The organism is Corynebacterium sp. H78 (assembly GCF_037572275.1).
GTDB lineage: Bacteria > Actinomycetota > Actinomycetes > Mycobacteriales > Mycobacteriaceae > Corynebacterium.
Map to the genome: position 1 here is coordinate 1 of NZ_JBBHKX010000002.1, position 461373 is coordinate 461373.

404 protein-coding genes, 10 tRNA genes and 2 pseudogenes (1 of these 416 only partly in view) are annotated in these 461373 nt (G+C 56.4%); 289 read left to right on the plus strand and 127 right to left on the minus strand.

Annotated features, from left to right (window positions below):
* The first annotated feature begins 81 nt into the window (after positions 1–81).
* Positions 82–900, plus strand: coding sequence for an MBL fold metallo-hydrolase (locus WG934_RS01180; RefSeq protein ID WP_339976758.1), 819 nt, complete (start codon positions 82–84; stop codon positions 898–900).
* Positions 901–1020: 120 nt separating this feature from the next.
* Here the strand turns inward: WG934_RS01180 and WG934_RS01185 are convergent, their stop codons facing one another.
* Together WG934_RS01185 and glxR are read right to left on the minus strand one after the other, a co-directional pair.
* Complete coding sequence (locus WG934_RS01185) at positions 1021–1806, minus strand: formate/nitrite transporter family protein (protein ID WP_339976760.1); 786 nt, start codon at positions 1804–1806, stop codon at positions 1021–1023.
* Positions 1807–1933: 127 nt separating this feature from the next.
* Positions 1934–2617 carry a CRP-like cAMP-activated global transcriptional regulator GlxR gene (gene glxR, locus WG934_RS01190; RefSeq protein ID WP_339976762.1) on the minus strand — a complete coding sequence of 228 codons (684 nt, stop codon included), beginning with the start codon at positions 2615–2617 and terminating at the stop codon, positions 1934–1936.
* Positions 2618–2882: 265 nt separating this feature from the next.
* Between glxR and nth the strand changes: the two genes are divergently transcribed.
* The 4 genes from nth to WG934_RS01210 all read left to right on the plus strand — a co-directional run bounded on the left by nth (position 2883) and on the right by WG934_RS01210 (position 6519).
* Complete coding sequence (nth, locus tag WG934_RS01195) at positions 2883–3707, plus strand: endonuclease III (protein WP_339988386.1); 825 nt, start codon at positions 2883–2885, stop codon at positions 3705–3707.
* 111 nt (positions 3708–3818) lie between these two features.
* Positions 3819–4514 (plus strand): TlpA family protein disulfide reductase, encoded by a 696-nt coding sequence (locus WG934_RS01200; RefSeq protein ID WP_339988388.1) that lies wholly within the window; start codon positions 3819–3821, stop codon positions 4512–4514.
* A 14-nt stretch (positions 4515–4528) separates the two neighbouring features.
* Entirely contained in the window at positions 4529–5302 is a 774-nt protein-coding gene (locus tag WG934_RS01205) for an NUDIX hydrolase (protein WP_339988390.1), read from the plus strand.
* Positions 5303–5307: 5 nt separating this feature from the next.
* Positions 5308–6519 (plus strand): MarP family serine protease, encoded by a 1212-nt coding sequence (locus tag WG934_RS01210; protein ID WP_339976770.1) that lies wholly within the window; start codon positions 5308–5310, stop codon positions 6517–6519.
* Between the two features lie 21 nt (positions 6520–6540).
* Here WG934_RS01210 and WG934_RS01215 read toward each other — a convergent pair whose 3' ends face one another.
* Positions 6541–7554: an alpha/beta fold hydrolase gene (locus tag WG934_RS01215; protein WP_339988392.1), complete on the minus strand. Its 1014-nt coding sequence runs from the start codon at positions 7552–7554 to the stop codon at positions 6541–6543.
* 37 nt (positions 7555–7591) lie between these two features.
* Positions 7592–8107, minus strand: coding sequence for a phage holin family protein (locus WG934_RS01220; RefSeq protein WP_339976774.1), 516 nt, complete (start codon positions 8105–8107; stop codon positions 7592–7594).
* A 143-nt stretch (positions 8108–8250) separates the two neighbouring features.
* Here WG934_RS01220 and WG934_RS01225 point away from each other — a divergent pair, with 143 nt between their 5' ends.
* Positions 8251–9165: a hypothetical protein gene (locus WG934_RS01225; RefSeq protein WP_445228165.1), complete on the plus strand. Its 915-nt coding sequence runs from the start codon at positions 8251–8253 to the stop codon at positions 9163–9165.
* A gap of 30 nt (positions 9166–9195) precedes the next feature.
* Here the strand turns inward: WG934_RS01225 and WG934_RS01230 are convergent, their stop codons facing one another.
* Complete coding sequence (locus tag WG934_RS01230) at positions 9196–10050, minus strand: HAD family hydrolase (protein WP_339976776.1); 855 nt, start codon at positions 10048–10050, stop codon at positions 9196–9198.
* A gap of 296 nt (positions 10051–10346) precedes the next feature.
* Here WG934_RS01230 and ssd point away from each other — a divergent pair, with 296 nt between their 5' ends.
* From ssd to WG934_RS01265, 7 genes are all read left to right on the plus strand, one after another.
* Positions 10347–11480, plus strand: a complete 1134-nt coding sequence (gene ssd / locus WG934_RS01235; protein WP_339988394.1) for a septum site-determining protein Ssd — start codon at positions 10347–10349, stop codon at positions 11478–11480.
* Entirely contained in the window at positions 11477–12682 is a 1206-nt protein-coding gene (locus WG934_RS01240; RefSeq protein ID WP_339988396.1) for a TadA family conjugal transfer-associated ATPase, read from the plus strand. Before ssd ends, WG934_RS01240 begins: the two co-directional genes overlap by 4 nt.
* Positions 12683–12685: 3 nt before the next feature.
* Entirely contained in the window at positions 12686–13444 is a 759-nt protein-coding gene (locus tag WG934_RS01245; protein ID WP_339976781.1) for a type II secretion system F family protein, read from the plus strand.
* Positions 13441–14127, plus strand: a complete 687-nt coding sequence (locus WG934_RS01250; protein ID WP_339988397.1) for a type II secretion system F family protein — start codon at positions 13441–13443, stop codon at positions 14125–14127. Before WG934_RS01245 ends, WG934_RS01250 begins: the two co-directional genes overlap by 4 nt.
* A gap of 224 nt (positions 14128–14351) precedes the next feature.
* Complete coding sequence (locus tag WG934_RS01255; RefSeq protein WP_339978702.1) at positions 14352–14543, plus strand: DUF4244 domain-containing protein; 192 nt, start codon at positions 14352–14354, stop codon at positions 14541–14543.
* Between the two features lie 40 nt (positions 14544–14583).
* A complete protein-coding gene (locus WG934_RS01260; protein ID WP_339988399.1) occupies positions 14584–14934 on the plus strand; it encodes a TadE family type IV pilus minor pilin in 351 nt (116 codons plus the stop codon).
* On the plus strand, positions 14934–15302 hold the full coding sequence (locus WG934_RS01265; RefSeq protein WP_339988401.1) for an Rv3654c family TadE-like protein: 369 nt from the start codon (positions 14934–14936) through the stop codon (positions 15300–15302). Before WG934_RS01260 ends, WG934_RS01265 begins: the two co-directional genes overlap by 1 nt.
* Here WG934_RS01265 and WG934_RS01270 read toward each other — a convergent pair.
* Both WG934_RS01270 and WG934_RS01275 read right to left on the minus strand, forming a co-directional pair.
* Positions 15280–16149 carry a CoA transferase gene (locus tag WG934_RS01270; protein ID WP_339976789.1) on the minus strand — a complete coding sequence of 290 codons (870 nt, stop codon included), beginning with the start codon at positions 16147–16149 and terminating at the stop codon, positions 15280–15282. The two genes, WG934_RS01265 and WG934_RS01270, sit on opposite strands and share 23 nt — an antisense overlap.
* A gap of 119 nt (positions 16150–16268) precedes the next feature.
* The gene (locus WG934_RS01275) at positions 16269–18668 is read right to left on the minus strand and encodes a DEAD/DEAH box helicase (protein ID WP_339988403.1); all 2400 of its coding nucleotides are present in this window, start codon (positions 18666–18668) and stop codon (positions 16269–16271) included.
* A 293-nt stretch (positions 18669–18961) separates the two neighbouring features.
* Here WG934_RS01275 and WG934_RS01280 point away from each other — a divergent pair, with 293 nt between their 5' ends.
* The 4 genes from WG934_RS01280 to WG934_RS01295 all read left to right on the plus strand — a co-directional run bounded on the left by WG934_RS01280 (position 18962) and on the right by WG934_RS01295 (position 23702).
* Positions 18962–19165, plus strand: a complete 204-nt coding sequence (locus WG934_RS01280; protein ID WP_339976793.1) for a cold-shock protein — start codon at positions 18962–18964, stop codon at positions 19163–19165.
* Between the two features lie 378 nt (positions 19166–19543).
* Positions 19544–22516, plus strand: coding sequence for a type I DNA topoisomerase (gene topA, locus WG934_RS01285; RefSeq protein ID WP_339988405.1), 2973 nt, complete (start codon positions 19544–19546; stop codon positions 22514–22516).
* A gap of 320 nt (positions 22517–22836) precedes the next feature.
* Positions 22837–23460: a hypothetical protein gene (locus WG934_RS01290; protein WP_339988406.1), complete on the plus strand. Its 624-nt coding sequence runs from the start codon at positions 22837–22839 to the stop codon at positions 23458–23460.
* Positions 23460–23702 (plus strand): helix-turn-helix domain-containing protein, encoded by a 243-nt coding sequence (locus WG934_RS01295; RefSeq protein ID WP_339976799.1) that lies wholly within the window; start codon positions 23460–23462, stop codon positions 23700–23702. Before WG934_RS01290 ends, WG934_RS01295 begins: the two co-directional genes overlap by 1 nt.
* A 17-nt stretch (positions 23703–23719) precedes the next feature.
* Here WG934_RS01295 and WG934_RS01300 read toward each other — a convergent pair whose 3' ends face one another.
* Positions 23720–25246 (minus strand): adenylate/guanylate cyclase domain-containing protein, encoded by a 1527-nt coding sequence (locus WG934_RS01300; RefSeq protein WP_339976801.1) that lies wholly within the window; start codon positions 25244–25246, stop codon positions 23720–23722.
* 131 nt (positions 25247–25377) lie between these two features.
* Here WG934_RS01300 and WG934_RS01305 point away from each other — a divergent pair, with 131 nt between their 5' ends.
* Both WG934_RS01305 and WG934_RS01310 read left to right on the plus strand, forming a co-directional pair.
* Entirely contained in the window at positions 25378–26595 is a 1218-nt protein-coding gene (locus WG934_RS01305) for a DNA polymerase III subunit delta' (RefSeq protein WP_339988407.1), read from the plus strand.
* Positions 26596–26706: 111 nt separating this feature from the next.
* Positions 26707–26779 (plus strand) — tRNA-Thr (locus WG934_RS01310).
* A 178-nt stretch (positions 26780–26957) separates the two neighbouring features.
* On the opposite strand, the gene WG934_RS01315 is transcribed toward WG934_RS01310, so the two are convergent.
* Entirely contained in the window at positions 26958–27236 is a 279-nt protein-coding gene (locus tag WG934_RS01315; protein ID WP_339988408.1) for a hypothetical protein, read from the minus strand.
* Between the two features lie 632 nt (positions 27237–27868).
* On the opposite strand from WG934_RS01315, the gene WG934_RS01320 reads away from it, so the two are divergent.
* Positions 27869–28300, plus strand: a complete 432-nt coding sequence (locus WG934_RS01320) for an META domain-containing protein (protein WP_339988409.1) — start codon at positions 27869–27871, stop codon at positions 28298–28300.
* 26 nt (positions 28301–28326) lie between these two features.
* On the opposite strand, the gene WG934_RS01325 is transcribed toward WG934_RS01320, so the two are convergent.
* Both WG934_RS01325 and WG934_RS01330 read right to left on the minus strand, forming a co-directional pair.
* The gene (locus WG934_RS01325) at positions 28327–29280 is read right to left on the minus strand and encodes a GDSL-type esterase/lipase family protein (RefSeq protein WP_339988410.1); all 954 of its coding nucleotides are present in this window, start codon (positions 29278–29280) and stop codon (positions 28327–28329) included.
* A 254-nt stretch (positions 29281–29534) separates the two neighbouring features.
* The gene (locus tag WG934_RS01330; protein ID WP_339976809.1) at positions 29535–30890 is read right to left on the minus strand and encodes an MFS transporter; all 1356 of its coding nucleotides are present in this window, start codon (positions 30888–30890) and stop codon (positions 29535–29537) included.
* Between the two features lie 731 nt (positions 30891–31621).
* On the opposite strand from WG934_RS01330, the gene WG934_RS01335 reads away from it, so the two are divergent.
* Complete coding sequence (locus WG934_RS01335) at positions 31622–32863, plus strand: MFS transporter (RefSeq protein WP_339976811.1); 1242 nt, start codon at positions 31622–31624, stop codon at positions 32861–32863.
* A 53-nt stretch (positions 32864–32916) separates the two neighbouring features.
* Here WG934_RS01335 and WG934_RS01340 read toward each other — a convergent pair whose 3' ends face one another.
* The 7 genes from WG934_RS01340 to WG934_RS01370 form a co-directional block, all read right to left on the minus strand.
* Complete coding sequence (locus tag WG934_RS01340) at positions 32917–33891, minus strand: DsbA family protein (RefSeq protein ID WP_339976813.1); 975 nt, start codon at positions 33889–33891, stop codon at positions 32917–32919.
* Between the two features lie 63 nt (positions 33892–33954).
* Positions 33955–34317, minus strand: a complete 363-nt coding sequence (locus WG934_RS01345) for a DUF2304 domain-containing protein (RefSeq protein WP_339988411.1) — start codon at positions 34315–34317, stop codon at positions 33955–33957.
* On the minus strand, positions 34314–35018 hold the full coding sequence (locus WG934_RS01350; protein WP_339976817.1) for a glycosyltransferase family 2 protein: 705 nt from the start codon (positions 35016–35018) through the stop codon (positions 34314–34316). Before WG934_RS01350 ends, WG934_RS01345 begins: the two co-directional genes overlap by 4 nt.
* Positions 35019–35112: 94 nt before the next feature.
* Positions 35113–35985, minus strand: a complete 873-nt coding sequence (locus WG934_RS01355; protein ID WP_339976819.1) for a glycosyltransferase — start codon at positions 35983–35985, stop codon at positions 35113–35115.
* Positions 35982–37289 (minus strand): hypothetical protein, encoded by a 1308-nt coding sequence (locus WG934_RS01360; RefSeq protein ID WP_339988412.1) that lies wholly within the window; start codon positions 37287–37289, stop codon positions 35982–35984. Before WG934_RS01360 ends, WG934_RS01355 begins: the two co-directional genes overlap by 4 nt.
* Positions 37290–37296: 7 nt before the next feature.
* The gene (locus WG934_RS01365; protein ID WP_339988413.1) at positions 37297–38763 is read right to left on the minus strand and encodes a M1 family metallopeptidase; all 1467 of its coding nucleotides are present in this window, start codon (positions 38761–38763) and stop codon (positions 37297–37299) included.
* A gap of 19 nt (positions 38764–38782) precedes the next feature.
* Positions 38783–40888 (minus strand): prolyl oligopeptidase family serine peptidase, encoded by a 2106-nt coding sequence (locus tag WG934_RS01370; RefSeq protein ID WP_339988414.1) that lies wholly within the window; start codon positions 40886–40888, stop codon positions 38783–38785.
* Between the two features lie 76 nt (positions 40889–40964).
* On the opposite strand from WG934_RS01370, the gene lpdA reads away from it, so the two are divergent.
* The 3 genes from lpdA to WG934_RS01385 all read left to right on the plus strand — a co-directional run bounded on the left by lpdA (position 40965) and on the right by WG934_RS01385 (position 43569).
* Positions 40965–42380 carry a dihydrolipoyl dehydrogenase gene (lpdA, locus tag WG934_RS01375; RefSeq protein WP_339976827.1) on the plus strand — a complete coding sequence of 472 codons (1416 nt, stop codon included), beginning with the start codon at positions 40965–40967 and terminating at the stop codon, positions 42378–42380.
* Between the two features lie 459 nt (positions 42381–42839).
* The gene (locus WG934_RS01380) at positions 42840–43280 is read left to right on the plus strand and encodes a hypothetical protein (RefSeq protein WP_339988415.1); all 441 of its coding nucleotides are present in this window, start codon (positions 42840–42842) and stop codon (positions 43278–43280) included.
* A 76-nt stretch (positions 43281–43356) separates the two neighbouring features.
* Positions 43357–43569, plus strand: a complete 213-nt coding sequence (locus tag WG934_RS01385) for a DUF6767 domain-containing protein (protein ID WP_339976831.1) — start codon at positions 43357–43359, stop codon at positions 43567–43569.
* An 8-nt stretch (positions 43570–43577) separates the two neighbouring features.
* Here WG934_RS01385 and ramB read toward each other — a convergent pair whose 3' ends face one another.
* On the minus strand, positions 43578–45002 hold the full coding sequence (gene ramB / locus WG934_RS01390) for an acetate metabolism transcriptional regulator RamB (protein WP_339976833.1): 1425 nt from the start codon (positions 45000–45002) through the stop codon (positions 43578–43580).
* A 188-nt stretch (positions 45003–45190) separates the two neighbouring features.
* Positions 45191–46486 (minus strand): isocitrate lyase, encoded by a 1296-nt coding sequence (gene aceA / locus WG934_RS01395; RefSeq protein ID WP_339976835.1) that lies wholly within the window; start codon positions 46484–46486, stop codon positions 45191–45193.
* 731 nt (positions 46487–47217) lie between these two features.
* On the opposite strand from aceA, the gene WG934_RS01400 reads away from it, so the two are divergent.
* From WG934_RS01400 to WG934_RS01445, 10 genes are all read left to right on the plus strand, one after another.
* Positions 47218–49425: a malate synthase G gene (locus WG934_RS01400; RefSeq protein ID WP_339976837.1), complete on the plus strand. Its 2208-nt coding sequence runs from the start codon at positions 47218–47220 to the stop codon at positions 49423–49425.
* Positions 49426–49639: 214 nt separating this feature from the next.
* Positions 49640–50428 (plus strand): HAD family hydrolase, encoded by a 789-nt coding sequence (locus WG934_RS01405; RefSeq protein WP_339976839.1) that lies wholly within the window; start codon positions 49640–49642, stop codon positions 50426–50428.
* Positions 50429–50733: 305 nt separating this feature from the next.
* The gene (locus WG934_RS01410) at positions 50734–53109 is read left to right on the plus strand and encodes a glycoside hydrolase family 65 protein (protein ID WP_339978705.1); all 2376 of its coding nucleotides are present in this window, start codon (positions 50734–50736) and stop codon (positions 53107–53109) included.
* Between the two features lie 408 nt (positions 53110–53517).
* A complete protein-coding gene (locus tag WG934_RS01415) occupies positions 53518–54258 on the plus strand; it encodes a succinate dehydrogenase cytochrome b subunit (protein WP_339976841.1) in 741 nt (246 codons plus the stop codon).
* A gap of 22 nt (positions 54259–54280) precedes the next feature.
* A complete protein-coding gene (locus WG934_RS01420) occupies positions 54281–56281 on the plus strand; it encodes a fumarate reductase/succinate dehydrogenase flavoprotein subunit (protein WP_339988417.1) in 2001 nt (666 codons plus the stop codon).
* On the plus strand, positions 56281–57030 hold the full coding sequence (locus WG934_RS01425; protein WP_339976845.1) for a succinate dehydrogenase/fumarate reductase iron-sulfur subunit: 750 nt from the start codon (positions 56281–56283) through the stop codon (positions 57028–57030). The genes WG934_RS01420 and WG934_RS01425 overlap by 1 nt, the downstream gene beginning before the upstream one ends.
* Positions 57031–57087: 57 nt before the next feature.
* Positions 57088–57486 carry a hypothetical protein gene (locus WG934_RS01430; RefSeq protein WP_339976847.1) on the plus strand — a complete coding sequence of 133 codons (399 nt, stop codon included), beginning with the start codon at positions 57088–57090 and terminating at the stop codon, positions 57484–57486.
* A gap of 119 nt (positions 57487–57605) precedes the next feature.
* Positions 57606–58985: a DUF445 domain-containing protein gene (locus tag WG934_RS01435; RefSeq protein ID WP_339988419.1), complete on the plus strand. Its 1380-nt coding sequence runs from the start codon at positions 57606–57608 to the stop codon at positions 58983–58985.
* A gap of 128 nt (positions 58986–59113) precedes the next feature.
* Positions 59114–59869, plus strand: a complete 756-nt coding sequence (locus WG934_RS01440; RefSeq protein ID WP_339988421.1) for a hypothetical protein — start codon at positions 59114–59116, stop codon at positions 59867–59869.
* A 2-nt stretch (positions 59870–59871) separates the two neighbouring features.
* Positions 59872–60219 carry a DUF2516 family protein gene (locus WG934_RS01445; RefSeq protein WP_339976853.1) on the plus strand — a complete coding sequence of 116 codons (348 nt, stop codon included), beginning with the start codon at positions 59872–59874 and terminating at the stop codon, positions 60217–60219.
* 107 nt (positions 60220–60326) lie between these two features.
* Here WG934_RS01445 and purU read toward each other — a convergent pair whose 3' ends face one another.
* From purU to WG934_RS01465, 4 genes are read right to left on the minus strand one after another with little or no spacing between them, the layout of a single operon-like run.
* On the minus strand, positions 60327–61232 hold the full coding sequence (gene purU / locus WG934_RS01450; RefSeq protein ID WP_339976855.1) for a formyltetrahydrofolate deformylase: 906 nt from the start codon (positions 61230–61232) through the stop codon (positions 60327–60329).
* 60 nt (positions 61233–61292) lie between these two features.
* Positions 61293–62072, minus strand: a complete 780-nt coding sequence (locus WG934_RS01455; protein ID WP_339988423.1) for an LmeA family phospholipid-binding protein — start codon at positions 62070–62072, stop codon at positions 61293–61295.
* A gap of 34 nt (positions 62073–62106) precedes the next feature.
* Positions 62107–62931, minus strand: coding sequence for a class I SAM-dependent methyltransferase (locus tag WG934_RS01460; protein ID WP_339976859.1), 825 nt, complete (start codon positions 62929–62931; stop codon positions 62107–62109).
* 10 nt (positions 62932–62941) lie between these two features.
* On the minus strand, positions 62942–63445 hold the full coding sequence (locus WG934_RS01465; protein WP_339988424.1) for a DUF2505 domain-containing protein: 504 nt from the start codon (positions 63443–63445) through the stop codon (positions 62942–62944).
* 41 nt (positions 63446–63486) lie between these two features.
* Between WG934_RS01465 and WG934_RS01470 the strand changes: the two genes are divergently transcribed.
* Positions 63487–64665, plus strand: coding sequence for a UDP-N-acetylmuramate dehydrogenase (locus tag WG934_RS01470; protein ID WP_339976863.1), 1179 nt, complete (start codon positions 63487–63489; stop codon positions 64663–64665).
* A 28-nt stretch (positions 64666–64693) separates the two neighbouring features.
* On the opposite strand, the gene WG934_RS01475 is transcribed toward WG934_RS01470, so the two are convergent.
* Positions 64694–66478 (minus strand): long-chain-fatty-acid--CoA ligase, encoded by a 1785-nt coding sequence (locus WG934_RS01475; RefSeq protein ID WP_339989202.1) that lies wholly within the window; start codon positions 66476–66478, stop codon positions 64694–64696.
* 155 nt (positions 66479–66633) lie between these two features.
* Here WG934_RS01475 and mshA point away from each other — a divergent pair, with 155 nt between their 5' ends.
* The 5 genes from mshA to WG934_RS01500 all read left to right on the plus strand — a co-directional run bounded on the left by mshA (position 66634) and on the right by WG934_RS01500 (position 71309).
* Positions 66634–67917, plus strand: a complete 1284-nt coding sequence (gene mshA / locus WG934_RS01480; RefSeq protein WP_339988427.1) for a D-inositol-3-phosphate glycosyltransferase — start codon at positions 66634–66636, stop codon at positions 67915–67917.
* Positions 67918–68032: 115 nt separating this feature from the next.
* Entirely contained in the window at positions 68033–68545 is a 513-nt protein-coding gene (locus WG934_RS01485) for a YbjN domain-containing protein (protein WP_339988428.1), read from the plus strand.
* A gap of 36 nt (positions 68546–68581) precedes the next feature.
* Complete coding sequence (locus tag WG934_RS01490) at positions 68582–69328, plus strand: phosphoglyceromutase (protein ID WP_339976869.1); 747 nt, start codon at positions 68582–68584, stop codon at positions 69326–69328.
* A gap of 132 nt (positions 69329–69460) precedes the next feature.
* On the plus strand, positions 69461–70609 hold the full coding sequence (locus WG934_RS01495; RefSeq protein ID WP_445228166.1) for a sensor histidine kinase: 1149 nt from the start codon (positions 69461–69463) through the stop codon (positions 70607–70609).
* 7 nt (positions 70610–70616) lie between these two features.
* Entirely contained in the window at positions 70617–71309 is a 693-nt protein-coding gene (locus WG934_RS01500; RefSeq protein WP_339976871.1) for a response regulator transcription factor, read from the plus strand.
* A 53-nt stretch (positions 71310–71362) separates the two neighbouring features.
* Here WG934_RS01500 and WG934_RS01505 read toward each other — a convergent pair whose 3' ends face one another.
* Positions 71363–72307: a hypothetical protein gene (locus tag WG934_RS01505; RefSeq protein WP_339988429.1), complete on the minus strand. Its 945-nt coding sequence runs from the start codon at positions 72305–72307 to the stop codon at positions 71363–71365.
* A 34-nt stretch (positions 72308–72341) separates the two neighbouring features.
* Here WG934_RS01505 and WG934_RS01510 point away from each other — a divergent pair, with 34 nt between their 5' ends.
* From WG934_RS01510 to WG934_RS01530, 5 genes are all read left to right on the plus strand, one after another.
* On the plus strand, positions 72342–73280 hold the full coding sequence (locus tag WG934_RS01510) for a Ppx/GppA phosphatase family protein (protein WP_339976875.1): 939 nt from the start codon (positions 72342–72344) through the stop codon (positions 73278–73280).
* Position 73281: 1 nt separating this feature from the next.
* Positions 73282–74826, plus strand: a complete 1545-nt coding sequence (locus WG934_RS01515) for a hypothetical protein (protein WP_339988430.1) — start codon at positions 73282–73284, stop codon at positions 74824–74826.
* A 92-nt stretch (positions 74827–74918) separates the two neighbouring features.
* Positions 74919–75734, plus strand: coding sequence for a pyrroline-5-carboxylate reductase (gene proC, locus WG934_RS01520; protein ID WP_339976879.1), 816 nt, complete (start codon positions 74919–74921; stop codon positions 75732–75734).
* A 305-nt stretch (positions 75735–76039) separates the two neighbouring features.
* The gene (locus WG934_RS01525; protein WP_339976881.1) at positions 76040–76231 is read left to right on the plus strand and encodes a helix-turn-helix domain-containing protein; all 192 of its coding nucleotides are present in this window, start codon (positions 76040–76042) and stop codon (positions 76229–76231) included.
* Between the two features lie 223 nt (positions 76232–76454).
* Positions 76455–76556, plus strand: coding sequence for a 30S ribosomal protein bS22 (locus WG934_RS01530; RefSeq protein ID WP_003855542.1), 102 nt, complete (start codon positions 76455–76457; stop codon positions 76554–76556).
* A gap of 128 nt (positions 76557–76684) precedes the next feature.
* Here the strand turns inward: WG934_RS01530 and WG934_RS01535 are convergent, their stop codons facing one another.
* Positions 76685–77728 (minus strand): HAD family hydrolase, encoded by a 1044-nt coding sequence (locus WG934_RS01535; RefSeq protein ID WP_445228193.1) that lies wholly within the window; start codon positions 77726–77728, stop codon positions 76685–76687.
* 228 nt (positions 77729–77956) lie between these two features.
* Between WG934_RS01535 and WG934_RS01540 the strand changes: the two genes are divergently transcribed.
* From WG934_RS01540 to rfbA, 17 genes are all read left to right on the plus strand, one after another.
* Positions 77957–78199: a glutaredoxin family protein gene (locus WG934_RS01540; RefSeq protein ID WP_339978714.1), complete on the plus strand. Its 243-nt coding sequence runs from the start codon at positions 77957–77959 to the stop codon at positions 78197–78199.
* Positions 78200–78438: 239 nt separating this feature from the next.
* Positions 78439–79848 carry a glutamyl-tRNA reductase gene (locus tag WG934_RS01545; RefSeq protein ID WP_339988433.1) on the plus strand — a complete coding sequence of 470 codons (1410 nt, stop codon included), beginning with the start codon at positions 78439–78441 and terminating at the stop codon, positions 79846–79848.
* Positions 79838–80791 (plus strand): hydroxymethylbilane synthase, encoded by a 954-nt coding sequence (hemC, locus tag WG934_RS01550; protein ID WP_339989204.1) that lies wholly within the window; start codon positions 79838–79840, stop codon positions 80789–80791. Before WG934_RS01545 ends, hemC begins: the two co-directional genes overlap by 11 nt.
* Before the next feature lie 101 nt (positions 80792–80892).
* Positions 80893–82554: a bifunctional uroporphyrinogen-III C-methyltransferase/uroporphyrinogen-III synthase gene (locus tag WG934_RS01555; protein WP_339976886.1), complete on the plus strand. Its 1662-nt coding sequence runs from the start codon at positions 80893–80895 to the stop codon at positions 82552–82554.
* A gap of 21 nt (positions 82555–82575) precedes the next feature.
* Positions 82576–83598 (plus strand): porphobilinogen synthase, encoded by a 1023-nt coding sequence (hemB, locus tag WG934_RS01560; protein ID WP_339976888.1) that lies wholly within the window; start codon positions 82576–82578, stop codon positions 83596–83598.
* A gap of 38 nt (positions 83599–83636) precedes the next feature.
* Complete coding sequence (locus WG934_RS01565; RefSeq protein ID WP_339976890.1) at positions 83637–84146, plus strand: hypothetical protein; 510 nt, start codon at positions 83637–83639, stop codon at positions 84144–84146.
* Between the two features lie 35 nt (positions 84147–84181).
* The gene (locus WG934_RS01570) at positions 84182–84583 is read left to right on the plus strand and encodes a hypothetical protein (RefSeq protein WP_339988434.1); all 402 of its coding nucleotides are present in this window, start codon (positions 84182–84184) and stop codon (positions 84581–84583) included.
* Positions 84576–87311, plus strand: a complete 2736-nt coding sequence (locus WG934_RS01575; protein WP_339976894.1) for a heavy metal translocating P-type ATPase — start codon at positions 84576–84578, stop codon at positions 87309–87311. The genes WG934_RS01570 and WG934_RS01575 overlap by 8 nt, the downstream gene beginning before the upstream one ends.
* Positions 87312–87352: 41 nt before the next feature.
* Positions 87353–88678, plus strand: a complete 1326-nt coding sequence (gene hemL / locus WG934_RS01580; RefSeq protein ID WP_445228194.1) for a glutamate-1-semialdehyde 2,1-aminomutase — start codon at positions 87353–87355, stop codon at positions 88676–88678.
* Positions 88679–88699: 21 nt separating this feature from the next.
* Entirely contained in the window at positions 88700–89320 is a 621-nt protein-coding gene (locus tag WG934_RS01585; RefSeq protein ID WP_339988435.1) for a histidine phosphatase family protein, read from the plus strand.
* A 58-nt stretch (positions 89321–89378) separates the two neighbouring features.
* Positions 89379–90002 (plus strand): TlpA disulfide reductase family protein, encoded by a 624-nt coding sequence (locus WG934_RS01590; RefSeq protein WP_339976900.1) that lies wholly within the window; start codon positions 89379–89381, stop codon positions 90000–90002.
* Positions 90003–90833, plus strand: a complete 831-nt coding sequence (locus WG934_RS01595; RefSeq protein WP_339976902.1) for a cytochrome c biogenesis CcdA family protein — start codon at positions 90003–90005, stop codon at positions 90831–90833.
* Between the two features lie 25 nt (positions 90834–90858).
* The gene (resB, locus tag WG934_RS01600; RefSeq protein WP_339976904.1) at positions 90859–92514 is read left to right on the plus strand and encodes a cytochrome c biogenesis protein ResB; all 1656 of its coding nucleotides are present in this window, start codon (positions 90859–90861) and stop codon (positions 92512–92514) included.
* Between the two features lie 102 nt (positions 92515–92616).
* Positions 92617–93678: a c-type cytochrome biogenesis protein CcsB gene (gene ccsB, locus WG934_RS01605; protein ID WP_339976906.1), complete on the plus strand. Its 1062-nt coding sequence runs from the start codon at positions 92617–92619 to the stop codon at positions 93676–93678.
* 52 nt (positions 93679–93730) lie between these two features.
* Entirely contained in the window at positions 93731–94741 is a 1011-nt protein-coding gene (rfbB, locus tag WG934_RS01610) for a dTDP-glucose 4,6-dehydratase (RefSeq protein WP_339988437.1), read from the plus strand.
* 38 nt (positions 94742–94779) lie between these two features.
* On the plus strand, positions 94780–95442 hold the full coding sequence (locus tag WG934_RS01615) for a dTDP-4-dehydrorhamnose 3,5-epimerase family protein (RefSeq protein WP_339976910.1): 663 nt from the start codon (positions 94780–94782) through the stop codon (positions 95440–95442).
* Between the two features lie 4 nt (positions 95443–95446).
* Positions 95447–96322: a glucose-1-phosphate thymidylyltransferase RfbA gene (rfbA, locus tag WG934_RS01620; protein ID WP_339978718.1), complete on the plus strand. Its 876-nt coding sequence runs from the start codon at positions 95447–95449 to the stop codon at positions 96320–96322.
* A gap of 77 nt (positions 96323–96399) precedes the next feature.
* On the opposite strand, the gene WG934_RS01625 is transcribed toward rfbA, so the two are convergent.
* The gene (locus tag WG934_RS01625) at positions 96400–96738 is read right to left on the minus strand and encodes a hypothetical protein (protein ID WP_339988439.1); all 339 of its coding nucleotides are present in this window, start codon (positions 96736–96738) and stop codon (positions 96400–96402) included.
* Positions 96739–96782: 44 nt separating this feature from the next.
* Between WG934_RS01625 and WG934_RS01630 the strand changes: the two genes are divergently transcribed.
* Positions 96783–97103 carry a DUF4229 domain-containing protein gene (locus tag WG934_RS01630; protein ID WP_339988441.1) on the plus strand — a complete coding sequence of 107 codons (321 nt, stop codon included), beginning with the start codon at positions 96783–96785 and terminating at the stop codon, positions 97101–97103.
* Between the two features lie 37 nt (positions 97104–97140).
* On the opposite strand, the gene WG934_RS01635 is transcribed toward WG934_RS01630, so the two are convergent.
* From WG934_RS01635 to WG934_RS01645, 3 genes are all read right to left on the minus strand, one after another.
* Entirely contained in the window at positions 97141–98040 is a 900-nt protein-coding gene (locus WG934_RS01635; RefSeq protein WP_339989205.1) for a 1,4-dihydroxy-2-naphthoate polyprenyltransferase, read from the minus strand.
* 39 nt (positions 98041–98079) lie between these two features.
* A complete protein-coding gene (menE, locus tag WG934_RS01640; protein WP_445228167.1) occupies positions 98080–99216 on the minus strand; it encodes an o-succinylbenzoate--CoA ligase in 1137 nt (378 codons plus the stop codon).
* Positions 99217–99305: 89 nt separating this feature from the next.
* Positions 99306–99983: an alpha-ketoglutarate-dependent dioxygenase AlkB family protein gene (locus WG934_RS01645; protein ID WP_339988443.1), complete on the minus strand. Its 678-nt coding sequence runs from the start codon at positions 99981–99983 to the stop codon at positions 99306–99308.
* Positions 99984–100077: 94 nt separating this feature from the next.
* Here WG934_RS01645 and pdxY point away from each other — a divergent pair, with 94 nt between their 5' ends.
* A complete protein-coding gene (pdxY, locus tag WG934_RS01650; protein WP_339976922.1) occupies positions 100078–100971 on the plus strand; it encodes a pyridoxal kinase PdxY in 894 nt (297 codons plus the stop codon).
* Positions 100972–101029: 58 nt separating this feature from the next.
* Here the strand turns inward: pdxY and WG934_RS01655 are convergent, their stop codons facing one another.
* On the minus strand, positions 101030–101986 hold the full coding sequence (locus tag WG934_RS01655) for a 1,4-dihydroxy-2-naphthoyl-CoA synthase (protein ID WP_339988445.1): 957 nt from the start codon (positions 101984–101986) through the stop codon (positions 101030–101032).
* 42 nt (positions 101987–102028) lie between these two features.
* On the opposite strand from WG934_RS01655, the gene WG934_RS01660 reads away from it, so the two are divergent.
* The 5 genes from WG934_RS01660 (at position 102029) to WG934_RS01680 (ending at position 107217) form a co-directional block, all read left to right on the plus strand.
* Complete coding sequence (locus WG934_RS01660; protein WP_339988447.1) at positions 102029–103072, plus strand: o-succinylbenzoate synthase; 1044 nt, start codon at positions 102029–102031, stop codon at positions 103070–103072.
* 80 nt (positions 103073–103152) lie between these two features.
* A complete protein-coding gene (menD, locus tag WG934_RS01665) occupies positions 103153–104817 on the plus strand; it encodes a 2-succinyl-5-enolpyruvyl-6-hydroxy-3-cyclohexene-1-carboxylic-acid synthase (RefSeq protein ID WP_445228195.1) in 1665 nt (554 codons plus the stop codon).
* A gap of 167 nt (positions 104818–104984) precedes the next feature.
* Positions 104985–105320, plus strand: a complete 336-nt coding sequence (locus WG934_RS01670) for a DUF3592 domain-containing protein (protein WP_445228168.1) — start codon at positions 104985–104987, stop codon at positions 105318–105320.
* 11 nt (positions 105321–105331) lie between these two features.
* Entirely contained in the window at positions 105332–106486 is a 1155-nt protein-coding gene (locus WG934_RS01675) for a glycosyltransferase family 4 protein (protein WP_339976928.1), read from the plus strand.
* Between the two features lie 26 nt (positions 106487–106512).
* Positions 106513–107217 carry a demethylmenaquinone methyltransferase gene (locus WG934_RS01680; protein ID WP_339988449.1) on the plus strand — a complete coding sequence of 235 codons (705 nt, stop codon included), beginning with the start codon at positions 106513–106515 and terminating at the stop codon, positions 107215–107217.
* A 10-nt stretch (positions 107218–107227) separates the two neighbouring features.
* Here the strand turns inward: WG934_RS01680 and WG934_RS01685 are convergent, their stop codons facing one another.
* Complete coding sequence (locus WG934_RS01685) at positions 107228–108523, minus strand: geranylgeranyl reductase family protein (RefSeq protein ID WP_339988452.1); 1296 nt, start codon at positions 108521–108523, stop codon at positions 107228–107230.
* Between the two features lie 97 nt (positions 108524–108620).
* Here WG934_RS01685 and WG934_RS01690 point away from each other — a divergent pair, with 97 nt between their 5' ends.
* The 15 genes from WG934_RS01690 (at position 108621) to WG934_RS01760 (ending at position 124756) form a co-directional block, all read left to right on the plus strand.
* Positions 108621–109670 carry a polyprenyl synthetase family protein gene (locus tag WG934_RS01690; RefSeq protein WP_339988454.1) on the plus strand — a complete coding sequence of 350 codons (1050 nt, stop codon included), beginning with the start codon at positions 108621–108623 and terminating at the stop codon, positions 109668–109670.
* 83 nt (positions 109671–109753) lie between these two features.
* A tRNA-Tyr gene (locus WG934_RS01695) sits at positions 109754–109836 on the plus strand.
* Positions 109837–110117: 281 nt separating this feature from the next.
* Positions 110118–110190: transfer RNA gene (locus WG934_RS01700), tRNA-Thr, on the plus strand.
* Between the two features lie 32 nt (positions 110191–110222).
* Positions 110223–110296: transfer RNA gene (locus tag WG934_RS01705), tRNA-Met, on the plus strand.
* A gap of 77 nt (positions 110297–110373) precedes the next feature.
* Positions 110374–110446: transfer RNA gene (locus WG934_RS01710), tRNA-Trp, on the plus strand.
* Between the two features lie 45 nt (positions 110447–110491).
* Positions 110492–110869 (plus strand): preprotein translocase subunit SecE, encoded by a 378-nt coding sequence (secE, locus tag WG934_RS01715; protein ID WP_339988456.1) that lies wholly within the window; start codon positions 110492–110494, stop codon positions 110867–110869.
* A gap of 187 nt (positions 110870–111056) precedes the next feature.
* A complete protein-coding gene (gene nusG, locus WG934_RS01720) occupies positions 111057–111980 on the plus strand; it encodes a transcription termination/antitermination protein NusG (RefSeq protein ID WP_339988457.1) in 924 nt (307 codons plus the stop codon).
* A 232-nt stretch (positions 111981–112212) separates the two neighbouring features.
* Entirely contained in the window at positions 112213–112650 is a 438-nt protein-coding gene (gene rplK, locus WG934_RS01725; protein ID WP_339976940.1) for a 50S ribosomal protein L11, read from the plus strand.
* A 69-nt stretch (positions 112651–112719) separates the two neighbouring features.
* A complete protein-coding gene (gene rplA, locus WG934_RS01730) occupies positions 112720–113436 on the plus strand; it encodes a 50S ribosomal protein L1 (RefSeq protein WP_339988458.1) in 717 nt (238 codons plus the stop codon).
* A 135-nt stretch (positions 113437–113571) separates the two neighbouring features.
* Positions 113572–114189 (plus strand): hypothetical protein, encoded by a 618-nt coding sequence (locus tag WG934_RS01735; RefSeq protein WP_339976944.1) that lies wholly within the window; start codon positions 113572–113574, stop codon positions 114187–114189.
* A 368-nt stretch (positions 114190–114557) separates the two neighbouring features.
* The gene (rplJ, locus tag WG934_RS01740; RefSeq protein ID WP_339988460.1) at positions 114558–115073 is read left to right on the plus strand and encodes a 50S ribosomal protein L10; all 516 of its coding nucleotides are present in this window, start codon (positions 114558–114560) and stop codon (positions 115071–115073) included.
* A 78-nt stretch (positions 115074–115151) separates the two neighbouring features.
* Positions 115152–115535, plus strand: coding sequence for a 50S ribosomal protein L7/L12 (gene rplL / locus WG934_RS01745; protein ID WP_339976948.1), 384 nt, complete (start codon positions 115152–115154; stop codon positions 115533–115535).
* A gap of 228 nt (positions 115536–115763) precedes the next feature.
* On the plus strand, positions 115764–116792 hold the full coding sequence (locus WG934_RS01750; protein ID WP_339976950.1) for a DUF3068 domain-containing protein: 1029 nt from the start codon (positions 115764–115766) through the stop codon (positions 116790–116792).
* A gap of 404 nt (positions 116793–117196) precedes the next feature.
* Positions 117197–120685: a DNA-directed RNA polymerase subunit beta gene (gene rpoB / locus WG934_RS01755; protein WP_339976952.1), complete on the plus strand. Its 3489-nt coding sequence runs from the start codon at positions 117197–117199 to the stop codon at positions 120683–120685.
* A 102-nt stretch (positions 120686–120787) separates the two neighbouring features.
* Positions 120788–124756, plus strand: a complete 3969-nt coding sequence (locus WG934_RS01760) for a DNA-directed RNA polymerase subunit beta' (protein ID WP_339989210.1) — start codon at positions 120788–120790, stop codon at positions 124754–124756.
* A 70-nt stretch (positions 124757–124826) separates the two neighbouring features.
* On the opposite strand, the gene WG934_RS01765 is transcribed toward WG934_RS01760, so the two are convergent.
* The gene (locus tag WG934_RS01765) at positions 124827–125534 is read right to left on the minus strand and encodes a DUF1707 SHOCT-like domain-containing protein (protein ID WP_339988461.1); all 708 of its coding nucleotides are present in this window, start codon (positions 125532–125534) and stop codon (positions 124827–124829) included.
* 447 nt (positions 125535–125981) lie between these two features.
* Here WG934_RS01765 and rpsL point away from each other — a divergent pair, with 447 nt between their 5' ends.
* From rpsL to tuf, 4 genes are all read left to right on the plus strand, one after another.
* On the plus strand, positions 125982–126353 hold the full coding sequence (rpsL, locus tag WG934_RS01770) for a 30S ribosomal protein S12 (RefSeq protein WP_339976956.1): 372 nt from the start codon (positions 125982–125984) through the stop codon (positions 126351–126353).
* A gap of 3 nt (positions 126354–126356) precedes the next feature.
* Positions 126357–126827 carry a 30S ribosomal protein S7 gene (gene rpsG / locus WG934_RS01775; protein WP_339976957.1) on the plus strand — a complete coding sequence of 157 codons (471 nt, stop codon included), beginning with the start codon at positions 126357–126359 and terminating at the stop codon, positions 126825–126827.
* A 127-nt stretch (positions 126828–126954) separates the two neighbouring features.
* A complete protein-coding gene (fusA, locus tag WG934_RS01780) occupies positions 126955–129087 on the plus strand; it encodes an elongation factor G (protein ID WP_339976959.1) in 2133 nt (710 codons plus the stop codon).
* Between the two features lie 360 nt (positions 129088–129447).
* The gene (tuf, locus tag WG934_RS01785; protein ID WP_339976961.1) at positions 129448–130638 is read left to right on the plus strand and encodes an elongation factor Tu; all 1191 of its coding nucleotides are present in this window, start codon (positions 129448–129450) and stop codon (positions 130636–130638) included.
* Positions 130639–130734: 96 nt separating this feature from the next.
* Here tuf and WG934_RS01790 read toward each other — a convergent pair whose 3' ends face one another.
* Positions 130735–132381, minus strand: coding sequence for a bifunctional hydroxymethylpyrimidine kinase/phosphomethylpyrimidine kinase (locus WG934_RS01790; protein ID WP_339988462.1), 1647 nt, complete (start codon positions 132379–132381; stop codon positions 130735–130737).
* An 816-nt stretch (positions 132382–133197) separates the two neighbouring features.
* Here WG934_RS01790 and rpsJ point away from each other — a divergent pair.
* From rpsJ to WG934_RS01850, 12 genes are all read left to right on the plus strand, one after another.
* Positions 133198–133503 carry a 30S ribosomal protein S10 gene (gene rpsJ / locus WG934_RS01795; RefSeq protein ID WP_003938093.1) on the plus strand — a complete coding sequence of 102 codons (306 nt, stop codon included), beginning with the start codon at positions 133198–133200 and terminating at the stop codon, positions 133501–133503.
* Between the two features lie 32 nt (positions 133504–133535).
* A complete protein-coding gene (rplC, locus tag WG934_RS01800; protein ID WP_339976966.1) occupies positions 133536–134192 on the plus strand; it encodes a 50S ribosomal protein L3 in 657 nt (218 codons plus the stop codon).
* Positions 134189–134839: a 50S ribosomal protein L4 gene (gene rplD / locus WG934_RS01805; protein WP_339976968.1), complete on the plus strand. Its 651-nt coding sequence runs from the start codon at positions 134189–134191 to the stop codon at positions 134837–134839. Before rplC ends, rplD begins: the two co-directional genes overlap by 4 nt.
* On the plus strand, positions 134839–135144 hold the full coding sequence (gene rplW, locus WG934_RS01810) for a 50S ribosomal protein L23 (RefSeq protein ID WP_339976970.1): 306 nt from the start codon (positions 134839–134841) through the stop codon (positions 135142–135144). The genes rplD and rplW overlap by 1 nt, the downstream gene beginning before the upstream one ends.
* A gap of 37 nt (positions 135145–135181) precedes the next feature.
* On the plus strand, positions 135182–136024 hold the full coding sequence (rplB, locus tag WG934_RS01815; RefSeq protein ID WP_339976972.1) for a 50S ribosomal protein L2: 843 nt from the start codon (positions 135182–135184) through the stop codon (positions 136022–136024).
* A gap of 14 nt (positions 136025–136038) precedes the next feature.
* Positions 136039–136317, plus strand: coding sequence for a 30S ribosomal protein S19 (rpsS, locus tag WG934_RS01820; protein ID WP_013241207.1), 279 nt, complete (start codon positions 136039–136041; stop codon positions 136315–136317).
* A 3-nt stretch (positions 136318–136320) separates the two neighbouring features.
* Positions 136321–136683: a 50S ribosomal protein L22 gene (rplV, locus tag WG934_RS01825; protein WP_339976975.1), complete on the plus strand. Its 363-nt coding sequence runs from the start codon at positions 136321–136323 to the stop codon at positions 136681–136683.
* On the plus strand, positions 136683–137426 hold the full coding sequence (rpsC, locus tag WG934_RS01830; protein WP_339976977.1) for a 30S ribosomal protein S3: 744 nt from the start codon (positions 136683–136685) through the stop codon (positions 137424–137426). The genes rplV and rpsC overlap by 1 nt, the downstream gene beginning before the upstream one ends.
* Positions 137427–137429: 3 nt before the next feature.
* Entirely contained in the window at positions 137430–137846 is a 417-nt protein-coding gene (gene rplP / locus WG934_RS01835; RefSeq protein WP_339976979.1) for a 50S ribosomal protein L16, read from the plus strand.
* On the plus strand, positions 137846–138082 hold the full coding sequence (gene rpmC, locus WG934_RS01840) for a 50S ribosomal protein L29 (protein WP_339976981.1): 237 nt from the start codon (positions 137846–137848) through the stop codon (positions 138080–138082). The genes rplP and rpmC overlap by 1 nt, the downstream gene beginning before the upstream one ends.
* Entirely contained in the window at positions 138079–138357 is a 279-nt protein-coding gene (gene rpsQ / locus WG934_RS01845) for a 30S ribosomal protein S17 (RefSeq protein WP_339976983.1), read from the plus strand. Before rpmC ends, rpsQ begins: the two co-directional genes overlap by 4 nt.
* A 170-nt stretch (positions 138358–138527) precedes the next feature.
* Complete coding sequence (locus WG934_RS01850; RefSeq protein ID WP_339976985.1) at positions 138528–139142, plus strand: class I SAM-dependent methyltransferase; 615 nt, start codon at positions 138528–138530, stop codon at positions 139140–139142.
* Positions 139143–139160: 18 nt separating this feature from the next.
* Here WG934_RS01850 and WG934_RS01855 read toward each other — a convergent pair whose 3' ends face one another.
* The 3 genes from WG934_RS01855 to WG934_RS01865 all read right to left on the minus strand — a co-directional run bounded on the left by WG934_RS01855 (position 139161) and on the right by WG934_RS01865 (position 141741).
* Positions 139161–139901 (minus strand): VIT1/CCC1 transporter family protein, encoded by a 741-nt coding sequence (locus tag WG934_RS01855; RefSeq protein ID WP_339988463.1) that lies wholly within the window; start codon positions 139899–139901, stop codon positions 139161–139163.
* A complete protein-coding gene (locus WG934_RS01860) occupies positions 139883–140347 on the minus strand; it encodes a DUF2231 domain-containing protein (RefSeq protein ID WP_339988465.1) in 465 nt (154 codons plus the stop codon). Before WG934_RS01860 ends, WG934_RS01855 begins: the two co-directional genes overlap by 19 nt.
* Positions 140348–140538: 191 nt before the next feature.
* Positions 140539–141741, minus strand: coding sequence for a multidrug effflux MFS transporter (locus WG934_RS01865; protein WP_339976991.1), 1203 nt, complete (start codon positions 141739–141741; stop codon positions 140539–140541).
* Between the two features lie 303 nt (positions 141742–142044).
* On the opposite strand from WG934_RS01865, the gene rplN reads away from it, so the two are divergent.
* From rplN to rplE, 3 genes are read left to right on the plus strand one after another with little or no spacing between them, the layout of a single operon-like run.
* A complete protein-coding gene (gene rplN / locus WG934_RS01870; RefSeq protein ID WP_339976993.1) occupies positions 142045–142413 on the plus strand; it encodes a 50S ribosomal protein L14 in 369 nt (122 codons plus the stop codon).
* The gene (gene rplX / locus WG934_RS01875) at positions 142414–142728 is read left to right on the plus strand and encodes a 50S ribosomal protein L24 (RefSeq protein WP_339976995.1); all 315 of its coding nucleotides are present in this window, start codon (positions 142414–142416) and stop codon (positions 142726–142728) included.
* Positions 142729–142731: 3 nt separating this feature from the next.
* A complete protein-coding gene (gene rplE / locus WG934_RS01880; RefSeq protein WP_339988466.1) occupies positions 142732–143286 on the plus strand; it encodes a 50S ribosomal protein L5 in 555 nt (184 codons plus the stop codon).
* Positions 143287–143390: 104 nt separating this feature from the next.
* Here the strand turns inward: rplE and WG934_RS01885 are convergent, their stop codons facing one another.
* Both WG934_RS01885 and WG934_RS01890 read right to left on the minus strand, forming a co-directional pair.
* Positions 143391–144035, minus strand: a complete 645-nt coding sequence (locus tag WG934_RS01885) for a CoA transferase subunit B (RefSeq protein WP_339976999.1) — start codon at positions 144033–144035, stop codon at positions 143391–143393.
* A gap of 2 nt (positions 144036–144037) precedes the next feature.
* Positions 144038–144787, minus strand: coding sequence for a CoA transferase subunit A (locus WG934_RS01890; protein WP_339977001.1), 750 nt, complete (start codon positions 144785–144787; stop codon positions 144038–144040).
* A gap of 98 nt (positions 144788–144885) precedes the next feature.
* On the opposite strand from WG934_RS01890, the gene WG934_RS01895 reads away from it, so the two are divergent.
* Genes WG934_RS01895 through pcaD form a run of 3 tightly spaced genes read left to right on the plus strand, consistent with a single transcriptional unit; the run spans position 144886 to position 147720 of the window.
* A complete protein-coding gene (locus WG934_RS01895; protein ID WP_339977003.1) occupies positions 144886–145656 on the plus strand; it encodes an IclR family transcriptional regulator domain-containing protein in 771 nt (256 codons plus the stop codon).
* A 33-nt stretch (positions 145657–145689) separates the two neighbouring features.
* Entirely contained in the window at positions 145690–146946 is a 1257-nt protein-coding gene (locus WG934_RS01900; protein ID WP_339988468.1) for an acetyl-CoA C-acetyltransferase, read from the plus strand.
* A gap of 3 nt (positions 146947–146949) precedes the next feature.
* Positions 146950–147720 carry a 3-oxoadipate enol-lactonase gene (pcaD, locus tag WG934_RS01905; protein WP_339988469.1) on the plus strand — a complete coding sequence of 257 codons (771 nt, stop codon included), beginning with the start codon at positions 146950–146952 and terminating at the stop codon, positions 147718–147720.
* Between the two features lie 94 nt (positions 147721–147814).
* Here pcaD and catC read toward each other — a convergent pair whose 3' ends face one another.
* From catC to catA, 3 genes are all read right to left on the minus strand, one after another.
* On the minus strand, positions 147815–148096 hold the full coding sequence (gene catC, locus WG934_RS01910) for a muconolactone Delta-isomerase (protein ID WP_339977009.1): 282 nt from the start codon (positions 148094–148096) through the stop codon (positions 147815–147817).
* Between the two features lie 73 nt (positions 148097–148169).
* On the minus strand, positions 148170–149294 hold the full coding sequence (locus tag WG934_RS01915) for a muconate/chloromuconate family cycloisomerase (protein ID WP_339977011.1): 1125 nt from the start codon (positions 149292–149294) through the stop codon (positions 148170–148172).
* A 97-nt stretch (positions 149295–149391) separates the two neighbouring features.
* Positions 149392–150249 carry a catechol 1,2-dioxygenase gene (catA, locus tag WG934_RS01920; RefSeq protein WP_339977013.1) on the minus strand — a complete coding sequence of 286 codons (858 nt, stop codon included), beginning with the start codon at positions 150247–150249 and terminating at the stop codon, positions 149392–149394.
* 494 nt (positions 150250–150743) lie between these two features.
* Between catA and benA the strand changes: the two genes are divergently transcribed.
* The 12 genes and pseudogenes from benA to rplO all read left to right on the plus strand — a co-directional run bounded on the left by benA (position 150744) and on the right by rplO (position 161795).
* A complete protein-coding gene (benA, locus tag WG934_RS01925; protein WP_339977015.1) occupies positions 150744–152240 on the plus strand; it encodes a benzoate 1,2-dioxygenase large subunit in 1497 nt (498 codons plus the stop codon).
* Between the two features lie 34 nt (positions 152241–152274).
* A complete protein-coding gene (gene benB / locus WG934_RS01930) occupies positions 152275–152769 on the plus strand; it encodes a benzoate 1,2-dioxygenase small subunit (RefSeq protein WP_339977017.1) in 495 nt (164 codons plus the stop codon).
* Positions 152770–152792: 23 nt separating this feature from the next.
* Positions 152793–153845 (plus strand): annotated as a pseudogene (gene benC, locus WG934_RS01935) (benzoate 1,2-dioxygenase electron transfer component BenC); the annotation flags it as partial.
* A 44-nt stretch (positions 153846–153889) separates the two neighbouring features.
* Positions 153890–154729, plus strand: coding sequence for a 1,6-dihydroxycyclohexa-2,4-diene-1-carboxylate dehydrogenase (locus WG934_RS01940; RefSeq protein ID WP_445228169.1), 840 nt, complete (start codon positions 153890–153892; stop codon positions 154727–154729).
* A gap of 74 nt (positions 154730–154803) precedes the next feature.
* On the plus strand, positions 154804–157464 hold the full coding sequence (locus WG934_RS01945; protein ID WP_339989214.1) for a helix-turn-helix transcriptional regulator: 2661 nt from the start codon (positions 154804–154806) through the stop codon (positions 157462–157464).
* A 327-nt stretch (positions 157465–157791) separates the two neighbouring features.
* A complete protein-coding gene (locus WG934_RS01950; protein WP_339988471.1) occupies positions 157792–158700 on the plus strand; it encodes a GDSL-type esterase/lipase family protein in 909 nt (302 codons plus the stop codon).
* Between the two features lie 443 nt (positions 158701–159143).
* On the plus strand, positions 159144–159542 hold the full coding sequence (rpsH, locus tag WG934_RS01955; RefSeq protein WP_339977021.1) for a 30S ribosomal protein S8: 399 nt from the start codon (positions 159144–159146) through the stop codon (positions 159540–159542).
* A 14-nt stretch (positions 159543–159556) separates the two neighbouring features.
* Positions 159557–160093, plus strand: coding sequence for a 50S ribosomal protein L6 (rplF, locus tag WG934_RS01960; RefSeq protein WP_339977023.1), 537 nt, complete (start codon positions 159557–159559; stop codon positions 160091–160093).
* Positions 160093–160491 carry a 50S ribosomal protein L18 gene (gene rplR, locus WG934_RS01965; protein WP_339977025.1) on the plus strand — a complete coding sequence of 133 codons (399 nt, stop codon included), beginning with the start codon at positions 160093–160095 and terminating at the stop codon, positions 160489–160491. The genes rplF and rplR overlap by 1 nt, the downstream gene beginning before the upstream one ends.
* Positions 160492–160528: 37 nt before the next feature.
* Positions 160529–161152: a 30S ribosomal protein S5 gene (gene rpsE, locus WG934_RS01970; RefSeq protein ID WP_339977027.1), complete on the plus strand. Its 624-nt coding sequence runs from the start codon at positions 160529–160531 to the stop codon at positions 161150–161152.
* Between the two features lie 3 nt (positions 161153–161155).
* The gene (gene rpmD, locus WG934_RS01975) at positions 161156–161341 is read left to right on the plus strand and encodes a 50S ribosomal protein L30 (protein WP_339977029.1); all 186 of its coding nucleotides are present in this window, start codon (positions 161156–161158) and stop codon (positions 161339–161341) included.
* A gap of 7 nt (positions 161342–161348) precedes the next feature.
* A complete protein-coding gene (rplO, locus tag WG934_RS01980; protein ID WP_339977031.1) occupies positions 161349–161795 on the plus strand; it encodes a 50S ribosomal protein L15 in 447 nt (148 codons plus the stop codon).
* A gap of 95 nt (positions 161796–161890) precedes the next feature.
* Here the strand turns inward: rplO and WG934_RS01985 are convergent, their stop codons facing one another.
* From WG934_RS01985 to WG934_RS01995, 3 genes are read right to left on the minus strand one after another with little or no spacing between them, the layout of a single operon-like run.
* A complete protein-coding gene (locus tag WG934_RS01985) occupies positions 161891–163099 on the minus strand; it encodes an aminotransferase class I/II-fold pyridoxal phosphate-dependent enzyme (RefSeq protein WP_339988472.1) in 1209 nt (402 codons plus the stop codon).
* Positions 163099–163833 carry a 6-carboxyhexanoate--CoA ligase gene (locus WG934_RS01990; protein WP_339988474.1) on the minus strand — a complete coding sequence of 245 codons (735 nt, stop codon included), beginning with the start codon at positions 163831–163833 and terminating at the stop codon, positions 163099–163101. Before WG934_RS01990 ends, WG934_RS01985 begins: the two co-directional genes overlap by 1 nt.
* 32 nt (positions 163834–163865) lie before the next feature.
* On the minus strand, positions 163866–166664 hold the full coding sequence (locus tag WG934_RS01995; RefSeq protein ID WP_339988476.1) for a cation-translocating P-type ATPase: 2799 nt from the start codon (positions 166662–166664) through the stop codon (positions 163866–163868).
* A gap of 157 nt (positions 166665–166821) precedes the next feature.
* Here WG934_RS01995 and secY point away from each other — a divergent pair, with 157 nt between their 5' ends.
* From secY to WG934_RS02055, 12 genes are all read left to right on the plus strand, one after another.
* Positions 166822–168162 carry a preprotein translocase subunit SecY gene (secY, locus tag WG934_RS02000; RefSeq protein WP_339977039.1) on the plus strand — a complete coding sequence of 447 codons (1341 nt, stop codon included), beginning with the start codon at positions 166822–166824 and terminating at the stop codon, positions 168160–168162.
* On the plus strand, positions 168162–168713 hold the full coding sequence (locus WG934_RS02005; protein WP_339988478.1) for an adenylate kinase: 552 nt from the start codon (positions 168162–168164) through the stop codon (positions 168711–168713). The genes secY and WG934_RS02005 overlap by 1 nt, the downstream gene beginning before the upstream one ends.
* A 197-nt stretch (positions 168714–168910) precedes the next feature.
* The gene (gene map / locus WG934_RS02010) at positions 168911–169711 is read left to right on the plus strand and encodes a type I methionyl aminopeptidase (protein ID WP_339989215.1); all 801 of its coding nucleotides are present in this window, start codon (positions 168911–168913) and stop codon (positions 169709–169711) included.
* Between the two features lie 146 nt (positions 169712–169857).
* A complete protein-coding gene (gene infA / locus WG934_RS02015; protein WP_303144057.1) occupies positions 169858–170079 on the plus strand; it encodes a translation initiation factor IF-1 in 222 nt (73 codons plus the stop codon).
* 185 nt (positions 170080–170264) lie between these two features.
* Positions 170265–170633 (plus strand): 30S ribosomal protein S13, encoded by a 369-nt coding sequence (gene rpsM, locus WG934_RS02020; protein WP_339977045.1) that lies wholly within the window; start codon positions 170265–170267, stop codon positions 170631–170633.
* A gap of 3 nt (positions 170634–170636) precedes the next feature.
* Complete coding sequence (gene rpsK, locus WG934_RS02025; protein ID WP_339977047.1) at positions 170637–171038, plus strand: 30S ribosomal protein S11; 402 nt, start codon at positions 170637–170639, stop codon at positions 171036–171038.
* A 23-nt stretch (positions 171039–171061) separates the two neighbouring features.
* Positions 171062–171667 (plus strand): 30S ribosomal protein S4, encoded by a 606-nt coding sequence (rpsD, locus tag WG934_RS02030; RefSeq protein WP_339977049.1) that lies wholly within the window; start codon positions 171062–171064, stop codon positions 171665–171667.
* A gap of 68 nt (positions 171668–171735) precedes the next feature.
* Complete coding sequence (locus WG934_RS02035; protein WP_339977051.1) at positions 171736–172761, plus strand: DNA-directed RNA polymerase subunit alpha; 1026 nt, start codon at positions 171736–171738, stop codon at positions 172759–172761.
* A gap of 97 nt (positions 172762–172858) precedes the next feature.
* On the plus strand, positions 172859–173491 hold the full coding sequence (gene rplQ / locus WG934_RS02040) for a 50S ribosomal protein L17 (RefSeq protein WP_339988479.1): 633 nt from the start codon (positions 172859–172861) through the stop codon (positions 173489–173491).
* A gap of 161 nt (positions 173492–173652) precedes the next feature.
* Positions 173653–174579 (plus strand): tRNA pseudouridine(38-40) synthase TruA, encoded by a 927-nt coding sequence (gene truA, locus WG934_RS02045; RefSeq protein WP_339988480.1) that lies wholly within the window; start codon positions 173653–173655, stop codon positions 174577–174579.
* Positions 174580–174717: 138 nt separating this feature from the next.
* Positions 174718–176835: a DUF6541 family protein gene (locus WG934_RS02050; RefSeq protein ID WP_339977057.1), complete on the plus strand. Its 2118-nt coding sequence runs from the start codon at positions 174718–174720 to the stop codon at positions 176833–176835.
* A gap of 6 nt (positions 176836–176841) precedes the next feature.
* Positions 176842–177612, plus strand: coding sequence for a hypothetical protein (locus tag WG934_RS02055; protein WP_339988483.1), 771 nt, complete (start codon positions 176842–176844; stop codon positions 177610–177612).
* A 136-nt stretch (positions 177613–177748) separates the two neighbouring features.
* Here WG934_RS02055 and WG934_RS02060 read toward each other — a convergent pair whose 3' ends face one another.
* Entirely contained in the window at positions 177749–179485 is a 1737-nt protein-coding gene (locus WG934_RS02060) for a BCCT family transporter (protein WP_339988486.1), read from the minus strand.
* Positions 179486–180570: 1085 nt separating this feature from the next.
* Between WG934_RS02060 and WG934_RS02065 the strand changes: the two genes are divergently transcribed.
* From WG934_RS02065 to rpsI, 3 genes are all read left to right on the plus strand, one after another.
* Entirely contained in the window at positions 180571–182841 is a 2271-nt protein-coding gene (locus WG934_RS02065; RefSeq protein WP_339988487.1) for an AAA family ATPase, read from the plus strand.
* 1047 nt (positions 182842–183888) lie between these two features.
* Entirely contained in the window at positions 183889–184332 is a 444-nt protein-coding gene (gene rplM / locus WG934_RS02075; RefSeq protein WP_339978734.1) for a 50S ribosomal protein L13, read from the plus strand.
* Positions 184329–184895, plus strand: a complete 567-nt coding sequence (rpsI, locus tag WG934_RS02080; protein WP_339977079.1) for a 30S ribosomal protein S9 — start codon at positions 184329–184331, stop codon at positions 184893–184895. The genes rplM and rpsI overlap by 4 nt, the downstream gene beginning before the upstream one ends.
* Before the next feature lie 361 nt (positions 184896–185256).
* Here the strand turns inward: rpsI and WG934_RS02085 are convergent, their stop codons facing one another.
* Positions 185257–187725: an excinuclease ABC subunit UvrA gene (locus WG934_RS02085; RefSeq protein WP_339988489.1), complete on the minus strand. Its 2469-nt coding sequence runs from the start codon at positions 187723–187725 to the stop codon at positions 185257–185259.
* 231 nt (positions 187726–187956) lie between these two features.
* On the opposite strand from WG934_RS02085, the gene WG934_RS02090 reads away from it, so the two are divergent.
* The 8 genes from WG934_RS02090 to WG934_RS02125 all read left to right on the plus strand — a co-directional run bounded on the left by WG934_RS02090 (position 187957) and on the right by WG934_RS02125 (position 197621).
* Positions 187957–189591, plus strand: a complete 1635-nt coding sequence (locus WG934_RS02090; protein WP_445228196.1) for a VanW family protein — start codon at positions 187957–187959, stop codon at positions 189589–189591.
* Between the two features lie 119 nt (positions 189592–189710).
* The gene (gene glmM, locus WG934_RS02095; RefSeq protein ID WP_339977083.1) at positions 189711–191054 is read left to right on the plus strand and encodes a phosphoglucosamine mutase; all 1344 of its coding nucleotides are present in this window, start codon (positions 189711–189713) and stop codon (positions 191052–191054) included.
* A gap of 87 nt (positions 191055–191141) precedes the next feature.
* On the plus strand, positions 191142–191846 hold the full coding sequence (idi, locus tag WG934_RS02100; protein ID WP_339977085.1) for an isopentenyl-diphosphate Delta-isomerase: 705 nt from the start codon (positions 191142–191144) through the stop codon (positions 191844–191846).
* Positions 191846–192868: a mevalonate kinase gene (gene mvk, locus WG934_RS02105; RefSeq protein ID WP_339977087.1), complete on the plus strand. Its 1023-nt coding sequence runs from the start codon at positions 191846–191848 to the stop codon at positions 192866–192868. Before idi ends, mvk begins: the two co-directional genes overlap by 1 nt.
* On the plus strand, positions 192865–193863 hold the full coding sequence (gene mvaD / locus WG934_RS02110; RefSeq protein WP_339988491.1) for a diphosphomevalonate decarboxylase: 999 nt from the start codon (positions 192865–192867) through the stop codon (positions 193861–193863). Before mvk ends, mvaD begins: the two co-directional genes overlap by 4 nt.
* Positions 193863–195008 (plus strand): phosphomevalonate kinase, encoded by a 1146-nt coding sequence (locus WG934_RS02115; RefSeq protein ID WP_339988493.1) that lies wholly within the window; start codon positions 193863–193865, stop codon positions 195006–195008. The genes mvaD and WG934_RS02115 overlap by 1 nt, the downstream gene beginning before the upstream one ends.
* A 28-nt stretch (positions 195009–195036) precedes the next feature.
* On the plus strand, positions 195037–196143 hold the full coding sequence (locus WG934_RS02120) for a hydroxymethylglutaryl-CoA reductase (protein WP_339978738.1): 1107 nt from the start codon (positions 195037–195039) through the stop codon (positions 196141–196143).
* Between the two features lie 284 nt (positions 196144–196427).
* Positions 196428–197621: a hydroxymethylglutaryl-CoA synthase gene (locus WG934_RS02125; protein WP_339988494.1), complete on the plus strand. Its 1194-nt coding sequence runs from the start codon at positions 196428–196430 to the stop codon at positions 197619–197621.
* 65 nt (positions 197622–197686) lie between these two features.
* On the opposite strand, the gene WG934_RS02130 is transcribed toward WG934_RS02125, so the two are convergent.
* Positions 197687–199558, minus strand: coding sequence for an Hsp70 family protein (locus WG934_RS02130; protein WP_339977094.1), 1872 nt, complete (start codon positions 199556–199558; stop codon positions 197687–197689).
* A gap of 110 nt (positions 199559–199668) precedes the next feature.
* The gene (locus WG934_RS02135; RefSeq protein WP_339977096.1) at positions 199669–200976 is read right to left on the minus strand and encodes a DUF7373 family lipoprotein; all 1308 of its coding nucleotides are present in this window, start codon (positions 200974–200976) and stop codon (positions 199669–199671) included.
* A 211-nt stretch (positions 200977–201187) separates the two neighbouring features.
* On the opposite strand from WG934_RS02135, the gene WG934_RS02140 reads away from it, so the two are divergent.
* Both WG934_RS02140 and WG934_RS02145 read left to right on the plus strand, forming a co-directional pair.
* Positions 201188–203092, plus strand: coding sequence for a dynamin family protein (locus WG934_RS02140; RefSeq protein WP_339988495.1), 1905 nt, complete (start codon positions 201188–201190; stop codon positions 203090–203092).
* Positions 203092–204750 carry a GTPase gene (locus WG934_RS02145; RefSeq protein WP_339988496.1) on the plus strand — a complete coding sequence of 553 codons (1659 nt, stop codon included), beginning with the start codon at positions 203092–203094 and terminating at the stop codon, positions 204748–204750. The genes WG934_RS02140 and WG934_RS02145 overlap by 1 nt, the downstream gene beginning before the upstream one ends.
* Before the next feature lie 27 nt (positions 204751–204777).
* Here the strand turns inward: WG934_RS02145 and WG934_RS02150 are convergent, their stop codons facing one another.
* Entirely contained in the window at positions 204778–206847 is a 2070-nt protein-coding gene (locus WG934_RS02150; RefSeq protein WP_339988497.1) for an acyltransferase family protein, read from the minus strand.
* Between the two features lie 224 nt (positions 206848–207071).
* Here WG934_RS02150 and WG934_RS02155 point away from each other — a divergent pair, with 224 nt between their 5' ends.
* Both WG934_RS02155 and WG934_RS02160 read left to right on the plus strand, forming a co-directional pair.
* Positions 207072–207377: a hypothetical protein gene (locus WG934_RS02155; RefSeq protein WP_339988499.1), complete on the plus strand. Its 306-nt coding sequence runs from the start codon at positions 207072–207074 to the stop codon at positions 207375–207377.
* Positions 207377–208189, plus strand: a complete 813-nt coding sequence (locus WG934_RS02160) for a hypothetical protein (RefSeq protein ID WP_339977106.1) — start codon at positions 207377–207379, stop codon at positions 208187–208189. Before WG934_RS02155 ends, WG934_RS02160 begins: the two co-directional genes overlap by 1 nt.
* Before the next feature lie 414 nt (positions 208190–208603).
* Here the strand turns inward: WG934_RS02160 and WG934_RS02165 are convergent, their stop codons facing one another.
* Positions 208604–209443: a dienelactone hydrolase family protein gene (locus WG934_RS02165; RefSeq protein ID WP_339977108.1), complete on the minus strand. Its 840-nt coding sequence runs from the start codon at positions 209441–209443 to the stop codon at positions 208604–208606.
* Positions 209444–209552: 109 nt separating this feature from the next.
* On the opposite strand from WG934_RS02165, the gene glmS reads away from it, so the two are divergent.
* Positions 209553–211427 carry a glutamine--fructose-6-phosphate transaminase (isomerizing) gene (gene glmS / locus WG934_RS02170; RefSeq protein ID WP_339988501.1) on the plus strand — a complete coding sequence of 625 codons (1875 nt, stop codon included), beginning with the start codon at positions 209553–209555 and terminating at the stop codon, positions 211425–211427.
* A 75-nt stretch (positions 211428–211502) separates the two neighbouring features.
* The gene (locus tag WG934_RS02175; protein ID WP_339988503.1) at positions 211503–213425 is read left to right on the plus strand and encodes an NAD(P)H-hydrate dehydratase; all 1923 of its coding nucleotides are present in this window, start codon (positions 211503–211505) and stop codon (positions 213423–213425) included.
* Between the two features lie 12 nt (positions 213426–213437).
* On the opposite strand, the gene WG934_RS02180 is transcribed toward WG934_RS02175, so the two are convergent.
* Both WG934_RS02180 and WG934_RS02185 read right to left on the minus strand, forming a co-directional pair.
* Positions 213438–215126 carry an ABC transporter permease gene (locus tag WG934_RS02180; protein ID WP_339988505.1) on the minus strand — a complete coding sequence of 563 codons (1689 nt, stop codon included), beginning with the start codon at positions 215124–215126 and terminating at the stop codon, positions 213438–213440.
* A 3-nt stretch (positions 215127–215129) separates the two neighbouring features.
* Positions 215130–216011 (minus strand): ABC transporter ATP-binding protein, encoded by an 882-nt coding sequence (locus tag WG934_RS02185; protein ID WP_339988506.1) that lies wholly within the window; start codon positions 216009–216011, stop codon positions 215130–215132.
* A gap of 110 nt (positions 216012–216121) precedes the next feature.
* Here WG934_RS02185 and alr point away from each other — a divergent pair, with 110 nt between their 5' ends.
* The 10 genes from alr (at position 216122) to groL (ending at position 226085) form a co-directional block, all read left to right on the plus strand.
* Complete coding sequence (gene alr / locus WG934_RS02190) at positions 216122–217360, plus strand: alanine racemase (RefSeq protein WP_339988507.1); 1239 nt, start codon at positions 216122–216124, stop codon at positions 217358–217360.
* A 39-nt stretch (positions 217361–217399) separates the two neighbouring features.
* A complete protein-coding gene (tsaE, locus tag WG934_RS02195) occupies positions 217400–217927 on the plus strand; it encodes a tRNA (adenosine(37)-N6)-threonylcarbamoyltransferase complex ATPase subunit type 1 TsaE (RefSeq protein WP_445228170.1) in 528 nt (175 codons plus the stop codon).
* Between the two features lie 10 nt (positions 217928–217937).
* Entirely contained in the window at positions 217938–218696 is a 759-nt protein-coding gene (gene tsaB / locus WG934_RS02200; RefSeq protein WP_339988509.1) for a tRNA (adenosine(37)-N6)-threonylcarbamoyltransferase complex dimerization subunit type 1 TsaB, read from the plus strand.
* Positions 218697–218731: 35 nt separating this feature from the next.
* A complete protein-coding gene (rimI, locus tag WG934_RS02205) occupies positions 218732–219250 on the plus strand; it encodes a ribosomal protein S18-alanine N-acetyltransferase (RefSeq protein ID WP_339988511.1) in 519 nt (172 codons plus the stop codon).
* Between the two features lie 160 nt (positions 219251–219410).
* Positions 219411–221147, plus strand: a complete 1737-nt coding sequence (locus WG934_RS02210; RefSeq protein ID WP_339988513.1) for a pyruvate dehydrogenase — start codon at positions 219411–219413, stop codon at positions 221145–221147.
* Between the two features lie 122 nt (positions 221148–221269).
* Positions 221270–221698, plus strand: coding sequence for a hypothetical protein (locus tag WG934_RS02215; RefSeq protein ID WP_339977125.1), 429 nt, complete (start codon positions 221270–221272; stop codon positions 221696–221698).
* A 144-nt stretch (positions 221699–221842) separates the two neighbouring features.
* Positions 221843–222901, plus strand: coding sequence for a tRNA (adenosine(37)-N6)-threonylcarbamoyltransferase complex transferase subunit TsaD (gene tsaD / locus WG934_RS02220; RefSeq protein WP_445228197.1), 1059 nt, complete (start codon positions 221843–221845; stop codon positions 222899–222901).
* Entirely contained in the window at positions 222901–223905 is a 1005-nt protein-coding gene (locus tag WG934_RS02225; protein ID WP_339988516.1) for a hypothetical protein, read from the plus strand. Before tsaD ends, WG934_RS02225 begins: the two co-directional genes overlap by 1 nt.
* A 257-nt stretch (positions 223906–224162) precedes the next feature.
* The gene (groES, locus tag WG934_RS02230) at positions 224163–224462 is read left to right on the plus strand and encodes a co-chaperone GroES (protein WP_339977131.1); all 300 of its coding nucleotides are present in this window, start codon (positions 224163–224165) and stop codon (positions 224460–224462) included.
* Between the two features lie 18 nt (positions 224463–224480).
* Positions 224481–226085, plus strand: a complete 1605-nt coding sequence (gene groL / locus WG934_RS02235; RefSeq protein ID WP_339988518.1) for a chaperonin GroEL — start codon at positions 224481–224483, stop codon at positions 226083–226085.
* A gap of 220 nt (positions 226086–226305) precedes the next feature.
* Here the strand turns inward: groL and WG934_RS02240 are convergent, their stop codons facing one another.
* Positions 226306–226614, minus strand: a complete 309-nt coding sequence (locus WG934_RS02240; RefSeq protein ID WP_339977135.1) for a WhiB family transcriptional regulator — start codon at positions 226612–226614, stop codon at positions 226306–226308.
* 624 nt (positions 226615–227238) lie between these two features.
* Between WG934_RS02240 and WG934_RS02245 the strand changes: the two are divergent.
* A pseudogene (locus WG934_RS02245) lies at positions 227239–227837 on the plus strand (sigma-70 family RNA polymerase sigma factor).
* 18 nt (positions 227838–227855) lie between these two features.
* A complete protein-coding gene (locus WG934_RS02250) occupies positions 227856–228725 on the plus strand; it encodes a hypothetical protein (protein ID WP_339988519.1) in 870 nt (289 codons plus the stop codon).
* Positions 228726–228793: 68 nt separating this feature from the next.
* Here the strand turns inward: WG934_RS02250 and WG934_RS02255 are convergent, their stop codons facing one another.
* A complete protein-coding gene (locus WG934_RS02255; RefSeq protein WP_339978744.1) occupies positions 228794–229156 on the minus strand; it encodes a DUF5319 domain-containing protein in 363 nt (120 codons plus the stop codon).
* A 137-nt stretch (positions 229157–229293) separates the two neighbouring features.
* On the opposite strand from WG934_RS02255, the gene guaB reads away from it, so the two are divergent.
* The 8 genes from guaB to WG934_RS02295 all read left to right on the plus strand — a co-directional run bounded on the left by guaB (position 229294) and on the right by WG934_RS02295 (position 239752).
* Positions 229294–230823 carry an IMP dehydrogenase gene (gene guaB, locus WG934_RS02260; RefSeq protein WP_339977141.1) on the plus strand — a complete coding sequence of 510 codons (1530 nt, stop codon included), beginning with the start codon at positions 229294–229296 and terminating at the stop codon, positions 230821–230823.
* A 15-nt stretch (positions 230824–230838) separates the two neighbouring features.
* Complete coding sequence (locus WG934_RS02265; RefSeq protein WP_339977143.1) at positions 230839–232005, plus strand: GuaB3 family IMP dehydrogenase-related protein; 1167 nt, start codon at positions 230839–230841, stop codon at positions 232003–232005.
* A gap of 220 nt (positions 232006–232225) precedes the next feature.
* A complete protein-coding gene (locus tag WG934_RS02270; protein WP_339988520.1) occupies positions 232226–233983 on the plus strand; it encodes a GMC family oxidoreductase in 1758 nt (585 codons plus the stop codon).
* An 89-nt stretch (positions 233984–234072) separates the two neighbouring features.
* The gene (gene guaA / locus WG934_RS02275) at positions 234073–235647 is read left to right on the plus strand and encodes a glutamine-hydrolyzing GMP synthase (protein WP_339978747.1); all 1575 of its coding nucleotides are present in this window, start codon (positions 234073–234075) and stop codon (positions 235645–235647) included.
* 140 nt (positions 235648–235787) lie between these two features.
* Positions 235788–236825 carry a pirin family protein gene (locus WG934_RS02280; protein ID WP_339988522.1) on the plus strand — a complete coding sequence of 346 codons (1038 nt, stop codon included), beginning with the start codon at positions 235788–235790 and terminating at the stop codon, positions 236823–236825.
* 19 nt (positions 236826–236844) lie between these two features.
* Positions 236845–237150 (plus strand): antibiotic biosynthesis monooxygenase family protein, encoded by a 306-nt coding sequence (locus WG934_RS02285; protein WP_339977149.1) that lies wholly within the window; start codon positions 236845–236847, stop codon positions 237148–237150.
* Between the two features lie 137 nt (positions 237151–237287).
* Positions 237288–238040: a hypothetical protein gene (locus WG934_RS02290; RefSeq protein WP_339988523.1), complete on the plus strand. Its 753-nt coding sequence runs from the start codon at positions 237288–237290 to the stop codon at positions 238038–238040.
* Between the two features lie 11 nt (positions 238041–238051).
* Positions 238052–239752 (plus strand): Y-family DNA polymerase, encoded by a 1701-nt coding sequence (locus WG934_RS02295; RefSeq protein ID WP_339988524.1) that lies wholly within the window; start codon positions 238052–238054, stop codon positions 239750–239752.
* A 70-nt stretch (positions 239753–239822) separates the two neighbouring features.
* Here WG934_RS02295 and WG934_RS02300 read toward each other — a convergent pair whose 3' ends face one another.
* Positions 239823–240503, minus strand: a complete 681-nt coding sequence (locus WG934_RS02300; protein WP_339988525.1) for an AMIN-like domain-containing (lipo)protein — start codon at positions 240501–240503, stop codon at positions 239823–239825.
* A gap of 152 nt (positions 240504–240655) precedes the next feature.
* On the opposite strand from WG934_RS02300, the gene WG934_RS02305 reads away from it, so the two are divergent.
* Positions 240656–241585, plus strand: coding sequence for a sucrase ferredoxin (locus tag WG934_RS02305; RefSeq protein ID WP_339988527.1), 930 nt, complete (start codon positions 240656–240658; stop codon positions 241583–241585).
* Positions 241586–241589: 4 nt separating this feature from the next.
* Here WG934_RS02305 and WG934_RS02310 read toward each other — a convergent pair whose 3' ends face one another.
* The 3 genes from WG934_RS02310 to WG934_RS02320 form a co-directional block, all read right to left on the minus strand.
* On the minus strand, positions 241590–242222 hold the full coding sequence (locus WG934_RS02310) for a methionine ABC transporter permease (protein WP_339989218.1): 633 nt from the start codon (positions 242220–242222) through the stop codon (positions 241590–241592).
* Positions 242223–242290: 68 nt separating this feature from the next.
* Positions 242291–243331: a methionine ABC transporter ATP-binding protein gene (locus WG934_RS02315; RefSeq protein ID WP_339988529.1), complete on the minus strand. Its 1041-nt coding sequence runs from the start codon at positions 243329–243331 to the stop codon at positions 242291–242293.
* Positions 243332–243341: 10 nt separating this feature from the next.
* Positions 243342–244214 carry a MetQ/NlpA family ABC transporter substrate-binding protein gene (locus tag WG934_RS02320; RefSeq protein ID WP_339977161.1) on the minus strand — a complete coding sequence of 291 codons (873 nt, stop codon included), beginning with the start codon at positions 244212–244214 and terminating at the stop codon, positions 243342–243344.
* 105 nt (positions 244215–244319) lie between these two features.
* Here WG934_RS02320 and WG934_RS02325 point away from each other — a divergent pair, with 105 nt between their 5' ends.
* The 5 genes from WG934_RS02325 (at position 244320) to WG934_RS02345 (ending at position 251420) form a co-directional block, all read left to right on the plus strand.
* The gene (locus WG934_RS02325) at positions 244320–247628 is read left to right on the plus strand and encodes an error-prone DNA polymerase (protein WP_445228171.1); all 3309 of its coding nucleotides are present in this window, start codon (positions 244320–244322) and stop codon (positions 247626–247628) included.
* 26 nt (positions 247629–247654) lie between these two features.
* Positions 247655–249568 carry an alpha/beta hydrolase family protein gene (locus WG934_RS02330; RefSeq protein WP_339988532.1) on the plus strand — a complete coding sequence of 638 codons (1914 nt, stop codon included), beginning with the start codon at positions 247655–247657 and terminating at the stop codon, positions 249566–249568.
* Between the two features lie 76 nt (positions 249569–249644).
* Positions 249645–250145: a tRNA (cytidine(34)-2'-O)-methyltransferase gene (locus tag WG934_RS02335; RefSeq protein WP_339989219.1), complete on the plus strand. Its 501-nt coding sequence runs from the start codon at positions 249645–249647 to the stop codon at positions 250143–250145.
* A 44-nt stretch (positions 250146–250189) separates the two neighbouring features.
* Positions 250190–251047 carry a bifunctional methylenetetrahydrofolate dehydrogenase/methenyltetrahydrofolate cyclohydrolase gene (locus tag WG934_RS02340; RefSeq protein WP_339988533.1) on the plus strand — a complete coding sequence of 286 codons (858 nt, stop codon included), beginning with the start codon at positions 250190–250192 and terminating at the stop codon, positions 251045–251047.
* A gap of 85 nt (positions 251048–251132) precedes the next feature.
* Entirely contained in the window at positions 251133–251420 is a 288-nt protein-coding gene (locus WG934_RS02345) for a DUF3017 domain-containing protein (RefSeq protein ID WP_339988535.1), read from the plus strand.
* Positions 251421–251451: 31 nt separating this feature from the next.
* Here the strand turns inward: WG934_RS02345 and metX are convergent, their stop codons facing one another.
* The 5 genes from metX to WG934_RS02370 all read right to left on the minus strand — a co-directional run bounded on the left by metX (position 251452) and on the right by WG934_RS02370 (position 259998).
* Positions 251452–252573 carry a homoserine O-acetyltransferase MetX gene (gene metX, locus WG934_RS02350; protein WP_339977173.1) on the minus strand — a complete coding sequence of 374 codons (1122 nt, stop codon included), beginning with the start codon at positions 252571–252573 and terminating at the stop codon, positions 251452–251454.
* Between the two features lie 20 nt (positions 252574–252593).
* A complete protein-coding gene (locus WG934_RS02355; RefSeq protein WP_339977175.1) occupies positions 252594–253910 on the minus strand; it encodes an O-acetylhomoserine/O-acetylserine sulfhydrylase in 1317 nt (438 codons plus the stop codon).
* Between the two features lie 150 nt (positions 253911–254060).
* The gene (locus tag WG934_RS02360; protein WP_339988537.1) at positions 254061–255380 is read right to left on the minus strand and encodes an O-acetylhomoserine/O-acetylserine sulfhydrylase; all 1320 of its coding nucleotides are present in this window, start codon (positions 255378–255380) and stop codon (positions 254061–254063) included.
* A gap of 442 nt (positions 255381–255822) precedes the next feature.
* Entirely contained in the window at positions 255823–258045 is a 2223-nt protein-coding gene (locus WG934_RS02365; RefSeq protein ID WP_339988539.1) for an NADP-dependent isocitrate dehydrogenase, read from the minus strand.
* A 408-nt stretch (positions 258046–258453) separates the two neighbouring features.
* Positions 258454–259998 (minus strand): hypothetical protein, encoded by a 1545-nt coding sequence (locus tag WG934_RS02370; protein WP_339988540.1) that lies wholly within the window; start codon positions 259996–259998, stop codon positions 258454–258456.
* Between the two features lie 293 nt (positions 259999–260291).
* On the opposite strand from WG934_RS02370, the gene WG934_RS02375 reads away from it, so the two are divergent.
* Together WG934_RS02375 and WG934_RS02380 are read left to right on the plus strand one after the other, a co-directional pair.
* Positions 260292–261572 (plus strand): MFS transporter, encoded by a 1281-nt coding sequence (locus WG934_RS02375; RefSeq protein WP_339988541.1) that lies wholly within the window; start codon positions 260292–260294, stop codon positions 261570–261572.
* A gap of 15 nt (positions 261573–261587) precedes the next feature.
* Positions 261588–262535 (plus strand): exodeoxyribonuclease III, encoded by a 948-nt coding sequence (locus WG934_RS02380; protein WP_339977185.1) that lies wholly within the window; start codon positions 261588–261590, stop codon positions 262533–262535.
* Here WG934_RS02380 and WG934_RS02385 read toward each other — a convergent pair.
* Positions 262516–265281: a DUF6541 family protein gene (locus tag WG934_RS02385; RefSeq protein WP_339988543.1), complete on the minus strand. Its 2766-nt coding sequence runs from the start codon at positions 265279–265281 to the stop codon at positions 262516–262518. The genes WG934_RS02380 and WG934_RS02385 overlap by 20 nt on opposite strands.
* 103 nt (positions 265282–265384) lie before the next feature.
* The gene (locus tag WG934_RS02390; RefSeq protein WP_339988545.1) at positions 265385–266308 is read right to left on the minus strand and encodes an N-acetylmuramoyl-L-alanine amidase; all 924 of its coding nucleotides are present in this window, start codon (positions 266306–266308) and stop codon (positions 265385–265387) included.
* A 197-nt stretch (positions 266309–266505) separates the two neighbouring features.
* Between WG934_RS02390 and WG934_RS02395 the strand changes: the two genes are divergently transcribed.
* The 3 genes from WG934_RS02395 (at position 266506) to WG934_RS02405 (ending at position 269327) form a co-directional block, all read left to right on the plus strand.
* Entirely contained in the window at positions 266506–267114 is a 609-nt protein-coding gene (locus tag WG934_RS02395) for a hypothetical protein (RefSeq protein WP_339977191.1), read from the plus strand.
* 85 nt (positions 267115–267199) lie between these two features.
* Positions 267200–268279, plus strand: a complete 1080-nt coding sequence (gene trpS, locus WG934_RS02400; RefSeq protein WP_445228198.1) for a tryptophan--tRNA ligase — start codon at positions 267200–267202, stop codon at positions 268277–268279.
* Positions 268280–268301: 22 nt separating this feature from the next.
* Entirely contained in the window at positions 268302–269327 is a 1026-nt protein-coding gene (locus tag WG934_RS02405; protein ID WP_339988548.1) for a YhjD/YihY/BrkB family envelope integrity protein, read from the plus strand.
* A gap of 12 nt (positions 269328–269339) precedes the next feature.
* On the opposite strand, the gene WG934_RS02410 is transcribed toward WG934_RS02405, so the two are convergent.
* Positions 269340–270782 (minus strand): D-alanyl-D-alanine carboxypeptidase family protein, encoded by a 1443-nt coding sequence (locus WG934_RS02410; protein WP_339988549.1) that lies wholly within the window; start codon positions 270780–270782, stop codon positions 269340–269342.
* Positions 270783–271016: 234 nt separating this feature from the next.
* Here WG934_RS02410 and WG934_RS02415 point away from each other — a divergent pair, with 234 nt between their 5' ends.
* Positions 271017–272174 carry an adenosine deaminase gene (locus WG934_RS02415; RefSeq protein ID WP_339977199.1) on the plus strand — a complete coding sequence of 386 codons (1158 nt, stop codon included), beginning with the start codon at positions 271017–271019 and terminating at the stop codon, positions 272172–272174.
* Between the two features lie 124 nt (positions 272175–272298).
* Here the strand turns inward: WG934_RS02415 and WG934_RS02420 are convergent, their stop codons facing one another.
* Together WG934_RS02420 and WG934_RS02425 are read right to left on the minus strand one after the other, a co-directional pair.
* Complete coding sequence (locus WG934_RS02420; RefSeq protein WP_339988550.1) at positions 272299–273546, minus strand: hypothetical protein; 1248 nt, start codon at positions 273544–273546, stop codon at positions 272299–272301.
* A 140-nt stretch (positions 273547–273686) separates the two neighbouring features.
* Positions 273687–274805, minus strand: a complete 1119-nt coding sequence (locus tag WG934_RS02425) for a C40 family peptidase (protein ID WP_339988551.1) — start codon at positions 274803–274805, stop codon at positions 273687–273689.
* Between the two features lie 491 nt (positions 274806–275296).
* Between WG934_RS02425 and upp the strand changes: the two genes are divergently transcribed.
* Positions 275297–275932 carry a uracil phosphoribosyltransferase gene (gene upp, locus WG934_RS02430; RefSeq protein WP_339977205.1) on the plus strand — a complete coding sequence of 212 codons (636 nt, stop codon included), beginning with the start codon at positions 275297–275299 and terminating at the stop codon, positions 275930–275932.
* Positions 275933–275963: 31 nt separating this feature from the next.
* Here the strand turns inward: upp and WG934_RS02435 are convergent, their stop codons facing one another.
* Positions 275964–276632, minus strand: a complete 669-nt coding sequence (locus WG934_RS02435; RefSeq protein ID WP_339988553.1) for a hypothetical protein — start codon at positions 276630–276632, stop codon at positions 275964–275966.
* A gap of 73 nt (positions 276633–276705) precedes the next feature.
* Between WG934_RS02435 and WG934_RS02440 the strand changes: the two genes are divergently transcribed.
* The 3 genes from WG934_RS02440 to WG934_RS02450 all read left to right on the plus strand — a co-directional run bounded on the left by WG934_RS02440 (position 276706) and on the right by WG934_RS02450 (position 279842).
* Positions 276706–277926 (plus strand): amidohydrolase, encoded by a 1221-nt coding sequence (locus tag WG934_RS02440; RefSeq protein WP_339977209.1) that lies wholly within the window; start codon positions 276706–276708, stop codon positions 277924–277926.
* A 171-nt stretch (positions 277927–278097) separates the two neighbouring features.
* A complete protein-coding gene (locus WG934_RS02445) occupies positions 278098–279507 on the plus strand; it encodes an NAD(P)H-quinone dehydrogenase (RefSeq protein ID WP_339977211.1) in 1410 nt (469 codons plus the stop codon).
* Between the two features lie 17 nt (positions 279508–279524).
* A complete protein-coding gene (locus tag WG934_RS02450) occupies positions 279525–279842 on the plus strand; it encodes a hypothetical protein (RefSeq protein ID WP_339977213.1) in 318 nt (105 codons plus the stop codon).
* 8 nt (positions 279843–279850) lie between these two features.
* Here WG934_RS02450 and WG934_RS02455 read toward each other — a convergent pair whose 3' ends face one another.
* The 4 genes from WG934_RS02455 to WG934_RS02470 all read right to left on the minus strand — a co-directional run bounded on the left by WG934_RS02455 (position 279851) and on the right by WG934_RS02470 (position 282369).
* Positions 279851–280129 carry a mycoredoxin gene (locus WG934_RS02455; RefSeq protein WP_339977214.1) on the minus strand — a complete coding sequence of 93 codons (279 nt, stop codon included), beginning with the start codon at positions 280127–280129 and terminating at the stop codon, positions 279851–279853.
* Between the two features lie 27 nt (positions 280130–280156).
* On the minus strand, positions 280157–280690 hold the full coding sequence (locus WG934_RS02460; protein WP_339988555.1) for a dihydrofolate reductase: 534 nt from the start codon (positions 280688–280690) through the stop codon (positions 280157–280159).
* Positions 280691–280710: 20 nt separating this feature from the next.
* On the minus strand, positions 280711–281526 hold the full coding sequence (locus WG934_RS02465) for a thymidylate synthase (protein ID WP_339977218.1): 816 nt from the start codon (positions 281524–281526) through the stop codon (positions 280711–280713).
* Positions 281527–281610: 84 nt separating this feature from the next.
* Positions 281611–282369, minus strand: a complete 759-nt coding sequence (locus WG934_RS02470) for a 3'(2'),5'-bisphosphate nucleotidase CysQ (RefSeq protein WP_339977220.1) — start codon at positions 282367–282369, stop codon at positions 281611–281613.
* Between the two features lie 71 nt (positions 282370–282440).
* Here WG934_RS02470 and WG934_RS02475 point away from each other — a divergent pair, with 71 nt between their 5' ends.
* The gene (locus WG934_RS02475; RefSeq protein WP_339988557.1) at positions 282441–282869 is read left to right on the plus strand and encodes a YccF domain-containing protein; all 429 of its coding nucleotides are present in this window, start codon (positions 282441–282443) and stop codon (positions 282867–282869) included.
* 203 nt (positions 282870–283072) lie between these two features.
* Positions 283073–283339, plus strand: coding sequence for a hypothetical protein (locus tag WG934_RS02480; RefSeq protein ID WP_339988559.1), 267 nt, complete (start codon positions 283073–283075; stop codon positions 283337–283339).
* A gap of 93 nt (positions 283340–283432) precedes the next feature.
* Here the strand turns inward: WG934_RS02480 and pgi are convergent, their stop codons facing one another.
* Positions 283433–285070: a glucose-6-phosphate isomerase gene (pgi, locus tag WG934_RS02485; protein ID WP_339988560.1), complete on the minus strand. Its 1638-nt coding sequence runs from the start codon at positions 285068–285070 to the stop codon at positions 283433–283435.
* Between the two features lie 153 nt (positions 285071–285223).
* On the opposite strand from pgi, the gene WG934_RS02490 reads away from it, so the two are divergent.
* Positions 285224–286690 carry an NAD-dependent succinate-semialdehyde dehydrogenase gene (locus WG934_RS02490; protein ID WP_445228199.1) on the plus strand — a complete coding sequence of 489 codons (1467 nt, stop codon included), beginning with the start codon at positions 285224–285226 and terminating at the stop codon, positions 286688–286690.
* A 33-nt stretch (positions 286691–286723) separates the two neighbouring features.
* Here WG934_RS02490 and WG934_RS02495 read toward each other — a convergent pair whose 3' ends face one another.
* A complete protein-coding gene (locus WG934_RS02495; RefSeq protein ID WP_339977230.1) occupies positions 286724–287047 on the minus strand; it encodes a chorismate mutase in 324 nt (107 codons plus the stop codon).
* A 54-nt stretch (positions 287048–287101) separates the two neighbouring features.
* On the opposite strand from WG934_RS02495, the gene WG934_RS02500 reads away from it, so the two are divergent.
* A complete protein-coding gene (locus WG934_RS02500) occupies positions 287102–289681 on the plus strand; it encodes a UvrD-helicase domain-containing protein (RefSeq protein WP_339988562.1) in 2580 nt (859 codons plus the stop codon).
* A 363-nt stretch (positions 289682–290044) separates the two neighbouring features.
* Here the strand turns inward: WG934_RS02500 and WG934_RS02505 are convergent, their stop codons facing one another.
* Positions 290045–290749, minus strand: a complete 705-nt coding sequence (locus WG934_RS02505; RefSeq protein WP_339988563.1) for a M23 family metallopeptidase — start codon at positions 290747–290749, stop codon at positions 290045–290047.
* Positions 290750–291139: 390 nt separating this feature from the next.
* Between WG934_RS02505 and WG934_RS02510 the strand changes: the two genes are divergently transcribed.
* The 15 genes from WG934_RS02510 (at position 291140) to WG934_RS02580 (ending at position 310110) form a co-directional block, all read left to right on the plus strand.
* Positions 291140–293134: a cell division protein PerM gene (locus tag WG934_RS02510; RefSeq protein ID WP_339988565.1), complete on the plus strand. Its 1995-nt coding sequence runs from the start codon at positions 291140–291142 to the stop codon at positions 293132–293134.
* A gap of 89 nt (positions 293135–293223) precedes the next feature.
* Positions 293224–293865 (plus strand): phosphoribosylglycinamide formyltransferase, encoded by a 642-nt coding sequence (gene purN, locus WG934_RS02515; protein ID WP_339977238.1) that lies wholly within the window; start codon positions 293224–293226, stop codon positions 293863–293865.
* Positions 293862–295445 (plus strand): bifunctional phosphoribosylaminoimidazolecarboxamide formyltransferase/IMP cyclohydrolase, encoded by a 1584-nt coding sequence (gene purH, locus WG934_RS02520; RefSeq protein ID WP_339988566.1) that lies wholly within the window; start codon positions 293862–293864, stop codon positions 295443–295445. Before purN ends, purH begins: the two co-directional genes overlap by 4 nt.
* A 230-nt stretch (positions 295446–295675) precedes the next feature.
* Positions 295676–297385: an AMP-binding protein gene (locus WG934_RS02525; RefSeq protein ID WP_339988568.1), complete on the plus strand. Its 1710-nt coding sequence runs from the start codon at positions 295676–295678 to the stop codon at positions 297383–297385.
* 52 nt (positions 297386–297437) lie between these two features.
* Positions 297438–298025 carry a TetR/AcrR family transcriptional regulator gene (locus tag WG934_RS02530; RefSeq protein ID WP_339977244.1) on the plus strand — a complete coding sequence of 196 codons (588 nt, stop codon included), beginning with the start codon at positions 297438–297440 and terminating at the stop codon, positions 298023–298025.
* A gap of 345 nt (positions 298026–298370) precedes the next feature.
* Positions 298371–299954 carry a carboxyl transferase domain-containing protein gene (locus WG934_RS02535; RefSeq protein ID WP_339988569.1) on the plus strand — a complete coding sequence of 528 codons (1584 nt, stop codon included), beginning with the start codon at positions 298371–298373 and terminating at the stop codon, positions 299952–299954.
* Positions 299955–299984: 30 nt separating this feature from the next.
* Positions 299985–302060: an acetyl/propionyl/methylcrotonyl-CoA carboxylase subunit alpha gene (locus tag WG934_RS02540; RefSeq protein ID WP_339977248.1), complete on the plus strand. Its 2076-nt coding sequence runs from the start codon at positions 299985–299987 to the stop codon at positions 302058–302060.
* Between the two features lie 61 nt (positions 302061–302121).
* Positions 302122–303282: an acyl-CoA dehydrogenase family protein gene (locus tag WG934_RS02545; protein ID WP_339988571.1), complete on the plus strand. Its 1161-nt coding sequence runs from the start codon at positions 302122–302124 to the stop codon at positions 303280–303282.
* Between the two features lie 2 nt (positions 303283–303284).
* Positions 303285–303812: a MaoC family dehydratase gene (locus tag WG934_RS02550; protein WP_339988573.1), complete on the plus strand. Its 528-nt coding sequence runs from the start codon at positions 303285–303287 to the stop codon at positions 303810–303812.
* Positions 303813–303875: 63 nt separating this feature from the next.
* Positions 303876–304757, plus strand: coding sequence for an HpcH/HpaI aldolase/citrate lyase family protein (locus WG934_RS02555; protein WP_339977254.1), 882 nt, complete (start codon positions 303876–303878; stop codon positions 304755–304757).
* Between the two features lie 72 nt (positions 304758–304829).
* Positions 304830–306527 (plus strand): AMP-binding protein, encoded by a 1698-nt coding sequence (locus tag WG934_RS02560; RefSeq protein WP_339977256.1) that lies wholly within the window; start codon positions 304830–304832, stop codon positions 306525–306527.
* A 3-nt stretch (positions 306528–306530) separates the two neighbouring features.
* The gene (locus tag WG934_RS02565) at positions 306531–307289 is read left to right on the plus strand and encodes a CoA transferase subunit A (protein ID WP_339977258.1); all 759 of its coding nucleotides are present in this window, start codon (positions 306531–306533) and stop codon (positions 307287–307289) included.
* 48 nt (positions 307290–307337) lie between these two features.
* A complete protein-coding gene (locus tag WG934_RS02570; RefSeq protein ID WP_339989221.1) occupies positions 307338–307979 on the plus strand; it encodes a 3-oxoacid CoA-transferase subunit B in 642 nt (213 codons plus the stop codon).
* A 32-nt stretch (positions 307980–308011) separates the two neighbouring features.
* Entirely contained in the window at positions 308012–309220 is a 1209-nt protein-coding gene (locus WG934_RS02575; protein WP_339977260.1) for an acetyl-CoA C-acetyltransferase, read from the plus strand.
* A gap of 50 nt (positions 309221–309270) precedes the next feature.
* A complete protein-coding gene (locus WG934_RS02580) occupies positions 309271–310110 on the plus strand; it encodes an HpcH/HpaI aldolase/citrate lyase family protein (RefSeq protein ID WP_339988575.1) in 840 nt (279 codons plus the stop codon).
* A 37-nt stretch (positions 310111–310147) separates the two neighbouring features.
* Here WG934_RS02580 and hypD read toward each other — a convergent pair whose 3' ends face one another.
* Both hypD and WG934_RS02590 read right to left on the minus strand, forming a co-directional pair.
* Positions 310148–311302, minus strand: a complete 1155-nt coding sequence (gene hypD / locus WG934_RS02585; protein WP_339988577.1) for a hydrogenase formation protein HypD — start codon at positions 311300–311302, stop codon at positions 310148–310150.
* A gap of 13 nt (positions 311303–311315) precedes the next feature.
* Positions 311316–311582 carry a HypC/HybG/HupF family hydrogenase formation chaperone gene (locus WG934_RS02590; RefSeq protein WP_339977266.1) on the minus strand — a complete coding sequence of 89 codons (267 nt, stop codon included), beginning with the start codon at positions 311580–311582 and terminating at the stop codon, positions 311316–311318.
* Positions 311583–311666: 84 nt separating this feature from the next.
* On the opposite strand from WG934_RS02590, the gene hypE reads away from it, so the two are divergent.
* Positions 311667–312800: a hydrogenase expression/formation protein HypE gene (gene hypE, locus WG934_RS02595; RefSeq protein ID WP_339977268.1), complete on the plus strand. Its 1134-nt coding sequence runs from the start codon at positions 311667–311669 to the stop codon at positions 312798–312800.
* Here the strand turns inward: hypE and hypF are convergent.
* Together hypF and WG934_RS02605 are read right to left on the minus strand one after the other, a co-directional pair.
* Positions 312797–315208, minus strand: a complete 2412-nt coding sequence (gene hypF, locus WG934_RS02600) for a carbamoyltransferase HypF (RefSeq protein WP_339988578.1) — start codon at positions 315206–315208, stop codon at positions 312797–312799. The two genes, hypE and hypF, sit on opposite strands and share 4 nt — an antisense overlap.
* Before the next feature lie 24 nt (positions 315209–315232).
* Positions 315233–316447: a benzoate/H(+) symporter BenE family transporter gene (locus tag WG934_RS02605; RefSeq protein ID WP_445228172.1), complete on the minus strand. Its 1215-nt coding sequence runs from the start codon at positions 316445–316447 to the stop codon at positions 315233–315235.
* A gap of 191 nt (positions 316448–316638) precedes the next feature.
* Between WG934_RS02605 and WG934_RS02610 the strand changes: the two genes are divergently transcribed.
* The 6 genes from WG934_RS02610 (at position 316639) to WG934_RS02635 (ending at position 322804) form a co-directional block, all read left to right on the plus strand.
* Complete coding sequence (locus tag WG934_RS02610) at positions 316639–316980, plus strand: hydrogenase maturation nickel metallochaperone HypA (RefSeq protein WP_339977272.1); 342 nt, start codon at positions 316639–316641, stop codon at positions 316978–316980.
* A 2-nt stretch (positions 316981–316982) separates the two neighbouring features.
* Complete coding sequence (hypB, locus tag WG934_RS02615; RefSeq protein ID WP_339988580.1) at positions 316983–317840, plus strand: hydrogenase nickel incorporation protein HypB; 858 nt, start codon at positions 316983–316985, stop codon at positions 317838–317840.
* A 151-nt stretch (positions 317841–317991) separates the two neighbouring features.
* Entirely contained in the window at positions 317992–319215 is a 1224-nt protein-coding gene (locus WG934_RS02620; protein ID WP_339988581.1) for a hydrogenase small subunit, read from the plus strand.
* Positions 319215–320963: a nickel-dependent hydrogenase large subunit gene (locus WG934_RS02625; protein WP_339988582.1), complete on the plus strand. Its 1749-nt coding sequence runs from the start codon at positions 319215–319217 to the stop codon at positions 320961–320963. Before WG934_RS02620 ends, WG934_RS02625 begins: the two co-directional genes overlap by 1 nt.
* A complete protein-coding gene (gene cybH / locus WG934_RS02630; protein ID WP_339988583.1) occupies positions 320960–322207 on the plus strand; it encodes a Ni/Fe-hydrogenase, b-type cytochrome subunit in 1248 nt (415 codons plus the stop codon). Before WG934_RS02625 ends, cybH begins: the two co-directional genes overlap by 4 nt.
* The gene (locus WG934_RS02635) at positions 322208–322804 is read left to right on the plus strand and encodes a hydrogenase maturation protease (RefSeq protein WP_339988584.1); all 597 of its coding nucleotides are present in this window, start codon (positions 322208–322210) and stop codon (positions 322802–322804) included. It abuts the gene before it with no gap.
* Here the strand turns inward: WG934_RS02635 and WG934_RS02640 are convergent.
* Entirely contained in the window at positions 322801–323148 is a 348-nt protein-coding gene (locus WG934_RS02640; RefSeq protein ID WP_445228173.1) for a hydrogenase maturation nickel metallochaperone HypA/HybF, read from the minus strand. The two genes, WG934_RS02635 and WG934_RS02640, sit on opposite strands and share 4 nt — an antisense overlap.
* Before the next feature lie 49 nt (positions 323149–323197).
* Here WG934_RS02640 and WG934_RS02645 point away from each other — a divergent pair, with 49 nt between their 5' ends.
* Complete coding sequence (locus WG934_RS02645; protein WP_339988587.1) at positions 323198–324457, plus strand: nickel-dependent hydrogenase large subunit; 1260 nt, start codon at positions 323198–323200, stop codon at positions 324455–324457.
* A gap of 5 nt (positions 324458–324462) precedes the next feature.
* Positions 324463–324726, plus strand: coding sequence for a HypC/HybG/HupF family hydrogenase formation chaperone (locus WG934_RS02650; RefSeq protein ID WP_339977287.1), 264 nt, complete (start codon positions 324463–324465; stop codon positions 324724–324726).
* A gap of 36 nt (positions 324727–324762) precedes the next feature.
* Here WG934_RS02650 and WG934_RS02655 read toward each other — a convergent pair whose 3' ends face one another.
* Positions 324763–326256 carry an LCP family protein gene (locus WG934_RS02655; RefSeq protein WP_339978755.1) on the minus strand — a complete coding sequence of 498 codons (1494 nt, stop codon included), beginning with the start codon at positions 326254–326256 and terminating at the stop codon, positions 324763–324765.
* Positions 326257–326427: 171 nt separating this feature from the next.
* Here WG934_RS02655 and rfbD point away from each other — a divergent pair, with 171 nt between their 5' ends.
* The 4 genes from rfbD to WG934_RS02675 all read left to right on the plus strand — a co-directional run bounded on the left by rfbD (position 326428) and on the right by WG934_RS02675 (position 330299).
* Positions 326428–327357, plus strand: a complete 930-nt coding sequence (gene rfbD, locus WG934_RS02660; protein ID WP_339988588.1) for a dTDP-4-dehydrorhamnose reductase — start codon at positions 326428–326430, stop codon at positions 327355–327357.
* Between the two features lie 85 nt (positions 327358–327442).
* Entirely contained in the window at positions 327443–328336 is an 894-nt protein-coding gene (locus tag WG934_RS02665; RefSeq protein ID WP_339989223.1) for a glycosyltransferase family 2 protein, read from the plus strand.
* Positions 328337–328366: 30 nt separating this feature from the next.
* Entirely contained in the window at positions 328367–329512 is a 1146-nt protein-coding gene (locus WG934_RS02670) for an NDP-sugar synthase (protein WP_339977291.1), read from the plus strand.
* A gap of 421 nt (positions 329513–329933) precedes the next feature.
* Complete coding sequence (locus WG934_RS02675; RefSeq protein WP_339977293.1) at positions 329934–330299, plus strand: WhiB family transcriptional regulator; 366 nt, start codon at positions 329934–329936, stop codon at positions 330297–330299.
* Between the two features lie 134 nt (positions 330300–330433).
* Here the strand turns inward: WG934_RS02675 and WG934_RS02680 are convergent, their stop codons facing one another.
* Positions 330434–330886: a metallopeptidase family protein gene (locus WG934_RS02680; RefSeq protein ID WP_339977295.1), complete on the minus strand. Its 453-nt coding sequence runs from the start codon at positions 330884–330886 to the stop codon at positions 330434–330436.
* Positions 330887–330969: 83 nt separating this feature from the next.
* Between WG934_RS02680 and WG934_RS02685 the strand changes: the two genes are divergently transcribed.
* The 4 genes from WG934_RS02685 (at position 330970) to manA (ending at position 335163) form a co-directional block, all read left to right on the plus strand.
* Positions 330970–331407, plus strand: coding sequence for a DUF3499 domain-containing protein (locus WG934_RS02685; RefSeq protein WP_339988589.1), 438 nt, complete (start codon positions 330970–330972; stop codon positions 331405–331407).
* Positions 331408–331502: 95 nt separating this feature from the next.
* The gene (locus WG934_RS02690) at positions 331503–332882 is read left to right on the plus strand and encodes a phosphomannomutase/phosphoglucomutase (protein WP_339977299.1); all 1380 of its coding nucleotides are present in this window, start codon (positions 331503–331505) and stop codon (positions 332880–332882) included.
* A 69-nt stretch (positions 332883–332951) separates the two neighbouring features.
* Positions 332952–333950, plus strand: coding sequence for a hypothetical protein (locus WG934_RS02695; RefSeq protein ID WP_339988591.1), 999 nt, complete (start codon positions 332952–332954; stop codon positions 333948–333950).
* Positions 333951–333957: 7 nt separating this feature from the next.
* On the plus strand, positions 333958–335163 hold the full coding sequence (gene manA, locus WG934_RS02700; RefSeq protein ID WP_339988593.1) for a mannose-6-phosphate isomerase, class I: 1206 nt from the start codon (positions 333958–333960) through the stop codon (positions 335161–335163).
* A gap of 111 nt (positions 335164–335274) precedes the next feature.
* On the opposite strand, the gene WG934_RS02705 is transcribed toward manA, so the two are convergent.
* Entirely contained in the window at positions 335275–336078 is an 804-nt protein-coding gene (locus tag WG934_RS02705) for a hypothetical protein (RefSeq protein ID WP_339977305.1), read from the minus strand.
* A 251-nt stretch (positions 336079–336329) separates the two neighbouring features.
* Between WG934_RS02705 and WG934_RS02710 the strand changes: the two genes are divergently transcribed.
* The 13 genes from WG934_RS02710 to WG934_RS02770 all read left to right on the plus strand — a co-directional run bounded on the left by WG934_RS02710 (position 336330) and on the right by WG934_RS02770 (position 351814).
* Positions 336330–336698: a DUF4259 domain-containing protein gene (locus WG934_RS02710; RefSeq protein ID WP_339988595.1), complete on the plus strand. Its 369-nt coding sequence runs from the start codon at positions 336330–336332 to the stop codon at positions 336696–336698.
* Between the two features lie 85 nt (positions 336699–336783).
* The gene (gene ahcY, locus WG934_RS02715) at positions 336784–338250 is read left to right on the plus strand and encodes an adenosylhomocysteinase (RefSeq protein WP_339977309.1); all 1467 of its coding nucleotides are present in this window, start codon (positions 336784–336786) and stop codon (positions 338248–338250) included.
* The gene (locus tag WG934_RS02720) at positions 338250–338888 is read left to right on the plus strand and encodes a dTMP kinase (protein ID WP_339977311.1); all 639 of its coding nucleotides are present in this window, start codon (positions 338250–338252) and stop codon (positions 338886–338888) included. Before ahcY ends, WG934_RS02720 begins: the two co-directional genes overlap by 1 nt.
* 10 nt (positions 338889–338898) lie before the next feature.
* The gene (mtrA, locus tag WG934_RS02725; RefSeq protein ID WP_339977313.1) at positions 338899–339573 is read left to right on the plus strand and encodes an MtrAB system response regulator MtrA; all 675 of its coding nucleotides are present in this window, start codon (positions 338899–338901) and stop codon (positions 339571–339573) included.
* A 109-nt stretch (positions 339574–339682) separates the two neighbouring features.
* The gene (mtrB, locus tag WG934_RS02730; protein WP_339989225.1) at positions 339683–341371 is read left to right on the plus strand and encodes an MtrAB system histidine kinase MtrB; all 1689 of its coding nucleotides are present in this window, start codon (positions 339683–339685) and stop codon (positions 341369–341371) included.
* Complete coding sequence (locus tag WG934_RS02735) at positions 341368–343179, plus strand: LpqB family beta-propeller domain-containing protein (protein WP_339988596.1); 1812 nt, start codon at positions 341368–341370, stop codon at positions 343177–343179. Before mtrB ends, WG934_RS02735 begins: the two co-directional genes overlap by 4 nt.
* An 11-nt stretch (positions 343180–343190) precedes the next feature.
* A complete protein-coding gene (locus tag WG934_RS02740; protein WP_339988598.1) occupies positions 343191–343946 on the plus strand; it encodes a ComF family protein in 756 nt (251 codons plus the stop codon).
* A 150-nt stretch (positions 343947–344096) separates the two neighbouring features.
* Positions 344097–344753 (plus strand): ribosome hibernation-promoting factor, HPF/YfiA family, encoded by a 657-nt coding sequence (hpf, locus tag WG934_RS02745; protein ID WP_339977319.1) that lies wholly within the window; start codon positions 344097–344099, stop codon positions 344751–344753.
* Positions 344754–344897: 144 nt separating this feature from the next.
* Entirely contained in the window at positions 344898–347603 is a 2706-nt protein-coding gene (gene secA / locus WG934_RS02750) for a preprotein translocase subunit SecA (protein WP_339988600.1), read from the plus strand.
* A gap of 613 nt (positions 347604–348216) precedes the next feature.
* Positions 348217–348627 (plus strand): HAD family hydrolase, encoded by a 411-nt coding sequence (locus WG934_RS02755; protein WP_339977323.1) that lies wholly within the window; start codon positions 348217–348219, stop codon positions 348625–348627.
* On the plus strand, positions 348627–349130 hold the full coding sequence (locus tag WG934_RS02760; protein WP_339977325.1) for a DUF6912 family protein: 504 nt from the start codon (positions 348627–348629) through the stop codon (positions 349128–349130). The genes WG934_RS02755 and WG934_RS02760 overlap by 1 nt, the downstream gene beginning before the upstream one ends.
* Before the next feature lie 172 nt (positions 349131–349302).
* Positions 349303–350370, plus strand: a complete 1068-nt coding sequence (locus WG934_RS02765) for a ferredoxin reductase (protein WP_339977327.1) — start codon at positions 349303–349305, stop codon at positions 350368–350370.
* 76 nt (positions 350371–350446) lie between these two features.
* The gene (locus tag WG934_RS02770; protein ID WP_339977329.1) at positions 350447–351814 is read left to right on the plus strand and encodes a fatty acid desaturase family protein; all 1368 of its coding nucleotides are present in this window, start codon (positions 350447–350449) and stop codon (positions 351812–351814) included.
* On the opposite strand, the gene WG934_RS02775 is transcribed toward WG934_RS02770, so the two are convergent.
* Genes WG934_RS02775 through aroA form a run of 3 tightly spaced genes read right to left on the minus strand, consistent with a single transcriptional unit; the run spans position 351777 to position 355575 of the window.
* Complete coding sequence (locus tag WG934_RS02775; RefSeq protein ID WP_339977331.1) at positions 351777–353102, minus strand: chloride channel protein; 1326 nt, start codon at positions 353100–353102, stop codon at positions 351777–351779. The two genes, WG934_RS02770 and WG934_RS02775, sit on opposite strands and share 38 nt — an antisense overlap.
* Positions 353095–354129 (minus strand): ribosome small subunit-dependent GTPase A, encoded by a 1035-nt coding sequence (rsgA, locus tag WG934_RS02780; RefSeq protein WP_339977333.1) that lies wholly within the window; start codon positions 354127–354129, stop codon positions 353095–353097. The genes WG934_RS02775 and rsgA overlap by 8 nt, the downstream gene beginning before the upstream one ends.
* A 3-nt stretch (positions 354130–354132) precedes the next feature.
* On the minus strand, positions 354133–355575 hold the full coding sequence (gene aroA / locus WG934_RS02785) for a 3-phosphoshikimate 1-carboxyvinyltransferase (RefSeq protein WP_445228200.1): 1443 nt from the start codon (positions 355573–355575) through the stop codon (positions 354133–354135).
* A gap of 41 nt (positions 355576–355616) precedes the next feature.
* On the opposite strand from aroA, the gene WG934_RS02790 reads away from it, so the two are divergent.
* Positions 355617–356282, plus strand: coding sequence for an SOS response-associated peptidase (locus WG934_RS02790; protein WP_339988602.1), 666 nt, complete (start codon positions 355617–355619; stop codon positions 356280–356282).
* On the opposite strand, the gene ybaK is transcribed toward WG934_RS02790, so the two are convergent.
* A complete protein-coding gene (gene ybaK, locus WG934_RS02795; protein ID WP_339988604.1) occupies positions 356269–356817 on the minus strand; it encodes a Cys-tRNA(Pro) deacylase in 549 nt (182 codons plus the stop codon). The two genes, WG934_RS02790 and ybaK, sit on opposite strands and share 14 nt — an antisense overlap.
* Positions 356818–356914: 97 nt before the next feature.
* Here ybaK and WG934_RS02800 point away from each other — a divergent pair, with 97 nt between their 5' ends.
* Both WG934_RS02800 and rsrA read left to right on the plus strand, forming a co-directional pair.
* A complete protein-coding gene (locus tag WG934_RS02800; protein WP_339977341.1) occupies positions 356915–357652 on the plus strand; it encodes a sigma-70 family RNA polymerase sigma factor in 738 nt (245 codons plus the stop codon).
* Positions 357653–357654: 2 nt separating this feature from the next.
* Positions 357655–358035, plus strand: a complete 381-nt coding sequence (rsrA, locus tag WG934_RS02805) for a mycothiol system anti-sigma-R factor (protein ID WP_339978762.1) — start codon at positions 357655–357657, stop codon at positions 358033–358035.
* A 90-nt stretch (positions 358036–358125) separates the two neighbouring features.
* Here rsrA and WG934_RS10415 read toward each other — a convergent pair whose 3' ends face one another.
* The 3 genes from WG934_RS10415 to WG934_RS02815 form a co-directional block, all read right to left on the minus strand.
* Entirely contained in the window at positions 358126–358200 is a 75-nt protein-coding gene (locus WG934_RS10415) for a 50S ribosomal protein bL37 (RefSeq protein ID WP_445228201.1), read from the minus strand.
* 123 nt (positions 358201–358323) lie between these two features.
* The gene (locus WG934_RS02810) at positions 358324–358590 is read right to left on the minus strand and encodes a WhiB family transcriptional regulator (RefSeq protein ID WP_339988606.1); all 267 of its coding nucleotides are present in this window, start codon (positions 358588–358590) and stop codon (positions 358324–358326) included.
* A 430-nt stretch (positions 358591–359020) separates the two neighbouring features.
* On the minus strand, positions 359021–360121 hold the full coding sequence (locus tag WG934_RS02815) for a diacylglycerol/lipid kinase family protein (protein WP_339988607.1): 1101 nt from the start codon (positions 360119–360121) through the stop codon (positions 359021–359023).
* 82 nt (positions 360122–360203) lie between these two features.
* Here WG934_RS02815 and WG934_RS02820 point away from each other — a divergent pair, with 82 nt between their 5' ends.
* Complete coding sequence (locus tag WG934_RS02820) at positions 360204–360644, plus strand: hypothetical protein (RefSeq protein ID WP_339988609.1); 441 nt, start codon at positions 360204–360206, stop codon at positions 360642–360644.
* Here the strand turns inward: WG934_RS02820 and WG934_RS02825 are convergent.
* Together WG934_RS02825 and WG934_RS02830 are read right to left on the minus strand one after the other, a co-directional pair.
* The gene (locus WG934_RS02825; protein WP_339988610.1) at positions 360641–361963 is read right to left on the minus strand and encodes an Rv3212 family protein; all 1323 of its coding nucleotides are present in this window, start codon (positions 361961–361963) and stop codon (positions 360641–360643) included. The two genes, WG934_RS02820 and WG934_RS02825, sit on opposite strands and share 4 nt — an antisense overlap.
* Positions 361964–362034: 71 nt before the next feature.
* Entirely contained in the window at positions 362035–363333 is a 1299-nt protein-coding gene (locus WG934_RS02830) for a DEAD/DEAH box helicase (protein ID WP_339977351.1), read from the minus strand.
* A gap of 164 nt (positions 363334–363497) precedes the next feature.
* On the opposite strand from WG934_RS02830, the gene WG934_RS02835 reads away from it, so the two are divergent.
* The 7 genes from WG934_RS02835 (at position 363498) to WG934_RS02865 (ending at position 375481) form a co-directional block, all read left to right on the plus strand.
* Positions 363498–363722, plus strand: coding sequence for a DUF3107 domain-containing protein (locus WG934_RS02835; RefSeq protein ID WP_339988611.1), 225 nt, complete (start codon positions 363498–363500; stop codon positions 363720–363722).
* Between the two features lie 49 nt (positions 363723–363771).
* Positions 363772–364653: a DUF3152 domain-containing protein gene (locus WG934_RS02840; RefSeq protein ID WP_339988612.1), complete on the plus strand. Its 882-nt coding sequence runs from the start codon at positions 363772–363774 to the stop codon at positions 364651–364653.
* 41 nt (positions 364654–364694) lie between these two features.
* A complete protein-coding gene (locus tag WG934_RS02845; protein ID WP_339977356.1) occupies positions 364695–365537 on the plus strand; it encodes a TIGR02569 family protein in 843 nt (280 codons plus the stop codon).
* Positions 365538–365588: 51 nt separating this feature from the next.
* Complete coding sequence (locus WG934_RS02850) at positions 365589–368864, plus strand: ATP-dependent DNA helicase (protein WP_339988616.1); 3276 nt, start codon at positions 365589–365591, stop codon at positions 368862–368864.
* A complete protein-coding gene (locus WG934_RS02855) occupies positions 368861–372253 on the plus strand; it encodes an ATP-dependent helicase (RefSeq protein WP_339988617.1) in 3393 nt (1130 codons plus the stop codon). Before WG934_RS02850 ends, WG934_RS02855 begins: the two co-directional genes overlap by 4 nt.
* Before the next feature lie 65 nt (positions 372254–372318).
* Positions 372319–373404 (plus strand): potassium channel family protein, encoded by a 1086-nt coding sequence (locus WG934_RS02860; RefSeq protein ID WP_339977363.1) that lies wholly within the window; start codon positions 372319–372321, stop codon positions 373402–373404.
* Entirely contained in the window at positions 373373–375481 is a 2109-nt protein-coding gene (locus tag WG934_RS02865) for an ATP-dependent DNA helicase UvrD2 (RefSeq protein WP_339988618.1), read from the plus strand. The genes WG934_RS02860 and WG934_RS02865 overlap by 32 nt, the downstream gene beginning before the upstream one ends.
* Before the next feature lie 53 nt (positions 375482–375534).
* Here WG934_RS02865 and WG934_RS02870 read toward each other — a convergent pair whose 3' ends face one another.
* Positions 375535–376383, minus strand: coding sequence for a TOMM precursor leader peptide-binding protein (locus WG934_RS02870; protein ID WP_339988620.1), 849 nt, complete (start codon positions 376381–376383; stop codon positions 375535–375537).
* A gap of 97 nt (positions 376384–376480) precedes the next feature.
* On the opposite strand from WG934_RS02870, the gene WG934_RS02875 reads away from it, so the two are divergent.
* Positions 376481–377014, plus strand: coding sequence for a YgjP-like metallopeptidase domain-containing protein (locus WG934_RS02875; RefSeq protein ID WP_339977369.1), 534 nt, complete (start codon positions 376481–376483; stop codon positions 377012–377014).
* A gap of 5 nt (positions 377015–377019) precedes the next feature.
* On the opposite strand, the gene WG934_RS02880 is transcribed toward WG934_RS02875, so the two are convergent.
* Positions 377020–378540 (minus strand): zinc-dependent metalloprotease, encoded by a 1521-nt coding sequence (locus WG934_RS02880; protein ID WP_339977371.1) that lies wholly within the window; start codon positions 378538–378540, stop codon positions 377020–377022.
* Positions 378541–378659: 119 nt separating this feature from the next.
* Between WG934_RS02880 and WG934_RS02885 the strand changes: the two genes are divergently transcribed.
* Positions 378660–379712, plus strand: a complete 1053-nt coding sequence (locus WG934_RS02885) for a YlbL family protein (RefSeq protein WP_339988621.1) — start codon at positions 378660–378662, stop codon at positions 379710–379712.
* Between the two features lie 91 nt (positions 379713–379803).
* Here the strand turns inward: WG934_RS02885 and WG934_RS02890 are convergent, their stop codons facing one another.
* The 3 genes from WG934_RS02890 to WG934_RS02900 all read right to left on the minus strand — a co-directional run bounded on the left by WG934_RS02890 (position 379804) and on the right by WG934_RS02900 (position 382093).
* Complete coding sequence (locus WG934_RS02890) at positions 379804–381219, minus strand: alanine/glycine:cation symporter family protein (protein WP_339977375.1); 1416 nt, start codon at positions 381217–381219, stop codon at positions 379804–379806.
* A gap of 113 nt (positions 381220–381332) precedes the next feature.
* A complete protein-coding gene (locus WG934_RS02895; protein WP_339988622.1) occupies positions 381333–381707 on the minus strand; it encodes a fluoride efflux transporter FluC in 375 nt (124 codons plus the stop codon).
* Positions 381704–382093, minus strand: a complete 390-nt coding sequence (locus tag WG934_RS02900; RefSeq protein WP_339988624.1) for a fluoride efflux transporter FluC — start codon at positions 382091–382093, stop codon at positions 381704–381706. Before WG934_RS02900 ends, WG934_RS02895 begins: the two co-directional genes overlap by 4 nt.
* A 158-nt stretch (positions 382094–382251) precedes the next feature.
* Here WG934_RS02900 and pgm point away from each other — a divergent pair, with 158 nt between their 5' ends.
* The 4 genes from pgm (at position 382252) to WG934_RS02920 (ending at position 385491) form a co-directional block, all read left to right on the plus strand.
* Positions 382252–383907 (plus strand): phosphoglucomutase (alpha-D-glucose-1,6-bisphosphate-dependent), encoded by a 1656-nt coding sequence (gene pgm, locus WG934_RS02905; RefSeq protein ID WP_339977381.1) that lies wholly within the window; start codon positions 382252–382254, stop codon positions 383905–383907.
* An 11-nt stretch (positions 383908–383918) separates the two neighbouring features.
* Positions 383919–384365: a MauE/DoxX family redox-associated membrane protein gene (locus WG934_RS02910; RefSeq protein WP_339988626.1), complete on the plus strand. Its 447-nt coding sequence runs from the start codon at positions 383919–383921 to the stop codon at positions 384363–384365.
* Positions 384366–384499: 134 nt separating this feature from the next.
* A complete protein-coding gene (locus tag WG934_RS02915; protein WP_339977385.1) occupies positions 384500–385252 on the plus strand; it encodes a DsbA family protein in 753 nt (250 codons plus the stop codon).
* A gap of 166 nt (positions 385253–385418) precedes the next feature.
* Positions 385419–385491, plus strand: a tRNA-Ala gene (locus tag WG934_RS02920).
* 95 nt (positions 385492–385586) lie between these two features.
* On the opposite strand, the gene WG934_RS02925 is transcribed toward WG934_RS02920, so the two are convergent.
* Positions 385587–386192, minus strand: coding sequence for a hypothetical protein (locus WG934_RS02925; RefSeq protein WP_339988627.1), 606 nt, complete (start codon positions 386190–386192; stop codon positions 385587–385589).
* A 149-nt stretch (positions 386193–386341) separates the two neighbouring features.
* Here WG934_RS02925 and WG934_RS02930 point away from each other — a divergent pair, with 149 nt between their 5' ends.
* The 3 genes from WG934_RS02930 to WG934_RS02940 all read left to right on the plus strand — a co-directional run bounded on the left by WG934_RS02930 (position 386342) and on the right by WG934_RS02940 (position 388861).
* Complete coding sequence (locus WG934_RS02930) at positions 386342–387664, plus strand: multidrug effflux MFS transporter (protein ID WP_339988629.1); 1323 nt, start codon at positions 386342–386344, stop codon at positions 387662–387664.
* 41 nt (positions 387665–387705) lie between these two features.
* Complete coding sequence (locus WG934_RS02935; protein WP_339977391.1) at positions 387706–388134, plus strand: pyridoxamine 5'-phosphate oxidase family protein; 429 nt, start codon at positions 387706–387708, stop codon at positions 388132–388134.
* A gap of 115 nt (positions 388135–388249) precedes the next feature.
* Positions 388250–388861, plus strand: coding sequence for a TetR/AcrR family transcriptional regulator (locus WG934_RS02940; protein WP_339988631.1), 612 nt, complete (start codon positions 388250–388252; stop codon positions 388859–388861).
* A 33-nt stretch (positions 388862–388894) separates the two neighbouring features.
* Here WG934_RS02940 and nadE read toward each other — a convergent pair whose 3' ends face one another.
* On the minus strand, positions 388895–389719 hold the full coding sequence (nadE, locus tag WG934_RS02945; protein WP_339988633.1) for an ammonia-dependent NAD(+) synthetase: 825 nt from the start codon (positions 389717–389719) through the stop codon (positions 388895–388897).
* A gap of 38 nt (positions 389720–389757) precedes the next feature.
* On the opposite strand from nadE, the gene WG934_RS02950 reads away from it, so the two are divergent.
* The 9 genes from WG934_RS02950 to WG934_RS02990 all read left to right on the plus strand — a co-directional run bounded on the left by WG934_RS02950 (position 389758) and on the right by WG934_RS02990 (position 400527).
* Complete coding sequence (locus WG934_RS02950) at positions 389758–391119, plus strand: sugar porter family MFS transporter (RefSeq protein ID WP_445228174.1); 1362 nt, start codon at positions 389758–389760, stop codon at positions 391117–391119.
* A gap of 184 nt (positions 391120–391303) precedes the next feature.
* Positions 391304–391426 (plus strand): type B 50S ribosomal protein L36, encoded by a 123-nt coding sequence (gene ykgO, locus WG934_RS02955; RefSeq protein WP_005511141.1) that lies wholly within the window; start codon positions 391304–391306, stop codon positions 391424–391426.
* A gap of 446 nt (positions 391427–391872) precedes the next feature.
* A complete protein-coding gene (gene nrdH, locus WG934_RS02960) occupies positions 391873–392097 on the plus strand; it encodes a glutaredoxin-like protein NrdH (RefSeq protein ID WP_339977466.1) in 225 nt (74 codons plus the stop codon).
* Between the two features lie 92 nt (positions 392098–392189).
* Positions 392190–392609, plus strand: coding sequence for a class Ib ribonucleoside-diphosphate reductase assembly flavoprotein NrdI (gene nrdI, locus WG934_RS02965; RefSeq protein WP_339978764.1), 420 nt, complete (start codon positions 392190–392192; stop codon positions 392607–392609).
* Positions 392610–392743: 134 nt separating this feature from the next.
* A complete protein-coding gene (gene nrdE / locus WG934_RS02970) occupies positions 392744–394888 on the plus strand; it encodes a class 1b ribonucleoside-diphosphate reductase subunit alpha (RefSeq protein WP_339978767.1) in 2145 nt (714 codons plus the stop codon).
* A 355-nt stretch (positions 394889–395243) separates the two neighbouring features.
* Positions 395244–396260 (plus strand): class 1b ribonucleoside-diphosphate reductase subunit beta, encoded by a 1017-nt coding sequence (gene nrdF, locus WG934_RS02975; RefSeq protein WP_339977468.1) that lies wholly within the window; start codon positions 395244–395246, stop codon positions 396258–396260.
* 288 nt (positions 396261–396548) lie between these two features.
* Positions 396549–398249 carry an aa3-type cytochrome oxidase subunit I gene (gene ctaD / locus WG934_RS02980; protein WP_339988636.1) on the plus strand — a complete coding sequence of 567 codons (1701 nt, stop codon included), beginning with the start codon at positions 396549–396551 and terminating at the stop codon, positions 398247–398249.
* A 158-nt stretch (positions 398250–398407) separates the two neighbouring features.
* Entirely contained in the window at positions 398408–399757 is a 1350-nt protein-coding gene (gene serB / locus WG934_RS02985; protein ID WP_445228175.1) for a phosphoserine phosphatase SerB, read from the plus strand.
* Complete coding sequence (locus WG934_RS02990) at positions 399757–400527, plus strand: peptidyl-tRNA hydrolase (RefSeq protein ID WP_339977472.1); 771 nt, start codon at positions 399757–399759, stop codon at positions 400525–400527. Before serB ends, WG934_RS02990 begins: the two co-directional genes overlap by 1 nt.
* A 9-nt stretch (positions 400528–400536) precedes the next feature.
* Here WG934_RS02990 and WG934_RS02995 read toward each other — a convergent pair whose 3' ends face one another.
* Positions 400537–402102 (minus strand): AMP-binding protein, encoded by a 1566-nt coding sequence (locus tag WG934_RS02995; RefSeq protein WP_339988638.1) that lies wholly within the window; start codon positions 402100–402102, stop codon positions 400537–400539.
* A 94-nt stretch (positions 402103–402196) separates the two neighbouring features.
* Positions 402197–403762: an AMP-binding protein gene (locus WG934_RS03000; protein ID WP_339977476.1), complete on the minus strand. Its 1566-nt coding sequence runs from the start codon at positions 403760–403762 to the stop codon at positions 402197–402199.
* Positions 403763–403872: 110 nt separating this feature from the next.
* Here WG934_RS03000 and WG934_RS03005 point away from each other — a divergent pair, with 110 nt between their 5' ends.
* The 4 genes from WG934_RS03005 to WG934_RS03020 all read left to right on the plus strand — a co-directional run bounded on the left by WG934_RS03005 (position 403873) and on the right by WG934_RS03020 (position 407648).
* Complete coding sequence (locus WG934_RS03005) at positions 403873–404493, plus strand: TetR/AcrR family transcriptional regulator (protein ID WP_339988640.1); 621 nt, start codon at positions 403873–403875, stop codon at positions 404491–404493.
* A gap of 86 nt (positions 404494–404579) precedes the next feature.
* On the plus strand, positions 404580–405353 hold the full coding sequence (locus tag WG934_RS03010; protein ID WP_339988642.1) for an SDR family oxidoreductase: 774 nt from the start codon (positions 404580–404582) through the stop codon (positions 405351–405353).
* Positions 405354–405373: 20 nt separating this feature from the next.
* Positions 405374–406582: an acyl-CoA dehydrogenase family protein gene (locus WG934_RS03015; RefSeq protein WP_339988643.1), complete on the plus strand. Its 1209-nt coding sequence runs from the start codon at positions 405374–405376 to the stop codon at positions 406580–406582.
* 25 nt (positions 406583–406607) lie between these two features.
* Complete coding sequence (locus tag WG934_RS03020; RefSeq protein WP_339989227.1) at positions 406608–407648, plus strand: phosphotransferase family protein; 1041 nt, start codon at positions 406608–406610, stop codon at positions 407646–407648.
* Here the strand turns inward: WG934_RS03020 and WG934_RS03025 are convergent.
* Together WG934_RS03025 and WG934_RS03030 are read right to left on the minus strand one after the other, a co-directional pair.
* Complete coding sequence (locus tag WG934_RS03025; RefSeq protein ID WP_339989229.1) at positions 407635–409617, minus strand: ATP-dependent DNA helicase; 1983 nt, start codon at positions 409615–409617, stop codon at positions 407635–407637. The two genes, WG934_RS03020 and WG934_RS03025, sit on opposite strands and share 14 nt — an antisense overlap.
* A 29-nt stretch (positions 409618–409646) precedes the next feature.
* The gene (locus WG934_RS03030) at positions 409647–410948 is read right to left on the minus strand and encodes a nicotinate phosphoribosyltransferase (RefSeq protein WP_339978779.1); all 1302 of its coding nucleotides are present in this window, start codon (positions 410946–410948) and stop codon (positions 409647–409649) included.
* A gap of 72 nt (positions 410949–411020) precedes the next feature.
* On the opposite strand from WG934_RS03030, the gene clpS reads away from it, so the two are divergent.
* From clpS to WG934_RS03070, 8 genes are all read left to right on the plus strand, one after another.
* The gene (gene clpS / locus WG934_RS03035; protein ID WP_339977485.1) at positions 411021–411314 is read left to right on the plus strand and encodes an ATP-dependent Clp protease adapter ClpS; all 294 of its coding nucleotides are present in this window, start codon (positions 411021–411023) and stop codon (positions 411312–411314) included.
* A gap of 16 nt (positions 411315–411330) precedes the next feature.
* Positions 411331–411882 (plus strand): DUF2017 domain-containing protein, encoded by a 552-nt coding sequence (locus WG934_RS03040; protein WP_339988644.1) that lies wholly within the window; start codon positions 411331–411333, stop codon positions 411880–411882.
* Entirely contained in the window at positions 411879–412976 is a 1098-nt protein-coding gene (locus WG934_RS03045; RefSeq protein ID WP_339988646.1) for a P1 family peptidase, read from the plus strand. The genes WG934_RS03040 and WG934_RS03045 overlap by 4 nt, the downstream gene beginning before the upstream one ends.
* Positions 412977–413028: 52 nt before the next feature.
* The gene (locus tag WG934_RS03050; protein WP_339988647.1) at positions 413029–413754 is read left to right on the plus strand and encodes a rhomboid family intramembrane serine protease; all 726 of its coding nucleotides are present in this window, start codon (positions 413029–413031) and stop codon (positions 413752–413754) included.
* 22 nt (positions 413755–413776) lie between these two features.
* A complete protein-coding gene (murI, locus tag WG934_RS03055; protein WP_339988649.1) occupies positions 413777–414661 on the plus strand; it encodes a glutamate racemase in 885 nt (294 codons plus the stop codon).
* Between the two features lie 94 nt (positions 414662–414755).
* Entirely contained in the window at positions 414756–415478 is a 723-nt protein-coding gene (locus WG934_RS03060; RefSeq protein ID WP_339977495.1) for an MBL fold metallo-hydrolase, read from the plus strand.
* 79 nt (positions 415479–415557) lie between these two features.
* Complete coding sequence (gene rph / locus WG934_RS03065) at positions 415558–416340, plus strand: ribonuclease PH (RefSeq protein ID WP_339988651.1); 783 nt, start codon at positions 415558–415560, stop codon at positions 416338–416340.
* 11 nt (positions 416341–416351) lie between these two features.
* A complete protein-coding gene (locus tag WG934_RS03070; RefSeq protein WP_339988653.1) occupies positions 416352–417041 on the plus strand; it encodes a non-canonical purine NTP pyrophosphatase in 690 nt (229 codons plus the stop codon).
* A 96-nt stretch (positions 417042–417137) separates the two neighbouring features.
* On the opposite strand, the gene WG934_RS03075 is transcribed toward WG934_RS03070, so the two are convergent.
* Together WG934_RS03075 and WG934_RS03080 are read right to left on the minus strand one after the other, a co-directional pair.
* Positions 417138–417491, minus strand: coding sequence for a DUF3817 domain-containing protein (locus tag WG934_RS03075; RefSeq protein ID WP_339977501.1), 354 nt, complete (start codon positions 417489–417491; stop codon positions 417138–417140).
* A 35-nt stretch (positions 417492–417526) separates the two neighbouring features.
* Entirely contained in the window at positions 417527–417859 is a 333-nt protein-coding gene (locus tag WG934_RS03080; RefSeq protein ID WP_339977503.1) for a hypothetical protein, read from the minus strand.
* Between the two features lie 186 nt (positions 417860–418045).
* Here WG934_RS03080 and WG934_RS03085 point away from each other — a divergent pair.
* A tRNA-Leu gene (locus tag WG934_RS03085) sits at positions 418046–418130 on the plus strand.
* Positions 418131–418172: 42 nt separating this feature from the next.
* Here WG934_RS03085 and WG934_RS03090 read toward each other — a convergent pair.
* From WG934_RS03090 to WG934_RS03105, 4 genes are all read right to left on the minus strand, one after another.
* Positions 418173–419624, minus strand: a complete 1452-nt coding sequence (locus WG934_RS03090; protein WP_339988654.1) for a DUF418 domain-containing protein — start codon at positions 419622–419624, stop codon at positions 418173–418175.
* Positions 419614–423678, minus strand: a complete 4065-nt coding sequence (locus tag WG934_RS03095; RefSeq protein WP_339988655.1) for a Pls/PosA family non-ribosomal peptide synthetase — start codon at positions 423676–423678, stop codon at positions 419614–419616. The genes WG934_RS03090 and WG934_RS03095 overlap by 11 nt, the downstream gene beginning before the upstream one ends.
* Positions 423679–424070: 392 nt before the next feature.
* A complete protein-coding gene (locus WG934_RS03100) occupies positions 424071–424991 on the minus strand; it encodes a hypothetical protein (RefSeq protein ID WP_339988657.1) in 921 nt (306 codons plus the stop codon).
* Between the two features lie 25 nt (positions 424992–425016).
* Positions 425017–425985 (minus strand): SLAC1 family transporter, encoded by a 969-nt coding sequence (locus WG934_RS03105; RefSeq protein ID WP_339977511.1) that lies wholly within the window; start codon positions 425983–425985, stop codon positions 425017–425019.
* A gap of 39 nt (positions 425986–426024) precedes the next feature.
* Between WG934_RS03105 and WG934_RS03110 the strand changes: the two genes are divergently transcribed.
* From WG934_RS03110 to acpS, 3 genes are all read left to right on the plus strand, one after another.
* Positions 426025–426252 carry a hypothetical protein gene (locus WG934_RS03110; protein ID WP_339988659.1) on the plus strand — a complete coding sequence of 76 codons (228 nt, stop codon included), beginning with the start codon at positions 426025–426027 and terminating at the stop codon, positions 426250–426252.
* 589 nt (positions 426253–426841) lie between these two features.
* A complete protein-coding gene (locus tag WG934_RS03115; RefSeq protein WP_339989231.1) occupies positions 426842–435862 on the plus strand; it encodes a fatty acid synthase subunit beta domain-containing protein in 9021 nt (3006 codons plus the stop codon).
* Between the two features lie 174 nt (positions 435863–436036).
* Positions 436037–436519 (plus strand): holo-ACP synthase AcpS, encoded by a 483-nt coding sequence (acpS, locus tag WG934_RS03120; protein ID WP_339978783.1) that lies wholly within the window; start codon positions 436037–436039, stop codon positions 436517–436519.
* A 74-nt stretch (positions 436520–436593) separates the two neighbouring features.
* Here the strand turns inward: acpS and WG934_RS03125 are convergent, their stop codons facing one another.
* Both WG934_RS03125 and bcp read right to left on the minus strand, forming a co-directional pair.
* On the minus strand, positions 436594–437202 hold the full coding sequence (locus tag WG934_RS03125; protein ID WP_339978785.1) for a TetR/AcrR family transcriptional regulator: 609 nt from the start codon (positions 437200–437202) through the stop codon (positions 436594–436596).
* Between the two features lie 187 nt (positions 437203–437389).
* A complete protein-coding gene (bcp, locus tag WG934_RS03130) occupies positions 437390–437899 on the minus strand; it encodes a thioredoxin-dependent thiol peroxidase (RefSeq protein WP_339977515.1) in 510 nt (169 codons plus the stop codon).
* A gap of 176 nt (positions 437900–438075) precedes the next feature.
* On the opposite strand from bcp, the gene WG934_RS03135 reads away from it, so the two are divergent.
* The gene (locus tag WG934_RS03135; RefSeq protein WP_339977517.1) at positions 438076–438357 is read left to right on the plus strand and encodes a DUF3618 domain-containing protein; all 282 of its coding nucleotides are present in this window, start codon (positions 438076–438078) and stop codon (positions 438355–438357) included.
* A gap of 352 nt (positions 438358–438709) precedes the next feature.
* Here the strand turns inward: WG934_RS03135 and WG934_RS03140 are convergent.
* A tRNA-Lys gene (locus WG934_RS03140) sits at positions 438710–438785 on the minus strand.
* Between the two features lie 562 nt (positions 438786–439347).
* Here WG934_RS03140 and WG934_RS03145 point away from each other — a divergent pair.
* Positions 439348–440538, plus strand: coding sequence for a L,D-transpeptidase (locus tag WG934_RS03145; protein ID WP_445228176.1), 1191 nt, complete (start codon positions 439348–439350; stop codon positions 440536–440538).
* A gap of 36 nt (positions 440539–440574) precedes the next feature.
* Here WG934_RS03145 and WG934_RS03150 read toward each other — a convergent pair whose 3' ends face one another.
* Together WG934_RS03150 and WG934_RS03155 are read right to left on the minus strand one after the other, a co-directional pair.
* The gene (locus WG934_RS03150) at positions 440575–441222 is read right to left on the minus strand and encodes a response regulator transcription factor (RefSeq protein WP_339988663.1); all 648 of its coding nucleotides are present in this window, start codon (positions 441220–441222) and stop codon (positions 440575–440577) included.
* Between the two features lie 3 nt (positions 441223–441225).
* Positions 441226–442380 carry a sensor histidine kinase gene (locus WG934_RS03155; protein WP_339988664.1) on the minus strand — a complete coding sequence of 385 codons (1155 nt, stop codon included), beginning with the start codon at positions 442378–442380 and terminating at the stop codon, positions 441226–441228.
* Positions 442381–442489: 109 nt separating this feature from the next.
* Here WG934_RS03155 and WG934_RS03160 point away from each other — a divergent pair, with 109 nt between their 5' ends.
* A complete protein-coding gene (locus WG934_RS03160) occupies positions 442490–443488 on the plus strand; it encodes an ABC transporter permease (protein ID WP_339988665.1) in 999 nt (332 codons plus the stop codon).
* Between the two features lie 13 nt (positions 443489–443501).
* Positions 443502–444275 (plus strand): ABC transporter ATP-binding protein, encoded by a 774-nt coding sequence (locus WG934_RS03165; protein ID WP_339988666.1) that lies wholly within the window; start codon positions 443502–443504, stop codon positions 444273–444275.
* 61 nt (positions 444276–444336) lie between these two features.
* On the opposite strand, the gene WG934_RS03170 is transcribed toward WG934_RS03165, so the two are convergent.
* Both WG934_RS03170 and orn read right to left on the minus strand, forming a co-directional pair.
* Positions 444337–444412: transfer RNA gene (locus WG934_RS03170), tRNA-His, on the minus strand.
* 100 nt (positions 444413–444512) lie between these two features.
* A complete protein-coding gene (gene orn / locus WG934_RS03175; protein ID WP_339977525.1) occupies positions 444513–445145 on the minus strand; it encodes an oligoribonuclease in 633 nt (210 codons plus the stop codon).
* 295 nt (positions 445146–445440) lie between these two features.
* On the opposite strand from orn, the gene WG934_RS03180 reads away from it, so the two are divergent.
* Positions 445441–446070 (plus strand): TetR/AcrR family transcriptional regulator, encoded by a 630-nt coding sequence (locus tag WG934_RS03180; protein ID WP_339988668.1) that lies wholly within the window; start codon positions 445441–445443, stop codon positions 446068–446070.
* A gap of 34 nt (positions 446071–446104) precedes the next feature.
* Here the strand turns inward: WG934_RS03180 and WG934_RS03185 are convergent.
* Positions 446105–446177, minus strand: a tRNA-Arg gene (locus WG934_RS03185).
* 215 nt (positions 446178–446392) lie between these two features.
* Between WG934_RS03185 and WG934_RS03190 the strand changes: the two genes are divergently transcribed.
* From WG934_RS03190 to WG934_RS03210, 5 genes are all read left to right on the plus strand, one after another.
* On the plus strand, positions 446393–448546 hold the full coding sequence (locus WG934_RS03190) for a cytochrome c oxidase assembly protein (RefSeq protein ID WP_339977536.1): 2154 nt from the start codon (positions 446393–446395) through the stop codon (positions 448544–448546).
* Positions 448547–448735: 189 nt separating this feature from the next.
* The gene (locus WG934_RS03195) at positions 448736–449242 is read left to right on the plus strand and encodes a single-stranded DNA-binding protein (protein WP_339977538.1); all 507 of its coding nucleotides are present in this window, start codon (positions 448736–448738) and stop codon (positions 449240–449242) included.
* Positions 449243–449465: 223 nt separating this feature from the next.
* On the plus strand, positions 449466–451136 hold the full coding sequence (gene ettA / locus WG934_RS03200; RefSeq protein ID WP_339977540.1) for an energy-dependent translational throttle protein EttA: 1671 nt from the start codon (positions 449466–449468) through the stop codon (positions 451134–451136).
* Positions 451137–451287: 151 nt separating this feature from the next.
* Positions 451288–451716, plus strand: a complete 429-nt coding sequence (locus WG934_RS03205; RefSeq protein ID WP_339977542.1) for an acyl-CoA thioesterase — start codon at positions 451288–451290, stop codon at positions 451714–451716.
* Positions 451709–452479 carry a hypothetical protein gene (locus WG934_RS03210; protein WP_339988670.1) on the plus strand — a complete coding sequence of 257 codons (771 nt, stop codon included), beginning with the start codon at positions 451709–451711 and terminating at the stop codon, positions 452477–452479. Before WG934_RS03205 ends, WG934_RS03210 begins: the two co-directional genes overlap by 8 nt.
* Positions 452480–452560: 81 nt before the next feature.
* Here the strand turns inward: WG934_RS03210 and WG934_RS03215 are convergent, their stop codons facing one another.
* The 6 genes from WG934_RS03215 to pepN all read right to left on the minus strand — a co-directional run bounded on the left by WG934_RS03215 (position 452561) and on the right by pepN (position 459093).
* The gene (locus tag WG934_RS03215) at positions 452561–453499 is read right to left on the minus strand and encodes an amino acid ABC transporter permease (protein WP_339988672.1); all 939 of its coding nucleotides are present in this window, start codon (positions 453497–453499) and stop codon (positions 452561–452563) included.
* Entirely contained in the window at positions 453499–454185 is a 687-nt protein-coding gene (locus tag WG934_RS03220; protein ID WP_339988674.1) for an amino acid ABC transporter permease, read from the minus strand. Before WG934_RS03220 ends, WG934_RS03215 begins: the two co-directional genes overlap by 1 nt.
* Positions 454186–454204: 19 nt before the next feature.
* Complete coding sequence (locus tag WG934_RS03225; RefSeq protein ID WP_339977550.1) at positions 454205–455116, minus strand: glutamate ABC transporter substrate-binding protein; 912 nt, start codon at positions 455114–455116, stop codon at positions 454205–454207.
* A gap of 9 nt (positions 455117–455125) precedes the next feature.
* Positions 455126–455854 (minus strand): amino acid ABC transporter ATP-binding protein, encoded by a 729-nt coding sequence (locus WG934_RS03230; protein ID WP_339978787.1) that lies wholly within the window; start codon positions 455852–455854, stop codon positions 455126–455128.
* Positions 455855–456008: 154 nt separating this feature from the next.
* A complete protein-coding gene (locus WG934_RS03235; RefSeq protein ID WP_339988675.1) occupies positions 456009–456410 on the minus strand; it encodes a globin in 402 nt (133 codons plus the stop codon).
* Positions 456411–456420: 10 nt separating this feature from the next.
* On the minus strand, positions 456421–459093 hold the full coding sequence (gene pepN, locus WG934_RS03240) for an aminopeptidase N (protein ID WP_339988677.1): 2673 nt from the start codon (positions 459091–459093) through the stop codon (positions 456421–456423).
* A gap of 142 nt (positions 459094–459235) precedes the next feature.
* Here pepN and WG934_RS03245 point away from each other — a divergent pair, with 142 nt between their 5' ends.
* Positions 459236–459877, plus strand: a complete 642-nt coding sequence (locus WG934_RS03245; RefSeq protein WP_339988679.1) for a mycothiol-dependent nitroreductase Rv2466c family protein — start codon at positions 459236–459238, stop codon at positions 459875–459877.
* A 12-nt stretch (positions 459878–459889) separates the two neighbouring features.
* On the opposite strand, the gene WG934_RS03250 is transcribed toward WG934_RS03245, so the two are convergent.
* Positions 459890–461137: a TIGR04053 family radical SAM/SPASM domain-containing protein gene (locus WG934_RS03250; protein ID WP_339989233.1), complete on the minus strand. Its 1248-nt coding sequence runs from the start codon at positions 461135–461137 to the stop codon at positions 459890–459892.
* A 192-nt stretch (positions 461138–461329) separates the two neighbouring features.
* On the opposite strand from WG934_RS03250, the gene WG934_RS03255 reads away from it, so the two are divergent.
* A protein-coding gene (locus WG934_RS03255) for a ribose-5-phosphate isomerase (protein WP_339977558.1) crosses the window boundary here: on the plus strand, positions 461330–461373 show its start. 430 nt of this gene lie beyond the right edge of the window; the window shows 44 of its 474 coding nt (coding positions 1–44); its start codon is at positions 461330–461332; its stop codon lies off the right edge, out of view.

The following is a 461373-nucleotide window of genomic DNA, read 5'->3' on the forward strand; positions in this document are numbered from 1 at the left end:
TGGGGTTGCCTTTCCCTTTTCTTCCCCCCCTAAATCCGGGGCCCCCCCCACAACTGTAAACAAGCACGTAAGATGGGGGACATGGAGCATCCTGCGTATAGCCAACTGCGTCCCATCACCGATTCTGTAGGCGTTGTACTGTGCCCGAACCCGAGCTACTCATCGCTCGAAGGCACGAACGCATACGTAATCAAGGCGGAGGGGGATAGTCGTTGCATTGTCGTTGATCCAGGTCCGGAAGACGAGGGCCACTTGAATGTTTTGCATCGTTACGCTGGCGACGTTGCGTTGATTCTGCTCACGCACCGTCACGGCGACCACGCCGATGGCGCAGATCGTTTCCGCCAGCTCACCGGTGCACCAATTCGCGCGGTCGACTCGCGCTACTGCTCAACTGGGCAGGAAGTACTGCAAGATGGTGAGCGCATCGTTATCGATGGCATCACCCCTCAGGTTGAGGTTGTGCTCACCCCAGGTCACACCGCAGATTCGGCTTGCTTCTTCATTCATACGGGCGCTGGCGAAGATGATGTCGAAGGCATCATGACGGGCGATACCATCGCTGGTCGCCACACCACCATGATCTCCGAGACCGATGGCGATCTTGGTCAGTACATGGAAACGCTCAAGCTTCTCGACGAGCGCGGCAAGGGCATCCGACTACTCCCAGGCCACGGTGCCGAGCTGCCGGACATCACGGTAATGACTCAGAAGTACATCGAGCGTCGTCAGCAGCGCCTCGACCAGGTTCAGGAAGTGCTGGACAAGCTGGGTGAAGATGCAACGATCAACGAGATCGTTGACGAAATCTACACCGATGTTGACCCAGTACTGCGCCACGCTGCAGAGCAGTCCACGCGTGTTACCTTGCGCTACTTGCAGAAGCAGAACGCGCAGTAGTTTTTGGGTAGTGGCCCCGTCTGTGGGCTGGATAGCCCGCTGATCACGTAAAAAAGACCTCCTTCGGGAGGTCTTTTCGTATTCAATGGGTCGTATTAAAGGGTGCCAGTGTTTCGCAGCCTAGTCCCGGTAGGCCTCAGTGCCTCGGTTCAGCCACGCGTAGACACCACCGATGAGGAAGCCACCGCCGATGATGTTGCCGACCCAGACGAATACCCAGTTGATGGACACGGCAGCAACAGTCATATTCGCAGGTAGGGGATCTACCGAGAACGCGGTGATGGAAAACAGCGAGAAGTTCGCAATCACGTGCTCCAAACCGAGGCCTACGAAGATCGCGATCATCGACAAGATAGTCAGGAACTTACCTGCGAAATCCTTCGCAAACATCGCGCCGACCACACCCATGTTCACGACGAAGTTGGCCAGAACCGACTCGACAAGGAGTTGAAGGACATTTTTGTTGAGTTTCACTGAGGTCAGCGTCGTAAAGAGATTTGCTGCGTCGAGCCCAGCGAACCTCGCCGAGAACGACAACATGAAACCAATCAGGGCAGCGCCAACCAGATTAAACAAGGTGCAGATGACGATGCTGCGGAAAGCAGTGCCCCACGAGACGTACTTGTTGGAGGCACCGTAGGTCATGAACATCATGAGTCCGGTCGCCAACTCCGCACCCAGAATGATGATGGAGTAGAGGCCGAGGCCAAAGAGCATGGCGAAAGTAATCGCGCCGAGGCCAGGCGCCAAGGATTCAACAGCATTGCCGACGATCCCCGCGAATGCTGTGCCCAACGTCAAGTACGCGCCAGCCAGGATCGATCGCACTGCAAATCGTGGAAAATCCTGATCAAGCAGTGCGGTCTTCTTAACTACGGCAGCTTCAATGGACTGGTTGAGGCTCATGGTGCTCGCGTTTCATGCGTCGGCGAATCGGTTGTCTAGCGATTTCTAGACTAGTAAGGGAAAACCGCAAAAATATAACCGCCGACATTCCGCAGGGGGAATGCGACGGTTACTGTGGCGTTGCCGATTAGCGTGCGCGACGAGCCAAACGCTCGGTGTCGCAAATCAGAACAGACTTGCCCTCAATGCGAATCCAACCACGATGAGCGAACTCGGCAAGTGCCTTGTTCACAGTCTCGCGGGAAGCACCGACCAGCTGAGCGATCTCTTCCTGCGTCAAATCGTGGTTCACGCGGAGGTTCGTGCCCTCCTGGATACCGAAGCGGTTAGCCAGCTGAAGCAGAGCCTTTGCGACGCGACCCGGAACATCAGTAAAGATCATGTCTGCCAGCGAGTTGTTGGTGCGACGCAGACGACGAGCGAGCATACGCAGCAGCTGTGCAGAAATATCTGGGTGAGCTCCAACCCAGGTGTGCAGCTGGTCGTTATTCATCACGGCTGCGGTGACCTCAGTGACACACACTGCCGACGACGTACGTGGGCCTGGATCGAAGATGGACAGCTCGCCGAACATATCGGATGGACCCATGATGGTCAGCAGGTTCTCGCGACCGTCAGCGGAGTGGCGGGCAAGTTTCACCTTGCCCTCGATGATGATGTACAGGCGATCGCCTGGTTCACCTTCGTTGAAGATCGTGGTGCCACGAGGAAAGCGAACAGTCTCCAAATCATCGAGAAGAGCCTGAACGGCATCCGGGTCGACTCCCTGGAAGACACCGGCGCGGGAGAGAATCTCCTTCACATCGTCCACTGCTGTTTTCTCCTTTTCTTTAGGCATGCGTAGTCTGCGTGCACCGCGAATTGCGCACAGCAAATACACACCCGGAATCTGCAGCAATCCGCATTTACGACAACCCACATTAAATCTGTGACGAACCCCACTCTAGAGGAAATCCCGAAACCATGTGTATTTAGATGGTTTTTGTGTCCCTCCACAGTCCACCCGCATGACCTGGTAAACGACAGTGAACAGCTCCGGACGATCCCGTCGGAAGCCCACTCGATAGGATCAGGACATGGCTAGCGGGGCAGCACATAGTGCGGTGGTGAATGGTGGGCGTCGTCGTAAAGTGGGCGCACATCCAGCAGCGAAGGGAAAAGAGACGCGCTTAGGCATGGTGCGACGCGCCCGTCGTATCAACCGTGCGTTGGCAGTGGCGTATCCCGATGCGCATTGTGAACTGGACTTTCGCAACCCGTACGAGTTGGCAGTGGCCACGATCCTGTCGGCGCAGTGTACAGACGTGCGGGTGAACCAGGTGACTCCGGTGTTGTTTGCAAAGTATCCAACCCCAGAAGCGCTGGCTGCCGCAGACGTCCGTGACGTTGAGGAAATCATCCGGCCGACGGGTTTCTATCGGGCGAAGGCGGGCAACATTATCGGTTTCGCGGAAGGTGTCACGGCACGCTTCGCTGGGGAGGTTCCGGGGCGGCTGGAGGATCTTGTTGCGCTGCCGGGTGTCGGTCGAAAAACCGCCAACGTGGTGTTGGGGAATGCGTTTGATGTGCCGGGGCTGACAGTTGATACGCATTTTGGTCGCATCGTTCGGCGATGGAAGCTCACCGAAGAAGAGGATCCGGTGCGAGTCGAGCGCGAGATCGGTGACATCATCGATCGCAAAGAATGGACGATGTTCAGCCATCGTGTGATCTTTCATGGTCGGCGCGTCTGTCACTCCCGAAAAGCTGCGTGCGGAGCCTGCTTCCTCGCCTCCGAATGCCCCGCCTACGGGATCGCCGGTCCGACTGAGCCTGATGTGGCCGAAAAGTTGATCAAATCCGGCGACCGGGAATGGCTACTCGAACTAGCAGGGTTGACCCAGCCACCACATGTTGAGTAACCAATCCATAATGTGAATAGTTAGATCCTAGGCTTCCGAGCCCCTCGCTCGACCTTCTCCGTCAAAATCCGCCAACCCTTCGCAGACCCCCTGAACTGGAATAGATGCACCATGTCAACCGATCCACTCCCAACTAGCGTTCCCCGAGTTTCCGGCAGCAAGTCGACTCTCATCGCGCTCATTGTTGTTGTGCTCGGCACGATTGCGATCATCGGCGCAGCCATCTACTTCACGACGGGTGGCAACGATTCTCAGCCCGCTTCCAGCGAGGGACTGGGCATGGAGCCGAATTTGCCTGTTGAGAACGTCGCAAAGCGTCCTGAATGTCCAGCTGGAGATGACCCAGAAGCACTTGCCGCGAAGGCTGAGCTGAACCCGGAGAGCCCACTGGCGAAGGTGTCGCTGCCGTGCTTGGGTGCGCCAGAGCAGGGCGACATCAACCTGGGGGAGGCGCTGGCTGGCAAGCCTGCCGTGATCAATGTGTGGTCATGGAATTGTGCGCCATGCCGTGAAGAGATCCCGTTCTTGCAGCAGTGGGCAAAGGACAACCCGGATGTGCACGTCGTGGGTGTTCAAGCAGCGACCAGCGAGGGTCGTGGTGCTGCGTTCCTGCAAGAAATCGACACTGACTTTGTTTCCTACCAGGACAGCCTGGACACAGTTGGACCAGCTCTTGAGTTGCCACGAGTGGTGCCGGTGACGGTGGTTGTGCGACCGGATGGCACCGTCGCAAAGGTTTTCCCGCAGGCGTTTACAACAGTCGAAGAATTCGATTCGGCTGTACGCGGCGCGCTTGGTGATGCTTAATAGCAGTTATGGACATGGAGGCACTTTTCTACCGCGACGAACCTACCGGCACGACACCGGCGGGGTTACGTGTACCCAAGTGGATGCTGCCGATTGTCGATGACAGTCATCGCGTGCCGACGAGCTCCGAGGACCAATTGGAATCGCTGCGCAGAGCATCGTCGACGCTGGATACTCCTCTGGAGCGGCCCAATATGTCAGCTGTACTGGTGTTGCTGAGCGGGTGGTTTGATGGGCATTCCTTGCCGGCTGACGCCTCGGTAGTTCTCATGCACCGCGCGACCACGCTGCGCAAGCATGCTGGGCAAATGTCGTTTCCGGGTGGGCGGATGGATCCGACGGACCGGGACCCGGTGCACACAGCGCTGCGCGAAGCCGAAGAGGAAACCGGGCTTGATGCGCGAACTGTCACGCCACTGCGGGTGCTCGATGCAATTGACATTTCGCGTACCGGTTTCGCCGTGCATCCAGTGCTGGCGTACTGGCACGCGCCACATCCGCTCACAGCGGTTGACCCCGCTGAGACGGATGAAGTACTGAATGTGCCAATTCGAGAACTAATTGACCCGGCTAACCGTTTACAGGTTGGGTACGGGAATTGGTCCGGGCCTGCATTCCGCGTTGCTGACTTCATTGTGTGGGGATTCACTGGCGGAGTGCTGAGTCATCTTCTCAATATCGCTGGTTGGGCGGTACCGTGGAATGACTCAGAAGTACATAATTTGCGGGAGACACTGGAAGCTTCCGCAAATGGTGAGGCCTTTGGCCTGGGAGGACAACTTCGATGACACTAATGGCGACGGTCGCCGCAACATCAACAGGCTCGTTTGTTGATGTACTTCTCATTGGTGTCGTAGTTCTTGCCATGTGGATCGGCTGGAAGCAGGGCGCAGTGGCAGCGTCACTGGCTATCCTCGGTGTCATCGCTGGTGGCGTGCTCGGGTTGGAACTTGCCCCGCATGCAATGAAATCTGTTGCAGGCTCGCTGCCGAAGCTCATGGCTGGGCTGGCGTTGGTGCTGATTCTCGTGGTCATTGGCCATTCTGTGGGATCCGTTGCTGGCCAATCGATTCGCAATAACTTGCGTTCTCCGACGGCTCGTGGTGTCGACTCTGGTTTCGGAGCTGTCGTACAAACTATCGCAGCGTTGCTCGTGACCTGGCTCGTTGCTGTTCCCATGGCAACTGTGGTGCCGGGGTTTGTTGGTGAGCAGATTCGCGAATCTCGGGGTCTCAACATTGTGGATGCGCTTGCCCCGGACTCCATGAATGGGCTGGTGTCTGACATTCTGCGCAGCCTGAATCAGAACGGCATGCCCGTCATTTCACCAAGTTTCGGCGATCAACCTCAGATGGAAGATGTGCCTGCTGACCCAAGCGTCGTCTCGCAGGATGTCGTCGACGCGGTTCGTCCGTCCATCGTTCGCATCATGGGCGAGGCGCCACAGTGCCAGCGCCTGTTCCAAGGAACTGGCTTTGTGGTGGATGAGGACACTATCGTCACCAACGCTCACGTTGTCGCAGGTGCAGAAACTATTCGCCTAGAGACGGTCATGGGTGTCGTCGATGCCGATGTCGTTCACTTCGATCCTGTCGACGACGTCGCGATTCTCCACAGCTACCAACTAGGTTTGCCAGCGGTCGAATGGGCAGACGCGCCCGCATCGGATGGCGATGGGGCTGTGGTCCTCGGCTTCCCAGAGTCTGGGCCGTTCAAGGCTATCCCTGCTCGCGTTGAGACAACACTGACTATCCGTGGCTCCGACATCTACTCACAGGGACGGCACGACCGTCAGTCGTATGTGCTGCGTGCCGACGTTCGGCACGGCAACTCTGGCGGCCCACTCATGACGCCGGAAGGAAAGGTTTTCGGCCTTATTTTCGGTGCGGGACTGAACTCCGAGGAGACTGGTTACGCGCTGACTGCTGTAGAAACACGGGAACACATTGAGCAGGCGAAGGACCTGACCACACCAGTGGATACGGAAGAGTGCGTGGAGCAGTAGCGCTCGGCGTGGGTGCTGGCGCTAGTGCTCGAACGTTTCCATTGCCGTACCGATTGCTTCGGCAATAACCTCCGGGGCTTCCACCGGAGGGAAATGGCCGATATTAGGCAACAGCAGCGGATTAGCCACGTCTTGGCCACCGCCCGCGATCAATTGGGCGCGCTGCAGCGTTTCAGGCGACAAGGACGCTTCTAGGAGCCTTTTCGGCGTCGATTGGTCTAGCTCGCCAGCGATCAATTGGGCCTCAGGCAATCCAGCTTGGTTTAGCTCCGCCAACCACCGCACCAATCGAGGTGGCCATGGCTTTGTCCACCAATCAGCGTGCTGCAATGCGGTGGACAATGCACCAGAAGCCAGAGACAGTCGCATCAGGTCAGCAGTCTCGGCGCCTAGCTCCGTATCAGCGAAATTCGCACCTTCTGGGGTGATTCCGGTCCGAGCCATGGAATGAGTAACCACGTCTTCAATACGTTGCTCGTTCGACGTCGAGGGGCCCAACAAGCGACGGCCAATCCGACTAGGGAAGCTTTGGCGACCTGTCCGTCGCAAAGTAGAGCCCACAATCGTCCGCGACTCGCGCGACCACGGCTTGCTCTTCATTTCGGCAACCCACGCGCGCGGATGCACCGCACCGCTGAGAATCAACGAATCAATGAGCTGCGGATGCCGAGCAGCCAGAGTCCAGGCAATCCACGAACCCAAACCATGCCCGACGACGATCGCCTTCGTGTGGCCCATCGCTCGAATAAGGCCAGCCGCATCTTCAGCAGCGATAACAGGGCTGTACCCATTCGGGGTGCGGTCCGACGGTGCGTAACCGCGCATGGAGGGGGCTACGGCGTGAAAGGGATCGTCGGCAAGCAAAGCAAGCACACGACGCCACTCGAACCAGCCACCAGTAGATCCGTGGAGGAAAAGCACCATGGGATCAGACATGGCCCCGCATTCAGCGACGTGAAGCCTTTGGCCCCGGACATGCACCATGCGGTGCGACCAGGGGCCGGGGAGCAAAAGATCGTCTGAAAACGAGGCCATGGAGAAAAAGCTTAACGGAAGAACCTACAAGTGAGGCTTAGGTGTACATTCCGTTCTTGTTTACTGCGACTGCGTCAGCGGACTTGGAGTTCGGAATAACCGTCTTCAAGTCCTGGACAGAGTCGATGGTCTTCTGCGGCTTCTTGACCGACTTGACCTTCTTCAAACCAATGAGCGCACAGACACCAGCGATGACCAGCATGATGACGAAGACGATGAGGAAAGCAGCCCAACGTGGCAGCCACTCAGAGATTAGCTCGGCGAGGAAGAAGAAAAAGAAGAACGACGAGTACAGTGCAACAACGCCCGCTACCGCGAACAGTGCGCCACCGATGCCACCCTTCTTAGCCTCTCCAGCGAGTTCGGCCTTAGCTAGCTCGATCTCTGAACGAACCAGGGAAGAAACCTGCTCGGAAGCAGACTGAACTAGCTGGCCAATGCTAGCTTCGCCCTTTGCGTGAACATCAACATCGCTCAATGGGATGGAGTTAACGCGTGGTGCATCGGTCGGGCCTCCGTTAGTGAATAGACCATTGTTCTTGTCGCTAGTCACGTGCGTCCTCCTGCGAATTTTGTTCGTAACTCTGTGCGTAATACTACCTATCATTGCGCGTCTGGCGCGTTCAGGATGTGCATCTTAATGATTTTGATATGAATCTGCCTCTGCAAGCACCGTTAACCTTTATCGTTGAATACATGAATTTGGGTACTCCAGGCGGCACAGGTTCGGGTCCGCGAGAACTATCGATCACCAGCGTGCGTCACCTGTCTGGTGGTGCCGAAGGCGCCATCAAGCAGCACGGCCAAGCCGAGCAGAAGTCGGAGCCGGGTGCTACGAACGATCCGCTTGCACCGCTCATGGCACTCGACGGAGTAGCCGAAGCCGCAGAATCCGCGGCAGCAGCGATTTCTGCAGTGCACCGCCACAAGGCGAATCTGCGTAAACACAATGTCACCGGCTCTGAATCTGTATTGCGCGGTGCCCGTGCCTCGGCATGGCTTGATGGTGGCGACCGCACTTTGCCTGATGACGGCACCGTCACTGACCCAGTTCTCTCTGCCGCTCTGCGCGCTGCGGATTCCATTGCTCCAGAGGCCATCAACGAAACCATTCGAGTCTGGCAGCGGGCTCCAATGCAAGTTCTGGCACGACTTGCTCTGGTGACATCCAACGCCAACGTCGCCAGCGATTACGACTCCGCCACTCGTTCACCGCTGGGTCGCCCAGTGGGGGATGATCGCCTTTCTGCCGCGATGAAAGAACAGCGCCTGCACATTCTCGGCGATTTCATCACCGGTGGTAGCTCCATTCACGGTGCGGTGCTGTCCGCGATCGTGCACGGCGAGTTGCTCTCGATGCGCCCGTTCGCCCAAAACAACGGCATCATCGCACGTGCTGCATCTCGCTTGACGACGATCGCCACTGGCCTTGACCCACGAGGACTCGCAGTTCCCGAGGTCTATTGGACACGCCACCGCGACAAGTACGAAGCTGCGGCCGAAGCCTTTGCGTCTGGAGAGCCAGACGGTGTGCGCGAATGGATCCTTCTGCACATCGCAGGGCTGGAAGCAGGCGCCGTGGAAGCACGCGGAATTGCCGAAGCTGTCTAGGAAGTAGCTGCTCCTAGGGCAGAGCAGAGACTAAGAGTCGGTGTTGCTTGGACGGGAACGTCGCAAAGCAAATCCGACAACGATTGCCGTAACAAGCGCAGTTACTACCGAAACAGCAGTGACGCGTTGCGATGAGGTCTTAAACAGCGGTTCCGGATTGTGGAAGTCGCGGATCGGCCAGTTGCGTTCCGCAGCGAGCTTGCGCAGCGCCTTGTCTGGATTCGTCGCCATGGGATAACCGACGGTACTCAGCATCGGTTCGTCTGTGATCGAATCAGAGTAGGCATAGCAATAGTTCAGGTCATAGCCGTGAAGCTTGGCCAGACGCTGCAGCTCCGCAGACTTATTGCCACCACGGCAGAAGAAAGGGACAACCCCGGTATAGATGCCATCTTTGACCTCAAGCCGGGTGGCAACCGTACGCGGAACACCGATTGCAGCAGCGATAGGCTCCACGAGTTCCTCCGCAGATGCGGAAACGACGTACACATCGTGGCCAAGACGCTGATGATGCTGAATGAGCTCGCGAGCCTCCGCATACACATACGGCGAAATCACCTGGTGAAGTGACTCTTCCGCAATCTTGCGAACAGTCTCGGCCTTCCAACCAGTAACCATTGCCGACAGCTGATCGCGAGCAGCTTCCATCTGATCGTGATCGTGGCCCTGGGAAATATACAGCGCCTGGCTCAGCGCCATTTGCACTACGCCCGAGGTACTGAGCAGCCCAGATTCATGGAATTTTTTGTTGAACGCGTAGGCCGAACTCTTCGCAATAATCGTCTTGTCCAAATCAAAGAACGCAGCGACACGACGACGCGCTGGAGCCGGAACAGCAGACTGCTTCCGTCGCGCCGACTGACCTGATTCGTTCTGATAGCTCACGCCCCCGAGCATAGCGACAAAGACGGATGACAAACCACGCAAATAGCTGTTGGCAGACAGTGAGGTTTATGTCATACTGACCCTGGTTGGCCCCGATATACTGTGTGGCCGCCCCCAGCTCGCCCCCCGATGCTGGGTTGATGCCTCGCGCCAATCCCCCCCCAGGCGCGAGGCGTCTTTTTATGCTTTTGGCTAGGGGGCTGGCGTTATCCACAGTTGGATGGTTGTGCACAGATGACGGTCGTCGTGAAGCTTTCGCGGAGCACGGCTTACCCAAACCCAGCACAGTGTGAGCCATGCACAACGACACGAATGCACATCCAATCGTGGTGGCAGCCGCAGACTCAGCGTTGGCCGAGGAAGTAGCGACAGTTATCGCTGCAACAGGCCGAACCATGGTGACAGTGACCAGGGTGAATCCAACCGATGCTGCATGGAGGCGAGCTCCAGCGGTCATTGTGGACATCGAGGCTGCGGAGCAATTGGCGGAGTGCGAATCGGAGCTGGGGGATTCGTTGTTCGTGGTGCATCTCGATGGGGAGGAACCGGATTGGGATCTGGCAGCGGATGTAGGAGCCTCGGCGGTGATGGCACTGCCATCGTGTGGTGTGGATTTGGTGGAAGAGCTGGGTAGGTGTGATGTGCCTGTGGCAGCTCCGAAAAGCCGGCCCACGTCCTCGAAGATTGGCAGATCTCCGCGTCCGGCCTTGCGCGCGACGTCACGCCGGGGACGTGCCCTCGCCATCGTTCCGGCTGTTGGCGGCGCTGGCGCATCGGTCGTCGCGGCGGCCATGGCAATGGGAGCGTCGAAAGAAGGCCCGGCGATTCTCGTCGATGCGGATCCGTACTCGGGTGGCGCTGACCTACTTGTAGGTATCGAGCACGTCCCCGGTATTCGCTGGCCTGACGTGCGAGCTGAATCGGGTCGGCTCGATTTCACGGCGCTCATGGCAGCACTCCCACAGATCCCTGCTGGACCTGCGGTGCTTACAGGCAGCCGATCGCGTGACGACGACGGCTGGACCATCACTGAAACCGCAGTCGCATCAGTCGTGGATTCTGTGGTGAGCACAGGCGGGACGGCAGTGGTCGATGTGCCGGGGGCGGAGTGGCTGGATGAGGACGTCGTGAAGCAAGTCGACTTGGTTGTGCTTGTCGTGCCGTTGACTGTTCGAGCTGTGGCAGCGGCCAGTCGTTGTACGACGCTGTTGCAGTCGATGGGTACGGAGGTGGTGGCGGTGACGCGAGGACCATCGTGGGGTGGGGTAACTGCAGCTGATGTGGAGTATGCGACGGGGCTGGAAGTCATAGCGGAGCTGCCATATCTGAAGCGGCTGGCTCGGGAAATTGAGAACGATGGGTTGGGGCGGAGTGCGGGACGGCTAATCCGAGAGTTAGCGCCTGTGGCGGAGCGGATGGGGAAGCAATGACGGATCTGAAAGATGACCTTCTGGACCGAGTCCGGGGACGCTTAGCTGATCTGCCCGTCGGCCTTGATACTGCAGCTATTGCGCGTGCGGTACGTGAAGAAGCGGGTGGAGTAATTGCAGATGCGCAGTTACTAGGCATCCTTCGAACAATGCGCGACGAACTATCCGGAGCAGGAATTTTGGATCCGCTGCTGCGTTTGCCCGGTGTGACGGATGTCCTGGTTACTGCACCCGACAACGTATGGATTGATCGCGGAAACGGCCTAGAACTCACCGACGTGAAATTTCCGGATGACACGGCGGTTCGCCAACTTGCGGTCCGTCTTGCCAGTGCATGTGGACGGCGCCTGGATGATGCGCAGCCTTTCGTTGACGGGCACATGCCCGCCAGGCGAGGCCACACCGGCGGTGCCGTTGGCGTGCGCGTTCATGCGATGTTGTCTCCACCTGCAGCCACGAACACTCTGATTAGTCTGCGTATTTTGCACTCGGCGAATCGTGGATTGGCAGATCTCGTCGAGCGAGGAACAGTGCCCGAGCGAGTCGGTGAGGTGTTGCGGGGGATCGTCGAGAAGCGAGTGTCGTTCGTCGTTGCTGGTGGCACAGGTTCCGGCAAGACGACGCTGTTATCAAGCTTGCTTGCAGAGGCTGGGCATCATGAGCGAATTGTCATCGTTGAGGACACCCCGGAGTTGCTGCCGGCGCATCCGCATGTGGTGAAGCTGGTCGCGAAGCCACCCAATGTGGAAGGTGCTGGTGAGATTACCCAGCGAGATCTGTTGCGGCAGGCACTGCGAATGCGCCCTGATCGGGTCATTGTTGGTGAAATTCGGGGAGCAGAGGTCGTGGATCTGCTGGCAGCACTCAATACTGGCCACGATGGTGGCGCTGGCACCGTGCATGCCAATCGAGCTGTCGATATTCCTGCTCGCTTCGAAGCACTGGGAGCGCTCGGCGGACTATCCCGCGATGCTTTGCACGCGCAGCTTCGACCTGCATTGCGCGTGGTACTCAGCGTTGAGCGCGTTAGTGCAGGATCGGGCGTGACGACGAGGCGGTTGGCCCATATCGGAGTACTCGATGGAAACCCGATCCGGGTACGGACTGCGTGGAGTTTCATGGACGGGGATGGCGAGGCGATGGGCGTGCTGCGGTCGCTACTGGGCGATGTCGCCGGGCCAACGTTGCAGGTAGTGAGGTGACGGGTGTCTATTTTCGGGGTGTCTGGCGTAGATTCTGCGACCGTCACAAGCTGCCTGGTACTGGGGGCAGGAGCTGTCGTTGCGTGGCCGGAGCGGTCTCCGCGAGTACGGCTACCAGAGTTGTGGCACCTTACTCGAGAAACCTCGGGAGCGAGTGCATTGGTGGCAGTCGCGAAGTGGCTGGCGATCCCCGCGGTGCTGTGCGTCATTTGGGCAGGTGTCGCGGTTTCTACCGCTGCTGTGCTGGTGGGCTGGACAGCGTTGACGTTGTATCGAGAGCAGGGGGAAATTCGTCGAAAAGCGGAACACGATGCTGCGTTGGAACGTGCTCTGGATGGGGTTGTCGCGGAGTTGCGAGCCGGAGCCAGAGTGCAGTCAGCACTTCGTGAATCCGGGGCAATGAGCCACGAGTTGGCTGCCAGCGCGGCATGGAGATTGGCTCAACACCATGGGCTTCCGCTCGCCGACATCCTCGACCGTGCGAAAGACGATGTCGCTGCCCGGCGCGCACATTTTGCTCGCACATCGGCAGCGCTTGCTGGGCCTCGCATGACGATGCTCATTCTCGCTGCATTGCCAGTCTTCGGACTCATCCTTGGGCAAGCATTCGGTGCCGAGCCACTGCGCTTCCTGCTGGGCAACGCGGGCAGTAGTGGGCTCGCTGGGATGGGAAACATCGTCCTGGTCACGGGTGTCTTCCTCACCTGTGCAGGTCTGTTGTGGAGTCATCGAATTCTTTCGACAGCGGAGGGGACACCATGATCACTGCACTTCTCGTCGCCGCTGTTGCCGTTGTGGTGCTGCCTGCCCGCGATTTCAGTACCCGTTGCCCCGAACTTGTATCTGGTTCTGCCACTGCCGATACGGATGCAGCCACGGCGCTCCGCATTCACATCGTGCTCCTGCAGACCATTCGACGGGCGCTCCCTGCCCGGCTGGACGGTTGGATTACGGTGAAGCGTGCAGACAGAGCTCGTCGTCACGCGAACCCCGCTGCCTTGCTTGAAGCAGCGACAATCCTTGATCTGGTGGCGGCGTGTGTAAAAGCAGGCATGACGACGTCCGCCGCTATCCATGCAGTTTCACTCCATGCATCACCGCGATTGGGAGAGCCACTGCGGGCTGTGGCAGGGCGACTGGCGCTTGGTGCGCCGGGGGTCTGGGAGTCACTGATCGGAGTAGCGGAGTTCGCGGAGGTCGCCGTGATTGCGAAGAGGTCGATAGATTCGGGCACCGCTTTGTCGGAGGGGATCGAGCAATTGGCAGCGTCGCATAGGCGGGTGGCGGGCGATGCGGCCGAAGCTATGGCAGAGCGTGCAGGAGTGCTGATCGCGGGACCGTTGGCCTTATGTTTCCTCCCCGCGTTCGTGGCGATCGGGCTCGTGCCCACCATCGCTGGGCTTGCCGAAACCATGTTCAGCGACATCGTCCCAGGTGGTGGGTGACGTGGCACAGCGACAGCGGGCTCCACCACAGCACGTGAGGGGAGTCAATATGCCGGCGTCGATGCTGAGCAAAGCCGACGCTGAGAAACGAAAAACACCATATTCACAATCTCGAGGGGGAGATTTCCATGTCTACGATCCAACCACTGAACACCGAGCCAATCCACACCGAGCCCAGCTGCGCGGAGTCGACTGCCACTGCACCCGAATGCCCACCAGTAGGTTTGCGTGATCGCATTCGCACTCGTCTGCAAGCTGCGGTCATGAATGATGACGGGATGTCCACGGTGGAGTACGCATTAGGAACAATCGCAGCCGCCGCATTCGGTGCGTTGCTGTACACCGTCGTCACGGGCGGTGATATCACCGATGCGCTGACGGGCATCATCGAACGTGCCCTGAACACGGACGTATAGCCAAACACCGGAAAGGACAAGAGCAAGAAAGGGCAGGCCGATGAGAAAAGTACGTCGTGTGCTCGCGAATGACTCCGGGCAATCAACCGTGGAGACCGCGTTCGCCATTACAGCGCTTGTGTCAGTCCTGATGATTGCATTGGCTGCCATCGCAGGCATCGCGACGTACCTCTCTGTCACCGACATCGCAGGCCACCTTGCTCGCGCCCATGCCCGCCAGGATTCCCATGCAGTCGAGGCCATGACCGGCACACTGAACTTCAACGCGACCGTCGATGTCGAACAGGATGCGGATACTGTCACCGTCACCATTTCCGTCCCACTTCAGCTTTTCGACGTCACCGCCACCGCAACAGCGCTCACTGAGTCATCGACGGCAGGTGAGGAGTGATGGTGGGGGACAGTCGTCGTCACGTAGTTCGTGCGTTAAGACATTCGGTCGGCAATGATGCTGGCTCAACGACGGTAACTGGGGCGTTCTTTATCTCAGGTTTACTGGTGCTCGTACTGGTGTGCGTTCACGCTGGAATTGGCCTGGTGGAGCATCGACGAGACTTAGTTGCCGCGGACCTGAGCGCGGTAGCTGCGGCAACTGCGTTGATGGCTGGGCGCGACGCGTGCGGGGTGGGAGAGGAGATCGCTAAAAGGAATGGCGCGAGCCTCGACGAATGTGATGTCGATGGGGAAGACGTACAGGTTCGCATTGCTAAGGCGCGAGCCCGAGCAGGGCCAGCGGCTACTGCTCCAGAGCAGAGATAGGTAGGTCGTGATCGTGTGCCCAACTAATGACCGACTTCAGCTTGCGAGTTCGCAGGAAGGCGGCGAGGGTTTCGCGGTCGTGGGCACCGGACGAGTCGGTGAGGCGCTGCGCGAAATGAGGCTCTAGCGCAGCAACTGCGACGTGACCGTCGGCTACTTCGTAGATGCCGTAAAAGTCAGTTGTGTCACACAGCGGGCCACCCGGCGCGGTCAGTCCGTGGCGGTGAGCTGCAGCGGCATCCTGGGCACCTTGCTTCAAACCGATTCGAGCGCGACCACCAGAACCGGTGCGTGAGCGACGGAAAAGCAGGCCAAGAGCTGCAGTTACGGCGTTCTCTCCGCCCATCGTGTCCGCCAAGAGGACAGCTGGCATGGCTGTCGGGCTGAGCAGACCCGATTCAGCCTGATAGGTGAGGTCGTGACCAGGCTGCTCGGGATCTGCAGAGTCACCAACGATCTCGACATGACACAGGTGTGGCATGCGGTCGGCTGCATCGGCAACGCCCATTCGCGCCAATGCCTTCGGGCGAACCGACGTGATCAGCACATCTGCGTTGTGCAGAAGCTCATCTAGCTGAGCGCGCCCCTCGGCGGACTTCGCATCGATGGTGATCAGCTCACAGCCATCGTTGAACTCGTCGTACCACGCCGGACTTGCTACCTGCACAATGTCCGGGGTGGGGGCTAAAACTCGAGTGACCTTGGCGCCCATGTCCCGCATTCGCGCAGCGGCCCATGGGCCAGGCACGTTTGCCGCCATATTCACGACATGGATGCCTTTGAGCGCATCGGTTGGAATCTTGTCGGCCGAGACATGTGGGCGTGCAGAATCACTGGTGTTGGTCATGGCAGTAGTGTAACCCGCATCACAGTGTCGAGGTGTGGGGATTCGGAAGCGAATTGCCTGGTTTAGGGGCGAATTGCCTGGCGCGAACGATAAGGCGCGGCCCCAGAGCTACGCCTGACCTACGCCAGGGCCTCCACCAAGCCAGACAGCACCTTAATAGCGCCAGCCTTATCCAGCGGCTCATTGCCATTTCCGCATTTCGGCGACTGAATGCATGACGGACATCCCGCATCGCACTCACAGGACTTCACCGCATCACGGGTCGCACGAATCCACTCAGCGAATGCTTCATAACCTCGATCGGCGAAGCCCGCACCGCCCGGGTAGCCGTCGTACACAAAAACTGTGGGTTGAGCAGTATCGATGTGCAGGGCCGTCGATACGCCACCGATATCCCAACGATCACACGTCGCGATGAGCGGCAACATACCGATCGCCGCATGCTCAGCAGCGTGGAGCGCGCCGGGCGCATCTGCAGCCGATACCCCCCAGCGACGCAGCACCGTCTCGGTCAACGTGTACGCCACCGCACGAGTTTCCAGGCGTTGAGCCGGATAATCCAGTTCGACAGAATCGAGGACGGTGCCGTTCGGGAGTCGTCGTAAGTAGGAAGTCACCCGGTTGAACACTTCTACCTGCGTCGACGCAACCTGAATGCCAGGTGCGATCTCCTTCATCGCGTCGACGTCAAGAATACGAATGTCAGTGTCCATGCGCGAATGCGTGGACCACTCGGGAACCTCGGGATGAACGACAGCAATGAGCTCGTCGAGGTTCAGCTCATCGACCACGAAAGACTCGCCACGATGCAGATACACAGCACCGTCGTGAACCTGCTGCATCGCCTTCGACATATCAATCGTGCCCAGCAGTCGCCCATCCGTGCCGTCCACTATGGCGATCTCCGGGCCGTCACCACCGCGCACGTTCACCGCTCCGTGAGCACTGGCAATACGTGGCCCCTCGTCACGATCAGTAGGGAAATACGTCAGCTCCGACTCCTCACGAAGGCCCGCCCGGCGACACCGCAGCCAACCCTTCGCCACCATGTCATCCGCAATATCCAGCGCACCCCACTGCAGCAGTTCGCGCTCGCCAAGCGGCTTCTCGACGGCCGCACAGTACAGGTGACCCCACACGACATGGGGATTGAGTGGGTCGAACACAGTCTTCTCGACAGGTCGCCCCAACAGCGCCGATGGATGATGAGCAAGGTATGTATCCATCGGATCGTCACGGGCAACCATGATGACCAGAGCGCCTTGACCTCGTCGGCCAGCCCGTCCAGCTTGCTGCCAAAATGAGGCAACCGTGCCGGGGAACCCTGCCTGAACCACGGCATCCAGCCCACCAATGTCGATACCCAACTCCAGCGCATTGGTCGTGGCAACTCCGAGCAAGTCGCCATCGTCTAAGCGCTGTTCAATTTCGCGCCGATCTTCTGCGAGATAACCCGCGCGATACGACTCCACACGCTGCGCGATCGATGCCTTGCCTTTGCGTTCTAGGCGTTCCCGGACTCCGAGTGCAATGGTTTCAGCACTGCGCCTCGATCGAGTGAAGGTGAGCGTGCGGGCACCGTCAACAAGTAAATCGGCCATGATGTCTGCAGCTTCCACCGGTGCTGGTCGACGAACCGGTGCCCCATTTTCACCCTCCAAGTCAGGTAATAGCCCTGGCTCCCACAAGGCAATGGTGCGGGCACCGATCTCAGCGCCATCCTCGGTGACAGCTTGCACCGGGTATCCGATCAGTCGAGTTGCTTGATCTGCGGGATCGGCAGTGGTTGCAGATGCGAAAACGACGGTAGGGGCAGCGCCATAGTGAGCAGCAAGGCGCAGCAAGCGCCGGAGGATTTGGGCAACGTTTGCTCCAAAGACACCTCGGTAAGCGTGACACTCGTCGACGACCACGTATTTCAGATTCCTCAGTAGGCGTGCCCAATACTGGTGCCGCCCCAAGATGCCAATATGCAACATATCGGGATTGGTGAAGACCCAGCGAGCATCTTCACGTACCGCGCGACGAATATCCTGAGCAGTGTCCCCGTCGTAGCTGGCCACAGCAATAGGAGCAACGGAATCAGAGATGCTGGGGCGAGGAGCGTCGAGAAGTTCCGTTGTTAGCTCGCGGGCATTCGCGAGCTGGTCAGCACCAAGTGCCTTCGTCGGCGACAAATACAGCGCAGTTGCAGTGGAGTTGAGTGCCAAGTCGGTCACGACAGGCAAGAGATATCCCAGAGACTTGCCCGACGCAGTGCCCGTGGCAACAACACAATGCGTACCTGAGTGAGCCAGTTCCGCAGTCTCCACCTGGTGAGTCCAGGGTTTCGCAATTCCTCGCCCGTTGAGAACATGAACCAGCTGGGGCAACACCCACTCAGGCCACGGAGCCGTGGTGCCTTCGCGACCAGGAAGATCCGCAATATGGGTCACCGTTGACCGGGGATGCGACGAAATGATCGGAGTCAGCAGTTCGCGACCAAACGACACCGAATGCTCCTTTCGTACTTCTCGCATGCCTTGCACGGGGCGCTGTGCGGGCGGCTTGGGGGTGGAAAGTTCGTGTTAAGTGAAAAAAGTTTTCGATGAACAAAGTGACCTGAAAAACCACGCTCACGGACTGATGTTCCAGGCCAGCGCCTTGCCGAAGTAAATTACAGTAGACAGATTTGTCGCCCGCTCCGGGGGTGAAGCCTGAAAATAGTAGCACTGCTCATACTGAGAAAACGCTCGACAGGTGGCAGACTACATCTCGTGACGTTGTCGAGCCAGGCAGCGTGATTTACAGCAATTTTAAAGAGGTATTTTTTATGGCACAGGGCACCGTTAAGTGGTTCAACTCGGAGAAGGGCTTCGGGTTCATCGCCCCAGCTGACGGAGGCAACGATGTCTTCGTTCACTACTCTGAAATTCAGGGCAATGGTTTCAAGACTCTTGAAGAGAACCAGCCAGTTGAGTTCGAGGTTGGCGAAGGCCAGAAGGGCCCACAGGCTCTGAACGTTACGCCACTGTAAACACAGGCAACGTACTTCAAAGACAAACCACCCGCACCTAGATCTCGCTTAATTGCAAAGATCCAAGGGCGGGTTTTTTGCGCCCGAGTGTGGGAGAATATTGGGTCACGATTCGTCGTAAAGCTAAGTAATAGAGGAATAACCGAAAACGCACATTCTCCCCCTAACGTGCATTGTCTGTACGAGTTGTGTGTACGGTATTCCTTTAGATTGCCGAAACAGTTCGCATATTCGAGGAAAACTTGGGCGAGTGTTTCGCAATAAACGCAATGGTCGGTGCCGCACCTGCGCTGACGCCATTCACACAAGGTAATGGCAACAGGTGGACGGAGCCGGCGTAATCCTTCCAGTCCGCGAAAGTTGCAGGGTAGTTACCAGGTGGCAGAGAACAACGGCATTAAGCGTCTCGTGATTGTTGAGTCACAAACTAAGGCACGCAAGATTCAGCCTTATCTTGGTGATGACTACATCGTCGAGGCATCCGTCGGCCACATTCGTGACCTCCCACGCAGTGCAACGGATATCCCCGCGAAGTACAAAAAAGAACCGTGGGCTCGTCTTGGTGTGAATGTAGACAAGGGCTTCGAACCTCTCTACATGGTTAGCCAAGACAAGAAGAAGAAGGTCGCTGACCTCAAAGCCAAGCTCAAGCTTGTCGACGAGCTATATCTCGCAACAGACCCTGACCGCGAGGGTGAAGCCATTGCTTGGCACCTGCTTGAGGTGCTGAAGCCTAAGGTGCCCGTGCGCCGAATGGTTTTCCACGAGATCACGAAGCCAGCGATTTTGGAAGCAGCCGCGAATACGCGTGAGCTGGATCAGAACTTGGTGGATGCACAGGAAGGTCGTCGTATCCTCGACCGCCTATATGGCTACGAAGTGTCACCGGTGCTGTGGAAGAAGGTTATGCCACGACTATCGGCTGGGCGTGTGCAGTCCGTGGCAACCCGCGTGATTGTCGAGCGCGAGCGCGAGCGCATGGCGTTCCGTTCCGCTGAGTACTGGGATGTCGAAGCAACTCTCGATACTGGAATTGATTCCTCAGATCACACGGAGGTTCGCGAGTTCACTGCGCGCCTGACTGGTGTCGATGGCTCTCGTGTCGCTACCGGCCGTGACTTCGATGACCGTGGTCAGCTGAAGAAGCCAGAGGGCATCACCGTTGTCGACGAGCCTATTGCTAAGGCAATCGCTGAGGGGCTGGCCCAGGCCGCTTTGACGGTGACGTCGGTGGAGGAGAAGCCGTACACGCGTCGCCCGTACCCACCTTTCATGACTTCGACGTTGCAGCAGGAAGCTGGTCGCAAGCTGCACTTCACGTCGGAGCGCACCATGCGAGTTGCGCAGCGACTGTACGAAAACGGTCACATCACGTACATGCGTACAGACTCAACCACGCTGTCTCAGTCTGGCATTCAGGCTGCCCGCAAGCAGGCTCTGGAGCTGTATGGCCAGCAGTATGTCGCTGACGGCCCTCGCCAGTATTCCCGCAAGGTCAAGAATTCGCAGGAAGCTCACGAAGCTATTCGTCCTGCTGGTGAACGCTTTGCGACGCCCGGCCAGCTGGCCAGCTCCCTCGATGCCGAAGAGTTCAAACTCTACGAGCTGATTTGGCAGCGCACCGTCGCATCCCAGATGGCGGATGCGCGCGGTACGTCCATGAAGGTCACCATTGCTGGTCGCTCCGAAGCGACCGGAGCTGGCGCTGCTGCCACTGCTCGTGATGTTGAGTTTGCGTCGACTGGTCGCACGATTACGTTCCCCGGCTTCCTGAAGGCATACGTCGAAGTTTCCCAGCTTAACGACGGCCGCAACGTCGCCGATAACGCTGAACGACGCCTGCCACGACTGCAGGAAAACCAGCAGGTCGAGGCGAAGAACTTCGAGGCTGAAGGTCACTCTACGAACCCACCAGCGCGCTACACGGAAGCATCCCTGGTTAAGCGCATGGAAGAGTTGGGCATTGGTCGACCATCGACGTACGCGTCGATCATTAAGACCATCCAGGATCGTGGCTACGTGTACCCACGAGGTAACGCATTGGTACCAAGCTGGGTTGCATTCGCAGTTGTTGGTCTGATGGAAGAGTCCTTCTCTGACCTGGTCAACTACGATTTCACGTCCGAGTTGGAAGACGAACTCGACGAAATCGCAGCAGGCAACAAGGACCGCACAACGTGGTTGACGGGCTTCTACTTTGGTGACGATGTCAAGCACAGGCACAAGGGTGCCGACGCAATCGCTACCCACGGTGGCCTGAAGAACATTATCGACGTCAACCTTGAAGCTATCGATGCGCGCAAGGTCAACTCGCTGCACGTGTTTGACGACGCAGAAGGCAATCCCATTGTCGTTCGCGTTGGTCGCTATGGCCCATACCTGGAGCGTGTTCGTCGCGGAGCTGGCGAGAACGGTGCTGACGAAATCCAGCGTGCAAACATCCCGGAGGGGCTGACACCAGACGGCCTCGACCTGGAAACCGCAGAGAAGCTCCTGGCAATGCCACAGGGCGGTCGCGAGCTTGGCGTGAACCCAGCTAATGGGCGCATGATCGTCGCCAAGGATGGTCGTTATGGCCCGTACGTCACCGAACTGGTCACCGACGAAGAAAAGTCCGGGATAGAGGCGAAGGCTGAGGAGATCGTCGCCAAGGAGCGCGCGGAGGAAGATGCTCAGCGCGCGGCTGACGGCATGCGCAAGAAGAATTGGGAGACCAAGACTGCTGCGAAGCAGAAGGAAAAGCGCATCGCGGAGATCGTCGAGGAAACGCTGAAGCCAAAGACGGCGTCGTTGTTCTCGTCGATGGAGCCGTCCACGGTCACGTTGGAGGATGCGCTGAAGCTGATGTCGCTGCCTCGCGAAGTTGGTGTCGACCCCGCTGATGGAGAGCTTATTACGGCACAAAACGGTCGCTATGGCCCGTACCTGAAGAAGGGATCAGATTCGCGTTCGCTTGCCGACGAATCCCAAATCTTCACCGTCACCTTGGACGAAGCTCGCCGGATTTACGCGGAGCCAAAGCGTCGTGGTCGTGCTGCGGCAAAGCCACCGCTGAAGCAGCTTGGCGACAACGACGTTTCGGGCCGTCCAATGTCGGTCAAGGATGGTCGTTTTGGTCCGTACGTGACCGATGGTCAGACGAACGCTTCGCTTCGCAAGGGCGATACGCCAGAGACGATCACGGACGCGCGTGCGTGCGAACTGTTGTCCGAGCGTCGTGCCAAGGAAGCTGCCGGTGGAGGCACGAAGAAGACTACGCGGAAGCGGACGACTAAGAAGTCGACGACGAAGAAGACAGCCAAGAAGGCAACCAAGCGTACGACGAAGAAGACTACGAAGAAGGCTACGTAGCGCAGCCACCAGCACCTGTTTTGACGATGGCACCATGTGTCACCGCACGGCACTGAGTATTTCCACACGACACCACTTATGACCGAGTAGGCAACAATTCCGGCTGTTTTTCGGCCCAGAATGATGCCTACTCGGTCATAAGTCGTTTTTAAGGCGGGAGTCGTTTAAGGCAGGCGAGCGCACTTGCGACTGTCTCCTGCCCCGCCACACTCCGGCCGCACTACACCCGCTCCCGCACCCCTTGTGGCATATCGAAAAACGATATAAAATATCGATTAACGATATATCGACATTCGATATGACCTAGGAGGGGAGTAGTCATGAAGAACGGATACAAGCGTCGCAGTAGTGACGAACATCGAAACGTAGGTGCGAGCACCTCACAAGAGTCGCTCTACATTGATGAGAAGAAGGAACACCGCGATATCCTGTCCGGCATCTTTGGTGGCGTCTTCGCTATCATCATCGTCTTTCTGTATGTGCAGGTCCCACTGTTCGACCAAAGTGTGAAGCACCCCCTAGCGCTGATGCTCGGGGATAAGGCACCAGACGGAACGATCCCGTTCGACATCATGTCGACACCAGTACTCACGATGTTCATTATCGGTCTTGCCATCGAAGCCATCGTGATCGTTGCTCTCGCACTCCTGCTCATTCAGGTGGTGCGAATTTATGCGCGCGGAGACTTCTTCACAAAGCGCAGCGCCACTCTGGTGGGCATCATGTCCTGGGTTTCGTTGGCATATTTCCTGGGCCCATTCATCGAGCATATGGCCGCAAATATGCTTGCCAGTGACCTCGGTATCGACCGTTGGTTCGATATCAGCACCACGACGGACCTTAGTTTCGGCGTCTGGTACTTGCTGTTGATTATTCTGAGCATGATGTCCGTTATGGTTCGCCGAGCGGCTCGCATGCAGGAAGATCAGGAGGGGTTGATCTAGTGGGCTCCGACCCCAAAAATGCCGACGCGTTTCACGTTGACCGTAGCGTCGTCTGTCACCTCGATGAGCTCCTGGAGAGCCGCAACCTCACTCTCGTGGCTCTCGCTGAGCAAGTCGGGGTCACGCCCGTAAACCTATCGGTGCTCAAAAATAATCGTGCAAAAGCCGTCCGCTTTACGACGCTCGTTGCCCTCTGTGATGCGCTGCAATGCCAACCCGGAGACTTGTTTAGCGTGGAGTAGCTGCTTGTACAGGGCGATTACGCCCTGTCCGCGAGTGTCGGGCGGATTGGTCGCGCCAGCTGGGTCATGTGGGTACGGCCGCGCAATTCGACGGACTTCAAGGAAGTCCAACGGGCTTGTTCCTCTTCATTGGCGAGTCGGACAGTCGCTGCCGTCGCCAAGACTTGGCCTGGAGTGTCCTTCGCCAGATCGGTGAGGCGAGCAGCCTGGTTTACGGCATCGCCAATAACGGTGTATTCAAAGCGGTCGTGGGCGCCGATGTGGCCAGCAACGACTCGGCCAGCGGACACTCCGATGCCGGCATCAAGCGTGAGATCGCGGAGCTCCTGACGAAGCTCGCGGGCGGCGGCGAGAGCGTGGCCAGCGGTGTCGTCGAGAGGCAGCGGAGCGCCGAACACCGCGAGCGCAGCGTCACCTTGGAACTTGTTGATGATGCCCTTGTTCTTGTGGACGCAATCAACCACGCGCTCGAAAAACTCGTTGAGTTCACGGACAACGACCTCTGGAGGATTCTCCACTGCAAAAGTTGTCGAACCAATAACGTCAACGAACAGAACAGCGACGAGGCGGTCTTCGCCACCGAGTTCCGGCTTTTCTTCAAGGGCCTTGCGGGCAACCTCGGAACCGACATAACGACCAAACAAGTCACGTACGCGCTGGCGCTCTTGCAAGCCACGCATCATTTCATTGAAGCCGGCTTGGAGGACACCCATCTCGGAGCCGTCGTAAATAGGGACTCTCGTGTCAGTGTCGCCGCGACGAACCTGGTTAATTGCACCAGTGAGATCGCGAATAGGGTCCACGATGCTCATGGTCGCGAGAATTGTGCCGATGTAACCGGTAATGAGTGCAAGAAATGCTAGCGCAGTGAGTGCGGGGATGAGGTCTGCAACATTGTTGGTGAAGTAGCCCATTTTCTGGCCCCAGATAGTCAACAAAATGCCGACGATTGGGATGCCCGTGGTGAGTACCCATGTCTGCCGAAGTCGATGCCCAATTGGCGGTTCGAGAGAGGAATCTGGTGCGCGTCGCTTCAACGCTTCCGCGGCGACGGGACGCACGAGACGCTCGGCGAAAAGGTACGTCATCAGCGCGACCATGATGCCGCCGAATAGAGACGAGATCACCACAACAATGCCAAAACGGGGTGCCACTAGAAGCGAGATGATGCCAAAAACTACGACACCGATGCCCCAAATCGCGCCACCGAGAATGGCTTGATAAACCGGGATACGCATGACCAAGTAGCGAACTTTCGCTGGATCATGCTTCTCGGGCGCCCGCTGCCACCTCAGAATTGGTTTGAACAGCATCCATGTGGTGGCAATGCCGGTGACTATAGCGACGACGAAGTACGCAGCAAGGCCGATACCAGCGGTTAGGGGAAATTCCCGGAAACTTACCAACTCTTGAATTGGCAACAGCACGCCCAGAAACAATCCAACTGCGGACGCGCCAATGAGGTTGCAGAGGAACACGCTGGCCGCATAAGCGGGCCATGGCGTGCCTTTGAGCCACTGGAGATTCCTCCACAACCGTTGCATGCTGTCTACCTTAATCCCCCGCGCGGATTCCTTGCCACGAACGGGAAGACTGCTAGTTAATCATGATTCAGGCCTACTTTTCGACGATCACCCAGATAACGCAATCCGCTCCACCAGCTACCCTTAAACCCATGGAAAGCTACGGTGTCTTCGATCGTGTGCCGGCTGCAGGGGGAGTGCGCGAACGCCTGATGGTCGCAGCTCGTGCAGCGCACGGTCACGGTGATAGCGGCATGACGCATGCGTGGCTGTTTACCGGCCCGCCAGGATCTGGTCGCTCGGTGGCAGCGGAGGCTTTCGCGGCGGCACTGTTGTGCGAGAATTCAGAGCAGCCTGGTTGCGGGATGTGCCATGGGTGTCAGACTGCCCTGGCGGGTACTCATAGTGATCTGTTCACGGTGCGCACCGAAGGCACAATTATTCAGGTGGATTTGGTTCGTTTTCGTGTCATTCCGTGGGCGTACCGCAAGCCGTCGACGGCTGCGTGGCGTGTAGTGATTATCGAGGATGCGGATCGTTTGAACGATCAATCGGCGAACGCACTTCTCAAGGCAGTCGAAGAACCACCGGAACGCACTGCATTTCTCATGTGCGCTCCTACGACAAATCCAGCAGACTTTTCGGTGACACTTCGTTCTCGATCGCGGCATGTATATGTGCCGACTCCTACACCCGAGGACGTATCCGAGGTGCTGCGGGCACAATTTCCTGAACTTACCGATGAACAGGCGCAGTGGGCTGCCACAGTTTCAAACGGGCACATTGGCCGTGCACGTGGACTGGCAACGGATCCTGGTACGCGGGAGTGGCGGAAAAAGGCCCTTGACATGGTCGAAGCGGTCTTTAATCCTGCAGTGTCATATTTGCGGACATTCGAGATCGCAGCTTCGGCGAAGGCGGAGGCTGAACGCCGTCTGCAGTCTCGCGAAGAAGAGGAACTGTCCAAACTCGAAGAGGCGCTCGGCATTGGCGCTCGCGGAAAGGGTGCGCAAACTGCATTGAGGGGGACGAAGGGCGATATCAAACGCCTCGAAGAAGATCAGAAACGCCGTCGCCAGCGCACCGAACGCGATTTGATTGACCTCGCTCTCGTCGACGTGATGGGGCTGTTCCGCGATGCAATGGTCGTGTCGGTGGGCGCTGCTAGTGGTGCGACTCCACTCATCCACATCGATCGTGGCCAGACTGCGGCGGAAATCGCTCGCCGTGTTCCGCAAGAGGGCATTCTCGAATGCCTCGATGCGGTCACCGACACTCGGAATCAGCTCGGTACGGCGGTGACATCTCGGGTACTTCTCGACGGCCTCATGGGCCAACTCCAGTTGTCCTGTCGCGTTGGTGTTCGCTGAGGCAGTGCTGCGTGGGTGGCGGCTCGTCGTAAAGTGACCTGCGATTTTGGCGGAAACAAAGAGGTGCGGTAGGATTTTGCAGGTGTCCGCTACGTGTTAGCGAAGACATGTGCCGCCTTAGCTCAGTCGGTAGAGCGCTTCACTCGTAATGAAAAGGTCGCGAGTTCGATTCTCGCAGGCGGCTCAGCGAAAACCCCGAACCAGAAATTCTGGCTCGGGGTTATTTTCTGTATCGGGGCTGTAGCTCTAGTTCCATGTGCCCGAGTTGATGGAGCATGGGAAAGATGGCTATGGAGTATCTACTCCAGCTTCGAGGCTCAAACATGTAGTGGGACTTGGCCTTTTAAAATGCAACATTCCACTCAAATTAAGTTACGCAGAAACAGACTCTCACCGATTTTCGCAATGGCCCAAAGAATGGCGCTAAGTAATTCAATCAAAGTGGCCACGCCAAGAATCAAAAAGTAGAGATCAGATCCGAAACCTGTTGCGTCCAAAGCGGTTATCAGGCAAAACGCAAATCCAACAGCGCCAATAATGAGCATTACTTGGGCGAAAATCAACGTGACGGTGAAAGGATTTTTTCGCTTGAGCGCAGGAATTGGTTGCATTGGAGGGGTATTGAACTGCGGGTTTGTCACAGGTTGTCCAATCTCTTGAGAATTCTAGATAGTGTCTAGGAAATCATTTTACGTGTAAGAGTGTGTTCAGAAAAAATCAATCTAATTGAAGAGAGTGCAAGGATTCGTGAAAAATATAAAGAATCGGATAATTGATCTTCCTGTGGATGGAGGAATGAAATTCGGAGTTCTTTGATTCGCCTATTGCCAAGCGGGTGAATGCTCAATTTCGATTCTCGCAGGCGGCTCAGCGAAAACCCCGAACCAGAAATTCTGGCTCGGGGTTATTTTCTGTATCGGCGCGTTAATAATGGAGATTGATCCTAGTACCCAAGACTTAGGGAGCGACGACTTCAAGAGCTGAAATTGGACCTCGAGTTGCATCGTGACTTTCGGCAATGCCTGCACTTCCGACAGCATTCGCTCGACGGTGCGTTGATGTCATCGAGCATATAAAAGAAGGCGAATAGACCAACCACTACAACGATGACCACAATGACAGAAAACACTGTTCGAGCCCTTCCCTGGCTACAGGAGCTTTTTATACACTGAGTGTCATTAACCTAACAGCGGAGGCGCCATCGTGCTCGAGGAGCGCTCGGAAATATACGCGCCACGCTAAGATGGCGACATGGCGCGTAAACGGGGTATACGTGGGCACCAAGCAAGGGGGCACTATCCGCGCGTGGAGTAGGACCCTGACTCTGCTAGGCGGGATGCTGTTCCTGTCCGCGACGGCGGGTTGTTCTGCAGGAGAAGCCATGGAAACGGACATGATTACAGATACAGATTGGCATCTATCGTCCCAGCGTTCCGCATATTTTCGGATCGAAGGGGAAGAGCTAACCGGCTCTGATTCGTGTAATAGGTTAATGGGGAGAGTAAAACTTTACGACGCTTCGCCATCGACTATCGATTTCGGAGCGGGGCCAGCATCAACGCGTATGGCCTGCCCTGATACGCAGAAGACTGAAGAAGCAATGCGCGAAGCGCTGCACGGAACACGTGCAGCGTCACAAACTGATGAATCAACATTGGTGCTACGTGATGAGCAAACTGGTCGCGAGTGGACCTTTGTTCAGTAAGCAGCGTCAAGCTGCAACCGGAAAAACTAGTCTGCGTTCAAATCCTCATTGATCAACGCAGCAGTGCCCACGACACCCTGATCGGTGAGGTGCATGAACAGCGAGTGAGGAACTGGCACATCGATGATGCCGGCGATCCAACGCTCGGAATCACTAGCGCACGAGTGGCGATCCTTTGTTGCAGCCTTCAAGTCAATCAGTGAAATACCAGCCTGCTCCGAAAGTCCAATCAGACGTGCCTGCGATAGATCCTCGCCAGTGGTCACACCTGCGTATGGCATGCGGTACGGAACTGGGTTGCCAGCGACGATGCGCACTGGGCAGAGCTGATCGTTCTCGTCAGACAGGGTCGGGTAGCTAACCAGCTTGACGGTAGCGTTCGGGGCCGCAGCCTTAACGCGTTCGATCTGTGCGTTCATGTTGTCGATGAACGTCTGGTTGCCCTCTGCGGTCTTGAACTCATCGTGGCGGTAGTCGTTGAAACCGAACTGAACCAAAACATCAGTGGTGTTCTCGTCCAGATTGCCCTCAGCCAGTGCCAAGTCGATCTGCTCGGCGAAGTCACGGTACTTCGCCTGGTCGATGGCGCCGGTAGCAGCCGCACAGCCGTAGTTGTGAACGGTGCGACCCGAAACCTTCGCCAGCTCATTGGAGACCGTCATCTCACCCTGCAAGCACTCACGCATCGCATCAAGCTGCTCGTCCGTAATCAGTTCCTTCATGCCCGGAATCTCGCGAACCTCTTCACGGTTCAGAAGCAATTGCGACGCCACCACTGGGTCGGTTGGGTTAGCGAAAATGCTGTCACCAAACATGACCACTTCGTTGCCTTCGGCAGTCGGCCCTGCTGGGACAGGGGTCGTCGGCAAGCCAATCGATGGGCTGGACGGGAACTGTGCAGGTGCGACCGGCGCGGGAGCTGGCGCGGACAGTGGCGCTACGGTGGCGAACGCAGCGACGACTGCTGGTGCGATATTCATTCGAGTCAAATTCCTACGGTTGGTGGCGGAACGGCTATCACGAATTGATAACAGTCAAAGTGTGTTTCTCATGCTACCTACTGGAAAAGCTACGTAACAATTCAGAAAACATGAATCCGATTCAATAATCACCCCTGGTCGCAGGCGAAAAAGAACAACCCCCTGGGGTCCTTGGAGCGTTACGACGATCGTCGTGACGCCCCGTAGAACTCAGGGGGAAGTTGAGTATTTAGTTACTGTGCCTTGTGCGGAAACTATGCGCGAGCAGCAGCTGGCTCGGCAGGAGTTTCGGAAGATTCAGGGTGGTTCAGCAAGTCACGCTCTTCCAGGCCCTTCGGCAGCATGAACAGCGAGATCAGGGCTGGGATGGTCATCGCGATCAGGTAGATGGAAATCATCCATGCCTTGCCAGTCGCATCCATGATGATCTGAGCGATCATCGGAGCAAACGCGCCACCGAGAACTGCGCCGATTGCGTAAGAGATCGATGCGCCGGAGTAACGAACCTCAGCTGGGAACATCTCGGAGTACAGCGCAGGCTGTGGACCCATGGTCATCGCCAGTGGCAGAGCCAGGACAGCAATGGTCAGGACGTACAGGATTGGGTTCTTGGTATCAACGAGCAGCCACATCACTGCTTCCCAAACGATGAGGAAGGAGTAGCCGTAGATGAACACCTTGGCACGACCGAGCTTGTCGGACCAGGAACCGGACATGAACATGAAGATGGTCCAGCAGACGCCGCCGACGAGGGTGCCGGTCCACGCGATCATTGGATCCATGCCCAGCTCGGTCTGAGCGTACTTGCCGAAGAAGGCAATAACCAGGTAGCCAGCACACTGCTGAGCAGCGAAGATGAGTGCAGCCTGGATGACCTTGCCCCAGTGATTCTTGAACAGCTCTGGCAGTGGAGTCGAACGCTCCTTGGATTCTTCCTGCATTGCGCGGAATACAGGGGACTCATCGACTGCGCGACGAATGATGTAACCAATGATGACCAGAACGAAGCTCAGCAGGAATGGAATACGCCATCCCCACTCGAGGTAGTTTTCCTTGCCGACGATAGCCATGCAGATCAACATGACGCCCGTTGCGAGAGTCAGGCCCAATGGCACACCGGCCTGTGGGAACGCGCCGTAGAAACCGCGCTTTTCCTTAGGGGCGTACTCCACGGACATCAGGGCTGCGCCGCCCCATTCGCCACCAGCGAAGATGCCCTGCAGGATACGAAGCAGAACCAACAGAATTGGTGCGGCAATGCCGATCGATGCGTAGGTTGGCAGCAAGCCGATGAGGAACGTTGCAACACCCATACCGATGAGGGTGAAGACGAGGATCATCTTACGGCCCCAGATATCACCGATGTGGCCGGCGATCACTGCGCCCAATGGGCGGAAGAGGAACGAGATACCCAGGGTGGCCCATGCCAGAACCTGCGCGATCTGTGGGTTTGCTTGGGAAGCTGGTTCGATGAACAAAGGTGCAAGGACGATACCTGCAGCCTGTGCATAGATCAGGAAGTCGTAGAACTCTACGGTGGTTCCGATCATCGTGCCGGTAAGCACGCGCTTTCGCTGTTGCGGGTCAGCCGCAATGATTGACGTAGTCATACAGTCTGTCTTTCGTGGATGTACTGCGCCGACTGAGCGAAGCAAGTGCTTGTTCCGCCGACGAATCTTTTAAAGGCAACGCCAGGTATATTGGCACACCCTTTAGGAGTTGCACAGCCTGAATTAAGGGAAAGCGGACTGAATCGGAAGGCTAACGGGGGTAGTTCGCTTTTAGGGTTGCAATCGTATGGCCTGCGGTTCTAGCGAAAGTGCGGGGGATGGGGCTCGGATTTCGGTCCGGGCAAGTGAAATGGTGGCGGGGGTAGCTGAGTTTACTGGTTTACATCTTCTTATAGATGGTAAAAAGTCCCTCTTGCCAGGAATTCTCGGGTTTTCGCCGGGATTTCGGGTTACCCCCGCATTTGCTCATTGTTAACCACTGCCGGCTGGTGACTATGGGATAAAAGTGGCTAAAGTTACAAATGTGAGGTTTAAAATAACGGAACCATAACGGAACTATTGCCACTTCAGAACAGCCCCCGATAGGGGTAATTATTAGGGGTGAAATCTCAATACCCTAAAGCGGGGGTAAATTGACCCTGTTTGGGTGTTCCGGTGTGGGTTCGGGCGTGGATTGGGTGTGGGGCGTCGTAAAGCGAACCGAAGAGGGGGATGTATTCGATTCGAGGCGTAGAAGCGATCGTTGGGGAAGAATCTCAGCAAAGCTGAAGCCCCGGAAGTTCTACTGAAAACAGATACAAGGCGGGAGGGCAGCTCGTAATATAGCCCGCATGTCTACGACCGATTCAAAGACACGTAGCAAGAGTGCAGTCCCGTTTTGGTTTCTCGTCGCCGTGGCCGTTTTTGCGGTGGCGTGGGGCGGTAATCAGTTCACGCCACTGATGGTGATGTATCGACTGAACGGTGAGCTCGATCTTGTGTTTGTTGACTTGCTCCTTCTTGTCTATGCGCTGGGTATTGCTCCTGCGCTATTGATTTCGGGGCCGTTGTCAGACCGCATCGGTCGAAAGCCGGTCATGATGGCAGCGCCGTTTTTCAGCATCGTCGGCTCCGTTCTCATTGCAGCAGGTGAATCAACGGGTCCACTGCTGCTGGCTGGGCGCATGTTGTCGGGCGTGGGCGTTGGTATCGCCATGGCTGTTGGTGGTTCCTGGGTGAAGGAACTCTCTACGGAACGTTTTGATCCTTCTGCGAAATCCACCTCGGGTGCGAAGCGCCAGTCAATGGCATTGACTCTTGGTTTCGGCATCGGCGCTGGCATTGCGGGGTCGCTTGCACAGTTTGCACCTCTGCCAGGGCAGTTGCCCTATGCAGTGCATATTCTGCTTGCCATCCCGACGATTCTCGCCATGCTGGCAGCACCTGAAACGCGCCAGTCACCGCATCTCAAGGGAGCTGCTCAGGAAACACTCCTGCAATCCCTGCGCACGCCGTCGGTGACGCGACCACGCTTTCTTTTCGTTGCGGCAGTCTCGGCACCGTGGGTCTTTGGTGCTGCTGGCGTTTCGTACGCCATCATTCCTTCTCTAATGCAGAAGGAAGTGGCGAACCCGATCTTCTTTTCGGCCATTGTGACGTTTGTAGCATTGCTGTTTGGCTTCGGCATTCAGCAAATCGGACCGAAACTCGTCTCTGAGACTTCGGCTCGTGGATCGCTCATTGCCATGGCAATTGTCATCGTAGGCATGGGGCTCAGTGCCTGGATGGCCGGCGCACCGACCATTGTTACGGCGTTCATTGCTTCGATCGTGCTGGGAATGGGTTACGGATTGACGATGTTCACCGGCCTCAACGAAGTTCAACGCATTGCTGGGCCACGTGATCTCGCTGGCCTCACCGGAATTTTTTACTGCCTGACCTATATCGGTTTTGCGTTCCCAGCCATCCTGACCAAACTCAGTGAGTCCATTGAATGGATGACTTACCCGGTCATGCTTGGTGGGGGCATGGTTATTGCAATAGCAATGGCCGCCATCATCGCGCTCAATTCCAAGCGCGACCTGGCGGCCTAAGGGCGGACGGCACTGCATCCTCCAGCATTCTGGAGCTGCGGTGCCTAGTCCTACTACTTCTCGTCTTCGAGACGCTGCGACTTCATCAGCTCCAGTTCAATGTGATCGCGGAAGTTCTGTTCAGGCTGAGCACCCGAGACCTGGGACAGACCGATGAGGAACTGCGGGGTACCAGAAACGCCGAGGCTCTGGCCGTACGCGATAGCATCCTTCACGTTCTTCTCGTACGTGGCATCGGTTAGCTCAGTCTTAAACTTATCCATATCAGGAACACCAGCTGTAGCTGCGATTTCAAACAGCTCATCGTTAGTGAACGCTGGGTGTCCGTCGCCCTTCTTGGCAGCAGCAGCGAATGCTGCCTTATTGAACTCCCAGAACTTGCCCTGAGCAGCAGCGGCACGACCAGCCTGCGCTGCGCGCTCTGCTGGTTCACCACCGAAAGCGAGGTCGTTCCACTCCAAGCGCACCAAGCCAGCATTGACGTAGTCGTCGATCAGTGGCTGCTGAGTCTCATTTGCGAACTTCGCGCAGAATGGGCAGTCGAAGTCCGAGAAAATGGAGATCACGACCGGCGCATCCACAGCACCGAGCGCGAATGGGTCATTTTCATTACGACGGTGCACATTCGGCAGGTCCTCTGCGGAGGACAACGTCGTGCCTTCCTTTGGCCCCAAGATGGACGCGTCGTAGGTGCCGTCTGCCTTCGGCTTGGCGTTGATCTCGCCCTTGCTTGCCGTTGCGCCAGCGAGGTTCACAATCTGGCCAGACTCAGACTTTGATCCGGCTCCACCCAGATTCCGGCCTGCCCAGAATCCAAAGCAACCAGCGAAAACAATTGCCGCAATAACCCAAAGCCAGACGAGTGCTGGAACCTTTGCAAACGCGGACTTCTTCTTCGGCGCCTCTGCTGGCTTTTCCGCGAGTTGAGTAGTATCTCCGGAAGGAGTGGAAGCAGCCTCCTGCTGTTCGACAGCGGACGGCTCGACTGGCTGGTTTTCCCCAGCACCATTGTTTTCAGGACGAGTCATACGATTAATAATGCAATATCGCACCTCAATAATGCGATTCGGTACCCTGGCGCCGTATAGCCCCTACTTCGTTTCCGCGTATGGATCCTCTGGTCGAACCGCAGACTTTAGTGCCACTGCGCGAGCAAGCCGGGCGTAACGCAATTCCTGTTCGCGGAAGCGGATGTACGACGAGATCGTCGTAAAGACAAAAGCGAGAATTAGACCGTAAAGAAGCAGGTCAACGCCACGGGTGACGCCAATTGCATTGGCAATCACGGTGAGATCATCGGGGCGCATGATCGCCCAAATACATGCGACCACAAACACCAAGAAACCAAGCTTTACGCCTGCTTTGGCACGTGCTTTACGACGATTCGCCAGGAAGTACCACAGCACAACGCTGAGGGCGACGAGTAAGAGAATCTGGGCAAGTGATGCGGTCATCGCAGCCTCCTAGCAACAAACGAGTCGGCCAGGATATTGACGCCATTAAACAAAGACTGACCTTTGGCCATGGAGTATTCGGTGTACAGAATGTCGACAGGCTGTTCGGCGACGCGCCACTTGTTCTCAACCATGGCCGTGACGAACTCGCTGGCGTGGCTCATACCATTCATGCGGAGATTCAAATCGTGGGCGACGGTTGCGTTGAATGCGCGCAGACCGTTGTGGGCGTCGGTCAAGCCGAGCTTCCGTGTTGTGGGGGACAGGGCGACAACAGTTTTCAGAACGACGCGCTTGATCCACGGAACTTGGTCGTCTTCAGCGCGCGGACGACCGAAGCGCGTGCCGACGATAATGTCGTATGGCTCATGGCGCAGTCGGTTGACCATAGCTACGACATCTTTGACCTGATGCTGGCCGTCGGCATCGAACGTGACGAAGTACTTTGCTCCAGGCTGCTGTCGTGCGTATTCGACACCCGTTTGAATGGCCGCGCCTTGTCCGAGGTTTACCGGATGATTGACTAGATGCGCGCCAGCGGCGTGAATCTCAACATCAGATCCATCATGGGATCCGTCATTGACTGCGACGATATTAGGAAACGTCTCGCGTGCGTTCACGAGAACGTCGCGGATGACTGTCCCTTCGTTGAAACAAGGGACGATCAACCACGTGTCGTCAAACTTTGCCTGATTATCCATTATTCGCCGGATATTACCGGATGAAACCACTGCTCACCGTTTGAAATGCGGTGACAAGCAGCACGTAATGGCGTTAAGGAATAGTGGGGCAGCGTTAGCGGATAAAGATTGCACGATATGCACGCGCCAGCAATTCGGTGGGCAAGAGACGAAACGCAGTGCGGAGGAAAAGGTTGACAACACCGCGCGGTTCGCTAATCAAACCCAGCTCCACCAATGTCTGCTGCATGTCCTTTTCCGCGTCAAAAATGCCCTTGGAGCGCCGGCGTGTGAGCATTCCGTCCACTCGGAATCGCGTGAGAGGTTCAGCAAGATTGCAAAACCGTGCCCCGTCGGCGATTAGCCGTGCCCACAGGTCGTAGTCTTCCATGTATGGGCGGTGACGGTAGCCACCGACGGCTTTGACTCGCTCTGTGCGGAACATGGCAGCGGGATTGTTAACTGGCGAATTGATTCGTGCATACCGGACGATCTCATCGTGGTTTTCTGGCAGCGTTCGCGTGCCGAGGTCGACTATCGCGTTGCCCGTGCTGCCGAACTCTGATTCACTCGCGAACTCTGTCATAGCAGTGCCAATGACATCGAGTGGTTGCCCGGCGCGCTCTGCTTTTTCTGCCACAGCGAGCTGTTTCTCAAAACGCTCCGGGACGGCAATGTCATCGGAATCCAAACGTGCGCACCATTGTGTGTGCACGTGAGAGAGCCCTTGCTGGGAAGCTTTGCCGCTGCCACAGTTTTCCGGCAGGCGAATCACGGTCAATTCCGTATGGGCTCGTTCGTGGCGATCCACAACCTGCGCCAGCTCTTCGCCGATTGGGCCATCAATCACCAGCACCACCGAGCAAGCCTGCACAGTCTGCGACCACAGTGACTCCAAAGCTTCATCTAAGTCGCTTGGTTGAGTCTTCGCATACATCGTCATCAGAACGGTTAGCTCAGGGGACACGCGCATCGTTGACTCACTCACGCGTTAGATTCTAGGTCAGCTTGGCGGTGCTTACTTTGCGACGAGCTGTAGTCGCCAGTCTTCAACGTCCACAGATGAATGACAATGCCGACAATGGACCCGAGTAGTAAGGCAGCGCTCGTACGAACTTCGAGCAGTCCAGGAATAAACAGAATGACGACTGCCACTAATGTCGCGCTCAGCCATCCCGCCATGTACATGCGGTGTTGCTCAACCGCCAGAGTCACCGATCCCGTGATCATGAGCACTGCAGTCGCAGTTGCGGCCAAGGTCAAGGCAGCCAGGGTGTGACCGGCGACGAAGTATTCGTCGCCAAGAATTGTGACCATGAGCCAGGGGCCGATGAGCCATGCCAGGCCCGCACCACAGGTACCGAATGCGATGAGGGCGCCAAGTGGCTTAGCAAGTGCAGATAGAGGTCCACCATCACGCTGGACGAAGTGAACGATGATGGCGTTCTGGAACTTCTCGAGAGGCATCAACAGGGGAGCGCGTGTCAGTGTTACTGCATACGCAACAGCTGCGGCGGTCACACCACCAGCAGTAATACCCAATTCACCGGAAAGTGGTCCTTGCGCTGTAGTGGCGTAGTCGTCGGCAAGTTTGACCAGCGTGGGGAACCCGGTGACCAGTACTGCGGATGCACCGGAAGCCCACATTGCGGTGATCATGAGTGGGATGAATCGGCGTAGCGGGACATCGGCACGTTTGGTGAGTGCGCGACGGGTGGCAGGTGAGAATGCCACCAGACCCAACCAACTCATCGCGCCAATAACTGTGATGACTAGCCAGGCCAGAAGACTCCACTGGAAGACATAGGCCAGCACTGCGGGAACGACGCGAATGAGAATGTCAATGATGATCAGGGTCGCGTACTGGCCCCACAATTTCGAAGCGCTGAGCAGGCCCGACGTGGCAGCCTGCATGGCATACAGGCCAAGACCACCGGCCATCAGCACTGTGCCAATGGTTTGGTCCGCACCGGTGTGCCCGTCCATGATCTGTGGCGCCCACAAGAATCCAGTTGCTGCGAGGACAACAAACGTTACGACGCTTACGCCAACCGCAACCGTAATCGGGCGAGCACCTGCCTGACCCGAAACATCATGGCCAGCATCAGCTGCACCAACAGCCCGCGTGGTTTCCTGCATCAGGCCGCCGAGAACACCGGTCAATGCGAAAAACATGCCCCAATAGGCGACGAACTGTGCATTAACGTCGAGGTTCAGCGTTTTTGCGGATAAGAAAAGAATGACAAAACTGCCGGCAGCCGCGATGACCGTTGCCAGGGATAACCACTTCATGCCAGTACTAGTCTTTCGCAGCCTGGTACTGAATCATCGCTTCTTCTTCCGCCTCTGCAGCAGCAATTTCTGCAGCAAGCTCCTCCGAGATTTCACCAGCGTCATCACCAGCAGCCTGACGAGGATCCAACGGGAACGGTGGCAACTCAGTGCGATTCACCCAGTTATGGAAAATGGCATCGAGGTGCGACGTCGTCACGCCATGCTGACGACAAACCCGATTCGCCAACGATCGGAAGTCCACGGCATCGACAATGCTGTGACGGTTATCCGTGGTCCAGGTGTGCAGGAATTCGAAGAATGCGTCGTCGCCTAGCAGCAGACGCAGCGCATGGATAGTGAGGGCGCCACGCTTGTACAGGCGGTCGTCGAACATGAGGTCAGGGCCGGGATCCTTGATCAAGATGTCTTGTGGCTTGTCTGCCAATTCGCGGTAGTGCAACCGCGCGTGTGCAGCAGCCGATGGGCCACCCGAGACCTCGGACCACAGCCACTCCGAATAGCACGCCAGCCCCTCGTTCAGCCAAATATCGCGCCACTGCGAGATACCGACACTATTGCCAAACCACTGGTGCGACAGCTCGTGCGCAATCAAACGATTCCAAGTGTCCTTGCCATCAGCGTGATTCGCTCCGAAGATGGACAAACCCTGCGCTTCCAGCGGGATTTCCAGCTCATCTTCGCAGATCACAACCTGATACTGCGAAAACGGATACGGACCAAACATCTTCGAGAACTCATCGACCATGCGACCTTGCTCCCGGAAATCATGCCTAAACGTATGCAACAGGTGAGGCGGTACCCACGCAACCACCGTGGTGGATTCGCACGGCAGCTCAATGCGCGTGAACTGACCGATATTCAATGTATTCAAGTACGAGGCCATCGGTTCTTCAGTAGCGAAGCGCCACGTCCGGCGAGAACCACCTGCACGCACTGGTGCCTCGGCCTTACCTGGAGCGACCACCTCATAAGGAGCGTCACACGTCACCGACATGGTGTACATCGCCTTGACCTCAGGATCATCGTCACACGGGTACCAGCTCGCGGCACCCACCGGCTGCGACGCAACCAAGCTGCCGTTTTCCAGCTCCTCCCAGCCAATTTCGCCCCACGTGGACTTCACTGGTTCTGGGTTGCCGGAATACTTCACGACGAGCCGCAACGTTTCTTCCGGGTGCAACTCACGATCAAACTTCACACGCAGCTTTCGCCCAGAATGCTTCCAGCGTGTGACGTCGACCGTCGTCACGCGGGTGTCAGTTTCGGCGGTGACTTCGTCGACTCCGAGCGTATCGGCGAAGTCGAGTGTGAGGTCGCTAATCCATGCATTGACCTCGATATGCAGCGTGACCTTCGCGCGCAGGCGATTTGGTCCCACCCGGTAGTCGAAATCGAGATCATATCGATCGACACGGAAGCCCAGGTTGAAGGGGATTTTGGTGTACGGGTTAGTTAAATCTGCGCTGCTCACTCCAAGCACCTTACTTGTATTAATTTAGCTTTTCCCATAGCCACGTATAGATAAGCGATTCCATCATCGCGACCTGGCTATTATCCGCAGCTCCCGCGTGACCACCTTCGATATTTTCGAAGTAGTCCACATCGTGCCCAGCTTCACGAAGCAACCACGCCAACGACCGTGCATGGGCTGGATGCACTCGATCGTCACGCGTGGAGGTGGTGACCAACGCAGGCGGGTACTCCACGTCTTCTCGCTTTGCGACGCGGTGCACAGGCGAATACTCCTCGATGGCGGCACGCTCGTCAGGAACATCCGGGTTTCCGTACTCAGCCATCCAGGACGCACCAGCCGAGAGGCGGTGGTAACGGAGCATATCGGCGAGTGGCACCTGCGAAACCACCGAGCCGACCAGCTCGGGGTAGGAAGTCAAGCACACAGCGGTGAGCAAACCGCCATTAGAGCCACCGCGGACTGCAAGCTGCTCGACTGAGCAATAGCCACGCGCGACGATGTCGCGCAGCACTGCCTGATGATCCTCATAGACGCGCATGCGTTCCTTCTTCACGACCGAAGAATGCCACTCGGGGCCAAATTCGCCGCCACCACGGAGGTTCGCTTCCACAAAGAATCCGCCCTTGGCTAACCAGCCAATGCCACGGACCGGGGAATAGCCCGGCACAAGAGAAACTTCGAAACCTCCATACGCATGCACCAGCGTTGGAGCAGTATTCGGCGTCTCTGTTGATCCGAGGCGCCCCGTAATCCGGTATGGAATCTGAGTCCCGTCGGCAGAAGTAGCCCAATGCTGTCGGGTATCCATTCCAGCAGGGTCGAAAAAGGCCGGGGCGCGCCGGGCGACTCGCGCTTCCGGTGAACCAGCGGTGCCGAGCCACAGAGTTGGGGGTTCGGTCATGGAAGAGCTGGAAAGCCAGATTTCATCATCTCGAGTGGGAGAGGTGCCAACGACACTAATGGTCGCTTGGTCGGGAAGGCCGGTGAACTCTGCCTCTTCGGCCCAGTCCCCAATCGAAAGGGTGAGGAGTTTGGTCGAGACGTCGTTAAGCAAGGTCACAACGAGGTAATTATGGGTCCACGCCAATGATTGGAAGGAAGTGTGGGAGTCGGGAGTGAACAGAATTTCAACGTCTCGATTGCCGGAGAGCCATTCGTCGAATTCCGCGACTGCAACCGCACCTGCCGGGATGCCATTGAACTCAGTTCGAGGCATGAGGACGAGCCATTCCTTGTGTGCGGACACTCGGCAATCATCCGGTACTTCGATGATTTGGAGCGAAAACGTGCCTCCAAACTGATGTGGCAGCTTCCCTTGTCGAGGCACCGCCACAAAGCGCTGCGAGGTGTAAAAGTCCTGGGCGCGTTCAACGAATAGGCGCTCGAATCCTTCGGTGTTATCGAACCAGCCGCCGACGGCAACGTCTGATTTATGCCCTGCGAAAACCTGCTCGGAATCTGCGAGATCCTGGCCACGCGACCACTTGCGGACCTGTCGTGGATACCCTGAGTCGGTCAAACTATCGGGGCCACAATCTGTGCCAACGAGAATCTCGTCACGGGATACCCATGACACATCGGACTTCGCCTCAGGGAGGAAGAACGGGTCATCGGCGTCCGCGACAAAGCGTCCAGTGGTCAGATCAAACTCGCGGATGACAGTCGCATCTGCGCCGCCACGAGATAGGTGGATCAGCGCGCGGTCGTAATCCGGGTAACGGCACTGGGCGCCCTTCCACACCCAATTCTCGCCGTCCGTGGCAGCGAGGGAATCCACATCGATGAGAACGTCCCATTCGGTGTTTTTCGACAAGAAACTACCCAGCGTGGTACGCCGCCACACACCACGCGGATGCTTGGCATCGCGCCAGAAGTTGTAGAGGTGGTCGCCACGGCGTACTGGATACGGAATACGGGAGTCGGTATCGAGGGCCTGAAGTAACTCCGTGCGGAGATTGTCACGTGCCCCCTGCTGGGCTGCATTATCTACCGTGGCCAGCGTTTTCTCGTTCCACTCGCGCGCCCACGCCAGGGATTGTTCCCCCTCAATGTCGTCGAGCCAGGAGGGGACATCGTCGGCACGTAAAAAGCGTGGGGAACTAGCGGAAGTGAATGCGTTCATACGTACAAACGTAAGGCATATAAAGAGGTGGGGGGAGAGTGTGACGGTTGCGGAGCAACCGCGTAAAGTTGTATTCGTGGCTGAACATTATGATCTCGTAGTCCTCGGCGCCGGTCCAGGCGGATACGTCGCTGCTATTCGCGCTTCCCAGCTTGGTCTGAAGACCGCTGTTGTGGAGAAGAAGTACTGGGGCGGTGTATGCCTGAACATCGGCTGCATTCCGTCCAAGTCGCTGCTTAAGAACGCAGAAGTGGCGCACATCTTCAACCATGAGGCCAAGACCTTTGGCATCTCGGGCGATGTTTCCTTCGACTTCGGAGCAGCGCACGCTCGCTCTCGTAAGGTCTCCGCGGGCATCGTCAAGGGCGTTCACTACTTGATGAAGAAGAACAAGATCGATGAAGTCGATGGCTGGGGCGAGTTCAAGGACGCCAACACCATCGTCGTCTCGGACGGCAAGGATGCCGGCAAGGAACTGACCTTCGACAACTGCATCGTTGCAACCGGTTCTGTTGTTCGTTCCCTTCCAGGCGTTGAGCTCGGCGGAAACATCGTTTCCTTCGAGGAGCAGATCCTTTCGGATGACCTGCCAGAGTCCATGGTCATTGTCGGCGCTGGCGCTATCGGCATGGAATTCGCGTACGTCCTGGCCAACTACGGTGTCGATGTCACCATCGTTGAGTTCATGGACAACGTCCTGCCAAACGAAGACATTGATGTTTCTAAGGTCATTGCCAAGGAATACAAGAAGCTTGGCGTCAAGCTCATGACTGGCCATAAGACCACCTCGATTAAGGACAACGGCGACTCCGTCGAGGTCAAGGTTGAGGCTAAGGATGGCGGCGACGAGCAGACGTTGACCGTCGACCGCGTCATGGTGTCCATTGGTTTCGCACCACGCACCGACGGCATTGGCCTGGATAAGGCTGGCGTCGAGCTGGGTCAACGAGGCGAGATCGTTATCGACGAGTACATGCGCACCAATGTGGAGAACATCTACGCAATTGGTGACGTCACCATGAAGCTGCAGCTGGCACACGTTGCAGAGGCTCAGGGTGTTATTGCTGCGGAGCACATGGCTGGCCATGAAACCGACATCATTGAGGATTACTTGATGATGCCTCGCGCAACCTTCTGTAACCCACAGGTCGCTTCCTTCGGTAAGACCGAGGCTCAGGCAAAGCAGTGGGCAGAGGAAAATGGTCGCGAGATCAAGGTTTCCATGTTCCCATTCTCTGCAAATGGCAAGGCACAGGGCCTGGCGGAGCCAGTTGGTTTCGTGAAGCTGATTGCAGATGCTGAGTACGGCGAGCTGCTCGGTGGCCACATGGTGGGCGCTAATGTTTCTGAGCTCATGCCACAGCTGGTTTTGGCTGAGAAGTACGAGCTGACGACCGAGGAAATCGGTCGGACCGTGCACATCCACCCAACCATGTCCGAGGCTATGAAGGAAGCAGCCGAGGGCGTTATGGGTGAAATGATTAACCTGTAACCAGTCAGTCCTCTGCGTACTTAGCGCAGTTCCGGAAAATCCCTGTTTGTTCACCTTTCGAGGTGGAGACAGGGGTTTTGCTCTTTTTGTAGCCTTTTCGGCGGCTCCGCCCTGCGCGCTGACGCTCGCGCATTTCAGTCGAAGACATATCTGCGCTTTCGAATCGGTCCGGTAGCTCCAATGCAGCCCTGCCGTTGCTTGCAAAAGCCCAGGTCGCGATCTATCGAAGGGGGCTGCACAGGAGCCACTGAGCTGATTGGAAAGCGCAGACCTGGAGCCGGACCCGGAATCGCTTGGAATTGCCACAATCCGAGGAGCTCGTACGGCAAAAGGCCGACCTCCAATAAAAAAGTAGTTGACAAGTCAACATAGTTTGGTTAATGTCGATCCCATACAGAGCGCGATGCTGCGGGAGGAACCCGCACTACCAATGCGCACACTACGAAAGGAATCACATCCATGGCTAAGAAGACTTCCGCAATTGATCTTGCAACCTACCCAGCACGCCTTTTCCCAGGCCTCGTTTTCCTGAACTCGGGTCTCGGCAAGCGTGGTCTGGATGAAGAGGGCGCAAAGGGTCTGCAGGACTTCGCCGGCGTTGCACTTCCATTCGTCAAGAAGTTGGAGCCAACGACTTTCGGCAAGCTTCTGTCGACTGCCGAAATCGTAACTGGCGCGGCGCTCCTTACCCCATTCGTTCCAAACGTTGTTGCAGGTACCGCACTCGCCGGCTTTGGCGCAGGTTTCACCGCGATGTACCTTCGCACTCCAGGACTGACTGAGGAAGGCTCCATCAAGCCAACCCAGGATGGCCTGCCAATGGCGAAGGACACCTGGTTGCTCGGCACTGGTCTCGCACTTATGCTGTCGGGTGCAAAGGCATTCGCTGCTAAGAAGTAGCTCCAAGCGTTGCATTAGCTAGCCCCATCTATCCTGAGCTAGCTCCCGTCTGTCCCGCTATTAAGGCGACCTCACAATGACTACTCGCAAGCCTCGTAGAGTTCCACAGGCAAAGTGCCCGATTCGTTTCGGCGAACCGTGCACGGCCTGCCAGCCGGGCACAAGTGGCCCTGAGGATTGCCAGTTAGTAGCCCTTGTTATGGACGATCCTGACCTGCGCGAACGCATGGCAGACATGAATAAGGCTTTGCGACGAAAGCGTCGTGAAGCAAAAGACACCTCCACCTAGGAGCGCGCCTAGTACGGCGCGACCGTGGAGCTGTGCAGATTGACATCAATGGCACGGTGGATTGGTGGGAACGCGCGCTGTGGACAGTCATCGCGCGAGCAGACTCGACAGCCGGCACCAATTGGGGTGGCGGCTTCGAGGTCGTTGAGGTCTAAGCCATCGGCGTAAACCGTGCGCTCTGCGTGCCGAGCTTCGCAGCCCAGGCCAATCGCAAACAGTTTGCCGGGGCGACCGAAGCGGGCGGCGTGATGCTCGACGGTGCGGGAAATCCACAAATATGGACGACCATCCGGCATTAGCGCCACCTGGCGCATGACCTTCCCCGGATATGAAAACGTCTCGTACACGTTCCAGAGCGGACACGTACCACCTGAATTGGTGAAGTGGAATCCCGTCGCAGACTGACGCTTCGACATGTTGCCCGCGCGGTCTACTCGGACAAATGTCCATGGAATGCCACGGAGGCTTGGCCTCTGCATCGTGGAGAGTCGGTGGCAAATAGTCTCGTAACCAACGCCGTACCGCTTGGACAAATACTCGATGTCGTGGCGATGCCGTTCCGCGGCCGTATGGAACGCCTCATAAGGGAGCATCAGAGCTGCGCCAAAATACGTTGCGACGCCACGCAGTGCGAGCTTCCTCGAATCGTCTGACGTGAAATGGCCCGTCTCGACTTCCTCAGCAATGGCATCGCCCTGCTCGAGATAACCAAGCTCAGTAGCCATGCGGAATGCCCGCTGGCCAGGGGAGAGGTGGCGCGCCAAACGAAGCTGGCCCTTCTCTGTATCCAGCGTGTGTTGGGTATTTCCCGTATCGACGACCAATTGCACATCGATGTTGTGCTTCGACCGCAATCGTTGGGACAAAATTGCTTCTACGTCCGCGCCTTCGTCGTCAAGCCCAAGGTCGAGGGAGAGTTTCTCAGCGGCCGTATCCACAGTGTCGATGTAGTTCTGGCGCGCGTAGAAGTAGTCGCGCACCTCTTCGTGCGGCATTGTGAGTGCCTGCGCACCACTACCTGCCACGAACTCGCCGGAGAGATTGCGCTCTTCGGTAGCTAGGGACAGCTTTCCCGTGACATTTCGATAGCGTCGGTGGACATCCACCATTGCGCGGGCAAGATCGGGATGGTTGCGCACAAGATCTGAAATCTCGTGCATATCTACCGAGGTAGGGCAGATTTCCTTATCCAGTACGACATCCTGGACTTCGGCGAGGAGGCGGGAGTCGTCGTCGCGGGAGAAGAACGTCGCATCCACGCCAAAAGTGTCGGTAATTTTCGTCAACACCGGCACTGTCAGAGGTCTGACATCATGCTCGATCTGGTTGACGTAACTTGCCGACAAGCCCAGCGCGTGTGCGAGAGCTGCTTGGCTTAGATCGCGCTCGCGTCGCAGCTGGCGAAGACGGGAACCCACGTACGTTTTAGCCATACTATCCAGAATAGTCCGTTTTGCAGGCCGTTGTTCGCACTATTTGCAATACCTGAAGAAACTAGCAGAAAGAGAAAAACACCCACGAGAACAGGGGTTTTGATGTCCTGTTTCGTGGGTGTTTTCCCAACAGTTTCAAGCTAGCGGGTATGCACCCGCTTGCCTAGTCAGTTCACGTAGTCAGAGACTTAGTGGAACTGGCCTTCCTCGGTGGAGCCCTTCAGAGCGGTGGTGGAGGAGTTAGGGTCAACGGTGGTTGCGATGCGGTCGAAGTAGCCTGCACCGACCTCGCGCTGGTGCTTCACAGCGGTGAAGCCGCGCTCTTCTGCAGCCTTGAACTCGCGGTTCTGCAGGTCGACGAATGCGGTCATCTGCTCGCGAGCGTAGCCGTGAGCCAGGTCGAACATGCCGTAGTTCAGAGCGTGGAAGCCTGCGAGGGTGATGAACTGGAACTTGAAGCCCATCTTGCCAAGCTCGTTCTGGAACTTAGCGATCTCGTCTGCCTCGAGGTGTGCGGACCAGTTGAAGGATGGGGAGCAGTTGTAGGAGAGCAGCTGGTCTGGGTACTCAGCCTTGACTGCCTCAGCGAACTGCTTTGCGACCTCGAGGTCAGGGGTGCCGGTCTCCATCCAGATCATGTCAGCGTATGGAGCGTAGGACTTCGCACGTGCGATGCAAGGCTCGATGCCGTTCTTGACGTGGTAGTAGCCCTCAGCGGTGCGCTCGCCGGTGATGAATGGCTTGTCGCGGTCATCAACGTCGGAGGTGATCAGGGTTGCAGCCTCAGCGTCGGTACGTGCAATAACGACGGTTGGGGTGTTAGCAACGTCAGCTGCCAGGCGAGCCGAGTTCAGGGTGCGGATGTGCTGCTGGGTAGGAATCAGAACCTTGCCGCCCAGGTGGCCACACTTCTTCTCGGAAGCGAGCTGGTCCTCCCAGTGGGTACCTGCAGCGCCAGCCTGGATCATGGCCTTCTGGAGCTCGTAAACGTTAAGAGCGCCACCGAAGCCTGCTTCACCGTCAGCGACGATTGGGAGCAGCCAGTTTTCAACGGAGTCGTCGCCTTCGATGCGAGCGATTTCGTCTGCACGCATGAGTGCGTTGTTGATGCGACGAACGACAGATGGAACCGAGTTAGCTGGGTACAGCGACTGGTCTGGGTAGGTGTGGCCGGAGAGGTTTGCGTCGCCAGCGACCTGCCAACCGGACAGGTAAACAGCCTTCAGGCCAGCGCGAGCCTGCTGAACAGCCATGTTGCCGGTCAGTGCGCCGAGAGCGTTGATGTAGGAGTCATCCTTAACGTTGACGCCTTCCCACAGGATCTCTGCGCCACGGCGAGCGAGAGTGTGCTCCTCGATGACAGAACCCTGAAGCTCTGCAACCTGCTCTGCGGTGTAGTCGCGCTTAACGCCTTCCCAGCGTGGGTTCTCGTCCCAGTCCTTCTGGATTTCTGCTGCGGTACGTGCCTTGCCAACGTTCGACATACGGTGTCTCTTCCTTTGAGCTGAACAAATTGGAGTATGGGGAAATCGGTGACAATCGTCGCCGTTAACCCGGTTTATAGAACGCAGAAGACGTAGTTCACCATTCGCTTCTCGCGGTCGGCTCCAAAAAGAAACCAACTGAAAGGCGATCCGTGATGACCGTTTCCGCGTGCTGTAGTTCACATCATGGGGTACGGATTGCGATACGTCAAGCAAAAGTAAGTGTGAATTTTAGCGGGTTTATAGAAGTACTTTTGCAAATGTTGTGAAGACTGTGATGTATAACCACAGCAAGTGCTTAATTGCAGGTAGTGGCATACGCGGGTAAGTGAAGTGTCGCTTGCATGGAGTTGTCGCGAAGTGCATCCCCCCGCTTTGGGGTGTCAATGGTGACGCTTAATACGCAGATTGGTGGCTAACGGCGTTTGTGTTCCGGGGGTGTTATCGGTACCCCCAGATATCTGGTTGAACAGGGGTGATTGCGGTGTGAGCTGGATAGTTATCCCTGAATCACAACAATCTCATTCATGTATTCAGGGTCACTTTGAGGGGGAATGCACTGGGTGTCTAGATCGGGGCGGACGGGGCGTCCGGATCTTTTCCTATCGTGAGAGACGCGGATCACATAAGGTTATGACCATTGACGCCGATACTCCTTGTGCGTCGGATCGTCGGGAAGCAGTGAGCTCTCGCGATCGCGCACACGGGAAACAACACTTTGAGGAGAGTTCATGACCGAGCGCATTACCGCCGGCGGCCTGCAGGTCGCGAAGGAACTGTACGACTTTGTTACCGAGAAGGCGCTGCCAGCGGCCAAGATCGAAGACAAGGACGCTTTTTGGAACGGATTCGGCGACATTGTTGAGAAGTTCACCCCGCGCAACCGCGAACTGCTCGCTAAGCGTGACGAACTTCAGCTGAAGCTGGACGAGTGGTACCAGAACAACCCTGGTGAACAGGACCAGGAGAAGTACCAGGCATTCCTGAAGGACATCGGTTACCTCGTTGACAACCCAGGTGACTTCCAGGTGACAACTGCAAACGTTGACACCGAAATCACCTCCACCGCAGGTCCGCAGCTGGTTGTGCCAGTTCTGAACGCCCGCTTCGCAATTAACGCAGCAAACGCACGTTGGGGCTCGCTTTACGACGCGCTCTACGGCACCAACGCCATTCCTGAAGACGGTGGCGCTGAAAAGGGTGGCAAGGGTTACAACAAGGTCCGCGGTGACCGCGTTATTGCCTGGGGTCGCGACTTCCTGGACAAGGCGCTCCCACTTGTCGACGGCAGCCATGCCGATGTCACTTCGTACGACATTGTTGACGGACGTCTGCAGGCAACCCTCGGCGAGGAAACCACCGGTCTGCGTGAGCCAGAGACGCTGGTTGGCTACACCGGCGACGTCGCAAAGCCTGAGTCCCTGTACTTCAAGCACAACGGCCTGCATATTCAGCTTCTGATCGACCCAGAGTCCCCAATCGGTGCTACCGACAAGGCTGGCGTAAAGGACATCGTCCTGGAAGCAGCAGTTACTAACATCATGGACCTCGAGGACTCCGTCGCGGCTGTCGACGCAGCTGACAAGGTTCTCGGATACACCAACTGGTTGGGTCTGAACGTCGGCGACCTGCGCATTGAATTCCAGCGCGGCGACAAGACCCTGACCCGTGAGATCAATGACGACCGCACCTACACCTCACTGGATGGCGAGGAAGTTACGCTTCATGGTCGTTCGCTGAACTTGGTTCGTAACGTCGGCCACCTGATGCAGAACCCAGCAATCCTGGACCGCGACGGCAACGAGATCTTTGAAGGCATCATGGATGCCGTCATTACCCCGATCTGTGCAATCCCAGGCCTGGATCAGGATAACGCGCGTAAGAACTCCCGCACTGGCTCCATTTACATCGTGAAGCCAAAGCAGCATGGCCCAGAAGAGGCAGCGTTCACCACCGAGCTGTTCGGTGAAGTGGAGAAGCTGCTTGGTCTGGAAAAGAACACGATGAAGATCGGCCTTATGGACGAAGAGCGTCGTACCTCCGTGAATCTTGATGCGTGCATCAAGGAAGTTTCCGAGCGCGTCGTATTCATTAACACTGGCTTCATGGACCGTACTGGCGACGAGATCCACACCTCGATCCACGCTGGTCCGATGTTCCGCAAGGCAGTTCAGAAGACTGCCCCATGGATGCTCGCATACGAGGACAACAACGTGGACGCTGGTTTGGCACACGGTCTGCAGGGCAAGGCTCAGATCGGTAAGGGCATGTGGGCCATGACCGAGCAGATGGCAGAGCTTCTGGAGCAGAAGATCGGACAGCCAAAGCAGGGCGCATCGACTGCATGGGTGCCATCTCCAACCGGTGGTGTACTGCATGCAACGCACTACCACGAGGTCGATGTCTTCGGTGTTCAGGACAAGCTGATGATCGACGGCCGCCGCGATACCTTCGGCGACCTCATGACCATCCCAGTTGCCGCTGCCAAGGTTGGCGAGCCAGGCGCTGACTGGTCCGACGAAGATCGTCAGAACGAGCTCGACAACAACTGCCAGTCCATCCTCGGCTACGTTATCCGTTGGGTTGAGCAGGGCGTCGGTTGCTCCAAGGTTCCTGACATCAATGATGTTGACCTGATGGAAGACCGCGCAACCCTGCGTATTTCTTCCCAGACCTTGGCAAACTGGCTGCTTCACGGTGTTGTCACCGAAGAGCAGATCATCGATTCCCTCAAGCGCATGGCTGAGATTGTTGACCGCCAGAACGAAGGCGATGAGGCTTACTTGCCGATGGCTGCTGATTTCGACAAGTCGATCGGCTTCCAGGCTGCGAAGGAGCTCATTTTGGAGGGCACCAAGCAGCCTTCCGGCTACACCGAGCCAATCCTGCACCGTCGTCGCCTCGAATTCAAGAAGCGCGAAGGCATCGACCAGAACTAGTTTCTGACTAGGCTCTCCCCGGAACCCCGCTACACACTTTTCCGTGTGGCGGGGTTTTTGCGTCGATGTTAAGTCGCTAATGCGCTGCTGGGGGCCGTCGAAAAGCATGGCCAGCAGTGATCTTCATAAACCGCTAGGGTGGTGGCAGGTCAACGGCCCTTTTGGGGCAAATTCCAGCAATGAGATTCGATACCTTATATATAGGAGCCCTTATATGACCGTCGAAACGTCCTCCGGCATCAATATCAATGACATCGACCTTCGTGGCTACTCGGCAATCCTTTTCGATCTCGACGGTGTCATTACTCCGACTGCTCTGATTCACGAACAGGCGTGGGGCGATATGTTCCGTCAGTACTTCTCGGACAAGGGCGTGGCTCCGTACACCGATGCGGATTACTTTGAGTATCTGGATGGTCGCCGTCGCGATCAGGGCATTCAGGCGATTCTCGCGTCGCGTGGCATTGAGCTTCCATATGGTTCGGAGTCCGATACTCCTGACGACGAAACGGTGACTGGTCTTGGCCTTCGGAAGAACAACGACTTCCTGTCACGTGTGGAACAGGGGATTGATCCCTACACTGGTTCGGTTCAGTTGCTGGACTACTTGGCTGCTGCCCGCGCAGGCCTGTCGGAGCCGGGGGAGCCCTCGTCGGGGCTGCCACGCCTGGCGGTGGTCAGTTCCTCGAAGAATGCGGTGCCGGTGCTGAAGTCTGCTGGTTTGTTCAATCGCTTTGAGATTGTGGTGGATGGCAAAGTCGCGCACGAGCTAGGCCTGAATGGAAAACCATCGCCAGCCACTTTTGTTCACGCCGCCGAGGAATTTGGTGTACCCGTGGAGCGTTCCGTTGTGGTTGAGGATGCCATTTCAGGTGTTCAGGCGGGTGCAGCCGGCGATTTCGGGCTTGTTATCGGTGTCGACCGAGGTGCCGGTCACGATGAACTCCTCGCGGCTGGGGCACACATCGTAGTCGACGATCTTGCTGAGCTGATCGCCCACTAAAACGGGCTCAGCCTCGACCCCATTAATGGTTTAGCGGACTTGGCAACTAAAGTCCGAACTCTGCTCTAGATTTGAAATCACAGTGACCACCTCAACCCGGAGGAGCAACCTTGACTCAGGACTCGTCGACAAATGTAGATGCCCGAGAAGGCAAGCTGGCGGATCCCGCTGATGTTGACGCGCTGACGCTGTCACCGGAGGCAATTGCGAAGTCAAAGGCTGCGGAGGAGCGTCGTGCACGGCGCCGAGATTTCGATGCTGGACGTGCGGATATTCATCATCACAACCTCAATGCTGAAGAGCTGATGGATCGAGATGTCACGCCGGTCGACGAGTGGCGCTTGGTGGAAACGAAACCCGGCGGAATGCCACTGGGGTTGTCCGAAACGCTCTTTGCCTTGGCCAATGGATACATTGGTATGCGCGCGAATCCGCCAGAGGGACGAGATTCCGCCGAGCACGGCACCTTTATTAATGGGTTGCACGAAACTTGGCCTATTAAGCACGCCGAAGATGCCTATGGTTTGGCTCGTGAAGGCCAGGCGATTATTAGTGCTCCAGACGCTAAAGCCATGCGTCTCTACATTGACGACGAGCCGTTGCGCCTCGGCAACGCCGATGTTTACGACTACGAGCGCTCTCTCGATTTCCGTGAGGGCATTCTGCGTCGTCGCTTCATTTGGCGGACCCCAGGCGGTAAGCGTGTCCGCGTGACGACCGACCGGATGGTGTCGTTCCAAGAAAAGCATGTTGCGGTCATGTCTCTGGAGGTCGAGCTGCTCGATTCCGACGCGGCAGTGGTGATCAACTCGCAGATCCTCAATCGCCAAGATGGCGAAGACGAATACCACGACTCGTCGGCAGCTCAGGGTAGCGATCTGGATCCACGTCGTTCCGAGACGCTCACCGAGCGAGTCTTGCAGCCAACATTCCAGTCGGAATCGCCAGACGGAAACCGTTCGACGTTGTCGTACCGATGCACTCGGTCGGGCATGACCGTCGCGTGTGGCATGGACCACCGGTTTACGGTAACCACTCCCGATGGTGTGGAACCGTATCTCGAGTCAGAGCAGCTGACCCAGGAAGACTCTGCGCAGGCTTTGTACCACGTCAACGCTCCCGCGGGCGCAATTATTCGGTTGGAGAAGTTTGTTGCTTACCATTCCTCCCGCCATGTTCGTGGCGAAGAGTTGGCGTTCCGTTGTGCCCGCACCTTGAACCGAGTTCGTCGCATTGGCCTGGTTGGTATGCATGAGAACCAGCAGGAATGGCTAGAGCGATTCTGGAAGCGGTCGGATGTCCTTATCCACAACAAGCCGGAATTGCAGCAGGCCGTGCGATGGAATTTGTGGCAGTTGATTCAGGCTTCCGCACGCGCTGAGTTCCAAGGGATTCCGGCCAAGGGAATGACCGGAACCGGTTACGGTGGACATTACTTCTGGGATACGGAAATTTATGTAACTCCGTTCTTGACGTATACGTCTCCGCAGTTCGCGCGTAATGCCCTTCGCTTCCGGTGGGACATGCTGGGTGCTGCGTGGAGTCGTGCCGACGAACTCGCCCACGACGGCGCTCTCTTCCCATGGCGCACTATCAATGGTCTCGAATCTTCGGCGTATTACGCTGCAGGTACGGCGCAGTATCACATCGATGCAGACATTGTGTACGCGATGATGAAGTACGTCTACGCCACGGGCGATGAGGACTTCTTGCTGCGCGAAGGCTCAGATTTGCTCTTGGCGACGGCACGATTCTGGATGTCTCTCGGCTTCTTTGGGGAGAACCGCGAAGATTTCCAGATCCACTCGGTAACAGGTCCTGATGAGTACAACACGGTGGTCAACAACAATCTGTACACCAATGTGATGGCTCGCTATAACCTCAACAAGGCTGCCGATGTCATTCGGCAAATGGAGAAGGAACGTCCAGCAGCCTATCGAGAACTGTGCCACCGCTATCACCTCGACTTGGATGAAGTCGCTGAGTGGCAAGAAGCTGCCGACAAGATGTACATCCCATTCAACGAAGAATTGGGCATCCACCCGCAGGACGATCAGTTCTTGCTGCGTAAGCGCTGGAATCTCGATGACCCGGTAGTGGGGCCTAAGCGTCCACTGCTTCTGCACTACCACCCACTGACTATTTACCGGCACCAGATCATCAAGCAGGCAGACGTCGTATTGGCGTTATTCCTCATGGGTAATCAGTTCACGACCGAAGAAAAGCGGGCGGACTACGATTACTACGATCCATTGACCACAGGCGACTCATCATTGTCTGCCGTCGTGCAGTCGATCATTGCGGCAGAGCTCAATTACGACGATAAGGCGATGGACTTCTTCCTTCGCGGTCTTTATGTCGACCTCGCCGATCTGCATGGCAACACGTCCGATGGCGTGCACGTCGCGTCCGCCGGCGGTGTCTGGCAGTCGCTGGTCTATGGCTTCGGTGGTTTCCGTGACTATGACGGTAAGTTCTCCATCAATCCGAACCTGCCCGACGAGTGGGAGGGGCTTACCTACCGCGTCACCATTCATGGCTGCCGTGTTCGTGTGACGGTGCGTCGACGCGCAGTCGAAGTGGTGTTGGAAGATGGTGATCAGGCACTCGGACCTATCGATGTCGCTGGACACGAGGTCATCGTCACCAACGAACCAATGACGGTGATGATCAAAAACTGAGAATCGCCCTCAAATGCGTGGGTTTCTCCACAAACCTTGACGGCTCAGGTATATAGCCCAGCGAAGATGGAAAAGGAAACCGCCACTCTACAGTCGCTTTCAGCTTTGCGACGAAGATGAGTAGCGGTTTCTGTTTTGTCCGGGCTAACAGTGTGATTAGCAAGAATGCATTGCTGACTGTCGTCGGCACGTAAGCGGAAACTGTGCGACATGCATTTTTGCGTAGTGGGGTGGGGAAGGGGCTGGAAAACGCCGGTTGCCTAGTAACCGTGTTTGTTCAGGGTTCCCTTACCTGAGAATTTCTTGACAAAGTCGCAGGAAAAGCTGTGAAATCCACCACCCGAATGGGGGATAAATGGTGATAGGACACTTAGGGACTTTAAAGTGAAGAATGACACTGGAGGTGCCATGACTGTTACTAGTTCCAACCGTGACGCAATCGCTCACGGAAAAATTAATACGGAGCCGCTTCGCGAGCTTCCGAAGTTCCCGTCCTGGGCCCTGAAGCTTGTGATGGCCGTTACCGGCGTTCTCTTCGGGCTCTTCGTACTTGTTCACATGCTCGGCAACTTGAAGATCTTCACGGGTGCAGAGCACTTCAATGCCTACGCAACCTTCCTCCGCACTGTTGGTGCTCCAGCTGTGCCACAGGAAGGCGTGCTGTGGATCTTCCGCATTGTTCTTCTTGTTGCAGTAATCCTGCACGTTTACGGAGCATTTGCACTGACTGCTCGTGCACATCAGTCCCGCGGTAAGTTCCGCCGCAAGGGCATGATCTCGAGCTGGAATACCTTTACTGCTCGCACCATGATTGTCACCGGCATTGTGCTGCTGGCCTTCATCGTTTTCCACATCCTGGACCTGACCATCGGTGCAGCTGTTGCTCCTGACAGCTTCGCTCACGGTGCGGCATACGCAAACGTAATTGCGTCGTTCTCCCGCCCAGTTGTTGCAATCTGGTACATCATTGCCCAGCTTGCACTGCTGATGCACCTGTCTCACGGTCTGTGGACCGCAACGTCTGACCTGGGTATCACGGGTAAGCGCTGGCGCAAGGTTCTGCTGTTCCTGTCCGGCCTGATCCCACTGTTGGTCGTCGTCGGCAACATCATCATCCCTGTTTCCGTGCTGACCGGCCTGGTTTCCTAGGGCTAAGAGGGGTATTACACAAATGAGCAACACTGATTTTCAGGCTCCTGCAAGCTCCGTCGAAGGCGTTGTACTGGGTTCGGTTCTGACCGACAACTCCCCAGGTGTCAAGGCTTCGATGCGAGATCACTGGGAGTACCAGAAGGACCACTACAACCTGGTCTCTCCACTGAACCGTCGTAAGTTCCGCATCATCGTCGTCGGCACTGGCCTAGCTGCAGGTGCAGCTGCTGCAGCTCTCGGTGAGCTCGGCTACGACGTTAAGGTCTTCACGTACCACGATGCTCCACGCCGTGCGCACTCTATTGCTGCGCAGGGTGGCGTTAACTCCGCTCGTGGCAAGAAGGTTGATAATGACGGTTCCTACCGCCACGTCAAGGACACCGTTAAGGGTGGCGACTACCGCTGCCGCGAGAACGACTGCTGGCGTCTGGCTGACGAGTCCGTACGCGTCATCGACCACCTGAACGCTATTGGTGCACCATTCGCTCGTGAATACGGTGGCGCACTGGCAACCCGTTCCTTCGGTGGTGTCCAGGTTTCCCGTACTTACTACACCCGTGGCCAGACGGGCCAGCAGCTGCAGCTGTCGACCACGTCGGCTCTGCAGCGTCAGATTGGTCTTGGAAACGTCGAGATCTTCACCCACAACGAGATGGTTGATCTCATCGTTGCGGACGGTCGCGCACAGGGTGCAGTGTTCCGTAACCTCATCACCGGTGAACTCAAGGCTCACACTGCTCACGCAGTTATCCTGGGTACCGGCGGCTACGGCAACGTGTACCACATGTCCACCCTGGCAATTAACTCGAACGCATCCGCAATCATGCGTGCGTACGACCAGGGCGCATACTTTGCTTCACCATCGTTCATTCAGTTCCACCCAACTGGTCTGCCTGTGAACGCTGAGTGGCAGTCGAAGACCATTCTGATGTCTGAGTCCCTGCGTAACGACGCACGTATTTGGACGCCAAAGAAGAAGGGCGACGAGCGCCCAGCTAACGACATTCCTGAGGAAGAGCGCGATTACTTCCTCGAGCGTCGTTACCCAGCATTCGGCAACCTGGTTCCACGTGACGTTGCTTCTCGTGCTAACTCCCAGCAGATTAATGCTGGTTACGGTGTTGGACCACTGAATAACTCCGTGTACCTGGACCTGCGTGACGCTATCCAGCGTTTGGGCAAGGACACCATCAAGGAACGCTACTCGAACCTCATTCAGATGTACGAGGAAGCAATTGGTGAGGATCCATACGAAGTTCCAATGCGTATTGCTCCTACTTGCCACTTCACCATGGGTGGTCTGTGGAGCGACTTCAACCAGATGTCGAACATCCCAGGCCTGTTCACCGGTGGCGAGTGCTCGTGGACTTACCACGGCGCAAACCGCCTGGGTGCAAACTCCCTGCTCTCGGCATCGGTAGATGGCTGGTTCACCCTGCCATTCTCGGTTCCTAACTACCTTGGGCCAATGCTTGGCACTGAGCGCCTTGCGGAGGACTCCGCAGAGGCTCAGGCTGCAGTCGACCGTGCGCAGGCACGCATCGACAAGCTGATGAGCATTGGTGGCACCCACGGTGCAGAGTTCTTCCACCGTCAGCTGGGCGAGATCCTGTACCGCGACTGTGGTGTGGCTCGTAACAAGGAAGACTTGGCTCGCGGTATTCAGGAAATTCGCGAACTGCGCAAGCAGTTCTGGGCTGACCTGTTCATCCCAGGTGGCAAGGAAGAAATGAACCAGCAGCTCGAGTACGCAGCTCGAGTCGCCGACTACATCGACCTCGGCGAGCTCATGTGCGTCGATGCTCTGGACCGTGACGAGTCCTGTGGTGCTCACTACCGTGACGACCACATCTCTGAAGACGGCGAAGCTGAGCGCGACGACGACAACTGGTGCTTCGTTTCCGCATGGGAGCGTGGCAATAACGGTCCTGCATGGGATTTGAAGAGCAACGAATTCATTCGCCATGCTGAACCACTCACATTCGAAGCCGTCCCGCTCATGACAAGGAATTACAAGTAATGAAACTGCACCTTGAGATCTGGCGCCAGGCCGGCCCACAGACGGAGGGGCACTTCGAAAGCGTCGAGGTAGATGACGCTGTTCCGGAGATGTCCATCCTGGAGCTCCTGGACCATGTCAACTCTAAGTATGTCGAGTCTGGCAAGGAGCCATTCGCGTTCGCTTCTGACTGCCGCGAAGGTATTTGTGGCACCTGTGGTCTGAACGTCAATGGTCGTCCACACGGACCAGGCAAGAACACCCCAACCTGCCAGCAGCGACTGTTCCAGTTCAACGATGGCGACACTCTGAAGATCGAACCAATGCGTTCGGCTGCATACCCAGTCATTCGCGACATGGTCGTCGACCGTTCCGCGCTTGACCGCGCAATGGAGCAGGGTGGCTACGTGTCCGTCATGGCTGGTACTGCTCCAGACGCTGACACCCTGCACGTCAACCACGAGATCGCAGAGTACGCACTTGACCACGCAGCCTGCATCGGCTGTGGTGCATGTGTCGCAGCATGCCCTAACGGTGCTGCTCACCTGTTCACCGGCGCGAAGCTGGTCCACCTGTCCCTGCTCCCAATGGGCAAGGAAGAGCGCGGCAAGCGTGCTCGCAAGATGGTGGACTCGATCGAAGGCACCTTCGGTCCATGCTCCTTGTTCGGTGAATGTGCGGATGTCTGCCCAGCTGGCGTCCCGCTGACCGCTGTTGCAGCGATCACCAAGGAACGTGCACGTGCTGCATTCCGGAATAAGGACAATTAGGCCTAGTTCGTCTAGACTTAATTGGAGCTAATGGGGCTCTAAGGAAGGATTCAGATTATGGCTAATGCCGTCGCTAAGCGGTACCCAGGCGAAGAGCACTTCGTCGAGGGCTACGTCCCGCAGAGCATGAATGCCGAGTACTCGTCCCTGCATCGAAGCACCACTTGGATCGGCATGGGTCTTTTCCTTGCCTCCTTGGCTGCATGGGGTATCGCCATTTTCGGTGGTGCAACCATGTTCTTCGACACGGGCGCATCGGCTCACGAAATTGCTGCAGTAGCTACCGGTCAGGCTGTTGCCGACCGTGACTATGTTGCAGGCAGCTTCAACCCTGCGGTATTCCTCTGGGGTGGCCTGATCCTGGCTATCGTCATGGATGTCGCAGCAATTGCATGTATTGCTATCGGCCGTCGCCGTTACAAGGCATACGTGAAGGAGCATGGCGGTCACCACTAGCCCAGTGACCCCAGAGTTTGGCCGGCGCTAAACAACCGGCACCTCCCAGAACCCCTATGGCGCTTTTCACCCGAGAGCGCGATGGGGGTTCTTTCCTATTTTCGTCCATAATTGTGGGTATGGACTCTGCACAAGAATTGTCTACCTCGACGGGCGCTGGCGTGACGACGCTCGCCAAGTCCGACATTGCCCCCTCTAAAGGGGGAAGTTTGCCGGTACCGGGGCCGTCCGCGGAAACAGAGGCTGTGAAGCGTGCACAGCTTCGCAAGTCGAAGGCTTTTGCAACTTCGCTTTTGATCATCGCAACGGCTGTGTACTTCTTCTGTCGTTGGTTAGAGGCTGATGCTGCTTCGGATGGCCAGCTTCCCGCAGCATGGGTTGGATATCTGCGTGCAGCGTCAGAAGCCGGCATGGTGGGCGCTCTGGCTGACTGGTTCGCTGTGGTTGCCCTGTTCCGGCATCCCCTGGGCATCCCAATTCCGCACACGGCGATTGTTCGTCGCAAGAAGGATCAGGTTGGTGCGTCGTTGGCGCAGTTCGTGGGGGACAACTTCCTGAACCCAGCGTTGATCGTCGATAAGGTGCGGAAAGCTGAAGTCCCGACCCGTGTGGGGCAATGGCTGGTGGAGCCAGGCAATGCAGATGCCGTATCGGCGCACGTCGGCAAGTTCATGGGTAATGCTCTTGACGCAGTGAATCCTGCGGATGCGGAAGCAGTATTGAAAGCTGCAGTCATCGATGAGGTGGCGAAGCCCGAATGGGGACCTCCTGCGGGGCGCGTGCTGGAACAGCTCATCGATGAGGGAAAGACAGAGCCGATTATTCAGCAGTTGGCGGAATGGTTGCATCGGAAGGCGAAGGACTCGCAGCCACTCATTGACCGGATGGTGGGGGAGCGGGCACCAACATGGGCGCCATCGTTTGTCAATGACATGATTGGGGATCGCGTCCACCGGGAGCTGGTGGAATGGACATGGCATGTCCAATCAAACAAGGATCATGAAGCGCGCCAGGCACTGCGGAATTTCTTGAATAAGCTGTCGACGGATTTGCAAGAAGACCCGAAGACAATGGCAAAGGTCGAGGAACTAAAGCAGGAGTTGCTGGAATCGCGTGCGGTACAAGCAGCTCCAGGTGCGATTTGGAATTCTGCCTCAACGAACCTTGTGAAGGCTGCTCGAGATCCACACTCGATGCTGCGCACAAAGATTGCAGAAACCGTCGCGAACTACGGTGATCGAATCAACAATGATCCTGCATTGCGAGAAAATATGGCATTGCGCTTGGAGAAGACCGTCGTGTTCTTGGCCGAAAACTATGCCGGGGAGATTACGTCGATCATTTCCGAGACCGTAGAGCGTTGGGATGCCGACGAAGCAGCAGACAAGATCGAACTGATGGTGGGACGTGATCTGCAGTTCATTCGCGTCAATGGCACTGTCGTTGGCTCGTTGGCTGGTCTCACCATTTACACAGTATCGACGCTGTTGTTCGGCTAGAGAGTTGTTTGCATATCGGTCAGCGTGAATCCGGGGCAGCAGGTAGCCTGCGGTTACGAGGGCTGCGATTCGGTCCAGTGTTTTTATGAACCATTCTGCTTCACACAATTCGAAAGATTGGGATAGCGATGAACGAACGCGATGATGAACTCCGTCGCAAGCTGGGAGAACTGAAGACTCCTTTCTATGCATGGCTCGGCGCGAGCATGCATGCACTCGAAATCTTTGGTGAGGTCGCTGAAGATATGGTGACGTCCGTCGTCAAGCGAAACCAGAGTACTGCTGCGGATGTGACAGATGCTGGCGCTTCCGTGACGGATGAGCATCAGGATGCCACCGCCGGCATCGTGGATGCAGAGCTGGTGGACAGCGAGACCGCGGCTGAAGAAAAGGCCAAGGCTAAGGAGCAGGCGAAGGAAGCCAAGGCTCGAGCGAAGGAAGAGAAAAACAAGGCGCGAGCTGAGGCGAAGGCTAATGGCACCTCTTCGGATTCGGTGCGCGACGAGCTGGAGAATGGCATCAACGATGCAATGAACGCGTTCTCGGCGCGCTACAGCCAGTTCGTAGGCCAGGGTGAGTCCTTTGGCAACAAGCTGCGCGACGAACTGAAGGGCCGGGTCGACGAGCAGGAAATTACGAAGTCGGTCGAGACTGTACTGGGCCGCTTGGCCGAGATGACTGAACAAATGGCTGCGTCGTTCCGAAAGGAGCGGGAGGCGATGTCTGAGCGTCGCAAGGCAGCCGCTACTTCTGCTGCAGACGCAGACAACGTAGAATTTGATGCAGATATGCCAGAGGCCGACTTCGTCGAGCCCGAGGGCACCATGAAGGACCATGAGTCTGACCAGGATAATCCAGGCACAGGCTCGGAGGAGAATAAGTAAGAATGTTTGCGCTGCCACCACTAGAAGGCGATCCACTGGCGATCACATATGTGTGGATCAACTTCTTCTTCCGCGTCATCCTCCCTATGGGGGTTGGAGTTGCAGCGTTGGTTGGCCTCATTTTCGTTGCGACGACTCGGCCGGATGCCTTCACCGCAGCAGACCGGAAGAGCAAGGGAGTGTGGGCCGCAATCCTCGGTGGCTCTGCGTTTTTCCTCATCGTCCCGGGGCTCGGCTGGATGATGATGGGCATTCCAATCATCGCTGGTGCAGTGCTGACCGGTATTTACTGGCTGGATGTGCGACCACAGATCAAGGACATTCTGTCCAACGCACAGGGCAATTGGTAAAGGCCTAACCAGCTAATCAGCTAACCCCAACAACACGAAAGAGCCTGTCCCGGACCGCGACAATGCGGCGGGGACAGGCTCTTTCGTGTCTACGTGGAAGCGAGCGACTAGTCGAAAACCACGGTGCGATTTCCGTAGACCTGTACACGGTCTTCGAGATGCCAGCGGAGCCCGCGGGCAAGAACCTGCTTCTCCGCGTCGCGACCTTCGCGCTGCATGTCGCGTGGAGTGTCCTTGTGGGAAACGCGGATGACGTCTTGTTCGATAATCGGGCCGTCGTCAAGATCGGACGTTGCGTAGTGGCAGGTAGCGCCAATCAGCTTCACGCCACGCTGGTGTGCCTGGTGGTATGGGCGGGCGCCCATGAACGATGGCAGGAAGCTGTGGTGAATGTTGATGGCTCGGCCTTCCCACTTTTCGCAGAGGTCTGGTGGGAGAATCTGCATAAAGCGAGCGAGGACAATGGCATCCGGTTCGCAGGCGTCGACGATTTCCGCGACTTCGTCAAAAGCGCGTCGCTTGCCCACGGCATCCTTCGGGAACGGCACGTGGTGGAACGGCACACCGTGCGCACGAGCCAGCGGCTCTAGGTCAGTGTGGTTGCCTACCACCGCGACGACATCCATGGGGTAGTCGTTCTGGTCGACACGTCCCAGCAGATCCTGCAGGCAGTGGCCTTCCTTGGTCACCAGAATGACCGCACGCTTGCGGACACCGGTGTCGGTGACTTTCCACTTCGCGTTGTTTCCAAGCTTTGCGACGACCGGCTCAAAGGCAGCACGGATCTCGTCAAGGGTCATGTCGAGATCGTCTGCACGGACTGCCTGGCGGGTGAAGAACCAGCCAGACTCCGGGTCAGAGAAGAAGTGTGCTTCGGTGATCCACGCACCAATTTCGCTGAGGAAAGAGGACAGATGCGAAACGATGCCTGTGGAGTCAGGGCAGCCGAGCGTCAACACAAACTGACGTTCCTGGGGGCCCTGCTTGGGTTGAGCCAACGGTGAACGAGTCATTCTTGAGATAATACTGGGCTTACCTTGGGCAACGTGAATCAGGCCACGGTAGCTACACGGTTAGCGATACTCGATATCCCGCATGGTGGACAATGGCAGGTTTTCGCCGCGCAGACGCAGCAGCAAACCGGCATCGGTGACAGTGGCATCGTCAGCGACGAGGCCGTGTCCGATTGGGGCGGTGAGGCCTTGCAAGGCGGCGTCGCCAAGCGTTTGTGCGACACCACCCACTTCGATACCGAAGACGGAGGCTCCTTCGATATCCATGCCGAGTCCGCCGTCGCGGACGACTGGGCGGAACTGAGCTTTCACGAGACCACTGGTGAACTCAGCATCGAAAACTCCTTCAGCTGTGTTCGGGGTTAGCGAGGAGATCCGGGCGAGGTCAGTGGATCGGCGATTCGCGATTGCCTGGATGAGCTCAGGGGACAGCTCCGAGGTGATGACCATCGTGCCTGCTACCGGATTATTTCGGTTAGCGACATTGAGATTGTCCATCTCGACGGTGCTGGCTGGTTCACCGATGATCTCGGGGCCACCTGCAGCGGCTGCGCGATCGTTGATCTCTAGCGTGGCTGGAGTCTTGATGGTCATGTGCGGAATTTCGTCCGTGACCAGGACAGGAAGCACTGGGGAAGTGCCGTAGCTGATCGCGAGGTTATCGGTGGCAGTGACCTGCCGATTAGAATTCAGCTGGTCATAGGTGTCGTTGATCTGCTTCGTAATGATGAACCGCATGCCAAACTCAGCAGCTACCGCAATGAGCGCCACCACAATAACGATTCCCAGAATCGTCCCGAGGCAGCCACGTCCACTTGATTTCCGTTGCTTCGCATTCACGCCCCATAGTGTTGTCTATGAATGGCTACCGCGTCTAGTTGATGAACCCATCCGCGTACTCCGGCGCGACCTCAGCAAATGGAATTGTGAGCGTGTTATCCCTAATCCGCCTGCGCTTTACGACGACTGGGTAGTCAACGCTCAACTGTGCCAAAGTGTGGCGCCAGCGCACGCGGGGTCCGTGCGGAGCCCAACCGGCGTTCATGTCCCAAGCGCGGTCCGCTGCCTGGAGCAGATCGTAGATTGGCTCGCCAGGAACGTTGCGGTGAATGAGCACTTTGGGCAGCCGTTCAGCGACGTCGGAAGGGCGTTCTACGTCGAAGGGATCCCACGACAGGGTGAGTGATTGGGGCCCTCGCGCGTTAAGCAGTACCCAGGTGCTGCGTCGCCCCAATTCGTCGCAGGTGCCTTCTAGAAACATGCCTCCAGGCGCTAAGCGGGAGGTGACTTCCTGCCATGCGCCGTCGACATCAGCGGCATCATATTGGCGGAGGACGTTGAAAGCGCGAACGAAGTGTGGAGTCAGCCCCGCAAGCTCGAAACCGCCAAGGCGGAATTCCACTCCATCACGGGGCGGAAGAACTCGTGAGGGCTCGATTTCCAGGCCAATGACCGCAATATCTGGACGGATCGTGCGGAGCCGTGAAGCCCACTCACAGGTTGTGGTGTGACTTGCACCGTAACCGACATCAACAGCCAACGGGCTGTCTGCGGTCAATAGCAGTCGGCGGATATCGGAATGAAAAACGCTCCACCGATCAGAGCGGCGGAGCCTGTTATAGCCTGTTGTGCCACGTGTCACTACTCCCTGCGGACCAGTGGTTGCCCAGTTGGCGCGCAGGTTGTGGTGATGAGGCATGTAGCAGAGTTTAGCCCTGCTGTGCGAGGTAGTCGTTGAGCAGGCGAGTGATCTTGCCGAAAACGCGTGGCATGCCCTCAATAGCCTTGCCCTCGATGACACCACCAAACATTGGGACCTTCACCGTGAGGTTGATATCGGTATCAATCTTCGATGCGTCTCCTTCAGGGGAGAGCTTTTGCGTGCCAGAGAAGGACACTGGCATTCCCTGCACCTCACCGGTGTAGGTTGAGTCCGCGGTGCCGTCGGAAAGCGGGCTCCACGACGAGTTGATGGTGACGATCATGTCCTTCTTCACAAACTTCTTCGCAGCATCTGGTGCCATGTCTGCGTTGACGGTCTGCTTCAGCGAGACATTGGTGCGGTTGCCATCGTTGGTGAATTCAGTGATTTCAGCAGGTGCGGAAATGAGATTCTCTGCGACGTAATCCCAAAATTCGCGGCCCGTGAGCGCTGCGTGGACCTTGTCCGAGGTGTACGTAAGGTTCGCGGTATGCGTTGTGTTTGCTGACATAGGCTCGATAGTAATCTGCGAGCTCGACTAACGTTGGGGACGTGCATGAATCTGCTCTGGCAAAAATTTCTGAGGTATCTGGTGTCACCCTCGACGAAGAGGTGACGTTCGCTGAGCTCACGACGCTGCGTCTGGGTGGTAGACCAGCTGCTGCGCTGCGGTGTACAACCACGCAGGCTGTCGCCGATGTGGTGCGCATTCTCGATGCGGAAAACGTCCCTTTGCTGATCGTCGGTGGTGGCTCCAACTTGGTTATCGCCGATGAACCGGGCGACCTCGTTGCGGTGGTTATTGAAGCTGACAATGTGTCGATGTCGACGGAGGGCCATGGCCTCGAAGCTGCAACTGCACTCGTCGAGGCAGAGGCCGGCGCAGTGTGGGACGACGTCGTCGAAATGACCGTCGCGGCCGGCTTCGGTGGGCTTGAGTGCTTGTCGGGTATTCCCGGGTCTGCAGGCGCGACACCAGTGCAGAACGTTGGTGCCTACGGCGTTGAAGTGTCCCAGGTACTTGACGGGGTGCAGCTGTATAACCGAGAAACCGGTGAGATCGAGTGGGTAGAGCCAGAGTCTTTGGATTTGAAGTATCGCTACTCCAATCTGAAGTTCACTGGTCGAGCAGTGGTGCTTGCAGTTCGTTTCCGACTCAGTGTCGACGGTCTTTCGGCACCTTTGCGGTACGGAGAGCTTGCTCGACGGCTCGGCGTGACGGAGGAAGAGAACGCTAGCGGCGCTGCTCGTCGTGAAGTCTCTGCGGTACGGGAAACCGTACTGGAACTCCGCCGTGGCAAGGGAATGGTGTTGGAGGCCGATGACTGCGATACGTGGTCTGCTGGGTCGTTCTTCACTAACCCGATCGTGGACACCGACGAGGTTGAGACTGTCCGCCAGCGTGTTTCCGCCAAATGTGGTGAATACACCGCGGCTGCGATGCCAGCATTTCCTGCTGGTGCCGAGCATCCTGGTAAGTCAAAGCTGTCCGCCGCATGGCTGATTGAGCGCGCAGGGTTTGCAAAGGGGTATCCGGGCGAGGGGGCTCCTGCTCGGTTGTCTACAAAGCACACCCTTGCATTAACAAACCGAGGTCAGAGTGCAGATGGCACACGAACCTCGGCATCAGATTTGGTGGCATTGGCACGGGACGTCCGAGCAGGCGTTGCCGCCGCGTTCGGAGTAACGCTCGTGCCCGAGCCAGTGTGGATCGGCGTCAGCATCGACTAACGCCGGTCTGGCCTGGCACCGTCTGGCACTAGCGCCGTGACTTGTGGACCAGCGAGTCCACAGTCTTCCCCTTTTCTTCGAGCTGCTTCAGCAATACCTCGCGGACATCGCGACGACGGACCTTGCCCATCTGGTCGCGTGGCAATTCGTCCAAGTGGAAGTAGGCACGAGGGACCTTATAGCGGGTGAGGTTTGCGTAGCAGTGTTTGCGCACGGCTTCGATGTCCAGCTGAGCCCATTCGCCGAGCGTGACTGCAGCGACAACTAGTTCGGAGCCGTCCTCCTTTGGCAGGCCGACGACCGTGGCATCGGTGATATCCGAGTACTCGGTGAGGACTTCTTCGACTTCTGCAGGATAGACGTTGAAACCCCCGGTGATGATGACCTCCTTGATGCGAGCGACCAACTTGAGGAAGCCATCCTCCTCCAGCACTCCCACGTCGCCGGTGCGGTACCACTTGTTGGAGTTCTCTTTATTCAGAGATGCTGGGCCGTCGGTGAAAGTGTGCTCGGTTGCTTCAGGAAGGTTGAGGTAGCCAGCGAAAACCTGTGGGCCACGCACGATGACTTCGCCTTCGGTGCCGTCTGAGAGAAGCTCTGTGGGATCTTCAGGATTGACGACGGCTACTTCAGTGTCAGGGAACGGAATGCCGACATATCCAGGTCGACGGTTTCCGTTCATTGGGTTGCCCAAGACGATAGGCGAGGTTTCTGTGAGGCCGTACCCCTCAACGAGAAGGCCACCGGTGAGCTCCTCCCACTTCTTAACCAAGGCCACCGGCAGGGTAGATGCGCCACAGAAAGAGTATTTGATGCCAGTGAGCTCGATGTTTTGCTCGATGGCAGAGGAAACGATCTTCTCGTACAGCGTCGGCACACCAGGAACCCAGGTTGGGCGATTCTTCTTCATCACCTTCATGATGAGATCCATCTCTGGGCTAGGGATCTGAACGATTTCGGCACCGATATGAACGCCAAGGTTCGTCACAATAGTGAGACCGTATGCGTGGAACATTGGCAGCACGCCAAGTGCAATCTCCCGTTCTTCGCCGATGCCTGGAACCCATGCGAGACCCTGGATGACATTGGCCATGAGACTTCCGTGGGTAAGCTGCGCGCCCTTCGGTGTGCCGGTCGTCCCCGAGGTGTACATGATCACTGCGACGTCATCCTTGGTGATGGTGTCATCGGGAGTGATATCGCGACCATCGCCACCGACAGCATCGCTCAAGACCGCATTGAAGCTCATTACCTGTGGTGCAGAAGCGTGCATTTTCTTACGTGCTGAGCGCAACGCCGGTACAGGCAGCTTCAAAGCAGTGCGCATTGCCCATGGCAAATCGTCGAGCATGTTGACCGCGATAATGGTTTCCAACGGCGTCTCGCGACGTACTTCTTCCAACACTGGAACCGTCTTGTCCCAGACGATGGCCACGCGGGCGCCGTGATCCTGGAAAGGATGGCGCAGTTCATGGGCCGTGTACAGCGGGTTGTGCTCAACGACGACCGCACCCAAGTGCAGGACGGCATAGTAGGCGACGATGTGCTGTGGGCAGTTAGGCATGAGGAGCGCGACCTTGTCGCCTCGGTGTACGCCGAGTGCGCGCAGGCCTGCTGCAGCCCGTCGCACTTTTGCATCAAGTTCGGCATAAGTCAGCGATCTTCCGAAGAAGGTGACTGCCGGGCGGTTAGGGAAAGAGCCGATCGTGTCGTGGAATGAGGACAGCAATGTGTGCTCTCCGTAATCGCACTCGTGTGGGGTCCACTCTGCGTAATGTTCCAGCCAAGATTTGTTTTCGGCAGCGCTCATGATGTCTGACTCTCCTGTGTGATTGGTTATCTACACATTAATACTTAACCTACGGTTGCGTAACTTGCCGTGCGTGGGACGCGATAAAACTTGCATACCGTAGCTGGCTCAACCATTGCTCATTTGCGGTGAGAATTCCGCACAGGCACTCTTGATGTATGAAGCAGTCAAGTCGTATTGCGGTCATCTCGATGCATACATCTCCATTAGAGCAGCCTGGGTCGGGTGATGCTGGTGGAATGAATGTCTACGTGTTGCGTACGTGCCGTGAACTGGCACAACGCGGGTTTGACGTGGATGTCTATACACGCGCGACTCGGTGTGGAGGGTCTGAAGTAATCCAGGTGGAAGATCATCTTCGGGTGATCAATATCGTGGCAGGTCCGTATGAGGGGTTGGCTAAGTCCGAGCTTCCTACGCAATTGGCTGCATTCACCGGCGGTGTCGTGACGTATGCCCGGTGTCACCAACTTCACTACGACATCATCCATTCGCACTACTGGCTGTCTGGGCAGGTGGGCTGGCTCCTGCGCGATTTGTGGCAAGTGCCGTTAGTACACACGGCACACACCTTGGCCGCTGTGAAGAACTTGCACTTGGCCGAAGGTGATTCCCCAGAGCCGGAATCGCGACGCATCTGTGAGCAGCAGATCGTTGACAACGCTGAGCTTCTTGTTGTGAATACCCGCGCCGAAGCGGAGCAACTGGCTGACCTGCATGATGCATCTGCGAAAAAGATCGAAGTGATCCCACCAGGCGTGGACATCACCGTATTTTCACCTGGCAGCGATCGTGCAACGGAGCGTTCTCGTCGCGAGCTAGGCATTCCGCTTCACGCGAAAGTCGTCTTGTTTGTTGGTCGTCTCCAGCGATTGAAGGGGCCTCAAGTTCTCTTACGTGCTGTCGCGGAGATGGTTCGTCGCGATCCGCACCGCAATCTGTCCGTCATCATTTGTGGCGGATTATCGGGCAACGGCCTCGCTCGTCCCGACGAATTCTTGGACCTCGCAGATGAGCTGCAGCTTCACGACGTCGTCAGGTTCGTGCCGCCGCGCCCGCCACAGGAATTGGTCACGTTGTATCGGGCAGCGGATGTGGTGGCAGTGCCGAGCTACAACGAGTCATTCGGCTTGGTGGCGATGGAAGCGCAGGCCACCGGAACACCGGTGGTGGCGGCCCGGGTGGGGGGTCTGCCGATTGCTGTCGAGCATGAACGCACCGGAGTTCTGGTTGATGGGCATGCGCCGGAATCCTGGGCTGATGCTTTAGGCGGCATCTTGGACGATGACGAAACACGACTGCGTTACGCCTCCGAAGCTCCTATCCATGCCAAGAATTTTTCTTGGGAACACACCGCAGACAAGCTGCTCGCTGTCTACGATCGAGCCATTGCGGAGTTCAATAGTTCGGATTGCACGCAGCGCGAACCGCATGGTGCCTAGTGGTCACGAGCTGTGCAATTTTCTTCCACCAGACATGGGTCGGGCGTTGTTCGAGCGCAGGAGTAGTGGTGCAGGAACAGGGGCATAAGAAGCAAGAAGGAGGAAGGCTACGTCGATGACAGGTGAAAACACACAGGTTGACTCACCATCGCCATTGGGAGTGTTGGCGCAACAGCTCGATCGTCTTGACGTTCCCTATCAGCTGACCGAGGGGACAGCGGTCGTTGTGTTGCCGGGCCGTCGTAAGTTGAAAACAATTTGTGGCCTGACCCCTTCGCGTGATTCGCTCCGTGTTGAAGCGTTCGTATGTCGATGCCCCGAGGAAAACCACGCTGGCGTCCACAAGTGGTTGTTGCAGCGCAACCGTCGATTGTTTGGTATTTCGTACACCATTGATGCTCAGGGCGATATCTATTTGGTTGGTCAACTCCCACCATTGCTTGACGACGCTGACCTGGATCGACTTCTTGGGCAAGTGCTGGAAACGGCCGACGGGGACTTCAATCTGATCTTGGAGCGAGGGTTTGCGTCGTCCATCAAACGGGAATGGGCATGGCGTGTGGATCGCGGGGAATCTCTGGCAAACCTAGAGCAATTCCGCCACCTCGCTAAGTCGGGGGATAAGTAGCCGACGAGAACCGCGGGATTCAGGCACAATTGAAGTATGAGCACCGGAAATCTGATTCTTGTCCGTCATGGCCAGAGTGAGTGGAACGCATCTAACCAGTTCACGGGTTGGTACGACGTTAACCTCACCGATAAGGGTCGCGCTGAAGCGGTTCGCGCAGGCGAAATGCTCGTCGAAGCTGACCTGAAGCCTTCTATCCTGTACACCTCGCTGCTGCGTCGCGCGATCAATACTGCGCACATGGCTCTCGATGCCGCTGGTTTGGCATGGATTCCTGTCATTCGCGACTGGCGCCTGAATGAGCGTCACTATGGTGCGCTGCAGGGCCTGAACAAGGCTGAAACCAAGGAAAAGTACGGCGAGGATCAGTTCATGTCCTGGCGTCGTTCCTACGACACGCCACCACCGCCACTGGACGATGACTCTGAGTTCTCCCAGGCGAACGACCCACGCTACGCAAACCTGGACAAGGTTCCGCAGACCGAGTGCCTGCTCGATGTTGTGAAGCGTCTCATCCCATACTTCGAGGAAGAGATTCTGCCTCGTTTGAAGAATGGCGAGACCGTCATGGTTGCAGCTCACGGTAACTCCCTACGCGCGTTGGTCAAGTACTTGGACAACATCTCGGATGACGACATTGCGGGTCTGAACATTCCAACCGGTATCCCACTGGTCTACGAATTCGACGAGTCCGGCAAGGTATTGAACCCAGGTGGCACCTACCTTGACCCTGAGGCTGCGGCAGCTGGTGCAGCAGCAGTGGCAAACCAGGGCAACAAGTAAGTCCTTCCTGTCCGTCTTTACATACGTTGGGTAAGTCAGAGGCGTTGCTCCACTGTTGTGGGGTAGCGCCTCTTGTGCTCTCTACACCAACTCATCGTGCGGTCCTACCGCCAACACACTAGGGTTTGATAGGTGTTATCCACGATCATTGCCGCTGTCGCAGGTGCAGTCATTGCAGCTGCTTTATTAATCGGTGGTGGCGCAGTCGCGGGCATATTTTCTGCTGTAAAACAGAAGCGCTCGAACTCTGATGCCCGAGTTACAACAATTGCGCAAGTTCTACATTTGGCTATTCAAGGATCGCCCACGGGTGTGGTGGTCGTTGATGTGTCAAAGGATGTTGTGTTGTCCAACCCCCGCGCTCACAAACTGGGTTTGGTGCACGAGAGACGCTTGCATGACTTGGGCTGGGAAGCTGCAGTCCGTGTTTTTGAAACACAGGAAGAGCAGCAACTCAAGATAGTCGTTCCTTCTCGTCGTTCCGGTGCGCCCGACATTTCGGTGAAGTGTTTGGTATCGCCGTTGACGCTTGCGGATGACCGTTTTGTGGTTTTGTACCTCACCGATGAGTCGGAATTGGTGCGTATGGAGGCCGCTCGGCGAGACTTCGTGGCAAACGTGTCCCATGAGCTGAAGACGCCTGTTGGCGCGATGAGCTTGTTGGTGGAGGCTTTGGCTGAGGCAAAAGATGATCCAGCCGCGGTCGACCACTTCAGTGTGAGCTTGCAGCGAGAAGCCAAGCGAATGTCGACAATGATCACCGAACTGATTTCGCTGTCGAAGCTGCAGGGCGCAGAGCCATTGCCTGACATGGAGCCGATTGACTGTTGTGAAATTGTCCGTGCTGCTGTGCATCGATCAAAGTTGTTGGCAGAACAAGCGGGTATCGACGTCACCATCGATTGCGAGAAGGGCTTGATAGTCGAGGGCGACCGCTCGCTGTTGATCACGGCGGTATCGAATCTGGTGAGTAATGCCATCAACTACTCGCCGGAACAGACACCTGTGACAGTATCGGTGAAGGCCGTTGATTCTGAGACAGTTGCGATCCGTGTGACAGATCGTGGCATGGGTATTTCGTTGGCTGACCAAGAGCGTATTTTTGAACGATTCTTCCGGGTAGATAAGGCGCGATCGCGAACCACCGGTGGAACTGGATTGGGTTTGGCAATTGTGAAGCATGTGGCCGCTAATCACGGCGGTGCTATTAAGCTGTGGAGCAGGCCCGGTACTGGCTCCACGTTCACTATCGAACTGCCAGCTCTGAAGAAGGAAGGATGACGTTATCGTGACCTCCGTTCTCATTGTCGAGGATGAATCTGCACTGGCAGAACCATTGGCGTTCTTGTTGGAGCGTGAAGGATTTAAAGTCCGTATCGCTGGTGATGGGCCAACTGCGTTGGCTGAGTTCGAATCTAATCCTGTGGACATCGTCTTGTTGGACTTGATGCTTCCAGGAATGAGCGGTACCGAAGTGTGCAAGAACATCCGACTCCGATCGAATGTTCCAGTCATCATGGTTACGGCTAGGGACAGCGAAATCGATAAGGTCGTCGGCTTGGAGATCGGCGCTGATGACTATGTGACAAAGCCGTACAGCTCTCGCGAGCTCATCGCACGTATCCGCGCGGTTCTGCGTCGTGGTGGCGAAGCCGAAGGCGAAGAGTTTTACGCCGAAGAAGATGTCCTTCGGGGTGGTCGGGTAGTGATGGACGTTGAACGTCACGTGGTCACAGTCGATGGTGCAGAGGTCAATATGCCTCTCAAGGAGTTCGATCTTCTCGAGTACTTGCTGCGCAACAGTGGCCGCGTGCTCACTCGCGGCCAGCTCATCGATCGAGTTTGGGGTGCAGACTATGTCGGTGACACCAAGACGCTTGATGTTCATATCAAGCGCCTGCGCTCCAAGATTGAACTGAACCCATCCTCGCCAGAGCATCTGCTCACTGTGCGTGGATTGGGTTACAAGTTCGAAGACTAGGGGTTATACACACCCGTTGTCCTTCAAGAATGGCGCATTAGAATCGACCTCGCCTAGACCTCGTCTGGAGCGAGGTTTTCTTGTGCGGCTCGTGTTGCTGGATGGATAGCCAGTAGCGGGTACCCCGACGGCCCGAAAGCACCCAAAGTGCCGGCCTTCTCACGAGCGCGGCAATGGTCTGCCAGAATGTTGTAACATTCCTCGCCGATCAGCTCAACCAACTCCACTTTGTGGCTCTGCCAAATAGCTTGCTCGTTGTCGTGAGTGCCTGGGTTACCCGTGCAGTACCAGTCGAAGTCCTCACCACCGTTTCCCCAACCACGACGGTCGTATTCCGTGATCGTTGTGCGCAGAATCTCGTGCCCATCGGGACGTTCCTCCCAATCTTCGAGACGCCGTAGCGGAAGCTGCCAGCACACATCAGGCTTGGCATGGACGTGTTCCACATCGTGAGCAACCGCCCATTGATGGAGCGCGCACCCCGAACCTCCAGGCCAGTCCGCGCGATTCGCGAAGATGCACGCACCATTTAGTACTTGAGTCTTCAGCGCGGGTTCGGGCTCTCCCTCGTCATTGTCGAGTTCGTCCCATTCCAGCCACGGCTCCAGCGGTTCGTCGATGTCGCTATCGATCGTCGCGAGCCAATCACTCACCGCATCGGGGCGATTCTGCCACCAACCGCGTGACGACGGCCCCTCTGATGCATCCCGTTCCATAGCCTTGACTGTGTCGATGAGGCGGTCACGGTCGTCTTCGTCGCAAAGAAAAGCGCCGTGTCCACAGCAGCCGACATCTGGATTCTCTGAGTCGATTCCGGGGCATGCGGAGGTGCCGAAAGCGCAGGAGTATGTGGACAGTAACCACGTAAGATCGCAGGTAATGATGTGATCTGCATCGGAGGGGTTCGTGAATTCGAACCACTCTCGTGGAAAGTCAAAAGCAACTTCGGCGGGCGAAGGCTGGGGGCCGCGACCAGGGCGGGGGTGGAGCTGATTCACACCGAACCACGCTATACCGTCTAACCTTGACTCCGTGCGATTAGGTGTATTGGATGTAGGTAGTAATACCGTTCACTTGGTGATGGTGGATGCCCGACGTGGCGGGCACCCAACTCCAATGAGTGATACGAAGTCGACCATGAAGCTGGTTGAGTACCTTGACGGGGATAACAACCTCACGAAGAAGGGTATCGATAAGCTCACTGGCTACATTGGCGAAGCTAAGGATCTCGTGGAGCAAATGCGCTGCGAAGAAATGATCAGCTTCGCGACCTCGGCAGTGCGCGATGCCTCAAATTCCGATGAGGTGTTGAGTCACGTCGAGAAGGAAACTGGCATTAAGCTAGAGATCCTGTCGGGCGAGGATGAAGCTCGTCTAACGTTCTTGGCTGTCCGTCGTTGGTATGGCTGGTCGGCTGGTCGAATCGTCAACCTCGATATTGGTGGCGGATCGTTGGAACTTACCTCCGGTACAGATGAAGACCCAGAGGCGGCGTATTCGTTGCTTCTTGGTGCTGGACGGTTGACCCATGAATGGTTTGATACCGATCCTCCTGAGCGTAAGAAGATTGATCTCTTGCGTGACTACATTGATGCCGAACTGGTTGATCCTGCGCGTCATCTTCGCACCTTGGGCGAACCTGATCTGGCAGTTGCTACATCAAAGACTTTCCGCACGCTGGCGCGCCTAACCGGTGCCGCCCCAAGCAGTGCAGGACCACGCGTAAAGCGCACTCTTACGGCTCCAGGTTTGCGTCAATTGATTGCATTTATTTCGCGCATGACGGCCGCTGACCGTGCAGAGCTCGAAGGTGTGAGTTCTAATCGTTCTCATCAAATTGTGGCTGGTGCACTCGTTGCAGAGGCTAGTATGCGAGCATTAGGTATAGAGCAGGTCGAGATTTGTCCATGGGCGCTCCGCGAGGGGGTCATTTTGCGGCGTCTCGACGGCAACTTGTACGGGAAGGGATGAGATGAGCGACGAGAAACTCACCGTTGCCGAACTTTTGGCACGGGCGAAGAAGGACGGCGGGCAGTCAACGTCGTCCGCTCCTCGACGTCGCCGTCGTAGCCTCGAAGAAGGTGGCATCTCTGTCTCCGAGTTGACCGGATCATTCCCGAAGGTCGACGCTGAAGGACCACGTCGTGGTTCCCACTCGTTGGGCGATAGCGCTGACTCGGGTGAAGTTGATTCGGCTGTAGAGGATCAGCTTGTCGACGAAGCTGTGGTCGATGATGTCGTAGTTGACGAGGTCGTAGACGAAGAGGCGCCAGTCGACGAGTCACTGGACGACGAGAACGTGGCTGACGCTACTGAGTCTGACGAGGTCGCTGAACCGGCTGAAGTCACTGAACCGGCCGACTTTGAAGAAGTGACCGAATCTGACGAGGCTTCGGTCGATGAGGCTGTGGGCGAGTCTGCTGACTCGGCCACTGTTGTAGACGAAGCGCCACTCGATGTAGCTGAAATTCCTGCCGAGGACACGTGGGCAGGTGCCGACGCGGACGAGACCGTTGTAGCTGAGGCTGAGCTCGACGAGGAAGTCGCAGCCGACGCAGCTGGCGTTGAGGAAACCGTTCCTCTTGCTGTGCCAATGGCTCCGATGCCAGTGCTGACGGATCACGAGCGTGGTGAAGTTACGTTTACGTTCACTGACCTTCGCGATGCGGAGACTGGTGAGCGAACTGTTGCACCTGCTGGCCCTATCGCCAAGATGCTCACCGATTCGCCAACGCCATTCGTTCCAGTTGTTGTTGGTGCAGGTGCTGCCGCGGCAGCAGGTGCAGCTGCAACAGCTGGTGAGACTGAGCCGGAGACTTCCGAACTCAGCGCTATCGAAGAGCAAGAGCCAGTTCATCCGGAAAACGTCGAGTCCCCACAGGATCTCGAATCCACCGCCATCATCGAAGCTGTTCCAGACGACGCTGAGTTCGCTGGAGACGAAGAGCTGGTCGATGAAAGCTACGACGATGAATTCGCCGGTGGCGAGGACCTCTCCGCTGACAGCGAGCTCGTTGCAGAAGGTGCAACCTCGGATGACACTTTCGCCGAGTCAGAATCCGAAGACTCCAACCTGTGGGGCGCGCCAGCAGCTGCAGGTGCGGCCACCGCAGTCGGTGCAGCCGGAGCTGCTGGTGTTGCTGCGGCAGCAACACCACGCGTCGACGAAGATGTCAATGACACTCCGGACAACGTGCCAGCAACCGTTGACACTGATTCCGCTCTGGAAACCGACGAGGACGAGGATTACAACGAAGACAACTCGCTCAGCATTGCCTTGCTGATTGTTCAGGTCTTCGTCGGCATCATGATCGGCGCCCTGTGCTTCCTCGGATTCACTCTCGCATGGGAGAGTTTGCCAAAGGCAGTCACGGCGATCCTCGGTGTTGTATTTGCAGCAGGTCTTGGTTTCGGAGCGAACGCGCTTCGCCGCAAGCGCGACTGGATTACCCCAGTATTGGCTGCACTCGTTGGACTTGTTCTGGCATTCGCGCCATACGTGTTGATTAGCGGATAAGAGAGTTGCTGCTGTACCCGTCGTAAAGCGCAAGCACCTAAAGCCCGCCCTGCATTCGCATGCAGAGGCGGGCTTTGGCACACTTGCCCCTTATGACAAGGATTGCAGTAATTGGTGGCGGAAAAATCGGTGGCGCGCTGATCGGCGGACTGATCGACGGCGGAGTGGATCCACAGTCGATCTACGTTGTGGAGCACTCGGCAGAGCGCACTGAAGAGCTGCGCGAAGAGTTTGGCATTGTCGACGCGGATGACCTCGAGCAGGCAGTCGATGGTTCCGATGTCGTATTCATGTGCCTCAAGCCACACGTGACCGTGCCGGTCCTTGATGAGGTCGCAGACATCATTGATAACTCGGAAGGCGACTCTGTAGTCGTTTCTATGGCCGCAGGAATCACTCTGGAGGCCCTGGAGGCAGTGTGTGCTGTTGGTACGGCTGTGGTCCGTGTAATGCCTAATACGCCGATGTTGGTGGGCAAGGGTATGTCCGCAATCGCTCCGGGGCGCTTTGCGACGGCTGCCCACATGGATCTCGTCGCCGAACTTCTGGAAAAGGTCGGCACGGTAGAACGCGTGTCTGAGAGCCAGATGGCTGCAGTGACTGCGCTGTCGGGTTCGGGCCCTGCATACTTCTTCCAGTTCGTGGAAGCCATGATTGACGCGGGAGTTTCTTTGGGGCTGACGCGTGAGCAATCGCAGCGTTTGGCAACGGCGACGGCTGCCGGTGCTGCCGAGATGATGGCACAGGACGGTGCAGATCCAGTGCGACTGCGTGCTGATGTGACCTCGCCAGGTGGAACGACGGCAGCGGCTACCCGGGTATTCGAGGAAGAGGGGCTGCGACGCGCTGTGCATCGTGCGCTCGCTGCCTGTAGCGACAAGGCGATCGAGCTTGGGCGCAAGAAGTAGGTTCACTCCGCGTTCTGGTGGGCGTGCCGGTTCTGGTGGGCTTGCCGGTGGGGGAGTCCACGGAAACGGGGGAGCCCGAACAATGGGCTGCAAAAGTACTTCGCAACGGTATTAAACGTGCAGGATAAGTCACTTCTTACGCATAAACCCCCAATATTCACATAATTATCGTTATCCCCATTTCTTGACCATACGTCGCAATAGCACCAGGTTTAACGGTAAGGTTATGCGAGTACTTGTGTGAAATCTCTGCAGGAGGGGAAGCCTGCAGCGCAGTACTAACGCTGAAGGGAATAATTTACAAAATGCAGAATGCCGAGAATGGGACGTTTCTGACTGTTGCCGAGGTCGCTGAAATCATGCGTGTCTCGAAGATGACTGTGTACCGCCTGGTGCACTCAGGAGAGTTGCCTGCTGTCCGCGTGGGACGTTCGTTCCGCGTCCATGAGTCCGCAGTGAAGGAATACCTCGACTCGTCTTTCTACAACGCCGGGTAGAGCCGCACAGTAGAGCTTCATCGGGTCAGTTTTAGCGTTATCTAGGTGGGCTGTTTGACCGGAGTACCTAGGTGCCCGCTATGATTGACCCGATTAGCGCACGGTGCGCCGCTGTCCTTCCTTGTGGCAGGTTCCTTCTTTGAGGGGCTGTCCAGGTTTTATGGGGACGCCGCCGCGCGCACTACACGTCAAGTCTTAGTCAACGAATAGCGAGGTCGAGCCGATGGGTTCCGTCATTAAGAAGCGTCGCAAGCGCATGTCGAAGAAGAAGCACCGCAAGATGCTTCGCCGCACCCGAGTGCAGCGCCGGAAGCTCGGCAAGTAAGCCTACTGCCCAGTTTGGGCTGGTAGAGCTTGTTAAACTTTCAGCAGAAACGTCCGCTAGTCACACTGTGGCAGGCGGGCGTTTTTGTTTTTCGTGACAGTGGCTGGTGAGAGTCGAATGACACGGCCTTATGCCCCCTGCACCCGCCCTTTTCGCCACGAGCGAAGCTCATAGGCACCCCACGCCGTCCCAGCTGCAGCAATTGATGCCAGCGTGCCTATGGCGCCGTACCGCACGGCACGGATCGTGGCGGTGCGCAGTTTCCGATAGTCACGTACAGCCCAGCCACGTTCCGCTGCTATACGACGAAGCCTTCGGTCAGGATTCACCGCGACTGCTGTGCCGACCATCGTCAGCATCGGAACGTCGTTGGCGGAGTCTGAATACGCAGTGCATCGCTGCAGATCGAGTCCACTCGACGCGGCAAGCGCAGCCACAGCATGCATTTTGCCTTCACCGTGCAAAATGTCCCCAACAAGTCGGCCTGTAAAAAGACCGTTCTCGTCGACTTCTGCGACCGTGCCGAGCGCTCCAGTCAGTCCCATCCGCTTTGCGATGATTTGTGCAAGCTGTACGGGCGTTGCCGTCACTAGCCAGACTTCTTGACCTGCCTGCAAGTGCAGCTCTGCGAGCTCGCGAGTTTCCCCGTACAGACGGTCGCCAATCTTGTCGTCGAAGATTTCTTCGGCGAGAGCTACTGTCTCGTCCACTCGGTGGCCCTTAATAAACTCCAGGGCTTGTTCGCGGGCCTTGGCGACGTCGTCAGGGTTTTCTAACCCAGAAATACGGAATTTCAGTTGCTTCCATGCCATCCCCGCAAGCTCGCCGCGTTTGAAGAAGCCTCGGCGGGCGAGGCCGGCACCAAACAAAAAGATGGAGGCTCCTTGAACAAGGGTGTTATCGACATCGAAGAATGCGGCAGAGCCGTGGTCTTGTGGGACATCTGGGTCTGGATGCGACAACGTGCGGGAGCCGGCAGCGGATTCGGCACCATGGACGCTGCGGAACCCCTTCAGTAGGGATTCACCGTCAATGTTGTAGTGCTGCCCTAGAGCGGCAAGCGCCGCCGCTTCGCCAGCGACCTGCTGTTCCTTATGTCCCAGTGGGCGAAGTGCGATGGTTTCCAGAAAATTTCGGACGTTGCCATGCGACGGAATGATCTCGGTCAAGATGTCGCTGGGCAGTAGCGGCTGAAATTTTGATGATGGTGGAAACACAGTTGGCAGGTCCTTCAGTCCCAAGAAATAGAGCGTGGGATACGTCGCTGGGGGCAGTTGTGCTCCCAAAGTGACATCGTATTCCTGACTGACGCGCTGCGCTGGGCGAGCTGGTCAGAGCAGGGAACTAGACTGTAGAGGTTGGATACAAGTACAGACAAGGGAATGGACAAGGGAACTGACATGGCCGTAGTGACATTGCTGTCTCGAGAGACGTGTGGCTCGTGTGCACGGGTGGCAGCCCAAATCCGTCCAATTGTGCAGCAGTATGGTGCCCGACTTGATGTCGTAGATGTTGATGCAGGTGATGGCGAGCTTGCCACAGAGTTCGGCGACCGAGTTCCTGTTATCTTGGTCGATGATGAGGAAATAGCGTGTTGGGAGATCGATAACGAGGACCTTATCGAGGCGTTAGAAGTCGCCTAATTGGGGATACGTCAGCTCGCTTCGTTTGTAGAATCATCCGTTTTCGGATTACCGTGGACAAATATGACTCTGGACCGGGAACAAAAATCTTTGTATATTTCCGTTTTCGTCCGGAGTCGCCACGCATGTGCAGGTCATTCACCCATGGCCGGTTCGTTGATGTTGTGGAAGTCGAGATCTGAGTGCGGAATGCCCGACCGCGCTTAGGTGGAGGAGGATCGTTAGCCGGTGATTGCGCCGTGAGTGTGCTTCTCGTCGGAATGTCACACCGTTCCGCGCCAGTGCCCATGCTGGAGCAGGTAGCGGTGACTGATGCTAACCGCCCGCATACGCTTGCTCGTTTGATGACCGAAGATGCTATTGACGAGGCAATGCTTGTGTCGACGTGTAACCGTGTCGAGTACTACGTGCAGGTTCGTGGATTCCATGCAGGCCTGTCTGCAGTAGTCCGCGAAATCCTTGATCGCACCAACCTCGATTTGGATGATCTCACGCCACATCTGTACGTCCGGTACGCCGAAGCGTCGGCGGAGCACATTTTCAGTGTGTCATCTGGGTTGGATTCGATGGTGATTGGTGAACAGCAGATCATCGGTCAGATTCGAGCTGCGTACGCGGAAGCCGACGAACAGGGCACTGTTGGTGCCACTTTGCACGATCTGGCGCAGCGCGCGCTCCACACGGGCAAGCGTGTGCACGCAGAAACCAATATCGATGATGCCGGTGCTTCGATGGTCTCCGTCGCCGTAGATGCGGCTGTAAAGTCACTGAATCCTGACTATGAGCCAGGTGACGAAGATGGCCTGAAGGGTCGTCGTGCGATGGTGCTGGGCGCAGGTGCCATGAGCTCGCTTGCTGCGACGCATTTGGGACGTTGCGGCGTCGACCACATCACTGTCGCTAACCGCACCGTCGATCGCGCCGAAAACTTGGCCGCCCATGCCATTGAAGCAGGCACTCCAGCAGCAGGTATCGCACTTGATGACTTCGCGTCGCACCTCGCTGACGTCGATATTCTGGTCACGGCAACGGGCGCGATGTCACCGGTGATTACTGCAGCTGATCTCCGCGACATGGGGCCGATGGCTGTTGTCGACTTGTCGATGCCTCGAGATGTTGAAGAGGGTGTCGCTGATCTCGAAGGAATTGCTCTATTCGATATCGAGCACCTTCAGTTGACCAGCGAGACGTCTCTTGGACGTGACGACGAAGCAGCGGCTCAAGCAATCGTCGACGAAGAGTTGGCTAGCTATCTGTCAGCTCAACGCGCATTGGAAGTTGCTCCAACTGTGCGGGCACTGCGCGAACGCGCCGCTGAGGTCGTGTCCGCAGAGCTACTTCGCCTAGAGGCAAAGACTCCCGGCCTGACCGACAAGGAACGCCAAGAGGTAACAAGGACGGTTCGTCGCGTCGTCGATAAGCTTCTGCACGAGCCAACGGTGCAGGTGAAGAAGCTTTCAAGCCAGCCCGATGGTGGCAACTACGCCGTTGCGTTGCAGCGTCTGTTTGATTTGCCACTGACTACCCCTGCAGGCATATACGCAGATACGGATTTTCCGGCCGATTTGATGGTGGGTGACCGCGTCGGACGGATTGCCGAATTGGTTGAAAAGAACATTCCAAACATGGCAGGAGAAGATCGTGGCTAAGACACTTCGTATTGGTACTCGCGGTTCGGAGCTCGCAACGACGCAGGCAGGGCATGTCCGCGACGCGATCATCGCGTTGGGGCAGCCTGCGGAGCTGGTCATTATTCAGACCGAAGGCGATGCTAACCGCCACGATCCAGTGCAGAAGATTGGCATTGGCGTGTTTACGCAGGCGCTTCGGCACGCATTGCGTGAGAACCAGTGCGATGTTGCAGTTCATTCGATGAAGGACCTGCCGACGGAGCCAGAGGCCGACATGGTCGTCGCGGCGATCCCCGAGCGCGAAGATCCGCGAGAAGTCCTGATTTCGCGAGGCAATGTTTCGTTGATGGATCTGCCGGAAGGCGCGAAGGTGGGCACCTCCGCGCCACGTCGTGTGTCGCAGTTGCGCGCCATGCGCCCGGACCTTGATATTCAGCCACTGCGTGGCAATATCGATACGCGCATGGGTCGCGTGGAGAAGGACCTGGATGCTGTGATTTTGGCTCGTGCTGGCCTGAGTCGCACGAATCGCCTGGACAAGGCCACCGAATCGCTGGGTGTGGATGTGTTGATGCCGGCGCCGTCGCAAGGTGCACTGGCGGTGGAATGTCGCAGTGCGGATACCGAGATCGTTGAGCTGCTGGGCAAACTCGACCATGCGGAGTCCCGCGCTCGAGCAGTCGCTGAGCGAGCTGTTCTTTCGGAGCTGCAGGCTGGTTGTACTGCTCCGGTCGCTGCTCACGCGGTCATTGCTGAGGACGGCACGCTGGAACTCACCGCGGGCGTATATGCGATGGATGGTTCCCGAAAGCTCATTGAAAAGGGCACGCTAATCCCGGAAAAGGATGCCACTGGTGTGGTCACGGGTGGGTACCCGGAAGCTGACCAACTTGGACGAGAGGTCGCTGGTCGGCTACTTTCACGGGGTGCCCATGAAGTTATGGGTGACACCCTGCGCTAAGCACTTTTCGCCATAAACCGCCATTCACGTGCGGTTTATGGGTGTTTTCGCGTTTATTCTATAGTTCTGATTTTTTCGAGAAGAGAAATACTGCCAACACGATGAGCACCCCCCGTACGACGTCCCCTGGACGCATCCTCTTCGTCGGCGCTGGCCCGGGTAACCCGGATCTGTTGACGTTGCGCGCCCGCGAGGTACTGGCAAACACTGCCGTCGCTTTTGTCGACGCCGATGTCATGTCAGGTGTACGAGAGCTGGTTGCTGCGGACATACCCGTTCCCGAGGAGCTTTTAAAAGCTGCTGAGGAAGAGTATAAGCAGATGTGCATTGAGGCCAAGGCAAAGGGGTCCCGTCGCAAACCACCACGCCCCGCGCCACCAACTGCCGCCGAGATCCGTCTGCCTGTCGACGATCCGACGGAAATGAGTCGCGCCATGGTTGCGGAAGCACGCCGTGGCCAGGATGTGGTCCGTTTGGTAGCGGGTAATCCGCTGACCAGCGATTCGGTATTGGCTGAAGTCAATGCTGTGGCGCGCACCCAGATTGAATTCCAGATCGTGCCCGGCATGTCTGTGCCATCAACGGTTCCGGCATTTGCAGGTATCGCTTTGGGGTCAACCTATACCGAAACCGATCTGGGTCGTGCCGATGTGGATTGGGACGAACTGGCCAATGCTCCACAGCCATTGGTCCTGCAGGCCGTCGAGGATGACTTGACGGCTATTGCCAAGGAACTCGGCGATCGAGGCCTACCAGAAAGTCTTCCCGCTTCGGTGACGGTCAATGGCACGACTCGTTTGCAGCGAACGTACGACGTGACCTTGGGTACCCTGGCTCAGCTGAAGGGCGATTTGAGTGGCCAGTTGGTCGTGACTTTGGGCAAGGGCGTCGACAAGCGTTCTAAGTACTCGTGGTGGGAAAACCGAGCGCTGTACGGGTGGAACGTGCTCGTTCCGCGTGCGAAGGGGCAGGCGGGGCCAATGCGTACTCGCCTAGTGGCGCATGGTGCCATCCCTATCGATGTGCCAACGATTTCTATCGAACCCCCACGCAGCCCCGCTCAGATGGAGCGTGCGGTCAAGGGTCTGGTTGATGGTCGCTACCAGTGGGTCGTATTCACCTCTGTAAATGCGGTTCATGCGGTCTGGGAAAAGTTCCTGGAGTTTGGGCTGGATGCTCGCTCGTTTGCGGGCGTTCGCATTGCCGCCGTGGGGCACCGCACTGCTGAAGCTATTCGTGAACTCGGTATTACACCGGAGCTGCTTCCCGACGAAACTCGTCAGAACGCAGCAGGGATTGTTGAAGTGTTCCCTGAGTTCATTGAGGATCTTGACCCAGTCAACCGGGTCTTGCTGCCACGCGCAGATATCGGTTCGGATGTCTTGGTTGAAGGCCTCATCGACTTGGGTTGGGAAGTCGACGATGTCACCGCATACCGCACTGTTCGCGCTGCGCCGCCAAGTGCAGAGATCCGCGACATGATTAAATCCGGTGGCTTTGATGCCGTGTGCTTCACGTCTTCGTCGACGGTGAAGAATCTGGTTGGCATTGCCGGCAAGCCACATGCACGCACCATCATCGCGTGTATCGGGCCAATGGCTGCAGCGACCGCGCGTGAGTTCGGTTTGCGTGTCGACGTCATGCCAGAACGCGCAGGCGTCATTGATTTGGTGGATGCGTTGGCCGAGCATGTTGCCGATCTGCGTGCCCAGGGGCAGTTGCCTCCGCCTCGTAAGAGGCGACGTCGTTCGAAGAAGCAGTAGGCAACGCCGTATGTTGGAAGTATGACTGATCAAGCTTCCAACAATGCGTTTGATGTACCTACTCCTGTCCGCCGTCCACGTCGGCTGCGTACCTCGCCGGTTATGCGTCGAATGACGGCGGAAACGTCGCTTGAAGCGCGCAATCTCATCTTGCCGATGTTCGTAGCAGAGGGGATCGACGAACCACGTCCGATTTCCTCGTTACCTGGCGTTGTTCAGCACACTGAGGAATCGTTGCTGAAGGCTGTAGAAGAAGCGCTTGCCGTTGGTATCCCGTGCGTGGACCTGTTCGGTGTTCCACTGGACGCTAACAAGGATGGCGAAGGCTGTGGCTCTTGGGCTGAAGACGGAGTGTTGAACAAGGCTCTGGCTCGGCTACGCGCGGAGTTCGGCGATGATGTCCTGCTCATGTCCGATACTTGCTTAGATGAATTTACCGACCACGGTCACTGTGGCGTACTCCGCGAAGATTCCCGCGGCCGCGTCATTGTCGACAACGACGCGACGCTGGTGAATTACGTCCGCATGGCCGTTGCGCAAGCGGACGCTGGCGCTCATATTGTGTCTCCATCGGGAATGATGGACGGCCAGATTGCTGCGATCCGCGCTGGTCTGGACGCAGCAGGACACCAGGATGTTTCGATCATGGCGTACTCCGCGAAGTATGCTTCAGCCTTTTATGGCCCATTCCGCGAGGCAGTGGGGTCGTCACTGCAGGGCGATCGTCGTACGTACCAGCAGGATCCGGCTAACCGTCGCGAGAGCTTGTTGGAAATCGAGCTGGATATTGCAGAGGGCGCTGACATGGTCATGGTGAAGCCAGCAATGGCTTACCTCGATATCCTTCGCGAGGCAGCCGATATGTCACCAGTTCCTGTTGCTGCCTACCAAGTTTCTGGCGAGTACGCGATGATTCACGCGGCTGCGCAACGCGGGTGGATTGACCTCGACGCTGCGATGAATGAAGCAGTGCTGTCCATTCGACGTGCTGGTGCCGACCAGGTACTGACTTATGCTGCTGTCGAGATCGCAAAGAGCCTGTAGTGGTACCGGAGCAGGAGATAGAACAGCAGCGTCGGCGTATGCCGACGCGCTCAGCGCCGGGCGACATCGTTGGTGCATGGCAAGCGTGGCTTGTCACCGCAGGATTGCAGTCAGTGGTCGCGATCGTGAACTCGATCATTTACTGGTTGGATCCAATGGGGGTCGCCCAGTACACGAACGCGACAAAATCAATGCCCGATGCACAGCCAGAAGGTATCGAATTGATCATTCGTATGGCGACGCTCGGTGGATTGGTGTTTGCCCTGGTGCTGTGTGGAGTTTTTGTGGCCATCGCATATCAAATGCGTGCAGGTAAGAGCTGGGCTAGGTTTGTTCTGTTGGTTGGCACTGTGTACGTCGCGGTGCAGGCGTTCATGATGTTCTTTGCGACGGGGGACAGCCCGCAAGCAAATGCGTCGCTAGCGCTGCAATTCATTCACGGTGGAGCTTTGATTTTCTCCGCAACCGCTGCCGTAGCAGGGCTGATACTTGCATCGACGCAAGAGTCGCTAAAGTATTTTGGTCTTATACGTGAAGGAAATTCGTAGTACCGAGTTGCAGGGAAGAACAGGAGAAGGTTCCAGTGTCTAATGCTTCGCAAGGGCTGCCAAAGGTTGCCTGGGAGTGGGTGCTCTTTATTGGCGCTGTTCTAGCAATCGTCATTGGTCTTTTTATGTTCCTGCAAGACACCTCTGGATTCCCTAAAGATGTAGCCCGTGATGTCAAGATCGTTGCGGTGACGCTCATTCTCGGTGGCGGAATTGTCCGGTTGTTGTCGGTGAAAGCACTTGATATCGCAGGGCTGCGCTGGGCACTGCTTGCAGTAGCATCTATCGTCACGCTCATTGCGTTGGCGGGAATGCTGCTCCAGGTGGTCACGCCGGTGGCCATGGTTGCACCGGTTTTCTTCGTGTTTGGCACGCTGATGATGTTCCGCCAGGTGCGCATTCAGCAGATTGCGAAGGACAAGGCATCCAATGACTGACCAACCGGACGAACCCCGGGTTCCTAACGAAGCTGCCGATATTGCGCCGACAGTGATCAACCGAGGTAAGCCTCGTCGACAGAATGTGAAAGCCCACAACTGCATTGCCGCTCCATGCGAGCCGACACCAGAGGAAGTAGCTGAGCTGCACTCTGAAGAGTTGCTGGAAATCGACAATCGTGTCACTGAAGCCATTGGCGAAGCAAAACTTGCTGCTTCTCGAGTGGGTTTGATGCGATCCAGTACCCGCGATGAAGAGAGCATGCATCAGCGACTCGCTCGTCGTACAGGTGCGGGGCTGACCTCGTTCGGTCTGGTAATGGAAGACCTGAATACCGCAATGGATGCAGCCAAGGCGGAGAAGATCCTCAACGAGTTTCCTGGCGTCCACGCCACCGTGGTGTTGGATCCGGGTCGAGCCTGGATCACTGGACCTGACGATATGGTCCCTGAAGAGTTGCTCGATGCGCTCGAAGAACACGGTATTGAGGCGTACCTGACGCGCAGCTCGCTGCGTCGTCGAGCAACCCGATTAGACGTTGCCCCACGACGTCGCCCTGCCGTCCCTGCTGCAGCGCAGCAGGCGGATGAGGATCGAGTGCGGCGTCGTGAAGCTGCGATCCGGCAAACTGGCAATACCGAGGTGTTGTTTACCGCCAAGGCGTTGGTAACGAAGCTGCGGTTCTTCATTTCCTTGTTGCTCACCATTCCGGTGCTCGCCATGTCCTTGAATGTGGATTGGCAGTTCGATGGCTGGCAGTGGGTCGTGGCCGGTTTGTCCACGATCGTGGCGATGTGGGGTGGCTGGCCGTTTCACCGAGCAATGGTCGCGTCGTTGCGTCGCCAGATGTCCGCATTGGATGGGGCTAGCTCCATCGCCATCTTGTTGGCGTGGACGTGGTCGATGGGCGAACTTGCCATTGGCGGAGCAGGAGAGCTTGGCTTTACGACGGCTCCGACGTGGTTCGCCTTCAACTACGATCGGACATCCACGTCTGAGTTATTCTTCGACGTGGCGTGTGGATTGACGGTATTGCTGCTAGCTGGCCGATTGATGACCCGGTATAACCGCATTCGATCGGGTTCTCTCTTGCGCGATTTGAAGATTTCTCCAGACCGGTACGTCACCGTGGTGAGGAGAAAAGCGAAAGCTGCGAAACCCGAAAAACAACGGGTGCCTATTGCAGAGCTCAATATCAGCGACGACATTGTGGTGCCCGCTGGAGTGTCCATTCCTGTCGATGGCATGGTCATCGGTGGCGCGTCCCGGGTTGATGAGCGATTGCTGGGTGATGTGCAGGAAAGCCGTGCTGTCAAGGTCAATTCGAAAGTCTGGGCAGGCAGCATCAACCTGGAAAACTCGTTGAAGATTCGCGTGTTGCAGACTGGTTCGAAGACTCGAGCAGCTGCTATTACGCGCTGGATTCAGCAGGCTATTCGTGACGAAGATGTGGCGTATCAAACGGCGGTTCGCTCCGCCTCGGTGTTGGTGCCGTGGGCCATTGGTTTGGCGATTGTGTCATTCGGCATTTGGTGGCTGATTTCTGGTGCTGCTGGTGGTGCACTCGCAGTGGCATTGGCGACGTTGGCGGGCGTTGCACCGGTAGCGCTAGCAATGTCGACGTCGACAGCACAGCGCATTGGCATTTTGACGGGCGCTCACCGAGGGATCCTCATTCGAGGTGCTGAATCTTTCCGGGTTCTCGGGCAGGCAGACGTGGTGGTGTTTAACCGTGTCGGCACGCTGACGGAAGGCGAAATGCACGTGCTGACGGTGCAGGCAGCCGAGGGGGAGAATTCGGAGCTGGTGCTGCGAGTCGCCGGTGCCTTGGTGATGGAAAGCGATCACCCAGTTTCGACGGCGATTGTTCGTGCGTGTCGTGTTTCTCGTGACGCGGGCAGTGGTGGCGACGATATTCCACATTGGGTGGAGACAAACCACCTGGAGATTACCGATGACGGCAGCTTCATCGGACAGGTGAAGATCCCAGTTGAAACCAAGCACGGTACGACCGAGCAACGTTTCGTGGAAGCCCACCTGTGGCGTCCTCGGGACATGTCAGTGCTCGACGAGCAGATGGCTGTCGCAGCTTTGGCTGGCGGCGCACCGCTCATCGTGAGCTGGCGTGGCAAGGTGCGTGGAGTCATTACCGTGGGCGAGGACATCAAGCCCGATGCTGTCGAAGCGATCGACCAGATCGAGGAGATGGACATCGATACGATGATGATTTCGCGTGACCCATATCCGGTGGCGCGTCGGTTCGCGGACCGCCTCGGTATTTCACGTGTGTCTGCCGGAATCATCGGGCCTCGGAAACCAGCTGCTGTCCGAAATGTTCGGGGTGGCGGGGAAACAGTCGTCATGGTCGGCGATGACGAGATCTTGCCATGTCTACGCGCCGCCGATGTCGGTGTCCTCATGGATCCGAAGGGCAGCACGGACAATATTGATTTGGAGGAGTCCGGCGTCGTCACGCTTCGTGGTCGCGTAACTGCCGTACCAGAAGCGATCCGCTTGGCTCGCGCGGTCAGTCGCACAATGGACACCAATATTGCCATCGCATGGACGTACAACATTGCTGTGCTGGTGCTGTCAGTGGCTGGCATCCTGCATCCACTGGTGGCGACAACGCTGATGATTGTCTCGAGTTTGTTCATCGAATGGCGCTCGCGTCGACTGATGCGTTTGAATGACCGCATGCCGTGGAAGGAACTCTTCGGCAACTGATTTGCCTCTCGGGTTACCATGGCGAGGTGACTAACGATGACATTTCGCCCCAGACCACGAACCCAACCCAATCGACTGCTAAGTCTGAGCAGTTCTTTGCTGAGGCCCAGGCGGTAACTCCAGGTGGCGTGAACTCGCCAGTTCGCGCTTTCGGATCCGTTGGTGGCACGCCACGTTTCATCGAGCATGCGAAGGGCTCGCGTCTTTTTGACGTTGATGGCAACGAGTACGTTGACCTCGTGTGTTCCTGGGGGCCAATGCTGTTGGGACATGCGCACCCAGCTGTAGTGGAGGCAGTCCAGAAGGCAGCGGTCAATGGCCTGTCTTTCGGCGCCCCGACCACGTCTGAGACGGAGCTTGCAGAGCTCATTATTAGCCGTACCTCGGTGGAGGAAGTCCGCCTGGTCAACTCCGGTACCGAAGCAACGATGTCGGCAGTTCGCTTGGCTCGTGGTTTTACTGGTCGCAGCAAGATCATTAAATTCGCTGGTTGCTACCACGGACACGTTGACGCATTGCTGGCTTCCGCAGGCTCTGGTGTTGCAACGTTCGGCTTGCCAGACTCCCCAGGCGTAACCGGCGCGTCTGCGGCGGACACCATCGTTGTTCCGTACAACGATATTGAGGCTGTTGAAGCGGCATTTACGGCGAACCCAGGTGAGATCGCATGTGTAATCGCTGAAGCTGCAGCAGGCAACATGGGCACCGTTGCGCCACAGGACAACTTCAACGCGAAGCTGAAGAAGCTCGCGAACGACAATGGCGCGCTGTTGATTCTGGACGAGGTCATGACCGGTTTCCGTACCTCGAAGAACGGTTGGTGGGGCGTCGATGGCGTCGCAGGAGACCTGACGACGTTCGGCAAGGTCGTTTCTGGTGGTCTGCCAGCGGCCGCGTTCGGTGGCCGTCGCGATGTCATGGAATACCTTGCTCCGAACGGTCCTGTGTACCAGGCAGGCACGTTGTCGGGTAACCCAGTTGCCATGGCTGCGGGTATGGCGAATCTGCGCCACGCAGATGACGCTGCTTACGCTGCGGTATCCGCTAATGCCGACCGCTTGTCGACGATCCTGTCCGACGCTCTCACTCGTGAAGGCGTTGCTCACCACATGCAGCGTGCAGCGACGATGCTGAGCCCTCGTTTTGCAGAAGGTGAAGGACACAATTTTGCTGACATGCAGGCTGCGGACACATTCCGCTACCCAGCGTTCTTCCACACTCTGTTGGAGAACGGGGTGTACGCGCCGGCGAGCTGCTTCGAGACGTGGTTCGTCTCGTCCGCGTTGACTGACGCTGACTTCGAGATCATCGAATCCGCTGCAGCTAAGGCCGCCAAGGCAGCTGCAAGCGCGAAGCCAGAGAACTAGTAGAGAGGCCACCCCGTTACTGTGAGCACACACGCGAAGCACACGATCGTTCATCTGGTCCGCCACGGTGAAGTTTTCAACCCGGAGAAGATTCTCTACGGACGGCTGCCAGATTGGCATTTGTCCGATCGTGGTCGTGCCCAAGCTGCTGCAACGGCTGAGTCTTTCGCTGGCCACGATGTCCGCTACTTCGCGTGTTCGCCACTGGAGCGCACCCAGGAAACGAGTGCCGCTTTCACCAAGGTGCTGGGTATGAGCCCAACCCTTGACAACGACGTCATTGAGGCCGGCAATTCCTTTGAGGGATTGCATGTTCGTGGTTGGGACTCTGATCTGTGGAACCCGAAGTACTGGTCACGGCTGCGCAGGCCCGGCCAGCCAAGTTGGGGTGAGCACTACGTAGACATAGCTGATCGCATGTTTTCGGCTATTGATCGTGCTCGTCTCGCTGCTGAGGGGCACGAAGCGATTATCGTCACTCATCAGTTGTGTGTTGTCGCTGCTGCGCGCCGGGCACGTGGGTTGAAGCTTGCGCATAACCCTGCGACCAGGCAATGCGATCTGGCTAGTGTGACGTCGCTGGTGTTCGTGGGGGATGCCCTTGTCGACGTGCGTTATTCAGAACCAGCAGCTCATTTGTAGACTGATAGCTCACGTAGCTCACGTAGCCCACGTTCGAGCTTGAATGGAAGAGGGATTTATGCGTTCCCGCAGTCGAATTCTCACTGCTGTGGCAGCTACTGCGATGGCCGGTGTGATGGCAGCAACGCTGGTTGCTTGTGGCGATGACGACACCGTTGGCCACGATGCTGTGGCTATCGGTGGTCAATTTGAATTTGTGTCGCCAGGCGGTAAGCAGGTCATCGAGTACGCTCCAGAAGATCGTGCACAGATCGGTGAGGTGTACGGCGAGTCTTTGACGGATAAGGGCAAGGAGATTTCCCTTGCTGATTTCAAGGATCAGATCGTTGTCTTGAATGCGTGGGGGCAGTGGTGTGCTCCGTGTCGCTCGGAATCCGATGACCTGCAGGTCGTGCACGAGAAGATGCAGGACGAGGGGATTGGCACCGTTCTCGGCATCAATGTTCGGGACAATGTACGCCAGGCACCTATCGATTTCGCAAAGGACAATGGGCTTACATATCCGTCCATTTACGATCCACCATTCTTGAACGCAGGCGCAATGGGCGGCATCCCAGCGTCGGTTGTGCCAACGACCATCATTTTGGATCGTCAGCATCGCCCGGCCGCTGTGTACTTGAAGGAAATCACTGAAGCTGAGTTGTGGAAGGCCGTCGAGAAGGTCCGAAACGAGGAGGCGTAGGTGCTTTACGACGTCTATGCCCAAGGCATCGGCCAATCTTTCGCTGATACCGCCACTAGCGGTCCGCTGCTGTTGGCATTGTTGGCAGCAATGGCTGCAGGTCTCGTGTCGTTCGCGTCGCCATGTGTGATTCCGCTCGTGCCGGGATACATCTCATATTTGACGGGCATTTCGGGAGCCTCGGTTGCCGATCCACTGGCAGCGTTCGACCAGCCGGAGAAATCCAAGGCTGAGGCTCGCAGTGCTCGGCTACGGGTGACGTTGGCTGCCATTCTCTTTGTCGCCGGTTTCACGGTGATCCTGACGTTGGGATCGGCATCGATCTTTGGTTTGGTGTCGACGCTGCGCGTGCAGGCTCGGGTGCTGACCATTGTTGGTGGCATCGTCACCATTGCGATGGGCCTGGTGTTCATGGGGATGGTGCCTGCTCTGCAGAAAGACACGCGCATGTCTCCGAAGAAGTGGACGACGTGGGTTGGTGCTCCGCTGCTTGGCGCAGTGTTTGCGTTGGGCTGGACCCCGTGCCTGGGACCGACGCTGACGGCAATTATCTCCATTTCGGCTGGTACCGAAGGGATGACTGCGGCGCGAGGTGTGTTGCTGATCATCGCGTACTGTTTGGGACTTGGTCTGCCGTTCATTCTCGTGGCATTAGGATCTGCCTCAGCAATGCGCGGTGTGGATTGGTTGCGTCGCCATTCCCGCACCATTCAGTTGATCGGTGGCGTGCTACTGGTTCTCGTGGGCGTGTGCTTGGTCACTGGCCTGTGGGACATGTTTATCAATTGGATTCAGGTCGCGTTTATCTCCGATACCGTAACCCCGATCTGATTATCTAACTCAGAAAGAAGCTTTCATGTCTGCGTCGCAGAATTCGATGGTCTGGAACAAAGTGAAGCGCCCGTTCCGTATGGCGTGGAACTGGCTGACCAGCATGCGCACCGCCTTAATCTTGATGTTCTTGCTGGCGTTCGCGGCTGTTCCTGGTGCATTGCTGCCACAGCGTTCGCTGAGTCAAGACAAGGTCGACCAGTACTTGGAAGCTAACGGCAAAACTGCCGAGATCTTCGACAAACTACAAATGTTCGACGTTTTTTCGTCGTACTGGTTCACAGCGATCTATGTACTGTTGTTTGTTTCTTTGATCGGCTGCATCCTGCCGCGCAGCTGGGATCATTACCAAGCAATGAAGACGCCACCGGCGAAAGCTCCGAAGAACCTGGACAGGTTGCCGATGAGCGATGCAGGTATCGTCGACAAGCCATTCGACGAGGTCGCATCCGATGTTCGTTCCCGGTTGCGGAAGTGGCACAGCACAGAGACTCCAGCGGAGGAGGACCGAGCGGGTGCGGTGTCGTTTTCGGCGGAGCGTGGGTACTGGCGTGAGTTCGGAAACTTGGTGTTCCACCTTGGTCTGGTGGCTCTCCTTGCGACGGTCGCTGCTGGACGCCTGACGTACTACGAAGGTCAGATCATTCTGGTGACCGAAACTGGCACGCAGATCGACAGCCCAGAAGTCAATGATGCTGTGAACGTTCCGTTCTGTAATACGGCCGTCGCGAACTTCGACTCCATGCGCAATGGCAACACGTTCGATGGCACGACCTTGAATCCGTTCTGTGTTCAGGTGGAGGACTTTAAGGCGGACTATTTGCCGAATGGTCAGGCGGAAATGTTCACCTCGAATATTCGCTATGCCGACGAAGCAGACATGCGTAAGCCAGTCGAGCAGTGGGAAGAGACCGAACTCAAGGTCAACCACCCACTGCGTATCAACGGTGACCGTGTGTACCTGCAGGGCCACGGCTTCGCGCCAGCGGTGAAGGTGACTTGGCCAAACGGGGAATCCCGCACCTCAATTGTGCAGTTCCGTCCAGATGATCCGACGTTCTTCCTGTCATCGGGTGCGATGCGATTCGACCCACCGGCTGGTATGTACCCGGATCTTTTTGAGCGCCGTCAGAACCAGCTTGCTTTGGAAGGTTTGTTTGCGCCGACAGCTCAGTTCACTGGTGAAACTGGTCAGCTGCTGACATCGTCGTACCCTGCGCTGCGTGACCCAGCGATTGCTATCGATATCTATCGTGGTGACGCTGGCCTTGATACCGGTCGAGCACAAGGGTTGTTCTCGCTGGATCGTGACCTCATGCACTCGGGTGCCTTGGCTAAGGAAGCTCGTGTGAACCTGAAGCAAGGGGAGAGCACCACCCTGGAAGATGGCACGAAGCTCGAATTCCTTGGCGCGAAGGAATTTGTGAACTTGCAGGTTGCTCACGATCCGACGCAGGGCTGGGTTCTCGCGTCGGCGATTATGATGCTGGGTGGTCTGCTGATGTCGTTGGCCATCAAGCGTCGTCGCATCTGGGTTCGACTACACCCAGTAGACGAAAATTCGACTCGTGTGGAGTTTGGTGGTTTGGCTCGAACTGACCGTGCCGGCTGGGGCGAAGAGTTCGATGAGATCGTCCGCTGCGTTCTTGGTCGCCCAGACGTGGACGACGAAGAAGATTAGACCGTTTCAATAACCCCCCGATAGCGGGGGTTCTCAGTTTTAGGGGCTAGGTTAGTAACAACTCTTGTCCCTTTTGGCTCATTCTTTATTGGAGTTGCCTCTATGCCTGTTAATCAGACGCTGGCGCAGTTTTCGGACTGGTCGTATTTCACGGCCTTCGGTCTGTACCTCGTAGCACTGTTGTTCTTCATTGGGCACTATGTGCGTCGTCAGTTCGCCATTGAAGCGGAGCGCGAAGCGGCACTGACGGAGTCTGCAGACGAGAAAGTTCTCGTTGGTGCTGGCGCAAGCAACGCCAATGCAGCCGACAACGTTGATGCCACTGATTCGGTGGCGACTGGCACATCAAGTTCGTCGGTAAGCACACGCGAAGCACAGAGCGAAAAGGCCGAAAAGTACTCAAAGGTCGCTCGCCGTTGGGGCAACATGGGCGAGCTGGTGCTGTTCCTGGGTATCGCGGTGCATTTTGCATCGGTCGTGCTGCGTGGTTTGGCAACAAGCCGTTTCCCATGGGGCAACCTGTACGAATACATTGCCCTGACATTGCTGTTCGCCATGATTATGGCCGCCGCACTTTTGCACCAGGAAAAGATGAAGGTGTTTTGGCCGTGGCTGCTCACCCCAGTCGCAGCGCTCATGTTCTATGGCGGAACCAGCTTGTACGCAGAGTCCGCGCCAGTTGTGCCAGCGCTGAAGTCGAACTGGTTCATTATTCACGTTTCCACCGTCTCCGGTGGTGGCAGTATCCTGCTGGTTTCGGGCATCGCTTCGCTGTTGTACCTGCTGCGTATCGCACAGCCAAAGGGTAAAGAAAAGGGATTCTTCGGCAAGGTCGTGATGCCGTTGCCAGAGGCAAAAACCCTCGACGCAATCGCGTACCGCACCGCAATTCTTGGTTTCCCACTGTTCGGCCTGGGCATCGTGCTGGGCGCAATCTGGGCAGAAGTTGCGTGGGGTCGTTTCTGGGGCTGGGATCCGAAGGAGACTGTTTCCCTCATCACCTGGATGATCTACGCCGCGTACCTGCATGCTCGCGCAACCTCTGGTTGGCGTAACCACAAGGCTGCGTGGATTAACATCCTCGGCTTTGCGACGATGGTCTTCAACCTGTTCTTCATCAACATGGTTGTGTCCGGACTGCACTCTTACGCAGGCCTGAACTAACCAGCACTGAGACTTTTAACCGGCATCGCCACCTCGGCTAGGCTGTGACACTATGCGCATCCTAGTCACCGGCGGTGCCGGTTTTATTGGTTCTAACTTCGTTCTACGAACCTTGTCGACGCGCCCTGACATCGACATCACCGTCCTGGATGCTTTTACCTACGCAGCGAATCCTGCGAGTCTGCGTGACCCCGACACAGGGGAGTATGTCTGCGAGGTCGTTCGTGGCGACATTCGCGATGCTGCCTTGGTGGACGAGCTCGTCGCAAAGCATGATGCGGTGGTGCATTTTGCAGCGGAGAGCCATAATGACAATTCTTTGCGCGATGCCGACCCGTTTGTCACCACGAATGTGCTGGGGACGGTGAACATCGCGAAGGCGTGTGTGGCGCATAAGGTGCGCTTGCACCATGTGTCCACGGACGAAGTGTTTGGGGATTTGGCTCTCGACGATCCTGCTCGGTTTACCCCAGAGACTCCTTACGCACCGTCAAGCCCGTACTCGGCATCGAAGGCGTCGGCCGATCATTTTGTGCGCGCGTGGGTGCGCAGCTTCGGTCTGCAGGCGACGATCAGCAATTGCTCGAACAACTACGGTCCTCGCCAGCATCCCGAGAAGTTCATCCCGCGCCAGATTTGTGGTCTGCTGAATGGCCGACAGCCACGGCTCTACGGCACCGGGGAGAATGTTCGCGACTGGATTCATGTGGACGATCACAACGATGCAGTGTGGCGCATTCTTGACGACGGCCGTATCGGGGCCACCTACCTCATCGGCGCGAATGGTGAGCGATCAAATATCGACGTCGTGAAGGACCTGCTGCGGGCGTTCGGGCACGACGAGGATGCCTTTGTTCATGTGACGGATCGCCCGGGGCATGATCGTCGTTATGCGATTGATCCTGCGTCGATGACCGAGCTTGGCTGGAGCCCACTGCACACGGACTTCGCGGATGGGCTTGCGCAGACCATCGCGTGGTACCGCGACAACGAATCGTGGTGGGCGGAAGCCTATGCGAAGGCAGAAGCCGGCTATAGCACCCGCGAAACTGTGTTGGGTTAACACGAACAACCCGCGGTCAGTGCCTACACTGGTAAGCCATGAGCGCTTTTGAACCGACTGAGATCCCAGGTGTCTACGTTTACGAACCTGTCGTGCATGGCGATGACCGTGGTTTTCTCACCGAGTGGTACCGATCCGACGCGCTGACGGACGCCCTGGGCTACCCGTTTGTGCCGGAGCAGGCGAACCTCAGTAAGTCGGCGAAGGGCGTGGTGCGGGGTCTGCACTTCGCGGACGTGCCACCGGGGCAGGCGAAGGTCGTGAGCTGCCCGGCCGGCCACATCATCGACATTCTCGTTGACTTGCGACGCGGTTCCGAGACCTTTGGCAAGCACATGACCATTGAGCTTGATTCGGCAAAGCCACGAGTTGTGTACATTCCGAATGGCATTGGTCATGGCTTTGTTTCACTTGCCGACGACTCGATGGTCAGCTACCTGATCTCAGCCGCATATGACCCTGAACATGAACATGCCGTGAGCATTACTGACCCGGCACTGGGCATCGATATTGAGGGGTTGGTGGCGTGGGCGGGCGTCGAGAAGCCGATTCTTTCTGAAAAGGATGCGGCTGCGCCGACATTTGCAGAGTTTGAGACAAGCGGTCGAGTGCTGCCGTCCCAGCTTGATTGCGAAGAGTGGGACACCATGATGCGCGATGGCTGGGCTCTTGCCAACGAAGCAGCAGGCGACGAGGTCTAGCCGAATGAAAGGCATCATTCTCGCAGGTGGCACGGGAACGCGACTGTTTCCGATCACGCAGGCAGTCAGCAAACAGTTGGTTCCTGTGTATGACAAGCCGATGATCTACTACCCGTTGTGCACGCTCATGCTGGCGGGAATTCGTGACATTCTGATCATTACAACTGTGCAGGATGCGCCACAATTCGAGCGCCTGCTTGGCGACGGCTCCGAGCTGGGCATTTCTATTTCCTACGCAACGCAAGAAGCCCCGAATGGTCTCGCCGAGGCGTTCATCATTGGCGCGGACCATATTGGTGATGATTCTGTGGCATTGGTGCTTGGCGACAATATCTTTTACGGTGCTGGACTTGGTACGCAGCTGCGACGCTTCCATGATGTGGATGGTGGAGCGATCTTTGCCTACTGGGTTGCAGATCCGAGCGCGTATGGTGTGGTCGACTTTGACGAGGCGGGCCGGGCGACTGCGATCCAGGAAAAGCCGACTGAGCCGCGCAGTAATTTCGCTGTTCCTGGCCTGTACTTCTATGACTCGGATGTCGTGGAGATTGCTCGTGGTCTGACGCCGTCAGCGCGCGGGGAACTTGAGATCACGGACATCAACCAGACGTACCTTGACCGTGGAAAACTGCAGGTGGAGATTCTGCCGAGAGGGACGGCGTGGCTGGATACCGGCACCGTTGACAATTTGATGGCTGCGGGGGATTTCGTGCGGACGATTGAGCATCGTCAAGGTTTGAAGATCGGTTGCCCAGAAGAAGTCGCGTGGCGCATGGGCTTTATCGACGACAACGCGATGCGCACTCGTGGCAATGAACTGGCGAAGTCTGGTTACGGCGAGTATCTGTTGCAGCTACTGCAGCGTGGGAAAGACGTGTAGCGCGACTGCGTGGGAATGCCTGAGCGGTTCTGCCAGCGCAGAAAGAAAATGGCCAGTTGTGCCTGGCTAATGACGGCTTACTGGTTTCCGCTTTCGCTACCTTCATCGCCTTCGCCACCGGCACCAGTCTCGCCACTGCCGCCCGCATGCGGATCATTGCTGCCAGGATCAGCCTTGGGCTTTCGTTGTGGCTCGCGCAGCAGTGCTTCCCGCTCACGACGGCGCTTTTCTTCCCACTGAGCCTTTTCGAGTTTCCACAGAAAATCGGCGTCGTCGTCAGGTGCAATCGCGTGTGGTTCCTGTTGGCCACGGGAGCCGAACGATCCTCGTGATCGCGCGCGTGCGCCGGGCCCAAAAGCCTTCCAGACCAGCACAATTGCCACAACAATGAGAACCAAAAGGATTAAACGACCCACCTGAAACCTCCTACTTGTCACCAGGATACGTAGAGTAAGGCATTGTGAGTGATGCAATGGAGTCAACGAACCCTAACGCAAGCCGGGGTAAGGCTTTCAAAAAGTTGTCCCTATATGGGTTGGCGCGCCTGGCGCTGTTCCTTGGCTTGTTCTTTGTTCTGCTGGTCGTGATGTACCTGATGCAGGTCCAGGTTCCAGCAGCGATTACGGCAGTGCTGGCGTTGATTATCGCGATGCCACTGTCGGTGTTCGCTTTCCCAGGCCTACGTCAGGGTGCTAATGAAGCTGTCGCGGAATGGTCGCAGCAGCGACGCGAGCACAAGGAATACATGCGCAAGGAACTTGCAGAGCGCGAGAACCTGTAGTTACGGCGCTGCTGTAGTTACTACGCTGCTGTAGTTCCTACACCCCAGCTGCCAGTGTTGCGGCGGTAATGACCGCCCACACGAGCATGGCTCGGCCGGTGAGCCCAAGAACCGGAATCAATTCTTTACCCATCGCTCCAGCGCGAACTGGCTTCGCAGCTGCGAGAAGCAGGGGAGCAACCACAAGGCCCAGTACCGTGAGTAGGCTTTGTGCCATCAGTACGATGGATGCGACCAGCGGCAGCGTCGCCAAGATGAGCCAGAGTACGCGGGTGTTGTCGTCGCCAAGTCGAACCGCAAGGGTGATCTTGCCGGCTTCGGAGTCGGTAGGAATGTCACGCAGATTATTTGCGAGGTTCACCGACGAGGACATCGAGCCAATCGCGATGGCTCCCACCACACCGACCCAACTGATGCGACCAGTTTGGGTGAATTCAGTACCCAGCACTGCGACGAGTCCGAAGAAGATGAAGACGGCTACCTCGCCAAGCCCGCGGTACCCATACGGGTTCTTGCCACCGGTGTAGAACCACGCACCCGCGATGCACACCAGACCCACGACAACGAGCCACCAGGCGCTCAATACTGCCAACGCAAGCCCAGCCAAACCCGCAACTGCGAAGCTCGCGAACGCCGCGTACTTCACGGATTTTGGCGCAGCCAGCCCGGAGCCGGTCAGCCGTAGCGGTCCCGAGCGGTCTTCATCGGTGCCACGAATACCGTCAGAATAGTCGTTGGCATAGTTCACGCCCACAATCAGCGCCCACGCCACAATCAGTGCCAATCCAGCACGGAACCACGACACCTCGCCGTACGAGGCGGCCGCACCCACACCAACCACCACTGGGGAGAAAGCATTCGCCCACGTGTGGGGGCGGGCTCCTTCTAACCAATCGGCGAATGTTGCGGTGTTCGAGGCTGTAGACATGGAGTCCATCATAGGACCCGCCCCCATCAGTCTCGCTGCGAGCGGAGCTTAAAAGAGCTTCACGACGCCCCGACGGTCAATCTTTCCCGGACCGATAAGGGGGAGTGCGGTTACTTGCTTGATGTCCTTCGGGAACTGCCAGTGGGCAAGCTGGCCTGCTTCTTCGGCATCGTCGAGACCGTCCATGATGTCGCCGATGGTCGCAGAGCCTTCATAGGCTGCGACGATGGCGTGGCCAAGTCGTGGATGCGGAATACCCACCACGCATGCACCAGTGACACCGGGGATGGCGAGGAGTACGTGCTCGACAACTTCGGGGTGGAGTTTCAGGCCACCGGAGTCGATGATCGTGTCGAGGCGACCGGTGATGTGGAGGTGACCGTCGATAAGCGTGCCGCCGTCGGAGGTAGCGAACCAGCCAGGTGTTGCAAATGCTTCGTGATCGGGGGCGTTGCGGTAGCCGTGCGCGATCATGGGGCCGCCGAGGTGGACGCGACCGTCGCGGATATCGACCTGTGCGCCCGGGATGGGCTCGCCGTTGTAGACGCAGCCACCGGCGGTTTCGGAGGATCCGTAGGTGGTGACGACGTTGATGCCTGCCTTGCGTGCCCGGTCGGCGAGCTGCGGGTTGAGGGCCGCACCGCCGACGAGGATGGCATCGAAACGCTGCAGAGCCTCGATACCGCGCGGGTCATCCATGGCTTTGGCCAGCTGCAACGGGACCAGCGAAGTGTAGGCGCGGTTGCTGGATAGCTGCGCGGTGCTGGTGGCGAAGGCGGTGACGTCGAAACCGTCGGTGACATCAACGAATACCGGGGTCGTGCCTGCGATGAGCGAACGCAGCAGCACCTGCAGGCCAGCGATGTGGTGCGCAGGCATGGCGAGCAGCCACTGGCCCGCGCCTCCCAAGTACTGGTGCGTGGCCTCGCCCGAGCTGATCAGATTGCCCGGCGTCAGCTGCGCGCCTTTGGGAGTGCCTGTCGAACCGGACGTGCCGACAACCAGTGCGATTGAAGGATCAATCGCCTCGCCAGCGCGTTGGGAGGCGCGGAGGATAGAGGAGCGGGCGGCGTCGTGAAGCGGAACGGGCAGCAGCGATGTTTGGCCGGCGAGAGCTGCTTCCAGATCGGGCAGGATAGCTGCCGGGTTGTGGGGATTGACCGCGAGAACACGAAGCATGGACACGAGGTAGGAGTGTAGTTGGTGGGAGTGAGATCGGTGGTGGAGTGAGTCAGTAGACACGGCCTTCCTTCTGGAAATCTTTCGCCATCGTCTTACGTAACATCCACCTGCCGAAACGTAATATTGATCCGGCCCTCGGCAAGACCGCAGCCCTCGGGCAACGTGTCCGACCGTGTCTTAGGAACACCGTGGAACGCCAACCTCTTCGGACCTCCAAAAACAATGACGTCGCCACTAGCGAGCGTCACATCATCCCACGGCTTGTTCCGATTCTCGGTGCCTCCGATGCGAAACAGGGCTTCGTCTCCAATGGACAAAGACACAATCGGCGCTGGCGACGCCTCATTGCGATCTTGATGCAAACCCATCGTCGCGCCGGGCGGGTAGTAGTTCACTAGGGCCATGTCCGGTCGGAAAGAGGATGTGGCTTGGGCAAGTGAGTCGTCGTAAAGCGAAGCAGCAGCAAGCGCGGAACGGGATAGCTCTACAAGATTGTCGGGAATCGGCGGAACCCGGTGGCCGGACACATGAGTGACGTAGCGGTACGGGCGGGTCACCCACATGCGTCCGAGATGAAGCATAAAAACCTGCATATCACCGCTTTTGAGCTGCGGGCGGGCCATTGCCAGAGGCGTGCCGACGAGTCCCCGCGCAATCTCGCGCAACTGGGAAACAATGCTCGCCTGCTGTTCGAGTGGTAGCCAGTTCGGCAGGTGGACGACTCCCGGAGTAATGAGGGAGTCATCGCGGGGAAGTTCACCGAAAAGCATGTGGCTCAGCGTAGGGGAGGGACCAAACCTTCCAAGCCGGGCACAAGTCAGGCGCGAATATAGTTTTCGCCTACCCGCGGTGCACAATAGATGCATGAACGAAACCAGTACCGCAACCAAACTCCCCGCGATCCTGTCTATCCAGTCGCACGTGAGCTTCGGCCACGTCGGCAACTCTGCTGCAGTATTCCCACTGCAGCGCGCGGGCTTCGAAGTTTGGCCGGTCCACACCGTTGCATTTTCCAACCACACTGGTTACGGAAAGTGGCGCGGCCCGCTGATTCCTGCCTCCGACGTGAGCGCCGTCATCCAAGGCATCGACGAACTGGGCAAGCTTGGCGACGTCGACGCTGTCATTTCTGGTTACCAGGGGGGAAGTGACATCGCTGGCGCTATTGTCGACGCGGTTGCTTTGGTGAAGCAGCACAATCCGCAGGCGATCTACTCCTGCGACCCAGTAATGGGTAACGCTAAGAGTGGCTGCCATGTCGCCGACGACATTCCGCCACTGCTGCGCGACAAGGTTGTTCCGGTCGCAGATGTCATCACCCCGAACCAGTTCGAGCTGGGGTACCTGACTGGCCGCGAGGTAGGTGACCTTGAATCCACTATCGCTGCAGCCCACGCAGCCCGTGAGATGGGGCCCGAGACCGTGCTCGTGACTAGCGTGCTGCGCCCAGATCGCCCGGAGAACACCATCGAGATGTTGGCCGTCAACAGCTCGGGCGCATGGCTCGTCGCCACCCCGTACCTGCCGTTCAAGCGCAACGGCTCTGGCGACGTGACCGCCGCCTTGTTCGCCGGCAACCTGGTTCATGGAGACGGCATTGACGGCGATCTCTCTGAGGCGCTCGGCAACACCGCAGCCAGCGTCTACGAGCTCCTGAAGGTCACCTACGAGTCCGAATCCACCGAGCTGGAGCTCATCAAGGCGCAGGACGCCTACGTCAACCCAGGTCAGCGCTTCGAAGTTACGAAGATCGCTTAGTTCGCTTTACGACGATCGCCCCGGAAGCAGGAACACCTGCCCGGGGCGAAACTGATCCCTAGTAGTAGAACGGGAATTCGTCCCAGTTCGGGTCGCGCTTCTCCAAGAAGGCTTCCTTACCTTCCACGGCCTCGTCGGTCATGTACGCCAAGCGGGTGGCTTCGCCTGCGAATACCTGCTGGCCCATGAGTCCGTCGTCAGTCAGATTGAACGCGAACTTCAACATGCGCTGAGCAGTTGGAGACTTGCCGTTGATTTCGCGTGCCCACTGCACCGCAACATCTTCCAGCTCGCCATGGTCAGCGACCTCGTTGACGGCACCCATGCGCTGCATGGTTTCTGCGTCGTACGCACGACCCAAGAAGAAGATCTCGCGAGCAAACTTCTGGCCGACCTGCTTTGCTAAGTAGGCAGAGCCATAACCAGCGTCGAACGATCCCACATCGGCATCGGTCTGCTTGAAACGAGCTTCCTGACGAGACGCAATCGTCAAGTCACACACCACATGCAGCGAGTGTCCGCCACCAGCTGCCCAACCGTTCACCACGGCGATAACAATCTTCGGCATCGTGCGGATAAGGCGCTGCACTTCCAAAATATGGAGGCGACCACCCTCGACCTTCACTCGCGCTTCGTCGACAGTCGATGCATCAGCGACGGCGTCGTCATGCTTGTGCTCGGTCGCATACTGGTAGCCGGAACGACCACGAATACGCTGATCGCCACCAGAGCAGAATGCCCAGCCACCGTCCTTTTCGGATGGCCCGTTGCCGGTCAGCAGGATAACGCCAACGTCTGGGGTGCGACGCGCGTGGTCAAGGACGCGGTACAGCTCATCGACGGTATGCGGGCGGAACGCATTGCGAACCTCAGGACGATCGAATGCGACACGAACAATGCCGTGCGCACGACCCTCGCCGGTGTGGCGGTGGTACGTGAGGTCAGTGAGATCCTCGAAACCAGGGACGGTCGCCCACTGGTCGGCCTTGAATGGATTATCGGTGCTGTACGTCATAGTTCCTAACGGTAGTTCAAACTTCTGGCTACAAATGGAGGCATGACCGACCTTCGCCTTCAGCCCGATGACATCCTGGATCGCGCTCACGTCGTAGCGCTGCCCATGCGGGTGACGTTCCGGGGCATCAATACTCGAGAGCTCATGCTTTTCGACGGCCCCGCCGGGTGGGCTGAATGGTCGCCATTCCCAGAATACGAACCGGCGGAAGCTAAGCGCTGGCTCGACTGTGCCCTCGAAATGGGTTTTCATGGCGCCCCAGCGCCGCTGCGTGATCGCGTTGCCGTCAACGCCACTGTTCCGGCTGTTGATGTCGAAGCCAATCCTGACACAGTTCCTCGCCTGCTCGAACGCTATCTGGGGTGTCGCACAGTCAAGATCAAGGTCGCTGAACGCGGTCAGAGTTTGCGTCACGACGTCGCCCGCGTCCGCCATGTCCGTCACTGGTTCGAGAGCCAAGGAATCGACGTCGCCCTCCGTGTCGACGCGAACGGTGGTTGGTCCGTTGATGAAGCACTGATCGCAATTACTGCTCTCGCAGACACCGGGCCGATTGATTACGTGGAGCAGCCGTGTCAGACCATTGATGAGTTGGCTGCAGTGCGCGCCGGGCTGCAGGAACGCGGCTTGGGCATCGATAGCAGCACCCCGGTTCGGATCGCAGCTGATGAACTCATCCGAAAGGCCTCCGACCCAATGGCTGTGGTTCGGGCAGGGGCGTGTGACGTGGCCGTCGTCAAGGCTGCGCCGCTGGGTGGGCCAAGCAGTGTGGTCAACGTAGCCAACCACATCGCGGAGTACAGCGTTCCAGTGACCGTGTCATCGGCCCTGGAATCAGCAGTGGGCATGGGAGCAGGCATCGCAGCGGCGGCTGCAATCCCCGCGACTGACGGTGAACCACATGCCGCAGGGCTAGCCACGGGCTCTCTGTTCGTCCACGATGTCACGGAGCCCCGACGCATCGTGGACGGTCATCTCGATGTCGCCCCTGTCGTGCCCGATCCAGCACGGTTGGCAGAATTTGCTGTCGAATCGTCACGTCGTGATTGGTGGTTCAACCGCCTCCAACTAGCCTGGAACGCGTGAACGAATCTCCCATGGATAGCGTGAAGTCTCCGGCAGCCGTCACTGCCGGTGTCATCGTCGACGAACTCATTCGCTGTGGCATGCGTGAAGCTGTCGTTTGCCCGGGCTCCCGTTCGGCCCCACTCTCACGCGCGCTCCTGGCTGCGAGCAATGCCGGTCGCATCCGTCTGCACGTGCGTATCGACGAACGCTCAGCAGCCTTCCTCGCCCTCGGGCTGGCAGCGCAGACGCGACGCATTACGCCAATCGTCACTACCTCCGGAACGGCCGTGGCGAACCTGACTCCCGCGATGGTTGAAGCAACGTACTCCAACATTCCATTGCTGGCTCTCACAGCAGACCGGCCGTCGTCGTACCAGGGCACTGGGGCTAACCAAACGATTGATCAAGCCCAACTATTCGCCAAAGCTTCTGTCGCCGAGTTTGACTTAGATGGCACCGCAGAAGTGACCCAGTCTTCTGCTGCGGTTATCCGTGCACGTATCGACCGGCTGGTTGCCACAGCAACGGCGAGCGCTGGCTACAACGGGGCACACAACTCTGGGCGCGTGCGTGATACCCGCGGTGGTGCGGTGCATCTCAACGTCCGTTTTGTCGAACCACTGGTGCCGCAAGTCGACGAAGAACCAACCATTCCGGAAGGCCGTCCCTATGGGGCACCTTGGACGGATATTTCCCATTTGCGCCAGGTTGTAGCCGGGCATGAGTCCGTCGCAAAGCTGGATCTGTCCCGCCGAACCTTGGTGATTGCCGGAAGCGGGGCAGTGGCACACCCTGCGCTTTACGACGTCCCGACCATCGCTGAGCCGTCCACATTCGCGCCGGAGTTTCCTGTGCATCCGTTAGCCGCTGGGGCGTTTGCGCAGATTCTGCCGGAACACATCGTGGTGTTGGGGCGTCCGACTCTGCATCGTGGAGTAGCAAAGTTGCTGGCGAACCCCGACATCGACGTCACTGTTGTTGCGTCGGATACGGACTACCCAGATGTGACGGCAAATGCTCGTCGTGTCGTTCGTGGCGTCGAAACGACCGGCGAATGTGCCGAGCAGTGGCTTAAAGTCTGCGAAGCTGCATCCGAGCTAGGAGTGAAGGCAGTACGGGAGACTCTTCAGGAAACCACTGACGAGCTCACCGGATTACACGTCGCTGCAGCCATGACCGATAGTTTGCGTACCGGCGACCTGCTGGTTCTCGGAGCATCGAATTCCGTCCGCGACGCTTCCTGGGCAGGGTTGCCATTCCCGGGTGTGGATGTGTACGCAGGTCGTGGTGCCGCAGGCATCGACGGAACCGTTGCGACGGCCATCGGCATCGCCCTGGCGCGTGATCGCGCGAACTCAGAGGAAATTCGTCCGCCACGCACCTTGGCGTTGATGGGCGATCTTACGTTCCTGCACGATGCTGGGGCATTGTCGATTGGCCCTGACGAGCCACGCCCTGCCAACCTCACCATCGTCGTCGCTAATGACACTGGAGGCGGCATCTTTGAGACTCTCGAAGCTGGTGCGCCAGATCTGCGTAGCGGTTTCGAGCGCATTTTCGGCACTGCTCAGGATGTAGATTTGGGTGCACTGTGTGAGGCCTATGGCGCGCAGTACGTTCTCGTCCGCGAGCTACCGGATCTACTTCAGCAGTTGCATCCAGACACGGATGTCGACGGCATCCGCGTTATCGAGGCAGTGACGGCCCGAGGTAGTCGTCGTGACGTTCATGAAAAGCTGTACGCGAAAGCGGAGCTACGTTAAGTAGAAGCGAGGTGGAACACGCAGTGAACGGAAAGTTCCAAGGTTGGCCGAGGAGAGCCCGGCAGCTCCTCATGTTTGTGATGATCTGTCTTTTCGTCACATGCGTGGGACTAGTGTTCGGATGCTGGTCCGCAGATCGTGCCATCGAGTCGAATCGGGGAGAGGCCGTGGCCACCGTTCGGCATACGAGCACGCTGCGTACTGCGGTGGATTTTGTCGATGAAGAGGGGGAATACCGCTCGCCAGTGAATGGTTTGTTGTACCCCGTGGGGCTTGAACAAGGGCAGCGGGTGCGGGTTGAGTACGACCGAGAAAATCCAGAAACTGTGCGCGTCGAAGGGCGGCGATGGACGCTGTCAATCATTCCGGCATTGAGTATCTTGGTGGTTGGATTGGTCATTGCAATTCCGTTGTGGTGGCTGACGGTTCGCGCAACCAATCGTTTACTTGAAAATTCCCAAGATTCAACCCAGGCGCCACCAGAAGGTTTAGTCGGAGTGTGACCCTAGTGGGTATGCGAGTAGCGATTGTGGCAGAGAGCTTCCTTCCGAACATCAATGGAGTCACTAACTCGGTTCTGAGGGTGTTGGAGCACTTACGTGCTGAAGGGCACGAAGCTATCGTTATTGCTCCAGGTGCACGCGACTTCGAGGAAGAAGTCGAGTTCTACTGTGGTTACCGCATCGAGCGAGTACCAACGGTGATGATGCCGTTGATCGACTCCCTGCCCATCGGTGTTCCTCATGGCCGCGTTGCGGCGGTACTGGCCAAGTTCAAGCCAGATGTTGTTCACCTTGCCTCCCCGTTCGTGTTGGGTGCAGCTGGTGCGTTTACTGCGAAGGCTCTGGGTATCCCAGCTATTGCTGTGTACCAAACCGATGTCGCTGGTTTTGCCAATAACTACAAGCTCGCTGGTTTGTCCGCTGCAGCGTGGTCGTGGACTCGAGTGATTCACAATTCCTGCGCTCGAACCTTGGCTCCAACGACGCCGACGATCCAGGACCTCACCATGCACCGCATTCGTGATATCCACCGTTGGGGTCGTGGCGTCGATGCGCAGCGTTTCACTCCTGCGAAGCGTTCGCACACTGTGCGCAAGTTCTGGAGCCCGCAGGGCAAGCGCATTGTTGGTTACGTGGGGCGCCTCGCTGCAGAGAAGTCGGTAGAGCGTCTTGCAGTTCTTTCCGGTCGCGATGATATTCAGTTGGTCGTTGTTGGCGATGGCCCGGAGCGCAAGCGACTCGAAGAGCTCATGCCAGATGCGATCTTCACCGGACAGCTCACTGGTGATGAACTGGCACAGGCTTACGCCAGCTTGGATGTGTTCGTGCACACCGGTGATTTCGAGACGTTCTGCCAGGCAGTGCAGGAAGCCCACGCATCGGGTGTACCGGCGATCGCGCCGAACGCAGGTGGCCCGAAGGACCTCATCACCAACGGGGTCAATGGACGTCTGCTCAACCCAGCATCGTTCACGGACGAGCTCCTGGATGCTGTCAACGAGTTCACTTTCCCAGAGGATCCAGCGAAGTCTGCTGCGCTGCGAAATGTCTGCCGCGACACCATCCGCACCCGCACCTGGCACGCACTGTGCAGCGACCTGGTCAACCACTATGCAGAAATCAGTGGGGTTCCGGCACACGGTCGCGAGCACCACTCGGTGGCGTAGTCCACGCGGTCGCGTAATCTGGCCGTGTGTCAAAGGCAGAGAACGTACGCGCTGATTTAACCAAGAACCCCATCGATGTGGCTTCAATGTTCGATGGGGTTGGCAAGAACTATGACATCACTAATACCGTGCTGTCAGCGGGCATTGACGCCCAGTGGCGTAAGGCCACGACTCGGCGCCTTAACCTCGCCCCGGGCGAGTTGTGCTTGGATCTCGCAGCAGGCACTGCGGTATCGACGGTCGAGTTGGCTAAGTCCGGTGCTGAAGTCATTGCATGTGACTTCTCCCGGGGCATGCTGAAGGCCGGTGCTCATCGTGATGTGCCAAAGGTCTGCGGTGATGGCATGAATCTGCCATTCCCAGATGAAACTTTTGATGCCGTGACCATTAGTTTCGGGCTCCGCAACATCGTGGATTTCAAGGCTGGTCTACGCGAAATGGCTCGTGTCACCAAGCCTGGCGGTCGGATTACTGTGTGCGAGTTTTCCACGCCGGTTGTGCCGGTGTTTTCTACGGTCTACAAGGAATACTTGATGCGTTTGCTTCCTCGCATCGCAAAGGCGGTGTCGTCCAACCCAGACGCGTACGTCTACCTAGCAGAGTCCATTCGAGAATGGCCACACCAGGAAGAACTCGCACGCGCCATCAACGACAGCGGTTGGGAGCACTGCGGTTGGCAGAACCTGACCTTCGGCATTGCCGCTCTGCACTCTGCAGTGAAGCCTGCGTAAGAAACCTCGACTAGGCCCATGGCTTGCGGCTATCCGCCGCAATCGATGCTTTTCCTGCTGCACGCCACAGCTTCGCGACGACATCGCGATCCGACTCCGTCACAAGGTTGCCCATGAGCCGTGCAGCCACGCCCATCACGGAATTTCCCCATGGGGCACCGATGGTCAGTGGGCCGACCGTCGGCAAGAACCAGTCAAGGGTGAGAGACTCTGCCAACCGGCGGGCGAGAGAGAATCCCTCACCGAACTCCCGGCGCAGTAGTGCTGGCCACGCGTAGGTGAGCCCATCTCGGTTGTTCACGAGCGAAGATATGAGTTCAACGGCAAGACGCGAGCTTTCCATGCCGTAGTCGATACCTTCGCCATTGAGGGGGTTGACCAGTGCTGCGGCGTCGCCAAGCAGTGCCCAATTGGGGCCAGCGACATGGCTGACGGACCCGCCCATGGGCAGAAGCGCAGAGGTGACCTTGGTGGGGGTACCGAGCTGCCACTCCTCGCTGACTTGCGACGCGTAATGGCGCAGCAGCTTCTTCGTATTCACCTTCGCTGGACGCTTTGAAGTCGCCAACGCGCCACAACCTACGTTCATCTGCTGCACGCCGTCGATCTCGCCAAGTGGGAAAATCCAGCCGTACCCTGGGTGAACTGTGCCTTCATCGTCGCGCAGTTCGAGGTGAGAGTGAATCCACTGGGTCTTTTCCGGGTCTTCACTTGACGACGTGCAGTAGGACCTCGCTGCCACCCCGAACACATTGTCCCGGTGCCAGGTGCGCCCAAGCATCTTGCCAACAGGGCTGCGCACACCGTCTGCAACGAGCAGCCAACGAACCTTCACCTCATGCGTGGTGCCCTCTGAGCTGCGAAGGGTTACCCCCGAAACGGCACGTCCCACATCGTGCGTAACCGATGAGACAGCAAAACCATCACACACAGTCGCGCCGAGAGAGCGGGCATGCTGGACGAGGAGATCGTCGAAAAGCAATCGCGGAACAGCTGAACCAGCAGTGGGGAAGGGGCCTTCTGGCCATGGGGCGGTGATAGAGCCCCCGAATCCATGGAGTTTCAGACCGTTGTTTCGAGTGCGCTCCAGAACGCCTTCGGCCAGACCAAGTCGGTCGAGCTCGGCAATTGCGCGGGGGGTAAGTCCGTCGCCACAAGTCTTGTCGCGGGGGAACGTTTGGCTGTCCACGAGAAGTACACTGAAACCAGCGTCAACTGCGTGAATAGCTGCGGCGGCCCCTGTTGGGCCGGCACCTACGACAAGGACATCAACGGAAAGTGGCGGAATCGAAGCAGAGGAACACACTGCCTCAGGCTATACCGTAATCCGAAGTTGAAAAGCTATTGCGGTATGTTGCTTTGAGGAAAAGACTCTATAAATCCGTGAGCAAGGTAGGACCCGAATGCGAACTGGTGACAACACCAGCACAGGCGCCCCAAAGACTCAGCGCACTGGTGACTCAAGTGTCGCCAGCGTGTCTTTGGCGGATCCGGCGTTGGAAAACGCCGTCACAGAAGGAATGCGCCGCAGCGAAGAACTGCTGAATTACGAGCTCAGCTTGGGCGAGGAGTTCCTCGTTGAAAGAGTGTGTCATTTGGCAACTGCGGGCGGAAAGCGATTCCGCCCGATGTTCTCCATGATGGCTGCACAGTTCGGGCCTGAGTCCGATAGTGAAGACGTGATCACGGCTGCGGCTGTCGTCGAGATGACTCACTTAGCAACCTTGTACCACGACGATGTCATGGACGAAGCGGACATGCGTCGAGGCGTCCAGTCGGCGAATGCCCGATGGTCGAATTCGGTTGCCATCTTGGCTGGCGATTACTTGTTTGCCACCGCATCACGCTTGTTGTCGCGGCTCGGATCGCCAACAGTGGCGCACTTCGCGCAGACTTTCGGTGAGTTGGTCACAGGTCAGATGCGAGAGTCCATCGGTTGCCCAGAAGGTACCGACGAGATCGAGCACTACCTCGATGTCATTCGTGAGAAGACGGGTGTTCTCATCGCATCGGCTGGTTATCTCGGCGCATTGCATGCAGGTGCAGACATGAAGACCGTCGAGTCGTTGCACAAGTACGGCGAGCTCGTTGGCCTGGTCTTCCAAATTGTCGACGACATTATCGACATCTCTTCGAACTCTGAGCAGTCAGGTAAGACCCCGGGGACGGATCTTCGAGAGGGCGTATTCACGCTGCCTGTGTTGTACGCATTGCGCGAGCAGAGTGATGCCGGCGCACGCTTGCGTGAGATCCTCGTGGGACCTGTGACTGACGACGCACTTGTCGACGAAGCCTTGGAGCTGCTCGCTCAAACTAGCGGTTCTGCGCAGGCACTCGATGTTGTTCGCGATTTGGTTCAGCAGGCCGAGGCTGCCATCGCCGACTTGCCTGAGATTCCGGCCAAGGATGCGTTGCGCATGCTCGCTAGCTACACCGTAGACCGGGTTGGCTAGACCTTGATCACGGTTTGACCAGCGGATTTGGCTCAAATGCTGGTTAATGTGTAGAGTTCCAATCGCACCACATTGAGGTGCACGCCAGATTGCCCGAGCGGCCAAAGGGAGCGGATTGTAAATCCGTCGGTTTTTACCTACGTTGGTTCGAATCCATCATCTGGCACAAAAAGAAGCGTCCGAGATTTTCTCGGGCGCTTTTGCTTTTTGAGGTTATTCTTGGGCTGTCTTCCGCGGTTGTTCTCCGAATTCTGCAATCGCACTCCGAGGCAATGCCATCTTGACGTTAAAAACCCTCGCCGAAATGTGTTCTGGCCTGCGGATTTGTGTTCGTTAGATAGTTCGGGTTAATCTTTCCAAGGCTTCGCAAGGAGCGCAGCGCACAGAGCGTTTGTTTCCAGAACTGGGAACTTGCAATCTTGGTGCAGTGCAACGCGAGAAGCTGACGCCCCCTTAGCTCAGTCGGCAGAGCGTTTCCATGGTAAGGAAAAGGTCGACAGTTCGATTCTGTCAGGGGGCTCTGTTCTTTTATGTAGTGCATAAAGAGAACGGGGCGATGTAGCTCAGATGGTGAGAGCGCACGACTCATAATCGTGAGGTCGGGGGTTCGATCCCCCCCATCGCTACTGGCGAACACTCGGGTCGTCAACTCGCACTAGTCGTCGTGCTAGGGTGGGAAACCGTCGTTAGTTTTCAACGACAGAGGGGCGTAGCTCAATTGGCAGAGCAGCGGTCTCCAAAACCGCAGGTTGCAGGTTCGATTCCTGTCGCCCCTGCAAGTCCCTTTTAAACGGTGGACCCCAATTTTGCGTAGGAGAATCGTGGCCGAGGATAAGAACACCAAGTCAGGCGCTGGCCTTAACTTTGAAACGGCCCGTCCAACTGGTGCAGCCCGCCCATCTACTACCGAGGCTCCGACTGGTAAGCGCTCCGCTACCAACGCTAATGCTGTTGCAAAGAAGCCGGCTGCAAAGAAGCCGGCAAAGCGTGCATCCGAAACCGACGAACTGTCGACGCGGAATCCCATCACTTTCCTCAAGCAGGTTGTTGCTGAGCTTCGCAAGGTCATTTGGCCAACTGGTCGTCAAATGGTTACGTACACCATCGTTGTGTTGTTGTTCCTGATCTTCATGGTGACGGTGGTTTGGGGCGTCGACACACTAGCTGGTTTGGGTGTCCGTTCAATCTTTTCAAGCTAGTCGGGTATAGTACTTCGACAGAGATGCTTTACATCCCGCCACCGCAAGCCGGTAGGCGGGATTATTCTTTGCTCCACCTCGCGTCTGCACCGAGCGCATCAGGTTAGGTTGCGTCGAATATTTTTCGACGAACCTAGACTGGGCGTCAGACGCACACACAATAGGTTTTCCGAAGGGTAGACACCGAATGAACGACGAGAACAACTACTTCGCTGAAGCTCAGGCTCAGGCAGAAGCGACTGCGGCACAGAACGAGCAGGCAGTACAGGAAGAACCAACTGCCGACGCTGCTGAGGCCACCGAAGCCGTCGACGCCGCCGAAGCGACCATTGATGCGCCAGAGCAGGCTCCAGTAGAAGCTGCCGACGAAGCTGAGGCGACCGAACCGGCAGCTGCAGCTGATGCCCCGGCTGAGCCAGCAGCCGACGCTGCTGCTGAAGCACCAGCCGGCGAGGTAGACCCAGAAGCTGAGTACCGTCGTCGTCTGCGTGAGTTCCAGCGTGAGCTGAAGCGTCGCCCTGGCAACTGGTACATCATCCAGTGCTACTCGGGTTACGAGAACAAGGTGAAGACCAACCTGGAAATGCGCGCACAGACCATGGGCGTCGACGAGCAGATCCACGAAGTCGTTGTTCCAATCGAGGAAGTGGAGGAGCGGAAGGACGGCAAGAAGAAGATCGTCAAGAAGAAGCTGCTTCCTGGCTACGTCCTCGTTCGTATGGAGCTGGACGATCCTTCGTGGTCCGTCGTGCGCGATACCCCTGGTGTGACGTCCTTCGTTGGTTCTGAGGGCCACCCAACCCAGGTCAAGATTCGCGAAGTCGCTAAGTTCCTCATGCCGAAGGAAACCGTCACCGCTGCCGTCGTCGACGGTGCAGATTCCGACGGTGAGCTCGCAGTCGCTGCAGCTCCGAAGGCTGAAGAGGCTAAGACGTCCATCGATTACGAGGTCGGCGAGTCCGTCACCATCCTTTCCGGCCCATTCGCTTCTGTTGCTGCGACCATTTCCGAGATCGACCCAGCAACCGGCCGCATGAAGGCTCTGGTCTCTATCTTCGGCCGTGAGACTCCTGTCGAGCTTGGTGTCGACGAGGTTGAAAAGCTCACCTAAACCTTCACTTCGAACACTGCTTTACGACGATCGTCGTAAAGCGTGATCAGCGATTTGGGCACACGCCTGGTGCTGCGGTAACGTAGCCCGGCGTGTGCTTTCGTATAGGGCGCGCATTCATTTGAACTTATCCCCGGTGGCCAGGCTCGTACGCGAGGTGGCATCCGGACGGGGTTGGTGTTTTGTTTCATCGGGACACCAGGTACCCGGTAACTAGGAAGTAGGTAATCCGATGGCTCCGAAGAAGAAGCTTTCTGCGCTGATCAAGCTGCAGATCCAGGCAGGCGCTGCTAACCCAGCTCCTCCAGTTGGCCCAGCACTGGGTGCGCACGGCGTCAACATCATGGAGTTCTGTAAGGCATACAACGCTGCGACTGAGAACCAGCGCGGCAACGTTGTTCCTGTTGAAATCTCCGTGTACGAAGACCGTTCGTTCACCTTCGTTCTGAAGACCCCACCAGCAGCTAAGCTGCTGCTGAAGGCTGCTGGCCTGAAGAAGGGCTCCGGCGTTCCACACACCGACAAGGTCGGTTCCGTTACGTGGGAGCAGTGCAAGGAAATCGCAGAGCTGAAGAAGCCTGACCTCAATGCAAACGACATTGAGATGGGCGCACGCATCATCGCTGGTACCGCTCGTTCCATGGGCATCACCGTCGAAGGTGCAAAGTAAGTAACCCCCGTGGCAGGGCCAGCTTTCGGCCCGTCAACCACATCCAACACTCTTTAGATTGGACTCATAATGAGCAAGAATTCTAAGGCATACAAGGCAGCAGCCGAGAAGGTCGACAAGGGTCGCATCTACTCGCCAATCGAGGCAACCACCTTGGTTAAAGAAACTGCTTCCAAGAACTACGATCCATCCGTAGACGTTGCTATCCGCCTGGGCGTTGACCCACGTAAGGCAGACCAGCTCGTTCGTGGCACCGTTTCGCTGCCACACGGCACCGGTAAGACCGTCCGCGTCATCGTTTTCGCTGCTGGCGAGAACGCTACCAAGGCTGAAGAAGCTGGCGCTGACATGGTTGGCACCGACGAGCTCATCGAAAAGATCCAGGGTGGCTGGACTGACTTCGATGCTGCTATCGCAACCCCAGACCAGATGGCCAAGGTTGGTCGCGTCGCTCGTATCCTCGGCCCACGTGGTCTGATGCCAAACCCTAAGACCGGCACCGTCACCCCAGACGTTGCTAAGGCAGTCAAGGAAATCAAGGGCGGTAAGATCTCCTTCCGCGTTGATAAGGCTTCCAACCTGCAGGCAATCATCGGTAAGGCTTCCTTCACCGCTGAGCAGTTGGCTGAGAACTACGGTGCTCTCATTGACGAGCTCCTGCGTCTGAAGCCATCTTCTTCCAAGGGTAAGTACCTGAAGAAGATCACCATCTCTGCAACCCAGGGACCTGGCATTCTCGTTGACAACACCGTCATCAAGAACTTCACCGGTGCTGAAGAGGCGTAAGCCACACCTTTAGTACTGCATAACCCCGGCACTTCCTTGTGAGGTGCCGGGGTTGTTGCATTCGCGGTGCTGGTTGGCTCCCGCAATTTCTCAAAAATGACCACGACTAGGCGGGTAGCGCCTAAAATCCGGGGTATGCAAATGACCTCTCGCGCTGAAATCGAGCGCCGCGCCCTGGACACAATCAGTGGCTTGGCATCCCTCGATGACGGTTCGGGCTGGATTAAAGACGAGTTGATCGCTTTCCTCGACTCGCTTGGCGACGATCTGTATAGGTACCCACGCCTACGCAGGGAAGGGCACTGCCTATTGGGTGTTGTCCTCATTGGCCTGGAGGAAGATGATGCAGTGGCCGACTTGTTTAACCGCACGGCAAAAGATTGCACGTTGTATTCGTCTGATCTGATGGCAATGCCAGCGGTTCAGGAAGCTATTGACGCCGCGAAGACAGTCATCATCCATATGCTCCGCGCTATGGCCCGAATGGAGGCGGTGGAGCTAAAGGAGCTCGTCGAAAAGCAGATTGAAGTCCCGGGATTGCCCCCTGCGGTTGTCGTCGCGCTGCGGATGACCAATGACTTGCTGGGGGCAGCGAGTTTGGATGCGCATCCGGATGACATGGTGCGGGTGGTGCAGCGCTACGCCGATTCGGTGATGTTTGCCGGTGATGTCGATCTGCTTGCGTATTTCATGGAAGTAGAGCGGTATGTAGAGAACCGGGAACGCCAACTGAAGTTTGGAATGTGGGAATAGAAGCTGGCGGAACGTTGCAGTTGACCAGCGATTTTGTCCTAGTATGCAACTAGGCTATTGTTTCTAACGAAGTTTGACTGACTTTCGGAGCGCGCAAGAGATTGCTCGCAACGAGGAGTTGGCAATCAAGTTTCACCGAAGACCGTCGGTCACCCGAGAAATCGGGTTGAAGGCTCAGCGAAACGCTGGCGGCCCACGTAGGAGGACTTGGGACAGAAGAGAAGCTTCGTGCTTCTCGCTTCGTGTCGTGTGTAAACATGGCCCGGTAATGCTGCGCCCCTGATGCCTTTTGCGTCTGGGGTGCTTTTGTTTTTCTGGTGCTAGACCGTTGGAAACTACGACAGACCAGGAAGGAGGCGAGAGTACACATGGCAGTAACCACTCAAAAGGAAGCAGCTGTAGCAGTACTGAAGCAGGATGTTGAAGAGTCCAGCGCTGTAGTTCTGACTGAATACCGCGGCTTGACCGTTACCGAGATTACTGAGCTTCGTCGCGCACTTGGTGCAGACGTTAAGTACTCCGTCGCCAAGAACACCATGATCAAGCTCGCTGCTAACCAGGCGGGCATCGAGGGTCTTGATGATCTCCTGAACGGCCCAACCGCTGTTGCCTTCATTAAGGGCGAAGCTGTTGACGCTGCTAAGGCGATCAAGAAGTTCTCCAAGGAGAACGACAAGCTCGTGATCAAGGGCGGCTACATGGACGGCGCAGTCATGGACTCCGCTCAGTTCGAAGCCCTCGCGGATATGGACAACCGCGAGACCACGCTGGCAAAGCTGGCTGGTGCTTTCAATGGCGTTCTGGCGAACGTCGCTGGCCTGCTCGATGCTCCTACTTCCTCCGTCGCACGTCTTGCTGCGGCACTCGAGGAAAAGAAGCAGTAGAGCTGCGGCCCGTACGCGAAAAACCACATATAACTTTCGCGGCCAATCGGCCGCACAATACTTCATAGGAGAAATTCCATGGCTAAGTACACCACCGAGGAACTGCTCGAAGCGTTCAAGGAAATGACCCTCGTTGAGCTCACCGAGTTCAAGAAGGCTTTCGAGGAAGAGTTCGACGTAACCGCAGCTGCTCCAGTTGCTGTTGCTGCTGCTGGCGCTGCTGGCGGCGAAGCTGCTGCTGAAGAGAAGGACGAGTTCGACGTCGTTCTCGAGGACGCAGGCGCTAAGAAGATCGGCGTTATTAAGGCTGTCCGCGAGATCGTCTCCGGCCTGGGCCTGAAGGAAGCTAAGGAGCTCGTTGAGTCCGCTCCAAAGGCTATCCTGGAAGCTGCTTCCAAGGACGACGCTGAGGCTGCAAAGACCAAGCTCGAAGAGGCTGGCGCTAAGGTTTCCCTCAAGTAATTCCCCGGAATTCTTGTTGAGTGTGGCCTAGTTGCCCACACAAACTTGTAAAGGCCACTCACCTGCGTTATGCAGGTGAGTGGCTTTTGCGTTGTATGGATCAACGCAATGCCCTACCAGAAGTCGAGCCAGATGTGACCTGTCACAAGAGTGGTCAGTACGTAGCGCACTAGCTTCGTAACACCGATGACTTCTGGGTTTCAATCCACCAACTGTAAAGTGACACTTATGCTTCCACGCTCGCGCATCGCTTCAGTCCTCATCTTGGGACTCGGAGCCGCTCTGATCGCCATTGGTGTGCTGTTGCCACGCTTGCTTTCCGACGATCCCAAGTTGCCACTCGACCTCCCTCCGACGTCGTACGTCATGCGGTCTGCTGAGGGTGTCTCCAGCAAGATTGCGGAGGATGGCAGTAGGGAAGAGGTGACATCACCGATTCGTCGTCAGTTGCACGGTGAATTGATCCAGCCTGCGGATAAGGAGCGCGTGTCCCTACGTGTAGGCACGTCGGTCATTCGTGAAATGGATGCAGAAGTCGTTGGTACCGCTGACATTACTGAGCTGATTGATGCACAGGTATGGACGTTTTCCATTGATCGCCTCAGCGGTAAGTTCCAAGGTCCAGCAACCATTGTGGATCGAATGGCTGGTGTGCCACGCCAGGTGCCTGTCGACGGGTACTGGGTGAAGTTCCCCGCCGGAACTGAGGAGAAGACCTACCCGGTATTCGATGACTTCTTGCGAGAGTCTGTTCCTGCAGATTTTAAGGGCAAGGACACTCGTAATGGGGAAGAGGTTTTGCACTTCACCCAGAAGATCGACAAGACCAATGTGGCGACTCATTACCGGGGTAACAACACGCATATCTCCATTGACGGCAAAGATGGTTTCCTGACGTACGAGGGAACCCGTGATTGGTACGTCGAGCCACGATCTGGCCTAGTTGTTGATGTCGCGGAGGACATCAACTTGTGGTGGGAAACGCGCGATGGCGAAAAGCTCATGACCTACTTGGATTTCACCGGCAAGATGGAAGAAAGCGAAACGGCGTGGCTTCTGGCAGGTGCCCGTCACGTCTACTCGACGACCCCCCTTCGTCCGTGGTCAATCGCGCTCATCACCATTGGTGCGATCCTCGCTTTCGCTGGAACCGTGGGTGCTGTCCGGCCAGAACGTCGTAAAGCAGGCGATGAGCCAACACCAGTCGAACCAGAAGAGAAGAAGTTCACGCTGGATCCAGTACAGGATGACCAGTAAAAATCTAAAAAAGTGGTCGCCAATCCCTGCAGACTTCTGAAATCGGGGTAGGGTGTGCTGTGCACGCGCTCAGTGCCGGACGCAGGCCCGTCCGAAACTGCCCGCCCGAGATTTTTCGTCGGCACTGATTGTGTGACACGCCGGTGCTGCCGGCGCTACCGTTCAGATGGTTCCTCATCGGCCAGTGGACAATCTAGACTTATTCCTATAAACTGAGTCGTTGCGCTGGAATTAGTGTGTCTGGACGGGCTTTAAAGCTGAAATTTGCGGGTAAAACACAACGTTTTTTCCGCCCTTTTCGCGTTGAGATCGACCAACACGCGCTCCCAATTCCTGCAACTAATACGCGTATAAACCAAGCGGGCGGGCTAACCAATGGGGTTTTTGGTTGCTCACCGCGTGAGGTGCTGGAAGGACGCATCTTGGCAGTCTCCCGCCAGACCAAGGCAGTTACCGGTATTCCCGGAGCTTCGAAGAGGTTCTCGTTTGCGAAGATCAGCGAGCCAATTGCGGTTCCTGGTCTTCTTGATTTGCAGCGTGAATCTTTCGCATGGCTCATTGGCACGCCCGAGTGGCGTGCTCGTCGACAAGAAGAGCTAGGCGAAGAGGCACGTGTAACAAGCGGCCTCGAAGACATCCTGGAAGAATTGTCCCCAATTGAGGACTACTCGGGGAAGATGTCTCTGACTTTGTCAGATCCATGGTTCGACGATGTGAAGAACACCGTTGATGAATCCAAGGACAAGGACATCAATTACTCGGCGCCACTGTATGTGACCGCAGAGTTCACCAACCGCGAGACCGGTGAAATTAAGAGCCAGACCGTTTTCATTGGTGATTTCCCAATGATGACCGGTAAGGGCACATTCATCGTCAACGGCACCGAACGTGTCGTTGTGTCTCAGCTCGTCCGTTCGCCGGGCGTGTACTTTGACGAGACCATCGACAAGTCCACCGAGCGTCCGCTCCACGCAGTGAAGATTATCCCTTCACGTGGTGCGTGGCTCGAGTTCGACGTCGACAAGCGGGACACCGTCGGCGTTCGCATCGACCGTAAGCGTCGTCAGCCAGTCACTGTGCTGCTGAAAGCTTTTGGTTGGACCACCGAAGAGATCAAGGAGCGCTTCGGCTTCTCTGAGATCATGATGTCGACTCTGGAGAAGGACGGCGTCGCTAACACCGACGAAGCTCTGCTCGAGATCTACCGCAAGCAGCGCCCAGGCGAGCCACCAACGCGTGAGTCCGCGCTGGCACTGCTGGAGAATAACTTCTTCAAACCAAAGCGCTACGACCTGGCAAAGGTTGGTCGCTACAAGGTCAACCGTAAGCTGGGCCTCGGCGGCGACGCTGTAGGTGAGATGGTGCTCACCGAGCAGGACATCGCTACCACTATCGAGTACCTCGTGCGTTTGCACGAAGGTGAGAAGACCATGACCTCGCCAGACGGCGTAGAGGTTCCAGTTGAGGTCGACGACATCGACCACTTCGGTAACCGTCGTCTGCGTACTGTCGGCGAGCTGATTCAGAATCAGGTTCGTGTTGGTCTGTCCCGTATGGAGCGCGTCGTTCGTGAGCGCATGACCACGCAGGACGTCGAGTCGATCCAGCCAACCACGCTGATCAACGTTCGCCCAGTCTCCGCAGCTATCCGTGAGTTCTTCGGTACTTCGCAGCTGTCGCAGTTCATGGATCAGAACAACTCGCTGTCGGGCTTGACCCACAAGCGTCGTCTGTCGGCTCTTGGCCCAGGCGGTCTGTCGCGTGAGCGTGCTGGCCTCGAAGTTCGAGACGTGCACCCATCGCACTACGGTCGTATGTGCCCAATTGAGACCCCAGAAGGTCCAAACATTGGTCTGATTGGTTCGCTGTCCGTGTACGCACGAGTGAACCCATTCGGTTTCATCGAGACTCCTTACCGTCGCGTTGTCGACGGACGCATCACCGATGACGTCGATTACCTGACCGCTGATGAAGAGGACCGCTACGTCGTCGCACAGGCAAACACGCCTATCGACGAAAACGGTCAGTTCGTTCAGGAGACCCTGTCGGTTCGTAAGAAGGGTGGCGACGTCGAGTCGGTCCGCGCTTCCGAGGTTGACTACCTGGACGTGTCTCCTCGCCAGATGGTGTCGGTCGCTACCGCAATGATTCCATTCCTCGAGCATGACGATGCTAACCGTGCCCTCATGGGTGCGAACATGCAGCGTCAGGCTGTGCCACTGCTGCGTTCCGAAGCCCCATTTGTCGGTACCGGCATGGAGCAGCGCGCCGCATACGATGCTGGCGACGTTGTCATCGCACCTTGCGACGGCGCAGTAGAGACCGTCACCGCTGACTTCATCACCATCATGGATGATTCCGGTCAGCGCCACACCTTCCTGCTTCGCAAGTTCGAACGCACCAACCAGGGCACCTGCTACAACCAGAAGCCTTTGGTTGACGAAGGCGATCGTGTTCTTGAAGGTCAGGTCATTGCGGACGGCCCAGGCACCGATAACGGTGAAATGGCTCTCGGTAAGAACCTGCTCGTGGCATTCATGCCATGGGAAGGCCACAACTACGAGGACGCCATCATCCTCAACCAGCGCATGGTTGAAGAAGACATCCTGACCTCCATCCACATCGAAGAGCACGAGATCGACGCTCGTGACACGAAGCTGGGGCCGGAGGAAATCACTCGCGACATTCCTAACGCATCCGAAGAGATGCTGAAGGACCTCGACGAGCGCGGCATTGTGCGTATTGGTGCTGACGTTCGCGATGGCGACATCCTCGTCGCAAAGACCACCCCTAAGGGTGAGACGGAGCTGACTCCAGAAGAGCGCCTGCTCCGTGCGATCTTTGGCGAGAAGTCCCGTGAAGTTCGCGATACTTCGATGCGTGTTCCACACGGCGAGTCCGGCAAGGTCATTGGTGTTCGCGTGTTCTCGCGCGAAGACGACGACGACTTGGCTCCTGGCGTCAACGAGATGATTCGTGTCTACGTGGCACAGAAGCGCAAAATTCAGGACGGCGATAAGATGGCAGGTCGTCACGGTAACAAGGGTGTTATCGGCAAGATTCTGCCTCAGGAAGACATGCCATTCCTTCCAGATGGCACGCCAGTTGACATCATCCTGAACACGCACGGTGTTCCTCGTCGTATGAACATCGGCCAGGTTCTGGAAGTTCACCTCGGCTGGCTGGCGAAGGCTGGCTGGACCATCGACGGCGATCCGGATTGGGCAAAGCGCCTGCCGGCAGAACTGCACGATGTGCCAGCTGACTCTCTCGTCGCAACGCCAGTGTTCGACGGCGCGGAGAACGAGGAGCTCGCAGGTCTGCTTGCGTCCTCGCGTCCAAACCGCGACGGCGACGTGATGGTGAATGCAGACGGCAAGGCAACCTTGTTCGACGGTCGCTCGGGTGAGAAGTTCCCATTCCCAGTGTCTGTTGGCTACATGTACATGCTGAAGCTGCACCACTTGGTCGACGAGAAGATTCACGCACGTTCCACTGGCCCGTACTCCATGATTACCCAGCAGCCGCTGGGTGGTAAGGCACAGTTCGGTGGTCAGCGCTTCGGTGAAATGGAAGTGTGGGCAATGCAGGCATACGGTGCTGCATACACCCTGCAGGAACTTCTGACCATCAAGTCTGACGACGTGGTCGGCCGCGTGAAGGTCTACGAAGCAATTGTTAAGGGAGACAACATTCCGGATCCAGGTATTCCGGAGTCGTTCAAGGTGCTCTTGAAGGAGCTCCAGTCTCTGTGTCTGAATGTCGAGGTTCTCTCGGCTGATGGCGTACCAGTTGAGCTCGGTTCTTCGGATGACGACGAACTTGATCATGCAACTGCGTCTCTGGGTATCAACCTGTCACGTGACGAGCGCACCGACGCTGATACGGCTTAGTCCGTACCAGTGAGGCGCGCCCTCACGCACGAAAGCCCATACATACTCAAAACGTAAGAAAACCTCCGCAATGTGAATACCGCGGAAGGAAAGGGAAAACAGGTGCTCGACGTCAACAACTTTGACGAGCTCCGTATTGGACTCGCCACCGCTGACGACATTCGCCGCTGGTCGCGCGGTGAGGTCAAGAAGCCAGAGACGATTAACTACCGCACGCTCAAGCCAGAAAAGGACGGCCTTTTCTGTGAGCGCATCTTCGGACCTACCCGTGACTGGGAATGTGCTTGTGGTAAGTACAAGCGCGTCCGCTTCAAGGGCATTATCTGTGAGCGCTGTGGTGTAGAAGTCACCAAGTCTAAGGTTCGTCGTGAGCGCATGGGCCACATCGAGCTCGCCGCTCCAGTAACCCATATTTGGTACTTCAAGGGCGTGCCTAGCCGCCTTGGTTACCTCCTGGACTTGGCTCCGAAGGATCTGGAAAAGATCATTTACTTCGCGGCTAACATCATCACTTCCGTCGATGAAGAGGCTCGTCATAACGATCAGACGACCCTCGAAGCTGACATGCTCGTCGACAAGAAGATGGTCGAGGATGACCGCGACCAGGAGCTGGCAGAGCGTGCTCAGGTTCTGGAACAGGACCTGGCTGAGCTTGAAGCTGCTGGTGCGAAGGCTGATGCTCGTAAGAAGGTACAGAACGCAGCGGAACGCGAAATGCGCCACATTCGTGAGCGTGCTCAGCGTGAGCTCGATCGTCTGGATGAAATCTGGAACACCTTCATCAAGCTTGAGCCAAAGCAGATGATCATTGATGAGTCGATTTACACCGAGCTCGTCGACCGTTACGAGGACTACTTCACCGGTGGTATGGGTGCTGAAGCTATTCAGACCCTGATCCGCAACTTCGACCTCGAAGCTGAGGCTGTTGAGCTGCGCGAGATCATTCGCGACGGCAAGGGCCAGAAGAAGATGCGTGCACTGAAGCGTCTGAAGGTCGTCGCTGCATTCCTGCAATCCAAGAATGACCCAGCCGCCATGGTGCTTGACTGCATCCCAGTCATCCCACCTGAGTTGCGCCCAATGGTTCAGCTCGACGGTGGTCGCTTTGCGACGTCCGACTTGAATGACCTCTACCGTCGTGTCATCAACCGCAACAATCGTTTGAAGCGCATGATCGACCTGGGTGCTCCAGAGATCATCGTGAACAACGAGAAGCGCATGTTGCAAGAGTCCGTTGACGCCCTGTTCGACAATGGTCGTCGCGGTCGTCCGGTCACCGGCCCAGGCAACCGTCCGCTGAAGTCTCTCTCGGATCTGCTGAAGGGTAAGCAGGGTCGTTTCCGTCAGAACTTGCTGGGTAAGCGTGTTGACTACTCTGGCCGTTCGGTAATTATCGTTGGTCCACAGCTCAAGCTGCACCAGTGTGGTCTGCCAAAGCTGATGGCTCTCGAGCTGTTCAAGCCTTTCGTCATGAAGGAGCTTGTTGCAAAGAGCTACGCGCAGAACATTAAGTCTGCGAAGCGCATGGTCGAGCGTCAGCGCCCAGAGGTGTGGGACGTTCTCGAAGATGTCATTACTGGCCACCCAGTGATGCTGAACCGTGCACCAACGCTGCACCGTCTGGGTATCCAGGCATTCGAGCCAGTCTTGGTCGAGGGTAAGGCTATTCAGCTGCACCCACTGGCATGTGAAGCATTCAACGCTGACTTCGACGGTGACCAGATGGCAGTTCACTTGCCTCTGTCTGCTGAAGCTCAGGCTGAAGCCCGCATCCTGATGCTGTCGTCGAACAACATTTTGTCGCCAGCATCCGGTAAGCCACTGGCTATGCCACGTCTGGACATGGTCACCGGTTTGTACTTCCTGACCCTGGAGAAGGCTGAACTTCCTGGCGGTTACCAGGAAGCATCCGCAGACGCTCCAGAGCAGGGTATTTACGAATCTCCAGCGGAAGCGATCATGGCTATGGACTCCGGTGCCATCGGTCTGCAGTCGCCAATCAAGGTTCGTATTTCGCACCTGCGTCCGCCAGCTGACATTGAAGCTGAGCAGTTCCCAGATGGATGGGAAAAGGGTCAGGTCTGGACTGCACGTACCACCCTGGGTCGTGTCATGTTCAACGAATTGCTGCCATGGAACTACCCATACGTCGAAGGCGTCATGAGTAAGAAGCCACAGGCTGCAATCATTAACGACCTCGCTGCGCGCTACCCAATGATTACGGTCGCACAGACCGTCGACAAGCTGAAGGATGCGGGCTTCTATTGGGCTACGCGTTCCGGTGTGACCATTGCCATGTCGGACGTTTTGGTTCTCCCTAACAAGCGAGAGATCCTGAACGAGTACGAAGCGAAAGCTGTCACCGTCGAGAAGAAGTTCCGCCGCGGTAAGCTATCCGCTGCTGAGCGTCACGAATCGCTGGTTAACCTGTGGAAGGCTGCTACCGCCGAGGTCGGCGAAAAGGTTGAAGCTCTGTACCCAGACGACAACCCAATTCCGATGATCGTGAAGTCGGGCGCTGCCGGTAACATGGGCCAGATTCACTCCCTGGCTGGCATGAAGGGCATGGTGACGAACCCACGTGGTGAGTACATCACTCGCCCAATTAAGACCTCCTTCCGTGAAGGTCTGTCGGTTCTCGAGTACTTCAACAACTCCCACGGTTCCCGTAAGGGCCTGGCAGATACCGCGCTGCGTACCGCAGACTCCGGTTACTTGACGCGTCGTCTTGTTGACGTCGCCCAGGACGTCATCGTGCGTGAGGACGACTGTGGCACCAACCACGGTGTCGATGTCGAGATTGGCGTTCCAGTGTTGGATGCTTCGGGCGAACCTACTGGTGAGCTGCGTCGTGCCAAGTACATTGAAACGTCCGCGATCGCGCGTATCCTCGCGGCCGATGTAGTTGACTCTGAGGGCAATGTTGTTTTGCCTGAGGGCCACGACATTAACGATGAAGATGTCACGCTGATGCTCAACAAGGGCATCGAGAAGATCCGGGTCCGCTCGGTTCTGACCTGTACGACTCCAACGGGTGTCTGTGCCAAGTGCTACGGCCGTTCCATGGCAACGGGTAAGACCGTTGACATTGGCGAGGCTGTCGGTATTGTTGCAGCTCAGTCGATTGGTGAGCCGGGTACCCAGCTGACCATGCGTACGTTCCACCAGGGTGGTGTCGGTGGCGACATTACCGGTGGTCTGCCACGTGTTCAGGAACTGTTCGAGGCACGCGTGCCAAAGAACAAGGCTCCACTGGCAACGGTCGACGGCACTGTTCGCCTGGAATCGGACGAGCACTTCTACACGCTGACCATCGAACCTGACGACGGTTCGGAAGATGTCGTGTACGAGAAGCTGTCCAAGCGTCAGGGTCTTGCCGAGATCCACGCTGGCGACCGTATTCGTGCACTGGAGACCGGCGATAAGGTTCGTTCCGGCGACCAGCTCATGAAGGGTGCAGCCGATCCGCACGAGGTTCTCACAGTTCGCGGACGTCGTGGAGTGCAGCGTCACCTGATTGAAGAAGTTCAGTCGGTCTACCGTGACCAGGGTGTAGCTATTCACGACAAGCACATCGAGGTTATTGTTCGCCAGATGCTGCGTCGCGTGACTGTCATCGAGTCCGGTGACAGCGAGTTCCTGCCTGGTTCCTTGGTTGAACACTCCGAGGCTATGGCTGCTTCTCGAAAGGCTGTGGCTGAAGGTGGCAAGGCCGTACAGATGCGTCTCGAGCTCATGGGTATTACCAAGGCATCGCTCGCGACTGAGTCCTGGTTGTCCGCGGCTTCGTTCCAGGAGACCACTCGTGTCCTGACCGATGCAGCAATCAACAAGCGCTCCGATAAGTTGATCGGTCTCAAGGAGAACGTCATCATCGGTAAGCTCATCCCAGCTGGTACCGGTATTAACCGCTACCGCAACATCTCGGTTGAGCCGACCGAAGAGGCAGCACGTCAGGCAGCGGCTCCGTTCGCATCGCTTGGCGAGGGCTTCTACGGCGCTGAAGACACTTACGGTGCAGAGCCAGTCGGCCGTGCAGTACCTTTGGACGATCTGCCTACCTACGAGTAGTTCGTCGTAAAGCATGAAGCACCCCGGTTCCTAAAACGGAGCTGGGGTGCTTTGCTATGTAAGTGTGAGTCTAGGACTCGAGCTTTCTACGTGGTACGCGGGTGACTTCCACGCCACCCATGATTGCAACACCACGAATGATAACTTCTGGCGCATCTGGTGGAAGTTCGTGGCCAGCAATGGTGACAGTGTTGGCTGTTGTGGAGCCAAATCCGCCCATAATGCCCTGGCCAGTGACTCTTAGTCGAATGTCTTCGGGGATAATTACTTCGATTCCACCCATAATTGCGACGGCAAAAATTTCGGTGTGAGCGGACGATAAACGAGCGCGTCGCAAGTCCAACGAAATGCCGCCCATAATCGCCACAGCCGTATGTCGAGGGTCAATGATCCAATCGCCGGCTTGCTCGGAGCCAAACATGATGGCAACCGAGAGGCTGGAACCGCCAGGTTCGTTTGTCACATGAGCTTTCGCGACGGCGGCGAGATCTCGGTTGGTATAAGGATCCATTGAGGTGGACCGACCCTCAATGGCATCATCTTGCCGTGCGACAGGGTAGGGGTACTGGCTAGGTTCCTGATCAAGGATTCGAAGAGGGTCTGGTACGAGATCTTCAAGGACAGTGCCCAGATCTTTTGTCAAGGTGGTCTTCCACACCTTGTCGGTACGTTCTTCGAATTCGGTCAAGGTCAGCTGCCCGCGTTCTAGTGCGCGGGCGAGCTCTTCTGCTACACGACGACGTTGTACGTCACTGGCGCGGAGTGGAGGGGTGTCCATGCCTTCAGTTTACGGTCGCAGTGAAGTCTTTGACGGGTCGTACAGATCGTCGAGGAAATCAACGGCTCCGGCTACAAGTTCACAAATGCTGAAGCCTAGGTAGAGATAGTGAAAAGAAGTAATGGAATCCATAGCGTGGGGATAAAAATCGCAGTGAAGATGGACGGCTTCATATAGCAATATGGGCGAAAGATTGCACACCGACACGCATGTTGAAGAAGCGAGGTGGGGCAAATTCGTGTGTTCTCACCTGGCGTTTTGGGTGATTGTTGCAGGTTGCACTACTGTTATTGCCTAGTCCCACATGATTTGGGAGTATGACGACATTTGCCCAGTAGGCCAGCGAGAGCGGCTGACTGGGTTCCGCACGTTTAAAAACGCCCCTCCAGCGCCGGTGCGCCACGGATTACGCCGACTGGTAGAGGCTTTAATGAAGAAAGAGGCTTCATGCCAACTATTCAGCAGCTGGTCCGTAAGGGCCGCCATGACAAGAAGTCGTCGACGTCGACGGCAGCCCTGAAGGGCTCCCCACAGCGTCGCGGCGTTTGCACCCGCGTCTACACCACCACCCCGAAGAAGCCAAACTCTGCTCTTCGTAAGGTAGCTCGTGTGCGTCTGACCACCGGTATCGAGGTCTCCGCATACATTCCAGGTGAGGGCCACAACCTGCAGGAGCACTCCATGGTGCTCGTTCGTGGTGGTCGTGTGAAGGACCTCCCAGGTGTTCGCTACAAGATCGTCCGTGGTTCCCTCGACACCCAGGGTGTCAAGGACCGCAAGCAGGCTCGCTCCCGCTACGGCGCAAAGAAGGAGAAGTAATCCATGCCACGTAAGGGTCCCGCTCCAAAGCGCCCAGTCGTAAACGATCCAGTTTACGGCTCCCCGCTGGTATCCCAGCTCATCAACAAGGTCCTCATCGACGGTAAGAAGTCCACCGCTGAGCGCATCGTCTACGGTGCACTTGAGCAGTGCCGCGAGAAGACCGGTACCGATCCAGTGCTCACTCTGAAGCGTGCGATCGACAACGTAAAGCCTGCTCTTGAGGTTCGTTCCCGCCGTGTTGGTGGCGCAACCTACCAGGTTCCAGTTGAGGTTCGCCCAGGTCGTGGCAACACCCTGGCACTTCGCTGGCTCCTCATGTTCTCCCGTCAGCGTCGCGAGAACACCATGACCGAGCGTCTGGCTAACGAGATCCTCGATGCTTCTAACGGCCTTGGCGCTTCCGTCAAGCGTCGTGAGGATACTCACAAGATGGCTGAGGCAAACCGCGCCTTCGCTCACTACCGCTGGTAGTTCGACCTGCCACCAAGTTCAATTGGTGGCAAAATAGATAAAGCAACCCGACCGACCGCGTTTAATGTGCTATCCGAAAAGCGGTTAGCCAATAACGCCAAACGATCTGAAACGAGTGGGGAATCAAGTGGCTGAAGGTGCACTTCCCGTCAAGAAGGACCTACACAAGGTCCGCAATATCGGCATCATGGCTCACATCGATGCTGGTAAGACGACAACGACCGAGCGAATCCTGTACTACACGGGCATCAACCGTAAGGTGGGCGAAACCCACGACGGTGGCGCTACCACTGACTGGATGGAGCAGGAGAAGGAGCGCGGCATCACCATTACGTCCGCTGCTGTTACCTGTTTCTGGAACGACAACCAGATCAACATCATTGACACCCCAGGCCACGTTGACTTCACCGTTGAGGTTGAGCGTTCCCTGCGTGTTCTCGATGGTGCGGTAGCAGTCTTCGACGGCAAGGAAGGCGTTGAACCTCAGTCCGAGCAGGTGTGGCGCCAGGCTCAGAAGTACGACGTTCCACGTATTTGCTTCGTCAACAAGATGGACAAGCTGGGCGCTGACTTCGAGTACACCGTCGGCACCATCGTCGACCGCTTGGGTGCAAAGCCATTGGTTATGCAGCTCCCAATCGGCGCAGAAGATGACTTCGACGGCGTCGTCGACCTTCTGCAGATGAAGGCGCTGATGTGGCCAGGCAAGACCGAGATCGGTACCGAAGCTACCGTCACTGACATTCCTGCTGAGCTTGCTGACAAGGCGCAGGAATACCACGAGAAGCTCATCGAGACCGTTGCAGAGTCCGATGAAGAGCTCATGGAAAAGTACTTCGGCGGCGAAGAACTGACCATGGACGAGATCAAGGGCGCCATCCGCAAGATGGTTGTGAACTCCGAGATCTACCCGGTTTACTGTGGTACCGCGTACAAGAACAAGGGCATCCAGCCTTTGCTCGACGCTGTTGTTGACTTCCTCCCAACCCCACTCGATGTGGGCGAGGTTCACGGCCACAAGATGGGCGACGAGGACGTCGACATGGTTCGTAAGCCTTCCCGCGACGAGCCATTTTCTGCACTTGCATTCAAGATTGCTGCTCACCCATTCTTCGGCAAGCTGACCTTCGTCCGCGTTTACTCGGGCGTTATTGAGCCAGGTGCTCAGGTTCTCAACGCTACGAAGGACAAGAAGGAGCGCGTTGGCAAGCTCTTCCAGATGCACGCCAACAAGGAGAACCCTGTCGACGAAGCAACCGCAGGTAACATCTACGCATTCATTGGCCTGAAGGACACCACCACCGGTGACACCCTCTGTGCAATGGACGCTCCCGTTGTTCTCGAGTCTATGAGCTTCCCAGATCCAGTGATCTCGGTTGCAATCGAGCCAAAGTCGAAGGCTGACCAGGAGAAGCTGGGCACCGCAATTCAGCGCCTCGCTGAAGAGGACCCAACCTTCACCGTTAAGCTTGACGACGAAACCGGCCAGACCGTGATCGGCGGCATGGGCGAGCTTCACCTCGACGTTCTTGTCGACCGTATGAAGCGCGAATTCAAGGTTGAGGCAAACGTGGGCGCTCCACAGGTTGCTTACCGCGAAACCATTCGCAAGCCTGTCGAAAAGCACGAGTACACCCACAAGAAGCAGACCGGTGGTTCGGGTCAGTTCGCTAAGGTCATCATCGCCCTGGAGCCATACGCTCCAAGCTCCGATGAGCTGGAAGAAGGCGAAAACGCTACCTACCTGTTCGAGAATGCTGTTACCGGTGGCCGTGTTCCAAAGGAATACATCCCATCCGTGGACCAGGGTATTCAGGATGCAATGCAGTACGGTACCGTCGCTGGTTACCCACTGGTGAACATCAAGGCAACCCTTCTCGACGGTCAGTACCACGACGTCGACTCCTCGGAAATGGCCTTTAAGATCGCTGGTCAGCAGGCCCTGAAGGAAGCAGTACAGAAGGCAAAGCCAGTACTGCTCGAGCCAATGATGGCAGTCGAGGTTGTCACTCCAGAGGATTACATGGGTGAGGTTATCGGCGATATTAACTCTCGCCGTGGCCAGGTTAACTCCATGGAAGACCGCGCTGGCGTCAAGGTCGTTAAGTCGCTGGTTCCACTGTCCGAGATGTTCGGCTACGTTGGTGACCTGCGCTCCAAGACCCAGGGTCGTGCGAACTACAGCATGATCTTCGATTCCTACGCTGAGGTTCCATCCTCCGTAGCAGAGGCAATCATTTCTGAGCGCACCGGCGCTTAGTTTCTTAAAGAATCGCTCCTCGTTCCCCTGCCGGGGGAGCGGGGTAGCGGCTCGCAAATTGCATCAACACGATCGTCGTGAAGCGAAGATCAGCTGTTTAACTGCAGAAAAAGTGTAGGTGTGATTTGCCGGCCGTTACCTCGTCACATTTGGGGTACGTACTAGTTTGGAATTGACTAGTAATGTGCCCTAGTATCGAGTAACTGGCACAGTGAAAAATATACTTACTCAACTGTGCGGCATTGATCGGCAAGGAATCGATACAGATTCCGCTGGTGTTCAATGACAGCAATAGGGTAGGTACCCACAAAATTGTGGCTGCGAGAGTCGTGGCCACCTAGACGTCCAGGAGGACTAACAGTGGCAAAGGCGAAGTTCGAGCGTACGAAGCCGCACGTCAACATCGGTACCATCGGTCACGTTGACCACGGCAAGACCACCACTACCGCCGCCATCACCAAGGTTCTGGCTGACAAGTTCCCAGAGCTGAACGAATCTTTCGCTTACGATGCCATCGATAAGGCACCGGAAGAGAAGGAACGTGGCATTACCATCAACGTTTCCCACGTTGAGTACCAGACGGAGAAGCGCCACTACGCTCACGTCGATGCACCAGGTCACGCTGACTACATCAAGAACATGATCACCGGTGCTGCCCAGATGGACGGCGCTATCCTGGTTGTTGCAGCTACCGACGGCCCAATGCCACAGACCCGCGAGCACGTCCTCCTGGCTCGCCAGGTTGGCGTTCCATACATCCTCGTCGCACTGAACAAGTGCGACATGGTTGACGATGAGGAAATCATCGAGCTCGTCGAGATGGAGGTCCGCGAGCTTCTGGCTGAGCAGGACTACGACGAAGAGGCTCCAATCGTTCACATCTCCGCTCTGGGCGCCCTGAACGGCGAAGAGAAGTGGGTTGACTCCATCGCTGAGCTCATGGAAGCTTGCGACGAGAACATCCCAGATCCAGTTCGTGAGACCGACAAGCCATTCCTCATGCCTGTTGAGGACATCTTCACCATTACCGGTCGTGGCACCGTTGCTACCGGTCGTGTTGAGCGCGGTACCCTGAACGTTAACGACGAGGTCGAGATCCTTGGCATCAAGGAAAAGTCTCAGACCACCACCGTTACCGGTATCGAGATGTTCCGCAAGCTGCTCGACTCCGCTGAAGCTGGCGACAACTGTGGTCTGCTGCTCCGTGGTATCAAGCGCGAAGACATCGAGCGTGGCCAGATTATCGCTAAGCCAGGTGCTTACACCCCTCACACCGAGTTCGAGGGTTCTGTCTACATCCTGTCCAAGGACGAGGGTGGTCGCCACACCCCATTCTTCGACAACTACCGCCCACAGTTCTACTTCCGTACCACCGACGTTACCGGTGTTGTGAAGCTTCCTGAGGGCACCGAGATGGTCATGCCAGGCGACAACGTCGACATGTCCGTCACCCTGATCCAGCCAGTTGCTATGGACGAGGGCCTGCGTTTCGCTATCCGTGAGGGTGGCCGTACCGTTGGTGCTGGTCGTGTAACCAAGATCAACAAGTAATCGTCTGATTACGCACTAATAATCCCCGCTAGGTTTTCCTAGCGGGGATTTTTGCCATAGTGCTTGACGACGGCTACGTCGCCAAGCACACGCGAACTACCAGCGTAGACGATGTGCCTGGTCGAAGAACTCGCGTTCGTGCATGAAGGCGTAGAGATAGTGGCGGGTGGCCAAGCGTCGTTGGGGCTCGTTCGCGGCTGCCATCGCGCGTTCGACGCGATCGAGCGCAAGTTGCGTGCTTTCTACGAAATCGGTGCCACCGTAGAGGTTCAGCCACTGCGAGTATGGGTGCCAAGCGTGATTGTGTTCAGACAATCGAAGTGCAGCTTCGGCGTATACCCAGTAGTAGGGGAGTAACGCAGCGGCGCCAACCACGTAGTCACGGACGCTGACCGTCGCGGCAAGCATATTGGTGTAAGCGAGAGTTACCGGTGACGCCTCGTGATAGTTTGCATGATCTTGGTACTCGTCATGAGAAATGTCGACCTTGTCTAAGCTGCCGTCTCGTTCGCCGAGCCAGGTCCGATGGATTTCCGCCTCAGCTGCTAGTACCTCGTGAGACGTATTCGACCAAGCGATCTGATCTGCGGAATCTGGTGCCTTTGCCGAGATCATAGCCAGCGCTCGGGAACACTGTTTGAGGAAGTGCGCATCTTGCTGCAGGTAGAACGTGAACGAGCTATCGCTCAACGTGCCATCTCGAAGCTCAAGCAGGAACTCTAAACTCAAGATCTGCTTCCAGATCGGTGCACTAGCGTTCCACAATGCCTCGGTGAAAGGGCCTGCAGGTTTGATGCGAGGACTGTAACCTGGCAGCTCGTCCTCAGAAAGCTGCGGAGCGCTAGTGATATAGGAGTTCAGAAGCCACGGTCGCGCAGAACCTGCAGCGGCGGCACTCCGCAGTTGATGGAAGTGGTCTACAGGGCCATTGCCATTGCCGACGTGCAACTTGTCTGCGTGCCAGATTGAATCGTGCAACCATTCGGTTGCCCAACGAGCACCATCTGCAACGGTCTCGCCCATGCCCAGCCGTGTTGCCAATGCTGAAGACAACGAGCACCCGGTACCGTGGGTGTTCTTCGTTTCAATCCGTGCCGTCGGGATGCGCTCAACGTTGCCGTTGCCAGTCACCACAGCATTGTCGGCCCACTTGCCCTCGAGGTGGCCGCCCTTGACCAGGACGGTGGTACCGGTGCGCTCTGCAAATTCGAGAGCCTGCGCGATAGCCTCCTCCAGATCCGCCGCAGGTTGCTTATCGACGAGCACCGCCAACTCAGGAATATTCGGTGCGATCACGTCAACCTTGGCAGCCAACTCTCGTACCGAGGCTTCAGCGGAGGGGTCCAGCAGTGAATCCCCGCTAGACGCGACCATCACAGGATCGAGAACAACAATGGGGCCGGGATTTTGGTAAAGCCACTGTTCAACAGTGTGCGTTGTTTCGGCATCACCCAACATGCCGATCTTGACAGCATCGATAGTGATGTCATCGCCAACTGCATTGAGCTGACTAGTAAGGAAGCTCTGTGGCGGAGTAAAAATCTCGCGAACTCCCTGGGTATTCTGTGCGACCAGCGCAGTGGTGACGGACATGCCGTAACCGCCAGCTGCACCGATGGACTTCAAATCAGCTTGAATGCCGGCGCCACCAGATGGGTCGGTGCCGGCGATGGAAAGCACCCGGGGGATCGATGGCAGTTTGCCATCGCGGGGATTGGCGTGCGGGCTAAAACTGTTTGGCATTTTGACGATTCCTTCGCTAGTACGAGCTAGAGCAGGTTCAACGGGTCTAATCTCAGCGCTATCCAATTACACCGACCATTGAAGAATGGGCGTTCGTTTTGCATTTGAGCAAGCAAGATGTGAAAAAACTCTGTGCGCACCCCATGTCACTTGGGTAAAGGCTAGCAAAGCTAGTGGTTCGAGCTGGGAGGCGTTCGAACAAACAGCCTTTGAGCCTCCGGGATGACTGGGCAAGACCGTATGCGGATCCGCCGAGCTTGTGAATCTCGACACAAAATGCGTGTAGCGGGCAATTCTTCCGAAAAGGGATTTGGGAAATCGGGTACCAACGTGTTTAAATACACGAGTTGCTTTAACACGGCGTTTTCGCCATGTGCAGTACGAGGCCTAACCGGAACCGGTACCGACATGAAATGAAGCGTCGCTGGTGGAGCGAGCATGGCCACGTTGGCTTGAACCGCAGACTCATGAAAATGGGGAAACGGGGATAAGTCGCGTGCTCCCAGGTCAAATACAGGGCGACACGCCCGACCGCGGGGGACGGAAGTGGCATGGCAATTAAACAGCGGCAGTAGGCAATAGGCACCACGTTTATCGGGGGACTCCTTTCGTCGAACTGGGAAGAGTAGATGTGAATTCGTCCGCTCGGAACATGTGCGCTGTTAAGCGCCATGTTGCGAAGACGGGGTCACTAGATCAACTACACACCCAGTATCTTCACGCTTCTGGCGCTGGCCATAGTCAACAACCGGAGCTAAAAGACATTGACAGGGTCGACGCCCTTAAGAGGGCGCGCCGACCGAGGAGAGGACAAGCGTGGCGGGACAAAAGATCCGCATCAGGCTCAAAGCCTACGACCACGAGGCAATCGACGCGTCTGCGCGTAAGATTGTCGAGACTGTGACCCGTACGGGTGCACGCGTGGTTGGCCCAGTGCCGTTGCCAACCGAAAAGAACGTTTACTGCGTCATCCGCTCGCCGCACAAGTACAAGGACTCGCGCGAGCACTTCGAGATGCGTACGCATAAGCGCCTCATCGACATTCTCGATCCGACGCCAAAGACGGTTGACGCGCTCATGCGTATCGACCTTCCTGCAAGCGTCGATGTGAACATTCAGTGAGCCCGGACTTTTTGGCAGCGGAGACTAGATAAATGAGTGAAAACGAGATCAAGGGCATCCTGGGCACAAAGCTCGGCATGACCCAGATCTTCGACGAGGATAACCGCGTTGTTCCGGTTACCGTCGTTGAGGCTGGGCCATGCGTTGTTACCCAGGTGCGCACGAAGGAAACTGACGGCTACGATGCCGTTCAGATCGCATACGGCGAGATTGACCCACGTAAGGTCAACAAGCCAAACACCGGCCACTTCAAGAAGGCCGGCGTTACCCCACGTCGCCACATGGTGGAGATTCGTACTGCAGACGCTTCCTCTTACGAGGTTGGACAGAGTGTCGGTGTCGACATCTTCGGCGACATCGAGTACGTCGACGTAACCGGCACCACCAAGGGCAAGGGCTTTGCCGGCGCTATGAAGCGCCACGGCTTCGCTGGCCAGGGTGCAGGTCACGGTAACCAGGCTGCTCACCGTCGTGTCGGTGGCATTGGTGCTTGTGCAACCCCAGCGCGTGTCTTCAAGGGCAAGCGTATGGCTGGTCGCATGGGCCAGGACCGCGTCACGACTCAGAACCTGAAGATTCAGAAGGTCGACACTGATGCCAACCTGCTGCTCATTAAGGGCGCAGTACCTGGTAACCGTGGTGGCCTCCTGGTTGTCAAGACCGCTGTGAAGGGTGGTGCTCACGCATGACAAACCTCAAGCTTGATGTCCACACCGCCGACGGTGGCGTGAACGGTTCCGTAGAACTGCCAGCTTCGATCTTTGACGCAGAGGCTTCTGTTGCATTGATGCACCAGGTTGTTGTTGCCCAGCAGGCAGCAGCTCGCCAGGGTACGCACAAGGTAAAGACCCGCGCAGAGGTTCGTGGCGGTGGCCGTAAGCCATGGCGCCAGAAGGGTACCGGTCGCGCTCGTCAGGGCTCGATTCGTGCACCTCACTGGACCGGCGGCGGAATTGTTCACGGCCCAGTGCCACGCGACTACTCGCAGCGCACCCCTAAGAAGATGGTTGCAGCTGCACTCCGCGGTGCTCTGTCGGACCGTGCTCGTCATGATCGCATCCATGTTGTTGAAGAACTGGTTGCAGGTCAGACCCCATCGACCAAGGCTGCTCGTACTTTCATCGAGCGCCTAACCGACCGTAAGTCTGTGCTGGTTGTTCTTCCTCGTGAAGACGTTGCCGCATGGAAGTCGGTTAACAACTTGCCGAACGTAGCTGCCCTCTCTGAGGATCAGCTGAACACCTACGACGTGCTGAAGGCCGACGATGTTGTGTTCGCAGTTCAGGCTCTGAATACGTTCATCACCCGTACCGCTGGTGAGAAGGAGGAGAAGTAATGGCTACCATCGCAGATCCCCGCGACATTATTCTCGCCCCGGTTGTGTCGGAGAAGTCCTACGGACTGATGGAGCAGAACGTTTACTCGTTCCTAGTTCATCCCGACGCTAACAAGACCCAGATCAAGATCGCGGTCCAGGAGATCTTCGGTGCGAAGGTCGCTAGCGTGAACACCGTCAACCGTGAGGGTAAGCGTAAGCGCACCCGCACCGGCTACGGTCAGCGCAAGGCAACCAAGCGCGCCTACGTGACTCTCGCGGCCGGCAGCGATCCCATCGACATCTTCGGCGGTTCGGCTAGCTAACGCGGGCCGACGAGGAAGTTAAAGGAAGAGCAACAGTATGGCTATTCGTAAGTACAAGCCGACTACGCCGGGTCGCCGCCAGAGCTCCGTCTCTGAGTTCAGCGAAATCACTCGCTCGACTCCAGAGAAGTCTCTGCTGCGCCCGCTGTCGAAGACCGGTGGTCGTAACGTTCACGGCCACATCACCACTCGTCACAAGGGTGGCGGACACAAGCGTCAGTACCGTGTCATCGACTTCCGTCGTAATGACAAGGACGGCATTCCAGCAAAGGTCGCACACATTGAGTACGACCCAAACCGCACCGCGAACATCGCGTTGCTGCACTACTTCGATGGTGAAAAGCGCTACATCATTGCGCCAAAGAACCTGAAGCAGGGCGCAATCGTTGAGTCCGGCGCAAATGCTGACATCAAGGTTGGTAACAACCTGCCACTGCGCAACATCCCAACTGGTACCACCATCCACGCTGTGGAGCTGAAGCCAGGCGCAGGTGCACAGCTTGCCCGTTCTGCTGGCGCATCCATCCAGCTGCTGGGTAAGGAAGGCAAGTACGCAGTTCTGCGTATGCCGTCCTCTGAGATCCGTCGCGTCGACGCACGTTGCCGTGCGACCGTGGGCGAAGTTGGCAATGCAGACCAGATCAACATCCGCTGGGGTAAGGCCGGCCGTATGCGTTGGAAGGGCTGGCGCCCAACCGTTCGCGGTGTCGTCATGAACCCAGTCGACCACCCACACGGTGGTGGTGAAGGTAAGACTTCCGGTGGTCGCCATCCTGTGTCCCCATGGGGCCAGAAGGAAGGCCGCACCCGTAAGCCTAACCGTCCGAGCGACCAGCTGATCGTTCGTCGTCGCCGTGCCAACAAGTCCAAGAAGCGCTAAGGAGGTAACAAACAATGCCACGCAGCCTTAAGAAGGGCCCGTTCGTTGATGAGCACCTCCTCGCAAAGGTAGACGCTCAGAACGAAAAGGGCACCAAGCAGGTCATCAAGACCTGGTCCCGCCGCTCGACGATTCTCCCAGATTTCATCGGCCACACCTTCGCCGTCCATGACGGTCGCAAGCACGTGCCGGTATTCGTGGACGACTCTATGGTTGGCCACAAGCTGGGCGAGTTCGCCCCAACCAAGACCTTTAAGGGTCACATCAAGGATGACAAGAAGGGACGTCGATAAGCCATGAGCAACGACATCACCTCTGCACGCGCAACCGCGCGTTTCGTCCGCGTGACTCCAATGAAGGCACGCCGTGTTCTGGACACCGTTCGCGGTAAGTCCGTATCCGAGGCACTGGCAATGCTGGAATACGCTCCTCAGGGCGCTTCCGAGCCAATTGCCAAGTTGGTTGCTTCTGCTGCTGCAAACGCAGAGAACAACTTCGGCCTGGATCCACGCACCCTGGTCATCTCTGAATGCTTCGCTGACGAGGGACCAACCATGAAGCGCTTCCGCCCACGTGCGCAGGGCCGTGCTTTCCACGTCCGCAAGCGCACGAGCCACATCACTGTGGTCGTCGAGAGCCAGAAGGAAGGTGACCGATAGTGGGTCAGAAGATTCATCCACACGGCCTCCGACTCGGTATTTCCAGCGACTGGAAGTCCCGCTGGTACGCCGACAAGCAGTACGCTGACTACCTCGCCGAGGACATCAAGATCCGTGATCTGCTGTCCACCGGTCTCGAGCGCGCTGGTATTTCCGACGTCGTCATCGAGCGCACCCGTGATCGCGTTCGCGTCGACATCCACACCGCACGTCCGGGCATCGTCATCGGTCGTCGTGGTTCGGAAGCAGACCGCATTCGCGGCGAGCTGGAAAAGCTCACCGGCAAGCAGGTTCAGCTGAACATCCTCGAAGTCAAGAACGTTGACGCTGACGCTAAGTTGGTTGCACAGTCTATCGCTGAGCAGCTGACCAACCGCGTGGCTTTCCGCCGCGCGATGCGCAAGGCTATTCAGTCTGCAATGCGCCAGCCACAGGTTAAGGGCATCAAGGTTGTTTGCTCCGGCCGCCTCGGCGGTGCGGAGATGGGTCGCACGGAGCGCTACCACGAGGGTCGCGTTCCACTGCACACCCTGCGCGCGGAAATCGACTACGGTACCCACGAGGCTCACACCACTTTCGGACGCATCGGCGTCAAGGTGTGGATCTACAAGGGTGACGTCATCGGTGGCCGTCGCGAGTCCGAGATGAACGCAGGTGGCGATCGCCGCCGTCGCGACCGCAACGAGCGTCCACGCCGTGGTGGTAAGCGTCGTCAGCGCGCCTCTGAGAAGAAGGAGGGCTAATTCATGCTCATCCCGAAGCGCGTTAAGTACCGCCGTCAGCACCGTCCAACCCGTTCGGGTATGTCCAAGGGTGGCAACACCGTGACGTTCGGTGACTACGGTCTGCAGGCTCTCGAACCGGCGTACATCACCAACCGCCAGATCGAAGCTGCACGTATCGCCATCAACCGCCACGTCAAGCGTGGCGGCAAGGTTTGGATCAACATCTTCCCTGACCGCCCACTGACCCAGAAGCCACTCGGCGTTCGTATGGGTTCCGGTAAGGGTCCAGTCGAGAAGTGGATCGCAAACGTCAAGCCAGGTCGCGTCATGTTCGAAATGTCGTACCCTGACGAGAAGACCGCTGTTGAAGCCCTGACCCGTGCAGGCGCAAAGCTGCCAATCAAGACCCGAGTCGTTCGTAAGGAGGATCAGTTCTAATGTCGAATGGTATTCCGGCTCACGAGCTCCGCTCGCTGAACAACGACGACCTGGTCGCCAAGCTCAAGGAATCTAAGGAAGAGCTGTTCAACCTCCGATTCCAGATGGCTACCGGTCAGCTGACCAACAACAGCCGTCTCCGCACCGTCCGCAAGGACATTGCTCGCATCTACACCGTTATGCGTGAGCGCGAGCTCGGCCTGTCCGCAGCCCCAACTGATGGTGATGCAGCATGAGCGAGGAAAAGATGAACAAGACCGAGACTGGCGCACGTAAGGTTCGCACTGGTTACGTCGTGTCCGACAAGATGCAGAAGACCATCGTTGTCGAACTCGAAGACCGTAAGCAGCACGCACTGTACGGCAAGATCATGCGCACCAGCTCCAAGGTGAAGGCACACGACGAGAACGAGGAAGCCGGCATCGGCGACCGCGTCCGCATCGAAGAGTGCCGTCCGCTTTCCAAGGACAAGCACTACCGTCTGCTCGACATCGTCGAGAAGGCTAAGTAAGAGCTAGTTCTTTTACCTGAATTACCCACCGTCCATTGGGCGGTGGGTTTTCTTTGCCCTGGGGGTACGCAGACAGGACGCTTTGCGACGATTCCCCATGCATCACTTGTCGGCTCCAGATTGTTTGGTAGCTCCGACCCATAGCGGCGGTTTCGCGCATACTGGGTTTCATGAGCAACCATCGAACGTGGGCGGAAATCATTGCGGCTGACCCGGCGCACTCTCGTCGGTACGCGAACAGATGGCGGACCTTTGCACGGGAGGGACGTGACATCCATGGAGAAGCACGTCTGATCGATGCGATGGTGCCACGTTCTGCCCGGGTGCTCGATGCCGGTTGCGGCCAGGGGCGTGTCGGCGGTCATCTTTCCGGCGCGGGACATTCCGTGGTTGGTGTTGACATTGATCCATACTTGATTGGTGAAGCGAGAAGCCAGCATCCGATGGCGACTTGGCTGGTGGGGGATCTTAAAGGTGTGGGGTCTTTGCTTGCTGACGACGTCGCAAAGAACGGCGCTTTCGACGCCATAGTTGCAGCTGGAAATGTGCTGACATTCATTGATCCCAAAGATCGGATGCAGGTGTTGACTGGCCTCGCGAGCGTGTTGGGGGACAACGCTCGGGCAGTGTTCGGCTTCGGATCGGGGCGTGGTTGGGAGTTCTCTCAGTTCGAGCAGGATGTGCACGAGGCTGGGATGGAGATTCGCATGAAGTTCTCGACCTGGGATCTACGCCCTTTTGATGCCACCAGTAACTTTCTGGTGGCTGTGTGCGAAAAGGCTTAGACTTCAATACCGCTACGGCTAGTCGACGACCCCGCCGAAGAATGTGCCGATGAAATAGCTGACTACCAGGCCCAACGCGCCACCGATGAGGAGGCGGAGGGTAGCTGCGACAGGATTAGTGTCCGATAGCTTTGCGCTGACGAAACCGGTGATGGCCAAGGCTATGAGTGTCACGATAGTTACTGCCCACACCCCGGACTCTCGTGGAGCAAGAATTGCTGCGAGCATGGGCAAAATCGCACCCAGCATGAATGAAACAGCAGAGGAACCAGCGGCTGCCCATGGGCTGGTTAGGTCCTCACCATCAATGCCCAGCTCTAGGCGCAAATGAGCTGACAATGGATCGGCATCATGGATGCTGGTTGCGGCGTCGTGTGCGATGTCGTCTGACATGCCGTACGAGCGCAGAATATGCACGAGTTCCTGATGTTCTTCCGCAGGATAGTCCCGCAGTTCGGCCTTTTCCTTTTCAATGAGTGCACGTTCGGTGTCTCGCTGGGTAGACACAGATACGTACTCACCCAAGGCCATCGATACTGCGCCTGCGATGATCGCTGCGACACCAGCTGTGGCAATGGCACCAGTTGATGATCCTGCGGCGATCACACCCAGCAGCAACAGGGCAGTGGACACGATGCCATCGTTAGCACCGAGGACACCGGCACGTAGCCAGTTGAGTTTCGCCGACTGGCCAGCGTCGTGGGGTTCTACTTTTGGGGCAGCTGGGATGATGTTGTCGCTCATAGCGTCTTTTCCCATACCAGCACCGCACCCTCATGACCTGTCAGGAATACGAAGACGAGCGAGGCAATAGCTGCGATCGCCATGACGATGATGGCGATGGTTCCGATCGATCCCGGTGTTTCCGCTTGGCGACGGTCGCGCCACAGTAACACGGCACTTGCGATGAACATCAGACCCACGGCGATCAGCATGTAGTTGGCATAAGCAGCGTGAGTGGAGACAGGCCCAGGGTTCTCCTCTGACAAGTTGACCAAAGGAAGCATGGCTTCACCTGTTGAACGAGCGAGAACCGTAGCGACAGCTGCTACAAAGTTAATAGCCACAGTAACGATGCCAAACTTGGCTCGGAGCGTTGGCCGGAAAGCGTAAATAAGGGTCAAAATTGCTGCGACAGGAACGGCGACGACGGCGAGATGGACGATGAGTGGGTGCGTGGGAAGACCCGCAATGCTTTCGAACATGACTTGGTTATAACCCCGACTTAGGTTGCTGTCTAGCGATGCAAACCTATCCTGTGTGACAGACTACGCAAGTATGTAGATAGAGTAGTAAGGGTAAGCAAACTCTTAGCGCATGCGGCTGACGTGCGGTTTTCCTAAGGATGGTGGCTGTGCTGTCTCCAAGTGCCCTTCGTCGGTAGGCGCCGTGAACCTTAGCGAAGTGTTCGAGTGAGAACTATCGCGCCAAAAAGGGCAATCGTGGCACAAGTCACCATGCCAATTGACATTGACAACGCTGAGTTGGTGCCAAGACCAACCAGCGGGGCGACGATGCCTGCGGTGAGGAACTGCGCAAAGCCCATTGCGCCAGCACCCGCGCCAACACCAATGTCGCGCACAGTGGCAGTGCCGAGCGCCGTCGCGTTCCCCAGGATCAAGCCCATGGACCCCACCGCGATGAACAGCAGCGGCAAGGTAGCCCACAGGTAAGGGCCAAAGAGTCCGTTGAAGAGGAGCCCCACCGAAGCTGCGGCAATGGTAACGAGGCCACCAATCAGCAGGTTTCGTGGATCGGCTCTGCCCGCCAGCTTGGCGCTCACCGTGGCCATAACGGTAATCCCGATAGCGTTGGCAGCGAAAGCGAAACCGTAGACGCGCGTGGACATGCCCAACTGCCCCTGGTACACGTATGGAGACGCAGCGATGTAGGAGAACATCACGCCGAAACCGGCGGCAAAAGCAAGCAGATATCCGAAAAACTCCCGCCGGCGCAGGCACCGCCAAATGGCTGGGAAGAGCGACCGAATCGCATTCGCATTACGACGATCCTTCGGCAACGACTCAGGCACGATGAAAACGCTCACGATGATCATGGCGACGTTGAAACCTGCGAGAATCCAGAAAATGCCACGCCAGCCCACTAGAGGCGAGAAGACACCGCCCAAGATTGGTGCGAGCACAGGGGCGAAGCCCTGAATCGCCATCAGCAGAGAGAAGGCCCGGGCAGCATCAGCGCCACGTGCGACGTCTGGGATAACTGCACGGGCAAGGACAGCTCCCGTGCCACCGGCCAGGCCCTGGAGGAGGCGCAGCGCGACGAAGACTCCGATGCTTGGAGCGATGGCGCAACCCACAGACGACGCAAAGAAGATGATGGTTGAGCCAACCATGAGGCCTTTGCGACCCAGGCCGTCGGAAAGCGAACCTGATAGAAGCTGACCCAGCGCCATACCCACCATGAACGCAGTGAGGGTCAGCTGTACGAGAGATGCGTTGGTGCTGAGCTCGCTGCCAATGTTGGGGAATGTGGGCAAGTACATGTCAGTACTGAGTGCACCCGCGGAGGAAAGAAGAGCGAGGGCAGTCAGAAAGAAGCCGGTGAGGCGCGGCTGCGGAGTGTTGGTGGCCTTAGTCAATAGGGATACCTGTCACTGACCTTTCCAAGAGAAGGAAAAATAAATTATACGAGTAAGCAGCCAGTTGCAGACTGCAGATGCACCGAACTCACCTCTCTATCTGGTGCAGTGAGCGGGATTTTGTTCATAACAGATGACGTGCAATAATGCATGAGTTGTGCTCAACAGCTGCGTGAGTGTCGTACAAGCGCCGGTAAGTCTGGATCAGCGATCTATTGACATGTTGAGGTACACGAAGAAGTAGACCGCGTGCGTTTAGGACGGAAATCTGACGCACAATGCAACCAGGTCAGGAGAACCGCAGTGATTCAACCAGAATCGCGTCTGCGCGTTGCCGACAACACTGGTGCACGTGAAATCATGTGCATCCGCGTTCTCGGTGGCTCGACCCGACGCTTCGCTGGCATTGGCGACACCATCGTCGCAACTGTCAAGGAAGCTACCCCGGGCGGCAACGTCAAGGCAGGCGAAATCGTTAAGGCTGTCATCGTTCGTGCCAAGAAGGAAACCCGTCGTGTTGACGGTTCCTACATTAAGTTCGACGAGAATGCAGCAGTCATCATCAAGGCTGATGGTGAGCCAAAGGGTACCCGTATTTTCGGGCCAGTCGCGCGTGAACTGCGTGACAAGAAGTTCATGAAGATTGTTTCGCTCGCACCGGAGGTGATTTAAGTGAAGATCCGCAAGGGCGATACCGTGCTGGTCATCTCTGGTCCAGACAAGGGCGCGCAGGGCAAGGTCATTGAGGCTTACCCAGCACGCGATAAGGTTCTGGTCGAGGGCGTTAACCGCATCAAGAAGCATGTTGCAAACTCCGCGGCTGAGCGTGGCGCATCCTCCGGTGGCATCGTCACCCAGGAAGCTCCAATTCACGTGTCGAACGTCATGCTCGTTGACGAAGATGGAACCCCAACTCGCGTTGGCTACCGCTTCGACGATGAGGGCAAGAAGGTTCGCATCTCCCGCCGTACCGGGAAGGACATCTAAGTCATGAGCGAAAATTACACTCCTCGTCTGAAGACCCGCTACCGCGAAGAAATCCGTAGCAAGATGCAGGACGAATTCAAGTACGAAAACGTCATGCAGGTTCCTGGCGTCACCAAGGTTGTTGTCAACATGGGTATTGGCGCTGCTGCACAGGATAAGAAGCAGATCAACGGTGCACTCGAAGATCTGACCGCAATTACCGGTCAGAAGCCAGAGACCCGTCGTGCTCGCAAGTCCATTGCAAACTTCAAGCTGCGTGAAGGCGATGCCATCGGTGCTCGCGTTACTCTGCGTGGCGACCGTATGTGGGAATTCCTCGATCGTCTGCTGACGGTTGCTCTTCCACGTATTCGTGACTTCCGTGGTCTCTCCGACCAGCAGTTCGACGGTCACGGCAACTACACCTTCGGCCTCTCTGAGCAGACCATGTTCTACGAGATCGACGTTGACAAGATTGATCGCCCACGTGGTATGGACATCACCGTCGTTACCACTGCGACCAACAACGACGAAGGTCGTGCACTGCTTCGCGAACTGGGCTTCCCATTCAAGAAGTAAGACTCGTTTGAGTTAACGCTGCAATAGCGTAAAGAAAACCACCTCCCGCTGGGAGGTGGTTTTTTGTTGCGCTACTAACAGCGCATAAGCGTTTCGTCCTGGGGCTATACCTCGGCTGGTACGCGGAAAGGAGCGCCCGTGCATTCCCTCAGCTCGTCAATGGTCACACCATCTGCGCACTCAACGAGGGTCAACCCGTCGGTTGCGCTAACGGTAAACACAGCATGCGAAGTCACAATCATGTCCACACAGCGTGCTCCCGTCAACGGCAGCGAACATTCAGCTACGACTTTTGGCTCACCCTTCTTGGTGAGGTGATCAGTCATCACAATGATGGTTTCTGCGCCATGGACCAGATCCATCGCGCCGCCCATGCCCTTGACCATTTTTCCTGGAACCATCCAGTTGGCCAGGTCTCCGTACTGTGACACTTCCATAGCGCCCAGTACTGCGACATCAACCGACTTCGATCGGATCATTGCAAAAGATTCGGACGAAGAGAAGTAGCTTGCGCCTGGTCCAGCGGTAATCGTTTCCTTGCCGGCATTGATGAGTTCAGGGTCGACTTCATCATCAAGAGGGTAAGGGCCAACACCGAGGATTCCGTTTTCGGAATGCAATACGACTTCAAGATCTTCGGGGAGAAAACCGGGGATGAGCGTTGGCATGCCGATGCCGAGATTTACGTACTGGCCATTGCGTAGTTCCTGAGCGACGCGCGCTGCCATTTGTTCACGATTCCAGCTCATGGTTAGTTCCCTTCTCGAGTCGTGCGGTTTTCGATGCCAGTCTCTTGCGGGCCGACATGCACGATGCGGTCGACGAAGATTCCGGGGACGTGAACGTCGTCAGGCGGAATCTGGTCGACGATGTGCTCGACTTGAGCGATGGTAATCTTGCCGCTCATCGCTGCGTCTGGGTTGAAGTTGCGTGCGGTCTTAGAGAAGCGCAGGTTGCCATAGCGGTCCGCCTGGTGGGCGTGAACCAATGCAAAGTCCGCACGAATGCCATATTCGAGGACGTATTCTTCGCCGTCGATAATGCGAGTTTCCTTCTTTGGGGAGTACTCGGCGACAGTGCCATCTGGGTTGTAGCGAACCGGGAGTCCTCCATCGGCGAGCTGCGTGCCGACGCCTGCCTTGGTGTAGAACGCCGGAATGCCAGCGCCACCAGCGCGCATGCGTTCTGCCAGGGTGCCTTGGGGAGTGAACTCTACAGAGAGCTCGCCGGACAAGTACTGGCGGGAGTACTCCTTGTTGCTACCGATGTAGGAGCCGATGGTTCGAGAAATGCGGTGATCTTGCAGCAGCTTGCCGAGGCCGAAGCCGTCGGTACCGCAGTTGTTGGACACGATTGTGAGGTCGGTGGCGGAGCCAGCGAGGACTGCATCGATGAGAACAGCAGGGATTCCAACGAGGCCAAAGCCACCGACTGCGAGGGAAGAGCCGGTCGAAATATCGGCAACGGCCTCTTCAGCGGAGGGAATTTGTTTGTCGAGCATGCCAGCAATACTAGCAAATGTTCGCAAAGTGCACTAGAGTTTGCATTGTGAACACTCTAGAATGAGTGGAAACATGGCGTTGAACACAAGGGAGAATCATGGTTTCGTCGCAGCATGTGCAGTCTTTTGCGCGTGGTTTGGCTGTTATCAAGAGCTTTAACGAAACACGCAGCGCGCAGACACTGTCTGAGGTTGCAGAAGTTACCGGGCTCTCTCGTGCGACAGCGCGACGCTTCCTACACACGCTCGTGGATGAAGGCTATGCAACCACGGACGGCTCGAAGTTCCGCTTGACCCCGCGCGTTCTTGAGCTTGGTTACAGCTACTTGTCCAGCTTGACGCTGCCTCAGGTAGCCCAGCCACGCCTGGAAGCGTTGTCTGCGAAAGTTTCGGAATCATCGTCGCTTTCTGTGCTAGACGACGGCGACATCGTGTACGTCAACCGCGTCCCCGTGCGCAAGATCATGACGGTAGCGATCACAATTGGCACTCGATTCCCAGCGTTTAACACATCGATGGGGCGAGTTCTGTTGGCATTCCAAACTCCGAAGTTCATCAAGGAGTACTTGGATGCTACGGAATTCGAGGCTACGACGTCGATGACGAAGATTGCTCGTGCAGATTTGGAAGAGCAGTTGGCGACGGCTCGTCGTCAAGGCTGGATCATCGTCGACCAAGAACTGGAGCCGGGGTTGCGTTCGGTCGCAGCACCTGTGTTTTCTCCAGATGGTCGGGTAGCAGCGGCAGTCAATGTTTCCACTCAGGCGGCGGTTCATTCATTAACTGACATCGAGAAAAACATTGTTCCTGAGGTAGTTGCTGCAGCGCAGCTCATCACAGACGATCTCGCACGTATGCAAGTGGCATAACGCGTGCGATGGACACGAGGAGTTCTTAGAACCATGCCCATCAATACCCCAGACGCCAGTATTCGCGATGACGACATTGTGCTGTGCACTCCGCTTCGCACTCCAGTAGGTCGCTACGGCGGAGCATTCGTTAACGTTCCTGTACAACAACTTGCCAGCACGGTTGTCTCAGCAGTTGTGGAAAAGTCAGGGCTAAGTGCCGATGACATCGACGATGTCATTCTCGGCCAAGCATCTCCGAATGGCGCAGCTCCTGCGCTGGGTCGGATTGCGGCTCTTGATGCTGGTCTTGGCGAAACGATTCCAGGTATGCAGCTAGACCGGCGTTGCGGGTCGGGACTGCAAGCCATCACCACTGCAGCAGCGCATATCGCTTCTGGTGCTGCAGACCTCATCATTGCCGGTGGTGCAGAGTCAATGTCCCAAACTGAATACGTCGTTGATGCGAAAGTTCGTTGGGGCCTGAAGGCAGGGACTACGGCTTTCATCGATCGTCTGCAACAAGCCCGCGAGACCGCAGGTGGCAAGAACCATCCGATTCCAGGTGGCATGATCGAGACTGCCGAGAACTTGCGCAGCGAGTACTCCATCCCACGTGAAGTCCAAGACGAACTCTCTGCAGAGTCGCATCGTCGCGCTGTGGCAGCGCAGGAGTCCGGCGCTTTCGCCGACGAGATCGTCCCCATCGAAGTTCCCGCTTCACGACGAAAAGACCCAGCAGTCATCATCTCCAGTGATGAGCATCCGCGCCCTGGAACGACCGTCGAGAAGTTGTCTTCGCTCAAACCGGTACTTGGACGCAATGATGAGAATGCGACGGTCACGGCAGGAAACGCATCGGGGCAGAATGATGGTGCCGCCGCGATGATTGTCACTACCCGAGCAAAGGCAGCTGAGTTGGGTTTGACGCCGATGTTGCGTCTGCGTGGTTGGGCGGTTGCTGGAGTGGCGCCGGAAACGATGGGTATTGGCCCAGTACCTGCGACGGCAAAGGCTCTCGACAAGACTGGTCTTTCGTTGGCGGATATGGATGTCATCGAGCTGAACGAAGCATTCGCGGCACAGGCACTGTCGGTGCTGAAGGAATGGGGTATCGACAAGGATGACCCACGACTCAATCCCGTTGGTTCCGGCATTTCCCTGGGACACCCAGTTGGTGCGACAGGTGCCCGCATGCTGGTGAGCCTTGCACACCAAATGAAGCGATCCGAAGGAACCCTTGGACTCGCCACCATGTGTATTGGTGGCGGTCAAGGTCTGGCAGCGATCGTCGAGAAGGAGACCAAGTAGACTATGACAACCACGCCTTTTATCCTTGATGCACGCGAGTTCGGATCCGGTGAGAGCACCATTGTTTTGCTCGGATCATTGGGTTCTAACCACGACATGTGGCTGCCCCAGATGGATGCGCTGAGCCGGGATGCGCGCGTAATTTCCTTGGAGCACCGCGGGCATGGCAATTCGCCGATTGCGCCGGATGTGCCAACAGTCACAGACCTGGCCGCTGATGTGTTGGCGACCCTGGACCGTCTCAACGTTGCTGAGTTCAGCGTTGCTGGATTGTCTCTTGGCGGTGCAGTTGCGCAGTATTTGGCAGCGAATTTCCCGGAACGAGTGCGATCCGTCGTGTTGCTGTGCACGTCTCCTAAGTTCGGCGAAAGCTCGGGCTGGGTTGAGCGCGCACAGACCGCCCGTAGCCAGGGAGTGCCATCGCTTGCCGACGCAATCGTCGACCGTTGGTTCTCTGCAGAGTTCCTGGCCGACCACCCAGCAAGTCGCGATTACTTTGTGCGCATGATTTGCACCACCTCGGACGAAGGATATGCGCAGTGTTGTGAGGCACTGGCATCGTGGGATTTCAGTAGTGACTTGTCCCGGATTGAACAGCCTGTGTTGACCATCGCGGGTGACGAGGATCCAGCTACGACCCCTGAGACGCTGCAGCTTATTGCAGATGGCGTTAGTAACGGTCAGGCGGAAGTGTTGTCGCCGGCGGGACATTTGCCAACTATCGAACAGGCAGCAGAGGTCAATCGTTTGCTGCGCGAGCACTTCCTGAACTAACTAGGGGTGCTGCCAGCACTTGTGCAGTACTACTCCATGAAACGTTACCCAATAAAAAAGCTCGCCCGAAGGGGCGAGCTTTTGTTATCTTGGGCTACTTCACATCGTTGGGATGCTTGGCTAGTGGCGTGACGTTGATGTCCATGTACTCGAACATGGGCAGGCTAGAGATGATCGAATGCAGTTCGTCAGCATCTGCTACGTCAAGGACGGAAATATTCGCGAACTGACCGGCTACACGCCAGATCATCGGCCACTTACCGGAGTTCTGTTGCTTCTGGGAGAACTCTCGTTCAGCGGCAAAGAGCTTTTCGCGCTCCTCGGCAGGCATGTCGTGAGGAATGTTGATCTTCATGTGCACATGGAAGAGTGCCATTGGGTCTCCTTAGTTAGTGATGTATCGGGGAAGAGCAGGAAATAGTGGTGGTGAAGGAAAAGTAGGTGTGCGACTAGTTTCGTGTAAACGAGTCGATCGCAGACCAGTCGGGTTCTATACCCAAGCCAGGGCCTTCGGGAAGGTGAACATATCCATCGGAATACTCCATTGGCGTTTCCACATAGCTTTCGCGCAGCAGTTGCGGACCGAACAGTTCTGATCCGTAGTCAATATCTGGGGTTGCGCACGCGAAGTGGACCGATGCTGCCGTGCCGAAGGGACCTTCAAGGCTAGTGGCACCATGACAGGACAAGCCTGCCGCGCTGGCTATTGCCACGGTCCGCTGTGACTCTAAGAGTCCACCGATTTTGGTGGTCTTGATGGCGACAACATCAGCGGCATCGCTTTGCACGACAGCGAGTGCATCGCCAGGGGAGCAGACTGACTCATCCGCCATGACAGGAACGCCAGTGACACGGCGGATCTCACGCAGAGTTGCCAAATCTGCCGCTGGAGTTGGCTGCTCGAACAACTCGACTCCGGCCTCTGCGAGTTCCGGCAAGTAACGCAACGAAGTCAGTCGAGACCACCTAGCGTTGTGATCAGTGCGGAAGCCCACCTTATCGCCCAACGCTTCTACCAGTGCGACTACACGTGAGGTGTCGTCTTCAGGCTTTCCTGCACCCATCTTCAACTTGAAGCTGCGGTTACCGTACTCATCGATTCGGCTCTGCACTTCCGCGATTGCCTCTTCGAGTGGTAGTACTCCCAGCGCCCACGTGTAATCAATCTTGTCTCGTACTTGGCCGCCGAGCAGCGTTGTAACCGGCTGGTTGAGTGCTCGCGCCCATGCGTCGAAAAGCGCAATTTCCAGGGCGGCCTTTGCAAATCGCATGTTTGCCACTGACCGCTCCCACGAATGGACAATGCCGGATAGCTCCGACACCGGACGATTGGTAGTGGCGGGTGCAAGGTACTTTTCGACGATCGCCTGCATCGTCTCAACACTTTCGCCACCCCACCATGGACCGCCAGGCACTACGCCTTCGCCGTAGCCTTTGGCTCCACCAGCGAGTTCCACTTCAACAAGCAGAATTGGCTGAGCGGTTGCCGTGTAAGTGGCGAAGCCATGGGGACGAATGAGCGGTACATCGATGATACGGGTGCTGATCCTCGAAACATTGAGGTCGGAACTCATTGGCAAAACTCCTTCTTGCGGAACTTTCTAACGAGGAAAAGGCCCTCCATGTATAAATCATGAAAAGGGCCAATACCACTAGGTTTGTGCTGACGAACTAGCCACGGTCCTCGTCCAGGATGAAGCCGTAATCAACGCGGTTTGCGCCGTCGGCATCAGCTTCTGGGTGCAAGACAAGCTCAGGCTTCACAGCGGTAGCAACGTCGTTCTCGACGTAGTCGCCGCCTTCGAAGTAGAGCTGCGTCGTGATGGTGCGGTAGCCAGGGTGGCTGACACGGAGGTGCAGGTGAGCTGGGCGCCATGGGTGGCCACCGTAGGAATCGATGAACCAACCGGTTGGGCCGTCAGCTGGGATCTGGTACGGAGCTGGCTGCAGAGTCTTGATCTCGTAGCGGCCTTCTTCGTCAGTGACGATGGTGCCACGCAGGTTCCACTCTGGGAGGCCTGGTGCGAATTGTGAGTAGTAGCCGTCTTCATCTGCGTGCCACAGCTCGACACGTGCGCCGCCGAGGCCTTCGCCCTTCAGGTTCGTGACCTGACCTGCGAAGTACAGCGGGGTTGCTGCCTTGTCCTTGTCGCGCATTGGCATCTCGCATACGGAAGGAAGCTCTGGAGCGTTCTCAACGTAGTACGGGCCTTCGATGGAGCCCTTGGTGCCCTCGTAGTTGTGGCGGTTGTAGTTGATCTTCTCGATCTCATGCTCAACGAATACGTCGAGCCACAGTGGCCACTCACCGTACTGGCCGACTGCAATCATCCAGTGCTTGAGTACGCGGTACTCGTCGTACGTGATCTCGTGCTTGTGAGCAACATCAGCGATTGCCTTCAGCAGGTCGGTGTAGATGGCCTGTGCACGCTCCTTGGAGGTGTCAGACGTGACCTGCTCCTTCATGAACTTTTCACTGGCCTTATTGCCGGAGTCGTGTGCGGTTGGGTTCAGCTCTGCTTCAGACATTGCATTGCGCCTTTCAGGGAAAGTTGGAGTGATGGGGTGCATCACGGGTAGAGAGGGTTCCAGACGGTGGAGTGCAGTTGAGTAGATGGTCAAAATGATTGGAAGAACCAATCTGATATCCCCTCTGGGTGGACGGTGACTCCACTTGCTGGATTGACCATTACTGTGCCCTGGGTCACTGACTAAGTCAATGGTCGAAATAATGGAAAAGGTCTCATTTTAAGGATTGCAAGCCGTCGTTTCACCCTTGTTTGGGCTGGTCAGGTGCACTGCTAGTGGTGAAAGGTATTAGGTTTTACCGCTCTTAACCCTTGGTCAACCCTAGGTGTTTCCCTAGTGTGATCTGCGTAACGATTAGCCACAATGGTGACTAAGCAATCAATGAAACGGTGATTGCAATGAGCGAGAAGTTGTCATTTTTCGCTGATTCACCAGCCCCTTTTCTAGCCGCAGTGTGGTTCTAGAAAATTGAGAAAACCTTTCGGAGGTACCCCATGAGCACACCGATCGATGAGATCCGCAGCACCCTTGACCGAGCTCTCGAAGATCGCCCAGAAGAAGGCATCGTTCGAGTCAATCGGGAGATCTTCACTGATCCAGAAATCTTCGAAATGGAAATGAAGTACATCTTCGAAGGCAACTGGATCTACCTGGCACATGAGTCGCAGATCCCCAATCCAGGCGACTACTTCACTACCTACATCGGTCGCCAGCCGGTCGTCATCACCCGCTCTAAGGATGGGGAACTCAATTGCCTCATCAACGCTTGTTCTCACCGTGGCGCCATGCTGTGCCGCCGTAAGACAGACAACCGTATGACCCTGACCTGCCCGTTCCATGGCTGGACCTTCGCTAACGACGGTGCCCTCATCAAGGTGAAGGACGAAGAAGACGGTGCCTACCCAGAGAACTTCCGTAAGGATGGTTCCCATGACTTGCGACGCGTCGCCAAGTTTGAAAGCTACCGAGGTTTCCTCTTCGGTTCTCTGAACCCAGACGTGTTGCCACTGGAAGAGCATCTTGGAGATGCCACAGTCATGATCGATATGCTTGTCGACCAGTCTCCTGAAGGTCTGGAAGTTCTTCGCGGTGCATCAACCTACACCTTCGACGGTAACTGGAAGCTTCAGACCGAAAACGGTGCCGACGGCTACCACGTGTCATCGACGCACTGGAACTATGCAGCTACGACCGCGCGCCGCGGTACTGGTGAATCCACCAATGAAACCAAGGCGATGGACGCTGGCACCTGGGGCAAGCAGGGTGGCGGCTACTTCTCCTTCCCACACGGGCACTTGGCGCTATGGATGTGGTGGGGCAATCCGGCGGACCGCCCACTCTACGAGCGTCGAGAAGAGCTGAAGGAACAGTACGGCGAGAAGATCGGCGAGTTCATGGTTGGTGCCTCTCGCAACCTGTGCCTGTACCCGAACGTGTACATCATGGATCAGTTCTCGTCGCAGATTCGCCATATCCGCCCAATCGACGTGGATAAGACAGAGGTCACCATCTACTGCATCGCTCCCAAGGGAGAGTCGAAGGAAGCTCGTGCGAATCGTATTCGCCAGTACGAGGACTTCTTCAACGCCACCGGCATGGCGACCCCAGATGACCTGGAAGAATTCCGTTCCTGCCAGAAGACCTACCGAGCCACTGCTTTCCCATGGAATGACATGACCCGTGGCCTCGGACACCAAGACGCAGGCCCGAACGAGGTTGCCAAGGGTATCGGAATGAACTCTGTGCTCTCCTCCGGTGCACGCACCGAGGACGAAGGCTTGTACCCAATCCAGCACGGATTCTGGGAAGAGATCATGCACGCTGCGCTGGATAAGGAGTCGTCGTCGACCAAGTCTGTCGTCGATGCGGAGGCAGCCGAAGCTGCAACGCGCGCCTTCCATGAGCAGCGCGAACAACGCAAGGCAGCAGCAGCCGCAAAGCGTGCCGAATCAGGCGCGGGTGCAGGCCGCCGTCGCCGTCGTCGTCGCTAAGCAGAACCCCAACACGCAGCCCAAGGAGAACTCAATGACCACCTTTACCCGCCACGATGCCGAAGATTTTCTCTACTACGAAGCTCGGCTTCTCGACGATCGCCAGTTCGAGGAATGGCTCCAGTGCTACCACCCAGAAGTTGACTACTGGATGCCAGCCTGGGATGACAACGGAGAACTGACTGAAGATCCGCAGTCGGAGATCTCGCTCATGTACTACCCGAACCGAGGCGGACTCGAAGACCGTGTCTTCCGCATTCGCACGGACCGCTCCTCTGCAACGAGCCTTCCTGAACCACGTACGAACCACAACATCACCAATGTGGAAGTCGTCGCTGAGCGCGAAGGGGAAGTGGATGTTCGTTACAACTGGACCAACTACTACTTCCGCTACAACACCACTGACAACTACTTCGGCACCACATTCGTGACCTTGGATGTCTCGGGCGACAAGCCATTGATCAAGTCCAAGCGCATTGTCCTGAAGAACGACTACATCCACCACATCGTGGATGTCTACATGGTCTAAGAAGAACAACCGAAGGAATTGACATGACTAGTAATCACTCTGTAGCACTCGCGTTTGAGGACGGCATCACTCGCTTTATCGACTGCGCCGAAGATCAGACCGTCGCCGACGCCGCCTACCAAGCAAAAATTAACATCCCCTTCGACTGCCGTGACGGTGCCTGCGGCACCTGTAAGGCATTCTGTGAATCGGGTGACTTCGACGAAGGATCCTTCGTCGATGAAGCACTGACCCCAGAAGAATTCGACGAAGGCTACTGCCTGCCTTGCCAGATGAAGCCACTGAGCGACATTGTCCTGCAGGTTGCCACTACCTCGGCCGCAGCGAAGACTGGAGCATCCACTTTCGAGGGCACCGTCACTGACGTTCGCCCACTGTCGGATTCCACCTTCCACCTGGAAGTCGAATTGGATACGCCAACCGAGCTGAACTTCCTGCCTGGTCAGTACATCAACATCACGGTTCCAGGCTCTGACCAGACCCGTTCCTACTCGTTCTCCTCCGGGCCAAAGGAAGGCAAGCAGAGCTTCCTCATCAAGAACACCCCAGGCGGACTCATGACCAACTGGCTTGCCGACACCGCAAAGGTTGGCGACCGCCTCACCATGACCGGGCCTTTCGGATCCTTCTTCCTCCGCGAACCCGTCAACCCAATTCTGCTTCTCGCAGGTGGCACCGGTTTGGCTCCAATTCTCTCCATCTTGGAGCAGCTCGCAAATGATGAGCTTCTCGACGTCCCCGTGCGACTCATCTACGGCGCAACATTCGACCACGACGTCGTCCAGCTTGAGCGCATCGAGTCGTACAAGGAATCCTTGCCAGATTTCGACTACTCAGTTGTTGTTGCGGACAAGGAATCTACTGCGGAGTTGAAGGGCTACGTCACTGACCATTGTGATGCGGACGAGCACCTTCACAACGGCGAAGCGGACATCTACCTTTGTGGACCACCACCAATGGTCGAAGCAGTTCGCACGTTCCTGAACAACCAGGACAACCCACCAGAGAACTTCTTCTTCGAGAAGTTCAATCCGTCATCGCAGGTTGCTGAGGATGCCGATAAGCCAACTGCTACGCCTATCGATGAAGGCGCAGAATCACTGGTAGGAGCTTCTCGCTAATGACAATGAATCGGGATAATGCTGAATCGACGCACGTACCTGTCGGTGATGCAGCAGAACAGGAGATTCTGTCTCCTGGGCGATTCTCCGGACAAGTTGTCGTGGTGACCGGAGCAGCGCAGGGCATTGGATACGCCGTCGCAAAGCGAATCGCTCATGAAGGCGGACAGGTGCTTGCGGTTGACCGTGACAAGCATGTGTTTTCTGTTGCTGACGAGCTGCCCGGCGCACACGCTGCAACTGCTGACTTGGAAACATACGTAGGTGCGGAAAAGGCGATCGCTACTGCCATCGATAAATTTGGGCGCGTCGATGTCCTTATTAATAATGTCGGTGGCACGATTTGGGCGAAGCCATTCGAGCATTATGCGGTGGATGAGATCGAGAAGGAGATCCGTCGCAGCCTCTTCCCAACGTTGTGGATGTGCCGCGCAGCCTTGCCAGCTCTGATCGATAACGGTGGCGGCACCATCGTGAATGTGTCGTCGGTAGCAACGCGTGGCATCAACCGAGTGCCATACGCAGCTGCGAAAGGTGGCGTCAACGGCATCGTGTCAGCACTTGCCAAGGAGGCAGCGCATCACGGTGTGCGGGTAGTTGCAGCCGCGCCGGGCGGAACTCTCGCGCCACCACGCACCATTGCTCGCGGTCCTGCTCCTAAGGGAGCGCAAGAAGCACAGTGGTACGACGAGATCGTTGAGCAGACCACAGATTCGACCTACTTTGGTCGCTACGGAACTCTTGACGAACAAGCTGCGCCAATTTGCTTCCTAGCCTCAAGGGAAGCGTCGTACATCACTGGTTCCGTGCTCCCCGTTGGTGGAGGGGATCAAGGCTAGTCGAAGCGCACTAGCCCATTTATACAAACTAAGCCGAACCGAACACGCCGGCTTGTAAACTACATCGCGTGACTATGCATCGTGGTGCCCGAGGATCTCAGCTGGACAATATTGCTGGGAAAATCCGGGAGCGTGATGCCGGAGATGGGATTGTCGTGCAAATCTCCGGTGCCGTTGGCACTGGCAAGTCGTCCATTGCACATGATCTAGCTCAAACGCTGCCCGGGTACACAGTGGCCCGGGTTTCTGCGTTGCCATGGGAAGCGCAGACCGCGGGTGCCGTCGTAAAGCAAGTGGCTGCGCGTCTCGGCTTTACCTCGCGGGCGGAGCTTACAGATCACCTCGATGCGCTGGATCGTTCATCGGTCGTGGTCGTAGATGACGCGCATCACTGTGATGTGACGTCGTTGCAGTTCCTCATTGGTCTGACTCGAAAGTCAACTGCTGGACGGATCGCGTTAGTTTGTTGCATCGCCAGTGACGCGCGCGGGCAGCACCACGTGACTGCTCCAGACATTGTGGACCTAGAAGCACTGGCCGACGAAGTGTTCGAGCTACAACCCCTCGACCTGCAAGAACTTGCCTCCTATGTTCTCACGGAGCATGGTGTCTACCTTGATGGCGCGACAGTGGATCAGCTGCATTTGGTGACGCATGGGTGGCCGGGTTTGGTGCGCGAAGTAATGAACGCCGAATCCGCAGAGTATTGGCATCAGCCAGGACCTGAGATTCCTATTCCAGGGCGCTGGAAGTCGTCATTGCAGCGTCGCTTGCGTAGTTCCGAGAGGGTTGACATCGAAACGCTGAAGTCTGCGCTGTCGGCCATTGCCATTACACAAGGGGATTGCCCGCTTGAGTTACTCAATGAGTTGGGGCATGACACTACCGTCGTCGATGAGTTGGTGCGTATCGGGTTTATTGCGGTTCGGCCGATGAAAGCACCACCCCAGGTGAGTTTTCTTCGTGCCCGTGATCGATACGTTGTTCAAGCACTGACTCAACCTGGAACAACTGCGGAACTGCACTCACAAGCAGCAGAGTTTTATACGCGGATTCAACGTCCGGATGAGGCCGCATTCCATACAGCTCTTGCCGAACAACGCCTGTCCAGAGAATCGGCTTCGGCGCTGCGCGACTACGTCGAGACGCTTATTAGCGAAGGTCGCTGGCGCTCCGCGTCGGCCCTCTTGCGTATCGCGGGCAACTACAGCATTGACACCGACATCGCGCAGACGATGCACATTGATTCCATCGAGGCCCTCATCGCCGCCGGTGATATTCCCACAGCTAGTTTGCGAGCACAGAGTTTCGTCTACCAGGCATCGACTGTGCAAGAAGAATCAATGATCGGCTATCTTGCCACTCAATCTGGCAATCGGGGAGTAGCAGCTGGGGCACTCAACCGTGCGCGTTCGCTTCTCGACGAGTCTGGAAAGCATCGTGGCGAAGCAGGCGCGAGACTAGCTGCTCGGATGACATTGTTCCATCTGCTGGAATGGAATTTGAGGGAAACCAACGCGTGGGTTCGAAAGGTAGGTGAATGGGCCGAGCCAGGATCAACGACGCGATTTGAAGCGGAGTTGATCGGACTTGTAGCTAAAGGAGCGTTGACGCAGACGCTCCCCACGGACGAACATGATTCGTTGGAATCGCCGTTGCATATCCAACGGCGCAATATGGCATTGGGTTGGCTGAGCCTTGCTGCTGATGATCCCATTTCGGCCCGCCAGCATTTGCAGTTTGTGCCAGGCATCGAAGGGTCTGAGCGTATTAGTACCTGGCAGTATGCGTGGCTTGCTCGGACGCATTTCGTCTTGGGAGATTTCACTGAAGGAGCCGTGACAGTCGAGCGCGGCCTTGCTCGCGCAGAAAGATTCGGGCAGAAGTCACTGGAACCACTGCTGTTGTGGTCAGGGGCACAAATCGCACTTTTCCGTGGAGAAAAGTCGCTCTACGAGCATTACCTGTCACGAATGAACCTGCCCAAAGATTCTTTCCGAATTCAGAGGATTCCAGCAGCAATGTGCCGAATGCTGGCGATGCTGCGGCAGAACAATCTCGATGCCGCAGTACGTTCGGCGCGCGAACTGGTGGATATTCATGATGAAGGCAGCATTTTGCAGCCTGGATTCTGGCCATGGGAAGACGTCGCCATCACTGCGTTCCTACGAGGTGGTCACGCCGGAGAAGCGAAGCGATTACTTGAGATGAGTCTCGATCGGCCGGGACTAACTGGTTCGCTGACTGCAAAGCTCATGGCTGTGCAAGCTCAGCTGCACTTCGCTGAGGGGGATATCAAAAAGGCGATTGCATTGTCTGATGAAGCGGTCGAACAGATCGAAACCCTACCTATGCCCGCGTATCGTGCTCGAATCCTCTTTGAATACGGACAATCGCTGCGTCGAGTGGGGAAGCGTCGGCAAGCAGAAGGGATGTTTGCGCGTGCTGGTGAGGTGTACTCGAGTATGGGGGCCACGGCGTTCGTCGAGCGATGCAACCGCGAGCGACGAGCTGCGGGCCTGGGGCCGCGAGAGAAAACGGACACGGGGCTGACACCACAAGAGCACGAAATTGTGGCGCTTGTGATGCAAGGCGCGACTAATCGAGATGTTGCGAGCGAGCTATACCTATCGCCGAAAACGGTTGAGTACCATCTCACCCGCGCTTACCGAAAGCTCGGTATTCGGAATAGAGCGGAGTTACCCGCTGCGATGAAAGGGATCCAGCACGGGTGAATAACGCTCACTTTTGATCCGGGTAAGCGTGTGCGGAGAATTCCCTAAGAGGGGCTTGTAGGGCATGGGGCTACCCGCGATGGGGGGAACGTCATTTAATGCCGATAAATTAGATGGACGAGGATGTGCGCAGGTGGGAGCGTCGCAAGTGTGACTACTGTTAAAGGATGCAGTTACTGTGACTCATCCTTACTAATTGTGTAAAGCTGTCATGTTCGTTAGCGTCAATAGCTGAAATCTGTGCGCGCGAGAAAATCTCAGTACTTCTCACGGTTTTGTTACCTGCGCGTGAGATCGATCCACATCAAGACTTAAGGACGTATAAACATGGCGAAGATGTCTACGAAGCTCCGCTCTGCAGTAGTTGCTGCTGTTGCAGTGGCTGGCTTGGGCCTTGGTGCAGGAGCCGCCTCCGCGCAGCCGGCACTTCCTCCATTGCCTGCAATGCCTGAATCCCCGGCAATTCCTGGAATTAGCTTCCCGCCTGCTCCAGGTAATAAGGAATTTGTTGCGTTCGGCGATTCCTTCACCGCAAACGCTGGCAAGGCTGGCCCGCGTGGTCTCGAGCCTGGTCAGAATCCACTGGTTGTCAACTGTGCAACGGACATGGAGAACTGGCCAAAGATTGCTGCTGGCCAGCTTAATATGTCCGTAGGTGACTGGTCCTGCAACGGTACCGGTGGCATGCCAGTCGTTCAGCTCCTCGCGTACGTGGAGGCAGCAATTGCTCAGGGCGATCTTGGTCCAGGTACCAAGGAAGTTGTCCTCATGTACGGCGGTATGGACGCACTGCAGTGGGTTGACGTTGGGGGTCGCATGATGGGCCAGGACAACATGGATCCAACTGTGTACCGTGACACCATGCGCCAGGTGAAGGATCGCGTGAAGCAGGTCGCTCCAGGGGCGCGAGTAACCTTGACTTCCTACCCTGAGTACGCAACCGGCGATAAGCTGTGCCTGGTTAACATGCCGGGACAGACTTTCCCAATTGATGCTCCAGGTGCAACTCAGATCCAGGGCGCATTCCGTGACACCATCCGAAGCGCAGCAGAGTACTCTGGCTCGCACTTCATCGACGTGTACCAGCAGTCCATCGGACATGGCACCTGCAACCCTAACGATGCAGATCGTTGGGTCGCAGGGTTCGCTGACCCAGCGCTTGGGCCAATGACGAACCACCCAACCATTGCTGGCGAGTACGCGATGGGCAACATCATTGCTGGTGGCCTTCGTTAAGCTATTCGATTAAGCCCTCCCACTTTTTGTGGGAGGGCTTTCGTCATTTCTATGGCGTATAGGAAGGCGTAAAAGCCACCCCTGCCTGCAACGGTGCCGAAAAAGGGGATTTGGGGATCGGGCAGGGTTGCTGGTAGTCTCAGGCAGTCCGCTCAATGAGGGCTATTTTTCTGTGCGTTCACCACTGGTGGCGTCGCAGGTAGGTACCACATTGATTCGGGTGTAAATCGTAACAACTTTGCTAAAGGCCCCTCGCCTTACAGCGTCTCCCGCGTCACGGGTGGCGAGCCGGACCGGCTATTGAACCGGTACGGCGCCAGTAGCCCGAAATCGCGAGAATAACGTTTTAGTGCGCTTCCAAGTCTCAGCCATCTTTGGCCTGACTTATGTGCGTGCTTCGAGGTGGGACGGAACCGTAGCGAGAAAGGAATCGGTCACTAACCATGACCATGACTGACCCAATCGCCGACATGCTGTCGCGCGTGCGTAACGCAAACAATGCGTACCACGACACCGTCTCGATGCCGTCGTCCAAGCTCAAGGCTAATATCGCTGAAATCCTCAAGCAGGAGGGTTACATCGAGGACTACGCAGTCGAGGATGCAAAGGTCGGCAAGACCCTTACTCTGAACCTGAAGTACGGCCCATCCCGTGAGCGTTCTATCGCTGGCGTTCGCCGTGTTTCTAAGCCAGGTCTGCGTGTCTACGCTAAGTCCACCAATTTGCCAAAGGTCCTCGGCGGCCTGGGCGTGGCTATCATTTCCACGTCTCAGGGTCTGCTGACTGATCGTCAGGCAACTGAGAAGAAGGTAGGCGGGGAAGTCCTCGCCTACGTCTGGTAGGGGGGAATTACACAATGTCGCGTATCGGCAAGAACCCCGTAGCTATTCCGGGCAACGTCACTGCAACCATTGATGGTCAGGACGTCACCGTGAAGGGCCCAAAGGGTGAACTTTCTGTCACCATTCCTGAGCCAATCAAGGTTGAGCAGAAGGACGGCGAAATCGTCGTCACCCGCCCAGACGATAACCGCAAGAACCGCTCTCTCCACGGTTTGTCCCGCTCCCTCATCAACAACCTGGTTGTTGGTGTAACCGAGGGCTACCTCATCAAGATGGAAATCTTTGGTGTGGGCTACCGCGTTGCTAAGAAGGGCAAGGACCTCGAGTTCTCCCTGGGTTACTCCCACCCTGTTCTTATTGAGGCTCCTGAAGGAATCACCTTCGAGGTCGATGGCACCACCAAGCTGTCCATCGCAGGTATCGATAAGCAGAAGGTCGGACAGATCGCCGCGAACATCCGTCGTCTCCGTAAGGATGACCCTTACAAGGGTAAGGGCATCCGTTACGAGGGCGAGCATGTCCGTCGCAAGGTCGGAAAGACGGGTAAGTAATGAGCAACACCAACGAAAAGCGCCTCCCGGTAGGCAAGGACATCTCGACTCGTCGTCGTGTAGCCCGTGCTCGCCGTCACGCGCGTCTGCGCAAGAACATTCGCGGCACTGCAGAGGCACCACGCCTCGTTGTGCACCGTTCTTCTCGCCACATGTCCGCACAGGTCATCGACGACACCGTCGGCCACACCTTGGCTGCTGCGTCGACTCTCGATGCAGATCTGCAGGGCTTTGACGGCGACAAGACCGCTAAGGCAGCAAAGGTTGGCGAGCTGATCGCTAACCGTGCCAAGGCAGCTGGCATCGAGAAGGTCGTTTTCGACCGCGGTGGCTACCAGTACCACGGTCGCGTTGCGGCTCTGGCTGATGCCGCTCGTGAAGGTGGCCTGAAGTTCTAATGATGCAGACCAATAAGTTCTACGGAAGGAACGCGTGATGCCGGGACGTGAACGGCGTGATGGCGGACGTGACTCCGCCGACAACCAGAACAACAACCGCCGCGGCGGTCGCGAGGGTCGCGACAACCGTCGGCAGCAGGACGAGCGCTCGCAGTACCTGGAGCGTGTCGTAACCATCAACCGAGTTTCCAAGGTCGTTAAGGGTGGTCGTCGCTTCAGCTTCACCGCTCTGGTCATCGTCGGCGACGGCGAAGGCATGGTCGGCGTTGGCTACGGCAAGGCTAAGGAAGTACCAGCTGCAATTCAGAAGGGCGCAGAAGAGGCTCGCAAGAACTTCTTCCGCGTTCCAATGATTGCTGGCACCATCACCCACCCAGTTCAGGGTGAGGCAGCAGCAGGCATCGTTATGCTTCGCCCAGCTGCTCCTGGTACCGGTGTTATCGCTGGTGGCGCAGTGCGCCCAGTTCTTGAGTGCGCAGGCATTCAGGACGTACTCTCCAAGTCCCTCGGTTCGGACAATGCAATCAACGTTGTCCACGCAACCGTTGACGCGCTGAAGCAGTTGGTTCGACCTGAGGAAGTTGCTGCTCGTCGTGGCAAGTCTCTCGAAGAGGTTGCACCAGCAGGCATGCTGCGCGCACGAGCTGGACAGGGGGCTTAAGTCATGGCTCTGAAGATTACGCAGGTCCGTGGTACCGCTGGTACCAAGCAGAATCAGAAGGACTCGCTGCGCACTCTCGGTCTGAAGCGTCGCCACCAGTCGGTGGTTCGCCCAGATACCCCAGAGGTCCGCGGCCTGGTGAACGCAGTTCGCCACATGGTCGAGGTCGAAGAAGTAGCGGGGGAGTAGGTTACTAATGAGCGATCCAATTAAGCTCCACGACTTGGCTCCAGCTCCTGGCGCTAAGAAGGACAAGACCCGCGTTGGCCGCGGTGAAGCATCCAAGGGTAAGACCGCTGGTCGCGGCACCAAGGGCACCAAGGCTCGCAAGCAGGTTTCGGCAGCATTCGAGGGTGGCCAGATGCCACTTCACATGCGTCTGCCAAAGCTGAAGGGCTTCAAGAACCCACGTAAGATCACCTTCCAGGTTGTCAACGTGGCTGATCTTGAGCGCCTCTTCCCAGAGGGCGGCGACGTCACCATCGCTGACCTGGTTGCAAAGGGCGCAGTTCGCCCGAAGCAGCCAGTCAAGGTGCTGGGCAACGGCGACATCAAGGTTGCTGTTAATGTCACCGCTACCAAGTTCTCGGGCTCCGCAAAGTCCAAGATCGAGGCAGCTGGCGGTTCTGTCACCGAGGCGTAAGCCATCTGTGACAGTGCATGAGCACTGATCTTTAAAGCCCCCGCGGCGAAGGATTTTTCCTTCTCGTGGGGGCTTTTTCTATTTCTGCAGAGGCTTTACGACGATGCCCGCTGCACAACACTAACGACCCGGTCAATATCAGCTGTCGTGTGTCGCGCTGTCATGGTGAGCCTCAGCATTGCTTGGCCTCGTGGCACTGTGGGATAGCGAATGGCAGGCACAAATATGCCTTCGTCGCGTAGCGCGGCTGCAACCGACATAGCCCGCTCCTCATCGCCGATTGGCAGTGGAATGATGGGGGCGTTGAGAGTTGGATTCTCCGAAGCCGATGCTATTCCTAGTGACTGACGCAAGTAGGAAATGTTCGACTGCAGTGTGCTGACCAATTCTGTCTGGGTGCGCACAACGTCAAGGGCAGCGATAATTGCGGCTACCGACCCGGGATTTAGAGACGTTGAATAGACGAAGCTGCGTGCCTGATTTCGCAATAGTTCGGCAATCTCGGTTGAACAGATGACAGCTCCACCTTCAGAGCCCAAAGCCTTGCTGGCGGTGACGACGAGAATGTCAGGGGTTACGCCAACTGCAGCACATAATCCGTGACCGTCCTTGCCAATAACACCGGTGCCGTGAGCGTCATCGATCATGAGCCAAGCGCCATGTTTCTGGCAGACTCGGTGCAGTTCTTTGACATCGGCTAGTGCACCGGACATGGAGAACACACCGTCGCTGATAACCAGCGCATTGTCGGCAGGGCACTGCGCCAATAGTCGATCCAGCTCTACGTAATCCCGATGAGGAAAGACCGTGACTTTTGCGGCAGCCTGCTTGCAACCATCGATGATGGAAGCATGATTAGTCGCGTCGGAGAAGATCTGGACGTCGGCTGTGGCGATTGTGGCGATCGTCGACAAGTTGGCTTGGTAGCCGGAGGCGAAGAGGACGGCATCGTCCGCACCAAAGAACTGAGCGAGTGCGTGTTCGGCGGCGGTGTGTAGGGAAGTGCCAGTGGTGAGGCGGGATCCGCCCGATCCGACCCCATAGGTGCGCAGTGCTTCGGTAGCTGCTTCGACGAGTCTGGGGTGCGTCGAGAGGCCCAGATAGTCGGAGGATGAAAACAATAGATATTCGCGCTTATCGACGACCGCATGTGGCAACTGTGCCGTCGAAAAGGTGGAGAGCTGTCGACGTAGCCCACGTGCAGCCCACTCTTTGTTGCGGGTCCGAGCGGAATCGGTGAGCGGCGTGCGGCACTGGGACGCACGATTCGTGGAAGCTGATTGTGGGGTGGGCTGGTGTGGCATTAGCGGTGTGCCTCGAACTTGTTGGGGTCAAGCTGAATGAGGCACGGAGTGTTTTCGAGGTAGTCAATGGTTGCGGACACTTCATCGAGTGGTCCGTCGTAGATGAATGCTCTTGTGCCAAGCGGTGAGTGCATGTCTTTGATGTTGGGCACCCGGTAGAAGGTGTCGTTGGTGGCGATGTAGCCCTTGGTGTAGTCGACATCGTCAGAAATGCACACTTCTGCGATGATGTGTGGAGCGCTTTGAACTTTGGAGGCGAGGATCAGTGCCTCGTGAAAGTGATCCTTGTTTTCCGCGCTCACGCTGTTGATCTCTGCGTCGAAAGCGCTGGCTCGGACACCCCGCTGGAGATCCGGTTCCAGGCGTTGTCCGGTTTTTGCGTCAATGAGCATGGCTCCGCGAAGTCCGGTTACGGAGTACATTGCGGCGACGATGGCATCGGTACACTGCACACCACATTCGCTAAGTATTTGGTGCATAAGTTCGCGTGCGTGATCCGGGCTCTGACAATTGGTCTGTACCGGCGCGAGGGCAGGCACTCGGCACACATCGGCGGGTGCCACGGCATTGATGCTGATCACGATGTCGTCAGCGCAACCCTTGGAATGCGTCAGCGCACGATTAGTCATGCGAGCGGCTAGTTCCTCAAGATCGGTGGCGGCGACGAGACGTTCCGCTCCTGAGATGTGGTGGCCGTTCTGGCTGGAGCGCATTCGGATGCTATATACAGTCACGAAACATTACTGTACACCGTTCAAGTTGGACGCTATGCTGCAGGTTTATGTGAATTCCGCTTATGCGCCATGCGGTAGGCGACCTTGGCGATCTCCTCGAACCACAGCACCAGCGAAGCCATGCCAATTGCCACACCCCAGTGCGCTGCATCCAGCGCTGCTGTGCCAAAGGCTACTTGCAGGAAAGGCACATGGACGACGGCAACCTGCATGGCAACAGCCAACGCGATCGAACCCCACAGCCAACCGTTCGTGCCAAGATGGTGGAACGCCGACGCGTGAGCGCTTCGAGAATTTAATGCGTTGAACAGCTGGGCGAATACCAGCGTGGTGAACCCAGCTGTGCGGGCCACCTCGATGGAGTCAGTGCCGGCGATGAGCCCGTCGGGGAGGAAGATGTCGATAGTCAGCAGCGTCGCAAAGCCCATGACTAGGCCAATGAAAATGATGCGTTTCCACATATCAGCATCGATAATCGCTCGTTTGGGGTCGCGGGGAGCGCGGGTCATGATGTCGTCATCAATAGGGTCGACCCCCATTGCTAGAGCTGGACCAGAGTCCGTGACCAGGTTGATCCACAGAATCTGAGTTGCCAAGAGCGGCAAAATGACATTCTCGCTGCCGGGTTCGCGTAAGCCGAACACTGCTGCGAGGGCTACACCAGCGAACACGGTAATGACTTCGCCCATATTCGAGCTGAGCAAATAGCGCAAAAACTTTCGGATATTGGAGAAGATGCCACGGCCCTGACGGACGGCAGAGACGATGGTCGCGTAGTTGTCGTCGGCCAGAATCATGGTGGCTGCTTCCTTAGACACCTCTGTGCCAGTGATGCCCATGGCAACACCGATATCAGCGCTCTTCAAGGCTGGCGCATCGTTGACGCCGTCGCCGGTCATTGACACGACGTGGCCGTGTGCTTGGAGCGCATCCACAATATTGAGCTTGTGCGCCGGTGCAACGCGCGCGTAGACATCCGTGGTGAGAACCGTCTCGTTGAATTCCTCGGCGCTCATCGCATCTAGCTCTTGCCCAGTCACTGCGACCGTGCGGTGGCCTTCCGAGAAAATGCCCAAATCCGACGCAATCCGCTGCGCAGTTACTGGGTGATCGCCGGTGATCATGATTGTGCGAATGCCCGCACCGTGCGCCTGCTCAATTGCTTCCGCTGCTTCAGTTCGTGGCGGATCGATAATGCCCACGACACCGAGAAAGACAAGTCCCTCCTCGGAGTACTCACTGTCAGCTGCGCTACGTGCCGTATCCGGCACTTGCTTCATCGCGACTCCGAGCGTGCGGTAGCCGTCCCTCGACAACTCTTCAACAGTTGCCTCCCACGCTTGACGACGCTCCTGTGCAAGCTCCGCCACCCCAGACGCGGAGAGTTCAGCGACACAACGGCGAAGCAACACATCGGGCGCGCCCTTGGCGTACATAGTTAGTGCGGGCTGGTCATTGCTGCTGGCATTGCTATTCCGAACAACGACGGACATCATCTTCCGATCCGACGTGAACGGATTCTCAGCAATACGTTCCACGTCAGCGACCGAATCCTGTGACAGTTTTGGCCACGCGACCAAGAACGCGGCTTCGGTCGGATCACCGACGATATCGGGCTCCCCAGAATCGGATGTCGTCAAACTTGCATTGTTAGCGATGCATCCTGCCGCCAACAGGGTTCGTGCTTCAGCAGCGGAGTCGTCGTTACGTGAAGTGCTGGAACCGGTCGGAGAGTAGCCGATACCGTCGAGAGTGGTGGTGCCGGATGCCGTCACAATGCTACGCAACGTCATTTCATTGCGCGTAAGCGTGCCAGTCTTGTCGGAGCAAATGACACTCGCGGCGCCGAGAGTTTCCACGGAATGCAGCGACTTCATGACTGCGTTACGACGAGCTAGTGCCTGGACACCAATCGCCAACACGAGAGATAAAATCGCCGGCAAGCCCTCGGGGACGGCTGCAACTGCAAGCGAGACACCCAGCAACAAGATGTCTACGACATCCTGTGCTGACGTGATTTCTGTGATGAATGCAAGCGTTGCCATCACGACAACGGCAATAGCAATGACCAGCACGCCCAGTAGCTTCGACACCTTTGCGATCTCGCGCTCCAGAGGTGACTCGTCCTGCTCGGTGCGATCGAGCATGTCCGCAATGGAACCCATCTCGGTATCCATGCCCGTCGCCGTTACTACCGCCGTGCCGACACCCTGAAAAACGAATGTGCCTTTAAACACCATGTTGTGTCGATCACCAAGAGGCACCTCTTCGGTGATATCGCCGGGATCCTTCACCGACGGCACCGATTCGCCGGTCAATGATGCTTCTTGCACGGTTAGTGCTGATGCCGTGAGTAGGCGTGCATCTGCCCCCACGGTGTCGCCTTCGGACAGCAACAAAATATCGCCTGGGACCAATTGGGAAGAGGGGAGTTGTTGCTGAGCGCCGGCGCGAAGCACCGTGCACGTTGCTTGCGTCATATCCGCCAATGCGGCTACCGCATCTGCTGCCTTTTGCTCCTGCGAGAAGCCAATCGCTGCGTTGGCCAGCAGGATTATGGCGATCACTGTCGCGTCGACGGGCCAACCCGAGCGGCCTTCGAACCACCACGCGGCCATCGAAATGAGCATCGCGACAATGAGCAAGTACACCAAAGGGTCATTGAACTGACGGAGAATTCGCTTCCACAGCGGATCGCTTTCCGACGAGCGCAGTTCATTTGGGCCGAACCGTTCAATGCGCTGCGCAGCTTCTGCTGACGTGAGCCCCGCTTTGGCATCAGTGTCGAATTCAGTAATGACTTGTGTGCTGGAGGCTCTGTAGCTGGTCATACTGCCATGGTAAGTCGATTCTGTTGCCCCCACATTCGACGAACTGGTGTTAGTCACAAGTCGATTACGCTGGTAGACTTCCATCGTCCAACAATGTCAACTATCAGTTTGCGGTGACGCCTCAACGAGGAGGTCGTCGACAAGCGAACTCAGGAGGATGCACGTGCAGTCAGGCGTACTGGCGGCTTTGCGTGATCCAGACCTGCGGAAGAAGATCATGTTCACTCTGTTCATGATCATTCTGTACCGCATCGGCGCGCAGATCCCCACTCCAGGTATCGATTACCAGACAGTGAGTGCTCGACTCGACCAGATCACTCAGGATCAGTCGAGTGTTTACTCGATGATTAACCTGTTCTCCGGCGGCGCGCTGTTGCAGATGGCCATCTTTGGCATCGGCATCATGCCGTACATTACTGCGTCGATCATTGTGCAGCTGCTGACAGTCGTGATCCCGCACTTCGAGCAGCTGAAAAAGGAAGGCCAGACCGGCCAGAACAAGATGACGCAGTACACGCGTTATTTGACGGTTGCGTTGGCACTTCTGCAGTCCTCAGGCATTGTGGCGATGGCTGACCGTGGCGCATTGCTCGGCGGTAATCAGTCGCTGTTGCTGGAAGGCTCCGGTGTCTTCGACATGGTCGTCATGGTCATTGTGCTGACCGCAGGTGCAGTTCTCGTGATGTGGATGGGCGAGCTCATCACGGATCGTGGCATCGGCAATGGCATGTCTCTGCTCATTTTCGCGGGTATTGCATCGAGTATGCCTGCCGAAGGTGCGGGAATTCTGCAGGGCTCTGGTGGCGTTGTATTCGGCACCGTCATGGCAGCAGTGTTCGTACTGATCGTTGGCGTTATCTTCATTGAGCAGGGTCAGCGTCGCATTCCAGTGCAGTACGCGAAGCGTATGGTCGGACGTCGCCAGTACGGTGGTTCCTCCACCTACTTGCCGCTGAAGGTTAACCAGCCTGGCGTTATTCCAGTGATTTTTGCGTCGTCGCTGATTTACGTACCAGTTCTGATCACCCAGATCGTGCAGTCTGGTCAGGACAACCCAAGCGGTGACAACTGGTGGCAGCGCAACGTAATTCAGTACCTGTTGGCTCCATCGAGCTGGCAGTACATCGTTCTCTTTTTTGCCATGATCGTGTTCTTCGCGTTCTTCTACACCTCGGTGCAGTACGACCCGAACGAGCAGGCTGACAATATGAAGAAGTACGGCGGATTTATTCCAGGTTTCCGTCCGGGACGTCCGACGGCAGAGTACCTTGGATATGTAATCACCCGTTTGCTGACGGTGGGCTCCATCTACTTGGGTCTCATCGCAGTTCTTCCAAACTTCATGCTGGATCTTGGTATCGGAGCTCAAGGCGGCGGTTCAAGCGGCGGTATGTTTGGTGGTACGGCTTTGCTGATTTTGGTCAGTGTTGCATTGACCACGGTGAAGCAGATTGAAAGCCAGATGATGCAACGCAACTACGAAGGGTTCTTGAAGTAATGCGACTCGTCCTCCTTGGTCCTCCAGGTGCCGGCAAAGGCACTCAGGCAGCTATTCTGTCCGAGAAGCTCGGTGTGCCTCACATCTCTACCGGCGACCTTTTCCGCGCCAACATTGGCGAAGGCACTCCATTGGGCATCGAAGCTAAGTCTTACATTGACGCTGGCAACCTTGTTCCTGATGATGTGACGGTTCGCATGGTTGAGTCCCGACTTGCTGAGGACGACGCGAAGGGTGGTTTCCTGCTGGATGGTTTCCCACGTACCGTGCCGCAGGCTGGCGAGTTGAAGCGCATTCTTGAGGACTTGGGCCTCGCATTGAACGGTGTCGTTCAGTTCGATGTCTCGGAGGACGTCGTTGTCGAGCGTATGCTCGCCCGCGGTCGTGCCGATGACACCGAGGAAGTAATCCGCAACCGCATGCAGGTCTACGTAACCGAGACTGCACCACTGCTGGACTACTACAAGGACAAGCTGGTCACCATCAAGGCAGAGGGCACCGTTGCGGACATCAACGAGCGCACGATGGCTGAACTTGAGAAGCTGAAGTAGTTTTTAGTTTGCTGGCGTGGCCATGAGTCACGAACCCAAGGAGGATACGCACTGCGTATCCTCCTTTTGCTTTCGGAAAGCGGGTCATCTGAGCCGGACGGGAGTCCGAACACTGCACGACATCACTCTCATGCCGACAAGGAACTGTTGACATACATCTCGTGGGATTTCGCCGGGGAGTAGTGTTGACGGGCGTGATGAGATTCCGACGCAAGCGCGACATCGTGGCGCCTCGAACCGCCACCGAACTAGATGCAATGCAGGCAGCTGGTGAAATCGTGGGCCGTGCCCTATTGGCCTGTAAAGCAGCAGCAGCACCTGGTGCAACGACCCAAGATTTGAATGACGTTGCTCATGAACTCATTACCAGTTCCGGCGCTGTGCCTTCGTTCCTTGGTTATGAAGGCTTCCCGGCATCGGTGTGCGCGTCCGTCAATGAAGTGATCGTTCATGGCATCCCGTCGAATAAGAAGGTTCTCCAAGAAGGTGACCTCGTGTCTATTGACTGTGGTGCCATTCTGGATGGCTGGCATGGAGATTCCGCCCTGACTTTCGGTGTTGGAAAGCTGGCGGCTGACGTCGAAAAGCTAAACCGTGCTACCTCCGATGTGCTCGATGCTGGTGTCGCGGCGATGGTGCCGGGTGCTCGGTTGACTGATATTTCATACGCTCTGGAGCAGGCAACGCGTGAGGCTGAGCTTCGATATGACATCGAACTCGGCATCGTTGATGGTTACGGCGGGCATGGCATCGGTCGCGAAATGCATATGGATCCATTTCTGCCTAACGAAGGCAAGAAGGGCAAGGGGCCGCACATCGTGGAGGGATCTGTGTTGGCTATTGAACCAATGCTCATCCTCGGTGGTGAATGGGGATCCGACGAGCTTGACGACGGCTGGACCGTCGTCAGTGCCGATCTCATGCCGTCGGCGCACTGGGAACATACGGTCGCTGCGACAGCAGCTGGTCCACGGATTTTGACACCGCGCCCGGCGTGACCCCTCGAAAAATCGCTTTTGGTGAATCTGCAGGTCGCGTGTATGCTTGACCGTTGGTGTAGGACAAGTGTCCCTGCATCAAGTAGTAGACATCATCCAACCGGCTGTTCACTACAGTGAAAATCAGCCGGGGAAACGTGGAGGACATGGCTAAAAAGGAAGGCGCAATCGAGGTTGAGGGTCGAGTAATCGAGCCTTTGCCAAACGCGATGTTCCGAGTTGAGCTGGACAACGGGCACAAGGTGCTCGCCCACATCAGTGGCAAAATGCGCCAGCACTACATTCGTATCCTCCCAGAGGATCGCGTTGTAGTAGAGCTCTCTCCATATGACCTCGAGCGTGGACGCATCGTCTACCGCTACAAGTAAGACATCTGACTCCTCTGTCCTAGCCGGGCGTGCGGTTTTCGCATGCCTGTGCAAGATTACCTCTGGCAACGGTGGCCAGAGCCTCGCTTATCAGACTCGCAAGTCCGGCTCCGACCGGATGCAAGCGAGATTTGCGGGGATGGCATGGGAGTAAACCACCGCACCAACCGGAAGGAAACTGCCGTATGGCACGCCTTGCTGGAGTCGACTTGCCACGCAACAAGCGCATGGTAGTCGCTCTCACCTACATTTACGGAATTGGCCCAGCCCGTTCCGCTGAGCTGCTGGAAAAGACTGGCATCTCCCCAGATCTGCGTACGGATGCTCTCACTGACGAGCAGGTATCCGCACTGCGTGACGTCATTGAAGCAACCTGGAAGGTCGAAGGTGACCTTCGCCGCGAGGTTCAGGCCGATATCCGTCGCAAGATTGAGATCGGCTGCTACCAGGGTCTGCGCCACCGCCGTGGCTTGCCAGTCCGTGGTCAGCGCACCAAGACCAACGCTCGTACTCGTAAGGGTCCGAAGAAGACGATCGCCGGGAAGAAGAAGTAAAACATGGCAGCTCCTAATGCACGCGGCCGCCGCACTGGCCGTCGCGTAGTTAAGAAGAACGTGGCTCAGGGCCACGCGTACATCAAGTCCACCTTCAACAACACCATTGTGTCCATCACGGACCCTAAGGGTGCTGTTATCTCGTGGGCATCCTCTGGTCACGTCGGCTTCAAGGGCTCCCGTAAGTCCACGCCGTTCGCTGCTCAGATGGCTGCCGAGAATGCTGCTCGCAAGGCTATGGAGCACGGCATGAAGAAGGTAGACGTTTTCGTTAAGGGTCCAGGCTCCGGCCGCGAGACCGCCATTCGCTCCCTCCAGGCCGCTGGTCTTGAGGTCAGCTCGATCTCCGACGTGACGCCACAGCCACACAATGGTTGCCGTCCGCCGAAGCGTCGTCGCGTCTAGGAACAGGGTAAGGAGAGAATACAATGGCCCGTTATACCGGTCCTGCAACCCGTAAGTCCCGTCGTCTCCGCGTCGACCTCGTCGGTGGAGACATGAACTTTGAGCGTCGCCCATACCCTCCGGGACAGGCTGGCCGCGCTCGCATCAAGGAGTCGGAGTACTTGCTCCAGCTCCAGGAAAAGCAGAAGGCACGTTTCACCTACGGCGTGATGGAAAAGCAGTTCCGTCGCTACTACGCCGAGGCTAACCGCCGCCCAGGTAAGACTGGTGACAACCTCATCATCCTGCTTGAGTCGCGTCTCGACAACGTTGTCTACCGCGCTGGTCTGGCACGCACCCGCCGCCAGGCACGTCAGCTGGTTTCTCACGGTCACTTCACCGTTAACGGTAAGAAGATCAACGTTCCGTCGTTCCAGGTGACCCAGTACGACATCATCGACGTGCGTGAGAAGTCGCGCAAGATGATTTGGTTCGAGGAAGCTCAGGAGAACCTGGTCGACGCTGTCGTTCCAGCTTGGCTGCAGGTTGTCCCAGAGACTCTGCGTATCCTCGTTCACCAGCTTCCAGAGCGCGCTCAGATCGACATTCCTATCCAGGAACAGCTGATCGTCGAGCTCTACTCGAAGTAAGATTTTCTGCATCCCCATTTCCAATTGGCGTCATATAGCGGTCGCCAGCAAAGGAAGATTCACCAACCATGCTTATCTCACAGCGTCCAAACCTTACCGAGGACTACATCGACTCCTCGCGTTCCCGGTTCGTCATTGAGCCACTGGAGCCAGGTCTTGGCTACACCCTCGGTAACTCGCTGCGTCGTACCCTGCTGAAGTCCATCCCGGGCGCAGCAGTTACGAGCATCCGTATCGATGGCGTTCTGCATGAGTTCACCACCATCCCAGGTGTGAAGGAAGATGTCTCCGACATCATCCTGAACATCAAGGGTCTGGTTCTGAGCTCGGACTTCGATGAGCCAGCAACGGTGTACCTGCGTCGCGAAGGCGGCGGAGCGATCACTGCAGCGGACATCGAGTGCCCAGCTGGTGTGGAGATCCACAACCCGGATCACCACATCGCAACGCTGAACGAAACTGGTCGTCTTGAGATTGAAATGGTTGTCGAGCGTGGCCGTGGCTACGTACCGGCACAGCCATCTTCCGGTGGCGAAATCGGTCGTATTCCACTGGACCAGATTTACTCCCCAGTTCTGAAGGTCAGCTACAAGGTTGAGGCAACTCGTATTGAGCAGCGCACCGACTTTGACAAGCTGATCATCGACGTGGAGACGAAGAACTCCATCACCGCCCGTGATGCCATGGCATCTGCAGGCAAGACTCTGGTGGAACTCTTCGGTCTGTGCCGCGAACTTAACGAAGCAGCTGAGGGTATCGAAATCGGACCGTCTCCTCGTGAGGCAGAAGATGTTGCAGCTTTTGCAACTCCGATTGAGGACCTCGACTTCTCCATGCGCTCCTACAACTGCTTGAAGCGCGAGGAGATCCACACTGTTGGTGAGCTCGCAACCCGCACCGAATCTGACCTGCTGGACATTCGTAACTTCGGCGACAAGTCCATCAATGAGGTCAAGGAGAAGTTGGCTGAGCTGGGTCTTTCCCTGAAGGACTCGCCAAACGACTTCGACCCAACTGCAACTGATGGCCTGATCTCGGACGACGCTCCAGCTGAGGAATGGACCGAGGATTCGGAAGTCAGCTACGACGAGTAATCGCTGTAACTTATGCGCTTGTGCTTGACGACGATCGTCGTAAGGCAAGAGCCGTTGACACGAGTGCACGCGACTTCATAAACACGAGGAGAAACCAATGCCTACCCCTAAGCAGGGTGCCCGTCTCGGCGGTTCCGCTTCGCACCAGAAGAAGATTCTGGCTAACTTGGCGAAGCAGCTGTTCGAGCACGGCAAGATCAAGACCACTGACACCAAGGCTAAGATGCTGCGTCCATACGCAGAGAAGCTGATCACCAAGGCGAAGAGCGGCACGCTGGCTGACCGTCGTAACGCAGCTAAGCTGCTGAACGACAACTTCGCAGTTCAGAACCTGTTCGACAACATCGGACCAATGTTCGCGAACCGCGAGGGTGGCTACACCCGCATCATCAAGCTGGACAACCGTAAGGGCGACAACGCTCCTATGTCCATGATTGCTCTGGTCACCGAGGAGACTGTCACCACTGAGGCAACCCGCGCCACCCGCGCAGCTGCTTCGAAGAAGGCAGAAGCTGAGGCTGTTGCTGATGTCGATAAGGACAACACCAACACTGAGGCAGACCTCGAGGCTAAGGCTGACGATGAGGGCATGACCGTTCAGAACGATGAGGCAGAAGCTGAGGCTGTTGCTGATGTCGATAAGGACAACACCAACACTGAGGCAGACCTCGAGGCTAAGGCTGACGACGAGGGCATGACCGACCAGGCTGCTGAGGCAGAGGAGAAGTAATTCTCCCAGCTAGTTTCTAGCTTCCTGGCTATGCGCCTAAGTGGAAAACCCGCTGCACCGATTGAGGTGTGGCGGGTTTTTGCTTTCGGAATTGCTGTTCAGTGACGTTGTAGGCAGGCCCTCCGTGGCATTGATGGCTGGCTTGTTGCTTACACTTACTCATGATGAATACCTCTGAACCTGCTGATGCTGCCTCGACTTCGTGTACACCGACATCGATTGATGCGACCGAAATAGAAGCTCCGGCATCACCGTTGGTGCGTCTACGACTCGACATTGCATACGACGGCACTGACTTTCATGGTTGGGCGGCGCAGCCGAACGATTTGCGCACGGTGCAGGGGGTGCTGGAGAAACAGCTCACGCTCATCTTTCAGTATCCAATCCAGTTAACTGTTGCAGGCCGCACTGATGCCGGCGTTCATGCCTTGTCACAGGTTGCACACCTTGATGTTCCTGCTGATCGGTTGGATACTCGCTCGATTGCTAAAGATCCGGCCCGGGTTGTTCGCCGTCTGGCGAGGTTGTTGCCGGAAGATGTCGTCGTCAAGCAGTGCAGTTTTGCGCCTGCTGGATTCGATGCGCGGTTTTCTGCTTTACGACGGCACTACGTGTATCGTGTGACCACTGCTGATTGTGGTGCGCTGCCAACGCGTGCCCGGGATACAGCAACGTGGGCGCGGAAGGTAGACCTCGCGACGATGCAGCAGTCGGCCGAGGTACTCGTTGGTTTGAATGATTTTGCTGCGTTTTGTCGACCGCGTCCGAATGCTACGACGATCCGCGATCTGCAGTCGTTTACATGGCATGACGTGTCGACTCCCGACGAACCTGAGCTGTATCAGGCGCACGTGACCGCAGACGCTTTCTGTTGGTCAATGGTGCGTTCCCTAGTTGGGGCGTGCCTGGCAGCAGGTGAGGGGCGTCGCGCGAAGGACTTCACCAAGGGGTTGTTGTCGGAGACGAAACGCTCATCACTTGTTCCGGTGGCGCCGGCGAAAGGTCTAGCGCTGGTAGGCGTTGACTACCCAGAGGACGGTGCGTTGGCGGACCGTGCCGAGCAAACTCGTGGAGTGCGGGAGCTGTGATGGATGCGGTTTCGCGTTGTAGAAACTCATAGTCAGCTAAGTGTGGAGTAGCCAGTCAGTCCGTTACACCGCATAAAATCAAAATGTTTGGTCAGCGCCCAGTCGGGGCGCTGATGTCTTTAGGGAGGCGAATCACACATGGTTCTGTCTGTCGTAGTGCTCATTGCATTGCTGATGGTCCCTGGAATTCTCATCGGTATCGCGTCCGGTGTGCGAACTGGCTGGGCAATTGCAGCTGCGCCAGCAGTGACATTTGCAGTTGCTGGTCTTGCGGGCTGGGTACTGGGCATGGTGAACATCCGGTTCAGCGTGGCGACGGCGCTGTTGTCGTGGCTTGTCGTCCTGGCGCTGGCAGCATTGTGGCGTTTCGTCATTCGCGCTGGTTCAGACACGAAGGCGCGGATCCGTGGTCATCAGCCGTTGTCGAAGCAGCGGATGCACAATGCCTTGGTGGCAGCTCCGGCAATCGTCGGTGTCGTGATCGGAGTGACGGCCATGCTGGTCATTTCTCTCCGTCAGCTGGCTGCAGTGCGTTATGGCATTCAGAGCATTCCGGTGTCATGGGATGTCCATTGGCATGCGTCTGTGATCCGTTCGATTCTTGACGACGGAATGGCATCTTCCACCCGCATGGGCGAAATCCAGAATGTCGAGACGCATGCAGAAACGTACTACCCAGCCGCGTGGCACGCGGTAGGCGCACTGTTTGCGACTCTGTCTGGCAACACCGTTGTGGCGACGACAAACTATATGGGCCTTGTGGTGCCAGCTGTGGTGACTCCTCTGTCGGCCGCAGCTATTGCTTGGCGCATGGTGGATCGTGCAAGTTGGACGGCATCGATTGGTGCCGGCTTGGCTGCTATCTCGACTATTGCACTTCCGGTGTTGATGCCGATTAGCGTCTTTGTTGGCGCATGGCCGTATCAGGTCGCGATTGCTCTCGTCGGTGTGACGTTCGCGGTACTCACTTCAGTGGGGGCTCAGCCACGTCGCATCTTCATCGCTGTGCTGGCATTCGTCGGCATTGGGCAGCTGCACCCATCAGCGGTGCCAACGGTTGCTGTCATTACCTTCGTCTGGTGGATCGCCTACAAGATTTGGTCACCATCGCGTCCACCATCGGGAACAGTACGTGGTCCGGTCGTTCTCCGAATTCGCGAAATTGGGCTTATCCTCGCTGTTGCTATTCCCGCAGCCGCGTTGCTGCTTCCACAGTGGATGAGCGGAGGTTCCCAGGAAGATTCGATCCGCGCCTTTTCTGCGCAGGTCAAGGTTGACCGCATGGAAGCGTGGAGCCGTGCAGTCACCATGATGACTCGTCATGCCCACGATTTCGGCATCGTTGTTCCTATTCTTGTGACCGGCATTGTCGGTTTGCTCATCCTCGCCGTGTTTTACCGGCGCTGGTGGCCAGTATTAGCGTGGGGCTTGGCAGTACTGTTCACAACGCACGGTTTGAAGCACTTCGACGGCCTCTTCGGGGATGTGCTGTCGGCATATATCCAACTTCACTATGCAACGCCACACCGACTTATCCAAACCACCGCATTGCTTCTTTGTGCAGGGTTGGGCGCGGGTACGGCTATTGCCATTACCTGGATTTCCCGTGCCATTGCGGGCAAGGATGCCGCGGTTGTGTCGGTGGGCTTGGCGACGATCGTCGCAACGCTTCTTGCGCCATATTCGATCATGCGAGTTGATGAAGCAGCTCGATGGGCGTACACCGCGCCACGCGACAACCACATCGTGTCGAAGTATGACCGGAAGGCGTTCGCGTGGTTGGCAAAGCAGCCAGAGGTGGCCGGTACCCGGGTGTTTACTCATCCGAGTGAAGGTTCGGCGTGGATGTACCCGGCCAACGAGATTCAGACGGTGTTCCATCATTACGATTGGCCAGTTGCGAATAAGCACACTGACACGTCGATGGTGTATTGGCACATGAACTTGTTGGGTGTGGGTGCGCCGGGCGACCCAGAAGGTGAAAATGATGTCGATAGGGCAGTGGAAGCGTTGGACGTTTCCTTCTTCTATTCGTCGCCACCGAACTATTGGCGTTATCAGAAGAGGCACACCATCATGGCAGATGGATTGTGGTGGACACCTGGCGTGACGCCGGTATACCGAGATCATGAAGTCACCATCTATGCGGTGAACAGCCGAGTTTCAGATGACGCTATTGACCGCATGCGTAAAGAATCTCCTGAACATCTTCCTGCGTCAGCCACTAGGACTGAGACTGGCGAACGTATAAGGTAAGTGACCATGCGCCGTTCTATTGTTATTTCCGTATTGACCGCAACTACGTTGCTTCTGGCTGGTTGCCAGGATGAAGGTGGCTCGTCTGTAGCTCCAGAATCGCCAACTGCTGGTACGTCGAACAGCAAGGATGCAGCGGACAAGAAGGACAATAAGAGCACGGAGGGTTCAGAGGCTGCCAAGAGCGAGTCAGCTTCCGAATCTGCAACCGCTGAAGAAACCAGTGAAAAGGAAAAGGTTGAGATCGCCGCTGATGGTGTGCGCATCGTCGACCCAGCTGGTTTTACCCCTCCAGGTCCTGGAGGCGAGAACTCGCGCATCTTCGTTTTGCAGGATGGTGTGACCGAGTGCTTCATGAACGATGTTTCGGGTGATTCGTACATGACCTGCCGTACCAACATGGTGAACCCACCAATGGTGCAGGATTACTACGGTACTGAGATTCCTGCTAACGCCGTGTCGTGGAACCCTTCTGGCGTGACCTACGAGACCATGCAGTTCCCAGCTGAGTACCCTTCGAAGACCTTAGCGCCGGGTGAGCGCTTGGAGTCCTTCGGGTTCAGCTGCACCGCATCCGGTCCTGCGACGGTGGCATGCTCAGGCCCAACGGGGTCGGCAACCATCGACAACGGCAACGTGAGCGGCGCGAAGGTCCCACCGAAGAAGGAAAAGACTGAGGCACCAGCACCTGCTCCGGAAAACCAGGGGCCAGCGCTCCCAGAGATGCGGTTGCCAAAACCAGAGGATATTTTCAACGGACTTCCAGGACAGAACTAATGACGAGAACTATTAGCGGGAAACTATGATCGGCGATTCATAGCGAAGAGAAAAGGGCGCACCCGATGGGGTGCGCCCTTTTCTCGTGTTCGTGAACAGCTAGGAGTTGCTAGAAGTTGCAGTTGTCTCGGCTTCTCTACTGTTCACCTTTACTGTTGCTCAGTTGGGAACCGATTTCTGCTGGATTGGCTGGAGTGGAGTCCTGGTCAGCCTGGTTGTCATCTGGGATGTGGTGTATCGGACCGATCGGTTCCGGTGATGGCTGGTGCTCCATTTCTTCCCACTTCTCGGCGGTTTCTGCAGGTTCCCACTGCCGCGTGACAACGGGAGTTCGGGTACCGAGGTCGTTCTTCAATGCGACCAGCAAACTGAACATCATGATGAATCCCATGATGAAGAACGGTAGACCGATGACGATAATGATCTGCTGAAGCGCAGACAGGCCACCTTCACCAGTTGCTGCGAGTAGTACTGCAGCGACGGCACCCATGAGAACTGACCAGATGACCTTTTGATGTGTCGGCGCCAGTGCAGGTTCTTTGCCGGATGCAATCATGTCAGTCACCATTGCTGCGGAGTCAACAGAAGTGGTGAAGAAAATGACAACAATGAAGATCGCCATTCCGGACATAAACGTTGCAGCAGGGTAGTGCGAGAGGAACGCAAACAGCGCACCTGGGATATTCCCCTCGTCGACGACCGTCTTTACTAACTCTCCCGAATTGTTCTGAATATTGAACGCAGAGGTTCCGAAAGCTCCGAACCAGATCAGCGAGAACAAGACGGGGAGTCCCAAAACACCGACAACAAACTGGCGGATTGTTCGGCCTCGACTAATGCGGGCAATGAAGATTCCGACGAACGGTGACCAAGTAATCGTCCATGCCCAGTAAAAGACTGTCCAGGTGTTCTGCCACGTTTCATTATCCGCAGAATTCGGGGCCGTGTTATTCCAGAACGCGAGTTCTGGGAGGAAGCTAAGGTAGGTGCCAATCGATTCGATTGTGCCCTTCATGATGAGCACTGTTGGACCAGCGATGATGACGAATATCAGCAGGGCAATCGAGATCCAAATATTGAAATTGGACAGCATCTTGATGCCCCGGTCGAGGCCTCGAGCTACTGAAATACAGGCAACCGCCGTGACAACTGCGATGATGATCACTTGGACCGTCGGTGAAAATTCAAGGCCGAAAAGAGTGCTGAGGCCAGCATTAATCTGTAGTGTGCCTAAGCCGACGGAGGTGGCGACACCGAAAATGGTTCCGATCAAGGCAATGACATCAATGGTCTTGCCAACAGGACCGTATACGTGAGAGCCAAGGAGCGGAGAAAAGATGGAACTCACTCGCGGAGGCATCTTGCGCTTGTAGATGAAGTAAGCGAAGCACAGCGCGGGAAGCGCGAAGATCGTCCACGTGTGTAAGCCGAAGTGATAATGCGTAATGGCTATTGCCTGCTGGGCTGCTTCATTAGATTGCGGCTCAACATCTCCCATTGGAGGGTTGGCGAAGTGCGAAATTGGCTCAGCTACGCCCCAAAACATGAGAATCGTGCCAATGCCAGCAGCAAAGAGCATCGCGAACCATACCGGGGTTGAGTACTCGGGTTCTTCATCATCCGATCCCAAACGAACATGGCCGTACCTGCTCATAGATACGAAGATAAGAAAGACCAAGAATACGGTGACACCGAGGATGTAGAACCATCCAAGATTAGTTAGCAACCAGTCAGTCGCGGCACCGAAAACACTGGCGACCCAGTCTCCGGCAACAATCGTGAGTACCACGAAAGCAAAGACAGCTATAACGGTGGAAAAATAGACTGGCGGGTCAGTTTTCAGACGTAAGCTACGAGCTAGCGAAGTAAGCAAAGTGTTTCCCAACAAATGTCGATAACATAGGCCTCCATTCAGCGTATGCACGGAAAACTCTCAGGTTCAACCGCTGGTGAAGTTCGTTCATACGATTTAGGAACGTGATTCACCGATCTAGCTGTGGCGTTATGGGCTCATAACATTTCGGAAATATTTTAAGTAGCTGATTTGCTATCGAATACTAGGGGACAAGATCGGTCGGATAGACTCTGTTGCTTCATTGTTCGTCATTTGAGAGCGAAGCGACTACCGGTACCGGTGGGAGGATGGTTATGCGCCGATTTCCACAAACGTGAACCGGTGTTCGTAGGAGCAGATGATGATAATGGTTGAGACGACACATGTTTATTCGCGGGGCTATAGGGCTAACAGATTTGATCGATAATTCGTGGGTGGGGCAGCACGGTCACAAGTGACGTAAGCAGGTCTGTGCGACTGGCCACTCTTCTGAGGGATAGGACCGAGAGGGCGGCTGAGAAATGGAAGAAGACCCCGGGATGAACCGAAACTTCCTCAAAAGTCAATCCGTGACGAATCGAGTTGTCTGATGGCAAGGGCACAGAAATAGTGCAACGGGAGCCCAAGCTCGTCGTGGTGCCGGCTGATGCGTCGGGGCATCGAAAGCTATTAGTTAGGCTAAAGTGCCGATAGTTGAAGCAAGGCAACGAGGGATTGATTTAGGTATGAATCGATCATTGAGGTAAATACTGTTCTACAGCTTGTGATAGTAGGCCAGAGTGGATGGGGCGGAGAACTAACCAGCGGGGTACGTCCCTGCAGGAGATGCGCTGAAGAACGCGACAGCCTGCCGGTCTCAGGACTGGAACACGTATGTCTTAGCGAGTAAGCAGTTCTAAGGATCATCAAGGCGAAACAGCTTCCCTTATACGGAATTTCCTATATAGATGTAGGAAAATCCCTGAGCAATGCTGATTCATGCTTCACTAGACTTCTTTGGGCATTCGCATTTCAGGCTTCCCTTGAGGCAGGTGGGAGTCTCTATAAAACGAGCCACCAGGACGGAATGACCCTTGTATTGTAAAGTAGTAGCATCTATTTCTGCGCTGAAACAAAGGATTCTCGTGATTAAGGTCAAAGCAAATGATTCGGTACGAAATCTAGCCGACAACGCCCTTGTTGGAATCACATTGGCTAAAGATTCAGTATTCTTCGGCATAAACGGATCCGGAAAGTCTACTGTTTGTGAGGTGCTTAGCACCGCTTCCAAGTTAGAGCAGCTTGAGCCGAACAACCGTGGAGAGCTGATCGTCTATGCGTTTGATGAGAAGTGGCGTAAAGCAAAGGTTGGCGACTTCGTTGAAGGCGGCTCAGCAAAAGGCGTCACAACAGTCAGGTTGAATGAAGGGGCCGGTGAACTTGACGAGCAGATAAAGAAAGCGAAAGCTGCTTTAGAAAAAGCGGAGGCCGAGGAAAAAAGGGAAGGAGAACGACTGGAACAGGCGCAGGAAAAATTGGACGGAGTTATAGAAAAAGTATTTAAAGGTTTTCGGAAAGAATTAGAAGGTCGGTGCTCAGATCTCAATGGGCGCCGTTTTAATCGAGCCGCTATCCGAAGGGTGTTGGAGAGTGTCGATTGCAAAGAGCTAAGTGAAGAGGAAATTGACAAGAGAATTTCTCTAGTATCGGCTGATGGGCCTGGATATATTCCCGACTTGCCTAGCATTCCGGAATACTGGGAGTTTACTGACGGCCTATGGGAAGAAATCGCCAACATCCATCCGCGTATCCACAAATTGTCCATTCTACTAAATGATTGGGTTCGCGAGGGGCGCAAAAATCATGAGTCGGGAGAAAAGTGCCAATTCTGTGGGGCAATCGTAACCGATGAAAGGCTGGATGCCATAGACCGTGCGATTCGTCAAGCCGAGAGTGAAGCGTCTTTAGTTGTCAGGGATGAGTTAGATCTAGTCAGCGCGGCCACCGAAAATTGGCGGAATTTCAAATCGGCGTTGGAGCAAGCTGATTTTTCTCAGTCCGCTTACGGTGAGAAACTAACTACGATAAAGTTTGAGGTTCTATATGAACTCAGTTCCTTCATTGACGCTCTAGAAGGGGCTAGTCGCCTCCTTGATGAACAGGTGAGAAATTCACAAGAGATCTTAGAAGCTGAGAAGCCGAGTGTTGATCCAGCTGAGCTCAGAGAAGTGATCGGCACGCTATACCGAGTGCACAGCGAGATAAACAAACAGGCGTCGAAGCACTCAGATAACCAAGAACTTGCACTGGACGAGCTCAAGCAACATTGCTGCGCGAAGGACGGTAGCGGATGGAGTTCTGCAGACGGCGAATTTAAAGCTGCGAAAAGTGAACACGATACGGCACAGCGCAATTCAATTTATGCGAAAAAAGAGCTTGCTGATCTCAAGAAAAAAGTCTCGACAACTGCGTTTACCGCTAAATTCCTTGACAATAACCTCGGGATGATTATGGGTGAAAAGACTTTACGTGTTGAACAGGGGGAGGAAGGTGAGGGGTACCGTATTACTCGGCATTCTCTAAAAGCTGATGGCCTATCTGAAGGCGAAAAGAAGCTGATTTCACTTCTGTACTTTTGCGCCGAGTTCCTAGCGGACGAGCGTCGAGAACGGCTGGCGAATAGCATCGTCATGTTCGATGACCTGGGCTCTGAGCTTGATGAAGCTAGGCTAATGGCTGTCGACAGATTCATTTCGAATCACTTCACTGACCCGAAGCCAGCTGCACTTGTTTATTTTACTCACAGCCATAGCTACTTAAGAATACTTCAATCAAGACTGTCTAAGAATGTCATTGGGAAGAATAAGAATGGATGCCTCGAGGCTCCCAAGGCGAAGTTCTTTGAGATCTATAAGGACAGCTTTAGCGATGAACGGCAAAATACGCGGTGGCGCGAATGGCCGCCGGAGCAGGCCAGGCTAACAAATGATTACTGGCTCTCTTTCTACGTGGTGTTGAAAGCTTTCGAAGATTTACGTCGTGACGTGCCTCCTGCGTTGAGTACCGGCAATTTCTGTCGGAAAGTTCTCGAAGGATTTACCGAGTTCAAAGAGCCGTGTAACGATAGCTTTGGAAGCCGTATCGAATCCATACTCGCGAAAAAAGAGATTCTTCTATCGCCGGCGGTTTCTAAAATTGTTAATGAACTCTCTCATAGTCAATTGAGCAAGGCTGGTGGGGTACTTTCAAGAAATGAAACGGAGCTAGCTATTGTTCAGACACTCAATTTTATGTATCAGGTCGACGACGAACATTTGGACAAGTTATTAAGGAGGTTTAGGAATGCGCAGCAGGTCGAAGATCTAATTCGTGACCTCTCGCGGCGTGTGGACGCTGGGCGAGTGGACGCTGGATGAAATTGCGTCCAGGTTTATTCCATGTCAGTTGCGGACCAACTCTTCGCAGAGGTCTAGTAGTGCTATATCTGTTTGTATTGTCGAGGGTCTCGATGGTCAAAGGAATGTTTCATGCTGGGTTCGCAGGCCTTCTTAGGGTGATTTACAGGTTCTCGTTTTGCGTTACGACAGTATGCGCTCGTGTCACCGTCGTGAAGTAGAAGTGCAAATTTCACTTCCTAGCGCGGGTTTTCGATTCGTTTTCTAAGGCTCTGTATTTGTAACCGTGATTGGTTTGAGGCTGTATTAGATAGCTTATTGATTCAATCTAGAAAGGCTGAGCCATGGGATCTCGTCTGTTCGTTGCTTGTGGCGTCGGTATTGCCGATAGGCGTGGTTCGTGGCACAGCAGTATGCGGGCGAAATGTGGAATCCTAAGGGCAAATCTAAGCATGCTTGTATTTCTCTCGCCCACGTAGGGTTATTGCTTAGTCCTGAGGGTGTAGATGCGCAATGGCCGTATCGGGAAATCCTATCAATAGATTTGCTTTCCTTCATGTTGGTATCCGAAGAAGCTTGGTGCGTATTATTTTTGAAACGCGAGCTCTCGTGGGGATCCCTGTTCAGAATGATGAACACGATTCTAGAGACGATTGCTAGCGCAGTTTCTGAAGGTGGTGCCACGATGTCGGACATCAACCGTCGTGCAGCTGCAAGCTGGGGTGGCTAGAAAGAAAGTCAGCGGCAAAACGGCAATTCGCCATGGAAAATTGCCATGGAAGAAGTAATGAAAGAGGCGCGGGGGAGTGGCTGTCATATACGCAGTATCCCCGGCGCCCTTTTGCGTCCTGGAGTGCTACATCGGCAGTTTTGTTCTGGCGGGTCTGGCCAGTAAGATATTCAACTTGTGTGTGCGGACGTGATGTAGAGGCACCGTCGTAAAGCGAAAGCAACGGCGAGAAACTACACCGCGAACCAACTGCCTCGGGTCCCCACCGGCCGCCGAGGACGGACAGTTGTCGCACAAATTGGCTGGCAAAGTTTTAAACGGACCCGTAAGGAGTCATGTTGTCTACATTCCATCCGAAGGACGGTGACATCGAGCGCAAGTGGTACGTCATCGACGCTACCGATGTTGTGCTCGGCCGTCTGGCTACCCACTCGGCTGATCTGCTGCGCGGCAAGGGCAAGGCTTACTACGCCCCAAACGTTGACTGCGGCGATCACGTCATCATCATCAACGCTGATAAGGTACACGTCTCCTCTAACAAGCGGGACCGTGAAATGCGTTACCGTCACTCTGGTTTCCCAGGTGGCCTCAAGTCGATGACCCTGGGCCGCTCCCTCGAGCTGCACTCGGATCGCGTTGTCAAGGAAGCTATCGAAGGCATGATGCCGCACACCAAGCTGTCGCGTCAGTCTGTCAAGAAGCTCCACGTCTTCACCGGCGCAGAGCACCCATTCGCCGACAAGAAGCCTGAAACCTACGAGATCAAGGCGGTGGCACAGTGACCAACCCACAGGACACCAACGAAAACCAGAACGTAGAAGCTACCGAAGCTAGCTACGACGACGTTCAGGCTGCCGCTGCAGCTGCCACCGAAGAGCTCACCTCTTCCATCGGCGACGCAGTAGCAGAGGAAGCACCAGCTGAGGCAGAAGCACCAGCTGCGGCTCCAATCGTCCTGGACCGCCCAATCCAGACCGTCGGTCGTCGTAAGCGCGCAATCGCTCGCGTCACCGTCGTTCAGGGTACCGGCAAGATTGTCTGCAACGGCCGCGAACTCGAGGATTACTTCCCGAACAAGCTGCACCAGCAGGAAATCAAGGACCCACTGGTACTGCTCGAGCGTGAGAACCAGTTCGACATCAAGGCCAACATCAACGGTGGTGGCCCATCCGGTCAGGCTGGCGCAATGCGTTTGGCAATTGCTCGTGCACTGAACGAGTACAACCCAGAAGAGCGTGGCACCCTCAAGAAGGCTGGCTTCCTCACCCGTGACGCACGTGCGGTTGAGCGTAAGAAGGCTGGTCTCCACAAGGCACGTCGCGCACCTCAGTACTCCAAGCGCTAAAGACTGCTTACAGCACTACGGCGAGTTACCGCTGTACTGCTACACAGCATCACAGAACACCCCCACACTGCGGATTCTCGCAGGTGGGGGTGTTTTGTATGGCCGGGGATGCAAGCGGCCTGGAACGTCTTCTCGTGCTTTATGGATCTTTTTTTGTGTTTTATGGGTTCCGTCGCGACCTATGACCGAGCCTGCAACAAAAACAGCCGAAATCGACCCGGAATTGTTGCCTACACGGTCATAGGTGAGAAAAAGCAGGTGGTGGCCAGCGCACAGCAGGTGGTGGCCACTGGGCAGCACCGGCGGTATACGACAGTCCCGACAGTTCCAGAGCGAACCGCTATCCGCTCACATAGCCGCCCTATCCACCCACGTATTCGCGTAAGTACTGGCCAGTGATTGTCGTAGGCAAGGCAACTCCAAGACTGTCGGTCGCGGCAGCGAGGCCAGCCTCGCCACCCGGACTAGCCCCGCCACCCGGACCAGCACTGCCTGCAATCAACTGCGCCGGCGTCCCCTCAAATACGACTCGGCCACCATCATGGCCAGCGCCCGGCCCCATGTCGATGATCCAATCCGCATGCGCCATCACCGCCTGATGATGCTCAATAACCAGCGCCGTCGCCCCCGAGTCCACCAACCGATCCAGCAACCCCAACAGCTTCCGAACATCAGACAAGTGCAACCCTGTTGTTGGCTCGTCAAGCACGAAGAACTTCGCATCTTTGGCACCCATCTGCGATGCCAACTTCAGACGCTGACGTTCACCGCCAGACAACGTCGGCAGCTGCTGTCCGAGAGTGAGGTAACCAAGGCCGACGTCGTCAAGCCGAAGCAGAATCTTGTGCGCGGCAGGAATCCGCGCATCCTTGCCCGCCTCGGATTCACCACCGAAAAACTCGCGAGCCTGCACAACTGACATCTCCAGCACATCGGCAATGGTACGACCACCAAATGTGTACTCAAGGACCTCCGGTAAGAAGCGCTTGCCACCACAGTCATCGCAAGTATTAGCAATGGTGGACATGAAACCGAGCTCCGCATACACCACGCCGGCACCCTTACACGTCGGGCATGCACCCGCGGAATTCGGGCTAAACATTGCCGGCTTTACGCCATTGGCCTTGGCAAATGCCTTTCGGATTGGCTCCAACAGGCCGGTGTATGTCGCCGGATTAGAGCGCCGCGAACCCTTGATCGGAGTTTGATCCACATACGTCATGTCTGGATGCTTCGCAACGAGCTCGCCCACCAGCGACGACTTACCCGAACCAGCGACGCCAGTCAGAACAGTAAGAACCCCAGTAGGGAAATCGACATCAACATTGTCGAGATTGTTGGCGGACGCTCCACGAACTTCGAGCTTCCCAGTGGGGGAACGGAAGTCGCTCTTAATCTCGACTTTTTCGGAGAAACTAAGGCCGGTGACGGTGTCCGCCTTGCGCAGCCCTGCGACATCGCCCTCATACATGATCTCGCCACCCCCAGTACCCGCGAGCGGACCAATATCGATGGCGTGATCAGCAATCGAAATCATTTCTGGCTTGTGCTCCACCACCAGCACGGTGTTGCCCTTATCGCGGAGCTGCAGCAAGAGCTGATTCATCTGCTGAATGTCATGCGGGTGGAGGCCGATGCTTGGTTCATCAAAGACGTACGTCACGTCAGTGAGCGCAGAGCCGAGATGCCGAACCATCTTCACACGCTGCGATTCACCACCTGACAGCGTGCCCACAGCACGCGACAGCGACAGATACCCGAGGCCAATGGTCACAAACGAGGCCATGATCTCTGACAACGATTCCAACACCGGTGCGACAGAGCTTGCCGTCGACTCGTCGCGAAGAGCATGCACCCACGCTGCCAAATCCGTCAGCTGCATCGCGTTGCAGTCCGCAATACTGCGTGGCACCCCATCCGCGCCCGTAATCCTCGACGTTCGAGCACCCTCATTCAACCGAGTGCCACCACAATCTGGACACGGAGTGAAGACAACTGCCTTTTCGACGAACCTTCGGACATGTGGCTGCATCGCCTCGACGTCCTTGGTCAACATCGACTTTTGAATTTTGGGGATCAAACCCTCATACGTGACATTGATGCCGTCTGCCTTGATCTTCGTGGGCTCGCGATATAACAAGTCATCGAGCTCCTGCTGGGAGAACTTTCCGACGGGCTTGTCCATGTCGAAGAACCCAGAACCAGCGAAGATACGCCCGTACCAGCCGTCCATGGAATATCCAGGAACTTGGATGGAGCCGTCGGCGAGAGACAACGATTCGTCGTAAAGAGCGGTGAGATCGAAATCGGAGACAGTGCCACGTCCCTCACACCGGACGCACATGCCGCCGGTGACGCTGAACTCGCGGCGTTCGCGGGTGCCGTCTGCTTTCTTCATCGAACCGACTCCCGACGCGGATGCGACGTTGAAGGAGTAGGCCTTGGGGCCGCCGATATGCGGTGTTGCGAGGCGACTGAAGAGGATACGGAGGAGTGCGCCAGCATCGGTTGCGGTACCGACGGTCGAACGAGGATCGGCACCAAGCCTTTCCTGGTCGACGACAATGGCAGTGGTGAGGCCATCAAGAACGTCGACATCGGGGCGTTGCTGTGATGGCATGAATCCTTGCACGAATGCGCTGTACGTTTCGTTGATCATGCGCTGCGATTCCGCAGCGATGGTTCCGAAGACGAGGGAGCTTTTGCCTGAGCCAGAGACTCCGGTGACAACAGTGAGTCGGCGCTTAGGGATATCTACATTGATGTTGCGGAGGTTATTCACGCGGGCGCCACGAACACGAATGGTGTTGTGGTTGTCAGCAGGATGCATAGTTCAGTTCTAGTCGAACTGACGGATTGGCGTTAGCAAGGTGCGCACCCGTGCGTTTCGATCGTGGGGGAGTGCCAAGAGTTACACCTTATTAATTATCGTTCGTAAATATCCGTGCAGGTAGTAAAGTGTTGTTCTGTGTCTGCTTCGAATTCAAAACACCGTAAGCCCAAGTCGTCTGCTGGCGGCTCGGCATCGGCTCAGAAGAAGGCCCTGAAGGTCACTTCCGGGTTGCTCCTTGGCTTAGTCGCCGTGTTTTTTGCGGCTTTTGGCATCGACTACTTCGTGAACAAGGACAATGTTCCGCGTGGCGCAACTGTCGCCGGGGTTCAAATTGGCAACATGAGTTCGTCGGAAGCCCAAGCGAAGCTTGAGCAGGAGCTTGGCGCCTCCCTTGACCGCCCAGTGACGGTCACTGCTGGAAAGCAGAAGTCCACGGTGCAGCCAGCCGCTGCGGGGCTTTCCATCAACTGGGAAGAGACTGTCGATCAGGCAGGTAAGCAGTCGCTGAACCCGGTGACGTGGGTGAAGAGCTTCCTGTCGGAGCGTGAACTCGACTTGAAGAGCGATGTTGACCCTGGAAAGTTCAAAGCAGAACTCGATCGTGTCCAGAACGAACTGACAATCAAGCCCGTGGACGGTCACGTCAATCTTGACGGAGGCACGGTCAATGCGGTCGACCCGATTATTGGACAGAACGTTGATTCGCAGCAGCTTCGTGACGAACTGACCATGCATTGGCTCCAGCCTGATGGAATCACCGTGGACACAACTGAGGCGCGTCCAAAGGTCGACGCAGCACAGGTCAAGGAAATGGCCGATGGACCTGCCGCACGTGCAGTCTCCGCGCCAATTGTGGCCAAGGGTCGCGACGGCATCGACGGAATTATTCCAGTAGAGCGGATGGCTGAGGTCGTTTCCTTCGAACCAAAGGATGGCAAGCTTGCTCCTAAGGTTAACTCGGAAGCTGCGGAGAAAATTCTCGACGAAAACCTCGCAGGTACCGAGGCCGAGATGCAGAACGCAGTTGTATCGGTTGTGGGTGGCGCAAAGTCTGTTACGCCTCACGTTGATGGTGTGACCATCGACTGGAAGAAGACCATGGCGGACTTCGAAAACCGTGTCATCGGTGATGCACCTCGAGACTTTGAAGCCGTATACATCGATGAGCCAGCCGAATACACGACGGAAGAAGCCGACCAGGCTCGCTTCGACCAGGTCATCGGCGAGTTCACGACCGGCGGTTTCTCGCCAGAATCTGGTGTGAATATCGCCTTGACGGCAAACATCGTCAACGGTGCATTTGTCGCGCCGGGCGAGACGTTCAGCCTGAATGGCTACACCGGTCCACGTGGTTCGGCGCAGGGCTTTGTGGAAAGTGGCATCATCTTGAACGGTCGCGCTGACAAGGCTGTTGGTGGTGGCATCAGCCAGTTTGCAACCACGCTGTATAACGCCGCGTACTTCGCCGGCATGGAAGATGTCGCGCATACTCCGCACAGCTACTACATCGACCGCTATCCAGCTGGCCGCGAAGCGACAGTGTACGAGGGCGCAATCGATCTGCAGTTCAAGAACAGCGCGAAGACCCCAGTCATTATCGAAGCATGGGTGGCGGATGGATCGCTGACCGTGCGTTTGATGGGCACCAAGACTGTTGAAGTCGAGTCTGTTAATGGTGGCCGGTGGGGACATTCGTCCCCCGAGACGCTGCATATGAGCGGTGACAAGTGCATCGCTTCCAGCGGTACCGACGGCTTTACGACATCGGATACAAGGATCATCCGCGATTTGAATGGCTCAGAGATTTCTCGCGAGACCACGACAACCGTCTACGATCCGCAACCGATTGTTGTGTGTGGCTAACAGGCCTTTAACGCGCGGGGTAGGGGTACCTACCCCGCGCTCTTTGTAAGCAGTGGCAGAATAAGCCCTAGCTTTCATCCTCAATTGTCTTTTCGTCTACTCAGGAGTTAATCGCGAATATGGGCCGTCTCTTTGGAACTGATGGTGTTCGAGGTCTCGCTAATCAGGCTCTGACCGCACCGATGGCGTTGCGTTTGGGCGCTGCAGCCGCGACAGTGCTGACGCGCGATTCGAACCCTTCCAAGCGACGTCCGCTGGCGATCGTGGGGCGTGACCCCCGTGTCTCCGGCGAGATGCTGGCCGCAGCGCTGTCTGCCGGCATGGCGTCGCAGGGCGTCGATGTGCTTCGAGTTGGTGTCTTGCCAACTCCTGCTGTGGCATTCCTGACGGATGATTACGGCGCTGACATGGGTGTCATGATTTCCGCATCTCACAACCCAATGCCGGACAACGGCATCAAGTTCTTCTCGGCTGGGGGCAATAAGCTTGACGACGCCGTCGAAAAGGAAATCGAGCGAGCTTTGGAATCTGTGCCTGAGACCGGGCCGACCGGTACGGGTGTGGGACGAGTGATTGAGGAAGCTCCAGATGGGCTGGATCGCTACCTGTTCCACTTGTCCCGCGCAGTACCAAACACGTTGGATGGTCTGCGCGTAGTCGTGGACTGTGCGAATGGTGCAGCGTCGCAGGCGGCTCCGCTGGCGTATGCCGCTGCTGGCGCAGATGTGGTGTCGATTTTCAACACTCCAAATTCGTACAACATCAATGACAATTGTGGTTCTACGCATATCGATGTCGTGCGTAAGGCAGTCATTGAGCATGGCGCAGACTTGGGTCTTGCTCATGATGGTGATGCTGACCGCTGCTTGGCAGTTGACTCGGAAGGCAACGTTGTCGATGGTGACCAGATTATGGCCATCCTCGCGGTTGCTATGAAGGAAGACGGCCTGCTGCATCACAACACTCTCGTAGCAACGGTCATGAGTAACCTCGGCCTGAAGCTGGCGATGGAAGAGCAGGGCATCAAGCTGCGTACGACCAAGGTGGGCGACCGTTACGTACTCGCTGACCTCAACGCTGGTGGCTACTCGTTGGGTGGCGAGCAATCCGGCCACGTGGTTATCCCTGACCACGCAACAACTGGCGACGGCACGTTGACTGGCCTCTACCTGATGTCGCGGATGGCTCGTTCCGGCAAGACGCTGGCGGAGTTGGCATCGGTAATGAAGGTGCTGCCGCAGACGTTGATTAACGTTCCAGTGTCGGATAAGTCCATCATCATGAGCTCGGAAGAGGTCAAGGTCGCTATCGCTAGTGCCGAAGAGCGCCTGGGTAGCACGGGTCGCGTTCTGCTGCGACCATCGGGCACCGAGGAATTGTTCCGCGTGATGGTGGAAGCGGGAGATGCGGAAACTGCGCGCAAAATTGCTGGCGAACTGGCCGCAGTGGTTGCGTCGGTGTAACTCAGTTTTTCGCTGTGTGTCCTCGGCAACGTAAAGTCGAGATCTGAATACGTTTCCTACGAGTGTTCCCCGTGAGGTGCATCCATTATGACTGCGAGGTCCGATATGGCCCCGTCACATTCAGATGATCAGCGTCCGCTGACTGTCGCAGATGTCGAGTCGCGATTCGCCCCGGGTGAGGCCGACATTCAGGTCGAGGTTGTCGACGAGAACGGTCGCGTGTTGGGCACCGCTGGCAAGCTGGAGGCCCACCTGCCACCAGGTGTGCTGCACCGTGCGTTTTCGTTGTTCCTGTTTGATGATGAAGGTCGCATGCTGCTGCAGCGTCGTGCCGCTGCGAAGTACCATTCGCCTTTGCTGTTGACCAACGCAACGTGCTCGCATCCCCTGCCTGGAGAGCCTGTGGTGGATGCCGTTCGTCGTCGCGCGAAGGAAGAGCTGGGCGCGGACGTAGCTGACCTCGAAGAGCTCGGCATTGTCATCTATCAGGTCGAAGACGACCGCAGTGGTTTGTACGAACACGAGTACAACCATGTGTGTGTGGGGCGCGTCCTCGTGGACACCATTGATCTCAACCCTGATGAAGTAGACGAGATCGTGTTCGTAACCCCGGAGGAGCTCGCTTCTCGACGAGCCGATGAGCCAATGACTCAGTGGTTCAACCATGTGTGGGGCATTGGTGCAGAAAAGTTTTCGAAGTTCGGTTTCGATATCGACAACGTACCGGGAATTCATGGTCCCGAAGAAGCTCAGCAGGCGGCTGCTGACACCGTGAAGAAGGTGGGCGAGTAATGACTAGCGTGGAAGACCCCTACGCGGACCTTCACGCTGACGATGACAGCGAGCTGGATACCGCGCAATGGTATGCACTAACCACTGAGCAAGGTTCGGCGATGGGCGAGGCTCATGCTAAAGCGATCTTGATGGGTGAGCATTCTGTGGTGTACGGTCGCCCCGCCATTGCGGTGCCTGTCACGACCTTGCGCACTGTCGCTCGCATTGATGCTGAGCCGGATTCGCCGATTCTTTTTGCACTGGATGGCGACATCATTTCGTTGGATGAGTTGCCGGAGCGGTACGCGTCGATAGGCAAAGCCACCCAAGTTGCGCTGAAGAAGTTTGGGCTGCCAGAGCGGGATATTTTGGTGCGTCTGCGTTCGGGTATTCCACCTGCTGCGGGACTCGGAGGGTCAGCCGCAGTTGCGCATGCGGTGATTGACGCGATTCGTGATTTCGCCGGTGGTGAACTCACTGATCGTGAGCGTTTCGAACTGGTTCAGGACGCTGAGCGAGTAGCTCATGGCAATCCATCTGGTCTGGATGCCACCGCCACGCGAGCTCCTGGTCCGGTCTACTTCAAACAGGGACAGTTTGAGCCGGTATCGGTTGGCCGCCGAATGTGGCTGATCATCGGTGACACCGGTGTTCGAGGTTCCACCTCGGATGCTGTTGCTCGGGTACGGGGATTCGTCGAGAGTCGGAAAGTGCGTGGCATCCAGCTTCTCGACGAGCTCGGGGCGCTTACCGAAGCATGCGTGAGGTACCTCGGAAAGGGCGATATTGCCCGCCTCGGTATCCGTATGAACCGTGCCCAAGATGCATTGGATGAGCTTGGTGTGGGCCATGAGGCCATCACTGAACTGGTTGCAGCTGCCCGCGTCGCTGGTGCTTCAGGCGCCAAACTCACTGGTGCTGGCTGTGGTGGCTGCGTTATCGCGTTGACGGATAGTGCAGGTCGGGCAGAGTTGATTCGTCACGCAATGATGGATGCCAATGCAGTGGCATCGTGGACTGTGGAGGTTTCCCCATCATGACAACCGCTGGTCGTGTCGCTGGCACAGCAACTGCAGTAGCGCATCCGAATATTGCGCTGATTAAATACTGGGGTAAGCGCGACGAAGCGCAGCAGTTGCCCGCCACGGGCAGTTTGTCGCTGACTCTTGGTATCGCGCCAACCACAACGACGGTAGAACTCGATGAGTCGTTGTCCGAGGACATTGGCACATTGAATGATGAAGAGATGGTCGGCAAGGACTTGTCTCGCGTACAGAAGTTCTTGGAGTTCGTACGCGAGCGCGCAGGCGACAACTCGCTGCCATACGCGCGTGTGACCACCACGAATGAGATCCCGACCGGCGCCGGCTTGGCATCATCTGCTTCCGGTTTTGCAGCTTTGACGTTGGCTGCAACGGCAGCATACGGATTGGATCTGACTGAAGCTCAGTTGTCTGCGCTCGCGCGCCGTGGTTCTGGATCTGCTTGCCGCTCCATCTATGGAGGATTGGTTGAATGGCTGCCAGGCGAGGATGACGCATCCTCTCACGCCGTGCAGCTCCCGGAGTCAGGTCTGGAATTGGCATTGGTTGTTGCTGTGCTGAGCCCTGGACGTAAGAAGATTGACTCCCGAGCAGCCATGCGAAACACCGTGCAGTCATCCCCATTCTTCCCAGCGTGGGTCGAGAACGTTCCTGGCGAGATTGAGCAGATGAAGAAGGCTATCGCTGACGCAGATTTCACCGCTGTCGGCTCGTTGGCAGAGTCCAACGCGATGCGTATGCACGCAACGATGTTGGGTGCAGTGCCTCCAGTGCGTTACTGGAACGCTGATTCGGTTGCTGCTTTGGATCTCGTCGCAACGCTTCGCGATGAAGGTACCGAATGTTACGCCACAATGGATGCCGGCCCGAACGTGAAGATCATTTGTCGCCCAGCCGATGCAGACGCGATTGCCCAGCGGTTCCGCGCTGAGTTCGATGGCATTGACGTGCTTGTGTCTGGTCACGGCCCGGCTGCGAAGGTTGTGTCTTAATGGCAGTTTCCACCGCAACCGGTCGCGGTTGCGGCAAGCTTTACATCGTCGGCGAGTACGCGGTCATGGATCCGCAGGGACTTGCTGTTCTAGCGGGTGTTGATCGTTTCCTCACAGCAACCGTCACTCCTTCGCTTTTCGACGATCGCGGTCGCATCTACTCGTCCTATTACGGTGCAGATGGCCGTGAGTTTTTCTGCGCTAGCGATGGCAGGAAGGGAAGCTACGGTACTGATATTGCAGGACGCGCCATTGAGCTTGCTTATGGGATTATTGAGTCGCGAGGTGCGGTGGCGGAGGCCGTCGACATTCGTATTGACTCCGGCCTGGATGACTCCGTCACTGGTAAAAAGTATGGCCTTGGGTCCTCTGGCGCAGTTGCAGTTGCTGTCATTCGTGCTGTCACAGCAGCACACGGTGTGGAATTGTCAGCGCTAGAGGTTTTCAAGGCCGCGTACGTGGCGACAGTGCGCGCTGGAGCGAAAGGCTCTGCCGGGGACATTGCCTGCAGTAGTCACGGGGGAGTAGTGCTATACCGGCGCCCGGATGTCGATGTCGCACAGGAGCTTATCGACGCGGACCCCATTGGTGCTGTTTTCGCCAATTGGCCGGGATTGATTCTCGACAGCCGAGAGGACCTGGCAGGGCTGGACTTTCTTGTTGGATGGACTGGCACACCTGTGAAAACGGACGAGCAGCTGGCTGCTGCTGAGAAAGCAGCTCGAAATGCAGCTGATGCTACGTCCGCACACGACGAGAAGGTGCGGGAGTTTGTTGATGCGAGTGCGACCGTCGCAAAGAAGTTGTGGGAAGCCGCTCGTGTAGGTGACAGGGAGCAAATCGAAGAGCAAATTCGATGCTCACGGAAACTGCTGGCGGGATATGCGGATCTCAAAGGTTTGCAGATTGAGACTCCATTGCTGGCGAGTTTGGCTGATATTGCGGCGCATAACGGTGCTGTGGGGAAGAGCTCGGGCGCAGGTGGCGGCGACTGCGGCATTGCGTTGGCAGGGACAGGCGCAGACACAGGCACAATTCTGGCTCAGTGGTGCGACGCTGGTATCGAACCACTTGCTTTGAGCATTGCACCACGGTTTTCAGGAACTGCGCTTGGTCAAATAAAGCCAGCCAGCGAAAACGCATAGACTCGAAGAAACTAACGACATTCCACGAATAACATTTAACGAACGACATTTAACGAACGACAAAGTGAGCGACATTATGACTGAGAACACCAAGCACCCACAGGAATACGCCCACATTCCACTGAGCTGGATCGGGCCAGTGAAGATCAGTGGCAACGTCATGAACGACGAGGTGAAGATTCCACTGGCGACGTACGAGACGCCACTGTGGCCTTCGTGCGGTCGTGGTGCCAAGGTGTCGCGCATGATCGATACTGGTATCACCTGCACCTTTGTTAGCGAAAAGATGACGCGTTCCGTGATCTTCGAGCTCGCAACCGCAGCGGATGCGGTTGTCGCTCGTGACCAGATTCTTGGCCGTATGGATGAGATGAAGCAGGTCGTGGAATCGTCGAGCCGTTTCGCCAAGCTCATTGACGTGCATTCACAGATCGCAGGTCGCATCCTGATTATTCGCTTCGACTACCTGTCTGGCGATGCTTCTGGACATAACATGGCCACCCTCGCTTCCGAGCGGTTGATGACCTATCTGATGAAGGAAATGCCAGAGCTCGGCTACGGCTCCATTTCTGGCAACTTCTGCACTGATAAGAAGACGTCGGCAGTCAACGGCATTCTTGGTCGTGGCAAGTACATCATCGCTGAGGCAGTAATTCCGGAGCCTGTCGTCCGTGAACGTCTTCGCACCACTGCCAAGGAGTTGGCAACCCTCAACGAGCGCAAGAATTTGATCGGCTCGATCATGGCGGGTTCGCTTCGTTCGGCCAATGCTCACTACGCAAACATGCTTCTTGGTTTCTACCTCGCCACAGGCCAGGATGCTGCGAACATCGTGGAGGGATCACAGGGTGTCACGCAGGTCGAAGCACTTGACGACGGATCCGTGCGTTTCACTTGTACTCTCCCTAACCTCATCGTCGGTTCTGTTGGCAATGGTAAGGGCCTCGATTTCGTAGAGGAAAACCTGCGGCAGCTTGGTTGCAAGGAAGATCGTGAGCCGGGCGAGAATGCTCGTCGACTTGCTGCATGCTGTGCTGCCATCGTTTGGTGTGGCGAGCTATCGCTTCTTGCAGCTCAGACGAATCCAGGCGAGCTGATGGAAACTCACGTCAGCATTGAGCGTGCTGCCAAGTAACAAAAGTTAACGCAAACGGAAGAGGCGCTACGTTACTGAGCCATGTAGACACTTGGCATGGGCTCAGCTAATACCGAATCTGGCACTTAGCTGCTTCACAGGCGAAAGCGCTATTGTCGAAGTTTCGTGGTCCGAATTTTGCAAAGTTTGGCACAACGAGTACAACAAAAATTAACCTAACAGGGTATGGCTTTTCACCATTATTGCCCCTAGGCGTATTGTCCATTAGAAATACGGATTTATCTCCTAGAGCCCACCCCTAGAATCGAGCTTGGATTTTCAACATGACTGATCTTCATGCAGGAACCCCTGTCGGAATCGACGACATCGCATTCGCGACTGGTTCCTACCGCATCGATTTGGCAGAAATTGCGCCTCGACTTGGCGCAGAGCCAGCGAAGTACCACAAGGGCCTTGGCCAGGAACAGATGAGCGTTGTGGCTGCGGATGAAGACCCAGTCACTATGGCGGCTGCAGCTGCGAAGAAGATTGTCGATCGTGCCGGTGTCGAGGGAATTCGTACCTTGATGTTTGCTACCGAGACGAGCATCGACCAGTCCAAGTCGGCAGGTGTGTATGTGCACGAACTGATCGGCTTGCCAGCGACTGTGCGTACCGTCGAAATGAAGCAGGCTTGCTACTCCGCAACCGCCGCTTTGCAGTTCGCTTCGGCCTTGGTTGCGCGCAACCCAGAAGAGAAAGTTCTGGTCGTTGCAGCTGATATCGCTCGCTATGACTTAAATTCTGCTGCAGAGCCAACCCAGGGCGCAGGCGCAGTCGCCATGTTGGTGGCCGCTAATCCAAAGATTTTGGCTTTGGATGTTGCGTCGGGTGTATTCACCAAGGACGTAATGGATTTCTGGCGTCCAAACTACCGCGACCAGGCACTGGTCGAGGGCAAGTTGTCTATCAGCGCTTACATTGACGCAGTCGAGGGCGCGTACCAGGACTACATCAGCCGTGGCGGCACGAACTTCGCTGAGATTGATCGTTTCTGCTACCACCAGCCATTTACCAAGATGGCGTACAAGGCGCATCGCATGATTGCGGAGCGCCTGGGCATCGAGCTTTCCGACGAGCGCGTGACCGAGCAGTTGCACCCATCGACTGTGTACAACCGCCGTATTGGCAATAGTTACACGGCATCGTCGTACATGGGTCTGCTGAGTCTGCTGGACACTGAGGCTGGTTTGGCTGGCAAACGAGTCGCCATCGGTTCTTACGGATCTGGTTGTGTGGCAGAGTTCCTGACCGGCACTGTGGTGGAAGGCTACGAGTCCCAGCTTCGCGCTGAGGAGAACGCCAAGGTTTTGGATGACCGCATTGTTCTGGAAGACGCTCAGTACTTGGAGATCCAGAAGCGTGCTCCTGAAGACTTGGGCAACTACTCCAATATTGGTGAGGGCCTTGCCAAGGGCACCGGTCCATTCAGCTGGACTGGCGTGGACGATCACAAGCGCATGTACGCAGCTAACTAATTGACGTACAAAGCAACAAGGGGAGGGACAGCCACAGGCTGTCCCTCCCTTTGCGTGGGGTACGGCTAGAACAATCCCGCTTCCCTCAGGAATGTCTCTCCGTCATCAAGCCCCTTGAGATCGTAGGTATTCACCATGACGCCAGTGGTGGAGTTGGCGTAGTACATGGTGTAGCGTTCGCCGATCGAGCTCGGTCCGCTCAGGTGCGCAGACGCGGTGCCGTCTGGGCTGACTCGAATCTCGTTGTTCGGGGACAACGAATCGTTGTGCCAGTTTTCCTTGATGCGCAGGAACTCGGTGCCTGCCTCGACATCATCGACGGAAATCATGACGCTTGCATACTCACTATCAAACAAGCCAGCAGAACCTGCCTCCTGCTTGACATTGCAACGCAGCTGCAGGTTTCCACCTTGGGTCTGACCTGTGATCTCGCAGTCCTTGAGCTTCGATGATAGTTCTTCCGGAACTGCCGCCAGAACGCCGTCAACCGTCTTCAGATCATCAACCTTTGGAGCTTCTGATGTTGGTGCAGCCGTGGTGGTGTCCTCACCGCCCTCATTGCCTGCAGGCGTATCGTCACCGCCAAACGCACCCATTGCGTAGGCGACGCCTGCAAACAGCACAATGACACCAACGACCGCTCCCGCGATGAGTGGCAGCTTCGAGCCACCCTTCTTCGTGGCGGATTCGCTTGACGACGACGTCGGCACGCTAAATCCGGGGCGGGTGGTGTCCGGAGTGGTAGGGGCGGGGTCATTGTTGAAGCTACCAGCGGAGTATGGGCTATTTCCGTACGAAGACGTGCCCCAACCCTCGTTTGTCGACTGCTGAGCATGCTGCTGCGCGCCGAGACCACGAACAATTGGAGCAGCCGCAGATAGCGCGCCCTGTGCGACGACGGTCTTCGGATCATCGAGCGTTGCGACGGGACCAAGGGCCTTCAAGCTCTCATGTACCAGCGGAATTCGAGAGGAACCGCCAGTCAGGTACAGAGCCTCCAGATCCTCTGGGCCATTGATGCGGGCATCGGCCAAGGTTGCGCGAGTGAGCTGCAACGCCTTATCCAGACCTGGCTGGATCAGTTCCTCGAACTCGTCGCGAGTGAGCTGGAATCGCTCAGTCATTCCGCCACCGGTGACGCTAATGGTCGCCGATGCAGCTTCTGACAGCAGCTCTTTTGCACGTCGGATGCTGTCTTCGAGAGCGTGCTTTTCGTACAGCGGAGCCTGAATGCGCATGTAGCGGAGTAATTCCGGATTGCGTTCGTTCAACTGCTGATCAATCCAGCGTCGGATCAGCGCATCGAAATTCTTTCCACCCAAGGTGTTATCACCGCGGGCAGCGACGACGTCGAAAGTATCTTGGTCGTTTGCCTCGAGGACAGCGACATCGAGGGTGCCACCACCGAAGTCGAAGACAGCGATCTTCGATCCGGGAGCAAGAGCGCGAGCCTTGGAGTAATAGTGTGCAGCAGCGCGGGGCTCTGACACAGTTTGGATCTTTGAAGGGTCAAGACCAAGCTTTGACGCTGCGTCGAGAAGCACCTGGATCTCTTGTGGAGACCATGCCTCCGGGTGCGTCAAAACCAACTCGGAAGGATCAACGTTGCCATGCTCCTTCTTCGCGCGTGCCAAGACGGACTGCAAAACAGCGGCAACAGGGACGGACGCAGGGAGGTCGTAGCCGTTGACGTTGATCATCTGCTGCGCGATGACTCGCTTCGGGGCCGGAACAAAGCCAGCAGGATTCTCTTCCGCCTTGTTGATAGCAACGTCACCAACATCGATCTGGTCAGGTGATTCAACGTAGACCGATGACGACATGGTCGTGCGGTTGTGACTCAAATTGATGGTTTCAATCGAGTCCTTAATAGGGCCTGTGTGAGCCGCGGCCGTATTTGACGTGCCGAAGTCAATGCCCAGTGTCCAATCCCGCATAGTGAGGTGATCTTCCTTGCTTGGTCAAAAATACAAATGAGGTGCGTAAAGCCAGGTCAGCCTTGTTCAGGATAAGGCACCGAACAAGGCCTCCGCGCGTCGAGGTAACGCTACTTCTTGCCGGACTCTGCCTTCTGCAGAATCATGTATTGCGCTGCAGTAGCCTTCGTGAGTTCCTTCTGGTCTTCGCCGTACGTTTCGCCGACGTAGTTATCCTTCAGAATGAAGCAGTTATTTCGCTGGCCCAACGTCGTCTGCTTTGTGACGCACTTGGTGTCTGGGACACCCTGTGGTTCGTCGTAAACTTCCCAGCCCATGTTCAACATGTGCGAGATGTGGCCGGACCAGAGTTGCTGTGCGGCGAATTCATTGGACGCGCGGGTCACTGAGCTTTCATCCACAGCAGTGTGAGTTGCTCCGGCATCGTTGAGCAAAGTGAGGGTTTCCTGTGCACCGTACGAGTTTGCTGCAACTCCGCGCGGACCGAAGACACCGGCGAAGCTGTGCTTGCCTTCTTCACGCTTGCTTGGCAGCGCGTAAATGCGGAGCTTTTCCTTGTCCAGCTCGAATGGACCTTCAATCTCGCCGACGCCGTCGACAGTCTTCACAGCCTGGAACTGATCAATTCGTGGCTTCTGCTGATTCACGGCTTCCGTTGCCATGGTGGTCAGCCACTCGGTGTTGCCGGCCGGAGCGTCGGCCCAGAAGTACAGAACGTACTCGTCGTGCGGAACAAACACGTTGATGGACTCAGTGGTGTCACTGCCATCGTCCAAGAGTGACATTTCGTGTGTCGATGCGAAGGAATTGGCGAGCTCTGGAATGGTGATTGGGGTGGATGGATCCAATGGATCATCCGGCAGGAACGTGACACCAGTTGTAGTCAAGTGCTGATGAACTTGTTCAGCGAACTTCTGTGCATCTTCCGGAGACAAGAAACGCAGGACGTGCGTGTTAATTGTCTTTTCGCCATCCGTAGCCTGTGCTTTCGGAATGCTTGCAGAAATGCGGGAGCCGTAGAGGAAATTATTGTTCTCTGCCAGCTCCGCAGATTGTTCGTCGATAACTGCATTTAGAGCGCCAGCGCTGAACAAAGGATTAGGCATTGGATTGACATCCGATACCTTCGGATCAACTTCGAATGGTAGAACAACGTGTTCCAGCAAACGAGCTGTTTCATATTCAATGATTGTCTCGTCGGAGGTCTTTCCGAATGGCTTCGCCGGTTCGGTAGGCCAATCGCCGGTGTCGAATTCCTTTTTCTGCTCGCTTGGCTTCTGGGCAGCTGGAGTGGACGTTTCGGTTTCCTTGTCCTTGTTATTGCCAAAGAGGTTTGCGCCACCTGGAAGGTCGCAGCCCGCGAGCAAAGTGAGGGAACACACGGTCGCTAAGGCAGCCGTTGCGCGCATCGTCTTCATCGGAGAAACTCCTTATTTTGTAAATAGTGACTGTTCGAGTCGAACTGAGTATTCAGTGCCGTCTACTGTTGGATGCAGTGACTGCCCAAAAAGTTCCCCGCGGACAGAATCGACCGGTTTGGCAACTTAGTAATTCAATAGCCATACCTTAGTATCGTTTAACTAAAAGTTCCTAACAATTTCGTGAACGAACAGTTTCAGGAGGGTTACCGTGGATGACTCGGCGAATTCCACCCAGGCGGCCGTCGATACGCGTAGCCCGCACGATGCTGGCGCACAATTGTTGCAAGCCATCACCACGAAGATTCTGAAGCCATTTCATATGAATGACGTGTGTGACCTTGCGTTACGACGAGCATCGTCGGGCAGTCAGCTTCGTTCTGTTGTTGTGGTGGGCGAGATTAAGCGTGGCAAAAGCTCCCTAGTCAATGCGCTGGTGGGGCAAGCGAATGCTTCGCCAGTGGGAATCGATGTCACCACGGCCACAAGCATCTCTGTGGGGCAGGAGACCCCCGAACTTGCGGGTGGCAGCGCTCAGTTGATGTTCGCCGAGCATGCCGAAACTATCCCTCACACAGAATTGGAAGACTGGGTGTCATGTGACGGTAAACATGGCAACGATGCTCGAACAGAACAGATGCCTACCCGCGCAATGGTCCCGGTACGCAATAACTTAATGGGGGACATCGCGGTTATCGATACCCCTGGCGTTGGAGGTTTGGAGCCGGAATACGCCACGCTTGCGAAAGCGACGGCCAACCAGGCGTGTGTGCTGGTTGTGGTCTGCGATGCCACGACACCGTTGACGGCTCCAGAGATGCAGTTCATCAAGGACACCGGCGGTGCCGTTGAAGCACTCATTGTGGCAGTGACCAAGACCGATAAGAACCTCATGCGTTGGCAGCTGATCGTCGAAGAGAATAAGCGACTATTGCGTGAGCATATTGGTCGCGATATTTCGGTCGTCGGCGTTTCAAGCTTGCTAGCGGTAAAGGCGGCCGGAATGCCACCTGGGCCACAGCGTGAGCAGCTAGAGGCGTTTTCGGGGATAACCCAGCTGCGCCGCCTTATCGATGACAAGTTCGCCCTCGCTGACAACTTGCCACTCGCGAATGGGCTACGCACGGCAACTGACGGTATGCGCCAGCTGGACGAGAAACTGGTTGCCCGGCTGACAGTGCTCAACGAAGGTAGCAAAGTTCTCCCTGAGCTCAACGAGCAGCTCGAGCAGCTTCAAGTGCTGCGGAAACAGCAGGAACAGTGGGAACTGCATTTGCAGCGGGATCTAACCATGATCCGTCAGAACGCATTGAGCTCGCTAGACCGCAGGCTCGATGACATTCGCGATAAGTGGACAGAGAAAATCAATAAGCACGGCATGTCAGTGCTGCGTAAGAACCCGCAGTATTTCACCGCTGAAATGGAGAAAGACTTCCACGTCGCTATTGCAGAGACCATCGATATGTTCCTCGAACAACTCGATCGGGAGATCATCGCGCAGCGGTTTGATTCTGAAGTCACCCGAAATGACATTCGTGAAGCGGTTCTGGCCTCATTCGGTGGCCAAGGTATGGAGACCCGCAAAGTCGCGTCGAAAAGCCAAGGTCTCATCGACCCGATGACCCTCATGATGGGTTTCTCCGGAGCTTCGACTTTTGGTGGCATCATCGCGGCGACGACGTTTATCGGATTGGGCGCCGCAGTGGGTGTTGCGTGGGTTGGCTTCAACTTGGGCTTTAAGGCCATTCGTGCGGGCAAGACTAACCTTTTGACGTGGTTGCGTGAAACGCAGAATACGGCCCGGTTGATGACGTCTCGCCTCATCGAGTCTGGCATGGCGACGGCGCGGCCAGAAATTGTGATTCGCTACCGGTCTGAATTGAAAGAGAATATCGAACAGACGAAGAAGCGGATCCGGGAAGCAGAAGAAACCGTCCGCACTGACAAGGCGACAAGAGAGAAGAAGCGAAAGGTGCTGGAAGGCAACGTCAAGGTTGTCGCGAAGTACATCGCTGCCGCTGAAAAGACTATTGGTGAACTGACGGAATCCGTCGCAATACCGCAGGCTGCGACGCAGGAAGCGCCACAGGCGACAATCCAGGGAGTGGCGCAATAATGATGGATCGCACCCAACAAACACACATTCACGCAGCACTTCAAGATGCGATTTCCGTCCTTGCCAGTGTCAGTCCACAGTTGGCGAGGGAAGCGCAGCGTATCCAGGGCATTATCGATTCGCCTCCGCGAATCGTCATTGTGGGGCGCTTGAAGGCCGGCAAATCCACCTTGGTGAATGCGCTGATTGGTGTCCCTGTTGCCGAAACCGCAGCGCTTGAAGCCACGAACGTGGTAGCGGTGTACCAAAATGGTGCGCCGGCGCGTGCGGAAGCAGTGTTGGTTGATGGCAGTCGTCGTGAAGTTGAAACGCGCCGTGGGACGGTGTCTGAGCTGCCAGTGCCAGCTACAGAGATTAGCTATTTGCAGCGGTGGTTCCCGTCGGCTGCAATTGCGGATTATTCGTTGGTGGATACCCCGGGTCTTGCCACGTTGACATCGGAAAACGAATCGCGCACCCGACGAGTTTTGATCGATGGTTACGAACAGACGCGAGTGGCCTCGGTCGATGCAGACGCTGCCGTATTCCTCTTCGATTCAACGCCCCGCGCGGATGAGATTGATTTCCTGAAAAAGCTGCGCTTCACGCCTTTCAATACGCTCGGCGTGTTGTCCCGCGCGGACGGGTTCGGCGAAGGCGCGCTCGGTGACAAGGATCCAATCGAGCACGCTGCGGAACACTCAAAAAAGCTGGCAACCGCGCTACAAGACACGGTTATGACGGTCATTCCGATCGCTGGCTTGCTCGCAGAAACGTCCCACACTGGTGCACTGACCGAAGATGATGCCCGTCAGATTGCAGGGGTTGCGCACATGCATCCTTTCGATCTGATCCAGTACCTGGATGCTCCCGCCTCGGGCAATGAAGATCAAGATGGCGCCAACAATCGTCGCCGTCTGCTTTCCCTCGTAGGCGAATATGGATTCCTCCATGGTCGCGACGTCGCACGTGGCGGAGCGGCGGCGTTGAATGAATGGCTCGTCGAAAAGTCCGGGATTCCGCAGCTACGCCAACTCCTTGCTGGTGCGTTGGGCAGCTTTGCGACGATTCATCGGGCAAGCAGAATCCTCCGCGAAATTGATCAACTCGCGTATGTGTACCCGGAACGCGAGCGTATTCGGTCTATCGCATCGACCCTGCGAACTGATCCGCGGATGATGGATGTGAGTTTGTTTGAGCATCTGAAAGCGATGTTGGAAGCAGACCCATATGCGCAGGCGACTGCCGAACTTCGGCTGATGGTCGAGGGCACGACCGTCCCTGAGAAGCTTGGGCTACATGCATATGCATCAGGTGGGGAAATACATGCCACGGCTATGCAAAAGAAGACAGAAGCGCAGATGCAGTCGATGTCCACACTGACAGCTGCGGAAGATGCTGCACTCGTTGCCTTGATGCGAGCCTACGATTTTTATGGCGGTGCGGGTAGCCAGGGGATGGGTGGCCAGCAGCCAATGCAGCCGTCTCGACCAATGCAACCAGCTCAGCCTCCTGTACAGCGACCCAGCAACCCGTACGGTTCGTGGGGTGATTCAGTTCCGCCTCAACAGGCCCCACAACCCATACAGCAACCGATGCAAACTCCACAGCCGTATGGTCAGCCGCCCCAAATAGAAAACCAGCCACGTAAGAAGAGGCGTGGCTGGAAGCTGTTTTGATTTGGAGTCTGCCAAAGACCTGTTGGCTCAATAGACGCCAGAATTCTCGCTATTGGTGCCAGTTGTCGAAGCCGTCGCAGTGTCGGTGTCGGTCGTGTCGCCTGCGTCCGTCGAGGTACTAACCGTGTCGGCTGATGTCTCGGTGTCTCGGTCTTTAGTCGTCACAATCCGGTTCTTTGGCCCTTTACCTTTGGCAGGAAAGGCCTGGGCAAGCGCATCGGCGAACCGAGCCGATCGTTCTGCGTTTCCTGTGGCGTTGTAATGAACAAGGTCGCCATCGAGGAACCACTCCGCTTTTGCATCCGTTGCCCAGTCAAAGATGTGCAAATTCGCATTTTTCTTTTGCTTCTTCTTGAGAGCATCATTGAACAGCTTCATGTTCGCGATATCCCATGGTCCGTAATCACGCCCAGTCGTTGCAGTTGCCCACAGAATACTCTCACCCTCGAGTTCGTCGAGCATCGCTTGAATTCGCTGGTCGTGCGGGTATGCGTGACCAACTGCTTCATTTGCTGCATCATTGACACCCGTCGCAATGACCCAACACGTGCCGTCGGGCTGCCCCTCAGCCATAAGCTGCTGCACTGATGCCACGGCGCTTGGATAGTCCTGCCAGCCTTCCGCGGTAGCGCGAGCACCAAAGACAGACGTTACGACGTCGTTTGCACCAACTTCGCGATACCTAATCGCCGCATTGTCACTTGGATCTGGCAGTTGCAGGTCCTCAAACATACCGATTGAGGTGGAATCACCAACGTGCACAACAGTCGTGCAGCGTGTGCGGGCAGGTCCGGTCGCAACTACCTCGCCGACATCGGGGCGTGAATCAATCTCCATCGTCTGTTGAGAACCAGAAGCCAGGTTGACTTGTTTGCCGTAGCCAAGAACCGTAGCTGGAATGCCGATTGTTGCTACAGCAACCAACACCACCATCGCACCAGAAAGAACCGGTCGAGGAATGCCCGGATGAGGTAGACCTTCGAACTTCACTGCACGAACACGACGGAACCAATGCAGCGCGGGCTGGAAGAATCCGTTCTTGCGGATTGGATCTTCAATGAGAGTCCACGACAGGGCTGCAAGCACTATCGAAACTCCCATGACCGTCGCATGGTGGACCCACGTTGAACCAAGCTGTTCTGGAAGGAATACAACCACAGGCATGTGCCACAGGTAGATGCCGTACGACCGTTCTCCGATCCAGCGAAATGGTGTCGTGCCAAGGACTTTGCTGGTCCACGATTCTGGGTGGAGCGTGCCGACGATCGCCATCGCAGCCAACATACTTAGCAGAAGGAGCCCGCCACGGTACAGGAATGGCGAGTCGTCGGGAAGCGCTCCGATGAGGGCAATCGTGCCCAGTACGCCGATGCCACCGCTGGCTTGCGCAATAGGCAAAGACACAGACACGTTGCCATTTCGCTTGACCAGGGCGATCGCTAGGGCAGCGCCGATGAGGAGTCCGCCGGCGCGGGTGTCCGTACCTTCATAAATGCGGGTGGAGTCGGTGCCGGTGCTGGCGAGGAACCACATGAGAGCAAACGATCCCAACGCGAGGGCGACAGTCGATGCGATGATAACGCGACGATGGCCACGCGCGACAACATAAATGAGCAGCAAGACGAGGGGCCAGATGAGGTAGAACTGCTCCTCAATGGACAGTGACCACATATGGTCAAGAGGGCCAGCTCCAGCGAACTGGTCAAAGTATGAATTGCCGGTGGCGATGACAAACCAGTTGTTGATGTAAAGCAGCGAACTTAGCGACTCTGGCCAGCGGTCAGCTAACGAAGCCGGCTGAATCAGCGCCGAGAGCATCAAGACTGTCAGTACTGTGAGGACGACAGCAGGTAATAGTCTTCGGAATCGTCGTAGCCAAAACCTATGTAGTCCCCATGAATCTTTTTGATACTTCGCTCTCATCAGGTTTGAAGTGATGAGGTAGCCGGACAAGGTGAAGAACATTGCGACACCAAGCAACCCACCAGGTGTCCAGCTCACATTGAGGTGATATAGCACTACCGCTACAACGGCGATAGCGCGCAGTCCGTCTAAGGCTGGAACATATTTCGTATGAGAATCTATTGGTCTTGGCATTCCTTTTTCATATCCTAAGTAAAGCCTATTAGGAAATTGAAATAGGCATTGGGGTAGCGAGTGTGTGATTTTAATTCCGAACACTGGCGGCGATTACCCCAGGTGGTATGTAGTTCGTAGAGTGAGAATTCCACTTCCTAGGTACCCCCATTTGTTCTCGATGGAACCGACTGGATTTGAGGCACGTCAGTGCTTTATGAGGGTAGGAATTTCTAGGGGGTAGCGTGACGAAGATTCATCTTGATAAAGGAGAGCTCGCACGGTTAGGGCATGTGGTGTCCGAAGAGGATGGGGGAAGCGCACATGCGTGGCGTGGGCTTCCATCCTTGCCAGTGGATAGTGCGGGGACTGGCTTCTGCGACGAAGCACGCCGATTGTCTGAGGCATTGCTTTCGTTGTATGAACAGTGTGCGGGGCGCTTCGATCATCGCGACCATGTGTACGCGAAAGTACGGCATCAATGTGTCGAGTTCGAAGAACACGAGTTGTCGTCGCAAAGCGTGTTCGAAAACATCGGTGGTGTGGTCTGATGTTGGCGGGGGAGCGAACGATCGATTGTTCCGAGTTGGAGCAGTATCAAGCGCGCATTGATGGTTGTGCGTGGGCAGAGTTTCAGAATGTGGCGGATTGCGTGCTTCAGGCTTGTGCCACCGAGCATGCGGAATCGGCGTCGGTTGTAGAAGAATCGTATGGCGATGGCATTGAGGCAATGGACAGTGCTGTGCTTGCTGCAGAAGGAGAGTGTCAGCAAGTCGTGGCCATGGCAGAGCATGCTGCCTGGTCTGTCGAAGCATCTGGTCAATGTGCCGGTGAAGTAGCCAATGCAGCGGCGCTAGCTACTGAGGACATGCTCTTCGCCGCCGAAGCTGCAGTAGGGGACAACGCCGAGTTGTGCGCGGACCCAGTGGTGGGCCCAGAAGCGACCTTAATTGTCTCAGATCTGACGGAGGTACTCCTAGAGTGCATGAGCGGGGTGCTGGAAGCTCGAGATGTGTGCATTGCAGATGCACTGAGGTGTGCAGCTGAAGATGTCGAATCGGCAGTCGAACAAGAATCGGTGAGTGAGCCGGCGCCAGAGGTAGAGGCCACTGTGAACGAGGAGTCCATAGTGGAGCAAGAGCCACTTATTGACTGGTCTGTGCCAGAAGAATCCGTGGCACCACCGGCTCCGGAGTCTCCACCACAGCCTCCGACGCAGCCGCCTTCTGTTGTGGAGCCACCTATTGCGGAGTCGGCAGTGGCAGAACCGGTTGCATCGGTACCAGCCGCCACTCAGTCTTCAACTCCGGCCGAGCCAGCCAAACCGGCGATTCACGTACCCAGCGCAGGAGGGTGGAAGTGACGCACACGCAGCGTGACCACGTACGTTGGAAATATGATGCGTTGGTGGCGGATTATCGTCGAGAAGCAGAATGCCAGCAGCAGCGTTGGGAGAAGTCGTTGTGTGAGGCCAAGGAGCGCCTACAAAAGCTCGTAGCTGTGAAGAATGAGCACAAATCGCTGCGAGTAGCGGGGGCAGAGCGGACAGGTGGGGTTGCCCCACAAGGTGAGTTATTGCGCACAGGGTTTCATGTCACACGAGGCGTCGATGATGGGGGAGGCGTGTCGGCCGCGCATCGCTTGGGGCACCGAATACAAGAAGACCCGCGCGTGAAAGCGCGGGTGCAATCGATAGTGTCGCAGAGCCGATAGGGAGTGCGACTGGTCTCCATGGAGAAGCTGAGAAAAATCTCCCGGAGGCTATCGAGGCGTCACACTAAGAAAACAGAGACTTGTTCTCAGGCAACTGCTTACGCAGGTAGTTCTCATCCCGGTTGATCAGGCCCTTGATCGAGGCTTCCGGATCAGCGAACTCTTTGTACTTCTTCTCGTCTCCGACGGTGTACAGGAGGAAGCCAGTCAACGCTGCGCGAACCAGTTCCTGCTGCTTGCTTTCCGCCTTGGAAAAACCAAGCGCCCGCTGAACAAGAGGGGTTTCGGAGAAGCCAGCCTGGGTGCCGTCCTTAACTTCATGGAACACGACATCACCTGTCCAGTTCAGCGCAAGACGGTATGGGTTGCCACGGTTCAACCACTGATCTTCGCCAGGTGCGAGAATCAGGCCGGGCGCAGACACGTTCGTAGCTGCATCCTCTGCGGACGGAGCAGTGTCCGCTGGGAAAATACAGCCAACGCCCTTCACCGCATCACGAGCAGCAGCTGCCAGAACTGCGCAGCCAGCGCCCATGCCGTGGCCTGCCACACCAAGCTTGGATGGGTTGACAATCACTTGACCTTCGCCGAGTTTCACGCCAGCGAGGATTTGCAAGCATGACTCCAAGTCATTTGCCAGGCCACGGTGATTGGGAGTCATGCCATTTTCCGTGTCCGGAGCAGCAACTGCGATGCCCCACGAGGCAAAATGACGCAACGTTGCGTGATAATCCTTGATCGGCGAACGCCAGTCATGCGCAAAAGCAATGCCGGGAACGCCCTTACCCTCCGCAGGGGCATAGATCTTGCCGGGCAAGCCGGCAAACGTCAGGTCTCCCACCATGACTCGGTGGGGACCGCGCTTAGACAAGTTGGACACCAGTTTTTTCAGATTCTCAGCCACGCCTAAAGGATAACGTTGTTGCCCCTGATCGTGTCGAAACGTCTAAAAAAATTGTGAAACTAGTCTTCGGATATTTCACGAGACTCACTCGACCGCTATTGTTTTTCCCATGTGTGGAATCGTTGGATATGTGGGCAATCGCCCAGCACTCGACATCGCTGTTGACGCTTTGCGACGAATGGAATACCGCGGATACGACTCCGCAGGTGTTGCCATTCTCGACGGGCACGGCGAGATTAGTGTCGAAAAGAAGGCTGGCAAGCTCGCAAACTTGGAAGCCCAACTAGAAGAGACCGGTCGCGACAACTTCGCTGGCTCCACAGGTATTGGCCACACCCGTTGGGCAACACATGGACGCCCAGTAGACGAGAATGCGCACCCGCATCTCTCTTTCGACGGAAAAGTTGCCATCGTTCATAACGGAATCATTGAAAACTTCGCTCCTCTGCGCGCTGAGCTCGAAGAAGCTGGCATTGAATTGAGCTCGGAGACCGACTCCGAGGTTGCCTGCCACCTGCTTGCTCGTGCAATGAATGGTGATGACGGTGGAGATACCGAAGGGGATTTTGAGCGCTCTGCGCTGGCAGTGCTGAACCGCCTCGAAGGTGCGTTCACTGTGCTGTTTACGCACGCTGAACACCCAGACACCATCGTTGCTGCTCGTCGTTCGACGCCTCTGATCATCGGTGTGGGCGAGAATGAAATGTTCCTTGGCTCGGACGTTGCTGCGTTCATCGCGCACACCCGTGAGGCTGTCGAGCTGGGGCAGGACAATGTCGTCATCATTACTGCTGACGGCTACCGTGTTCTCGGCTTCGACGGTTCGGAGCAGCAGGGTCGCCCATTCACTATCGATTGGGATCTCGCTGCCGCCGAAAAGGGCGGGTACGACTCGTTCATGATGAAGGAAATTCACGAGCAAGCTGCTGCTGTTCGTGACACTTTGGCAGGACACCTTGTCGACGGTCGCATCGTCTTGGATGAGCAACGCCTCACTGACCAGGATCTGCGGGATATCGAAAAGGTCTTCGTCGTCGCTTGTGGTACTGCATACCATTCCGGTTTGCTGGCTAAGTATGCGATTGAACACTGGGTTCGAATCCCTGTGGAGATCGAAGTTGCCTCGGAGTTCCGCTACCGGGACCCAGTGTTGGATCGCCAAACCCTGGTGGTTGCGATTTCCCAGTCTGGCGAAACTGCAGACACCTTGGAAGCTGTCCGACATGCGAAGTCGCAGGGAGCTCGTGTACTAGCGGTGTGTAACACCAATGGTGCGCAGATTCCTCGCGAATCTGATGCTGTGCTCTACACTCACGCCGGACCTGAAATCGGCGTTGCTGCGACCAAGTCGTTCCTGGCGCAGGTTGCTGCGAACTACATTGTTGGACTGGCTTTGGCGCAGGCTCGTGGCACCAAGTACCCAGATGAAGTCACGCGTGAATACCGCGAGTTGGAGACCATCCCAGGTCTCATCGAAGAAGTAGTCGGCCGTGGTGACGAGTACCTCGATATGGCGAAGGACATTGGTGCTATCCCAACGATGCTGTTCCTTGGTCGCCACGTCGGCTACCCAGTAGCTATGGAAGGTGCACTGAAGCTGAAGGAATTGGCGTACATCCACGCCGAAGGTTTCCCAGCTGGTGAGTTGAAGCACGGTCCAATTGCTCTCATTGAAGATGACCTCCCAGTGGTCGTCGTCGTGCCGTCTCCAAAGGGACGTGCAGTCTTGCACTCGAAGATTGTGTCCAACATCCAGGAAATTCGTGCCCGTGGTGCGAAGACCATCGTTATCGCTGAAGAAGGCGATGAAGCAGTGGTTCCATACTCGAACTACTTGATTCGCATTCCGGAGACGTCGACGCTTCTGCAGCCACTATTGTCCACAATTCCGCTGCAGTTCCTTGCTGCAGAAATTGCTCGTCAGTGTGGCAATGAGGACATCGATAAGCCACGAAACTTGGCTAAGTCTGTGACCGTCGAGTAGTCGGAAACTCACACCAACAGAGGTCGAAGCAGCAAACCTGCCTCGGCCTCGTTTTTTATCGCTACGATTGGGCGCATGACCGCCGTATACAGCGTGAATCAGATTCGTCGTGCAGAGCAGCCGTTGTTGGACGCGCAGATTGAACCGGATGAGCTCATGAAGCGTGCAGCGCACGCGGTCGCCGAGGCAGCTCGGGTGATGTTGGCGGAGCCTGTTCCTGTGCCAGAGTTGCTCACAGGACGTCGGGTACTCATTCTTGCGGGTAGCGGTGGCAATTCTGGTGACGCGTTGTATGCGGGGGCTGAACTGTCCCGGGCGGGATTTGGTGTCGATGCCTATGTGCTTGGCGACGCTCCGTGGGAAAGCGCCCTCGCCGAGTTTCGCCGCTCGGGTGGCAACCTACTCGACGAACCATTGTCATCGCTTCTGTGGCGTATGGGGGAGAGCTACCGTTTGATCGTCGACGGCATCGTTGGCCTCGGCGCTGTTGGTGCCTTACGGGAGCCAGCTGCATGGCTCATCCGCGAGGCGAACGCTGTGCGAATCCCAGTGCTTGCGGTTGATATTCCGTCGGGCATTGATCCCGATACGGGCCAGGTGTTTCCTGGGCCCGTCGCAACGCTGGAGATGGATGATGCGCTGAGTTCGGAAGAAGATGCGGATTTGCCTGGACATGTGACAGCGACTGTCACGGTGACGTTTGGTGGTTTGCGTCGTGCGCATGCATTGTCGGTGCATTGTGGCGAGGTCGTGGTGGCGGATATCGCGCTACCGAGTAGTGCGTTGACTCCGGATCGGATGTCGTTGGCAGACGAGCTGCGGAATTTGTCGCATCGCGATGCGCTGGAAAACGGCGACTGGATGGTGCAGTTCACACGTGCTGTGTCGGACACAATTCCTAAGTCTGGGGCGCCAGTTTTCGAGTGGGCTCCGTTTAGCGACGATTCGGCGGAAGTCTTTTCCGCACACGGTCAGCCACCTCGGCCACTACAGGGGCCGGCCTTTTTCGCCGAGCTTGAACCTGGCGCTGACGATAACAAGTACTCGGGAGGGGTCGTCGGCATTTGCGCTGGCAGCGACAAATATCCAGGTGCCGCAATTTTGGCAACGAAGGCTGCAGTGCGGTCGACGAGTTCGATGGTTCGCTATGTGGGTTCGTGCGCGGCACAAGTAGTTCAAGCTGTCCCTGAAGTGATTGCTCACTCGGAGCTTTCCGACGACGTTCGCGTTGATGCTTGGGTTGTCGGCCCAGGACGAGGCACCGACGATGAAGCTGCGGAGGAATTGCGCATCCTGTTGGAGCGTGATGAACCGATGGTGGTCGATGCGGATGCAGTGACTCTGCTGGCACGTCACGCGTCGTTGCGCGACCTGTTGGCTGAACGTGCGGTACGAGGTGCCGAAACGGTATTGACACCGCATCTGGGCGAGTTTGAACGCTTGGTGGAAGGCATGGGAGACGAAGCTGCGCATTTCCCGGATGCACATGGAGATCCGTTGGGGGCAGTGGAACACATGTGTGTTGCTCTTCGCTGCATGGTGCTGTTGAAGGGACGTCGGTCGGTCATGGGGCTAGCCGACTACCGCAATGCGGTCGCCGAAGAGCGTGCCCGAGCAGCAGCGGAAGTTTTCGAACTGGATGCGGGTACAGATTCCGATGTTGCGGTGGATGAGGCAGACTTGGAAAAGGTCACGCGGGATCGGATTCGGGCGCATATCGAGAACATGGGGCACGACGTGTTGGGGCTGGCTCGAATTATCGATACGAGTACCTCATGGGCAGCAACTCCAGGATCCGGGGATGTGCTCAGTGGCATTATTGGTGCCTGGGCAGCACGTGCTGGTGTGTGGAACGTGGCGATGTCCACAGTGATTCATGCACAGGCCACTGAATTGTCGGCACGTACCGAGTTTGGTTACGCGCCGACCTCCGCGTCGCTCATCATCGATGCGATTCGCCCAGCCACTGCGCTGGTGGTCAGCACTCGCGACGCTTAGTTGCTTTGGCTTCTAGCCAGCGAGTACGTCTCGCTTGCCGACGAAAGCCATTGATACAGCGATACAGACAACACCAATCGCAACTAACACGAGGGTTCCGGTGAGGTCCCACGTAGCACCAGCTGCCGCGCCGTGAAGTGCTTCGATGCCCGCTTCATGGGCGTTGGCCGCTTTGCCTGACGTGTTCGTGTCAAAGAGTACTTGCGGGTTATGTGCGAATGCGGACGTCTCCAGCATCCAGTTCGGAAGCTCGAAGAGCCCGCCGAAGAAGGAGATAAAGCCCGAGTAGGCCACGGGGATCCAGGCTAGCCAAGCCATCTTTGGGACCACTGCAATAGCAAACAACGCGAATGCTGACAGGGCGAAAATTGCTGGGAGCAGGCCAACAATAGCCCAGAAGGCTTCATCGCCGATTCCTGGCACATCCAACGTGGAAGTGTATGCGCCAACGGCACCCGCTATGACTGTTGCCAGGGAAATGCCAAGAAAACCGATTGCCCAACTGATAAGAAATGGCTTTTTCCTGGTTGATCCTGCAGCCAATTCATGGGCCAGGATTCCGCTTGCTTCGGAACTGTGAACGGACATGGTCACCTGCACAGCCGCGCATGCCAATAGAATGCCAAGCCACATTCCCATCATGTCGAGGAACATGAACGCCATCATGTTGTCGAGCACATCGGCACCGATCATTTTGCTGATCAGTTCCTTCGTCGCCGGTGATGAGTCCAACATGCCGACCATTTCGCCGGTCATCGCTAGCAAAAGACCGTTGAACACAACGATGGAAATTCCCCACCACAGCAGGGTGGCGCGCTCCAGCCGGAAACGAAGCCCGATAGGGCCGAACCCCCGGTCGCCCGATACCGAATGAGCTTCCCGACGACTTACGCCAGTAAAGGTGACAGCGGAGGCACCGAGGTCTCGTCGTGAAGCAAAAACAAATGCCAACGCAAGCAGCGCAACGAGTGCAATGAACAAGAACCCGGCGGGCCAGAAGCGGTTGGTGGAGTAGGGCCCCATCACATCACGCCAGCCGAAGGGGCTGAACCAGCGGAGCCACGGGATGAAGCGCACATCAGCCCATGCTCGGACGAGGTACGAGAGGGCCATAACGCCGAGAGACAAGCTGCGGGCGGTGCGGGCAGAATCAGTGAATTGCGAAAACACCAGGGCAATGGCACCGAAAGTGGACGTCGAAAGTGCGGTGACGATTCCTAGAACTATGGATCCCTTGATGGAGATGCCGTCGATAAAGGCTCCATTGATCATCATCACTGCGGCGACACCGGCTCCCAATGTGAGGCAGGTGCCGAGGAGCACAATCGTCGCTGCAGCGAGTGGCTGTAGTCGGTGGAAGCCTGATGCAGCAATCAACTCTGCGGTGCCATCTTCTTCGCTGGCGCGGGTGAGTCGTACTGCAATCATCACGGACATCACACCACCAAGGATGAGCAACCACTGACCCATTTCCCATTGCGAAAGCGCTCCGAAAGAAATGGGATCGGGGACGCTTCCGTAGAAAGCGTTCATGCTGGGGTTTGATGTCATATCGCGAAGCAGAGACTCAATGTCTTCGATATTCGGATACGCGCCTTTGTACGCACCCGGAATCATGGCCATCATGCCGATGAGCGACAGCAACCAGATCAAAAGGAAGCTGCGCCTAGTGCGCACGAACAAGCGGAGGAGGGAGCCCATGACTTAACCCTCCACTGCTTCAGTCACATGGTCGGTACCGGCGTAGTGCGCCATGAAAATGTCTTCGAGTCCAGCATCTGCGACGGTGAGGTCCATTGCGCCGTCATCTAACAGCCGTTGCAACGTCTCTGGGACGTCCTGCTTGTCGACGAACTCGTCGTAAAGCGTCCCCTCACGGAGGGTGGCGGTGACCTTGGAGCCACGCAAGTGGGCTAGTTCGCGAAGTGGACCTGATTCGACGAGGCGACCATCACGGATGATGGTGATGTCGTCGGCGAGATATTGAACTTCGCTGAGAATATGGCTGGACAGCAATACGGAAGTACCAGTGGATACCCGTTCGCGGATGCAGTCGGCGAATTCGCGTTCCATGAGTGGGTCAAGTCCGGATGTCGGTTCATCGAGGATAAGAACATCGGCGTCGGCGGCAAGAGCGGCGACCAACATGACTTTTTGCCGATTTCCCTTGGAGTAGGAACGGACCTTCTTTGTAGGGTCGAGGCGGAATCGTTCAATGAGCTCAGCGCGCCGGGCGGGATCGTCACCACCGTGGCGGTCGCGGAGTCTTGCCAACGTGTCAATTGCTTCCATGCCTGTGAGCTGAGGCCATAGGGCAACGTCACCGGGGACGTACGCTACTCGCCGTGTTGCTGAGGCTGGATCGCTCACAGGATCGTGGCCCAGCACATCGATGGTGCCACTGTCTGGTCGCAACATGCCGAGAATTGCACGAATCGTTGTGGATTTACCTGCCCCGTTCGGCCCCAAAAAGCCATGAACAGTGCCCTCACGGACTGATAGATCCAGGTCATCGACGGCAACGGTGGTATGTCGACCACTGCCGAATGTCTTTACTAAGTTCCGGACGGTGATTGCAGCGTTCATACCTCCGATTATCCTCTTCGTCTAGCGAAGGTGGGCTGGGTAAATAGTGAGTTACAACTAGTTTCCGGGTGTTTCAACGGCATCGGGTGGGCAAGTGGCAGAATGAACCCATGGCTTCGAGCAGTACACCTACAACCCATTTGCTTTCTCAGATCGTTGATACCGATGCGGTGGCTCATAACGTTCGCGTGATCAAGGAAGCAGCTGGGGTGTCTCAGCTGATGGCGGTCGTGAAGGCAGATGGCTATGCACAGGGCGCCAACAAAGTTGCCCGCGCGGCTCTTGGTGGTGGGGCAACGCAGTTGGGCGTTGCCACGTTGCAGGAGGCTCTTGACCTCCGTGATTCACTCGAACTTCGCGACGATAACCAGGTCGCCACCGCCGAAAATGACAGTGAACTAGCGATGGCATTGGTTCCTCGTGAGGTGCCGATTTTGGCGTGGTTGTGGCACCCTGATGAATCCCTCGAAGTGGAAGCTGCTGTTGCCTCGAGGATCCAGCTTGGTATTCCGTCATTGGCTCATGCGAAGGCTGCGGCCGATGCGGGGTTGGCGGTAAATATCTGCCCGAAGGTCACCTTGATGGTGGATACCGGTTTGAATCGCTCTGGCATTTCGATGGCCAACGGTGACTTTGAAAAGTTTCTGCCTGCATTGGTAGAGATGCACCGTCGTCGCGAAATCATGATCACGGGAGTGTTTACTCATTTTGCGTGTGCTGATGAACCGGATCACCCAAGCATCGACATGCAGGCAGATCGGTTCCGGCAGAGTCAGGAGATGCTCGCCGATGCCGGCGTGCCAAAGCAGGTTAATCACGCTGCGAATTCACCGGCGGCACTGACTCGTCCAGATCTGGCTTTCGACATGGTTCGTCCTGGCCTTGCTGTGTATGGTCTGGAGCCTATTCCAGGTCAGGATCATGGTTTGAAGCCAGTGATGCGCTGGGAAGCTAAGGTGCTGCTGGTCAAGGACATTCCTGCTGGAGAATCAGTGTCGTACGGGCAGCTGTGGACCGCGGAGCGCGATTCCACTATTGCCGTCATTCCGTGTGGCTACGCGGATGGGATGCCGCGCGCAACGTCGGGCAAGTTCGAGGTGGCAATTAACGGAAAGCGATACAAGCAAGTCGGTCGCGTGTGCATGGACCAGTTTGTCATCGAGCTGGGCCCAGCTTCAGGTGTGACCGCCGGCGACACAGCTGTCATCGTTGGTGGCGGAGATAGCGCCACTTTCGACAATGAACCCACCGCAGATGAACTCGCAGAGGCTGCTGGCACTATTAACTATGAGATTCTGACTGCTCCGAAGGGGCGTACGGTTCGGAGCTACCGCGGGCAGTGGGCATAGCGAGCCTACTCGGCTTCACGGATTTGTGGGAGGACACCAATGACTTCTGACTCAGTCGTAGCGGAAGATTCTTTTCCGGAATCAGGCGCACATCAAGCGCCAACGGCCGAGGATATGCGCGACTTCGGTGAGCAACTAGGCAAGACTCTGCGAGCGGGTGATTTGGTCATCCTTGATGGCCTGCTCGGTGCTGGCAAGACAACGCTGACCCAAGGTATCGCCCGGGGTATGCAGGTGCGTGGTCGAGTTACGTCGCCAACATTCACTATCGCTCGTGAACATCGTCCGCTTCCAGGCAGCATTTCTGGGTGTCCACTTATTCACGTCGATGCGTACCGTTTGTTCGGTGAAGAAGGTCCGTCGGAGTCGTCGGAAAGTTCAATGAGCGCGCTTGATGCGCTGGATTCGTTGGACCTGGACACCGATTTGGAAAGTTGTGTTGTCGTCGCGGAATGGGGAGCGGGGCTCGCGGAACAGCTCGCGGATTCGTACCTTCTGGTGAGCATCGATCGCAGCGCGGAGGACGATTCCCGCGCCATTTCTTGGCGACGAATCGTCACAGGGTAACGTTGCTTTCATGCTGGTTTTAGCTGTCGATACGTCAACACCACAGGTCACCGCAGGCGTGGTGAAGTACGCAGACGATGCGTACGAAACGCTGGCGTTTGAAGGGCATGTGGATGCGCGTGCTCACAACGAGGTACTCACGCCACTGCTCTTGGAGTGTCTGCAGACCGCCGGGTTGACCTCAGCAGATCTCGATGCCGTTGTAGTCGGAGTGGGGCCGGGGCCATTTACTGGCTTGCGAGTAGGCATGGCAACAGCAGCATCTTTTGCTGCGGCTCTGGATATTCCTTGTCATGGTGTCTGCAGTTTGGATGCTGTAGTTCGGTCACACGATCTGGCTGGTGCCAGCGATGACGCAGTCGCAGATGCCCCTGGACTGCGGTTGGCTGTGACTGACGCGCGTCGTCGCGAAGTGTATGCAGCAGCGTATCGAGGTACCGATCGTGTGTGGGGTCCAGACGTCGCGAAGGCTGCGGAGGTGCTCGCGAAAGTGACCGCAGCGGTGCCAGACGGCGTAGTCGGGGCAGTGATTGGCAGCGAAAAGCATTGTGCGGAAGTGGCTGCGGGAGCGCCGGGCGGACAGGAATCGTCGGGCATGATCTCTGTGCACGCGCAATACCCAACTCCAGCCGGACTGGTTGCGGCGGCGGATTTGTCGGCGACTCCAGAGGCGCTTGTGCCCATGTACTTGCGACGTCCTGACGCAACGCCACCAAAGCCAAAGCCTAAGTCTGCGGCAATCCCAGATATCGATCTGTCTGCTTTGTAGCTGACAGCGCAATACGTGGCAGGTGCGAACAACTCATGAATTCAGTCGACGACATCCTGGCGAGGGCAACGCTTGGTCGGCTCGCACCGGGCGCAGCCCCCGCGTGCGCTGCTTTGGAAGCTGAGCTTTTTGCGGGCGACGACCCATGGCCGGAATCGGCTTTTGTGGCTGAGCTTTCCGCTCCGAACAATCTGTATCTGGGGATCATTTCCCGCTCGGAGGCTGGTGAACGCATGCTGGCCTATGGGGGAGTCACCCAGCTGGGGCCCGTCGATACGCCTGAGTATGAGATTCATACCATTGGGGTGGACCCAGCTTTTCGACGTCGTGGTCTTGCACGAAAGATCATGGATGCGCTGATGGGAGCCGTTGACAGCAATCCCGGAGCGGTGTTCCTGGAAGTTCGTACGGACAATGAACCGGCGATCGAGATGTACAAGGCGTATGGCTTCGAGATGATGGGCCTTCGCAAGCGCTATTACCCACAGACTGGGGCCGACGCGTATACGATGTGCCGACCTGCGGCTGACTCGGGCACGGCGGACACTGCCTGAGAACCAGGTAGGAGTTCGTTGGGAATCTATCGTTTCCCGTTGCGGACATGGCAACAGCCGAGAACAATTGGGGGCAGGTTAACCGCAGACACTTGTGTGGAGACCCTGCCGACTCAGTGCTACCTGCGGATGACCTTTCAACGGAAAGGAGCTTCATCGCATGGCAAAGACATACGCACAGCAACTCGTAGAAACTCTCGAACGGCAAGGCGTACAGCGAATTTTCGGACTTGTGGGAGACAGCTTGAATCCCATTGTCGATGCCGTGCGACAGTCTGACATTGAGTGGATTCACGTCCGCAATGAAGAAGCCGCAGCATTTGCAGCCGGAGCCGAGTCGGAGCTCACGGGAAAGTTGGCGGTCTGCGCTGCATCGTGCGGTCCAGGCAATACACATTTGATCCAGGGGCTTTACGACGCTCACCGCAACGGCGCAAAAGTCCTTGCCATCGCCAGCCATATTCCGTCAAGGCAGATTGGTTCGTCATACTTTCAGGAAACGCACCCGGAGCAGATTTTCGCAGAGTGCTCCGGCTATTGCGAGATGGTGAATTCTGCCGAGCAGGGCGGTCCTGTGCTGCATCACGCGATTCAGTCAACGATGGCCGGCAACGGGGTGTCAGTGCTGGTTCTGCCGGGTGATATTTCAACGCAAGACGTTGTCGACGATTCATTTGTGACCTCGACTATTGCCTCCGGTCGGCCAACGCTGGTTCCGGATTCTGCAGAGGTAGCGGCGCTCGCGGAAGCTATCAATCAGGCAAAGTCTGTCACGTTGTTTTGCGGTGCTGGAGTTCGAAACGCACGCACAGAGGTGCTGCAGTTGGCCGAGAAGATTAAGTCTCCAATTGGCCATGCGTTGGGTGGAAAAATGTACATCCAATACGACAATCCTTACGACGTAGGAATGTCCGGGCTGCTCGGCTATGGTGCGTGCCACGATGCCTCGAATGATGCGGACTTGCTGATTCTCCTTGGCACTGACTTTCCGTACAACGACTTCCTGCCCGAAACCAATGTCGCGCAGGTTGATATCAATGGGGCTGCCATCGGCCGTCGAACGACTGTGAAATACCCCGTAGTTGGTGACGTCGGTGCGACCATCGAGGCACTCTTGCCACTCATCGAGGAAAAGACCAACCGCTCGTTCCTGGATAAGCAGTTGAAACAGCACGCGAAGCTTCTGGACCACGTGGTTGAGGCGTACACCAGCAACGTCGAGAAGATGACACCGATCCACCCGGAGTATGTCGCAGACATTATCGACGAACTCGCTGCTGACGATGCCGTATTCACAGTCGATACTGGTATGTGCAATGTGTGGGCAGCGCGTTACGTCACTCCCAATGGCAAGCGAGAGCAGTTGGGTTCTTTCCGCCACGGCACGATGGCCAATGCGTTGCCTCAGGCTATTGGCGCACAGGCAGCGGATCGAGAGCGACAGGTCATCAGTTTCTCGGGCGATGGCGGACTGTCGATGCTGATGGGCGAGCTACTTACAGTGAAGCTCCATGGTCTCCCTGTAAAGACCGTGGTGTTTAACAACTCGTCGTTAGGCATGGTCAAGCTGGAGATGCTGGTGCAGGGAATGCCGGATCATGAGACTGATCATGAACACGTCAATTTCGCAGACATCGCAGCGGCAGTGGGTATCCATCATGTGCGTATTGAGGATCCTGCAACGGCGAGGGAGCAGCTTGCCGGGGCACTCGCTTTTGATGGACCGGTGCTCATCGACATTGTGACGGATCCGAATGCACTGTCTATTCCGTCGAATATCACATGGGAAATGCTGATGGGATTCTCCCGGGCAGCGACCCGTACAGTCTTCGGAGGCGGGGTAGGCAACATGGTGGAAATGGCACGGGCAAATCTGCGGAATGTTCCAAAGCCGTAAGTCCAGTTTCTTAGGGATGCCTAAATGGTCGAGATGCGAGGAGGTCGGATGTGCGATAGGAGTTAAGGGCATAATTCCTGTTTCAACCTGCATCGCAGGTTCGCCAGAAAGGCACCACTGATATGACTACCGGCTTTCTCGTCTACCCAGATTTGACCCATCACAAGATTGATTTTGAATTGGATCATGCCGCTCAGTTTCTCGGTGGTGTCGTAGATGGCCGTGTTTCGGTCGCTTTCCAGGAAGATGGTTCGACCTACGCTGCCCTGTACAACTCGGCTGCGAAGGACAATGGTGCTGAGCCAAACCCAGTCGCTTCTCTTGGGCGCAATGAGGCGGCTACCGGAAACTCTGCCTTCTTCCAGGACCCAACCACCGCTATCTGTGGTCCAGTCATTTTCGTAGACGCAGAAGGCGAAGACATTTCCGACGAGGAAATCGAGCGCGTCAAGAACGGTATGCGTGCTGTTCGCCACTACCAGGATGATTACCCAGAGGAGTTCGCTCTGTGGCGTGGCGCCGTTAAGAACTTGGGTCGTCTGGAGATTTAAAAGCTGCGTACTAGCGCTGTGACCGGCGCTAGTACTATCAGGTTCATGGTTGAATCCGTAGTCCCTGCTGTCTCGTCATCATCGGCGCACGTTCGTACTCTGCTTTCCATTGAAAGTTCATGCGATGAAACTGGTGCTGCCATCATGCGTGTGACCTGGGATCCGGAGTTGGAGTCTCACGAGGATGGGTCGTCGTCACGCCCACTCGTGGAAACCCTCGCCGATGTGGTCGCGTCCTCCATGGAAGAGCACGCGCGCTTCGGTGGAGTGGTGCCGGAGATTGCTTCTCGTGCGCATCTGGAAGCGTTGCAGCCTGTGGTGTCCGAAGCTCTACGACGGGCCGCGCAGGAACTCAATATTCCGGAGTCAGAGAAATTCATTCCTGATGCAGTCGCTGCCACGGTCGGACCGGGACTCGCAGGAGCTTTGCTCGTCGGTTCCGCAGGCGCGAAGGCATATGCAGCGGCATGGGGAGTGCCTTTTTACGGTGTGAATCACTTGGGCGGGCACGTTGCCATTGGCGCTGTCGACGGGGCGGAACTGGAAAACGCGATTGCTCTACTTGTGTCGGGTGGGCACACTCAGTTGCTGCACGTACGCGGGGTTGGCCAACCCATGGTCGAGTTGGGATCGACGTTGGACGATGCTGCTGGCGAGGCCTACGACAAGGTATCGCGACTGTTGGGGCTGGGGTATCCGGGCGGTCCAATCATTGACAAGTTGGCGAACACTGGCGACAAGAAGGCGATTCAGTTTCCTCGTGGCATGATGCGTCAGCAAGATGCACGCCATGATTTTTCGTTCTCTGGGCTGAAAACTGCTGTCGCGCGGTATGTGGAAAAGGCTGAGCGTGAAGGCGAAACCATCGATATCCCGGATGTGTGCGCATCTTTCCAAGAAGCAGTGTGCGATGTGTTGACGAAGAAGGCTGTTCGTGCAGCACAGGACGTTGGTGCGACAACACTACTACTCGGTGGCGGGGTGGCAGCAAACTCTCGGTTACGTGAGCTTGCTGCAGCTCGATGTGCCTCAGCTGGGATTACTCTTCATGTGCCACCGGCCCGGTTATGCACTGACAACGGTGTCATGATCGGTGCCATTGCCAGTTATCTCATCGCTGCAGGGGCACAGCCGTCCGGTTATGGTTGTCCAACAGATCCGTCGATGCCAGTTGAAGAACCAATCGTTCAGGAGCCTGCATAGTGAGTAACAGTCGTTGGGGCGTTCCAGAAGGACAACAGCCTGACCAGAATCCTTGGCGGCAGCCCGCGGATCAACCCGCCACTGGTCAATCACCATATGGTGTACAGCCACCTCCAGGTTCCGATTCTTCGCAGCACGGATCAGGGGCAAAGAAGCTACTCGTCGTCATCATTTCCTTACTGGCAGTTGCACTATTCGGAATCGCAGCCGCGCTGTACTTCATGAAGGATGAGCCAGTCGATGTCCGTTCGGATTTCGCTGTTGGTGGGACGACGACGTCGTCAAGTAAGCCAGTGGCGCCGAAGCCAGCGGACGAGACGTCAACAACTACGACGGAGACATCGACAAAGACTTCGGCCAGCAAGACCGGAGGCGACGCAGCGGGAAGCAAGGGCGAAAGGTGCGCAGAAGGCAACTTTTCCCGGTGGATTCCCAACAACATCGTTGTGATGTATTGCGACGGGGAATGGGCGGAAGTAGGGAAGGCTCGATCTGACCACATCGTCCGCCTGAAGTGGGAAGACGGTGACTGGGCTTCGTACCAGCCAGATGGCGAAACGATGTCCGGTTTCCCATGTTTCGATGAATACCGAGTCGACAGCGATGGAATGCCGTCAGGGATGCGCGGTGACATCCCACTGTGCGAGGACTCAACGCAGGCACCGTCGTCGACGGGACTGATCACATCAGTCGATACTGAATTCGGAACTCGCTCAGCGGAAAGCCAGGCATGCGATGGCAGTTATGTCCTTATTACCGCGTCAGTATTTGACGATGCGAATGCCAAAGCCAATCTTTCAAAGGAACTCAGCAAGGACAGCGACCTGGTGTACAGCTATCCAGGGGAGTGCTCGTCGTTCCGTAAAGAAACTAATGGAACCATGATCTATCCGGTGTACTTCCATTTCGGTAGCGACCGTGACGCGATGTGCGCAGCTAAGTCCACCTGGGGTGGGAACGGACGTACGTTGAACAGCAATGGGGATCTCTCTGATCCTTGTTAGCATGCGGGTGCTGCGTGCCAGCACTCTCTGTGCTTAACGACGTATATGCGCCCTGAAACAGTGTCATTCACCTTGTCATTGTCGCAGGAAGCCCTAGGAAAGAGATGCTTGTCACTCGTTTATGTTGAGTGTTAGCACTCATGTGGGTAGAGTGCTAAAGCAGGTTGTTTGACACACAGTTGTTCACCCGCGACGACGGCTGTGCAGGAAATCCAACCGGCACAAGAACATCACTGGCATGTATGGAGGAATTCATCGTGGCTAACGTCAACATTAAGCCGCTCGAGGACCGCGTTCTCGTTCAGATCAACGAAGCAGAGACCACCACTGCTTCCGGTCTGGTTATCCCAGACTCTGCAAAGGAAAAGCCACAGGAAGCAACTGTAGTTGCAGTCGGTCCAGGTCGCTGGGCTGACGACGACGATCGCATTCCAATGGACGTCAAGGAGGGTGACGTTGTCATCTTCTCCAAGTACGGCGGAACCGAGCTGAAGTACCAGGGCGAAGAGTTCCTGCTGCTTTCCCAGCGCGACATCCTGGCTGTAATCGAAAAGTAAAACGCGAGGCGGACGTATATGCCAAAGCTCATTGCATTTAACGAAGAGGCACGCGAAGGCCTCAAGCGTGGCGTAGACACGCTCGCCGACGCAGTCAAGGTCACGCTCGGCCCTAAGGGGCGAAACGTTGTCCTGGATAAAGCATTCGGCGGACCATTGGTCACCAACGACGGTGTCACCATTGCACGTGACATTGACGTCGAGGATCCTTTCGAGGACCTTGGCGCTCAGCTGGTTAAGTCGGTTGCCGTAAAGACGAACGACATTGCTGGTGACGGCACCACCACTGCAACGCTGCTGGCGCAGTCCCTCGTTCACGAAGGACTCCGCAACGTTGCTGCAGGTGCTAATCCAGTTGCCCTCAACCGTGGCATTGCTGCTGCAGCAGAAAAGACTGTCGAGCTGCTGAAGGCTAACGCCACCCCAGTTGCTGACTCGGCAGCGATTGCACAGGTTGCCACAGTGTCCTCGCGTGACACCGAAATCGGCGACCTGGTTGCTGGTGCAATGGAGAAGGTTGGTAAGGATGGCGTTGTTTCCGTAGAGGAATCGCAGTCCATGTCTACCGAACTCCTGGTCACTGAAGGTATTTCCTTCAACAAGGGCTACCTGTCGCCATACTTCATTACTGACGTCGATGCACAGCAGGCTGTTCTCGAAGACGCTCAGGTACTTCTGGTCAACGAGAAGATCTCGTCGCTGCCGGACTTCTTGCCGCTGCTGGAAAAGATCGCTCAGACGAACAAGCCAACTCTGATTATGGCTGAGGACATCGAAGGCGAAGCGTTGTCTGCGTTGGTAATCAACGCTATGCGCAAGACCCTGAAGGTCGCAGCAGTCAAGAGCCCTTACTTTGGCGATCGTCGTAAGGCGTTCGTTGAGGACTTGGCAGTTGTTACGGGCGGTACTGTCGTAACGGCAGATACCGGCATGCAGCTGAAGGACGTCGGACTTGAGGTACTGGGATCTGCTCGTCGCATCACCTTGACGAAGGACGAAACGGTCATCGTCGATGGTGCTGGCACCGCAGAGGCAGTTGAAGAGCGCCGTGCTCAGATTCGTGCAGAGATTGAGCGCACCGACTCTGAGTGGGATCGCGAGAAGCTGGAAGAGCGCTTGGCGAAGCTCTCTGGTGGTGTCGCAGTCATCAAGGTTGGCGCAGCTACCGAGACTGAAGTCAACGAGCGCAAGCTCCGCGTTGAGGACGCAATCAACGCAGCGCGTGCGGCAGTCCAGGAAGGCGTTATCGCCGGTGGCGGTTCCGTCCTGGTTCAGATTGCGAAGCAGCTGGAGACCTACGCCAACGAGTTCGTCGGCGACGAAGCAACCGGTGTTCGTGCGGTCGCACACGCACTGAAGCGTCCTGCATACTGGATCGCTGACAATGCCGGCCTCGACGGCGCAGTTGTCGTACACCACATCTCTGAAATGGAGAATGGTCATGGCTACAACGCTGCGACCGATGTGTACGAAGACCTCATCGCAGCTGGTGTCATTGACCCAGTCAAGGTCACGCACTCCGCAGTGGTAAACGCAACCTCCGTTGCTCGTATGCTGCTCACCACTGAAGTGTCGGTCGTCGATAAGCCAGAAGGCTACGGCGAAGATGAACACGACCACTAGTGCATTCGTCACGTTGAACTAAGGACGGCGTGACGACGACTCTGGGGTGTTATCTCAGACGGACACAAAACAACCCGATGCCTCGTACAAGAGGGCATCGGGTTTGTTGCTCTTACACCACCTGTGCTCAGTTGCGCACCGAGCAGGGCCTAAAGCTCTCAATCAATACCGGGTGAACACCGCCAACGATGGGTGGCGTGGTGATGGCGCACCAGGGGAGTTAGGACTTAACCAAAACCTTCTGACGACGACGTGGACGATTACGCAGAATCTCGCCACGCTCCGACTCGCTCATTCCGCCCCAAATTCCGTATGGCTCGCCAACCTGCAACGCGTGCGCACGGCATGGCTCCAAGACTGGGCAGTTTTGGCAGATGGCTTTTGCTCGGAGTTCACGCATGGTGCGAGCACGGCCACGTTCACCTTCTGGGTGGAAGAACACTGCTGAATCCTCGCCACGGCAGGAGCCGTGCAGCTGCCAATCCCACAGGTCGGCATTTGGGCCAGGAAGGTGATCGATGTAGGTCATCGGTTTTTAGACTCCTAATACAAGACTGCATCATGCATCTGCGCACAAATTGGCTGGCTTGGCAGGACAGGTGAATGTCGTGCCGCATCTCAACCACGAGGACAGTGTGGAGTGTGTCTGTGAACGATTGGTTAACCGGAAGCGACGCAGAAGCAGATTCGGGACGCAATCCCAGAGAACTTTAAGAAAAGCCTTCAACGGCCTTCGAATCTTGGGTGGATCTGGCTGAACGCAGTGTCTATTTATCAATGGCGTTGAGAGTCTGGGAGGGGAAAATTCGTTCAGTGTCAATTCACTGCGACCATTCTCTAACTTGATGTCTGGATGAGAATATGGTGTGACACATTCACTTTTGGGCAATTCTGCTATGTACTGTGCGCTGCAGATTTCTTGGAAATTGAGGTGTTACATGAAATTCGTATGAGTTACGTCATAAATGCCCCGCAAAAGTACGCTTTTTCGATGCTACAGGTGTTGGAAACGCAACGTATTCGATATTCTTTCAAGTACACAGGGAATGAACAGAACAGTTTCTCTCAATGCACAGTTGAGTGTGGAGCGAATGTGCAGCTAATGGGCGACAATCCAATGCGTAGGCACTCTGGAAAACAGGATGGAACTCATATGATCAACGAAGTCGAGCTACAAGATCTCGTAGCTCAGGCGGTTGGTGGCGACCGGAAGGCATTGCGTGCAATTTTGTCCGCAATCCATCCAGCAGTTGTTCGCTATTGCAGGCTTCGGATGGGTAATGAGCGATCTGTCTCTCCAGAAGATGTCGCCCAGGAGGTGCTGCTTGCAGTGGCCCGGGCGTTGCCTCGATATGTGGATCATGGTCGACCATTCATGGCGTTCGTGTACGGAGTAGCTTCGCATAAGGTCGCAGACGCACACCGTGCGAATATGCGCGATCTCTCTCAGCCCGAGATGGATCTTCCTGATCGTCCTTTTGAGGGCGAAGGGCCCGAGAGCATCACCCTCGATCATGATTCTTTAACGAAGTTGGACTTCTGCTCGATAGACTCAGTGAGAAAGCTCGCAACATTATTGTTCTTCGAGTCTTCGAAGGTCTGTCAGCAGAGGAAACGGCGGACAGGTTGGGGATGACTCCTGGAGCAGTCAGAGTTGCTCAACACAGGGCGCTGACCCGTCTTCGTGGCTTGGTTGAGCAAGCAGCTGTAGGCTCTCATGAATATCGAAGCGCAGGCGATGTTGCGCTGTAAGTAAGAGGAGAAGATCAAATGCTGGACAGGGAGTTTGGCGACGCCGGTCGTATGCCAGATTTTCGGGAGATTGCAGCAGATGATCAATTTCTCACCGAAATCAGTAGCAACAACAGTGACGCTTCTGGTGCTGGAGCATTCGGCACTGATGCGCATCTTGCTGAGCTGTTGACCGATGCTCGAGGTCAGTTGAACGATCTCAACATTGATCACTCGACTATCGACGACATCATGGCGCAGCTTGATGCGGAAGAGGGAGTAGCCACGACGGAGCCTCCACATCTAGAGCAGACCGCCGAGCCTAGTGACGGCACTGTTGTAATGGGGCCAGCGAGCTGGTGGAAACCATCCCGTATTAGTAGTGCCGTCCTGGGGGCAGCAGCCTCGATGGCTATTTTCGCCGGTGGATTTGGCGCTATTCAGGCAGCCGAACCGGATAGTGCACTGTGGGGAGTACGCGTCGCACTGTTCGGAGAAAAGACGGCATCCGTCGAATTGGCTTCGATGTTGGACGAGATTGATGCTGCGTCATCCTCTGGAGACACCCAACGCGCTGAGGAGCTACTTTCTCAGGCCGAAGACTTGATGAACCAGGTCGGTGACGCGGAACGCTCCCTTTTGGAAGAACGGTTGCGTGAATCCACCGAGAATGTAGCGGAAGGAACCATCGCTACGGAAACCATTATCCAGGAACGCACTGTCGAAAATCCTGGCCAGCCGGTGACTGTCATCATTACGGAAACTGTCGTCGAAAGAGAAACTGCAACGTATGTGCAGACTGAAACGGTGACGAAGCCTGCAAGCGAGAACTCGTCGTCAAGCTTGGAGTCCGAGACGCCGAAACCGTCAACGGAAGCGGACTCGGGAAGTGCGGAGCCTCGGCCATAATGATGCTCAGCGCTACTGCATGAAGCAGTAGCGCTGAATCAGTCGCGCGAAACGGTAACGGAGCGAAATCAGAAGAATCGGCGCGAGCGACGGCCATCAACGAAGCCGGCGCAGTACTCCCATGGCGCGTACTTGTTGGGATCCGGATTGAACTCAGGTTCGTGCACTGGCGAAGCTTGGCCAGCAAGCAACATGAGATAGTGTCCTTCGAGGGCGTCCCAGGTGTAGTAGTGCATTTCGTTGCAGTCTTCGCACATCATGCACACGCCACTGAGCCCTTCCGGCTCCAAGGCAGCGCGGAATTCGCGCACCGCAGAGAGATCCTGGCGAACCTCTTGGCGTTCCTTGTTTGATAGTGGCTCAAACGGCTCATCCGGCTCCAGCAAACTTGCTGGATCGTTCGGGTCATTCTCAAATGGGTCCCGAGGCATTTGCGACCAAATTTCACGACTCACAGCTCCTACCGTAGCCCGCAGAGGGGGCAACTACATAGAATCGCCCGATTAGGATTACTCTGGAGGAAAGATCCGGCTTTTGAAGTGGCGTGAACCAGGAGGATTTCACATTCATGACGAACCCAACAGGTATTAGCCTTGGCGGCGACGACGCAGGAAAAATCCCGCTCATCGGGCTTACTTTCGACGACGTCTTGCTGCTGCCAGACGCCTCTGATGTCATCCCATCCGGCGTCGATACCTCCACCCAGCTGACGCGCGAAATCCGACTGAACACCCCAATCGTCTCCGCGGCAATGGACACTGTGACCGAAGCACGTATGGCAGTGGCCATGGCGCGTCAGGGCGGTATGGGCATTCTGCACCGCAACCTGTCTATCGAGGAACAGGCTCAGCAGGTTGAGATCGTGAAGCGCTCTGAGGCAGGCATGGTTACAAACCCGGTAACCTGCTCTCCTGAGGACACGATCGCGGACGTTGATGCCAAGTGTGCGCGTTTCCGCATTTCTGGCCTCCCTGTCGTCGATAAGGACGGCAAACTGGTGGGTATCTGCACCAATCGTGACATGCGCTTCGAAGCTGATCCGAACCGCAAGGTTTCGGAGATTATGACGCCGATGCCACTTGTTGTCGCAGAGCAAGGTGTATCCGCTGACGCTGCACTGAACTTGCTGCGCACCCACAAGGTAGAGAAGCTGCCAATCGTGGATGGCGAGGGCAAGCTCACTGGTCTGATCACTGTGAAAGACTTCGTTAAGAAGGATCAGTTCCCTAACGCTTCCAAGGATGGCTCCGGCCGTCTGCTCGTTGGTGCTGGCATTGGCACCGGCGAAGATTCGTGGAACCGCGCCACTGCGCTTGTAGAAGCCGGTGTAGACGTTCTTGTCGTTGATACTGCGCACGCTCACAACACTGGTGTGCTTGAGATGGTGTCTCGCGTGAAGAAGGAGTTCGGCGATCGCGCACAGATCGTTGGCGGTAACCTCGCAACACGTGCTGCCGCGCAGGCAATGATCGACGCTGGTGCTGACGCTATCAAGGTTGGCATCGGCCCAGGCTCCATTTGCACCACTCGTGTGGTTGCTGGTGTCGGCGCTCCTCAGATCACTGCCATCATGGAGGCTGCTGTTCCTGCAAAGAAGGCCGGAGTGCCAATCATCGCCGACGGCGGCATGCAGTTCTCCGGTGACATTGCCAAGGCATTGGCTGCTGGCGCATCATCCGTCATGCTTGGCTCCCTGCTAGCTGGTACCGCAGAAGCTCCAGGTGAGACCGTTGTTGTTAACGGCAAGCAGTACAAGATGTACCGCGGTATGGGCTCCCTTGGTGCCATGCAGGGTCGTGGACTTACTGGCGAGAAGCGTTCGTACTCGAAGGACCGCTACTTCCAGGCAGACGTGCGTAGCGAAGAGAAGCTTGTTCCAGAAGGTATCGAAGGTCGCGTACCTTTCCGCGGCAACATCGACTCGATTCTGCACCAGCTTGTCGGCGGACTTCGTGCCGCAATGGGTTACACCGGATCGCCAACCGTTGAAGATCTGCACAATGCTCAGTTTGTTCAGATCACCGCAGCTGGTCTGCGTGAGTCGCATCCTCACGATATTCAGATGACGGTTGAAGCTCCGAACTACTACCAGCGATAGGAAGTCAGTTACACAATGCGTGAAGTAATCGAATTTGGTTCTGGTCGGCAGGCTCGTCGTTCGTGGGGGCTTGCTGACATCGGCATCGTTCCTGCTCGCCGCGCACGTTCCTCGAAGGACGTCGACGTGACGTGGAAGATCGATGCGTACGAGTTCGATTTTCCATTGGTAGCTCATCCAACGGACGCCACCATGTCGCCGGAAACGGTCATCGAGTTCGGCAAGCAGGGTGGCCTCGGCGTATTGAATGCAGAGGGGCTGTGGGCTCGCCATGCTGAGCCTGAAGAAGCAATCGCCTCAGTTGTGGAAGCTGCTGAAGCTGCACTGGCTAAGGGACAGTACCCAGCGCCAGCTGCGAACAAGGCGTTGCAGGAGCTGCACAAGGCACCAATCGTCCCAGAATTGCTTGCAGAGCGTATCGGCCAGATCCGCGAGTCGGGCGTGACCACTGCCGCTCGAGTTAGCCCTCAGCGCGCACGCGAACTGACTCCGCTGTTGGTCAAGGCTGGCGTTGAGCTGCTTATTATCCAGGGCACCCTGGTTAGCGCTGACTATGTTGAAGGCTCCGGTGAGGCGCTGAACATGGGTTCGTTTATTTCTGAGCTTGATGTGCCTGTCATTGTTGGTGGCGTGCTGGACTACAGCACTGCACTGCACTTGATGCGTACTGGCGCAGCCGGTGTCATCGTTGGTGCAGGCCCTGCGAACATGCAGTCTGCTTACGGCATCGATGTGGGGTTGGCTACTGCTGTCGCTGACGTTGCTGCTGCTCGTCGCGACTACCTCGACGAAACCGGTGGCCGTTACGTCCACATCATCGCTGATGGTGGCGACGAAATTGAAACTGCCGGAGATATTGTTCGTGCCATTGCTTGTGGCGCAGATGCAGTCGCACTCGGTTCCACCTTGGCTACGGCGAAGGAAGCACCTGGTAAGGGTTGGTTCTGGCCTTCATCGGCGGCGCACCCGAAGTACCCACGAGGTGCTGTGACCAACGAGCGCAGCGTTGCTGGTTTCGACGACGAAGATACAGCCCCAACACTTCAGGAGCTCCTCTTCGGACCATCCTCCAATTCTTTCGGTGTGCTGAACATGGTCGGCGGTCTGACTCGCGCCATGGCTAAGTGCGGCTACACCACGGTCAAGTCCTTCCAGCGTGTCGAACTGACTACTCGAGGCTAGGCTCCCTACAGCTTTTACTTACGACAAGGCACTTTTCACCCACTCATCCCTGTGCTTGACGACGATCGCCTCCCCGCAGCGTCGTCAAGTGCAAAGGGGAAGTGCGGGCGAAAAGTTGCTTTTGTCACGAGTGGATATAGAAAGATGCGCAAATTCGCCCTGAAAGTCGGAGTTCCGCATTAACGTTGAGTGAAATGTGACTGCGGGGAAGGTGGCGACGGTGAAAAAGACTAATCGCGATTTTGACGTGCTGATTGTCGGATCTGGCTTCGGCGGATCGGTGTCAGCTCTACGGCTCACTGAAAAAGGCTACCGAGTTGGGGTAGTGGAAGCTGGCCGTCGGTTTGAAGATGAGGACTTCGCAAAGACGAGCTGGCGCCTGCATAAGTACTTGTGGGCACCGAAGCTGGGACTATTTGGTGTGCAGCGAGTACACCTGTTGAAGGATGTCATGATCCTCGCAGGCGCTGGTGTTGGCGGTGGTTCGCTGAATTACGCGAACACGTTGTACAAGCCGGAGTCGAAGTACTTTCAGCATCGGCAGTGGGCGCACATTACGGACTGGGAAGAAGAGCTGGACGCGCACTATGACCAAGCGCAGCGAATGCTCGGCGTGGTGAAGAACCCGTCGGAAACTCCAGCCGATACCTTGATGCGCTCTGTCGCAGAAGACATGGGTGTCGGACACACGTTCCGAACCACTCCAGTGGGAGTCTTCTTCGGTAACAAGACCGGCGGCGAGGGTGCGCCTGGCGAAACTGTCTCTGACCCGTATTTTGGTGGTGCCGGCCCCGAGCGCACTGCATGTATCGAATGTGGCGAGTGCATGACGGGGTGTCGTCATAATGCAAAGAACACCCTGATGAAGAACTACCTGTACCTTGCCGAAAAGGCAGGTGCGAAGGTTATCGACCGGACCACAGTGACGGAGTTGCACCCACAGGCTGATGGCTCGTGGCAGGTAGTCGTCGAAAAGACTGGTGCGTGGGTGTCGAAGAAGCGGCGCACGCTAACGGCGGACCGAGTAGTGCTCGCGGCCGGTGCGTGGGGAACGCAAAATTTGCTGCATCGCCAGAAGGCTGCAGGGTTCCTGCCACTGATGTCAGAGCAGCTGGGCAAACTCACCCGAACAAACTCCGAGGCGATTCTCGGTGCAATGGGATCGCGGGTTGATCCAGACAATGACTATTCGGAAGGTGTCGCGATTACGTCATCGTTCTTCCCAGACGAGGACACTCACATTGAACCGGTTCGCTATGGCAAGGGCTCGAACGCTATTGCGCTGCTGCAGATGGTGATGACTGACGGCGATGGCAAAACGCCACGGTTGTTCAAAGCCATCGGCATCGCTCTACGTAATCCGTCATGGATTCCTCGACTGTACTGGCTGCGGAAGTGGTCGCAGCGCACCGTCATTTCGCTGGTCATGCAGAACCGCGACAACTCCATTTCGACGTACCTGAAGTCGATTGGGCCACTGCAGGTTCTGCTGAGCAAGCAGGGTGAGGGCGAACCTAACCCATCCTGGATCCCGGCAGGAAACGAAGCTACTCGACGAGCTGCCAAGAAGATGAATGACGCCAACAACGGTTTGACCATTGCTGGCGGCACCATCGGTGAGCTCTTCAATATTCCACTGACAGCGCACTTCATTGGTGGTGCACCAATTTCGGACTCTCCAGAAACCGGTGTGGTTGACCCGTACTTGCGCGTCTGGGGTTACCCGACGTTGTCCATCCACGACGGCACCGCGATGGCGGCGAACCCAGGTGTGAATCCGTCCTTGTCCATCGTTGCGAACGCTGAGCGTGCGACCGCACTGTGGCCGAACAAGGATGGCGCGGAGCAGCGACCGTCGCAAAGCGAAGAGTACCGACGACTGGATCCGATCCCACCAGTTTCGCCAGTCGTACCAGAGGGCGCCGCCGGTGAGCTGCGAACGACGGTTGCTCTGGGCGTGCCGACGGTGGGCAAGTAATTGGCAAGTAGAGGGGAAGTAGCTGAATGCCGTTGTGACGTTTAGGGAAGTCCACTCGGATTGATATGCTGGGAATCGTGGCTGAACAGGTGAATGGACAGGTAAATAAGCCCGTTCTCGTTGTGGATTTCGGAGCGCAGTACGCGCAGCTGATTGCACGTCGAGTTCGTGAGGCAAACATGTACTCCGAGGTGGTTCCGCATACGGCAACCACGGAGGAAATCCGTAAGAAGAACCCGGCGGCGCTGGTGCTGTCGGGTGGTCCGTCAAGTGTGTATGCAGATGGCGCACCAAAGCTGAATTCTGAGTGGCTCGAACTGGGCATTCCTGTGTTCGGTATTTGCTACGGCTTCCAGGCAATGACGAATGCTCTTGGCGGCACAGTGTCCGCGACCGGTGACCGCGAGTACGGTCGCACGCAGCTCGAATTGGCAGCGGATGCGGGTGCAATGCACACCGGCATGCCTGCTACCCACGAGGTGTGGATGAGCCACGGCGATGCTGTGACGCAGGCACCGGAAGGCTTTGTTGTCACTGCGTCATCGAAGGGCGCACCTGTTGCGGCATTCGAGTGTGCTGAGAAGAAAATGGCCGGCGTGCAGTACCACCCTGAGGTCAAGCATTCGCCGTATGGCCAGCAGGCGCTGGTTCGCTTCCTCACCGAGATCGCGGGGTTGGAGCAGAACTGGACTGCTGCGAATATTGCAGAAGAGCTCATTGAGGGCGTGCGGAAGCAGGTCGGCGAGACTGGTCGGGCAATCTGTGGCCTGTCTGGTGGCGTTGATTCGGCAGTAGCGGCAGCACTTGTTCAGCGTGCTATTGGTGACCGTTTGACCTGTGTATTCGTGGATCATGGGCTGCTGCGTCAAGGTGAGCGGGAACAGGTTGAGAAGGACTTCGTTGCTGCAACCGGCGCTCGTTTGATCACTGTCGATGATCGTAAGGTCTTCCTCGACGCACTCGCTGGCATCACTGACCCAGAGACGAAGCGCAAGACCATTGGTCGCGAGTTCATTCGTTCCTTCGAGCGTGCGGTGGCGCAGGCTCTCGATGGTGCTCCTGAAGGCGAGACGGTGGACTTCCTGGTTCAGGGCACCTTGTACCCAGATGTGGTCGAGTCCGGTGGCGGCTCTGGTACCGCAAATATCAAGTCGCACCACAACGTTGGTGGTCTTCCTGACGATGTCGAATTCACTCTCGTCGAGCCTCTCCGTCTGCTGTTTAAGGACGAGGTCCGTGCTGTTGGTCGCGAGCTCGGCTTGCCACCAGAGATCGTGAATCGCCAGCCATTCCCAGGTCCAGGTCTAGGCATTCGCATCATCGGCGCTGTCGATGAGGAGCGCCTGGATACTTTGCGTCGCGCGGATGCGATTGCACGCGAAGAGATGACGGCTGCTGGTCTCGACGAAATTGTGTGGCAGTGCCCGGTTGTTCTGCTTGCCGACGTTCGCTCGGTTGGCGTCCAGGGCGATGGACGTACCTACGGCCACCCAATCGTGTTGCGCCCTGTTACTTCGGAGGACGCAATGACCGCCGACTGGACGCGTATTCCTTACGACGTCCTGGAGCGCATCTCTACCCGTATTACTAACGAGGTTGCCGAGGTTAACCGAGTGGTGTTGGATGTCACCTCCAAGCCACCGGGAACCATTGAGTGGGAGTAGCGCGTTCCTGGCGTTAGCTACTGAGCACTTATGACCGAGCCAGCAACAAAATTGGGCAATTGTGAGCCTAAATTGTTGCTGGCTCGGTCATAAGTCATTTTCTGGGCGGTAGGTCGCTTGTTGCCGTTATGCTTGTGGACATGTCAACGCGCAAGGTTCATTCGCATTCGACTACCGAGCCGCTCGTAGAGATCATTGCCTCCCGTGAGGTTCCCCTGGGCGGGCCACGCGGAATGACAGTGCAGCGCACCATTCCGCAACGCCAGCGTTCCATGATTGGCGCATGGTGTTTCTGTGACCATTTTGGTCCGGATGACGTCGCAAAGACCGGTGGTATGGACGTGGCACCGCATCCGCATACGGGATTGCAGACGGTGAGCTGGCTATTCGAAGGGAATGTCACGCACCACGATTCCGGTGATAACCATGGGGTGGTTCGTCCGGGCGAGGTCAATCTCATGACCGCTGGCGCTGGCATTTGTCATTCCGAAGTGTCGACGCAGGACACCACTATTCTGCATGGTGTGCAGCTGTGGACTGTGCTTCCCGACGCTGCCCGCAACACCGCACCGCGCAGTTTCGAGCATTATGCGCCGGAGTTGATTGAGCAGGATGGGCTTTCTGCACTGGTGTTTGTTGGTTCATTGCTGGGTGAGACGTCGCCGATTCGTACGTTTTCTCCACTGGTGGGAGCAGAGCTGCGACTGGCTCCCGGAGCATCCGCGACTGTGCCTGTGGACGCTGCGTTCGAGCATGGCTTGCTTGTTGATTCAGGCGAGATCCAACTGAACGGCACGGCTATTCCGCGCACCGCGATGGGCTACACAGGTGTCGGCGAGACGGTTTTGACGATTACGAATACCGGCACGACAGCTGCTCGCATGGTGCTGATTGGTGGCGAGCCGTTCGGCGAGAACATTGTGATGTGGTGGAATTTCATCGGTCGCACTCATGACGAGGTAGTTGCAGCTCGCGAGGCATGGCAGCGGGAGGGTAGGCTGCCAGGTCCTGCACAAGGCTTGCCGACGACCCGCTTCGGCAAGGTAGACGGTTACGTTGGGCATCGTCCGGATGGTTTGTCGCGTCTTCCTGCGCCGGGGTTGCCACGAACGACATTGAAGGCGCGAGTGAATCCGGCGCCGCATGCGTTTTCGGGGCCGAGGCCACTGAACGAGTAGTTGGGTACGCTTGGTCGGTATGAGCATCGTAAAGATCAATGCAATTTCTATTCCCGAAGGTGCCGGCGAAGAGCTGGAGCGCCGTTTTTCGGCGAATGCTGGTCGGATGAAGGATGTGCCTGGCTTCTTGGGTTTCCAGTTGCTGCGCCCTACGGCGGGCGAAGAGCGCTACTTTGTGTACACGGAGTGGGAGTCTGAGGAAGCGTACGCAGGGTGGCGCGATGGTTCTGGTCGTTCTGCGCATGCTGGGGAGAACCGTAAGCCTGTTGCCACTGGCGCTAATCTGCTGGAGTTCGATGTCGTGCTAGATGTCGCTGCAGAGTAGTTTGCAAGTTTTTCCGGGGTTGAGTGATCCCGGATTTTTCTTTCACCGCATTTTCGAATATGTGTGCTAATTTACCTTGACTGAAATCCGTTAGTTCGCATACACTTTCGAATATCTTATGGGGGAGGAGGAAGAAAATGACCGCTGCTGTACACGAGCTGCCAGATTTATCGCAGCTGGCCACACTGGGGAAAACTGATCGCATTGCTGCTCTGCGACGGTCAATGCGCAAGGTTGAAGGCCGTGATGACGGATCGTTGGCGGGCTCTGAGCATCATAGTGATGGTGGTGGTAGCGAACGCTATATTGCTGTGCCAGCTGAGCTGCAGGTGTTGTTCGATGGTGGTTTGGCTCGGGGTGCAGTGAGTTCTATTGACAGTGCTGGTGCTGTTGTCGTGGCACTTATTGCGGAGGCAACAAAAGCATCACTGCAGGTTGCTGTTGTAGGGACCGCGCAGTGCGGAATGTTGTCGGTAGTAGAGCAGGGTGGTGACATTTCACGTGTCGTGGTTGTAGAAAACCCAGGTGAGGAACCACTGGAAGTTGTCGGCCTGTTGGCTGATGGCGCGGACTTGGTGGTGGTTGACCTGCCACAGGCACCACCGCCGTCATTGGCGCGACCAATCATGGCGCGGCTGCGGAAGAGTGGGTGCGCATTGCTTTTCGTTGGTAAGGGGTGGCCGGGAGCGTCGGTGCGCATTTCATCCGAGCTTGTTGCTGTGCACGGGTTGGGGCGTGGGCATGGCCGCATTCGGGGCATTGAGTATCACGTGTCGGCGGAAGGCAGTGGGCGACCGCGTCGTCAGGTGCAGTGGGTAGTTGGGGAATCTGGAGGTGCGGTAGGCGCGTCTCGTGGTGCGGAGATTCTTGAATTTAAGAGGGCACAATGACAGTGGCTGGAGTGGCAAACCAGAATCGTGTCATCGGGTTGTGGTTGCCAGATTGGCCTGTGCAAGCAGCCTTGCTGGCGGGAGTGGTCGAGGAGACCGCAACGGCACTGGAAATGCCGTATTCGGGGGTGTTGACGCCGGTTGCGCTCATTGGGCGGGACACTGCGGGCACCGTTGGATCTGGTGGCGCTGTCGTTGTTCGCGACTGTTCACAAACCGCTAGGGATGCGGGGGTGCGGCGTGGGCAGCGACGTCGGCAAGCACAAGCGACCTGCCCGGAAGTAGTGGTGCTCGATGAAGACCCAGTGCGTGATGCTCACGAGTTCGAGCCGATTGTAGGCAGGCTCGAATCTATCGCTGCCGGCGTCGAGGCTCTGCGCCCCGGGTTTGTGGTGATGAATGCTAAGGGTCCTGCCGGGTATTACGGCGGGGAAGCAAAAGCATTAGAAATGCTGCTCGACGCAGCAGCTACGCAGGGAGTGGACTGTCAGATTGGAGTTGCAGACGATGTGGTGACGGCGGTGCTTGCGACACGTCGCAATGTGCAACTGCCAGTCGGCGCTGGGGCGGAATTTCGGAAATACGTATCTTTGCGGGAAGTCCAGGCGGAAGTCTCTCTTGGCTTCCCTGAGACGCTTGCGCGAGCTTGGGATGATTTGGGGTTGCGCACGCTAGGAGATGTGTCGGCGATCCCAGCCCGCGACATTGCAACGCGGTTTGGTACAGAGGGAATGCGCTGGCGCTATCTTGCAGAACACGGCGAACGGCAGCTAGTGGCAGCGCGTGCCGTGCCCGCTGACCTCACTGTGCGCTATGTGCCAGCAGAAGAATCTGTTGATGGCAGGCCGCTCCAACGTGTCGACGAAGCGTCTTTCGTGGCGCGCGCTCTTGCAACAAAACTGCACGAAACTTTAGGGGCGCGTGGCTATCTGTGTCAGCGTCTGGCGGTGACAGCGGAGTTCTCTGACCGGCAAGAATTACGACGTGTGTGGCGCTGTGCCGAACCATTAACCGAAACGGCAACAGTGGATCGCGTTCGGTGGCAGTTGGATGGTTGGTTATCGCGGAGGGAAGTATCGGTAGGGACCGATGACAGCGACGGCCACGGCATCGACGTTGACGATGGCGAATGCAGCGAAGATCGGGGCATCATTGCGCTTACTTTGGAGCCTCTCGATGTCATTGAAGCGGGAGCGATCAAGGATGCGTTGTGGGGACGAGCGGACGAATCGGTACGACGAGCTCATCACGCCGCAGTGCGGGTGCAAGGCTTACTTGGTGCAGATGCAGTGTCGCATCCTGTTGTGGTTGGTGGTCGAGGGCCAGGCGAAAGAATCGCGATGATTCCGGTTGGGGAAGAACAGCCCGTCAGCTCTGGCGAATGGCATGGGGCGATGCCGGCACCGAATCCAGCAGTTGTTGTGCCTCATGGGGCTCGACATCCGGCAGCTCAAATACGAGTGCTGGATGCACAGGGGCAAGCAGTTGTTGTAACTGGCAGGGCAACGTTGACAGGGGAACCACACAGCGTCACCTGGGCGGGGCAGAATCATGCCGTCACTGCGTGGGCGGGGCCATGGCCAGTGGATGAACGTTGGTGGACTGTCTCTGAAGGGAGGAGAGCAGCTCGTCTACAAATAGCTATCGACAAAGCCGCGTTTTTGCTGATTGGCAGCAAAGGGCAGTGGCGAATAGAAGGAAAATATTCCTAAGACTTCGCTAAACGCAAAGAACTCCATGCGCGAAGACACCCGGTGAGCGAAGACATCAGAGGAACGCAAGCTACTTCGCTTCAATATCTACAATGAGGCGAGTCGGGTTTTCTACCAAGAAGGCCCGGAACGGCTTACGCTCATCGCGGACACCAGCGACATACTGGCTTGATCCCTCAAATGTGCCAGCGCCAACAACTTCCTCAATGGACTTGGTGTCGGTTGGGCGAACCGGGTCGGACGGGAAGTCCTCCATGTTGAAATCGAATGGATAGCCGGTGCCGCGAATATCAATGGCTAGCTTCTTCGCACCAGCTACTGAAATCGCCTTACCGCTGCCTTGCTGGGCGGGGATGTCGTCGTAACGTACCCAATAACCAGGCTTGCCCTCGCCGGTGAACTCGAAAACAATGCGGTCATATCCATCGTGAGAGCCGATGCGGACATCCTTAATGCCCAGATAGGACCCTTCGGCAGGCGCAGCCTCGGCGGCATTCAGTGAGAACTCCTCGCCTTCAGGGGCAGGGTCAGACTCTAAGACAGCAGACGTGCCTCCGGTTTCAGCATTCGGCTTACCAGCGTCGGAGCCCTGGCTACCTGCCGAGTCGCTTGATCGCATCGACACAGCCGACTGAGGTTCGACTTCGTCTCCATTGGTGGAGCAGGCTGCTACGCCAAGAACCAATGCGGCACACGACACGGCAGCGACCATCTTCGGTGATGATGCTCGGGAAACCGGATTAAAATTCATGCCAACGACCGTAAATGTGAAAACTCGGAATGGCAAAGTACGCTAATAGTAAAACCGCAGGTCGCAGGCTTGAGGCTAGAAAGTGTTGCCAAACAGTAATATAAACAGCCCCTTACAGGGTGCGTTTTCCGTCTTCTGCTAAGGAAAGTTATATGTCTGACACCATTTGTTCTGCGAATATCGATGAGCCATTGCCGGGCACAGCCAAGGCTGGAAAGCTCTTCATCGCACTTGAGCACCACTATGGCTGGAGTCACGACATCCTCGACGGCGGGGTCTATGGCGACGACATCACCGCTCGACTGAAATCATGGCTCGCAGAAAGAAACGGCAGTCTCCAACTCATTCGGAAGCCTGGTCGACTTGGTCAGGTCCCGTGCGACGGCATCAACCTCTACATCTCCCACTGCGACCCATCCGAGTTTGCGACATCCGAGGCCTCAACAGCTGCTACCGCGAGCGATGTATTCGTCGAGCACCGCATGGTGGCCGATGTCGAAGAACTCATGACTCTCGACATTCAACTGGGCAAACGCACTGAAGGGGCTGTGCTCGTCGATAAGCCAATGCTATTGGTGTGTACTCATGGCAAGCGCGATCGGTGCTGCGCAGTGAAGGGGCGTCCGCTGGCTGCCGCATTGGCGCAGGTCTTTCCTGAGCAGGTGTGGGAGACGTCGCACTCCAAGGGGCATCGTTTTGCTCCGGCAGTGGTGATGTTGCCGTGGAATTACTCGTACGGTCGACTGAGCGCGCAGGCAATGAAGGATGCTCTCGAAACCGCTGAACAGGGCACCTTATACGCGGATGGATGTCGTGGGCGCGGGATCTACAAGGCGCAGGGGCAGGTGGCGGAGTTGGCTGCTCGCGAGGCGCTCGGGGAGTGGTCGCTGGATGCTGTTGAATCCGTGCAGGTTGCTGATGCCGGCACCGGTACTGCCATTGCTACCGTCTCGCTTTACGACGGTCGTGCAATAGAAACGACCCTGGAACAAATCGTCACTGACGGAGTTGTGTCGTCATGTGGCGATGAACCAGGGCCGAAAAAGGGCTGGGCTGCGGTGGGTGTGCGGCAGCTGGGGTAGCGGACTAGCGACGCATGATCTTTTTTGCTGCCCAGTTGCCCAGCAGCTGGGCAGCCTGCACGATGAGGATGATGACGAACGTGGCCACCAGTGTCACGTTCCAGTCGAATGCCTGGTAGCCGTACGTAATGGCAAAGTTGCCGAGGCCACCGCCACCGATATAGCCAGCCATTGCGGACATATCGACCACCGCGATAAATGCGAAGGTGTAGCCGAGGATCAGTGGGCCAAGTGCCTCGGGCACGATGACCGAACGAATGATCTGAAATGGTGACGCACCCATGGATCGGGCAGCTTCAATAACGCCAGGGTCGATGGACATTAAGTTTTGTTCCACCAAGCGGGCGATAGCGAACGTTGCCGCAATCGTCATGACAAACATTGCGGCTTCCGTGCCGATGGTCGTGCCCACAACCATGCGGGTGAGCGGGCCAATTGCCGTCACCAAAATGATGAACGGAATTGGACGCACGAAGTTGATCAGCACGTTCAGCACTGTGTACATCGGGCCACTCGACAGCACGCCACCCTTTCGAGAGGTGTACAGCAAGATACCGATTATTAGGCCCAAGAAACCGCCGGCCAGCATTGCGACGCCGACCATCGCCAACGTTTGTCCAATGGATTCTCCGAGCATTGGAGCCAGGGAACCCCAATTGGTGTTCTTGCCAGAAATATCAGGCAAAGAGTTGAGGAAGTTCGTCATTATCGCAGTTCCTCCACGGTGGTAAGCGTCGACAGATCGGCAATAGTTGCGCGAACAGCAGCGCCGTCGCCAGGCATAACACCGTCGCCCGCAGCCTCAGTTAATCGCAGTGTTAAACGACCAAAGGCATGTTCCTGCACATTGGACACCGAACCATGCGCAACCGTTGCCTTCACGCCACGGGCATGAGCAGCAGCCAGCACGGCAGCGAGGTCAATCTGGTCGGTCAAAGTGACTGTCACCAAACGACCCGCAGAACCCAGCACAGAATCCAGCTCGCGTCCCTTAGGGCGATCGCGCAGCGCGGTTGCAGCGAACTTTCGTCCGACCTCCGTCTGCGGATTCGAGAAAATACCGTGGACCGAACCGTGTTCGACAACTCGGCCGTTCTCCATGATCGCCATCCGATCCGCAATCGCCCGCACCACGGACATGTCGTGCGTAATCAGGACGATCGTCACGCCCATCTCACGATTAATCCGACGCAGCAGCTCCAAGACATCGGCAGTGGTTTCCGGGTCTAGTGCCGAGGTGGCTTCGTCGGCAAGCAGAAGCGTCGGGTTGGTAGCAAGCGCGCGGGCAATACCCACACGCTGTTTCTGGCCACCCGAGAGCTGCTCGGGGTAATTGCGTCCCTTGTCGGCCAGTCCAACGAAATCGAGCAACTCGCGAACGCGCTCATCACGCTGCTTCTTCGGCATCCCCGCAAGCTCCAGCGGATAAGCGATATTGCCCGCCGCAGTGCGCGAATGGAACAGGTTGAAGTGCTGAAAGATCATGCCGATATTGCGGCGCAGACCACGCAGCTTACGCTCGGGCATTCGCGCGATATCGGTACCGTCGAGAAGGACTTCTCCCTGTGTTGGCTTCTCCAGGCCATTAATCATGCGGATCAGCGTTGATTTTCCTGCTCCGGAGTAGCCAATGATGCCGAGGATTTCTCCGGGTTCGACGGAGAGTGTGACATCGGACAACGCGGTAACGTCGCCAAATGTTTTGCTGAGCCCTCGGAACTCCAGCTGGGTTCCTGTGCGAGTCACTTAAGGTTTCCTACTTTTGTTCGCGCTGTTGCTTTTCGACGCGGTCGAGAATTGCCTGGAGCTCGTCTGCCGACTTATCGACTGCGACAGACGTGCCCTTGGAGTCTTCGTCGACTGCCTTTTGAACCTCTGGATCGTGCCACAACTTAGCCAGCTTCGCGATTTCCGGGTCATCCTTACGGTCAGCCTTGACGACGAACACATTGATGTAAGGCTCTGCTTCAGCGGTGTTTGGGTCGTCCTGGAACAGCGCGGTGTTCGGATCGATGCTGGCGCGCTCAAGGAAGGTGTTGTTGATGACAGCGAGCTTGCCTTCGCCGTAGGCGGTAGTTGTCTGAACTGGGTCAACTGGAACGACCTTGACCTTGGATGCTGCTTCGTCGATGTCCGCTGGGGAAGGGGTGAGGATGCCATCTTCCTTCAGCTTCAGTAGGCCTGCCTGGACGAGAACAGAGATGGCGCGACCCTGGTTCGAAGGATCGTTTGGAACTGCGACCTCTGCGCCCTTCTTGATGTCATCAACGGACTTCACGTCCTTGCTGTACAGGGCCAGTGGAATGATCTCGGTCGATGCAATTGGCACGAGATCCGAGTTAGCGCCAACGTTGTACTCGCCGAGGAACTTGATGTGCTGGAAGAGATTGACATCGATCTGTCCCTCATCGAGGGAGCGATTCGGGGTGGTGTAATCGGTGTAAGGTTCAACCTTCAGGTCAATGCCGGCAGCTTCGGCCTTCTGCTGGAATACGGTCCATGCCTTCTTTTGGCTGTCGGTGGTGCCAATGGTGATGGTTCCTTCGTCATCGCCGCTACCACAGGCAACAAGGCTAGTAGCTGAAAAAGCGACGGTCAGAGCGCCTGCGGTAAAACGCTTGAGGTTCATGGTTGTTCTCCTGGTGGGGTGTTTGTAAATAGACCAAGCTGTCTTGTAATGGGTTTAGCGTATCACTACTGCGGAAATGCTAAAAATGGTCACCTTTATTAGAACATGTGTTTGAAAATGGTCCGTTGGTGGCGCTACTGTTGCGGCATGGGTGGTCGTCCTCTGTCGTGGTCGCGTATCGAGCGCATCTTGTCCAGCACCTACACCGGAAAACTCACTCCTACCGAGACCTTTAATGGCTGGCGAACTGCCCCGGAATCTGTCATTGCCGGCGCATTTGGGCGGTGGGGTGAACATGGTGGTGATGCCTCACGGTTGTCAAAACCACCAGCAGACAGCGCCCACGAGCATGACATTGCCCACGAGCGTGACATTGCCCAGCGCGTCGGTGCTGACTTGCATTGCCGAACCAGTTTTTCCTTCCTGCATGGAGCCTCAGATCCAGAAGATATGGTGGCGGAGGCATGCCGGCTGGGACTTCGCACATTGGGAATTGCAGACCGCGATGGCTTCTACGGTGTCGCACGCTTCGCTGAGGCAGCGGCAGAAGCGAGGCTGAACACCATCATCGGTGCGGAGCTCTCTTTGTCCGAAGCTCCTCTCACTGTTCTTGTTCGAGGGCCGGAAGGGTACCGGAGGCTCAGTCATGTGTTGTGCGATGCGCACATGGCTAGTGGTGAAAAGGGAGTACTACTGTATCCATCCCTTGACCAGCTAGCGCACCATGCTGATGGGCACTGGCAGATCCTGGCCAACGAAGAATGGTTGCCTCACCTTGACGCACTGGTCGCCACTTTTGGTACAGCCAACGTGGCAGTTGAACACCGCATTGATCTCACGCCACGTGCAGCTGACTATCAACGGGAGTTGGCGGAAGCTGCAGAGAAACTAGGACTTCGGCAAGTGGTGGGAGCAGCTGCAACAGCTGCGACGCCGTCGTCGGCACGCGTTGCGGGAGCAAAGCATGCGTTGCATGTGCGGGAATCGCTAGATGAACACGAATCTGCGCTGCCAGCGGTAGGTGGTTCGTGGCTGCGGTCATGGGAGGAGCTCCGGGAGTTTTTCCACCATCTGCCCGACGCGATTGCTGCCACCGAAGACATTGCTGCCGAGTGCGCTTTCACCTTGGATCTCATTGCGCCCCGCCTACCCGAATGGGATACGCCGGACGGGTACACGGAATCAACGTGGCTCGCGAAGCTGGCGAAGGAAGGTGCGCGGAGGCGGTACAAGCGAGACACCGACATTTCTCGTCGCGCCTGGGTTCAACTGGAGCATGAGCTCGATGTCATTGATCAACTAGGTTTTCCTGGTTACTTCCTGATCGTCCACGACATCTGCGACTTCTGTCGGCGAGAAAACATTCTGGCGCAGGGGCGTGGCTCGGCAGCGAACTCCGTTGTGTGCTTTGCCCTCGGCATCACCAATGTGGACCCCATTTCCGCTGGCCTACTCTTCGAGCGTTTTCTATCGGCCGAGCGCGATGGACCTCCAGATATCGATGTTGATATCGAGTCGGGTCGTCGTGAAGAAGTTATCCAATACGTGTACCGGCGTTATGGCCGAGATAATGCCGCACAGGTGGCAAATGTCATTACGTATCGACGTCGCGGCGCGCTCCGCGACGCCGCTCGCGCGCTGGGGCATGACCCTGGGGTGATTGATGCGTGGGTCAATAAACTGACGGATCCACCGACCCAGGTCGCGGAGTTGGCGGACAAGCTGAAAGGTCAGCCACGGCATCTGGGTATTCATTCCGGCGGCATGGTGATCTGCGACCGGCCAATTGCCGATGTTGTACCCACGGAATGGGCGCGCATGGAAAACCGCTCGGTGGTGCAGTGGGACAAAGACGATTGCGCGGCAGCTGGGTTGGTGAAATTCGATCTGCTGGGGCTTGGCATGTTGGAGGCGATACATCACTGTATTGATCTGGTTGCGAAGCATCGGGGCAAGGAAGTGAACCTATGGGAGATCGACATCTCAGAACCAGAGGTCTATGAGATGCTCGCACGCGCCGATGCCGTCGGCGTATTCCAAGTGGAATCACGCGCGCAGTTGGCAACATTGCCCCGGCTGAAACCTCGCGAGTTTTTTGACCTCGTTGTCGAGGTTGCCTTGATCCGTCCAGGTCCTATCCAGGGTGGTTCGGTGCATCCGTATATCCGCCGGCGTAACGGTGTGGAAGCTGTCACCTACGACCATCCGGTGCTGGAGAAATCACTGGGTAAAACTCTCGGCATTCCGTTGTTCCAAGAGCAGCTCATGCAGATGGCTGTCGATGCCGCCGGATTCAGCGGCGCGGAAGCGGACTCTTTACGACGAGCCATGGGATCAAAACGCTCCGTAGCCAAAATGGAGGCCTTGCATGAACGATTCCTCCGAGGCCTGTGGCAGACCAATCGCATCAGTGGGGAAGTGGGAGAGAAACTCTGGAACAAGATCGTTGCATTTGCAGCCTATGGATTCCCAGAGTCGCATGCGCAGTCGTTCGCGTCGTTGGTGTACTTCTCTGCATGGTTTAAGTACCACTACCCGGCAGAGTTCTGTGTGGCGCTGCTGCGGGCACAACCGATGGGCTTCTACTCGGCCCAGTCATTGGTCGCAGATGCGCGCAGGCACGGTGTGGAATGTGTCAGCCCCAGCATCGATGTTTCCGGAGTGGAAGCCGATGTTGAAGTCGGCGCTGGTTCGGCAGGGGGCGATCGCATCCGTCTGGGACTCGGCTCCATCAACGGGCTTGGCGACGTCGCAGCCAAACGCATCGTCGCTGCCCGTGCCACAGCTCCATTTCAATCGGCTGCGGACCTCGCGCGCCGGGCACAACTGACCGTTGCCCATCTGGAAGCGTTGGCCAGGGCTGGAGCGATGGAGTGTTTGGGGATGGATCGTCGTCAAGCGTTGTGGGCGGCAGGCGTGGCAGCGACAGAGCATGAAGGGATGCTGCCGGGACTGACTGTGGCGAATGCGCCAGCATTGCCAGGGATGACCGAATTCGAGTTGGCGGCGGCGGACTTGGCGGGAACCGGGGTGACGCCAGGCGAGTATCCAGTGGCTGCTTTGCGTGCAGAACTACAAGAGCGAGGAGTGGTGTCAGCGATCGAACTGAAACATGTGGAAGACAGTTCGAGGGTGCGGATTGCCGGAATTGTGACGCATCGACAGCGCCCGGGAACCGCAGGTGGAGTGGTGTTTCTTGGCATGGAAGACGAGACCGGACTCATGAACGTCTTGTGCACTCCCGGGCTGTGGGAGCGCTACCGAGCTATTGCAACGACGGAGCGCGCCCTGATGGTTAGAGGCATCGTGCAAAACGCATCGGGTGCAGTGACTGTGGTGGCCGACAAGCTTGTTCCACTACGTGAGATTGTGGCAGCGCCGGTGGTCGCAGGGCGGAGCCGTGATTTCCGCTAGCGCTGCGACGGCCTAAGATTAGTAGTATGCGTCACACATATGGTTCCTCGCTCGCCCCTGATGGAAGCGCTATTGCGTACATCGTTCGCGATCATGGCTACCCACACGCCGTGCAGATGCAGCTGGAGCCTGACGGTGCCGGCCTCGGCGAAGAACGCTATGTGAAGTTGCCTATCGACGGACCTGTCACCAAGGTTCTGCACTCGCCAGATGCGAAGTGGATCGCGTGTGAAGTATCACCGCATGGCACCGAGCGGCTGGAAACGTGGCTTGTATCTACGGACCCAGATGTGCCAGGAGCCACCCCACTTCGGTTGCCTGCGGATAGCCGCACCACGTTGGTGGAGTGGGATAACGAGTTGCTGGCTATGAATGCGGTGACTGATCGGGGAGTGACACAGGCGCGTCTGGTGGATCCTCGGACATCGCGATACGAAGTGATCGACCAGCGTTCTGACAGTCTGTTGGTGGCAGCTGAAAACGGCTATGGATTGGTGCGCGTTGGCCCGCGTGGGCATCACGAACTCTTGTTGGTCGGCCCGGACATGAAGTGGAATCCGCTACTGCCACCCGATCCTGGTTCCACCACAGATGCCGGTGTCATCATTGCCGGAGCACATGATGGCAAGCTCACTGCGTTCGTGTTGTCCGATCATGGAGTGGAACGGACCCGAGTGCTTCGTCTCGACGTCAATGGCATCGATGTGTCCGTGGAAGAATTCATCAGCAACCCGGATCAGGATGTTGAAGAGTTCCTCATCAGCGACGACGCTTCTACTGCAGCAGTGCTATGGAACAACGGAGGTGTGTCATCGCTAGAAGTGCTGACACTCGGTGAAGGGCCGCAGGGCGACGGTATCCGTGTTCAAGTGCGTCGCACAGTGGAGCTGCCGGGCATGGTGGCCAGCGAGTTGTCCATTTCCGGAGACGGTAGCCTCATCTCGGTGACTGTAGAGGGGCCGGGCTTGCCACCGACTGTGGAGATTTTGTCCACCACAGGTGGCACTGTTGATCCCGTAGACCCTGCGCGAACGCAACGCATTCTCGATGCTGAACAAGCGTTGAGTGAGCAGTGTTTGATTCCTGAGCTCGTGCACTTTACCTCACGCGATGGGCTGGAATTGTCCGGCTGGTTGTACCTGCCCGAAGACTTTTCAGGTAAGGGTCCGGGGGCAGCGTTCATCCACATCCACGGTGGACCTGAGTTGCAAGCTAAACCCATCAACCACGATATTCTCGCCGCTTTGGTGCAATCTGGAATGACTGTGTTCACGCCGAACTTGCGCGGTTCCAAGGGCTCTGGTCGATCCTTCGAGCACGCAGGTGACCGCTATGGCAGGTTCGCCGCTATCCGCGATATCGAAGCCGCTACCAATTTCCTCATCGATTCTGGACTTGCTGACCCGAAGCGAATTGTCCTCGGTGGTCGTAGCTACGGCGGGTTCATGTCCCTCATGGCAGCAGCGTGGTACCCGGACACTTATGCAGCAATCATTGATGCCTGCGGAATGACAAGTTTCGAAACCTACTACAAATCTACCGAGCCGTGGCTGGCCCAAGCAGCCTATACGCGTTATGGCTACCCATACCAGGATGCGGAGCTGCTACGAGATCTCTCACCAGTACTGCGCGCCGACGAAATGAAAGCACCCACGCTGTTCATTCACGGCGAGTGGGACACCAATGTTTTGCCACGTGAATCTGGTCAGATGCGTGACTCCATGGACGCGTACGGAGTCACCACCGAGTTTCTCCTCGTTCCAGGTGAAGGCCATAAGTTCGCGAAACCCAAGAGCCGTCGACTCATCGCTCACACCATGCTGGATTTCTTGAAGCGCCAGGGAATCGTCGAAAAGCCAAACCTTAATCGCTTCGATGAACAGTTTGCGCGGATGAAGGCGGCGGTTACGCCGGGGCATGTAGATGAGGATGAAGAGTAGAGGAATACGCTTAGACACCGTGATTCCAGAAACCGAGACTGAAGAAACGACATCAACCCAGAAAAAGCAGGATGAGGTGCCACAGAGCCAATCGGCGCAGGCGCACACCTGTCATGTGGTGTTTGATCGGCCAGTCATCCCACCGAATACGGGCAATGCGATTCGTATGTGCGCTGGAACCGGTGCCATGCTGCATCTCGCGGAGCCGTTGGGGTTCAACTTTGAGGACAAGAATCTTCGTCGTGCCGGGCTCGATTATCACGACCTCGCAGATGTCCAGGTTCATTCCTCAATTGACGAAGTACTTGAGCACTTCAGTTCGCAAGGATCAAGGATCTTCGCGTTTACCGCGCGTACGGATACGTGGTACACGGAAATCGAGTACCGCCCAGGTGACGTGCTACTTTTCGGCCCAGAACCGACCGGGCTTGAAGAATCGGTGCTGAACGATCCCCGAATTACTCAACTCGTGCGCATCCCCATGCTGCCGGGAAGGCGCAGCATGAACTTGTCGAATGCAGCGGCCGTCGCAACGTATGAAGCATGGCGGCAGCAAGGGTTCGGCGGAGCGGAATAGATGCGGTAGGCGAGAGTCTGCAGGGAAGTGCAATACTTAGAGCTATGGCAGCAACCAAACTTGATGGAAAGATGTACCGCGATGAGATTTTCGAGGATCTTGCCGCGCGCGTAGCAAAGCTGAAGGAAGCCGGCGTTACTCCAGGTCTGGCAACCGTTCTGGTGGGCGATGATGCCGGTAGCCACGCCTACGTGAAGATGAAGCACCGGGACTGCGAGCAAATTGGCATCGCGTCGATTCGCAAGGATCTTCCGGCGGACACAACCCAGGAAGAACTCGAAGCAGTTATTGCCGAGCTGAACGAGGATCCAGCGTGCACCGGCTACATCGTGCAGCTGCCGTTGCCGAAACATCTCGACGAGAACCGCATCCTTGGCCTCATTGATCCTGAAAAGGACGCAGACGGCCTGCACCCAGTCAACCTGGGCAAGCTTGTACTGAATGAGCCAGCTCCATTGCCATGTACTCCGAACGGTTGCATCCACTTGCTGCGTCGCTTCGGCGTGGAGCTGAAGGGCGCAAAGGTGTGCGTGATCGGCCGTGGTGTCACTGTTGGGCGCCCAATTGGTCTGATGCTGACTCGTCGTAGCGAGAACTCCACCGTAACCTTGTGCCACACCGGTACGAAGGATCTGGCTGCAGAGACGAAGAACGCCGACATCATTATCGCTGCTGCTGGCGTGCCACACATGCTCACCGCAGACATGATCAAGCCAGGCGCTGCCATCCTCGACGTGGGTGTTTCGCGTCTCGACGGCAAGCTGGCAGGCGACGTCGCCCCAGATGTATGGGATGTTGCTGGTTTCGTTTCGCCAAACCCAGGTGGCGTCGGCCCACTGACGCGTGCCTTCTTGGTTCGCAATGTCGTCGAGCGAGCAGAACGACTCGCAGGATTGGTTTAGTATCGGCCACCATATGCGTGAAATAGCTCGCCGGGCTCGGCCGGAGGATCTCCCTGATCCAAAGGAAAATCCCCACACTCACGAAGTGGCTCGTGGGGAACATTGGCCTGCGCGAGTGCAGTACGCATTGTATGGATTGCTCTTTGCAGGTTTTGGCGCGTTTATCGTGTTCTTGGGTCTGGAACGATGGCGTCGAGCAACCTTTATCCTGGGGATCACCATGCTCTATCTGGCAGGGCTGCGTCAGTTCTTGCCGGATAGCCTGCTGGGTATCATGTCTGTGCGGTCCAGAAACTTCGATATGTGGTTCAACGGTTGCTTAGGTATCGGCCTAGTGTTCCTATCGGTTTCGGTCGATGCGCTCGGCAGTTAACTCGCCGCACCCAGCCACTAATTCCGCAACCCTAGTTTCTAGTGACCTCAGCGTCGAGGAAACCACGCACGATCTTCTCTACGCGCTCGAATTCCGTCAGGAAACCATCGTGCCCCGTATCAGATTCGATCTTCTCTAGACCCATGCAATTGCCCAAGTTGCGGGCGAGGTGCTCCTGCTGGTGGAACGGGTAGAGAATGTCCGTGTTCACGCCTGCAACCAGCGTTGGCACTACTGACGATGCCAATGCATCGTTCATACCCCCACGACCGCGGCCGATGTCATGTCGATTCAGGGTGTCAGTAAGAATGACATACGAGCCAGCGTCGAAACGCGCTGCCAGCTTCTCCGCTTGATGATCCAAGTAGCTCTCAATCTGAAAACGATCATCCGTCCGGTACGGCCCCAGAGGGTTCTCGCCGGGCTGGGCTGCAGCCCCAAAACGGTCATCCATTTCAAGCTCACCACGATACGTCAAGTGCGCTACTCGTCGCGCAAAGCCAAGGCCACGGTCCGGGGACTCTCCAGTTTCGTAGTAGTCGCCACCGTGCCAATTCGGGTCAGACTCGATGAATTGAATCTGTGCCGACTGAATTCCAATCTGCCACGCACTTGCCCGCGCACTTACACACAGCGGCAACGCACGGCCAACTGCCTCCGGGTACATCAGCGACCACTCCAGCGTGCGCGCACCACCCAGGGAACCGCCAATCACGGCGTATACCGAGTCGATTCCGAGCGCTTCCAACGCAAGCTTTTCGACGGTCACCGTGTCGCGCACAGAAATCGCAGGGAAGCGGGAGCCCCATGGCTTTCCGTCAGGATGCGGTGACGACGGACCGGTGGTGCCTCGGCAGCCACCGATGACATTCGTGCAGATAATGCAGTATTTGTCAGTGTCGAGCGCACGGCCGGAGCCGATCATTCCGTTCCACCATCCAGGTGTGGGGTGGCTGTCGCCCATAGGTCCTGATGCATGAGCGTCGCCAGTCAAGGCGTGCTCGAGAAGGATGACGTTGGATCGATCTGCGTTCAGTCGTCCCCAACGTTCAAAGCACACCGTGACATCGGCGATCGTCGCACCAGCTTCGGTGGTGACGTCACCGATCTTGACGTACCCAGGCTGGCCTTCGGCAGGAAATGGAGCGTTCATCGCGTATAAGACTACTTGGTCTATTGCAGTGCAGCGAAACCTTGCTCAAGATCGGCGATAATATCCTCCACGTCTTCAATGCCAACCGACAGGCGGATGGTCGAAGGCAGGACGCCTGCCGCTGAATTCTGCTCGGGCGTGCACTGCGAGTGCGTAGTCGTAGCAGGGTGAACGACGAGGGAACGAACATCGCCGATATTGGCGACATTGGAGTGCAGCTTCAGCGCATCAATGAACTTCCATGCCTCGTCTGCGCCACCATCAACATCGAAGGTCATGACTCCGCCTGCGCCCGGAATGTTGAGTTTTTGCAAGGTCTCATTCCACGGCGAGGACTCCAGGCCAGCGTACGTAACCTTCTTCACCTGCGGATGCGATTCCAGGAACTCTGCAACCTTCTGCGCATTTTCATTGTGCTGGCGCATACGAAGGCTCAGAGTATCCAGACCCTGAGCTACGAGCCATGCGTTGAACGGGCTTGGGGCAGCACCGGTGTCACGGAGTACACCAACACGCAGCTTCAAAATATATGCAGGATCGCCGAGGTCAGCGTACTTCAGGCCGTGGTACGCAGGGTCTGGAGTAACGAACTCATGGAAGACAGCTTCGCCGTCACGTTCCTGCGTCCAGTCGAACTTGCCACCGTCAACAACAATGCCGCCGAGAGCGGAGCCATTACCGGTGTAGAACTTGGTAGTGGATGCGATCACGATGTCTGCGCCCAAATCGAGTGGACGAACTGCCCAGGCTGTTGGGATTGTGTTATCGACAATCAATGGAACGCAGTTGCGGTGTGCAACTTCTGCGACGGCTGGAATATCCAGCACATCACACTGAGGGTTAGCAATCGACTCTGCGAAGAATGCCCGAGTATTTGGCTTCACCGCTGCCTGCCACGACTCTGGGTCGTCGGGGTTGTCCACGTAGGTGAACTCAATGCCCATGCGAGCCAAAGTCACGGAGAACAAGGTGTCCGTTCCACCATACAAACGTGGTGACGTGACGACGTGGTCGCCAGCCTTTGCCAGGTTCATGATCGCCGCCATCTCAGCAGCCATGCCGGATGCGAACATGACAGCACCAATGCCACCTTCAAGGGCTGCGAAGCGCTCTTCCACGGCGGTTACGGTCGGATTGTTCAGGCGAGTGTAGATGAATCCAGACTCTGACAGGTTGAAACGATTTGCGGCGGACTCAGCGCCATCAAAGACGAATGCCGTCGTCATGTGGATTGGCAAATTACGGGAACCAAAGTCAGAATCCACAGGCTGTCCTGCGTGGATCTGGCGAGTGGCGAAACCCCAGTTAGCTGCGTTGGAATTGTCGTAACGGCTCACAGTGCATCCTCATTCTCGTGCTGTCCCAGGATGAGCGAAGAGCTTCCATCCCATAAAAGACGTCTGCCGACCACAGTAGTACCTGTGATCGACTCAACGGAGAGAAGGTTCGGTTTGGCTGCTGAAACCGTACAGCGGTGGACGAGGAAGCTAGACCGCGTCGAACGCGGCGGTGAGGTCCGCGATGATGTCATCGGCCTTTTCGATACCCACAGCAAGGCGGACTGTCGCTTGTGAAATGCCCGCGCGGGTCAGGCCGTGCTCATCCGACTGAGAGTGTGTGGTGGTAGCTGGATGAATAACGAGGGAACGAACATCACCAATGTTGGCGACGTTAGAGTGCAGCTTCAGCGCATCAATGAATGCCCACGCTTCGTCACGACCGGCGTCGGCAAGATCGAAACTGATCACGGCGCCTGCGCCAGCCAACCCCAGCTTCTCCTTTGTTGCGTGCCATGGGGAAGACGGCAGTCCCGCGTAGTTCACCTTCGCGACGCGATCATGCGATTCCAAGAACTCCGCTACCTTTTGTGCGTTTTCGTTATGGCGCTCGATTCGCAAAGCCAACGTGTCCAGGCCCTGAGCCAAAACCCATGCGTTGAACGGCGCAGGAGCGGCACCAGTGTCACGCAGGATGCCCGCTCGCGCACGAAGCGCGAAAGCAGGCGTTCCAAGGTCAGCGAAACGAAGTCCGTGGTAGGCATCATCTGGCTCTGTGAAGTTCACGTGAATGTCCTTGCCGTTGCGCTGCTGCGTCCAGTCGAACGAGCCACCATCGACAATGACACCGCCCAACGCTGAGCCATTTCCGGTCAAATACTTCGTTGTCGACGACACCACCACATCCGCACCCAGCTCCAGAGGGCGCAACAGAACTGGCGTTGCGACGGTGTTGTCCACAATCAACGGCACACTATTGCGATGTGCTACCTCGGCAATCGTCGGAACGTCGAGGATGTCTGCCTGGGGATTGGCAATGGACTCGGCGTAGAAGCCCACAGTGTTGTCTTGGACCGCTGCCTGCCACGATTCGGGGTCATCTGGATTGTCGACGAAGGTCGTCGTAATGCCGAGGCGAGGAAGCGTGACTTTGAAAAGCGTCTCCGTGCCACCGTACAAACGTGGAGAAGCCACGATGTGATCGCCGGCGCGAGCCAAAGATAGCAGCGCTGCTGTTTCAGCCGCCTGGCCAGAAGCGAACAGCACTGCTGCAACTCCGCCTTCAAGGTTGGCGAGGCGCTGCTCGACGGCGTCGACAGTTGGGTTGGTAAGTCGAGAGTAAATCGGACCGGCATCCGAAAGGTTGAAGCGGTTAGCAGCGTGCTCTGCGCTGTCGAACACGTAGGACGACGTGTTGTAAATGGGCAAATTGCGCGCGCTGGTCTGCGCGTCAGGGGAGAAACCCGCGTGGATGGCGCGGGTGTCGATGCCCCAGTTGTCGGTGTTGGAGTTGTCGTACTTGGTGCTCATGGAATTTGTTCCTTGCAAAGTGTGAATGGTCAGTGCTCGATGAAGGATCATCGAGTTCGTCTTTAGTTAATCCGGATTCTCTTAGTGAATGCCGGTGAGAAGAACATTAATGAACCAAGCTGTCTATTGCAAGCGGTGCTTGAAGTGGCTGGTCGAAGGGTTTTATGCTGGGGGATTGCGGCAGGGTGGATTCCGTAACAGTCCAAGCGGTATGTGGTGTGTGGCTTCTGACGGCTGGGCAGGCTTCACCCGCGACTTATGACCGAGTTGGCAACATTCTGGGCCGAAAAACCAGCTGAAATGTTGCTGCCAAGGTCATAAGTGGACGAATGAGGGCATGGCACTGAAGCAAAAGAAAAAACCGCTGTGACCCACATGGGGTCACAGCGGCAATGCCAGCAAAAGCTACAAAGCTTTTATGGCGACTATCGCGTGCGAGTGCTTACTTGCGCAGGGCGTCGATGATCTCGTTGAACTCTGCGGAAGGACGCATCACTGCGGAGGTCTTCTCGTTGTCTGGGAGGAAGTAGCCACCCAGGTCTGCAGGGGAGCCCTGGCACTCGATGAGTGCAGCTGCGATGGACTCTTCCTTCTCTGCCAGTGCCTTAGCAACTGGGGCGAAGGTTTCCTTCAGCTCAGCGTTGTCGTCCTGTGCTGCCAGTTCCTGTGCCCAGTACAGAGCCAGGTAGAAGTGGGAACCGCGGTTGTCGATCTCGCCAGCCTTACGGGATGGGGACTTGCCCTCATCCAGCAGGGTAGCGGTAGCGCGGTCCAGTGCAGCAGCGATGACATCTGCGCGTGGGTCGTCGTCGTGAGCAGCTGCGTAGCGCAGGGACTCTGCCAGTGCCAGGAATTCGCCCAGGGAATCCCAGCGGAGGTGGTTCTCTTCGAGAACCTGCTCGACGTGCTTAGGTGCGGAACCACCAGCGCCGGTCTCGAAGAGGCCGCCACCTGCCATCAAAGGAACCACGGACAGCATCTTTGCAGAGGTGCCCAGCTCCATGATTGGGAACAGGTCGGTCAGGAAGTCACGCAGGACGTTGCCGGTCACCGAAATGGTGTTCTTGCCCTCGCGGATACGGTCCACGGACAGCTGGGTAGCGGCCACTGGATCCATGATGCGGATGTCGAGGCCCTCGGTGTCGTGGTCCTTCAGGTATTCCTCAACCTTGGCGATCAGGTTCGCATCGTGGGCACGAGCTGGGTCGAGCCAGAACACTGCTGGGTCGCCGGTTGCGCGTGCGCGGTTCACAGCGAGCTTTACCCAGTCGCGGATTGGTGCATCCTTGGTCTGGCAGGAGCGCCAGATGTCGCCCTCTGCAACGTGGTGCTCGATGAGGACGTCGCCCTTGGAGTTGACGACCTGCATGACACCATCAGTTGGGATCTGGAAAGTCTTGTCGTGGGAGCCGTACTCCTCGGCCTTCTGAGCCATCAAGCCAACGTTTGGTACAGAGCCCATGGTTGCTGGGTCGTATGCGCCGTTTTCACGGCAGTCGTCGATGACCGTCTGGTAAACGCCTGCGTAGGAGGAGTCTGGAATAACAGCCAGAGTGTCTGCTTCTTCGCCGGATGGGCCCCAGCCCTTGCCGCCATTGCGGATCATTGCTGGCATCGAAGCGTCAATGATGACGTCGGAAGGAACGTGCAGGTTGGTGATGCCCTTGTCGGAGTTCACCATGTACAGCGCTGGGCCTTCGGCGAGATCCTTGTCGAAAGCAGCCTTGATTTCTGCTGCAACGGCCTCGTCGAGTTCATTCAAACCGTCCAGGATTGCACCCAGACCATTGTCGGGAGTCAGGTTCGCATCAGCCAGAGTCTGCTCGAACTTAGGGTAAACCGATGGGAAGAATGCCTTGATGACTTCACCGAAGATCAGTGGGTCAGAGACCTTCATCATGGTTGCCTTCATGTGCACGGAGAACAGGATGTTCTCGCGCTTCGCGCGGTGGATCTGTGCGCGCAGGAAGTTCGACAGAATGTGGACGTTAATGCCGGTGCCGTCGATGACCTCGCCCTTCAGGACTGGCATGTCCTTCTTCAGGATGATCTCTTCACCAGCGTTGTCAATGAGGCGGTAGGTCAGGGAGTCGTCTGCCTCCATAACAACCGACTTCTCGTTGTGGCGGAAGTCGTTGGAAGACATGGTTGCGACGTTGGTCTTGGAGTCCTTCGACCATTCGCCCATGCGGTGTGGGTGCTTGCGAGCGAAGTTCTTCACTGGCTCTGGAGCACGGCGGTCGGAGTTGCCCTCACGCAGAACTGGGTTCACAGCGGAACCCTTGACCTTGTCGAACTTGGCGCGGTCAGCCTTCTCCTCGTCGGTTTCAGGCTGTGCGACGTAGTCAGGGATGTCGTAGCCCTTTTCCTGCAGCTCGGCGATTGCGCGCTCGATCTGTGGAACAGAAGCGGAGATGTTAGGAAGCTTGATGATGTTCGCATCAGGCTGCTTCACCATTTCACCCAGTGCAGACAGCTCGTCTGGGATCTGCTGCTCTTCGGTCAGACGCTCAGGGAACTGGGAGAGGATACGGCCAGCGAGCGAGATGTCGCGGGTCTCCACATTGATTCCAGCCTGGCTGGCAAACGCTTCGACGATTGGCTTCAGCGAGTAGGTCGCGAGAAGTGGTGCTTCGTCGGTGCGAGTCCAAATGATTGTCGCCATAGTAGGTAAAACTCCTAATTTCTGCAGGATCTTCGGCAAAATCTCAAAACTGTTGGCTTCCACGATAACCCAAATTGCGGAACAGGCTCGCACAGTGTTAACCCCAAACGAACAACCGTCATTAACTCCGCCACTAAAGTGTGTCCAGGGTCACTCGCGGTGGCCTGCAAAAACAGTGATCTAGCTCAATAGATGAATGTATAAACCTAGATTGACTTGCCCTTACTTTTGGGCGAAAAATCCACTATTTTTCGCTTTGCGACGGCCCACTTGAAGCTTCGTGCTTCGTAGCTACTGTCGGCGTTGAAAAGCAGTGCCGTCACGAGAAATTGCCTAGCCCAAGAAATGACAAAAGACGGGGTATAAACCCCGTCTTTTAGCGTGGTAGCAGGTCAGGCGATCGCGAAACTACTGTCCAAATCCCTGGGAGGAGTTTTTCTGCTGATCCTGCGGGTTCTGGAAGAACTGGCTTGGATCCTGCTGCTGCATCTGCTGTTGTGGCTGCTGGGCCTGTGGGGTAGCAGAGCCAAACTGCTGTGGTGCGACGTTGGCTGGTGCTGGCTGCTGAGAAGGTTCCTTCATCTTGCCCTTGAACCACTGCTGAGTGTCTGGCATGAAACCGAGTGCGACCACTGCGCCGAAGACAAGGACACCCACGATGGCTACCGCGATGTCGAAACCTTCATCAACAAAGATGGCCAAACCGAGGTGCGCCAAAGAAATAACGGCCAGCGCGCCGAAAGTAGCACCGAAAGGAATCGCATACGTTGCATCGCGACCGCGCAGTACTCGCCCCACCCAGTTCATGCAGATAACAATGACGAGCAATGACATCGTCAATGACACTGGCATGGTGGCTGCGGTCAAGACGTCGTCAAAGCCGCTGAAATCCAAGCTGGACGAGCTGCTGGAGCTGCCGTCGTCCAGGAGGAAGCTTCGCACCATGTTGAGCAGCAGATTGATAGCAGATACCGCGCTGATGCCGGTGAGCAAACCTGCGAGGACCTTCGGGATCATCGGCAGGCGATCGATGAGCTCTTTGTAACCAGGGTTGTCAGAAAGCTCTGGGACATCGATGTAATTTGCTGCTGGCTTTGGAGCCGATGCCGCTTGCATCTGCTGTGCTGGGGCCTGCTGGCTCTGCATCTGCTGATTCTGCATCTGCGATGCCATTGGCTGGTTAAACTGCGACTGCTCCCGGTCAACCTGGTTGTGCATCGGCTGGCTCTGCGACGAAGAGAACGCAGGAGACCCTGTCGACGCGGACGGCATGCTCGACGCGGACGGCATGCTCGACGCGGACGGCATGTTCGAGGACGATGGCATGTTCGGGGATGCAGACATGGACGAATCAGCCGAATGCTTTGATGTTCCCGCGAGACCAGCAGCACCAGCGACTCCGGCGACACCAGCTGCGCCCGCCATTCCTACAGCGTTGGCAGCGCCAGGGCCGAAGCTCGCGGTCTTTTCGGAGTCCTTGTCGTCTGATGGGGCGGAACCCGAGGACGCGGAATCAGAAACTGAGGGAACAACCTGGGTAGGGGACTCGTTGGCGGAGTCACCCTTCTTTGTGCTGTTCATAACGGTCGTCGAGTCGTCGTCAGGCGAAGACAGCGGAGTCGTCGACTGAGAGTCTGGGACCGAAGGGGTTGCGCCAGGTGTCGGACTCACGTGATTATCACCGAAAGAACCAGTCTGGGCCAACGTACGAAGGCTCGAAATAGTCATATCTGGAGCCGAGTCATCTGCAAGACGGGAGTCGTACTTTTCCCGATTCATTGGGTTCGCCAGAATTGCCATCGCGGCAAGCTGCTCCTGCACGCGGGCATCTTGCTCAGGTACGCCCTGCGAGTGCAGCTGGGTAAGGCGAGAATTCAGCTCCTGGCCGATCTCCTGAGACGTCATGGTCTTGGAAAGATTGAGGTGACTGTAAAAGTCGTAATGATTAGTCAAAGTGAATCCCTGCTGTATTTCGAATCGCAGTAGCCGAACTCACTCCAAGAACGGTCCGACCTGCTTTTGTCTGAGAACTTACGAAGTGCAAACAATCGGAAAACTACCAGAAACCCGCTTAACTATCTCGGTTCACGACGCGGGCTTGGTCGGCGTTATGATTACACGCTTCATGGCGCAATCACTCGTCGCGTAGTGAAGATCATTGGCGCGCCCCACGAGGAACCGCCAGAATTACCTCACTAAGGCATCCCAAGTACATCTGATCTGTACAGCTAGGAGTCATTTTCTTTATGACAACACGACCGGTCACATCCGGAGACAAGAACACGGATAAGCGGTTTAGTCGGAAACCACTGCCACGTCAGGACGACATCACCAACCTGCGGAGGAACTTGGTCATCATTGCCTTGTCCGTAGGCGCGTTTGGTATTGGTGTCACGGAATTCGTAGCCATGGGGCTGCTTCCATATATTGCGGACGATTTCGGGCGGAGCGAAGCGCAGTCAGGAGCTGTGATCTCGATGTACGCACTCGGCGTTGTCGTTGGCGCACCTCTTATTACGGTGCTGACCGGTTCTGTCCCGCGGCGCCGCATGCTGCTGATCCTGATGACAGCCTTCACTATTGGTAACGCAGCGACTGTATGGGCCGGCTCACTCGGATCTTTCGGTGCAGTCATGGTGTCGCGGTTCGTTGCGGGCTTTCCCCACGGTGCGTATTTCTCGGTTGCAGCGTTAGTCGCCGCATCACTAGCGCCTCCAGGTAAGCGAGGACGAGCCGTAGCAATGTCCGGGATGGGGCTGTCCGTTGCGACGGTCGCTGGTGTACCTGCAGCCCAGGCGCTGGGGCATCAGTTCGGTTGGCGGGCGGCATTCCTCATGGTTGCGATCATCGGTGTCGCCGCCTTGCTGAGTTTATGGTTCGTGGTTCCGCACATGAATCGCATGCCCAAGACAAGACCCATCGAGGAGCTTGGTGCACTCGCGACTCCACAGGTGTGGTTCACCGTGGCGATGGGCACCATCGGTTTCGGCGGCATGTTTTGCGTATACACCTACATCACGTGGACCATGACAGAGGTAGCCGGATTCCCTGAGAATCTCATTTGGATTGTGCTCATGGCATACGGCATCGGGATGATCATTGGCACCTACGCTGGTGGCTGGGTCGCAGACCGCGTCGGCGAGTGGGGCATTGTCTGGACTTTTGTCGCAATGATCATTGCTCTCGTGTCCTTCTATTTCACCTCTCAGAATTCACTTGCTGCGATCATTAACTTCGGTGTCATCGGTTTCCTTGGTTCCGTCCTCGTACCGAATCTCCAAACTCGTCTGATGGATGTTGCCGGTCGCGCCCAAACTCTTGCTGCTGCGCTCAACCAAGCCGCACTCAATATGGCCAATGCTGGTGGCGCCGCACTGGGTGGTGCTCTCATTGCTGCTGGTCTTGGCTACCGCGCGCCGGCATTGGGAGGTGCAGTGCTCGCACTCGCCGCAATTTTGGTCACCATTCCTGCAATCGCTTTACGACGACGTTCTGATAGGGCACAAACCACGCTCAATGCCCACTAAGTACGCTGGGCAACTATGACCTTTACGATTGCCACTCTTAACGTCAACGGGATCCGCGCAGCTGTGAAAGAACGCAGTGAAACCAATCTCGGCATGATCCCGTGGTTGCGGGACACTTCAGCAGATGTCGTTCTTGTGCAGGAAGTTCGCGCGACAGATGTGCAAGCAACGGCAGCACTTGCTCCTGCCATCGACGATGGATGGCACTGGGTCGGTGCTGAGAACGAGCACTTTAAGGGACGCGCAGGTGTCGGCATTCTTTCCCGAGTGCCGTTGAGCGATGTCCAGGTTGGATTCAACTCTGACGAGTTTGGTGGTTCAGGTCGGTACATTTCGGCGACGGTGTCAGCTGCCGACTCCGGACTTGGCGACGACCTTCGAGTAGCAAGTTTGTACCTTCCAAGCGGATCGTCGAAAAGCGAAAAGCAGGACGAGAAGTACCGCTTCCTCGATGCGTTCGGTCCATACCTGGAGGAGCGCGGACGCGCCGGTGGGCTCGCGGTTGTGGGCGGCGACTGGAATATTTGTCACCGCGAACAAGACCTGAAGAACTGGAAGACGAATCGCACCAAGAGTGGCTTCCTGCCACAGGAGCGTGCGTGGATGGACTCGGTGTTTGGGTGTTGGCCAGATTCGGAACCACAGAGCACACATGTCAATGCGACTGATCGAGAGCGTGCTGCAGGTGCATTCACGGATGGTTCGCAGTGGATGCCACCGGCTCTGAATGAGGATCCAGTGTGGTTCGATGTTATGCGTCGTCTGCATCCAGAGGCCGATGGTCCATGGTCATGGTGGACCTACCGTGGCAAGGCGTTCGATACCGACGCTGGGTGGCGCATCGACTACCAGGCAGCTACGAAGCCGATGCTTGATCGAGCAATCAGCGCACGGGTAGAGAAGCCAGCAGCCTACGATCTGCGCTGGACTGACCACGCACCTGTCATCGTCGAGTACCAGTAGTCGCTGGCGCTGAATTCCGGGGCGCTGTAGTCCGGGGTGCAGCAGCTGGGGCAGTAGATGCTGGTGACCTAACTGCAGGCATCGCGAGGAGTTCAGGGTTTTGGCGCAGCGCCGAGGCAATGCCGTCAGCGATGCCCTTCGCATAGCTGGTGCGGGTCCACTGATCAGAGAGATCGTCGGTCGATCCGGTGGATACGTCTGCAACAACTGGACGTGCATTACCTGCAGCGGACACTTCCCTTGGGTACAGCCCACTAATGAGGTCTGATGGTGCACCGTCTTCCTCGAAAGTGGAAGCGGGACCCAGATTGTGGAAAGTAAGTGCATCGCGCAGGCTTGCGGCTAATTGCCACGTTGGTCGGACACTGTCGATGGTATGAAATGGCACGTCTGTATTAGCCAATATGCCGTGGCCAGTGGGGTAGTGCCCTGAAACGGCGAAACCGCTCGATGGCTTTCCATGCACATCACGGCCAATAGTGACGGTGAGTGCAGCCCCTTGTAGCTGAGCTGACTGCGCGGACTGTGCATTGACAACGCGAGCACCTCGTTTCGTTATCAGGGCCGAAGCGTCCTTCTGAAGTCGAGCCAGCTGCTTGTCGACATCTGCAGTACCCGTCTTTCGCACAACTAACGCGACAGTAGCGTCCCGAAGTGGGTCTTTAAGCTCAGTCGGCGGGGCGACGATCGGCTGGCGTGGTGGTACCCATACTGGGTTCGGCGCGCCGGGCGGATGCGGAGATGACTCCTTGATGGCTTCGAGCTGGGTATCAGTGAAACGCGACGTGACAGCGTAAACCGTGGCCGACGTGTTTTGATACACCGGAGTCAACCCGTGCGACCACGTCGCCCAAGAATGAAGCGCTAACAGATTGGAATTTCCCCGCACATCTGGTGGCGCAACGAAGACGTACCGAACATTTAACTTCTGCAGCGCTACATCGACAGGGTTATCCGCATCGGGATTTCCAGGCACACCTCCACCAGCCAAGTCCACATTGTGCAGTGCCTTCTTTGAGTACACCGCCTTGTCTTCCGGCCAGCTGAAATGACGGAACAAGCTTGGCAAACCATGAGTCGCGTACATCAAGCCGGACCCATCGTGCAGATTGTGCAAAATGAGGCCCTCAAACGCATGAGGTTGCTGTGCTAACCAGTCCAGCGCTTCAACATCTGACGGAGGCAACAATTCATCGCCGTCACTGCGTTGCACTGCCTCTCGGTAAAACGCCTCGCTACCCCAGGTGGTCGGTACCAAAGCGAGCGTAGCAACCGTACCGATAGCGAGAACGCCCACAAGCTTGCGTTTCTCTGACGTTGCCGGTGCTGGGGTCTCATCTACTCCACGCAGCTTTTCGACGACCAGTCCCGCTCTACGAACCAGCGCCGCAACAGCAACACCCAATGCCAGCAGACGCAGAATATCCATTGGTGCCTGCAATCGGTATGCCATGTCGTAGTAGAACGAGCCAACGAAACGTATCCATTCGCCCAGCGGATCGGAGTAACGGACCTGCGCATTGTCCGCGATAAACCACATGACGAGAAACGCAATAGTTGGCCATGGAGTCCACGGTCGTCGTCGAAAAGCAAACACCAATAAGCCCAGAATCACCAGAACCAGCAGAATCCAGTTGGTTGGAATTTCGGTGGTGTGAGTGTTAGTTCCGGTGAGCGCCCACCACATGGACTTGCCACGGGAAATATCTGCCTGTCCAGTAAATCCGGCGACTTCTTCGCCGAGGCCAAACGCGGACACCAAGATGGGCAGGATCAGACCTGCCGTCGCGAGACCAGTCAGAGCTAGGCGAAGCGCGGAGCCGAAGCGAGGTCGGCACAGCCACCACAGCGCAGCAAATAATGCCACGGTAATGCCCGAGGCAGGGTGAGTGAGCATCACACCGATAATGGCCAGCACAGCCAGAACGCTGTGGCCACGAATAAGCAACGCAGTAGTTGAGGCGATCGCCGTCACTGACAGTAGGTACGGCATGGATGACGTGGCTAGGAGGGAAACCCACAGCTGCGGGATAGCAAGGGATGCGATAGTTGCTGCGGGAGCTGCGATGATAGCCCATGCGCGGCCAGCGACGACCGTCGTAAGGTAAGCGACGCCAGCGGGTAGAATCACAGCCGGTGCGACAACCGCGAACATATTGGCCTGCGTGAAAACATCACCAGGAAGCAATGATGCCACGGCATGCCAAGCAGAAGGATAGAAGTCAGGATTCTTCGTCTCCTGATGCATGAGCTCGCCCGCTCGCGTTGGCGACGCGATGCCGGTGTCCGATATGAAACGCAAGAAGTTGTAGTGCCAGTGCATATCCCAGGCTTCTCGCAGAGTTCCCGGACCATCGCTGAGACCTGCAATCCCGCTCAGACCACGGCCAATTCCGATAGCTGTGGTGGCGGTGACAATCGTGGCAAGGAGAATGCGAAACGGGCGATCAGCAATACGTTGAGCGCGAGATTGCGGTTCTTTCTCAGACCTCAAACGATTGGTGATCGGCACATAGCGGGCGAGCAGGAAGGCTACGGCAACAGCGAAAATGGTGGCGGCGATCGCAGTCCACCAGTTGAATGGCAGCTCCAATTCTCCGCAGAGCCAGGCTGCGTAACCGAAAATGCCGATGCTAACGACCGGGGCAGCAGCGATTGACGACTCGGCACGGACTCCTGACGCCAGCCCAACAATCAGGCCGGGGAGCAGAAGTGCGACAATAGCGACGGTAGCGACGAGAACCACGCGAGACACACCATTTCTAGCTCGGAAACGTTATCCGAATAGTACGACTCAGAAGCAGAGTTGCAGTGTCTAACGCGCAGGTCTCAGTTGCCCAACTAGATTTCTAGCTACCTAGCGATGCAGCAACACCTTTGACAATGGCATCGGCAAACGTTGCCTGACCATCTGGGGACTGCAATAGAGCGATATCTTCCGAGTCCCGCATATTGCCAAATTCGATGAGCACCTTCGGCTTCGTCGACAAGTTCAGCCCAGTGAGGTCCGCACGGTAGTCGATGCCGTTTTGCCCCAAATAGTTGGAAGGGGTGAGGGAAGCAGCGACAAAAGCATCGCGCAGAGCTGTGGCCAGGGACTCGGATTTGTCAGCTTGATTGCCCGGCAGTGGATCAGCCACGGTGATGATGTGGAAACCGCGATTACCTTCGCCGGCACCATCTGCATGCAAGCTCAACACCACGTCAGCGTTCGACGCATTCTCTTTCTCCGTGCGAACATCAATGCAGTCCGCTTGGCCGGTGTCATCGGGGCGGGACAACGCAACAGTTGCGCCTGCTGCTTCTAGTTTCTTCCGCAGAACTTGAGCCATCTCCCAATTGAACGTGTGCTCGGGCCAGCCATCATTAGCGTTTGTTCCACTGACTTGGCATGGCTTCATTCCACCCCGCCCGTCCGTCACCTGCGTCATCGGAGTTTGCATCACCGCTGCATGCCCCGGATCAAGGTAAATGGTTCTACCTGAAAGATCTACGTTTCCCATGGGTGTTCGCTTCCGTTCCTGCGAGCGTGACGACGCTCCCGCCCGAGCATCAGTCGCGTCCGATGATGGTTGAGCTGCAGACGGTGTGGGCTGTGGCCCATCGTTGGATGGGGCTTTTTTCGTAATTGTGGCCTGTTCAGCAGGTTGTTGGACATCGCCTCCGGATTCGGCGACATCGCCGATCGTGCAGCCACTGAACAACATGCCAAGACTTAACAGCGATGCAACAAAGGTAATTCGAGTGATTGATGAGCTACGCTGTTTCAACATAGCCCTAGTGTACGTACAGGATGCGGGGACTTCAGTAACTCAGATGACGGTTCAGTGATACCCGGGTTCTTGTGGATAACAATTGCGGTCGTACAATGACATTTATACGGGGTAGGGCTTATCCTGGCTTCTAATTTGGCTCCAGTATCTCACTGGAAGTTTCAATTGCTGGAACGCAAACACGAAGGGGGATCGTAGTGGACGATCGCACACATGGACCCCGCTGGAATGGTCCTGTCGATGGCCCGACGGGAGACCACGATCCGCTACGGCTGCCAGATCTTGGCCGACAGGGCGTCGGTCGCAATAACTTCGACCACGCCAATCTGAGCCAGCCAGACCGTGATGCCGAGCTGGAGCGTGAGTTTCAGGCAATCACGCAGTCGTCAGTCGATTTCGACTCACTAGCGCGCAGTATTCGCGGCGAAGAGCATTCGGTGCGCGTGTGGCCGATTCTCATGTCGGGCATCATTATCGCCCTGATCGTGTTGTCCTTCATTTACCGCTGGGCACCGTGGCTGACCATTGGTCTTGTTGCTTTGCTGGGTGTCGTCGTCGCGGCTGCCTATTTCCAACGCCCGCCAGCTGCACCAGTTGAGCTCACCGCGGGGGAGCGGGATCGCGTAACTCGGGTTTTGGAAGAGCACGGCACCCGTGCTGCAGTTGCCCTTGTTCGGGCTCTGTACCCAACGGAGCCGAATGCCGCAGCTATGCGCGCTGTGCAGCAGCTGGCTGCCCGGATGAAGGCAACTCAGCATTCAGCTGAGCCTTACGACGATAGTCAGAACGGCGACAGCCAAAAATAGTGCGCGTCAAGCAAGCAAGGCGGAAACGTTAGCCCAACGGGACTTTTCTTAGCATGCAGAACTAGACTTGACAGCCATGAACGACATGCAGGATTCCGCAACGGACAACACAGCTTCAACTCCCGGTGGCAATACCGGTGTCGCAGGTACTCGTCGTCAGCGAGTTCTTTCAGGTATTCAGCCAACAGCTGACTCTTACCACCTGGGCAATTACCTTGGAGCAGTTCAACAGTGGATTGGTCTGCAGGACGATTTCGATGCGTATTACTTCATTCCGGATTTGCATGCGATTACTGTGCAGCAGGATCCAAAGGAGTTGCGCAAGCGCACCATTGCCGGTGCTGCACAGCTGATTGCCCTTGGCATTGATCCGGCTAAGTCGGTCCTGTTCGTTCAGTCGCACGTACCAGAGCACGCAGAATTGTCGTGGGTTTTGACTTGCATGACTGGCTTCGGTGAGGCATCGCGCATGACCCAGTTCAAGGACAAGTCGGCGCGTCAAGGTTCGGACCACACCTCGGCTGGTCTGTTTGCTTACCCAATGCTGATGGCTGCAGATATTCTGCTCTACCGCCCACAGCTGGTGCCGGTGGGTGAAGATCAGCGTCAGCACCTGGAACTTACTCGTAACTTGGCGCAGCGTTTCAACCAGCGCTACAAGAAGACTTTTGTTGTGCCTGAGGGCCACATTCTGGAAGGTTCTGCAAAGATCTACGACTTGCAAGAGCCAACATCCAAGATGAGTAAATCGGGTGCGAACCCGAAGGGCATTGTTAACCTTCTCGACGACCCCAAGGTGTCTGCAAAGCGCATCAAGTCCGCCGTCACTGACAACGACGGTGAGATTCGCTATGACAAGGAAAACAAGCCAGGCGTTTCTAACCTTCTGGTTATCCAGTCCTGTTTGACGGGGAATACCGTCGATGCGATCGTCGAAAAGTACCAGGTTTCTGGTGGCCGTTACGGTGATCTGAAGGCTGACACTGCAGAAGCTCTTGAGGCATTCACCACGCCACTTCGCGCGCGTTACGACGAGCTGATGTCCGACCCCGCTGAATTAGAGAACATTCTTGCGGATGGCGCGGACCGTGCTCGCGAGGTTGCATCGAAGACTTTGGCGCAGGTTTACGACCGGGTTGGATTCCTAAAAGCAGCGCGACGTTAACAACGCGAACTAAAGTGGGGTTATGTCAACTTCCACGAGACCTGATCCGAAGAAGACGGACCAATACGGAATTGAGCGAGTGTCGTCAGATGACCCTGGTCTGATCGACAAGCTCCGTGCCAAGCATGAGTGGTTTGACCACATTATGCGGATGCAGGAGCGTTACTCCGACCAAGGCGGTAATCATTTTGCCGCCGCAGTCACGTATTTTTCGGTCCTTTCGGTGTTCCCACTGTTAATGCTGGTGTTCGCAATTCTCGCGTTTGTTCTGCGCGGGAATGCAGAGTTGCTGGCGCAAGTTCAGTCGTACATTGCGGACAATCTTGATGGCCAGATGGGCGACACAATCAACAAGGTCATCGAGAATTCGATGGAGCAAGCTGGTGGCGTATTCACCATCGGTTTCTTGACCGCACTGTGGTCGGGGCTAGGTTGGATGGGCAACCTCCGCATGAGCGTCACCGCACTGTGGAAGCGCCCCATCATTGCCGAGAACTTCCTTGCCGGTAAGGGACGCGACTTGCTGCGTCTGATTGGCATGATTGTGATGATCGGCCTGACTTTCGCCGTGACCGCAGTGGGTTCCTCCGGACTGACCAAAACATTGATTGAAGCTGTTGGCCTGGGGCATGTTCCTGGCATCGGCGTATTTACTCGAATCGCTGCCATCGCCATCGGTTTGCTCGCCAACTGGCTCCTGTTCTTGTGGATGCTCGCTGAGCTGCCACGTGGCGGCGCTCCGATCAAGTCTGCTGCCAAGGGTGCCGTTATTGGTGCTGTGGGGCTGGAAATCGTGAAACAGCTCGGTTCGATGTTCTTCTCCAACGCACTGTCCAACCCAGCTGGTGCAGTCTTCGGTCCGATTATCGGTTTGATGGTGATTTTGTTCTTGTTCTGGCGCATCACCATGTACGCCACGGCGTGGACTGCTACGACGCGCGAAGCACTTGCCGACGAAGTCCACGAAGCACCACCACCAGCAGTGATTAATGTGCGTGCGGAGGCCGCTGAGCCAGGGGGAATCGCCCGGTTGCTGCGACGCCACTAGCAACAATGCCGGCTACCGGGTGCGCTTACGCCCCCGGCGACCGCCCATAGTGATCAGGCCGATAATAAGAACTACGCCAAAAGCAGCAACCACTCCCAGAGGAATACCAAAAATTTCCTTTTGGGCAGCTGCTAAGGCGTAGTTTTTTGCTTGCTCAGACTTGTTGGCGTGCTCTTGCTGGTTGCCTTGGGTAGTGTCTGTATCTCCCGCGGCAGCGTCTGGCGACATGAGGGAATTGATCAGACCGTCTTTGTCTTCGGAGTCTTCGTTTGCTGACGGAAGATCCTGCAAATTGCCGACAGAGCTGCCTGGCTTCGTCGCAAAGCCAGCTTCCAACAGGTCTGCGGACTGTTCCCAGGCGCGCTGACCCTCATGGATGTGAGAGTCCAGAATAATTGAGCCGAGGCGACGGCCATTTCGTTCTGCGACTCCCGCGAAGGTGTGGCGGGCATCGTCGGTGAAACCAGTCTTGCCACCGAGCGCACCTTCGAAGTTGGAAGCAAGTAGCTGGTTGTCGTTGGACATGGTGAATCCTTCGATCTCCAGCTCCTTGTTGCCGGGCATTTCAACTTCGCGCGTCCTGCTCAATTCTCGGTACGTGTCGTTGTTGAAGGCAGTCGCATAGAACAACGCCATGTCGAATGCGGACGTTGACTGGCCGGGAGAATCTAACCCCGTCGGGTTACCAATTCGAGTGTCTGTGGCACCGAGTTTGTTGGCGAGAGCATTGACCTTTTTGAGGGTTGCTTCCTCACCGCCGAGCAAACGGGTCAGGACCGAACCGCAGTCGTTGCCTGAGCTCATGAGCAAGCCGAGGAGGAGAGTGCGTACATCGTATTCTGTGCCCTCGACAATGCCGGCACGCGAACCTTCGATGGCAGCGTCCTCGAATGTCGCCTTTGTCTTCTGGTCTAGAGGAAGCTCTTCGATGGCGACCAACGCCAGCAGAACCTTGGCAATCGAGGCTGGGCGGTAGCGACCATGTGGATCCTTCGTCGCAATGACTTCACCGGTCTGCGTATCAAAAACAATCCACGCCGATGCGGTGGTCTTCTCTGGCGGTGTGAACCCCGCTGCAGCGATCAGACCGCAGTCGCTCATCCGCGCACCACCGGCAGGCGTCTTTGGTACTGGCAGTGGCTCTGGGCTTGGCTGTCCTGGCTTGGGGATCTCTGACGTATCCACTGCTGGCGGTGGCGTTACGCGGAAATCGCATCTGGACGTATCGCGGGTCTCTGTCGCCGGACCTTCAGGCTTTTCTTCTTCGGCAGATTTGCCTTCATCGGGTGCATCTTTGCTTGCCGACGACACTGGCGGCCGTGCCTCAACATCGGAGGGTTCACCGACAATATCGGTGGTCGTCGTCAAGTCCTGTGCTGACACAACAGGGGTGGAAGCAAGGAGCATAGCGATAGCCAGGGACGACGCCATGGGAAGTGAAGAGAAGCGATTCATGGTGAAGATAATGATAGCTGTATTAGTTAATTAACTTTGGTTCACCCGGTGTGGGAGTTTTCGCGCAGGGTCGGTGATGAGTCGGCACGATGGTGGTGGCGATTCGGCGCCCGTCAATGAAAGCTGGGTAGGGAAGCCGTGGGATTCCAGTAATGCTTAGGCGCGGCGGTCTACCACGCCTATCGACCAGCTAAATGTCGAGTATTTGGCAAGGTTCAGTTACGGTGACTGGTTATGCACAACACTCCAGACATTTGTCGTGAAGTCGTAGCGTCCCTGCCTAAGGTTCTATTGCATGAGCACCTTGATGGTGGTCTTCGTCCACAAACTGTCGTGGATCTGGCCCGGGAATGTGGCTACACGGATCTGCCGACCACTGACGCCGAAGAACTCGGTGCGTGGTTTGTCGAAGCAGGTAATGCTGGCAGCCTGCCAAAGTACTTGTCGGCTTTCGGTCATACCTGCGGTGTCATGCAGACTGCTGACGCTCTTGCCCGTGTCGCACGCGAAGCTGTGGAAGATCTCGCAGCTGACAATGTTGTCTACGCCGAACTTCGGATGGCACCAGAAAATCACCTCGAAAAGGGGCTTACCCTGCAGGAAGTCATCGACGCTGTCGTCGAAGGTCTGATTGAGGGCGAAGCTGCTGCGTATGCGGCAGGCAAAGAGATCACCGCGCGACTGATTATCTGTGCGATGCGCCAGGAGAATACATCTAAGGAAATCGCGCAGCTGACCATCGACAATCATGGTTCGAACTCTGAGCACGACTATGTCGTTGGTTTTGACATCGCTGGTCCGGAGAACGGTTTCCCACCTTCGAACCATGCTGAAGCTTTCGCTATGCTTCGCGAGAATCTGGTGCCATTCACCATCCACGCTGGCGAAGATGCCGGAGTGGACTCACTGCGTGAAGCTGTGGTGTTGGGCGCTAGCCGACTTGGCCACGGTGTCCGCACGTGTGAAGATTTCACCGCATCGATGGAAGGCATCGAACTGCAGGATGTCGCGCGTTTCATTCGTGATCAGCGCATTCTGCTGGAGATGTGCCCAACGTCCAACGTCCAGACTGGTGTCGTAGATAACATCGCAGATCATCCGTTTACTTTGCTCGATGACTACGGTTTCACGTGCACGGTCAATACGGACAACCGCCTGCTGGGCGGTATTACGATGACTGACGAAATGATGGTTTTGGTCGATACCTTCGACTACGGCTACACCGAACTCTTCGACCTCACCTGTAATGCCATCAACCATGCTTTCGCTGACCTGCCAACCCGTGAGCGCATCATGGATACTCTCATCTACCCTCCATACCTGGCACTGACGGACCAGGACGGCGACGGTGAAGTTGATCCTGACGAGACCCTCGAAGTGCACTTGCACTAGTTCTAAGTGACTCAAGGGCGTCTCTAGGGGCCGCTCAAGGCCGACGTTTTTGCGACGGTACCTCATGCGAAGAGCCAGACCTTGTGGTCTGGCTCTTTTCTTTTGGCTTTACGACGGGAGGCCGTTACAGCTTCGTCGTAAAGCGGGCGATGAGATCGGATTCGAGGCGTTCCCAGCCTGCTGCTTCCTCGGAATAAGGAGGAACGGGCTCGGACTTCTCACCGGTGTCGAGCAAGTAGTTGAGCAGCCATTGCAGTTGCTGATTGCTGGCGAGTACTTCGTTGACGGAATCATCGCCGGCCCAGTCCGCTGCGTCGGCGAGCAGATCATAGGCTCGGGAGAGCTGCTTGCGGTCAATCTTCGAGGGGCCAGCCTTAATGTCTTCAGCCAAACCAGCGAAAGAGTAGTGGTTGACTTCGTGGACGGTTGCTTCGAGTTCGCCGGCGTTTGCAGCAGTCATGATGTCGTCCCATGTGATGAGGCGAGCCAGATCATGCTCATCGTTTTCCAGGAGCCAGCGGACTAGCGTGCGAGGCTGGGAGAAGGTGTTGATCGTGCCTGCGTGCCCTAAGAAGACTGGACGGCTCCCGAGGTAGCAGCGCAGCGTGTACAACGTGCGACCGTTGATGGAAATTTTGATGGGGTCGATGCCTGCCTGGGCCCACACAGTGGAGTCGTATGGGTCGGCATTCTTGGAGGCTTCCTTCTCTGCGGCTGCAGCAGCTTCGCGAGCTTTTTCTTCTTCTTCACGCTTCTTTTTCAGCTCGGCAGCAGCGGTCGCCAGAGCGGTTTCGGAGGCAGCCACGGCATCGTCGTCAAGCTCGGGAGTGTCGACCCACAGGGAATCCAGTTCATCGAGCACATCGTTCCACTGAGACTGGATAACGCGACCGATGGAACTCCATTGAGCGTATCCAGGGCCCGTGAAGTGGTCCGCGCCGTTCTCCACGGCGGCCAATACGGAATTCGCAGCGAACATGCGATTCGTCGATTTGAGGCCACCGATATTGCCTAGGGCACGTGCCATAGCGAAAATCTTGCTGACTTCGGCAACATTTTCCTTGCTTGGGCGATCTGCCAGGACACTGGGAAGTCCAATAAAGTCGTAGCGTTCATCCGAGTCAGCGACAGCGTTTGTAGGTAACCCAGCGACGAATGAACGCCATGCTGCATGCTCGGTCAGGTCGTGCCTGGCATCGGAATCGATGAATGCGTGCAGTTCCGCAGCAGACTTAAACAGGTAAGCATCGTCGCCAGCGCCGAGAATGGCTTGCCATTCGGCATTGCCTTCACGCCAGTTCGGTGCCCACAGCGTGTGTGCGGTGCCCTCGGTCAGCTCGAGCTCAACTGCGACAATGCGCTGTCTGGCCATTGTTCCCTTCAATTCCTTAGGGGTAGTGCGAATCAGTTTATTCTCGCAGGATACCCGCAATTGTGTGCCACTTGGTGATCGGCTCACGTATCTGCGGGCCAAGTCCTACCCTGCGTGTGAGCTCTCCGAGAACCGGTGGCCTAACCCGTTGGCCGGTAAAAGCCATAGAACGCCATGCCGACGTTTTCGGTACGAATAGGATTCGTTTGCACAGGATCTCCTGCTTCCACCATCTGGCCATCTCCGATAACCATCGCCACGTGTCCTTCCCAGACAACGAGATCGCCGGGTAGAAGCTCATCCGCTTGAACTTGGCGGCCGATGGCTTGCTCCGCTGCGGTACGAGGAATCTCGACTCCTGCCTCGCCGTATGCCCAGTGGGTGAGCCCAGAGCAATCTAACCCGACACCAGGTTGATTCCCGCCCCATTGGTATGGCGTCCCTACAGCCGACAATGCGTGTTGCACCGCTGCCGCAGCTTCAGGAGTTGGCGCTCCAGCAATGTCAGCGATATCGGAGTCAGGGTGTCCGTCGGCTTCAGTGGAGTCTTCTGCGGTTTCCGCTGTGCTGTCTGCATGTGACACAGGGCTTGCCTCGGCTGCAGCTGCAGGAGTTGCTTCTGAAACGGGCGTAGATAGTTCTTCCTGAGCGACCTCGAGCTCAAGAGCCGGTGCCGGGGTAGCGGAAGCATGTTCCTGCGCTGGGGCTTCCGACGCAGCTTCCTGCGGAGGGTCTGGCACCATAACGGGATCATCGGAGGTGGCTTCCAGCGTCTCCGAGCATGTGGCAAGTTCCGATTCCAACAATCGCATCCGCGCATCAGCTTCCGCCATCGCACCAGAAGCTAGTGCAGCGATGACATGATTCAACATCGAAGGGGAAGCAGCAGTTGCCCCATCTGTTGATACACCCGCCACCGATGCCCCGACTTCACACAGAAACCGCTCTGCGATTCCTGCAAGATCACACACTGCACTAGAGATCGCAGCCTGCCCATCCGCAATCGCGCCATCGATAGTGCTGTTACGGTCAAACAATTCGGCAGCGCTTTCAGCTGTAGACATCAAACTGGATGCAGCATGATCTCCATCACCGTCTGTCCAGCTCTGCGTAACCAAATCTGCCAACTGACTCCACTCGTCTGGACTTGCCACGGCAGTTGGCACAGTTGATGAGTTCATGGAGTCAAGAACCTGAGCCAGCTCTGCAGGAACCCATTGCGCTAGTTTCTCCGGCACACGGCTAACCACATCGAGCATCGGTTACCCCTCCATCCGAGCTGGAAGGCAAGCTTCGATTGTGCTTAGTGCCCGCTGCGTTTCATTTTCCGCATTTCCTACCGCCCGCCCGGTCCACGCTAGAGCTTCACTTGTCGCGAGCGCATAGGCTCCAAGCTTGTCGACGGCTTCCCCCTGCCGCACTCTCACCGTCTCTGCAGCAGCAAAGAATCGTGACAAACATGCTGAGTATGGAGATTGCTCCAGCAGAAGCGAAGCAAGGTGGCTTCCCTCTGGCAATGCTCTGCCATCGCTGTTACCGTCCTTTTCTTCCGCCTCTGATGCGGCTGTAAGTAGTCCTTGTGGGCTGAATTCAGCCCTTGAAAACGTATCCATGAAAGCCCCCGCACACGTATTTGGAAACTGCCCGGCGCGACCGAACAGTCCGATGTGATGAATATGTCAGTTCATTTAGTACTGACGGTGCAGGATGCAGATTCGTTCCATCCCGATTTGCCGGTATTTTGGGAGCCATGGAGATCACTGTCGTTAACCATCCACTCGCTGCATCGCGCCTCACCATCATGCGCGACGCACGAACCAACAATTCTGGCTTCCGAGCCGCACTCGCGGACCTGGGTGCAATGTTGATTTACGAGGCAAGTCGTAACCTGCCAGTTGAAGAGTTCGATGTGGAAACCCCAGTGACCACTGCGCCAGGTTTCCGTTTGCAGAAGCCACCAATCATCGTGCCGGTGATCCGAGCCGGGCTGGGCATGATTGATCCAGCATTGTCCATGATTCCTGATGCGCAGGTGGGGTTCATTGGTCTTGCGCGAGACGAAGAAACCCACGAGCCAGTTCCTTACTTGGAAGCGCTGCCAAAGGATCTGTCAGGATGCCCTGTGTTCCTGGTTGATCCAATGCTGGCTACAGGTGGGTCTTTGCTGCATGCGCTGCAGCTGCTCGTCGACCGCGGGGCTGATGACATCACCGCGGTGTGCATGCTGTCCGCACAGCCTGGCGTTGAAGCGCTGGAAAACTCTGGGTTCCCAGTCCGCTTGGTGACTGCGGTTATCGACCCTGCCTTGAACGACGATGCCTATATCGTTCCTGGCCTGGGTGATGCTGGCGACCGTCTCTACGGCCCGCGCAACATCGACCTCTAAGGCTCGTAACAACTAGGCTGGGGCGTAGATTTTACTTTCGGCCCCAGATTGTTGCGCCTTCGATGCTCTGGGTCTCGTTGTTCTTCGTAACGACGAGTCGGTCCGGGGACATTTGGTACTTCCAATCACCATTTTGTGCGACGATTCGGTCGCCTTCATCAACGATGATCGGTGCCTCCAAGCTGCCTGCGGAGGCGTCACCACGGTAATACTTGCTGCCGTCATTGCGTTCGCACGCGACAGTCGTCGTGCCCTTGTCGGTTGCCAGCACAGCAAATGCGCGGTCGCCGTCGCCACAACGGGCAGACGAGTTGACCCAGCCCCGGCCATCGACGTTTTCATTAGGAATGTTGAATCCGTCGTCGTCAGGCTCAGCGGTTTCCGAGCTGGTTTCGCTCGTCGTTTCGGAAGTGCTTTCCGTTGAGGTCGAGGATTCGCTGCTCGTGTCACTGGACGACGATGTAGAAGTCGTCGACGATGTGGAGGAGGACGTGCTGGATTCTGAGTCTGGTGATGACGTCGTGGAAATCGAGAATGTCTGTTGAGCTGGCGGAACTTCTGGTTCCTTTTCCTCGTCAGAGTTGTTTAGCGCGAGGCCTACAGCCACGCCAACAACGAGGACCAACGCTACTGCGACAGCAGCGATAGCCAAGCTAATCGGCGACTTTTGAGGCTCAGTGCGATTCCCGGGTTCAGTCATGACATGTATTTTCGCAGAAGAGTGACAGAAGTGAAAGGTGGGAATTTCTTCCAAAGTGCCTAGACTGAAGAGTGTGATTGAGGACTTCATTCAGGATTGGTGGCAGCGCAACGAGTGCGAGATGCAGTCGTGGCGCCGATATCTGCATGCCCATCCTGAGCTGTCGCACATGGAACACTCCACAACGGAGTTCATTGCCGACAAACTGCGTTCGGTCGGACTTGCTCCTTTGATGTTCCCTAATACGGGCTTGATGGTGGATATCGATCCACGCGATCAAGTCGATAGCGAAGCATCAGACATCGCAAAGCCACGGTTGGCTTTCCGCGGTGACATGGATGCGTTGCCAATCACGGAGGCAACAGGCTTGCCGTATTCCAGTGAGAATGAAGGCGTGATGCACGCGTGTGGGCACGATTTCCACACCTCCATCACGCTCGCCACCGCGCTAGCTATGCATGAGTACAACCAGAAGTATTCGTTGCCTACGCCGTTGCGGTTTATTTTCCAGCCAGCGGAGGAAGTCATGGTTGGTGGGGCACCCGATGTCATTTCTTTCGGTGCCCTGGATGGCGTAGAGCGCATTTTTGCGGTCCACTGTGAGCCGAAACTTCGCGTCGGGCAAGTTGGTGTTCGTACTGGTGCTATTACTTCAGCCTCTGACACCGTAGAAATCACTGTGGAGGGGCCCGGGGGTCATACTTCTCGTCCGCACTTGACCGCCGATGTGGTCTATGCGCTGGGAAAACTCATCGCTGACCTGCCAGGCTTGCTGTCGCGTCGTGTCGATCCACGTACCGGGACAGTCCTTGTCTTCGGTGCAGTCAACGCTGGCTACGCTGCGAATGCGATCCCTGCGGAAGGCACACTCCGCGGAACAATTCGCACTGCTGACATCGCTACATGGCGTTCCATTGATCCACTACTTCGAGAGCTTGTCGGGCAAATTCTGGCTCCAACGGGTGTTACACATCGCATCCAGCACGAACGCGGCGTGCCACCAGTACTTAACGACGACTACTGCACGGCCCTCATCGCAGATACTGTGCGACGTGTTGATGAGAATGCCGTAATTCAAGCTCCACAGTCGTCTGGCGGAGAAGATTTTGGTTGGTATTTGGAACACGTACCCGGTGCGATGGCTCGACTGGGTTGTTGGTCGGGTAGGGGAGAAAAGCATGATCTCCACCGTGATGACCTGGTCGTTGACGAGAAATGCTTCGGCGTAGGTGTGCGTCTGTTTGCAGGAATCGTCGCTCAGTACGAGCGGGATCGATCCGAAGCGACGGACTGAGCCGACCAGTGACCTAGCATTCGGTGTGCTTGGTGTCAGCAGATTCTCGGAAAATCACTACACTTGGGTATCAATCCCAGAGGTTGTCTGATGAGTTGGGCCGATGAACATGGCGGAACCTTCAGATTGACATGAAATTGATGAGTGGCATTCCCGGAACGTGGAGGATCTGTGTCCAAGAGGATCGTAATTATCGGCGGTGGCCCAGCTGGCTACGAAGCTGCACTGGTTGGCGCTAAGTATGGAGCAAACGTCACCGTTGTCGAAGATGCTGGCATGGGTGGTTCGTCAGTTCTGGTCGACTGTGTGCCATCGAAGGCGTTCATTGCAGCAACTGGTGTACGTACCGATATGCGTCGTGCCGATGACATGGGTCTACGCCCAGACTTCTCGAAGCGCCACATCGACTTCACCGCAGTAAACGAGCGTGTGCAGCGACTTGCTAGCCAGCAGTCTGAAGACGTACGCAGTCAGCTGGAACGCGAAGGCATCACGATGATTCAGGGACGGGCGCGCCTGGATGACTACGAACCAGGTCGTGTTACGCACTACGTCACCGTGGATCTGCTGGAGGGTGGCGAAGAAACTCTGGAATGCGACCTCGTTCTGATCGCAACAGGTGCTTCCCCTCGTATCCTTCCTGGTGCAATCCCTGATGGCGAGCGCATTTTGACGTGGCGCCAGGTGTATGACTTGGAAGCTCTTCCAGAGCACCTCATCGTCGTTGGTTCTGGTGTAACTGGTGCAGAGTTCGTGTCTGCATTCACTGAGCTTGGCGTCAAGGTCACGATGGTCGCATCTCGTGACCGAATCCTTCCACACGAGGATGCCGATGCCGCGGATGCTTTGGAGAATGTTCTCTTGGAGCTTGGTGTCGACGTCGTAAAGAATGCACGGTGTGACCTTGTCGAGCGCACCGAGGACGGTGGCGTACGAGTTGTTACGTCGGATGGCCGTGAAGTGTTGGGCTCTCATGCATTGATGACTGTCGGTTCGATTCCTAATACCGCTGACCTTGGCCTTGAAAGCACCGGTGTGGAAACGACTCGTTCGGGTCATATTCACGTAGACCGTGTTTCTCGTACCAACGTCCCAGGCATCTACGCTGCTGGCGACTGCACCGATTTGTTCCCACTGGCATCGGTTGCTGCAATGCAGGGTCGAATTGCGATGTACCACGCACTCGGTGAAGGCGTGTCGCCAATCCGCCTGCGTACGGTGTCGTCGGCAGTGTTTACCCGCCCAGAAATCGCAACCGTAGGTGTTTCACAGGCGCAGATCGAATCGGGCGAAGTTTCCGCTCGTGTTGAGGTCTTCCCATTGGCAGGTAACCCACGTGCGAAGATGCGTTCGCTGCGTCACGGCTTTGTGAAGCTGTTCTGCCGTAAGAACTCCGGAATGATCATCGGCGGTGTAGTGGTCGCGCCTACCGCGTCCGAGCTAATTCTGCCGATTGCAGTATGCGTGTCGAACCAGCTGACTGTGTCTGACCTGGCTAGCTCGTTCTCGGTCTACCCATCACTATCTGGATCGATTACTGAGGCAGCACGCCAGCTAATGGCGCACGATGACCTCGATTAATCCTCTATCCTAGGTGAATGACGAAAAGCACCTCACGCGATAATCGACCATCCCGCGGCAACGCAGGGTGGGGATTACTCGCGTGGGTGCTTTTTCTTGTTGGCCTTGTGCTGCCATTCGTTGGCCCGTTCGTTCAGGACTTCGGTTCGCAGGCACCGACCCTGGCCATGTACGCATCGCCAGTAGCATTCGCCCTGGGCGCGCTCTTTGCACTGAAACGACGCTCCTGGGCGATGGTTGTAGCTTGCGGCATTCTTATGCTGGGCTATTTGCCAGCTCTGGAGCTCGCCAATACGTACGTGTTTAACAACACCTACGAGAGCAGTTCTGGCTAATCTGACAGCTACTGAGCCAGTTCCGCGTACTTCGCTTCAACTTCACGCGCCGAAGGATTCGTTGCATACGTACCATCTGAGTACAACACCGTAGGTACGATGCGATTTCCATCGTTCACGGACTCAACCCAGGCCGCTAGATCAGCATGCTTTTCGACGTCCCATGCCTCAAATGGAGTCTTGCTCTTATCCAAATTCGCGAGCAAACGCTGGCAGAAAGGGCACCAGCTCGTGGCGTAAATGGTGACGTGTTCAGTGGTCTTCGGGGTTGCTGCAGAGTTAGTCATAGTGAGTTCAACGCTTCCTTGAGTCGTTTATATTCCCTGGCGAGGACGCCACGTCGTAAAGCGGTACCGCAATCCGTTGTCAGCAGTGAGCCATTCGCTACGTGAGACAGGCTCCCACGCGTAAAGATCGGGAGAGCGGACCGGGGTGTCAATTTCCACTGACACATCGATTTCTGTGACAACACATTCATCGGCGTAGGGAAGACCTTCGCGGTAGATACGGCCACCTCCAATAATCCACACTGCTGGTTCATCGGCGCAGGAAGATAGTGCGGAATTCAAACTCGTTGCGTGGTCAGCGCCGGGGAAGTCCGTGCTCGTGCGAGACAGAACGATATTGCGACGACCAGGCAGAGGGCGGAACCGTGGGTTCAGAGAATCCCACGTGCGACGCCCCATAATGACGGGAGCTCCCATCGTTTTTGCTTTGAAATGGGCGAGATCCTCTGGCAAGTGCCACGGCATGCCATTGCCATCACCGATGATGCCATCAGGGGTTTGTGCCCAGATCATTCCCAGAAATGCCGGGCGATCAGCCTCGTTGGAGTGTGGTTCAGTCATCTGGCCTGCGCTCATTGGGGCTACACCGAAACCTTTCCTCTAATGAGAGGGTGGGGGTCGTAGTTTTCGACAACAATGTCATCGAAGTCGTAATCAAAGATGGAATCAGCCTTGCGCAACTTCAGGGTTGGGTACGGGCGTGGTGCGCGAGAAGTCTGAAGCTCGCATTGCTCGACGTGATTGTCATAGATGTGGCAATCTCCACCGGTCCAAATGAACTCGCCGACTTCTAGACCTGCTTGCTGAGCCATCATGTGCGTCAACAACGCATAGGAAGCGATATTGAATGGAACACCCAAGAACATATCTGCGCTGCGTTGGTACAGCTGGCAGCTCAACTTGCCGTCAGCAACATAGAACTGAAACAGGAGATGGCAGGGAGGCAGGGCCATATTGCTGATCTCTGACACATTCCAGGCGCTGACGATATTGCGTCGAGAGTCTGGATTATTCTTCAGCGTGTCTAGAGCCTGCTGAATCTGGTCGATATGCTGGCCGTCTGGCGTTGGCCACGAGCGCCACTGGACGCCGTATACGGGGCCGAGATCGCCGCTTTCGTCAGCCCATTCATCCCAGATGGTGACGCCACGGTCCTGGAGCCAACGTACATTGGAATCGCCACGCAGGAACCACAGCAGTTCATAGATGATGGACTTGAGGTGGACCTTTTTCGTCGTAATGAGGGGGAAGCCCTCAGACAGGTCGTACCGAATCTGACGGGCAAAAACGGAACGAGTGCCAGTGCCGGTGCGGTCGTCCTTGTGAACGCCGTCGTTAAGGATCTCGCGCAGCAGATCCTCATAGGGTGTTGGGATCGAAGAAGGGGAGTCGGTCATGCCGTCAAGGCTACCGAACTCCCCTGAATAGAACCGTAACCGCGTGCAATTGACGTGGTGGGCTCTCTTACAAGTATCCCCGATTTAGTAGTCGCCGTGCTGTTCCTTGTACTCAGCAACCGCAGCCAGAATCTCATCCTTCATATCTGGGCGGCAGAAGAGCATATCAGGCAGGAACGTGTCGACGTTGTTGTACGTCGGTTCCGAACCATCAAGGCGGGAAACATGCATACCTGCAGCACGAGCAACACCGACTGGTGCTGCAGTGTCCCACTCGTACTGTCCGCCTGCGTGGATGTATGCGTCGCAATCACCGAGCAAGACGTGCATTGCCTTGGCACCCGCAGAACCCATCTGGACGAGTTCCAGGTCCAGCTTCTCTGCAACAAACTTTGCGACGGCCGGTGGGCGAGTGCGCGATACTGCCAACTTGCCGGACTTCGGACCAGTCACTGCCTTCACTGAGCTGGTATGGAAAACCTGGCCCAAATCAGGCAAACCGACTGCAGCGTGTGTTGGCTGACCGTTGACGACGAGTGCGATGTGCACAGCCCAGTCTTGGCGGCCACCAGCGAATTCGCGGGTGCCATCAAGTGGGTCGATGATCCACACTCGTTCGTTATCGAGTCGGTCGCGGTTATCGGCGGCTTCTTCGGACAAAATCCCATCGTCAGGACGGTGCTGCTGGAGCACACGGGAAATCCACTCTTGCGAGAGCGCATCGCCTGCATCGCCAAGAACACGGCCACGAAGCAGGCCAACGTTGCGGACCCCCTTCAGAATTTCGCCAGTGCCCTGGGCAAGGCGGAGAGTCAAGATATCATCTTCAACGTAGGCAGACATAGTTTAGAGAATAACCTCTTAGCCGGATCACCGCTCAGCAGAGTTCGCGGGCTCTCGGCTAGCCTGGGGTCATGCGTGCACTTCTAAATATTATTTGGTTGGTTTTCGGCGGCTTTTGGCTATGGCTTGGCTACATTTTGGCTGGCATATTGGCATGCCTGCTTATCGTGACAATTCCTGCAGGCGTCGCGTCATTCCGAATGGCAAGTTACGCTTTGTGGCCATTTGGGCGCACAGTTATTGACAAGCGTGGAGCATCTGAAATGTCTGCTGCTATGGCTGGCATTATGAACGTCATTTGGTTCCTCGTCGCTGGAATTTGGTTGGCGTTGACGCATATCTCTACGGCGATTGCGCAGGCTCTGACGATCGTCGGTATCCCGCTGGCGATTGCCAATGTGAAGATGATTCCAGTGACGTGTTTCCCATTTGGCAAGGAGATCGTCAATGACGAGGAACTGCGGTGGAACAACGCTCCGAACGCGTACCACGTCCTGTAAAGCCCATTCAATAAAAGGCGACTGCGCCAGGTAACAAAGGTGCAACGATGCCACAACAAGTACAAAAATATTGTTGTGGGATACAACAAGCTCATTACAGTTGCTAGGTAGTAGCCACCGAATATTGGCTAACCCAGGGGTCGGTGGCTGTCATTATTAGTTGTCCGAACGCCTACACAAATATAAAAGAGCGGAGCACGAAAGTGAACAATCGTCGAAACACCACCATGAAGCGACTCGCAGCACTTGCGGGTGCATCTATGCTTTCCCTGACGCTGGTCGCGTGCGGTTCGGGCGATGCAGAAAAGGTAGAGCAGGAAATCGAAAAGAAGGTTCCTGAGGTATCGACTCAGATCGAGAAGAAGGTCGATGACGTCAAGGGCGGCGACGACCAGAACGATGATCGCGACGACCAGAACGATGATCGCGACGACCAGAATGACGATGATCGCGACGACCAGAACCGTTAATTAGTCAGCAATAGCAAGAAGACCCGGCCTGGGAGAAAGTATCTCCTAGACCGGGTTTGGTGTCTCTAGCGAAACTCCGTCGTCACGCGTGAACTAGCGGTTAGCGCGGTACCACTTCAACAGTTCGTCAGTGGAAGCATCGCCCGAATCTGGTGCTGTCTCACCGGTGACAGCTGGCAGGAGATCACCTGCCTGCTTCTTGCCGAGTTCCACACCCCACTGGTCAAATGCATTGATATCCCAGATGGTGCTCTGGACGAACGTGATGTGCTCGTACAATGCAATCAACGCACCAACAGCAGCTGGGGTCAATTCGTCCGCCAAAATCGTGGTGGTTGGGCGGTTGCCTGGCATGACCTTGTGCTGAACCAATTCCTCAGCGACGCCTTCTGCGCGAATCTCGTCGGCAGTCTTACCGAAGGCAAGTACCTTGGTCTGAGCAAAGAAGTTACTCATCAACAGATCGTGCATCGAACCCGAACCATCAGCAGTTGGCAGATCCTGGCGAGGACGAGCGAAGCCAATGAAGTCAGCTGGAACCATGCGGGTGCCTTGGTGAATCAACTGGAAAAACGCGTGCTGACCATTAGTGCCAGGCTCTCCCCAGTAAATTTCTCCGGTGTCGCAGGTGACAGCCGTGCCATCGCGCCGAACCGACTTACCATTCGACTCCATCGTCAGCTGCTGCAGGTAAGCAGGGAAGCGGGAGAGGTCCTCAGAGTATGGCAGGACCGCGTGCGACTGGGCGCCAAGGAAATCGCCGTACCAGATGCCCAACAGACCCATGAGGACTGGAACATTTTCCGCCAGTGGCGCATTCAAGAAGTGCTCGTCCATCATGCGGAAGCCTTCCAAGAAACGCATGAAGTCCATAGGTCCAATTACTGCCATGATGGACAAACCAATGGCGGAATCGACCGAGTAACGACCACCGACCCAGTCCCAGAAACCGAACATGTTGTCGGTGTCGATGCCAAACTCAGCGACCTTCTCTGCGTTGGTAGACACTGCGACGAAGTGCTTTGCGACGGCCGCGTCGTCGCCAAGCTTGTCGATGAGCCAACGGCGAGCAGCATGCGCATTCGCCAAGGTTTCTTGAGTAGTGAACGTCTTCGACGCAATGATGAACAACGTGGATTCTGGATCGACCTCGTCGAGTACCGCGTGTAGATCAGACGGATCCACGTTGGAAACGAAACGAGCATCAATGCCCGCGGTTGCGTAGGTGCGCAGTGCCTTCGTGACCATTGCGGGGCCGAGGTCGGAGCCACCGATGCCAATATTCACGATGGTCTTAATCATGTGGCCGGTGTGACCCAACCAGTCACCGGAACGAAGCGCTCGAGCGAAGTCGCGCATGCGGCCGAGTACATCGTGCACATCAGCAGCGACATCCTGCCCATCGACGGTCAGCTCTGCTTCAAGAGGCAAACGCAACGCCGTATGCAGCACGGAACGTCCCTCAGTGTTGTTGATCTTCTCACCGGCGAACATGCTGGCACGAGCGCCCTCAACATCTGCTGCCTTAGCCAGATCTACCAGTGCTTCTAAAGCTGGCTTGTCGACGAGGTTCTTCGACAAGTCCACCCGCAGACCTGCAGCTTCGAACGTCAGGTTCTTGGCGCGGTCGGCATCGGCTGCGAAAAGCTGACGAAGGTCGGTCGCGGTAACCTCCTTGGCACGCTGTGCAAGTGCACTCCATTCGGCGGTGGTGGTGATATCTGCGGTCATTCCTGCTCCAGATTTTCGAGTTGGAAATAGGTAGTAGAGCTGTACTAAACAGCTTCAGTTATCCAGCGTAGTGCGGTTTGAGAGATGTCGCTTGGGTACTCTTTCGCCTACTCCCGTGACAGATAAAAAGCCGGTGCATAGGGTGGAACCATGATGACTACCGACGAAATTCTTCGCGATGTTCCCACCCAATTGTTTATCGATGGGCAGTTCCGTGATGCCGAAGGTGGTGCCACCTTTGAGGTGCTGAACCCCGCGACAGATACCCCAATTGTGTCTGTTGCTTCCGCATCAGAAGGTGATGCAAAGGCAGCGCTCAATGCTGCATGCGCTGTGCAAGAATCGTGGGCAGCAACGCCACCTCGTGAACGCGGCGAAATTCTGCGTCGCACATTTCAGTTGATCCTCGAGCATGAGGAGAAGCTGACATACCTACAGTCACTTGAAATGGGGCGTGCACTCTCTGATTCCAAGGCTGAAGTTGCCTATGGAGCAGAGTTCTTCCGGTGGTTCTCCGAGGAAGCAGTCCGCATTACGGGTGATTACCGCACGAGCCCAAATGGCAAGGCTCGCGTTGTCGTTATGCGTCAGCCCGTCGGGCCGGCGCTGGCTATTACCCCGTGGAATTTCCCGTTGGCAATGGGCACACGCAAGATTGCTCCCGCGCTTGCTGCTGGATGCACGATTGTGGTGAAACCGGCATCGAAGACCCCGCTGACCATGCTGTACTTGGCGAAGCTACTGAAAGAAGCTGGTCTACCAAACGGCGTCGTGTCCGTGATTCCGACAGGTAAGTCGTCGAATGTCTCAACTCTGCTCGATGATGACCGCCTACGTAAATTCACCTTCACGGGCTCCACCGAAGTGGGCCAAATGCTGGCTGCCAAGGCTGCCGAATCGTCGATGAAGGTGTCGCTGGAGCTTGGTGGCAATGCACCTTTCGTCGTACTTGACGACGGCGACGTCGACAAGGCAATCACCGCAGTCAAGGCAGCCAAGCTTCGCAATGGCGGTCAGGTATGTATTGCTCCTAATCGGTTCATTGTCCATGACAAGCACGTGGATGCTTTCGTGGCGGGCGTCGTCAAGCAGTTTGACGAGCTTGTGGTGGGCGCGGGCACGGATGAAGAAACGACGTTGGGGCCACTGGCGTTGCGGGACCAGCAGGAGACTGTGCAGCGCCTTGTGGACGATGCCGTCGAACGTGGCGCGAAGGTGGCAATCGGCGGTGAGATTCCGTCGATGAGTGGCGAGCTAGCGCAGGGATACTTCTATGCGCCGACAGTGTTGTATGACGTGCCTCGCGACGCCGACATTGTGGCGGAGGAAATTTTCGGGCCAGTCGTGTCCGTGCTTCGAGTCTCTGACAATGACGAGGCCATCGAGTTGGCAAATGACACAAAGTTTGGTCTCGCTGCGTATGTTTTCAGCGAGAACCTGGGATCGGCGCTCACCGCTGCTGAAAAGTTGGAATCAGGCATGGTCGCGGTCAACAAGGGGGCGTTGTCAGATCCATCGGCACCCTTTGGTGGCGTCAAGCAGTCGGGATTGGGCCGCGAAGGTGGTTTGACCGGCATTGACGAGTTCCTCGAAACGAAGTCGATCTCGTTGGAGGCGTAACTCCTGGTAACTGGCGGTGTCCACCCCAGGCTTTTAGCCCAGGCGGCCTCGGCCCATGCGTAGCAATGCTGATGCGATCGCTGGACCCTCGGGGCCGAGCTGGTCGCGGAAGTCATTGATGATCTGAACTTCGCGACCATGAACAAGGCGCGTACCGCCGGACCCCATGCGGGTCTTGCCTACAGCCTTGCTCACTGCAGTGCGGCGTTGGATGGCATCGATAATCAGCGCATCGAGACGGTTGATTTCTTCGCGGTACTGCTCGATTTCAGCAGAGCTCAACGGGTCATCAGTGCCCGTCGGGGTGCGAATCTCAAAAGCTGCGACGATTCCGTCGTTCGACTTGTGTTCGGTCATGTGTCCATTCTTTCAAAAGGAGTGATCCGGGCACTCAGCTAGGCTGGTTTCATCATGGTCACTGAGTTTAATGGTTCCGGTTTCGGACAATTCGCCAATTCCGGTCGCACCGGACAATTAGGTCAAAATACTAGCCCGTCGGCACCTCCCGCCGGCTCCGATAATCGCGATGCCTTTGGTAGTCGCGCTGACTTGTTGGCTGGTTTGAACCCACAACAGCATGCTGCAGTAGTACATAGTGGTTCGCCATTGCTCATTGTGGCTGGTGCAGGTTCTGGTAAGACCGCAGTGCTGACTCGCCGTATCGCGTTTCTCATTGCCGAACGCGGTGTGCATCCGGGACAGATTCTGGCTATTACCTTTACTAATAAGGCAGCAGCCGAGATGCGGGAGCGTGTTGCCGGGCTCGTCGGGCCAGGCGCCGAACGCATGTGGGTGTCTACCTTTCACTCGACATGTGTTCGCATTCTGCGCATGCAGCACGCCCTGATTCCTGGGTTGAATTCCAACTTCTCAATCTACGACTCAGATGATTCCCGGCGCTTGCTGTCCATGATCGGCAAGGACATGAATCTGGATGGTAAGAAGTTCACCGGTCGTGTGTTGTCGTCGCGGATCTCAAATCTGAAAAACGAGCTCATTGATCCCGAAACTGCGATCGCAGAAGCTGCAAAGACTCACAATCCTTTCGACGACATCGTCGCAAAGGTCTATCTCGAATACCAGGCGCGACTTCGAGCAGCGAACGCGCTGGACTTTGACGATCTGATTGGCGAAGTTGTGCGGATTTTCCGCGAGCATCCAGACGTAGCGGAGTACTACCGACGTCGGTTCCGTCATGTGATGGTGGACGAGTACCAGGACACCAACCATGCGCAGTATGCGTTGATTAGCGCGCTCGTCGGAAAGCCTGATGGGGCAGTGCCGCCGTCTGAGCTATGTGTGGTCGGTGACTCGGATCAGTCCATTTATGCTTTCCGAGGTGCGACTATCCGCAACATCGAAGAGTTCGAGAAGGACTACCCAGAGGCGACGTCAATCCTGCTGGAGCAGAATTACCGTTCCACGCAGAATATCTTGTCGGCTGCGAACGCGTTGATTTCTCGTAATGAGAACCGTCGTGAAAAGAAGCTGTGGAGCGACCTCGGTGACGGCGAGAAAATTCGGGGTTATGTCGCGGACAACGAGCACGATGAGGCTCGGTTCATCGCGAACGAGATCGACAAGATCGTTGACCGTGGTGAAGCCAAGTACTCCGACATTGCGGTGTTCTACCGAACGAATAACGCGTCTCGAGCTCTGGAAGATGTCTTTATCCGCATGGGGCTTCCATACACCGTGGTAGGCGGAACGCGGTTCTACGAGCGTCGAGAGGTTCGGGACATCGTTGCGTACCTACGCGTTCTGGAAAACCCTGACGATGATGTATCGATGCGTCGCATCATCAATACTCCACGTCGTGGCATAGGTGATCGCGCGCAAGCACACGTTGCTTTGTTCGCTGAGGATACTCGTTCGTCGTTTGGTAGCGCGCTACGTGCTGCAGCTCACGGCAAGATTCCTATGATCGCCGCGCGAAGTAAGAATTCAATGGCACGATTCGTCGAACTTCTCGACGGGATCGTGGCGGATATGAGCAGCGGTGATTTGGCGGATATCGGCGACATTATCGAAGCGATTCTGGATCGCTCGGGGTATCGCGCCGAGCTGGAGCGTTCCAATGATCCGCAAGATGCCACCCGGCTCGACAACATTAACGAACTCGTCAGCGTTGCTCGGGAATTCTCTGCAGAGGCAGCACTCATGTCCAGCATTGACATCAATGCCGGAGACGATGATGGAGGCACAAATGGAAACTCCACTAGCAGGCTAGTAGAAGGTACTGGGGAATTCGATGGTGGCCTGGACGATGGGCAAGCGGAACCAGGAAGCCTGGCAGCATTCCTAGAACGAGTGTCTTTGGTCGCTGATGCCGATCAGATCCCAGAGGATGACCAAGGTGTGGTCACTCTGATGACGTTGCACACGGCTAAGGGATTGGAGTTCCCGGTCGTTTTCGTCACTGGTTGGGAAGATGGTCAGTTCCCGCACCTGCGAGCTCTCGGCGATCCGAAAGAACTCGCGGAAGAACGCCGATTGGCTTATGTAGGGATCACCCGTGCTCAGCAACAACTGTTTATTACTCGCTCGGTGACGCGGTCGTCGTGGGGGACTCCTCAGACCAATCCACCGTCGCGCTTCTTGGCAGAAATTCCGGACGAGCATCTGGAATGGCTGCGTGAAGAGCCTGCGAGATCGTCGTGGGGTAGTGGAGCAGCCTTCGGCCGTTCATACGGAGGAAGCAGCGGAAGCTACGGTGGCGGCTATGGTGGCGGAGGCTACAGTGGTGGTTCTGGTCGCACCGGATTTGGCAGTAGCGCTGGTTTCGGTGGCTCCAAGGCAGCTCCGCAGCGGAAGAAGAACTCTGACCTAAATCTCACTGCTGGTGATCGAGTTGTTCACGATAAATACGGACTTGGCACTGTTCTGGAGGTCAGCGGAGTTGGCCCGCGTGCTACTGCCATGATCGACTTCGGGTCTGCTGGCAAGGTACGCCTCATGCTCATGGGTGGCGTACCAATGGAGAAGTTGTAGGCCATGGCGCCCGGTCGGGTGTGGTGTTGAGCGCCAAATACAGCAAATGCCCCTCATTTGAGGGGCATCCAATTTGGTGGCGCAGTGCGCTTCGAACCATCGGAAATCACAGCGACCGCGCTGATAACCGTTATAATCACGCGCTGCTCGAGTTATCCGGAGTGGATGACACTCGCGGTGTTATCCACAGAATGAAAACAATAGTCGCGATAGTAGCACCCTTTTGGGTGCAATAAGAAAAGCCCCCGTGAGGGGGCTAAGTCTTCTGGTGCTCGCAGAACTACGGTGAGTGCTGCACGGGGAGTATGTGCTTATGCACAGTCCCGTAACTGCGGAGCGCTTAGGCGTGTGTAGTGCTGAATCTTAGTAGTAGATACCGCGTGCGTTCAGCCATGCCATTGGGTCAACAGGGGTTGCACCGTCTGGCCAGATTTCGAAGTGCAGGTGGCTACCGGTGGAGAATCCACGGTTGCCCATGCCACCGATCAGCTGACCGGCCATGACGCGCTCGCCAACGGAGACGCCGAGGGTCTCGAGGTGGCCGTATACGGAGATGGCGCCGTCGTCATGCTTGATGCGGATCCACTGGCCGTAGCCGGAAGCTGGGCCGGAGTCGATGACGGTGCCGCTCATAACAGCGAGGATTGGGGTATTGACTGCGTTAGCAACGTCGATGCCGTTGTGCATCGAACCCCAGCGTGGGCCGAAGCCAGAGGTGAAGGTACCTTCAGCAGGCTTAGCGGTGGTTGGGGCACGGAGTGCCAGGTCGCGCTGTACGCGCTCTGCGTTGTACGAGATCGCGGTTGCCAGCTGTGCACCCAGGTCGGTGCTTGGCGAGAAGTTGTCCGATGCCAAAACCATTGGGGCGGTGGACAGCTGCTTAGCTGCGGTTTCCTTGTCAGCCTTGTGGTCGATAACCTTGTTGGTATCTGGCTGAGCAGCAGCAGATGCGGTACCTGCAGCGGTGATTGCGGATGCAGTCAGAGTGACTGCTGCAATACGGCTCGTTACGGTTGAGCTCTGCTTGCGGTGTGCGCCGCCCTTGCGGATGGTGGTGGTGTTAGACATTTGAAACTCCCCTGTACGTAAACTTCGCCACTTCTGAGCAAATAAAAATCGCGGTCGGCGTCTGATTGACGACCGCGACTCCTCTTAGTCGATACTCAGATAGCGACCGTTTCTGTAACCAGTCTGTTATCTGACAACGCTACGATAACGAATTGGTAATGACGGATCAACTTAATTCCTGAAATTAATCCTTTTTGTGACGTGTTTCACTGCCGTTGGCGGTCGGCATGTGACGCTTTGGTAACAGTGGTGATTCGTGTTAACTGCTGTGATTGCGCAGGTCGGACTGCGCCTGTCGACGAGTCTCCACAGGCAATCCCGACTCCGCGATAAAGTCACTAGCTACAGGACCCTGTCATTGACGTTCTTTGTGAAAGGCGACCGAATCCAGTGAGTGAGCATGATCCACGTAGAGGCCCAGCAGGTCGAAAAGATCGCCGACGTAGCGGTCAGAATCGATCGGGTCGTGCGCGTACAAGTCGCGCAACGGGGCAGTCACCTTCCTCGGTACGCGGATCGGACGAGGCAGTAGCCGGAAGTGACGTTTCGAAGGCTTCTCCTTATATAGATCAGTCAACGCAGGCACAGAGCGGTGGGAAAGCCTCGGAAGCACGGCGCGTAGATCGGCGGGACTCCCGTAACGCTGACGTCGTTTCGGATGCGATGCGTGGCGTGGCAAAACCACGCACCTCGGGCATTGGGTTCAAATCCGTGAATGACATGGGCGCTGACCGTGGTGCGGGGCGTACGTCCACAACCACAGTGGGTGAGCGGTTCGCTGCACGTGATCAGAAAGGCATGAAGGGCCAGAAAGCCCAAAAAGATTACAAGGGGCAGAGAGGAAGTGCTCTACGCGGAGTAGCTTCTCTAAAGTCTCCTCGCGCGCGACGTTATCTTTATGCCGCAGCGGGAGCAGACTTCTTGGCAATACTCTTCGTGGTCTCCCTCGCTGTCATTGGGGTGACCGTCATGGGCAGCGGAATCACGCCACTTCCCGCAACGATTGCCTCATTGTGGATGGCGCTCAATTTGGCGCCATTCGGATACGCAGGCACTGATCTCAGCATGATTCCTGGATTGCCCGCGATGGGGCTGTTCGCGTTCGTGGCGTGGCGGGTTCGTCGTGAAGTTGCAGGACCTGTCAGTATTCGCGATGTTCGAGCGATGGTTGCGTCATTTTTGGCGTTGCCGCTTCTTTTCACAGTCATTGCATGGCTGATGCTGTGGGACGCATCCTCGGTACTCCGAGTCGATACACCAAATCTCCTGTTCGCTCTGTTGTCCACATTTACGTTGCACGCCGGAGCTGTCGTGGTGGGTATGGGTGAGCGACTTCTTCGTGCTTTGCTGCGTCGTCGCAAACTTCCGGAGTGGGTTCTCGGATCGGCGAATCTGGCCTCGAAGTTTGTCGGTTGGCTGTGGATTTCCGGAGCTGTGCTTTCGTTGATTTCTGTGGGCTGGCACTTTACGACGGCGCGAGAGGCCTATTCCGTCACTAGTGATGCCGGTGGCGCAGTGGCGCTTACAGCCTTGTCTCTGCTGTACCTACCTAATGTTGCGTTGGCTGCGAGCGGCATCCTCATGGGAGCTCCTGCCAACCTCGGTACTGGTGAGGCGAGCTTGTTCGCAGTGTCTCCGGGAACGATGCCGCCACTGCCGATTTTGGCAGCAATGCCACAGTCGTTGCTATCGCCGGCGTTTGCGATCTTGCTGATCATTCCAGTCGGATTGAGCTTGTGGCTGACACGCAATTACGTGCGTGATCGTGCAGGAGAACGCGCTTATGCGGAAGTGGTCTTTGCCGCTGTCATTGCAGGCCTTATGGTCGCCGCCTTGGCCGCCTTGCTCGGCGGCGAGGTTGGCATTTATGGCTGGTCTGGAGTGTCGTTCTGGCTAGCCGGAATTCTTGCGTCAGTATGGCTCGCCGTACCTGGAGCAATCGTGGTGGTTGCTATGACAGGGCTCGGCCGAAGCGGTCGCGGTAAGGATGACGTGGAGACGCAGGACGATAGCGCTGGCGTAGCCACGGAGACTGACGAGGCAGCTGATGGCGACGACGATGACGTGAGCGACACCGATGGTGTCGAGGATGCCGAAGCCGCTGAAGCTGAATCGGTCGACTCCACACCGGGGAGCGATGCGGATGAGACTGCGGAATCTGAGGAACCTGCTTCTGATGAATCTGGTGAAGATGAATCTGTTGCAAATGAATCCGACCTGGACGAATCTGTTGCAGATGAATCCGACTTGGACGAATCAACAGAAGCGAAGGATGAGGAGGAAGCAGAAACAAAGGTCGAAGCCAACCCAGAAACCACCGATAGCAGCGCTGTGGGTGTTGAAAATGAACCTGATCCGAAAGCCTCTGAATCCGTAGACGAATAGGTCACCCCGGGTTTCGGTTACCCCTACGCATGCACAGCGGCCAACCTGGATGAAAGGCGTTGCTACTCAGTTGAGTATGCTTCTTTTACGTGACCGATTCGCATACAGCTGAAACTTTTTCCCCAACCTCGCCACTGTCAATTGTGGTGCTTGCATCGGGGCAAGGTTCGCTGCTGCAATCCATGCTCGACACTCTCGACCCGCACAAAGTGCGGGTCGTCGCTGTAGGTTCAGACAAACAATGCCCAGCAATCCAACGGGCAGACGACGCTCAAATTCCAAGCTTCCAAGTCCCTTTTGACGAAGCAGCACGTCGCAACCGCGACAAATGGAATGAGGATTTGTTGGCGGCCGTCGCAAAGTATGAGCCAGATATGGTGGTATCAGCAGGATTCATGCGAATCTTGGGAGCGCAGTTTATTCAGGCGTTCAAAGACAAGATCATCAATACGCACCCAGCTTTGCTGCCATCTTTCGCTGGTGCGCACGCTGTGCCAGATGCGTTGGCATACGGTGTAAAGGTCACAGGAACAACAGTTCATATTGTTGATGATGGCGTGGATACCGGCCCGATTCTGGCTCAGGAAGCAGTTCCAGTTCTAGAAAACGACACGGTAGAAACCCTGCACGAGCGCATCAAAGTAGTGGAACGAGCACTGCTAGTAGATGTACTGCATACGATTGCGGATCGCGGATACACGCGGGACGGACGAAAGGCACGTTTTCAATGACTCAGAACAGCACGGAACGCAAGCCCATCAAGCGGGCGCTGATTAGCGTCTACGACAAGACCGGACTGGAGGGCCTAGCAAAGGCTCTGCACGAAGGTGGAGTCCAGATCGTTTCCACCGGTTCCACTGCCGCTCGCATCGCAGACGCGGGCGTCCCGGTAACTCCAGTGGAGGAACTCACCGGATTCCCAGAGTGCCTGGAAGGTCGAGTCAAGACCCTCCACCCACGCGTACACGCAGGCATCCTTGCCGATACCCGCAAGGATGATCACCTCGCACAGCTCGCGGATCTGGGCGTCGAGCCATTCCAGCTCGTTGTCGTGAACCTGTACCCGTTCACTGAAACCGTCGCTTCCGGTGCTGACTTTGATGCATGCGTTGAGCAGATCGATATCGGAGGCCCGTCGATGGTTCGCGCAGCTGCGAAGAACCACCCATCGGTGGCAATCATTGTCGACCCAGCCAAGTACGGCCAGGTTGCTGAAGCAGTGGCAGGTGGTGGTTTCACCCGTGCAGAGCGCACTGCATTCGCTGTTGAAGCATTCCGTCATACCGCGTCTTACGACGTAGCCGTCGCAACGTGGATGGGTGCCCAGGCTGAGGATGCCGAAGAGTACCCAGAGTGGGTTGGCTACACCTACAACCGAGCTGCGACCCTGCGTTACGGCGAAAATCCGCATCAGAGCGCTGCACTGTACGTAGACCCAGCAGCACCAGCTGGTCTTGCCCAGGCGGAGCAGCTGCACGGCAAGGAAATGAGCTACAACAATTACCAGGATGCTGACGCTGCCTGGCGTGCAGCATGGGATCATGAGCGCCCATGTGTTGCCATCATTAAGCACGCGAATCCTTGTGGCATTGCCGTCTCGGACGAGTCCATCGCAGCAGCTCACAAGTCTGCTCACGCATGTGACCCAATGTCCGCATTTGGTGGCGTCATCGCAGTAAACCGTGAGGTTTCGGTCGAAATGGCTAAGCAGGTTTCCGAGATCTTCACCGAGGTCATCCTCGCTCCTTCCTACGAAGATGGCGCAGTCGAGATTCTGTCCCAGAAGAAGAACATTCGTATCCTCACTGTTCCAGCTCCTCAGCGCGCAACCGAAGAGATCCGTCAGATTTCGGGCGGTCTGCTGAAGCAGGAGCGCGACAGCCTCCAGGCTGAGGGAGATGCCGCTGCTAACTGGACTCTCGCTGCTGGCGAGCCTGCCGACGAGCAGACCTTGGCCGACCTCGAATTTGCATGGCATGCGGTTCGTTCGGTTAAGTCGAACGCAATTTTGCTGGCTAATGACGGAGCTACCGTTGGCGTCGGCATGGGCCAGGTCAATCGTGTTGACTCCGCTAAGTTGGCTGTTGAACGTGCAAACACTTTAGCTGGCGACGACGAGCGCGCACAGGGCGCAGTTGCTGCGTCTGATGCATTCTTCCCATTTGCGGACGGCTTCGAAGTGTTGTCCAAGGCTGGTGTTCGTGCAGTTGTACAGCCTGGTGGCTCGATCCGTGACGACGAGGTCGTTGAGGCAGCTCAGAAGGCTGGCGTGACCATGTACTTCACGGGTGCACGTCACTTCGCACACTAAGTTGTATTGAGCTTTGGGGCCGGATCTTGTGAAGATCCGGCCCCTTCTTCATGCCATATGGTTTATCAGGGTTAACAATATGGGGGAGGTAATTGAGCTTTTAGGAACAAAATGCTCAATACGGGGAACCTAGCTGGGTAATGTGCGAACGGTAACTGAATGTGTCACAGGTCACTTGCCTGTGTCATGTTCTCGACTGTTTCTTCGCGCATCTCTTGAATGGAGTTTTAATGAACCCGGTTGCGACAGCACCTAAAACTGTATCGACCCCGTATGGAACCGCCTTCCTTGCTGACGACGGCACGAAGCTGGCACACGTCATTGGTGTAGGGGTGGACCAGGGTGCTCCACCACTGCGTAACGAGACGCTGGGGCAGAACCTCGAGTCAGTAGTGAAGCGATTCCCGGATCGAGAAGCGATTGTCGATCTTTACGCAGACGTGCGGATGTCGTATCGCGAGTTCTTCCACAAGGTGCAGGCCGTGGCGTCTGCCATGGTTCGTGCAGGTTACAGCAAAGGTGACCGTGTGGGTATCTGGGCGACCAACCGCTGGGAGTGGATCGTCGTAGAGTACGCATGCCACTACTTGGGCATCGTTCTGGTCAACATCAATCCTGCCTACCGTCAAACCGAGCTGAACTACGTGCTGGAGAAGGTTGGCGTCAAGGGAGTTTTTGCTGCGCGTCGCTACAAGGACTCGGACTACCGCACGATGCTTCTCGAGGCTAGCAAGCAGCGCGGTATCAACTTGTCTGACGTGGTGTACTTCGGCTCCGAGCGTTGGAACGAGCTGCTCGACGGCGGTATTGATGACCTGTCGGCGCATACCGCTGATCTGGATCCAGATGATCCGATCAACATCCAGTTCACCTCCGGAACGACAGGGTTCCCGAAGGGTGCAACGCTGTCGCATAAGAACATTCTGAACAACGCTTACTTCACGGGTGAGATTCTTGGCTACACCGAGGATGACCGTGTGTGCATTCCGCTGCCTTTCTTCCACACCTTTGGCATGGGACTTGGCATCATCGGAACTATGGCTCGCGGCGGTACCGTCATCATTGCCTCGCCGACGTTTAAGGCTCGCGAAACGTTGATGGCTGTCCACTCGGCGCGCGCAACTGCGCTGTACGGTGTGCCAACCATGTTCATTGCGTGCCTCGAAGAGATGCATGACCAGGCGGAATATGGCTCTCCTTACGATCTCTCGAGCCTGCGTACCGGCATCATGGGTGGTGCATCGTGCCCTACCAAGACCATGAACGAAGTCATGGAGAAAATGAACATGACCGAGGTAACTATTTGCTTCGGTATGACTGAGACGTCGCCGACATCGACTCAGACTCGTCGCAATAGCCCAACCGAGCGTCGTACAACGACCGTTGGCCAGGTGTCTCCACATGTTGAGCTAAGGGTCGTTAACCCCGAGACCGAAGAGGTGCTTGGACGCAACGAAAGCGGCGAAATTCAGGTTCGTGGTTACTCGGTCATGAAGGGCTACTGGAACCACCCAGAAAAGACCGCTGAGGCAATCAACGACGACGGTTGGATGCGTACCGGCGATATTGGCCAGATGGATGATGAAGGCTATGTCACCGTTACTGGTCGTATGAAGGACATGCTGATTCGTGGTGGCGAGAACATTTACCCACGAGAGATCGAAGAATTCCTGTACACACACCCAGACGTTGTCGACGTCCAGGTCATTGGTGTTCCTGATGACCGCTACGGGGAAGAAGTCATGGCATGGTTCATTCTTCACGACGGCGCTGAGTCGCTCACCGTCGATGATGTCGCAGAGTTCTGCCATGGCAAGCTTGCGCGCCAAAAGGTTCCTCGCTACGTGCATTGTGTCGACTCGTTCCCATTGACCTCGTCGGGCAAGGTGCGCAAGGTGGACCTGCGTGAGATGGCACCGAAGGTGCTTGGCTGGGTATAAAAACTAGCAAACCCGATACTGTTTACGATCCGAGCCAATAAGATGAGCAACTATGTCACGCAGAGCTGAATTGAGGGAGCGTCGTCACGCTGAGATTTTGACGGCGGCATCTTCCATCATTGCGGAGCGCGGTTTTCATCAGACGCGCCTGGAAGATGTTGGCGCCGCAGTCGGTGTTTCAGGGCCTGCTCTGTACCGCTATTTTAAGGGGAAAGATGATCTGCTTGCCGAGATTCTCATCGATATTTCCATTCGGCTTGTCGACGGCGCCCGGGGTGTTGTGAGTGATGGGCGGGAACAGGGCTGGACGGACGAGCGCGTCCTTCACGAACTTCTTGCCTATCACGTCGAGTTCGCTGTGACCGAGTCGGATCGCATTCGTGTGCAGGAACGAGAAATACGCAATCTTCCTACGCAGGAGCGAGAGAAGGTTCGGTCGCTACAGAGGATGTATATCGGTATGTGGGTGGATGCGTTGATGGCGCATCGTCCCGACTTGGACGAGGACGAAGCGCGAGTCCGTGTTCAGCTTGCTGCTGGTCTGATTAACTCCTCGCGGCATATTGTTCGTTGGGCCGGGGTCGAGGCTGTGCGCACGCACACGATGGATATGGCGTTGAAAGCTATGGAAGTGAGCTAGTAAACAATCGCGAGAAGCCGGGTTAACGCCCGGCTTTTTTCATGTCTAAATGGGCGCTCAGGATGGATTGGATGTACCTGATGGGGCTGCATTTGTGGTGTAGATCACCCCCGGTCAGTTAATGGTGATTCACGGAATATTTGGGCGTTGAGCTTGGTAAATGGTTTTCACGTGCCGTTATCCGGGTGTAGGTGAGTGATTGGCATCACGTAAATCGTTGTGCGGTGAGTTGCGTCACAGTAAAGTCTTGTTTCAGAAAGTTAATTCCCATTAACAAAATCCATCTGCAGGATGCTGACTGTTTACAGCGCAGCAGATTGTCACAACATGGAAGAAGCACAACGCATGACCTCACCTACAGAACAACTGACCAACCGCCAGCGCCATGAAGCGCTGGTCGACGACTTGCGCCAGCTGCTTGATGTCACGGCGCAGGGTGGTTCGGAAAAGGCGCGCTCTCGCCACATTTCTCGCGGCAAACTGCTGCCTCGTCAGCGCATTGACGAGCTGCTTGATCCAGGTAGCCCGTTCCTCGAAGTTGCGCCACTGGCAGCACATGAAATGTACGGAGGCCGTGTACCAGCTGCTGGTGTCGTGTGCGGTATTGGTCTTGTTCAGGGACGACGCTGCATGATCGTCGCAAACGATGCGACAGTCTCCGGCGGTACCTACTACCCAATGACGGTGAAGAAGCACCTGCGCGCGCAGGAAATCGCTGACATGAACCGCCTCCCGTGCATCTACCTCGTTGATTCCGGCGGAGCAATGCTGCTGAACCAGGACGAGGTCTTCCCAGATCGCGATCACTTCGGTCGCATTTTCTACAACCAGGCCAATCTGTCTGCAAAGGGAATCCCACAGATCTCCGCAGTCCTCGGTTCCTGTACTGCAGGTGGCGCATACGTGCCAGCAATGTCGGACGAAGCCGTCATTGTTAAGGAACAGGGCACCATCTTCCTCGCAGGTCCGCCACTGGTGAAGGCCGCCACTGGCGAGGATGTCACCCCTGAAGAGCTCGGTGGTGGCGATCTCCACTCCAAGACTTCGGGTGTTACCGACCATCTCGCACTTGACGATGCCGACGCGCTGCATCGCGTCCGTGGCATCGTCGATACGCTGCCACCAAACGCAGAAGCTCCGTGGGAAGTTCGCGAAACGGTTGATGCGAAGCGACCACAGTCCGATCTTTACGATGTCGTCCCGGTAGATCCGAAGATGCCATACGACGTCCACGAGGTCATTGAAGTCATCGTCGATGGTGGCGAATACCAGGAGTTCAAGGCCGAATACGGACAGACCCTGGTCACCGCGTTCGCTCGCATCCACGGTCATCCAGTCGGCATCATTGCGAATAACGGCATTCTCTTCGCGGAGTCTGCTCAGAAGGGTGCGCACTTCATCGAGTTGTGTGACCAGCGCAAGATTCCTCTCGTATTCCTCCAGAACACCACCGGCTTCATGGTCGGCCGTGAGTACGAGGCCGGCGGTATCGCAAAGCACGGCGCGAAGATGGTCAACGCTGTCGCAACGACCCGCGTACCAAAGTTCACCGTTGTCATCGGTGGCGCGTTCGGTGCTGGCAACTACTCCATGTGTGGTCGCGCCTATTCACCACGTTTCCTCTGGATGTGGCCGAATGCCCGCATCGCAGTGATGGGTGGCCCACAGGCAGCCATGACTTTGTCGACGGTTCGTCGTAACCAGATCGAACGAGCAGGGGAGGAGTGGAGCGCAGAAGAGCAGGAAAACTTTGAAGCTCCAGTCCGCGAGCAGTTCGAAAAGCAGTCGCACTGCTACTACTCGTCGGCTCGACTCTGGGATGACGGAGTCATCGACCCAGCAGACACCCGCCGAGTACTTGGTATGGCCCTCGAAGTCGCAGCAGGTGCGCCACTGGATGATCCAGGCTTCGGCGTATTCCGCATGTAACCCACCAAAAGATAAGGAAGGAGAGAAGAAATGACCGCAAACGCAAACCCACAGATCAACACCGTGCTTGTCGCCAACCGAGGCGAAATCGCCTGCCGCGTGATTCGAACTCTGCGCGATCAAGGTGTCCGTAGCGTCGCAGTATATTCAGACGCAGATGCGGATGCTCCGCACGTACGTGCAGCAGACATTGCAGTTCATATTGGCCCATCGCCAGCGCGCGATTCGTACCTTGTTGCTGACAAGATTCTCGACGCAGCTCGTCGCTCCGGAGCCCAGGCAATTCACCCCGGCTATGGCTTCCTGTCCGAGAATGCAGGCTTCGCTCGCGCTTGTGAAGAAGCTGGCATCGTCTTCATGGGGCCACCAGCAAGCGCCATTGACACCATGGGCGACAAGATTTCCGCCCGTGCTGCAGTTGAAGCACGCGACGTACCAACCGTCCCTGGCTTGTCCCGCCCAGGCCTTACAGACCAGGACCTCATCGACGCAGCTCCTGGGATTGGATTCCCGGTTTTGATTAAGCCTTCCGCCGGTGGTGGCGGCAAGGGTATGCACCGCGTCGAAGATCCAAAAGATCTGCCAAGTGCTCTCGTGACGGCTCGTCGTGAAGCAGCTGGCGCATTCGGCGATGACTCTCTCTTCCTCGAGCACTTCGTCGATACCCCACGCCACATTGAGGTGCAGATTCTTGCTGACACCCACGGAAACGTGATCCACCTCGGCGAGCGTGAGTGCTCGCTGCAGCGTCGCCATCAGAAGGTTATTGAGGAAGCACCGTCTCCGCTTCTCGACGAAGCAACTCGCGCCCGCATTGGCGAAGCAGCATGCGACGCTGCTCGTTCGGTCGGCTACGTAGGTGCTGGCACCGTGGAGTTCATTGTTCCCGCAAAGGATCCAGACAAGTTCTACTTCATGGAGATGAATACTCGTCTCCAGGTGGAGCATCCAGTGACGGAAGAAGTGACTGGCCTGGACCTGGTAGAGCTTCAGCTGGCTATTGCCCGTGGCGAGAAGCTGCCGGTGACTCAAGATGAGGTCACTCTCACCGGTCACTCCATCGAAGCTCGTGTGTACGCAGAGGATCCGGCTGCTGGCTTCCTTCCAACGGGTGGTCGCGTAACTCGCGTGGTGGAGCCTTCCGGCCCAGGTATCCGAGTGGACTCGGGTATTGCTGATGGCTCTGAAATCACCTCGTTGTATGACCCGATGCTGATGAAGGTCATCTCGCACGGCGCGGATCGTGCGGAAGCCCTGCAGCGCCTTGATCGAGCACTCGCAAACACTGTCGTAGCTGGTGTCGGAGTCAACGTTGACTTCTGTCGCTACCTGATTTCGGTGCCAGACGTTGTGTCCGGCGATTTGGACACCGGCCTGTTGGACCGCGTTGCGGGAGACTTCACTGTCGACGATGTCCCAGATGAGGCATACATCGCAGCGACCATGGCATGGCTCGCCCGTCGTTGGCCAACCCGCCCAAGCTCGCCATGGCAGGTACCAGACGCATGGCGTTCTGGTCGTACTGCTGCACAGCGTCTGCGCCTAGCAGCCGCAGGCAACTCGGGGTCGGAGGACTCCGTCCTGATGAGCGTCACTGGTTCGCCTACCAACGCAGAAGTCGTTGTCGGTGATGTTGTCGCAGGTATCTCCGACACCGAAGCCGACGAGGCACCACAACCACGCACGTATCACACAGCAGTTCACCGCGATGGAGACTTGTGGCGCGTTGACTGCGATGGACTTGCCCGACACTGGTCCGTCGATGTTGTTGGAGACGACAGCCACGATGCGACAGCGGAACTCGACATCATCGTTTCCTCCGACGAAGGCACCTGGGTTCTTCGTCGCTGCCACGTCGTTGCTTCCGCAGCTGACGACGAAGCTGGCGATGGCGCCATCGTCTCGCCAATGCCAGGCGCTGTTATCGCACTGGTCGCTGAAGACGGAGCAACCGTCGAGGTAGGCGACCCAATCATCGCCGTCGAGGCCATGAAGATGGAGCACACCTTGAAGGCCGAAACCGCAGGCACCGTGGAATTCCACGTCGCCGCCGGCGATCAGGTCACTGCTGACCAAGCCTTGGCGACGATCCACCCCGCCGAGTAACAAACCACCTCACAAGCACAGCTTTCACCACACCACACATCGCGCACCAAGGAGTATTGACATGACTGACATCAACACCGCTGTATTGCCAGACGAGTACGTAGAGCTGCAGAAGGTCGTTCGCGACTTCGCTAACGAGGTCGTTGACCCAGTTTCTGCTGAGCACGACAAGAACCACACCTTCCCATACGAAGTTGTTGCCCACATGGGCGAGATGGGCCTCTTCGGTCTGCCAATCTCGGAAGAGTATGGCGGCATGGGCGGCGACTACCTGTCTTTCGGTATCGCACTTGAAGAGTTGGCGAAGGTTGACCAGTCGGTCGCCATTACGCTTGAAGCTGGCGTTGGCCTCGGTGCAATGCCGATCTACCACTTCGGTAACGAAGAGCAGAAGGCACAGTGGCTGCCAGACCTCGCAGCAGGCAAGCGCTTGGCAGGATTCGGTCTGACCGAACCAGATGCTGGCTCCGACGCAGGTGCAACCCGTACTACCGCTCGCGAAGACGGAGACGAGTGGGTTATCGACGGCAACAAGCAGTTCATCACCAACTCCGGCACTGACATCACCTCCCTGGTCACCGTCACTGCTGTGACTGGTGTTGCAGATAACGGCAAGAAGGAAATCTCGACCATCATCGTTCCTTCCGGAACTGAAGGCTTCACCGTTGAGCCTGCATACGACAAGGTCGGCTGGAACGCATCGGACACGCACCCACTGTCCTTTGACGGCGTGCGCGTACCAAAGGAAAACCTCCTGGGCGTCCGCGGTCGTGGCTTCGCCAACTTCCTGTCTATCCTCGCCGAAGGCCGCGTAGCAATCGCCGCACTGGCAACCGGTGCAGCCCAGGGCTGTGTCGACGAGTCGGTTCGCTACGCCAAGGAGCGCGTCTCCATGGGGCGCCCAATCGCCGAATACCAGGCGATCTCCTTCAAGATTGCTCGCATGGAAGCTCGTGCACACGCAGCTCGCGTCGCCTGGTACGACGCTGCTGCAAAGATGGCAGCGGGCAAGGACTTCCGTCGCGAGGCATACATCGCCAAGATGATCGCGTCCGAGGCAGCTATGGACAACTCCCGTGACGCAACTCAGATTCATGGTGGATACGGATTCATGAATGAGTACCGCGTCTCCCGCCACTACCGTGACTCCAAGATCCTGGAGATCGGCGAGGGCACCACCGAAGTTCAGCTCATGCTGATCGCTCGCGGACTGGGGCTGTAATCATGACAAACAACGTAGCTGGAAACGACGCAGCACAGAGCTCAGCTAAGGAAATTGTCCAGCGTGGACTGTGGTTCGAAGAGTACGAAGAGGGCGCTCGTTACCTGCACCGGCCAGGTCGCACGGTCACTGAAACTGACGACGTCACTTTCACCACTCTGACCATGAACACCCAGCCACTGCACTTGGATGCACATTGGTCCTCACAGCAGCCAGGTTTTGGTGGGCAGCGACTGGTCAACTCGATGTGGACTTTGTCCACGGTCGTTGGCCTCAGCGTATCGCAGCTGACCTTGGGCACGATCGTCGCAAATCTCGGTTTCACTGAAGTGGCTTTCCCAGCGCCGATGTTCCACGGAGACACTCTCTACGCAGAGACCGTGTGCACCTCGAAGCGACTGTCAAAGTCCCGTCCGAACCAGGGCATCGTCGAGCTCGAACACATTGGCCGCAATCAGGACGGCACGATCGTGTGCCGTGCAGTCCGCAAGACGCTCGTTCAGTGTGATCCAGCATTGGCTGAATCCTAGAAACCCACCACCGACACTTCGGTCTTCGTAGTCCACAGCTCTTCGTACACAAAGGCAAAGCACATGACTGACCCACAGAAGAACTCCACCGGCCACAACGGCGGATGGATTCCGGCAGGACCAGCCATTCTTTTCACTCCGGCTGACCGCTCCGACCGTTTCGCTAAAGCAGCGGAACGAGCAGACATGGTCATCTTGGACTTGGAAGACGGCTGCCGTCCTGAGAACCGAGCTTCAGCTCGTGCAGGGATTATCGACAACCCACTGGATCCGGAGCGCACCATCATCCGAATCAATCCAGCGGATTCTCCGGAGCATGCAGCAGACCTCGAGATGCTTGCTCAGACACAATATTCATTGGTCATGCTGCCAAAAGCAGAATCCTCGGCGGCAGTTGAAGCTCTAGCTGGGTACAAGGTCATTGCCCTCATCGAAACTCCACTCGGAGTCCTGCGTGCCGATGACATCGCAACTGCCTCCAACGTTGTCTCTCTGTTCTGGGGAGCAGAGGACCTCGTGGCAGGGCTTGGCGGAACGTCATCTCGCTTCCAAGACAATGAAGCAGTCGACAACACCATCATCCCGGGCACCTACCGCGATGTTGCACGCCACGCACGTGCTCGCACGCAACTCGCAGCAGCAGCCTTCGGTCACGCTGCGCTTGACTCCGTGCACGTAGACATCAAGGACGAAGCCGGACTTCGCTCCGAAGCCCTTGATGCCGCGGCACTCGGCTACGCCGCTACTGTCTGCATTCACCCAAGCCAGGTCGCCATCATTCGGGACGCCTACCGTCCGACGGATGAGCAAGCTGACTGGGCTCGCAGGCTCCTCGCGGAAGCAGAACACAACCAGGGCGCTTTCAGCTTCGAGGGACGCATGGTCGACGCGCCACTGTTCCGACAGGCAGAAGCTATCGCGCGCCGGGCTGCGGCAACGACGTAGTCGTCGTCACGCTCGCTGACACACAGCAATTCACAATCTCACTTCATATTTTTCATATTCCAGGAGAACACCATGTCTGAGCTCAAGACCCAAGCAACACCATTCGGCAAAGAAGTTATTTCCGAAGACGGCACCATCATGTCCCACGTTTTTGGTGCAGGCGTCGATCAGGGAGCTGTTCCACTTCGCAATGAAACGCTGGGCGCCAACCTGAAGTCCATCGTGGAGCGTTTCCCTAATCGCGACTGCATCATCGATGTTTACGCGGACGTTTCCTTCACCTACGAGCGCTTCTACAACCGTGTGCTCCGCCTCGCGACGACGTTTGCACGCGCCGGCTACAAAAAGGGTGACCGGATCGGCATTTGGTCGACGAACCGCTGGGAGTGGCTCGTCGTGCAGTACGCGTGCCACCACTTGGGTTTGATCCTGGTGAACATCAACCCGGCATACCGCCAGCATGAGCTGAACTACGTACTGGAGAAGGCAGGCGTTCGTTGCGTCTTTGCCGCGAAGCGCTTCAAGGATTCCGACTACCGCACCATGCTGTTGGAAGCATCGAAGCAGCGTGGCGTGAAGCTCGACAAGGTTGTGTACTTCGGTTCCGCTGACTGGTACGACATCATGCATGGCGACATCGACGATCTGTCGTCGTACACGGCTGATCTCGACGCAGATGATGCCGTTAATATCCAGTTCACCTCGGGCACCACCGGCTTCCCGAAGGGTGCGACGCTGTCGCACACGAACATTCTGAACAACGGCTACTTCATTGGTGAGCTGCTTGGCTACACCGAAGAAGACCGCGTGTGTATTCCAGTTCCGTTCTTCCACACCTTCGGCATGGTCATCGGTACCATTGCTACGTTCTCGCACGGTGGCGCAGTCATCATCCCAGCGCCATCGTTCAAGGCTCGTGAGACTCTGAAGGCTGTCCACTCCGCGAAGGCAACGTCTCTGTACGGTGTGCCGACCATGTTCATTAATGCTCTGGAAGAGGCGCATGACCATGAGGAGTACGGATCTCCATACGACTTCTCCACGCTGCGCACTGGTGTGATGGCGGGTACGTCGTGTCCTTCGAAGACCATGCGTGAAGTCATGGATCAGATGAACATGAAGGAAATCGCGATTTGCTACGGCATGACCGAAACCTCCCCGGTGAGCTTCCAGACCCGTAAGGACTCCCCACTGGAGAAGCGCGTCAATACCGTTGGACAGATCATGCCTCACCTTGAAGCTCGCATTATTTGTGAGGACACCGGCGAGACCTTGCCACGCGGTGACCAGGGCGAGATCGTTGTTCGCGGCTACTCCGTGATGCGTGAGTACTGGCACCACCCAGAGAAGACTGCTGAAGCAATTGATCCAGAAGGCTGGATGCACACCGGCGACCTCGGCGTCATTGATGAGGACGGTTACCTCGCAGTAACCGGTCGTATCAAGGACATGCTGATCCGTGGTGGCGAGAACATTTACCCACGTGAAATCGAAGAGTTCCTGTTCACACACCCAGACATCGTTGACGCGCAGGTCATTGGTGTTCCAGACGACAAGTACGGCGAAGAGATCATGGCTTGGATCATTCTTCACGACGACGTCGAGGATCTTACGCAGCAGCAGATCGCGGAGTTCGCCGACGGCAAGCTGTCTCGTCACAAGATTCCTCGCTATGTCCACGTCGTTAACGAGTTCCCAATGACGGCATCGGGCAAGGTCCGCAAGGTCGAAATGCGTGAAGAAGCGCCAAAGATTCTGGGGTGGGTGTAATTCATGAGCAAGACAACGGAATTGAGCGGTCGCGAGCTCGTCGCGTCGCTGGTGAAAGATGGCATGATCATCGCAGTCGGCGGCTTCGGACTCTGTGGTGTTCCATACACTCTTATTGAAGGAGTCCGTGACTCCGGTGCAAAGAACTTGACCATCGTCAGTAACAACATGGGCATTGATGCCACTGGCCTGGGCATCCTGCTGGACAATCATCAGGTATCCAAGGTTGTTGCCAGTTACGTTGGCGAGAACAAAGAGTTTGCCCGTCAGTACCTGGAAGGCGAGCTGGAAGTCGAGTTCACGCCACAGGGCACCTTGGCTGAGCGACTCCGCGCAGGTGGTGCAGGTATTCCTGCGTTTTACACCGCAACCGGTGTCGGCACGCTGGTAGCAGAAGGCAAGCCGCACGCTGAATTCGATGGCAAGACGTACGTTCAGGAACGCGGCATTGTCGCTGACCTTGGTTTGGTACATGCCTGGCGTGGCGATGTCGATGGCAACCTGATCTACCGTTCCACCGCACAGAACTTCAACCCATTGTGCGCAGCGGCTGGTCGAGTCACCGTCGCGGAAGTGGAAGAACTGCACGAGCGTGGTTCTTTCGCGCCAGATTCGATCATGACGCAGGGCGTGTTCGTTCACCACGTGGTGGAGGGAGACGGCCGAGAGAAGCTCATCGAACAGCGGACGACTCGTCCAGCACCGAAGTCGGCAGACGAGCCAGTTGATCTGGCAGCCGCAGCAACAGGAGAGGAAGTGTAAGTCATGCCTCAGTCAAAGAAAACGCAGGAAAAGCCCGCAGCAATGACCATGGGCTGGAGCCGTGATGACATGGCTGCAATGGCTGCCACCGAGTTGAAGGATGGCGATTACGTCAACCTCGGCATCGGCATTCCAACCAAGGTTGCTAACCACATTCCAGAGGGAGTGCGCGTTCTGCTACAGAGCGAAAACGGCATTCTCGGGATGGGGCCTTTCCCCATCGAAGGTGAAGAAGATGCTGACCTGATCAATGCAGGAAAGCAGACAGTCACCTTGGTCGAAGGCGCAGCAGTCTTTGACTCTGCGACCAGCTTCGCCATGATTCGCGGTGGCCACGTCAAGATGGCGGTCCTTGGTGCCATGCAGGTCAGCGAATGCGGTGACCTGGCCAACTGGATGATTCCCGGAAAAATGGTCAAAGGCATGGGCGGCGCAATGGATCTGGTTGCGGGAACCCCCCGTGTGGTGGTGCTCACAGACCATGTAGCCCGCGATGGCAAGGCAAAACTCGTAAAGTCCTGCGATCTGCCACTTACTGGTGCAAAAGTAGTGGACAGGATCATCACCAATTTGGGTAGCTTCGATGTAGTCGACGACCACTTGGTGCTGAAAAAGCTAGCTCCAGGTGTCACTTTGGCTGATATCGAAGCAAACACCGATGCTGCATACGTCGTAGAACTCGACGACTAAGCCTATTTATTTTCTAAAGGAGAAATCTCAACATGTCTGCAATTCCTTCACCAAACCCTAACGACGTCGTTATTCTCGCGGGTGCGCGAACCCCGCTCGGTAAGATGCTGGGCAGTCTTGCGTCGCAGAGCTCTGTAGATCTGGGCGCACACGCTGTGAAGCATGCTATTGAGCGCGCTGGTGTTAAGCCAGAAGATGTCGATCGCCTGATCATGGGACAGGTTGTACTTGCTGGAGCTGGACAGAACCCATCCCGCCAGACGGCTATCAAAGCTGGTCTGCCGTGGAATGTTCCATGCGAGATCGTCAACAAGGTGTGCCTGTCCGGTCTGACCGCGATCATTAACGCATCCCGCTTGATTCGCTTGGGTGAAGCAGATGTCATCGTTGCTGGTGGCCAGGAATCCATGACCAATGCACCACATGTTGCACGTGGCGTTCGTCAGGGCAAGGGCTTCGGCACCCTTGCTATGGAAGACACCTTGGAGCGCGACGGTCTCGTTGACTCCTTCGACGGTGTCTCCATGGGCACCCTCACCGATGGCCCAAATGCAGATCTTGGCATTACCCGCGAACAGCAGGATGAAGTCGCCGCTGGTTCCCACCAGCGTGCAGCAAAGGCGCAGGCTGAAGGCATCTTCGCTGAGGAGATTGTGCCAATCGAGATTCCACAGCGCAAGGGTGACCCAGTTGTTGTCGACTCTGACGAGGGCATTCGCCCAGACACTACCGTCGAAACGTTGTCGAAGCTGCGTGCAGTGTTCTTGAAGGAAAACGGCACCATCACTGCTGGTAACGCATCCCAGATCTCCGATGGTGCGGCAGCAGTTGTGCTGGCCCGTCGTAGCTGGGCAGAGGAGCGCGGCCTGGACTACCTCGCGGTTGTCGGTACTGCTGGCCAGACCGCAGGCCCAGACAATTCGCTGCACTCCCAGCCTTCCGACAGCTTGAAGGATGCCCTAAACAAGGCTGGCTGGACCCCAGGTGACCTGGACTTCATCGAGATCAACGAAGCATTCGCTGCAGTCGCAGTCCAGTCGCTGCGTGACCTCGACTACCCACTGGAAAAGTGCAACATTTACGGTGGCGCAATCGCACTTGGCCACCCAATCGGTTGCTCCGGTACTCGCTTGGCGTTCACCGCAGCGATGGAGCTGAACCGTCGTGGTTCCGGCCGCGCGGGAGTGTCCCTCTGTGGTGGCGGTGGCCAGGGTGACGCACTGCTGCTGTACCGCGACTAATTGCTGCTAGAGCCTCCAATGAAGCGGGGCCAGCAGGTAGCTTTGGGAGTATGAAATCCACTTTCCCTTGGTTGCCAGCTGGCCCCGCTTTGCTGTTCGCTCCTGCTGATCGTCCAGATCGATTTGAGAAAGCCCTTGAACGCGCCGATGGAGTCATCGTCGACCTCGAAGACGGCGCTGCTGTCGACGGACATGAGGAAGCTCGCCAGAATATTCTGGAGAATCCGCTGCCGCGTGAACGCACCATTTTGCGTATCACCGGTCCTGGCACCCCGACGTTCGCAGAGGACGTGAGGTTCGCACACCAGGCTCCTTACGACGTCGTCATGGTGCCTAAGATCCGGTCGGAAGTACCTGCGGAACTTGCTGGTTTGAAGATCATCGCGATGATCGAAACCCCTGAAGCCGTCATCAATATCAAGGAGATTGCGCAGAACCCTAGCGTCGTCGGCCTGTTCTGGGGCGCCGAGGATCTCGCTGCCGAGCTCGGCGGTACGACGTCGCGTCTAACCGAGAAAGAGAATCCGCTTCGCCCATATCGCGATCCACAGCGCCTCGCCCGCACTTTGATGATCATGCACGCAGCCGCTGCAGGGATTGCCACGATTGATGCTGTGCACGTTGATTTCCATGACGACGAAGGCCAGTATCTTGAGGCCCTGGATGCAGCTGGCTGTGGTTTCGCTGCCACCGCATGTATCCACCCTGCCATGGTTCCCGCTGTACGCAGGGCATATATGCCAAGTGAGGAGGAGCTTGCTCGGGCAAAGGCGATCGTCGAACGTGCCAACGACGAAGTAGGTGCTTTCCAGCTGGACGGCGAGATGATTGATATGCCCGTCGTCAAGCAGGCGCGTATCACCGTGGCGCGCGCGGGGCAGTCGGTTTAAGGCGTAGGCCTAGAGGACAGCACCGTGAGCGGTGTACCTAAGCCTGCGCATTCGCGGCGAGGTTCTTTGTAACCTCGCGGTTGATGCGACCGAAATTGTAGTACGCAGCGCATGCACCCTCTGGGGACACCATGCACGTGCCAATCGGCGTTGCTGGGGTGCAGGCGGTGCCGAACACTCGACACTGCCACGGCTTGATTTGCCCGGTGAGGACAGAGCCACATTCACAGGAGACAGGGTCGGGGATTTGTTCGCCAGGAACGTGGAAGCGCTTCTCTGCGTCCCAATCGGCGAATTCTTCGGAGATGCCGAGACCAGACTGCTCGATCCAGCCGAGGCCCCGCCATTCGAAAGTGTCCCGCAGCGTGAACGTGCGACTCATGAGTTCCAGCGCGCGGACATTTCCTTCTCGACGAACTACACGTGAGTACTGATTTTCCACGGTAGCGTTCCCCGCTGTGACAGCACCAGAAATGAACTGGTCAAGCAACATCACGACTGATTGCAATACGTCCAATGGCTCGAAGCCCGTGACGACGCACGGCATGTTGAATTCGTCAACGAGGAAGTCGAAAGCCTTTGTGCCGACGGTCGTCGCCACATGTCCGGGCCCGATAAAACCATCAACCTTGGTTTCTCCACCATTGGCGATCGTGCGCAGTGGCGGCTCGATGGTGACGTGGTTGGAGAACACCGAGAAGTTCTTCACGTTGTCGCGCTTGGCGGCCATGAGAGTCACAGCCGTCGATGGGGCAGTGGTCTCGAATCCGACGGCAAAGAAAATGACATGCTTGTCCGGGTTTTCCTTGGCGATGCGCAAAGAATCGAGCGGGGAGTACACAAACCGCACGTCAGCGCCACGGGCACGCGCTTGCATGAGAGATTCTTTTGATCCGGGGACACGCATCATGTCACCGAACGTCGTAAAGATGACGTTGGGTTGGTTGGCAAGCCACAGCGCGTCGTCCACGCGGCCCATCGGAATGACACACACTGGGCAGCCAGGACCGTGTACGAGTTCGATGTTCTCTGGAAGCAGATTCTCGATGCCGTAGCGGTAAATCGTGTGGGTATGCCCACCGCAGACTTCCATGAGAGCAATCGGGGAATCGAGCTTCTTGGCATCTGCTTCGATTCGCCGAAGGAGTGCTTTCGCTGCCGCAGGATCGCGGTATTCGTCTACATATTTCATGAGGAAGAGCCTTCTAAATCTGCGATGACGTGAACGAATCCAATTCGTCCTCGTATGTTCCGCCGCCAAGTTGCTTGATTTGCTGCATTGTTTGCTGGGCTTCTTCTTCGTCAATCTTGCTCATTGCGAAGCCCACGTGAACCAGGACCCAATCGCCAATAGCGAGATCCTCGCCCATGAGGAGGTCGGTAGAAATCATGCGTTCAACGCCACCGATAGCGGCTTTCGCGCGACTGGCATCTTCCACATCGACGATGACCGCTGGAACACCAAGGCACATATGAAACTCTCCTTTAGACACCTAGAGGCTACCATGTGAACAGCAACCGATTAGTCACGGAAACTTACGAGAAAAGGCACGTTAATGCAGCCGAAGAATCGCTTGAACGAATGCGAAAACAAGGTCAATTCCAATATTGATAGGGTTCGTTCCCGTCCATTTCGGCTGACAGATGACTTTGTCACCCTCGCTCACGGTTCCGGCGGAAAGGCTTCAGCGGCGCTCGTTGAACAGGTCTTTTTCGATGCTTACGGGAACCCGGTACTCGCTCAGGGTGGCGACTCGGGAGTTGTCGGATTGGCCGAGATCGTCGCTGCTGCAGGCAACGACGATCCTGCGGAGGCGATGGCAGGTTCGGTGGCTTTTTCCACGGACTCCTATGTGGTCAATCCCATCGAATTTCCTGGTGGTGACATCGGTGAGCTGGCGGTGAACGGCACTGTGAACGATCTCGCGGTTGCCGGTGCCAACCCGAAGGTCATTTCCGCGGCGTTCGTTCTCGAAGAGGGCTTGGAGATTACAGTGCTGCGTCGCATCGTCGAATCGATGCGTCATGCTGCAGACAAGGCCGGTGTGACTATTGTCGCTGGCGATACCAAAGTGGTGCCGAAGGGTGCCTGCGACCGGATGTACATTACGACGGCTGGTGTCGGCTTCATCCCCGCGGGTAAGGAAGCATCGTACACAAACGTTGCTGTCGGCGACCGGATTATCGTTTCGGGTCCAATTGCGGATCACGGCATGGCCGTCATGATGGCCCGCGGTGATCTCGCGATGGTCGCGCCCATCAAGTCCGATACGCAGGCGGTGAATGGTCAGGTTGCCGCGCTCATGGCTGCTGCGCCGAACACCCGGTGGATGCGCGATGCCACTCGTGGTGGTGTCGCCACGGTGATGAACGAGCTCGCCCGTGGCACTGGTTTGGGCGTGGTGCTTGACGACGAAGCAATTGCCGTGCGTGAAATGACTCGCGGTGCCTGCGACATGTTGGGTATTGACCCGCTGTACGTCGCAAACGAAGGCACGTTCGTCGCAGTCGTTGCGGCCGACGAAGCCGAGACAGCATTGGCCGCATTGCGTGAGGCAGGTGCTCCAGAAGCATGTCTCATCGGGCGAATCGAAGAACAGCCGGCAGCATCAGTCGTGCTTGTCACCGGCTTTGGTGGAACACGCATGGTGGACATGTTGGTGGGCGATCCACTTCCGCGTATTTGCTAATCATCGGCTGCACGGCTTGCCCGGCCAACTGACAACCGTCCCGCCAGTGCTTGCCCCAGACTCAGTCCGCCGTCATTGGCGGGGACGCTACGATGTTCCAACAATCGATAGCCCGCAGCACTCACGCGTTCCCGGATTAGCGCGGTAAACACCCGGTTGAGCGCGCATCCACCCGTGAGTCCCACCACCTGAGTGTCTGATCGCTGTGCAATGTTGACCAACTGATCAGCGATGATTCGTGCGAGTCCGTCGTGAAAGAGGAAAGCACGCTCGGCGAGGGGACGTTGCTCGCATAGTTCGACGAAAAGTTCAGTGAGGGTGCGTGCCGACGACCGCCGCGTCCGCTCCGATCCAGTCACGCGGAGATAGGACGATGCGTAGCGTTCCAATTCCATGGCCGCCTGTGCCTCATACGAGGTGGCAAATGCTACGGAGGACGTGGTCTGTTCCGAGGCCAAGATCAGCGCTGCCGCAGCATCGAAGACGCGACCACACGAGCTGCTTTTCACCAACCCGATGCCGTTGTTCAGTTGGGAGGTAACGAGCGCGGTTTCGGCGCTAAACGAAGCGTTCATGTCACCAGAGACGTGCGAGCGAAGCGCAGCCATCATTGTGGATTCGACCTCCGGCAGCTGCCATGCATGCGCGATACCGGCAGCTAGTCGCCACGGATGCCGAACCGCTCGGTCGCCACCAACGATGTCGAATTCTGGAATATGCCAGGAGCGTTCCCACTGACCGCTTGGACGCACGGTGAGGATTTCACCGCCCCAGATGCTGCCGTCTGTTCCATAACCTGTGCCGTCGAGAGTTGCGATGACGGCAGTGTCGTCGTGAAGCGAATGCTCTGCGATAAGTGACAACGCATGCGCGTAGTGGTGCTGGACCTGGAGAAGAGTCGCACCGAAACGGTCGGCGAGACGATCTGCCAATGCGGTTGTCGAGTAATTCGGGTGGGAATCGCAGACGATAAGATCCGGGGTGACTCGGCGCATCTGCAGCATTTGCTCGACGGCAGCTAGGAAGGCATCGTGACTGGCCAACGATTCCATATCGCCAACGTGCGCAGAGACGTACGCCAAGTCTTCGTGAGCCACTGTGAACGTATTTTTCAGCTCGCCACCGGTCGCGAGAATGGTGGGTACGGAGTTTCGCTGCGTCGGCAATACCATCGGCAGGGGCGCATACCCGCGGGATCTGCGTGATGGGTGCTCACCAATGAATACGGAGTCTTCAACCGGTACGTGAATCGGGCGGTCATGGAGGAGGAAAGCATCGGCGATGTGGGCGAGTCGCGTCCGTGCCTGATCGTTGGTGAAACACAATGGCTCTGAGGTTAGGTTGCCTGATGTCGCCACCAGGGGTCTGTCCACTAGCAACGTGTGCAGTGGTGTGTAAGGCAACATGACACCGATGTCAGCTAGCCCCGGTGCCACCGATGTCGCGATCGTGGTTCCGATCTCGTTGTCAGCTGGTTCAGCAACTGAGTCGGGAGTTCCATTGGCGCGCATTGGGGCAATCACAATTGGATGCGCCGGAGACTCCAGTAGCTCTCGCTCGGCCTGAGATAGCTCACAAAGTGCAGTCGCCGTCGCCAGGTCCGGCACCATCACCGCGAACGGTTTTGCTGGGCGACGCTTGCGCTGTCTGAGCTTTGCGACTGCGTCTTCATTCGACGCATCACACAGCAAATGGAAACCGCCGAGGCCCTTGACCGCGAGAATGGCGCCGGAATCAAAGAGTTGCTGGGCAGCTCTTAACACCTCTGCGACATGCGCAGGGGAGCGTCCCTTGGTGTTTGTGGGCGGTGCTGCGACACGACGATCGTCGTCAAGTTCTTCCAACCACAAGTGTGGACCGCAGTCTGGGCAGCTGATGGGCTGTGCATGATAGCGACGATCAGTCGGGTTGGTGTATTCCGCGTGGCATGCATCGCACATATCGAAGATGCGCATCGTGGTGGCTGGTCGGTCGTAGGGGAGATCCTCAATGATGGACAACCGCGGACCGCAATTTGTGCAGGTTGTAAACGGATAGTGATAGCGCCGGTTGGTTGGATCGGACATGTCTGCGAGACAGTCAGGGCAGGTGGCAACATCGGGGGGAATGAGTGTGCGCTCTCCTGCCAAGGACACTGATTCCACGATTCGAAAATCGGTGTCGGAATCGTATAGTGGCAGCTCGCGGTGCTCGATTGAGATGATCCGAGCTAGTGGAGGAAGAGTGTCCCTCAGTCGGATCATGAATGCAGAAATATCACTGGCCTGACCCTGCGCTTCGATGAAAACTCCGTGGTCGTCGTTACCGCAAAAGCCAGTAATAGGGAAAAGACGGGCAGTGGTGGCGACGTGCGGGCGGAATCCTACGCCCTGTACAACACCACGAATCCGGTAGCGACGACGAATCATACTTTCACTGTAGTTGGGGTGATTTTATGGTTGCTGATCCAGCAAATGAGCGATGGCCCAACCGATCACGATGCCCCAAAATGGAGCTGAGATGCCCAGTAGTGTCAGGTTGGACACGGTGATGAGGAAACACACCAGTGCGCCTGTTGAATATGAGCCCTTGAATCCAGCCAAGAAAGCATTCTTCAGTGGCGTCAGCATCGCGACACCCGCGAGTGCTGTAATAAATGCTTCCGGCATTGCCAACATGAATCCCACGAAGGCTGGCGCAAACAAGCCAACAGTAATGGCTCCAACCGCAGTCACCATCGCGGCTGCATAGTGCCGTCGGCGATCACCACTGGCAACAATCAGGGCATTCGTAGGGCCAGTGAGACACGTCGAAATATTGCCAATGAACGCCATCGGAAGAGACCACAGTCCACTGGCCGCAGCAGCAAGATTCACTTGTGGCTTGTGTCCTGCCGCGCTCAACACGGCGATACCTTGGCCGTTCTGCACGATCACAACTGTGATGGCCAGCGGAATAACAAGTTCAGCCATTGCTCCCATCGAGAACTCGGGAGCCGTAAAGACTGGTTGCGCGATGGTGCCGTCGTCAAGAGCTCCCGGAGTGAGTCGGTTCGCAACCACCGCGATCAGCGTGCCGACGATCGCCGCCACAGCTACCGGTGGTGCGATGGCGGAGATACGAGGCGACAGGCTAAGTGCGATGAAGACGATGATCATCGGCAAAGCAATGAGAGGATCCGCGGTTGCCGAGTCGATGAGTCCGAGACCGAATCTCAAGAAGATGCCGGCGACCATCGCCATGATGATGGGGGCGGGGAGCACGGCCATGAGCCTCCCGATCAAGCCAGTCCACCCCACCAGAAAGACGAGTATGCCAGTCGCGAGGTAGGCGCCGATGACCTCACCGAAGCTGAGATGTCGGAGTGCGTCGCCGACGATAACGGTGCCGGGGATAGTCCAGAAATACGCCTGCGGCGATCGATACAGGTACGTCAGCAGGAGAGTCAGAATGCCGTTGCCAAGAAACGCGCCGAAGATCCACGATGATGTTTGATTCGGGCTGAGCTGTCCCGCCGCAGCCGCAGCCAAAATAACGGCGATTGGTCCGGACGCAGAGAAGATAAGGGCGACAAGACCGTTGCCAATTTCTTGTGATCCTAAGTCGCGTTTTACCTCTTTCCACGTAGGGCGGGCAAGTGTGGGCTTCTCGACGGCGTTTAACAGCATGACAGCTATTGTGTCGCACATCACGTTAGAGAAATGGTAGTTGTGTTGAGTCGTACCAACGTGAGACGCGACAGCTAGAAATTGACGCGTTCGTACTGGTGAAGCATGGTATGCGGTGTTCGTGAAGTGAACGTGGGTGCCCCCAACGGACGCTAACCGGGTGATGCCTCGAAACTGCTACCGTCAAAGGTGTGCATGAGGTTGCTTTGAGTATGCAATTGGCGCAGGTCGTTACCAGGGCGGCAGGCCAGCGAACGGTAAAAGAAGTGCGAGTCAAAATTGGCGCGCTGCGGCAAGTGGTTCCAGAAACCCTTGCCTACGCATGGCAGTTCGTACCAAAAGCAGCAAATCTCACAGATGCAGAACTCGACATTGAGTGGGTACCCGCAGTTGTCGAATGTCCACAAGGTCATCGCACACAGTTAGGGCATGAACTCGGTTTCTCGTGCCCGACGTGCGCTGCCCCCGCCCGTCTCATTAGTGGCGAAGAGTTCACAGTCATAGACATCGAAGTAGAAGGAGAAGCGCAGTAATCATGGGACGTTTTCACAGGCATGACGACGGCACAGTGCACAGTCACGACCACGATCATGAAGGTCATCACCATCACCACGAACACTCACATGATCATGCACATGGGCACTCGCATGATCACTCCCCGCTGAACACCGACCTCAACTTCGATGCCATGGGTGAAAAACATGGAGATCACTCGGGCTATGAAACTGGGAATGAACGAATCGTCATTCTGGAAGACATCTTCACGGAAAATGACCGTCGTGCAGCAGAGAATCGAGCAGCCCTCGATGAGCACAACGTGCATTGCGTCAACTTAATGAGCGCGCCGGGTTCGGGAAAAACCTCAATTTTGCAGCGCACACTTGATGCTTGCAAAGGCTCCGTCCGAATTGGCATCGTCGAGGGAGATATTGAGACTGCCATCGATGCTGACCGGTTGGAGGGGTACGGTGCGCAGATTTCCCTGCTGAATACCGGAAATGGCTTTGGTGGAGAGTGTCACCTGGATGCGCCAATGGTGGCTCGCGCGATGAGTGGCCTGGATCTTGGCTCTCTGGATTTGGTGCTGATTGAAAACGTTGGCAACCTTGTGTGCCCTGCAGAGTTTGAAGTAGGGGAGCACCGTAAGGCCATGGTGTATGCGATTACTGAAGGTGAAGACAAACCACTGAAGTACCCAGTGATGTTCCGGTCGGTTGAGGCAGTAGTTGTCAACAAGATTGATCTTGCTCCGTATCTCGACTTCGATATGCAGTTGTTCCGTGACAACCTGGAGAAGGTGAATCCTGGCGTGGCAATTTTCGAAGTGTCTGCGAAGACGGGTGAAGGCATTGATGCGTGGATCGAGTGGCTGACCACGGACTTGACTAAGTAAGAGAATTCCGGAATTATCGGTGAGTTTTAGGTTCATTCTTAATTGCGTATAATCAAAGGTGAATATGCAATTTTGGTGCAACTCGCTGGCAGAACGCTTGCATATGGGTCTGTAGCAGCAGGTTGCTACGTGATGAAGAGGGCACAGCCATATGTTCCATGGCGCTAATTGGCAAGAGGAAACTCTCGGCGAAAACCTTGCTAGAGCAGGCGTTTCTCGTCGTAGTTTCCTAAAGTTCTGCGGAGGTCTAGCTGCAATTTTTGCAGTCGGTACTCCTAATCCTCCCGCAGCGATCGCACAAGAACTGGAGCCTGAGGCGGAAAAAATCGCCGAAAAGCTTGCAGCTCAAAAGAAGCCACTTGTCGCGTGGCTGCAACTCCAAGAATGTACCGGTTGTATGGAATCGATGTTGCGTTCCGGTGGCACTACTGCTGAAGAAGTTGTGCTGGAACTCATGTCGATGGAGTACAACGACCTACTGATGGCCGCATCGGGTGAAGCTGCAGAGAAGGCTTTGCACGATGTCAACAACCAGGACCACATTTTGGTGGTGAACGGGTCGATTCCACTTGGTGAAGACGGCGCGTTTTGCACCATCGGTGGTAAGTCCGCAGAGCAAGTACTTCTTGAAGCTGCAGAGAACGCAACGGCGATTCTCGCAGTGGGTGCCTGTGCAGTGTACGGCTCGGTACAGGCTGCAAAGCCGAATCCAACGGGTGCCGTTGGTGTCGATGAAATTATCAAGGACAAACCAGTCATCAACGTGTCTGGTTGCCCGCCAATCGGTGAAGTCATCACCGCGACTCTCGCATACATTTTGACCCACGGTGAAGCTCCTAAGGTCGATGCTGAAGGTCGTCCGCTGTTTGCTTATGATCAGCGCATTCACGACTCGTGCCCACGTCGACCACACTTCGATGCTGGCCAGTTTGTTCGTACCTTCGATGATGACGGCGCACGTAATGGCTGGTGTCTATACGAAGTGGGATGTAAGGGGCCGTCGACATTTAGTCCATGCCCAATCATCCAGTGGAACTTGAAGTCCGGCTGGCCAATTGGTCAGGGACATCCGTGCATTGGCTGTACAGAGAAGGACTTCTTCGACAAGTTCACTCCTTTCTACGACACGTTGCCTAACGTCCCAGGTCTTGGCGTAGAAGGTACTGCCGAGAAGGTGGGTCTTGGCATGGTAGGCGTCGCAGCTGCAGGTGTTGCAGCACATGGCGGCCTAACAGTCATCAAGAAGCTCTCGATGCGCCGCGAGAACGGCGAAGAGAAGTTACTTGCAGCATTTGGAGACGAAGCTGAACCAGCAGCAACGTCGACAAGCATGGGAACAGTCGATAACGCCGACTCTGCGAAGAAGGACATCTAATGGCTAAAGAACGAGTAGTAATTGACCCACTGACTCGAATCGAAGGTCACCTTCGCATTGAGCTCGAGCGTGAGGGCGACAAGATCAAGACCGCTTGGGCGGAAACGACTCAGTTCCGTGGCATTGAGACCGTCGTGAAAGGCCATGACCCGCGCGATGTGTGGGCATTCGTTGGTCGCATTTGTGGCGTATGCACGGGCGTGCACTCCGTTGCCTCGGTTGTTGCAGTGGAAGATGCTTTGGGCATCACGCCACCGCCTCAGGCTCGCCGTATTCGTGACCTAGTGCTGGGTGCACAGGGTGTTCACGACCACGTCGTGCACTTTTACCACCTACATGGCTTGGACTGGGTAAACGTCGTTTCGGCTGCAGAAGCTGACCCAGCGAAGACCGTGGAGTTCGCTAAGTCGATTGGTTCTAAGTGGAAGGGCAATACCGAAGAGACGTTCGCGCGCGTCAAGCAGACCGTCCAGGGCATTCTCGATTCGGGTCAGCTGTCCATCTTCACTGGTGGTTACTGGGAGCACCCAGAGTACAAGCTGCCACCAGAAGCCAACCTCATGGCGGTAGCTCACTACCTCGATGCGCTGCAATTCCAGCGCTCGATTATCCGCATCTCGACGGTGTTCGGTGGCAAGAATCCGCACCCGAACTTCCTCGTTGGTGGCATGGCATGCTCTATTGACCCGGACAAGTCCGAAACAGTCAACCAAGTACACCTGGACCAGATCAAAGTCTGGATTGACGAGATCGTCGAGTTTGTCAATGACTGCTACTACCCAGACGCACTCGCGATCATGGGGGTGTACAAGGAATACTTCGACATCGGTGCTTCGACGAAGAACATGATGGCCGTCGGTATGGCTGGTGCCACGTATGCCGGCGATCCGAAGGAATCTCGCATCGAATCGGTGCACCCTGAAATTAAACCAGGCATCTTCTTGGATGGAGACTTCACTAAGCTGCATCCATTTGATCCGCACAAGATTGGCGAGTACGCCAACTCTGCGTGGTACGAATACGAAGAGGGAACTGACAAAGCGCTGCACCCGTGGAAGGGTGAAACCACCGTCAACTACACCGGTCCAAAGCCACCATTCAAGTGGCTGGCTGACAGCGAGCAGTACACCTGGTCTAAGGCCCCAAGCTATGACGGTCGCCCAATGCAGGTCGGCCCAGTAGCTCGCGTGCTATTGGCATACAACCAGGGGGAACAGACCACCCGTCGACTCGTCGATGAAGCGCTGCAGAAGCACGGACTGAAGCTGGAGCAGATGAACTCCACCGCAGGCCGTACGTTGGCTCGCGCAATTGAAGCAGTGACATCAGCGGAAGCGATGTCCACGCTGATGCTGCCGCAGTTCGTCGAGGCGCTGAAGCAGGGCGACATTGACGTTTTTGACTCCAGCAAGTGGGAGCCAAGTACTTGGCCAGAAACTGCAGAAGGCGTCGGATTCATTGAGGTGGCTCGTGGCATGCTCAGCCACTGGGTTGTCATCAAGGATAAGAAGGTAGAGAACTACCAGGCCGTCGTGCCAACGACGTGGCTAGCAGCTGGTCGTGACCCGAAGGGGCAGATCGGACCTTACGAAGAAGCTCTCTCCGGCAACGGTGAGCACCCACTTGTCGACCCCAAGCAGCCGCTCGAACCAATGCGCACTATCCACTCGTTTGATCCATGCATGGCTTGCGCAGTGCATGTCCTTGATACTGATGGCGACGAATTGTTCCAGGTGACTACGCCGTGACTAGCTCACACGCTGTAAAAGAACGATCCTCCAAACCTGAGCGATCAGGTGAACTTGCGTTGCAGGTTTCCCAGTCGCTTCCTGTCCGTACCTTGAGCGCCACGGAGTTACTTGCCGCTGCTGCGGTTGCTCCTGCTGGTTCTTCTGACCCAGTTGACGCTGCACTTGCTGCATCATTGCGCGCAAATCGCCCGGACCTCAGCGTTACGACGATTCCCGAAGGCGACTTCGAACCAGCAACTCCAGAGCGCAAGTATTCGCTCGCCCGCGTTAATGATTTCCGTATCGACGATGAACCACCTCGCGATGTCGTCATCATGCGAGGCGACCTGGAATCGGTGCTGAAAGAGTCGAAGGGGAAGCGTTCTGACCTGAAGCTCATGGCTACCAACGCCAATGTCTTACAGAAGCGCGGTAGTCGTTCCATGGGTGTCGCAGTTGCAGAAGTCGCCCCAGATGGCGCGGTGGGAGACTTCATGGCCGAAGGTCTCGTCGGCATGAAAGTTGTGCCGAAGGAAGACCTCCACGATACGGTTCGTCAGAATCCTAGTGAATGGGTTCGAGTCCGCTTGTGGAGCGGTGCCTTGCGCTTCCAGCACTGGGCGAATCTGTTACTCATGATTGTCATGACGGTGACTGGTTACTATATCATGGCGCCGTTCTTCGGCCCATCGACGATGGATCAGTCTGGTTCAGGATTCCTCATGGGCTGGATCCGATTGGCGCACTTTATCTCCGCATTTGCGTGGATTTTGTTGGGTGTGTGGCGCGTCATTCTTGTGTTCCAGGCAAAGGACAGACAGTCGCAATGGCGATCCTTCTGGCCGTTGTACAACATGACCGATGTCAAAAACATGTTTGGCACGATCCAGCATTACCTTTTCCTGAAGAAGGAAGGTCCAGTATATCTGGGACATAATGCACTCCAGCAATTCGCGTACACCGGAATCTACGTGTTGTGCATCGTGCAGATGCTCACCGGTCTCGCGCTATACGGCATGGTCGATCAGTCGAATATGTTTTGGGTGATCCTGTCGTACCCAGTGCACTGGTTGGGTATTCCGATAGTTCGACTCATTCACGCGATCATCATGTATATCATCTGGGCGTTCGTGGTCATTCACGTTTACCTCGTCTTCCGAGCAGACATCATGGAGGGCCATGGTGGCCTGTCCTCGATGCTGAATGGTGGCATGTGGGTACGTCGCGGAACCAAGCCTGTCGACGGACCTCGGATCGGGTAAATGCCAGCCAAAATTACAGTTCTCGGAATTGGAAATCCCATCATGGAAGACGATGGGATTGGGCTGGAGCTGCTGCGTCAGTTGGAAAAGCAGTGGATGCTTGAGCCGGATCAGGTCGATCGGCGAAGTGATGAAAAGCCGTTCCATCTGCCGAGCCAAGCTGCTGATCCGACCGCGCGACCAGAGTGGGGCGTCGATGCGAATGACATTCCACCCATCGACGCTCCCGCACTCGACGTCCAGTTCATCGACGGTGGCACCTGCGGTATGGAGTTGCTTCCTATCGTGCAGGACGCGCAGTATCTGTTGCTGCTAGACGCCGTAACGGGGCCTGGCGCGCCGGGCAGCGTGGTGGTGCGGGAAGGAGATCAGGTACCGCGACTCCTGAAGGCGAAGTTGTCGCCTCACCAGGTAGGGCTCCTTGATTTGCTCGCTGCAGCACGACTACTCCACAACGAACCCGAGCATGTTGCTGTGGTGGGTATCGTCGCAAAGTCCACGGAACTCAATGTTGGTCTCACTGAGGCAGCGAAGGCTTCGGTGGCGGAGGCAGTTCAGGTCGCCCGTGAGTTGATGCAGACGTGGTTGCAGGACTAGTTGGAGCTGACATCTAGATAGGCGATCTCGAATTCTCGTCCGTGGCGCAGATCCGCAGTCGGTGCGCCGCAGACGGGGCATACGAGCGCGAAGAACTCGTCAATTTCGTGCTCACACGCACACGCGGGGCAGTACACCGTCGCCGGAATGAACTCGATGGTCAATTCGGCATCAGCGCATTGCTCCGGCGCTTGTTGCCGCGCAATAGGCCACGCCGCGTGAAGCGACTCCACGACTACGCCGGATCGGGCTCCTACTCGTAGCGCAACCGTGTCGACTTTCGCATCAGGGCGAACCTCAACAATCTTGCGGACCACTCCGCTCAACAACCCAAGTTCATGCACAACTACCATTATGACTAGTTCATGAGTGAATCAGCTCAGGAGGCAACTGATGGCCAGAGAAACTCTGCAACTTGACGAGTTTGTCGACCCTTTCGAAGCCACTCTCACCGTCGACCGAGCACCCGACGGCACCATCCAAGATGTCGCTTTCGACCTTTCGGGTCTGCCACGCGTCGATTCCATGCTCGTGGGGCGTGCTGCTGTAGAAGTACCGGACGTCGTCAAGCGTTTGTGCGGCATTTGCCCAGTGGTTCATCATCTAGCAGGTGTGGCTGCTCTTGACGCGCTCTGTTGTGTCGAAGTGGTACCTCCAACTGCTGCTGCTATACGACGACTCCTCAATGTCGGCTCCATCTTCGACACAATTGCGCCAAAGTACTTCTCTGTCGACCAGGCTTTCGCTATTGAGCTCAAGAAGTTCGGTAAGTTGCTGCTCGCAGCTGCTGGTTGCCCAGGGCACTTCCCGGATGTCGCCATTCCCGGTGGAGTTCGAGGCTATGCAGATGCCGAAAAGCTGGACGCTGCAAGCGTTCAGCTGCCTCAGATTAGAGATAAAGCCCAGGCAGTGCTGGGGGGCATCGTGGACGATGACCCGGATGCCGGCACTTACTCAGGAGCATTTGCTGGCTACAACCTTGCGGCGGTCAATCGAGACGGAGATCTCGATGCGCTGGGTGGTTGGGTAGCGGCTCGTCGTGAAGCGAGTCCCGAAAAGATCATGTTCCCAGCAGCACAGTGGCATGAGTATGTGTCGGAGACTGTGCCTGGTGCTGCCGCTCCACGCCCTGTGATCACCGTGGGGCAGGTCGACGAGCAGTACCGAGTCGGGCCGATCGCGCGGACGGCGGTGGGAGCAGAAAACTCTGCCACTGCGAACTCATACAGCGTAGGCCAAGCACAAGCACAGTTGGTGCTTGATGCATTGGACGAAGCAGCAGAGCTTCTGGCACAGCCGGAATTGTTGACTGAAAGCGGGGGAGGTCAGCTTGTTGCTGACGGAGCGGACGCGCAGCGGCTGGCGGAGGGGACTGGCATTGGCATCATCGACGGTCCTCGAGGACTACTGGTGCATAGCTACACTGCTGATCATTCCGGCCAACTGATCGACTGCCAGATTCTGACACCAACGGCGCAGAACGAGCCATGGTTGGCAAGCATGTTGAGAGCCTCATTGGTCACCCATGGATCAAACGACGGGCACACTGCGATCGAAGAGTCTATTCGCGCTGCTGATCCGTGCCTGCCAGTAAGCTCGGCTCCGCAGGGCCACATGAATGTACGGTTGGCACAGATGAACCCGGAGGATTAGACACCATGTGTATTGGAATTCCAGGCAAGGTCGTCGAACTCACGGGAAATTCGGATTCGCCACTTCCAATGGCAGTCATTGATGTCGCCGGACAGACGCGACAATGCTGCGTGGCGTACGTACCGGACGTTCACGTGGGGCAGTACGTATTGTTCCAAAACGGTTTTGCGATGAGCATTCTCGACGAAGAATCAGCCCAGGAATCACTCGACACAATTCACGAGTTCAACCTGATTCAGCGAACTGATACGCCACCCAGTGGGAACTAGGCCGCCCCGTGAGTCCTGCTCAGCTGGGGCGAGCGACTAGTTCACACACATGACACCGCTACCACCAGCATCGATATGAGGGCTGATGTCTTCTTCCAGTGCGTCGCCTTCTTCACCGACAACGTCATTGGTTGCGCCGTCATCTGCAGGTGCCTCTTCGGCTTCGGCGGTCTCTTCGACAGTTTCAGTGACCTCGGATCCTGGACCTGCGTAGTCGCCGGCAACAGTAACTGATACCTGCCCCTTCTCCAGGGTGGTGTCGTGCACAATCGGCAGATCGCCAAGGAGCTCTGAAATCGCCTTTGCCGCGGGATCATCTGGATCGGCCGCATTCACCTGGCTAATAGCCACGCCAGCGAACTCGGCATTGGCGACCGTGCCTTCGGTGTAACCCTTGGCGGTGAGTGCCTCAGACACCCGAGAAGCAAGCCCTTCGATGCCAGTGGCGTTGTACACACTGACCGTAGTTTCGGCAGCCTTGTGATCCTTCGGTGCGTCCTTTGCAGCGCTGGACTCAGTTGCTTCTTCGACACCAATCAAGGAATCGAAGTACTTATGCACCTGGCCCTTGTCCACCGTGACGACGGACTCGCCGTGGTCACCAGTACCGTCAATACTGGTCACGGGGATCGTCTCGAACTTCACGTTGCCACCAGTGAGCCCTTGCATCTGGGTGGCGAAGCCCATGACATCCCACTTGTCATCCAATACGACGGAACGAGAAACCGCAGTACCAAGTTCGTTCAAACGACTTGGGTTAGACAGCGTGCCAGCGTTCAACAACTTCGACGCAAAAGACGCCATGAAAGCCTGTTGGCGGGTAATACGGTCGAGGTCACCACGTGGTAGGCCATGACGCTGACGGACGAAGCTCAGTGCGTCAGGTCCACTTAGGGTCTGCTGGCCTGCATCAAAATTCGCGCCAGAGAATTCATCGTAGACAGGGGCATTCAGGCAAACGTCTACGCCACCAATGGCGTCGGTGAGAAGAACGAAGCCAAGCAATCCAACTTCGGCGTAGTGGTCAATGGTCACACCAGTGAGGTCACCGAGAGCACGAATGAGAGCCTCGCGTCCCGCCTCAGTCGACTGCTTTTCTATCTTTGCAGGATCAGACTCGCCACCGTCGCGCATGGACTCTTCACGAGCCTGTTTTGCATTTCCGTACACGCCGTTGATCTTGGTGTTGCCCATGCCTGGGAAACTGATATACGTGTCGCGTGGAACGGAAATCGCGGTTGCCGACGAGCCGTCGTTAGGTACTCGAATGATGATGATCGTGTCAGTATTCGTCGCGACTTCGTCACCAGAACGAAGCATTTCAACTTCCTCTGGCGTCAGCGGGTTACCTTGTGCATCCGTTCGGGAGTCCGAACCAACCAACAAAATATCCGTTGCGCCGTCTTGCTCCAAGCCCAGTCCCAGCGAACCACCAGAATCGAGTCCTTCAGCAGCGCGACCAACAAACCACCAGCCAACAGCAGAAACCGTCAGACAAATCACCGACACGATAATCAGGACCGCACGCATCGACTGCGGCCAGGCCTGCTTCGTATCTTCCGCCAACGACGGTGGCGCCTGAATATCGCGCACGTGCCGTGGGTGGCGAGGATTCTCACTCAAGGTATTTCTCCTGCGAACTACTGATAGAAATATGCGACAGTATTAGCTGACAACTGACCTAGATATATTTCCACGATAATGACTCGAGCGACAATGACCGGAAACCACGCCACCCATTTCCCTCATCTTTCCAGCCAAGATGCGCCGGCGCGAACGGCAGTAATTCTGGGGGCTGCTGGGCAATTGGGAACCGCGTTGCAGGCCAGCGCGCCTGAGAGCGTGGAAGTACGGGTGCTCACTCGCCAGCAATTGGACGTGACGGATGCGCAGGCCGTCGCAAAGCACCCTGCTTTTGTGGGGGCGGATGTTGTGATTAATGCGGCCGCCTACACCGATGTTGATGGCGCAGAAGAGCACGTCGATGCAGCCTACGCATTGAATGCGGTGGCGCCAGGACTGCTAGCAGCGCGGGCGGCTGCTGAAGGCTCACACTTCATCCACGTCTCGACTGACTACGTCTTTGGGGAATCTGCTTTACGACGACCTTGGACCCCCACCGATCCCACCAATCCACACACTGCGTACGGAAAGACGAAGCGAGCAGGGGAGCTCGCTGTGTTCAACGCAACAGCACAAGCCACGGTCGTTCGTACCGCGTGGGTGTGGTCAGGGCCTACCCAGCCACAGGCGAAAGATTTCGTGTCCACGATGCTGAATCTCGAAAACAGAACGGCTCCCGACGGCACGATCAAAGTCGTGAATGATCAGCATGGCAACCCGACCTTTGTTGGTGATCTTGCGGCGGCACTCTGGGAATGTGCGCTGCGCCCTGTGCCGGGCATCTTCCACGTGACGGGATCGGGGACAGCGACGTGGAATGACCTGGCTCGTGAAGTTTTTCGTGCAGTTGGTGCCGATCCGACGAGAGTCTTGATGTGCGATAGCTCCGAGTTTCCCACTCCAGCTCGTCGGCCGGCTTGGTCCGTGCTCGACGGTCAGGCATGGGTTGAGGCCGGTTTTGCGCCACTACCGGAGTGGCGGGACGCATTAACAAAAGTGCTGACCTAGGGTTGTTCCCGTGAGTACGGGCAAGGACAATCAACGAGGACATGCACCTTCACCAGACGATGGTGAGGCGACGACGACATCGACGCTGCCTTTGGGCATCGTTACGGTCACCTATTCTCCGGGTGAGCATGTGCGCAAGTTGGTTGATTCGCTTGCCGACGCTACGAACCACGGCTACTACTTCGTGATGGCCGACAACGGATCCGTTGACGGAGCCCCAGAAGCGGAGGAGCAGCGGGCTAAAGCCAATGGTCGCGACAATGTGTTGTTCCTGCCAACCGGCGGCAATATTGGTTATGGCGCGGCGGCCAACCGTGGCATTGCAGAGCTGCGTGCCCAGCGTGAGGCAGGCGAAATCAACCCAGACTATGTGCTGTTGGTCAACCCTGATGTCATTTTCTCTCCCGGTTCCATTGACACCATGTTGGAATGTGCTGCTCGGAATCCACGGGCTGGCGCGATCGGTCCTTTAATCCGCGAGGCTGATGGGTCGGTCTATCCGTCGGCACGTGCCGTTCCAGAATTGGTTAGTGGCATCGGGCATGCGGTGCTTGCTGATGTGTGGCCACAGAATCCGTTGTCGGCACGCTACCGCGATGATTCGGATATGGATCGGGAGAGGGATGCCGGTTGGCTGTCCGGCTCGTGTCTGCTGCTGAAGTGGACTGCTTTCGAGGCAATCGGTGGGTTCGACTCCCGGTACTTCATGTACATGGAGGATGTTGATCTAGGGGATCGGCTCAGCAAAGCGGGGTGGCGTAACATTTTCTGTCCGACCGCAGAGATTCGCCATGCTCAAGGCCATTCGGCATCGTCGCATCCAGAGATTACTGTGAAAGCGCATCACGATTCCGCCTATCGGTTCATGTCGGATCGACTCCCCGGAACCCTTCGTGCACCGATTCGCCTGGCTCTGAAGGTTGGGCTCGCCCTGCGTGGCAGCATCGTTTTGGCGATTCGTAAGCGTAAGAATGGTTAGAAGGAATAACTCAGGAGGATCCCTCATACCATGACCAGCCTGGATAATGTCCACGGTTTTCCACGACCAACATCACCAAATATTTCGGCCGAGACTGTAGAAAAGGTCGCGAATGTTGATGCAGTGATTCTGGTCGGCGGACAGGGCACCCGTCTGCGCCCGCTGACGGTGAATACCCCGAAGCCAATGTTGCCAACTGCAGGTGTGCCTTTCTTGGAGCATCTTTTGGGGCGCATTCGCGCGGCGGGCATGCGCCACGTCGTATTGGGTACGTCTTACAAGGCTGAGGTCTTTGAAGAGCACTTTGGTGATGGTTCGTCAATGGACCTCGAGATCGAGTACGTCGTTGAAGACGAGCCTTTGGGCACCGGTGGTGGCATCCGAAACGTTGCTGAGAAGCTGCGCTACGACACCGCAATGGTCTTTAACGGAGATGTGCTCGGCGGTACGGATCTGCGTGCGGTACTAGACACGCACTGGGAGAAGAACGCAGATGTCACCATGCATTTGGTTCGAGTTCCAGACCCACGTGCATTCGGTTGTGTTCCAACTGATGAGGACGGACGAGTTCTAGAGTTCCTCGAGAAGACTCAGGATCCGCCAACCGACCAAATCAACGCTGGTTGTTACGTGTTCCGTCGCGAGATTATCGAGGGCATCCCAGCAGGTCGAGCAATTAGCGTTGAGCGCGAGATTTTCCCGGCGCTGCTCGAAAGTGGCAGCCGAGTCTATGGCTACGTCGATTACGCGTATTGGCGAGACATGGGAACGCCGGCTGATTTCGTCCGTGGTTCCTCGGATCTTGTTCGTGGCATTGCACCGTCACCGTTGCTTGAGAACCGTCATGGCGAATCGTTGGTCAACGATTCCGCTGCTGTCGGTGGAGGAGCGCTTCTCTACGGCGGCACGGTCGTAGGTCGTGGCGCTGAAATTGGGGCAGGTGCCCGGTTGGATCAGACTGTCGTTTTCGATGGTGCTCGTATCGGAGCGGGTGCGGTCATTGAACGTTCCATCATTGCGGCTGGTGCAGATATCGGCCCACGCTCTGTCATTCGTGATGCTGTGATCGGCGAAGGTGCAACCATCGGGGCACGGTGCGAACTGGTCGGTGGCATCCGAGTCTGGCCTGGTGTCGTCGTTCCCGACAGTGGAATCCGCTTTTCGACGGACGTCTAAGGGCGTGCCAGGAAATAACGGGTGACCTGGGAATTGAGGGCAGGTGTAGTCCGTGAGGGTTGCATGCCTGGTGGCTGGACTTCGTGAAAAACAGGCGTGCCTGATCCTTAAAGTTGAACTTGATCCCGCAGTCGGGGGGATTGCCTTCTGCGGGAACTAAGAGATCTATTGAATTTCACTTTTCAGCTTGACCGCTTGGTGTTCCACGTGTGTAATCACAAGTGTGTGTTTCACGGATGGCATCCAATTCGCACCAGAATTTCCTTCGAAATTGACCCAAGTTGGGTCAGGGTCGGGGAAGCTTGGTAAGTTGGATGCTGTTGTGTGAATTACGTGTTTGTTATTTAGTATCCGCAGCCACGTAACTTAGTAATCTAGTCCAGTTCCAATAGCCCTGATCTGCCGGCAGGAGGCCCGCTGTATGGATGAGTCCAGCATCAACGGAACTTCTGCGCTCGGTCGGGAAGACAGTGCGGGGGAATCTCACGTGAACGAAGCTACGGCGGTGAACCAGCCCCGCCCTTTGGCGGAATGGGCAGACGACTTGTCTGGCCTGTTTGAGGCGGTTGATCAGGATTGGCAGGAGCAAGCGCTCTGTGCTCAGACTGACCCGGAAGCGTTCTTTCCAGAAAAGGGTGGCTCTACACGTGAGGCGAAGCGTATTTGCCGGGCATGTGGAGTTCGCGATGAGTGCCTGGAATTTGCTCTCGAGAACGACGAGCGATTTGGAATTTGGGGTGGCCTCTCCGAACGTGAACGTCGCCGTTTGAAGAAGCAGATTAGCTAACAAGTTTTCTCTGGTGAAAAGGGCAAGAAGCGCAGTGCGTTTCTTGCCCTTTTTGTGTGGTGTGCTTCCTTCACTGCCGCCTGTTTTTGAGGTGTCGTTATAGCTGCCCACAGTGCGGGCAACTGACCGGGCAACTAGTCGTCGTCAAATCCTGGATTGATGTCGTGCGGATTCATATTGAGATGAACCGCAACGAGACGTGTCAAAACATGTGTGAGCAGCGAATCTAATTCGCTGCGCGAAGTTGCTCGCTTTTCCAATGGGCGCCGGAACATGACAATGCATGGCCTCGTGGGGCGACCTAGCTGATCAACTCCAGCTGGAATGAGACGGCCGAGGGGGATTGGCCCGTCGGCGACGATCTCATCAGGGAAGATCGTGTCGGGTCGCAGGTGCATGCGGGGCACATTATCGATGGCGACATCCAAGTGGGTGAGTCGCGAATTCCACCGGGCATTAATTGGTGCGTAGGCATCGAGGACTGCTTGGTCGAATGCTTCAGATCGACTGCGCCAACGTGGAACCTCTGACGGCAGCAGGGGTCCGCGGGCTGGGCCACGGCGATCATGGCGTCGACTTGCATTCATAATTGGTGAGCTTATCGCTGGAGAAAGGCTTTTTCTGGAGGCACGACTGTAAAAACCTCAAGTTTGGGTCTAGACTTTCGGTCGTGAGTGAATTTCGACGTTGCTGCCGCCCTGGTTGTGGCAAGCCTGCCATTGCGACCCTGACGTACGCCTATGCCGAGTCCACCGCAGTCGTCGGACCGTTGGCTGCGGCGAGTGAACCGCATAGCTGGGACTTGTGTGAAGTTCACGCGCGCAAAATCACCGCGCCATTGGGCTGGGAACTTGTGCGCTATGACCTCCCAGACTCATCGCATGACGACGACGATCTCACGGCGCTTGCCGAAGCCGTGCGGGAAGCGGGTCGTAATGCCACTGGATTGGTGTTGCGTGACGAGCGAGAGCTGAGCATCAATCACGTCGATGCGAATCGGCACCCGTCCAGCTACTCGGTGCGCGAGAGTGCACGTAAGTCGGCAAGGGAAGCGGCGCGTGCGCACCTGCGCGTTGTTCCTGATCTGCAGGAGAATGCTGAAGAATAGTAGGTCTTCAATCCCGCGAAGTTTCTGCCTTGTCACGTAATATTGCTGTGTCTTAATACAAAATTATCGCAGCACAACCGTGAAAGAGGATCGTCGTGGGGAAGTACATCCGAGAAGATCTCGACAAGTTCATCAAGGCCTACGATGTGCGTGGTGTCGTCGGTGAGGAAATCGACGAGAGCCTAGTGCAGGACATCGGAGCCGCATTCGGTGTGCTCATGCGCGATGAGGGAGCAACGCAGGTTGTTGTCGGCCATGACATGCGTGACTCATCTCCTGCGCTATCCCGCGCCTTTGCGAAGGGGGCTTCCGAGCAGGGCCTGTCGGTAGTCATGCTGGGCTTGACTGCGACCGATCAACTCTATTGGGCGGCAGGTACGTTTGACTGCCCGGGTGCCATGTTTACGGCCAGCCACAATCCTGCACAGTACAACGGCATCAAGATGTGCCGTTCCGGTGCACGACCTATTGGCCAGGACACCGGTCTGGCAAGCATCAAAGACATGCTTGTCGACGGTATCCCGGCCTTCGACGGTGACAAGGGTGCCATTTCTGAACGTGAGAGCTTGGCAGAATATGCCTCATTCCTACAAGGACTGGTCGACTTGTCCGCGGGACGTCGTCTCGTAGTCGCGGTCGATGCCGGCAATGGCATGGGCGGTCACACTGTTCCTGCCGTACTGGGGGATGTCTGTGATGTCCGTCCGTTGTATTTCGAGTTGGACGGAACGTTCCCTAACCACGAAGCAAATCCTCTCGAGCCAGCAAACTTGGTTGATCTGCAGAAGTTCACTGTGGATCAGGGCGCTGATATTGGTATCGCCTTCGATGGTGATGCAGACCGTTGCTTTGTTGTCGACGAGAAGGGCAATCCAGTAAGCCCGTCTGCAATTTGTGCGCTCATCGCCACGCGCTACTTGGAAGAGGAGCCAGGCGCGACAATTATCCATAACCTCATTACGTCTGCGGTTGTGCCAGAAATGATTACTGAAGCCGGTGGCATTCCAGTGCGCACTCGAGTCGGTCACTCGTTTATCAAGGCGATGATGGCCGAAACCAGCGCCGTCTTCGGCGGCGAACACTCTGCGCACTATTACTTCCGTGAGTTCTGGAACGCAGACTCCGGCATGCTCGCAGCCATGCACGTGCTGGCAGCATTGGCTGAGCAGGATAAGCCTCTGAGCGAATTCATGGCCGAGTTCAACCGATATGAGCAGTCCGGTGAGATTAACTCTCGTCTTGGTTCTGCAGCGGAGCAGGCTGCAAAGCAGAGCGAGATTTCGGAGAAGTTCGCCACCCGTACTCGTGCTCATGATTGGCTCGACGGCTTGACCATCGGCGTGGAAAACTCTGCTGCATGGTTCAATGTTCGAGCATCCAATACGGAGCCACTGTTGCGTCTCAACGTCGAGGCACCAACAAAGGATGAAGTTGATGCCATTGTTGAGGAAGTTCTGGGCATCATCCGCGGTTAAATCCTACGGAGCTTCATTGGTTGCTAACTAGTTTCCCAGCGCCGGTTATTTTTCAGGCATGCTTGGGGTATGGAAACTACTGACCTCCTCTTGATGGCTGCTGCCGAAGGGCCAAATTTGCGGGCTGCGGCATCGGCAGCATCCAGCGGAGTCTTCTCGTCGCTTGAGCTGCCACGCAGCGTCATTCTTATTGCAGGCGAGTCGCGTGCGCGCCTGGCTGCTGAGGCAGTAATCGCTTTGACTACAGACGCGCGCGCCCCAATCACTATTGCTCGGGATCTTCCACACTTTGTGGGTGCACTGGACTTGGTTATCGTGCTTGTCGACGACCCGGGTGACCCAGCAGCTGACGTGGTCGCAGAGGCTACTCGCCGTGGTGCTCAGACGGTTGTCGTCGACCCGGGCGATGGGCCGGTACGGGCGGCAGCGTCGTCAAGCGCAATTCTGGTTCCCCGTCCGGCCATGAGTGTGCGTGGTTCGTTCTGTGGCTATTTAGGGGCCACGATGAGTGCGCTGACAGCTACCGGGGTTACAGATCTCGCGCCCGCAGCTGTTCTCGATGAAGTTGCAGATGCCGTCGATGCAGATTCGATTGCGTGCGCTCCGGAGCGGGATTTGACGGTGAATCCGGCTCGTCAAATAGCCTCATGGATACGTAACCGTGCCGTAGTTTTTGCTGGTGAGGGCGATGTATGGCGGGCAATCGCCGAATTGGGTGCGGCGTGGATGCTAGACTCGGGAACGCCTTCGCACGGTACTGCATTCCCAGATTTGATGCGTGCTGTCCCGCAACTGTTGGCTGTACGAAATTCGCATACCCACGATATTTTCTTTGACCCGCTACTCGATGACTCAGATTCTGCCTCTCAAGTGCTACCGTTGGGAGCAATTGTTGTCGCCTCTCCAGCCAACGTGGCTGGACTGCGCTCGCGGCTGGAAGATGCCGATTGGGCACGGGTGATTTGCCCGGCAGAAGAGGTGGAAACTCGACATCCGCTGGTCGACGTATGTGTGACGGCGGTTCGAGTCGCTGCTATTGCAGCGTATGTACCAATGGAGGAGGAGTAGCGTCCGAATGGAGCGCATCGACGCTGTCGTGCAGTCATATCCATGGGGCTCTCGCACAATGATCGCGGAGCTCATGGGAGAAGCTACCCCTACCCAGCGGCCGTGGGCGGAAGCGTGGTTTGGCGCGCATCCACTGTCGTCGTCAACGGTGGCGGGTGCTCCCCTCAGTGAAGTCATCGCTGAGGACCCCGTCGCTACCTTAGCGCACGGGGCAGATGTGCATAACGGTGAATTGCCCTTCTTGGTCAAGATCCTCGCAGCTGAGGAGCCCTTGTCTCTTCAGGCGCATCCGACCTTGGAGCAAGCTCAAGAGGGATTTGTTCGCGAGAATGCCGAAGGAATCCCCGCGACGGCGCCGCACCGCAACTATCGGGATGACAATCATAAGCCAGAACTCATCGTGGCGCTGACAGAGTTTGATGCGTTGGCGGGTTTCCGCCCTGTCGCAAAGACCAGGGAGTTGTTTGCTCAGCTCGATGTACCTGGCTTGGAGCATTACACAGTGATGCTCGACGGTGACAATGATGCGGAGGCGTTGCGTGCGTTGTTCACGACGTGGTTGACGCTTCCTCAGCATGTGTTGGAAGGGCTTGTCGACGCCGTGCAGAACAGGTGTGCTGACATCGTTGAGCATCCCGACTTAGTAGAACCATGGGTCGCGCAGGTTGCTGCAACAACGGTGGCAATTGCCGAACGCTATCCACATGATCCAGGAGTACTCGGATCTTTGCTGCTGAATCGTATTAATTTGCAGCCAGGCGAGGCCATTTATATGGGGGCAGGAAAGCTGCATGCCTACTTGTCGGGTCTGGGCATCGAAGTAATGGCGAACTCTGACAACGTGTTGCGTGGCGGGCTGACATCGAAGCATGTTGATGTCGTGGAACTTCTTCGGGTGCTGAGCTTCGTGCCATCACCTGATCCAGTTGTGCGACCAATCGTTGATGGTGAGAGTCGGCGTTATGAAACTCCGGCTACGGAGTTCCAGCTACACACGTATGAATTGGGTGCGGGGCAGACCGCTGAGCTCGACATTGAGGGCGCAGCGATCATGCTGGTCACTCACGGTAAGGCGGTCGTGGAGTCTTCTGCAGGTCAGGTAGCTTTGGCGCGCGGGGCTGCGTCGTGGAGCGATGCCCGTGAGACCGACCGAGTTGTTCGTGCCGATAGCACAGAGGGTGCACAGGTATTCGTCGTTTCCGTGCCCGTCTAGCAGGACCGCGACGTAGTAAGCACAGTCAATAGAGAAGGGGGCCACAGCGGTAATGCTGTGGACCCCTTTTTGGCTGCAAGTCTGAGCCGCACTCGCGATAGGCGGTACGTTCTACTTACCCCAGATTGGCCATTTTGGAGACATTGGGAATGGTTGCGAGATTTCGCCGTCCGTCGTTCCTGTTGCTGGAGTCTCTGGAGACGTGGTCTCAGTTTCCGGAGGAGTAGTTGGCTCCGTTGGTGCCGAGGTTTCGTCGTTAGTATCAGGTGCCGGAGAAACGTTCTCCTGATTAGGAGCCTTCCACGGGTTGTCTGGGATACGATTCCAAATCGGTGCAACAGCTCCTGGCTCTTCAGAGGTTGGCGTTTCTTCTGCCGGAGTTGGTTCCGCAGTCGAAGTGCCACCGGTACCACCAGTGCCACTATCCGTTGGGCTCGTCGTAGTTTCGGAGTCCGCTGAAGTCTGATTATTCGACGACGTTCCAGGGGACGGCTGCGAATCCTCAGTCGAAATATCGACGGGGGCCGTGTCAGAGTTGCTTGGTGGCAGGACTGGAACCGGGCGGGTTGGCTTCGGGGCCTGCGGATTGCCTGACGACGGTGGCAGCAGAGTACCTGGATCGGTCTTTCCAGCGGAGCCAGTGTTCGGGGTTACTGGGACAACTGCGCGTGGTGGCAAGTATGGATCATTGCCGTTGATCCCGTTGCCCCGGTCGGAATTGCCAGATGAATTGCTGGTGCTGGACGGGAGGTTGTCTAGAATTTCCTTGTCATCATCGGTGACTGGAAGATTCTGCGAACTCGAATCTGCAGAGATATCCGCATCGCCGAGAACAGCGGTCTCAGTATCAGCACAGCCGGAAATACAAAGTGCAAGTACCGCTACGATCCCCAGCCCAGTAGTTCGAGCTCGCATGACCTTTGTCCCTCCTTGACAGCCGTAGGTGCCAGATGCGTGAGAAATAATAACGCAATAACCGCCTTGGTAACGGTTGTATTACGACGCTGCGGAACAACTTAACACAATTGTTACCAATGCGGTAGCTCTACAAAACAAATAGGTTTTCAGTGTCTCGGAGTTCAACTGCCATGAACAGCGCAAAAGGTGCTACAAAGATGGCAGTACCGTGAGCGACTTTGTACGGATTGAAATGGGGAGCAAAGACCATGTCCATTTGGGATTCTGAGATCTTTTCAAATGACGCGACCATCGATTTGTTCGATGATGTTGATTCGTTGGATACCGATGACCGAGCGGATGCATTGTTAGATGCATGTCAGATTGCAATTGGTGACGGCGCTAGTGTAGACGAAGTTCTAACTGGGCTTGCTGCAGCAGTGGTAGCGGCAATCTGGAGTGGCGCACCTTTTGCCCGCCACGATGTTGTTGATGACTACGGCTTCATCCGTGATGGCATCGGCGAATCCACGGAAGCGCTCTCTGCTGCTGCGGCGGAGGTTTTCGAGAGCCTTGTGAAAGAGCTCCCAGAAGACGAGCAGGCGGCCTTGGAGGATTTCGCTGAAGCGGTGGAGTAACCCTACTGTTAAGACGCGAAGAAACTTCCTCGATTCATCCACTCCCGAACCTGAACCTGAAATCCTGAACCTGAAATAAGGAAACATGACCCAGTCGAATACCCAGCCAGTAACTGACTACAAAGTCGCTGATCTTTCTCTAGCCGAGTCTGGTCGCCACCAGATTCGTTTGGCGGAGAAGGAGATGCCAGGGCTGATGGCTCTGCGGGAAGAATACAAAGAAGAGCAGCCACTGGCTGGAGCTCGTATCGCTGGCTCTATCCATATGACGGTGCAGACTGCGGTTCTCATTGAGACGCTCGTCGCCTTGGGTGCTGACGTTCGCTGGGCATCGTGCAACATCTACTCCACGCAGGATGAAGCTGCGGCTGCGGTCGTCGTCGGTAAGAATGGCACTTCTGAGAACCCACAGGGCGTTCCGGTATTCGCGTGGAAGGGCGAGACTCTAGACGAGTACTGGTGGTGCCTGGATCGCATCTTCGATTGGGGTTCCGAGCTGCCAAACATGATCCTTGACGACGGCGGCGACGCCACCATGGCCGTTATTCGAGGCAAGGAGTGGGAAGCAGCAGGCCTGGTTCCACCTGTGGATGCCGAGGACTCTGACGAGTTTGTTGCCTTCAAGAAGATGCTCGAGACCAGCCTGGAGAAGGACAATCAGCGTTGGCACCGCATCGCCGATGCGGTTAAGGGTGTTACGGAGGAGACCACCACTGGTGTTCATCGTCTGTACCACTTCGCTGAGGAAGGCGTGCTGCCATTCCCGGCGATGAATGTCAACGATGCTGTCACGAAGTCAAAGTTCGACAACAAGTACGGTACTCGCCACAGCCTCATCGATGGTCTCAACCGAGGCACCGACATGCTGCTCGGTGGCAAGAATGTTCTGGTCTGCGGTTACGGCGATGTTGGCAAGGGCTGCGCTGAAGCTTTGGACGGGCAGGGCGCACGCGTTCAGGTCACCGAAGTAGACCCAATTAATGCTCTGCAGGCTTTGATGGACGGATACTCCGTCGTCACGGTGGAGGACGTTATTGCTGACATGGATATTGTCATCACCTCCACGGGCAACATGGGAATCATCACCTACGAGCACATGCAGATGATGAAGGACCATGCAGTACTGGGCAATATTGGTCACTTCGATAATGAAATTGACATGCACAGCCTGCATCACCGCGATGATGTCACTCGCGTCGAAATCAAGCCACAGGTCACGGAATATGTGTTCCCACATGCTGATGGCGAGAATCGTTCGTTGATCGTGCTGTCTGAAGGCCGTCTGCTGAACCTCGGCAACGCAACGGGCCACCCATCGTTCGTGATGTCCACGTCTTTTGCAGACCAGACGATCGCACAGATCGAGTTGTTCACCAACGGTGACAGCTACGACAATTCTGTGCACCGGTTGCCAAAGATTCTCGACGAGAAGGTCGCTCGCATCCACGTCGAGGCGCTCGGTGGTTCGTTGACCAAGCTGTCGAAGGAACAGGCTGAATACATCGGTGTCGATGTTGAAGGCCCCTACAAGCCTGAGCACTACCGCTACTAATGTCCGCCATCATCATTGCCGTCGAAGGTATTGACGGTGCCGGCAAGAACACCTTGGTAACGGCCGTCGAAAAGCAGTTGTCCGCTGCTGGTGTCACTGTAGCGCGGATGGGGTTCCCGGCATACGGGCAGACCATCTTCGCTGACCTTGCAGATGACGCGTTGCACGGCAAGCTTGGCGACGTCCCAGAATCAGCATGGGCGATGGCGTTGTTGTTTGCATTGGATAGGTGGCAGCGTCGTGAAGCAATCGTTGAATCAATGGACACCCATGATGTGGTGATCCTCGATAGGTATGTGGCATCTAATGCTGCGTATTCATGGGCGCGCACTGGAGATGAAGGAATCGTTCGCTGGATCGAGGAAAAAGAGTTCGGCGAGTACGACATGCCCCGACCGGATGTGCAGGTTTATCTCGGCACTCCAGTTGAGGTGGCGGCTAAGCGTGCACAGCTCCGCGAAGGTGTCGATGAAAGTCGCACGCGGGATGTGTATGAGCGTGATAGCTCGCTGCAGGAACGTACAGCAGCTGCCTACGTGGAACTGAGTAACCGCGAATGGGGTTCCCCATGGCATATCAGTGATGGCGATCCCCAAAAATTGTTAAAGCTGATTAATTCGATTTGTGACAACCGTTAAGATGGAAGATATGAGCCCAAAAATCCTTGTTGTGGACGACGATCCAGCAATTGCCGAAATGTTGACTATGGTGTTGGAACGCGAGGGTTTCGACACCGTTGTGGTCGGCGACGGAGTATCTGCTGTGAACGCCGCAAGTAAGGAAGAACCAGATCTCATCCTGCTCGATTTGATGCTTCCTGGCATGGGTGGAGTGGATGTATGTCGCACGGTGCGTGAAACATCTGCGGTGCCAATCATCATGTTGACAGCGAAGACAGACACTGTTGACGTGGTGTTGGGTCTGGAATCTGGTGCAGATGACTATGTGACGAAGCCGTTCAAACCAAAAGAATTGGTTGCGCGAGTTCGTGCCCGTCTTCGTCGTAAGGAAGACGAGCCAAGTGAAAGCTTGGAGATCGGTGACTTGGTCATCGACGTGCCGGGACATGCTGTTACTCGGGATGGCGAGGAAATTCAGCTGACGCCACTCGAGTTCGATTTGCTGTTGGCTCTTGCGCAGCGTCCGAAGCAGGTGTTCACTCGTGAAGAACTGTTGGAAAAGGTCTGGGGCTATCAGCATTCGTCTGATACACGATTGGTGAACGTCCATGTCCAGCGTCTGCGTTCGAAGATTGAGAAGGATCCAGAGAACCCACGCATCGTCCTGACGGTGCGAGGCGTTGGATACAAGACCGGCGATTAATTACCGGACGCTGAAGGTGGCCATCGCTACCGTTAGCTACCGATAAGGAGATTGGTTGAGGTATTCGACCAAGAGCTTTTTCTCACGTCTAAAGGATCGGCTGGCGTGGCTGATTTCCCGAGGTGTGGAGTTGTGGCGCACCTCGATTCAGATGCGCGTTGTCACGTCCGTCATGGCCGTTTCCGTGTTGGTCATTGGCATTTTGGGCTTTGCACTGGTGTCTATCGTCGCTCAGCGACTGCTCGATGCGAAGTCCTCTGTCGCCAGTGAAGAGATCGACCGGGCACGAGTCGTCGTGGAGCAAAGCATTGAGTCCGCTTCAACCAATGAGCTACAAGCGCAACTCAACTTGGGTAGGGAAGCGCTGGCCGAGCGATCTGCAGCAGCAGATAAGGGTGCATTGACGGTTTACGAACCTGTCTTGATTGCACCTACCGGACATGGCGATGAAATTGCGTCATCTCCAACCGATGCCAAGATTCCGGAGCCACTGCGCAATGTGGTGAAGCAAGACCAGATTGCGTATCAATACAGCACCATCAAATCACCAAATGGTACGAGCTACTCTGCGTTGATCATTGGCACACCGACATCGTCGGAAATCGATGGTCTTGAGCTGTATCTAGTCATGCCTATGGTGTCGGAAGAATCCACTCTGGCGCTAGTTCGGGGGCTCTTCCTGGGGGCAACGGTTGTTGTCACCATGCTTCTGGTCGGTATTTCGTGGTTTTTTGCTAACCAGGTGACCACACCGGTGAGACAAGCCGCCCGTATCGCGGAGCGATTCGCCGCGGGACATTTGCGTGAACGCATGGCTGTAGAAGGCGAAGATGAGATGGCTCGGCTGGCCGTGAGCTTCAACAAGATGGCCGAGTCGCTGTCTCTGCAAATTCGTCAGTTGGAGGAGTACGGCGACCTGCAACGCCAGTTCACCTCCGATGTGTCCCACGAACTGCGTACTCCTCTTACAACGGTGCGCATGGCTGCCGACATGATCGCAGACAGTGCTGACGAGCTTGACCCATCAACGCGTCGCGCGTCCGAATTGATGATCGATGAGCTCGATCGATTTGAGATGCTGCTTGCAGATCTCCTTGAGATTTCCCGCCACGACGCCGGTGTCGCTGACCTGTCTGCTGAGAATATCGATGTGCGACGCTGTGTCGAGTCCGCCTATCAGCAGCTACAAGTTGTGGCCTTGGAATCGGGCACTGCTGTTCGCTTTGACATGCCAGACGAGCCCGTTCCGGCTCACGTCGACGCACGCCGCGTGGAGCGGGTTATCCGAAATCTCATGGCAAATGCAATTGACCATAGTGAAGGAAACCCTGTCGATGTCGCAGTGCGTTCAAATGGCTCGACAGTCGCCTTCACCGTCACTGACCATGGCGTTGGTTTGAAGCCAGAACAGGAAGAACTGGTATTTAACCGTTTCTGGCGTGCGGATCCATCGCGCGTCCGGCGCACTGGTGGCACTGGCTTGGGCTTGGCAATTGCTCGTGAAGATGCCCAGCTACATGGTGGTCGCCTGGAAGCTCACGGCGCGCCTGGCATTGGCAGTTGTTTCCGATTGATGGTGCCAGTGCAGCAGGGCACCGAATTGGGCGATGCTCCGTTGCCTTTGCATGTACCCGGCGAACCAGTACAGTCCGATGCCATTGAGCCACCACCGACCGTGTCGAGCCTGGCGGCTAAGTCTCAGGAGAAGGGCGTCAAAATCAGCGATGTCGTCAGCACTACAGAACCCGCCGCTGGCATCGAGCCTCTCGCAGATCGACAGGAAGGACAGCGACCGTGACTGAAGTCAGTAACCGGGCACACTCGTTTTCTCGTCGTACTGTTGCCGCATCCATGGCTGCAATACTCATCGGCTTGAGTGGTTGCACCACGCTGCCGGGGTCGTCGTCACCACAGGTTGTTCGCGGTTTTGATGCGCCGGCTGTGGATATTGATATTCCGCGACCTCGACGCGATGTCGCCCCTGATCTGATTTTGCGCGACTTCTATTCGGCACTAGCACACCCAACCGACAATTACGCCGCAGCTCGCGAGTTCTTGACGACGGAAGCCAACAAGCAATGGCGCCCAGATCCTGTCGCCCGCATTCTTGATGGAATTAATATCATCTCCGGGGCACCGCCAAGCGAAGGAAACCTGGCGACGGCCTCCCAGTCATTCAGTATTCGCGGAAATCTCGTTGGCGTTTTCGGCGCTAACGGTGCTTTCGAACCAAGCGGTGACGCATATGAATCTGAAATGGTGCTGGAACGGGGAAACGACGGACAATGGCGGATCGACAAGTTGTCCAACGTTGTTCTAATCGAACGACAAGAATTCTTGGACAATAATGCTCCACGAAACCTGTACTTCATTGACCCATCAGGCAACCAGCTAGTAGCAGATCGTAGGTGGATTTACCGAGGCGTCGATGATGCAGCGAAGGAACTACTCGACAAGCTGCGAATGGGCCCTCGTAGCCGATACGCTCCTGGCGTAACTTCAGTGTTGCCACCGAGTGCGCGCATCGAAGTGGTCGAAGGCGACGATGGTCCAGGCCAGGTCGTTTCAATTTCAGGCCTGGGCGATGTTGATGACACATTGCGGACTCTCTTGGCTGCGCAGATCGTGTGGACGCTCTCCAGCGCAGATGTTCGTGGGCCGTGGACAATGATGGCTGATGATCAACCGCTACTGAACAGTCACGTAGCCCCGTGGACAAGAGATAGCGACGAGCTGCGTCTGTACGATCCAACCGTAAGCCCCGCGGATCGCGCACCATTGCGGACCGTTGATACGACGGGCATCCAAGAAATTGTGAACGGGCAAGCTCAGCCGATTGGCAATGAGTGGGCTTCAACCGGCAGTAACTTCTTTACCTCCGCCGGCATTGGCGTTGATGTCAATGGCAACGAAATCATCGCCGCCGTCGCTCGAAGCGACCAGGAAGGGGAAGGGCGTTCGACCCTTCTGCTCGGCTTGCCAGACGATAAACCAGCGCCTGTACTGACGGGCAAGAGTTTGACGCGTCCATCGTGGTCACCAGATGCTTCTGCTGTGTGGACAGCCGTGGACGGCACGAAGGTAGTCCGACTCGTGCAGTCAGAGTCCGCATCGCGCCCAGTAGCTGAAGAGATCGATACAGCCGGTATTCAAGGGATTTTAGGTTCCCAGGGGCAGGGTATTTCTGAGCTTCGGGTTGACCCATCCGGAACACAAGTCGCAATGATCGTGGACGGAAAAATCTATACGGCAACGATTGAACGTAGCGACTCTTCACCATGGAAACTGGTGCATCCACGACTGTTGCCGTTGGTGGAAGGTGCAACACCGGTTACGTTGGCGTGGACCCCGAACTCGTCCATCACGGTGGGTGCGTTCGACACAGAAACTCCGATGTGGCGACTCTATCCAGACGGTGCCACGACCTCCGTGTTGCCACGACTGAACCTCAGTCCGCCTGTCACAGTCGTCACTGCATCGTCGTCAAAGCTATATGCACTGGACTCCAATGCGTTGATGGAACTCATTGCTAGCGAAGGCGAGGAACAGTTCTGGCGTGCGGTCCCAGGCGGTGTGGGCAGAATGGCCCCAGTTTCCGTGGAATAGGGTTGTCGCGCGTGGGGGAGCGTCGTCAAGTTGAGTCTGCATGGGACATGATCCGTGATTTCGCTGAGCTAGCCATTCCGGAATCATGTCCGGGCTGTGGATCGCCCGGAAAGTTGTGCCTGCAGTGCCAGCAGGAATTGCGCACGGTACCGCAGCAGATCACGCCACGGGTGGCGGTTGCAGCGCCGACGTGGGCGTGCGGTCCGTATGGCGGAGTTCGCCAGGCGTTGGTGTTGGCAGCCAAAGAGCACCGCGATGTCATTGCTCGCGAAACCATTGGCTCCGTCATCGGTGCCTCCCTTGCGCATTTGATTGCTCACGGACAGCTGGCTCACCCCGCTGTGCAGCCACTCCTTTTGGTTCCTGCTCCGACGAGGCGTTCAGCTTCACGACGACGCGGGGGTGACCCCATCACCCAGGTTTGTGAATATGCGGCGAGCTATCTGAAGCGGTCTGGGGGAACTCTCCACGGTGGCAGAAGAACCGACAAAAACGACCAGATCTTCGTGTCTCCAGTCTTAAGAACGCGCGAAGAAGCGAAAGATTCTGCCGGACTGTCGGCACGAACTCGTCGACAGAACTTGTCTGGAAAAATTGTGCCCGAGGTAAAAGAACTATCGAGAAGTGCTGGAGAAAATGCAGGTCGAAGCCAGATCGTTCTCGTTGATGATGTTATTACGACGGGCGCGACTGTAGCGGAATCGGTACTCGTACTCGCCTCAATGGGACTTAGGGCTAGTCTCGTTCTGTCGTTTACGCAGGCTTAACCTGAGAGATATCTAAAGTCTCTGGGGTCTCTTCGCCGTGGGGGTAGCCACGTCTGTATCCTGGAAAGTGTAGTTAGACCCATCACCGTAGACGCCGTGAGTAATCCCGCTCACGGAAGGGCGGTGGCAGTACCGGGAGGTAGGAAGCAAGTGTCGACACCTGCTGACAACAACGAGGTCCTCAGCCCGAACGCTCAGGTAACAATTACCGGGCGCAATGTGGAGGTTCCGGAGCACTTTGCCGATCGTGTGAAGTCGAAGCTGGCAAAGATCGAGCGTCTTGATCCAACTTTGACGTTTTTCCACGTAGAGCTCCAGCATGAGCCAAACCCACGTCGAGCTGACCGTTCCGACCGTATCCAGATTACCGCTACCGGTAAGGGCCACTTGGCTCGTGCAGAAGCAAAGGAAGACAGCTTTTACGCTGCTCTTGAAGTTGCACTGGGCAAGATGGAGCGTTCCCTTCGTAAGGTTAAGGCTCGCCGTAAGATCAGCCGTTCTGGTCACCGCACCCCAATTTCTGTTGGCGAGGCAACTGCTGCGCTGGTAGATGAGGCATCGGCATCTCAGGAAGAGCCTAAGGCAGATCCATATGAGGACCTGGTTCCAGAGTCTCAGCTGGGCAAGGTTGTTCGTACCAAGGAGCACTCTGCAACCCCAATGTCTGTCGAAGCAGCGTTGTCGGAAATGGAGCTCGTTGGCCACGATTTCTTCCTGTTCGTGAACGAAGAAACCGGTCTTCCATCCGTCGTTTACCGTCGTCACGCATACGACTACGGTTTGATCGCACTCTCGGAAGATGCGTAAGAAATTCTCTACACGCGTAACGCAATAAAGTGATATTGACCCGCACCCGTAGTTCGGGTGCGGGTTTCGTCCTATAATGAGGTTTTTGATGGTCTTACCTGACCACCACGTTCATGTTCGTCGGCCGGAAAGGTCTCGTCTCTAGTGTTTTCACTCAGCAAGTTGCTCCGAGTCGGTGAAGGACGCGCGGTTAAGCGTCTACAAAACATCGCGGATAACGTCATGGCCTTGGAGGACGAGTACGCAGCTCTCAGTGATGACGAATTGCGGGCGAAGACTGACGAGTTCAAGCAGCGCATCGAGAAGGGCGAGAAGCTCGATGACCTGTTGTACGACGCTTTTGCAACTGCCCGCGAAGCATCCTGGCGTGTACTAGGCCAGAAGCACTACAAAGTCCAGGTCATGGGCGGTGCTGCATTGCACTTCGGCAACGTAGCTGAGATGGGCACTGGTGAAGGTAAGACTCTGACCTGTGTGCTTCCTGCGTACTTGAATGCGCTGGAAGGCAAGGGCGTTCATGTTGTCACCGTGAACGATTACCTGGCTAAGCGTGACGCCGAGTGGATGGGTCGAGTCCACCGTTTCTTGGGTTTGTCCACCGACGTCATTTTGTCGGAGTTGTCTCCGGACCAGCGTCGTGAAGCATATGGCTCGGACATCACGTACGGCACCAACAATGAGTTCGGTTTCGATTATTTGCGTGACAACATGGCGCACAGCCTGAACGATCTGGTGCAGCGTGGCCACCACTTCGCAATTGTGGACGAAGTTGACTCGATTCTTATCGACGAGGCGCGTACCCCCTTGATCATTTCGGGTCCCGCTGACGGCGACCCACGCTGGTACCTCGCGTTTTCTCAGATCGTTCCGGGAATGCGCAAGGATATTCACTACGAAGTCGACGAGCGCAAGCGCACCGTCGGTATTCGTGAAGAAGGCGTGGCATACGTCGAGGATCAGTTGGGTATCGAGAATCTCTATGCCGCTGAGAACTCGCAGTTGGTGAGCTACCTGAACAACGCCGTCAAGGCGAAGGAGCTGTTCACTCGCGATAAGGACTACATCGTTCGTAATGGTGAGGTTCTCATTGTGGATGAGTTCACGGGTCGTGTGCTGGACGGTCGTCGTTACAACGAAGGTATGCACCAGGCCATCGAGGCCAAGGAACGCGTCGAGATCAAGAACGAAAACCAGACGCTGGCTACGGTTACCCTGCAGAACTATTTCCGCTTGTACGACAAGCTGGCAGGTATGACCGGTACCGCTGAAACCGAAGCGGCCGAGCTCCATCAGATTTACAAGCTGAATGTGATGGCGATTCCGCCAAACCGTCCGAACCAGCGTAAGGATCAGCGCGACCTGATCTACAAGACTCAGGAAGCAAAGTTTGCGGCTGTTGTGGAAGACATTCGCGAGTGCAACGAACAGGGCCAGCCAGTCCTGGTGGGTACCACCTCTGTGGAAATGTCTGAGCACTTGTCGCAACTGCTGCAGCGTGAAGGCATTGCTCACAACGTGCTGAACGCAAAGCACCACGAACAGGAAGCTGAGATCGTTGCAGAGGCTGGCCGCTTGAAGGCTGTGACCGTCGCAACGAACATGGCTGGTCGTGGTACTGACATCGTGCTGGGTGGTAACCCAGACATCATTGCCGACATTAACCTGCGCGGTCGTGGTTTGGATCCGGTGAATACGCCGGAAGAGTACGAAGCTGCGTGGGATATCGAGATCGAGAAGTGCCGTACGGCAGCGAAGGCAGAAGCTGAGCAGGTCCGCGAAGTCGGCGGTCTGTACGTACTGGGTACCGAGCGCCACGAGTCTCGTCGTATTGATAACCAGCTGCGTGGTCGTTCCGGTCGTCAGGGTGACCCAGGCGAGACTCGCTTCTACTTGTCGATGCGCGATGAGCTGATGGTTCGCTTCAACGGCCAGCGTATGGAAGCTCTGATGAACACGTTGAATGTTCCGGACGATGTTCCTATCGACTCGAAGGTTGTCTCCAACTCCATTAAGAGCGTTCAGGCGCAGGTCGAGGCCCAGAACTTCGAGATCCGTAAGAACGTTCTGAAGTATGACGAAGTTATGAACGAGCAGCGCAAGGTTATCTACGCTGAGCGCCGTCGCATTCTCGAAGGCGAAGATCTGCAGCAGCAGGTTCGCGACATGCTGGACGACGTGATCGAGGCATACGTTGACGGTGCAACCGCCGACGGCTACGTGGAAGACTGGGATCTCGACGAGCTCTGGAACGCACTCGAGTCTCTCTACGGCCCAACCATGACCTGGAACTCGCTTGTCGACGGTTCGGAATACGGCAAGGCCGGTGACCTTTCTGCGAAGGACCTGGCTAAGGCTGTCAATACTGATGCCAACCAGGAGTACGACAAGCTGGAAGATGCTGTATCCACTATCGGCGGTGCACAGCAAATGCGTAACCTCGAGCGTTTCACCATCTTGAACGTGATGGACCAGAAGTGGCGTGAGCACCTGTACGAAATGGACTACCTGAAGGAAGGCATTGGTCTGCGTGCCATGGCTCAGGCTGATCCATTGGTGGAATACCAGCGTGAAGGCTACGACATGTTTACGGCCATGATGGACGGCATCAAGGAAGAAGCTGTTCGTCAGCTCTTCCTCGTTCGTAAGCAGGTTATGCAGTCAGAATCGACACCAGAGGATACTGAAGAGATTGTCTCCGAGCTCGAGGCGGCACAGCCTGAGCCTCAGCAGATTACTTATTCCGGTCCAGGTGAAGACGGTGCTGCTGAGCAGCAGCGAGCTGACGACAACGCTGCGAGTGGCAACCGCGCGCAGCGTCGTCAAGCCGAGCGCAATGCACGTCGCTCTTAAGCCGACTTAAATAAGGCGGAGGAAGTCCACGACCCAGCCGTCGCGATGTTGTGATGCGCGACCGGCGAGGGCGCGGATCTGCGTCCCGTTTGTGAAGGTGCCCACGAAGTTTATTCGCGTTCCGCATGGCCGTGGTTCGGGGTGAAATGACTTCAGTGTGGCACCTTTGAGTGTTCCTGCACGGGCTCGAGTGAGAAAGCTCGCCCGAACTGTGCGCGATAGCGCGAGCTTATGAAGGACGTCTATACGACGACGCCCCGCTGCAACATCGATGGCGTGGCTAATCGTCCCGGCTAGGAAACGACGAGTGTGGTCTGGACAGACATCCAGTGCCGTTTCTGGTGGAGAAGTGGCTGTTTTGGTTTGTGCTGGCGCAGATCCGGGTTGGATTCGATGCAGCAAGGTATAGCCGGGAATCGGAATTAGTCGATCTTGGGTCAGCTCCACAATCATCCCCCAATGATGTAGCTGCGAATGTGTGCTCATCCTACGGTGGGAATCTGAGCGATGCATCTCTTGTCAAGGGTTAACGCGGATGCATTTATGTATAGTCCGACACACAATAAGTGGGGGCAATAGAGCGAAATGTTTGTCGCCGGTTTACCATTGCCACATGCGCGGAATGATTATCGACTACTGTGGCGTCCTCGATGGGACGGACGAAGACCAGGCTCGCTGGCGTGAATTGTTGAAAGCTGCACGCGAAAACGGCGTGGCCTTGGCGATTCTTTCTAATGATCCAGGCGGTCCAGCTGCCGATCATATTCGAGAGTTCGAAACCTCTGGTCTTGTCGACGCCGTGTGCTTGTCAGGCGAAATCGGTGCAGAAAAGCCTTCTGCTGAGGCGTTTAACATCACAGCAGATCGTATTGGCTTGCCGGCACGCGACTGCGTGTTAGTTGACGATTCGATCGTGAACATCCATGGTGCTGTCTCTAACGGCATGGTCGGTGTCTTCTACCAGCAGTTCGATCGTGCGGTCGTTGAGATCGCTGGTTTGCTTGAACTTGAAGGCGAGTTCTAATGCGGGTGTATATTCCCGCGACTTTCGGCATGCTCCAGACTCTTCTCGATGAAGGGGAGCTTCGCGCCGCGCATGGGTGGGCATTCGCTGTCACTCCGGCATTGCAGGAGTTTTATGCCGAAGGCGATGAGGACGAGTTGGCGGACATTGCTTTTACGGATGCGGCTCGCACGTCGCTGCGCTTACTGAGTGAGTACAGCGGTCAGTTTGAGCTTCGTCGTGTTGTTGTCTCGGCTGATATTAAGGACGACGCTGAACTTGAGTTGACCCCGGACATGGGGGAGGACGTCGTAAAGCTTGGTTCGGCGATCCCAGCTGATGCCATCGCTGCTGTGCATGTTGATGTCGCGTCGACCGAGGAACTTACCCGCGCTGCTATCGAGGCAGTCGACGCGGCTGATTTGGGCGATGAGGATGCTGAATTGGCTGTTGGGGACTGTTTGGAAGTGCCACTTGCTTGGTATGACTCCAGCGAAATTGGCATGTTGGTCGAACTTCTGTAGATCTCCTGGTTGTCACTTCCCCTGGCGGATTCGTCGGGGGATTTTTTAGTTTCGACGCGCCTACTAAACACTTGACGCAAAAGTTACCGAACCGTAAGCTACGCAAGCGTAAGTAGTTTTACAGATGTCTGTATGACATTAGATTGATTTTCTCGTTCTAAGGGGACTTTGCGTGAACTTTGCCAACGGGCTACGCGGCGCGTTCCGACGACTGTCGACACCGCTACTTCCAGACGATTACACACGACTGGTAAACCCGTTGTGGTCGAGGCGTGAATTGCGCGGACAGATTGAGAAAGTCAACCGACCATCTGACGATGTCGTTGAGCTTGTCATCCGCCCGGGTTGGGGAGTGCCAGCAGACTTTCGGGCCGGCCAGTACATCGGCATTGGTGTTCGCGTCGATGGTCGCTTTGTGTGGCGTTCATATTCCTTGACTAACGCTCCACGTCCAGCGGACGGACTTCTGTCTGTCACGGTGAAGGCGCAGGATCAGGGTTTTCTGTCTCAGCATCTGGTCATGTACGCAACGCCTGGCACGGTCGTTCGTTTGGCTGCGCCAGCTGGTGATTTCCACCTGCCGGAGCCAGTTCCAGAGAAGTTGCTCTTCATCACTGCTGGCTCAGGAATCACTCCGGTCATGTCCATGCTGCGTGACCTCAAGCGCCGAGGCGCAGCGAAACCAGAGGGAGCACTGTCTGGAATCACTCACATTCACTCGGTACGCGACGCTTCCGGGCAGCTCTTCGCGGACGAGCTTGCCGAGATGCAGGCGCAGGACGGGCTCACACTTGTCGTTCGCGAAACCAGCAAAGAGGGTCGACTTTCCAGCGAGGACATCCTCGAGATCGAGTCAGAAGCGCGACAGCGCGCCGCAGAAGGTGCTGCCTATGCCTGTGGTCCATCCGCGATGCTCGATCAGTTGGAGAGCGCCCTGCCGGGACTGACCACCGAGCGATTCACTTTGGATCGTGGCAATACTGATGCACAGGGTGGCGTCGTGACGTTCCCTGGTCGCGGCGAAATTGAAGTGGACGGTGCAACCACCATCCTCGAAGCTGGCGAGAAAGCCGGCGTACAGTTGCCTTATGGTTGCCGTATGGGTATCTGCGCAACGTGCGTACGCCAGCTTGCCGATGGCACCGCTCGGGACCTGCGCACCGGCGCGACCCACGAAGCAGGCGAGCGAATCCGCACCTGTGTCTGCGTACCTGCAGGCGATGTAACTCTCGAAGCCTAGACACCTACTTTCTAGACCACTACCAGCTAGACATCACACACTTTCTACTGAACTTTAGAAGCTACAGGGGATAAAAATGGCTATTGCCAACATTGCGTCATACGCGCACTTGACGGACGAAGACATCGCCGAAATCGGTCGCCGGTTCGAGGAGATCGAGCGCGAGCACCGCGACGCTCTGGGACCTAAGGACGCCCGCTACATTCGTAGCCTCATCCGTATCCAGCGCACCTTGGAAGTCTCGGGTCGAGCGCTGTTGATGGCGCCTACTGTTGGTCTTGCGTTGGGCAAGATGGGCGTGTTGCCAAAGGCATGGAAGAACCCAGCTCACTGGGGTTTCAAGTGGGCTGGCGTCTCGGCGCTGTCCTTGGCAAAGATCCTCGAGAACCTGGAAATTGGCCACAACGTTATGCACGGCCAGTGGGACTGGATGAACGACCCAGAGATTCACTCTGCAACCTGGGAATGGGATAACTCCTGCCCATCGAGCGGTTGGAAGCACTCCCACAATTTCGTGCACCACAAGTACACCAACATCTTGGGCATGGACAACGACGTGGGATACGGCATTCTGCGTGTTACCCGTGACCGCAAGTGGTCTCCAGAGCACTTGCTGCAGCCAGTAACCAACGTGGTTCTGGCTAGCCTGTTCCAGTGGGCAGTTGCTTTCTATGATGTCGAGCTCGGACGTGTAGCTGCTGGCAAGAAGGACTGGGCAGAAGCAAAGCCTCAGCTGATGGAAGTTTTCCAGAAGTCGGGTAATCAGCTGCTCAAGGACTACGTCCTGTTCCCGTTGTTGGCTGGTCCTCGTTTTGGTGAAGTCGCGAAGGCGAACATGTACACCAACCTGGCTCGTAACGTGTGGGCCTACGCAGTGATTTTCTGTGGTCACTTCCCAGATGATGCAGAAACCTTCACCAAGGAGCAGTACAAGACTGAGAACAAGGCGGAGTGGTACTTGCGCCAGATGCTGGGTTCCGCAAACTTCACCGGTGGTCTGGCGCTGTCGGTGCTCTCCGGAAACTTGAACTACCAGATCGAGCACCACCTGTACCCGGATATGCCATCGAACCGTTTGGCTGCCATCTCGAAGCAGGTCCAGGAAATCTGTCGCGAGTACGACCTGCCGTACAACACGGGTTCGTTCCCGAAGCAGTTCGCTCAGGTTCAGCGCACGCTGCTTAAGCTGACGCTGCCAAACCGCTTCCTGGTTGCAGACCGCGATAACGCTCCTGAGGTTCGGTCCGAGAAGGCTTTTGTGAAGTACCCTGAGGTCGAAGCTCAGCTTGATCGCACTGCTCAGCCACGCCGCGGTTTGAAGACTGGTCTGAAGCTGCTCCGCAAGCTTCGCCCTGGCGTTCGCGATGTCATTAACGCTTACACCGGTCGCGCTGAAAAGCAGATGACTACCGCGAAGGCTCCGGAAGTTCCTGCTTCTGCATAGCTCGCTTTTCGACGACAGCTCCCACTAGCGCAGCCGTCGCCGCTGCAAGGAACAGCGCCAAATATGCCTCTGAGGATTGGCCTGTGAATTCGACAGTGACGACGAATGCGAATAGGGGAGCTGCCATCGTTGTGGACAAAAACGCACAAGCTCCGAGCAGCGCAAAGTCGCTGAGCGGAATGGTGATAGAGAACCCTGCAAGAATCGGTGAGGCCACTGATCCGATGAGGAAACCGAGCATTGCGCCCAACGCGAAGCCTGGTGTCAAGACACCGCCGACCGCGCCGGAGCGCAATGTAATCAACACTGCTACGAGCTTTGCGACGAAAAGCGCCACCACAAACCACACCGTCAGGTGTAGCGGACCAGTCTCGGTAGTACTGCTCGTCATCAAAACTGGTGTGGCCGCGTTGCGACCATTGCCCAACACTTCGGGAAGCCACAGCGCAATGCCGCCGACTATCGCAAAAGCTAGTGGGATGGTCCACGCTGCATGCCAGCCTTTTGGCGCAGATGCTTCGCAGCGTCGAGTCCAACTGCGAAACGCATAGCCACCTAGCCCTGCGATTACTCCAACAAGTAGCGCTGCGCTGAGATTGCCCCATCCTTCGGATAAATTGAGCGGTTCATACAGGGGTTCATTGCCCACCGCGATGCCTGAAACGACTGTCGCGATAGCCGAACAAGCGAGAACGACCATGACAGCAGTGGCTGAAATCGAACCTAACAAAATTTCTAGGGCAAAAATCGCTCCGGCCAATGGGATGTGGTAAATCGCCCCCAGGCCTGCACCTGCAGCGGCTGCCACGATTACTCGCTGGGTTTCTGCATCGACGCCGAGTCGAGATAATAGCTGGCTCGAAAACATTGCACTTGCTTCTCGAGGCGCATTCTCCCGCCCAACTGACGCACCCGCAGCCACCGTGCCCATTTGCAGAAACACATTGACGAGCGTCTCGAATACCGGCATTCGACGCCCCTCCATACCGTCTTCGACGGAGAGGAGTGGCTCACGGAGTCGTCGCAATGCAGCCCAGGCAGGACCGGCGATGAGACCCGCGATGACGATGCCAAGAAAACGCTGCGTACCAGTTGTACCTTCGGTGACAACGGCGACATCACCTTCGTGCTGACCGTAGACTAGCTGCTCGATAGCGTGCATCACGGTGGCGAGACCGGCGGCAATGAGCCCCGTGGCGATGCCGACTAGCAACGTGAGCACGCACAACACCACGAGATGGCGCAGGGTAGGGCGACGGTCAGCGAAGAGGGCGATGGCGCTAGTCACGGTCGATGTCCAGCTCCCAGTCCTCGTTAGATGAAAGCGTCTCTAGGAGGCGACGTACCGCCATTGCTCGGCGGTACGAGGCGCCCTCCAGCCGATCGAAGGCGCACTCTGGGTCGGAGGGAGGACCAAGGTGGGTACAGCCACGTGGACAGTCGGTAATTGCTTCGGAGAGATCTTCGAAAACACTCACGACAGTTTCGGGGGTGATGTGGGCCAAGCCGAAAGAACGGATACCCGGGGTATCGATGATCCAGCCGCCCTGAGGCAACGGCAACGCAACCGACTGCGTCGAAGTGTGACGTCCCTTACCAACGCCGCTGACGACTCCCGTTTCACGATTAGCACCAGGGACGAGACGGTTGACCAAAGTGGACTTGCCGACGCCTGAATGTCCAATAAGGGCAGTGATTCGATCGGTAACCCGTGCGAGAAGCGGTTCGAGCGGATCGTCAACGCCACATACGACAACGGGCACGTCGAGATCGGTGAATTCGGCAGCGAATTCTTGCGGGTCGGCCAAGTCCGATTTGGTCAGGCAGAGCACGGGCGTTACTCCGCCCGCATACGCAGCGACCAGTGCACGCTCGACGAAACCGGTACGAGGAGTGGGGTCGGCTACTGCGCAGACAATGAGTAGTAGTTCTGCGTTTGCGACAACAATGCGCTCGAAGGCATCGTTGTCGTCGGCAGTGCGACGGAGGACGCTGGTGCGATCTGCCAGTTTGACGATACGTGCAAGAGTGTCCTTCCGCCCCGAGGTGTCGCCGACGATGCCGACGCGGTCACCGACGACGATATTCGTGCGCCCCAATTCACGGGCACGCATGCAGTTGATCGGTGCTGAATCTGGAGAATTGTCGTCTAATGCAACTCCCCAGCGACCACGGTCTTTCGAGACTACGACACCCCACCGAGCGTCCTTGTGCTTGGGGCGGTCTTTTGTTCGTGGGCGAGAACTTTTACCTGGGCGCACCCGAACATCAGACTCATCCCAATCATGGTGGGACTGGCGTGGTCTACGACTCATAGTCTAGAAATCACCTCGATGCATGGCGTCCATTTCGGCTTCCAACTCGGCAGGGGAAGGGGTAGCTACATTGAGCATATCGAGCCAGCGCATGTCGAAATTCGGCATGGTCTTTGCAGTGGTCCCGATATTCTCGATGAGCATGTTTGGGACCTTCAGCCCGATGATGGCGCCGGCAGTGGCCATGCGATGATCCGCATAGCTCATCCACTCGCCACCTGTCATCTCGGCGACGGGTACAGGGTGGATCTGGATGCCGTCTTGAAGTTCTTTGGCGTTACCACCAATACGGTTGATCTCGGTGGTGAGAGCGGCTAGGCGGTTTGTTTCGTGCCCGCGCAGGTGTGCGATACCCGTGAGCCGGGTAGGAGTCGACGCGAGTGTTGCAATTGCAGCTACCGTCGGTGCCAACTCACCGATGTCCGACATATCGAGGTCGATACCCTTGAGCTTCTCTGGACCCGTTACTACGAGGTCCTGGCTGTGGTCTCCATGCGGGACGAACTCGATGGTACAACCCATCTTTTCGAGGACGCCACGGATCTGGTCACCAGCCTGCGTAGTTTCCTTTGGCCAGTGGTTGACAGTCACTCTGCCACCCGTAACTGCAGCAGCAGCCAAGAATGGGGTCGCATTGGATAGATCAGGCTCGACGTACCAGGTGCGGCCCTTAATCTCGCCCGGGCTGACATGGTAAATCTTCGAGTCTTCGAAATCAGTGATGGTGATGTTGACCCCGGCATCCTTCAACATCGCCACAGTCATATCGATGTGCGGTTGCGACGGCACTTCTCCTTGTGGCTTCAGCGTTAGTCCCTTGCCAAAACGGGTCGCAGCCAAAAGTAGTCCAGAAATAAATTGAGATGAGGACGACGAATCCACCTCAATGGCACCACCAATATCGCGGTACGGTGCATCCGCATCTGCAGTTTCTGCTACAGCTCCTTCAGGGTTCACGATAAAAGGCAACCTATCGCCCGAGACATGTACGCCGAGGCCTCGAAGTGCGTTCAAAATCGGGGCCATGGGGCGAACACGAGCTTCTTCGTCACCATCAAAAAAGACGGTGCCGTTTGCCGTTGCGGCTACTGGAGGAACAAAGCGCATGACAGTGCCTGCCAAGCCACATTCGACGGTGCCACCACGCAGCATGCGCGGAGTAACTTGAACCGTATGGTTCGGGGCGCCATGCTGCTTTGCAGCGGAGTCAATGTCGGCGCCCATCGCCGTGAGCGCGTTGATCATCAACTCGGTATCACGTGAGTGCAGCGCCCCGTGGATCACTGAAGGCGTCGACGACAACGCTGCAATGACTAACGCGCGGTTCGTAATTGACTTTGAACCGCCAACCGAGACAGTTGCGCGCACTGGGGTATCGGCTAAAGGTGCTGGCCACAGGTCAGCGGAAGAGTGGGGAGATACAGAAGGTGAGTTCACGATCACTATTGTTCCCCAAAACGATCCCGAATGGTTGGCATGATGGAGACATGTGCGGTCGTTTCACCCTTTTCACTGTCGGGGAACAGTTACTTCGAGAGTTTTCCGAGATCGACACCCTTAGCCCCGTCGTTCCAGACGGGCAGCTTCCTACTGAGCGGTGGAATATCGGTCCCACCATGCCAATTGTTGCGCTTGCGCGTAACGACGCCCCTTCGGACCCCTTGCACCCTGGAACTATTGCTGCAACCGTGCGGTGGGGGCTAGTGCCGCATTGGGCCACATCGATGCCGAAAACACCGTATTTCAATGCTCGGGCCGAGACGTGGAAAGAAAAGCCGACTTTCCGAGCCGGGCAACCTTGCGTGATTCCGATGAACGGTTGGTACGAATGGCGAGACAAAGCTCCCTTCATGGTCACTCACCGAAATAGTGAGCTCATCTATGTTGCTGGTCTGTGGGCTCGGTGTGGCGACTTGGTTAGCGCCACAATCCTCACCACCGAAGCAGTCGGACACCTTTCCTCGCTGCATCATCGGATGCCACGGGTGCTCGCTTCTGATGGCATTGCAGATTGGCTAGACCAGTCGAATTGGGCGCACGGCGGAGCCGTCGGGATGGCCAACGAAGCACTGGTTGATTGTCTTGATGTGCAACCGGTCAACAAAGCATTGGGAAACGTAGCAAACGACGGCGCCTGGCTTATGCAGCCGTGATGTCCGCGACCGTGGCGTCGCAAAGTTCCACGAGTGAGGTGGGGGAGAGCTCAATGTCCCAGCCACGTCGACCACCGGAGACGAAAATAGTGTCGTAGGACAACGCGGATTCGTGAATCACCGTGGGGAGCTGTTTGCGTTGCCCAAGCGGAGATATGCCGCCAGGGACATAGCCGGTAGATCGCTGAGCATCATGTGGATCGGCAAGGTCCGCTTTTGATGCCCCCAGCGCTGCAGCTGCGGCTTTTACATTCAGCTTGTGGGTGACAGGGACGATAGCTACGGCTAAATGAACCTTTGCGGATTCGGAGTGCATACCGCCCTTCACCCCGTGCAGTTGAAGAACGAGTGTTTTGAAGATGCGATCGGCAGCGATGCCTTTATGCTCCCCGAGCCAGTGCGCGGCTTCTTCACCGAAGTTCTGATCGGAATGGGGAAACTGATGGACCGTGTGTACGATCCCAGCAGCGACGCATGCCGAAATGGCCGGTGTTGACGCGCCTGAGCGCCATTCTTTGCCCTTCTTCTTAGCCATAGTGTGATCGTTGCACAGTGTGTTAACCGAGCGCCAAATGGGCAGGATTAGACAGGACTAACTTTGTCGATATGACGGGCGGTATAGCATGACAGGTATGACAGGTGAAGCGACAGCGCCGCGTGAAACTGACGGTACCGCCGCATCAGAGATGGCGCGGGCCGGCTCTGCAGAAGTGGAGACAGCAATGTCGTCCGCTGTGCGGAACGACGAAACAGAACTAGAGCTAGCGCAGCGATTCGAGCGTGATGCGCTGCCATTGATTGACCAGTTATATGGTGCTGCGCTCCGCATGACACGAAATCCGGCAGATGCTGAGGACCTTGTACAAGAGGCGTACATGAAGGCATTTACTGGTTTTCGTTCGTACCGGCCAGGCACGAACTTGAAAGCGTGGTTGTACCGCATTCTGACGAATGCGTACATCAATGACTATCGCAAAGCTCAACGTCGACCTGCAGAATATGCAACCGATGAGCTCACCGATTCGCAGATTGCTGAAACTGCATCCCATCAGTCATCTGGGCTGAAGTCTGCGGAAGTCGAAGCACTTGCTGCACTTCCCGACACAGAGATCCAGCAGGCTTTAATGGACCTCAATGAGGACTACCGCATGGTGGTCTACTACGCCGATGTCGAAGGCATGCCGTACAAGGAGATCGCCGAAATCATGGACACTCCCATTGGCACTGTGATGTCGAGATTGCATCGTGGAAGAAAACAGCTGCGTGATGCGTTGCAGAATGTAGCGCGCGAACGAGGTTTTATTCGGGACGATAACCAGGGCGAAGGCGCACCGGGCACAGCAAAGAACTCAGCAGCGAGGAAGGCATAGTGATGGACAAGTTGACTGGTGATCACGCCTCAGACGATGCGATGGACAACCCAGACAAAGCATGTTGCCAGCCACAGAATTGTGAGCAATTCCAGCGGCGACTGTATGTTCTCTTAGACGGCGAGTGCGATCCAGAGGAAAGCGAGCGACTGGAAAAGCACCTGAATAAGTGTCCAGAGTGCGCTGCTGAAATCGGATCCGTCGAGGCAATCCGTGCGCTCTTGCGCCGTTGCTGCCAACAGACCGCACCAGAGAAGCTGCGCCAGCGCATTACTTCTCGCATTCATACCCGAGTTGAGCGTCGCATAGAGACTCGTATTCAGTCTGGCGGGGTAGAGCAGCGCACAACCGAGTATCGAGTTTCATACCACCGCGAGGTGTAGTTGTCAGCTGTGCCCAGTTGAGCAACCTGAATGTGAAAAGACCCAGGAAGACAAAGCCTTCCTGGGTCTTTCTCAATCAAACTCGTCGAATTAAGAGTTAGGGCGCTTACCGTGGTTAGCCTTGCTCTTGCGACGGTCCTTGCGCTTACGGCCACGCTTGCTCATGAGCGTCCTCCTTTGTTGCAGCGGAATTTAACCTGTTCAGATTACACCCCGCTGGGGTTTTCCATAAAAACTGGTTCCTTGCCCTACGGACTAAGGTCAGTTAATTGCGCTAAGTTAGCGTTCTTAGTTGACAGCGGTGCGGGTGCGACGAACGCGACCGCGGTTGCGACGGCGCTTCAGAGCGCGACGCTCGTCTTCGCTCATGCCACCCCAAACGCCTGCATCCTGGCCACTTTCGAGGGCCCATGCGAGGCAAGAGGAGGTAACTGGGCAACGGTTGCAGACAACCTTTGCCTTAGCAATCTGGGCCAGTGCTGGCCCCGAGTTGCCAACTGGGAAAAACATCTCTGGGTCTTCTTCTCGACAAACAGCTTCGTGACGCCAATCCATGACAAATACTCCTTTTGTTGAAGCCCGGGTGCGGGCATGGGAAAAAGCGGAAAAACTTCCAACGGTGGATCACACGCTTCTCGTGTGACCAGGGGTTCACCGGCGGTTTCCGCGACATTGGGCACGGTATTGAGGTGCCTCAGATGTTTTGCAAAGGGGAGTGAATGACCAGGACTCCCCCGCCGACGGACACCATGATGGCACGTTATGACGTATCCGTAAAGGGGTAATTGAATAAAAGTGCCGAAGGTCACAAATATGTGAACATTTGGTTACATGTGCAGGTAGTCAACACCCTAAATTTAGGGTGCTCAAGAGTGGTTAAGAGGTGCATTCTATTAATGCACGCCGTGGTGAGAAACCCTGTCAACTGCGAGAAGGGTCATTCCCTTATGGTCTCTTCAGGAAACTGGGAGAGTTAACGTGCCGTTCAATCTCGGGAAAATGCTAACCGCAGCCGCGCAATCAAGCGGCTCTGCAACATGGCTGTCAAGCGCACAGAAATTGGCTTATCGGTGACGGATTTGACAAAGCCAGTTGGGTGCCTTTTATCTACCGGCGCTACTACTTTAATGGCATTTGAAGAAACCGCAATACGAATCGCAGAGACTTCATCAATATATTCGCCATCAAGCTGAAACTTCAATGGACGAGCTGACTCGAGCACGACCTCAGCAGCATTATCTTCCCGAATCTCGCGCTCCTGGACGTGCAACGGTCGTCGCAAAGGAAGCAGTGCGCCACCCAAGTTTGCGGCAATGACAATGCCACCGAGCCCGGCAAGTGACCTAACTCCAAAAAAGCCAAGACCGCCTCCCATATCGGTGTTTGGGTTCGTCACGACGGGGAGGTCGCCGAGGAAAGTCCATGGATTTGAATTAGATACAACTGCGATGGGCAGATTCGTACCCATTTCGACACCGTCAACTTCAGCACGGATCTGCGGGGGATCGAGGCGAATCTGATTCCACATAGGCAAAATGGTGCGCACGTACCGAATTGGCTTTGCGCTCTTTCCGTCGCTTCGGACCGCTTCGACGGACGCGATCACGTCGGCATCCAATCCGGCACCGGCGTTGACGACGAACCAGCGAGCTGACTCACCAAACTTTGCGTAGCCTGCGCTGATCGTGCGCATCTCACCCTTTCGGAGCAAGCGAGTCGTCAGCCGTGCGGCATCGAAAGGGTTTCGCGGGATATCGAGCGCGCCAGCCAGCACATTCGCGCTTCCCGTAGGGATAATGACAATTGCAGGGAGTTGGTGAGGTGGAATCCCCTCGGCAGTTGGGGTTGCGTCATCCATCAGGCCATTCACGACTTCGTTGACTGTGCCGTCACCACCAAGACACACGATGTAGTCGACGTCCTTGGCTGTCATACCCCGTGTCAACTCCGTCGCATGTCCTGGATGGGATGTGTACTCGGTATGAAAACGTAGCCCAGGCACTGCGCGTAACGATCTGACCACACATCGAACAAGACCGTCGGTGATGGAGGTCGAATTTGGATTGGAGATAATGAGTGCACGCACGTCGTTTAGTTAATCACGAAGCACGGAGAGGTTTGCAACCTCTTTCGAATGTTGCGCACGGAAGCTACTAGGGTGGACAACTGTGAACGCACAGAAGAAAAAGACGGGCAGCACGGCTTCGTCGCATGTTTCAATGTCCGCTCCGCGCTCCGTCATGGCAGGTGCCTGGATCGCGGTGGTCGAATCCACGTTGGGTATCGGTTACGGCATTTTTCTTGCAGTACGCGACATGATGGGCTTTGAAGACCGCGATGCAGTGATCTCCGGAATTGGCACTGCACTCTGGTTCTTCATCGTTTTCGGGGCCGTTCTTGCTGGCGCGATCATGTTGATTCGGGGTCACCGCTGGGGGCGAGGACCGATCATTATGTTGAATCTGTGTCTTCTCGGCGTTGCCTATTACATGTTCAAATCCGGTGCCTACACGCTGGCCGTGCCTGTAGTTATCGCTGCGATTGCCGCGTTGTACGCCATGTTTAATTCCCAAGCATTGAACTGGGCAGCTAACGAATACGGACGTTAGAACTGAGGAACAGCCTCCTCAGTCGGAACAACCGCAGCTGGCACATCACCAGCTGCGGTTTCTTCAATTGGTGCAGCATTTTCAATTGGTGCTGCATCTGCGACCATCCGCAGTCCGAATAGCTGATTACCCCGCTTTTCGACGAGAATGTCGCCAGAAACTGCTAGCACAATTGGGCCAGCGGTGCCGTCGCGATGGACCGGAATGGTGCGTTCCACTGCGCCGTTAGTGGGATCTACAACTGCGATCCCCTCGTGAACAGGGACAAGAACGCGGTCGCCCACCGCAGCTGGTGTTCCGATTGCGTGTGGCACGGTAAACGCTAGCTCGAGTGAATTAGGTCGGAATGCTAGAACATCGGTGCCCGAAAACCAGGTCATATGGTGAGGCAAGTCAGCGGTCGAAGCAGCAGATGGAGCCACAAAGGCTGATGCGGGCTGTGTCGCGGCTGCATGTGTCCTGGATGTTTCCTTGCCAGCAAGGTCGTACGTTATAAGTTCGTCGCCAATGCGGACGACGGCGCCTTTTTGGCCAACTACTGCGAGACGAGCGGGTCCGGCTAGCGGAACATCTGCGCCGATTTCAGGTTCCTGGGATTCTTCGGGGTCTGTGCTCTGGAAAACGAGCCGGTGACCATCAGGACAATTGTTCACGATAACCGTGTTGTTTTTACGCACCATCGCATCCGCGATGGTGCAGCCAGGGTGTGGTTGCACATCAGGTTCTGACGATGCTGGAATCTTGCCGTATTCGAGATTATTGACGAGGTCGCCACGCCAGATCTCCACGTAATCCTTGGAAATGATGCCTGTGTTGTCGTTTGATCGCACCGGAGCGACGGCACCGTCAATCATTGATCGTCGAGTCGCATGGTACTCACCAGTCTCCGCGACGATGGAGGTGGCTTCGCCACAACCTGCTTCGCCTTCAAAGACTGCGACAACGCGACCATTAGAGACCATTGCCGTGCAGAGTGGGAGATCACGGTGATAAGACCACGCGATCGTGCCATCTTGGGTGTCAACGGCAGTAACACCGTTGGCATCAGAAATAACCGCGACGCCTTCTACCACTAAAGGAATAATCGGCGCCGACGCTTCGTCACCGTCACCAGCGAATCGCCATGCTTCTTCAAAAGACGAAGGGACGACGTCCGTAGCAGCTACAGCCGGGCGCGCCCACTGTGAAGCTTGATGCTGCACCTGGCGAACAGGGGCCTTCCACCACGTCCAGGAGAGAATCATGACTGAGACAAGGATGAGAACGGCCGAGGCGATGTAGTGCTTTCGGTTCGCTCGAAACTTCTCGGAAAACGGCATGAGCTCAGTCTATCGGCAGTCTAGTGGGACCTGCTGGTATCCCTACTCCGGCTTCTACGGCGGCCGTGACCCTAGCGACGGCTACGGCCACCACGACCGCCGGAGCGTGAATTAGAACCCCGCGGTGGGCGGGCACCGAATACTGGACGTTGTGGACCGACGGAATCTTCCGCATCGTCAGGAATATCCAAGGCTTCGTAAAACTCAGGTGAAGTTGAGAACCACTGTGGTGGCTGTGGGAAATCCAGATCCAGAGCCTGGTTGATCATCTTCCACCGGGGAAGCTCGTCCCAGCCGACAAGGGTTACTGCAATACCGGTGTGACCAGCACGTCCGGTGCGCCCGATGCGGTGGACATACGTCATTTCGTCATCGGGTACCTGGTGATTAATAACGTGAGTGACGTCATCAATGTCAATGCCTCGTGCAGCTACGTCAGTTGCGACGAGTACATCGACATCGCCCCGTCGGAAAGCATCCAGAGACTTCTCGCGTGCTGCCTGATTCATGTCGCCATGAACTGCGGTGACCAGGAATCCGCGCTCTCCCAGTTGTTCTGCCACAGATGCGGTTGACCGCTTGGTGCGGGCAAAAATGATGGTGCGGCCGCGTCCCTCTGACTGCAAGATTCGGGCGATAACCGGAAGCTTATCCATCTGATGAGATTGGAAGACAACCTGCCGCGTCGTTGCATGCACGGTCGCCTCAGATTCCCCAGTCTCTGCGCGAATATGAACGGGACGAGACATAAACGTCCGAGCTAGAGTCAGAATCGGGCCAGGCATGGTGGCCGAGAAGAGCATTGTCTGCCGTTTATCCGGCACTGCCTGCAGAATCTTCTCGATATCGGGTAAGAAGCCCAAATCCAGCATTTCGTCCGCTTCATCGAGAATCAGAACTTCGACGAACCCTAACTGCAGGTTTCCACGCTGGTAGAGGTCGATCAGACGGCCAGGTGTGCCGACGACGATGTCGACGCCACGATCGAGGAGGTCAATCTGCTCGTCGTAGGGCCGACCGCCGTAGATCGTGGCAAGTCGCAAGCCAGTTGCAGCGGCCGCAGCTGCAAGATCATCTCCGACTTGAACACACAGCTCACGGGTAGGAACGATAACTAGGCCACGTGGAGTTCCGTCAGGTTCGGCGATCCGAGCGTCATCGAAGATGCGGTCGACCAGCGGTACACCGAAGCCGAGCGTCTTACCCATGCCAGTGCGGGCTTGGCCGATAATGTCAGTGCCATCGAGAGCTAATGGGAGCGTAAGTTCCTGAATGGCAAAGGTGCGATCAATTCCTTTGGAGTTCAGGGCATCGCAAATCTCCGCAGCAACACCAAGCTCAACGAAGGTCGGCGCGGGTTGTTCAGCCACAATAACTCCTAGTAGATAAAGACAAAATGAAATGCACACTGGCTATCGAGGGACTTCACGGATCAGTGTTCCTCAATGCTAATTGGATATCAATAATCATTTCGGGTGCACGTAACCCCCAGTCACTCATACTAGTGTCCGTTATGGTCGCTATGATTGCATCCATGGACATCACTATCGGATTGGTCGATACCCCTCGAGAGCTCACTATTGCTTCTGTTCAGGGTGGCGAAGAGCTGAAGAAGCAGATTTCGGACTCGATTGCTAGTGGCGACGGCGTTCTGGAGCTTGTCGACGGCGCGGGGAAGACGTACCTCGTTTCTGTGGCAAAGGTTTCTTATGTTCAGGTGGGTCCTTCGGCTCCACGCCAGGTTGGCTTCATCGCGTAATCCGCGGTGAATTATTGGAATAGGAATAGAAGGTCGGCTTAGGCGCAAAATGGCGAACGAACCTTTCTTAGTGCGATTCGCACGCGAATGGGGATGGCGGGCATACGCTATCCCCGTTTTGGCGGTTTTGACGGTTGTTGTTCTATTCGACGTTTTCACCAACCCGGACGCAGCCGAAGAGTCGGCACCCGGTACTGAAACACAAACGATTTCGCAGTCGTCGGATGAAACACAGCGCTCTGGTCCTATTCCAGATGGTGAATTTAAGGGAAACCCGGATGTTGGTGAGCTGCCGCCGGGTGGTCCCTACACCGAAAAATCTTCGGGGCAATACAAGGAAGTCGGAAGTGCAGGGCCAAAAGTCGGCGAGGGCACGACGAAGACGTATCGCTACGCGGTGACCATTGAGGACTCCATTGATACTCACCGTATTGGTGGTGTCGATGCCTTCGCAGGGCTGGTCAGAGCTACTTTGTCTGATCCTCGTAGCTGGACCCACGATCCGGCGTTTGCATTTGAACCTGTCACATTGGACGACAACCCGGATCTCGTGATTCAGCTGTCGTCGACAGATACCGCACATCAAGAATGTGGTTACGCCATTCCATTGGAAACCTCGTGTCATGTGGGTAGCGGTGGCAATGGCCCAAACAAGGTTGTGGTGAATGAAGCTCGCTGGGTTCGTGGAGCTCTACCATTCGAAGGTGACGTGGGCAGCTACCGCCAGTACCTGATTAACCATGAGGTAGGACATGCGATCGGTTTCGCAGCACACGAGGCATGCGCCGAAGATGGTGGTGTAGCACCAATCATGATGCAGCAGACGCTCAGTACCTCGAATTCGGAGCTGTACCAGCTGAATCCGAACGAGGTGTACCCGGACGACGGCGCGCGTTGCAAGAGCAACCCGTGGCCGTACCCAACAGCTTAGCGCTCGCACAGTTCGGCGCAAATGTGGGGTAATCTTCGTCCATGACTCAATTGCCACCGAACCACGTCCTCGAAGCTTTCGGTTTGTCGGGCGAACCAGTGCCCGCTGGGATGTCGTGGGATCTTGGGTGGCGGTACGACTCCATGGTGCTGTCTCAAGTGGCAGATTCGGCGCGCGCCGCGTGGTCAGCAAAACTTCGGGAAACCCTACAGATTGATGGCATCCATGTCGCTCGTCCAGGTCGTACCACTGACGGACGACATGTTTTGTCTGGGTGGCAGTCTCGGCATTGGATGCCAGGCAATTGTGCACCTCGTGCAGACGAGATCCTGGTCGCCGCAGTACGTATCGACGAGGCTCTGTCAGGTATTTCCCGCCCACAGTTTTTGGTGAACCCTGACCCCAACGTATTTTCCGTCTGTGATCGCGCTGTGTGGAGCGATAACACTGTCGCGGAGCTCAGCATGATTCTCGACCCGGATGCGATTCCTCGACCTGATGCTGCAGAGGCACTGACCGTCGCAAGTTCGTTGTTGCGACTTCGTGGAGACATCGCGGGGGAGACGCAACTTACTCACGGCGATGTCGTAGGCACGTTACTTTTCGATGGTGCCACGGAGCCAGTTCTGACCGATATTGTGCCTCGATGGCGTGTTAAAGGCTGGGGAGCTGCGGTTGCGGCTGTTGATTGTTTGGCGTTCTTGGGTGCTGACGAAGATCTCTTAGCCCGATTCGACCATATTCCAGAGTGGAATGAGTTGTTGATTCGTGCTGTGTGTTTCCGACTATTAGCTCATGCTGCTTTTCCTGAATCGAAGCGAAGCTCCTGGCGGGGGCTGGCGCGTGCAGCTGAGATCGTGCGCTCGATGGTGACTGAAGACTAAGTCGTTCGATTATCGAACAGCCCAATCCGAGCCCTGTGCCACAATGTGGGCATGCCTGAAATCCCCGAGTTCGATGCATCGTTGGCCGATATTCCATCGATGCCCCGTGTAGTTTTCGCTGACCGTAGAAGAGGCGAAGCTCGACAGTGGTCGGGCCCTGTTGGCATGCTCTTTCCTGGAGACGAGCGACAGATTGAACTGAAAGTTCCCGGGACTCCGTGGCGGGTACTAGGCGGCCCGGGCACCGGAAAGTCAGCGCTTCTTGCGGATCTTGCGGTGGCCCACATGGCGGCAGGGGTATCGCCGGACAGCATCGCAGTGATTGCACCGGCGAAGGATGCCGCAGCGAGAATCCGCGAGGATATTGCTGTGCAATTGGCATTGCTGCAGGGCGATGTCGGCGAAAAGCAAGAAATCAGTGCCGGATCCGGCGGTATGGTCCGAGCAGTGCACTCGTTGGCATTTGCCATCGTGCGTCAGGCTGCAGTTGCAGCGGGTGCAGAGGAGCCTTCATTGACGACGGGCGCGAAGCAAGATGCTGTCGTGCGTAAGTTGCTTTCTGGACATGCTGAAGATGGCGGTTCGTATTGGCCAGAACGGTTGGTGCCAGCGCTGTCGATGCAGGGGATGGCTCGTCAATTGCGTGATGTCATGTTGCGTGCAGCTGAGCGGGGTGTCGATGGGCCTCAGTTGCAGGCGATTGGCAGTAAGTGTGGTGTGCCAGAGTGGACGGCAGCGGGGAAGTTCATGGTGGAGTACCGGCAAGCGATGCGGCTTGCGGGTCAAGATAGTTTGAATGCCGCAGAGCTAGTGGGGGCTGCCTTAGCTGCCATTGCTGCTGATCCAGCAATTGTGCCGGGGTTGGGTTTCAAGGTTTTATTGATTGACGATGCTCATCATGTAGATCCCCAGTCGGCGAAGTTGTTGTCGCATTTCATTCCATATGCGGACACGATTGTGGTCACTGGCGATCATGATCAGTCGGTGCTGCATTTCCGTGGCGCTAATTCTGATTTCTTGGATTCGGTCACTGACGATGTGCACACGATCGTTGTCCAGACATCCTTCCGCACAACACCGGAGGTAGCAGCTGCAGCGAGCCGAGTGGCGTCGCGCTTACCCGGTAAGCATCCTCAGCGCGGTATCCGCACTGTTGACGATGTTGCGCAGCCAGAATCTGCCCGCGTCTTTGTACAAGACACGGCAATGGGCGAGCGCAACGTCATTGCTAACTTTCTGCGCCGTCAACATGTCGAACACGGTGTGCCGTGGAAAGACATGGTTGTATTGGTGCGGTCTGGCGCGAGTGAGTCAGCGCTGCATCGACACTTGGCTCGGGCAGGAGTCCCTGTCGCAGTGGATCCAACGGATATCGTGCTACGAGAGCAACGCATGGTGACATCGCTGATGTTGCTGCTGCGAGCAGTGGCTCCGGCGCAATCAGGAGCCACAGCGTTGTCCGTATCTGAATGGGAACACGTACTTACAGGGCCTTTGTGTAATGCGGATCCAGTAACCATGTCACGGGTTGTTCGCGCCGTACGTCGAGTGAGCATGTCGTCGCCGGAGTTGTCGTTGGATGGCCAGCAGGCAATGGACAAGATTTGTTCGATCCTTGCTTCTCCTCAGCGTTCAACTGCCGATGAGGCATTGATTGACGCATTGCCACCTCGAGAGAAACAAGTATTAACTGTGCCGCTCGAAATTCTCGATGCTGGCCGTCGTGCTCTGGCGGATGGAGTCGAAAGTGTGCTGTGGGCGCTGTGGGATGCATCCCGGATGCACAATCATCTGGTCTCGGCGTCTTTACGCGGTGGAGCAACCGGCTCGGCCGCAGACCGCGATCTTGATGCAGTAATGACGTTGTTTGACTTCGCCGGTGACCTCGCTGAACAAGATCCGTCGCTAAGTATTTCCAGTCTTGTGCGAGCGGTGTTGGACCAGGAATTGCCAACTGGTGCGCGTGATCGCCGAAGCGCACCGCGAGATGCTGTGTCGGTGCTATCTGCTCATGCGGCACTGGGGCGTCAGTGGGAATGCGTGGTTGTTGCTGGTGTTCAGGAAGACGAGTGGCCATCACTTGGTCAAACCGGGTCAGTCATGTTGCAGGAGCAATTGATCGATTATTTGGATCGAGGCATCATGCCAGGTCAGCCGGTATCTCATGTGGCTGAACGCATGGCAGAGGAACGCAGGCTGTTCTACGTTGCGCTGACGCGTGCTCGGCGCAAGCTGCTCATCACTGCAGTTGATGCACCGGACGATATTGGCGAACCAAGTCGTTTCCTGGCTGAAACGGGACTTACTATCGAACGCGGTGGCGATGATGAAGCCGGTACTTCCGGATCTGCAGAGAACAATGACGGGGAAACTGTTGTTGGCAGAGATCTAGGTACACGCGTGTTGTCTTTGCATGCGTTGGTGAGCGAGCTACGGGCCGTCGTCACGGATCCCCGTCAGACAGTGACTCGACGTCGTCACGCTGCACACCAGTTGGCCCGCCTTGCTGACGACGGAGTTGCAGCAGCTCATCCGACTACGTGGTGGGGACTTCAGGGACCTAGTACAGACGGTCAGATTCGTTCTGGGGGTAGTGCGGATCGCCCAACACAGCGCATTAGCCCGTCGAAGGTTGGTAGCGCGCTTGACTGCCCGTTGAAGGCGATGCTCGAACCACCAACGACATCAACAGCAATGTTGATGGGAACGGCGTTTCACGCGATCGCAGAGGCATTGGAACGAGGTGTCGATATTGTCGATGCTGAAGAAGCTTTGCGGAACCTTATTCCGCGTCTGATCGAGGAACCTCAATGGAGACTAGATCGGCTGACTGATGAGTGGGTCGAAGCACTACATTCGTGGCACAACTGGGCTCAGCTCAATACTGCCTCAGGAATCGAAGTGCCAGTGCGCGTCGCTGTGAGCGACGATGTCGATATTGTTGGTCGCATTGACCGACTCATGCGCACCGAGGACGGTAAGGACATCGTCGTCGATATTAAAACCGGTTCAGCTGTACCGACTGGCAAAGACACGGAAGACAATGCGCAGCTTGCGGTGTATCAATTGGCCCTGGCGCTGCGCGCACAGGATTCGAACTGCGTTGGCGGTGCTCAACTCGTATTTCCGCGAAAGCAGACAGCAAGCGGTGCCCCAACTACCCGCGAGCAATCAGCTCAGACCCCAGAAATGTTGGAGAAATGGCGGTCCACAGTGCTGGAAGTCGCAGCGCAGGTCCGAGGTCCGCATTCCCTCGCAACTCCAGGCACTCAGTGCCGTGTGTGTGCAGTGAAACAGTCTTGCCCAGCAAAGGAAGGTGCGCGATGAGCAACTCCACAAACATCATCGATCCGGTTGCACTGTCGCACATGATGGAGCAGAAGTTCGCTCCCACAGAGCAGCAAGCTGCAGTCATCGGTGCACCGATGGAACCCATGCTTGTCGTCGCAGGTGCTGGTGCAGGAAAGACTGAAACAATGGCTGCACGCGTGGTGTGGCTGGTCGCCAATGGTTTCGTCAGGCCAGAAGAAGTTCTTGGCCTGACGTTTACCCGCAAAGCCGCAAGTGAGCTGGGGCAGCGAATCCGTGCACGGTTAGCTACGTTGGCAGCATCGCCAGAGTTTCGGAAGGTTGCTAACCCAGATGTTCTCGAGGCTTTGGAGGTCATCGTCCCGACGGTAAAAACGTACGATGCCTATGCCGGTTCGCTGGTCAAAGAGTACGGCCTACTGCTGCCTGCGGAACCATCCGCAGAGGTGATCGACACATCGACACAGTGGCAAATGGCATGGGATATCGCGACGAATGCGTCGTCTATGAAGACGAAGCTGGACACGGGGAAACTCGTCGAAAAGCTGATGAAGTTGAGCTCCGAAATCGACTCTAATTTGGTCGATGAACAGGAAGTTCGCGAGCAAACGGAAGCATTCATTCATACGATCTTGCAGACGCCGAAGTCAGCACGGCAAAAGAAGGATTTGCACAGTGGCTTGGTAAGCGTTCTGGATGCTCAACGGGATCGCCTGGAACTATTGCCACTGGTAGAAGAGCTACGGCAGCGCTATGCGGACGATCACGTAGTGACGTTCGGCATGCAGATGTCGCAAGCTGCGCGTCTTGCTGACGGTATCGCGGAAGTTGGTGAATCGCAGCGGAGGCGTTTCAAAGTTGTGATGCTAGACGAATATCAGGACACATCTCATGCGCAGCGGGTACTGCTTCGTGGCTTGTTCGCCGGTAATGCAGTCACTGCCGTCGGTGATCCGATGCAGGCGATTTATGGGTGGCGTGGCGCAACAGCATCGAACCTGATTCGTTTTGTCGACGACTTTCCGCAATCGAATGGGCAACCTGCCAGTAAATTGCAGCTCGTCACGTCCTGGCGAAACCCAGAATCCGTGTTGGAAGTAGCCAATATTGTCTCTGACAAAGCATTTAGGAACCAGCAACGGACGGTAGAACGGCTGACCCCGCGTCCTGGCGCACATGAAGGCACCGTGTCGTTGGCATTGCATTCGACTGTTCATGAAGAGTTGACGTGGATTGCCGATCGCATGGCCTCCGAATACGCGACCGCGCAGGCCGAAGGTCGTCACTTTTCCGCAGCTGTGCTGGTCCGAGGCAATAAGGATTCGGCACCGGTGCTGGATGCGCTGACTTCTGTCGGAGTTCCGGCGGAGATTGTCGGGCTCGGTGGGTTGCTGTCGATCCCTGAAGTCATGGATATCGTCGCTGTGTTGCGGGTACTGGCGGATCCGGCAGACAACGAAGCCATGCTTCGTATCTTGACCAGCCCTTTTGTGCAATTGGGAGCAGCGGATCTGGAGGAAGTTAAGCGACGTGCTCGTCAGATTTCCAACAGCGTTCGCGACCGCAGAACGGCGAATGCAACTAAGCAGGACGAAACGGAACTTGAAAAGCTCGACGCGACTCTAGAATCCCTTGTCCAAGAACGTGCGGGTGAGCCCGTTGGTTTGGGCTACGCCATTGCAGACCCGGCTATTGACGACGACGGCCCGAGGGCTCCGCAGTACTCCGAGGAAGGAGCCCGGCGTATTGCGGATCTATCCATGAAACTGGGTGGCCTGCGACGCTGGTCTTTGCGCAAACCTTTGCCGGAACTCGTGTCCGATGTTGAAGAGGCATTTGGAATCCGCATTGAAGCAACAGTTGCTGGAGCTGCCGAGCAGTCCACGGCGACTGCAGGAACGGTGCACCTGGATAAGTTCATCGAGGTGGCGGCAGAATACTCGCGTCGCATTGGTGGAGAACTGCTGTCTTTCCTCAGCTTTTTGCAGCGGGCGGAACAGTTTGACCGGGGCCTTGAACCTGGAAAAGTGAAGCTTCGCGGTGACGCGGTGGAGATTATGACTGTCCACAAGTCGAAGGGCTTGGAATGGGACATCGTGGCTGTACCACATGTGTGCGAAAGCGTATATGACAAGGTCAGGTTAGAAAACTGGACAACCAAGGCAGAGTTGCTCATGCCGGAACTCATCGGCAATGACAGCGGGGCCAACAACGGACACGGTTCCGAGGGCTCCCTAGAAACCGATGAGCTGCTGAATGGCGCGCCCGTGCTGGACACTAGTGCAGCAGAAAACCAGGGTGAGCTGGTCAAGGCTATCGCCGAACACAAGGACGAATTGAAGACAGCCGTCAGCGAGGAATCCGAGCGGCTCTTCTACGTTGCTGTTACTCGAGCGGCCAAGACGTTGCTGGTTTCAGGCTGCCAACGAAAAGGCGAGGGGAAGAAATCCGTCGATGGGCCGTCGGAACAGCTCATCGCGCTCGCTGCGGCACGCCCTCAAGACGTCGAAGTGTGGGAAAGGGAAGCAAGCGCTGATCCTCTGGAAGTAACCGACGCGGAAGGTATTGAGTGGCCTGTTGATCCACTGGGTGAGCGTCGTGAAGCCGTGACCAATGCTGCTCACTTGGTCGGCGAAGCACTCACCAATCTGCATGCGCAGGAACCTACCAGCGTGCGCCCCATTGGCGGAGATATTTCGCAGGTGTGGGACATGGAAGTCTCGATGCTTTTGGACGAGCGTCGTCACGCACGTGAAAGCGCTATTGAAGTGGAACTCCCGGTGCAGCTGTCGGCCAGTGAATACATCGCGATGCGCCAGGACCCCGATGCCTTTGCACGCCGCAAAGCTCGCCCCGTTCCATTCAAACCGAACCGTTTCGCCCGACGCGGCACTGCCTTCCACGCATGGTTGGAGAGTTTCTTCTCTACCCAAGCATTGCTTGACGACGAAGACATCTTCGCCATCGCTGACGAATTTGGCGCTGACTTTGGTGAAGATCTCGCTGTCGATCGGTTGAAAGAGATCTTCAAGAATTCGGAGTGGGCTGACCGCACCCCGGAATGCGTGGAAGTGCCTTTCGACATCTCGCTTGGTGGGCAACGAGTAGTGGGCCGTATCGATGCTGTGTTCCGCATTGACGGTAGGTGGGTTGTCGTTGACTGGAAGACTGGTAAGCCAGCCACTGGCCACGATTTATCCGTCAAGGCATTACAGTTGGCCATTTACCGGATAGCGTGGTCGGATAGATTGCGGGCAGAAGGGCAGGACGTACCTCTCGAAGATGTGGGAGCTGCGTTCTTCTACCTCAATCCAGCTGGCCGGAGCGAAACGGTCTGGCCTGGTGAGGGAGATCTGCCCAACCGATTAGAATTGGTGCAAGCTATTCAGGACAGCGTTCGCCGCTAAGCAACGTTCCCTGCAGCAGCACACACGGATGCAACAAGTAAACGATGTAGAAGGCGAGAGCAACGGTGCGCGACAAGATCCACGCTCGGTTCGGAACCGATGTCGAGCTCGATGATCTGCCAGAACATGCCCTCCTGGGCGTGATCGGAATTCCAGAGGCCGCAAATAAGGGGCCATGGCGACTTATTATCCGTCGCATCTCTTATGCGGTCGGGCTAGTGCTGGCTGCGGCCTTAGTCGTGTACCTCGACGGTGATGGCTATTCCGAGCCGATGTCGTTCGTGGACTCGTTGTATTACGCGTCGGTGAGTTTGTCTACCACTGGTTATGGTGACATCACGCCGGTGACGGAACGTGCCCGTATTTTCAATATTTTGCTCGTTACGCCAATGCGAGTTGTCTTCCTTGCCCTCTTGGTCGGTACGACCCTGACGGTTCTTACGGAAGAATCTCGTAAGGCACTGCAAATCAAGCGCTGGAGGAAGAGCTTGCGTAATCACACCGTCGTCATCGGTTACGGAACCAAGGGCAAGTCTGCTGTGGCTGCGCTGCTGGCTGATGGCGTAGACCCAGCACAGATTGTGGTCATTGACATGGACAAGCATGCCCTTGATTTGGCTAGCAATCAGGGACTCGCCACTGTGCATGGCTCGGCAACGAAGTCTGATGTCTTGAAGTTGGCAGGCATTCCGCGTGCACGCTCGGTTGTCATTGCGCCGAACCAGGACGATACTGCTGTGCTTGTAACTCTGTCAGTTCGCGAGCTTGCTCCAGGCGCAACCATCGTCGCTTCGGTGCGCGAATCCGAAAACCGTCACTTGCTTGCGCAGTCAGGTGCGGACCAAGTAGTCATTTCCTCTGAAACAGCTGGTCGCATGCTCGGCCTTGCGACGGTGACGCCGTCAGTGGTGGAGATGATGGAAGACTTGTTGAGCCCCGATGAAGGCTTCTCTGTGACCGAACGATTGGTCACGGAAGAGGAGATCGGTGCGAACCCACGTCACCTCGCGGATATTGTGTTGGGTGTTGTTCGTTCCGGTGAGCTGTACCGAATTGATTCCCCAGAGTGCGAGTCAGTAGAACCGGGCGACCGTTTGCTCTTCGTTCGCCGTGTCGGCAATGAAGACCAGGAACCAGATGGCGCTAAGTAAACTTTCGCTTGCTCAGTTAGACCCAGATCAGTATGCGGCCGCAACCGCACCGCTGGGTCCTGTGTGCATTCTTGCTGGAGCAGGAACAGGTAAGACTCGAACGATTACGCACAGAATCCACCACCTCATCGAGCAGGGTTTTGTGCAGCCTCAAAAAATTCTGGCAGTGACGTTTACCAAGCGCGCTGCTGGTGAGATGCGAGATCGACTTGCCACGATGGGCACTCCGGGAGTCCAAGCTCGAACGTTCCACTCAGCTGCGTTGCGGCAGTTGCGGTACTTCTGGCCCCAGGTCGCAGGGGATATGCCGTGGCAGTTGATCGAGAACAAGTTCAGCTTGGTCGGCCGAGCTGTTCGTGGCGCAGGCTTGGATTCGAGTACGGAAACTGTGCGGGATGTGATGAGCGAGATTGAATGGGCGAAAGCCTCGCTCATTACGCCCGATGCTTATGCAGAAGCTATCAAAGAATATGGGCGATTGGCGCCTGTCTCAGCCGACAAGGTCAGCCATGCGTATCGCAATTACGAAGACAGCAAAGCAACACCAGATGGCATGCTGCTGGACTATGACGATCTCCTGTTGCACACCGCCGGTGCGATGGAGAACTCTCGCGCAGTGGCCGAAGAGTTTCGGGCACAGTATCGCAGCTTTGTCGTCGACGAGTATCAGGATGTCACTCCGCTACAGCAGCGCGTTCTCGACGCATGGGTGGGGGATCGTGATGACATCACGGTTGTCGGTGATGCAAACCAGACGATCTACTCATTTACCGGTGCAACTCCCGAGTTCCTCATTAATTTCTCACGCAAGTACGACAACGCGACCGTCGTAAAGTTGCAGCGAGATTATCGCTCTACTCCCGAAGTGGTGCGCCTTGCGAACGATGTCATCGGTCAAGCGAAGGGGCGAATTGCCGCGTCAAAACTGCAACTGATTGGCCAACGAGACAATGGGCCCGAGCCCACGTTTTCGGAATATGACGACGAGCCGATGGAAGCTCGCGTCATTGCCCGCCGTATTAAGCGGCTGATTGATGACGGCACACCAGCATCGGAAATCGCAGTGTTGTATCGCATCAACGCCCAGTCAGCCGTATTTGAACAGTCGCTTGGCGAAGCCGGAGTGCCGTACCAAGTCCACGGCGGTGAAGGCTTTTATCAGCGTCCGGAAATCCGTCAAGCTGTCAGTGAGCTCATACGTACTGGTCGCCGGGGACTTGATGGCCAAGGCACCGCGCTATTGGAAATTGTTGGTGAAGTCTTCAGCAAGCTGGGTTTGACCAAGACGGAGCCAGAAGGCGCGCAAGCTCGCGAACGCTGGCACTCGCTGAAGGCGCTGTCCAATTTGTGTGCGGATTTGGTGCATGCCAATCCGGGCCTGACTATGCAGGGTCTCCTTGGACAATTGCGCACCCGCCAGGAGGCGAAACATCCACCCACCCTTGATGGTGTCACGCTTGCCAGCCTGCATGCTGCCAAGGGCCTGGAGTGGGATGCTGTGTTCTTGGTCGGTCTTTGCGACGGTACGCTGCCGATTCAACACGCCCTGAAAAAGGGCGAGGACTCCGAGGCCGTCGAAGAGGAACGTCGATTGCTGTATGTCGGTGTCACGCGAGCCAGGGAAGTGTTAGAGCTGTCATGGGCGTTGTCCCGACAGGAAGGCGGCCGGAAGACACGGAAGCGCAGTCGATTCCTTGATGCTCTTGACGCACCTGGCCTGCAGCAGCTCAGCGTGCAAAACCGAGTCGAAACGGGCGCAAAAAAGTCTACGTCGACTAGGTGCAAACAGTGCAATGCAGCATTGAAGACTGACTTTGAGCGGATCACCAGACGATGTATTAACTGCCCAAGCACTGTCGACGAAGAGCTGTTGTCCGTGCTCAAATCATGGCGGCTGGAGACTTCTCGGGATATGTCGGTGCCGGCCTATGTGGTGTTTTCAGATGCGACTCTGGTTTCCATTGCGGAAAGCAAGCCACGAACTGTGACTGAACTTCTCGAAGTTCCGGGCATTGGCCCGGCCAAAGTTCAGCACTATGGCGAGGCTGTCTTGGGAATTGTGGCGCATTACGCCTAATCAGTCCGCTATGCGTTGTTATGCCAGGTGTCGGCCTCGGTGCCCCAAAGAGATCATTTTCGGCGACGACACACAGGGCAATTCGGGTGTGGCAGTACCGGCTTTGCGACGTGATGTAGCCCCACCAGGTCCACAGTGACTTCTGTGGCCAACAGTGGCGAGTCAGCATAGCCATAGTGGGCAATGCGTTCTAGTTGCAGCACAATCATGTTGACAAGTGAGGAAATGACGAGAGGCGATCCGTTCGCTGTCTGATTACGCAACTGCAAAGCAAGAAGCTCCCGGGCGGAGTCGTCGCTACGCCGATGCGACTCGGCGCACATTGGACACGGGGAATACCCCGGCACAGTCAATGGACCCAGTACTGCGCGACCATCGCGAAGATGCACGCAAAGATGGGGCAGGCGCCTACGCCACAGAATCTCAATCATTTGTTGGTGCGGTACTTCCATGCCGGTCAAGACAACAAGTCCGACATCATCTGGTGAAGTGTCTGTGAGCCAGGACAGCGTGTGTCGGCCAATTCCTTTGAGATGTGGCGAAGGCGTGCGATGACGAACGGCATCGTGAAGTGCGTGTTTAACCTGGTCTCGGCCAATAATGGTCAATTGCAGGAAGGTCGCAGGTGGTTGTGTGAGTCGTGCTGACGTGAGCTCGGTGATGAGTTGGTTCACCAGTGCTGGTGGCAGGCTCGTGTTGTTCAAACTCTCTCGGAGACATTCGCCCCGCGTTGCGCCGAGGATCGCCGACCAAATTGGGCCGGGTGAAGATTCCTCAGGAAGTGGTACAACAACCGCCGAATCTGGTGTCGTGCCAAACTGAATTCGGCCACCCGGTCGCAGCAAAATGGGCATGTCTCGGCGCAGCGTTACTGCTGAGTTGGCAACCGCGTCGACGCCCACGTCTTCTATTGTTCCCCCGATAATTTCCCCCATAAAGCAATAGGTACCGCAGCGCGCCGTTTTCCGCTGGGCAACGCACTATGGCTACGCTAGGGGTATGAACCGTAAGCGACCCGATTATGGGCCCGATGTCGACGTGCGCCGGTCCAAGCGTCGACGCCGTACGGTGTCAGCGCGTGCAGAGGGCAATCGCATTGTTGTGATGGTGCCGGACGATATGACGGAAGCCGAAGAGCGCCGTCAGATTGAAGAGATCGTTGCGCGCGTTCGCAAAAAGGTAGGCAACAAGGCTGGTCACGAACTCGACAACGACATTTTGCTGCGTCGCGCTCGCCGGCTGTCCGTCACGGTGTTGGAGGGACGCCCTCACTTCGAGTCAATCAAATGGGTTCGCAATATGTCGCGTCGCTGGGCCTCAGTGTCAGGGGAACCGCCGCGTATTCGCGTGTCGCATCGCTTGGCTGAAGTTCCAGATTACGTTCTCGATGATGTCATCGTCCATGAGCTCGTCCATACCTTTGTGGAGGGTGGTCACAACGATGAGTTCTGGCATTGGGCAGCAAAAGCCCCGCACCACGAACGGGCACGGGGCTATTTAGAGGCCTACCAACGCTGGGGAATTAGCTCCTAGCTGGCTTACTTATCCGATTCTTCGGAGCCACTGTCCTGCGAACCATCCGCATCGGGGTCACGCTCATCGCCCGACTCTGCTTCACGACGCAGCTGCTCTTCCAACTCCGCAATTGGATCGAAGTCGTCGGATTCGGAGCCACCAAGAACACTGTCGATGAAGGCTGCTGGGTTATCTAGGTCTTCTGCAACTGGTAGGAAGTCGGGGTGGTCCCACACCTTGTCGCGGCGATCGATACCGACCGCGGTGGTGAGACGACGCCACAATTCGGCGGCTTCACGTACCTTTGGTGCGCCCAGGTCGATGCCCGTTGCCTTTTCCAGCGCCTTCTCGGCACCGTCGGTTGCCTGACGACGTCGCCACGCTTCCTCCAGCTGCGCAAAACCAGGTAGTCGCTCGCCAAGAGCGTCGGTGACGATGACATCGACCCAACCCTCAACCAGCGCAAGCAGAGTTTCGAAGCGGGAGCGGGCGTGCTCGTTGGAAGAGGAAATCTTCGGCGACATGTCAATGTTCTGGAAGTTCGCCATTGCTTCCTGCATACGGGCGGGGTCCTGCAAAGCCTCGATGTCCAAGCCCTGCGCTGCGTCTTCGATATTCGAGTAATCGATGATCAGACCCGCCGCGTACTCTTCGACGGAGGAGATCATGCGCTCGGTCAACCACGGAACACGGTCGAAGAGACGCTGATGAGCAGCTTCACGTGCAGCGGCGTACACCAGCAGTTCGCGAGCTGGCACTTCGAGATCCTCTGCTAATGCCGTCAAATGAGTTGGCATCATGACAGCTGCTCCCGTCGTATGCAGCGGAAGACCCAGGTCGGTGCCGGTGAGAGCAGACTTCGCTAGCTCTGCCAGTGCGTTGCCCAGCTGCGTACCGAAACTCATGGAGTTCATCTGGTTCATCATGCCGAGCATGGGGCCCATCATCTGACGAGCTTCCTCCGGCATACCTTCCACCGAGGCATCTGCCATGCGCTCTGCGACGGGGTCAACCAGCCGCTTCCATGTTGACATGGTGTTTTCCAGCCACTGGACGCTGTTCCAGCCTTCTGCCCGGTTTGCGCCAGCGGGCAGCGTCGTTGCATCGTCCAACCAAAGCTCCGCAAGGCGCAATGAATCTGACAGTGCGTCCTTGCTGGATTGGCTAATTGGGGCTACATTGCCGATGCGCTGGCGAGCAACCCGTTCTGCAACGGAGTGGTTCACAGCGCCACCAGTGCCCATGTCCTGGCCCATGCCTGACAGCATCTGCCCAAACTGATTCAAAATGTCGCCAAGGTTCGGCTGGCCGGCACCAGGATTCTGCGCATCACCAGAATCGCCAGAGTTACTGGAGCTACCCTGACCAGGCTGACCGCCGAAGGGGAATCCGAAGATGCCGAAGTCGCCTCCGAAGCCACCAAAGCCTCCGAATGGATTGCTATTGTCCCCGCCGTTTCCGCTAGAGCCGTCGCGGTCGCGACGGTCGTTGTCATCGCCGTCGTTGTCGTCGCCAGGTGTGAAGCCGAATCGATTGGAATTCATGCTCCTAACCGTACCGGTCAGCCTGCATGAACTTCACTAGTTTGTGGCGTGGGTGTGGCCATTTTCGCGAAGGGCGAACATTGTCACCAGCACGCCAGTGCCGGGTAGGGTAGTTAACCGTGAATCGTCGAACCCGAACGCTACTTGTGGGAGCCTTGCCAATCGGTGTGCTTGCGCTGATTATGTCGTCGCCAAGCGCAACTGTTCCGTTTGCAGCGGAAGGACCCGGCCCGCTTTTCGACGTCCTCGGTGACTTGGAAGGAAAGCCGATGATCGATGTGAGTGGCGAGGGCGTCGATACTGAAAAGCCCAAGGGGTCCTTCAACATGACCACTGTGGCAGTGCATCACAGCGTGTCTCTGCCACAGGCAATCGGATTGTGGCTGAAGGAAGACACCACGGTCGTGCCAATCGAGTCTGTATTCCCTCCTGGAGTATCTGAGGAAGAGATCCAGGAAAAGAATGACCTGATGTTCACTGATTCGGAAGCCAACGCTACGGCAGCTGCCCTTGCTGAGCTCGGGTTGCCAACCAAGGTGTCGGTGGCGATGATCATGAAGGATTCCGCGGCCGAAGGTGTGCTGAAAGAAGGCGACATCCTCCATCGCGTCGGGGAAGAGGCGGTGCAGCGCCCCGAATCAGTAAAGGCAGCCGTCGCGGCGATGAAACCAGGTGACGACGTCGATCTCATCGTGGAACGGGTGAACGAACAGGGAAAGAGCGTCCTGGAACCCGTCACCGTAAAGCTGGGGGATAACCCAGATAACAAGGATTTGGCGTTTCTTGGAATCGGCATGGAGGCTCAGCCAGATGGTGAAGTAGAAGTGGCATACAACGTCACCGGCGTTGGTGGGCCATCGGCGGGATTGATGCTTGCGCTTGGCGTCGTCGACAAGCTAAGTCCTGGGGATCTGACTGGTGGAAAGCGGATTGCCGGTACTGGAACTATTGATGGCGCAGGGCGTGTGGGAGAAATCGGTGGCATTACGCATAAGATCGCGGCGGCTCGGGAAGAAGGTGGCGAGTACTTCTTCGTGCCGTCTGCTAATTGCTCCGAAGCGTTGACTGCAGATGCCGGGGATATGAAGTTGATCCGGGTCAATGAGTTATCCGGTGCTGTGGAGGCGCTAAAGAATCCTGACGACGCTCCGGCGTGTCAGAAGGGCGAGTAGACAACCCGCCACTGGATACAGAAAAATCCCGCACTCGCAGAAAACTGTGGGGCGGGATTTCGTCATTGTTCAGCATGTTGCTGGCGCAATTTTAGACAGCTTTCGAGGTGGTGGACTGCCACTGCTCGATGTCCTTTGCGGTAGCACGCAGCTGCGGGTCGAAGTCCAAGTACGCCTTGGTTTCGCGAGCAATGAGACCGGATAGGACAAGCAAACCGACCAAGTTCGGCAGAGCCATCAGACCGTTCAGCGCGGACGCGAAGGCCCATACAGTTTCAAGCTCGGTTACTGCACCCAGGTAGACAACACAGGTGAAGATGAATCGGTATGGAACGGTGCCACGTCGGCCCACCAGGCTTTCGAAGGTGCGTTCGCCGTAGTAGGACCAACCCAGCATCGTGGAGAAGGCGAAGAACACGATGGACAGGGTCACGATGGATCCTCCAATGTGTCCAGGAAGGCCACGGGAGAATGCTTCCGCAGTCATAGCGCCAGCGTCCTCAGCGCCGAGTTCCCATGCGCCAGTGGTGATGATGACCAAACCAGTGAACGACACGACGATGATGGTGTCGATGAAAGTCTGAGTCATGGACACCAAACCCTGGCGAACAGGGTGGGTCGTTTTTGCTGCTGCTGCCGCGATAGCTGCCGAACCCATACCGGACTCGTTCGAGAACAAACCACGGGCAACACCCATCTGAATTGCCGCGATGATAGTGGCACCTGTGAAGCCACCTACGGCAGAAGTACCGGTGAAGGCATCACTGAATACGAGTGCGAATGCTGCTGGAAGATCGGTGATGTTGGCGATCAGAACCCAGATCGATGCACCGATGTACAAAACGATCATCATTGGCACGAACGCAGCAGTGACCTTACCGATCGACTTAATTCCACCCATCAGCACGGCGCCTACCAGGACGAACATGATGATGCCGGTGAGCTGTGGGTCCACTTTGAAGGTCGACTCAAGGTTGGTTGCCACAGCGTTACCCTGAGTCAAGTTACCGATACCAAACGCAGCAATTGCTGCGAAAACAGCGAACGTTACGGCGAGGAACTTGCCGAAGCCATTAGGGATGGCCTTCTTCAGGTAGTACTGCGGTCCACCGGACTGCTCGCCAGCAGCGTCGGTCTGACGGAAACGAACACCAAGATATGCTTCCGAGTACTTCGAGGCCATGCCGAGAAGACCAGTCACCCACATCCAGAACAGCGCGCCTGGGCCACCGATACCGATAGCGGTTGCAACACCGACGATGTTGCCGACACCTACCGTGGCCGCCAATGCGGTCGACAGTGCCTGGTACTGCGAAATGTCGCCTTCGCCACCGTCATCTTCGCGTTCTAGCAAACCGAGACGAAGAGCAGGAACCAGCTTGCGAAGCTGGACACCTGCGAGCCGGATGGTCAGCCAGAGACCCGTACCGATGAGGAGCGGAATTAGGAGGAAGGGACTCCAGATGAAGCTGTCAGCTGCACTGAAGAACTCATTGAGGGAAGTCATAAGGGGTGAGATTACTTAATTCACCCCACTGGAGTCATATTTTCGATACCGGAAATGTTGACATAGATATGTTCAGGGGTAATTGATGGGGGTATTTGGTGCTGCGCGCCTCGTTAGTCGACTGCTGACATCATGCCGAATAGAGCTACCGCTCCGACAATGATCGTCGCTGCTGGGTAGCCAATTGCCCACCATGACTTTGATCGTGCGAGGTCGACAGTTTCGCTGGCCAACGTCGACCACGTAGATAGGGCGCCAGCCATGCCGATGCCAAACGCTGCATATGCCAATACGGTGTCCGATTGGTGCCACAGCGCATACGCGGTGCCCACAACACCACACGCGATCACGTTGGCAACAAAAGTCCCGGGAATCGCTGTTCCTGACTTCTGCTTTGCGACGACTCCCAGCCAGTACCGCAGCACGCCACCCGCGGCTGCACCGATACCGATGCTGACAAACACAGGCACAGTGAAAAGCTCGATCATCGCCACACCGGCTTTTCGATGTCTCGTGTGTGGATGACCTTCGCCAATGCCATGCCCAGCCACAGTACGGCCGGGCAGCCAAGCACGGTGCCAAGGAAAGCGACAGCGATAACTGACAAAGACGGCTGGCTGAGTAAAAGAATGAATGCCGAGAACGTCGTAAAGCCCCCAAGGAATCCTGGTCCCGTCAGTAACCAAGCAGTAGAGGACTGGTTTATCAGGATGCGGGCGCAACCAAAGGCGAAACAACCAACAAGGTTGATGATGACCGTCGCCCAAGGTTCGGCAGCAAACGACGCAAGTGCGAGTCCGAGTCCTACCCTGGACAATGCGCCCAGCATGGCTCCGCAGCCGACAGCAATGGAGGAAAAAACTGCGGAGCTCATGTCAGTCAGGATATTCCATGACGCACTCGATGCAGGAAACCCCCACGAATTTAGTCACAGTGTGTCACTCACCCTGCGAGGTCAGCGGAAAACGGGAACACTGGAAGTACCCATAGTTTTGCGGTTAGAAAAACCGGTTGGACACCAGGAGGACAATTATGGCTCACGAGCGCGCCGGGCAGCTTGCTCAACCACAGGATCTCATTGACGTTGCTGAACTGGTCACCGCGTACTACACGCGTCATCCAGAACCAGGCAACCCAGATCAGGCAGTGTCCTTCGGCACCTCCGGCCACCGTGGTTCTTCCTTGGATTCCGCTTTTAACGAAGATCACATCCACGCGACGACACAGGCGATTGTTGATTACCGCACGTCGCAGGGGATTAACGGACCTCTGTACATCGGTCGCGATACTCACGGCTTGTCCGAACCAGCAATGGTGTCCGCTCTCGAAGTGCTGACTGCCAACGGCGTCACCGTTATGGTCGACGCTCAGGGACGCTATACCCCGACGCCAGCGGTCAGCCACGCAATCCTTACCCACAATGCTGATGTTGCAGGTGGTCCAACGGGCACGGATGCGGCGCGTGCAGACGGTATCGTCGTGACGCCATCGCACAACCCACCACGTGACGGCGGCTTCAAGTACAACCCGCCAACTGGTGGTCCCGCAGATGCGGATGCAACCGACTGGATTGCAGCTCGTGCAAATGAGTACCTGGCCAAGGGCATGGATGGCGTTAAGCGTCAGGTGGTGGAGAAGGCTGGCGATTTGATCGTCAAGCACGACTACCTGAACAACTACGTGATGGATCTGCCGAATGTGATCAATTTCGATGCGATTCGCGACTCCAATTTGCGTATCGGTGCCGACCCAATGGGTGGCGCGGCCGTGGATTACTGGGGCGCAATCGCAGACGTCCACGACCTCAACCTGACTGTGGTCAATCCACTGGTGGACGCAACCTGGCGTTTCATGACGTTGGATACCGACGGAAAAATTCGCATGGACTGCTCGTCGGCAAACGCGATGGCGTCGCTTATTGACAATCGTGACAAGTTCGATATCTCTACCGGCAACGATGCGGACTCGGACCGCCACGGCATCGTGACTCCAGATGCCGGATTGATGAATCCAAACCACTACCTGGCTGTCGCCATTGATTACCTCTTTGCGCACCGTCCAGACTGGTCTCCTGAGATGGCTGTAGGTAAGACCTTGGTGAGCTCGTCGATGATTGACCGCGTGGTCGCTGACCTTGGCCGCAAGCTCGTTGAGGTGCCAGTCGGCTTTAAGTGGTTCGTGCCAGGACTGATGTCCGGAACGATCGGTTTCGGTGGCGAGGAATCTGCAGGTGCATCGTTCCTGCGTCACGACGGCACCGTCTGGTCGACTGACAAGGACGGCATCATCTTGGACCTGCTGGCTTCCGAGATCACGGCTGTGACTGGGAAGACTCCTTCCCAGCGCTATGCAGAGTTGGCAGACAAGTTTGGTGCACCTGCTTACGCACGTACCGACGCGGATGCGAACCGTGAGCAGAAGGCGATCTTGAAGGCGCTGTCTCCAGAGCAGGTGACTGCTGACACCTTGGCTGGTGAGCCAATCACCGCGAAGCTGACGGAAGCTCCAGGTAACGGCGCTGCAATCGGCGGCTTGAAGGTCACCACTGAGAATGCTTGGTTCGCTGCTCGTCCTTCCGGCACTGAGGACAAGTACAAGATCTACGCTGAATCCTTCAAGGGAGAAGATCACTTGAAGCAGGTTCAAGCAGAGGCGCAAGAAGTGGTTTCTGCGGTTCTCGGCAACTAAACTGCCTTGACATGAAAGACATCCTAGGATTCATCGCCCGCTTCGGATTGGCAGCGGTTTGGTTGTGGTCAGGAACGGTCAAGCTGATGAATCCGTTGGATTCCCAGCGCGCTATCGCCGCCTATCAGCTGCTTCCGCGGGAGTTTGTTGAGCCATTGGCAGTGTTACTGCCGGCCGTGGAGATTATCCTCGGCTTGATGCTGCTGCTCGGTGTCTTCCTGCGATTCGCAGGTGTGGTTACCATGCTGATCATGGTCGGATTCATCATCGGCCTTGCCTCTGCCTGGGCTCGCGGGCTGCAAATCGATTGTGGTTGCTTCGGCGGCGGCGGTTACAACCCAGAAGCGGGCACAGTGACTTATCTGAAGTCGCTGGGACGCGACGTTGGATTCGTCATTTTGGGTGCCATCGTCACCTGGATTCCATTCAAGAAGTTTGCGATTCACTCGGGTAAATAGCCTGTTCGAGCCGTCGTAAAGCCACTTCATATGGGTATTTCGGTCCTTGGCAGGACTGTTGCATTGCTCATAGTGGGGTGGTTTTTCATTGTTGACAGCGCACAAATTGGCCATTCATCGCTAGTGTGTGACGTGTGAGTCAGAAGATTAAGAACCCGAATGAAAAGAGCTCCGGCTTTCTCGTCGGCATTATCGCTCTTGTAGTCATTGTGCTTGCCGTCATTGGCGCAGTTTTGTACATGGGCCGTAACCAGCCGATGGAAGGACTGCCTAACGACGATGTGAATTTCAACGTTGCAGTCGATGGCGATGTCATTCGCCTTTCTTCCGACAAGGCTGGCGACGATGCCGTTGTCGCGCAGGTATTCGAAGACTTCTCGTGTGGATACTGTGGCGAAATGGCAACCGGTGGTCACAGCGACGAGCTGAAGGCTCTGAACGAAGGCACCCTGGTTGTGGAACAGCACACGCTGAACTTCTTGGACGGAACCGAGCCTGGGAGTGGCAAGGTCAAGCAGGACGGCCATTCGACGAAGTCCATGGCAATCATGCGTGAAATTGCGAAGACCGGTGACGCGAAGCTCTACTGGAACTTCCACGCAATGATGATGAAGGATCAGCAGACCGCTGCTGGTTGGAGCAACGAGGAGCTCGCTGAGCGTGCCAAGAGCATGGGCGCTAACGACGAGCTGGTTGCAAAGATCACGGATGGCATTGACACCGCTGAAGCTAAGAAGGCCGCCGAGGGCAACTACGGCACCCTCGAAAAGGCTCTGGGTAAGGTATCGTCCCCGCACGTCCTCGTTGACGGCAAGGACGTCCTCGACAACCTGGGCGAGCGTCCACTGACCGACTGGGTCAAGGCAGCACTGGAAACCAAGAAGTAAAACTGGCCTGAAGCGTCGCGGTGCTACGCACTGCGACGCTTTCGTCCTTTTCGGTTGTTGCTTTACGACGATTTCGTCGTCAAGCATAAGCCCCTGAACAGGCGATTTGGGGAAAATTGGCCGACGGGGTAGCTTATTGGGAGTCCACTTCGGCAAGACGTGGTACGGGGCTATGGCGCAGTTGGTAGCGCACCACACTGGCAGTGTGGGGGTCACGGGTTCGAATCCCGTTAGCTCCACAGATTGTGAAACCCCTCGTCGTGATGACCAGGGGTTTTGCGTGTTGTGGGGAATTTTTCTTGGGGCTGTTTGGCGCCCTGATGTAGTCAGGGGATTACAGGATTCTGAGTTGGCTGTGTGCTAGTTCTTCAGCCGGAGAGGATGGAGGATTAGCTACCATCCGTACTGTTCTGCTTTTTTCCTGAACAGCTCCGCACAGCGCAGGGTCGTCAATGTAGCCGGCTTCGCAGCCGTGCATGGTTTGAAGTTCTCCGCTGCTAGGGTTGGGGTTTCCGTACTCGTCAGTGCCGTAGCCACAAACGGCCGCCGGACACGTTCCTCCATTGGCAATGGGGATTTCATCGGGGGAGGGGCCTGCAGCTCCTTCTGCGTCAGGGTGCTCTTGTGTGCCCTGTTGATTTGCGCAGAAATCAGTATTTTGAATGGTTCCATCCGACATGCGTGATGAGCCTGGAGTGCCAACAATGCACTCGACTACGTATGGCTCTTCGTTCTCCGGGCTAGCCTCAACAGTTTGTGTTGGGGTGGTCGTGTTGGTGGTGTTAGAGCTGGCTGATGGCTTCGGTGGCGTCTTTGAAGTTATCGGTGTCTTAGCGACAGAAGGACTTTCGGTTTGGAACTGCTGGTTTGCCGAGTTGTCCTCAGAACAGCCTGCGAGCGCTAAACTCGAAAAGGCAACTACGGCTAGGACCTTCTTCATGTCAGTTTCCTTCGGACGGTTGGGCTCTCCTTGCGCTTCCTTCTAGCTTAAAACGGTTGTGTGGATTATGTGAGTGGCCCATCACTTCGGAGGCTGCCTAAGAGCCATATACATGACGGATCAACAATGATGTAGGGTATATCGCATACATGCCCCGTGGGGTATGCGGAGTTATTCGTATTCGTTCATTGGGGTGCACTTTGTCATTCGGGTCAACTGGGGCTACCACGCCTAAGTCTGATGCGCAGCAGCGGCGCATTGCGGCGGTTACTTCGCTAGCAGCTGCGTTCGTCATTCCCATCGTCATCATCGCGGCAATGCCTCCCATTGGGTCTGCTGCGTACCTGCCGGGTTTGCCTACGGTGACCGATGACTTCTCTGTCTCAGCGAGTGCGACGCAGTTAACGTTGACGCTCTACTTCGTGGGTATGGCGCTCGGGCAGCTCTTTATCGGGCCGATCAGCGACAACTTCGGACGCCGTAGGCCCCTGATAATCGGTCTCATAACGTTTGTCGTTTTCAGTGTGCTCGTTGCGCTGTCTCCAAGTCTTGAAGTCATGCTCTTGTTCCGGTTGCTTCAGGGAATGGCTGCGAGTTCTGGAGCAGTGCTCGGCCGCGCTATCGTCGCGGATATCGCCAGCGGTGCTCGAGCTGCCCGTGTCATGAGCGTCATCGCGGCCGCCGGCATGCTGGTTCCTGCATTTGCACCTCTCTTCGGTTCTGGAATCCTACAGTTCGGTGACTGGCGTACCATTTTCCTCGTGCTCGCTGCTATCGGTGCCGGAGTAGGGGTGTGGACATTTATCGTCGTTCCTGAGACACACCCTAAGTTTGTAAAGCACGACGAACTTCGAAAGACCCATGCCGGGGCACAAAAGAAGCTGCCTCAGAAGCCTCATCTTGGTCGTTTTGTCTTGTACGCAGCAGCGGTGGCGCTGACGTTCGCTACGTCGTACGCAATGATCTCGGCTGGCCCATTCGTTTTTCAGAAAGTGTATGGGCTGAGTGAATCGCAATACGCCCTAACAATGGTTGTCCTGGCTGGCACTATGGCCTTCGTGGGCATGGTTGGTTCTCGGTACATGGGCGTTGAAACCCGCTTTGGTGTGGTTACACCTGAACGAGTTGTCACATTCGGGCTTGGTTGGGCGAGCTTCTTCGCAATCTTCGTTGTTATCGCCGCAATTACTCAGGCAAATGTCTTTGTGCTCCTCGCCTCGCTCATCGTGACGACGGCGCCCCTCTCGATCGCTCTCGGCTCTGCCACAGCACTTGCGATGCAGGCCAGCCCGCTGAAGCACGGCATGTCATCTGGCCTTATCGGTGCAATTCAGTCGTTAGGTGGCGCATTGGCTCCACCGCTTGTCGGTGTACTGGGCGCGGATCCTCGGCCGATGGCGTGGACCGTGATAGGCGCCGCTGGACTTGCTTTGTTGGCGAGCCAGCTGACTCGTTTTATCGGCCGAAGCTAACGGTAGTAGCAGGGTGACACGAAGAGTGGGATAATGGTGGCATGACTGAATCTTCCGAAGTAATCCAGCAGCTTTCCACCGAGGATGCTCTCGAATTGATGGGCACCAAGCACTTTGGTCGCCTTGTCGTTCGTCGTAAGGACGACATGGATTTGTTCCCACTCAACTATGTTGTGCACGAGGGAGCTATCTATTTCCGCACCGCAGAGGGTTCGAAGCTGTTCTCTCTCACTCTTAATGACGACGTGTTGTTCGAAGCTGACGATGTCGACTTGGACTCCAACAAGGCATGGTCTGTGATTGTGAAGGGCACTGCGCAGACTTTGACGTCCAACGCAGATATCGAGGCTGCAGACGAGCTCCCGCTGAAGCCGTGGCTGCCAACCTTGAAGTACAACTACGTCAAGGTAACCCCGGGCGAGGTCTCCGGTCGTCGCTTTAACCTGGGTGAAGAGCCGGAGCGCTATTGATCCTATCCGGGGAATATGCCCCTGAGGTCCGCGAAATCTGCCAAAACCGCCCGCGTGCTGGTTGACACTAGTAATCTCACGTTTTGTGACGGGGATCATAGAGAACAGTGCGGTTATGGCGGAACCAATTGAGGGCAATAGCGGACATTGGCCGTCCCAGCAGTTAGGGGCGGCCACGCCTTTTCTGCGTGAACGTCGCGCGCATTCGCCTCGCGTTCAGCAGATCTTGGACGAGGCTCGATTGATGCTGCGTGAATCGGGCTGGCACAACGTCAGTATGCGTCGTCTAGCGGCGCGACTAGATGTCAAGGCACCATCTCTGTACAAGCACATCAGTGGCAAGGAAGAGCTATGCGAGTTGCTCCTCGAAGAAACACTGTGTGCACTGGGGCGGTCAGTAAATGAGGCAGCAGAGTCGGAACCAACTCCGCAGTCTGTGCTCATGGCATATCGGAAGAGTGCCTTTGCAGATCCTTATGGGTATCGCCTGATTAGCCGGTCGCAGTTTGTCAACATTAACCAGCCGTCTGAGCTTGATAGCTGGATTCGTGAGCCTTTCCAGAAGGTCGCTGGCGGCGAGGCTGAAGGTCTCGCGCTGTGGGCTTTTGCGCATGGAATGGTCACGGCCGAGCTCATTCAGGATAAACATCCGACATCAGGCCAGAATCACCGTGACAGCATTAACGCTGACCAGGTGTGGGAAGCAGGTGCTCGCGTGTTTTCCTAACACGCGTCACAACTAGCTCTCATCCCTCGAGCCTTAGCTTCGCCACCACGTTTCTGCAGGTCCCGGGGGTGTGGTGCGCTTATGTCGGCTGACCATCCACAAATGTTCGATGCGATCCCTGTCTTTAGCCGAGACTTCTTTTCCCTCAAGATAGTCATCGAGAGCGGTGTAACTGACGCCCAGTGCTTCTTCATCTGGCAAGGCCGGGCGATCTTCTTCCAGATCTGCAGTTGGCACCTTCAGCCATGCTCGTTCCGGTGCTCCCAAATACTCCAGCAGCGCCGCACCTTGGCGCTTGTTCAGTCCGGAAAGTGGCATGAGGTCCGCGCCACCGTCCCCAAACTTGGTGTAAAAGCCGGTTACTGCCTCTGCTGCGTGATCAGTACCGATGACGAGCAAGCCACGCTCGCCAGCGATCGCGTACTGCGCAATCATCCGCTCCCGAGCCTTCACATTCCCCTTGTTGAAATCTCCGAGCTCAGCTACCTGCAAAGCATCCGCAACTGCGATCTCTGAGGCATCTACTGCTGGGCCCACGTTGACGACAACTGAAGAATCCGGCTTGATGAAAGACAAAGCCATCTGCGCATCGTCTTCGTCTGCCTGCACCTGATAGGGCAGGCGCACCGCAATGAACTCGGCTTCAGCCCCTTCTTTCCGTAGCTTTTCGACGGCCAGCTGAGCCAGCTTGCCCGCTAATGTGGAGTCCTGACCGCCAGAAATGCCAAGTACGAAGCCCTTAGCGTGTGCGGCTTTCAGGTAGTCGACTAGAAACTGGACACGGTGTGCTACTTCTTCAGCAGGGTCGATTGTGGGACGAACATGCAGTTTCTCGATGATCTCTGCCTGGAGTGTCATACCGCTAGGGTACCTATATGTTGGCGAAAGCTGGCACAATGTCCACCGTGAAAAATTCGACCTCATCCTGGCATTCTCTGGCTGTGGCAACTATCGCCGCGCTGGGTGGTTTGCTTTTCGGATATGACACGGGCGTGATCTCTGGAGCTTTGCTCTTTATTCAACGGTCGTTCCAGCTCACTGCTAGTCAGGAATCTACTGTAACTGCGATGTTGCTCGTAGGAGCAGCAATCGGTGCCTTCGTCGGCGGTCGGGTAGCGGACCGTATAGGCCGTCGGAGTACGATCATTATCGGAGCAGTTGGCTTCATCATCGGCAGTTTGTGGTGTGCCGTGGCGGGAAGTGCAATAGAACTGGGTGCCGCCCGTACGCTGCTCGGCTTGTGTATTGGTGCAGTATCCATCGTGGTGCCGATGTTCATTTCCGAAATGGCGCCACCGCAAATCCGCGGTCGGCTGGTCAGCTTGAATTCGCTGATGATCGTCATCGGTCAGCTCGTTGCATTCCTTACCAACTCTGCACTTGCTGAATCTGGCTCCTGGCGATGGATGCTAGGACTTGGTGCGGTGCCGGGAATTGTCCTGTTTATTGGTATGTTTTTTCTTCCGGACACTCCAGCATTCCTCCTGCAGCGTGGCAAACCAAAACAAGCGTTGCGCGTACTTCAGCGCATGCACGGCCCAGATGCATCACTTGACGAAGTTGCAGTTGCAGAGTCGTCGCAAAGTAAAGATCAGCGCAGAGCCGAACGCGCGGCATTGAGTACCCCATGGGTGCGACGCAGCGTCATCATTGCAATGTTCATTGGTGTGACGCAGCAGGTCACCGGTGCGAACGCGATCATGTACTTCGCGCCAACCATGATGAATAAGGTTGGGTTGTCGACGGAAAACTCTGTCTATACGTCAATTCTGATTGGTACTGCTTCTGTGATTGCGTGTGCGGTCGGCATGAGCGTTATCGACAAGGTAGGGCGTCGTCGAATGCTGTTGATCGGACTGAGTGGTTGTGCCATGTCCTTGCTGGCGTTGGCACCGGTATATGGCCTTGCGGCGGACTCCGGGGTAGGAGCAATGGCGGCTTTGACACTGATGACGGTGTTCATCGTCTTCCAGCAGGCAGCGGTATCAGTGGCGACGTGGTTGCTCATTTCGGAGATCGTTCCGAACGAAGTACGTGGTCTCGGCATGGGGCTTGCAGGTTTGGCTTTGTGGGTCGCGAACTGGTTTGTGGCGCAGGCGTTCCTGCCGATGGTTGACGTCATTGGTGGTGCCTGGTCATTCGCGTTCTTCGCGGTCACTGGAGCGATGGCACTGGTCTTCACGTGGCGGACGGTTCCCGAAACCACGGGACGGTCATTGAGTGATGTGCGAGAAATTATGATGGAAAACAATGGCTGAGCCCTGGCGATTAACCCTGTCGGGAGGGGCGGCGCGATACTTTTTTGGTGTTCGCGGAAGCATTAGGTAACATGGCGGTTCGTGTCATGGCACCGATTGCCGGTGCCGTCCGGTTGACGAGTGCTCAAAATCCATTGGGCTCGGCGTTCAACCAATTTGGAGCCGAGTAGAAAGGAGCGCCCGAATGAAGGTCCGTAAGTCCCTTCGGTCGCTGAAGAACAAGCCGGGCGCTCAGGTTGTGCGTCGTCGCGGTAAGGTCTACGTGATCAACAAGAAGGAACCACGTTTCAAGGCTCGTCAGGGCTAATTGGAGCGTATGGCTTCCGCTGAGCTCATCTCTTAGAAGGTGTAGCTTTCAGCAAAACCGCATTGGCAGCTTGCTGCCAATTCGGTTTCTCTTTTCTGAGATGAATCACACCCATGTTATTAGTGAACCCTCATGCCATTGATAGCTGTTTTTCCACGAGTTTTTGAATAATTCGCGTGAAATTACAAGGTTGTCACGGCGTGGTGCCCAACATCTAGTGCTTCGAATTCTGATGAGCAGGGAATACTAATGATGTAACTACTAGATGTTGTATCATTGGCCTTTTTCTGGCACCAAGTGTAGTGTTTTGGATGTTGCTCCGGAACGCGGGTTAAGCCGGAGGGTAAGCGCCTCGGCTAGCAACATTTTGGCAAAATACTCACCGTTGTTGCTATGGCAGTTTCAGTGGTTGAGCGCATTTGAGCGAAAAGGAATGTGGGAGATTCATGGTTACCGTTTACAGCAAGCCAGCTTGTGTTCAGTGTCGCGCAACCACCCGTGCTTTGGATAAGGCCGGAATTGCATACGACGTAGTTGACATCACTTTGGATGACGAGGCTCGTGACTACGTCATGGCTCTTGGCCACCTGCAGGCACCAGTTGTTGACACCGGTGCGGAAACCTGGGCTGGTTTCCGTCCAGATCGCATCAAGGCTCTCCAGGCAGCTTAAAAGCGCTCGCACTGCGCATTTTCAATCCGCGGTTTCGCTCAGGCGAGACCGCGGTTCTTTGGTAAGAACCTTAAAAGGGGATGACTGCAAACATGCTCATCGTCTATTACTCGTCTGCGACGGGGAACACGCACCGGTTCGTCGAAAAGCTCGGATTTTCGAGTAAACGAATTCCGATGCGAAAGTCCGATCCGGAGTTGCTGGTAGATGAACCGTATGTGCTTATCTGTCCGACATATGGCGGTGGTGTATCGATGTCTGGGGGAAATACCAGGCCGGTCCCGCCGCAAGTTATCCGATTTCTCAATAACGAGCACAACCGCTCGTATATCCGAGGAGTCATTGCTGCAGGTAATACCAATTTTGGCGCAGATTACGGCAAGGCTGGTGATGTCATCTCCTACAAATGCAAGGTTCCATACCTGTACCGTTTCGAGTTGATGGGCAACGATGAAGACGTTGTCATTGTTCGCAAGGGACTGACAGAGTTTTTCCACGGAAAAGCTGCGTAACCACAACCTGTGTCACAACCACATAACTGCGCGTTGACCTGCGTACTAGCCTGTGAAAATGGGCGTAATTCTAAAAACTGTAACATCTAAAAGAGCATTGAAGAGAGCTACGAGGAGCGAGAAGATTGGCTGAAATGGGCAAGTCAGTGGCGGAGCCAGTAGGGGACGAGCAGCTGGATTACCACGCGCTCAATGCACTGCTGAATCTCTATGACGACGATGGTCAGATTCAGTTCGACAAGGACCGACAGGCTGCACGTCAGTACTTCTTGCAGCACGTCAATCAGAACACGGTTTTCTTCCATAACCTGAAGGAAAAACTCGACTACCTGGTCGAGAACAAGTACTACGATGCGGAGATCCTCGGCAAGTACGAATTCGAGGACATCAAGGCCCTATTCAAGCAGGCATACGCGCACAAGTTCCGTTTCAAGTCGTTCCTCGGTGCGTACAAGTACTACACCTCGTACACCCTGAAGACTTTCGACGGGAAGCGCTACTTGGAGCGTTACGAAGACCGTGTCTGCATGGTTGCTCTCACGCTTGCCGATGGTGATTTGAAGCTCGCTCAGGAACTCGTCGACGAGATTATTACTGGTCGTTTCCAGCCTGCGACTCCTACTTTCCTTAACTCGGGTAAGGCCCAGCGTGGCGAGCCTGTGAGCTGCTTCCTCTTGCGTATCGAAGACAATATGGAGTCCATCGGTCGCGCTATCAACTCTTCGTTGCAGTTGTCCAAGCGCGGTGGTGGCGTTGCGCTGCTGCTCAGCAACTTGCGTGAGCAGGGCGCGCCTATTAAGCACATTGAAAACCAGTCTTCTGGCGTCATTCCTGTGATGAAGCTGCTGGAGGACTCTTTCTCCTACGCTAACCAGCTGGGTGCGCGACAGGGCGCAGGCGCTGTGTACTTGCATGCACACCACCCAGACATTTTGCGATTCCTGGATACCAAGCGCGAGAACGCTGATGAAAAGATTCGCATCAAGTCGTTGTCGCTCGGCGTTGTCATCCCAGATATCACGTTCGAACTGGCAAAGCGCAACGACGACATGTACCTGTTCAGCCCATATGACGTCGAGCGCGTCTATGGTCGACCTTTCGCGGATGTCAGCATCTCCGAGAACTACCAGGATATGGTCGAGGATCCTCGGATCAAGAAGCACAAGATTAATGCCCGTGCGTTCTTCCAGACTTTGGCGGAGATTCAGTTCGAGTCCGGCTACCCGTACATCATGTTCGAGGATACGGTAAATAAGGCCAACCCAATTGACGGTCGGATTACCCACTCGAACCTGTGCTCCGAGATTCTGCAGGTATCTACCCCTTCTACGTACAACGCAGATTTGTCGTACGCAGAGGTCGGCGAGGATATTTCCTGCAACCTGGGCTCGATGAACATCGCAATGGCGATGGATTCGGACAACTTCTCTAAGACCATCGAAACCGCAATTCGTGGTCTGACCGCAGTGTCCGATCAGACGTCGCTTGACTCCGTTCCTTCTATTAAGAAGGGCAACGAGAAATCTCACGCGATTGGCCTTGGTCAGATGAACCTGCACGGCTACTTCGGCCGCGAACGTATTCACTACGGTTCTGAAGAAGGAATCGACTTCACCAACATCTACTTCTACTGTGTGCTCTTCGAAGCTCTTAAGGCATCGAAGGAGATCGCGAAGGAACGTGGTGTTCGTTTCGGTGGCTTCGAGAACTCCGACTACGCCAACGGCTCCTTCTTCGACAAGTACATCGATCAGGCGTGGGAGCCACAGACTGAGAAGGTCAAGCAGCTCTTCGAGAACTCATCGGTTCACATCCCAACGCAGGATGACTGGCGCGAGCTCAAGGCTGAGATCCAGAAGCACGGCATGTACAACCGCAACCTGCAGGCGGTTCCGCCTACCGGTTCGATTTCGTACATCAACAACTCGACGTCGTCGATCCACCCCATTGCCTCCAAGATTGAGATCCGCAAGGAAGGCAAGATCGGTCGCGTCTACTACCCAGCGCCGCATCTCACCAATGACAATCTGGAGTACTTCCAGGATGCCTACGAGATTGGCTACGAGAAGATCATCGACACTTACGCCGCTGCCACCCAGCACGTCGACCAGGGCTTGTCGCTGACGCTGTTCTTCAAGGACACCGCAACTACCCGTGACATCAACCGTGCGCAGATCTATGCATGGCGCAAGGGCATCAAGACGATTTACTACATCCGCCTCCGCCAGGTTGCTCTGGAAGGGACGGAAGTTCAGGGCTGCGTTTCCTGCATGCTCTAGTTCCGCTCGCATGATTTAAACGCTTGACGACGAACTCGTCGTCAAGCACCAGGCCCACAGATGTTTGCACGGACTCTGTGGGCCTTCGCCCTATGTCACGCCTGCCACTGGGGCAGGGGAGTGACGGGATGCGGGACGTGAAAAGGGGCGTCCGCGAAATGCACCTTATTAATAGGTGTCTAGTGTGGACAGACCAATTGTGAGTAGGATAGGCGCCTAGAAGTCTGTCCTCAGCACAAACGTGCCGCCATTCACTAGCGTCGTGGATGAGCGGCATTTGAATGCTTAGGAAGAGATCACTTCGTCGGCTACGAACAGTACGAATAGCCGGTGATTATAAAGAGGAGACGATTGCATGAACATCGATGACTGCCCACCCTCAACCCCTGCCCACCGTGAGAAGCATGAAGAGGCACGTGAGTGCCCGGTAGCGGCAATCGACTGGAACACCATTCCGGACGAGAAGGACCTGGAAGTGTGGGATCGTCTCACCGGCAACTTCTGGTTGCCGGAGAAGGTTCCACTGTCTAATGACATCAAGAGCTGGAATACGCTGAACGCTCTTGAACAGCAGACCACGATGCGCGTGTTCACGGGGCTGACGATGCTGGACACCATTCAGGGCACCGTTGGCGCAGTGTCGCTGCTGCCGGACGCACTGACACCACACGAAGAAGCGGTGTACACCAACATTGCTTTCATGGAATCGGTGCATGCGAAGAGTTACTCTTCGATTTTCCAGACCTTGGCATCGACGCCTGAGATTCATGATGCATTCCGCTGGGGCGAAACTAACGAGCATCTTCAGAAGAAGGCGAAGATCATCCTCGAATACTACGAGGGCGATAATCCGCTGAAGAAGAAGATTGCGTCGGTCATTCTTGAATCGTTCCTCTTCTACTCGGGCTTCTACCTTCCGATGTACTGGTCGAGCCACGCGAAGCTGACGAACACTGCAGACATCATTCGCCTGATCATTCGCGATGAAGCTGTGCATGGCTACTACATCGGCTACAAGTATCAGAAGAACGTCGAGAAGCTCAGCCAGGAAGAGCAGGATGAGCTGAAGGACTACACCTTCGACTTGCTGCTCGATCTCTATGACAACGAGATTCAGTACACCGAGGATATGTACGACGAGCTCGGCTGGACCGAAGATGTCAAGCGTTTCCTTCGTTACAACGCAAATAAGGCGCTGAATAATCTAGGTTACGAAGGGGTCTTCCCGGCTGACGAGTGCAAGGTCTCACCAGCGATTTTGTCTGCGCTGAGCCCTAATGCTGACGAGAACCACGACTTCTTCTCTGGTGCCGGATCTTCCTACGTCATGGGTAAGGCTGAAAGCACCGAAGACGAGGACTGGGACTTCTAGTAAGCTTCGCAATGCTAGTGGGGGTAATTCGGGGGAACACTGTGAACGGCAATCAATTCGGAATAGTTGCTGGTTAAGGTGTTTCTCAGGAAATTCTGCGCATTGCACAGCTTGGCGAGATGCTGTAAATCCGCTGCTGGCCTTAACTTTTTCACAGGAACCAGTTAGACTCGGCCAGGTAGAGAAAGGTGGGCTCGCATACGCGGGCTCATCTGGACTAACATTAAGAGTCACTTAATTCTTTGAATAGTCTGTGAATTGCAGGCTATCGCGTAGTCAGGAGGAAGAATGACTGCTGTCGCTCCGCGGCCCGGTCACGAGGTGACCGCGACCGAACGGCCGGAACCGTTCGGCCACGAGCGCAAGGGTAGCTGGGCGTGGGACATGCTTACCACGACCGACCACAAGAAGCTGGGCATCATGTACATCATCATGAGCTTCTCCTTCTTCTTCGTCGGTGGTCTCATGGCCTTGCTGATCCGTGCTGAGCTCTTCGCACCGGGTCTCCAGTTCTTGTCCAACGAACAGTTCAACCAGATGTTCACCATGCACGGCACGGTGATGCTGCTTCTGTTCGGTACCCCTATCGTTTGGGGTTTTGCTAACTACATCCTGCCGCTGCAGATTGGTGCGCCGGACGTAGCTTTCCCACGTCTGAATGCCTTCGGCTTCTGGTTGACCACCGTTGGTGGCATCCTGATGCTCTCGGGCTTCCTTACCCCTGGCGGTGCAGCTGACTTTGGTTGGACCATGTACTCGCCACTGTCGGACTCCATCCACTCGCCAGGCGTCGGTTCTGACCTCTGGATCCTGGGTGTTGGTATCGGTGGTATCGGTACCATCGTTTCCGCAATTAACATGACCACCACCGTGCTGTGCCTCCGTGCACCAGGTATGACCATGTTCCGTATGCCAATCTTCACCTGGAACATCCTGGTGACCTCGATTCTGGCACTGCTCATCTTCCCAATCCTCACTGCAGCTGCTTTGGGCGTTCTGTTCGACCGTAAGCTTGGCGGACACATCTACGACCCAGCTAACGGTGGCGCAATGATGTGGCAGCACCTCTTCTGGTTCTTCGGGCACCCAGAGGTTTACGTTCTGCTGCTCCCATTTGTGGGCATCATCACCGAGGTTGTTCCTGTCTTCGCTCGCAAGCCACTCTTCGGCTACGCAGGCATGGTCTTCGCAACCCTGTCCATCGCTGGCCTGTCCATGGCTGTGTGGGCACACCACATGTTCGTTACCGGCGGCGTTCTGCTTCCGTTCTTCTCGTTCATGACGTTCCTGATTTCGGTTCCAACCGGCGTTAAGTTCTTCAACTGGCTGGGCACCCTGTGGCGCGGACACATGACGTTCGAAACCCCAATGACTTTCGCACTGGGCTTCATCGTCACCTTCCTGTTCGGTGGTCTGACCGGTATTATGCTGGCTGCTCCACCACTGGACTTCCACGTCTCTGATACCTACTTCGTGGTTGCACACTTCCACTACACTCTGTTCGGTACCCTGGTATTCGCTTCTTACTCTGGCGTCTACTTCTGGTTCCCGAAGATGACTGGTCGTATGCTCGACGAGACCCTGGGCAAGATCCACTTCTGGCTCACGTTCGTTGGCTTCAACATGACCTTCTTGGTTCAGCACTGGCTGGGCAACGAGGGTATGCCACGTCGTTACGCTGACTACCTCGAGACCGACGGTTTCACCACCCTGAACATGATCTCCACCATCGGTGCGTTCATCCTGGGTCTGTCTGTGATTCCATTCGTCTGGAACGTATTCAAGTCCTGGCGCTACGGCGAGGTTGTTACCGTTGATGACCCATGGGGTTACGGCAACTCCCTCGAGTGGGCAACTTCTTGCCCACCACCACGTCACAACTTCACCTCCATGCCACGTATTCGCTCCGAGCGCCCAGCGTTCGAGCTGCACTACCCACACATGGTTGAGCGCATGCGCGAAGAAGCACACGTTGGTCGCCAGCTCTAATCTGAAAGTCACTGAGCTGACAAAGTAAGACCTCTGAACTACGCACAATTTTTGGCCCTCTCCGGTTCCTCCCGGAGGGGGCTTTGTGCTGTCTAAAACTTGTTTTCCGGCAGTAGGTCGTCGAGCTTAACAACGGGGGCAACTCACTCGTCGTAGCTATGCCCAGATTCCCAGTTCATGAGCGGTATGGGATACTAGTGGGCGTGCAGAATACGGTTGATAACTCCCAAACTGAAACTATTGATGCTCCGTTGCTCGCTGATACAGTGACTCTTCCTGAGGGGCTGGTGTCCGCGCTTGTTACCGCGACCGGACCAGATCACCCTGGTGTCTCGGCATCGTTCTTCCGGGTACTGGCTGCGCATGGCGCACAGATCCTCGATGTGGAGCAGTCAGTATTTCGGTCTCGTCTGGCACTGGGTGCACTTATTGGTGTTCGCCCAGAGAAGCTTGATGTTCTCGAGAAGGGGCTCGTGGATACGCTGGCGGGTCGTTCCATGCAGGTGAATATCGAGCAGGACGAGGACATCGCTCGTGTGGCTTCGACCCACGTGGTAGTCGTTCTCGGAAATCCAGTTGAGGCAGTGGATGTTTCTCGTATTGGTCAGACTCTGGCTGACTACGGAGCCAACATTGATTCCATCCGTGGTATTGCCGATTACCCAGTTACTGGCTTGGAGCTGAAGGTGACTGTTCCGAACCCTAAGCCAGGCGGAGGCGTGCCTTTGCGTAAGGCGTTGGCGGTCCTTGCACAGGATCAGAACATCGACATTGCCATCGAACGTGATGGTTTGCAGCGGCGCTCCAAGCGACTGATTTGCTTTGACGTGGATTCGACTCTGATTACTGGTGAAGTTATTGAGATGCTCGCGGCTCATGCTGGCCGTGAGGCAGAGGTGGCAGCCGTCACTGAACGCGCGATGCGCGGCGAGCTAGATTTCGCGGAATCGTTGCATGAGCGAGTCAAGGCGCTGGCTGGTCTCCCAGAGTCAGTGTTGGACGAAGTTCGTGAATCCATTGTCATGACGCCTGGCGCTCGCACCACGATTCGAACTCTGAAGCGTCTGGGCTACAAGGCGGGTGCCGTCTCGGGTGGTTTCATCCAGATTCTTGAGCCAATGGCGAAGGAACTTGGTCTCGACTTCTATCGCGCAAATACCCTCGAGATTGTTGACGGTAAGCTCACTGGCCGTGTCATCGGGGATATTATCGATCGCCAGGAGAAGGCGCGTAGCCTTCGGGCATTTGCCGAGCAGTACGGTCTTCAGATGCACCAGACGGTCGCCGTTGGCGATGGAGCAAATGACATCGACATGCTGTCAATTGCCGGCCTGGGTATCGCATTTAACGCGAAGCCAGCGCTGAAGGAAATGGCTGACACCTCCGTGAACAATCCTTTCCTTGATGAAGTGCTGTACATGCTGGGTGTCTCTCGCGATGAGATCGACCATGCAGATCGTGAGGACGGTACGTACCGTCGCGTTGCGCTAGAAAATCCAGTTCAGTAATGCACGACGATTCGTCGTCAGCTGTATCCGTACCAGAGTGGTTTTCTATAGCTCACGCGCAGTTGGCACGACCTCGAGACTGGACGAGGGAAGAGGCAGTCCCGTGGTCGATGCCGATCGTGTTGCACATACCCAAGAACGCCGACGATAAGCCATCGCGGAATGCCCTGCTGGTAGCCGCTGCCACCGCTGTGGTCGCGACGTGTTTGGCGGAACCAGCTGGACACGTCGATTCAACGCTCTACAAGGGTCTTGACGGTTGGTACGGAGAGCGAATTCGTAAGATCGCTCGACGCGCCCGTAATGCCCAGTGGACGCGGGTGCAGGAGATCCCCGGTGCGACCGCCACGGTGAATGGTGCAGCCGCGAGAGCGCTAGTGCCTACTCCGGTGTCGGATACGCCACAGCAAGTGTCGAAGCTGCAGATTGGTGGGACAGATCTTCCTTACGACGATCCGTCAGACATCGTTTCTGCCAGCGACACAGCACCAACGCTGTGGGTTGATCGTGGCTTGGACATGACCGTCGGGAAGGCTGCGGCGCAGGTCGGTCACGCGTCGATGTTGTATGCAGCTGCGCTATCGGCAGAACAAGCGTGGGAATGGGCACAGTCTGGATACTCCATGAATATTCGTGAGGTACCCAGGTCAGAGTGGCCTGTAACTGCTTCAAACGGCGACTCGAACGAGTCGATCGTGGCGGTGCGCGATGCTGGCTACACCGAAATCGCGCCCGGCTCTGTGACCGTTGTGGTCACTGTCCGGAGCTAGCATCGCCGTTTAGTCGAGAACTTTGAGCTCACGTCGCAGGATCTTGCCGGTCGCAGATTTTGGAATCTGCTCAATGAACTCGACCTCGCGCACCTTCTTGTACGGCGCGACGCGCTCTGCGACGAAGTCCATGACTTCGTCGGCTGTCAACGTCACATTCGGTTGCGTAACGACGAATGCCTTGGGCACTTCTTCGCCATCATTACGGATTACACCGGTACAGCCAGCGTCAGCGATACCTGGATGCTCCAGCAATACAGCTTCAAGTTCTGCGGGTGGAACCTGGTAGCCCTTGTACTTGATGAGCTCCTTGAAACGATCCACGATGTACACATTGCCGAATTGATCGAGTTGTGCGAGGTCGCCTGTACGGAGCCAGCCGTCGACAAGCGTTTCGGCAGTAGCCTCTGGATTGTTCAGGTAGCCACGCATGACCTGTGGTCCGCGGATCCACAATTCCCCGGAGGCGGAACAGCCGGAGGATGGGCAGTTGATTTCGGGGAGATCGTCGCGTTCGATATCAACGATCTTGTACTCAGTGTTGGCGACTGCGCGACCGATGGAATCGAGTGGGGAATCGTGGCCCATCCGAATATGCGTCGCTGGGGACGATTCGGTCATGCCATAGCCCTGTGCCATGATGCAGCCGATGCGATCCTCTACTTGCTGAGCCAGATCGATCTGCAGAGATGCCGCGCCACTGAAAATGGTTTCCAGCGATGAGAGATCGTAGTTGTCCACGATGGGGTGCTTTGCCAGTGCAACCGCAATCGGTGGCGCAACGAACGCGAACTTGACTGAGCGATCCTGAATGAGCTGCAGGAAATCCGGCAGGTCGAACTTGCCCATGGTGTACTGCGTCGTCCGACGAAGCAGACACAAATTGAGCAGTGCCGTAAGCCCGTAGATGTGGAAAAACGGCAGAATGGTGATTGCTGGAGTGTCTTCAGTCAGCTGTTCATCCACGGCGTTCGCCGCCTGCAGCACATTTGCAACAAGATTGCGGTGAGTTAGCTGCACGCCCTTTGGTGTACCAGTGGTACCGGACGAAAAGGGGATCACCGCGAGGTCATCGGGAAGGACATCGACCTCTGGTGCAGGATGGTTTTCCGCGAGCATTTCGCCCATGCCATGTAGGCCGGTAAGTCCAATGATCTTTTCCGGGGCTAGTCCAGCGTTTTCTGCACCGTTCGCGCCTGCCCAGCCGATGGAGGATGTTGTCAGCATCATGGAAGCACCGGACACGCGGATCTGCTTTTCGACGTCGTCGACAGTAGCCAGCGACGCAACGGTGGTGCAAGTTGCGCCGGCACGCAGGATACCGTGAAATGCCACAGCGAAAGTTGTGGAGTTCGGGCAGTGCAAAGCAATGACGTCACCTTGTTTTACGCCACGAGCTGCGAGCGCACCCGCGAAAGCTTTGACCTGCTGACGCAGCTCTCCGTACGTGGATTGAGAACCAGAGTCTACGATCGCGAGCTTGTTCTCATGGCGCTCGTCAATGTTTGAGAAGAGTAGGTCAAAAAGAGAGACGTCAGGGATATCAATGTCGGATACGGCACTTCGTAGGGGCATATGAACCTCACTTGTTCGTTGCTGATTGACAGGAATGCTACTCAGCGCGTCGGAGTGTGGAGGGAATATTGCAGAGTTGAGCGAGTTTATACGTTCACAACTGTTTCAAATTCTTCCGCAGGATCTTTCCGGTAGCTGACTTAGGCACTTCAGCAATGAATTCCACTTCACGAACTTTCTTGTATGCAGCTACTCGTTCTGCAACGAAATCGATGATGTCGTCTTCGGACACGTTTGCCCCCTCGCGCTTCACCACGAAAGCCTTCGGAATCTCATCACCGGCACGGTCGACAACACCGACGCAGGCTGCATCAGCAATGTCAGGATGTTGGAGGAGGATGTCCTCCAATTCCGCAGGTGCTACCTGGTAACCCTTGTACTTGATGAGCTCTTTCAAACGGTCAACAATGTAGACGTTGCCATCTGCATCCATTTCGGCGATGTCACCTGTACGGAGCCAGCCGTCGACGAGGATGATCGAGTTGGCCTCGGGATTATTGAGGTAGCCGAGCATGACCTGAGGGCCATGAATCCAGAGTTCGCCGGCTTCAGAGCGCCCCGAAGCTGGTGGCTGGATCTCCGTTAGTGCAGGGTCGCTGACATCCACGAGCTTGTAGGACGTATTCGGAATGGCGAGTCCAATGGAATCGACAGGAGTGGATTGATCGAGGCGGACATGCGACACGGGCGACAACTCTGTCATTCCGAAGCCCTGTGTGATCTCGCAGCCGATTCGCCGTTCTACGAGACTAGCCAGGTCTGCTTGCAAAGAAGCAGCTCCTGACAAGATTTTTGTGAGACTCGACAAGTCGTAAGCATCGACACCCGGGTGTTTTGCTAAGCCAACGGCAATTGGCGGTGCAATGAATGCGAAGTTTGCCTTGTGCGTTTGTACGAGTTCCAAAAACTCCAGTAGGTCGAACTTTGCCATCGCATACTGCGAGGCGCGAACCGCAAGGAGCAGATTAAGCAGCACATTCATGCCGTAGATGTGGAAGAAGGGTAGCGGTGTGACGGCGATGGTGTTTTCATCGATGTGGCCGCCGATGATAGAACCCATCTGCACCAGATTCGCTACCAGGTTTTGGTGAGTAAGCTGCACACCTTTAGGTACACCAGTAGTTCCAGATGAAAATGGAATGACGGCGACATCGTGTTCGGAGTCGATGTCTTCCTCAGGAACCGGGCTGCCTTCGAGAAGCATCTCTGCGATGCCATGAATGCCGGTCAGGCCGATGATCTTGTCATCGGATAACCCGGCGTTCTCGCCGCCTTGGTGTCCTGCCCAACCGATCGCGGACGTCGTCAAGATGGCCTTCGCTCCCGAGAGACGGAGCTGCTTTTCGACGTCGTCAGCAGTTGCCATCGACGCGACGGTAGTGACTGTGGCGTTTGCCCGCAAAATGCCATGAAATGCGACAGCGAATGTCGTGGAGTTCGGGCAGTGCAGTGCAACGACATCACCCTTGCCGATGCCGCGCGCTGCTAGTGCGCCCGCGAATCGTTCAATCATGTCGCGAAGTTCGGAATACGTCGCGGAAGTTCCTGAGTCAGCAATGGCCAGTTTATCGGCATGCTGGGGAGCAAGGTCAGCGAATAGATACTGGAAGAGAGATACAGGTGGGATGTCGACCGCAGGGTAGGCGCTGTGGATTGGCATCGTTCCTCCTTTGCTTGGTGGTATTGGTATCCAAACTTAAATGAATCTGGATTCAGGTGTGGGGTAGTTTGGAAAGAAAGTCGATACTCAAGGAGAAAGGCGGTTGACTGGTGACGCGACCCCATGGAGGGCGGCGTGAAGAGATCCTGGAGGCTGCCAAAATTGTGTTTGTGCGGGAAGGATACTTCGACACTCGGTTGGTGGATATCGCCGAGGAAGCAGGGTGTTCTGTTGGAACTGTATACACCTATTTCGATGGCCGGGATCAGCTACTGTATGCAGTACTGGAAAGTGTCGAGACAGACATGCGCGCACGGTCTTCGCGCCCGCGGGAAGGTGCTAGTCCTGCGGAAGTCTTGGCGATAACTAATCGGGAGTACTTGCAGAGCTACCGTAGAAATGCCCAGTTTATGGCCCTTCTTGAACAAGTGTCGCAGGTGCAGCCGACATTCCGTGAGCTCAGGAAAGAGCGTGCGCGACGATTTGCCTCCCGCAATGCAGAATGGCTGAAACGGCTGCAGTTGGAGGGGCAAGTTGCTGCGACAGTTGATGTGGAAATGATGGCTATTGCCTTGTCTGCGATGGTGTCCCGTTTGGCATATGCGACGTGGGTAGATGGTGAGCATCCAGATGACAGTGCTACGTTCGAGCGGATTCTCGCTACCGTCAATAGGGCATGGTGTGCCTCGTTGGGGCTGAAACCCGATTGGAAAGTTTCCGAAAGTATGTGACCTGAATCACGATTCAATATATTGTGTGGGAGCAAGTAAGTCGACGGCACAGCGCTTCGCGCTGTGGCACTGCGAAAGGTATCCCATTGGCAGGCATTGATCTCAGCAGCGAAGTTGTCCTTATTACTGGCGGAACACGAGGTATTGGCTACGCGACCGCTCTTGAATTCTCTCGTGGTGGAGCAAAAGTTGCCCTGACATCACGGTCGCAAGAATCCGCCACAGAGATGGCACACAAGATTGCGCATGAGACTGGTGGCAAGGTTATCGGTATCGGGGCTCACGTTGCAGATGTAGGCGCTGCACGAGATGCATGCTCTCGAGTTGCAGAAGAACTAGGCCCTTTGACAGTTCTTGTGAACAATGCAGGAACCAATCCCGCCTACGGCCCAATTATCGATCAGCCACTGGCCGCAATGGAGAAAACGTTTCTTGTCAATACTCTTGCGCCCGCTATCTGGACGAGGGCTGCGGTAGCCAGTGGGTTGGGATCTTCGCCAAGTGCAGTAATCAATGTGTCTTCGGTGGGTGCGCTGACCATCGAAGAAGGGCTGGGCACCTATAACGCGTCGAAGGCAGCGCTACTGCATATGACTAGACAATTGGCAATGGAGTTGGCGCCTGCAATTCGGGTTAACTCGATTTCGCCGGGAGTTGTGCGAACGAAACTGTCCGAAGCCTTGTGGAAAGACCAAGAAGAAGCGGTCAGTTCGGTGACACCACTACGTCGAATCGGCGAGCCGGAGGATATTGCGAAAGCAATCTGCTTTCTCGCCTCAGGTGCAGCTAGTTGGATGACCGGTGACAATTTGGTAATCGACGGCGGTCTGCTAGTGCGAAACCCAATGGAAGGCGCGTAGAGGGGAAAGCTAGCGATCACATGGACTTTTTCGAAACTGACCGCGCTCGGGAGTACCGAGAAACACTCGAAGCATTCATGGACGAATGTGTCTATCCTGCGGAAAAAATCATCAAGGATGAGCTTCGGGAAGGCGGTAACCCGCATGCGTTTCCGCCGACTCTGGAAAAGCTCAAGAATGAGGCGAAGTCTCGAGGTCTCTGGAATCTCTTTCATCCGCACGAGAATCAAGGGCCTGCTCTTAGCAATGTTGAATATGCGGGATTGGCTGAAATCATGGGCAGAAGTCCGCATATTGCCCCAGAGGCATGCAACTGCAGTGCGCCAGATACCGGAAACATGGAGATTCTAGAACTATTTGGTACGGAGGAACACCGTAGTCAGTGGCTCGATCCATTGCTGGAAGGAACCATTCGTTCCGCATTCTGCATGACTGAACCAGGGGTTGCGTCTTCCGATGCGACCAATATTTCTATGTCTATGCAACGGGGTGACGGCGGCTTCATCCTAAACGGTCGAAAATGGTTCGCATCTAATGCCATGCACCCTAACCTCCGCGTATTAATCGTGATGGGAAAGACATCTCCTGACGCAAAGCCTCATCGACAGCAATCCATGCTTGCCGTACCGGCTGATGCACAGGGCGTCAGTGTGGTGCGTAATCTGCCTGTGTTTGGCTATCACGATCGGGAAGGGCATGCGGAGGTCCATTTCGAAGACGTTTTTGTTCCTGATAAGGACATTCTGCTTGGTGAAGGTCGAGGATTCGAGATCGCCCAAGCACGGCTTGGGCCTGGTCGAATTCACCACTGCATGCGTGCCATTGGCATGGCTGAACGTGCGCTAGAGCTGCTATGTCAAAGAGCAAGTATCCGGACCACATTCGGCCGCTCGCTGTCAGAACGTGACAATATTCGCGACTGGATTGCAGAAAGCCGTATCGACATCGACATGGCTCGGCTTCTCACGCTCAAGGCGGCTTGGACGATGGACGAGTACTCCAACAAGGCTGCACGACAGGAGATTGCCGCCATTAAAGTGGTGGCTCCTCGTATCGCGTTGAAAGTCATCGACCGAGCCATCCAAGTTTTCGGCGCAGAGGGCGTCACCGATGATGTACCACTCGCAGAATTCTGGGCAGGCCTCCGCGCACTCCGCCTTGCTGATGGCCCCGACGAAGTCCACTTGCGCACCGTTGCCAAAGCTGAACTGAGAAAACACCATGACTGACGCAGACGACACACGTAGCAATACAATGGGGCATCGCTCCGACCAGACTCCGTTCGACCTGGAAGCTTTGCCGACCTGGTTGGATTCCCTGCCAGGTGCCACACGTGGGGAAGTGACTTTACATAGGCTTGGTGCGGGTCAATCGAACCTTACGTATTGTGCCACCGACGGTGTTGGGCACTCGATCGTTTTGCGACGTCCCCCGCGGGGCTCCCTTGCATCCTCTGCACATGACGTCGCTCGAGAAGGACGTATCATGTCGGCTTTGTCTTCGACAAACGTGCCAGTTCCGGGGATTCTTGGCATTCACGAAACACCGAATTTCACGGATGTACCTGTCGTTGCGATGGAAATGGTTGCTGGTGAGGCGGTGACGAGCCCTGCGGTTGCGGAGCGAATCACTCCTGACGTGAGGCGCGTCATCGCTGAAAACCTTATTGAAGTCATGGCGCGGATCCATGAAGTGAATCTGGACGAAGTCGGTCTTTCTGTGCTTTCTTCCCACGATCCATATGCTCCTCGACAATTGCGGCGTTGGTCGACGCAGTGGGAAAGAACAAAAACTCGTGAAAGCTCGGCTCTCGACGCGTTGACAGAAAGGCTTTGGGACGCGATACCGGAGCAGGACACTACGGCTCTCGTCCATGGAGATCTTCATCTTGGGAACGTAATGTGCAACCTCGACACGGGTGAGGTAACAGCCGTTGTCGATTGGGAGCTTGCGACGCTGGGGGCGCCACTTGCCGACGTTGGTTCGCTGCGCGCATATTGGCCGGAGCGAGGAGGACTGGTCCTGCCAGGCTTCGAAGCCGGCTGCGCTGACGGTTTCCCCACCGGAGAAGAACTGGCACAAATGTATTTGCAGCGAACTGGGAGAGATCCGCAAGCATTGGACTTTTGGTACGTATTGGGACTCTGGAAGGTAGCAATCATCGCTGAAGGTGTAGTACGACGGGTTCAAGAGATGCCGTCGAACGCAGCTCCAACTGGCGCACCTACTGTCGCGATGGTTGATCAACTAGTGGATTACGCCACCGCTACAGCTGACGCAATCAACCTCGCTTGAGTCGTGCTGCTACCAACCGTTCGAGAGATCCGCGGACTACGGCTGGATCTGTGGTCCGCCAAAACTTGGGCATAGATGCAGCGATCCAGGAGCCATAACGGGCCGTCGCCAAGCGTGAATCCAGCACCGCGACAACACCTCGATCGTTGACGCTACGCAGGAGTCGACCTGCGCCCTGGGCCATTAACAGTGCAGCGTGCGTCGCGGACACTTCCATGAATCCGCTTCGGCCAGCAGCGTTGGCAGCATCGGAGCGTGCAGACAACAGCGGATCGTCTGGGCGGGGGAATGGAATGCGGTCGATCAGCACCAGGGAGCACGAAGGACCTGGCACATCGACACCTTGCCACAGTGTGAGTGTGCCAAATAGACACGAATTCTCGTGCGCACTGAACTTGTCGACGAGCGCACCGATCGAATCTTCTCCTTGAACGAAAATTTCGAAGGGCAGGCGCTTGCGCATTTCTTCGGCTGCTGCCTCAGCGCCACGTCGTGAAGAAAAGAGCCCAAGGGTGCGGCCACCCGCAGCCTTAATCAGCGCCTCCATCTCGTCCATTGTCTGAGGGGCAGTGCCATCTCGTCCAGGCTTTGGCAAGTGCTTTGCGACGTACAGAATCCCTGCTTTGCCAGCATCGAATGGGGTACCAACGTCGAGACCGTCCCAGGATCCCTCGGGCAGTCCCCAAGAAAACGCCATGGTGTCGAAGCGCCCACCAAGTGCCAGCGTTGCCGACGTTAAGACGACGGTGTAGTCGCCGAAAAGGCGCTCGTGGAGTAGTCCTGCGATGGAGAGAGGCGCGACGTTTAAGGTTCGGCGTTCACCGAGCCACACCACATCGTGCTCGGCCATGGACAAGATTCGCACGGCAGCGTCGTGCATGTTTTCAATGGCTGCGCGAACCGTGTGGCGCTCTGCGGTGTCGGTTGCACTGCTCGTGCTGGGACCTGTACCTTCTTGTCCGGTCGCGAGGGCAGTTTGTACTTGCCATAAGCTATCGCGAACAGTCGTGAGAGCTTCACCGGCGGTGGGCGGTAGTTCATTCCAACGTCCAGGCTCTGATTCTTCGAGTTCAGCGAGGGTTTCCTGGAGCAGGCCAGCTGCTTCTTCCAATCGCACAGCTTGGTCGCGTGCGCCTAGCTTCTTGGCACGCTTCGCCATCATGATGATGCCGGTTGCTGATAACTCATCGGTCGCAACCGAGGTGATCCGGCCATCAAGCTCGTGCGCTTCGTCGATGATCACGCATTCATGCTCGGGCAGGATGACTGCGTCAGACAACGCGTCAATGGCGAGCATGGCATGGTTCGTGACCACCACATCCACATCTGAGGCACGGGCGCGAGCTTGTTCGGCAAAACAGTCAATCCCATGCGGGCATTTCGCTGCGCCGACGCATTCTCGGGCAGAGACAGAGACCTGACGCCACGCATCGTCTGAGACGCCCATGTCGAGGCTGTCTCGGTCGCCGTCATCAGTTTCATCTGCCCAGTCGCGAAGCCGCATCACTTGCTGGGCGGTGCGGGAGAGTGTGGCTTCGTCGATTAGAGCTACCGGCTCTCCACCATCGGTGGGATCGTCGATAGCATTAGCGACCTTCGCCTTGCACACATAGTTGCCACGACCTTTAAGAATTGCGAACGTTGGGCGGCGTTCCAACTCGGGTTCCAGTGCATCAGCAAGACGGGGTAGATCCCGCTCAACGAGCTGACGCTGCAGAGCAATCGTCGCAGTGGACACGATGACAGACTGCTCCGACCCCATGGCCTGCACAATTGCTGGGACCAAGTACGCCAAAGACTTACCGGTACCGGTGCCGGCTTGCACTGCTAGATGACGGCCCGTCGTCAAGGCTTTGTGCACTGATTTGGCCATCTTGACCTGATTGGGACGTTTCGCACCGCCAAGCGCTGTCACTGCTGCCGCAAGCAGCTTTTCCACTTCGGTTGCAGCTTCCGAGTTTTCCGACATGGACGAATCTGACACTGCCTATCTTCGCCCTACACTCCGTCGAATCGAACGCTGAGCACAGGCTCGTCTCGCGACAACGCTAAACCTTCCCACGGCAGGGAAACGAGAGCACGCGCTAGGTGATCCCGACTGTCCTCAAGAGTTGGCAAGCCATCGACGATCTCTCCAGTACGCACCATTGGTACGGTCAGCTCCTGGATCTCCAAGCTGCCGGATGTCGGTACCTCATGGCCAAGTGGATATGCGATTTCCTCAACCGCTGTACCAGAACGTCGGCACGCCCGAACCGCAGCCTTCGCGCCACCGTGAGACTTCTTGTCACGCGAACGCTTTGCGACGGGAACCCCCTCGACCTCAACCAATTTGTAAACCAAACCAGCCGTTGGGGCACCTGAACCCGTCACGACAGAAGTACCGACACCGTAGGCATCGATTGGTTCCGCACGCAATGCAGCGATGGCGAACTCATCAAGGTCAGACGAGACAACGATGCCCGTATTGTGAGCGCCCAAGCCATCGAGCTGTTGACGGACCTGACGAGCCAAAACGCCCAAATCGCCAGAGTCAATGCGGACCGCGCCAAGTTCCGGGCCGGCGACCTCAATCGCCGTCGCAACGCCCTGCGTGATGTCGTAGGTGTCGACCAACAGCGTGGTATCCAAGCCCAACGTATCAATTTGAGCTTTGAACGCAGCGGCCTCATTAGGAGTGCCGTCAGCGTTCGTATGTAGCAACGTCCAAGAATGGGCTGCCGTGCCGGACGACGGAATGTTGTAGCGCACCGATGCTTCTAGATTGGATGTTCCGGTGAATCCAGCGAGGTACGACGCACGTGCTGCAGTGACAGCAGCCTCTTCATGAGTCCGACGAGAACCCATCTCGATGATCGGACGACCGCCAGCGGCGGTAACCATTCGCGCAGCAGCAGATGCGACGGCGGAGTCAGCATTCAGAATCGAGAGAATCAGAGTCTCGAGGATTACGCATTCAGCGAAGGTGCCACGAACCGACAAGATCGGTGAGGCAGGGAAGTACAGTTCACCTTCGAGGTATCCGTCGATGTCACCTGAGAATCGGTAATTGCGCAGATACTCGATTGTGTCGGCATCGAGGAAGTCGAGTGCGGCCAGTTGTTCCTCGGTGAACTGGAAACGACTAATGGCGTCGAGAACTCGGGCAGTACCTGCAACAACGCCATAACGACGTTCGTTCGGGAGCCTGCGGCCAAACACTTCAAATGCACACTGCTTATTAGCAGTGCCGTTGCGCAGCGAGGCCTGCAACATGGTTAGTTCGTACTTGTCAGTGCGAAGCGCTGTCGAGCTGGTCATCACATTCGGATCGGTCACCCAACACAGTGTAGTCCGGTGCACGTTTTCGCGAGGCTATATATTCTGGGTCACATGACCATGCCAGCTGCTACCCCGATGGGCGTCATCGACGCCGATGCCGTCACCGAATCAAATCGGCCTTGGCAGTGCATCGTGTGGGACGACCCTGTTAACTCGATGAGTTACGTGACCTATGTATTTCAGATGCTTTTCGGAATGGATCGCAAAAAGGCACATGAACTCATGTTGAAAGTCCACAACGAAGGCAAGGCCGTCGTGTCTTCTGGCGAACGCGATAAAGTCGAAGCTGATGTGAAAAAGCTGCACAAGGCTGGCCTATGGGCCACCATTCAGCAGGCGGATTAAACCCAGGAGAATTGTCATGCGGCCTTGGCGGCGAAAGCGCGGAATGCTCAGAGGAGCCGTCCGATTCCAGAGTGTATTGGAACCAGCCGAAAGGGAAGTTCTGTGTGAACTTGCAGCGACGGTGTCGGATTCGCTGATGAATCGTGCGGCCACTGCGCCGAAGGACGAACTGTCCGAAATGGTGGGTATGCCTTCAGGCCATGCGGATGCTCCACAAGATCCGCGACTTGCACGATTGCTGCCAGACTTTGTCGCGCCGGGCGCGGAGTCCGTGGAAGGGGAAAACGCTCTTCTCCGCCAGCTCAATGAATCTGATGTTGTTCGCGCGAAGCTCGAGAATCTGCGGGCAATCTTGAACGCCGTAGAGCCTAACGTCAACGGAACTATCACTATTTCCGAAGAAGATGCTCACAAATGGGTCGCAGGAATTAATGATTTGCGCCTGTACCTGCATGTATCAATGGAAAACATGAAGGGTTCGTTGGAAGAACTCGAGCAAACGGACGCGGTTTATCAGTGGTTGTCGTACAACCAGGAATCCCTTCTGGAAGAGCTGATGCGCGAATGAGTATTCGCTTCGGAGCATCCATTAATCGTGGTGCAGGGTGTCTCGATGGTCTCTCGGAGGTGGCAATCGGACACGCGAGCGTTGCAGATACAGGTGTCACCGTCATTGCGACTCCGAAGGGAGCTGTCGCAGCCGTTGATGTTCGCGGTGGTGGCCCCGGAACGAGGGAAACAGACTTGTTGTCTCCCGAGAACACCGTCGAAAAAGTCCACTCCATCGTTCTAGCAGGCGGTTCGGCGTTCGGTCTTGCTGCTGCGGATGGTGTTATGCGCGAGCTCGCACGGCGAGGCATCGGCTTCGAAGTAACCCCCGATTTTCCAGATGTCCTGGTACCTATCGTTCCCGGTGCTGTCATCTTTGATCTTTTGCTCGGGTCCAAAGACGTTCCAGATGCAGCACTTGGCGCACAAGCGGTAGCTGCTGCCCTTGATCAGCTTGACGACGAATCTGTCAACGCGACTCCGGCAACGAGCGTGCCATCTGGTTGCGTGGGTGCTGGTACCGGCGCGATGGCGGGTGCTATCAAGGGCGGTTTTGGTCAGGCATGCGTTGCTCTGCCAGGCGGCTACTTCGTAGCTGCAGTAATGGTGGCAAATCCAATGGGGGCAGTCGTTGGCCCGGATGGTCGGCTCTATGGAGATTCCACGCAACCTGCAGTGCCTGAGCTAGCCATGGCGAAGTTGGCGAAACGGTTCGTCGGAATGACAAAAGTTCCAGTGCCGAAGGAATCCACAACCCACGACGGTGCGGACAAAGCAGCGTCGTCGGCAAGTACCAGAAATACGACGATTGGTTGCCTGATTACCAATGCGCCCGTCACACAAGCGCAGGCTCAACGTCTGGCAATGTGCGGTCACGATGGGCTGGCGCGGGCTATTCGCCCTGCTCACGCGCCGATGGATGGGGACACGCTTTTCTGTGTGTCAATTGGCGGGAACGATTCTGCAGCATTGTCCGTTGACTCTACGGAGTTGGCAATGCTGACAGTTGCAGCATCTGACGCAGTGGAAAACGCCATCGTTGATGCCGTGCTGTCCGTTGAAGGGCGGGCTGGAGTGCCCGCATGGAAGGACCTTGTCGGCGATCCGCGATAGGACACTGGGGCCCGAATCATGGTCCATGAAGAATTGAGGAGTCGGAAAGTTCATGAGTTATCAACCAGGACAGTCGGACTTTTCGGGTTCGGGTGGTTACTTCCACAACAACTTTGACGACAGTGGATTTACAGCTTCGCGAAGCAGTCGGGGCAACACGGTGCGGCGTGGGCCAGCTCCTGCAGAGCATCGCACCTTTGTTCCTAAGACCAACGACGGTGGCTTGTTTGCTGCTGTCGGCGCGGCCGTGGGTTTCGTGGTCACGATTTGGATTGTGTTCCTGGTTGATACTTTCGCTTTCTCAGGTGGCCTCCAAGAATATGGCGTGCAACCGAGAACGGAACATGGCCTCTGGGGCATCATCTTCGCTCCAGTGCTGCACTCCGGGTACGAACACATTACGGCCAATACGGTTTCAGCAGCGATCTTTACAGCGCTCATTGCGTTTACGTCGAAACGGCTATGGTGGCAGGTCACCACAGTTGTTGCCATTGTGTCGGGTTTGGCCACGTGGGTCATTGGTCCCCTCGGCACAGTCCATATCGGCGCATCCGGATTGGTGTATGGCTGGTTGGCATTCCTGATCGTACGAGGATTTATTAACCATGCGCTGGGGCAGATCATCGTCGGTATTTTTCTGGCATTTTCCTATTCCGGGCTAATCTGGGGAGTATTCCCAACGGATGCGCCCGTAAGTTGGCAGATGCACCTCTTTGGAGCAATTGGCGGAATTATCGCCGCTTTCTTGCTGAAGCGCGGACGCGAGCGCAGAGCGTAATGGGAACTAAAAACGCAGTGAGATGGAAGGTCTAATGGGGTCGTCGGGAAGCAGAGCAACACATAGCGATGTCAGTGCCGATGAGCAGCGTGATCCTGGTATTTCGCGAACGTCGCCCATCGGAGTTTTCGATTCCGGTGTAGGTGGGCTGACCGTTGCACGCGCGATCGTGGATCAGTTGCCACACGAGTCGATGATTTACATCGGTGACACCGCAAACGGTCCCTATGGCCCGTTGAAGATCGCTGAAGTGCGTGAGCACGCAGAAGCCATCGCCGACGAGCTGGTCGCACGCGGCTGCAAGATGATCGTCATCGCATGCAACACAGCGTCGGCTGCATTCCTCAGAGACGCGCGCGAGCGCTACCCAGTGCCAGTCCTCGAAGTCATTCTGCCCGCTGTCCGCAGGGCAGTGTCGGCTTCTCGCAATGGCAAGATTGGTGTCATTGGCACGTCGGCGACAATCCGCTCCCGCGCATACCAAGATCTTTTCGACGCCGTCCCAGGCGTAGACGTATCAGCCACTGACTGCCCGCGTTTTGTTGATTTTGTCGAGCGGGGAATTACCTCTGGTCGGCAGATTCTGGGGCTCGCCGAAGGATATTTGGCTCCGTTACAAGCTGACGGCGTCGATACGCTCGTCCTTGGCTGTACGCATTACCCACTGCTTTCGGGCGTTGTGCAGTTGGCGATGGGGGATGACGTGACGTTGGTGTCGTCGGCGGAAGAGACCGCGAAGGATGTGCTTCGCGTTCTCACTGAAATGGATATGCTGGCGGACCCGGAAACGGACCCGGCACCGACGCGGACCTTTGAATCAACGGGTGATCCGGAAATGTTCCAGAAGCTTGCGCACCGCTTCCTGGGCCCTGACGTTACGCAGGTCACACGTAATCTTCACTTGTGATTCCCAACGTACTGGGCTGAAAGTTGTGCAAAATCCTGCTATTGCATGGCAAGCTTGGGATATGAGAGTGACGGTTCTGGGTTGTTCAGGGAGTATGACAGGTCCTGATGCCCCAGCGTCCGGCTTCCTCGTGGAGTCCGATGCCGGGGGTGCATTTGTCATGGACATGGGGCCTGGGGCTTTTGGCCAGCTCCAGAAGTATCGGGACCCGGTGACTGTTGACTTGCTCTTGTCGCACCTGCACGCTGATCACTGCCTAGATATTCCGGGGCTTCTCATTTGGCGGAAGTTCCATCCGACCTCGCCTGCTGCACAAAAGAACGACTTGTGGGGGCCAGCAGATACTGCAGCTCGCGTAGGACGAGCCGCTGCCGAGACATCTGACGGCTGCGAAGACATCTCAGACACCTTTGACGTGCATAATCTTGCGCCACACAAGACATTTGAAGTAGCGGGAATGACCGTGACCGCGTACCCAATGGTGCACCCGATCGAGGCATATGGTTTCCGCATCGAATTAGACGGCGCAGTCGTGGCATACACCGGCGACACCGCGTGGACCGACGAGATCGTCACAATGGCACAAGATGCCGACATTCTCATTTGCGAAGCTACGTGGTGTGATTCCGACGAGGGGAAGCCGGAAGCAATGCATATGACCGGCGCAGAGGCCGGTAAAGCTGCACGTTTGGCCGGAGTGACAACTCTGGTTCTCACACATATCCCGCCCTATGGGGACAAGAACGCGGCATTGCGCTCTGCCGAGTCAGAATTCGACGGCTCTATCATTCTCGCCTCCCCGGGAATGATTTTTTAGCATCCGCCAACGCTTGTAGTTGTCTGATGTGTGGCGGGGGAGCCGTCGTAAAGCGAGCATGCGCGGTACCGTTTAAGGCATGACTTCTGAGAATCAGCCTGAAACCACTGGATTCGTACGAGCAGATGGCCGTGCATTGGACGAAATGCGCAAGGTGTCCATTACCCGTGGATTCACCGACAATCCAGCGGGTTCCGTGCTCGTGTGCTTCGGCAACACCCGCGTGATGTGTACCGCGTCTGTTGAACAGTCGGTACCTCGCTTCAAGCGAGATTCTGGCGAAGGTTGGTTGACTGCCGAGTACTCCATGCTCCCTGCATCGACTCATGAGCGCATGCCACGCGAGTCGATGAAGGGCAAGGTCAAGGGCCGTACCCATGAGATTTCTCGACTGGTTGGTCGCGCCTTGCGCGCCGCAGTAGACCTCGGCGAATTGGGCGAAAACACGATCAACATTGACTGTGATGTGCTGCAGGCGGATGGTGGCACTCGTACTGCTGCGATCACCGGTGCTTACGTCGCGCTTGCTGACGCTCTCACGTACCTCCATGCTGCTGGCGCTGTGCCAGGAGCCCCGCTGAAGTCACCAGTTGCGGCAGTATCGGTGGGCATTATCGACGGTCGCGTGTGCCTGGATCTGCCATACGAAGAGGATTCGCGCGCTGAGGTCGATATGAATGTCGTGATGACGGCCGAAGGAAAGTTCGTTGAGATCCAGGGCACGGGCGAAGAAGGAACATTCGACCGCGATCAGTTGAATGCCATGCTCGATAGCGCAACCAAGGGATTGAAAGAACTGATTTCGCTGCAGCAGGAAGTTTTGCGCGCGCCGTACCCAGGCGAGTTGCCAAACGCTCATTAAGAAGGGGACGTATGAAGCTGCTCGTTGCTACCCGTAATAAGAAGAAGCTGGTCGAACTCGATCGTCTGCTCGTCGCCGCTGATATCCACGGCGTGGAATTACTCAGCTTGGCAGATGTCGCTGAGTACGAGGAGCGCCCGGAAGATGGTCGCACGTTCGCGGATAATGCCTTTATCAAGGCGTTTGATGGTGCGGAAGCTACCGGGTTGCCATGTCTTGCTGATGACTCCGGCCTTGCCGTGGATGAACTAAACGGTATGCCGGGAGTTCTCTCCGCGCGTTGGTCTGGTCAACACGGCGACGACATGGCCAATTATTCGTTGCTGCTAGCCCAGATGGGTGATGTCCCAGACGAGCGTCGCACCGCAGCGTTCTGTTCTGCATGTGTACTGGTGGTGCCCAATGTGGAATCGTCGGAAAGCGATGCAGAGCCTGAAGTCATTTCGGTGATGGGGCAGTGGCCAGGTCGCGTCGTCCGGGGGCCTGTCGGAGACGAGGGGTTCGGCTATGATCCCGTCTTCGTTCCGCTGGAAGAAGACGAGCGAATTGCTGCTGGTCGTGAGCTAGAAACGTTGGGTGATCTGCCACGTACTGCTGCGCAGTTGGCGCCAGCGGAGAAGGATTCGATGAGTCATCGCGGTCGCGCTCTGGCGCAGCTTGTTCCCGAGATTGCGGCTCTTGCTGCTCGGATGAACGCGTAATGTAGACACAGAAAAAGACCTCGTGGAGATTAGTCCACGAGGTCTTTCTTGTTCAAAGCATGTGTCCGTGCGCCCGATTCAAGCGACAGAAGACAATTAGTCGAGGTTGAAAGCACGCTTTACTTCATCGCGACGCTTCGCTTCCACAAAGAATGACAGGAATGGCACAACGCCGCCCAATGCGGTGATGATCCACTTTCCTGGCTCCCACCGAGCCTTCGTACCGAGGTTCACAATGGCAATGAGAAATGCCATGTATGCAAAGCCGTGCGCCTGCGCGGTATAGAAAAACCAGCCTGGTGCCTGGCTGGAGTCGTCGAGAATCAAGTACTTGTACACCATCTCGGCACACAGGACGAGAAGCATTACACCAGTGATGTACGCCGTGATAGAGAATGCGGTGAGTGCAGTCTTGACTCGCTTCGCACGAACTGGATTGACAGTATTCACAAAAACTCCCTGAGACCTACGGTCGGTTGTGTCAGCTACTTGTTGTCCCGGCGAGTGCCGTCCGGGTTAGTGGGCAAGAAATCTTCCGGAATTTCAGTCATTTCGCCCTCCTTGACGGTGGTGGCCGCCTCGAAATTACCTTCAGCTCGTTCCCGTTCGTAGCCCAGCCACTTGCGGTAGGCCCAAATGAAAAAGATGCCGAACGCTGGCCACTGCAGAGCGTAGCCAAGATTCTGGAATGAACTCGTGGATTCCCAGCGACTGAGCTGCCAATACGCGAGCAACAGAGTTGCAATCACCGCGATGATGACGAAAATCAGCGTGCCAATGCGCGCACGCTTCGTCAGCGGAGCCTTGTTCTCGGACACGTTTCACCAGTTTCTTACGAAGCGACGGACTCGTCGCAGCGGTTGGAAGATACCTTTCCAGACTAGCCTGTTCCTATTGGCAATTGCCGATCGCCTGTGGTCAGTGTTGCTTGACGACGATCGTCGTCAAGCAGTGCAGTCCTATTAGGAAAATTTCGCAAGGACCAGTAAAGTGTATGGAGCTACGCGCCCGTGGCGGAATTGGCAGACGCGCTGGATTTAGGTTCCAGTGTCTTAGGACGTGAGAGTTCAAGTCTCTCCGGGCGCACCAAAAAGCCCTCTGACCAGATTGGTTCAGAGGGCTTTGCTGTTGTTAGACCTTGTCGTGCTCAGGAGCGAAGTGGTAGGACTTCGTCGAGTACACACGTCGCTGGGCATCGCCTTTCGGTGGTTCTTTACGTTCGATAGTCGTCGCGCCACTGCGGGACAGGATTGCTAGCCACTTTTCCAGCGGGCCTGAGACGAACTTGACTCGCCACAGGTATGCGAAGAAGATCGCGACACCGATTTGAATCAGAGCTGCGGCGAGGCGGTGTTCGGCGAAGAAGACGCTCTTCATCATGAAAGTCAGGCACACGATGTGTGCGAGGTACAGCGTCAGCGTCATCGAGCCAGCCATGGCTAGTGGACGAAGGATTTGCAGTATCTTACTGGTCAGCAATGACAAGCCACCGATGGCGATGCACGCCAGGCCTGCTGCATAAATGGTGGACACCGGAGTATTGAGATGCGGACCATTTGCCAGCAGCCACAAAAGAGAGTTGGTTGGCATCGGGCTTTCGTACGCGCCAAAAGTCAAAACATCTTGAATTGTCTTCCGCGCTTCACGGCCGGGGCCACCGATTGCGTTCACAAGCATCTTGTTCGTGGGAAGCCACAAAATGATCAGGTTGGATGCCACGAAAGTTGCTGCAGCGGCGACCAGACCAGACAACATGACTGCCCATTGCACATGAGTCTTCTGCAGAGCCATGCGTCCAAGGGCGAGTCCCAGACAGATGTACGCCATCCACGCTGCAACTGGGTAGACACCGGTAAACAGCAAACTCATGATCGTGGACACTGGATCAGACATGATGTCGAAGAAATCCGGATTGTAGATGGTCTTTAGCTCCGAGTACTTCAGCACGAAGAAGGTAATCGTCGGCATGAGTTGTGCCATGACAAACGCTGTCACGAGGAGTTGTCGGATGCGTAAATCAATGAAAACCAACGCGAATAAGAACATCAGACCGTAGTACGGGAGGATGTTCTCCGGCAACAGAGGCACGAATGTATTGACCGTCAAGCCGATCAGCAACAGCATGAACGCTCGAACCAGGATCGAAGACTTCGACCAGCGCAGTCGCGAACGAATATATGGACGGTCGCCACCAGTCATAAACGCGAGACTGACACCCGCCAGTACCGCGAAGAGGGGTGCCGACTTGCCGGAGAACAATAGCCACATCAGCGTCTGTTCGCCGTCTATGGACGTGGGGAACGTATGCACCAGCACCATGCCGATGAGCGCAAACCCACGTGCGACATCGATACCCTCGATTCGGCCACTGCGCAGTCGTAGGTCAGTTGAATGCTTGCGACGCCGTCTGTGGCGGCCACCGGGGGCGAGGCGTCGCGACGGATCGTCGTGACGCAAGACATCCGACGCAGATTCGTTCGCTGCGATGCCACGCCATACTTCACGAGGACCTCGGGGTCCCGGCGTTGGTCGTTGCCCCGGAGGCAAGTGCCCTTCGACCAAATACGTTGAGTTATCCGGCATGGGTTACTCCTTCGCGAACCAACCCACAGTTAGTGAGTGCACCTGGATCGGGATTGTCGGCATCAGCAATGTCACGTTCGGCATTGTCACGTTGGGCTATGGCTAGATCTGCAGTTGTTGATTCTGTGAGCAACTGCACGGGATTGCCTCCCCATCGGGTATCTGCGGGGAGGCTTTCCTGACGCATGACCAGGGAGCCAGGTCCGATTGTGGTTCGGCAGCCCACTGTGGCACCCGGCAGGATGAAGCTATTCGGACCCAGCGACGATCCCGCCTCGAAGTGAACGCTCTCCAAGCTCATGACTCGGTCATGGAAGAGGTGCGTTTGAAGGACGGTGCCACGATTAATGGTGACGCCGTCGTCAAGTTCAATGAGGTCGAACTCTGGAAGCCACCACGACTCGCACCACACATTCTTGCCGATTCTGGTGCCCATCAAGCGCAGCCACAGGTTGTACATCGGCGAGCCCAGGCTCATTCGAATCAAGCTTGGTACAGCAAGGGTTTCGTTGAATGCGTCCGAGAGTTCACCGAGCCATACAAATGCGCTGAACAGTGGGTTTTGGCTTGGTTTGAAACGGTGGATGAGGAGCCATTTCACGATGATCGGAATTGTCGACGAAATGACACCTGCTGCGAAAACCGTTGGCCACGCCCAAAGCAGGACGCCGAGCATCCCGTCGAGACCTCGTCCGTAACGGAGGTAAACAATCGCGAGGATCCATACGATGGCCAATTCAAGCCACGCTGTGATCATGTGTGGCAGCAAGCGGCATACTTCGACCAAGACACGTGCGACTTTGAGGCGCAGCGGTGGATTGTAGGTAGCTTCCAGGCTTGCCTGGACTCGTTGACGCGGGATTTCAGTTGGCACTCGGCCAATCCAGCTGGTGCCAGCCATGATGTTCGCCGGAAGTGATGACAACACCGCGACCAGAGAATCCGGTGCCATATCGCGGTCAGGGCCGACGATTCCTGAATTGCCCACGAAACTGCGCTCGCCGATGACCGAACTACCGACATGCAGCCAACCATTGCGGTAACGCGTTGCCGACACCATCGAGTGGTCCGCCATGAACGTGCCTTCCTCAAAAGCAGTGAGGTGAGGAATCGTTTCAACAGTGGAGATTTCCACGTTTCGCTCCACGCGGGCACCAAAAAGACGAAGCAAATATGGGGTCACAAATGATGCGTAGAGGACGTATGTCGAAATGAGAGAGCGCTGCATCAACACGTGTGCGAGGTACATTGCTACGCCGACGGGTCCACGCTGCGGGTAGTACCCCGGCTGAATGAATACTGACAAGAAACGAAGCGTGAGCGCTACGAGGCCGATCCAGGTAGCCATCGTCAGAATGACAAAAACTGGAACCCACGTGGCAAAGATGGGGAAGACTCTCTCGAATCGCTGCATACGGTGTACTTGCGGCAACACTATGAGCAGGGAAGGCGTAATAGCCAGAATTGAAATTGCAGGAACCCACATCATTGCCAAGAGATGGCTTACCCAGTTGGTGAACGCAGAGAAATGCTTCACACCCGACGCGGTGTATGCAGACTCGACTGGCCAGGATTCATCTGCAGGACCGACAAGGAAGAGGGGCGAGCCGCCCCAGGCCATATTTCCTTCGACGGTGCCGGACGCTGCTGAACCTGGCATCACTTCGGCGCCAGCCTGAATATGCGTGCCTGGATTCACAAACACTCGGGCGCCGATACGCACATTGTTTTCGATGGTGATCTCGTCAACGATGAGGGTATCGCCCACCAGATAATAGGCTTGGAGATCCGTTTCATGGCCGATGCTGGAGTCATCGCCAATAGAAACGAGACCCGTTACCGATGGTGCGTGCCACAACAGTGTGCGTTTACCAACTGTATTGCCCATCAACCGATGGAACAGTGCTACTTGCGGTGTTCCGTAGAGGTTTTCCAGTTTCTGCAATTCCAGGAATCTCTGCGCAGTCCAGATCCGCATGTGTGTCAATCCGCCACGTAGATACCTACCTGGCTTGATGTTGAAACACAGAATTCGCGAGACGACAGCAGTCGTGAGTACTCGACCTGGCATGGAGAACAGCACCACATATGCCACGGCAATCGGCCACAGCGGAGGTACATCCATCCAGTGAGCATTGAAAAACGTCGCCAAGATCCAGACGACGATCAGTGTTCCCGCGACATATCGCAGGGCGTTCCATGCGTAAAACAACATCACTACAAGGCTCTGGTACACACCACTGAACCATGGGATAGGACGTGGCTCGGGCAACGGTTCGTCGTAACGCGAATCTGAGGCATCTGCCAAAGTATCGAGATATTCCGCCATGCCACGAATTGTGGGATCAGCGTAGATCTTGGCGATCTCCACACCAGGATGAGCCTTGCGCAGTTCAGACACGAGCATTGCGACGGCGACCGAAGTGCCACCCAAATCGATGAAATTGCTGTCGAGTTCCAGCGGAACAGGACCAAGCAAGGAAGTCCACAAGTCACCGAGCCAGGTCAGCTCTGGTGGAAGATCATGGTCCGGAGTTCCGCCCGTGGCAGACGCAGGCAGAGGCCACGGCAAAGCCTTGCGGTCAACTTTGCCAGAAGTCTTCATTGGCATTTCGTCGACAATGCAAAGACTCGGCGTGCCACCGCGGAGAGTCGTTGCGAGAGCGCGCCGGGCATCAACGATATCGATAGTCTTGCCCGGCTCTGGCATGAGATAGCCAACGAGCACATCTGCACCAGCGTCTGTCTTATGAATAGCCGCTGCTCCTACCTGGACATTAGGCAGGGCGGTGAGGTGTGCATCGACTTCGCCAAGTTCAGTACGGACACCGTTGATCTTGATTTGATCATCGGTGCGACCAGCAAATACGAGTCCTTCTCGCTCCGCCCGAACGAGGTCGCCACTGCGATATGCGCGCTCCGAACCCAAGCTCGGCAGTGGCGCATACTTTTCGGCATCCTTTTCTGGATCGAGGTATCGACCAAGACCTATGCCACCAATGACCAGCTCACCGGTTTCGCCCCATTTCACAGGTTGCTCATTCTCATCGACGACTGTGAGCTGCCAACCATCGATTGGACGGCCAATGCGAATCGGCGGGGTAGTGGTCATGAGATGCGCGCTTGCAATAACCGTTGCCTCGGTCGGGCCATAGGTATTCCACATTTCACGACCAGGTCGGTCGTACTTTTCGACGAGTTCCATCGGGCAAGCCTCGCCGCCGACGATAAGCAAACGCACCTTGTTGAGGTCCTCGATAGGCCAAAACGACGCTAGCGTGGGAACTGTCGATACTGCAGTGATGTTATTGCGAACAATCCAATTGCCGAGGTCCTCGCCTGATCGAACGACATCGCGAGGTGCCGTTACCAGCGCAGCGCCACTACGCCAAGCGAGCCACATCTCTTCACACGAGGCATCGAAGGCGACTGACAAACCGGCCATGACTCGGTCCTGCGGACCAAGTGGTGCATTGGCCAGATACAGATCTGCTTCAACGTCGACCAATGCTGCTGCACTGCGATGGGTAATTGCGACCCCCTTAGGTTTACCTGTCGAACCCGAGGTAAAAATGATCCACGCATCGTCCTGAACGGTTGGTCTTTCGGGCGACAACGAGGCAGAACGTGCGGAAGAGCCCATCATTGTCAGCTCAAGGCCGGCGCCGAAGACCGCGTTGACATTTGCTTCTTCCCACACAGTATCGGCGCGGGAATCGGGATCATCCCAGTCCACGGGCACGTAGGCAGCACCAGCATGAATAGTGGCCAGAATAGATAGGTATAGGTCAACAGTTCCGGACGGAACCCGGATGCCGATCCGGTCCCCACGACCAATTCCTATTTCGGCTAGGCGACGCACGATGACATCAATTCGTTGCTGCGTCTCACGGTAGCTCAAGGTGCCATCGATTCCTTCAATGGCAATTGCGTTGGGGTGCGCGTTGGCAGTTGCCTGAAAAATGTCCACAAGGGTGCGTGGTTCAGGTTCCTGCTGGAGCCCGTAAATAGCAAGTGTTGGGTGGTCTTGCACAGAGGGAGGTTTAACTGTCATTGTTCTCACTCAAAGCGGGCGCTTCGCTTCCTATTTTTATAAAAATGTGATTATCTCGGGCGGATAAATGGCAAGTATTAATTATCCTAAGTGAAACAATCTGGGAAACAAATGTAGTTATTTATGTGCGCAGTGCGAGGGGGTAAGTGGCGGTTACAAACTTTACGCAAGTGGAAATTGCAAATTTATAGATTGTGTTTGTTGGTGCGTAGGTGCCGAAGAGTAATTGTGGAATTCCGCTATAGAGGGGCTTGAGCTGGGATTATTCGAAGTTCGTTTTCTCGATTGAATATAAATAATTGCAATAGGCAAAGTTTAATGCTGCGAGTTGACGATGTAGACGGGGGTAAGAATTCTTTCCCTCTATCTGCCTGATTCGCTATGCGATGCGATTATTTCGTCAAGAATTCGTCAAGTAGAGCTTGCTCGGGAAGGGTGAAATGGTCAGCGTCGCGAATCAAATTTAACGAGACGTTAGCGAAGCCTTCATCTCGGTACCAGCGAGCTCCCTTTTCGGCAGCTGATTTTGCGTCGAACGTTGAGTTAGGGTCTGTGCCGTCATCGTTCATGCCAGTGGCCCAAGTGAGCTTTATAGTTTGCTTCTGCTTTTCCGTGGCCACAGTTTCCATGTGTCGGCTAGCTCCGCCGCCGCCGAGCATTAGGGCGCCATTTCCAATGAGGGAAGGGAACTGCGGGATGAGCCCGTAGGAAAGAACTTCAGCGCCTCCTGAATAGCCGGTCCAGTGCACATCGTGGCGATTAAATTTATGCTTCTTGGCTACGTCGTCCAGCAGTGCACCGAGAAATGTAGTGCTTGACGGGATGTCCTCCCACCAGGTTCTCTCGCCGTCGGAATCGGGTGAAAGTGGAACCACAAGAATTTTGTTGTGAGAGGCAGCAACTTCAGCAAGGCAGGCGGCTAGTTCATCTGGTTTATAGAACTCTTCGCCACCGTCGCCATGTAGTCGTACAACGACGCCTACGGGCTTGGAGAAGTCAATATTGCGGGCATAAATGTTGTATCGGCTGGTGATGCCGTCGGCAGTCAGGCGCTTGCCTAACGTGATTCCCTCTGCAGGTTCCTCAATGTCTGCATCGGCAAAAATTGACTCTGGTGTGGACCGGGAATCGTCGTTAGGCAGGCCAAGAGTTGCGCAATACTCATTAATATTGCGATTTGTGGCGAATGGGAAGTCGAAAACCCTAACACCAAGTGCAAAAATGAGGCCGAGCACGATAAGCACAACCACAGCGACACCTATGAGCAAAGTTGTGGTGCGCTTTCTTCTTTCAGTGCTTTGTCGTGCCAGCATGGGGGATATGTTACGCGTTGGTTGCCTAGCGACGTGTGATGTGGCGTGGCGTGATTCTCAGGTGGGAGATCGCGCCGAGTGCTGCGACGAACCAATGTATGAGGAGTAGTGCAAGCGCAATTCGGCTAATGATGTCCAACCAAGGTTGGTGCGTCGTGGTCGCAAGCATGTGTGCGCCAAGACTTAGCGTTCCGACAGGGAAGGTTGATCCCCACCAGCCCGGTGAGTAAGCGGGCCACGATGCAATTGCAGTCCAAAAACGGTACGCGGCATATGAGGCAAGGGGAATGCCCAGAACTAGCATGATGTACCCGTAGATGATTGCGACGTGTGGCATCTCTATCTTGTTGGTGAGAACCACTGCCGCTGCAGTTGACTGGCCAACGACACCAAGTGGGATCCATGTGGTGCCTGTGAGTGGAGCGGGGATATGTACCTTACTGCGAAGTACCTCAATATATACGCGGGCGAAAACCGGGATGGCTGTCACAAAAGTGAGCGCGAAACAGACGATAGCGATGAGCCAATGAGCCGTCGCTAACATATCCGGCAAGTGAGCTGATGTAGCAAGTTGGCCACCTGAGGTTGCTGCAACCATCGGTGGGACCAGGGCTAGACCCCACATGAACTGGGGTTCGCCGTGGAACTTCCGAAGTTGGTTAATGCACACTGCGACTGCCACTGGAGTTGCGAGTAACCAAATGATTTCTTGTACCACTGGCGAGCCGACGATGGTTGTCCAGGCTCCGCCGAATGCGAGAAGGCCCATGACGGCCATACCCCACGGAGCCATGAAGGGCTGGTGGAATTTCGGGTTGCGGTACCTGGCGTAGCCAACCGTGAGCGCGCACAAAACAATTGCGGACAAGCCGAGGAAAACAAACGACAGGGCTCGCATACCGTGAATCGACGTCAATGTCGCTGCAATAGACGTGCCCATCAGTGACCCAGCCCAGGCAGGGCCAAGCGGCGGCAGTGATCCTTGTTTACTCACGCGATTACCCTACACTTTGGCAGTGAGGAGGCGTTCCCGTTGAGCATTTCAATGCATATAGATGAGTACATGGCCCGTCGCGGCATCACTCCTGACGACACCATCGTGAATGACGACCCGTGCGCGATCTTTGACGGCAATGTTGTCTCGCCTGACGACGAATCGGTGTCCGAAGATTCAGTGGCAACCGAGGAGCATGCGGTATCCAAGGATTCCCGGTCACGAATCGAGGAAGCGGAAGCGGTCATCCGCGATATTTTGGAGTAGTTGGCAGCGGGTTTCCGTTCAGTGCATTAGCCTATTCGCGACACGGGCGGGACACAAGAAATTGAAGTGAGCTTCGTCACAATATTGTGCTGACGTGGATGGCGCGCAAATCTATCACGCTGGCGGAGGTGTTGTGTTGGCTAGCCATGTGGGACGAGCGATGGCGGAATATAGCGATGTGGCTCTCGGTCGTGGTGGGGTTGTTGTCGCTTCGAAACAATCTTGCAGGTTATAGGGTCAAAGTGACGGGATGATCACATTTTGGCCCCTTTTTGGCGGAAGATGCCTGACCGACTGTTGTGCATGGTGTAGTGGCGCGACAGCGCGGGGATTTTTGGCTACTTATTAGCCCCGGAGTTAGGTCGATAGGGATGGCTATCTGTGGTGCCAGGGGGATGCGAGGACAAGAAACATGATGGAATCCTCACGATTTTGTGGCATATTTATTTGTCAAACAAAAGACCTGAGTGAAGGTTGCATTCGTAATAAGGAGCCACAGTTCGTGAATTTCCATCACATTTCAGCCGGGAACGCCGCAGCAGATACTGCGACGAGTGACGCTGCCACCGCTTCTACGCAGGAACTTCCGCTGGTCCAGCGTCTCGCTTCTGGCGAGAAGTTTGCCTTGAGCTTTGCTGGCCAGGGTCTGCGTTGGGTAGAAACGCTGGCAACGTGCGTTTCTGCTGGTACTGATTCCCGTGTCCGTGAATTGCTCGCTGAGGTAGAGGAGCGGTTGCGGCCAATTGCTCCTTCTATTGCGGGTCAACGCCCTGATGGATTCGCGCCACTGACGTGGGCAAACCAGCGACTAAACGATGAGACGGTAACGGCAAATCTGAACTCGCCAGCTGTCAGTGTGCCAGGTATTTTGACGGCTCAGCTCGCAGTTCTCGATTTGCTGTCTGCTCAGGGCCTTCCGGTCGAGGCAGCGGTAAGCGCAATTGGCCACTCGCAGGGCGCTCTCGGTGCAGCAGCTGCTGAGGACCCAAGCCGAGCTGCAGACGTCCTGGCTGTCGCAGAGCTCATTGGTGTGGCTATTGCTCGCCACAGCCGATTGGCACGTCTGGTTCAGACGGGCGAAAACACTGATGCGGCATCCGGCCCAATGATGATGGTTAAGGACGCACGCGCAGAGCAGGTCACTCCATTCCTTGCAGGCAACGCAGTCGTTGGTCTGATCAACGATCGTGAAACCTGCGTAGTCGTGGGTAACAGCGACGATTTGGCTGTAACGAAGGCAACTCTGGAGGCAGTAGCAAAGAAGGATGCTCGTCAGCTCGAAGCGAAGATTCGCGGAGGCAAGCCTTTCACTCCGTCCTTTAGCCGTCTCCCCGTTGACGGTGGTTTCCACCACCCATCGATGTCGTCAGCTGTGGACGACGTTGTCGCTGCCGCTGAGAAGATCGGCATCGAAGAAGCATTTGCTCGTCCGCTCGCTGAGCACGTCATGACGGATGCAGTTGACTGGCCACGCGAAGTTGCCTCTGCTGTGGACGAGGGCGCAACCGTCATCGTCGAGGTTGGCCCAGAAGCAGGCGTTGCAACCCTAACCCGCCGTCTGGTTGCGGGCCTTGGCGTCACCGTTGTTGCTGCAGCGACCGACGAAGGCCAGGAAGAGCTCTTCCAGCCAGGTTCTGCGCCAGCAGCTCCAACCGAGTGGGCTCAGTACTTGCCGACGGTCGTCGCAAAGCCAACTCCTCGACTGGAGACTGCATTTACGCGTCTGACTGGTCGTTCCCCAATTCTGCTCGGTGGTATGACCCCAACCACCGTTGATCCAGCGATTGTCGCAGCTGCTGCAAACGCTGGCTTCTGGGCTGAGCTTGCTGGTGGCGGCCAGGTCACCCCAGAGATCTTCCAGGAAAACGTTGAGCGCCTGCATGAGCTGCTCGACGAAGGCGCATCGGCACAGTTCAACACGATGTTCCTGGATCCATACCTGTGGGGAATGCACATCGGTTCCCGTCGACTCGTACAGCGTGCAGTAGCAGCTGGCCGACCAATCGACGGTGTCACCATTTCCGCTGGTATCCCAGAGACTGACGAAGCAGTCGCACTCGTTGCAGAGCTTCGTGCAGCTGGCATCCCTTACATCTCGGTCAAGCCAGGTACCGTCAACCAGATTCGCCAGGTTCTCGCAATTGCGGATGCTCTGGAGGAAGATGAGCGCACCAACGGTGCTGCTGCGTTGCCAATCATCATTCAGGTTGAGGGCGGCCGCGCAGGTGGCCACCACTCGTGGGAAGAGCTCGATGATCTGCTGATCGCTACCTACGCTGACATTCGTGACCGCAAGAACGTTGTGTTGTCGGTTGGCGGTGGCATTGGCCAGCCAGAGCAGGCAGCTGAATACCTGCTCGGTCGTTGGTCCGAGAAGCTCGGCTACCCAGCGATGCCAGTTGACTCGATCATCATTGGTACCGCTGCGATGGCAGCGAAGGAATCCACCGCATCTGCTGGTGTGAAGAAGATGCTCGTCGACACCGCCGGTACCGCTGAGTGGGTTCCAGCAGGTGGCGCAGCTGAAGGTATGGCTTCAGGTCGTTCCCAGCTTGGCGCTGATATTCACGAGATTGACAACGCAGCTGCCCGCGCCGGTCGACTTCTCGACGAAGTGGCCAACGACGCAGACGCAGTTGCTGCACGTCGCGATGAAATCATCGAGGCCATCAACTCCACCGCGAAGCCATACTTCGGCGACGTCGACGCAATGACGTACCGCGAAGTACTGGATCGTTACCTCGAACTGGCAACCCCAGACGGCGAATTCATTGACCCATCCTGGGCGACTCGCTTCATGGCTATCGTCGACCAGTTCGAAGCTCGCCTGGCCGAAACCGATGAAGGGGAGTTCAACTCCGTCATCGACGCTGACGAGGCGCGCGCACTTGTTGCCGGTGAAGTTGCTGCGACGGCGATCGTCGACAAGCTTGCTGCAAACTACAACTTGGATCTGCGACTGCACCCAGCAGATGTCGAGTTCTTCATCACTAACGCATGCCGTACGCCCGGCAAGCCAGTGAACTTCGTACCAGTAATTGACGCTGAAGTACGTCGCTGGTGGCGCTCCGATTCGCTGTGGCAGGCTCACGACGAGCGTTACGACGCCGACGGCGTATGCATCATCCCGGGTACGGCAGCCGTTGCTGGTATCACCAAGGCTGATGAGCCAGTTGCTGAGATCTTGGGTCGCTTCGAGCAGGCTGCTATTGCAGAGCTCAGCGTTGCGGATTCTGCACAGGATGACGCTGCCGTTGAGCTGGTTCAGCGTGTCATTGATGCCCCAACCATTTGGTGGGCTGGACGTCAGCAGCAGAACCCAGTTCAGTTGCTGGGTGCGCCAGCACAGTGGTCGGCAAGTGACGCTGACTCGGGCGTTTTTGCCCACGCTGAAACCGGTGCAACCGTTACCGCTGATGCTGCAGACGCAGTTGTTCTGCGCGTTCCACTCGAAGGCTCCGGCGCTGATGACCACGAGCTGACCCTGCGTTTGACCGTGACTGACAAGCCTGGCGCAACTCCGGTTGTCACCGCAGCAGATGCAACTGAGGCAATGCGTGCACTCACAACCATCGCTGCTGGCGGCGTGCTGCCAGAGGTTGTCGACGGCGTAGCAACGTGGGAGACCACGTGGACCGCAACTGGCGCTGCTGATCACGACGCTGTGACGGGCGCGACCCAGGCAACTGCTCCAGATGCCCTGGTCGGCCTCGCATGGCCTGCAATCTTCTCTGCTGTGTCCTCGGCGAAGACCGAGACCGGCATCGATGTGGTCGAAGGCATGTTGGCACTGGTGCACCTTGAGCACCACATCCGTATGGCACAGGAACTGCCTGCCGACGGCACCGCGCTGACCATCACCGCTCACACTGACGATGTCTCGGATACCGAGATGGGCCGTGTGGTCGTAGTCCGCGCAGAGATCAACGATGCTAACGGATTGGTTGCCACCCTTTCGGAGCGTTTCGCAATTCGCGGTCGCAATGGCAACTCGACCGCACTGGTCAATACCGTTCCACTGCCAACCGTGACGGACACCCCACGCAGCCACCGCGCTGAGCTGGTTGTAACCGCTCCATACAACATGGAGCCATTCGCTACTGTCAGTGGCGACCGTAACCCAATCCACGTTGATGACCGTGCTGCTGCACTCGCAGGTTTGCCAGGCGTCATCGTCCATGGCATGTGGCTGTCCGCTGTGGCTGAGCACGCTGCCATTCACGGAGTGTCTGCTGGCTTGGGTCAGCGCGTCACCGAGTTCACGACGACCATGCTGCAGCCAGTGCTGCCAGGTCAGGAAGTGACCTACACCGTTGAGCGTCGTGGTTTGGACGATCGTCCAGGAAACTTCGAAGTTCGCGAAGTGACTGCAACAGTCGACGGTGAGCCAGTGCTCACTGCAACCGCCGTTATTGAAGCACCAGCTACGTGCTACGCATTCCCCGGCCAGGGCATCCAGTCGAAGGGGATGGGCCTTGCAGCTCGTAACCGTTCCGCTGCTGCCCGCAAGGTTTGGGACGACGCTGACCGCGTAACTCGTGAAAACCTTGGTTTCTCGGTACTGGCGATCGTTCGCGACAACCCAACTGAAGTTGTCGTCGATGGTCATCGCTTCTACCACCCAGAAGGCGTCCTCAACCTGACCCAGTTCACCCAGGTCTCGATGGCAACCCTGGGCATGGCACAGGCTGCGGAAATGCGTGAAGCAGGCGTACTGGACGAGACCGCTTACTTCGCTGGTCACTCCGTGGGTGAGTACAATGCACTCGCTGCATTTGCAGGCGTTATCGACAACGCTGCTGTGCTGGAGGTCGTGTACCACCGTGGCCTGACCATGCACTCCTTGGTCCCACGTGACGAAGAAGGCCGCTCCAACTACGGCCTATCCGCACTGCGCCCAGACAAGATCGGCGTCAAGGAATCCGAGGTTAAGAGCTACGTTGCTGCTATCGCGGAGGAATCCGGCGAGTTCCTGGAGGTTGTGAACTTCAATCTCGCTGGTAAGCAGTACGCAGTAGCTGGCACCGTCGCTGGTCTCGCTGCGCTGGAAGCTGCCGCTAAGAAGGCATCGCCAGATGGCAAGGGCTACGTCCGTATCCCAGGCATTGACGTGCCATTCCACTCCGCAGTTCTTCGCGACGGTGTCGACGAGTTCCGCGGACACTTGGATCGCCTTCTACCTGAAGAGGTCAATCCAGAAGCACTGGTTGGTCGTTACATCCCTAACCTGACCGCTACCTGCTTTGCACTGACCGAAACGTTCGTCCGTGAGATGGCTGAAGTCGCCGACTCGGATATCCTGCGCGACATCTTGACTGACTTTGATGCTCACGCAGCAAAGCCAGGCCGCCTGACTCGCACCCTGTTGGTCGAGCTTCTGGCATGGCAGTTCTGCTCGCCAGTTCGCTGGATTGAAACCCAGGACCTCCTCTTCGGTGAGCTCGGCGTATCCCGCATGATCGAGGTTGGTGTTGGCACTGCGCCAACGCTGGCAAACCTCGCAGCTCGTACCGCACTCCTGCCACGCCACGCCACGCGCGACATCACCATTTGGAACGTCGAGCGTGATGCTGACGCTGTGTTCGCTCGCGACGAAGTTCGCCTTGAGCGTGACGACGATCCTGCCGAGGAAGCGTCGGCAAGCGAAGCTGAGGAAGCAGCTGAAGCAGCTCCAGCGGCAGCGCCTGCTGCAGCTCCAGTTGCTACGTCGGCTGAACGTCCAGCAGACATCACTGTCACTCCAGCTGATGCAGTCGAGATTTTGATTGCTCTGTGGACGAAGGTTCGCCCAGATCAGATGGGGGCAGCAGACTCGATTGAGACGCTGGTTGATGGCGTGTCCTCGCGCCGTAACCAGTTGCTGTTGGATCTTGGTGCAGAGTTCGGTCTTGGTTCCATCGACGGTGCAGCAGATGCTGATCTGCCAAGCCTGAAGGACAAGGTCGGCGGCATGGTCCGTGGCTACACCCCATGGGGTCCAGTACTCGGCGAGTCCATCGCCGATGGTTTGCGTCGCGTCACCGGTCCTGCGGGTGCACGTGCAAACCACGTCACCGACCGTGTCACGGACGTGTGGCAGCTCGGTGAGGGCTGGGCTCAGGCAACGTGTGCTGAGCTGGTTCTCGGCTCCCGCGAAGGTGCCTCCCTGCGTGGTGGCGATCTCGGTCACCTGACCCAGGCCACCCCAGGTACGAAGGCTGAACTTGATCAGCTTATCGACGCCGCTGTCCAGGCAGTTGGCGCAAACCGTGGCGTTGCTGTCACGATGCCTGCTGCTGGTGGCGCTGGTGGCGGTGGAGTTGTGGACTCCGCAGCCTTGGGTGAGTTTGCTGAACAGGTCACCGGTTCGAGCGGTGTCCTGGCAACTGCAGCCCGCACCATCCTGTCGCAGCTTGGTCACGAGATGACCGGCGCTGTCGATTTCGATTCCGACGATGCTGACGAAAAGCTCGTCGAGCTGGTTACCGCAGAGCTCGGCGCTGATTGGCCAAAGCTCGTGACCCCATCCTTCGATGCGAACAAGGCAGTTCTTATCGACGACCGTTGGGCAACGTCCCGTGAAGACCTGGCCGCAATGTGGGCAGGCAAGGAAGCCCCATCGACGATCTCTGCAACCGCTGTCGAGCAGGCTCGTTTCTGGGCAACCAAGGCTGACAACGAAGGCCGTCAGGAACTTGCAGCTGCCTACCGCGACCTTGCAGACAACGCTGTCGCTGCAGGTGCTGGCGAGTTCGCTAACGATGTTGCCGTTGTCACCGGTGGTTCGCCAGACTCCATCGCTGCTTCGGTCATCGCAGAGCTGCTTGCAGGTGGCGCAACCGTTATTGCCACCACTTCGCGTCTTTCGCATTCCCGACTGACCTTCTACCGTGAGCTGTACCGCACGCACGCTATCGATGGCGCAGCCCTGTGGGTACTTCCTGCAAACCTCACCAGCTACCAGGATCTCGATGCTCTGGTCGATTGGGTGGGCAACGAGCAGACTGCAACCGTTGGTGCTGACTCTGTCGTTCTGAAGCCAGCCCTGACCCCATCGCTGCTGTTCCCATTCGCTGCACCTGGTGTTTCGGGATCCCTGGCAGATGCCGGTCCAGCTGCAGAAATGCAGATGCGTTTGCTGCTGTGGTCTGTGGAGCGCCTCATCGCAGGTCTGTCGGATATCGGCACTGAGTCCAATATCCGCCACCGTCTGCACGTGGTTCTGCCAGGATCGCCGAACCGCGGTCGCTTCGGTGGTGACGGTGCGTACGGTGAGTCGAAGGCTGCTCTCGATGCAGTTGTTACTCGCTGGAATGCTGAAGAGATCTGGGGCAAGCGCACGTCGCTGGTCCACGCTCACATCGGTTGGGTCCGCGGCACCGGCCTGATGGGTGGCAACGACCCTCTCGTGGAAACGGTGGAAGCGAAGGGCGTTCGTACCTACGCAACCGAGGAAATGGCTCAGCTGCTGGTCGAGCAGGCATCTGCCGACGCACGCGCAAAGGCTACCACCGCGCCGATTACGGTTGACCTCACCGGTGGACTTGGCGACGTCGACCTCAACATGTCCGCACTTGCTGCTGAGGCAGCCGAGGCTGCAGCTGCTGCCGGCAAGGACACCGAAGAAGGCTCAGTACAGCGTGCACTGAAGGCACTGCCGGGTGTTCGTACCCCACTGGATTCGGTGCTGCCAGAGTTCGTTGACGTCAAGGTCGAGCCAGAAGACATGGTTGTCATCGTCGGTGCAGCGGAGCTTGGACCATACGGTTCCTCCCGTACCCGCTTCGAAGCAGAGGTCGGCGAGATTTCTGCAGCTGGCATCGTCGAGTTGGCGTGGACCATGGGTCTGATTTCCTACGATGGCGGTTGGCTCGATGCTGATGATCAGCCTCTGGAAGAAGCTGACATCGTTGAACGCTACCGCGACGAAGTCACTGCACGCGTCGGTGTTCGTCGTTACGGAGACGACGGCGACTTGGTTGACAACACGATGACCGAGCTGACTACCGTTTACCTGGATCGTGACCTGTCCTTCCCAGTACGTGACCGTGCTGCGGCGGCAACCTTCGTGGAAAGCGACCCTGAGAACACCTACGCAATGCCAGATGAAGAATCTGGCGAGTGGATTGTGACCCGCAAGTCGGGCACCGCAGTTCAGGTACCACGTCGTATGGCGATGAGCCGCTACGTCGGTGGCCAGATCCCAGAGGGCTTTGACCCAGCTGTCTACGGCATCCCAGCCGACATGATGGACAACCTGGACCGCGTCTCGCTGTGGAACTTGGTTTGTACTGTTGATGCCTTCCTGGCATCGGGCTTCAGCCCAGCCGAGCTGCTGCAGGCAGTCCACCCAGGTCTTGTGTCCTCGACACAGGGTACGGGTATCGGTGCGATGGAGTCGCTGCGAAGCCTCTACATCGACGGCATTCTCGGCCTGCCACGTGCAAACGACGTGCTGCAGGAAGCACTGCCAAACGTTATCGCGGCGCACGTCATGCAGTCCTACGTCGGTGGCTACGGCCAGATGATTCACCCTGTAGCCGCTTGTGCCACCGCAGCAGTGTCAGTGGAAGAAGGCTACGACAAGATCAAGCTCGGCAAGTCCGACTTCGTGGTTGCAGGTGGTTTCGACGACCTGTCGACGGAAGGCATCACCGGCTTCGGTGACATGGCGGCAACCGCTGATTCCGCAACCATGGACGCGAAGGGCATTGAGCGCAAGTACTTCTCGCGTGCAAATGACCGTCGTCGTGGCGGTTTCGTGGAGTCCCAGGGTGGTGGCACTGTCTTGCTGGCACGTGGCTCTGTCGCGCGCGACCTTGGTCTGCCAGTTCTAGGTGTTGTTGCTTTCGCTGAGAGCTTCGCGGACGGCGCACACACCTCGATTCCAGCCCCTGGCCTTGGTGCGTTGGGTGCTGCACGTGGCGGCGAAAAGTCCCGCTTGGCTCGTCAGCTGGCAGCTCACGGTGTCGGCGCCAACGACGTGGCAATCCTGTCCAAGCACGACACATCGACGAACGCGAACGACCCTAACGAGTCTGAGCTTCACGAGCGCATCGCTGATGCCATTGGTCGCGATGAGGCGAACCCGCTGTTCGTTGTCTCGCAGAAGTCGCTGACTGGTCACGCAAAGGGTGGTGCAGCTGCATTCCAGATGATCGGTTTGACCCAGGTACTGCGCTCCGGCGTTGTCCCAGCGAACCGTTCCCTGGATTGTGTTGACCCTGTTCTGTCCAAGCACGGTCGCCTGGTCTGGGCTACCAAGCCGCTGAACTTCGGTGAGGCAATGCCTCTGAAGGCCGGTCTGGTCACCTCGCTAGGCTTCGGTCACGTGTCCGCATTGGTTGCCATTGCGCACCCTGAGGCGTTCTACGCGTCGCTGGTTGCGAACGATGGTCCAGCTGTTGCTGCTCAGTGGCGTGAGGCTGCAGGTGAGCGTGAAGCAGCGGGTCTGCGTCGTATTGACGATGCCATCTACGGTGGCGACGTTCTGTACGAACGCCCAGAGGGCCGTCGCCTCGGCGATGGCGGCGAATACGGCGATAAGGATGCACTGGAGAAGGCAGCTATCCTGAATCCGGAAGCACGACTGGTTGACGGCATCCTGAACGACAACCCAGCACAGAACTAGAACGTTGTATGGCTAGTTCACTAGCCAACACGTAACTCTTGCGAAAGCCGGGGCCTCCACAGAGTGTGGAAGCCCCGGCTTCGCTCTATGCGCTACGACATTTCATCAATGCATCTGTATTCTTGACGGAGGACTCCTGTGAACACGCCTGACGACGATTCCTCAGCACCCAACATCCCAGCTTTCGCCGAACTCTCTCAGCAGCTCGAGGGGCCTTTAGGGGTTGATTTAGTACATATTCCGTCTTTCGGTCACGACCTGAATCGCCCAGGAACCAGCTTTCTCAAGAGCGCCTTCACGGTGGGCGAAAGAATGGTCGCTAAACGCCGACGGTTTGATATTGAGCCACCGAATGTCTGTGATCCGGCTATTCGGCACTTTGCTGGTCGATGGGCAGCGAAGGAGGCCGTCGTCAAGGCCTGGTCGCAGGCGCTGTATGGAACGCCGCCCCCCATTGCACGCGATGAGATGAATTGGCAGGAGATCGAAATTGTCCCTGACGCGTGGGGGAGAGTTGCCGTGAAATTACACGGTCGGGTGGCGCAGGCTGTGGCGGAAACGCTGGGGACTGGCGACAGCACTTCCGCAAATGCTTTCCATGTGAGCATTAGCCATGATGGTGACTACGCTGTCGCAGTGGTGATGGTGCTGCAGTAGCCGCGGCAGCAGGGCATTGAGGCCGGCTGTCGCGACGGCCTCAGAGAGGATTCTGCGTCGTCTTTGGGGCCGGCCTAAGCATCGTCCTCAACGTCAGTCTCAGTGGCATCTGCTGAGCGCTCTGCGACCACCATCAGGTAGGAAATGAGCATGCGCTTCACTTCCTGCACCGTCAGGTTGTAGTGCTCGTCCTGAGCCTGGGTGTCGTCGTGCCGGTCTACGGAGTAATTGAGTAACGAATACGTCGTGTGGATAAGCAAGCCGGCCACAAACTCGCGAATCTCGGAGTTGGTGCCTGGTGTCAACGGACGCAGAGCTTCGGCGATACCGGCAATCAACTGCTTTTCTGTGTCCGCCGCGGTGGCTCGGGTCGCAGGAGTCGACTGCACCGCGAGCCACACGGCACGGCGGGAGACGTCGTCACGCCATAGCCGAGCAATGTGATCAATGAGCTCCGAGAGGAACTCCGGCCACTCCAAAACTGGAATGCGCTCAGCGAAGCGAGCGATTTCAGCGACAACCCCTGCGGTGTCTTGGCGGTCCAGCTCGCAGATCATGACGTATTTATTAGCGAAGAATTGGTACAACGTGCCAATGGCGACATCAGCGCGTTTCGCTACTTCATCAAAAGTGAACGATTCGAAACCAACTTCGACGAGAACTTCCCGAGCGCTACTCAACATGCGTGCATACCGCTGCCGAGACCTCTCCTGCGCTGGCTGACGCCGTGGACGCAGGATCTCGGGGGAGTTAACGTCGGGGTCGATCGTCGTGTCGCTCACAAGAGATACCGCCTGCTGAGAATCCTATTGTCGATGGTAGACAACTACTGAACCAGATAAAGGTATAGATAAACGATAGTGGGCAAATCTACTTCGCATCTGCAATATCGCGCAAAATCCGGCCAACATGTCCCTTTGCACGGACGTTGTACCATGCCTGCTCAACATCCCCGGACTCGCTAATGAGCAGCGTGGAGCGAATTACGCCCTGCACAATTCGGCCATAATTCTTCTTCTCTCCGAACGCGCCATAAGCTGCCATCGTTTCCTTAGTTGGATCCGACAACAAGGTGAAGTTCAAGCCATGGTCTTCTCGGAACTTCGCGAGCTTTTCTGGTTTATCCGGCGAAATTCCAACAACTTCGACAGCTGCATCGTTGAACTGTGCTGACTCATCTCGGAAATCACACGCCTGCGTGGTGCAGCCCGGAGTGTTTGCGCGAGGATAGAAGTAGACAATTACCTTTTTGCCAGCGAAGTCCGACAATGAAACCTCGGTGCCCGCGTCGTTGAGCAACGTAAACGCTGGGGCTTTGGCACCTGGCTCCAAACGAGCTGGCTTTACGACGTTCTGTTCCTGGCCATTAATGTCAGTCATAGTTGTAATGGTATCGAGGCAGCGGTAACAGCGTGTAGGCGGTCCGTCAAATGAGAGTCAATTGACATTGGGTAGTCCGTGTTTGAGGGATTATGCGTTGATTCCACCGCAACTTGGCTGTTGGTGTTACCCTCTGTAAACAGACCTATATTTCATCGAAACAGGGGAGTCTTCACGTGGCCCGGAGCATTCACGACATTGAGCGCGACATTGAGCGCAACCGTAACCAGCTCGCACGCACCCTGGACGAGCTTGCGGAGCGTACCAGCCCAAAGAATGTTGCTGACGATGCCAAGACTCGTGCAGTTAGCGGTCTGCAGGAGCCGAAGGTTCAGGTTTCCTTGGGCGTAGTCGCTGCTGTCATCATTGGTGGCATTGCGTTGGCAGTTTCACGTAACAAGAAGCGCGGTAAGGAAATCGAGCGTATCCGCGAAATGATTGAGGCTGCTACGAAGTAAACGCTCTGTACGAATTCTGGCGCTGTCGGTACTTAGTTGATCAGTGGCCGCGGCAGACCGTGCTTTGTTAGGCGTTCCGGCATTTCTCTTCAGTAGATATCCCTCATTGAGGGGCGGTAGTTCACTGTGTGAGCTGCCGTCTTTTTTAATGGCATTTGGTGCTGGGTCGGCGTCGTACTCGTCAAAAGGCCACAAGTTCTTGTGTCCTCGTCGGAGATGCAGGTAGTGCTGTTGTTCCCACGTGGGCTCGGTAGGAGCCGGTGAAAGGGGCTTGCTGGGGTAGGGCGTGCGATTGAACGGAGGTCTTTGAGACAAGAAAAAACCAGGTCAGTTTCCCGACCTGGTTTCTACGTGGTGCGCCATCAGGGACTCGAACCCCGAACCCGCTGATTAAGAGTCAGCTGCTCTGCCAGTTGAGCTAATGGCGCGTTCCTTGCTGCGGAGGTAATCCCTTCGGCGTTCCTCGTTGGCAACGAGAAGAAATATAACAACGATTGCTGTCACTTGTAAAATCGCCTGGTCAGGCGGGTGAAATGGGGATCGTAAAAAGACTGCAAAATGTCGGTAGTTGGTGAACTGCGTCAAAATGCTGAGAGAACTCTGTCGAAATATCGACAATGTGCGAATTGTCGCCAGCGATGCCGGGAGGGTGGGTTGGTTGATCGGGGAGACTCGGTCGTCTCGCGAGAGTTCCGGTTGGGCTGGAGCTTGATAGTGGTGGCAGCACCCCCGAAAATGTATTACTGAATATAATAAGAAATTCTCGGCAACGCTGTGAACAGCAGTGAGTCATGGTTGCGGAATCGTTATGGCGAAACCTGTCCCCTGATACGTAGTTCTCAGGTTGGCGGGGTATAAATTGCATGTCGCGTACTCGTAGATTTTGGCGTCAATGAAGCGCCAAACGGTGCTTTGTATGAGCTTAGGTGTCGAGTAAGTGTGGTTTAGGGTTTGTAGTTCTTCGGACATCTAAGGATGGGGATTTAGCTGATGCGGCAAAATAGGGCATTCCGTAGCGGTGGGCTACGCGCAATTGTCGCCGTAATGGGGGTTGTGGCTTTCACCCTGACTGGTTGCACTATCGGCAGCGAGGAAGCCAAAGAAACAGAAAAGACTGTGCAAGAGGACGTGAAGTCCAAGCCGGTTGTCAGTGTGAAGGACGGCGAAGAGGAAGTATCCGTCGCCGACCCAATCAAGGTTGAAGCGGGCGAGGATGCGCTTGAGAAAGTCTCCTTGACTAATGACGAAGGCAAGGCCGTCAAGGGCGAGTTCCGCGAGGATAAGCAGCAGTGGCTCACTACGGAGCCTCTCGGCTACAACCGCGAATACACGCTCAAGGTGCAGTCGGGCGGTGAGTCCTCGAGCTACACGTTCACCACTGTCCAGCCCTCGACAATGACCGCTGGATATTTGTCTCCAGCTGATGGTTCCAAGGTTGGAATTGGCCAGACCATTGCAGTCCGTTTCGACGAGGCAATTGGTGACCGTAAAGCGGCTGAAGAAGCCATCACAGTCACCACAGAGCCAAAGGTAGAAGGTGGCTTCTATTGGTTGAGCAATAGTGAGCTCCGCTGGCGTCCAAAGGAATACTGGGAGCCAGGTACCAAGGTCGACGTAGAGGTTGATATCTACGGTAAGGATCTTGGCAACGGCTACTACGGTCAGGAAGATTCATCGACGAGCTTCACCATTGGCGAAAAGGTTGTGGCGACGGTCGATGACTCAACTAAGACCATGACTATTGAACGTAATGGTGAGAAGCTGAAGTCCATGCCGGTATCGTTGGGCTCTGCGACGTGGCCAACTCCTAATGGTGTCTACGTTGTTGGCGATCAGCACCAGTCAATGGTGATGGACTCTACGACCTACGGGTTGTCTCTCGAAGCGGGCGGATACCGTACGCCAGTCAACTACGCTACTCAGCTGTCATGGTCGGGCATTTACGTTCACGGTGCGCCATGGTCTGTGTGGGCTCAGGGTAGCCAGAACACCTCCCATGGGTGCATCAACGTGACGGATGCAAACGCAAAGTGGTTCCAGGAAAACACGAAGCGTGGAGACATCGTTGTTGTAAAGAACACGGTGGGTGAGACCCTGTCTGGTCAGGATGGGCTGGGCGACTGGAACATCCCGTGGGAAACGTGGAAGAAGGGTAACGCAGACGAGAAATCGTCGTGGTAATTCCCCAGTAATCCGCACTCAACCCGGACTTTCCCCTTAGAGCATTCCCAACTCCCGTGCTTTGGCTACTGCCGAAGTGCGGGAGTTCACGTTTAGCTTGCTAAACACATGCACTAGGTGTGATTTCACTGTTGCCTCGGTAAGGAATAGCTCGGCAGCAATACCTCGATTCGAAAGCCCACGGCTCACCAATGTGAGCACTTCCAATTCCCGATCTGACAGTGACAACGATGGACTTTGTAGTCGGCCCATCAACCGTTGGGCAACATTCGAGCTGAGTACCGTTTCGCCTCTAGCCGCAGCATGGACACCGTTGATGAGTTCTTCGGGGTTCGCATCCTTTAGCAGGTATCCGACGGCCCCGGCCGAGATTGCCCCGAGCATGTCGGAGTCAGTGGAATAATTGGTCACAACCAACACCTGAGGTGGGTGTTCCAACGCGCAGATTTCTTTCGTTGCGGACACCCCTGCAGCGCAGTGATGAGCTGTAGGCGACTCTCCGAAGCGTAAATCCATCAGCACAACGTCGATATCGCAGGGCTGCTCTTTGACCGCTTCGACTGCAGCGTCAGCGGTGTTGACACTGCCTACGATCTCTATTGTCGGATCCGAATCCAGGACGGCGGAAAGTCCTGCGCGGACGACTGGGTGGTCGTCGGCAAGTAGTACGCGAATAGTGTCCATTTCTTACACAGGAATGCGGGCTGAGACGCCGCATCCTCCTCCTGGTTGTTCGGCAATGGAGTAGTGTCCGCCGATCGATTCCAGGCGTCGGCGAGCGCCCGATACTCCCACTCCAGTTGATTCTTCCACGGCTGCCTGGTTGAAAGTGGTGCCATTGTCGACGATGTCGAGACGCACCTCATCGTTCTTGTAGGTCAAGTTGACAGTGCATGACGTTGCTCCTGAGTGCTGTACGACGTTCGCAATTGAGCTCTGTGCGACGCGAATCAACACCGTTTCCACATTGGGAGGCAACGCCAGTGGCTGTCCGTCGGATACGAATTTCACGGCTTCGCCCATTGGCGTTCCCGCGCACACAGTTTTCAACGCATTGTTGAGGGACACACCGTCTAACTCTGCTGGCTGCAACTCATTGATAATGCGTCTCGTTTCTGCGAGGTTATCGGCGGCCGTCTGTCGGGCAAGCTGAATCTTTTCCTGCAGCTCATCAGTGGTGTTGGTGCTTAACGAGGAATCGTCGGCAAGCTGTTTTTCCACTGAGTAGAGGAGCAGTTGAATAGAGGTCAGTCCTTGAGCGATGGTGTCGTGGATATCTGCTGCGAGCCGAGTGCGTTCATCGAGAACGCCAGCATGGCGAGCCATCGTGGCGATGTCGGCGCGGGCAGCCATCAGCTCGTCGATAGCATGTGCGCGAGCTTCTGCTTCTCGCTGCAACATGCGAAAACCGGATCCGACGATGACCGCGACGATAGCGCCCAACATCGGGCCGACGATTCCTCCCACACTCAACCCAAGATGGTGGGCAATAGCAGTGATCGCGATGATCGTAGTGGCCACAACAGCGAGGAGGGCGACCCAGCCGTTAATGGTGTGCATGATCACGAAGAACAGTGGAAACGCTAGATAAGCGGCATCCTGAGACGCACTGGCGAGCCCTGCCCACATCACCAGCAAGAGCAGCAACCAAATCAACGTTTCCTGCTTCTTCGCAGACGCAATGATTCCGGCAGCGTAGACCACGATAAAGCCGATGCCCCAGAGGGCCGTCGACACGCTGAGACTGCGAACCAATGCAAAGCAGAGCAAAACTGCAATGAGCAGATCAAGCGCGAATCGGAGGTTGCGCCACAGCTTGGTGAGCGCTTGCGGATCATTCACATCACCACTGTAGGAAAGTCGAGGCAGCCTGCGCATCCATCGAAAGTTTGAGTTGAGTTTCAATCGGCTGGGCGATGTTTAACATGGAGGACTTCGCGACGATGGGGCCATGTATCAATCCCTGAAAGAATTACGCTCTGCGCCGGGCCGAACGGCACTCATCACGATTGTCATTGGGCTGATCACCGTGATGGTTGCGTTCCTTTCCTCCTTGGCTGCTGGGCTGGAGCAACAATCAGTTTCCGGTCTTGCTCCATTTCTTGACGACGACTCTGCCGTCATCGTGTCCGACTCCGCTTCGGCGTTGTCGTCGTCGGAAATCTCAGCGGAAAGTGTCCGTGCGCTGCAGAAGGCAGATCCGGGGGCGCAGCTTCTGTCAATGGGGCGGGCGCGTATTGACGATGAGCCGGTTATTGTGTTGCCTGATCCAACACTGCGGGATGGTGAGTTGATGGTGGCAGACGCACTAGCGCCGACGGTGGGGCAGCGAGTAGCGGTAGGCAGCGAAGACTTCTCAGTTATCGGTACTGCCGGTGATGTGTGGCTCGATCACTTACCGGTGACGTATGCGCCTGAGGGCAGCGTCGCAAAGCTCAGCCACGGGGTCGCGGCTGTCGTAGTGCGCGAGGCGGATGCGGTCGCTGACATAGCCGCTCGGGGAGTAGCTGGTGTGAAGATGTTGGAAGGCAACGACCGGCTCACCTTGTCGGCCTCTTATGAAGGGGAGCAGGCTTCGCTGAAATCGATGACCAGCTTGCTATTCGTTATTTCTGCCTTGGTGGTCGGAGCGTTTTTCAGCGTGTGGACTGTCCAACGGCAGCGTGGCATCGCCATCTCAGCTGCATTGGGCGCATCCCGTCGTGTGCTGGTGGCCGATGCTGTCGGGCAAGCTGGCGTGGTTCTCGCAATCGGAATCAGCGCGGGCCTAGCGCTCACTGTGGTCGTGGGTAGCTGGATTTCTACTAGTGGTGTCGTGCCCATTGAGATCAACGCGGGAACAACGGTGTGGCCGGGACTGGTAATGGCCACAACTGGACTGGTCGGAGCCACTGTCAGTTTGATCCCCATTGTGCGCGTGGAACCGCGCAGCGCATTGGCAGCAGCGTAAGGAGAGCATAGAAATGACTGCAACACCTACTACTGACCTACGAGATAACACTGGCGATGTGCTTTGCGACGGTCGCCTCAACGCAAACATCGCGCTCCTCATGGAAAGCATCGTGTTGGATGTTCCCGATGGGCTGGAATCTCGGCGAATTCTTGACCACGTAACTCTCGCTGTTGACGTTGGCGAACTGGTCGGATTGACGGGACCGTCTGGTTCTGGAAAATCAACGCTGCTTGCTATCGCGGGTGGTCTGCAAATGCCTAGCTCCGGTTCGGTATGGCTGAATACTGAAAGCAGAACAGTAAATCTCGCAGCACGGGGAACACACAGTGTGAAAAGTCGTCGCGAGAACATTGGAATCGTATTCCAGCAGGCAAACTTGCTTCCTGCTTTGACTGTGAAAGAACAACTACTGACCATGGCAAGGCTCGATCGGATCGTTGGTTGGCCTCATGGTGGAAAGAAGGAAGTATCGCGCCGGGCTGAATACCTTCTCGATGCCGTCGGCCTGGCTGGATACGAAAACCGGAAACCAAGCGAGCTATCGGGTGGGCAGCAAGCACGAGTGAATGTTGCAAGATCGCTGATGAATAGGCCATCGCTATTGTTGTGCGATGAACCAACTGCAGCGCTAGACCAGGAAACCGCGGCGCAGGTGACGCGGTTGATCACTGACATCACTCACGAGTCAGGTGTGGGAACGCTTTATGTCACGCATGATGCGGGGCAGCTCAGGAGCGCGGATCGAGTTCTCGAGATGATGGATGGAAATCTAACTGAAGGATAGAGAAAATAGCTGAACATAGAGAAAACCCTGGCCTTGAAGTCAAGGCCAGGGTTTTCCTACTTGGGGTGACTGACGGGACTCGAACCCGCGACACCCAGGATCACAACCTGGTGCTCTACCAACTGAACTACAGTCACCATCGCATCCACAGGGAAGTCATTTCTGACGTGCTCTGTGCAGCGAACTACATGTTAACCCAGGATTGTCTCGAAACAAAAACGGCTGGTGAGAGGCTAATTACTGAATAGGAACTGCCGTGGTGGCCTCATCGGCTGCTGTTTGGACATCGTCCGTCGACAAGCCATCGCCCGGAAGCATCATTGCGCGACGGTAGTAGTAGAGCTCACGGACGGATTCGCGGATGTCTGATAGAGCGCGGTGTGACATGCCCTTTTCTGGTTGCCTGAAGTACACGCGTGGGTACCAACGGCGGGCAAGCTCCTTCAGTGAGGAGACATCAATCATGCGGTAGTGGAGGTGGTTGTCCAGCGCTGGCATGTAGCGCTTGATGAATGCTCGGTCAGCTGCAATCGAATTGCCCGCGAGCGGTGCCTGGCGGGACATTGGCACCCACTTCTTCACGTAATCGAGCACCAGGCGTTCTGCTTCGGTGATATCGACCTTTGACGCGCGGATTTCCTCGGTGAGTCCTGAGGAATTGTGCATTTGCGTTACGACGTCGTCCATTTGCGCCAAATCAATCTCTGATGCGTGGATGACGATGTCAATACCTTCGTCCAGGATGTTGAGATCTGCATCTGTGACCAAGGCCGCGATTTCCACCATGACGTGGCGTTCGGCGTCGAGGCCGGTCATTTCGCAATCGATCCATACGATGCGGTCGTGCTTCACTGGTGTGCTTTCACTCATGGTGCCTAGGGTTTCCATCCTGTGCTCGTCCTGTTGTCGGCAGCGATGCCGAATATGTACTCAACATGGTAGGCGCACCCGGTAGTGAATTCACCCAGTTCGATACTCGTTGAGTCATCCGAACTGTGAATTTTGTATAAAAAAATTAATGACAGATGTTATTTTGGTAAGAAATAGATAATTGTTGTAAAGTATTTCTGTCGCCCGCTTCAGGAAAGTTCAACTTCGCCTTTGACGTCGACATAATTGAGAACGCATTACCCAAAGGTCATTAATAGTAATTTTGGAGAGCGCTGTGAGTAATGAAATTCCTAAGCGAGAATCGGGAGAAGTGCTGGTTGAAGGCGTATCGTCACGTCATAGTGCTGTCGATGAGGCGATTATTCAAGCTGCTCGAGAGAGCATTATGACGGTCGGTTTAAGCCGAACATCAATTGCGGAGATTGCGCGTAATGCGGGAGTCTCGCGCCCCACCATTTATCGCCGGTATGCAGATATCGGCGAATTGTCGTCTGAAGTCATAAACCGCGAAGTTGTTCGTTTACTCGAAGGGCTGACTGATCTTCCAGGGAATGCGCTTGAAGGGGTAGCTGCCCGATTCCGCATCGTTGTGGAGAGGGTGGGCGCGAGTGAGTTCCTGCGCAGTTTGATCGAGACAGACCCAGAACGTGTGTTGAAGTCGCTCACAAATACCCAGACGGATACACAGCTTCAGATCGTTCGTGCCTATGTATTACCGGCTATTCGGCAGGGGCATGAGGATGGGTCGATTCGTCAGCACGATCCCTACGCACTTTCAAACAACGTTTTCCGGCTCATGCAGGCCACAGCCGTGTTATGGACGGGGCTAGTTAGCGATGCCGTTGAGCATCAGGATCCTATCGACGAAGTAGTTGATATGGTCACTCGCTACTTGAAGCCGTAAAGACGTGGCTGGTACCGCTGTAGTGACCGTGAAGTGCCCCCAGAAGGATTCGAACCCTCGACCAATCGGGTAGAAGCCGACTGCTCTGTCCACTGAGCTATGGAGGCTAATGCTATGTCCGGGATTCCAGCGATTCATCGCATGGTGTCTCGGGCTCTTTCGTTGTAATGCATAGGAAATCATAGTCAGCAATACGTGGATGCTACCAATCGCCCCGGTGAAACTAGTCGTTAGTGCGATGGGGCAGACTCGGCGACTCAATTAAGCAAAGTCACCCTGGTCGGGTTCTTTCTAATCCGCGTGGAGGGCTACCCTAGAGGTTATGACTGCGACGACTACGCAAGCTCCGCCTGCCGAGCTTCCAAAAACACGGCAGCGTGTTCGCCAGACTACGCATTGGTATTGGCTATTTGTGCTGGTAGCTGGCATCCTTGCCGGTGGCCTGTCCCTGGCCTACAACATGGAATCGCGAACTACGCTAGGCGTTCCAGATCCGGGTGTCATCACAACGTTCGGTTTCCCAATGGCAAAGGCCGGCGGCGAAATGCTGGCATCGTTGGCAGTGGGTTCCTTCATGCTCTCGGCGTTTGGTACTCGCAAGCGTGACGACGGAACGTTGGACGTCGATGGCTTTGCTGCATCCCGTACCGGCATGTGGGCAATTTTGTCGTGGGGTTTGATCGGCTTGCTGCAGATCCCACTAGTGCTGTCGGACGTTTCTGGTAATCCATTGTCTGTCACTATTCAGCCTGAGAACTGGGGTGTGGCCCTCGAGCAGGTGAGCGAGGCCGTGGCCTGGCTGTGGGTAGGCATTATTGCGCTGGTGGCAGCTCTGGGTTCTGCACTTACTCGGAAGTGGATTTGGCAGCCAGTCTTCTTCGCACTGAGCTTGGCATCAATGATTCCGCTAGCAGTGGTGAGCCACAACGCTACTGGCGGTGCACACGATTACGGAACGAACTCGTACATCTGGCACTTGGCATTCACAGTGTTCTGGGTCGGTGGCTTGATGGCACTTATCGGTCATGCTCGTCGTCGCGGAGCATTCTTGGCTGAAGTAGTGAAGCGCTACAGCTTTGTGGCTTTGGTGTCCATCATCGTGTTGTCTATCTCGGGCTTCATTAACGCAGCGATCAACATTCGCTGGATCGACCTGGTGTCAAATAACTACGGCATCATGGTTCTGGTGAAGGCGATTCTGATCGTTCTGCTTGGTCTTTTCGGCTATATGCACCGCAAAGTAACCATGCCGAAGATTGAAAAGGATCCTTTCGGTCGCGCGTTTTGGAGGCTGGCTATTGGTGAAGTCATCACCATGGCGCTGGCTGTAGGCGTGGCAGTTGCGCTGGGACGTACGCCACCACCACCTAAGTTTGCCGAGCAGGCGGGTGGCGAGGGGTTGCCACAGATTACGCAAATGCAGGTTAAGTTGGGCTACGACCTCACCATCCCATTTGGCTGGGAGGCTGTCTTTACCCAGTGGCGCTTTGATATTTTCTTCGGCTCAGCTGCGATTATTGCGGCGTGGATTTACCTCTACTGGTTGCGACTGCTGAAGAAGCGTGGCGGTCAGTGGCCAGTGGCAAATACCTTCTGGTGGTTGGCTGGTTGTGCGACGTTGCTGTACACGTCGTCAAGCGCGCTGGGAGTGTACATGCCGGCGTTGTTCTCGACACACATGCTGGCTCACATGCTCTACTCGATGGCTATTCCGGTGATGTTGGCATTGGGCGGTCCTGTGACGTTGGCGTTCCGTGCATTGAAGCCAGCTGGACGTAAGGGACTGCCATTTATTCGTGAGTGGTTGGTGGCATTCATTAACAATCCGGTGTCGAGATTCCTCACAAACCCGGTTGTGGCGACGTCACAGTTCGTAGCAGGTTTCTACCTTTTGTACATGACGCCAATCTACGACTTCCTGGCTGATGAACACGCGGGTCACCTGTTCATGAACATCCACTTCTTGATCTCGGGTTACATCTTCTACTGGGTAATTATCGGTGTGGATGCTGCACCTCAGCAGATTTCTCCGTCGGTGAAATTGATGGCACTCATGGGCTCGCTGCCATTCCACGCGTGGTTCGGCATTACTTTGATGCAGACGCAGCAAATCCTGGCCGAGGACTATTACCGAGAGCTGGACTTGCCATGGAAGGTTGATCTCCTGGCGGATCAGAACATCGGTGGCATGATCGCATGGGCAACAGGCGAAATTCCGCTTGCATTGGTGACCGTCGCGTTGTTCGTTCAGTGGCGAAAGTCTGATGCCAAGGATGCAGCTCGGTACGACCGCATCGCGGAGCGCACAGACGAAGCTGAACTCAAGGCATACAACGAAATGCTTGCTGCACGAAGCCAAGGCGTGGGCATGACGGAAGAAGAAATGGCCTACTACACCGGCGAAGTTGATGCGGAGCATCAGCTGCATATGGAAAACCCAATTGATGCCTCAAAGAATGGCGGTCGTGGTCTGTAGGACTCGCAATAGCTGAGGCATCTCGCAAGTCGAATAGTCGAGCAGCCTGTGCATAACCACATTTCCCGTGGGTTATGCACAGGCTGCTTTGTTGTCTCTTCCAAACTTCACGACGACTAGCCATGCTCAAGGTGCGAGACACCGTGGCCACAAGGTCATGGAAAACCAAATCTGGAGAGGGAGACTCGCATGTCTGAATCAACAATCACGGTCATCGGCAATGTTGCTACACCGCCGATGAAGAAGATGACTAGTGCTGGGGAAGTTGCCACGTTCCGGTTGGCATCGTCGCGTTCGGCCAGAACTGACAATGGCTGGGAAAGCCAAACACCGACCTACTTCGACGTCGAAGTGTGGGGCCAAATGGCCGACAATCTCGTGCGCACTGCAGTCAAAGGTGTGGGGCTGATTGTGCAGGGATACCTCCGCACCGAAACGTGGGTGACTGAGGAGGGGGATAACCGTTACCGGATGAAGCTCGTCGCGAAGTTTCTGGGACCGCACTTGAAGTGGCAGTCTGCAAAGGTAATGAAGTCTCGGGATGAAGAGTTCGTGCCCACTCCTGCTGAAGTGAAGGATTTTCCCGATTCTGTGGAGTCTGATTTGGCAAAGCAGACGGAAGCACAAGACATGGGCGGTGACAACAGCGATGCGCACCACGACATGGCTCATGCAGGCGGCGAGCCACCGTTTTAGAATTCGGGCCTAGATGTGGGTGCAGCATCGTCGCGCAGATGATGGTGTTGCGCCCCTTGGTCTGATTCCGGGGTGGTGAGGCCCTCTGCGTGGCGTGGCTACGTTGTGCCTTTCACCCGCCATGCGTAACCTCAACGTGGACTGATTTAATTTAGATCATGTAGTAGTCGGGCCTTGTCGTGGTCAGACCTTGTATAAGTCAGAGTAGGGGTTGTGCATCACCATGGGTGAGTTCATCTATCAGATGAAAAACGTGCGTAAGGCGCACGGTGAGAAGCTGATTCTGGATAACGTCACGATGGCGTTTTACCCAGGCGCAAAGATCGGTGTTGTCGGTCCGAACGGTGCTGGTAAGTCGTCGATTCTGAAGATCATGGCTGGCTTGGACCAGCCAAGCAATGGCGAGGCATTCTTGGAGCCAGGTGCAACGGTCGGCATCCTCCTGCAGGAGCCACCGTTGAACGAAGAGAAGACCGTCCGCGGTAACGTCGAAGAAGGTCTTGGTGACATCTTCGAGAAGAAGCAGCGCTTCGAAGCCATCGCGGAAGAGATGGCCACTAACTACACCGATGAACTCATGGAAGAGATGGGCAAGCTCCAGGAGGAGCTCGATGCCGCTGACGCATGGGAAGTCGACTCGAAGATCGAACAGGCAATGGAAGCACTTCGTTGCCCACCATCGGATGCTCCAGTTACCAACCTTTCTGGTGGCGAGCGTCGTCGTGTAGCACTTGCAAAGCTCCTACTCTCCGAGCCTGATCTCCTGCTTCTCGACGAGCCGACTAACCACCTCGACGCTGAGTCGGTGCTGTGGTTGGAAAAGCACTTGGCTGACTACAAGGGTGCCGTCCTGGCCGTGACTCACGACCGTTACTTCCTCGACCATGTTGCAGGTTGGATCTGTGAGGTCGACCGCGGCAAGCTCTACCCATACGAAGGTAACTACTCCACCTACCTGGAGAAGAAGGCTGAGCGCCTCGAGGTTGCCGGCAAGAAGGACGCGAAGCTGCAGAAGCGTTTGAAGGATGAACTCGCATGGGTTCGTTCCGGCGCAAAGGCACGTCAGGCGAAGAACAAGGCCCGTCTGGAACGCTACGAGCAGATGGTGGAAGAGGCCGAGCAGTACAAGAAGCTTGACTTCGAAGAAATTCAGATTCCAACGCCACCACGTCTGGGCAACGTCGTTGTTGAGGTCAATAACCTTGACAAGGGCTTCGATGGTCGTACCTTGATCAAGGACCTGTCGTTCACGTTGCCTCGTAACGGCATCGTTGGCGTGATTGGTCCAAATGGTGTGGGTAAGTCGACACTGTTCAAGACCATTGTTGGCCTTGAAGAGCCAGATGCTGGCGAAGTGAAGGTTGGCCAGACGGTCAAGCTCAGCTACGTCGACCAGGGTCGCGAGAACATCGATCCAAACAAGACCGTGTGGGAAGTTGTTTCTGACGGACTTGATCACATCGTTGTCGGACAGAATGAAATGCCATCTCGTGCGTACCTGTCGGCATTCGGTTTCAAGGGCGGCGACCAGCAGAAGCCATCGAAGGTTCTCTCCGGTGGTGAGCGTAACCGCCTGAACTTGGCTCTGACGCTGAAGCAGGGCGGCAACCTGATCCTCCTGGATGAGCCAACTAACGACTTGGACGTCGAAACGCTGTCGTCTTTGGAAAACGCTCTTCAGAACTTCCCAGGTTGTGCAGTGGTCATTTCGCACGACCGTTGGTTCCTGGACCGCACCTGTACCCACATTCTTGCGTGGGAAGGCAACGTCGCCGAAGGCCAGTGGTTCTGGTACGAGGGCAACTTCGAAGGCTACGAGAAGAACAAGGTCGAGCGTCTCGGACCTGAGGCAGCACGCCCATCGCGAGTTACGCACCGTAAGCTGAGCCGCTAGTAAGTTTCTTAGCTACTGGGTTTTGCCAGGAAGGCCCGTGCTGCACCACAGTTGTTGCAGTGCGGGCCTTTGCGTATCCACGGAAGCGCAAACTGTAGAAGAATATAACAAGTAGCGGCAGATATATCACTGAGGAAAGGTGGATTGTGCCATGACCGAGTCACGTCAATTCGTCACCGTTGTTCCTGTCCGTTGGTCGGACTTTGACCAGTTCAATCACGTGAATAACGCAGCGTACTTTGAGTTTGCGCAGGAAGCTCGGGTGGCATTCGTAACCGAGGGACTCGGGCGAGCGTTGTCTGCGCACGCGACCGTCGTTCGTCGCATCGAGATCGATTACCTCCGCGCGCTGCTTCCAGACACCAAGCAGGTCACTGTGGAAACCGAGATCATCAACGTGGGTACGACTTCGTACACATTGAGTCAGAGCATCAAAGACCAGCATGGTCATGTGACGGCTGTCGTCAAGACCATCATGGTGCTGTTCGATCTGGAACGTTCCGTTGCACTGCAAATCACTGCCGCGGAGCGCCAGCAGCTTACCCAGTTCACCTCGCCGGAGTTGACCGCTGGTGAGTAGCCCGAACACGCAGACGCTCACGCTTAGTGACCCGCAGTCGCTGCAGAATCTGGCGGTGCTCGCTCATAAGGCTCTCAAGTTGGATGCGCAGGCGCTCATTCGGGTTCGGCTTCACGACGATCACACCGACAGCAATCTAGCCCGGCTGTGGGCGACAACGCCGTTCGGCCCAATTGGTTGTCGGACAATGGCGATCGGTGCTTCTCCAGATGATGCGGTGATGGGGGCGGAGACCGTCGTGAAGTCTGCAGTCACTGCGAAGGATGGATCTGCGCCGAGTGCGGGCCATCCCGTGACGTTGGATGCGGGGACGTCGCTGGCTGCGTCGTGGCCGGGTTCGCTGCCTCCGGAAGATGGTTGGATGTTGGCGGATCTTGTGCCAGCGATGGTCTTTCGCAAGTTGGAGAAGCAAGCGAGGGCTGAGGCGACACGGTCATCAGGACCACTGGGCTTGCCGACGTCGCTGCTCGATCAGGTGGTTCTGCAGGTGGAGTCGCGCGGAGACAGTGACGGAGTCATTGGTGGTAGTGCCGATGCGGGCACTGATACCGGTACTAATCACGTTGCCGATGGAGTTGCCAGTTCCACGGGTGCAGAGATCACGATGCGCGATGTTTTTGCGCTATGTGCATTGGGATTTATTCCGCCGGAGCCAGATATTAACGAACCTGTGCGGATTTCGACGCGTGGCCGGTGGCATCGGCTCGATGGCAGATTCGGCAGTGTGTACGCCTCTGAGGGATTTGGCGTCATTCCTGTGTAGAGCGATGAAAAGAGCATGGGCACCAAGAATATTCTTGGTGCCCATGCTGCATGTATGAGGTTTTACAAGCTAACGATGTAGCTAATCTGCGATTGTGCGCAAATCCTCGTGATCTGGGTCGCGCCAGTCGAGAACTGCGTTGTCCTTGGTCAGAATACCTTGTGACGGCTGCTGCGGAACCTTAGCAATGATGTTGCGTCGTGCACGGCCAGCTCGTAGCTGTCGCTCGATGCGCTCAGCCAAAGTGGACAGTCCCATGTTGATAGCGATCATGATGATGGCGATGACAATAAGGGATGGGAGCATCGCACCGTAGTATTCGCCCAACTGACGGCCGGAACGGACCACCTCAACGAAGCCGATCATGTAACCGAGAGCCGAGTCCTTCAGCGCAATAATCATCTGCGAAATGATTGCAGGCAGCATTGCTGCGACCGCCTGTGGCAACAGGATGGAGTACATCGACTGACGATGTGACAGGCCAAGTGCCTTAGCCGCTTCCCCCTGGCCCTTCGGCAAGGAGCGAATGCCGGAGCGCAATGTCTCAGCGATCACCGAACCGTTGTACATGGTGAGTCCAAAAACTACGGCTGAAAAACCAAGGTACTGGGACGGCACAATCTTGAACATTGCGAAAACCGTGTATGCGAAGAGCATCAACACCAGCACTGGAATGGCACGGAAGAACTCAACGATCACGGAGCACAGTCCACGGATGATTTTGCTTTCGGATAGACGTCCGACACCAAGCAAGGCACCAACTACCAGCGCGAGGAGGATCGACACGACAGCCGCCAAAATTGTGCTGAGCAGACCTGGAAGAATATAGGTAGTCCAGGTGGATGCCTTAAAGAAGATCGTCCACTTTTCGGGGTCCAGCTGGCCCTTCGCATTGAGCTTCATCAGTACCCAAGCAACAATGCCGAGGGTGATCAGAACCGTAATGCCGGTGAGAATGCGGTTTGTCCGGATTCCCTTCGGGCCGGGTGCGTCGTAAAGAACTGTAGCGCGTGTAGTCATTAGCGCTTCACCGCCCATCGGTTGCCTGCCCAGCCAAAGAAGAGGCCCATGGGCAAGGTGAGAATGATAAAGCCGAGTGCAATAAGCGCGAAGATGACCAGAATATCGGAAGCGTAGTTTTCCGTCATCGTCTTCATCAGCAGGGATGCCTCGGCGACACCAATGACAGAGGCAATGGTGGTGTTCTTCGTCAGTGCAATCAGGGTATTGCCCAGTGGAACGATCGCGCCACGGACTGCTTGAGGCAAAATCACGTGCCGGAAATTGTCATTGAAACCCAGTCCCAAGGAACGGGCAGCTTCAGCTTGTCCGAATGGAACAGTGTTGATGCCCGAGCGCAAAGACTCAGCAACAAAACATGATGTGTACAGCACGAATGCTAGTACAGCCAGGCGGAAGTTCTGCTTCATAATGAACGAGTCATTCTCCGCAGCGAGCAAAAGCCCGAGGTTGTAATACAAGCCTAGTGACGCAATCAACATGACCAGCGTCAGGGGAGTATTACGTACGACATTGATGTATCCAGTCGCGAGCGAGCGAAGAATGCCAACGGGACTGACTCGCATTGCCGTCAGAATGACGCCGAGAATGAGGGATCCAAGTGCTGACCAAAATGTCAGCCGAATGGTGACCCAAAATGCTGGGAGCAGTTCGGGTCCCATTTCTGCCCATAGTTCGGGATTCATGATTTAGTACACCTCATTTCTATTTCTCGTCGACGAACGACAAGTCGCCGATATTTGGCTTTGGTCCGATCTCAAAGTTGTCGCCCAAATTCTTGCGGACAATCTTTTCGAACTCCCCGGAATCATGCATCTCGTTCAAGGCTTCGTTGATGGCTTCTTTGCCAGCGTCGTCGCCCTTCGGCAGGCCAATCCCGTAGTATTCGTCGGTCCAGAAGCTTCCATCTGGATTCTTCAGCTGAACGACCTTGTACTCGTCGTTGTAGCGTTCGCGGTAACGCTCTGCGAAGCCAGCCAGAATCGTTGCATCGGTTGTTACTGCATCTACCACGCCCTGGTTCACTCCTTCAGCGCAGGCAGCATAAGTATCGAACTCCTGTAGCTGCACCGACGGAAGCGCTGCCTTCACTTTCTGTGCTGGGGTGGAACCGGACACCGAACACAGCTTCGTGCCAGGCGCGACGTCTTCGAGTCCCTGGATCTTGTTGTCTCCACGTACTAGGAGGGCCTGGTGCGTGACGACGTACGGCCCCGCAAAATCGACCGACGCAAGTCGACCAGCATTGATGGAATAGGTCGCGGCGATCATGTTGACTTCACCATTGTTGATCAGCGCTTCGCGTTGAGCGGATGGAGTCTCGCGCCACGTCATTTCTGGTACAGCCCAGCCGTTCTTTTTGGCAATGTGCTCGATGACGTATCGAGACACATCCGTGTCCATGCCTTCGAAACTCTTCTCAGGGGTACGTTCGCCAAGACCTGGCTGGTCATACTTGGTTCCGAGCACCACATGTCCGGCTTTGATGTCATCGAGAAGTGCGCGCTTCTCCGACGAGCCACAAGACACCAGCGAGAACGTCACGGCTATGGCAGTGGCCGCTGCAGTCATGCGCCGGAGGAAACTCCGGTTTGTGTGTTTAGTGAGAGTAGTCATGTGAATACCTCATCGACCGAGGATGGTGGCGAGGAAGTCCTTCGCACGATCCGAAGCCGGGTTGGTGAAGAACGTCTCTGGATCAGTGTCTTCAACGACAGCGCCGTCAGCCATGAAAAGAATTCGGTCCGCGACCTTGCGAGCGAAGCCCATTTCGTGAGTGACGACAACCATCGTCATGCCTTCCTTTGCCAGGTCAGCCATGACTTCCAGAACTTCGTTGATCATTTCTGGGTCGAGTGCGGATGTTGGCTCGTCGAAAAGCATGACGCGTGGCTTCATTGCCAAAGCGCGGGCGATAGCGGCACGCTGCTGCTGACCACCGGATAGCTGAGCAGGGTACTTCTCGGCCTGGGCAGAGATACCGACGCGGTCTAGGAGCTGATCGGCTTGCTTATTGGCATCAGCCTTTGAAACCTTGCGAACCTTCAGTGGGGCAAGTGTGACATTGTCACGAATGGTCATGTGGCTGAACAAGTTGAAGGACTGGAACACCATACCAACGTCAGCACGGAGCTTCGCGAGGTCTTTTCCTTCTTCTGGAAGCTTCTTGCCATCGATGAAGATCTCGCCTTCATCGATAGTTTCCAAACGGTTGATGGTGCGGCACAGAGTCGACTTACCGGAGCCTGAAGGACCGAGAACTACAACAACCTGGCCTTTTGGGATATCGAGGTTGATATCTTTCAGCGCGTGGTACTCGCCGAAGTGTTTCTGAACACCAGCCAACTTAATCATTGGCTGTGAAGAATCTGAAGCTGTCATAACCGAATAATAGCGGTGTCCTAGGTCACAAGAGAATAGTGTTAACAGGAAAACCACATATTGTTATGACTTTGTTGCGTGACCTGGGACATTATCCGTCCCAGGCGCTACAGCGGGTTGTACTTAACTAGCCAGGCTGGTTGATCAACATGTCGGCGACCTGAACCATGTGCTTCCACATCGCGTCCCGATGTGCATCAGATAGCTCGCCGGGTTCCAGTTCGTCCAGAGACGCGTGCATCAGTTGCAGCCAACGATCACGTGCTGCCCGATCCACATGGAAGGGGAAGTGGCGCATGCGAAGACGCGGATGTCCTCGCACTTCGTTGTAGGTATGCGGGCCACCCCAATACTGCTCGAGGAACATCCGCAAACGGTCTTCCGCACCGTCCCAATCATCCTGTGGGTACATCGGCCCCAAGATGTCGTCGGTCTTCACCCGACGATAGAAACCAGCGACGATCTTCGCAAAGGTTTCATCGCCGACCTCACGATAAAAATCGCTGAATTGAGAATCATCGTTTGCCATACTCTTTACCCTACTGTGCTGGATTTTCGTGCGCGTCAGGCTTGTCTTGCGCGTCGAACTCCCGAGCTCGCAGCGCACGGCGAACGCGGTCGCGGTTTTCCGCAACGATACGACGCACCGGCGACGGGATATCACCATCGAGGAAGGTCGTGGCCTGGGCAATAGCGTCGTTAGACAGGTCCCACATGGGGTAGAACCCCTCGAGCAAGTTCGCACCAGTGTCCGAGGAGAATGCATCCCACCAACTGGTTGCCTCAGCGAAGTAGCGAGCGGTGAAATCACCAGCTTCGAGGAGATACGCAGACCCTGGGGCAGTAAAACCAGCCATCAGGTTGCGTAACACCAAGTTAGATGGAGCATCAGCGCCGGCAGTAGTGGCCTTTAGCCACACGCTTTTTTTGTTGTCGACCTCCGGCAACGCAGCGCGGGCCCGTGCAGCGGACTGCTCGCCGAGTGCCGATTTGTCCTCAGCTTCCAGCGCAGCGATATCGTCTTCATCGCGGACTCCAGCTGCCACCAGAGCGGTCAGTGCACGCCACTTCATGTCGGGATCGACGGTGATGTGAGAAAGACCGACGTGTTCTGGGGTACCAGCGAAAATAGCTTCTAGCGCAGTGACGGTACCAGCAGCTTTCGCCGGCAACGATGACAGTGCATTCACATACACCAACTGACGACCTTCGTGGGTTTCGGACTGTGCGAGCGCAAGGAGGCCTTCGCCAAGCAGCTTCTTACCCGTCGAATTTGCCCATACCGGATCGGCATACAGCGATACGGCCTGTACAGCCTGTGTCACGATGCGTTCGAGCACTGACACCTTGTCTTCGGATGATGCGCCACGCAACACCAAAGCGATGAAATCGCGGGCGCGCATTCGCCCCGAACGAACCATTTGCCATGTCGATGACCAGGCCAACGTACGTGGCATCGAATCAGTGAATGTACCAATGTTGTCGATGACGCAGGCCAGGGAAGAGTCGTCGAAGTCCATCAGGGTGTACGTCAGATCATCGTCATTGACGAGCACCACATCACCACTGCGAACACCGACAAGTTCTGGAACTGGCGTTGAGGCTCCCGTGACGTCGACTTCTACACGCTGGGTGCGGACGAGTTGCTTGCCGACGGAGCCGTCGATAAGTGAATACACGCCAACTGCCACGCGGTGATCCCGGTACTCACCATCGCCTGGCGCAGCGCCGGACTGCTCAACAGAGAAAGCAGAGTAGTGGCCATCGGTGATGTCGAACTTCGGCGACAGAGTGTTGATTCCGGTTGTGGTCAACCATTGGTCAGCCCAGCCCGAGAGATCACGTCCGGAGGCTTCGGAGAGTGCCGATAGCAAGTCGTCGAAGGTCGCGTTTGCGAAGCGGTGGCGGGCAAAGTGCAAGCGCGCACCTGCGAGGAAGGCTTCCTCGCCCACGTATGCGACGAGCTGCTTCAACACGGATGCACCCTTGGCGTATGTAATTCCATCGAAGTTTTGCTCGACGGTGTCAACGTCGCTGGCATCTGCCGCGATCGGGTGGGTCGAAGGCAACTGATCTTGCTGGTAAGCCCACGCTTTCTCGACATTGGCGAAAGTAGTCCAGGCGTGTGCATACTCGGATACTTCGGCTTGGGCTGCAGCGGCGGACCATGTTGCAAAGGACTCATTGAGCCAAAGATCGTCCCACCACTGCATCGTGACGAGGTCGCCAAACCACATGTGCGCCATCTCATGCAGGATCGTGTCATTGCGACGTTCGTACAAGTAACCAGTGGCCTTGGAACGGAATACGTACTCATCACGGATGGTCACACACGCTGCGTTTTCCATCGCACCCATGTTGTATTCAGGGCAGAAAATCTGGTCATACTTGCCAAATGGATATGGCTCTCCGAAGTGCTTCGCGTAAAAATCGAAGCCTTCCTTTGTCTCCCGGAACAGTCGTTCAGTGTCCATGTGCTCGGCGATCGACTGGCGACAGTACAACGCCAACGGGATCGACAGTTCGCCACTATCTCCGGTCGCATGGGTCTGGTGTTCGACCGGAGTCTCAGGGTGCTTTGCGACGACTCCCGTCCAGACATCTTCCTCTTTGTGCCATGGTCCAGCGCAAAAGGCAATGAGGTACGTCGACAAAGGGACATCGACGCGGAATTTATAGGTGCTGTCGGTAATGGTTGCTGGCGAATTGGAAACGACGGACCAACCCTCCGGAGCGATGACGCTCATAGAGTAGGTCGCCTTCAAATCTGGCTGGTCAAAGCACGCGAAAACGCGCTTGGCATCGGCAGTTTCGAACTGCGAGTACAAGTACGTCTGGTTATCGGCTGGATCCAAGAAACGGTGGAGCCCCTGGCCGATCTTCGTGTACTGGCACATGGCATCGACGACAACGGTGTGCTCTCCCGCAGTGAGATTCAGCGTGATGCCGTTATCTGAGCTGTAGTTGGTTGATGCAGTGACGTCGTCGCCGTCGATAAGTACCTGATTCAAGTCCGCGTCGCGAAGATCGAGGAAGGTCGTACCGTCAGTGTTAGCAGTGAGCGACAGCGTGGTGACCGAGCGGAATCGATCTGACTCAGCGGAGGTGCCGAGCGGGGCCGTCGTGAGGTCAAGCGCTATGTCGTAGTGCTGGACGGTGACTAACGCGGCGCGCTCGATTGCTTCGGCGCGGGTCAGATTGATGGAACTCACGGCGGACTCCTCGAATTGTTGGAAAGAAAATTCTTATGTCCACCCTAGGCCGTCGCAGGAATCTATAGCGAAAACTGGTGTGTGTCCGGGATACTGGGTGGTGCTTGCTGACAACACAACAAACCAGAGGAGCGAAGGACCGATGACAAACCGCACCGCAACCTTCTATTTCGACGTATCGTGCCCATTCTGCTGGGTGACATCTCGCTGGATGAAGGAAGTAGAACAAGTCCGTGACATCACGGTCGACTGGCGTCCGATGAGCTTGTCCGTTCTTAACGAAGGACGCGACGAGCTGCCCGAAGAGTACAAGTACATGATGGAGTGCAACTGGACACCCGCGCGTCTGTTCAACGTTGTGTTGGCCGAAGACGGTTCTGAAGCTGTCGACAAGTTGTACACCGCGCTGGGCACCAAGGTGCACAATGAAGATCGCATTGATCGCAGCGCACGTTTCGACGACCCGAATGTAGCGTTCGACGAGCTCATTACTGAATCACTGGCGGAGGTAGGACTCCCAGCGGAGCGCTTGGAGCAGGCCCACACGACGAATTACGACGAGCAGATGCGAGCCAACCACGCAGAAGCAATGGCTGAGGTCGGCGACGAAGTGGGCACTCCAGTGGTCAAGCTCGGTAACACCGCATTCTTCGGACCAGTACTGACCCGCATCCCGCGAGGAGAAGAAGCAGGAAAGCTCTTCGATGCTTCATTTGCTCTCGCGGAGTACCCGTACTTCTTTGAACTGAAGCGAACTCGGACCGAAAATCCGCAGTTTGGCTAAGTTTTGCTTCGGTTACGCAGGCTGAATAGGCAGACGCAATTTAACCTTTGCGTCACCAGTTGATGCAGCTCGTTCTTCCTCTGTCATTGCTGCCCAACGCGCTGGTATATGCACACACGTTGGGTCGGATGCCGTGTAATCACCGGTCAACGCGTATGCCGTCGAGCGAGAACCTCCACAAACATCGTGGTACTCGCAGACGCTGCACTTGCCATGCCAGTTGTCAGGATCACGCAACGCCTTGAATGCAGGGGAATTCGAGTAGATCTCCTGGAATGGTGTGTCTTTGACGTTTCCGCAATGTAAAGGCAAGAAGCCGTTTGGGTACACATCGCCAATGTGGTCGATGAAAGCAAATCCCGAGCCGGAGTTCACTGCCATTGGAGAGCGTGGTGGACGAGGCTTCTCAGGGTGGGCGCCGAGCAGTTTCGCGGTCTCGTCCGTGAGGTACTTGTATAGTTCCCCGCCTTCGTATGGAGGCAATCCCTTTTCCTTTGCCTCCTGCTGCTGCAAGACGACACGGCGATACTGCGGTGCTTCGGTGGTCTTGATGGCAATGCGGTCGGAAATATCTGACAGCCAATGCAACACGTCTTCCCGTTCTTCTGGAGATAGTGCTCCGAGATCTGCACCACGACCAGTAGGGACAAGGAAAAACACGTACCACATCTTGGCTTCCATACCCATGACTGTTTTCAACAAAGCCGGAGCTTCGTGAATATTGCCCTTGGTAAGGGTGGAATTGATCTGAAGTCGGTACCCGGCTTGATTGATGTGCGGAGCAGTTTCCAGGGTCTTCTCAAACGTTCCAGAGAAGCCACGGAACTTGTCATGAGTGGCAGCGGTTGCCCCGTCCAAGGACATCGACATTGCCTTGCCACCTGCTTCACGCAGAGAATTGATGCGCTCTGGAGTCAACTTCGGAGTGACGGAAGGGGACAGGGATATATTTAGCCCCAACTCCGTGCCATGTCGCACCAGCTCCTCGAGGTCATCGCGCTCAAATGGGTCGCCACCAGTGAGCACCACCAGTGGCTTCGGGCGGTTGTAGGAAGCCAAGGTCTCGAGAAGAAGCATTCCTTCTTCGGTGGTCAGCTGCTGTGGGTGTGGCTCGTGCTGTGCATCTGCTCGACAGTGCTGACAGACCAAGCCACAAGCACGAGTGACTTCCCAAATGACAATAAACGGCTTTTGATTAATGTCATGCCGGACAGTGCGTACTACTGGCGCTTGTTTCCTACGCGGAGCTGCAGTTTTCAATGCGGCTTCGTGGACTTCGGCCTCATGGTCGTCGTCAGTTAGGGGCTGGCCTTGTGGGGCTGGGGACAAGGGAACCAAATCCTTCACGATCAGTCACGATGATTACCTTCCACACTAGACTCACCGGATTAAGCGCGTCGTCGTAAGCATTACCTGACCAGAATTGTGGTTTATAACCGCTACACTGTGCCTATGCGTATTTACCTTGGCGCGGATCACGCCGGTTTCGAGATGAA

Coding starts and splice junctions, on each gene's coding strand:
- WG934_RS01180 (WP_339976758.1), top strand. CDS start 82: ATGGAGCATCCTGCGTATAGCCAACTGCGTCCCATCACCGATTCTGTA.
- WG934_RS01185 (WP_339976760.1), bottom strand. CDS start 1,806: ATGAGCCTCAACCAGTCCATTGAAGCTGCCGTAGTTAAGAAGACCGCA.
- nth (WP_339988386.1), top strand. CDS start 2,883: ATGGCTAGCGGGGCAGCACATAGTGCGGTGGTGAATGGTGGGCGTCGT.
- WG934_RS01200 (WP_339988388.1), top strand. CDS start 3,819: ATGTCAACCGATCCACTCCCAACTAGCGTTCCCCGAGTTTCCGGCAGC.
- WG934_RS01205 (WP_339988390.1), top strand. CDS start 4,529: ATGGAGGCACTTTTCTACCGCGACGAACCTACCGGCACGACACCGGCG.
- WG934_RS01210 (WP_339976770.1), top strand. CDS start 5,308: ATGGCGACGGTCGCCGCAACATCAACAGGCTCGTTTGTTGATGTACTT.
- WG934_RS01215 (WP_339988392.1), bottom strand. CDS start 7,554: ATGGCCTCGTTTTCAGACGATCTTTTGCTCCCCGGCCCCTGGTCGCAC.
- WG934_RS01225 (WP_445228165.1), top strand. CDS start 8,251: ATGAATTTGGGTACTCCAGGCGGCACAGGTTCGGGTCCGCGAGAACTA.
- ssd (WP_339988394.1), top strand. CDS start 10,347: ATGCACAACGACACGAATGCACATCCAATCGTGGTGGCAGCCGCAGAC.
- WG934_RS01240 (WP_339988396.1), top strand. CDS start 11,477: ATGACGGATCTGAAAGATGACCTTCTGGACCGAGTCCGGGGACGCTTA.
- WG934_RS01250 (WP_339988397.1), top strand. CDS start 13,441: ATGATCACTGCACTTCTCGTCGCCGCTGTTGCCGTTGTGGTGCTGCCT.
- WG934_RS01260 (WP_339988399.1), top strand. CDS start 14,584: ATGAGAAAAGTACGTCGTGTGCTCGCGAATGACTCCGGGCAATCAACC.
- WG934_RS01265 (WP_339988401.1), top strand. CDS start 14,934: ATGGTGGGGGACAGTCGTCGTCACGTAGTTCGTGCGTTAAGACATTCG.
- WG934_RS01270 (WP_339976789.1), bottom strand. CDS start 16,149: ATGACCAACACCAGTGATTCTGCACGCCCACATGTCTCGGCCGACAAG.
- WG934_RS01275 (WP_339988403.1), bottom strand. CDS start 18,668: ATGCGAGAAGTACGAAAGGAGCATTCGGTGTCGTTTGGTCGCGAACTG.
- WG934_RS01280 (WP_339976793.1), top strand. CDS start 18,962: ATGGCACAGGGCACCGTTAAGTGGTTCAACTCGGAGAAGGGCTTCGGG.
- WG934_RS01290 (WP_339988406.1), top strand. CDS start 22,837: ATGAAGAACGGATACAAGCGTCGCAGTAGTGACGAACATCGAAACGTA.
- WG934_RS01300 (WP_339976801.1), bottom strand. CDS start 25,246: ATGCAACGGTTGTGGAGGAATCTCCAGTGGCTCAAAGGCACGCCATGG.
- WG934_RS01305 (WP_339988407.1), top strand. CDS start 25,378: ATGGAAAGCTACGGTGTCTTCGATCGTGTGCCGGCTGCAGGGGGAGTG.
- WG934_RS01325 (WP_339988410.1), bottom strand. CDS start 29,280: ATGAATATCGCACCAGCAGTCGTCGCTGCGTTCGCCACCGTAGCGCCA.
- WG934_RS01330 (WP_339976809.1), bottom strand. CDS start 30,890: ATGACTACGTCAATCATTGCGGCTGACCCGCAACAGCGAAAGCGCGTG.
- WG934_RS01335 (WP_339976811.1), top strand. CDS start 31,622: ATGTCTACGACCGATTCAAAGACACGTAGCAAGAGTGCAGTCCCGTTT.
- WG934_RS01340 (WP_339976813.1), bottom strand. CDS start 33,891: ATGACTCGTCCTGAAAACAATGGTGCTGGGGAAAACCAGCCAGTCGAG.
- WG934_RS01345 (WP_339988411.1), bottom strand. CDS start 34,317: ATGACCGCATCACTTGCCCAGATTCTCTTACTCGTCGCCCTCAGCGTT.
- WG934_RS01350 (WP_339976817.1), bottom strand. CDS start 35,018: ATGGATAATCAGGCAAAGTTTGACGACACGTGGTTGATCGTCCCTTGT.
- WG934_RS01360 (WP_339988412.1), bottom strand. CDS start 37,289: ATGAAGTGGTTATCCCTGGCAACGGTCATCGCGGCTGCCGGCAGTTTT.
- WG934_RS01370 (WP_339988414.1), bottom strand. CDS start 40,888: ATGAACGCATTCACTTCCGCTAGTTCCCCACGCTTTTTACGTGCCGAC.
- WG934_RS01380 (WP_339988415.1), top strand. CDS start 42,840: ATGGCTAAGAAGACTTCCGCAATTGATCTTGCAACCTACCCAGCACGC.
- WG934_RS01385 (WP_339976831.1), top strand. CDS start 43,357: ATGACTACTCGCAAGCCTCGTAGAGTTCCACAGGCAAAGTGCCCGATT.
- ramB (WP_339976833.1), bottom strand. CDS start 45,002: ATGGCTAAAACGTACGTGGGTTCCCGTCTTCGCCAGCTGCGACGCGAG.
- aceA (WP_339976835.1), bottom strand. CDS start 46,486: ATGTCGAACGTTGGCAAGGCACGTACCGCAGCAGAAATCCAGAAGGAC.
- WG934_RS01400 (WP_339976837.1), top strand. CDS start 47,218: ATGACCGAGCGCATTACCGCCGGCGGCCTGCAGGTCGCGAAGGAACTG.
- WG934_RS01405 (WP_339976839.1), top strand. CDS start 49,640: ATGACCGTCGAAACGTCCTCCGGCATCAATATCAATGACATCGACCTT.
- WG934_RS01410 (WP_339978705.1), top strand. CDS start 50,734: ATGGATCGAGATGTCACGCCGGTCGACGAGTGGCGCTTGGTGGAAACG.
- WG934_RS01415 (WP_339976841.1), top strand. CDS start 53,518: ATGACTGTTACTAGTTCCAACCGTGACGCAATCGCTCACGGAAAAATT.
- WG934_RS01420 (WP_339988417.1), top strand. CDS start 54,281: ATGAGCAACACTGATTTTCAGGCTCCTGCAAGCTCCGTCGAAGGCGTT.
- WG934_RS01425 (WP_339976845.1), top strand. CDS start 56,281: ATGAAACTGCACCTTGAGATCTGGCGCCAGGCCGGCCCACAGACGGAG.
- WG934_RS01430 (WP_339976847.1), top strand. CDS start 57,088: ATGGCTAATGCCGTCGCTAAGCGGTACCCAGGCGAAGAGCACTTCGTC.
- WG934_RS01435 (WP_339988419.1), top strand. CDS start 57,606: ATGGACTCTGCACAAGAATTGTCTACCTCGACGGGCGCTGGCGTGACG.
- WG934_RS01440 (WP_339988421.1), top strand. CDS start 59,114: ATGAACGAACGCGATGATGAACTCCGTCGCAAGCTGGGAGAACTGAAG.
- WG934_RS01445 (WP_339976853.1), top strand. CDS start 59,872: ATGTTTGCGCTGCCACCACTAGAAGGCGATCCACTGGCGATCACATAT.
- purU (WP_339976855.1), bottom strand. CDS start 61,232: ATGACTCGTTCACCGTTGGCTCAACCCAAGCAGGGCCCCCAGGAACGT.
- WG934_RS01460 (WP_339976859.1), bottom strand. CDS start 62,931: ATGCCTCATCACCACAACCTGCGCGCCAACTGGGCAACCACTGGTCCG.
- WG934_RS01465 (WP_339988424.1), bottom strand. CDS start 63,445: ATGTCAGCAAACACAACGCATACCGCGAACCTTACGTACACCTCGGAC.
- mshA (WP_339988427.1), top strand. CDS start 66,634: ATGAAGCAGTCAAGTCGTATTGCGGTCATCTCGATGCATACATCTCCA.
- WG934_RS01485 (WP_339988428.1), top strand. CDS start 68,033: ATGACAGGTGAAAACACACAGGTTGACTCACCATCGCCATTGGGAGTG.
- WG934_RS01490 (WP_339976869.1), top strand. CDS start 68,582: ATGAGCACCGGAAATCTGATTCTTGTCCGTCATGGCCAGAGTGAGTGG.
- WG934_RS01515 (WP_339988430.1), top strand. CDS start 73,282: ATGAGCGACGAGAAACTCACCGTTGCCGAACTTTTGGCACGGGCGAAG.
- proC (WP_339976879.1), top strand. CDS start 74,919: ATGACAAGGATTGCAGTAATTGGTGGCGGAAAAATCGGTGGCGCGCTG.
- WG934_RS01525 (WP_339976881.1), top strand. CDS start 76,040: ATGCAGAATGCCGAGAATGGGACGTTTCTGACTGTTGCCGAGGTCGCT.
- WG934_RS01530 (WP_003855542.1), top strand. CDS start 76,455: ATGGGTTCCGTCATTAAGAAGCGTCGCAAGCGCATGTCGAAGAAGAAG.
- WG934_RS01540 (WP_339978714.1), top strand. CDS start 77,957: ATGGCCGTAGTGACATTGCTGTCTCGAGAGACGTGTGGCTCGTGTGCA.
- WG934_RS01555 (WP_339976886.1), top strand. CDS start 80,893: ATGAGCACCCCCCGTACGACGTCCCCTGGACGCATCCTCTTCGTCGGC.
- hemB (WP_339976888.1), top strand. CDS start 82,576: ATGACTGATCAAGCTTCCAACAATGCGTTTGATGTACCTACTCCTGTC.
- WG934_RS01565 (WP_339976890.1), top strand. CDS start 83,637: ATGCCGACGCGCTCAGCGCCGGGCGACATCGTTGGTGCATGGCAAGCG.
- WG934_RS01575 (WP_339976894.1), top strand. CDS start 84,576: ATGACTGACCAACCGGACGAACCCCGGGTTCCTAACGAAGCTGCCGAT.
- WG934_RS01590 (WP_339976900.1), top strand. CDS start 89,379: ATGCGTTCCCGCAGTCGAATTCTCACTGCTGTGGCAGCTACTGCGATG.
- resB (WP_339976904.1), top strand. CDS start 90,859: ATGTCTGCGTCGCAGAATTCGATGGTCTGGAACAAAGTGAAGCGCCCG.
- ccsB (WP_339976906.1), top strand. CDS start 92,617: ATGCCTGTTAATCAGACGCTGGCGCAGTTTTCGGACTGGTCGTATTTC.
- rfbB (WP_339988437.1), top strand. CDS start 93,731: ATGCGCATCCTAGTCACCGGCGGTGCCGGTTTTATTGGTTCTAACTTC.
- WG934_RS01615 (WP_339976910.1), top strand. CDS start 94,780: ATGAGCGCTTTTGAACCGACTGAGATCCCAGGTGTCTACGTTTACGAA.
- rfbA (WP_339978718.1), top strand. CDS start 95,447: ATGAAAGGCATCATTCTCGCAGGTGGCACGGGAACGCGACTGTTTCCG.
- WG934_RS01635 (WP_339989205.1), bottom strand. CDS start 98,040: ATGGACTCCATGTCTACAGCCTCGAACACCGCAACATTCGCCGATTGG.
- WG934_RS01645 (WP_339988443.1), bottom strand. CDS start 99,983: ATGCTTTTCGGTGAACTTCCCCGCGATGACTCCCTCATTACTCCGGGA.
- pdxY (WP_339976922.1), top strand. CDS start 100,078: ATGAACGAAACCAGTACCGCAACCAAACTCCCCGCGATCCTGTCTATC.
- WG934_RS01655 (WP_339988445.1), bottom strand. CDS start 101,986: ATGACGTACAGCACCGATAATCCATTCAAGGCCGACCAGTGGGCGACC.
- WG934_RS01660 (WP_339988447.1), top strand. CDS start 102,029: ATGACCGACCTTCGCCTTCAGCCCGATGACATCCTGGATCGCGCTCAC.
- menD (WP_445228195.1), top strand. CDS start 103,153: ATGCGTGAAGCTGTCGTTTGCCCGGGCTCCCGTTCGGCCCCACTCTCA.
- WG934_RS01675 (WP_339976928.1), top strand. CDS start 105,332: ATGCGAGTAGCGATTGTGGCAGAGAGCTTCCTTCCGAACATCAATGGA.
- WG934_RS01690 (WP_339988454.1), top strand. CDS start 108,621: ATGCGAACTGGTGACAACACCAGCACAGGCGCCCCAAAGACTCAGCGC.
- nusG (WP_339988457.1), top strand. CDS start 111,057: ATGAACGACGAGAACAACTACTTCGCTGAAGCTCAGGCTCAGGCAGAA.
- rplK (WP_339976940.1), top strand. CDS start 112,213: ATGGCTCCGAAGAAGAAGCTTTCTGCGCTGATCAAGCTGCAGATCCAG.
- rplA (WP_339988458.1), top strand. CDS start 112,720: ATGAGCAAGAATTCTAAGGCATACAAGGCAGCAGCCGAGAAGGTCGAC.
- WG934_RS01735 (WP_339976944.1), top strand. CDS start 113,572: ATGCAAATGACCTCTCGCGCTGAAATCGAGCGCCGCGCCCTGGACACA.
- rplJ (WP_339988460.1), top strand. CDS start 114,558: ATGGCAGTAACCACTCAAAAGGAAGCAGCTGTAGCAGTACTGAAGCAG.
- rplL (WP_339976948.1), top strand. CDS start 115,152: ATGGCTAAGTACACCACCGAGGAACTGCTCGAAGCGTTCAAGGAAATG.
- WG934_RS01750 (WP_339976950.1), top strand. CDS start 115,764: ATGCTTCCACGCTCGCGCATCGCTTCAGTCCTCATCTTGGGACTCGGA.
- WG934_RS01765 (WP_339988461.1), bottom strand. CDS start 125,534: ATGGACACCCCTCCACTCCGCGCCAGTGACGTACAACGTCGTCGTGTA.
- rpsL (WP_339976956.1), top strand. CDS start 125,982: ATGCCAACTATTCAGCAGCTGGTCCGTAAGGGCCGCCATGACAAGAAG.
- rpsG (WP_339976957.1), top strand. CDS start 126,357: ATGCCACGTAAGGGTCCCGCTCCAAAGCGCCCAGTCGTAAACGATCCA.
- WG934_RS01790 (WP_339988462.1), bottom strand. CDS start 132,381: ATGCCAAACAGTTTTAGCCCGCACGCCAATCCCCGCGATGGCAAACTG.
- rplC (WP_339976966.1), top strand. CDS start 133,536: ATGAGTGAAAACGAGATCAAGGGCATCCTGGGCACAAAGCTCGGCATG.
- rplD (WP_339976968.1), top strand. CDS start 134,189: ATGACAAACCTCAAGCTTGATGTCCACACCGCCGACGGTGGCGTGAAC.
- rplW (WP_339976970.1), top strand. CDS start 134,839: ATGGCTACCATCGCAGATCCCCGCGACATTATTCTCGCCCCGGTTGTG.
- rplB (WP_339976972.1), top strand. CDS start 135,182: ATGGCTATTCGTAAGTACAAGCCGACTACGCCGGGTCGCCGCCAGAGC.
- rpsS (WP_013241207.1), top strand. CDS start 136,039: ATGCCACGCAGCCTTAAGAAGGGCCCGTTCGTTGATGAGCACCTCCTC.
- rplV (WP_339976975.1), top strand. CDS start 136,321: ATGAGCAACGACATCACCTCTGCACGCGCAACCGCGCGTTTCGTCCGC.
- rplP (WP_339976979.1), top strand. CDS start 137,430: ATGCTCATCCCGAAGCGCGTTAAGTACCGCCGTCAGCACCGTCCAACC.
- rpmC (WP_339976981.1), top strand. CDS start 137,846: ATGTCGAATGGTATTCCGGCTCACGAGCTCCGCTCGCTGAACAACGAC.
- rpsQ (WP_339976983.1), top strand. CDS start 138,079: ATGAGCGAGGAAAAGATGAACAAGACCGAGACTGGCGCACGTAAGGTT.
- WG934_RS01850 (WP_339976985.1), top strand. CDS start 138,528: ATGAGCAACCATCGAACGTGGGCGGAAATCATTGCGGCTGACCCGGCG.
- WG934_RS01855 (WP_339988463.1), bottom strand. CDS start 139,901: ATGGGAAAAGACGCTATGAGCGACAACATCATCCCAGCTGCCCCAAAA.
- WG934_RS01860 (WP_339988465.1), bottom strand. CDS start 140,347: ATGTTCGAAAGCATTGCGGGTCTTCCCACGCACCCACTCATCGTCCAT.
- rplE (WP_339988466.1), top strand. CDS start 142,732: ATGAGCGAAAATTACACTCCTCGTCTGAAGACCCGCTACCGCGAAGAA.
- WG934_RS01885 (WP_339976999.1), bottom strand. CDS start 144,035: ATGAGCTGGAATCGTGAACAAATGGCAGCGCGCGTCGCTCAGGAACTA.
- WG934_RS01890 (WP_339977001.1), bottom strand. CDS start 144,787: ATGCTCGACAAACAAATTCCCTCCGCTGAAGAGGCCGTTGCCGATATT.
- WG934_RS01895 (WP_339977003.1), top strand. CDS start 144,886: ATGGTTTCGTCGCAGCATGTGCAGTCTTTTGCGCGTGGTTTGGCTGTT.
- WG934_RS01900 (WP_339988468.1), top strand. CDS start 145,690: ATGCCCATCAATACCCCAGACGCCAGTATTCGCGATGACGACATTGTG.
- pcaD (WP_339988469.1), top strand. CDS start 146,950: ATGACAACCACGCCTTTTATCCTTGATGCACGCGAGTTCGGATCCGGT.
- catC (WP_339977009.1), bottom strand. CDS start 148,096: ATGGCACTCTTCCATGTGCACATGAAGATCAACATTCCTCACGACATG.
- WG934_RS01915 (WP_339977011.1), bottom strand. CDS start 149,294: ATGAGTTCCGACCTCAATGTTTCGAGGATCAGCACCCGTATCATCGAT.
- catA (WP_339977013.1), bottom strand. CDS start 150,249: ATGTCTGAAGCAGAGCTGAACCCAACCGCACACGACTCCGGCAATAAG.
- benA (WP_339977015.1), top strand. CDS start 150,744: ATGAGCACACCGATCGATGAGATCCGCAGCACCCTTGACCGAGCTCTC.
- benB (WP_339977017.1), top strand. CDS start 152,275: ATGACCACCTTTACCCGCCACGATGCCGAAGATTTTCTCTACTACGAA.
- WG934_RS01940 (WP_445228169.1), top strand. CDS start 153,890: ATGACAATGAATCGGGATAATGCTGAATCGACGCACGTACCTGTCGGT.
- WG934_RS01945 (WP_339989214.1), top strand. CDS start 154,804: ATGCATCGTGGTGCCCGAGGATCTCAGCTGGACAATATTGCTGGGAAA.
- WG934_RS01950 (WP_339988471.1), top strand. CDS start 157,792: ATGGCGAAGATGTCTACGAAGCTCCGCTCTGCAGTAGTTGCTGCTGTT.
- rpsH (WP_339977021.1), top strand. CDS start 159,144: ATGACCATGACTGACCCAATCGCCGACATGCTGTCGCGCGTGCGTAAC.
- rplF (WP_339977023.1), top strand. CDS start 159,557: ATGTCGCGTATCGGCAAGAACCCCGTAGCTATTCCGGGCAACGTCACT.
- rplR (WP_339977025.1), top strand. CDS start 160,093: ATGAGCAACACCAACGAAAAGCGCCTCCCGGTAGGCAAGGACATCTCG.
- rpsE (WP_339977027.1), top strand. CDS start 160,529: ATGCCGGGACGTGAACGGCGTGATGGCGGACGTGACTCCGCCGACAAC.
- rpmD (WP_339977029.1), top strand. CDS start 161,156: ATGGCTCTGAAGATTACGCAGGTCCGTGGTACCGCTGGTACCAAGCAG.
- rplO (WP_339977031.1), top strand. CDS start 161,349: ATGAGCGATCCAATTAAGCTCCACGACTTGGCTCCAGCTCCTGGCGCT.
- WG934_RS01985 (WP_339988472.1), bottom strand. CDS start 163,099: ATGCCACACCAGCCCACCCCACAATCAGCTTCCACGAATCGTGCGTCC.
- WG934_RS01995 (WP_339988476.1), bottom strand. CDS start 166,664: ATGACCAGCTACAGAGCCTCCAGCACACAAGTCATTACTGAATTCGAC.
- secY (WP_339977039.1), top strand. CDS start 166,822: ATGCACGTGCAGTCAGGCGTACTGGCGGCTTTGCGTGATCCAGACCTG.
- WG934_RS02005 (WP_339988478.1), top strand. CDS start 168,162: ATGCGACTCGTCCTCCTTGGTCCTCCAGGTGCCGGCAAAGGCACTCAG.
- map (WP_339989215.1), top strand. CDS start 168,911: ATGAGATTCCGACGCAAGCGCGACATCGTGGCGCCTCGAACCGCCACC.
- infA (WP_303144057.1), top strand. CDS start 169,858: ATGGCTAAAAAGGAAGGCGCAATCGAGGTTGAGGGTCGAGTAATCGAG.
- rpsM (WP_339977045.1), top strand. CDS start 170,265: ATGGCACGCCTTGCTGGAGTCGACTTGCCACGCAACAAGCGCATGGTA.
- rpsK (WP_339977047.1), top strand. CDS start 170,637: ATGGCAGCTCCTAATGCACGCGGCCGCCGCACTGGCCGTCGCGTAGTT.
- rpsD (WP_339977049.1), top strand. CDS start 171,062: ATGGCCCGTTATACCGGTCCTGCAACCCGTAAGTCCCGTCGTCTCCGC.
- WG934_RS02035 (WP_339977051.1), top strand. CDS start 171,736: ATGCTTATCTCACAGCGTCCAAACCTTACCGAGGACTACATCGACTCC.
- rplQ (WP_339988479.1), top strand. CDS start 172,859: ATGCCTACCCCTAAGCAGGGTGCCCGTCTCGGCGGTTCCGCTTCGCAC.
- truA (WP_339988480.1), top strand. CDS start 173,653: ATGATGAATACCTCTGAACCTGCTGATGCTGCCTCGACTTCGTGTACA.
- WG934_RS02050 (WP_339977057.1), top strand. CDS start 174,718: ATGGTTCTGTCTGTCGTAGTGCTCATTGCATTGCTGATGGTCCCTGGA.
- WG934_RS02055 (WP_339988483.1), top strand. CDS start 176,842: ATGCGCCGTTCTATTGTTATTTCCGTATTGACCGCAACTACGTTGCTT.
- WG934_RS02085 (WP_339988489.1), bottom strand. CDS start 187,725: ATGCATCCTGCTGACAACCACAACACCATTCGTGTTCGTGGCGCCCGC.
- glmM (WP_339977083.1), top strand. CDS start 189,711: ATGGGCCGTCTCTTTGGAACTGATGGTGTTCGAGGTCTCGCTAATCAG.
- idi (WP_339977085.1), top strand. CDS start 191,142: ATGACTGCGAGGTCCGATATGGCCCCGTCACATTCAGATGATCAGCGT.
- mvk (WP_339977087.1), top strand. CDS start 191,846: ATGACTAGCGTGGAAGACCCCTACGCGGACCTTCACGCTGACGATGAC.
- mvaD (WP_339988491.1), top strand. CDS start 192,865: ATGACAACCGCTGGTCGTGTCGCTGGCACAGCAACTGCAGTAGCGCAT.
- WG934_RS02115 (WP_339988493.1), top strand. CDS start 193,863: ATGGCAGTTTCCACCGCAACCGGTCGCGGTTGCGGCAAGCTTTACATC.
- WG934_RS02125 (WP_339988494.1), top strand. CDS start 196,428: ATGACTGATCTTCATGCAGGAACCCCTGTCGGAATCGACGACATCGCA.
- WG934_RS02130 (WP_339977094.1), bottom strand. CDS start 199,558: ATGCGGGATTGGACACTGGGCATTGACTTCGGCACGTCAAATACGGCC.
- WG934_RS02135 (WP_339977096.1), bottom strand. CDS start 200,976: ATGAAGACGATGCGCGCAACGGCTGCCTTAGCGACCGTGTGTTCCCTC.
- WG934_RS02145 (WP_339988496.1), top strand. CDS start 203,092: ATGATGGATCGCACCCAACAAACACACATTCACGCAGCACTTCAAGAT.
- WG934_RS02150 (WP_339988497.1), bottom strand. CDS start 206,847: ATGCCAAGACCAATAGATTCTCATACGAAATATGTTCCAGCCTTAGAC.
- WG934_RS02160 (WP_339977106.1), top strand. CDS start 207,377: ATGTTGGCGGGGGAGCGAACGATCGATTGTTCCGAGTTGGAGCAGTAT.
- glmS (WP_339988501.1), top strand. CDS start 209,553: ATGTGTGGAATCGTTGGATATGTGGGCAATCGCCCAGCACTCGACATC.
- WG934_RS02175 (WP_339988503.1), top strand. CDS start 211,503: ATGACCGCCGTATACAGCGTGAATCAGATTCGTCGTGCAGAGCAGCCG.
- WG934_RS02180 (WP_339988505.1), bottom strand. CDS start 215,126: ATGGGCTCCCTCCTCCGCTTGTTCGTGCGCACTAGGCGCAGCTTCCTT.
- WG934_RS02185 (WP_339988506.1), bottom strand. CDS start 216,011: ATGAACGCTGCAATCACCGTCCGGAACTTAGTAAAGACATTCGGCAGT.
- alr (WP_339988507.1), top strand. CDS start 216,122: ATGGCTTCGAGCAGTACACCTACAACCCATTTGCTTTCTCAGATCGTT.
- tsaE (WP_445228170.1), top strand. CDS start 217,400: ATGACTTCTGACTCAGTCGTAGCGGAAGATTCTTTTCCGGAATCAGGC.
- tsaB (WP_339988509.1), top strand. CDS start 217,938: ATGCTGGTTTTAGCTGTCGATACGTCAACACCACAGGTCACCGCAGGC.
- rimI (WP_339988511.1), top strand. CDS start 218,732: ATGAATTCAGTCGACGACATCCTGGCGAGGGCAACGCTTGGTCGGCTC.
- WG934_RS02210 (WP_339988513.1), top strand. CDS start 219,411: ATGGCAAAGACATACGCACAGCAACTCGTAGAAACTCTCGAACGGCAA.
- WG934_RS02215 (WP_339977125.1), top strand. CDS start 221,270: ATGACTACCGGCTTTCTCGTCTACCCAGATTTGACCCATCACAAGATT.
- tsaD (WP_445228197.1), top strand. CDS start 221,843: ATGCGTGTGACCTGGGATCCGGAGTTGGAGTCTCACGAGGATGGGTCG.
- groL (WP_339988518.1), top strand. CDS start 224,481: ATGCCAAAGCTCATTGCATTTAACGAAGAGGCACGCGAAGGCCTCAAG.
- WG934_RS02240 (WP_339977135.1), bottom strand. CDS start 226,614: ATGACCTACATCGATCACCTTCCTGGCCCAAATGCCGACCTGTGGGAT.
- WG934_RS02250 (WP_339988519.1), top strand. CDS start 227,856: ATGCTGGACAGGGAGTTTGGCGACGCCGGTCGTATGCCAGATTTTCGG.
- WG934_RS02255 (WP_339978744.1), bottom strand. CDS start 229,156: ATGCCTCGGGACCCATTTGAGAATGACCCGAACGATCCAGCAAGTTTG.
- guaB (WP_339977141.1), top strand. CDS start 229,294: ATGACGAACCCAACAGGTATTAGCCTTGGCGGCGACGACGCAGGAAAA.
- WG934_RS02265 (WP_339977143.1), top strand. CDS start 230,839: ATGCGTGAAGTAATCGAATTTGGTTCTGGTCGGCAGGCTCGTCGTTCG.
- WG934_RS02280 (WP_339988522.1), top strand. CDS start 235,788: ATGTCAACGCGCAAGGTTCATTCGCATTCGACTACCGAGCCGCTCGTA.
- WG934_RS02285 (WP_339977149.1), top strand. CDS start 236,845: ATGAGCATCGTAAAGATCAATGCAATTTCTATTCCCGAAGGTGCCGGC.
- WG934_RS02290 (WP_339988523.1), top strand. CDS start 237,288: ATGACCGCTGCTGTACACGAGCTGCCAGATTTATCGCAGCTGGCCACA.
- WG934_RS02300 (WP_339988525.1), bottom strand. CDS start 240,503: ATGAATTTTAATCCGGTTTCCCGAGCATCATCACCGAAGATGGTCGCT.
- WG934_RS02305 (WP_339988527.1), top strand. CDS start 240,656: ATGTCTGACACCATTTGTTCTGCGAATATCGATGAGCCATTGCCGGGC.
- WG934_RS02310 (WP_339989218.1), bottom strand. CDS start 242,222: ATGCTCGGAGAATCCATTGGACAAACGTTGGCGATGGTCGGCGTCGCA.
- WG934_RS02320 (WP_339977161.1), bottom strand. CDS start 244,214: ATGAACCTCAAGCGTTTTACCGCAGGCGCTCTGACCGTCGCTTTTTCA.
- WG934_RS02325 (WP_445228171.1), top strand. CDS start 244,320: ATGTGTTTGAAAATGGTCCGTTGGTGGCGCTACTGTTGCGGCATGGGT.
- WG934_RS02330 (WP_339988532.1), top strand. CDS start 247,655: ATGCGTCACACATATGGTTCCTCGCTCGCCCCTGATGGAAGCGCTATT.
- WG934_RS02340 (WP_339988533.1), top strand. CDS start 250,190: ATGGCAGCAACCAAACTTGATGGAAAGATGTACCGCGATGAGATTTTC.
- metX (WP_339977173.1), bottom strand. CDS start 252,573: ATGAACGCTCCATTTCCTGCCGAAGGCCAGCCTGGGTACGTCAAGATC.
- WG934_RS02360 (WP_339988537.1), bottom strand. CDS start 255,380: ATGAGCACCAAGTACGACAACTCCAACACCGACAACTGGGGCATCGAC.
- WG934_RS02365 (WP_339988539.1), bottom strand. CDS start 258,045: ATGGCGACAATCATTTGGACTCGCACCGACGAAGCACCACTTCTCGCG.
- WG934_RS02375 (WP_339988541.1), top strand. CDS start 260,292: ATGACAACACGACCGGTCACATCCGGAGACAAGAACACGGATAAGCGG.
- WG934_RS02380 (WP_339977185.1), top strand. CDS start 261,588: ATGACCTTTACGATTGCCACTCTTAACGTCAACGGGATCCGCGCAGCT.
- WG934_RS02390 (WP_339988545.1), bottom strand. CDS start 266,308: ATGTTGAAACAGCGTAGCTCATCAATCACTCGAATTACCTTTGTTGCA.
- trpS (WP_445228198.1), top strand. CDS start 267,200: ATGCAGGATTCCGCAACGGACAACACAGCTTCAACTCCCGGTGGCAAT.
- WG934_RS02405 (WP_339988548.1), top strand. CDS start 268,302: ATGTCAACTTCCACGAGACCTGATCCGAAGAAGACGGACCAATACGGA.
- WG934_RS02410 (WP_339988549.1), bottom strand. CDS start 270,782: ATGAATCGCTTCTCTTCACTTCCCATGGCGTCGTCCCTGGCTATCGCT.
- WG934_RS02415 (WP_339977199.1), top strand. CDS start 271,017: ATGCACAACACTCCAGACATTTGTCGTGAAGTCGTAGCGTCCCTGCCT.
- WG934_RS02420 (WP_339988550.1), bottom strand. CDS start 273,546: ATGGCCAGACAGCGCATTGTCGCAGTTGAGCTCGAGCTGACCGAGGGC.
- WG934_RS02425 (WP_339988551.1), bottom strand. CDS start 274,805: ATGCTCGATGTGGTTAGCCGTGTGCCGGAGAAACTAGCGCAATGGGTT.
- upp (WP_339977205.1), top strand. CDS start 275,297: ATGGAGATCACTGTCGTTAACCATCCACTCGCTGCATCGCGCCTCACC.
- WG934_RS02435 (WP_339988553.1), bottom strand. CDS start 276,632: ATGACTGAACCCGGGAATCGCACTGAGCCTCAAAAGTCGCCGATTAGC.
- WG934_RS02450 (WP_339977213.1), top strand. CDS start 279,525: ATGACGAAAAGCACCTCACGCGATAATCGACCATCCCGCGGCAACGCA.
- WG934_RS02455 (WP_339977214.1), bottom strand. CDS start 280,129: ATGACTAACTCTGCAGCAACCCCGAAGACCACTGAACACGTCACCATT.
- WG934_RS02460 (WP_339988555.1), bottom strand. CDS start 280,690: ATGACTGAACCACACTCCAACGAGGCTGATCGCCCGGCATTTCTGGGA.
- WG934_RS02465 (WP_339977218.1), bottom strand. CDS start 281,526: ATGACCGACTCCCCTTCTTCGATCCCAACACCCTATGAGGATCTGCTG.
- WG934_RS02470 (WP_339977220.1), bottom strand. CDS start 282,369: ATGTCTGCCTACGTTGAAGATGATATCTTGACTCTCCGCCTTGCCCAG.
- WG934_RS02475 (WP_339988557.1), top strand. CDS start 282,441: ATGCGTGCACTTCTAAATATTATTTGGTTGGTTTTCGGCGGCTTTTGG.
- pgi (WP_339988560.1), bottom strand. CDS start 285,070: ATGACCGCAGATATCACCACCACCGCCGAATGGAGTGCACTTGCACAG.
- WG934_RS02490 (WP_445228199.1), top strand. CDS start 285,224: ATGACTACCGACGAAATTCTTCGCGATGTTCCCACCCAATTGTTTATC.
- WG934_RS02495 (WP_339977230.1), bottom strand. CDS start 287,047: ATGACCGAACACAAGTCGAACGACGGAATCGTCGCAGCTTTTGAGATT.
- WG934_RS02500 (WP_339988562.1), top strand. CDS start 287,102: ATGGTCACTGAGTTTAATGGTTCCGGTTTCGGACAATTCGCCAATTCC.
- WG934_RS02505 (WP_339988563.1), bottom strand. CDS start 290,749: ATGTCTAACACCACCACCATCCGCAAGGGCGGCGCACACCGCAAGCAG.
- purH (WP_339988566.1), top strand. CDS start 293,862: ATGACTCAGAACAGCACGGAACGCAAGCCCATCAAGCGGGCGCTGATT.
- WG934_RS02525 (WP_339988568.1), top strand. CDS start 295,676: ATGAACCCGGTTGCGACAGCACCTAAAACTGTATCGACCCCGTATGGA.
- WG934_RS02530 (WP_339977244.1), top strand. CDS start 297,438: ATGTCACGCAGAGCTGAATTGAGGGAGCGTCGTCACGCTGAGATTTTG.
- WG934_RS02535 (WP_339988569.1), top strand. CDS start 298,371: ATGACCTCACCTACAGAACAACTGACCAACCGCCAGCGCCATGAAGCG.
- WG934_RS02540 (WP_339977248.1), top strand. CDS start 299,985: ATGACCGCAAACGCAAACCCACAGATCAACACCGTGCTTGTCGCCAAC.
- WG934_RS02545 (WP_339988571.1), top strand. CDS start 302,122: ATGACTGACATCAACACCGCTGTATTGCCAGACGAGTACGTAGAGCTG.
- WG934_RS02550 (WP_339988573.1), top strand. CDS start 303,285: ATGACAAACAACGTAGCTGGAAACGACGCAGCACAGAGCTCAGCTAAG.
- WG934_RS02555 (WP_339977254.1), top strand. CDS start 303,876: ATGACTGACCCACAGAAGAACTCCACCGGCCACAACGGCGGATGGATT.
- WG934_RS02560 (WP_339977256.1), top strand. CDS start 304,830: ATGTCTGAGCTCAAGACCCAAGCAACACCATTCGGCAAAGAAGTTATT.
- WG934_RS02565 (WP_339977258.1), top strand. CDS start 306,531: ATGAGCAAGACAACGGAATTGAGCGGTCGCGAGCTCGTCGCGTCGCTG.
- WG934_RS02570 (WP_339989221.1), top strand. CDS start 307,338: ATGGGCTGGAGCCGTGATGACATGGCTGCAATGGCTGCCACCGAGTTG.
- WG934_RS02575 (WP_339977260.1), top strand. CDS start 308,012: ATGTCTGCAATTCCTTCACCAAACCCTAACGACGTCGTTATTCTCGCG.
- WG934_RS02580 (WP_339988575.1), top strand. CDS start 309,271: ATGAAATCCACTTTCCCTTGGTTGCCAGCTGGCCCCGCTTTGCTGTTC.
- hypD (WP_339988577.1), bottom strand. CDS start 311,302: ATGAAATATGTAGACGAATACCGCGATCCTGCGGCAGCGAAAGCACTC.
- WG934_RS02590 (WP_339977266.1), bottom strand. CDS start 311,582: ATGTGCCTTGGTGTTCCAGCGGTCATCGTCGATGTGGAAGATGCCAGT.
- hypE (WP_339977268.1), top strand. CDS start 311,667: ATGCAGCCGAAGAATCGCTTGAACGAATGCGAAAACAAGGTCAATTCC.
- hypF (WP_339988578.1), bottom strand. CDS start 315,208: ATGATTCGTCGTCGCTACCGGATTCGTGGTGTTGTACAGGGCGTAGGA.
- WG934_RS02605 (WP_445228172.1), bottom strand. CDS start 316,447: ATGCTGTTAAACGCCGTCGAGAAGCCCACACTTGCCCGCCCTACGTGG.
- hypB (WP_339988580.1), top strand. CDS start 316,983: ATGGGACGTTTTCACAGGCATGACGACGGCACAGTGCACAGTCACGAC.
- WG934_RS02620 (WP_339988581.1), top strand. CDS start 317,992: ATGTTCCATGGCGCTAATTGGCAAGAGGAAACTCTCGGCGAAAACCTT.
- WG934_RS02625 (WP_339988582.1), top strand. CDS start 319,215: ATGGCTAAAGAACGAGTAGTAATTGACCCACTGACTCGAATCGAAGGT.
- WG934_RS02635 (WP_339988584.1), top strand. CDS start 322,208: ATGCCAGCCAAAATTACAGTTCTCGGAATTGGAAATCCCATCATGGAA.
- WG934_RS02645 (WP_339988587.1), top strand. CDS start 323,198: ATGGCCAGAGAAACTCTGCAACTTGACGAGTTTGTCGACCCTTTCGAA.
- WG934_RS02650 (WP_339977287.1), top strand. CDS start 324,463: ATGTGTATTGGAATTCCAGGCAAGGTCGTCGAACTCACGGGAAATTCG.
- WG934_RS02655 (WP_339978755.1), bottom strand. CDS start 326,256: ATGCGTGCGGTCCTGATTATCGTGTCGGTGATTTGTCTGACGGTTTCT.
- rfbD (WP_339988588.1), top strand. CDS start 326,428: ATGACTCGAGCGACAATGACCGGAAACCACGCCACCCATTTCCCTCAT.
- WG934_RS02670 (WP_339977291.1), top strand. CDS start 328,367: ATGACCAGCCTGGATAATGTCCACGGTTTTCCACGACCAACATCACCA.
- WG934_RS02675 (WP_339977293.1), top strand. CDS start 329,934: ATGGATGAGTCCAGCATCAACGGAACTTCTGCGCTCGGTCGGGAAGAC.
- WG934_RS02680 (WP_339977295.1), bottom strand. CDS start 330,886: ATGAATGCAAGTCGACGCCATGATCGCCGTGGCCCAGCCCGCGGACCC.
- WG934_RS02695 (WP_339988591.1), top strand. CDS start 332,952: ATGGAAACTACTGACCTCCTCTTGATGGCTGCTGCCGAAGGGCCAAAT.
- manA (WP_339988593.1), top strand. CDS start 333,958: ATGGAGCGCATCGACGCTGTCGTGCAGTCATATCCATGGGGCTCTCGC.
- WG934_RS02705 (WP_339977305.1), bottom strand. CDS start 336,078: ATGCGAGCTCGAACTACTGGGCTGGGGATCGTAGCGGTACTTGCACTT.
- WG934_RS02710 (WP_339988595.1), top strand. CDS start 336,330: ATGTCCATTTGGGATTCTGAGATCTTTTCAAATGACGCGACCATCGAT.
- ahcY (WP_339977309.1), top strand. CDS start 336,784: ATGACCCAGTCGAATACCCAGCCAGTAACTGACTACAAAGTCGCTGAT.
- WG934_RS02720 (WP_339977311.1), top strand. CDS start 338,250: ATGTCCGCCATCATCATTGCCGTCGAAGGTATTGACGGTGCCGGCAAG.
- mtrA (WP_339977313.1), top strand. CDS start 338,899: ATGAGCCCAAAAATCCTTGTTGTGGACGACGATCCAGCAATTGCCGAA.
- WG934_RS02755 (WP_339977323.1), top strand. CDS start 348,217: ATGCGCGGAATGATTATCGACTACTGTGGCGTCCTCGATGGGACGGAC.
- WG934_RS02760 (WP_339977325.1), top strand. CDS start 348,627: ATGCGGGTGTATATTCCCGCGACTTTCGGCATGCTCCAGACTCTTCTC.
- WG934_RS02770 (WP_339977329.1), top strand. CDS start 350,447: ATGGCTATTGCCAACATTGCGTCATACGCGCACTTGACGGACGAAGAC.
- rsgA (WP_339977333.1), bottom strand. CDS start 354,129: ATGAGTCGTAGACCACGCCAGTCCCACCATGATTGGGATGAGTCTGAT.
- WG934_RS02790 (WP_339988602.1), top strand. CDS start 355,617: ATGTGCGGTCGTTTCACCCTTTTCACTGTCGGGGAACAGTTACTTCGA.
- ybaK (WP_339988604.1), bottom strand. CDS start 356,817: ATGGCTAAGAAGAAGGGCAAAGAATGGCGCTCAGGCGCGTCAACACCG.
- WG934_RS02800 (WP_339977341.1), top strand. CDS start 356,915: ATGACAGGTGAAGCGACAGCGCCGCGTGAAACTGACGGTACCGCCGCA.
- rsrA (WP_339978762.1), top strand. CDS start 357,655: ATGGACAAGTTGACTGGTGATCACGCCTCAGACGATGCGATGGACAAC.
- WG934_RS02810 (WP_339988606.1), bottom strand. CDS start 358,590: ATGGATTGGCGTCACGAAGCTGTTTGTCGAGAAGAAGACCCAGAGATG.
- WG934_RS02825 (WP_339988610.1), bottom strand. CDS start 361,963: ATGCCGTTTTCCGAGAAGTTTCGAGCGAACCGAAAGCACTACATCGCC.
- WG934_RS02835 (WP_339988611.1), top strand. CDS start 363,498: ATGGACATCACTATCGGATTGGTCGATACCCCTCGAGAGCTCACTATT.
- WG934_RS02840 (WP_339988612.1), top strand. CDS start 363,772: ATGGCGAACGAACCTTTCTTAGTGCGATTCGCACGCGAATGGGGATGG.
- WG934_RS02845 (WP_339977356.1), top strand. CDS start 364,695: ATGACTCAATTGCCACCGAACCACGTCCTCGAAGCTTTCGGTTTGTCG.
- WG934_RS02850 (WP_339988616.1), top strand. CDS start 365,589: ATGCCTGAAATCCCCGAGTTCGATGCATCGTTGGCCGATATTCCATCG.
- WG934_RS02855 (WP_339988617.1), top strand. CDS start 368,861: ATGAGCAACTCCACAAACATCATCGATCCGGTTGCACTGTCGCACATG.
- WG934_RS02865 (WP_339988618.1), top strand. CDS start 373,373: ATGAAGACCAGGAACCAGATGGCGCTAAGTAAACTTTCGCTTGCTCAG.
- WG934_RS02875 (WP_339977369.1), top strand. CDS start 376,481: ATGAACCGTAAGCGACCCGATTATGGGCCCGATGTCGACGTGCGCCGG.
- WG934_RS02880 (WP_339977371.1), bottom strand. CDS start 378,540: ATGAATTCCAATCGATTCGGCTTCACACCTGGCGACGACAACGACGGC.
- WG934_RS02890 (WP_339977375.1), bottom strand. CDS start 381,219: ATGACTTCCCTCAATGAGTTCTTCAGTGCAGCTGACAGCTTCATCTGG.
- WG934_RS02895 (WP_339988622.1), bottom strand. CDS start 381,707: ATGATCGAGCTTTTCACTGTGCCTGTGTTTGTCAGCATCGGTATCGGT.
- WG934_RS02900 (WP_339988624.1), bottom strand. CDS start 382,093: ATGAGCTCCGCAGTTTTTTCCTCCATTGCTGTCGGCTGCGGAGCCATG.
- pgm (WP_339977381.1), top strand. CDS start 382,252: ATGGCTCACGAGCGCGCCGGGCAGCTTGCTCAACCACAGGATCTCATT.
- WG934_RS02910 (WP_339988626.1), top strand. CDS start 383,919: ATGAAAGACATCCTAGGATTCATCGCCCGCTTCGGATTGGCAGCGGTT.
- WG934_RS02925 (WP_339988627.1), bottom strand. CDS start 386,192: ATGAAGAAGGTCCTAGCCGTAGTTGCCTTTTCGAGTTTAGCGCTCGCA.
- WG934_RS02930 (WP_339988629.1), top strand. CDS start 386,342: ATGCCCCGTGGGGTATGCGGAGTTATTCGTATTCGTTCATTGGGGTGC.
- WG934_RS02935 (WP_339977391.1), top strand. CDS start 387,706: ATGACTGAATCTTCCGAAGTAATCCAGCAGCTTTCCACCGAGGATGCT.
- WG934_RS02940 (WP_339988631.1), top strand. CDS start 388,250: ATGGCGGAACCAATTGAGGGCAATAGCGGACATTGGCCGTCCCAGCAG.
- nadE (WP_339988633.1), bottom strand. CDS start 389,719: ATGACACTCCAGGCAGAGATCATCGAGAAACTGCATGTTCGTCCCACA.
- WG934_RS02950 (WP_445228174.1), top strand. CDS start 389,758: ATGTCCACCGTGAAAAATTCGACCTCATCCTGGCATTCTCTGGCTGTG.
- ykgO (WP_005511141.1), top strand. CDS start 391,304: ATGAAGGTCCGTAAGTCCCTTCGGTCGCTGAAGAACAAGCCGGGCGCT.
- nrdH (WP_339977466.1), top strand. CDS start 391,873: ATGGTTACCGTTTACAGCAAGCCAGCTTGTGTTCAGTGTCGCGCAACC.
- nrdI (WP_339978764.1), top strand. CDS start 392,190: ATGCTCATCGTCTATTACTCGTCTGCGACGGGGAACACGCACCGGTTC.
- nrdE (WP_339978767.1), top strand. CDS start 392,744: ATGGGCAAGTCAGTGGCGGAGCCAGTAGGGGACGAGCAGCTGGATTAC.
- nrdF (WP_339977468.1), top strand. CDS start 395,244: ATGAACATCGATGACTGCCCACCCTCAACCCCTGCCCACCGTGAGAAG.
- ctaD (WP_339988636.1), top strand. CDS start 396,549: ATGACTGCTGTCGCTCCGCGGCCCGGTCACGAGGTGACCGCGACCGAA.
- serB (WP_445228175.1), top strand. CDS start 398,408: ATGCCCAGATTCCCAGTTCATGAGCGGTATGGGATACTAGTGGGCGTG.
- WG934_RS02990 (WP_339977472.1), top strand. CDS start 399,757: ATGCACGACGATTCGTCGTCAGCTGTATCCGTACCAGAGTGGTTTTCT.
- WG934_RS02995 (WP_339988638.1), bottom strand. CDS start 402,102: ATGCCCCTACGAAGTGCCGTATCCGACATTGATATCCCTGACGTCTCT.
- WG934_RS03000 (WP_339977476.1), bottom strand. CDS start 403,762: ATGCCAATCCACAGCGCCTACCCTGCGGTCGACATCCCACCTGTATCT.
- WG934_RS03015 (WP_339988643.1), top strand. CDS start 405,374: ATGGACTTTTTCGAAACTGACCGCGCTCGGGAGTACCGAGAAACACTC.
- WG934_RS03020 (WP_339989227.1), top strand. CDS start 406,608: ATGGGGCATCGCTCCGACCAGACTCCGTTCGACCTGGAAGCTTTGCCG.
- WG934_RS03025 (WP_339989229.1), bottom strand. CDS start 409,617: ATGTCGGAAAACTCGGAAGCTGCAACCGAAGTGGAAAAGCTGCTTGCG.
- WG934_RS03030 (WP_339978779.1), bottom strand. CDS start 410,948: ATGACCAGCTCGACAGCGCTTCGCACTGACAAGTACGAACTAACCATG.
- clpS (WP_339977485.1), top strand. CDS start 411,021: ATGACCATGCCAGCTGCTACCCCGATGGGCGTCATCGACGCCGATGCC.
- WG934_RS03040 (WP_339988644.1), top strand. CDS start 411,331: ATGCGGCCTTGGCGGCGAAAGCGCGGAATGCTCAGAGGAGCCGTCCGA.
- WG934_RS03045 (WP_339988646.1), top strand. CDS start 411,879: ATGAGTATTCGCTTCGGAGCATCCATTAATCGTGGTGCAGGGTGTCTC.
- WG934_RS03050 (WP_339988647.1), top strand. CDS start 413,029: ATGAGTTATCAACCAGGACAGTCGGACTTTTCGGGTTCGGGTGGTTAC.
- murI (WP_339988649.1), top strand. CDS start 413,777: ATGGAAGGTCTAATGGGGTCGTCGGGAAGCAGAGCAACACATAGCGAT.
- WG934_RS03060 (WP_339977495.1), top strand. CDS start 414,756: ATGACAGGTCCTGATGCCCCAGCGTCCGGCTTCCTCGTGGAGTCCGAT.
- rph (WP_339988651.1), top strand. CDS start 415,558: ATGACTTCTGAGAATCAGCCTGAAACCACTGGATTCGTACGAGCAGAT.
- WG934_RS03070 (WP_339988653.1), top strand. CDS start 416,352: ATGAAGCTGCTCGTTGCTACCCGTAATAAGAAGAAGCTGGTCGAACTC.
- WG934_RS03090 (WP_339988654.1), bottom strand. CDS start 419,624: ATGCCGGATAACTCAACGTATTTGGTCGAAGGGCACTTGCCTCCGGGG.
- WG934_RS03095 (WP_339988655.1), bottom strand. CDS start 423,678: ATGACAGTTAAACCTCCCTCTGTGCAAGACCACCCAACACTTGCTATT.
- WG934_RS03100 (WP_339988657.1), bottom strand. CDS start 424,991: ATGCTGGCACGACAAAGCACTGAAAGAAGAAAGCGCACCACAACTTTG.
- WG934_RS03125 (WP_339978785.1), bottom strand. CDS start 437,202: ATGTTGAGTAGCGCTCGGGAAGTTCTCGTCGAAGTTGGTTTCGAATCG.
- bcp (WP_339977515.1), bottom strand. CDS start 437,899: ATGACTGACATTAATGGCCAGGAACAGAACGTCGTAAAGCCAGCTCGT.
- WG934_RS03145 (WP_445228176.1), top strand. CDS start 439,348: ATGCGGCAAAATAGGGCATTCCGTAGCGGTGGGCTACGCGCAATTGTC.
- WG934_RS03150 (WP_339988663.1), bottom strand. CDS start 441,222: ATGGACACTATTCGCGTACTACTTGCCGACGACCACCCAGTCGTCCGC.
- WG934_RS03160 (WP_339988665.1), top strand. CDS start 442,490: ATGTATCAATCCCTGAAAGAATTACGCTCTGCGCCGGGCCGAACGGCA.
- WG934_RS03165 (WP_339988666.1), top strand. CDS start 443,502: ATGACTGCAACACCTACTACTGACCTACGAGATAACACTGGCGATGTG.
- orn (WP_339977525.1), bottom strand. CDS start 445,145: ATGAGTGAAAGCACACCAGTGAAGCACGACCGCATCGTATGGATCGAT.
- WG934_RS03190 (WP_339977536.1), top strand. CDS start 446,393: ATGACTGCGACGACTACGCAAGCTCCGCCTGCCGAGCTTCCAAAAACA.
- WG934_RS03195 (WP_339977538.1), top strand. CDS start 448,736: ATGTCTGAATCAACAATCACGGTCATCGGCAATGTTGCTACACCGCCG.
- ettA (WP_339977540.1), top strand. CDS start 449,466: ATGGGTGAGTTCATCTATCAGATGAAAAACGTGCGTAAGGCGCACGGT.
- WG934_RS03205 (WP_339977542.1), top strand. CDS start 451,288: ATGACCGAGTCACGTCAATTCGTCACCGTTGTTCCTGTCCGTTGGTCG.
- WG934_RS03215 (WP_339988672.1), bottom strand. CDS start 453,499: ATGACTACACGCGCTACAGTTCTTTACGACGCACCCGGCCCGAAGGGA.
- WG934_RS03220 (WP_339988674.1), bottom strand. CDS start 454,185: ATGAATCCCGAACTATGGGCAGAAATGGGACCCGAACTGCTCCCAGCA.
- WG934_RS03225 (WP_339977550.1), bottom strand. CDS start 455,116: ATGACTACTCTCACTAAACACACAAACCGGAGTTTCCTCCGGCGCATG.
- WG934_RS03230 (WP_339978787.1), bottom strand. CDS start 455,854: ATGATTAAGTTGGCTGGTGTTCAGAAACACTTCGGCGAGTACCACGCG.
- WG934_RS03235 (WP_339988675.1), bottom strand. CDS start 456,410: ATGGCAAACGATGATTCTCAATTCAGCGATTTTTATCGTGAGGTCGGC.
- WG934_RS03245 (WP_339988679.1), top strand. CDS start 459,236: ATGACAAACCGCACCGCAACCTTCTATTTCGACGTATCGTGCCCATTC.